At 40.2% G+C, this 454,873-nt stretch carries 500 protein-coding genes, 6 tRNA genes, 1 rRNA gene, 6 pseudogenes, 1 CRISPR repeat array, 1 riboswitch and 2 other annotated features (2 of these 517 only partly in view); of the genes and pseudogenes, 340 read left to right on the forward strand and 173 right to left on the reverse strand.

Features of this window, described 5'->3' with window-relative positions:
• The 4 genes from ABC361_RS00975 to ABC361_RS00990 all read left to right on the forward strand — a co-directional run.
• A protein-coding gene (locus ABC361_RS00975; protein ID WP_413072259.1) for a lysozyme family protein crosses the window boundary here: on the forward strand, positions 1–73 show its end. The gene continues 962 nt to the left of window position 1, outside the view; the window shows 73 of its 1,035 coding nt (coding positions 963–1,035); its start codon lies off the left edge, out of view; the stop codon is at positions 71–73.
• Between the two features lie 18 nt (positions 74–91).
• Entirely contained in the window at positions 92–610 is a 519-nt protein-coding gene (locus ABC361_RS00980; RefSeq protein ID WP_413072260.1) for a hypothetical protein, read from the forward strand.
• 288 nt (positions 611–898) lie between these two features.
• Positions 899–4,591 carry a YobI family P-loop NTPase gene (locus tag ABC361_RS00985; protein ID WP_413072261.1) on the forward strand — a complete coding sequence of 1,231 codons (3,693 nt, stop codon included), beginning with the start codon at positions 899–901 and terminating at the stop codon, positions 4,589–4,591.
• Between the two features lie 422 nt (positions 4,592–5,013).
• Entirely contained in the window at positions 5,014–5,988 is a 975-nt protein-coding gene (locus ABC361_RS00990) for a hypothetical protein (protein ID WP_413072262.1), read from the forward strand.
• A 435-nt stretch (positions 5,989–6,423) separates the two neighbouring features.
• Here ABC361_RS00990 and ABC361_RS00995 read toward each other — a convergent pair whose 3' ends face one another.
• A complete protein-coding gene (locus ABC361_RS00995) occupies positions 6,424–7,638 on the reverse strand; it encodes an MFS transporter (RefSeq protein ID WP_413072263.1) in 1,215 nt (404 codons plus the stop codon).
• Positions 7,639–8,232: 594 nt separating this feature from the next.
• Here ABC361_RS00995 and ABC361_RS01000 point away from each other — a divergent pair.
• A complete protein-coding gene (locus tag ABC361_RS01000) occupies positions 8,233–8,601 on the forward strand; it encodes a hypothetical protein (protein WP_413072264.1) in 369 nt (122 codons plus the stop codon).
• 18 nt (positions 8,602–8,619) lie between these two features.
• Complete coding sequence (locus tag ABC361_RS01005; RefSeq protein ID WP_413072265.1) at positions 8,620–8,808, forward strand: hypothetical protein; 189 nt, start codon at positions 8,620–8,622, stop codon at positions 8,806–8,808.
• Positions 8,809–8,877: 69 nt separating this feature from the next.
• Here the strand turns inward: ABC361_RS01005 and ABC361_RS01010 are convergent, their stop codons facing one another.
• On the reverse strand, positions 8,878–9,303 hold the full coding sequence (locus tag ABC361_RS01010; RefSeq protein WP_413072266.1) for a MarR family winged helix-turn-helix transcriptional regulator: 426 nt from the start codon (positions 9,301–9,303) through the stop codon (positions 8,878–8,880).
• Positions 9,304–9,471: 168 nt separating this feature from the next.
• Between ABC361_RS01010 and ABC361_RS01015 the strand changes: the two genes are divergently transcribed.
• The 5 genes from ABC361_RS01015 to ABC361_RS01035 all read left to right on the forward strand — a co-directional run bounded on the left by ABC361_RS01015 (position 9,472) and on the right by ABC361_RS01035 (position 13,834).
• Positions 9,472–10,515, forward strand: a complete 1,044-nt coding sequence (locus ABC361_RS01015; RefSeq protein ID WP_413072267.1) for an NADH:flavin oxidoreductase/NADH oxidase — start codon at positions 9,472–9,474, stop codon at positions 10,513–10,515.
• A 229-nt stretch (positions 10,516–10,744) separates the two neighbouring features.
• Positions 10,745–11,062 (forward strand): YxeA family protein, encoded by a 318-nt coding sequence (locus ABC361_RS01020; protein ID WP_413072268.1) that lies wholly within the window; start codon positions 10,745–10,747, stop codon positions 11,060–11,062.
• A 126-nt stretch (positions 11,063–11,188) separates the two neighbouring features.
• Entirely contained in the window at positions 11,189–11,599 is a 411-nt protein-coding gene (locus tag ABC361_RS01025) for a hypothetical protein (protein ID WP_413072269.1), read from the forward strand.
• 4 nt (positions 11,600–11,603) lie between these two features.
• A complete protein-coding gene (locus tag ABC361_RS01030) occupies positions 11,604–12,074 on the forward strand; it encodes a hypothetical protein (protein WP_413072270.1) in 471 nt (156 codons plus the stop codon).
• Between the two features lie 212 nt (positions 12,075–12,286).
• On the forward strand, positions 12,287–13,834 hold the full coding sequence (locus tag ABC361_RS01035) for an AbgT family transporter (protein ID WP_413072271.1): 1,548 nt from the start codon (positions 12,287–12,289) through the stop codon (positions 13,832–13,834).
• Between the two features lie 45 nt (positions 13,835–13,879).
• On the opposite strand, the gene ABC361_RS01040 is transcribed toward ABC361_RS01035, so the two are convergent.
• Positions 13,880–14,221: a hypothetical protein gene (locus ABC361_RS01040; protein ID WP_413072272.1), complete on the reverse strand. Its 342-nt coding sequence runs from the start codon at positions 14,219–14,221 to the stop codon at positions 13,880–13,882.
• A 311-nt stretch (positions 14,222–14,532) separates the two neighbouring features.
• Between ABC361_RS01040 and ABC361_RS01045 the strand changes: the two genes are divergently transcribed.
• On the forward strand, positions 14,533–15,264 hold the full coding sequence (locus ABC361_RS01045; protein WP_413072273.1) for a polysaccharide deacetylase family protein: 732 nt from the start codon (positions 14,533–14,535) through the stop codon (positions 15,262–15,264).
• Positions 15,265–15,384: 120 nt separating this feature from the next.
• On the opposite strand, the gene ABC361_RS01050 is transcribed toward ABC361_RS01045, so the two are convergent.
• A complete protein-coding gene (locus tag ABC361_RS01050; RefSeq protein ID WP_099303376.1) occupies positions 15,385–15,540 on the reverse strand; it encodes a YjcZ family sporulation protein in 156 nt (51 codons plus the stop codon).
• 204 nt (positions 15,541–15,744) lie between these two features.
• Here ABC361_RS01050 and ABC361_RS01055 point away from each other — a divergent pair.
• From ABC361_RS01055 to ABC361_RS01085, 7 genes are all read left to right on the forward strand, one after another.
• Positions 15,745–15,816: transfer RNA gene (locus ABC361_RS01055), tRNA-Glu, on the forward strand.
• Positions 15,817–15,866: 50 nt separating this feature from the next.
• Positions 15,867–15,982, forward strand: a 5S ribosomal RNA gene (rrf, locus tag ABC361_RS01060).
• A 133-nt stretch (positions 15,983–16,115) separates the two neighbouring features.
• Positions 16,116–16,191, forward strand: a tRNA-Val gene (locus ABC361_RS01065).
• 14 nt (positions 16,192–16,205) lie between these two features.
• A tRNA-Tyr gene (locus ABC361_RS01070) sits at positions 16,206–16,290 on the forward strand.
• Positions 16,291–16,299: 9 nt separating this feature from the next.
• Positions 16,300–16,374 (forward strand) — tRNA-Gln (locus ABC361_RS01075).
• A gap of 2 nt (positions 16,375–16,376) precedes the next feature.
• A tRNA-Lys gene (locus ABC361_RS01080) sits at positions 16,377–16,449 on the forward strand.
• A gap of 34 nt (positions 16,450–16,483) precedes the next feature.
• A tRNA-Ala gene (locus ABC361_RS01085) sits at positions 16,484–16,556 on the forward strand.
• A gap of 62 nt (positions 16,557–16,618) precedes the next feature.
• Here ABC361_RS01085 and ABC361_RS01090 read toward each other — a convergent pair.
• On the reverse strand, positions 16,619–16,792 hold the full coding sequence (locus ABC361_RS01090) for an aspartyl-phosphate phosphatase Spo0E family protein (protein WP_099303374.1): 174 nt from the start codon (positions 16,790–16,792) through the stop codon (positions 16,619–16,621).
• Positions 16,793–16,944: 152 nt separating this feature from the next.
• Here ABC361_RS01090 and sigW point away from each other — a divergent pair, with 152 nt between their 5' ends.
• The 12 genes from sigW to ABC361_RS01150 all read left to right on the forward strand — a co-directional run bounded on the left by sigW (position 16,945) and on the right by ABC361_RS01150 (position 32,141).
• Entirely contained in the window at positions 16,945–17,508 is a 564-nt protein-coding gene (sigW, locus tag ABC361_RS01095; RefSeq protein ID WP_413072274.1) for an RNA polymerase sigma factor SigW, read from the forward strand.
• A 10-nt stretch (positions 17,509–17,518) separates the two neighbouring features.
• Positions 17,519–18,169: a zf-HC2 domain-containing protein gene (locus ABC361_RS01100; RefSeq protein ID WP_413072275.1), complete on the forward strand. Its 651-nt coding sequence runs from the start codon at positions 17,519–17,521 to the stop codon at positions 18,167–18,169.
• Positions 18,170–18,429: 260 nt separating this feature from the next.
• Positions 18,430–19,257 (forward strand): diadenylate cyclase CdaA, encoded by an 828-nt coding sequence (gene cdaA / locus ABC361_RS01105; protein ID WP_099303370.1) that lies wholly within the window; start codon positions 18,430–18,432, stop codon positions 19,255–19,257.
• Positions 19,250–20,476: a CdaR family protein gene (locus tag ABC361_RS01110; RefSeq protein WP_413072276.1), complete on the forward strand. Its 1,227-nt coding sequence runs from the start codon at positions 19,250–19,252 to the stop codon at positions 20,474–20,476. Before cdaA ends, ABC361_RS01110 begins: the two co-directional genes overlap by 8 nt.
• Before the next feature lie 36 nt (positions 20,477–20,512).
• Positions 20,513–21,853 carry a phosphoglucosamine mutase gene (gene glmM, locus ABC361_RS01115; RefSeq protein ID WP_413072277.1) on the forward strand — a complete coding sequence of 447 codons (1,341 nt, stop codon included), beginning with the start codon at positions 20,513–20,515 and terminating at the stop codon, positions 21,851–21,853.
• A 405-nt stretch (positions 21,854–22,258) separates the two neighbouring features.
• Positions 22,259–24,061, forward strand: coding sequence for a glutamine--fructose-6-phosphate transaminase (isomerizing) (glmS, locus tag ABC361_RS01120; RefSeq protein WP_413072278.1), 1,803 nt, complete (start codon positions 22,259–22,261; stop codon positions 24,059–24,061).
• Between the two features lie 495 nt (positions 24,062–24,556).
• Positions 24,557–26,416, forward strand: a complete 1,860-nt coding sequence (locus tag ABC361_RS01125) for a S9 family peptidase (protein ID WP_413072279.1) — start codon at positions 24,557–24,559, stop codon at positions 26,414–26,416.
• Positions 26,417–26,731: 315 nt separating this feature from the next.
• Positions 26,732–27,592 carry a GAF domain-containing protein gene (locus ABC361_RS01130; protein ID WP_413072280.1) on the forward strand — a complete coding sequence of 287 codons (861 nt, stop codon included), beginning with the start codon at positions 26,732–26,734 and terminating at the stop codon, positions 27,590–27,592.
• 382 nt (positions 27,593–27,974) lie between these two features.
• A complete protein-coding gene (locus tag ABC361_RS01135; protein ID WP_413072281.1) occupies positions 27,975–28,892 on the forward strand; it encodes an iron-hydroxamate ABC transporter substrate-binding protein in 918 nt (305 codons plus the stop codon).
• Positions 28,893–28,967: 75 nt separating this feature from the next.
• Positions 28,968–29,963: a FecCD family ABC transporter permease gene (locus ABC361_RS01140; protein ID WP_413072282.1), complete on the forward strand. Its 996-nt coding sequence runs from the start codon at positions 28,968–28,970 to the stop codon at positions 29,961–29,963.
• Positions 29,957–30,979, forward strand: a complete 1,023-nt coding sequence (locus tag ABC361_RS01145; RefSeq protein WP_413075695.1) for a FecCD family ABC transporter permease — start codon at positions 29,957–29,959, stop codon at positions 30,977–30,979. The genes ABC361_RS01140 and ABC361_RS01145 overlap by 7 nt, the downstream gene beginning before the upstream one ends.
• Positions 30,980–31,118: 139 nt before the next feature.
• Positions 31,119–32,141, forward strand: coding sequence for an LCP family protein (locus ABC361_RS01150; protein ID WP_413072283.1), 1,023 nt, complete (start codon positions 31,119–31,121; stop codon positions 32,139–32,141).
• A 36-nt stretch (positions 32,142–32,177) separates the two neighbouring features.
• Here ABC361_RS01150 and ABC361_RS01155 read toward each other — a convergent pair whose 3' ends face one another.
• Entirely contained in the window at positions 32,178–33,086 is a 909-nt protein-coding gene (locus ABC361_RS01155; RefSeq protein WP_413072284.1) for a phosphotransferase, read from the reverse strand.
• 195 nt (positions 33,087–33,281) lie between these two features.
• On the opposite strand from ABC361_RS01155, the gene ABC361_RS01160 reads away from it, so the two are divergent.
• From ABC361_RS01160 to ABC361_RS01175, 4 genes are read left to right on the forward strand one after another with little or no spacing between them, the layout of a single operon-like run.
• Complete coding sequence (locus ABC361_RS01160) at positions 33,282–33,602, forward strand: PadR family transcriptional regulator (RefSeq protein WP_413072285.1); 321 nt, start codon at positions 33,282–33,284, stop codon at positions 33,600–33,602.
• Positions 33,602–34,324: a DUF2812 domain-containing protein gene (locus ABC361_RS01165; protein ID WP_413072286.1), complete on the forward strand. Its 723-nt coding sequence runs from the start codon at positions 33,602–33,604 to the stop codon at positions 34,322–34,324. The genes ABC361_RS01160 and ABC361_RS01165 overlap by 1 nt, the downstream gene beginning before the upstream one ends.
• On the forward strand, positions 34,321–34,497 hold the full coding sequence (locus ABC361_RS01170) for a hypothetical protein (RefSeq protein WP_413072287.1): 177 nt from the start codon (positions 34,321–34,323) through the stop codon (positions 34,495–34,497). Before ABC361_RS01165 ends, ABC361_RS01170 begins: the two co-directional genes overlap by 4 nt.
• A gap of 21 nt (positions 34,498–34,518) precedes the next feature.
• Complete coding sequence (locus ABC361_RS01175; protein WP_413072288.1) at positions 34,519–35,454, forward strand: TraB/GumN family protein; 936 nt, start codon at positions 34,519–34,521, stop codon at positions 35,452–35,454.
• A 49-nt stretch (positions 35,455–35,503) separates the two neighbouring features.
• Here ABC361_RS01175 and ABC361_RS01180 read toward each other — a convergent pair whose 3' ends face one another.
• On the reverse strand, positions 35,504–36,133 hold the full coding sequence (locus ABC361_RS01180; protein WP_413072289.1) for a LysE family translocator: 630 nt from the start codon (positions 36,131–36,133) through the stop codon (positions 35,504–35,506).
• 183 nt (positions 36,134–36,316) lie between these two features.
• Between ABC361_RS01180 and ABC361_RS01185 the strand changes: the two genes are divergently transcribed.
• The 7 genes from ABC361_RS01185 (at position 36,317) to ABC361_RS01215 (ending at position 42,428) form a co-directional block, all read left to right on the forward strand.
• On the forward strand, positions 36,317–36,517 hold the full coding sequence (locus ABC361_RS01185; RefSeq protein WP_413072290.1) for a DUF6366 family protein: 201 nt from the start codon (positions 36,317–36,319) through the stop codon (positions 36,515–36,517).
• An 18-nt stretch (positions 36,518–36,535) separates the two neighbouring features.
• Positions 36,536–36,768 (forward strand) — a binding site (T-box leader).
• 36 nt (positions 36,769–36,804) lie between these two features.
• On the forward strand, positions 36,805–37,362 hold the full coding sequence (locus tag ABC361_RS01190; RefSeq protein WP_413072291.1) for a GNAT family N-acetyltransferase: 558 nt from the start codon (positions 36,805–36,807) through the stop codon (positions 37,360–37,362).
• A gap of 200 nt (positions 37,363–37,562) precedes the next feature.
• Complete coding sequence (locus ABC361_RS01195; RefSeq protein WP_413072292.1) at positions 37,563–38,486, forward strand: collagen-like domain-containing protein; 924 nt, start codon at positions 37,563–37,565, stop codon at positions 38,484–38,486.
• Between the two features lie 165 nt (positions 38,487–38,651).
• A complete protein-coding gene (locus tag ABC361_RS01200; protein WP_413072293.1) occupies positions 38,652–39,701 on the forward strand; it encodes an ArsR/SmtB family transcription factor in 1,050 nt (349 codons plus the stop codon).
• A complete protein-coding gene (locus ABC361_RS01205; protein WP_413072294.1) occupies positions 39,702–40,910 on the forward strand; it encodes an MFS transporter in 1,209 nt (402 codons plus the stop codon).
• A gap of 166 nt (positions 40,911–41,076) precedes the next feature.
• Positions 41,077–41,853, forward strand: a complete 777-nt coding sequence (locus ABC361_RS01210; protein WP_413072295.1) for a DeoR/GlpR family DNA-binding transcription regulator — start codon at positions 41,077–41,079, stop codon at positions 41,851–41,853.
• An 11-nt stretch (positions 41,854–41,864) separates the two neighbouring features.
• Positions 41,865–42,428, forward strand: a complete 564-nt coding sequence (locus ABC361_RS01215) for a maltose acetyltransferase domain-containing protein (protein ID WP_413072296.1) — start codon at positions 41,865–41,867, stop codon at positions 42,426–42,428.
• A gap of 61 nt (positions 42,429–42,489) precedes the next feature.
• Here ABC361_RS01215 and ABC361_RS01220 read toward each other — a convergent pair whose 3' ends face one another.
• Together ABC361_RS01220 and ABC361_RS01225 are read right to left on the reverse strand one after the other, a co-directional pair.
• Positions 42,490–43,950: an alanine/glycine:cation symporter family protein gene (locus ABC361_RS01220; protein WP_413072297.1), complete on the reverse strand. Its 1,461-nt coding sequence runs from the start codon at positions 43,948–43,950 to the stop codon at positions 42,490–42,492.
• Positions 43,951–44,141: 191 nt separating this feature from the next.
• A complete protein-coding gene (locus ABC361_RS01225; RefSeq protein WP_413072298.1) occupies positions 44,142–44,981 on the reverse strand; it encodes an HAD family hydrolase in 840 nt (279 codons plus the stop codon).
• A 154-nt stretch (positions 44,982–45,135) separates the two neighbouring features.
• Here ABC361_RS01225 and ABC361_RS01230 point away from each other — a divergent pair.
• Positions 45,136–45,682, forward strand: a pseudogene (locus tag ABC361_RS01230) (isochorismatase family protein).
• Positions 45,683–45,693: 11 nt separating this feature from the next.
• Positions 45,694–46,635 carry an HD domain-containing protein gene (locus ABC361_RS01235; protein WP_413072299.1) on the forward strand — a complete coding sequence of 314 codons (942 nt, stop codon included), beginning with the start codon at positions 45,694–45,696 and terminating at the stop codon, positions 46,633–46,635.
• 66 nt (positions 46,636–46,701) lie between these two features.
• Here the strand turns inward: ABC361_RS01235 and ABC361_RS01240 are convergent, their stop codons facing one another.
• Positions 46,702–48,165: a UDP-N-acetylmuramoyl-L-alanyl-D-glutamate--2,6-diaminopimelate ligase gene (locus ABC361_RS01240; RefSeq protein ID WP_413072300.1), complete on the reverse strand. Its 1,464-nt coding sequence runs from the start codon at positions 48,163–48,165 to the stop codon at positions 46,702–46,704.
• A gap of 157 nt (positions 48,166–48,322) precedes the next feature.
• Between ABC361_RS01240 and ABC361_RS01245 the strand changes: the two genes are divergently transcribed.
• The gene (locus tag ABC361_RS01245; RefSeq protein ID WP_413072301.1) at positions 48,323–48,943 is read left to right on the forward strand and encodes an HAD family hydrolase; all 621 of its coding nucleotides are present in this window, start codon (positions 48,323–48,325) and stop codon (positions 48,941–48,943) included.
• A gap of 33 nt (positions 48,944–48,976) precedes the next feature.
• Here ABC361_RS01245 and aldA read toward each other — a convergent pair whose 3' ends face one another.
• Positions 48,977–50,422: an aldehyde dehydrogenase gene (gene aldA, locus ABC361_RS01250; RefSeq protein WP_413072302.1), complete on the reverse strand. Its 1,446-nt coding sequence runs from the start codon at positions 50,420–50,422 to the stop codon at positions 48,977–48,979.
• A gap of 181 nt (positions 50,423–50,603) precedes the next feature.
• Here aldA and ABC361_RS01255 point away from each other — a divergent pair, with 181 nt between their 5' ends.
• Positions 50,604–50,981, forward strand: coding sequence for a MerR family transcriptional regulator (locus tag ABC361_RS01255; RefSeq protein WP_413072303.1), 378 nt, complete (start codon positions 50,604–50,606; stop codon positions 50,979–50,981).
• 147 nt (positions 50,982–51,128) lie between these two features.
• Positions 51,129–51,392, forward strand: coding sequence for a hypothetical protein (locus tag ABC361_RS01260; protein ID WP_413072304.1), 264 nt, complete (start codon positions 51,129–51,131; stop codon positions 51,390–51,392).
• Between the two features lie 100 nt (positions 51,393–51,492).
• Here the strand turns inward: ABC361_RS01260 and wrbA (ABC361_RS01265) are convergent, their stop codons facing one another.
• Both wrbA (ABC361_RS01265) and ABC361_RS01270 read right to left on the reverse strand, forming a co-directional pair.
• Positions 51,493–52,101, reverse strand: coding sequence for an NAD(P)H:quinone oxidoreductase (wrbA, locus tag ABC361_RS01265; protein WP_413072305.1), 609 nt, complete (start codon positions 52,099–52,101; stop codon positions 51,493–51,495).
• Positions 52,102–52,219: 118 nt separating this feature from the next.
• A complete protein-coding gene (locus ABC361_RS01270) occupies positions 52,220–53,071 on the reverse strand; it encodes a hypothetical protein (protein ID WP_413072306.1) in 852 nt (283 codons plus the stop codon).
• A 144-nt stretch (positions 53,072–53,215) separates the two neighbouring features.
• Positions 53,216–53,459: a binding site (T-box leader), on the forward strand.
• 44 nt (positions 53,460–53,503) lie between these two features.
• Here ABC361_RS01270 and ABC361_RS01275 point away from each other — a divergent pair.
• Positions 53,504–54,490 (forward strand): tryptophan--tRNA ligase, encoded by a 987-nt coding sequence (locus ABC361_RS01275; RefSeq protein ID WP_413072307.1) that lies wholly within the window; start codon positions 53,504–53,506, stop codon positions 54,488–54,490.
• A gap of 20 nt (positions 54,491–54,510) precedes the next feature.
• A complete protein-coding gene (locus ABC361_RS01280; protein WP_413072308.1) occupies positions 54,511–54,867 on the forward strand; it encodes an SLAP domain-containing protein in 357 nt (118 codons plus the stop codon).
• Positions 54,868–55,082: 215 nt separating this feature from the next.
• Here the strand turns inward: ABC361_RS01280 and ABC361_RS01285 are convergent, their stop codons facing one another.
• The gene (locus ABC361_RS01285) at positions 55,083–55,526 is read right to left on the reverse strand and encodes a YndM family protein (protein ID WP_413072309.1); all 444 of its coding nucleotides are present in this window, start codon (positions 55,524–55,526) and stop codon (positions 55,083–55,085) included.
• Positions 55,527–55,659: 133 nt separating this feature from the next.
• Here ABC361_RS01285 and ABC361_RS01290 point away from each other — a divergent pair, with 133 nt between their 5' ends.
• Complete coding sequence (locus ABC361_RS01290; RefSeq protein WP_413072310.1) at positions 55,660–56,094, forward strand: GNAT family N-acetyltransferase; 435 nt, start codon at positions 55,660–55,662, stop codon at positions 56,092–56,094.
• A 48-nt stretch (positions 56,095–56,142) separates the two neighbouring features.
• Here the strand turns inward: ABC361_RS01290 and ABC361_RS01295 are convergent, their stop codons facing one another.
• From ABC361_RS01295 to ABC361_RS01310, 4 genes are all read right to left on the reverse strand, one after another.
• Positions 56,143–58,134, reverse strand: a complete 1,992-nt coding sequence (locus tag ABC361_RS01295) for a TRAP transporter permease (protein WP_413072311.1) — start codon at positions 58,132–58,134, stop codon at positions 56,143–56,145.
• Entirely contained in the window at positions 58,121–58,654 is a 534-nt protein-coding gene (locus ABC361_RS01300) for a DUF1850 domain-containing protein (protein WP_413072312.1), read from the reverse strand. The genes ABC361_RS01295 and ABC361_RS01300 overlap by 14 nt, the downstream gene beginning before the upstream one ends.
• A 67-nt stretch (positions 58,655–58,721) precedes the next feature.
• Positions 58,722–59,693, reverse strand: coding sequence for a TAXI family TRAP transporter solute-binding subunit (locus ABC361_RS01305; protein ID WP_413072313.1), 972 nt, complete (start codon positions 59,691–59,693; stop codon positions 58,722–58,724).
• Positions 59,694–59,916: 223 nt separating this feature from the next.
• Positions 59,917–61,815: a BCCT family transporter gene (locus tag ABC361_RS01310; RefSeq protein ID WP_413072314.1), complete on the reverse strand. Its 1,899-nt coding sequence runs from the start codon at positions 61,813–61,815 to the stop codon at positions 59,917–59,919.
• A 530-nt stretch (positions 61,816–62,345) separates the two neighbouring features.
• Between ABC361_RS01310 and ABC361_RS01315 the strand changes: the two genes are divergently transcribed.
• From ABC361_RS01315 to ABC361_RS01330, 4 genes are all read left to right on the forward strand, one after another.
• Positions 62,346–63,209, forward strand: coding sequence for an alpha/beta fold hydrolase (locus ABC361_RS01315; RefSeq protein ID WP_413072315.1), 864 nt, complete (start codon positions 62,346–62,348; stop codon positions 63,207–63,209).
• A 328-nt stretch (positions 63,210–63,537) separates the two neighbouring features.
• The gene (locus ABC361_RS01320) at positions 63,538–64,761 is read left to right on the forward strand and encodes a NupC/NupG family nucleoside CNT transporter (RefSeq protein WP_413072316.1); all 1,224 of its coding nucleotides are present in this window, start codon (positions 63,538–63,540) and stop codon (positions 64,759–64,761) included.
• 55 nt (positions 64,762–64,816) lie between these two features.
• The gene (locus tag ABC361_RS01325) at positions 64,817–65,284 is read left to right on the forward strand and encodes a GNAT family N-acetyltransferase (protein WP_413072317.1); all 468 of its coding nucleotides are present in this window, start codon (positions 64,817–64,819) and stop codon (positions 65,282–65,284) included.
• Positions 65,285–65,347: 63 nt separating this feature from the next.
• Positions 65,348–65,827 (forward strand): ribonuclease H-like YkuK family protein, encoded by a 480-nt coding sequence (locus tag ABC361_RS01330; protein ID WP_413072318.1) that lies wholly within the window; start codon positions 65,348–65,350, stop codon positions 65,825–65,827.
• 10 nt (positions 65,828–65,837) lie between these two features.
• Here the strand turns inward: ABC361_RS01330 and ABC361_RS01335 are convergent, their stop codons facing one another.
• Complete coding sequence (locus ABC361_RS01335) at positions 65,838–66,041, reverse strand: CotD family spore coat protein (protein WP_413072319.1); 204 nt, start codon at positions 66,039–66,041, stop codon at positions 65,838–65,840.
• A gap of 102 nt (positions 66,042–66,143) precedes the next feature.
• Positions 66,144–67,235 carry an AI-2E family transporter gene (locus tag ABC361_RS01340; protein ID WP_413075696.1) on the reverse strand — a complete coding sequence of 364 codons (1,092 nt, stop codon included), beginning with the start codon at positions 67,233–67,235 and terminating at the stop codon, positions 66,144–66,146.
• A gap of 180 nt (positions 67,236–67,415) precedes the next feature.
• Between ABC361_RS01340 and ABC361_RS01345 the strand changes: the two genes are divergently transcribed.
• From ABC361_RS01345 to ABC361_RS01360, 4 genes are all read left to right on the forward strand, one after another.
• Positions 67,416–68,948: an NAD(P)H-hydrate dehydratase gene (locus tag ABC361_RS01345; RefSeq protein WP_413072320.1), complete on the forward strand. Its 1,533-nt coding sequence runs from the start codon at positions 67,416–67,418 to the stop codon at positions 68,946–68,948.
• 58 nt (positions 68,949–69,006) lie between these two features.
• The gene (locus ABC361_RS01350) at positions 69,007–69,594 is read left to right on the forward strand and encodes a PepSY domain-containing protein (protein WP_413072321.1); all 588 of its coding nucleotides are present in this window, start codon (positions 69,007–69,009) and stop codon (positions 69,592–69,594) included.
• A gap of 211 nt (positions 69,595–69,805) precedes the next feature.
• Positions 69,806–70,369 carry a Type 1 glutamine amidotransferase-like domain-containing protein gene (locus ABC361_RS01355; protein ID WP_413075697.1) on the forward strand — a complete coding sequence of 188 codons (564 nt, stop codon included), beginning with the start codon at positions 69,806–69,808 and terminating at the stop codon, positions 70,367–70,369.
• 11 nt (positions 70,370–70,380) lie between these two features.
• Positions 70,381–70,887, forward strand: coding sequence for a GNAT family N-acetyltransferase (locus tag ABC361_RS01360; protein WP_413072322.1), 507 nt, complete (start codon positions 70,381–70,383; stop codon positions 70,885–70,887).
• 5 nt (positions 70,888–70,892) lie between these two features.
• Here the strand turns inward: ABC361_RS01360 and ABC361_RS01365 are convergent, their stop codons facing one another.
• Positions 70,893–71,294, reverse strand: a complete 402-nt coding sequence (locus ABC361_RS01365) for a GNAT family N-acetyltransferase (RefSeq protein ID WP_413072323.1) — start codon at positions 71,292–71,294, stop codon at positions 70,893–70,895.
• 137 nt (positions 71,295–71,431) lie between these two features.
• Here ABC361_RS01365 and ABC361_RS01370 point away from each other — a divergent pair, with 137 nt between their 5' ends.
• Both ABC361_RS01370 and ABC361_RS01375 read left to right on the forward strand, forming a co-directional pair.
• On the forward strand, positions 71,432–72,217 hold the full coding sequence (locus ABC361_RS01370) for a MerR family transcriptional regulator (protein ID WP_413072324.1): 786 nt from the start codon (positions 71,432–71,434) through the stop codon (positions 72,215–72,217).
• Entirely contained in the window at positions 72,198–73,940 is a 1,743-nt protein-coding gene (locus tag ABC361_RS01375) for an ABC transporter ATP-binding protein (protein WP_413072325.1), read from the forward strand. The genes ABC361_RS01370 and ABC361_RS01375 overlap by 20 nt, the downstream gene beginning before the upstream one ends.
• Before the next feature lie 48 nt (positions 73,941–73,988).
• Here ABC361_RS01375 and ABC361_RS01380 read toward each other — a convergent pair whose 3' ends face one another.
• A complete protein-coding gene (locus ABC361_RS01380; protein ID WP_413072326.1) occupies positions 73,989–74,489 on the reverse strand; it encodes a DinB family protein in 501 nt (166 codons plus the stop codon).
• Between the two features lie 856 nt (positions 74,490–75,345).
• Here ABC361_RS01380 and ABC361_RS01385 point away from each other — a divergent pair.
• The 4 genes and pseudogenes from ABC361_RS01385 to ABC361_RS01400 all read left to right on the forward strand — a co-directional run bounded on the left by ABC361_RS01385 (position 75,346) and on the right by ABC361_RS01400 (position 77,721).
• Positions 75,346–75,522, forward strand: coding sequence for a hypothetical protein (locus tag ABC361_RS01385; RefSeq protein ID WP_413072327.1), 177 nt, complete (start codon positions 75,346–75,348; stop codon positions 75,520–75,522).
• 32 nt (positions 75,523–75,554) lie between these two features.
• A pseudogene (locus ABC361_RS01390) lies at positions 75,555–76,046 on the forward strand (PBECR4 domain-containing protein); the annotation flags it as partial.
• 226 nt (positions 76,047–76,272) lie between these two features.
• On the forward strand, positions 76,273–76,833 hold the full coding sequence (locus ABC361_RS01395; protein WP_413072328.1) for a recombinase family protein: 561 nt from the start codon (positions 76,273–76,275) through the stop codon (positions 76,831–76,833).
• A gap of 210 nt (positions 76,834–77,043) precedes the next feature.
• Positions 77,044–77,721, forward strand: coding sequence for a hypothetical protein (locus ABC361_RS01400; RefSeq protein WP_413072329.1), 678 nt, complete (start codon positions 77,044–77,046; stop codon positions 77,719–77,721).
• Between the two features lie 96 nt (positions 77,722–77,817).
• Here the strand turns inward: ABC361_RS01400 and ABC361_RS01405 are convergent, their stop codons facing one another.
• The 4 genes from ABC361_RS01405 to ABC361_RS01420 all read right to left on the reverse strand — a co-directional run bounded on the left by ABC361_RS01405 (position 77,818) and on the right by ABC361_RS01420 (position 81,706).
• The gene (locus ABC361_RS01405; protein ID WP_413072330.1) at positions 77,818–80,019 is read right to left on the reverse strand and encodes a glycoside hydrolase domain-containing protein; all 2,202 of its coding nucleotides are present in this window, start codon (positions 80,017–80,019) and stop codon (positions 77,818–77,820) included.
• Between the two features lie 76 nt (positions 80,020–80,095).
• On the reverse strand, positions 80,096–80,779 hold the full coding sequence (locus ABC361_RS01410) for an N-acetylmuramoyl-L-alanine amidase (RefSeq protein ID WP_413072331.1): 684 nt from the start codon (positions 80,777–80,779) through the stop codon (positions 80,096–80,098).
• 9 nt (positions 80,780–80,788) lie between these two features.
• Positions 80,789–81,223: a phage holin family protein gene (locus ABC361_RS01415; RefSeq protein WP_413072332.1), complete on the reverse strand. Its 435-nt coding sequence runs from the start codon at positions 81,221–81,223 to the stop codon at positions 80,789–80,791.
• A gap of 99 nt (positions 81,224–81,322) precedes the next feature.
• A complete protein-coding gene (locus ABC361_RS01420; RefSeq protein WP_413072333.1) occupies positions 81,323–81,706 on the reverse strand; it encodes a DUF722 domain-containing protein in 384 nt (127 codons plus the stop codon).
• A 233-nt stretch (positions 81,707–81,939) separates the two neighbouring features.
• Here ABC361_RS01420 and ABC361_RS01425 point away from each other — a divergent pair, with 233 nt between their 5' ends.
• Positions 81,940–82,482 carry a hypothetical protein gene (locus tag ABC361_RS01425; protein ID WP_413072334.1) on the forward strand — a complete coding sequence of 181 codons (543 nt, stop codon included), beginning with the start codon at positions 81,940–81,942 and terminating at the stop codon, positions 82,480–82,482.
• Between the two features lie 91 nt (positions 82,483–82,573).
• Positions 82,574–83,431, forward strand: a complete 858-nt coding sequence (locus tag ABC361_RS01430; protein ID WP_413072335.1) for a hypothetical protein — start codon at positions 82,574–82,576, stop codon at positions 83,429–83,431.
• Positions 83,432–83,469: 38 nt separating this feature from the next.
• Here the strand turns inward: ABC361_RS01430 and ABC361_RS01435 are convergent, their stop codons facing one another.
• A complete protein-coding gene (locus ABC361_RS01435; RefSeq protein ID WP_413072336.1) occupies positions 83,470–83,718 on the reverse strand; it encodes a hypothetical protein in 249 nt (82 codons plus the stop codon).
• 63 nt (positions 83,719–83,781) lie between these two features.
• The gene (locus tag ABC361_RS01440) at positions 83,782–83,967 is read right to left on the reverse strand and encodes a hypothetical protein (protein ID WP_413072337.1); all 186 of its coding nucleotides are present in this window, start codon (positions 83,965–83,967) and stop codon (positions 83,782–83,784) included.
• Positions 83,968–84,559: 592 nt separating this feature from the next.
• Here ABC361_RS01440 and ABC361_RS01445 point away from each other — a divergent pair.
• The 5 genes from ABC361_RS01445 (at position 84,560) to ABC361_RS01465 (ending at position 87,721) form a co-directional block, all read left to right on the forward strand.
• On the forward strand, positions 84,560–84,901 hold the full coding sequence (locus ABC361_RS01445; protein WP_255224406.1) for an ArsR/SmtB family transcription factor: 342 nt from the start codon (positions 84,560–84,562) through the stop codon (positions 84,899–84,901).
• A gap of 16 nt (positions 84,902–84,917) precedes the next feature.
• Positions 84,918–86,213: an arsenic transporter gene (locus ABC361_RS01450; protein ID WP_413072338.1), complete on the forward strand. Its 1,296-nt coding sequence runs from the start codon at positions 84,918–84,920 to the stop codon at positions 86,211–86,213.
• 12 nt (positions 86,214–86,225) lie between these two features.
• Entirely contained in the window at positions 86,226–86,642 is a 417-nt protein-coding gene (arsC, locus tag ABC361_RS01455) for an arsenate reductase (thioredoxin) (RefSeq protein WP_413072339.1), read from the forward strand.
• Between the two features lie 74 nt (positions 86,643–86,716).
• Positions 86,717–87,205, forward strand: a complete 489-nt coding sequence (locus tag ABC361_RS01460; RefSeq protein WP_369682422.1) for an arsinothricin resistance N-acetyltransferase ArsN1 family A — start codon at positions 86,717–86,719, stop codon at positions 87,203–87,205.
• An 81-nt stretch (positions 87,206–87,286) separates the two neighbouring features.
• The gene (locus ABC361_RS01465; protein WP_255225330.1) at positions 87,287–87,721 is read left to right on the forward strand and encodes a MarR family winged helix-turn-helix transcriptional regulator; all 435 of its coding nucleotides are present in this window, start codon (positions 87,287–87,289) and stop codon (positions 87,719–87,721) included.
• Between the two features lie 29 nt (positions 87,722–87,750).
• Here the strand turns inward: ABC361_RS01465 and vcpD are convergent, their stop codons facing one another.
• The 4 genes from vcpD to arsL are packed head-to-tail and all read right to left on the reverse strand — an operon-like array spanning position 87,751 to position 91,243.
• Positions 87,751–88,119 carry an ArsD-related vicinal cysteine protein VcpD gene (gene vcpD / locus ABC361_RS01470; RefSeq protein WP_255224409.1) on the reverse strand — a complete coding sequence of 123 codons (369 nt, stop codon included), beginning with the start codon at positions 88,117–88,119 and terminating at the stop codon, positions 87,751–87,753.
• Between the two features lie 11 nt (positions 88,120–88,130).
• A complete protein-coding gene (locus ABC361_RS01475) occupies positions 88,131–89,237 on the reverse strand; it encodes a GTP-binding protein (RefSeq protein WP_413072340.1) in 1,107 nt (368 codons plus the stop codon).
• Between the two features lie 12 nt (positions 89,238–89,249).
• Complete coding sequence (locus tag ABC361_RS01480; RefSeq protein WP_255224411.1) at positions 89,250–89,975, reverse strand: MIP/aquaporin family protein; 726 nt, start codon at positions 89,973–89,975, stop codon at positions 89,250–89,252.
• Positions 89,969–91,243, reverse strand: coding sequence for an arsinothricin biosynthesis radical SAM protein ArsL (gene arsL, locus ABC361_RS01485; RefSeq protein ID WP_255224412.1), 1,275 nt, complete (start codon positions 91,241–91,243; stop codon positions 89,969–89,971). Before arsL ends, ABC361_RS01480 begins: the two co-directional genes overlap by 7 nt.
• 239 nt (positions 91,244–91,482) lie before the next feature.
• Between arsL and ABC361_RS01490 the strand changes: the two genes are divergently transcribed.
• Entirely contained in the window at positions 91,483–92,733 is a 1,251-nt protein-coding gene (locus ABC361_RS01490) for a helix-turn-helix domain-containing protein (RefSeq protein ID WP_255224413.1), read from the forward strand.
• Positions 92,734–92,751: 18 nt separating this feature from the next.
• Here ABC361_RS01490 and ABC361_RS01495 read toward each other — a convergent pair whose 3' ends face one another.
• Positions 92,752–93,969 (reverse strand): ATP-grasp domain-containing protein, encoded by a 1,218-nt coding sequence (locus tag ABC361_RS01495; protein WP_255224414.1) that lies wholly within the window; start codon positions 93,967–93,969, stop codon positions 92,752–92,754.
• 10 nt (positions 93,970–93,979) lie between these two features.
• Entirely contained in the window at positions 93,980–94,276 is a 297-nt protein-coding gene (locus ABC361_RS01500; protein ID WP_255224415.1) for a carboxymuconolactone decarboxylase family protein, read from the reverse strand.
• Positions 94,277–94,528: 252 nt separating this feature from the next.
• Here ABC361_RS01500 and ABC361_RS01505 point away from each other — a divergent pair, with 252 nt between their 5' ends.
• Both ABC361_RS01505 and ABC361_RS01510 read left to right on the forward strand, forming a co-directional pair.
• Positions 94,529–95,431, forward strand: coding sequence for a permease (locus ABC361_RS01505; RefSeq protein WP_255224416.1), 903 nt, complete (start codon positions 94,529–94,531; stop codon positions 95,429–95,431).
• Positions 95,432–95,445: 14 nt separating this feature from the next.
• Positions 95,446–95,583, forward strand: a complete 138-nt coding sequence (locus tag ABC361_RS01510; protein ID WP_255224417.1) for a hypothetical protein — start codon at positions 95,446–95,448, stop codon at positions 95,581–95,583.
• A 41-nt stretch (positions 95,584–95,624) separates the two neighbouring features.
• Here the strand turns inward: ABC361_RS01510 and ABC361_RS01515 are convergent, their stop codons facing one another.
• Both ABC361_RS01515 and ABC361_RS01520 read right to left on the reverse strand, forming a co-directional pair.
• A complete protein-coding gene (locus ABC361_RS01515) occupies positions 95,625–95,912 on the reverse strand; it encodes an ArsR/SmtB family transcription factor (protein WP_255224418.1) in 288 nt (95 codons plus the stop codon).
• A 42-nt stretch (positions 95,913–95,954) separates the two neighbouring features.
• Positions 95,955–96,521: a recombinase family protein gene (locus tag ABC361_RS01520; RefSeq protein WP_255224419.1), complete on the reverse strand. Its 567-nt coding sequence runs from the start codon at positions 96,519–96,521 to the stop codon at positions 95,955–95,957.
• Positions 96,522–97,112: 591 nt separating this feature from the next.
• Here ABC361_RS01520 and ABC361_RS01525 point away from each other — a divergent pair.
• Positions 97,113–97,403, forward strand: a complete 291-nt coding sequence (locus tag ABC361_RS01525; RefSeq protein WP_255224423.1) for a hypothetical protein — start codon at positions 97,113–97,115, stop codon at positions 97,401–97,403.
• Between the two features lie 57 nt (positions 97,404–97,460).
• Here the strand turns inward: ABC361_RS01525 and ABC361_RS01530 are convergent, their stop codons facing one another.
• Positions 97,461–98,777 carry a hypothetical protein gene (locus ABC361_RS01530; RefSeq protein WP_375079208.1) on the reverse strand — a complete coding sequence of 439 codons (1,317 nt, stop codon included), beginning with the start codon at positions 98,775–98,777 and terminating at the stop codon, positions 97,461–97,463.
• 647 nt (positions 98,778–99,424) lie between these two features.
• On the opposite strand from ABC361_RS01530, the gene ABC361_RS01535 reads away from it, so the two are divergent.
• The 3 genes from ABC361_RS01535 to ABC361_RS01545 all read left to right on the forward strand — a co-directional run bounded on the left by ABC361_RS01535 (position 99,425) and on the right by ABC361_RS01545 (position 101,371).
• Positions 99,425–99,697: an autorepressor SdpR family transcription factor gene (locus ABC361_RS01535; RefSeq protein WP_255224425.1), complete on the forward strand. Its 273-nt coding sequence runs from the start codon at positions 99,425–99,427 to the stop codon at positions 99,695–99,697.
• 1 nt (position 99,698) lies between these two features.
• The gene (locus ABC361_RS01540; protein ID WP_413072341.1) at positions 99,699–100,331 is read left to right on the forward strand and encodes an SdpI family protein; all 633 of its coding nucleotides are present in this window, start codon (positions 99,699–99,701) and stop codon (positions 100,329–100,331) included.
• Positions 100,332–100,432: 101 nt separating this feature from the next.
• Entirely contained in the window at positions 100,433–101,371 is a 939-nt protein-coding gene (locus ABC361_RS01545) for an NADP-dependent oxidoreductase (RefSeq protein ID WP_413072342.1), read from the forward strand.
• Between the two features lie 99 nt (positions 101,372–101,470).
• Here ABC361_RS01545 and fabG read toward each other — a convergent pair whose 3' ends face one another.
• Complete coding sequence (gene fabG, locus ABC361_RS01550; RefSeq protein WP_413072343.1) at positions 101,471–102,205, reverse strand: 3-oxoacyl-ACP reductase FabG; 735 nt, start codon at positions 102,203–102,205, stop codon at positions 101,471–101,473.
• Between the two features lie 88 nt (positions 102,206–102,293).
• On the opposite strand from fabG, the gene ABC361_RS01555 reads away from it, so the two are divergent.
• The 22 genes and pseudogenes from ABC361_RS01555 to ABC361_RS01660 all read left to right on the forward strand — a co-directional run bounded on the left by ABC361_RS01555 (position 102,294) and on the right by ABC361_RS01660 (position 127,499).
• Positions 102,294–103,688, forward strand: coding sequence for a sigma-54 interaction domain-containing protein (locus ABC361_RS01555; protein WP_413072344.1), 1,395 nt, complete (start codon positions 102,294–102,296; stop codon positions 103,686–103,688).
• 115 nt (positions 103,689–103,803) lie between these two features.
• The gene (locus tag ABC361_RS01560) at positions 103,804–104,223 is read left to right on the forward strand and encodes a hypothetical protein (RefSeq protein ID WP_413072345.1); all 420 of its coding nucleotides are present in this window, start codon (positions 103,804–103,806) and stop codon (positions 104,221–104,223) included.
• Positions 104,220–105,707: a sodium:solute symporter family transporter gene (locus tag ABC361_RS01565; RefSeq protein ID WP_413072346.1), complete on the forward strand. Its 1,488-nt coding sequence runs from the start codon at positions 104,220–104,222 to the stop codon at positions 105,705–105,707. The genes ABC361_RS01560 and ABC361_RS01565 overlap by 4 nt, the downstream gene beginning before the upstream one ends.
• A gap of 12 nt (positions 105,708–105,719) precedes the next feature.
• A complete protein-coding gene (locus ABC361_RS01570) occupies positions 105,720–106,754 on the forward strand; it encodes a 3-oxoacyl-ACP synthase (protein WP_413072347.1) in 1,035 nt (344 codons plus the stop codon).
• 1 nt (position 106,755) lies between these two features.
• Positions 106,756–108,096, forward strand: coding sequence for an acetyl-CoA hydrolase/transferase family protein (locus ABC361_RS01575; protein WP_413072348.1), 1,341 nt, complete (start codon positions 106,756–106,758; stop codon positions 108,094–108,096).
• Between the two features lie 212 nt (positions 108,097–108,308).
• Positions 108,309–109,196, forward strand: coding sequence for an N-acetylmuramic acid 6-phosphate etherase (murQ, locus tag ABC361_RS01580; RefSeq protein WP_413072349.1), 888 nt, complete (start codon positions 108,309–108,311; stop codon positions 109,194–109,196).
• 20 nt (positions 109,197–109,216) lie between these two features.
• A complete protein-coding gene (locus tag ABC361_RS01585) occupies positions 109,217–110,572 on the forward strand; it encodes a PTS transporter subunit EIIC (protein WP_413072350.1) in 1,356 nt (451 codons plus the stop codon).
• 12 nt (positions 110,573–110,584) lie between these two features.
• Positions 110,585–111,667: a DUF871 domain-containing protein gene (locus tag ABC361_RS01590; RefSeq protein ID WP_413072351.1), complete on the forward strand. Its 1,083-nt coding sequence runs from the start codon at positions 110,585–110,587 to the stop codon at positions 111,665–111,667.
• Positions 111,668–112,250: 583 nt separating this feature from the next.
• A pseudogene (locus ABC361_RS01595) lies at positions 112,251–113,600 on the forward strand (transposase).
• Positions 113,601–113,762: 162 nt separating this feature from the next.
• Entirely contained in the window at positions 113,763–114,203 is a 441-nt protein-coding gene (locus ABC361_RS01600) for a lactococcin 972 family bacteriocin (RefSeq protein WP_255224436.1), read from the forward strand.
• 75 nt (positions 114,204–114,278) lie between these two features.
• Entirely contained in the window at positions 114,279–116,456 is a 2,178-nt protein-coding gene (locus ABC361_RS01605) for a DUF1430 domain-containing protein (RefSeq protein WP_255224437.1), read from the forward strand.
• Positions 116,457–116,683: 227 nt separating this feature from the next.
• Positions 116,684–117,307 carry an ABC transporter ATP-binding protein gene (locus ABC361_RS01610; RefSeq protein ID WP_255224438.1) on the forward strand — a complete coding sequence of 208 codons (624 nt, stop codon included), beginning with the start codon at positions 116,684–116,686 and terminating at the stop codon, positions 117,305–117,307.
• A gap of 543 nt (positions 117,308–117,850) precedes the next feature.
• Entirely contained in the window at positions 117,851–118,144 is a 294-nt protein-coding gene (locus ABC361_RS01615) for a HesB/YadR/YfhF family protein (RefSeq protein WP_255224439.1), read from the forward strand.
• A gap of 386 nt (positions 118,145–118,530) precedes the next feature.
• A complete protein-coding gene (locus ABC361_RS01620; protein WP_413072352.1) occupies positions 118,531–119,508 on the forward strand; it encodes an ABC transporter substrate-binding protein in 978 nt (325 codons plus the stop codon).
• A 35-nt stretch (positions 119,509–119,543) separates the two neighbouring features.
• Complete coding sequence (locus ABC361_RS01625; RefSeq protein WP_413072353.1) at positions 119,544–121,481, forward strand: iron ABC transporter permease; 1,938 nt, start codon at positions 119,544–119,546, stop codon at positions 121,479–121,481.
• A gap of 126 nt (positions 121,482–121,607) precedes the next feature.
• On the forward strand, positions 121,608–121,679 hold the full coding sequence (locus tag ABC361_RS01630; RefSeq protein ID WP_413075698.1) for a hydroxyisourate hydrolase: 72 nt from the start codon (positions 121,608–121,610) through the stop codon (positions 121,677–121,679).
• A gap of 310 nt (positions 121,680–121,989) precedes the next feature.
• Positions 121,990–122,814: a sugar phosphate isomerase/epimerase family protein gene (locus ABC361_RS01635; protein ID WP_413072354.1), complete on the forward strand. Its 825-nt coding sequence runs from the start codon at positions 121,990–121,992 to the stop codon at positions 122,812–122,814.
• A 172-nt stretch (positions 122,815–122,986) separates the two neighbouring features.
• Complete coding sequence (gene pxpB, locus ABC361_RS01640) at positions 122,987–123,700, forward strand: 5-oxoprolinase subunit PxpB (protein WP_413072355.1); 714 nt, start codon at positions 122,987–122,989, stop codon at positions 123,698–123,700.
• Positions 123,697–124,707 (forward strand): 5-oxoprolinase subunit C family protein, encoded by a 1,011-nt coding sequence (locus ABC361_RS01645; protein ID WP_413072356.1) that lies wholly within the window; start codon positions 123,697–123,699, stop codon positions 124,705–124,707. The genes pxpB and ABC361_RS01645 overlap by 4 nt, the downstream gene beginning before the upstream one ends.
• Positions 124,708–124,723: 16 nt before the next feature.
• Entirely contained in the window at positions 124,724–125,500 is a 777-nt protein-coding gene (locus ABC361_RS01650) for a putative hydro-lyase (protein WP_413072357.1), read from the forward strand.
• On the forward strand, positions 125,501–126,715 hold the full coding sequence (locus ABC361_RS01655; protein WP_413072358.1) for an NRAMP family divalent metal transporter: 1,215 nt from the start codon (positions 125,501–125,503) through the stop codon (positions 126,713–126,715).
• Positions 126,716–126,734: 19 nt separating this feature from the next.
• Positions 126,735–127,499, forward strand: coding sequence for a LamB/YcsF family protein (locus tag ABC361_RS01660; RefSeq protein WP_413072359.1), 765 nt, complete (start codon positions 126,735–126,737; stop codon positions 127,497–127,499).
• Between the two features lie 41 nt (positions 127,500–127,540).
• Here the strand turns inward: ABC361_RS01660 and ABC361_RS01665 are convergent, their stop codons facing one another.
• The gene (locus tag ABC361_RS01665) at positions 127,541–128,758 is read right to left on the reverse strand and encodes a sugar efflux transporter (protein WP_413072360.1); all 1,218 of its coding nucleotides are present in this window, start codon (positions 128,756–128,758) and stop codon (positions 127,541–127,543) included.
• Positions 128,759–128,819: 61 nt separating this feature from the next.
• Here ABC361_RS01665 and ABC361_RS01670 point away from each other — a divergent pair, with 61 nt between their 5' ends.
• On the forward strand, positions 128,820–129,791 hold the full coding sequence (locus ABC361_RS01670; protein ID WP_413072361.1) for an AraC family transcriptional regulator: 972 nt from the start codon (positions 128,820–128,822) through the stop codon (positions 129,789–129,791).
• 73 nt (positions 129,792–129,864) lie between these two features.
• On the opposite strand, the gene ABC361_RS01675 is transcribed toward ABC361_RS01670, so the two are convergent.
• Positions 129,865–131,868, reverse strand: a complete 2,004-nt coding sequence (locus ABC361_RS01675) for a methyl-accepting chemotaxis protein (RefSeq protein WP_413072362.1) — start codon at positions 131,866–131,868, stop codon at positions 129,865–129,867.
• A 301-nt stretch (positions 131,869–132,169) separates the two neighbouring features.
• On the opposite strand from ABC361_RS01675, the gene ABC361_RS01680 reads away from it, so the two are divergent.
• Both ABC361_RS01680 and ABC361_RS01685 read left to right on the forward strand, forming a co-directional pair.
• A complete protein-coding gene (locus ABC361_RS01680) occupies positions 132,170–132,694 on the forward strand; it encodes a 5' nucleotidase, NT5C type (protein ID WP_413072363.1) in 525 nt (174 codons plus the stop codon).
• 166 nt (positions 132,695–132,860) lie between these two features.
• Positions 132,861–134,588 (forward strand): extracellular catalytic domain type 1 short-chain-length polyhydroxyalkanoate depolymerase, encoded by a 1,728-nt coding sequence (locus ABC361_RS01685; protein WP_413072364.1) that lies wholly within the window; start codon positions 132,861–132,863, stop codon positions 134,586–134,588.
• Between the two features lie 41 nt (positions 134,589–134,629).
• On the opposite strand, the gene ABC361_RS01690 is transcribed toward ABC361_RS01685, so the two are convergent.
• Positions 134,630–134,953: a 2Fe-2S iron-sulfur cluster-binding protein gene (locus tag ABC361_RS01690; RefSeq protein ID WP_413072365.1), complete on the reverse strand. Its 324-nt coding sequence runs from the start codon at positions 134,951–134,953 to the stop codon at positions 134,630–134,632.
• Positions 134,954–135,090: 137 nt separating this feature from the next.
• Positions 135,091–135,279 carry a hypothetical protein gene (locus ABC361_RS01695; RefSeq protein ID WP_413072366.1) on the reverse strand — a complete coding sequence of 63 codons (189 nt, stop codon included), beginning with the start codon at positions 135,277–135,279 and terminating at the stop codon, positions 135,091–135,093.
• Between the two features lie 194 nt (positions 135,280–135,473).
• Between ABC361_RS01695 and glsA the strand changes: the two genes are divergently transcribed.
• Positions 135,474–136,403 carry a glutaminase A gene (gene glsA, locus ABC361_RS01700; RefSeq protein ID WP_413072367.1) on the forward strand — a complete coding sequence of 310 codons (930 nt, stop codon included), beginning with the start codon at positions 135,474–135,476 and terminating at the stop codon, positions 136,401–136,403.
• A gap of 83 nt (positions 136,404–136,486) precedes the next feature.
• The gene (locus tag ABC361_RS01705; RefSeq protein ID WP_413072368.1) at positions 136,487–138,562 is read left to right on the forward strand and encodes a DEAD/DEAH box helicase; all 2,076 of its coding nucleotides are present in this window, start codon (positions 136,487–136,489) and stop codon (positions 138,560–138,562) included.
• Positions 138,563–138,606: 44 nt separating this feature from the next.
• Here ABC361_RS01705 and ABC361_RS01710 read toward each other — a convergent pair whose 3' ends face one another.
• Entirely contained in the window at positions 138,607–139,026 is a 420-nt protein-coding gene (locus ABC361_RS01710; protein ID WP_413072369.1) for a hypothetical protein, read from the reverse strand.
• 815 nt (positions 139,027–139,841) lie between these two features.
• On the opposite strand from ABC361_RS01710, the gene ABC361_RS01715 reads away from it, so the two are divergent.
• From ABC361_RS01715 to ABC361_RS01775, 13 genes and pseudogenes are all read left to right on the forward strand, one after another.
• Positions 139,842–140,267: a GlcG/HbpS family heme-binding protein gene (locus ABC361_RS01715; RefSeq protein WP_413072370.1), complete on the forward strand. Its 426-nt coding sequence runs from the start codon at positions 139,842–139,844 to the stop codon at positions 140,265–140,267.
• Positions 140,268–140,294: 27 nt separating this feature from the next.
• Positions 140,295–141,509, forward strand: coding sequence for a formaldehyde dehydrogenase, glutathione-independent (gene fdhA / locus ABC361_RS01720; protein WP_413072371.1), 1,215 nt, complete (start codon positions 140,295–140,297; stop codon positions 141,507–141,509).
• Between the two features lie 90 nt (positions 141,510–141,599).
• Complete coding sequence (locus tag ABC361_RS01725; RefSeq protein ID WP_413072372.1) at positions 141,600–141,794, forward strand: hypothetical protein; 195 nt, start codon at positions 141,600–141,602, stop codon at positions 141,792–141,794.
• A 3-nt stretch (positions 141,795–141,797) separates the two neighbouring features.
• Positions 141,798–143,402, forward strand: coding sequence for a sigma-54 interaction domain-containing protein (locus ABC361_RS01730; protein ID WP_413072373.1), 1,605 nt, complete (start codon positions 141,798–141,800; stop codon positions 143,400–143,402).
• 93 nt (positions 143,403–143,495) lie between these two features.
• Positions 143,496–144,662: an iron-containing alcohol dehydrogenase gene (locus ABC361_RS01735; RefSeq protein WP_413072374.1), complete on the forward strand. Its 1,167-nt coding sequence runs from the start codon at positions 143,496–143,498 to the stop codon at positions 144,660–144,662.
• Positions 144,659–146,041: a permease family protein gene (locus ABC361_RS01740; protein ID WP_413072375.1), complete on the forward strand. Its 1,383-nt coding sequence runs from the start codon at positions 144,659–144,661 to the stop codon at positions 146,039–146,041. The genes ABC361_RS01735 and ABC361_RS01740 overlap by 4 nt, the downstream gene beginning before the upstream one ends.
• Positions 146,042–146,055: 14 nt before the next feature.
• The gene (locus ABC361_RS01745) at positions 146,056–147,462 is read left to right on the forward strand and encodes an NAD-dependent succinate-semialdehyde dehydrogenase (protein WP_413075699.1); all 1,407 of its coding nucleotides are present in this window, start codon (positions 146,056–146,058) and stop codon (positions 147,460–147,462) included.
• 167 nt (positions 147,463–147,629) lie between these two features.
• Complete coding sequence (locus ABC361_RS01750; RefSeq protein ID WP_413072376.1) at positions 147,630–148,073, forward strand: GNAT family N-acetyltransferase; 444 nt, start codon at positions 147,630–147,632, stop codon at positions 148,071–148,073.
• Positions 148,074–148,086: 13 nt separating this feature from the next.
• A pseudogene (locus ABC361_RS01755) lies at positions 148,087–148,645 on the forward strand (DEAD/DEAH box helicase family protein).
• A 16-nt stretch (positions 148,646–148,661) separates the two neighbouring features.
• Positions 148,662–149,297 carry a pyridoxamine 5'-phosphate oxidase family protein gene (locus tag ABC361_RS01760; RefSeq protein WP_413072377.1) on the forward strand — a complete coding sequence of 212 codons (636 nt, stop codon included), beginning with the start codon at positions 148,662–148,664 and terminating at the stop codon, positions 149,295–149,297.
• A gap of 10 nt (positions 149,298–149,307) precedes the next feature.
• Positions 149,308–149,838 (forward strand): DinB family protein, encoded by a 531-nt coding sequence (locus tag ABC361_RS01765; RefSeq protein WP_413072378.1) that lies wholly within the window; start codon positions 149,308–149,310, stop codon positions 149,836–149,838.
• Entirely contained in the window at positions 149,835–150,290 is a 456-nt protein-coding gene (locus tag ABC361_RS01770) for an NUDIX domain-containing protein (protein WP_413072379.1), read from the forward strand. The genes ABC361_RS01765 and ABC361_RS01770 overlap by 4 nt, the downstream gene beginning before the upstream one ends.
• Positions 150,284–150,568 carry a hypothetical protein gene (locus ABC361_RS01775; protein ID WP_413072380.1) on the forward strand — a complete coding sequence of 95 codons (285 nt, stop codon included), beginning with the start codon at positions 150,284–150,286 and terminating at the stop codon, positions 150,566–150,568. Before ABC361_RS01770 ends, ABC361_RS01775 begins: the two co-directional genes overlap by 7 nt.
• A 55-nt stretch (positions 150,569–150,623) precedes the next feature.
• Here the strand turns inward: ABC361_RS01775 and ABC361_RS01780 are convergent, their stop codons facing one another.
• The 4 genes from ABC361_RS01780 to ABC361_RS01795 all read right to left on the reverse strand — a co-directional run bounded on the left by ABC361_RS01780 (position 150,624) and on the right by ABC361_RS01795 (position 153,482).
• Positions 150,624–151,022 (reverse strand): VOC family protein, encoded by a 399-nt coding sequence (locus tag ABC361_RS01780; protein ID WP_413072381.1) that lies wholly within the window; start codon positions 151,020–151,022, stop codon positions 150,624–150,626.
• Positions 151,023–151,036: 14 nt separating this feature from the next.
• Positions 151,037–151,600, reverse strand: coding sequence for a DUF4256 domain-containing protein (locus tag ABC361_RS01785; protein WP_413072382.1), 564 nt, complete (start codon positions 151,598–151,600; stop codon positions 151,037–151,039).
• Positions 151,601–151,768: 168 nt separating this feature from the next.
• Positions 151,769–152,506, reverse strand: a complete 738-nt coding sequence (locus ABC361_RS01790) for an anthrax toxin lethal factor-related metalloendopeptidase (RefSeq protein WP_413072383.1) — start codon at positions 152,504–152,506, stop codon at positions 151,769–151,771.
• Positions 152,507–152,639: 133 nt separating this feature from the next.
• Positions 152,640–153,482 carry a YitT family protein gene (locus ABC361_RS01795; RefSeq protein ID WP_413072384.1) on the reverse strand — a complete coding sequence of 281 codons (843 nt, stop codon included), beginning with the start codon at positions 153,480–153,482 and terminating at the stop codon, positions 152,640–152,642.
• A gap of 246 nt (positions 153,483–153,728) precedes the next feature.
• Between ABC361_RS01795 and ABC361_RS01800 the strand changes: the two genes are divergently transcribed.
• The 5 genes from ABC361_RS01800 to ABC361_RS01820 all read left to right on the forward strand — a co-directional run bounded on the left by ABC361_RS01800 (position 153,729) and on the right by ABC361_RS01820 (position 159,586).
• Entirely contained in the window at positions 153,729–155,396 is a 1,668-nt protein-coding gene (locus tag ABC361_RS01800; RefSeq protein ID WP_413072385.1) for a sigma-54-dependent transcriptional regulator, read from the forward strand.
• A gap of 160 nt (positions 155,397–155,556) precedes the next feature.
• Complete coding sequence (locus tag ABC361_RS01805) at positions 155,557–156,543, forward strand: 2-keto-3-deoxygluconate permease (protein ID WP_413072386.1); 987 nt, start codon at positions 155,557–155,559, stop codon at positions 156,541–156,543.
• A 23-nt stretch (positions 156,544–156,566) separates the two neighbouring features.
• On the forward strand, positions 156,567–157,856 hold the full coding sequence (locus ABC361_RS01810) for a four-carbon acid sugar kinase family protein (protein ID WP_413072387.1): 1,290 nt from the start codon (positions 156,567–156,569) through the stop codon (positions 157,854–157,856).
• Positions 157,853–158,869, forward strand: coding sequence for a 4-hydroxythreonine-4-phosphate dehydrogenase PdxA (gene pdxA / locus ABC361_RS01815; RefSeq protein WP_413072388.1), 1,017 nt, complete (start codon positions 157,853–157,855; stop codon positions 158,867–158,869). Before ABC361_RS01810 ends, pdxA begins: the two co-directional genes overlap by 4 nt.
• Before the next feature lie 159 nt (positions 158,870–159,028).
• Complete coding sequence (locus ABC361_RS01820) at positions 159,029–159,586, forward strand: glycoside hydrolase family 73 protein (RefSeq protein ID WP_413072389.1); 558 nt, start codon at positions 159,029–159,031, stop codon at positions 159,584–159,586.
• A 47-nt stretch (positions 159,587–159,633) separates the two neighbouring features.
• Here ABC361_RS01820 and ABC361_RS01825 read toward each other — a convergent pair whose 3' ends face one another.
• On the reverse strand, positions 159,634–160,380 hold the full coding sequence (locus ABC361_RS01825; RefSeq protein WP_413072390.1) for a sulfite exporter TauE/SafE family protein: 747 nt from the start codon (positions 160,378–160,380) through the stop codon (positions 159,634–159,636).
• Positions 160,381–160,577: 197 nt separating this feature from the next.
• Between ABC361_RS01825 and ABC361_RS01830 the strand changes: the two genes are divergently transcribed.
• Positions 160,578–161,336 carry a 3-hydroxybutyrate dehydrogenase gene (locus tag ABC361_RS01830; RefSeq protein WP_413072391.1) on the forward strand — a complete coding sequence of 253 codons (759 nt, stop codon included), beginning with the start codon at positions 160,578–160,580 and terminating at the stop codon, positions 161,334–161,336.
• A 15-nt stretch (positions 161,337–161,351) separates the two neighbouring features.
• Positions 161,352–162,215 (forward strand): aspartyl/asparaginyl beta-hydroxylase domain-containing protein, encoded by an 864-nt coding sequence (locus tag ABC361_RS01835; protein ID WP_413072392.1) that lies wholly within the window; start codon positions 161,352–161,354, stop codon positions 162,213–162,215.
• A gap of 44 nt (positions 162,216–162,259) precedes the next feature.
• Here the strand turns inward: ABC361_RS01835 and ahpF are convergent, their stop codons facing one another.
• The 9 genes from ahpF to ABC361_RS01885 form a co-directional block, all read right to left on the reverse strand.
• Positions 162,260–163,789 (reverse strand): alkyl hydroperoxide reductase subunit F, encoded by a 1,530-nt coding sequence (gene ahpF, locus ABC361_RS01840; protein ID WP_413072393.1) that lies wholly within the window; start codon positions 163,787–163,789, stop codon positions 162,260–162,262.
• Between the two features lie 14 nt (positions 163,790–163,803).
• The gene (ahpC, locus tag ABC361_RS01845) at positions 163,804–164,367 is read right to left on the reverse strand and encodes an alkyl hydroperoxide reductase subunit C (protein WP_099303139.1); all 564 of its coding nucleotides are present in this window, start codon (positions 164,365–164,367) and stop codon (positions 163,804–163,806) included.
• A gap of 493 nt (positions 164,368–164,860) precedes the next feature.
• Positions 164,861–166,168, reverse strand: coding sequence for a TRAP transporter large permease (locus tag ABC361_RS01850; protein WP_413072394.1), 1,308 nt, complete (start codon positions 166,166–166,168; stop codon positions 164,861–164,863).
• A 217-nt stretch (positions 166,169–166,385) separates the two neighbouring features.
• Positions 166,386–166,664 (reverse strand): TRAP transporter small permease, encoded by a 279-nt coding sequence (locus ABC361_RS01860; protein ID WP_413072395.1) that lies wholly within the window; start codon positions 166,662–166,664, stop codon positions 166,386–166,388.
• Positions 166,661–167,695, reverse strand: coding sequence for a TRAP transporter substrate-binding protein (locus tag ABC361_RS01865; RefSeq protein ID WP_413072396.1), 1,035 nt, complete (start codon positions 167,693–167,695; stop codon positions 166,661–166,663). The genes ABC361_RS01860 and ABC361_RS01865 overlap by 4 nt, the downstream gene beginning before the upstream one ends.
• A gap of 27 nt (positions 167,696–167,722) precedes the next feature.
• Entirely contained in the window at positions 167,723–168,109 is a 387-nt protein-coding gene (locus ABC361_RS01870; protein ID WP_413072397.1) for a 5-carboxymethyl-2-hydroxymuconate Delta-isomerase, read from the reverse strand.
• A complete protein-coding gene (locus ABC361_RS01875) occupies positions 168,090–168,878 on the reverse strand; it encodes a fumarylacetoacetate hydrolase family protein (protein ID WP_413072398.1) in 789 nt (262 codons plus the stop codon). The genes ABC361_RS01870 and ABC361_RS01875 overlap by 20 nt, the downstream gene beginning before the upstream one ends.
• On the reverse strand, positions 168,878–169,612 hold the full coding sequence (locus tag ABC361_RS01880) for a fumarylacetoacetate hydrolase family protein (protein WP_413072399.1): 735 nt from the start codon (positions 169,610–169,612) through the stop codon (positions 168,878–168,880). The genes ABC361_RS01875 and ABC361_RS01880 overlap by 1 nt, the downstream gene beginning before the upstream one ends.
• Before the next feature lie 66 nt (positions 169,613–169,678).
• Positions 169,679–170,578, reverse strand: a complete 900-nt coding sequence (locus ABC361_RS01885; RefSeq protein ID WP_255301193.1) for a LysR family transcriptional regulator — start codon at positions 170,576–170,578, stop codon at positions 169,679–169,681.
• 275 nt (positions 170,579–170,853) lie between these two features.
• Here ABC361_RS01885 and ABC361_RS01890 point away from each other — a divergent pair, with 275 nt between their 5' ends.
• The 6 genes from ABC361_RS01890 to ABC361_RS01915 are packed head-to-tail and all read left to right on the forward strand — an operon-like array spanning position 170,854 to position 176,884.
• Complete coding sequence (locus ABC361_RS01890; protein WP_413072400.1) at positions 170,854–171,414, forward strand: hypothetical protein; 561 nt, start codon at positions 170,854–170,856, stop codon at positions 171,412–171,414.
• 42 nt (positions 171,415–171,456) lie between these two features.
• On the forward strand, positions 171,457–172,368 hold the full coding sequence (gene hpaI, locus ABC361_RS01895) for a 2,4-dihydroxyhept-2-ene-1,7-dioic acid aldolase (protein WP_413072401.1): 912 nt from the start codon (positions 171,457–171,459) through the stop codon (positions 172,366–172,368).
• Between the two features lie 21 nt (positions 172,369–172,389).
• Positions 172,390–173,904: a 5-carboxymethyl-2-hydroxymuconate semialdehyde dehydrogenase gene (gene hpaE / locus ABC361_RS01900; RefSeq protein WP_413072402.1), complete on the forward strand. Its 1,515-nt coding sequence runs from the start codon at positions 172,390–172,392 to the stop codon at positions 173,902–173,904.
• A 15-nt stretch (positions 173,905–173,919) separates the two neighbouring features.
• On the forward strand, positions 173,920–175,398 hold the full coding sequence (gene hpaB / locus ABC361_RS01905) for a 4-hydroxyphenylacetate 3-monooxygenase, oxygenase component (RefSeq protein ID WP_413072403.1): 1,479 nt from the start codon (positions 173,920–173,922) through the stop codon (positions 175,396–175,398).
• Between the two features lies 1 nt (position 175,399).
• The gene (gene hpaD / locus ABC361_RS01910) at positions 175,400–176,386 is read left to right on the forward strand and encodes a 3,4-dihydroxyphenylacetate 2,3-dioxygenase (protein WP_413072404.1); all 987 of its coding nucleotides are present in this window, start codon (positions 175,400–175,402) and stop codon (positions 176,384–176,386) included.
• A gap of 15 nt (positions 176,387–176,401) precedes the next feature.
• Positions 176,402–176,884: a flavin reductase family protein gene (locus ABC361_RS01915; protein WP_413072405.1), complete on the forward strand. Its 483-nt coding sequence runs from the start codon at positions 176,402–176,404 to the stop codon at positions 176,882–176,884.
• A 53-nt stretch (positions 176,885–176,937) separates the two neighbouring features.
• Here ABC361_RS01915 and ABC361_RS01920 read toward each other — a convergent pair whose 3' ends face one another.
• Both ABC361_RS01920 and ABC361_RS01925 read right to left on the reverse strand, forming a co-directional pair.
• Complete coding sequence (locus ABC361_RS01920) at positions 176,938–177,591, reverse strand: GntR family transcriptional regulator (RefSeq protein WP_413072406.1); 654 nt, start codon at positions 177,589–177,591, stop codon at positions 176,938–176,940.
• A gap of 41 nt (positions 177,592–177,632) precedes the next feature.
• Positions 177,633–179,084: a spore germination protein gene (locus ABC361_RS01925; protein ID WP_413072407.1), complete on the reverse strand. Its 1,452-nt coding sequence runs from the start codon at positions 179,082–179,084 to the stop codon at positions 177,633–177,635.
• Between the two features lie 131 nt (positions 179,085–179,215).
• Here ABC361_RS01925 and ABC361_RS01930 point away from each other — a divergent pair, with 131 nt between their 5' ends.
• The 4 genes from ABC361_RS01930 (at position 179,216) to ABC361_RS01945 (ending at position 182,183) form a co-directional block, all read left to right on the forward strand.
• A complete protein-coding gene (locus ABC361_RS01930; RefSeq protein WP_413072408.1) occupies positions 179,216–179,671 on the forward strand; it encodes a hypothetical protein in 456 nt (151 codons plus the stop codon).
• A gap of 296 nt (positions 179,672–179,967) precedes the next feature.
• Positions 179,968–180,462: a diaminobutyrate acetyltransferase gene (gene ectA, locus ABC361_RS01935; RefSeq protein WP_413072409.1), complete on the forward strand. Its 495-nt coding sequence runs from the start codon at positions 179,968–179,970 to the stop codon at positions 180,460–180,462.
• Between the two features lie 19 nt (positions 180,463–180,481).
• Positions 180,482–181,765, forward strand: coding sequence for a diaminobutyrate--2-oxoglutarate transaminase (ectB, locus tag ABC361_RS01940; protein WP_413072410.1), 1,284 nt, complete (start codon positions 180,482–180,484; stop codon positions 181,763–181,765).
• A 22-nt stretch (positions 181,766–181,787) separates the two neighbouring features.
• On the forward strand, positions 181,788–182,183 hold the full coding sequence (locus ABC361_RS01945; protein WP_413072411.1) for an ectoine synthase: 396 nt from the start codon (positions 181,788–181,790) through the stop codon (positions 182,181–182,183).
• Between the two features lie 137 nt (positions 182,184–182,320).
• Here ABC361_RS01945 and ABC361_RS01950 read toward each other — a convergent pair whose 3' ends face one another.
• Positions 182,321–182,905 (reverse strand): HdeD family acid-resistance protein, encoded by a 585-nt coding sequence (locus ABC361_RS01950; protein ID WP_413072412.1) that lies wholly within the window; start codon positions 182,903–182,905, stop codon positions 182,321–182,323.
• Positions 182,906–183,430: 525 nt separating this feature from the next.
• Between ABC361_RS01950 and ABC361_RS01955 the strand changes: the two genes are divergently transcribed.
• Positions 183,431–184,183, forward strand: a complete 753-nt coding sequence (locus ABC361_RS01955) for a glycerophosphodiester phosphodiesterase (protein WP_413072413.1) — start codon at positions 183,431–183,433, stop codon at positions 184,181–184,183.
• A gap of 15 nt (positions 184,184–184,198) precedes the next feature.
• On the opposite strand, the gene ABC361_RS01960 is transcribed toward ABC361_RS01955, so the two are convergent.
• Positions 184,199–185,131 (reverse strand): hypothetical protein, encoded by a 933-nt coding sequence (locus ABC361_RS01960; RefSeq protein ID WP_413072414.1) that lies wholly within the window; start codon positions 185,129–185,131, stop codon positions 184,199–184,201.
• A 560-nt stretch (positions 185,132–185,691) separates the two neighbouring features.
• Between ABC361_RS01960 and ABC361_RS01965 the strand changes: the two genes are divergently transcribed.
• A complete protein-coding gene (locus tag ABC361_RS01965) occupies positions 185,692–186,759 on the forward strand; it encodes a hypothetical protein (protein WP_413072415.1) in 1,068 nt (355 codons plus the stop codon).
• Between the two features lie 80 nt (positions 186,760–186,839).
• On the opposite strand, the gene ABC361_RS01970 is transcribed toward ABC361_RS01965, so the two are convergent.
• Positions 186,840–187,688, reverse strand: a complete 849-nt coding sequence (locus ABC361_RS01970) for a DNA glycosylase family protein (RefSeq protein ID WP_413072416.1) — start codon at positions 187,686–187,688, stop codon at positions 186,840–186,842.
• 14 nt (positions 187,689–187,702) lie between these two features.
• Positions 187,703–188,167, reverse strand: a complete 465-nt coding sequence (locus ABC361_RS01975) for a DinB family protein (protein ID WP_413072417.1) — start codon at positions 188,165–188,167, stop codon at positions 187,703–187,705.
• 128 nt (positions 188,168–188,295) lie between these two features.
• Here ABC361_RS01975 and ABC361_RS01980 point away from each other — a divergent pair, with 128 nt between their 5' ends.
• From ABC361_RS01980 to ABC361_RS01990, 3 genes are all read left to right on the forward strand, one after another.
• Complete coding sequence (locus tag ABC361_RS01980; RefSeq protein ID WP_413072418.1) at positions 188,296–189,087, forward strand: SDR family oxidoreductase; 792 nt, start codon at positions 188,296–188,298, stop codon at positions 189,085–189,087.
• Positions 189,088–189,212: 125 nt separating this feature from the next.
• Complete coding sequence (wrbA, locus tag ABC361_RS01985; RefSeq protein WP_413072419.1) at positions 189,213–189,824, forward strand: NAD(P)H:quinone oxidoreductase type IV; 612 nt, start codon at positions 189,213–189,215, stop codon at positions 189,822–189,824.
• A 201-nt stretch (positions 189,825–190,025) separates the two neighbouring features.
• Positions 190,026–191,063 (forward strand): NAD(P)-dependent alcohol dehydrogenase, encoded by a 1,038-nt coding sequence (locus ABC361_RS01990; RefSeq protein ID WP_413072420.1) that lies wholly within the window; start codon positions 190,026–190,028, stop codon positions 191,061–191,063.
• Positions 191,064–191,218: 155 nt separating this feature from the next.
• Here the strand turns inward: ABC361_RS01990 and ABC361_RS01995 are convergent, their stop codons facing one another.
• Complete coding sequence (locus ABC361_RS01995; protein WP_413072421.1) at positions 191,219–192,145, reverse strand: hypothetical protein; 927 nt, start codon at positions 192,143–192,145, stop codon at positions 191,219–191,221.
• 213 nt (positions 192,146–192,358) lie between these two features.
• Here ABC361_RS01995 and ABC361_RS02000 point away from each other — a divergent pair, with 213 nt between their 5' ends.
• The 6 genes from ABC361_RS02000 to ABC361_RS02025 all read left to right on the forward strand — a co-directional run bounded on the left by ABC361_RS02000 (position 192,359) and on the right by ABC361_RS02025 (position 200,067).
• The gene (locus tag ABC361_RS02000) at positions 192,359–193,270 is read left to right on the forward strand and encodes a sugar phosphate isomerase/epimerase family protein (protein ID WP_413072422.1); all 912 of its coding nucleotides are present in this window, start codon (positions 192,359–192,361) and stop codon (positions 193,268–193,270) included.
• A gap of 2 nt (positions 193,271–193,272) precedes the next feature.
• Positions 193,273–194,322 carry a Gfo/Idh/MocA family protein gene (locus tag ABC361_RS02005; RefSeq protein WP_413075701.1) on the forward strand — a complete coding sequence of 350 codons (1,050 nt, stop codon included), beginning with the start codon at positions 193,273–193,275 and terminating at the stop codon, positions 194,320–194,322.
• 198 nt (positions 194,323–194,520) lie between these two features.
• Complete coding sequence (hutI, locus tag ABC361_RS02010) at positions 194,521–195,801, forward strand: imidazolonepropionase (RefSeq protein ID WP_413072423.1); 1,281 nt, start codon at positions 194,521–194,523, stop codon at positions 195,799–195,801.
• A gap of 20 nt (positions 195,802–195,821) precedes the next feature.
• On the forward strand, positions 195,822–197,501 hold the full coding sequence (gene hutU, locus ABC361_RS02015) for a urocanate hydratase (protein ID WP_413072424.1): 1,680 nt from the start codon (positions 195,822–195,824) through the stop codon (positions 197,499–197,501).
• Complete coding sequence (locus ABC361_RS02020; RefSeq protein WP_413072425.1) at positions 197,498–198,757, forward strand: M20 family metallo-hydrolase; 1,260 nt, start codon at positions 197,498–197,500, stop codon at positions 198,755–198,757. Before hutU ends, ABC361_RS02020 begins: the two co-directional genes overlap by 4 nt.
• Positions 198,754–200,067 carry an amidohydrolase family protein gene (locus ABC361_RS02025; protein ID WP_413072426.1) on the forward strand — a complete coding sequence of 438 codons (1,314 nt, stop codon included), beginning with the start codon at positions 198,754–198,756 and terminating at the stop codon, positions 200,065–200,067. Before ABC361_RS02020 ends, ABC361_RS02025 begins: the two co-directional genes overlap by 4 nt.
• A gap of 70 nt (positions 200,068–200,137) precedes the next feature.
• Here ABC361_RS02025 and ABC361_RS02030 read toward each other — a convergent pair whose 3' ends face one another.
• From ABC361_RS02030 to ABC361_RS02055, 6 genes are all read right to left on the reverse strand, one after another.
• Entirely contained in the window at positions 200,138–200,695 is a 558-nt protein-coding gene (locus tag ABC361_RS02030; protein ID WP_413072427.1) for a DUF2179 domain-containing protein, read from the reverse strand.
• Between the two features lie 185 nt (positions 200,696–200,880).
• Positions 200,881–201,960, reverse strand: coding sequence for an AI-2E family transporter (locus ABC361_RS02035; RefSeq protein WP_413072428.1), 1,080 nt, complete (start codon positions 201,958–201,960; stop codon positions 200,881–200,883).
• Between the two features lie 298 nt (positions 201,961–202,258).
• Positions 202,259–203,107, reverse strand: coding sequence for an aldo/keto reductase (locus ABC361_RS02040; protein WP_413072429.1), 849 nt, complete (start codon positions 203,105–203,107; stop codon positions 202,259–202,261).
• 429 nt (positions 203,108–203,536) lie between these two features.
• On the reverse strand, positions 203,537–206,608 hold the full coding sequence (gene ileS, locus ABC361_RS02045; protein ID WP_413072430.1) for an isoleucine--tRNA ligase: 3,072 nt from the start codon (positions 206,606–206,608) through the stop codon (positions 203,537–203,539).
• A gap of 370 nt (positions 206,609–206,978) precedes the next feature.
• Positions 206,979–207,230 carry a hypothetical protein gene (locus ABC361_RS02050; protein WP_413072431.1) on the reverse strand — a complete coding sequence of 84 codons (252 nt, stop codon included), beginning with the start codon at positions 207,228–207,230 and terminating at the stop codon, positions 206,979–206,981.
• Positions 207,227–208,573 carry an RDD family protein gene (locus tag ABC361_RS02055; protein WP_413072432.1) on the reverse strand — a complete coding sequence of 449 codons (1,347 nt, stop codon included), beginning with the start codon at positions 208,571–208,573 and terminating at the stop codon, positions 207,227–207,229. The genes ABC361_RS02050 and ABC361_RS02055 overlap by 4 nt, the downstream gene beginning before the upstream one ends.
• Positions 208,574–208,725: 152 nt before the next feature.
• Between ABC361_RS02055 and ABC361_RS02060 the strand changes: the two genes are divergently transcribed.
• Genes ABC361_RS02060 through ABC361_RS02070 form a run of 3 tightly spaced genes read left to right on the forward strand, consistent with a single transcriptional unit; the run spans position 208,726 to position 209,943 of the window.
• Complete coding sequence (locus tag ABC361_RS02060; RefSeq protein ID WP_176554385.1) at positions 208,726–209,202, forward strand: DUF2975 domain-containing protein; 477 nt, start codon at positions 208,726–208,728, stop codon at positions 209,200–209,202.
• Positions 209,203–209,212: 10 nt separating this feature from the next.
• Entirely contained in the window at positions 209,213–209,428 is a 216-nt protein-coding gene (locus ABC361_RS02065; RefSeq protein ID WP_413072433.1) for a helix-turn-helix domain-containing protein, read from the forward strand.
• Positions 209,425–209,943 (forward strand): hypothetical protein, encoded by a 519-nt coding sequence (locus tag ABC361_RS02070; protein ID WP_413072434.1) that lies wholly within the window; start codon positions 209,425–209,427, stop codon positions 209,941–209,943. Before ABC361_RS02065 ends, ABC361_RS02070 begins: the two co-directional genes overlap by 4 nt.
• A gap of 22 nt (positions 209,944–209,965) precedes the next feature.
• Here ABC361_RS02070 and ABC361_RS02075 read toward each other — a convergent pair whose 3' ends face one another.
• On the reverse strand, positions 209,966–210,943 hold the full coding sequence (locus ABC361_RS02075) for an acrylyl-CoA reductase family protein (protein WP_413072435.1): 978 nt from the start codon (positions 210,941–210,943) through the stop codon (positions 209,966–209,968).
• Positions 210,944–211,130: 187 nt separating this feature from the next.
• Between ABC361_RS02075 and ABC361_RS02080 the strand changes: the two genes are divergently transcribed.
• A complete protein-coding gene (locus tag ABC361_RS02080) occupies positions 211,131–211,868 on the forward strand; it encodes a class I SAM-dependent methyltransferase (protein WP_413072436.1) in 738 nt (245 codons plus the stop codon).
• Between the two features lie 48 nt (positions 211,869–211,916).
• On the opposite strand, the gene ABC361_RS02085 is transcribed toward ABC361_RS02080, so the two are convergent.
• The 3 genes from ABC361_RS02085 to ABC361_RS02095 all read right to left on the reverse strand — a co-directional run bounded on the left by ABC361_RS02085 (position 211,917) and on the right by ABC361_RS02095 (position 213,215).
• The gene (locus ABC361_RS02085; protein WP_413072437.1) at positions 211,917–212,231 is read right to left on the reverse strand and encodes a DMT family transporter; all 315 of its coding nucleotides are present in this window, start codon (positions 212,229–212,231) and stop codon (positions 211,917–211,919) included.
• Entirely contained in the window at positions 212,231–212,572 is a 342-nt protein-coding gene (locus ABC361_RS02090) for a DMT family transporter (protein WP_413072438.1), read from the reverse strand. Before ABC361_RS02090 ends, ABC361_RS02085 begins: the two co-directional genes overlap by 1 nt.
• A 70-nt stretch (positions 212,573–212,642) precedes the next feature.
• Positions 212,643–213,215 (reverse strand): TetR/AcrR family transcriptional regulator, encoded by a 573-nt coding sequence (locus ABC361_RS02095; RefSeq protein WP_413072439.1) that lies wholly within the window; start codon positions 213,213–213,215, stop codon positions 212,643–212,645.
• Between the two features lie 142 nt (positions 213,216–213,357).
• Here ABC361_RS02095 and ABC361_RS02100 point away from each other — a divergent pair, with 142 nt between their 5' ends.
• The 5 genes from ABC361_RS02100 (at position 213,358) to ABC361_RS02120 (ending at position 215,964) form a co-directional block, all read left to right on the forward strand.
• Complete coding sequence (locus ABC361_RS02100; protein ID WP_413072440.1) at positions 213,358–213,570, forward strand: hypothetical protein; 213 nt, start codon at positions 213,358–213,360, stop codon at positions 213,568–213,570.
• Between the two features lie 124 nt (positions 213,571–213,694).
• Positions 213,695–214,072: an STAS/SEC14 domain-containing protein gene (locus tag ABC361_RS02105; RefSeq protein WP_413072441.1), complete on the forward strand. Its 378-nt coding sequence runs from the start codon at positions 213,695–213,697 to the stop codon at positions 214,070–214,072.
• A gap of 230 nt (positions 214,073–214,302) precedes the next feature.
• The gene (locus ABC361_RS02110) at positions 214,303–214,902 is read left to right on the forward strand and encodes a DedA family protein (protein ID WP_413072442.1); all 600 of its coding nucleotides are present in this window, start codon (positions 214,303–214,305) and stop codon (positions 214,900–214,902) included.
• Between the two features lie 76 nt (positions 214,903–214,978).
• A complete protein-coding gene (locus tag ABC361_RS02115) occupies positions 214,979–215,335 on the forward strand; it encodes a hypothetical protein (RefSeq protein ID WP_413072443.1) in 357 nt (118 codons plus the stop codon).
• 92 nt (positions 215,336–215,427) lie between these two features.
• The gene (locus ABC361_RS02120) at positions 215,428–215,964 is read left to right on the forward strand and encodes a hypothetical protein (RefSeq protein WP_413072444.1); all 537 of its coding nucleotides are present in this window, start codon (positions 215,428–215,430) and stop codon (positions 215,962–215,964) included.
• A 70-nt stretch (positions 215,965–216,034) separates the two neighbouring features.
• Here ABC361_RS02120 and ABC361_RS02125 read toward each other — a convergent pair whose 3' ends face one another.
• Complete coding sequence (locus ABC361_RS02125; RefSeq protein WP_413072445.1) at positions 216,035–216,469, reverse strand: NUDIX hydrolase; 435 nt, start codon at positions 216,467–216,469, stop codon at positions 216,035–216,037.
• 160 nt (positions 216,470–216,629) lie between these two features.
• Here ABC361_RS02125 and ABC361_RS02130 point away from each other — a divergent pair, with 160 nt between their 5' ends.
• Positions 216,630–217,277, forward strand: coding sequence for a hypothetical protein (locus ABC361_RS02130; protein ID WP_413072446.1), 648 nt, complete (start codon positions 216,630–216,632; stop codon positions 217,275–217,277).
• A 60-nt stretch (positions 217,278–217,337) separates the two neighbouring features.
• On the opposite strand, the gene ABC361_RS02135 is transcribed toward ABC361_RS02130, so the two are convergent.
• The gene (locus tag ABC361_RS02135) at positions 217,338–218,090 is read right to left on the reverse strand and encodes a DeoR/GlpR family DNA-binding transcription regulator (protein WP_413072447.1); all 753 of its coding nucleotides are present in this window, start codon (positions 218,088–218,090) and stop codon (positions 217,338–217,340) included.
• A 239-nt stretch (positions 218,091–218,329) separates the two neighbouring features.
• Here ABC361_RS02135 and iolA point away from each other — a divergent pair, with 239 nt between their 5' ends.
• From iolA to ABC361_RS02200, 13 genes are all read left to right on the forward strand, one after another.
• Positions 218,330–219,796: a methylmalonate-semialdehyde dehydrogenase gene (gene iolA, locus ABC361_RS02140; protein ID WP_413075702.1), complete on the forward strand. Its 1,467-nt coding sequence runs from the start codon at positions 218,330–218,332 to the stop codon at positions 219,794–219,796.
• A 9-nt stretch (positions 219,797–219,805) separates the two neighbouring features.
• A complete protein-coding gene (iolB, locus tag ABC361_RS02145) occupies positions 219,806–220,630 on the forward strand; it encodes a 5-deoxy-glucuronate isomerase (RefSeq protein ID WP_413072448.1) in 825 nt (274 codons plus the stop codon).
• Between the two features lies 1 nt (position 220,631).
• Complete coding sequence (gene iolC / locus ABC361_RS02150) at positions 220,632–221,618, forward strand: 5-dehydro-2-deoxygluconokinase (RefSeq protein WP_413072449.1); 987 nt, start codon at positions 220,632–220,634, stop codon at positions 221,616–221,618.
• Positions 221,619–221,636: 18 nt separating this feature from the next.
• Positions 221,637–223,550 (forward strand): 3D-(3,5/4)-trihydroxycyclohexane-1,2-dione acylhydrolase (decyclizing), encoded by a 1,914-nt coding sequence (gene iolD / locus ABC361_RS02155; RefSeq protein WP_413072450.1) that lies wholly within the window; start codon positions 221,637–221,639, stop codon positions 223,548–223,550.
• A gap of 11 nt (positions 223,551–223,561) precedes the next feature.
• Positions 223,562–224,473 (forward strand): myo-inosose-2 dehydratase, encoded by a 912-nt coding sequence (gene iolE, locus ABC361_RS02160; protein WP_413072451.1) that lies wholly within the window; start codon positions 223,562–223,564, stop codon positions 224,471–224,473.
• Entirely contained in the window at positions 224,470–225,507 is a 1,038-nt protein-coding gene (iolG, locus tag ABC361_RS02165) for a bifunctional inositol 2-dehydrogenase/D-chiro-inositol 1-dehydrogenase (protein ID WP_413072452.1), read from the forward strand. Before iolE ends, iolG begins: the two co-directional genes overlap by 4 nt.
• Positions 225,504–226,349 carry a sugar phosphate isomerase/epimerase family protein gene (locus ABC361_RS02170; RefSeq protein WP_413072453.1) on the forward strand — a complete coding sequence of 282 codons (846 nt, stop codon included), beginning with the start codon at positions 225,504–225,506 and terminating at the stop codon, positions 226,347–226,349. Before iolG ends, ABC361_RS02170 begins: the two co-directional genes overlap by 4 nt.
• Positions 226,349–227,245, forward strand: a complete 897-nt coding sequence (gene fba, locus ABC361_RS02175) for a class II fructose-1,6-bisphosphate aldolase (protein WP_413072454.1) — start codon at positions 226,349–226,351, stop codon at positions 227,243–227,245. The genes ABC361_RS02170 and fba overlap by 1 nt, the downstream gene beginning before the upstream one ends.
• Complete coding sequence (locus ABC361_RS02180; RefSeq protein WP_413072455.1) at positions 227,242–228,207, forward strand: sugar phosphate isomerase/epimerase family protein; 966 nt, start codon at positions 227,242–227,244, stop codon at positions 228,205–228,207. Before fba ends, ABC361_RS02180 begins: the two co-directional genes overlap by 4 nt.
• 57 nt (positions 228,208–228,264) lie before the next feature.
• A complete protein-coding gene (locus ABC361_RS02185) occupies positions 228,265–229,131 on the forward strand; it encodes a sugar phosphate isomerase/epimerase family protein (RefSeq protein WP_413072456.1) in 867 nt (288 codons plus the stop codon).
• Between the two features lie 102 nt (positions 229,132–229,233).
• Positions 229,234–230,604 (forward strand): sugar porter family MFS transporter, encoded by a 1,371-nt coding sequence (locus ABC361_RS02190; protein WP_413072457.1) that lies wholly within the window; start codon positions 229,234–229,236, stop codon positions 230,602–230,604.
• Between the two features lie 23 nt (positions 230,605–230,627).
• On the forward strand, positions 230,628–231,830 hold the full coding sequence (locus tag ABC361_RS02195; protein ID WP_413072458.1) for a Gfo/Idh/MocA family protein: 1,203 nt from the start codon (positions 230,628–230,630) through the stop codon (positions 231,828–231,830).
• 61 nt (positions 231,831–231,891) lie between these two features.
• The gene (locus ABC361_RS02200) at positions 231,892–232,812 is read left to right on the forward strand and encodes a TIM barrel protein (RefSeq protein ID WP_413072459.1); all 921 of its coding nucleotides are present in this window, start codon (positions 231,892–231,894) and stop codon (positions 232,810–232,812) included.
• Positions 232,813–232,995: 183 nt separating this feature from the next.
• Here the strand turns inward: ABC361_RS02200 and ABC361_RS02205 are convergent, their stop codons facing one another.
• Positions 232,996–233,832 (reverse strand): STAS domain-containing protein, encoded by an 837-nt coding sequence (locus ABC361_RS02205; protein WP_413072460.1) that lies wholly within the window; start codon positions 233,830–233,832, stop codon positions 232,996–232,998.
• Between the two features lie 169 nt (positions 233,833–234,001).
• On the opposite strand from ABC361_RS02205, the gene ABC361_RS02210 reads away from it, so the two are divergent.
• The 10 genes from ABC361_RS02210 to ABC361_RS02255 all read left to right on the forward strand — a co-directional run bounded on the left by ABC361_RS02210 (position 234,002) and on the right by ABC361_RS02255 (position 241,862).
• Positions 234,002–234,262 carry a metal-sensitive transcriptional regulator gene (locus tag ABC361_RS02210; protein WP_413075703.1) on the forward strand — a complete coding sequence of 87 codons (261 nt, stop codon included), beginning with the start codon at positions 234,002–234,004 and terminating at the stop codon, positions 234,260–234,262.
• Between the two features lie 91 nt (positions 234,263–234,353).
• Positions 234,354–234,833 (forward strand): DsrE/DsrF/DrsH-like family protein, encoded by a 480-nt coding sequence (locus ABC361_RS02215; protein WP_413072461.1) that lies wholly within the window; start codon positions 234,354–234,356, stop codon positions 234,831–234,833.
• A 70-nt stretch (positions 234,834–234,903) separates the two neighbouring features.
• Positions 234,904–235,470, forward strand: a complete 567-nt coding sequence (locus ABC361_RS02220) for a sulfurtransferase TusA family protein (RefSeq protein ID WP_413072462.1) — start codon at positions 234,904–234,906, stop codon at positions 235,468–235,470.
• Position 235,471: 1 nt separating this feature from the next.
• Positions 235,472–236,599: an MBL fold metallo-hydrolase gene (locus ABC361_RS02225; protein WP_413072463.1), complete on the forward strand. Its 1,128-nt coding sequence runs from the start codon at positions 235,472–235,474 to the stop codon at positions 236,597–236,599.
• A gap of 20 nt (positions 236,600–236,619) precedes the next feature.
• The gene (locus ABC361_RS02230; protein ID WP_413075704.1) at positions 236,620–236,850 is read left to right on the forward strand and encodes a sulfurtransferase TusA family protein; all 231 of its coding nucleotides are present in this window, start codon (positions 236,620–236,622) and stop codon (positions 236,848–236,850) included.
• A 56-nt stretch (positions 236,851–236,906) separates the two neighbouring features.
• Positions 236,907–237,683 (forward strand): sulfite exporter TauE/SafE family protein, encoded by a 777-nt coding sequence (locus ABC361_RS02235; RefSeq protein ID WP_413072464.1) that lies wholly within the window; start codon positions 236,907–236,909, stop codon positions 237,681–237,683.
• Between the two features lie 120 nt (positions 237,684–237,803).
• A riboswitch (SAM riboswitch) is annotated at positions 237,804–237,906 on the forward strand.
• A 141-nt stretch (positions 237,907–238,047) separates the two neighbouring features.
• Entirely contained in the window at positions 238,048–239,085 is a 1,038-nt protein-coding gene (locus tag ABC361_RS02240; protein ID WP_413072465.1) for a methionine ABC transporter ATP-binding protein, read from the forward strand.
• Positions 239,066–239,746, forward strand: coding sequence for a methionine ABC transporter permease (locus tag ABC361_RS02245; protein ID WP_413072466.1), 681 nt, complete (start codon positions 239,066–239,068; stop codon positions 239,744–239,746). Before ABC361_RS02240 ends, ABC361_RS02245 begins: the two co-directional genes overlap by 20 nt.
• 22 nt (positions 239,747–239,768) lie before the next feature.
• Positions 239,769–240,638: a MetQ/NlpA family ABC transporter substrate-binding protein gene (locus tag ABC361_RS02250; protein ID WP_413072467.1), complete on the forward strand. Its 870-nt coding sequence runs from the start codon at positions 239,769–239,771 to the stop codon at positions 240,636–240,638.
• An 18-nt stretch (positions 240,639–240,656) separates the two neighbouring features.
• Positions 240,657–241,862: a M20 family metallopeptidase gene (locus ABC361_RS02255; protein WP_413072468.1), complete on the forward strand. Its 1,206-nt coding sequence runs from the start codon at positions 240,657–240,659 to the stop codon at positions 241,860–241,862.
• A gap of 28 nt (positions 241,863–241,890) precedes the next feature.
• On the opposite strand, the gene ABC361_RS02260 is transcribed toward ABC361_RS02255, so the two are convergent.
• Positions 241,891–243,702: a DNA ligase D gene (locus ABC361_RS02260; protein ID WP_413072469.1), complete on the reverse strand. Its 1,812-nt coding sequence runs from the start codon at positions 243,700–243,702 to the stop codon at positions 241,891–241,893.
• 84 nt (positions 243,703–243,786) lie between these two features.
• Between ABC361_RS02260 and ku the strand changes: the two genes are divergently transcribed.
• From ku to ABC361_RS02285, 5 genes are all read left to right on the forward strand, one after another.
• The gene (ku, locus tag ABC361_RS02265; protein ID WP_413072470.1) at positions 243,787–244,617 is read left to right on the forward strand and encodes a non-homologous end joining protein Ku; all 831 of its coding nucleotides are present in this window, start codon (positions 243,787–243,789) and stop codon (positions 244,615–244,617) included.
• Between the two features lie 103 nt (positions 244,618–244,720).
• Positions 244,721–245,014 (forward strand): hypothetical protein, encoded by a 294-nt coding sequence (locus ABC361_RS02270; RefSeq protein ID WP_413072471.1) that lies wholly within the window; start codon positions 244,721–244,723, stop codon positions 245,012–245,014.
• Positions 245,015–245,052: 38 nt separating this feature from the next.
• On the forward strand, positions 245,053–245,451 hold the full coding sequence (locus tag ABC361_RS02275; protein ID WP_413072472.1) for a VOC family protein: 399 nt from the start codon (positions 245,053–245,055) through the stop codon (positions 245,449–245,451).
• Positions 245,452–245,529: 78 nt separating this feature from the next.
• Positions 245,530–246,384 carry a hypothetical protein gene (locus ABC361_RS02280; RefSeq protein ID WP_413072473.1) on the forward strand — a complete coding sequence of 285 codons (855 nt, stop codon included), beginning with the start codon at positions 245,530–245,532 and terminating at the stop codon, positions 246,382–246,384.
• Positions 246,381–246,755, forward strand: coding sequence for a VOC family protein (locus ABC361_RS02285; RefSeq protein ID WP_413072474.1), 375 nt, complete (start codon positions 246,381–246,383; stop codon positions 246,753–246,755). Before ABC361_RS02280 ends, ABC361_RS02285 begins: the two co-directional genes overlap by 4 nt.
• 78 nt (positions 246,756–246,833) lie before the next feature.
• Here ABC361_RS02285 and ABC361_RS02290 read toward each other — a convergent pair whose 3' ends face one another.
• Both ABC361_RS02290 and ABC361_RS02295 read right to left on the reverse strand, forming a co-directional pair.
• Entirely contained in the window at positions 246,834–247,100 is a 267-nt protein-coding gene (locus tag ABC361_RS02290; protein ID WP_413072475.1) for a hypothetical protein, read from the reverse strand.
• An 82-nt stretch (positions 247,101–247,182) separates the two neighbouring features.
• Entirely contained in the window at positions 247,183–247,482 is a 300-nt protein-coding gene (locus ABC361_RS02295) for a hypothetical protein (RefSeq protein ID WP_413072476.1), read from the reverse strand.
• 288 nt (positions 247,483–247,770) lie between these two features.
• Here ABC361_RS02295 and ABC361_RS02300 point away from each other — a divergent pair, with 288 nt between their 5' ends.
• Entirely contained in the window at positions 247,771–249,168 is a 1,398-nt protein-coding gene (locus ABC361_RS02300) for an L-cystine transporter (protein ID WP_413072477.1), read from the forward strand.
• A gap of 17 nt (positions 249,169–249,185) precedes the next feature.
• On the opposite strand, the gene ABC361_RS02305 is transcribed toward ABC361_RS02300, so the two are convergent.
• From ABC361_RS02305 to ABC361_RS02320, 4 genes are all read right to left on the reverse strand, one after another.
• Positions 249,186–249,965, reverse strand: a complete 780-nt coding sequence (locus ABC361_RS02305) for a YibE/F family protein (RefSeq protein WP_413072478.1) — start codon at positions 249,963–249,965, stop codon at positions 249,186–249,188.
• A complete protein-coding gene (locus tag ABC361_RS02310) occupies positions 249,962–251,080 on the reverse strand; it encodes a YibE/F family protein (protein ID WP_413072479.1) in 1,119 nt (372 codons plus the stop codon). Before ABC361_RS02310 ends, ABC361_RS02305 begins: the two co-directional genes overlap by 4 nt.
• A 106-nt stretch (positions 251,081–251,186) precedes the next feature.
• Entirely contained in the window at positions 251,187–251,723 is a 537-nt protein-coding gene (locus tag ABC361_RS02315; RefSeq protein ID WP_413072480.1) for a GNAT family N-acetyltransferase, read from the reverse strand.
• Between the two features lie 274 nt (positions 251,724–251,997).
• The gene (locus ABC361_RS02320) at positions 251,998–252,261 is read right to left on the reverse strand and encodes a hypothetical protein (RefSeq protein WP_413072481.1); all 264 of its coding nucleotides are present in this window, start codon (positions 252,259–252,261) and stop codon (positions 251,998–252,000) included.
• Positions 252,262–252,589: 328 nt separating this feature from the next.
• On the opposite strand from ABC361_RS02320, the gene ABC361_RS02325 reads away from it, so the two are divergent.
• Together ABC361_RS02325 and ABC361_RS02330 are read left to right on the forward strand one after the other, a co-directional pair.
• Positions 252,590–252,763, forward strand: a complete 174-nt coding sequence (locus ABC361_RS02325) for a hypothetical protein (RefSeq protein ID WP_176554382.1) — start codon at positions 252,590–252,592, stop codon at positions 252,761–252,763.
• 146 nt (positions 252,764–252,909) lie between these two features.
• Positions 252,910–253,659 (forward strand): SDR family NAD(P)-dependent oxidoreductase, encoded by a 750-nt coding sequence (locus ABC361_RS02330; RefSeq protein ID WP_413072482.1) that lies wholly within the window; start codon positions 252,910–252,912, stop codon positions 253,657–253,659.
• A gap of 85 nt (positions 253,660–253,744) precedes the next feature.
• On the opposite strand, the gene ABC361_RS02335 is transcribed toward ABC361_RS02330, so the two are convergent.
• Positions 253,745–254,341, reverse strand: a complete 597-nt coding sequence (locus tag ABC361_RS02335; protein WP_413072483.1) for a nitroreductase family protein — start codon at positions 254,339–254,341, stop codon at positions 253,745–253,747.
• Between the two features lie 157 nt (positions 254,342–254,498).
• On the opposite strand from ABC361_RS02335, the gene ABC361_RS02340 reads away from it, so the two are divergent.
• On the forward strand, positions 254,499–254,933 hold the full coding sequence (locus ABC361_RS02340; RefSeq protein ID WP_413072484.1) for a GNAT family N-acetyltransferase: 435 nt from the start codon (positions 254,499–254,501) through the stop codon (positions 254,931–254,933).
• Between the two features lie 36 nt (positions 254,934–254,969).
• Here the strand turns inward: ABC361_RS02340 and ABC361_RS02345 are convergent, their stop codons facing one another.
• Entirely contained in the window at positions 254,970–255,866 is an 897-nt protein-coding gene (locus tag ABC361_RS02345; protein WP_413072485.1) for a 3-hydroxyacyl-CoA dehydrogenase, read from the reverse strand.
• Positions 255,867–256,055: 189 nt separating this feature from the next.
• Here ABC361_RS02345 and ABC361_RS02350 point away from each other — a divergent pair, with 189 nt between their 5' ends.
• Together ABC361_RS02350 and ABC361_RS02355 are read left to right on the forward strand one after the other, a co-directional pair.
• On the forward strand, positions 256,056–257,114 hold the full coding sequence (locus ABC361_RS02350; RefSeq protein ID WP_413072486.1) for a tartrate dehydrogenase: 1,059 nt from the start codon (positions 256,056–256,058) through the stop codon (positions 257,112–257,114).
• A 120-nt stretch (positions 257,115–257,234) separates the two neighbouring features.
• Entirely contained in the window at positions 257,235–257,819 is a 585-nt protein-coding gene (locus ABC361_RS02355) for a CPBP family intramembrane glutamic endopeptidase (RefSeq protein WP_413072487.1), read from the forward strand.
• 3 nt (positions 257,820–257,822) lie between these two features.
• Here ABC361_RS02355 and ABC361_RS02360 read toward each other — a convergent pair whose 3' ends face one another.
• Positions 257,823–258,287 (reverse strand): small multi-drug export protein, encoded by a 465-nt coding sequence (locus ABC361_RS02360; protein WP_413072488.1) that lies wholly within the window; start codon positions 258,285–258,287, stop codon positions 257,823–257,825.
• A 186-nt stretch (positions 258,288–258,473) separates the two neighbouring features.
• Here ABC361_RS02360 and ABC361_RS02365 point away from each other — a divergent pair, with 186 nt between their 5' ends.
• The 15 genes from ABC361_RS02365 to rbsB all read left to right on the forward strand — a co-directional run bounded on the left by ABC361_RS02365 (position 258,474) and on the right by rbsB (position 272,348).
• Positions 258,474–258,773, forward strand: coding sequence for a hypothetical protein (locus tag ABC361_RS02365; protein ID WP_413072489.1), 300 nt, complete (start codon positions 258,474–258,476; stop codon positions 258,771–258,773).
• Positions 258,774–258,797: 24 nt separating this feature from the next.
• Positions 258,798–258,956 carry a hypothetical protein gene (locus ABC361_RS02370; protein ID WP_176554381.1) on the forward strand — a complete coding sequence of 53 codons (159 nt, stop codon included), beginning with the start codon at positions 258,798–258,800 and terminating at the stop codon, positions 258,954–258,956.
• A gap of 10 nt (positions 258,957–258,966) precedes the next feature.
• Positions 258,967–259,527 carry a hypothetical protein gene (locus tag ABC361_RS02375; protein ID WP_413072490.1) on the forward strand — a complete coding sequence of 187 codons (561 nt, stop codon included), beginning with the start codon at positions 258,967–258,969 and terminating at the stop codon, positions 259,525–259,527.
• A 90-nt stretch (positions 259,528–259,617) separates the two neighbouring features.
• Positions 259,618–260,532, forward strand: coding sequence for a substrate-binding domain-containing protein (locus ABC361_RS02380; RefSeq protein WP_413072491.1), 915 nt, complete (start codon positions 259,618–259,620; stop codon positions 260,530–260,532).
• A complete protein-coding gene (locus ABC361_RS02385) occupies positions 260,529–261,968 on the forward strand; it encodes a sensor histidine kinase (RefSeq protein ID WP_413072492.1) in 1,440 nt (479 codons plus the stop codon). Before ABC361_RS02380 ends, ABC361_RS02385 begins: the two co-directional genes overlap by 4 nt.
• Positions 261,965–263,320: a response regulator gene (locus ABC361_RS02390; protein WP_413072493.1), complete on the forward strand. Its 1,356-nt coding sequence runs from the start codon at positions 261,965–261,967 to the stop codon at positions 263,318–263,320. The genes ABC361_RS02385 and ABC361_RS02390 overlap by 4 nt, the downstream gene beginning before the upstream one ends.
• Positions 263,321–263,426: 106 nt before the next feature.
• The gene (locus tag ABC361_RS02395) at positions 263,427–264,710 is read left to right on the forward strand and encodes an ABC transporter substrate-binding protein (RefSeq protein WP_413072494.1); all 1,284 of its coding nucleotides are present in this window, start codon (positions 263,427–263,429) and stop codon (positions 264,708–264,710) included.
• Between the two features lie 73 nt (positions 264,711–264,783).
• Positions 264,784–265,752: a carbohydrate ABC transporter permease gene (locus ABC361_RS02400; protein WP_413072495.1), complete on the forward strand. Its 969-nt coding sequence runs from the start codon at positions 264,784–264,786 to the stop codon at positions 265,750–265,752.
• Positions 265,752–266,567: a carbohydrate ABC transporter permease gene (locus ABC361_RS02405; RefSeq protein ID WP_413072496.1), complete on the forward strand. Its 816-nt coding sequence runs from the start codon at positions 265,752–265,754 to the stop codon at positions 266,565–266,567. Before ABC361_RS02400 ends, ABC361_RS02405 begins: the two co-directional genes overlap by 1 nt.
• 113 nt (positions 266,568–266,680) lie before the next feature.
• The gene (locus ABC361_RS02410; RefSeq protein ID WP_413072497.1) at positions 266,681–267,670 is read left to right on the forward strand and encodes a LacI family DNA-binding transcriptional regulator; all 990 of its coding nucleotides are present in this window, start codon (positions 266,681–266,683) and stop codon (positions 267,668–267,670) included.
• Complete coding sequence (gene rbsK, locus ABC361_RS02415) at positions 267,663–268,550, forward strand: ribokinase (protein ID WP_413072498.1); 888 nt, start codon at positions 267,663–267,665, stop codon at positions 268,548–268,550. Before ABC361_RS02410 ends, rbsK begins: the two co-directional genes overlap by 8 nt.
• Before the next feature lies 1 nt (position 268,551).
• Positions 268,552–268,941: a D-ribose pyranase gene (gene rbsD, locus ABC361_RS02420; RefSeq protein ID WP_413072499.1), complete on the forward strand. Its 390-nt coding sequence runs from the start codon at positions 268,552–268,554 to the stop codon at positions 268,939–268,941.
• A gap of 15 nt (positions 268,942–268,956) precedes the next feature.
• On the forward strand, positions 268,957–270,456 hold the full coding sequence (locus tag ABC361_RS02425; RefSeq protein WP_413072500.1) for a sugar ABC transporter ATP-binding protein: 1,500 nt from the start codon (positions 268,957–268,959) through the stop codon (positions 270,454–270,456).
• The gene (locus ABC361_RS02430; RefSeq protein ID WP_099302941.1) at positions 270,443–271,387 is read left to right on the forward strand and encodes an ABC transporter permease subunit; all 945 of its coding nucleotides are present in this window, start codon (positions 270,443–270,445) and stop codon (positions 271,385–271,387) included. The genes ABC361_RS02425 and ABC361_RS02430 overlap by 14 nt, the downstream gene beginning before the upstream one ends.
• 22 nt (positions 271,388–271,409) lie before the next feature.
• Positions 271,410–272,348, forward strand: coding sequence for a ribose ABC transporter substrate-binding protein RbsB (rbsB, locus tag ABC361_RS02435; protein WP_413072501.1), 939 nt, complete (start codon positions 271,410–271,412; stop codon positions 272,346–272,348).
• 179 nt (positions 272,349–272,527) lie between these two features.
• On the opposite strand, the gene ABC361_RS02440 is transcribed toward rbsB, so the two are convergent.
• Positions 272,528–273,637 (reverse strand): glycerol dehydrogenase, encoded by a 1,110-nt coding sequence (locus ABC361_RS02440; protein WP_413072502.1) that lies wholly within the window; start codon positions 273,635–273,637, stop codon positions 272,528–272,530.
• 167 nt (positions 273,638–273,804) lie between these two features.
• Here ABC361_RS02440 and ABC361_RS02445 point away from each other — a divergent pair, with 167 nt between their 5' ends.
• Entirely contained in the window at positions 273,805–273,954 is a 150-nt protein-coding gene (locus ABC361_RS02445) for a hypothetical protein (protein ID WP_413072503.1), read from the forward strand.
• A 53-nt stretch (positions 273,955–274,007) separates the two neighbouring features.
• Here ABC361_RS02445 and ABC361_RS02450 read toward each other — a convergent pair whose 3' ends face one another.
• Positions 274,008–274,688 carry an SOS response-associated peptidase gene (locus ABC361_RS02450; protein ID WP_413072504.1) on the reverse strand — a complete coding sequence of 227 codons (681 nt, stop codon included), beginning with the start codon at positions 274,686–274,688 and terminating at the stop codon, positions 274,008–274,010.
• 106 nt (positions 274,689–274,794) lie between these two features.
• Positions 274,795–275,922, reverse strand: a complete 1,128-nt coding sequence (locus ABC361_RS02455; RefSeq protein ID WP_413072505.1) for a S8 family peptidase — start codon at positions 275,920–275,922, stop codon at positions 274,795–274,797.
• A gap of 435 nt (positions 275,923–276,357) precedes the next feature.
• Here ABC361_RS02455 and csaA point away from each other — a divergent pair, with 435 nt between their 5' ends.
• Together csaA and ABC361_RS02465 are read left to right on the forward strand one after the other, a co-directional pair.
• Positions 276,358–276,687: a chaperone CsaA gene (gene csaA, locus ABC361_RS02460; protein ID WP_413072506.1), complete on the forward strand. Its 330-nt coding sequence runs from the start codon at positions 276,358–276,360 to the stop codon at positions 276,685–276,687.
• 400 nt (positions 276,688–277,087) lie between these two features.
• Complete coding sequence (locus ABC361_RS02465) at positions 277,088–277,597, forward strand: GNAT family N-acetyltransferase (RefSeq protein WP_413072507.1); 510 nt, start codon at positions 277,088–277,090, stop codon at positions 277,595–277,597.
• 61 nt (positions 277,598–277,658) lie between these two features.
• Here ABC361_RS02465 and ABC361_RS02470 read toward each other — a convergent pair whose 3' ends face one another.
• Positions 277,659–277,808 (reverse strand): hypothetical protein, encoded by a 150-nt coding sequence (locus ABC361_RS02470; protein WP_413072508.1) that lies wholly within the window; start codon positions 277,806–277,808, stop codon positions 277,659–277,661.
• 235 nt (positions 277,809–278,043) lie between these two features.
• On the opposite strand from ABC361_RS02470, the gene ABC361_RS02475 reads away from it, so the two are divergent.
• The 6 genes from ABC361_RS02475 (at position 278,044) to ABC361_RS02500 (ending at position 281,892) form a co-directional block, all read left to right on the forward strand.
• Positions 278,044–278,493 (forward strand): YhjD family protein, encoded by a 450-nt coding sequence (locus ABC361_RS02475; RefSeq protein WP_413072509.1) that lies wholly within the window; start codon positions 278,044–278,046, stop codon positions 278,491–278,493.
• Between the two features lie 184 nt (positions 278,494–278,677).
• On the forward strand, positions 278,678–279,817 hold the full coding sequence (locus ABC361_RS02480; protein ID WP_413072510.1) for a dicarboxylate/amino acid:cation symporter: 1,140 nt from the start codon (positions 278,678–278,680) through the stop codon (positions 279,815–279,817).
• Positions 279,818–280,094: 277 nt separating this feature from the next.
• A complete protein-coding gene (locus ABC361_RS02485; RefSeq protein ID WP_413072511.1) occupies positions 280,095–280,523 on the forward strand; it encodes a nuclear transport factor 2 family protein in 429 nt (142 codons plus the stop codon).
• Complete coding sequence (locus ABC361_RS02490; RefSeq protein ID WP_413072512.1) at positions 280,495–280,917, forward strand: VOC family protein; 423 nt, start codon at positions 280,495–280,497, stop codon at positions 280,915–280,917. Before ABC361_RS02485 ends, ABC361_RS02490 begins: the two co-directional genes overlap by 29 nt.
• Positions 280,907–281,206 (forward strand): hypothetical protein, encoded by a 300-nt coding sequence (locus ABC361_RS02495; RefSeq protein ID WP_413072513.1) that lies wholly within the window; start codon positions 280,907–280,909, stop codon positions 281,204–281,206. Before ABC361_RS02490 ends, ABC361_RS02495 begins: the two co-directional genes overlap by 11 nt.
• A 65-nt stretch (positions 281,207–281,271) precedes the next feature.
• Positions 281,272–281,892 (forward strand): phosphotransferase, encoded by a 621-nt coding sequence (locus tag ABC361_RS02500; protein ID WP_413072514.1) that lies wholly within the window; start codon positions 281,272–281,274, stop codon positions 281,890–281,892.
• Positions 281,893–281,939: 47 nt separating this feature from the next.
• Here ABC361_RS02500 and ABC361_RS02505 read toward each other — a convergent pair whose 3' ends face one another.
• Positions 281,940–283,388 (reverse strand): carbon starvation CstA family protein, encoded by a 1,449-nt coding sequence (locus tag ABC361_RS02505; protein WP_413072515.1) that lies wholly within the window; start codon positions 283,386–283,388, stop codon positions 281,940–281,942.
• A 192-nt stretch (positions 283,389–283,580) separates the two neighbouring features.
• On the opposite strand from ABC361_RS02505, the gene treC reads away from it, so the two are divergent.
• Positions 283,581–285,254 carry an alpha,alpha-phosphotrehalase gene (treC, locus tag ABC361_RS02510; protein WP_413072516.1) on the forward strand — a complete coding sequence of 558 codons (1,674 nt, stop codon included), beginning with the start codon at positions 283,581–283,583 and terminating at the stop codon, positions 285,252–285,254.
• A gap of 49 nt (positions 285,255–285,303) precedes the next feature.
• Here the strand turns inward: treC and ABC361_RS02515 are convergent, their stop codons facing one another.
• From ABC361_RS02515 to ABC361_RS02535, 5 genes are all read right to left on the reverse strand, one after another.
• Complete coding sequence (locus ABC361_RS02515; protein ID WP_413072517.1) at positions 285,304–286,842, reverse strand: glycosyltransferase family 2 protein; 1,539 nt, start codon at positions 286,840–286,842, stop codon at positions 285,304–285,306.
• A gap of 330 nt (positions 286,843–287,172) precedes the next feature.
• Positions 287,173–287,784: a protein kinase family protein gene (locus ABC361_RS02520; RefSeq protein WP_413072518.1), complete on the reverse strand. Its 612-nt coding sequence runs from the start codon at positions 287,782–287,784 to the stop codon at positions 287,173–287,175.
• Positions 287,784–287,909 carry a hypothetical protein gene (locus tag ABC361_RS02525; RefSeq protein ID WP_255224517.1) on the reverse strand — a complete coding sequence of 42 codons (126 nt, stop codon included), beginning with the start codon at positions 287,907–287,909 and terminating at the stop codon, positions 287,784–287,786. The genes ABC361_RS02520 and ABC361_RS02525 overlap by 1 nt, the downstream gene beginning before the upstream one ends.
• A gap of 13 nt (positions 287,910–287,922) precedes the next feature.
• Positions 287,923–288,180, reverse strand: a complete 258-nt coding sequence (locus tag ABC361_RS02530) for a hypothetical protein (protein ID WP_413072519.1) — start codon at positions 288,178–288,180, stop codon at positions 287,923–287,925.
• 146 nt (positions 288,181–288,326) lie between these two features.
• Complete coding sequence (locus tag ABC361_RS02535) at positions 288,327–289,721, reverse strand: MmgE/PrpD family protein (protein ID WP_413072520.1); 1,395 nt, start codon at positions 289,719–289,721, stop codon at positions 288,327–288,329.
• A gap of 249 nt (positions 289,722–289,970) precedes the next feature.
• Between ABC361_RS02535 and ABC361_RS02540 the strand changes: the two genes are divergently transcribed.
• The 4 genes from ABC361_RS02540 to ABC361_RS02555 all read left to right on the forward strand — a co-directional run bounded on the left by ABC361_RS02540 (position 289,971) and on the right by ABC361_RS02555 (position 294,290).
• Complete coding sequence (locus tag ABC361_RS02540; protein ID WP_413072521.1) at positions 289,971–291,599, forward strand: SLC13 family permease; 1,629 nt, start codon at positions 289,971–289,973, stop codon at positions 291,597–291,599.
• A gap of 18 nt (positions 291,600–291,617) precedes the next feature.
• Positions 291,618–292,463: a fumarate hydratase gene (locus ABC361_RS02545; protein ID WP_413072522.1), complete on the forward strand. Its 846-nt coding sequence runs from the start codon at positions 291,618–291,620 to the stop codon at positions 292,461–292,463.
• Positions 292,464–292,477: 14 nt separating this feature from the next.
• Complete coding sequence (locus tag ABC361_RS02550) at positions 292,478–293,035, forward strand: Fe-S-containing hydro-lyase (protein ID WP_413072523.1); 558 nt, start codon at positions 292,478–292,480, stop codon at positions 293,033–293,035.
• Between the two features lie 73 nt (positions 293,036–293,108).
• Positions 293,109–294,290, forward strand: a complete 1,182-nt coding sequence (locus tag ABC361_RS02555) for an acyl-CoA dehydrogenase family protein (RefSeq protein ID WP_413072524.1) — start codon at positions 293,109–293,111, stop codon at positions 294,288–294,290.
• Here ABC361_RS02555 and ABC361_RS02560 read toward each other — a convergent pair.
• A complete protein-coding gene (locus ABC361_RS02560) occupies positions 294,287–295,171 on the reverse strand; it encodes a LysR family transcriptional regulator (protein ID WP_413072525.1) in 885 nt (294 codons plus the stop codon). The two genes, ABC361_RS02555 and ABC361_RS02560, sit on opposite strands and share 4 nt — an antisense overlap.
• A gap of 79 nt (positions 295,172–295,250) precedes the next feature.
• Between ABC361_RS02560 and ABC361_RS02565 the strand changes: the two genes are divergently transcribed.
• The 3 genes from ABC361_RS02565 to ABC361_RS02575 are packed head-to-tail and all read left to right on the forward strand — an operon-like array spanning position 295,251 to position 297,787.
• Positions 295,251–295,784: a MaoC family dehydratase gene (locus ABC361_RS02565; RefSeq protein WP_413072526.1), complete on the forward strand. Its 534-nt coding sequence runs from the start codon at positions 295,251–295,253 to the stop codon at positions 295,782–295,784.
• 24 nt (positions 295,785–295,808) lie between these two features.
• Positions 295,809–296,957, forward strand: coding sequence for a CaiB/BaiF CoA transferase family protein (locus ABC361_RS02570; protein WP_413072527.1), 1,149 nt, complete (start codon positions 295,809–295,811; stop codon positions 296,955–296,957).
• Entirely contained in the window at positions 296,957–297,787 is an 831-nt protein-coding gene (locus tag ABC361_RS02575; protein ID WP_413072528.1) for an HpcH/HpaI aldolase/citrate lyase family protein, read from the forward strand. Before ABC361_RS02570 ends, ABC361_RS02575 begins: the two co-directional genes overlap by 1 nt.
• Positions 297,788–297,905: 118 nt before the next feature.
• Here ABC361_RS02575 and ABC361_RS02580 read toward each other — a convergent pair whose 3' ends face one another.
• Positions 297,906–298,814 carry a DMT family transporter gene (locus ABC361_RS02580; RefSeq protein WP_413072529.1) on the reverse strand — a complete coding sequence of 303 codons (909 nt, stop codon included), beginning with the start codon at positions 298,812–298,814 and terminating at the stop codon, positions 297,906–297,908.
• A 106-nt stretch (positions 298,815–298,920) separates the two neighbouring features.
• On the opposite strand from ABC361_RS02580, the gene ABC361_RS02585 reads away from it, so the two are divergent.
• The 8 genes from ABC361_RS02585 to ABC361_RS02620 all read left to right on the forward strand — a co-directional run bounded on the left by ABC361_RS02585 (position 298,921) and on the right by ABC361_RS02620 (position 307,384).
• Entirely contained in the window at positions 298,921–299,844 is a 924-nt protein-coding gene (locus ABC361_RS02585; protein ID WP_413072530.1) for a helix-turn-helix domain-containing protein, read from the forward strand.
• A gap of 6 nt (positions 299,845–299,850) precedes the next feature.
• Entirely contained in the window at positions 299,851–300,756 is a 906-nt protein-coding gene (locus ABC361_RS02590) for a DMT family transporter (RefSeq protein ID WP_413072531.1), read from the forward strand.
• A 24-nt stretch (positions 300,757–300,780) separates the two neighbouring features.
• Positions 300,781–301,041, forward strand: coding sequence for a hypothetical protein (locus tag ABC361_RS02595; protein ID WP_413072532.1), 261 nt, complete (start codon positions 300,781–300,783; stop codon positions 301,039–301,041).
• A 42-nt stretch (positions 301,042–301,083) separates the two neighbouring features.
• Positions 301,084–302,793 carry a BCCT family transporter gene (locus ABC361_RS02600; protein ID WP_413072533.1) on the forward strand — a complete coding sequence of 570 codons (1,710 nt, stop codon included), beginning with the start codon at positions 301,084–301,086 and terminating at the stop codon, positions 302,791–302,793.
• 99 nt (positions 302,794–302,892) lie between these two features.
• Positions 302,893–304,323, forward strand: a complete 1,431-nt coding sequence (locus ABC361_RS02605; RefSeq protein ID WP_413072534.1) for a spore germination protein — start codon at positions 302,893–302,895, stop codon at positions 304,321–304,323.
• A gap of 14 nt (positions 304,324–304,337) precedes the next feature.
• Entirely contained in the window at positions 304,338–305,426 is a 1,089-nt protein-coding gene (locus ABC361_RS02610) for a GerAB/ArcD/ProY family transporter (RefSeq protein WP_413072535.1), read from the forward strand.
• Positions 305,423–306,544, forward strand: coding sequence for a Ger(x)C family spore germination protein (locus ABC361_RS02615; RefSeq protein WP_413072536.1), 1,122 nt, complete (start codon positions 305,423–305,425; stop codon positions 306,542–306,544). Before ABC361_RS02610 ends, ABC361_RS02615 begins: the two co-directional genes overlap by 4 nt.
• A 69-nt stretch (positions 306,545–306,613) precedes the next feature.
• Entirely contained in the window at positions 306,614–307,384 is a 771-nt protein-coding gene (locus ABC361_RS02620) for an SDR family NAD(P)-dependent oxidoreductase (protein WP_413072537.1), read from the forward strand.
• A gap of 29 nt (positions 307,385–307,413) precedes the next feature.
• Here the strand turns inward: ABC361_RS02620 and ABC361_RS02625 are convergent, their stop codons facing one another.
• Positions 307,414–308,136 carry an alpha/beta family hydrolase gene (locus ABC361_RS02625; protein WP_413072538.1) on the reverse strand — a complete coding sequence of 241 codons (723 nt, stop codon included), beginning with the start codon at positions 308,134–308,136 and terminating at the stop codon, positions 307,414–307,416.
• 114 nt (positions 308,137–308,250) lie between these two features.
• On the opposite strand from ABC361_RS02625, the gene ABC361_RS02630 reads away from it, so the two are divergent.
• The 3 genes from ABC361_RS02630 (at position 308,251) to ABC361_RS02640 (ending at position 309,625) form a co-directional block, all read left to right on the forward strand.
• Positions 308,251–308,610, forward strand: coding sequence for a hypothetical protein (locus ABC361_RS02630; RefSeq protein WP_413072539.1), 360 nt, complete (start codon positions 308,251–308,253; stop codon positions 308,608–308,610).
• 173 nt (positions 308,611–308,783) lie between these two features.
• Positions 308,784–308,999: a WYL domain-containing protein gene (locus ABC361_RS02635; protein ID WP_413072540.1), complete on the forward strand. Its 216-nt coding sequence runs from the start codon at positions 308,784–308,786 to the stop codon at positions 308,997–308,999.
• Between the two features lie 32 nt (positions 309,000–309,031).
• A complete protein-coding gene (locus ABC361_RS02640; protein WP_413072541.1) occupies positions 309,032–309,625 on the forward strand; it encodes a YdcF family protein in 594 nt (197 codons plus the stop codon).
• 103 nt (positions 309,626–309,728) lie between these two features.
• Here ABC361_RS02640 and ABC361_RS02645 read toward each other — a convergent pair whose 3' ends face one another.
• Positions 309,729–311,159, reverse strand: coding sequence for an alanine/glycine:cation symporter family protein (locus ABC361_RS02645; RefSeq protein WP_413072542.1), 1,431 nt, complete (start codon positions 311,157–311,159; stop codon positions 309,729–309,731).
• Between the two features lie 102 nt (positions 311,160–311,261).
• Here ABC361_RS02645 and ABC361_RS02650 point away from each other — a divergent pair, with 102 nt between their 5' ends.
• Complete coding sequence (locus ABC361_RS02650) at positions 311,262–311,399, forward strand: hypothetical protein (RefSeq protein ID WP_413072543.1); 138 nt, start codon at positions 311,262–311,264, stop codon at positions 311,397–311,399.
• 472 nt (positions 311,400–311,871) lie between these two features.
• Positions 311,872–312,327 carry a GNAT family N-acetyltransferase gene (locus ABC361_RS02655; protein WP_413072544.1) on the forward strand — a complete coding sequence of 152 codons (456 nt, stop codon included), beginning with the start codon at positions 311,872–311,874 and terminating at the stop codon, positions 312,325–312,327.
• Positions 312,328–312,410: 83 nt separating this feature from the next.
• On the opposite strand, the pseudogene ABC361_RS02660 reads toward ABC361_RS02655, so the two are convergent.
• Both ABC361_RS02660 and ABC361_RS02665 read right to left on the reverse strand, forming a co-directional pair.
• Positions 312,411–312,734 (reverse strand): annotated as a pseudogene (locus ABC361_RS02660) (2-thiouracil desulfurase family protein); the annotation flags it as partial.
• Positions 312,735–312,843: 109 nt separating this feature from the next.
• On the reverse strand, positions 312,844–314,199 hold the full coding sequence (locus ABC361_RS02665; RefSeq protein WP_413072545.1) for a serine hydrolase domain-containing protein: 1,356 nt from the start codon (positions 314,197–314,199) through the stop codon (positions 312,844–312,846).
• Positions 314,200–314,284: 85 nt separating this feature from the next.
• Here ABC361_RS02665 and ABC361_RS02670 point away from each other — a divergent pair, with 85 nt between their 5' ends.
• The 7 genes from ABC361_RS02670 (at position 314,285) to chrA (ending at position 318,758) form a co-directional block, all read left to right on the forward strand.
• Positions 314,285–314,674, forward strand: a complete 390-nt coding sequence (locus ABC361_RS02670; protein ID WP_413072546.1) for a GNAT family N-acetyltransferase — start codon at positions 314,285–314,287, stop codon at positions 314,672–314,674.
• Positions 314,675–314,695: 21 nt separating this feature from the next.
• Positions 314,696–314,905, forward strand: a complete 210-nt coding sequence (locus tag ABC361_RS02675) for a hypothetical protein (RefSeq protein ID WP_413072547.1) — start codon at positions 314,696–314,698, stop codon at positions 314,903–314,905.
• A gap of 143 nt (positions 314,906–315,048) precedes the next feature.
• Positions 315,049–315,327, forward strand: a complete 279-nt coding sequence (locus ABC361_RS02680) for a hypothetical protein (RefSeq protein ID WP_413072548.1) — start codon at positions 315,049–315,051, stop codon at positions 315,325–315,327.
• 276 nt (positions 315,328–315,603) lie between these two features.
• Positions 315,604–316,674, forward strand: coding sequence for an N-acetylmuramoyl-L-alanine amidase family protein (locus ABC361_RS02685; protein WP_413072549.1), 1,071 nt, complete (start codon positions 315,604–315,606; stop codon positions 316,672–316,674).
• Between the two features lie 92 nt (positions 316,675–316,766).
• On the forward strand, positions 316,767–316,931 hold the full coding sequence (locus ABC361_RS02690) for a hypothetical protein (RefSeq protein WP_413072550.1): 165 nt from the start codon (positions 316,767–316,769) through the stop codon (positions 316,929–316,931).
• 19 nt (positions 316,932–316,950) lie between these two features.
• Positions 316,951–317,496 carry a GNAT family N-acetyltransferase gene (locus tag ABC361_RS02695; protein WP_413072551.1) on the forward strand — a complete coding sequence of 182 codons (546 nt, stop codon included), beginning with the start codon at positions 316,951–316,953 and terminating at the stop codon, positions 317,494–317,496.
• Between the two features lie 86 nt (positions 317,497–317,582).
• A complete protein-coding gene (gene chrA, locus ABC361_RS02700) occupies positions 317,583–318,758 on the forward strand; it encodes a chromate efflux transporter (protein ID WP_413072552.1) in 1,176 nt (391 codons plus the stop codon).
• On the opposite strand, the gene ABC361_RS02705 is transcribed toward chrA, so the two are convergent.
• Positions 318,755–319,642 carry a LysR family transcriptional regulator gene (locus ABC361_RS02705; RefSeq protein ID WP_413072553.1) on the reverse strand — a complete coding sequence of 296 codons (888 nt, stop codon included), beginning with the start codon at positions 319,640–319,642 and terminating at the stop codon, positions 318,755–318,757. The two genes, chrA and ABC361_RS02705, sit on opposite strands and share 4 nt — an antisense overlap.
• 110 nt (positions 319,643–319,752) lie before the next feature.
• Between ABC361_RS02705 and ABC361_RS02710 the strand changes: the two genes are divergently transcribed.
• The 10 genes from ABC361_RS02710 (at position 319,753) to ABC361_RS02755 (ending at position 325,359) form a co-directional block, all read left to right on the forward strand.
• Positions 319,753–320,301: an NAD(P)H-dependent oxidoreductase gene (locus ABC361_RS02710; RefSeq protein ID WP_413072554.1), complete on the forward strand. Its 549-nt coding sequence runs from the start codon at positions 319,753–319,755 to the stop codon at positions 320,299–320,301.
• Between the two features lie 16 nt (positions 320,302–320,317).
• A complete protein-coding gene (locus ABC361_RS02715; protein WP_413072555.1) occupies positions 320,318–321,004 on the forward strand; it encodes a GNAT family N-acetyltransferase in 687 nt (228 codons plus the stop codon).
• A complete protein-coding gene (locus ABC361_RS02720; RefSeq protein ID WP_413072556.1) occupies positions 320,991–321,356 on the forward strand; it encodes a DUF2200 domain-containing protein in 366 nt (121 codons plus the stop codon). Before ABC361_RS02715 ends, ABC361_RS02720 begins: the two co-directional genes overlap by 14 nt.
• Before the next feature lie 69 nt (positions 321,357–321,425).
• The gene (locus tag ABC361_RS02725) at positions 321,426–321,626 is read left to right on the forward strand and encodes a hypothetical protein (RefSeq protein WP_099302843.1); all 201 of its coding nucleotides are present in this window, start codon (positions 321,426–321,428) and stop codon (positions 321,624–321,626) included.
• A 70-nt stretch (positions 321,627–321,696) separates the two neighbouring features.
• Positions 321,697–321,867, forward strand: coding sequence for a hypothetical protein (locus ABC361_RS02730; RefSeq protein ID WP_413072557.1), 171 nt, complete (start codon positions 321,697–321,699; stop codon positions 321,865–321,867).
• Between the two features lie 183 nt (positions 321,868–322,050).
• Complete coding sequence (locus ABC361_RS02735; protein WP_413072558.1) at positions 322,051–322,506, forward strand: hypothetical protein; 456 nt, start codon at positions 322,051–322,053, stop codon at positions 322,504–322,506.
• Positions 322,507–322,654: 148 nt separating this feature from the next.
• On the forward strand, positions 322,655–324,004 hold the full coding sequence (locus ABC361_RS02740; protein ID WP_413072559.1) for an acetamidase/formamidase family protein: 1,350 nt from the start codon (positions 322,655–322,657) through the stop codon (positions 324,002–324,004).
• A gap of 116 nt (positions 324,005–324,120) precedes the next feature.
• Positions 324,121–324,780: a hypothetical protein gene (locus ABC361_RS02745; protein ID WP_413072560.1), complete on the forward strand. Its 660-nt coding sequence runs from the start codon at positions 324,121–324,123 to the stop codon at positions 324,778–324,780.
• Between the two features lie 18 nt (positions 324,781–324,798).
• Positions 324,799–325,050, forward strand: coding sequence for a hypothetical protein (locus ABC361_RS02750; protein ID WP_413072561.1), 252 nt, complete (start codon positions 324,799–324,801; stop codon positions 325,048–325,050).
• Positions 325,051–325,068: 18 nt separating this feature from the next.
• The gene (locus ABC361_RS02755) at positions 325,069–325,359 is read left to right on the forward strand and encodes a hypothetical protein (protein ID WP_413072562.1); all 291 of its coding nucleotides are present in this window, start codon (positions 325,069–325,071) and stop codon (positions 325,357–325,359) included.
• Between the two features lie 13 nt (positions 325,360–325,372).
• Here ABC361_RS02755 and chbG read toward each other — a convergent pair whose 3' ends face one another.
• Both chbG and ABC361_RS02765 read right to left on the reverse strand, forming a co-directional pair.
• The gene (chbG, locus tag ABC361_RS02760; RefSeq protein WP_413072563.1) at positions 325,373–326,107 is read right to left on the reverse strand and encodes a chitin disaccharide deacetylase; all 735 of its coding nucleotides are present in this window, start codon (positions 326,105–326,107) and stop codon (positions 325,373–325,375) included.
• Positions 326,108–326,119: 12 nt separating this feature from the next.
• Positions 326,120–326,830: a GntR family transcriptional regulator gene (locus tag ABC361_RS02765; RefSeq protein WP_413072564.1), complete on the reverse strand. Its 711-nt coding sequence runs from the start codon at positions 326,828–326,830 to the stop codon at positions 326,120–326,122.
• A gap of 219 nt (positions 326,831–327,049) precedes the next feature.
• Here ABC361_RS02765 and ABC361_RS02770 point away from each other — a divergent pair, with 219 nt between their 5' ends.
• From ABC361_RS02770 to ABC361_RS02795, 6 genes are all read left to right on the forward strand, one after another.
• Positions 327,050–328,366 carry a 6-phospho-beta-glucosidase gene (locus tag ABC361_RS02770; protein WP_413072565.1) on the forward strand — a complete coding sequence of 439 codons (1,317 nt, stop codon included), beginning with the start codon at positions 327,050–327,052 and terminating at the stop codon, positions 328,364–328,366.
• Positions 328,367–328,381: 15 nt separating this feature from the next.
• Entirely contained in the window at positions 328,382–329,662 is a 1,281-nt protein-coding gene (locus tag ABC361_RS02775; protein WP_413072566.1) for a PTS sugar transporter subunit IIC, read from the forward strand.
• A gap of 15 nt (positions 329,663–329,677) precedes the next feature.
• Complete coding sequence (locus ABC361_RS02780; protein ID WP_413072567.1) at positions 329,678–329,998, forward strand: PTS sugar transporter subunit IIA; 321 nt, start codon at positions 329,678–329,680, stop codon at positions 329,996–329,998.
• A gap of 3 nt (positions 329,999–330,001) precedes the next feature.
• The gene (locus ABC361_RS02785; RefSeq protein ID WP_413072568.1) at positions 330,002–330,310 is read left to right on the forward strand and encodes a PTS sugar transporter subunit IIB; all 309 of its coding nucleotides are present in this window, start codon (positions 330,002–330,004) and stop codon (positions 330,308–330,310) included.
• 244 nt (positions 330,311–330,554) lie between these two features.
• Positions 330,555–330,947 carry a GNAT family N-acetyltransferase gene (locus tag ABC361_RS02790; RefSeq protein WP_413075705.1) on the forward strand — a complete coding sequence of 131 codons (393 nt, stop codon included), beginning with the start codon at positions 330,555–330,557 and terminating at the stop codon, positions 330,945–330,947.
• 111 nt (positions 330,948–331,058) lie between these two features.
• Complete coding sequence (locus tag ABC361_RS02795) at positions 331,059–331,226, forward strand: hypothetical protein (protein ID WP_413072569.1); 168 nt, start codon at positions 331,059–331,061, stop codon at positions 331,224–331,226.
• A gap of 172 nt (positions 331,227–331,398) precedes the next feature.
• On the opposite strand, the gene ABC361_RS02800 is transcribed toward ABC361_RS02795, so the two are convergent.
• Together ABC361_RS02800 and ABC361_RS02805 are read right to left on the reverse strand one after the other, a co-directional pair.
• The gene (locus tag ABC361_RS02800; RefSeq protein WP_413072570.1) at positions 331,399–331,599 is read right to left on the reverse strand and encodes a hypothetical protein; all 201 of its coding nucleotides are present in this window, start codon (positions 331,597–331,599) and stop codon (positions 331,399–331,401) included.
• Positions 331,600–331,696: 97 nt separating this feature from the next.
• On the reverse strand, positions 331,697–332,197 hold the full coding sequence (locus tag ABC361_RS02805) for a UTRA domain-containing protein (protein WP_413072571.1): 501 nt from the start codon (positions 332,195–332,197) through the stop codon (positions 331,697–331,699).
• Between the two features lie 211 nt (positions 332,198–332,408).
• Here ABC361_RS02805 and ABC361_RS02810 point away from each other — a divergent pair, with 211 nt between their 5' ends.
• Both ABC361_RS02810 and ABC361_RS02815 read left to right on the forward strand, forming a co-directional pair.
• Positions 332,409–332,639, forward strand: coding sequence for a hypothetical protein (locus ABC361_RS02810; protein ID WP_413072572.1), 231 nt, complete (start codon positions 332,409–332,411; stop codon positions 332,637–332,639).
• 181 nt (positions 332,640–332,820) lie between these two features.
• Complete coding sequence (locus tag ABC361_RS02815) at positions 332,821–333,168, forward strand: hypothetical protein (protein WP_413072573.1); 348 nt, start codon at positions 332,821–332,823, stop codon at positions 333,166–333,168.
• A 53-nt stretch (positions 333,169–333,221) separates the two neighbouring features.
• Here ABC361_RS02815 and ABC361_RS02820 read toward each other — a convergent pair whose 3' ends face one another.
• From ABC361_RS02820 to ABC361_RS02830, 3 genes are all read right to left on the reverse strand, one after another.
• On the reverse strand, positions 333,222–333,491 hold the full coding sequence (locus ABC361_RS02820) for a hypothetical protein (RefSeq protein WP_413075706.1): 270 nt from the start codon (positions 333,489–333,491) through the stop codon (positions 333,222–333,224).
• A gap of 267 nt (positions 333,492–333,758) precedes the next feature.
• Positions 333,759–334,217 (reverse strand): FixH family protein, encoded by a 459-nt coding sequence (locus tag ABC361_RS02825; RefSeq protein WP_413072574.1) that lies wholly within the window; start codon positions 334,215–334,217, stop codon positions 333,759–333,761.
• Positions 334,218–334,229: 12 nt separating this feature from the next.
• Positions 334,230–335,588 carry a PepSY-associated TM helix domain-containing protein gene (locus tag ABC361_RS02830; RefSeq protein ID WP_413072575.1) on the reverse strand — a complete coding sequence of 453 codons (1,359 nt, stop codon included), beginning with the start codon at positions 335,586–335,588 and terminating at the stop codon, positions 334,230–334,232.
• A 254-nt stretch (positions 335,589–335,842) separates the two neighbouring features.
• Here ABC361_RS02830 and ABC361_RS02835 point away from each other — a divergent pair, with 254 nt between their 5' ends.
• Complete coding sequence (locus tag ABC361_RS02835; protein WP_413072576.1) at positions 335,843–336,379, forward strand: hypothetical protein; 537 nt, start codon at positions 335,843–335,845, stop codon at positions 336,377–336,379.
• A 183-nt stretch (positions 336,380–336,562) separates the two neighbouring features.
• Here ABC361_RS02835 and ABC361_RS02840 read toward each other — a convergent pair whose 3' ends face one another.
• The gene (locus ABC361_RS02840) at positions 336,563–337,351 is read right to left on the reverse strand and encodes a hypothetical protein (protein ID WP_413072577.1); all 789 of its coding nucleotides are present in this window, start codon (positions 337,349–337,351) and stop codon (positions 336,563–336,565) included.
• A gap of 245 nt (positions 337,352–337,596) precedes the next feature.
• On the opposite strand from ABC361_RS02840, the gene ABC361_RS02845 reads away from it, so the two are divergent.
• The 5 genes from ABC361_RS02845 to ABC361_RS02865 all read left to right on the forward strand — a co-directional run bounded on the left by ABC361_RS02845 (position 337,597) and on the right by ABC361_RS02865 (position 342,623).
• Positions 337,597–338,286 carry an N-acetylmuramoyl-L-alanine amidase gene (locus ABC361_RS02845; protein ID WP_413072578.1) on the forward strand — a complete coding sequence of 230 codons (690 nt, stop codon included), beginning with the start codon at positions 337,597–337,599 and terminating at the stop codon, positions 338,284–338,286.
• A 103-nt stretch (positions 338,287–338,389) separates the two neighbouring features.
• A complete protein-coding gene (gene mntA / locus ABC361_RS02850; protein ID WP_413072579.1) occupies positions 338,390–338,803 on the forward strand; it encodes a type VII toxin-antitoxin system MntA family adenylyltransferase antitoxin in 414 nt (137 codons plus the stop codon).
• Positions 338,804–339,227: 424 nt separating this feature from the next.
• Complete coding sequence (locus tag ABC361_RS02855; RefSeq protein ID WP_413072580.1) at positions 339,228–340,550, forward strand: hemolysin family protein; 1,323 nt, start codon at positions 339,228–339,230, stop codon at positions 340,548–340,550.
• 51 nt (positions 340,551–340,601) lie between these two features.
• Positions 340,602–341,660 (forward strand): hemolysin family protein, encoded by a 1,059-nt coding sequence (locus ABC361_RS02860; protein WP_413072581.1) that lies wholly within the window; start codon positions 340,602–340,604, stop codon positions 341,658–341,660.
• Positions 341,661–341,768: 108 nt separating this feature from the next.
• Positions 341,769–342,623 carry a GIY-YIG nuclease family protein gene (locus ABC361_RS02865; RefSeq protein WP_413072582.1) on the forward strand — a complete coding sequence of 285 codons (855 nt, stop codon included), beginning with the start codon at positions 341,769–341,771 and terminating at the stop codon, positions 342,621–342,623.
• A 115-nt stretch (positions 342,624–342,738) separates the two neighbouring features.
• On the opposite strand, the gene ABC361_RS02870 is transcribed toward ABC361_RS02865, so the two are convergent.
• Entirely contained in the window at positions 342,739–343,545 is an 807-nt protein-coding gene (locus ABC361_RS02870; RefSeq protein ID WP_413072583.1) for a helix-hairpin-helix domain-containing protein, read from the reverse strand.
• A 170-nt stretch (positions 343,546–343,715) separates the two neighbouring features.
• Here ABC361_RS02870 and ABC361_RS02875 point away from each other — a divergent pair, with 170 nt between their 5' ends.
• The gene (locus ABC361_RS02875; protein ID WP_413072584.1) at positions 343,716–344,900 is read left to right on the forward strand and encodes an HNH endonuclease; all 1,185 of its coding nucleotides are present in this window, start codon (positions 343,716–343,718) and stop codon (positions 344,898–344,900) included.
• A 2-nt stretch (positions 344,901–344,902) separates the two neighbouring features.
• Here the strand turns inward: ABC361_RS02875 and ABC361_RS02880 are convergent, their stop codons facing one another.
• Entirely contained in the window at positions 344,903–345,109 is a 207-nt protein-coding gene (locus ABC361_RS02880; protein WP_413072585.1) for a helix-turn-helix domain-containing protein, read from the reverse strand.
• A 102-nt stretch (positions 345,110–345,211) separates the two neighbouring features.
• Between ABC361_RS02880 and ABC361_RS02885 the strand changes: the two genes are divergently transcribed.
• Entirely contained in the window at positions 345,212–345,883 is a 672-nt protein-coding gene (locus ABC361_RS02885) for an inositol monophosphatase family protein (protein ID WP_413072586.1), read from the forward strand.
• Positions 345,884–345,987: 104 nt separating this feature from the next.
• Here ABC361_RS02885 and ABC361_RS02890 read toward each other — a convergent pair whose 3' ends face one another.
• Positions 345,988–346,689 carry a hypothetical protein gene (locus ABC361_RS02890; protein ID WP_413072587.1) on the reverse strand — a complete coding sequence of 234 codons (702 nt, stop codon included), beginning with the start codon at positions 346,687–346,689 and terminating at the stop codon, positions 345,988–345,990.
• A 158-nt stretch (positions 346,690–346,847) separates the two neighbouring features.
• The gene (locus tag ABC361_RS02895) at positions 346,848–346,985 is read right to left on the reverse strand and encodes a YycC family protein (RefSeq protein WP_099302775.1); all 138 of its coding nucleotides are present in this window, start codon (positions 346,983–346,985) and stop codon (positions 346,848–346,850) included.
• A gap of 187 nt (positions 346,986–347,172) precedes the next feature.
• Here ABC361_RS02895 and ABC361_RS02900 point away from each other — a divergent pair, with 187 nt between their 5' ends.
• Positions 347,173–348,144: a hypothetical protein gene (locus ABC361_RS02900; RefSeq protein ID WP_413072588.1), complete on the forward strand. Its 972-nt coding sequence runs from the start codon at positions 347,173–347,175 to the stop codon at positions 348,142–348,144.
• A gap of 43 nt (positions 348,145–348,187) precedes the next feature.
• A complete protein-coding gene (locus ABC361_RS02905) occupies positions 348,188–348,460 on the forward strand; it encodes a hypothetical protein (RefSeq protein WP_413072589.1) in 273 nt (90 codons plus the stop codon).
• A 232-nt stretch (positions 348,461–348,692) separates the two neighbouring features.
• Here the strand turns inward: ABC361_RS02905 and ABC361_RS02910 are convergent, their stop codons facing one another.
• From ABC361_RS02910 to ABC361_RS02920, 3 genes are all read right to left on the reverse strand, one after another.
• Positions 348,693–349,763: an AimR family lysis-lysogeny pheromone receptor gene (locus ABC361_RS02910; RefSeq protein ID WP_413072590.1), complete on the reverse strand. Its 1,071-nt coding sequence runs from the start codon at positions 349,761–349,763 to the stop codon at positions 348,693–348,695.
• A 209-nt stretch (positions 349,764–349,972) separates the two neighbouring features.
• Complete coding sequence (locus tag ABC361_RS02915) at positions 349,973–350,137, reverse strand: hypothetical protein (RefSeq protein ID WP_413072591.1); 165 nt, start codon at positions 350,135–350,137, stop codon at positions 349,973–349,975.
• Between the two features lie 348 nt (positions 350,138–350,485).
• The gene (locus ABC361_RS02920; RefSeq protein WP_413072592.1) at positions 350,486–351,208 is read right to left on the reverse strand and encodes a response regulator aspartate phosphatase; all 723 of its coding nucleotides are present in this window, start codon (positions 351,206–351,208) and stop codon (positions 350,486–350,488) included.
• Between the two features lie 324 nt (positions 351,209–351,532).
• Between ABC361_RS02920 and ABC361_RS02925 the strand changes: the two genes are divergently transcribed.
• Complete coding sequence (locus tag ABC361_RS02925) at positions 351,533–351,826, forward strand: hypothetical protein (RefSeq protein WP_413072593.1); 294 nt, start codon at positions 351,533–351,535, stop codon at positions 351,824–351,826.
• Here ABC361_RS02925 and ABC361_RS02930 read toward each other — a convergent pair.
• Positions 351,815–352,042: a hypothetical protein gene (locus ABC361_RS02930; protein ID WP_413072594.1), complete on the reverse strand. Its 228-nt coding sequence runs from the start codon at positions 352,040–352,042 to the stop codon at positions 351,815–351,817. The two genes, ABC361_RS02925 and ABC361_RS02930, sit on opposite strands and share 12 nt — an antisense overlap.
• 188 nt (positions 352,043–352,230) lie before the next feature.
• Here ABC361_RS02930 and ABC361_RS02935 point away from each other — a divergent pair, with 188 nt between their 5' ends.
• The 6 genes from ABC361_RS02935 (at position 352,231) to ABC361_RS02960 (ending at position 356,764) form a co-directional block, all read left to right on the forward strand.
• Positions 352,231–352,401, forward strand: coding sequence for a hypothetical protein (locus tag ABC361_RS02935; RefSeq protein WP_413072595.1), 171 nt, complete (start codon positions 352,231–352,233; stop codon positions 352,399–352,401).
• The gene (locus ABC361_RS02940) at positions 352,398–353,126 is read left to right on the forward strand and encodes a hypothetical protein (RefSeq protein ID WP_413072596.1); all 729 of its coding nucleotides are present in this window, start codon (positions 352,398–352,400) and stop codon (positions 353,124–353,126) included. Before ABC361_RS02935 ends, ABC361_RS02940 begins: the two co-directional genes overlap by 4 nt.
• A gap of 101 nt (positions 353,127–353,227) precedes the next feature.
• Complete coding sequence (locus tag ABC361_RS02945; RefSeq protein WP_413072597.1) at positions 353,228–354,124, forward strand: fructose bisphosphate aldolase; 897 nt, start codon at positions 353,228–353,230, stop codon at positions 354,122–354,124.
• A gap of 460 nt (positions 354,125–354,584) precedes the next feature.
• Complete coding sequence (locus ABC361_RS02950; RefSeq protein WP_413072598.1) at positions 354,585–354,794, forward strand: hypothetical protein; 210 nt, start codon at positions 354,585–354,587, stop codon at positions 354,792–354,794.
• Positions 354,795–355,039: 245 nt separating this feature from the next.
• Positions 355,040–356,314 carry a histidine--tRNA ligase gene (locus ABC361_RS02955; protein WP_413072599.1) on the forward strand — a complete coding sequence of 425 codons (1,275 nt, stop codon included), beginning with the start codon at positions 355,040–355,042 and terminating at the stop codon, positions 356,312–356,314.
• A gap of 96 nt (positions 356,315–356,410) precedes the next feature.
• A complete protein-coding gene (locus tag ABC361_RS02960) occupies positions 356,411–356,764 on the forward strand; it encodes a GNAT family N-acetyltransferase (protein WP_413072600.1) in 354 nt (117 codons plus the stop codon).
• Positions 356,765–356,933: 169 nt separating this feature from the next.
• Here ABC361_RS02960 and ABC361_RS02965 read toward each other — a convergent pair whose 3' ends face one another.
• The 7 genes from ABC361_RS02965 to ABC361_RS02995 all read right to left on the reverse strand — a co-directional run bounded on the left by ABC361_RS02965 (position 356,934) and on the right by ABC361_RS02995 (position 362,121).
• Positions 356,934–358,433, reverse strand: a complete 1,500-nt coding sequence (locus ABC361_RS02965) for a UDP-N-acetylmuramoyl-L-alanyl-D-glutamate--2,6-diaminopimelate ligase (protein ID WP_413072601.1) — start codon at positions 358,431–358,433, stop codon at positions 356,934–356,936.
• A 381-nt stretch (positions 358,434–358,814) separates the two neighbouring features.
• Entirely contained in the window at positions 358,815–359,129 is a 315-nt protein-coding gene (locus tag ABC361_RS02970; RefSeq protein WP_099302745.1) for a DMT family transporter, read from the reverse strand.
• Between the two features lies 1 nt (position 359,130).
• Positions 359,131–359,484, reverse strand: a complete 354-nt coding sequence (locus ABC361_RS02975; protein WP_099302743.1) for a DMT family transporter — start codon at positions 359,482–359,484, stop codon at positions 359,131–359,133.
• A 171-nt stretch (positions 359,485–359,655) separates the two neighbouring features.
• Positions 359,656–360,342, reverse strand: coding sequence for an ABC transporter permease (locus ABC361_RS02980; RefSeq protein ID WP_413072602.1), 687 nt, complete (start codon positions 360,340–360,342; stop codon positions 359,656–359,658).
• Positions 360,339–361,346, reverse strand: a complete 1,008-nt coding sequence (locus tag ABC361_RS02985; protein WP_413072603.1) for a LytTR family transcriptional regulator DNA-binding domain-containing protein — start codon at positions 361,344–361,346, stop codon at positions 360,339–360,341. The genes ABC361_RS02980 and ABC361_RS02985 overlap by 4 nt, the downstream gene beginning before the upstream one ends.
• A 53-nt stretch (positions 361,347–361,399) precedes the next feature.
• Positions 361,400–361,615, reverse strand: coding sequence for a hypothetical protein (locus tag ABC361_RS02990; protein WP_141556791.1), 216 nt, complete (start codon positions 361,613–361,615; stop codon positions 361,400–361,402).
• A gap of 17 nt (positions 361,616–361,632) precedes the next feature.
• Positions 361,633–362,121: a hypothetical protein gene (locus tag ABC361_RS02995; RefSeq protein WP_413072604.1), complete on the reverse strand. Its 489-nt coding sequence runs from the start codon at positions 362,119–362,121 to the stop codon at positions 361,633–361,635.
• Positions 362,122–362,439: 318 nt separating this feature from the next.
• On the opposite strand from ABC361_RS02995, the gene ABC361_RS03000 reads away from it, so the two are divergent.
• From ABC361_RS03000 to ABC361_RS03010, 3 genes are read left to right on the forward strand one after another with little or no spacing between them, the layout of a single operon-like run.
• The gene (locus tag ABC361_RS03000; RefSeq protein ID WP_413072605.1) at positions 362,440–363,663 is read left to right on the forward strand and encodes a NupC/NupG family nucleoside CNT transporter; all 1,224 of its coding nucleotides are present in this window, start codon (positions 362,440–362,442) and stop codon (positions 363,661–363,663) included.
• 36 nt (positions 363,664–363,699) lie between these two features.
• The gene (locus ABC361_RS03005; protein ID WP_413072606.1) at positions 363,700–364,251 is read left to right on the forward strand and encodes a TetR/AcrR family transcriptional regulator; all 552 of its coding nucleotides are present in this window, start codon (positions 363,700–363,702) and stop codon (positions 364,249–364,251) included.
• 11 nt (positions 364,252–364,262) lie between these two features.
• A complete protein-coding gene (locus ABC361_RS03010; protein WP_413072607.1) occupies positions 364,263–365,081 on the forward strand; it encodes a purine-nucleoside phosphorylase in 819 nt (272 codons plus the stop codon).
• Between the two features lie 78 nt (positions 365,082–365,159).
• Here the strand turns inward: ABC361_RS03010 and arsC (ABC361_RS03015) are convergent, their stop codons facing one another.
• The 5 genes from arsC (ABC361_RS03015) to ABC361_RS03035 all read right to left on the reverse strand — a co-directional run bounded on the left by arsC (ABC361_RS03015) (position 365,160) and on the right by ABC361_RS03035 (position 368,054).
• Positions 365,160–365,576: an arsenate reductase (thioredoxin) gene (gene arsC / locus ABC361_RS03015; protein ID WP_413072608.1), complete on the reverse strand. Its 417-nt coding sequence runs from the start codon at positions 365,574–365,576 to the stop codon at positions 365,160–365,162.
• A gap of 12 nt (positions 365,577–365,588) precedes the next feature.
• Positions 365,589–366,887, reverse strand: a complete 1,299-nt coding sequence (locus ABC361_RS03020; RefSeq protein ID WP_413072609.1) for an arsenic transporter — start codon at positions 366,885–366,887, stop codon at positions 365,589–365,591.
• A 12-nt stretch (positions 366,888–366,899) separates the two neighbouring features.
• A complete protein-coding gene (locus ABC361_RS03025; RefSeq protein ID WP_413072610.1) occupies positions 366,900–367,241 on the reverse strand; it encodes an ArsR/SmtB family transcription factor in 342 nt (113 codons plus the stop codon).
• Positions 367,242–367,314: 73 nt separating this feature from the next.
• Complete coding sequence (locus tag ABC361_RS03030) at positions 367,315–367,683, reverse strand: ArsI/CadI family heavy metal resistance metalloenzyme (RefSeq protein ID WP_413072611.1); 369 nt, start codon at positions 367,681–367,683, stop codon at positions 367,315–367,317.
• A gap of 53 nt (positions 367,684–367,736) precedes the next feature.
• Positions 367,737–368,054: an ArsR/SmtB family transcription factor gene (locus ABC361_RS03035; protein ID WP_413072612.1), complete on the reverse strand. Its 318-nt coding sequence runs from the start codon at positions 368,052–368,054 to the stop codon at positions 367,737–367,739.
• Positions 368,055–368,229: 175 nt separating this feature from the next.
• Between ABC361_RS03035 and ABC361_RS03040 the strand changes: the two genes are divergently transcribed.
• The 4 genes from ABC361_RS03040 (at position 368,230) to ABC361_RS03055 (ending at position 370,392) form a co-directional block, all read left to right on the forward strand.
• Positions 368,230–369,231 carry a hypothetical protein gene (locus tag ABC361_RS03040; RefSeq protein WP_413072613.1) on the forward strand — a complete coding sequence of 334 codons (1,002 nt, stop codon included), beginning with the start codon at positions 368,230–368,232 and terminating at the stop codon, positions 369,229–369,231.
• Positions 369,232–369,407: 176 nt separating this feature from the next.
• Positions 369,408–369,692 carry a hypothetical protein gene (locus tag ABC361_RS03045; protein WP_413072614.1) on the forward strand — a complete coding sequence of 95 codons (285 nt, stop codon included), beginning with the start codon at positions 369,408–369,410 and terminating at the stop codon, positions 369,690–369,692.
• Complete coding sequence (locus ABC361_RS03050) at positions 369,658–369,921, forward strand: type II toxin-antitoxin system RelE/ParE family toxin (protein ID WP_413072615.1); 264 nt, start codon at positions 369,658–369,660, stop codon at positions 369,919–369,921. Before ABC361_RS03045 ends, ABC361_RS03050 begins: the two co-directional genes overlap by 35 nt.
• A 60-nt stretch (positions 369,922–369,981) precedes the next feature.
• Positions 369,982–370,392, forward strand: a complete 411-nt coding sequence (locus ABC361_RS03055) for a VOC family protein (protein WP_413072616.1) — start codon at positions 369,982–369,984, stop codon at positions 370,390–370,392.
• A gap of 363 nt (positions 370,393–370,755) precedes the next feature.
• On the opposite strand, the gene ABC361_RS03060 is transcribed toward ABC361_RS03055, so the two are convergent.
• The 12 genes from ABC361_RS03060 to ABC361_RS03115 all read right to left on the reverse strand — a co-directional run bounded on the left by ABC361_RS03060 (position 370,756) and on the right by ABC361_RS03115 (position 382,309).
• A complete protein-coding gene (locus tag ABC361_RS03060; protein WP_413072617.1) occupies positions 370,756–370,965 on the reverse strand; it encodes a hypothetical protein in 210 nt (69 codons plus the stop codon).
• Positions 370,966–371,118: 153 nt separating this feature from the next.
• Positions 371,119–371,337: a hypothetical protein gene (locus tag ABC361_RS03065; protein WP_413072618.1), complete on the reverse strand. Its 219-nt coding sequence runs from the start codon at positions 371,335–371,337 to the stop codon at positions 371,119–371,121.
• 97 nt (positions 371,338–371,434) lie between these two features.
• The gene (locus ABC361_RS03070; protein WP_413072619.1) at positions 371,435–372,481 is read right to left on the reverse strand and encodes a 2,3-butanediol dehydrogenase; all 1,047 of its coding nucleotides are present in this window, start codon (positions 372,479–372,481) and stop codon (positions 371,435–371,437) included.
• A 196-nt stretch (positions 372,482–372,677) separates the two neighbouring features.
• Complete coding sequence (locus ABC361_RS03075) at positions 372,678–372,962, reverse strand: hypothetical protein (protein ID WP_413072620.1); 285 nt, start codon at positions 372,960–372,962, stop codon at positions 372,678–372,680.
• A gap of 114 nt (positions 372,963–373,076) precedes the next feature.
• Positions 373,077–374,342 (reverse strand): metal-dependent hydrolase family protein, encoded by a 1,266-nt coding sequence (locus tag ABC361_RS03080; RefSeq protein WP_413072621.1) that lies wholly within the window; start codon positions 374,340–374,342, stop codon positions 373,077–373,079.
• A 15-nt stretch (positions 374,343–374,357) separates the two neighbouring features.
• On the reverse strand, positions 374,358–375,509 hold the full coding sequence (locus ABC361_RS03085; protein ID WP_413072622.1) for a hypothetical protein: 1,152 nt from the start codon (positions 375,507–375,509) through the stop codon (positions 374,358–374,360).
• A gap of 104 nt (positions 375,510–375,613) precedes the next feature.
• Complete coding sequence (locus tag ABC361_RS03090; RefSeq protein ID WP_413072623.1) at positions 375,614–377,413, reverse strand: helix-turn-helix domain-containing protein; 1,800 nt, start codon at positions 377,411–377,413, stop codon at positions 375,614–375,616.
• Between the two features lie 193 nt (positions 377,414–377,606).
• Positions 377,607–378,347: an SIS domain-containing protein gene (locus ABC361_RS03095; protein ID WP_413072624.1), complete on the reverse strand. Its 741-nt coding sequence runs from the start codon at positions 378,345–378,347 to the stop codon at positions 377,607–377,609.
• 5 nt (positions 378,348–378,352) lie between these two features.
• Entirely contained in the window at positions 378,353–379,636 is a 1,284-nt protein-coding gene (gene ulaA, locus ABC361_RS03100) for a PTS ascorbate transporter subunit IIC (protein ID WP_413072625.1), read from the reverse strand.
• Between the two features lie 38 nt (positions 379,637–379,674).
• Positions 379,675–379,956: a PTS sugar transporter subunit IIB gene (locus ABC361_RS03105; RefSeq protein WP_099302693.1), complete on the reverse strand. Its 282-nt coding sequence runs from the start codon at positions 379,954–379,956 to the stop codon at positions 379,675–379,677.
• Between the two features lie 14 nt (positions 379,957–379,970).
• Positions 379,971–380,402 (reverse strand): PTS sugar transporter subunit IIA, encoded by a 432-nt coding sequence (locus ABC361_RS03110; protein ID WP_413072626.1) that lies wholly within the window; start codon positions 380,400–380,402, stop codon positions 379,971–379,973.
• Positions 380,399–382,309: a BglG family transcription antiterminator gene (locus ABC361_RS03115; protein WP_413072627.1), complete on the reverse strand. Its 1,911-nt coding sequence runs from the start codon at positions 382,307–382,309 to the stop codon at positions 380,399–380,401. Before ABC361_RS03115 ends, ABC361_RS03110 begins: the two co-directional genes overlap by 4 nt.
• Positions 382,310–382,502: 193 nt before the next feature.
• On the opposite strand from ABC361_RS03115, the gene ABC361_RS03120 reads away from it, so the two are divergent.
• Positions 382,503–382,838 carry a hypothetical protein gene (locus tag ABC361_RS03120; RefSeq protein ID WP_413072628.1) on the forward strand — a complete coding sequence of 112 codons (336 nt, stop codon included), beginning with the start codon at positions 382,503–382,505 and terminating at the stop codon, positions 382,836–382,838.
• A gap of 42 nt (positions 382,839–382,880) precedes the next feature.
• On the opposite strand, the gene ABC361_RS03125 is transcribed toward ABC361_RS03120, so the two are convergent.
• Together ABC361_RS03125 and ABC361_RS03130 are read right to left on the reverse strand one after the other, a co-directional pair.
• Positions 382,881–383,567: a hypothetical protein gene (locus tag ABC361_RS03125; protein WP_413072629.1), complete on the reverse strand. Its 687-nt coding sequence runs from the start codon at positions 383,565–383,567 to the stop codon at positions 382,881–382,883.
• A gap of 220 nt (positions 383,568–383,787) precedes the next feature.
• On the reverse strand, positions 383,788–384,468 hold the full coding sequence (locus ABC361_RS03130; RefSeq protein WP_413072630.1) for a DUF554 domain-containing protein: 681 nt from the start codon (positions 384,466–384,468) through the stop codon (positions 383,788–383,790).
• Positions 384,469–384,673: 205 nt separating this feature from the next.
• On the opposite strand from ABC361_RS03130, the gene ABC361_RS03135 reads away from it, so the two are divergent.
• The 6 genes from ABC361_RS03135 (at position 384,674) to ABC361_RS03160 (ending at position 389,177) form a co-directional block, all read left to right on the forward strand.
• A complete protein-coding gene (locus ABC361_RS03135; RefSeq protein WP_413072631.1) occupies positions 384,674–384,823 on the forward strand; it encodes a hypothetical protein in 150 nt (49 codons plus the stop codon).
• A gap of 422 nt (positions 384,824–385,245) precedes the next feature.
• Positions 385,246–385,788, forward strand: coding sequence for an ATP-binding cassette domain-containing protein (locus ABC361_RS03140; protein ID WP_413072632.1), 543 nt, complete (start codon positions 385,246–385,248; stop codon positions 385,786–385,788).
• Between the two features lie 3 nt (positions 385,789–385,791).
• Complete coding sequence (locus tag ABC361_RS03145; RefSeq protein WP_413072633.1) at positions 385,792–386,688, forward strand: macrolide 2'-phosphotransferase; 897 nt, start codon at positions 385,792–385,794, stop codon at positions 386,686–386,688.
• 135 nt (positions 386,689–386,823) lie between these two features.
• A complete protein-coding gene (locus ABC361_RS03150; protein WP_413072634.1) occupies positions 386,824–388,044 on the forward strand; it encodes an amidohydrolase in 1,221 nt (406 codons plus the stop codon).
• On the forward strand, positions 388,041–388,517 hold the full coding sequence (locus tag ABC361_RS03155; RefSeq protein WP_413072635.1) for a nucleoside deaminase: 477 nt from the start codon (positions 388,041–388,043) through the stop codon (positions 388,515–388,517). Before ABC361_RS03150 ends, ABC361_RS03155 begins: the two co-directional genes overlap by 4 nt.
• Before the next feature lie 111 nt (positions 388,518–388,628).
• Positions 388,629–389,177 (forward strand): VanZ family protein, encoded by a 549-nt coding sequence (locus ABC361_RS03160; RefSeq protein ID WP_413072636.1) that lies wholly within the window; start codon positions 388,629–388,631, stop codon positions 389,175–389,177.
• Here ABC361_RS03160 and ABC361_RS03165 read toward each other — a convergent pair.
• The 4 genes from ABC361_RS03165 to ABC361_RS03180 form a co-directional block, all read right to left on the reverse strand.
• On the reverse strand, positions 389,164–389,514 hold the full coding sequence (locus tag ABC361_RS03165) for a nuclear transport factor 2 family protein (RefSeq protein WP_413072637.1): 351 nt from the start codon (positions 389,512–389,514) through the stop codon (positions 389,164–389,166). The genes ABC361_RS03160 and ABC361_RS03165 overlap by 14 nt on opposite strands.
• 154 nt (positions 389,515–389,668) lie before the next feature.
• Positions 389,669–391,111 (reverse strand): aminotransferase class I/II-fold pyridoxal phosphate-dependent enzyme, encoded by a 1,443-nt coding sequence (locus ABC361_RS03170; RefSeq protein ID WP_413072638.1) that lies wholly within the window; start codon positions 391,109–391,111, stop codon positions 389,669–389,671.
• A gap of 105 nt (positions 391,112–391,216) precedes the next feature.
• Entirely contained in the window at positions 391,217–392,392 is a 1,176-nt protein-coding gene (locus tag ABC361_RS03175) for an NAD(P)-dependent oxidoreductase (RefSeq protein WP_413072639.1), read from the reverse strand.
• Complete coding sequence (locus ABC361_RS03180; protein WP_413075707.1) at positions 392,376–393,422, reverse strand: zinc-binding alcohol dehydrogenase family protein; 1,047 nt, start codon at positions 393,420–393,422, stop codon at positions 392,376–392,378. Before ABC361_RS03180 ends, ABC361_RS03175 begins: the two co-directional genes overlap by 17 nt.
• A gap of 474 nt (positions 393,423–393,896) precedes the next feature.
• Between ABC361_RS03180 and ABC361_RS03185 the strand changes: the two genes are divergently transcribed.
• From ABC361_RS03185 to ABC361_RS03195, 3 genes are read left to right on the forward strand one after another with little or no spacing between them, the layout of a single operon-like run.
• Complete coding sequence (locus ABC361_RS03185; RefSeq protein WP_413072640.1) at positions 393,897–395,186, forward strand: ABC transporter substrate-binding protein; 1,290 nt, start codon at positions 393,897–393,899, stop codon at positions 395,184–395,186.
• A gap of 11 nt (positions 395,187–395,197) precedes the next feature.
• A complete protein-coding gene (locus ABC361_RS03190; protein WP_255224600.1) occupies positions 395,198–396,124 on the forward strand; it encodes a carbohydrate ABC transporter permease in 927 nt (308 codons plus the stop codon).
• Positions 396,125–396,137: 13 nt separating this feature from the next.
• Entirely contained in the window at positions 396,138–396,974 is an 837-nt protein-coding gene (locus ABC361_RS03195) for a carbohydrate ABC transporter permease (RefSeq protein ID WP_099302658.1), read from the forward strand.
• A gap of 29 nt (positions 396,975–397,003) precedes the next feature.
• Here the strand turns inward: ABC361_RS03195 and ABC361_RS03200 are convergent, their stop codons facing one another.
• Positions 397,004–397,753 (reverse strand): SDR family NAD(P)-dependent oxidoreductase, encoded by a 750-nt coding sequence (locus ABC361_RS03200; RefSeq protein WP_413072641.1) that lies wholly within the window; start codon positions 397,751–397,753, stop codon positions 397,004–397,006.
• A gap of 515 nt (positions 397,754–398,268) precedes the next feature.
• Between ABC361_RS03200 and ABC361_RS03205 the strand changes: the two genes are divergently transcribed.
• Complete coding sequence (locus ABC361_RS03205; protein WP_413072642.1) at positions 398,269–398,829, forward strand: class I SAM-dependent methyltransferase; 561 nt, start codon at positions 398,269–398,271, stop codon at positions 398,827–398,829.
• Positions 398,830–398,852: 23 nt separating this feature from the next.
• Here ABC361_RS03205 and ABC361_RS03210 read toward each other — a convergent pair whose 3' ends face one another.
• Entirely contained in the window at positions 398,853–399,161 is a 309-nt protein-coding gene (locus ABC361_RS03210; RefSeq protein ID WP_413072643.1) for a hypothetical protein, read from the reverse strand.
• Positions 399,162–399,357: 196 nt separating this feature from the next.
• On the opposite strand from ABC361_RS03210, the gene ABC361_RS03215 reads away from it, so the two are divergent.
• Positions 399,358–399,951: a GNAT family N-acetyltransferase gene (locus ABC361_RS03215; protein ID WP_413072644.1), complete on the forward strand. Its 594-nt coding sequence runs from the start codon at positions 399,358–399,360 to the stop codon at positions 399,949–399,951.
• Positions 399,952–400,151: 200 nt separating this feature from the next.
• Here the strand turns inward: ABC361_RS03215 and ABC361_RS03220 are convergent, their stop codons facing one another.
• Positions 400,152–401,111, reverse strand: coding sequence for an arsenic resistance protein (locus ABC361_RS03220; protein WP_413072645.1), 960 nt, complete (start codon positions 401,109–401,111; stop codon positions 400,152–400,154).
• 22 nt (positions 401,112–401,133) lie between these two features.
• A complete protein-coding gene (locus tag ABC361_RS03225; RefSeq protein WP_413072646.1) occupies positions 401,134–401,442 on the reverse strand; it encodes a hypothetical protein in 309 nt (102 codons plus the stop codon).
• Positions 401,443–401,644: 202 nt separating this feature from the next.
• Between ABC361_RS03225 and ABC361_RS03230 the strand changes: the two genes are divergently transcribed.
• A complete protein-coding gene (locus ABC361_RS03230) occupies positions 401,645–402,316 on the forward strand; it encodes a transaldolase family protein (protein ID WP_413072647.1) in 672 nt (223 codons plus the stop codon).
• Positions 402,317–402,372: 56 nt separating this feature from the next.
• On the opposite strand, the gene ABC361_RS03235 is transcribed toward ABC361_RS03230, so the two are convergent.
• Positions 402,373–403,569 (reverse strand): ATP-grasp domain-containing protein, encoded by a 1,197-nt coding sequence (locus ABC361_RS03235; protein WP_413072648.1) that lies wholly within the window; start codon positions 403,567–403,569, stop codon positions 402,373–402,375.
• 427 nt (positions 403,570–403,996) lie between these two features.
• Between ABC361_RS03235 and ABC361_RS03240 the strand changes: the two genes are divergently transcribed.
• The 11 genes from ABC361_RS03240 (at position 403,997) to ABC361_RS03290 (ending at position 413,214) form a co-directional block, all read left to right on the forward strand.
• On the forward strand, positions 403,997–405,016 hold the full coding sequence (locus ABC361_RS03240) for a putative nucleotide-diphospho-sugar transferase (RefSeq protein WP_413072649.1): 1,020 nt from the start codon (positions 403,997–403,999) through the stop codon (positions 405,014–405,016).
• Positions 404,982–406,571, forward strand: coding sequence for a GNAT family N-acetyltransferase (locus ABC361_RS03245; protein ID WP_099302640.1), 1,590 nt, complete (start codon positions 404,982–404,984; stop codon positions 406,569–406,571). The genes ABC361_RS03240 and ABC361_RS03245 overlap by 35 nt, the downstream gene beginning before the upstream one ends.
• The gene (locus ABC361_RS03250; RefSeq protein WP_099302639.1) at positions 406,568–407,332 is read left to right on the forward strand and encodes a sugar phosphate nucleotidyltransferase; all 765 of its coding nucleotides are present in this window, start codon (positions 406,568–406,570) and stop codon (positions 407,330–407,332) included. Before ABC361_RS03245 ends, ABC361_RS03250 begins: the two co-directional genes overlap by 4 nt.
• Before the next feature lie 25 nt (positions 407,333–407,357).
• Complete coding sequence (locus ABC361_RS03255; RefSeq protein WP_099302637.1) at positions 407,358–408,377, forward strand: hypothetical protein; 1,020 nt, start codon at positions 407,358–407,360, stop codon at positions 408,375–408,377.
• Positions 408,370–409,455 (forward strand): CDP-glucose 4,6-dehydratase, encoded by a 1,086-nt coding sequence (gene rfbG, locus ABC361_RS03260; protein ID WP_413072650.1) that lies wholly within the window; start codon positions 408,370–408,372, stop codon positions 409,453–409,455. Before ABC361_RS03255 ends, rfbG begins: the two co-directional genes overlap by 8 nt.
• A 354-nt stretch (positions 409,456–409,809) precedes the next feature.
• Positions 409,810–411,081, forward strand: a complete 1,272-nt coding sequence (locus ABC361_RS03265; RefSeq protein ID WP_413072651.1) for a sensor histidine kinase — start codon at positions 409,810–409,812, stop codon at positions 411,079–411,081.
• 11 nt (positions 411,082–411,092) lie between these two features.
• A complete protein-coding gene (locus ABC361_RS03270) occupies positions 411,093–411,719 on the forward strand; it encodes an accessory gene regulator ArgB-like protein (RefSeq protein WP_413072652.1) in 627 nt (208 codons plus the stop codon).
• Positions 411,716–411,838 carry an AgrD family cyclic lactone autoinducer peptide gene (locus ABC361_RS03275; protein ID WP_099302632.1) on the forward strand — a complete coding sequence of 41 codons (123 nt, stop codon included), beginning with the start codon at positions 411,716–411,718 and terminating at the stop codon, positions 411,836–411,838. Before ABC361_RS03270 ends, ABC361_RS03275 begins: the two co-directional genes overlap by 4 nt.
• Positions 411,839–411,840: 2 nt before the next feature.
• Positions 411,841–412,569 (forward strand): LytR/AlgR family response regulator transcription factor, encoded by a 729-nt coding sequence (locus ABC361_RS03280; RefSeq protein ID WP_413072653.1) that lies wholly within the window; start codon positions 411,841–411,843, stop codon positions 412,567–412,569.
• Between the two features lie 57 nt (positions 412,570–412,626).
• Entirely contained in the window at positions 412,627–412,929 is a 303-nt protein-coding gene (locus ABC361_RS03285; RefSeq protein ID WP_413072654.1) for a TIGR04104 family putative zinc finger protein, read from the forward strand.
• A gap of 48 nt (positions 412,930–412,977) precedes the next feature.
• On the forward strand, positions 412,978–413,214 hold the full coding sequence (locus ABC361_RS03290) for a DUF3977 family protein (RefSeq protein WP_413072655.1): 237 nt from the start codon (positions 412,978–412,980) through the stop codon (positions 413,212–413,214).
• Between the two features lie 41 nt (positions 413,215–413,255).
• On the opposite strand, the gene ABC361_RS03295 is transcribed toward ABC361_RS03290, so the two are convergent.
• Together ABC361_RS03295 and ABC361_RS03300 are read right to left on the reverse strand one after the other, a co-directional pair.
• Complete coding sequence (locus ABC361_RS03295) at positions 413,256–413,381, reverse strand: hypothetical protein (protein ID WP_413072656.1); 126 nt, start codon at positions 413,379–413,381, stop codon at positions 413,256–413,258.
• A gap of 2 nt (positions 413,382–413,383) precedes the next feature.
• Positions 413,384–414,418, reverse strand: a complete 1,035-nt coding sequence (locus ABC361_RS03300; protein ID WP_413075708.1) for a response regulator aspartate phosphatase — start codon at positions 414,416–414,418, stop codon at positions 413,384–413,386.
• Between the two features lie 284 nt (positions 414,419–414,702).
• Here ABC361_RS03300 and ABC361_RS03305 point away from each other — a divergent pair, with 284 nt between their 5' ends.
• A complete protein-coding gene (locus tag ABC361_RS03305; protein ID WP_413072657.1) occupies positions 414,703–414,927 on the forward strand; it encodes a hypothetical protein in 225 nt (74 codons plus the stop codon).
• A 22-nt stretch (positions 414,928–414,949) separates the two neighbouring features.
• Positions 414,950–415,363: a cytidine deaminase gene (locus ABC361_RS03310; RefSeq protein WP_413072658.1), complete on the forward strand. Its 414-nt coding sequence runs from the start codon at positions 414,950–414,952 to the stop codon at positions 415,361–415,363.
• A gap of 45 nt (positions 415,364–415,408) precedes the next feature.
• Here ABC361_RS03310 and ABC361_RS03315 read toward each other — a convergent pair whose 3' ends face one another.
• Both ABC361_RS03315 and ABC361_RS03320 read right to left on the reverse strand, forming a co-directional pair.
• Positions 415,409–416,734, reverse strand: coding sequence for a CitMHS family transporter (locus ABC361_RS03315; protein ID WP_413072659.1), 1,326 nt, complete (start codon positions 416,732–416,734; stop codon positions 415,409–415,411).
• Positions 416,735–416,907: 173 nt separating this feature from the next.
• A complete protein-coding gene (locus tag ABC361_RS03320) occupies positions 416,908–417,327 on the reverse strand; it encodes a hypothetical protein (RefSeq protein ID WP_413072660.1) in 420 nt (139 codons plus the stop codon).
• A gap of 306 nt (positions 417,328–417,633) precedes the next feature.
• Positions 417,634–417,997: direct repeats of the CRISPR family, unit length 32 nt; unit sequence ATCGCACTCTTTATGAGTGCGTGGATTGAAAT.
• Between the two features lie 225 nt (positions 417,998–418,222).
• Between ABC361_RS03320 and ABC361_RS03325 the strand changes: the two genes are divergently transcribed.
• Positions 418,223–419,308 (forward strand): phosphotransferase, encoded by a 1,086-nt coding sequence (locus ABC361_RS03325; RefSeq protein ID WP_413072661.1) that lies wholly within the window; start codon positions 418,223–418,225, stop codon positions 419,306–419,308.
• An 87-nt stretch (positions 419,309–419,395) separates the two neighbouring features.
• The gene (locus ABC361_RS03330; protein ID WP_413072662.1) at positions 419,396–420,127 is read left to right on the forward strand and encodes a Fic family protein; all 732 of its coding nucleotides are present in this window, start codon (positions 419,396–419,398) and stop codon (positions 420,125–420,127) included.
• Positions 420,128–420,453: 326 nt separating this feature from the next.
• Here the strand turns inward: ABC361_RS03330 and ABC361_RS03335 are convergent, their stop codons facing one another.
• The 4 genes and pseudogenes from ABC361_RS03335 to ABC361_RS03350 all read right to left on the reverse strand — a co-directional run.
• Positions 420,454–421,971: an SLC13 family permease gene (locus ABC361_RS03335; protein ID WP_413072663.1), complete on the reverse strand. Its 1,518-nt coding sequence runs from the start codon at positions 421,969–421,971 to the stop codon at positions 420,454–420,456.
• A 340-nt stretch (positions 421,972–422,311) separates the two neighbouring features.
• Positions 422,312–423,088, reverse strand: coding sequence for a Cof-type HAD-IIB family hydrolase (locus tag ABC361_RS03340; protein ID WP_413072664.1), 777 nt, complete (start codon positions 423,086–423,088; stop codon positions 422,312–422,314).
• On the reverse strand, positions 423,085–424,062 hold the full coding sequence (locus ABC361_RS03345; RefSeq protein WP_413075709.1) for a phosphotransferase family protein: 978 nt from the start codon (positions 424,060–424,062) through the stop codon (positions 423,085–423,087). Before ABC361_RS03345 ends, ABC361_RS03340 begins: the two co-directional genes overlap by 4 nt.
• A pseudogene (locus tag ABC361_RS03350) lies at positions 424,057–424,200 on the reverse strand (NUDIX domain-containing protein); the annotation flags it as partial. The pseudogene ABC361_RS03350 and the gene ABC361_RS03345, both read right to left, overlap by 6 nt.
• A 185-nt stretch (positions 424,201–424,385) precedes the next feature.
• Between ABC361_RS03350 and ABC361_RS03355 the strand changes: the two are divergent.
• The 8 genes from ABC361_RS03355 (at position 424,386) to ABC361_RS03390 (ending at position 428,876) form a co-directional block, all read left to right on the forward strand.
• Positions 424,386–424,763 (forward strand): GntR family transcriptional regulator, encoded by a 378-nt coding sequence (locus tag ABC361_RS03355; protein WP_413072665.1) that lies wholly within the window; start codon positions 424,386–424,388, stop codon positions 424,761–424,763.
• Complete coding sequence (gene pmtA / locus ABC361_RS03360; protein WP_413072666.1) at positions 424,763–425,623, forward strand: phenol-soluble modulin export ABC transporter ATP-binding protein PmtA; 861 nt, start codon at positions 424,763–424,765, stop codon at positions 425,621–425,623. The genes ABC361_RS03355 and pmtA overlap by 1 nt, the downstream gene beginning before the upstream one ends.
• Positions 425,620–426,219, forward strand: coding sequence for an ABC-2 transporter permease (locus ABC361_RS03365; RefSeq protein WP_413072667.1), 600 nt, complete (start codon positions 425,620–425,622; stop codon positions 426,217–426,219). The genes pmtA and ABC361_RS03365 overlap by 4 nt, the downstream gene beginning before the upstream one ends.
• Before the next feature lie 15 nt (positions 426,220–426,234).
• On the forward strand, positions 426,235–426,510 hold the full coding sequence (locus ABC361_RS03370) for a YfzA family protein (protein ID WP_413072668.1): 276 nt from the start codon (positions 426,235–426,237) through the stop codon (positions 426,508–426,510).
• A 16-nt stretch (positions 426,511–426,526) separates the two neighbouring features.
• Positions 426,527–427,384 (forward strand): ABC transporter ATP-binding protein, encoded by an 858-nt coding sequence (locus ABC361_RS03375; protein WP_413072669.1) that lies wholly within the window; start codon positions 426,527–426,529, stop codon positions 427,382–427,384.
• The gene (locus ABC361_RS03380; RefSeq protein WP_413072670.1) at positions 427,381–428,037 is read left to right on the forward strand and encodes an ABC-2 transporter permease; all 657 of its coding nucleotides are present in this window, start codon (positions 427,381–427,383) and stop codon (positions 428,035–428,037) included. Before ABC361_RS03375 ends, ABC361_RS03380 begins: the two co-directional genes overlap by 4 nt.
• A gap of 74 nt (positions 428,038–428,111) precedes the next feature.
• A complete protein-coding gene (locus ABC361_RS03385) occupies positions 428,112–428,291 on the forward strand; it encodes a hypothetical protein (RefSeq protein ID WP_099302578.1) in 180 nt (59 codons plus the stop codon).
• Positions 428,292–428,369: 78 nt separating this feature from the next.
• Entirely contained in the window at positions 428,370–428,876 is a 507-nt protein-coding gene (locus ABC361_RS03390) for a GNAT family N-acetyltransferase (RefSeq protein WP_413072671.1), read from the forward strand.
• Positions 428,877–429,038: 162 nt separating this feature from the next.
• Here ABC361_RS03390 and ABC361_RS03395 read toward each other — a convergent pair whose 3' ends face one another.
• The 3 genes from ABC361_RS03395 to ABC361_RS03405 all read right to left on the reverse strand — a co-directional run bounded on the left by ABC361_RS03395 (position 429,039) and on the right by ABC361_RS03405 (position 432,177).
• Positions 429,039–430,373 (reverse strand): amidohydrolase family protein, encoded by a 1,335-nt coding sequence (locus tag ABC361_RS03395; protein WP_413072672.1) that lies wholly within the window; start codon positions 430,371–430,373, stop codon positions 429,039–429,041.
• A 24-nt stretch (positions 430,374–430,397) separates the two neighbouring features.
• Positions 430,398–430,901 carry a GNAT family N-acetyltransferase gene (locus ABC361_RS03400; RefSeq protein WP_413072673.1) on the reverse strand — a complete coding sequence of 168 codons (504 nt, stop codon included), beginning with the start codon at positions 430,899–430,901 and terminating at the stop codon, positions 430,398–430,400.
• A gap of 358 nt (positions 430,902–431,259) precedes the next feature.
• Entirely contained in the window at positions 431,260–432,177 is a 918-nt protein-coding gene (locus ABC361_RS03405) for an AEC family transporter (RefSeq protein WP_413072674.1), read from the reverse strand.
• A 179-nt stretch (positions 432,178–432,356) separates the two neighbouring features.
• Between ABC361_RS03405 and ABC361_RS03410 the strand changes: the two genes are divergently transcribed.
• Positions 432,357–433,559, forward strand: coding sequence for a threonine synthase (locus ABC361_RS03410; RefSeq protein ID WP_413072675.1), 1,203 nt, complete (start codon positions 432,357–432,359; stop codon positions 433,557–433,559).
• Here the strand turns inward: ABC361_RS03410 and ABC361_RS03415 are convergent.
• From ABC361_RS03415 to ABC361_RS03430, 4 genes are all read right to left on the reverse strand, one after another.
• The gene (locus ABC361_RS03415) at positions 433,552–433,842 is read right to left on the reverse strand and encodes a hypothetical protein (RefSeq protein WP_413072676.1); all 291 of its coding nucleotides are present in this window, start codon (positions 433,840–433,842) and stop codon (positions 433,552–433,554) included. The genes ABC361_RS03410 and ABC361_RS03415 overlap by 8 nt on opposite strands.
• A gap of 81 nt (positions 433,843–433,923) precedes the next feature.
• Positions 433,924–434,655 (reverse strand): ABC transporter permease, encoded by a 732-nt coding sequence (locus tag ABC361_RS03420; protein ID WP_413072677.1) that lies wholly within the window; start codon positions 434,653–434,655, stop codon positions 433,924–433,926.
• Complete coding sequence (locus ABC361_RS03425; RefSeq protein ID WP_413072678.1) at positions 434,652–435,386, reverse strand: ABC transporter ATP-binding protein; 735 nt, start codon at positions 435,384–435,386, stop codon at positions 434,652–434,654. Before ABC361_RS03425 ends, ABC361_RS03420 begins: the two co-directional genes overlap by 4 nt.
• Positions 435,383–435,814: a helix-turn-helix domain-containing protein gene (locus ABC361_RS03430; RefSeq protein WP_413072679.1), complete on the reverse strand. Its 432-nt coding sequence runs from the start codon at positions 435,812–435,814 to the stop codon at positions 435,383–435,385. The genes ABC361_RS03425 and ABC361_RS03430 overlap by 4 nt, the downstream gene beginning before the upstream one ends.
• A gap of 161 nt (positions 435,815–435,975) precedes the next feature.
• On the opposite strand from ABC361_RS03430, the gene ABC361_RS03435 reads away from it, so the two are divergent.
• Complete coding sequence (locus ABC361_RS03435) at positions 435,976–436,968, forward strand: zinc-dependent alcohol dehydrogenase family protein (protein ID WP_413072680.1); 993 nt, start codon at positions 435,976–435,978, stop codon at positions 436,966–436,968.
• On the opposite strand, the gene ABC361_RS03440 is transcribed toward ABC361_RS03435, so the two are convergent.
• Positions 436,958–437,161: a hypothetical protein gene (locus tag ABC361_RS03440; protein WP_413072681.1), complete on the reverse strand. Its 204-nt coding sequence runs from the start codon at positions 437,159–437,161 to the stop codon at positions 436,958–436,960. The genes ABC361_RS03435 and ABC361_RS03440 overlap by 11 nt on opposite strands.
• A gap of 226 nt (positions 437,162–437,387) precedes the next feature.
• Between ABC361_RS03440 and ABC361_RS03445 the strand changes: the two genes are divergently transcribed.
• The 5 genes from ABC361_RS03445 (at position 437,388) to ABC361_RS03465 (ending at position 440,258) form a co-directional block, all read left to right on the forward strand.
• Complete coding sequence (locus ABC361_RS03445; RefSeq protein WP_413072682.1) at positions 437,388–438,137, forward strand: amidohydrolase family protein; 750 nt, start codon at positions 437,388–437,390, stop codon at positions 438,135–438,137.
• Between the two features lie 69 nt (positions 438,138–438,206).
• A complete protein-coding gene (locus ABC361_RS03450) occupies positions 438,207–438,524 on the forward strand; it encodes a hypothetical protein (protein ID WP_413072683.1) in 318 nt (105 codons plus the stop codon).
• A 78-nt stretch (positions 438,525–438,602) separates the two neighbouring features.
• Positions 438,603–439,322 (forward strand): hypothetical protein, encoded by a 720-nt coding sequence (locus tag ABC361_RS03455; RefSeq protein WP_413072684.1) that lies wholly within the window; start codon positions 438,603–438,605, stop codon positions 439,320–439,322.
• Entirely contained in the window at positions 439,319–440,077 is a 759-nt protein-coding gene (locus ABC361_RS03460) for a hypothetical protein (RefSeq protein WP_413072685.1), read from the forward strand. The genes ABC361_RS03455 and ABC361_RS03460 overlap by 4 nt, the downstream gene beginning before the upstream one ends.
• Before the next feature lie 31 nt (positions 440,078–440,108).
• Entirely contained in the window at positions 440,109–440,258 is a 150-nt protein-coding gene (locus tag ABC361_RS03465) for a hypothetical protein (protein ID WP_413072686.1), read from the forward strand.
• Between the two features lie 37 nt (positions 440,259–440,295).
• On the opposite strand, the gene ABC361_RS03470 is transcribed toward ABC361_RS03465, so the two are convergent.
• The gene (locus tag ABC361_RS03470) at positions 440,296–440,577 is read right to left on the reverse strand and encodes a hypothetical protein (RefSeq protein WP_413072687.1); all 282 of its coding nucleotides are present in this window, start codon (positions 440,575–440,577) and stop codon (positions 440,296–440,298) included.
• A gap of 245 nt (positions 440,578–440,822) precedes the next feature.
• Between ABC361_RS03470 and ABC361_RS03475 the strand changes: the two genes are divergently transcribed.
• Positions 440,823–441,890: a nucleoside hydrolase gene (locus ABC361_RS03475; protein ID WP_413072688.1), complete on the forward strand. Its 1,068-nt coding sequence runs from the start codon at positions 440,823–440,825 to the stop codon at positions 441,888–441,890.
• On the opposite strand, the gene sda is transcribed toward ABC361_RS03475, so the two are convergent.
• Positions 441,887–442,075 (reverse strand): sporulation histidine kinase inhibitor Sda, encoded by a 189-nt coding sequence (gene sda, locus ABC361_RS03480; protein ID WP_413072689.1) that lies wholly within the window; start codon positions 442,073–442,075, stop codon positions 441,887–441,889. The genes ABC361_RS03475 and sda overlap by 4 nt on opposite strands.
• A 140-nt stretch (positions 442,076–442,215) precedes the next feature.
• On the opposite strand from sda, the gene ABC361_RS03485 reads away from it, so the two are divergent.
• The 12 genes from ABC361_RS03485 to ABC361_RS03540 form a co-directional block, all read left to right on the forward strand.
• Complete coding sequence (locus ABC361_RS03485; protein WP_413072690.1) at positions 442,216–443,310, forward strand: DNA alkylation repair protein; 1,095 nt, start codon at positions 442,216–442,218, stop codon at positions 443,308–443,310.
• A gap of 501 nt (positions 443,311–443,811) precedes the next feature.
• Positions 443,812–444,849, forward strand: coding sequence for a Delta(5) desaturase DesA (desA, locus tag ABC361_RS03490; protein WP_413072691.1), 1,038 nt, complete (start codon positions 443,812–443,814; stop codon positions 444,847–444,849).
• A gap of 142 nt (positions 444,850–444,991) precedes the next feature.
• Positions 444,992–446,125, forward strand: coding sequence for a sensor histidine kinase (locus ABC361_RS03495; RefSeq protein ID WP_413072692.1), 1,134 nt, complete (start codon positions 444,992–444,994; stop codon positions 446,123–446,125).
• Positions 446,122–446,721 (forward strand): response regulator transcription factor, encoded by a 600-nt coding sequence (locus ABC361_RS03500; protein ID WP_413072693.1) that lies wholly within the window; start codon positions 446,122–446,124, stop codon positions 446,719–446,721. Before ABC361_RS03495 ends, ABC361_RS03500 begins: the two co-directional genes overlap by 4 nt.
• Positions 446,722–446,827: 106 nt before the next feature.
• Positions 446,828–447,232 (forward strand): bleomycin resistance protein, encoded by a 405-nt coding sequence (locus tag ABC361_RS03505; protein ID WP_413072694.1) that lies wholly within the window; start codon positions 446,828–446,830, stop codon positions 447,230–447,232.
• A gap of 200 nt (positions 447,233–447,432) precedes the next feature.
• Complete coding sequence (locus tag ABC361_RS03510) at positions 447,433–448,158, forward strand: GNAT family N-acetyltransferase (RefSeq protein ID WP_413072695.1); 726 nt, start codon at positions 447,433–447,435, stop codon at positions 448,156–448,158.
• A 140-nt stretch (positions 448,159–448,298) separates the two neighbouring features.
• The gene (locus ABC361_RS03515; protein WP_413072696.1) at positions 448,299–449,261 is read left to right on the forward strand and encodes an AraC family transcriptional regulator; all 963 of its coding nucleotides are present in this window, start codon (positions 448,299–448,301) and stop codon (positions 449,259–449,261) included.
• 129 nt (positions 449,262–449,390) lie between these two features.
• The gene (gene rhaB, locus ABC361_RS03520; protein ID WP_413072697.1) at positions 449,391–450,821 is read left to right on the forward strand and encodes a rhamnulokinase; all 1,431 of its coding nucleotides are present in this window, start codon (positions 449,391–449,393) and stop codon (positions 450,819–450,821) included.
• On the forward strand, positions 450,805–452,070 hold the full coding sequence (rhaA, locus tag ABC361_RS03525) for an L-rhamnose isomerase (protein ID WP_413072698.1): 1,266 nt from the start codon (positions 450,805–450,807) through the stop codon (positions 452,068–452,070). Before rhaB ends, rhaA begins: the two co-directional genes overlap by 17 nt.
• 25 nt (positions 452,071–452,095) lie before the next feature.
• On the forward strand, positions 452,096–454,168 hold the full coding sequence (locus ABC361_RS03530) for a bifunctional aldolase/short-chain dehydrogenase (RefSeq protein ID WP_413072699.1): 2,073 nt from the start codon (positions 452,096–452,098) through the stop codon (positions 454,166–454,168).
• An 83-nt stretch (positions 454,169–454,251) separates the two neighbouring features.
• On the forward strand, positions 454,252–454,566 hold the full coding sequence (gene rhaM / locus ABC361_RS03535; RefSeq protein ID WP_054793487.1) for an L-rhamnose mutarotase: 315 nt from the start codon (positions 454,252–454,254) through the stop codon (positions 454,564–454,566).
• 17 nt (positions 454,567–454,583) lie between these two features.
• Positions 454,584–454,873, forward strand: the 5' portion of a protein-coding gene (locus tag ABC361_RS03540; RefSeq protein ID WP_413072700.1) for an MFS transporter. The gene runs 988 nt beyond the window's last position; the window shows 290 of its 1,278 coding nt (coding positions 1–290); it begins with the start codon at positions 454,584–454,586; its stop codon lies beyond the right edge, outside the window.

Below are 454,873 nucleotides of genomic sequence, written 5' to 3' on the forward strand. Positions count from 1 at the left end.
TTTGGAACATATCACTGAACTTGGTCAGGCACACCCAGATAAGATTGACCCAAAAGAGACATTGGGACTTTAACAAGAAAGGACGGTATACATGCAAAAGAAAATGATAGTGATAATTGTGTTGCTAGTTGGAACAATGGTGTTCTTCATCATTCAAAATAGCAGCTTAAAAAACGAGAATCTAACAATAAGAGAGCAATTCGAACAGCTTAAAAATGAAGATATTAATAAAGGAGATACAAACGAACAAGCGAAGGAAATAGCAAGAGATTTTATCAGCGGCTATTTTAACTATCAAGACAAACCAGCAAAGCAAGATGTAGAAAACTATGCTACAAGCGAAGCCTTGGATCAGTTACAGTTTGACGATGCAGAGGGGTTGGAGGAAATTTACGGCGATACCGATATAGAAAAGATTCAGTCTAGCGTGGAAAACCTAAGTCTCTATGAAGGGCAATCACTAGATGATCGTATGGAGCTTGTTGCTTTCTTTGATAACCGAGTTGAAGTGAATGATATATCGAGTGTAGCAATGACCATAATGACGTTAGAAATAGTAGAAGAAGAGGATCAGTGGAGTGTTTCCAATTTTACTTTTTATCAACATTAGTTTGGGGGAATCTATGATTTCCCTACAAAGTGTAAACGAAATTAACTAAACTTTATAAAGAGAGGTGGAAAATGGTGAAATAATGTAATGAGCTACTACTTGCTATTAGTAAAGAAGTTATTGAATTATACAAGAGAGAATGTTGAATTGACACCCTACTAATGTACATATACTATTAAATTATTGAGTTAATTTAAATTAAATTTAATATTTTTGATATTGAATTTATCAAAGACTTTTAAATATATTCTTGAAAATGTTCAATAAATTAAAAGAGGGCGTTAGATAATGATAGATTACATACTTTTTAAGTTAGAAAAATTAAAAATTTTTTTACAAAAATTAAAAGGAAATAATGAGAGTGGAGAGAAGTATGAATTTAACGATAAATATAATTTCCAAAAATTAACACCTGACAATGATGTTAATTTAGAAGTATATAATGATGCTATTAATTATATATTTAGTCAGAAAGATATACGTAATATTGCGATATCTGGTCCTTATGGAGCTGGAAAAAGTAGTGTTATTTCTACATATATAAAAAAGAATAGTAAATTAGAGTTTTTAAACATTTCATTGGCACATTTTAAACCAATAGAAAGCGAAGAACAAGACAAACCTGAATTGAATAGTGATCAGAATAAACGATTATATATAAATCATGATGCTACATTAGAAGGGAAGATATTAAATCAACTCATTCATCAGATACCATCAAAAAAGATTCCTCAAACTCTTTTTAAAGTGAAGAGGAAAATAAGAAATAAGACACTTATATTAAGTACAATTGTCATATTGCTTTTCATGTTATCAGTTTTGAGTATTTTTACTTTTGACTTATGGAACGAATACGTTGCCACACTTCCGGAATCTGGAATTAAAAATATAATTGAGCTATCAACAAATGATTATATTCCCATATTAAGTGGACTCTTAGCTGTAGCGACAATTTCTCTTGGTTTTTACAGTATTGTAAAGTTGCAAATGAATAGAAATGTTTTTAGAAAGTTAAACCTACAAGGTAACGAAATAGAAATATTTGGAGAAAGTAATGATTCTTTTTTTGATAAGTATCTAAATGAAGTTTTGTATCTATTTGATAATGTGGAAGCTGACGTAATTGTGTTTGAAGATATAGATCGATTTGAGGAAAATAGGATATTTGAGCGCTTACGTGAAATAAATACTTTAGTTAACATTAAAAAAAAGAATAATGATCAACAACCATTAAGGTTTTTCTATTTAATACGAGACGATTTATTTGTATCTAAGGATCGCACTAAGTTTTTTGATTATATAGTACCTATAGTTCCTATTGTGGATAGCTCTAATGCCTTGGATCAGTTTATAAAATATTTTAAAAAAGGTGGTATTTATAATCTTTTTAATGAAAGTTTTTTAAACGGTCTTTCTTTATATATCGATGATATGAGGATTTTGAAAAATATTTACAATGAATTTGTAGTTTACTATAGAAAGTTGAATATTACAGAATTAAATTGCGACAAAATGCTAGCTATTATAGTTTATAAAAATCTATTTCCTAGAGATTATACTCAACTACAATTAAATAAAGGAATGGTATACACACTTTTTGCTAAAAAAGAGAACTTTATCGAAGGAGAAATAAAAAGAATTGATACGTTAATAAATGAAAAAACAAAAGAAATAGAAGTTTCGGAACGTGAACATTTAAATAATATTAAAGAGTTAGATATAGTACTTGAATATAATCAAAAACAGAATTGGCATTATAGACAGGAAAAACAGAAAGAAATTAACGAACGTAAAATTGCGATTGAGAATAAAGTAAATCATAATCGACCTTACCTTGAAGAAGAAAAAGCAAAACTTGAAGAAGAAAAAGTCGTTATTCAGTTCAGGAAGCTAAGTGAAATTATAACAAGAGAGAATATAGATACCATCTTTAGCACTGTTTTTATAAACGAAATCGGTGATGAGACTGATTTTCATGAAGTTAAAAGTAGTGATTACTTTTCATTATTAAAATATCTACTTCGAAATGGTTATATAGACGAGTCCTACCCTGATTATTTGACTTATTTTCATGAGATTAGCCTCAGTAGGGAAGATAAAATGTTTTTGCGAAGTGTTACGGATAAAAAAGCTAAAGATTTTTCTTATCAGTTAAAGAATCCAAATAAAGTCGTGAACAAGTTACAATTAGTAGATTTTGATCAGAAAGAAGTTCTCAACTTCGACATAATGCAATACCTATTAAATTCTTTAAACGAAAGTGAGTATTTGGACAGACTTATCCAGCAAGTTAAAGATAAAAAAAATTATAGATTTATAGGGGAATATTTTGATACTGATAGAGAAAGAGCGCTTTTTGTGAAGACTATAAATCGACAATGGACAGATATGTTGTCTTATGCAATAGACAATAATGTGTTACATACTAAACAGTTGCGTTCTTTTATAATTTACACACTCTACAACTCAAATAAGGCTATTCTTGAAAAAATAAATAAAGATAATAAAATTACTTCTTTTATCTCAAATAATAATGATTTCTTGGACATGGAAGATATATTTACTGACAAAGTTATAGATTGTTTTATGATCTTAGATGTGTCTTTTGTAAGTATAGGCGCTGCTAACTCTAACCTTTTGAAACAAGTGTACGAAAAATCGCTATATGAGCTTAACTTCGGTAATTTATCTTATATGCTTAGTGAATTTTACAAACCAAGGGCTGAAAGTGAGATTGTTCACAGTAATTATACCTTAGTTATTCAGCAGAATGATTCTCCTTTGTCAAGTTATATTCATAAGAATATCAATTCTTACGTTCGCAATGTTCTTTCAAATTGCAATGGAGAAATAAGTGATTTAGAAGAAGCGGCAATACAATTGTTGAACAATGAAGAATTAAATAATGATTATAAAGAAAAGTATATTCACTATTTAACAAGAACGATCGTAAATATTTCAGATGTGAAAAACCAAAAACTCTGGGGTCTAATATTAAGCAATGGGTTAGCTGAGTATACTGCAGAAAACGTTATGAATTTTTATGTATATAGCAAATCATTAAGCTCTATACTAATGTCTTTTATAAATAATAGTAATGTTAACTTGGATTTTAATGAGGTTGTAAATGACTGGCCTTCTGAAATAATTGAGGAATTTTATTTTGCAGCAATAGCCGCTAATGATCTGGATAATAAGAAATATAAAGAGATACTGGTTTCACTAAAATTAGAAATTGTAGAATTTCAAATAAGTGCTATTTCAGATGAGAAAATAATAATTCTTATACATGAAGATATAATTCCTATGAATTTAGAGAATCTAAAGTTCATGCGTAAGGAATACCCAAATCAAGTCTTCCAATATATTAAGAAGCACATTGTCGCGTACGTCGATCTAATGACAGATGAAGATTTTATATTAGAAGAAATGATTGAAATTCTATCATGGGACGTTGAAGAAGATTTGAAAATCAATTTGCTTAACTACACAAACGGTCAAATCTCTATCATAAACAAGTGCTATTCAGATAACATTAAGGCACAATTAATAAAAAATCATCTTGAACCTAATGATCTACCACATTTGTATTCAAAGTATGAAGAGTTTAATAATGAAGTTCAGCAAATAGTTTTTAAGTTAGCCATGCGAGATGTAGATACTATCAGCTATGAGCCTGAAAAAATTTCAAAAAAACTAATTGATTCGCTAATAAGGTCAGAGAAGATAGACTTTGATGACCGTCTGAATTTGCTAATCTCTATATTACCTAAATTAAATGAAGAACATAGAAAATCCTATCTTATTTCACTAGACTTAGCAGAATTCAATAAAGTATTTGAAAAGCGTACAAGACCTAGGTTTAAGATCGATTATACAAGTAAGAAATTATTATCAATGTTTAGAGATATTAATTGGATCTCCCATTTTGAAGAGGATCAAAATAAACAAGGGTTCTATAAAATTACTAAAATGAAATAGGAGAACTGTAAAATACTTTGGGGCTGTATAAAGTTAGATAGAACAAAAATTGTTATAGATAATAGGGAATATTTTAATGGATAAGATCTTTTTCTTAGTAATTTTAAGAATTTAGTTAGGGTTTAGTGTTTAAATTTGTGGAAGGTTTAAGGAGATACTAGTAGTACCAAAGCTTTCGTGACTTTGGTACTCTTTTATATTGGGTAATAAAAATTGGCGTATTCACTTCTGATTTTTTCTATAAACTGAATGAAATCAGTTTATTAGTTAACGAAATTTTATATCAGTTTTCCCTTACATAAATTTTGTGAAATCTATTTGCTTAGATGCTAACTTTGAGTGATATTAATTATCATATATTAGGGAAGAATTATAAAACTAGTTTATTTTTGAGGTAAAGTAAAAAAAAGGGGGAGTTAAAGTTGAGATATAGATTTATCACTGTGTTACATAATATGAAATTAATGATGACAAAAAATAAAGGAACCGAGATTATGCCAAGGTGTAGAATCTCAAATGGTCGACAAGTATTAGATCAAACGTTTCAATCTAAACTAGTGACATCTACATTAGGGGTACACTCTATTGATGAGTTTGATAATTCTGTCTATGTTTACTTAGATGGGGAAATATCAGACTTGAATTGTTGGGATGAAATGGATGCATTAGGAGTGCACATTACCTTTCTACACTTGCGTCAAATCCAATCGTTTATTCACTGTTTATGGGAAGTGAAAGATAATAATGTTTATGTACGAGACGGCTTTTTGTTAGCTTATCGGCATGACTTTAAATATGAGGCTTCGTATAAAGCTTCGCTATCAGAAATTTTTAGTTTTTCTACAGCCGAAAAAGGTGAATCATTGTTCTCTAAAACTGAATTAGAACGAGCTATTGATGTTTATAACCCAACTTTTCTAGACAAGCTTATGAAAGAAGATTATGATGGGAAAAATCCTAACCCTGATCACTTATATAAAAACAAAGGTTCGGAACGCATGGTAAGAGCTTTGTATTTCACAGATCACGCAAAAAAGAGTGCGATTTTACCCTTGAAAATCATGTTTTATTGTAATGCTTTAGAGTGTTTATTTACAATTGGAAATTCTGAAGTAAATCATAAGATTGCAGAGCGAGTAGCTTTAATTTTAGGGACAAGCCCTGAGACTAGAAAAGATCTATATAACATTATAAAAAAAGCGTATGTATCCCGTTCAAATTTAACCCATGGTCAATATTTAAAAGGAAATGATGCAGATTTAAAGGGAATTTCAAACAAATTAGACACTATTCTAAGGGAATTATTAAGTGCAAATCATGAGGTTTTTTCTAAATCGGATAGAGATATGGAGGATTTCTTTTTAAACTTGTTATTCGTATCTGCTTCAAACTATTAGTTTTTAAGCTAACTTCTTCAATATTGATATAAAGTATTTAGAATACTTAAGTCAATCAATGGAATTTCATTAAAGATAAAGTATTGAAATTAAAATATGGAATTAGTGAAACGTTAATATGACGTTTTTAGTGATTAAGTTAATCTGCAAACCAAATTGCTAACAAACCAAATACAAATAGATGGAATTGATGTGTTTTAACAGGGAATAGAGGCAACATCAATCCTATACTCGTGGGCTTTACGGAAAAGTGGAGCCCAAGCAAAACCCCTGATACAGAAATGGTAATGTAATTAAAGTGGCGGTGCATAGTGTAGTTTCTGTTTAAAAAAGCCTCGCACTTTTTACTAGTATAAAGCCTAACTTCAGCAAATAATCTTTCGTATATTTATATCAAACAAGAGCTGCCCTTATAGGTAAGCTCTCGTTTTATACTTAGACTCTTTGGTAACTCTTCCCACGAAATAAAACAACGAGACCGATGAAAATTGCGACTAACGCAAAACTCAATAACACGTACTGGATGGACAATCCACCCTCAACGAGTGACGGAATGACTCCATATGCGATCGGGTCAAAGCCATTCATGGCCAGGTAAATGAGACTCATCACGCGTCCGATCAGTTTTGGATCGGTTGTTTCTTGTGCAGAAGTGAAGAAGGGAATCGTGATGATTGGCATAGCTAATCCGATAAAGAAGACGATCAGCGTCAACCAAAATAAGTCGGTAATTTGACTGAAAAAGAGTAGGATTGCTGCGGCTCCTAATAAGCCATAAATCGATGTTTTTCCTCTATTTTTAATTTGAACAAACCCTACGATCGCTGAACCGATGACCATACCAATACCTAAACTCACTTCTAAATAACTAAGGTTGATGGGCGTTCCTCCATAAAGGTCAACGACGAGGGGGATGGATACAATAATTGCCCCCATAATCAGGAAATTAAATGAGATTAAAACGACGATCCCAGTAATAAGGTAACGTGACTTTACTACATGCAATAGACCTTCTTTTAAATCGAGAAGCGGCGTATGCTTTACTTTTGCTTCGACGGGTGTTTCTTTAATGAATGGAGGAAATACAAGTACGGTTGAGATGGCTACTAATAGCGTCGCGACGAGGTAACTGGTCGCTACCGTTCCGAACTCCATGAAAATCCCGGCTAGTAATGGACCTAAAATAAATGCAAATTGGTCTGTGCCCTGAAACCATGCATTCGCTTTTTGCATTTGCTCCTGATCGACAATCTTAGGAATCATCGACGTTTTTACAGGTCCGAAAAATGCATCAATCATCCCAAAGAATAACGTGAGACCAAGCATGAGCAAAAATATCATATCATCGATTGCAACAAAGTAATAAATGATTGCTAAGATGAGCACCTGTGCTAGGTTTGCACTAAACATAATTGTCGTTTTCTTAAAGGTGTCGGCTAGTACGCCTCCAAAGACCATCATAATTAACCGAGGGACGGTTGCTGCAATTAATATCATTCCTAATTGACTCGCTGAACCAAGGTCTGTCACCACATACCAAGTGGTCGTTGTAATAAACATGCTATAGCTTGCGATGGTCGTTAATCCTGCAAATAATAACAAGACGAACGTGCGATTTTTTAATAACGATGTTGTGTTCTTTTGTTCCATATCTGTATTCTCCCTATCGTGATTTTTACGATTCTAAAACAACGAGAGAACATACAGAAATCATCCATTGTTCGTTTATCTACTATAAAAAAGACCATGCTTGAACACAGCACGGTCTTATCGTTCTCTTTTGAACAGTAAGGCGATGCACTCTGATGTTCTCTACTAATAAATACAAAGGCCTTAAAATTTTGCATAGGAAATAAACTTCGCCTAATGCTGAAATTTTGAAAGGGTCCTTTTCAATTAACGTTTATTAGTTTTGAACACTCAGTAACATGCACACACCTCGTTTCGTGAAATTCTTACGTAAATTTATCATAGGTGTTGTCGTTTTGCAATTTTATTAGATGAAGGCGACTCTAGCATTCTCACTTCATTTTTTATCTAAGGATCTTATCATTTATAAGTCTAATGTGAAGTGTATCAATCGTGTGAATGAATGTGCACTGTTACAAAGTAATGAATACATGTTTACAAAAGTGAATAAAGTGTGAATAAATCTATAAACGAGTAAAAGAAGCTATGAAGGATCAAAAGTTCCTGTTTCTCCCTTTTACATAGTGTTAAGGTGTTTTAGAAACATGATTCCACATGGAAGTTGTCTACGGTGATGATGTTGGAGCAAAAAAAGATGAGAATGGCGTTGTCTCTTTATTAAATACACAGACAAATGAAGAGGAAGTACTACCTGACACAACGATTGATCAAGATGGGACTGAAGTGAAGTTAAATTATGTCATTCAAGATGGAGCTGTTGAAGTAGAAGTAATAGACCCGAATGCAATTGAGCCGATGAGCGCATGGAAATGTGTTCTTGGTACAGCAGGCGGAACAGGCACCGGTGGTCTTGCAGGCGCAGGAGTTGGTAGTGCAGTGCCGGTTATTGGGACAGGTGCTGGCGCAATTATTGGCGGCGTATCAGGTGGTTTAACTGGAGCTGCGGCAAGCTGCTTTGATTAATGGAGGGAGGTGGCTTTAGTGGCCAACCCATTTCAATTCTCGAAAAAAATTGGATTTATTTACATTGCTGTCGCACTGGTAGCGTTTCTCTTTTTTCATTTTTATATTGAAGCGAACATTTTGTATACGTTACTTCTAGCTGTTCCATGTGGTTTAATTGGCATCCTAACCCTTGCTACCCATACGAACCATCGTGAGCAGCCTTAGCGATTGAAAGCCCGATTGAAGAGTAACTTCAGTCGGGCTTTTGTGGGTTCTATTAAGTAGGAGATGCGTTCAGTCGGTGCTTAATGAATAGATGTGAGTGATGTCGTCTTTGCTTAATGATGCGTTAAGGTTCGTTTCTAGGGTCGTAATCAATTCTTTCAAGAGCTTTTTGCCGGATTCGGTTAGTTTAATGGTGTATCCTCGCTTGTCTTGAGGGAGCGGTTTTTTTTCAAGGATCGTTACCCCTTTGTATTCTTTCAGTCTTGAAACCATTCTAGATAAAGCACTTGGACTTAATTGGGTTAAGGTTTGTAATTCTGATTGCTGCAACTCGTTTTCAGGTGATTCTCCTAGGTAATACAGAAAATAAAAGTCTGTTAATCCTACGTGATAGTGTTCCATTAATACGTGGTTTATGGCTTTCGTTATCCTAATATGAAATTTAGAATAATTAATCCAGGCATCAACAATTTGAAAGTCATCTTGATTTGTCATCGTTATACCTCTATTCTTCCGTTCTTTCTTAACAATCTATAGTGATGATTATATACAATTAAACATCGATTCAAAAGGAAATCCTTGCATAAAAAGAAGATGTGTTTATAATCTTATTTAACGGGAATGTATTTGCATGCGCAAACAAATAATAATTGGAGTGATTAGATGTCAGTCATACAAACCCCTTATTCAGTGAAGAATTTACATGTAAAAAATAGAATCGTTATGCCCCCGATGTGTCAATATTCGGTTGATGAGGAAAATGGCATTCCAAACAGTTGGCATTTTGTTCATTACGTATCAAGAGCGGTAGGTGGTGCAGGACTCATTATCATGGAAATGACGGGTGTGGAACCTGATGGGCGTATTACCAATCAAGATTTAGGTTTATGGGCAGATGAACAGATTCCGGCGTATAAAGAGATTATAAAGGAAGTCCATAAGTATGGTACGAAAATTGGCATACAGATTGCTCATGCCGGACGTAAGGCTGAGGATGCTATGCAACCTGTTGGTGCATCAAACATTCCTACTGATGTTATTCCTGAGGAAACGAAAAGTGGTGAGTTGACAAATCCACGAGCGTTAGAAACGGGTGAGGTAGAGCGAATTGTTAACAGTTTTAAAGATGCTGCAAAAAGAGCGGTAAAAGCGGGATTTGATACAATCGAATTGCATGGCGCTCATGGATATTTACTTCATCAATTTATGTCACCAAGTATAAATAATCGGACAGATATTTATGGTGATTTAGCGAAATTTGGGGTGGATGTCATTAGGGCGGTGAAATCTGTGATGCCAGAAGATATGCCGCTTATAATGAGGCTTTCTGCGGTTGAATACATTGATGGAGGTTATGATAGTCAGCACTCTTTAAAAATGGCAGAACAGTTTAAGGAAGCTGGTGTAGATATCTTTCATGTATCTACTGGGGGTGAAGGGGTACCAGGGAAGAAGAAGCCGTTAAATACACCTGCGTATCAAGTCCCTTTTGCTAGACAATTTAAAGAACGTTTAAACATGCCTATTATTGCAGTTGGTCGCCTAGAAAACTCTTATGTAGCAGAATCTGTCCTTTCAAATAATGATGCAGATTTGATTGGTGTTGCAAGAGGCATGTTAAATGACCCATACTGGGCGATGCATGCGATCAAGGAAATTCATAAGGTCGTGTCTCCTCCGAAACAATATGGGCGAGCGATTCGATAAAGATTCCCTTTGCAAGATTGGGAACGAGCATCCAAATGAAAGAATAAAAAGAGAATCAATCTGAAAAAGCACACCACCTTACATTTGGGTGGTGCGTTTTTCATGTCTTGCAGATGTCAATATTGTCATATCACCATCCTGTTTGTCACCTGAATCGCACGACCTAAGGTTTATCGTGCGCTACACTGAACGTAACCTATGTTTGTTAATTGAAGGAAGGAGATAATCGATGATGAAGAAAATCTTGATTTCGTGTTTTGTTGTCATTCTTGCTATCGCAAGTCTATATGTCTTATCGCGTGAGACGTTTGATCGCTTGAATCCATTGCTTTCTGAAGAGTATGTATATGTTGAAATCGTTGGAGAACCTTCTGATGATGATGGAAGGTATACGTATGAACTGGATGGGGTGAACGAGGATGACGAGACAAAACGCGTCTTATTTAGTGTGAGTACGAGGCTTGAACCCGGCACATTTGTAAGAGTATTAGCAAAAGGGAGATACACAAAAGAATATGAATTCATTGAGGAAGAAGACATGCCGTAGACAATCCTTCATTAGAGGATCAGTTTAATTTTTAGTAAAATGTCTTCCTTATAAGTGGCATTCCAACGTATAAATAGGGTAAAATTGGAAGATTTAATTTTCGGTTAATTCAGAGTAAAAGGAAGGGTGAGGTCCATTAAACATAAATGGAGAATTATCGTTATTGGCATCATGCTCATTGTTACACCTGTAGCGATGTATATGTTCAACTTGTTTCCTGGTGTTTATACCTATGAAGAAAGGGACGCAGATCTTTTGGTCACAAAAGGGGTGTTGAATCAAGAGTCGGTTTCGTTAAGTGAAAACGAGTACAGTGAGCAGGAGCTTACGTTTGTAATGAATTCAGCTGATGCCTTACAAATGAGAGGTTTTCTGTTTAGTTCCATCATAGCGATGAACATTGGTTTTGTCATTGTAAACTGGAACAAGTCAAAGCTGCGATTTGTTTTTATAGGAGTGGTCTTGTTGTTACTTCTTATTTTCTCTTTCTCCTATATGGATCAGTTGCAATTAATAAAGAATTTTTTAATGGAGTGATGGTTTGCAGAAGGCATTTATGTGGTCCGTAGTCGGAATTGCAATGAGTTTAGTCATGACAGGGTGTGGTACTGACGAATTAGCGGAATCGCCGCCTGAACTAATTGTGGTGTTACGTGATTCGGATGAAGCGGTCGAGCAAGAAGCAGGTGTTGTCTGTTGGCAGGATTGTACGGATAATCATGTTGGTTTTCACATTGATCACATTGAGGATGCTGTATGGAATGATTTAGGGGTAAATCACATTGCTGCGGAAGAAGTGACGATACATGTGGAAGAGGGGAATGCTCCAGATGATTTTCTTTTTTTTGCTAATGTTCGGGGAGAGGAAGCTACAACAGGCTACAATCGTCATCTATCTTCAAACATAGTGGAAATAGGGGAAGGGTCGTCTAACTATATGATCGGAGCGCAGTGGCATAATCCTAACGATGAGTTAGTTGGATTTGTTTATGCCGTTTTTAAAACAAAATGACTGGAAGCCTTCTCGTTGTGACGAGAGGCTTTTTATTCTGTAAATCGTGCAACAAAGTGACTATGCTAATAGTCTTAATTTTACTTTTTAGTGGTAATTCATTGACAATGGTAACGTGTACAAGCATCATGAATCATGTAGGTTTTTAACGCAAATTGTCATATAAAGGGAAAGGTGTTTCTATTCTAACTATATTGAGGAGATAAAGTAAGATGGAAGAGAATCAAAGTGTGAAGAAGCGGCGAGGGCTGTTTCAAAAGTTCTTAGATTTTGTTGAGAAGAGCGGGAATCGTCTTCCGCACCCAATTACGTTATTTGCGATTTTGGCGCTTGTTGTTATGATTGCATCTGCAGTTGCGTCAGCTTTTAATGTAAGCGTCCAAGATCCTGTTGATGGAGAAACTGTTGAAGTTTTCAACCTGATGTCTGGTGAGGGAATTACATACATATTTACAAGTATGGTTGATAATTTCATTAATTTCGCCCCTCTAGGCGTTGTGCTTGCGACGATGATTGGTATTGGGGTTTGTGAGCGAAGTGGTCTAATTAGTGCGGCATTGAGAGGCTTTGTTTTATCAATTCCAAGTCGTTTAGTTACGATGGGACTTGTTTTTGCTGCCATTATGTCTAGTGTGGCGTCTGATGCGGGTTATGTGGTCCTTCCTCCGCTCGGTGCTGTGATTTATGCGGCAATGGGGCGTCATCCGATTGCTGGACTTGCAACGGCTTTTGCTGGGGTATCTGGCGGTTTTAGTGCAAACTTATTACTATCTGCAACTGATCCAATGCTCGGGGAATTAACGATGGCCGCTGCGGCTACGATAGACCCTGCATATGCGGAACAAATGAACATTGCGATGAACTGGTGGTTCATCATTGCTTCTACATTCCTATTAACAATTGTTGGGACTTGGGTTTCTGAGAAAATTGTTGAGCCTCGTCTAGGTGAGTATAAAGGAGACTATCGTGGGAGCCTTGATCGTTTAAAACCTGTTGAGAAAAAAGGATTACAATTTTCGGGTATTTCAATCTTAATTACGGCTGGTTTAATGAGTTTATTAATTGTTCCTGAGTGGGGACCAATGCGTGGCGATGATCCATCTATGCCAATTGTAAACTCGCCATTCATGGATTCACTCGTTGTTGTGATGTTAATTCTTTTCTTAATTCCTGGTCTTGTTTATGGAATTACAACAAAAGAGATTCGTAGCGATAAAGATGTGGCAAAGCAGATGACAGACACCATGGCGTCGATGGGGATGTTCATTGTGTTAGCCTTTACGGCTGGTCAATTTGTGTCGTTCTTCGGCCAATCAAACTTAGATCTAGTTCTAGGTATTAATGGCGGAGAATTGCTGACTTCACTTAATATTGATGGCATTCCAGTTATTATCGGGTTTATTTTAATTACAGCCACTTTAAATCTCTTTATTGGAAGTGCATCTGCGAAGTGGGCGATGATGGCACCAGTGTTTGTTCCGATTATGATGCAGACAGGGTATTCTCCTGAGCTTGCACAAGCGGTTTACCGCGTGTCGGATTCGGCGACAAATATTATTACACCATTAATGACGTACTTTGCAATGATTATTGCATTTGCGCAAAAATACGATAAAAAGATGGGAATAGGAACGTTAATTTCGACAATGGTCCCTTTCTCGATCTTCTTCTTACTTTCATGGATCGTTATGCTCTTAGTCTGGATTTTCTTAGGCGTGGAGTTAGGACCGAATGCACCGATTTTTTACGATCCTTCTTAGAAAAATGGACACCTTCTCTTTAGTTGAGGAGGTGTCTTTGTTGGGTTACAAGGTAAATTGTAGAAGCTCTTCTACATCAGCAACGAGCAAGATGAGACCATCAATCTCTTCTATTGCTATGCCGTGTTCTTCCAAGCGATCTTGAATGGGTCTTATATTAATCGTAAACGTGTTTGGCGAAGATCCAATCATTAGCTCGTTCATCGTAACGGTGACATTCAATTGGTCAGGGTCAAAATCTTCTCGTGCTTGCTTGTGAAAGGGAGCTTGCGCCGTTAGCGTAAGTGTTTGTTTGTCTGTGTCGATGTCGACCTCTTTTAATGAAACCACAATCCAAATAGGAACTTCGACGCCGTCGTGGTAATCGTAATACACGGTAAATGACATAAGCCAACCCTCCTCCTGTTTTCTCTATAGTTTACAATGATTTTCTTGTTTTGGCTAAAGAGCAAAGGGGAAAAGGGTGGCGAGGTGAAGAAATGGGTGAATTGGTAATCATCAAATATTGTGGCTTCTGTGATGCGCCACTTCGTAAAGATGGGCGATGTAAAAGTTGTGGACGAGACCGTGGAAAATAAGGAACATACATAGTTAGGATCGAGCGACGTCAAAAGGCGATCGCTCTTTTTTGTGAAATGGACATAAAAAAGTGCATTCTAACAAAAGCTAAAAGATATCACGTAAAAGGAGCCTATGTAATGATGAAAAATCGAATCATGTTGATCCTCAGTTTGTTGGTGGCTTGTTCGTTTTTAACGAATGAAGCGCTAGCTCAAACGGTCCCGCTTCCGCAATTGCAAGGAGAGTTTCCGAATAATGTATTTGTGAATGGGGATCGTTCAAGTAACCAGATTGCTTTAACGTTTGATGATGGGCCAGATGCGCGCTTTACAGGACAAGTGTTGGATAAGCTTGAAGAATACAATGTGCCGGCAACATTTTTTGTGTTAGGTATGCGAGTGAATGATGATCCTGAATTGCTTAGTCGAGTGCAGGCAGGTGGACATGAGATTGCCAACCATACATATTCGCATCCAAACTTAACGGATTTAAGTGTGGCAGAGCTTGAGCAAGAAGTGAATCAAACAAATGAAGCGATTAAAAGTGTAACCGGATCAACGACGAGCTTGTTCCGTCCGCCATATGGCTTTATTACGAGAGAGCAAACAGAGCGTCTTGTTGCATTAGACTACTCTATTATCGGATGGGATGTAGACACACTAGACTGGTCTGGTATTCCGGCTGCGGAAGTGGCGGAGACAGTTTTAACGAATACGCAATCAGGCAGTATTATATTAATGCATGATGGTGGTGACGTGGATACTGAAAACCCAGAAATTTATTCTGCTGATGCATTGGATGAGATTATTCCAGCTTTACAAGAACAAGGGTATACGTTTGTCACGGTATCAGAGTTAATAGGAAAATAAAAATTTTTACATGGCTATCATTTATGTAGAGACAGTTTATAGAAAGACTAAAAACAACCGACTCTAAATCGAGTCGGTTGTTTAACAAACGTTTCAACGTCTGCATGTGGGGTGCACGAGTTAGTTTACGTAAGCCGCTCCAATGATAATTAAAAGAATAAATAAGACAACGATTAGCGCGAATCCGCCACCGTAACTGCCGCCACCGCCACAAGCACCGCCTACTGGTCCGTAGCCGTAACCTTCATAGCCGTAACCTCCGCCGTAGTAACCCATGTGTGTACACCACCTTTGCATTAGGAATAATATACCCTATGCGAAAATCCAGTTTTGGCGACAAATCTGGGCAAATGAATTTAAAAGAAGTGAATAGAAGCCGAGAAATGTGTTTATACTAGGCAAGGAAATTCATTTAAAAAAATATATAAAAACTATTGCGCAGACGAAATCAATTTGTTATTATATAACTTGTCAGTAAGCGGCCCGTTGGTCAAGCGGTTAAGACACCGCCCTTTCACGGCGGTAACACGGGTTCGAATCCCGTACGGGTCATTGTAATATTATTTGTTTACAATATGCTTCTGTCGGGTACATAATATTAGTCCGGTGGTAATAGCAAAGAGGTCACACCCGTTCCCATGCCGAACACGGTCGTTAAGCTCTTTTGCGCCGATGGTAGTTGGGGGCTTCCCCCTGTGAGAGTAGGACATTGCCGGGCATACATAATTAGCAAAGAGAAGTAAGAAGTTCGAGGACAAAAAGTGCTTGAAGAAGGGAGTGTACATCGGTACATGACCGACTGAAAGACATGGATTGGTCAAAGAAATTCGTCGCTTATCTGAAGCTAAATTGGAGGATTAGCTCAGCTGGGAGAGCACCTGCCTTACAAGCAGGGGGTCGGCGGTTCGATCCCGTCATCCTCCACCATACTTTCCAAATGTGGAGGGGTAGCGAAGTGGCTAAACGCGGCGGACTGTAAATCCGCTCCCTCCGGGTTCGGCGGTTCGAATCCGTCCCCCTCCACCATTTTATGATTGGGCTATAGCCAAGCGGTAAGGCAACGGATTTTGATTCCGTCATTCCCTGGTTCGATCCCAGGTAGCCCAGCCATCGAGCCATTAGCTCAGTTGGTAGAGCATCTGACTTTTAATCAGAGGGTCGAAGGTTCGAATCCTTCATGGCTCATACGAAAACGACTTGTATAAGTCGTTTTTTGTTAGGGGCCTTAGCTCAGCTGGGAGAGCGCCTGCTTTGCACGCAGGAGGTCAGCGGTTCGATCCCGCTAGGCTCCATATGAAAAGAAGAAAGCGACCACCTGGGTGGTCGCTTTCTTTTTATGAAAAGATCATTTGATTTATGCTTGAGTATTGGAAAGGTTTTCGTATTGATTGAGCAGGCTATCTAGCTTTCGACTCAATCTCAACATATGCGGTGAGTTTAAAGAATACACTGTTGCTGAGTCGTTTAGTTCCATTCGTACGTCTTCAATTGAACGTGATAATGGACAAACAAGATGCGCATTCGACATAGCCATACCTCCCTTTCTTTATTAAGGAACAATTCGGTGTAAAAAGAGAAAAATCCTTCCATAATTAAGAAAAAAGTTAATTTTTCTGTTATTATAAAAAACGAAACTTAATTCTAGTGTATTCCGTAAGTTACATGTAGGTAGGGGATGTCATGGATTCGTTAACAAAACGCTTAATATTGGAAATTAAACAGGGTGATGACCAAGCATTTTCAGAGTTAGTTGATTTGTACAAAGACAAAGTTTATCAAGTCGCCTATCGGATGGTTGGTCATCCTCAAGAGGCGCAAGATGTGGCGCAAGAGGCGTTTCTCAGGGTGTATACAAATCTAGATAAATACGATGTGAATCGGAAATTCTCTACGTGGGTTTTTCGAATTGCTACAAATGTGGCAATTGATCGTTTAAGGAAGCGGAAGCCAGATGTTCATTTGCAGGACAATGTTAAAGGAACGGAAGCGATCACGTATGAGTCTCAGCTTGCTGCAACAGATGATTTACCAGAGGACCAAGTGGTTCAGTTAGAATTACAGGATTGGATTCAATCGGAAATTAATCATTTACCGCCTAAATATCGTACTGCTATTATTCTAAAGTACTTAGAAGATTTATCTTTAAAAGAAATTAGTGAAGTTATGGACTTGCCAGTTGCAACAGTGAAAACTCGAATTCATCGCGGTCGTGAAGCGTTACGCAAACGTATGCGACATGTTTAAATAAGGAGGAGTGGCACACATTATGAACTGTCATTCTTACAATGAACTGATACACATTTATTTAGATGGGGATGCAACACATGAGCAAAAGGAACGCTTATATGCTCATTTAGAAACGTGTTCCCATTGTCAAACACATGTAAACGAACTGAAGAAGTCTATTGCTTTTATTCAAAGTTCGTCTCATATAGAAGCGCCTGCCAATTTTACAGCAGGTATTATGGCGAATCTGCCGAAAAAGAAGAAGAATGGAACGAAAGTGAAACGGTTCTTAAAGAAGCATCCGATTTTAGTTGCTGCCGCAGTGTTTTTTCTAATGATGTCCACGGCAGTCTTTTCGACTTGGAACCAAAACGACGGAATTGCTGTATCGGGTAATGGACCATTTGTCATTAATAAGGAAACCGGTGTTGTGACTGTGCCAGAGGGTGCGGTAATTGAAGGTGATCTGATGGTGCGGAATGGGGAGTTAGAGCTTGAGGGAGAAGTTCGCGGGGATATTCTCTTATTAAATAGTTCTTTTAATAAGGAGTCTCTCTATGCATCACCTAACCAAGTAACCGGAGAGATTGAGGAAGTTGATCAGTTTTTATCATGGATTTGGTATAACACGAAAGGCTTTTTCACCGATGTGTTTGGATTCCTTAATCGAGACAGCTGATGATTAAGAAATGTAAGCTATAATCGGGCTTGAGCTTGTCATCGCGAAATCATTGGTTTTATCAAATTGTTTTTCGTACGAGATAACGAATATAAATAAGAACAAACGTAAAAGAACATGGGGTTTCTGTGTAAAACGGGAACTCCTTTAACTTTATATGAAGATAATGGTATAATGATAACGTTTGACACGGATTTGTATAGCAATGGTAAGTTGTGTCAAAAGTATAAAGAAGAGTTTGTTTATGTGGAGGGGCGGATATGCTTTCTGCTAATCTTGATCAGTTTCCGTGGCTAGTATATATCGGGCAAATTGTCGATATTTTACTTGTTACATATGTTGTTTATAAATTAATTATGATTATACGCGGCACCCGAGCGGTTCAGCTTGTTAAAGGGATTGTTGCGATCTTTATTGTCTGGTTTATTAGTAATTTTCTTGGCTTAAGTACGTTAGAGTTTATAACAAGACAGACGGCTACGTTTGGCTTATTGGCGATTATTATTATTTTCCAACCGGAATTAAGGAGAGGCCTTGAACAACTTGGTCGGAGTCGACTCTTTAATAGTCGTTCTGCGCAAAAAGACGATGCGTTAAAGCCGACGATCGATGCGTTAGTAAAAGCATCGGTTTATATGGGAAAACGAAGAATCGGCGCATTGATTTCAATTGAGCGTGAAACAGGTTTAAATGATTATGCGGAATCTGGAATTCCGCTAAATGCGAATATTTCTTCAGAGTTACTAATAAATTTGTTTGTTCCAAATACTCCTTTGCATGACGGTGCGATTGTGTTGAAAAACGATAAAATTCTTGCGGCAGGTTGTTATTTACCGTTATCTGAAGATAGTTCGATTTCAAAAGAGCTTGGAACTCGGCACCGAGCGGCCCTTGGTGTCAGTGAGGTCACTGATGCGGTCACCATTATTGTGTCTGAAGAAACAGGGGCGATTTCGATTTCAAAAAGAGGAACGCTCTATCGAGATTTAACAAAGGAACAGCTGCAAGATTTGTTGGAACAAAACTTATTAAAGCCTTCAACAACTACCGAAACACGCTGGCAGTGGGGAGGTAAAAAAGATGGATAGAATGTTAAATAGCATTTGGTTTGTAAGAATTTTGGCGTTTTTTATTGCATTAATGCTTTTCTTTATGGTGAATCAAAGCAACATTGGCTCTCCTTCTTTGTTACCAGACACGCCTAGTGCCCCATTTGTGATTGAAGATGAGTCTGTTGAAGTGATTTATGATGAAGAGCGGTTTGAACTTGTTGAAGAACCGGGAGCAGTAGATGTTGAACTTCGAGGTTCACAAGTCTCTATCTCCTTGTTTCAAATTACAAGCAATCGCTCAACAGAAGTGTTTGTAGATGCGTCAGACATAGAAGATGAGGGCAGGCATCAGCTAGCCGTTAGCCATCGGAATTTCCCTAGTGATCTGTCGGTTTCAATTGAACCGCAGGTGGTATCTGTGACGTTAAGAGAACGCCAAACGGCTTCTTTTTCTGTGGATGTACAGCTCGAAAATGAAGATGATGTTGCTGAAGATAACTCGTTAGGATCTCCTATTGTCAGTCCGCTCAATGTGAACGTTACAGCAAATCGAGAGACCATCGAAGCAATTGAAGATGTGTATGTCTATGTAGATTTAACAGGTGCAGATGAAACGATAGAAGATGAGTTTCCTGTCCATTTTTATAATGAAGAAGGGCATCAACTGGATGTTCAGTCGGATCCACAGTTTGTAAACGTTACGGTTCCACTAACGAGTCCAAATAAACTCGTGCCCGTTAAGTTAATACGAGAAGATGAATTGCCTGATGGATTAAGTTTTGAGGATGTAACGATTTATCCGAATGAAGTAACCGTATATGGCTCAGCGGACGATATTGAAACCGTTGACTTTGTTGAGAGTGAACCGATTGATTTAACAAGTATTGAGGAAAGTGGAGAACTCACTATCCCCCTTGAAGTTCCGGATGAAGTAGAGCGAATTGATCCAGAGCAAGTGACTGTTGATTTTACGCTCGCTGAGGAAGAGGAACTTGTTTTTCAATCGATTCCAATTGAGATTACAGGCGCGGATGCTGCGGTGAATTTTCATAGCGAGGCTCCAGAAACAGTTGATGTAACGGCATTTGGCTCGCAGTCAAGATTGGATGATTTACTTGATGAGGATATTCAAGTAAGCGTCGATGCATCGGGTGCACATGCTGGAGACCAGGAATTTCCATTAAACGTCACTGGTCCTTCCTATATTCGGTTTGAACTTGATGAAATTGAAACGGTATTGCGCTTTAGCGAATAGTGTGTAAGAGTGAGTTGTAGAAGAAGGAGCGATTGCATGGGTAAATATTTTGGAACGGACGGCGTAAGAGGTGTAGCAAACACGGAGTTAACTCCTGAGCTTGCCTTTAAACTTGGTCGTGCTGGTGGATATGTTCTAACAAAAGAAGCGAGTCAACCAAAAGTCTTAATTGGTCGAGATACACGGATTTCTGGAGAAATGCTTGAAGCGGCATTGGTTTCGGGGCTTATTTCAATAGGTGTTGAGGTTATGCGAATAGGTGTGATTTCGACACCTGGCGTGGCGTTTCTTACAAAGCAATTAAGTGCTACTGCAGGTGTGATGATTTCGGCATCTCATAATCCAGTAGAAGACAATGGAATTAAATTCTTTGGTTCAGACGGTTTTAAGCTTCGGGATGCACAAGAAGCAGAAATTGAATCGTTAATTGATGGCGAAGATACGATGCCACGACCAATTGGTAGTGCGCTCGGTCAAATCAATGATTATTTTGAAGGCGCACAAAAATACATGCAATTTCTGAAGCAAACGGTAGAGGGCGATTTTGAAGGGATTCATGTTGCGATAGACTGTGCCAATGGATCGGCTTCATCCCTTGCAACACATGTCCTTGCTGATTTAGAAGCGGATATTTCTTCTATGGGGGCGTCACCAGATGGTACAAATATTAATAACTGCTGTGGCTCCACTCATCCAGAAGGGTTAGCGAAGCTAGTGGTTGAAAAAGAAGCAGACATCGGTCTTGCTTTTGATGGTGATGCGGATCGATTAATCGCGGTAGACGAAAAAGGAAATATCGTGGATGGCGACCAGATTATGTATATTGTTGCGAAGTATTTCAGTGAGCAAGGGAAATTAAACAACAATACGGTAGTGGCAACGGTCATGAGTAATCTCGGCTTCCATAAAGGATTAGAAGCAAAAGGCATACAGACGAAACAGACGGCTGTTGGCGATCGTTATGTAATGGAAGAAATGCGTAACGGGAACTACAACTTAGGCGGCGAACAATCCGGCCACATCATTTTCCTTGAACATAACACAACTGGTGACGGGCTCTTATCGGGTGTGCAGCTCATTCAAATCATGAAACAATCTGGTAAGCCGTTGTCAGAGCTTGCTGGTGAGATGGAAACTTTTCCACAGTGTTTAATTAATGTTCGAGTGACGGATCGTGATGCGGTTAAAGAGAATGATAAAGTAAAAGCTGTCATTGCGGAAGTTGAAGAAGAGATGGCTGGAGAAGGTCGCGTACTTGTACGTCCTTCAGGCACAGAGCCACTTGTTCGAGTTATGGTAGAAGCGAAAACAGATGAGCTTTGTGAAACATACGTGAATCGAATTGTTGATGTTGTAAAAGTTGAGCTCGGTGCATGATACAACCCATCCTCCCAATCGTGGAGGATGGTTTTTTACTGATGTTTAACACGATTCTAGCGAGGATCGACACAAAATAAAAAGAACCGCATAAATTAAAATGTGAAGAACCATTGAACTTAATTGACGTGTGTTCTTCATTCCTATAATATGGAACTTGTACGAGAAACAGATGCGTACAAACAAGCGCCAGGACTGACGAGAGATCAGTTGACGAGGAAGAGGGCTAATCGACAATCGGCGGGTTCCCTCCGGCTGCGTGTGACAGTCGCAAGCTTTTGTAAAAAACATTAAGGTGACTTAATGCACAAAAACAAAAGCCGCACACAAACAACAAACAAAACAAAGAGTGGGGGTAAGTCTGCCCCTACGGAGTCTTACTCCCACATCGGGAGGAAACGGATTATGTGTGGAATTGTTGGTTACATCGGAAATGAAGATGCAAAAGAGATCTTACTGAACGGACTAGAAAAGCTAGAGTATCGTGGCTATGACTCTGCTGGGATTGCAGTTCGTACAGAAGACGGCACGCATGTTTTTAAGGAAAAAGGACGAATTGCGACATTGCGTGACGCAGTTGACATGGATGTTGAAACGACTGTAGGGATTGGACACACTCGTTGGGCGACCCATGGTGTTCCGAGTCAGTTAAACGCGCATCCACATCAAAGCTCTACAGAGCGCTTTACCCTTGTTCATAACGGGGTTATTGAAAACTATCAACAAATTAAGCGTGAATATCTTCAAGATGTACAGCTTCATAGTGACACGGATACGGAAGTGATTGTTCAATTTATTGAGCAGCTTTCAAAAGAAGGCTTAACAACAGAAGATGCAGTAAGCAAAGCACTCTCTATGATGAAGGGTTCTTATGCGATTGCGCTTCTCGATAAAGAAGAGCCAGAAACGATTTTTGTAGGAAAAAATAAAAGTCCGCTTCTTATTGGCGTTGGAGACGGCGTAAACGTAATTGCGTCTGATGCCATGGCCATGCTTAACGTAACGGATCAGTTTGTTGAGATTATGGATGAAGAGCTTGTACTTGTGAAACGCGACGGCATTGAGATTAAAACGCTTAATGGAGAAGTACAAAATCGTCAACCTTACACAGCAGAGCTTGATGCGAGTGACATTGAAAAAGGCACATACGATCATTTTATGTTAAAAGAAATTGATGAGCAGCCGATTGTTATTCGTAACATCATTCAAAAATATCAACACGAAGATGGTTCAACGCGTTTAGATGCAGATATTCGTGCAGCAATGCAAGAATCCGATCGCATATATGTGATTGCAGCAGGAACGAGTTACCATGCTGGTTTAGTTGGGAAGCAGCTGCTTGAGCAAGTGGCAAATAAACCTACAGAAGTGCATATTGCAAGTGAATTTTTATACAATATGCCATTATTATCAAAAAATCCACTCTTTGTCTTTATTTCACAAAGCGGTGAAACAGCAGATTCTCGTGGTGTGCTTGTCGATGTGAAGAAGAAAGGTCACCGTACGTTAACGATTACAAACGTACCTGGTTCCACGCTTTCTCGTGAATCTGATTTCACACTTCATACGTTTGCAGGTCCAGAGATTGCGGTTGCATCAACGAAAGCATACACAGCTCAAATGGCGGTACTAACGTTACTTGCAGTTGATACTGCTTATTCATCAGGAATTGAGCTTGATTTTGATCCAATTCAAGAGTTAGGCATTGCAGCAAATGCGATGGAAGCTCTATGTAACCAAAAAGACGAGTTTGAAAAGATTGCAAAGGATTATCTCTCTGTTACAAGAAATGCATTCTTTATCGGCCGTGCGTCTGATTACTATGTGGCATTAGAAGGTGCGCTGAAGCTTAAAGAAATCTCCTATATCCAAGCGGAAGGATTCGCAGGTGGAGAGCTTAAGCACGGCACGATTGCGCTTATTGAAGAAGGTACGCCTGTTATTGCACTAGCAACGAATGAGCACGTAAACTTAAGTATCCGCGGAAACGTGCAAGAAGTTGTGAGCCGTGGTGCTGCAGCAGTCATCATTTCAATGGAAGGCCTTGATCAAGAGGGCGACGCGGTTGTGCTGCCACGTGTCCATGAAATCATCGCGCCACTTGTTTCCGTTATTCCAACACAGCTAATTGCTTATTATGCTGCGCTTCACAGAGGTTGTGACGTGGATAAGCCAAGAAACTTAGCGAAAAGTGTTACGGTAGAATAATATCAATTAAGATTACCCCTTTAGATATGATGATCTAAAGGGGTTTTTGATGATGTGTAGAAAGTTATCTTTAAGTCTATAGCCGTAATCATGGCTTTACCAGTCATTATAAAAGGAACTACTAATTGAATGAGTCAATTTCATCATTCCTTTTTAAAGAGAATTTAACGAACGATCGTTGATGATATAATAGTAACAGTTCTTGATTATCTCCTTAGATATTGGCGACGACTCCCGCGGGAACAGCACGTGTTTGAAGTCATTGGAGCGAGATTTTACGCGAAAATGGCTGAGACCGTGCCCGAGACTAAGAAGACACCATGAGCGCAAGTGATCGCGCAGCGCAAACGGATGTCGCGCTTGTGCCTGTGGTAAAAGCGTTTGCCAAATAAGGTGGATGTTCGTTTTTATGGCACAATATAGGGGTTATGAAATTGATCAGAATTTATACTATTCTAAATTTATGTAACGATAATCGATTAGGAGCCTGTTGCAATGGATAACAAAACTTACTTAAGCATAGAAGAAGTAGTATCATTACCAGCTTTATCGGAACTAACTCTCAGTGAAGATGGGACCAAAATAGCCTTTGTCAAAAAGACAGCGAATTGGGAAGAGGACAGCTATCAAACGCAGATTTGGACTTATGGGTATGGGATGAACAAGACCGTCATGTTAATGGATGATTCTACAAACTGTTTATCGCCTAAATGGTCACCGGACTCTACACAGCTCGCTTATCTCAAACCTGATGGCCTGAATCGAACGTACAGACTCTTTATAAAGTCTTTTGAAGGTCAAAGCGTTATGAACTTGACCGATCAGACTGGCGGCATCCAATCTTTTAAGTGGGCTCCAGATGGGAAAGGAGTTTATTATGTCGCTTCACTAAAAGAAGAGAAGCGGTATGTTGTAGATGAATATGCCTGTCTTTTTTATGTTGATCTGGAAAGCCATACTGTTAAGCAACTTACTTATAAAGAAGATTTCCACCTTAAACAGTTTACGGTTTCCGAAGATGGGCAAGTGATTGCTTTTGTAGCAACACCAACACCGAACAACGATGATGATAGACATGGTGACATCTATGTATGGAATTGGGAGAGTAGAAAACGTAAGAAGTTAAATGTGAATAGACTGTTGGGAGGGGATATTTGTTTTTCACCTGAAGGAAAAAAGATCTGTTATACCGCAAGCAAACGAGAGAAATCTTATTATCGGAACCATATACAGGATCAATCCATTGAAATACTCGATTTAGAAACGGGAGACACCAATCAACCAGTAACCAACATTGATAGTAGCGTCACACCGATACGTTGGACTGAAAAAGGGATATTTCTAAAATGGCAACACAAAACGAATGTTAGGATAGGGCTATTAACGGACGATGGAGTTCTTGAAACATGGAGTAAAGATGGCTGTATAATGGGTGTGTCGACGACGAAAGACGGGCAGGCTTTATCTTATTTAAAAGCTGAAAACGGTGCAATCGCTGATGTCTACTTAAACAACGAGCGAATTACTACGGAAAACAATATCTTTGGCGAACGCTTAAGAAGTAAAAGAGAAGTAATCTCGTGGAAAAGTTGTGATGGGTTGGAAATAGAAGGTGTCCTCTCAACCCCAGTGAATATACAGCCAAACAGCGCTTATCCCCTTGTAATAGTCGTGCATGGTGGACCTGCTTGGGCATCTTTTCCGATCTTCTCCGATTGCTTCAATGGGAAATATCCAATTGAATTATTTATAGAAAAGGGCTTTATTGTGTTGGAGCCTAATTACAGAGGTAGTTCTGGTTACGGTGATGATTTCTTAAAAGCAAATTATCAAACATTGGGATTGGCTTACTATGATGATGTGCTTTCAGGTGTTGATGACCTTATTGATAGAGGTTTAGTAAACTCTGAACGCGTGGGGGTTATGGGTTGGAGTAATGGAGGTTACATTGCTGCTTTCTGTGCAACTTTTGGAAATCGATTTAAAGCTGTGTCCGTTGGAGGCGGTATAACCAATTGGCGTACACATTATGCGTTAACAGACATCCCGCATGTCATTCGTACATATTTTGGTAATCCCCCTTCTAATAACGACGAGGTTTATAAGGTTACATCGCCAATCACGTATATCCCATCAGCCTGTACACCAACTCTAATTCAACATGGTGAAGTAGATGTAAGAGTTCCTAGTGCGAATGCTTATGAGCTGTACCGAGGCTTAAAAGATAAAGGGATCGATACAGAGATGTATCTCTTTAAAGGGATGGCTTATGAAGCTAACGAACCAGGTTTGGCTGCTATGATTATGGAACAAAATTTACGTTGGTTTTCTCAGTACCTTTTAGATGATAGATAGAGGTTATATAAAAAGCATAGACACTTCTATGAGTAACTATGTTTCTAGGTGTCCTAGTGAGGTAACGATTAAGCACTTGCTAACGAGAACGTCGGGATAGAACTGGCCTAGAAACTTGAGAAGGAATTGTTAGCTGATAACGTCAGAAAAGCGTAAAGCAATCTCCGGAAATTGGTCGAGCTTTATCAAATTGAGAAATTCTTGCATAAATATTAGTGGAAAAGTATTAAATTAAAAATAAGAAAGTCGCTCTCTTCGTAATTACTTTATAACTATAGTAAACTCGTTCTAAGGAGTTTTTTGAAAGGGGCGAAAATGGGGATGCAAACAAGCGAGGAGAGTTATCAGAACCATGATTCATTAATTGATGTATCTGACAAATTATTCACATGTTTGGTAGATAAGTTGAATGTGAATACAGCTTATGTTGCAAAAAAAGAAAAAAATTCAATGGATGTCATCAATTCTTATAATGTCGACAAACAGATTGTAACGAATGATATGTCTGTTGAGTACACAGAGTCGAATTGTAAGTACGTGTTAGAAAATCAAGCAGGTGTCCAATATTTTACAAACCTCATGACAAATCTGGAAACTGCTGACCGTACAATTACCGAACAGCTGCAAGTGAAGGCCTTTTTGGGTGTGACGTTATATGGATCATCAGGGAAACCGTTTGGCACATTGTGTGTAATGGATGAAGAAGAACGCGCATTTTCTGAGGAAGATGTGACATATATACGTACGATTGCTGATGTTTTATCCTTCATTATTGAACTTGATGAAACCCACGAAGACATAGGCTTGCTCAGTGTTCCCATTATACCAATTTCAACAGAGATTGCTGTTCTCGCACTCCAGGGTAATGTGAACCAAACTAGGGCATTGAAAATTATGGAAGATACAATGGACTATGCCGTTAACCATAAAATAAAGCACTTTATTATAGATATCTCTGAAATTAATCGAAAAGGATTTGCGTTTTCTGAATTGCTTGATCGGTTGGTTTCTGCTTTAAAATTAATGGGAGTAGACGTGATGATCTCTGGTGTACCGACAAATTTGGTGAGTGATGTTCATATGTCCCAGTATTTAGCTCAGCTCAATTTGCATTTTGTTCAAAGTATAGAAGATGCGTTAAGTTTGTTAGGATATGAATTGAGAGAGTTGCATTAATGAGAGAAGAAACAAGTTCCGAAAATCGGAACTTGTTTCTTTATGTTTTATTCACTTAGCCTCACTGGGAGAAGTTGTGTGATGTAGCAATGATAGATGTAACGTTAGCGCCTGTGAAATAAAGGGGTTAACCATCCGCAACGCAAGGTTTCCGACAATTTGTGAATTCAGAAGTGATTGAAGTAAGGTGGATCAGCTATCGTTCCAGCAAACTGTATGTATCCAACACGTTCAAATTTTCCAACCGTTAGCCGGATTTTTGAGAAAAAAGAGAATCCAGTAGATTCATAAAAAAGTTATATTGACATGTGCTCCTACTCTCCCTATGATAGAGATAATTGCGAATGATAATTGATTTCAATTGGAGAGGTTGTTCAGAAAGATGAAAACATATACTATGCTTCCGTTAGCCGCGATGGCGATTTTAGCAACTGCGGCTTGTAATACAGAATCTGGATCACAGGAAACAAATGATTCAAATGACTCAGAGACCTTTACATATGAATCAGAAAAGGGGCCGATCGAGGTTCCGACTAATCCAGAGCGAATTGTTGCTTTATCTAGTGCCCCGAATTTGCTCTCGCTCGATGTTCCGTTAGTAGGTGTGGATGAATGGACGTACGGTCATCCATTATTCACTGAAGAATTAGAAGAAGCGGAGACACAAGTGGTGTCAGACGAGAATCTTGAAAGTATTGTAGAGCTTCAACCTGACTTAATTATTGTAGGGGCGCATGCAAACAATATTGATCGCTTAGAAGAGGTTGCACCAACCATTGTCTATACGTGGGGTGAGCTCGATTATCTTACACAGCATGTGGAGTTAGGGAAATTAGTTGATAAGGAAGAGGAGGCACAAGCGTGGGTCGACGACTATTCCGATCGTGCGGCACAATTAGGTGATGACATTCGATCTGAAATTGGAGAAGAGACAACGGTATCGGTTTTTGAAGTAGAAAACGAAGATTTTTACACATTTAATGATGGGTTTGCTAGAGGAACAGAGCTTCTCTATCAAGCGATGGATTTAGAGATGCCAGAAGAAGTGGCGGAAGATGTTGCAGAAAGCGGCTACTATCAAATGTCTACAGAAGTAATTGGTGATTATGCAGGTGATTTCATTGTGTTGAGTAGACGTGCACAAGCAGATACGTCGTTTATGGAGTCTGACACGTGGAATAATATCCCTGCTGTTCAAAATGACCGAGTCATTGAAATTGATATGGAGTCTTCGACGTATAGTGATCCACGAACACTCGATCATCTCATGGAAGTATTTGAAGACGGGTTCTTAAAGTAAAGAAACGATGAAGCTGATTGGCTCCCGGTCTCGGAGTTGTTCAGCTTTTTTGTGATGTAGAGAGGTGATTCGGACATGAAAAACAAACGAACAATCGTCTTGAAAGCGTTTTTCGTTTTATCGTTTTTTCTCTTGTTTTTTCTTGCCATGTTTCTTGGCGCACGAGATATTACATGGGAAGAAACGCTTTCGATCTTAACGTTTCAAGGGAGCACAGATACGGAGCAAACGCTGCAAGAAATCCGCTATCCGCGTGTAATCGCGGCCATCTTAGTAGGGGCAGCTTTGTCTGTTTCAGGGGCTGTGATGCAAGGATTAACACGTAATCCTTTAGCAGACCCAGGTTTATTAGGGTTAACAGCAGGAGCTAATTTAGGTCTCGCCATCTGCATTGCGTTTTTTCCATCATTGTCGTACAGCTGGATGGCTGTGGCTTCATTTGTTGGTGCAGCAATTGGGATGGGGTTCGTTATTGGCATTGGTGCCGCTAACCGAGGTGGACTGTCTCCTGTAAAAATTGTGCTTGCGGGTGCTGCTGTTTCAGCCTTTTTATTTGCGCTAGCGAACGGAATTAGTTTAGCAACCCAGACGTCAAAAAACGTGACGATGTGGACAGCGGGAGGGCTTTCAGGCACCTCTTGGTCACATATTCAGCTTATGGCCCCAATCATCCTGTTGACGTGTATCGGCACACTCTTATTATCGCGCCCGCTAACAATCTTAAGTTTAAATGAAGAAGTAGCAGTGGGTCTGGGATTACGCACCATCTATATAAAAATGGCGCTCTTCCTCTTTATTATTATTTTGACAGGTGCGGCTGTAGCGTTAGTTGGCAATATGGCTTTTCTGGGATTAATGATCCCACATATTGTACGCACGCTACTCGGACCAGATTATCGTGTAATCATCCCGTGGTCAATGGTGGTTGGGGCAACGTTTATGGTTGTGGCAGATATGGTCGGGAGAACGTTATTTGCACCAATTGAAACACCGACTGTTTCCATCATCGCTGTAATTGGGCTACCGTTCTTCCTCTATGTTGTACGAAAGGGAGTGAAGTCACTATCATGACACGTTCACTGTCTCGGAAAAAATACATCGGTTTACTTTTTATGCTTGTGTTTCTCGTTTTTCTAACAAATGTTGGGTCAATGTTGGTTGGAGCTGGTTCTTTTAATCTTGATCGATTGATTCAGACCATTTTAGGGAATGGAAACACGACAGAGGATTTTCTCTTATTTTCAATTAAATTCCCACGAATGGTGGTCCTTCTGTTAGCAGGTGTCGCATTGGCACTCTCAGGTTCCATTCTACAGAGTTTAACGCGAAATGATTTAGCGGATCCTGGAATTATTGGCATTAATGCAGGTGCGGGTGTCGCCATTGCCATCTTCTTTTTGTACGTCCCGCTTGACCCTGGCACGTTTGCTTTCTCCTTGCCTCTCGTGGCGTTTGTAGGTGCTGTTTTGACGGCGTTGTGTATTTATGTCTTTTCTTATACAAAAGGGATTGGCGTGCAGGCAGAGAAACTCGTTCTTGTGGGGATAGGTTTTGCGATGGCGTTGTCTGGGTTAATGATTGTGCTGATTTCTTCTGCTGACCATCAAAAAGTTGATTTCATTGCAAATTGGTTAGCGGGAAGTGTATGGGGAACAAGCTGGGTTTTTGTATGGACGCTGCTACCGTGGGTCGTCATTCTATTTCCGTTTATTCTGTTTAAAGCAAGAGAGCTTAACCTGTTTTCAATTGGACGGTCAAGTGCGATTGCATTGGGTGTGCCGATTAAACGAGATAGCATCATCCTTCTTTTTGTGGCCGTTGCGCTGGCCGCGGCAGCTGTGTCCATTACAGGTGGGATTGCATTTATCGGCTTAATGGCACCGCACCTGGCAAAGACATTAGTGGGTCCGAAGCATCAGCGTTTCATCCCTGTTGCAGCATTAATCGGCGCATGGTTGTTATGCTTAGCAGACAGTATTGCAAGAAATGCGTTTGATGTGATTTCGATTCCGACTGGTGTCGTTGTTTCATTAATTGGTGGCCCGTTCTTTCTTTATTTACTTTTAAGAAAAAAACGTCCTGTGTAACGATTACGTCTAAATCTTTCAATCTTGCATAAAATTTTGTAATAACAGCAAATCATATTTGGGGTTAAAATGTCGTGTGGTAACATAATGAGTCTAGATGTTGAAAATTACTGTCTAGCGTTAGGGGACTTGAAACATTATGGATTCTCGTCAGAAAAAAAGAAAATCAAATCGTAAAAGAAGAGTTGTTAAAATAACCTTATTAATCTCAGTAGTGTCATTACTAGCATTAGTTGCTGGTGGTTGGTATATTGTGAATCAAGTTAGTACGACTGCCTCAAACTCGTATGAACAGTTAGAGCGTGGAGATAAATCAAATTTAAGAGTTGAGCCTGTTGATGTTGGGAAAGATAACTTTTCCATGTTGTTGCTCGGGAGTGATTTCCGAGAAGGAGACGACTACGAGCGAACAGATACGATGATTGTCGCGACGTTTAATAAGTCTGATCGATCGATTAAGTTAACAAGCATTCCTCGAGATACGTACACTGAAATGGTTGGTCATCAAGGCGGCGGCGTCTACGATAAAATTAACCATGCCCATGCATTTGGTGGAATGAGCATGGCTGTTGATTCTGTGGAAAATCTACTCGATATCCCGATTGACCATTATGCGCTTATCCGTTTTGATGGGTTTGTCGAGGTTATTGACGCGCTAGGTGGCGTAGAAGTAGATGTTACGTATGAGTTTGATTTCCAAGAAGCATCGACAAATTCCGATTATTCTTTTACAGAGGGACCGACCCAAATGGACGGTTCAAAAGCATTAGCCTATGCGAGAGAACGTAAGTCTGTTGAAGGCGGAGGAGACAAAGGAAGAGGAATTCGTCAACAACAAATTATTGAAGCGGTCATCGATGAATCCACGTCTATTTCAAACGTATCAAACTTTGATGATGTTCTTCAAGCAGTTGGTGATAATTTAAGAATGGATTTAACCATGGGGAACATTGTCTCTTTAAGTGGTTATGCTGGCTCGATCAATGACATTGAGAGCATCCAGCTACAAACAGAAGGGTTTAGACAATTAAATGCTCAAGGACAAAGCATTTGGTATGAGCGCGTTGATCCAACGAATCTTCAAGAGGTGCAGTCTACTCTAAAAGAACACCTTGAAATTGAAGATACGATTCAAGCCGATTCCTCTTCGTCTACGCCATAAAACATAAAAAAGAAGCAGATACGATCTGCTTCTTTTTCATGCATCAATCAATTCGTACATTCGTTGTTTCATATAATGGTAAGCGGCTTGATGTTCTTGCTTGGCATAAAACCGTAGTCCGTCAACCGCTTTAAACAAAAGTCCGGCGTTTAAGCGTTCTTCAAAATGAGGAATAGCTATGCCTTTGGCTGCCCATGTTTCTTGTATCATCGTGGGAAACTGTAAATCTGGGGACCAAAAGTGTAGGCCGGCCACATCAAACATGAAGTCACCTCTCATCGCAAGTTCCCAGTCTAATAGCCCTGTCACTTTGTTTTTTGTTGCCATCATATTGCCTAAATGGAAATCGCCATGAACTAAAAACGGCTGTTCAGGGGCGAAGTGAGTACGTTCGATCATCTTTTCATAACCTTTCTGAAATACGTGCTCTTCGAGGATGCCATGATGAAACAAGGTTGTCCAGTTCGCATAGAAGCCATCAGTAGATTCAGTAAAAAAACTCTCTAGAAGGTCGGTCCAAGATTGATAGACGGATTGGTCACCGAAAAGACCAAAAGTAGCTCCTGTTTTCACGTTGACCATTGATGAATAACAGTCTGCCAAGTCTCTCGCTATGATGAGCTGCTCATTTTTTGTGAACGATGATACAGGCTTTCCTCGCATTCGTTCGCTGAATGTGTAAAACACTCCTTGTTTCTCAAACGGCCCAACGATTCGTGGAATTGGTAAGTGTGAGGCATAATGATCGGATATCCACTTGTTCCTTATTAGACCCTCTTGGTCGAGACGGAGGTGAATGACGTGGGGACCTTCTTGTGTATCAAACGTATACACCATGCTTAATTCACCCATGTTGATCTCCTTCAAGTTACGAGCAGAAGGGTAATGATGAGTGACAATGGTGAATACCTCTCGATACGAAATCGTTAGTTTAAAAGATTTCATAGTCTAGGCTCCTCAATCGCATAGTGGGGCTTATTGTAACATGCACGTACAAAAAGAAAAAAGTTTGATGGATAAAATGGGAAGGGTATAAAAGTTTGAAAATTTACAATTGAACACTAGACATGTTCAAAGGTCTATGATATTGTTTTTATATCATATTGTGATATATCTATTATGGATATAGAAGGTGAAACAGTGAAAGCGACTGAACATGTAACAGACTCAATGTTTTATATTATGGCAGCGTTAACAGAGCCGAGGCATGGTTACGCGATTATGACTCTAATTGAAGAAATTTCTAAAGGTGCCGTCGTTATTGGACCTGCCTCGATGTACACGATCATTAAAAAAATGCACAACCTAGACTGGATTTATTTGTTTGATGCAACCGACGCACGTCGAAAAACGTATGCATTAACGACATCCGGTCAGGAAGTGTTAATGAAAGAAATCGATGTGAGGAAACAACTGATTGAACTTGCAGAAGCTAGCATGAATCAAAAGGGGGGAACTTGATGAAATATCTGATGTCAGGCGGTACGGCCTTTGCGGAAAAAAAGGATATGGAAAAATTAAGGAGAATGTCTTTAAAAGGCTGGCACGTCAAACGTCATGCATTTATGGGCTATTCATTGGAAAAAGGTGTACCTGAAGAGTATGTCTATAGTTTCGATTATCGTACCCTTGATCAGGGCGAGCACGATGAGTATATCGCGTATTTCTCTAATAGCGGTTGGACGCATATTTTTTCAACTGGTGACCAACACTTGTTTCGCTCTGCTTCTCAATCTGTGCCACTGCATACCGATAGCGACACGTTAGTAGAAAAATATAGCGAAAAAAAAGCATATGTCTGGACGGCCCTTAGCTTAGTTGTTATTAGTCTACTTTTCGCTGTAGCTATGTTTTTAAGTTCAGGGTTGCTGGCGACTAGTTTTGGAATCGTCTCATTTATTTCCGGTGTAGTAGCACTTATTACGTTATGGGTTGGTTTTACGGAATGGACGAACAAATGGCGAGCACAAGGAAAAGTGAAGATCGCATATGTGATGAAGAGAGTCGCGATGCTAATGGTTTATGGATTGCCTTTAGTTATTCTTTTCTACTTAGCGCCAATGGATCAGTGGGTTACTGTGTTAGTAGCGATGACCATAGGGGGAGTCTCCTTACCGATTATGATTTGGTCGAGTATGACGATTTACTATAAATGGTTTGTTGAACGTGTAGGTGAAGAATGAGCGCGCTTAACATGCTATACGGAATACTGGTTCTCATGATGGTTAGTCAACTAGTGAACGTTTATGTTCTGAACGACACGTATTCAGGCTTATTTACGTGGGTAATGCTTGGATTCTTTATAGCAGCGTCCATTGTTTATGGAAGCGCTAAGAATCGAGAAAAAGATACATAATGGATGTTGGAGGAATACGAAATGCAAAAGAAGCTTGGTTTAATCTCAGTAGCAGCAGTTAGTTTGCTTGCTGCTTGTAATGGAGCACAAGAAGACGAAGCAACAGAAACAAATGAACCAGTAGAAATTGAAGAAGGTAATGGTGGGTTTCTATGGAAAGTGGAGCATGGTGACACTGAGGTGTACTTACAAGGAACGATCCATGTTGGACGTGAAGATTTTTACCCATTAAACCCACAGACGGAAGACGCTTATGATGCTGCTGATGTTGTTCTTCCAGAAGTAGATTTGGTCAATGCTGATATAAGTGCGTTCGAGACGATGATGACGGACCGGGCATTACTTGCAGACGACACTACACTCGATGAATTAATTTCAGATGAAGCATATGAACAGTTAGAAGCGATTCTAACGGACAATGGCGTGCCGGTTGAACTGTTCCAAGGGTTTGAGCCTTGGTTCGTCGAGAATATGTTGTTCGCTTTTACTATTCAAGACAGTGATGTAGAGGAATCCGCTGGCGTGGAAGAATATTTCTTAAGTCGAGCGGTGGAAGATGAAAAAGAAATTAGAGAATTAGAGAGCATTGAAGCGCAATTTGATGTTCTGTCTGGTTTTTCAATGGAAACACAAGTTCAGATGCTAGAGAATTCATTGGCGACGTTTGATGAAGCTGATGAAGAGCTTGAAGCAATGGCGGATATGTGGGTTGACGGTGATACGGAAGGGTTAGAAAGCCTGTGGGATGAACTAGAAGATTCAGACGTAGACAATGAGTATGCGTATGAATTAAATGAAGTCCGAAACGAGGATATGGCTAGTACGATTGATGAGATTTTGCAAGAAGATAGCGGGCAAACATACTTTGTGATTGTAGGCTCCATGCACCTAGTAGCTGAACCAAGCATTGTCTCTATTCTTGAAGAAGAGGGATACACAGTCAATTTCATTTACTAATTTGTATAAAATCAAGACTGAGCACACGACAGCTCAGTCTTTTTTTGAATTAGGGTTGTTTCTCAAAAGCCAGGCGTAATCCAAAGCCGATAAAGACAGCGCCTGTTAAGCCATCCATTGCTTTTTTGACACTCGCTTTTTTCATCCAAATCCGTGCATAATTAATGACGTAAATATAAACGACAAACCACAGAAACTGGATGATGAGGTAAATGGCACCGAGGATAGAAAAGGTGACAAGGGTGTTTGCACCCGGCTGAACAAATTGCGGCATCAATGTTAAGAAAAATACTGCCACTTTAGGATTCGAAATATTTGTTAAAAACCCTTGTAACATGAGGGATTTCTTCTGACTTGGAAGTTCTTCTTCCTCATCAACGGCCCCATAGCCTCGGTTCTTCATTTCAAAAAGTGCCTTCACACCTAAATAGATTAAGTAAACGGCTCCTACATATTTGAAAATGGTGAAAATCATTGCTGATTGCATAATGATCGCGGATAACCCGATAACGGCTGCGGTTGTATGGATAGACAGGGCAAGGCATGTGCCGATTAATGTTTGAAAGCCACCATTTGTTTTATGGACAATGGTATTTCGCGTGACAATGGCTGTGTCAGGTCCGGGTACAATAATAAGTAAAAAACTTGTCAAAGCAAAGAGTAAAAAACTACTTAACATCCTCTGCCCCTCCTTCTCTGTTCTAAATCTACATCCTATTATAAAACGGTTTTTTGCTGAAAAGTAGTCTTTTTTAAGCGCAGATTAATAAATTGTATAAAGATAATTGAAGGAATTAGGGGGTGGAAAAAGGAATAGTGTAAGAACGTTCTTTTTATGGGATTTTTAAAGGATGTGAGCCTTGTGTCTAACGAAAAAGAATCTCCAGAACAAAAGCGCGAAAAACTTCGGCAGCAAGAACAAAAAAGAAATCCGGGTGGAAATCTTAGGGACGCCTATGATCGTGGTTATGGAGGCGGGTTGGCTGATCTAGTTGGAATGTTTGGCTGGAAAACGTTTTTAGTTATCGCCGTTATTCTATTCAGCATATTGATGTTTACTTAAATCAAACGCATTTTATATAAAAACACGACGAATAAGAGTAGTAAGGGGCATAACGGTTGTAAGAGAGCTGCCAGTTGCTGTGAAGGTGGTCAATCGTTCTCCTGAAGTCGCTTAGAGAGTGGCTAGACTGAACAATAAAGTAAGTCTAGACGGAAGACACCATAACTGTGTTTCGTTAAGAATATGAGACTTGTGTTGAAGCACAAGTGAAGAAGAGTGGTACCACGTTAGGACATCCTATCGTCTCTATAGAGGCGGTAGTTTTTTTATTTTAAGGAGCTGATATCATGATGGATAAAGCGAATCAGAAAGAGATTGTCACAAGTCGTTTAAAGTTGCGATTTTGTCGAGAAGAGGATGCACCTACCATAAAGCATTTATGTAATAACTTTAACCTATATAAATCAACATTGACCCTTCCGTTTCCGTACACCGTAGAGGATGCAACGTTCTGGATGAAAAGCCATCAGGAAAATTTTGAACAGGATAAGCGTTATGAGTTTGTCATTACAGATTTAGAAATAGGTACACTCTATGGAGCCATTGCGTTAACACCGAATAAACAGCACGCACATGGAGAGCTTGCTTATTGGATCGGTGAGCCCTATTGGGGTAAAGGGATTGGAACGGAAGCGGCGCAAGCAATGGTAGAATTTGCTTTTCACGAGAAGCAACTGCATAAAGTATTTGCGCGCTTTTTAAAATCAAACCCAGCTTCTGGTAGGATTATGGAGAAAATCGGAATGAAGCAAGAAGGGGTCTTACGCGAACATGTTTCGAAAGAAGATCGGTTTGAGGATCTTGTACAGTATGGCGTTTTAAATTCAAGGAAGCTTTCCTTATGAATAAAGAAATGGATGCTGAGTGAACCCATGTTCCTTCTTAATCATATCTATAGATAAGGCTATTTGTGTAGATAACGATGAAAAGGAATGAACGAGGTATGGATAATAATCATTATAAAAACACGTATTTTTGTCAGTGTAATTCAGTTGAGCATTACACGAGGACCCAAATGAATGGCGGGGCGAAATGTGACAAATGTATGCAACGTGTGACAGGTCCAACGGGTCCAGCAGGTCCTACAGGTCCACCGGGATCTGGAACTGGTCTGACTGGATTTACCGGTCCAACCGGCCCAACAGGATCGACTGGAGAAACGGGACCGCCTGGTCTAGGATCTAGAGGCTTGACTGGCCCAAGAGGTGAAACAGGATTACAAGGCCCAACGGGTCCAACAGGTCCAACAGGAGTTCAAGGTTCTACAGGAATAGGTGTAACGGGTGCTACAGGCGCGACAGGTGCACAAGGAATTCCAGGATCCCCAACCGGTTCAACCGGTCCGACGGGTCCAACGGGTCCAGGTCCAGTAGGCCCACAAGGTCCAAGTGGAGCAACTGGTGCTACAGGAGCTGGTGTGACAGGACCGAGTGGAGAGACGGGAGCAACAGGAATAGGTGTGACGGGTCCAAGTGGTGCCACAGGAGTAGGCGTAACAGGTTCAACTGGAGCAACGGGAGCAACTGGGATAGGTATAACCGGTCCAACCGGCCCAGCAGGTCCAGCAGGGACAGGAACAGCGGTTTCACTGAATTACGCATCACAGTATTTTGTTTCTGGTGCGCTTGTAACAACAGCAGGGCAAGCGCCGTTTACGTTTAACACGTTTGGTCCAGCTCGTAACATTACAATTGGTGGAGATGCGTTCACCATTCAGCAAACAGGCGTTTATGAACTTCTAGCTGTTGTCCAGGTAGAGACAAATTTACCTGTCCAATTTTACTTTGTCGCAAACAATGTTCAATTAATTGGTAGTAGTTTTGGGTCAAATGTTCCGATTGTTGATAGTATTCCATTGCTATGGCAGGGTGAGTTGACAGCTGGATCAGTGGTGCAATTCTTCTATTCCATTGCTGCTCCAGGCGCACAAATTGGTTCGCGTGCTTTTACTATTAAGCAATTAAGTTAAAAGGTTTTGAAGGCACAATCAAGTACATGTCATCTTACAAAAAGAGTAAGGTGGTATTTTTTTGTATGTATATTCTATTTATATTGAATTTTAAGTTCTAATTATATTGAACATTCATTTAATCTAAGGTAAGATATAAGGACATTATGAGCATGGAGGTATTGTATGGACATCATTCATTCTACGGTTCGTAAACGAAAGTCGTATCAAGTAGAAGTGAAGTACTCGATTTTATGGGAGTGTGCGCTTGGAATTGCTGCTATTACCAATGAGCCATTGCATGAAACACTAGAGAGACCTATCTCATATTGGGATCGAGTCAAAAGTGAACTACCTGCTTCATTGTTGCGTGAGCTAGAATATGTGCAAAAACATAATACATGGAAAGGATTGCTGCAATTACTTCATGAATTGAACGAGCCTACTTTGGATGAATTCATCAACTTCATAAAGACGCGATCGTCATTTGAATTAAAATATCATTGCTTGCCTTTTGTTGGAGAAGAATTTCAAGAATTTCGCGAACGAGCAGCAAAAGGGGATGATCAGGCGTTGGATGAGTTAAAGAAGATCGCTGCTGACAATCCGTTTTTTCCTGCGTATATGGCGTTCATTGTTCATACGGACGTAAAGGAATTAACGAATCATTTGGTGGAGGTCATGTCCCAGTGGTATGAACATGTTGTTTTAGCTGACACCAAGGAAACAGAAGCGATCTTACAGACGGATTATGAAGCAAAAATAAAGATGCAAAATCAGTTAGGCGTGGAAGCTTTTGTTCAATGGGCAACTGGTGGAATCTCGTATCAACCTGAGCCACACGTTTACTCGGTTTTATTAATACCACAAATTTGCTATCGTCCTTGGAGCATTGAAGCTGACATAGAGGGCAAAAAAGTCTTTTATTATCCCGTATCCAATGCAAGTTTACGACCAGGTGATTTGTACGCATCTCCTGATTTTTTAGTTCAAAAATACAAAGCATTGGGCGATGATGTTCGATTGAAGGTGGTGAAGATGTTGAGTGAAGGTGACCGGAGTTTGCAGGAAATTACCGAACAGTTAGCTTTAGGGAAGTCGACGGTTCACCACCACCTTAAATTGCTACGCTCAGCTAAGTTAGTTGAAGTGAAGGAGCAGAAATATTCTTTAAAAAGAGAAGCCCTCCAATTAATGAATAAAGAGTTGGAAGAATATGTAGAGCGGCAGCATTAGATGAAACCACCATCGATCCTGTCAAATCGATCGTTTGTCGCTACCTGGTCAGGCAATGTCATTTCCGAAGTGGGCGGAGCGTTTGGAACGTTCTGTAATTCAATTATCGTGTTTCAATTAACAGGCTCGACGTGGGCTTTAGGGAGCATGTGGTTGCTTTATTTTTTACCTTCGTTATTGCTTCAATTGTTCATTGGTCCATTCATTGATCGCTGGAGTCGAAAGTGGCTGATGATTATAAGCCAATGGCTAAGGGCATGCGCCTTTTTAGTTCCACTCCTTGCGCTAGTAGGCGGGAACCTTGATATTTGGCATGTGTATGCTGTTCAACTGATGGTTGGTCTCATATCTCCATTTTATGTGCCGGCTAACCAAGCAATTTTACCGACTATTGTGAAACAGAAACAGCTAAAAACAGCAAATGCTTGTATTGATGGTACGGTAAGAATTATGTTATTTCTTGCACCATTAGTAGCCGGGATCACAATTGAAATGATGGGCGTCCAATTTACGCTTCTCATGGTTTGTACATTGCTAGTATGGAGTGGGATAACGTTATTATCTATTGATGAGAAAAGACCTGAAGCTAGGGAGGTTAGAAGAGCTTGGCTGTACGAATTTAAAAAAGGAATGACGTTCTTTTTCAAACAAAAGCTAATTGTGTGGTTAGGTGTTTTTCTAGCTTTTGTGCAGTTTGGCGTTGGGGTGACCATGGTAACGACTTTACCTTACATTACAGATGAGCTTTCAGGCACCTACACCCAATACGGTATGTTTATGGCAGGATTTCCAATTGGCTATGCTCTTGGAGCGATCCTGACGCCGAAAATCAAAAGTGAAAATAGAAGGCGAATCATGTTGGGAGCGCTTTTTGTTGGAGGGATGACCTTTACAGCGTTGGCTTTTAACCATAGCATCCTTTTGGCGATTTTAACAGAAATCATTGGTGGTGTGGCCATGGCTATTTTTAGCATTCATAATCTGACAATCTGCCAGCAACGAATTCCCCAACAACTTATGGGGAATGTGTTCTCGATTCGATTACTGCTTATAAGAATTAGTATGCCATTAGGTATTCTAGTAGGTGGTGGCTTCGGTGATTTAATGGGAATTCGACCTTTATATGCGTTCATAGGGATGCTAATTAGTATGGTATCCTTTGCTGGAATGGTTTTACCTTACTTTAAATTTATTGATGATTCAGATTAAATCGTACATACGGTGTTGTTAAAGCGGTTTCTAGACCGTTTGGCAAGGATTCAATTTGTTTCTTTAGTTTTGTAGGAAGTATTTATAAGTGTTTTATGTTTATTTCTTGACTTATTCACCTTAAATGCTTAAAATTACTTATATATACTTATAGAGGTGATGGCAAATGTATCAAGAAGAGAGGCTAGTGAAAATAGTCGCTGAGTTAAAAAAACAAGGGAAGCTGTCAAACCAAGATGTATGTCAGTTGTTAGATGTATCACGAGATACAGCTAGGCGTGATATTATTCGACTTGTGGAGGAAGGAAATGCGGTTCGAACCCATGGTGGAATTGCCTCTACGTTTCTAATGAGTGAGTTAGAAAAAAACAAAGAGACGGGTTTTAACGAGCGAAAAGAAAGAGCTTCACGCGAAAAGCGAGTAATTGCCAAAAAAGCAGCCTCAATTTTAAAAGACAATGATTTATGTTTTTTTGATGTGTCCACCACAATCGCGAGCTTAAGCGATTTTGTTACAAAGAAGATCTCTGTTTATACTCACTCTCTTGATAATGCGGAAATTCTAGCGAAGAAAGAGTTTGTTGATTTTCATCTATTAGGTGGACGGTTCAATCAGGAAAATCGGTTTTTTTATGACCTTTATATGATAAAAAAACAATTAGAAGATGTGTATTTCGACTATGCGTTTATTGGCGCGGCAAGTCTAACGGAAGACGGAATTTACTTTGTTGATAAGGAAGATGCACGTATAAAAAAAGAAGCCATTAAGCGAGCAAAGCGTGTATATATCCTTGCCGATTATGAAAAGTTTAATAAGACCAGCTATTACAAGTCTGCTGACTTAGCAGATATTGATGTGGTGATTACGAACGAGTATCCACCAGAGAACCTGCGAGAATGTTTTTTAGCAAATCATATACAATTAGAATTAACAGATTCCTAGGGGTGAGCCACATGACAACAGAAAAACAAAAGATGCTACGAGGTGAACTGTATAATCCAGCAGACACTGAACTGGCTGAAGATCGCAAAAATGCGAGACAGTTGATGCATGCTTATAACCAAACGAACGATGAGTCAGAGCGTAAAGCCATTTTAAGTAACCTGATTGGGTACTCTGAAAATGAAGCCTTTTTTGAAGGAACGATTAAGGTGGATTATGGATATAACGTCCATGTCGGTAAAAACTTCTTCGCGAATTTTGATGCGGTATTTTTGGACGTATGTGCGATTACGTTTGGAGACAATTGTATGCTAGGACCTGGAGTCCATGTTTATACAGCGACCCATCCTCTTGATCCTGTGGAACGAGCGAGTGGGTTAGAGTTAGGGAAGCCTGTTCAAATTGGCGATGATGTCTGGATTGGTGGACGAGCCGTCATTAATCCAGGCGTCACCATTGGAAATCGTGTAGTGATTGCTTCTGGTGCGGTTGTGACAAAGGATGTACCGGATAACGCGGTTGTAGGCGGAAATCCTGCTAAAATTATTAAAATGATTGATGTGAAGACAAATTAATGTCCAATTTAAAAACCCCATTAAGAGTGTATCTCGCTCAAAATGGGGTTTTGGTTATGTTTTACACAGACTTTCTTTTCTCTGGATCTTCATATGTCTCCCAAAACGTGGCATTCTTAATACCTAGTTTCTTCGGATCGAAGACAGGATCAAGCCCCTGTGCTTTTTGTTCTTCATAATCTTTTAAGCATCGGAGGGCTGGTTTTGCGAGTAGTACAATGGCGATGACGTTGATCCACACCATCAACCCAAGACCTATATCCCCGAGTAACCACGCGTTCTCTGCTGTTCGAACTGTTCCAAAGTACGTAGCGCCAAGTAAAATTAATTTTATTAACAGCATAGGGATGGCAGCTTTTCTTCCTCGCATTAAGTAAGCGACATTCGTTTCGGCGATGTAGTAGTAAGCCATAATGGTTGTAAAGGCAAAGAATAAAAGGGCAATGGCGACAAAGCCTGTTCCGAATGAAGGGAAAATACTGTTAATCGCTGCTTGGGTGTATTCTGGTCCAACTTCTGTATTCGGAAGAGCGTTCACAATATTTGGATCCCCTTCGCTTACACCCTGTGTATTGTACATCCCTGTAAACAGAATCATAAAAGCTGTCGCGGAACAAACAAGTAACGTATCAATATAGACAGAACCTGCTTGCACAAGTCCTTGTTTCGTCGGGTGCGATACTTCTGCCGCACCTGCCGCATGCGCACCAGATCCTTGACCTGCTTCGTTCGAGTAAACCCCGCGCATAACGCCCCAAGCGATCGCACTTCCGAGTAATCCTCCAAAAATGGAGTCCATACCAAAGGCACTGCTAACAATTAGCTGAATGGTTGCTGGAACTTCCGTAATGTTCATGCCAATAATAATAGCCGCCATAATCATATAAATAATGGCCATAAACGGAACGATAAAAGCGGCGGTATTCGCGATCCATTTAATACCACCTAAGATAATCAAGCCAAGCACAGCGATGAGGAAAACACCTGTTACCCAATTCGGAATACTGAAAGCATTTGTCATCGCTGCTGCAATTGCGTTAGACTGAACGCCTGGCATGAGGAGCGCCATCGCAATTAAAGCGGCAACCGCAAACGCAATACCGAACCACTTTTGTCCAAGTCCTTTTTCAATATAGTAAGCTGGCCCACCTCGATATTGGCCATTTTGCTTTGTTTTATAAACTTGAGCGAGAGTGGATTCCATAAAAGCGCTTGATGCACCTAAAAAGGCAATCGCCCACATCCAAAAGACCGCACCTGGTCCCCCGTAGAAAATAGCGGAAGCGACACCAGCTATGTTCCCAGTTCCCACCCTTCCAGCTAAAGCGATGGATAACGCTTGGAAAGAAGAAACGCCGGCATCAGATGATTTTCCTTTAAACATAAGCACAAACATGTCTTTAATATGCCTTACCTGTAAGAATCGAGTTAAAATTGAAAATATTAATCCGATGCCAAGCAATGTGTAAACAACGGGAGAGCTCCATAAGATGTTGTTTACCGTTGCAATAAATGCTTCCATGATGAACCTCCTACTAAATATGTAATATGTAAGTGAATAAGTTAATCTTTATCATATACGTATAGCATAAAAGAAAAAAGAGGATATTGGTATGTAATTTGTAAAATAATCTGACAAGTAATTTAGGTAAATAGTCGGAACTTTTAGTTAAAAAGGAAAAGACGAGCAAAATTCTGTGCTCGTCCTAAAGGTTAAATCTCTTTCATTTGTTCGATTAGATCAGAGATACTGCGTACTTTTAAATCACCGAAAGACATAGGGCCTTCCTCTAGATCAATATAGATTGCCTTCATACCGAGTGTTTGCGCAGGAATAATTTCATTTAAATAATTATCACCGATTGATAATGTACGTTTAGTTGAGACGTTGTACGTTGCCATAATTTCTTTGAACCGTTCTACTGTGTGCTGAGGTTTACGTGCAGACGTCACAACGTCGTGGAAAACATGTTCAAGATCCAAGAGGTGAAGCAGGCGTTCCACATCATCTTCCGTGCTATTTGTTAATAAAACGATTGATTTTTTTTCCTTCAACGCAAGCAAGCCTTCACGCAAACCTTCAATGATTGTAAGCGAAAAATTTTCTGTTGCCATATACTCTTTTGTTGCATCGTATGCAGGTTGTGGGTTTTCGATCCCGTAGTGGCGTGCAGCGACATTAGGAAGCCACCAGCCATCGCCAATCGCAATGAGTGTGTCAAAATCATATGTAACTGGTGTTTGGTACATGTCTTTCCATTCAGATTGAGGCACTTCTTCTCCGTTCCATCTATGTACTTTTTCAACATGTCCATTAAATGGTTCAACTTCAACAATGACATCTCGACTAACGTCATATGCTTTTCCTATGGCTACCGTATGTTGACCTTTTTTCATTTTTTCGTAGTCAGCAAAAAACTGCTCTTGTTTTGACGTTTCGAGCTCTTTCGCTAGCGTGTTCGCATAGTAGTCAAAGTGGTCCGTATCTTCGTAGAGTGTGCCATCTAAATCAAAGATTACTAAATCCACATTGTTAAAAAGATTAACTGTCATTATACATCCTCCTGAAATCATGTGAAATCGTCTTCGTTCTTCTATTTTACCTTATAAGTCAATTATGCAGATGGGAAATCATGCAATGTTAATAGATTGAAAAAAATGAATATATGGTAAAATGAGTTGTCTTACTAATTGAGGGAGGTCATGTATGAACCAAATTTTGTTAATTATTGATACTCAAAAGGATTTAGTTGAAGGGAGTCATGTTGAGCAAGGTGTTTTTCAAAAGGATCTCTTACTAAGCAAGATTAACCTTCTCATTCAAAAAGCAAGGAAGCTTGCGGTTCCTGTAATCTTTATCCGTGATAAAGACGTGTCGGAAGGAGAGGGTGACGGGTTTGATGTTCATCCTGAGATCGACAGAGTAAGTGGCGATGTTTGTTTTGATAAAGAAGCGACCAATGCTTTTTATCGAACCGGATTATTGGACTATTTAAAGCAACATCAGGTGGAGCATCTTGTTATAGCTGGCTGTAAAACGGAGCACTGCATTGACACCGCGGTTCGTACTGCTACAGTTAATGGGTTTGATGTGTGATGCTCATTCAACGTCTAATAGTGACGTGCTGTCTGCAAACCAAATCATTGCCCATCATAACGTTGTCCTGCATGGTCATTATAATGTTGACCATTTTTCAGTCGTGCGAAAAGTTGAGGAAGACCTCTTTACACCGTCCCATGATACATATAGATAGGAGGGAGAACCATGCTTCTAATAGAGCCACTTTACCCTGAGGTGCCGATGTTCAATTGGGAGCGAGCGCTTTTTCAAACAAGAAAAGTGAAGCGCTTAAAACAGTTAGCCCACTACGGAGCAGGGTCTTTCGTTTCGCCTGTAACCCATTCAAGATTTGAACACACACTAGGCGTATGGAAGCTAACAGCGATGTTTTTTCGTGAGCGTAAAGATTTACGAGCTGCTGCAATCTTACATGATATTGGCCATCTTCCGTTTTCCCATGCCGTTGAGCGAACGCTTGGCTATAACCATCATCATTTAACGGAAATGTCGATACGAACGGAAGAGGACATTTCGTTAATCCTCTTAGAGAACGGCATTTCAGTAGAAAAGGTCATTCAATGTTTAAATGAAGAGAACGGGTTGCTAGGGACAGCTGATGGAATGGGACTCGATCATTTGGATAGTTTTTTACGTGATACGTATATGATGGGAGAAATAGAGCAGTTGCCTAAAGAGTTGCTTCCACATATTCGTTGTACAAGCCATGGAATTGAAGCGGATGCCAACACTTGTGCTATAATTATGGATTGTGTGGTAAACGATCACGCCCTTTTTTTGTCACCACTGTTGCTTGCAGTTGATAGGGTGTTAGCTGAAGCTGTGCGATTGCTTTTGCAAGATAGCCCTTCTCCGATTGAGTCAATGACGGATGATGAACTTCTTGCGGAATTAAAAGCCTCTAACCAAAAAGGAGTAAAGGAACTCATGGAAGTGCTCTTATATCGAACCGATCGTCTAAGTGTGAGGGAGAGCACAGAAGAAAAAGGTTTAGAGGTCAATGTTCATAAACTTTATCACAAAGCGCCTCTTTATAATGGGAAACCTTATAGTGAAACAGAAGCCGGGATGACACAGATGAATCGCTTAAATGGACTAAAAAAGACCTATAACGTGACGATTGTGTAAGCGGCATTGTTCTTAATGATGAAAAAGGTTAAACTCTTCTTGTGAGAGTTTAACCTTTTTATCTTATTACGATGTTTTGACGGTTCTGCGTGTTAAAGTCTCGTTTTGTAAATGTTTAATTGTGTCGCTGTCTGAAACGCTATTGTATTGGAACGCTTGCTTATATCGTTCATGGCCTTTACCGGTAATTAAAACCCAGTCGCCATTTTTAGCTGAATTCCATGCTTTTTCAATGGCGAGGGGACGATTCGTTAGGACGTCGCCGTTTTTTAATGTGAACGATAACAAGGTTCGTCGCATGTCCTCTTCGGAGACGTTGTTTAAATCGTCAAAGGTTAACACAATATGGTTGGCCCATTTTTCAGACGTTGCAATCATGGTTTCACGTTTTCCTGAATCACGATTCCCACGAAACCCAAAAATATGCGTAATGGAGCTGGCGCCCATCTGTTTAATGGCTTGCAAACAATAAGAAAAAGCGTCTTCTGTGTGAGCGTAATCGACAACAAATGTTGCTCCAGTAGGGTGAGAGAACAGTTCAAATCTGCCCGGTGCCCCTTTAAACGAAGCGAATGCTTGAACGATCTTATCTTGTGACAAGCCATATAAACGTGCAGTCATATACGCCATCGCTGCATTATACATATTATGTTCGCCGATTAGTGGAACTGTAAGCGTACATTCACGGCTTTGTTCCGACAGAATGGCTTTCATAGGAGAATCAAAATGGATCGTCTTTAATGTAACATCTCCTGTGTCACCTAATACGTGTACAGGGAGGTGTTCTAATTTTAAAGAAGTGGCTAGTGTTTCGCCCCATTTATTATAGCCATTGATAATTGCTTTTCCATTTCGGTGCAATAGAGCAAACAGCGCTTTTTTCGCTGAAAAATAGTCATCCATCGTTTGATGATAATCAAGGTGATCTTGACTAAGGTTTGTAAAAAGAGCGAAATCAAACGTGATGCCGGCAACGCGGTTTTGCGTCAATGCATGTGAGGAGACTTCCATAATAACAATGTCGTCATTGCTTAGTGCCAGCTGTCGATGCAGCTCAATAGGTCCTAATGTGGTATTTGTCGTTGAAGTTAGTTCCTCGCCATTAATGATGTTTACAACTGTGCCGAATAACGCACACGATAACCCAGCTGATTCAAAGAGATGTTTTAACATAAATGAGGTCGTTGTTTTCCCGTTCGTCCCGGTAATACCAACTATAATTGGCTTTTTTTGCGACTTATCGTAAAAACGGCTAGCAAGTTTGGCAAGAACGAGTCTGCTTTGATCAACGTTTATATACGGTACTGGCAAGTTTAGGTATTCTTTTTCACCGATAACGGCGACTGCTCCTCTTCGAATGGCATCATGAATGTAATCATGACCATCGGATGCATATCCTTTAATGGCGAAAAATACGTATCCTCGTTTCACTTCTGATGATCGATCCGTAATCCCCGTAATCATAAGTGCTGTATCAATGTTAGAAGGAAGCGGGATAATGGAATCAAAAAGTGTTTGAATCGATTGCATCGCTTTACCCCCTTTCCAAAAGAGAATCTTGTTATAGTTAGAATCCGCTTATTTTCAAATCCCAACCGATGCAATTTTTAACAATCTTAGAAGGAATGATTTTCATGTTAAAAGAATGAGTGGTAAGCTTAATGGAACGTTTAGGGAGTGGTGAAAAATGGACAGCATTATCTTTGATTTAGATGGTACGTTATGGGACTCACGGGAACAGGTCGTACATGCTTGGAATAAAGTGATTGCTCAAAGTGAGCATCCAATAAAGACGGTAGAAAAAGAAGATTTGACACGGACGATGGGACTTGTGATTCCTGAAATAGCAGATGTGCTTTTTCCAGCGCTTTCATTAGATGAGAAAAAACATCTAATGGATGAGTGTGGGGTAGAAGAGCTCGCGATTTTAAAAGAAGAAGGTGCGGTGCTTTATGATGATGTTGAAGAGGTGCTAAAGGCATTGTCTATGCGCTATAAGCTTTTTATCGTAAGCAATTGTCGTGATGGTTATATCGAAGCCTTTTTTCAATCTCATGGATTAGATGCTTATTTTAGTGATTATGAAAATCCGGGCAGAACGGGATTGCCAAAAGGCGAGAATATTAAACTTATTATGCAAAGAAACCAGTTGAAAAGCCCTTTATATGTAGGAGATACGAAAGGAGATGAGAAGGCTGCTGCTATCGCGGGGATTCCATTTGCTTTTGCAGCATACGGCTTTGGTGAAGCGGAAGAAGAGCCTGATTATGTCCTTCAATCCTTTCGAGATTTACGCCAGTTTGCATAAAAAAAGAAGGTTGGCATCATGCCAACCTTCTTTTTAGTTATTGTCCTTATAAGCCAAGTACATGACATGCGTGGAAAGGAAGTCGTTTAAACCGTGCTTTCCATCGGTACCGCCAATTCCAGATTGACGCATTCCTGCGTGATAACCTTGAATGGCTTCGCCTGTTTCACGGTTAACGAATGTTTCACCATAATGAAGGTCGCGAGCCGCTTGCATCATTTCATTATAATCGTTCGTATAAAGGGCAGATGCCAACCCATAAACGGAATCATTCGCATACTCAATGGCTTCAGCAAACGTTTTGTATGTGGTGATAGGTAAGACTGGACCAAACACCTCAGTTGTCATAATTTCATCTTCATGCTTCACATTTGTAATAACAGTAGGTGCATAGAAGTACCCTTTATCCATGTTCATGCGCTCTCCGCCTACTTCAATACGAGCGCCGTTATCTTTCGCATTGTTTACAAGGGATTCTACTTTTTCTAAGTGATGCGCACTAGATAAAGGCCCCATTTCAACATTGTTATCATTTAAAGAATAGCCTACTTTTGTGTCTTCCATGGCTGCCACCATTTTTTTTGTAAAAGCTTCTGCCACGTCTTCTTGAACATAAACTCTTTCTGCAGAAATACAGGCTTGTCCAGCATTTTCAATTCGAGAGGCTTTAATATTCTTTACAGCCAAATCAAGATCGGCATGTTTTGAAACGATAATAGGGGCTTTTCCACCAAGTTCAAGATTTACCTTCGTAATATTTTGCGCTGCTGCTTCCATTACTTTTGTGCCAGCTGGTACGCTTCCTGTCATACTAATGAGCGCAACTTTTGGGTGGCTGCTAAGGCGATTCCCGACCGTGTCACCTTTTCCTGTAACTAAATTATAAACCCCTTTTGGTAAGCCGACCTTATCGAGGATTTTTGAAAACGCGATGGCTGTATTTGGTGTTTCCTCAGATGGTTTAATGACAACGGAACATCCTGTAATTAAAGATGTAGCCACTTTACGCGCAAAGATGAAAACAGGATAGTTCCAAGGGATAATTCCTGCTACCACACCAATTGGCTTTTTCTGAATGAGGATTTGTTCATTTGGGTCATCGCTCGGGACGATGTCGCCTCCAATTTTACGATTCCACTCTGACATATAATGAAAGAAACTGACAGCTGTGTCTACTTCACCACGAGCTTCTTCTAAAGGTTTTCCTTGTTCTTCACTCAGCATTTTAGCGAATGTTTCTTTGTCTGCGGCTATCTCATCACCGATCTTGCGTACGATTTGTCCACGTTCAACTTGAGGCACTTTCTCCCATTCTTTTTGACCGCGCCAAGCAGATTCAATTGCATGGTTTGTTTCTTCTTCTGTTGCATCGACAACTTTAGAAATTACCTCTTCTGTAGCGGGGTTAATCACGTCAATCATGTCATTCGATTGTGATTCAACAAATTCGCCATTTATATATAAATGTTGGGGTTTCATTTATGTCACTCCTCGTAATCATGTGTTGCTCCTTGTATTCCCAATCAAAATTGGATTAAACATGAAAAGGAGTTTTGGAGAAAAAGGAATTTTTGCTGTAAAATAGAATGACAAAACATGGAATCGGACCTTGCCTTGAAGTAAACTCCAAGTGCTACGATAGAATGAAGGAGGCTGTCATATGTTAATTTCTGAAGTGAGCGACAAAACGGGATTATCTCAAGATACATTGCGTTATTATGAGCGGATCGGACTGATCCCTCGTGTGAAACGAAGCAAAAGTGGCATACGTGAATACAATGAGCTTGATTGTCGCAGAATTGAGTTTGCAAAATGCATGCGGAAAGCAGGCTTGCCAATTGAAGTGTTAATTGAATATGTGGCGCTTTATCAACAAGGAGATGAAACGGCACAACCGCGAAAAGAGATTTTGATTGAACAACGAGAGCAATTAAAAGAACGTTTACAAGATATGACAGAAACACTTGATCGACTGGATCAAAAAATTTTACAGTATGAGTCAATGAGTGAAGCGCACATGCAAGGTGCACAATCGTAACCCATTTCTAAGACATTTTTGTTGGCAAAACGGTCGTTCTCCGATATGATACGAAAGGAACAGAATTGGGAGAACTTGCACGTTGAACACATCCCCTATAAGGGCATCATATAGATAGAGAGAAACAAGAGGAGAGGAACGATACGTATGTCGTGTTTACAAAGTGCTGACGGGCATGTCGACGGTACTGAAACGGATGTGCAGTGTGTAGATGTAAGAGATTATCACCTTGCATATAAAGATGAATTATCAAACACCATAAATATTCCTTTGCCGTATTTAAAGCGTTACTATAAAGATATAAGGAATAAAACCGTTCATTTGATTGGTCGAGATGAGCAAGAAATTAGCCGTTCAGCTCGGTTTTTAAAACGAAAAGGCTATCGAGTAATTGGAACAACCATTCAGTAGGTATTCAGAAATCATCGTGTAATCAATTTTTGATTAAAATAAAACGGCAAAAAACGCAACCGGCATGGTCTTTCACCCATCGGTTGCGTTTTTTAATCTTTTATTGACCTGCTTTTACCCAGCTTGTTACAGATACTGTGCGTCTTGCTTGATGTTTAACCGCTTCTTCTACGTCTTCTACCATATTTCCTTCTTGATCAACCGTTACGCTCGTGCCGTATGGGTTTCCGCCAGAAGAGAATGCCACTGGATCTGTGTAGCCAGGTCCAGCAATAATTGCACCCCAGTGGAACATCGTTGTATATAGGGAAAGAACGGTTTGTTCTTGACCTCCGTGTGCATTAGCCGCTGAAGACATCGCGCTTACAACTTTATTTGCAAGTTTTCCGCCAGCCCAAAGACCACCAAGTGTATCAAAAAATTGTTTTGCTTGACCAGGTACGTTACCAAAACGAGAAGGGACAGAGAAGATAAAGCCATCAGCCCATTCCATATCGTTAGCTGTTACTTCAGGGACATCTTTCGTCGCGTCTACGTGCGCACGCCATGCAGGGTTTGCATCAATCGCTGCATCAGGAGCAAGCTCAGGGAATTTTAGTACTTTAACTTCTGCACCAGTTGCTTTTGCTGCTTCTTCAGCCCATTTAGCTAGTTGGTAGTTTGTACCAGTGGAACTGTAATAGACAATCGCAATTTTTTCGTTACTCATAATCGTCTCCTTTTGGACCTCAGCGATCCGAATGTTTTTACTAACTCTAGTGTAGTTTGATCCAAACGGAGGCACAAGTATGCACTTATTTGTAACTTGGTATCATTTTTGAAACTGCTTACGTCTGACTAAGCCACATTTCAATCTGTTCTAAAAAGAGTGGGTCTCTCCAAGCAAGAATGGCTTCATGTTCTCCTATACGCTGACGCTCTTGTTGAAAAAAGCGATCACCAAGAAAATAGGCAAGTCGTGTGTAGCCAAATCGTTCTCCGCCGTTAATCGAATACCATTCACGGAAAAGCTCTTGAGAGTTAAGTTTTTGGTAGTCCTTATAAAAAGCTAATTTAATCGTTTGTTCGTTTTCCTGAGCAAATGATAACCACGAATTATCTCCTAAGTAATTAGATCCAAATGTAAAGTAAATGTGAGGAGGGGCATCTGGAACAATTTCTCTTGAAAAGTGAGTGGCAACCCCCTCGCGATAAAGACTTAATAGATGGTTGTCCCACTGAACATGAGGCCAATCCATTCCAGCGATATCAGTCCATGTTTGATGAAGCGCGTGTCCCATTTCATGTGCAGCCAGAACCTGCAGTCCGTCCTTATGCTGTGGTAGTTGCTCCAAAGCAAATGTAATGTCCGGTGTAATTTGCCTATGGGTAAACGCATTTGAGCTATATGCGCCCACTATGAGATAAATCTGCTGGTTAAACGTGAGTTCATATTGTTCTACGTAACGTTTGCAAATGGTTTCAAGTATGTGCGGCAACTGTTTGTAAACGGCTTTAATATGGAAACGATCTTCTGGGTAACGTTGTAGAGCACGGTTAAACCGTGTTTCCGTTCTAGGGCAGTGATAAGTGAAGTACTCTTTAAATGCATCTGGGTACATGCGGTGATACTCTTGAAGGGTAGTCAGACTATGGACATTTTTTGCTAAAAAAGCTGGGACCGTGTCAATGATATGCAAATGAACTCGCCGCCTTTCTTTATGAGAGTGTCGATTAAAGCTCGAATTGTTTTATTGTATCATTAGAATCGATTTTATTTATGGAATTCCTTCATTTATCAAAATATTATTGCGATTCATTAAGGAATACACTATAATAGATAAAAATAAGCGTGGATGAAGAGTAAGTACGCATGTAAGGGTGCTTAAGAGAGCTAGTGGTTGGTGTGAACTAGTGTAGCCTGCATGGGGAATGGACTTCGGAGCTTCCTTGCTGAAATGTGCAGTAGGCAAGGCGGATGTCTTACCGTTATAAAAGACTACGTATCAGAGCAAGACTCTCGTACGGAATGAGCGCGTTCTTATATGGAACGAATGAAGGTGGCACCACGGGTTATCCGTCCTTTTTGGGATGGGTAGCCCTTTTTATGTTGAAAAAAGGAGGAGAACGGAATGAATCGTAGTTTAACAGGCATTAAACCAACTGGAGACATTCATTTAGGAAACTACATTGGCGCGATTAAGCCGGCACTAGACCTTACTAAAAATCATGATGCTTACTACTTTGTTGCCAACGGACATGCGTTAACGCAGGCGCATCAGAAGACATCGCTAGAAATGTTAACAAATGGGGTTGTCGCAACATGGTTGGCATTAGGTCTTGATCCAAGTAAATCTGTTCTCTATCGACAGTCTGATATTCCGGAAATATTTGAGCTTAGTTGGGTGCTCGCTACACTTTCCTCAAAAGGATTAATGAACCGAGCTCATGCATATAAAGCAATCGTTGATGATAATAAACGCGCCGAGCGAGATCTTGATTCTGGTGTGAACATGGGGTTATACACCTATCCGATCTTAATGGCAGCGGACATTTTGCTTTTACAGCCAGACCTTGTACCTGTGGGGCGAGATCAAATTCAACATATTGAAATGGCACGAGAGTTAGGACTGGCAATGAAACGGAAGCATGGCATTTCAATCAAACTTCCTGATGCATCCATTATAGAAAATGTTGCCGTATTACCTGGTCTAGATGGTCGGAAAATGAGCAAGAGCTATGGAAATACGATTCCAATTTTTTTGGAAAAAGATGAGCTTCAAAAAAGAATTAATAAAATTAAGACTAATTCTTTGCCTCCTCATGAGCCAAAAGAGTCAGCTACGTCAAATGTGTTTCAACTCTATCAAGTATTTGCGACTGCTGATGAGGTTGATGCCATGAAGGAAGCATTTCAAAAAGGAATTGGCTGGGGAGAGGCGAAAGCGGAATTGTTTACCGTGATGAATCGCACATTAGAAGAACCAAGAGAACGCTATAAAGAGTGGATGTCAAAGCCAAAGGAAATGAAGCGATTGTTGCAGGAGGGAGCGGAACGGGTTCGTTACGAAGCGACACCATTTTTACAAAACATAAAAAACGAGATAGGATTAGGGTAGTAAAAATGTGGAGTTGATAGATGGTGCAGACACTTATGCTACATCCCGCTTGGGAAAAAACCATTGCCTCAAACGATTTGAACCAAATTCAACAATTGGTACAGCAGGAGCCCGAGCAACGCTTTATTCCGTATCGACAGGCTTTTAATTATCGAGGTGATTTGCTCGTTACGGTGATTGTTCAAAATCGGTCCGAACATCCTGAAGAGTGGAAGGAACAGCCTCTTGCTTACGTAGAAAAAGAACAGACGATTGCGGAAAAGAACGTTTCCATTCACACATTGCCTCCGTTTACGAGTATGCCGTGGACATTTATTTTTGAGAAAGATCTTCTTAACGGTCAACCAGAGTTGAAAGGGTTTTTAGAAACTTTTTAGTAAATGAAACTTGTTGCCGTGTCATTTCGCAGCAAGTTTTTTTACGTATAATGGAAAATGTTGCTTGAAGAAAATGTGTCTAATTTTAAAACTCCTTTCGCGCAGTTTTTGTTGATTATGGTACACTAGAGAAATGAGGGTTTAAAAATATCCTTATATGATCACTGGATGACAATAAAAAAGCTTATCGACTTAGTCGACAAGCTATCTTCTTTTTAATCTTTTTCTCTTTTTATTGATGCTGTCGGATCTTCATCTTCTGCTAATTCTGTATCGAATGCGAATTGTGCTCGTGGTTGACGGCGTCTTTCTTGTGCGTACATATGCTTAAGCAGGTAGTTATGAACAAAGACTTCACAAAAGGTAATGACGCTTGTTGCGAGGATGCTGCCCCATGCAATAAGCATATAGTTAGCAAACAAGACAGAACCAAATACCCATACAATAAAGTAAGTAAGAATAAAATCACTTACTAAGGCAGTACGATTGCCAAATCGAGGTAGGATGATTAAATCAACAGCAATGTAAGATAAAATAGTTGTTAATAAAGCAAATGTGAGAACATCAACATAGGTTGCTTCTGTAAAGAAAAGGAAACCAACGCTGAAGGCAAACAAACTAATGAGTAGCTTGGTTAAAAAGATACCAACGTGTTTCAAGTAAATACCTCCTTTTTAATCAGTTTTTCTGATTAGGGGAAGCAATATACCTGTCATTTTGTAGAACGGCTATTTTTTCGACCTGCAACAGTAAAGAAAGAGAAGTTGTAAATTTGGATAGGGGGAACATCGTATGCGCTTTGTGGCTATGACGGAGGATCAAGCAAAGTGGGTTGCGTATCAATGGCATTACAAAGGAGCGTATTCATTTTTTCATGATGAACAACACTCTCATATGTCATCCTTTTTGGAGTTTGGGAAGAAAAACACATGGCAGTACGCGATCTACCGTGAGCAAGAGATGATTGGCTTTATCGGTGTCAAACGCATAAACGGAATGATTGAAATCGCTCCTGGCTTAAACCCTGAAGAAACAGGAAAAGGGAAAGGGAGAGCGTTTGTACAAAAGTGTGTCGAGTTTTTAAAAAGCGAAACCGACCCTGATAAAATATGTGTATTGATCGCTAAGGATAATACGCACGCGAGGCATGTATTTGAAGAAGTTGGCTTTCAAGCTGATACGGATTACGAAGAAGAGCTGACCCGATTGATTTACAATATAAAATAAATAAAACCGCCTGTGGACAGAGATTCTGTTTCAGGCGGTTTTTCAAGGTTAGTTTTGAAGGGATGTAGTTGCTTTATTCTTTTTCATGGTGAATAGTTGTAGAACAATCAATCCAATGAAAAGAACAAAACCAATAATATCCGAGTACCCTTCTGGATAAATCAATAATAGCCCCGCTGCTAGAGAGAGTATTCGCTCGAACCAATTTATTTTACGATACCAATAGCCAATCATACATGCGCCAATGGCGATCATGCCAACAAAGGCAGTGACGAAGGTAACGCCAATCTCGAGCGGGGTCGAATCAATCATTAACAATTGTGGTTGTAAGACGAACATATAAGGAATAATAAATGCGGCTATGGCTAGCTTCGTTGCATTTATTCCGGTTCGTATTGGTTCTCCTCCTGATATTCCGGTGGCGGCAAACGCGGCTAAGGCGACCGGTGGGGTAATATCAGCAACAATTCCAAAGTAAAAGACGAACATATGGGCTGCAAGCACTGGAATCGCTACTTCTAATTCGCCATTCAATGCGATAATAGCTGGAAGTGCAATGGTCGATGTAATGATATAGTTGGCTGTCGTCGGTGAACCCATCCCAATAATAATACAGGTAATCATCGTAAGGACGAGTGTGAAAAGAAGTTGGAGTTCAGGGCTAGTCGTGAATGCACCTGCAAGACCAACAATCATATTCCCCATTTTTAGACCAAGGCCCGTTGTTGTCACCACACCAACGATAATACCAGCACAGGCGGTTGCTGCGGCAATTCCTAACGCCGTGCGTGCGCCGCTTGTTAAAGCAAGAATAAATTTACTTGGTGTAATTCTTGTTTCTTTTAGAAATAAACTAACAACGATTGTTGACAAAATTCCAAGTAAAGCGGCTCTTTCAATGCTATAACCTAGGAACAATAGATAAATGATTAATAAAATCGGTAATAAAAGGTGAATTTTTTTAATAATAACGATTTTAGATGGAATTTGATCTTTAGGTAGACCGAGTAAATTTAAGCGTTTTGCTTCAAAGTGAGTCATAATCCAAATGCCAGAAAAATAAAGAATGGCAGGAATAAGCGCAGCTCTGGCAATGTCCCAGTAACTAACTCCAGCAAATTCAATCATTAGGAAAGCCGCTGCACCCATGATAGGTGGCATAATTTGTCCGCCGGTTGATGCTGCGGCTTCTACAGCACCAGCAAAATTCGGCTTATATCCTAATCGTTTCATCATCGGAATCGTATAAGCTCCTGTTGTGACAGTGTTTGCAACAGAACTCCCTGAAATGGTTCCGTTAAGTGCACTTGAGAAAATTGCCACTTTCGCAGGACCACCAATACGTCGCCCGGCAATGGTAATCGCTAAATCGTTAAAGTACCCACCAACACCTGTTTGAATTAAAAAGGCACCGAACAAAAGAAATAAGAAAATAAAAGTTGATGATACTTGTAAAGGTGTTCCTAAAATCCCTTGTGTGGTAAAGAACATAGAATTAATAAATTGATCTAAATTTAAACCTCGGTGTGCAAGAAAACCTGGCATATATGGTCCGAAAAGGGCATAGACCACGAAAAGCCCAGCAATAATGACAATCGGTAAGCCGACTGCTCGACGTGTTGCTTCAAAGACAAGCACAACCGCTAAGGCACCAATAATAAATTGGATAGGTGACGCAATTCCACCAACTTGTTGAACCAAGTCGCTATAAAAAATCGGCCAGTATGCACTCACAATAATGGCGGTTAAGGATAGCACATAGTCATACCAAGGAACGCTGTTTTTCGTTGTTTTGCGTCTAGCTGGGAAGAGCAAGAAAATAAGCGTTAAAGCAAACCCTAAATGGATCGTGCGCTGAATTTGTGCTGTAAAAGCACCAAAAATCCCTGTATAAATATGAAACAAAGAAAATGACAGCAATCCGATAAAGACAATGGCAGCTGTAATCCCTTTCACATTACGTGTGCGAGACTCTGGGTCATATTTCTGCATTAATTGATCTTGTTCTTCCTGTGATAACGCTTCGTTATTCGTGCTCACTTAATTCTACTCCTTTCAAAACTTGCCATATGTTTAAAGATTTGATCTCAATGGTTATGTAAGAGCGAGGTACAAAATAATCTTTAAACCAAATTTGTTGGTTCCCATCGTTCCATACCAATCGCTGTTCTGGAACAATATCGGCAATCCTTATAGGTAAGGAAGGATGCGTAATATTCATGTTTTTGAGGTGGTAACGTCCTTCTTCGACGACAAGCTCTTGGTCATCTGTTGCAGATGAGGGCATGCCGATTCCAAATTCATCAAAGCTCATTTCATGTTGTTGAATGTAACCTTCTACTGTCACTCGGTAGGACTCCTCAACATCGGTTAAGTGAATGGAATGCGTGTAAATAATTTGAAAAGAATCTCCTTTTGACATTGGCGTATAGGCAATTAACTCATTCGAGCGCTGTGTTGAAAATGTCAGTGCAGATTGGTATGGAATGAACGACAAGCCAATCATGATTAAAAAAAACCCGCCAATGATTTGGAGAGAGCGGTTTTTCAAACGTTTCATCGGGACCTCTCCCATTATAAAAGCCGACTGCTCAAACGTTGGCTAGGCAGCCGGCTCTTTAGAAAATTTATTCCTGTTCGTCGTAGTAGCGTTGAGCACCTGGGTGAATGTCAAAGCCAATTCCCTCTTGTGCGGTCTCAAGTAAAATTTCGTTAGACTTGTCATGTGAGATTTCATCTGTTCTCTCATATAATGCTTTAGTTAGATCATAGACAAGATCCTCAGATAAATTATTTGTAACAGCGAGCATCGCATAAACCGCAACAGTGTTTACTTCTTCATCCAACCCTGCGTATGTGCCACTTTCAATTGTATAAGCTGCATAATATGGGTATTGATCCACTAAATTATTGACACTTTCTTCAGACATGGAAACGATGGCAATATCGCTTGTTGCTGATAATCCATCAACAGCACCAGTTGGTGTTCCGGCTGTAATAAAGGCGGCATCAATATTTCCATCCTGCAGTCCGCTCGTTGACTCATCAAAAGAAAGGTGTTGTGCATTGATGTCGTCCATCGTTAAGCCAGCTACTTCTAAAATTTGCTCAGCGTTAACGTATGTACCTGAACCAGGTGCACCAACCGAGACGGCTTGCCCTTCTAGATCTTCTACTGTTTCAATGCCACTATCTGCTGTCGTAACGATTTGAATCGTTTCTGGGTAAAGAGAACCTATGGCAGAAATATTATCAATCGGCTCATCGAAAGAATTAATGCCTTCAATTGCATTTGACATGACGTCAGTTTGTGTAAAGGCAATTTCGGCTTCATTACTTTGTAAGCTGGCTAAGTTATCGGCAGAGGCGTTGGAAGACTGGGCATCAATCGATGTCTCGGTCGCGTCTCCTAAAACATTTGCAATTTCACCACCAAGTGGATAGTACGTACCGCCTGTTCCACCTGTTAACAAGTTCATGAATTCAGGCTCATCACCACCTGCTTCTCCATTATCGCCGCCATTATCATCTCCGTTGTTACAAGCACCAAGAACTAAGATGGCACTAAAAGCAACGAGATAAGGTAAAGATTTTTTCATCACATAGACCCCCTAAAAAATTTGTTTTTTTCTATTTATTAATTTTACTTAAAAATAAAGAAAACTGTCAAATTTATTTTAATTCTATTATATAACATTCTGACTGTTGCTAGTACAACTATGTAAGATCTTTTGCAATAGAAAAGAGACTTAGGGGAAACCCTAAGCCTCTTTACATATTGAGATGACTGAAATTCAGTTGACGACTAATGAATTTTCGTTGTTAAATGGTTTTCCGTAAAATATCTTGCACCGCTTCTTTTTGCTGAATTTCAACAAGAATATAGAGGTAATCTCCTGCTTGAATAACAGTACTTCCAGTTGGAGAGATCATCTGATCATCACGTTCGATCGCACTTACATTGACGTGTTCAGGGAATTTGATCTCTGCTAACGTCTTGCCTGTAATCCAAGTATCTTCTGTTGTTTGGAAATGAAGCATCTCGGCAGAAGACCGGCCATTGGCAAGAATTTCTCTTTTTAATTCTTCACGCCATTCAGAAGCTAGTTCCCGCTTAAGGTCTTGGTACGCTTCTTCTTTCATTGATTTCTTGAGTTCCTCATCATGGGCATTTTGCTTACGTCTTTGTTCTGTCTTCCAATCTCGAGTCAACATTGTTCCCATTGCAACAAGCATCAACACAAGAATGAAGGCAAAAGGAAGTGCGGCTGTAAGAGCGGCGGTTTGTAGAGCATCAAGTCCTCCATCTCCACTAACAAGCAGGACGGAAGCTGTACCAGCAATGAGAACACCCCACATGACCTTTAGTTTAAAGCTCGGATTTAATGAGCCATTTGAGGTCATTGAGCCAAGAACGAATGCAGCAGAATCGGCAGATGTTACAAAGAAGATTCCGACCACAGCGACGGCTAGAATACTAGAGATCATCGTTAATGGCAATTGGTCTAGCATATAGAATAACGTTAATTCAACTTCATCTGTCGCAACCGAGGCCATATCAAAGATCCCACTTAACTGAATATCTAGTGCTGTTCCACCAAAGACGGAAAACCAAATAACCGCCATAACTGTGGGTACAAGCAAGACACCGCCAATAAATTCACGGATTGTACGACCTTTAGAAATTCTGGCAATAAATAGTCCTACGAAGGGGGACCAAGACATGTGCCACGCCCAAAAGAAAATCGTGTTTGCCCCAAGCCAACCATCATCATTATAAGGGTCCATTGAAAAGGACATTGATACTACGTTGGCTACGTAACTTCCTAGCGTTGTCACCATACTTTCTAGTAGCGTAATGGTTTGACCTGCAAATAAGACAAATAACATTAATAGTCCAGCTAAAACTAAATTTAAATTGGTTAAGCGTTTAATTCCTTTATTAATGCCACGAACGGCGGAGAATAAAAATAACACTGTAATAATCGCAATGATGCTTAATTGTAGTGGTAATCCGTTCTCAAGAGGGGATAAAAAGGAAACACCACCGGAAATTTGTAAGGCACTAATACCGAATGTCGTAGCGACGCCAGCACAAGTAGAAATAACGGCGAGTAAGTCAATCCCTTTTCCCATCCAGCCATCTGTTTTGTTTCCGAGCAATGGATAAAAAGCAGAACTAATTAATGCAGGGCGATTTTTTCGAAACTGTACGTAAGCCAGCGTTAAACCAACGACTGAAAATGCTCCCCACGCGTGCAGTCCCCAATGAAATACCCCGTAACGAAGACCGACTTCTGCAGCGTCCCCGCCCTCTTCTGGCAAGCTAAATGAGTAGCCAGGAGGTTGATCTGCGTAATACAGAATCGGTTCAGCTACGCCGAAGAAAACGAAGCCTACACCAAGTCCGGCCGCAAACAGCATGCCAACCCATGAAATAAAAGAATGCTCCGGTCGATCGTTGTCTTTTCCAAGTCTTAATTTACCAAAAGGCGAGAGAGCAACAACTAACCCAAATACAATAAACAAACTGGCAATGGTCATGTAAAACCAACCGAAATTATTGATAATCCAGTCGAGTGCTGTATCCGCTGTAGCAGCCAAATGACTCGGGCTGATAATTCCCCACAAAACAAATAACACGATGATAATCGTTGAAGAGATTAACACAAAGGGGGAAGCTTGTTCTTTAATACTTTCTTTGTTGGGTGTACTAGCCATAAGCAACAACTCCTTATAAAATTTTTTATACTATGTAAAACATTTTGCATACCGATACCCATACCCTAACAGAACAAAAAAACAACATCAATTTCAAAAATACACAATAGTTAATAAAATAGACTTAGTGAAATCTATACTCGAAAACGGTGAAAAGCCAAGAGTGATGTTATCGAAGGAGTTGAGGCATTGCCCGCGGCAAAGAAGACAACGTGAGCGCAAGTAATAACGTAGCGCAAACGGATGTCGCGCTTGTGCCTGTGGTGGTCCATCCGTGCGATAAGTGATGAATCTAATTTGAAGACGTCATAGCTATTGAAACGTATCTATAGAAGATCTTTTTTAGTGCGGGAAAGACATGCTTCTACCAAATCATTCACAATCTTGATAGGCGTAGCGTAATCTATGTAGAAATTGGTATGAATTTGTAGATGAAAAATCGCGAAATGCCCGTTGACTTTCTTTCTGAAGGGGAGTAATATTCATCTTAGATTTTTTTAAAACTACGATAAAAAAAGGAGATAGTCATCATGGAGAGAGGCGTTGCTTCTTTTACGTATGAGGATTTGACTTTAGAGTATTCGATTACGGGAGAAGGAGAACCGATATTATATTTGCATGGTGGTCATTCCAATTGTTTAGAACAACTTGGCCTAGAAGAACTTGTTGAACAAGGGTATTCGGTTATCATTCCTTCAAGAGCTGGATACGGTCATACGTCGAAAAGAATCGGAAAATCATTAGAAACAGCGTGCAGTTTTTATGTTGAATTATTAAACGAGCTGCATATTGATCAAGTACATGTCATTGCCGCTTCAACTGGAGGGCCTTCTGGCATTTACTTAGCAAGTCATTATCCAGAGCGTGTAAAAACGTTTACGTTACAAGGTGCGGTGACAAAGCCGTGGAAAGAAGCGAGAAAACGTGACGCACTATTCAGTCGTTTCTTGTTTTATCCATATGTGGAGAAGTTTGTTTGGAAAGGTGTATCAAGTGTAGCTCGCTTTTCACCAGACTTTGCCTTTAAAACGATTGCGCCTTTATACAGTAAACTTCCTTATAAAGAAATTAAAGAACGGACGTTATCAAGAGATTGGTATTTATTTGATCGTATGACGGAATTTCAGCGTTCCGGTCATGGGTTTTGGATTGATTTGCACCAAATGAAAGGTTCGCTTGAACAAGAGCTTGATTCGATTCAAGCACCAACTTTAATTGTTCATAGTATTAATGACGCCATTGTGCCGCTCGATCATGCGGAATATGCGAAAGGCCATATTCAATCCTCAAAGTTATGTTGTTTAAATACGTGGGGCCATTTACTTTCTTTAGGTAAAGGGTCAGAGGATCACAATAATGAAGTCATTGGTTTTTTAAATCACCACTCGGCATAAATAATGAGAGCTCTGCTTTTACTAAAGCGGAGCTCTTTTTGTCTTTTTTTTGAAGCGAAGGAAAGTGAAATCCATTTTGTTGTTTCCGAAAAATCGCTTAGTAAACGCTTTTTTAAGATAGAACACCCCCTTTAATGTGTTCAGAATCACTATTGTAGAAATGATTCTTAGTATTTTAACTTTTTGAGAACGCATTGACTTCCTGTGCGCGTTTTCTTAAGCTGAAACGTGTCAGCTTTTTAATTTTTTTGATGAAACGTGCAACAATCTCATATTAAAGGGAATAGTAAGGCGCAAAGAGTGACTAACTCGCGTCGGGGAGGCTAATATGAACGTATTATGGGGTATTATGGGTATTGTCATTTTACTCGCCTTTGCTTTTTTATTATCAACAAATAAGAAAGCGATTAACTGGCGAACAGTTTTGACTGCTCTAGCGTTACAAATTGCATTCGCATTCATTGTTTTATGGACAGATGTAGGAAGTTATGTCTTAGAACAAGTAACTCGTGGTGTACAAGCTGCAATTGATACATCAGGTGCAGGGATTAATATGGTATTTGGTGGGATATTTGAAGTAGAAGGAGTCGGAATGATTTTTGCATTCCAAGTCTTACCAGTAATTATTTTCTTCTCTGCCGTTATTAGTATTTTATATCACTATGGCATTATGCAATTTATTGTTAAATATCTTGGAGGCGGAATTTCTCGTCTATTAAAAACAAGCCGTGCTGAATCGGTCTCAGCAACAGGGAATATCTTTGTTGGACAGACAGAAGCACCTTTAATGATTAAACCTTATTTAGGAAAAATGACTGCTTCTGAACTTTTTGCCGTCATGACCGGTGGTATGGCAACTGTTGCAGGTTCAGTTATGGCTGGTATTTCATTAATGGGCGTACCCCTGGAATACTTAATTGCTGCAACGTTTATGTCTGCTCCAGGTGGACTACTGATGGCAAAGATGATTGTGCCAGAGACAGAAATCAGTGAAACAAAAGATGGGATTAATCTTAAAGTAGAGCGGGAATCCCGTAACTTTATCGATGCAGCATCGAATGGTGCGCTTGATGGCTTGAAGCTTGCTTTAAACGTTGGTGCGATGCTTATCGCATTCGTTTCCTTAATCGCGTTAGTGAATTTATTGTTATCGTTTGTCGGAAACGATATCCTCGGTCTTGGTGTAGTGACACTTGAACAAATTCTGGGCTATGCATTTGCACCAATTGCTTGGGTTATTGGTGTACCGTGGGCTGAAGCCTTAGAAGCAGGCTCATTCATTGGTCAAAAAACGATTATTAATGAATTTATTGGGTTTGAAGCATTAATGTCTGGTGCCGATCAATTATCTGAGCGCACATTTATCATTACAGCATTTGCTCTTTGTGGATTTGCGAACCTGAGCTCGATCGCAATCTTGCTTGGTGGTCTTGGCGGTATGATTCCAGAACGTCGTTCACTTATTGCAAAATACGGTGTTAAAGCATTGATCGCCGCTACACTTGTTAACTTAATGAACGCTACCATTGCCGGTATGTTAATTGGTGGGTAGTATAGAAAAAGACAGTCGGTAGGCTGTCTTTTTTTCTTAAAAAGGAGTGCTTATGATGCAAATTAAAGTTATACGCGCAACAGTTGAAGACGCAGAAGAGATTCTCTCCCTACAAAAACTCGCGTATCAAAGTGAAGCGGAAATCTATAACGATTATACAATTTTGCCTTTACATGAGACGGTTAAAGATGTGGAGCAAGCCTTTGGGACTCATCATATTTTAAAAGCGGTCAATGAAAAAAATGAAATTGTAGGTTCGGTTAGAGGAAAACATGAAGAAGGTACGACGACTATTGGAAAACTTATGGTTCATCCATCTGCACAAAATCAAGGGCTAGGAAGAAAGCTAATGACTGCCATTGAGCAGGCGTTACCTGCGACGACCTATAAACTTTTCACAGGTTCAAAAAGTGAAAAAAACCTTGCCCTCTATCAAAAGCTTGGGTATGAAATTGTTTCACATGCTCAATTACCGGGAGAAGCGACCGTGTTTGCCTTTTTGGAAAAGCCTACGATTTCGTAGGCTTTTTTTATTCTCTTCTCGCATAGAATAGAAGAGGTCAGAAGGTGAGTGGAGTTGGAGTAAATGTCACTGAGATATGATTGGAACACAGAGAATAAAGCGCTATTCGAGGGTGTGCTTGAAAAAGTTGCTGTTCAAATGAATGATCATTTGAGTCACCCGCATATCATTGTCGGTACCGATTCCCAAGTCCATGGACATACAACACGGTTTGTTACAGGTGTAGTTATAACGTCCTCATCTTGTAAGAGATGGACCTATACGCATCGAATAACAAAGCCTTTTAAAATTCGTTCAATGTATGACCGCCTTCTCTATGAAACGGTTTTAACGGAATTGCTTCTGTCAGAATTGTACGTGGTGTATCAAGAGAGGGTTGGAATTCGTTTTGAAGCGCATTTAGATATAAGCGGCTCTGCACAACATGATTCATCTCGCTATATGGAAGAATTAAGAAGCAGATTAAATCGAGTAGGTTTTTCAACGAGAATTAAACCGTTTGCTTATGTGGCAAGCTGTTACGCCAATCGATATACAAAATAAACCGCCACGGTTAACGAGGCGGTCTTCCCCAAGGATTTCTAGGATTTACCGGTGGGGGCGGTAAATCTCGGTTCACTGTTGATTCTGTGTGGGGATAAGTGTGAACGTGTCGATAGACTTTATTTGTTACATAATGGGTTAGCACCGGCTGGATTTCTTGGACAACATACTCTTCTATATGTGGCCTCCTGGGGGGCATAGGTTTGCGAAACATCTATACACACCTCCTTTGTTATTCACAGTCTATGTAAATAAGGATAAAAAGGTATAGGCAACATGAAAAAAACCGCTTCGCTATCTGCGAAACGGTTTTTCATTAAATCTTTTTGGGCGTAGACCGCATTCGAATTCGAATTAAGCGGTATGTGTGTTGGACGATTACTTTACCAACTGCATAGGTCGGTACGGCTAGTAAGATGCCGATAAACCCTGCTAGCTGACTGGCGACGAGCAAGACAAAAATAATCGTTAGTGGATGCACGGAAAGTTGTCGACCCATAATTTGTGGGGAGAAGACGTTACTTTCAATTTGTTGTATGACGACAACACCACCAATAACAAGTAGTGCGGTAAGTGGTGAGTCAAATAGTGCAACGACAACAGCTGGTGCTGTACCAATCCAAGGTCCGATAAATGGAATGACGTTTGTGAACAAGGCGACGATGGCTAAAATCAAAGCGTAATCTATACCTAAGATTAAATACCAGATTAAGCAAAGGACTCCCACGCATGCACTTACAAGAAGCTGTCCTTGTATATAGCCACTTAAAGCATTATCCAGGTCATTAAGCACGCGCTTTCCTTCCTCTTGTTCTCTCGCTGGAAATTGATTAATGACCATCATTGGTGCTTTATTTCCTTCTTTAAGCATGTAAAAGAGAACAAAGGGAATGATGACCGCCACAATAACCACGTTGGCAACGGCGCCAATAAACGATCCAATGCTATCTAAAGCAGATTCAAGATACCCCTGGAAATTTTCCGTTATTGTATTTGAGATATTTTCTAAAGACAGATCCATGGTATCCATCGCATTTTGAAACGCTTGTGTATTCTGGAGACTTTCGAAAAAGTCTTGGACCATGTTTGCATATCTCGGTATATTGTTTATAAAGGACATGATTTGGTTTTGAATGATTGGACCTATGTACAAAATCGCTCCTGTTAACAACCCAATTAAAGCAAGAAATACAATTAAAATGGAAATACCTCGATGAATTTTTTTACTGAGGATATTCACAAATGGTCGTAACAAGTAATAAATAATCAGTGCGATTACAATAGGTGCGAACAGCGTTTGAAACAGAACCGCGATCGGTCTAAAAATAAAATCAACGAGTGATCCTAAGTAGACAATTAAAAATATGATAATGATCCAACAAGCAAAACGAAACGCTTTACTATCCATCACGGTAAGCCAGGCCTCCATCCAATAAATCTTATTTACTATGTGTATTCAAAAGAAAGTAGTAAAAATACTATATCATAAAATAACAGAAATCCAATGAAATATCTATTCTGCTTGTTTGAAGTTGCCGCAAGAGGGAATATCCATGAATACGATGATCGACTAAAAAGGGTGAGCGCAATGCGAATAGTAACTGGAGAAGAAATGGCGAGTGTGGAAGCGATCACGATGAACAAAATTGGCTTACCAGGCGTTGTGTTAATGGAAAATGCAGGGAGAGAAATTGCGCGTAAATTAATCGAGCAGTATGGAAATAAACGGTACCTTATCTTAATTGGTGCGGGCAACAATGGCGGAGATGGATTTGTTGTAGCGCGAATGCTAAGAGAACAAGGAATTCAAGTCATTACGTGTATTGTGGCTGAAGAACATCGATATACAGGCGATGCAAAATTGCATAAACGAATTTACGAACAAAGCGGCTATAGGTGGAAGTACTGGCATGACACTGAACCAGACTGGATGGAAATCCTGTGTCACATTGATGTCATTGTAGATGCAATGCTTGGAACGGGTGTGCGAGGGACTCTTAAAGACCCCTATCCGGAGATCATAAAAAAAGTAAATCAGTCGCAACGTGATGTTGTAGCGATTGATCTTCCTAGCGGTGTACCTGCGGATGAATCGGAATTTGATTATGAGCCAATTCAGGCAGATCAAACGTATTGTTTACAACTAATGAAGCTCAGCTACTTTTTAGAAGCAACAAAACCGTTTTACGGAAAAACGGACGTGTTGCCTATTGGTGTGCCACCAGCAACCTTTAAGCACCTTGAAAAGCAACGCTGTATCTGGGGGAAAGAGGAAGTATTTAATAGCTGGCTAAAGCCGAGCTTGTTTGCTCATAAAGGAAAGAATGGACGAGTTGGAATTATCGCTGGACATGAAGACATGCCTGGAGCGGCAAGTCTGGTTACGAGTGCTGCTGTACAAAGTGGTGCCGGCTTAACAACGGTTGCTGCTGTAACGTCAGTAAAAGCACTCGTTTCTTCCCATGTGAAAGAAGCGATGTTTGCGACATTTACAGAGCGTGAGGGCCATCTTGAACCAACAGAAGAGGAGCTCATGCAGTTCTATGAAAACAAAGATGTGTTAACGATAGGGCCTGGAATCGGGCGAGGAGATTCAATAAAAAAGATTGTTGCTCATGCGATTGAATATTTTGAGGGAACCTTACTTTTAGATGCTGATGCATTACATTGTATAAATGAATGCTTATCATTAATCCGCGAACGTTCGGCACCGCTTATTATTACGCCTCATCCAGGTGAAATGTCGATGTTGACGAATGTGGATACAGGGCAAATTAAGAAACGTCGTTTTGAAATTGCTGAGGCGTTTGCTAGAGAGAATGGCATCTATGTGGTCTTAAAAGGACCCCATACAATCGTAGCGATGCCAAATGGGTTTATTACTGTTAATATGTCTGGAAATGAAGGCTTAGCCAAGGGTGGAACAGGCGACGTGCTAACGGGGATTATAACCGCACTTGCTGCTAGGCAGACTACTCAAGTTGCCCTTTCCACTTCTGTTTATTTACATGGGTATGCAGCTGATTTATTTAAGAAAGATTCTTGGAGTGCTGACAATATTACGCCAAGTTATCTCATTGAAAAACTTCCAGAAGCATTTAAAGTATTCACAACCAAGTAGTGAAAATCTCAAGGTTGGGGAATACTTTATCTATCATATTCAAAGGAGCCAACACAAAATGAGAAAACAAAAGCTAACAACCATGACCGCTTTTGCAGCTTTACTAATGCTTGCTGCCTGTAATCAAGATGAAGGACCAGAAGAAATGAACCCAAATCCACAGCCAGATAGTGGCGAGGAAGATAGCGCGACTCAAGAAGGCGAATCTATGACTTCTTACATTAGTATTAATGATGCTGTAGAAAGATTTAATGAAGTATTTCCTGACGCTTCAATGACAGGATTAAAATACGACGCACAGAGCATGAACTATGAAATTGATGGAATCGACGATGACTCAGAATACGAGTTGATTATTGATGTAGAAACGCAAGAAGAAGTAAGTCAAGAAACCGATGCTCTTGATCAAGAAGATGCAGGTGGCGTGGAACGTGAGCGAGAAGCAATTGACACAGAGGGATTAATTGAGCCCAACGAAGCTGTTCAAACTGCTCATGATGAAATCGACGGCGCGATGAGAAGTTGGGAACTTGAGAGAGATGACAACCGCACGTATTATGAAGTGAAAATTGAAATTGATCAAGACGAACACGAAGTGAAAATTGATGCACAATCTGGTGAAATCATTGAGATTGATCGAGATTAAACGATAAAAAAATTGGCTGCTCGTTTTTTATAAACGGGTGGCTTTTATTATTTAAGTAAATGAATGTTTTAAGGTAAATGGTGAAAGGTCTAAAAGTATGCGATGATTAAAAGAAACGAATTGAGGAGGAGTACACGTGGCTAACCATTTGTTTCTATTTGGTGGTGGACCGCCTTTCACAGAATAATTTGTTAGAATGTTTAAAAAAGTGATGAAAAACAAGGCATGTGTAGTGCTCGTGATTGATCGACCTGGTATTGATCAATACGAAACGAAATATGTAGAAAGGCTTAATTCAGTAGGGATAGACTGTACATTCTTAGCGTTGCCATCAAAACAAAATGTGTGTGACCAACTAGCTAAATGCGGAGGGATTGTCATTTGCGGCGGTGATACAGAGAACTATATTGCAGAGATTGTTCATACACCTATTGGAAAGGGAATACAAGAGCAATTTATAAAAGGGGTTCCGGTAGCAGGTTTCTCTGCCGGAGCCATTATAGCAATGGAAAAAAGTTATTTATCAGCAAAAGATACTCGAGAACAACGTCCGGTTGTACTAGAAGGTTTAGGCTTACAAGCACATACAAAAATCGCTGTACATTTTAGTGAGTGGCAGGAAGAGGAACATTTACGGCTTTTAGCGAAAGAGAGTAATGACGATCATTATGGAATTGACGAACAATCTGGGATGTATATGAAGAATGGCAGAACGGAAAGTGTTGATGGAAAATGGGTTTATGTTCTGAATGATGACAAGTTTTATAAATTATGAGGAGGAGCGCAATGAGCATTTACTATCGAGAGGCGAAACTAGAAGACGCCCAGCAAATTATCGATCATACGAGGGCTGTTTTCGCGGAAAATCCGACTTTCTACGGAACGAGAGTCGATGAATTCAACGTGACGATGGAACAGGAAAAGAGTTGGATTAAAAGCCATCAACAACATGGCTTCCTTTATGTAGCCACACTGGAAGAGCAGATTGTCGGTGTTGTAAACTTTCTTCCTTCGCAAAGCAAACGTTTTTCTCATCAAGGAATGCTTGGCATTAGCATTAAAGAAGCGTATGCTGGTCAAGGAATAGGCTCTACACTCATAACGATGTTAATCGATTGGGCAAAGGAACAGCCTACCATTGAAAAAATAGCACTTGAAGTTTTTTCAAACAATGAGCGAGGCATCTACTTGTATAAGAAATTAGGTTTTGTTGAAGAAGGTCGCTTGAAACGAAATGCACGATTAGACGACGGGACGTATGTAGACGATATTATTATGGCTCAGTTTGTATAGAGTCATCATTCGTCATATGTTTTTCGAAATCCATATAGCGGTCTGAATGTCTTTTTTTCGTAAAAAGATTTTGAAGATGCAAGTGAGAGAACATCCAAGCGTGTCTGAGGGTACAGGGAATGAACGTGCGAAATGAGGGCATCTCCCACCCCTTGACCTTGATACGGCTTTGCGACAAGGAGTTCACATATATAGGTTGTAAGGTTTCCGTCAGTTAAACCGCGTACATAACCAATGACTGTATGGGTTTGGACGTCTTTCGCCAAAAAACGGATCGTTGATTCTGTCCAAGCGCGTTGAGTTTGATTAGAATTTTCAGTTAAATAAGACCAGCCTTCTGCATGATTTAATTGTTGAATGGCACTAAAATCAGTATCGCTGAATTCGCATATCGTAAAAGATCTCATTGTCTTATTAAACCTCCTAAGTATGAGTCTTCCTAGCCTACAAAAGGGTTTCGATCTTGTCAAATTGACGGGAAAATAAAATGGCTTGAGTGTGACGTAACGTAACAGGATACACTAAACGGATGGAGGGGTTTACTATGGAAGAGACCATTGGTCCATTTGCGAAACGCGTTGGTACCACAGTACGTACATTACGTTATTATGACCAAATTGGTTTGCTTGCGCCGAAGGGAACCAATAAAAAAGGTCAAAAAGTATATACCCGCAAAGAGTGGGAGGTTTATCAGCAAATTACCGTGTGCAAGCATTTAGGGATGTCGCTTGAAGAGATTAACAGAATGCTGAAAAAGAATGAATTGAACGGAAGAGAGCGTCTAGCTTTGCAAAAGCAAGTAATCAAGCAAAAACAAGCAGAATTAGAGGAAACATTAAGCATGATTGAAAGAGTGGAACATTTATATGAACTGGAAGAGCTTAAGCCATCGGAGCTTGACGCTCTAGCTTTTGTGTTACTTGATGCGTTTAAACGAGAAAAAGAGCAGATTAAAGCATTCAAGCAACATTTTTCTGGTGATTTGGACACGATTAAAGCGTTAGATCAATTAAATGAACCAGCCTTCCAATATGAGAATGATCAAAGAGCATTACATTTCTTTTATGAGATGAAAAGAGCGATGAAGGATGGGGATACAGCTGAAAGTGAACGAGTGAATCGTTTGGTCAAAGGGTATATTCAAAACAATCCCGAACAAGAAGTCATGCTTAATCGAGCGCTTCATGCCATTGACGAAGCATTTTATCAAAAGAATTATGATTTGTTCAATGGGTATTTTCCAGAAGAACTAGGATTGTTTATTAGTGAGGCGCTAACAGCGTATTTAATGAGTGAAAAGGAGCAAGTACATGGAGGAGAATCAACCTAAGCAAATTAGTAGCAAAGCGTTTGTTTCAATGGTGCGACCCTTTTTGCCTAAGCGGTCATTGCTTATTCTTGCGGTAGTGCTTGTAGTCGTTGAAACAGCGCTCGCGCTTGTTGTACCACTTTTGACGATGAGTTTTATTGATGAAATGACGGTTATCGGCTTTGAATGGTCGACAATCGTCCTATTAGCAGGTGTATTTATTGCACAATTAATTATGTCTGGTTTAGCGATTTATACAATGGTGTATATAGGCCAAAAAGTTGTCTATTCATTAAGAGAAACTGCTTGGAAACGAATCTTACATTTACCAATTTCATTTTTTGATCGTCACTCGTCAGGCGAGATGATGAGTCGAATGACGAATGATACGCTTATTATTAAAGATTTTATGACGATGCAACTCATTCCATTTATTTCAGGCATTATTTCCATTGTTGGTTCAATTGTCATTTTGCTAGTTCTTGATTGGCGCATAACGTTGATGATGTTAGCGGTCGTCCCAGCATCCTTACTTGTTATGATGCCACTTGGCCGCAGAATGTATCGCGTGTCTCGCTCTTTGCAAGATGAAACAGCCTCCTTTCAAGGAGATTTAGGGCGGGTACTTTCGGACATTCGTCTTGTGAAAGCATCGCTTGCTGAAGACCAGGAAAAGAAGGTCGGCATTAATCGAATGGCCAATTTATTTGGCTACGGCTTACGTGAAGGAAAGATTATGGCGGTGATTCAACCGATTATGATGAGCTTAATGCTCATCATGCTTGTTGTCATCTTCGGTTATGGCGGAATGCGCGTAGCAGCAGGGACTCTTACGGCAGGAGCACTTGTAGCCATCATCTTTTATTTATTTCAAATTTCCATGCCGTTTACGCAGATGGCTAACTTCTTCACACAGTTGCAAAAAGCACTAGGTGCAAGTGAACGAATGGAAACAATTTTAAAAGCGACCGTTGAAGAAGAGGTCGTTCAAACGTCGACGAATACAGAGCAGCATGACGGGCTTTTGTTTAAACATGTGTCGTTCCAGTATTCAGCAGACAAATCGATCTTGAAAAATGTATCTTTTAAAGCTCGAGTTGGAGAAATGACGGCGTTTGTAGGTCCGAGTGGTGCAGGGAAAACAACGCTATTCTCGCTAATTGAGCGATTTTACATGCCGACTGAAGGGTCAATCCAATACCTTGGGGATGAGACGGTTTCCATTCCTTTAGCAGAGTGGCGAAACAAAATTGCTTATGTTTCTCAGGATTCACCAATTATGTCGGGCACCATTTATAGCAATCTAACCTATGGATTAAAAGATGTTCCCCAAAGTGTGGTAGAGGATGCGGTACGTTCAGCGAATTTGGAAGCTTTCTTACATGATTTGCCTGACCGGTTCGAAACGGAAGTTGGAGAACGGGGCGTACGTTTATCAGGCGGACAAAAGCAACGTTTGGCAATTGCTAGAGCGATGATACGAAACCCGGATATTTTGTTATTGGACGAAGCAACGGCACATCTGGATAGTGCTTCAGAAAAACTTGTGCAAGAGGCACTAGAACGGTTAATGGCTGGCAGAACAACTCTTGTTATTGCACACCGGTTAGCTACTGTTCGAAATGCGCATCAACTAATTGTACTAGAAGAGGGTAGGGTGACAGGTTCAGGAACGCATCAGGAGTTGCTCGAGCACCACGGCTTATATCAAGAACTGGTGAAGCAACAGCTCACGGTCAATTAAGAGAAACGAACAGCAACCACGCTAGCTCGTGTGGTTGCTGCTGTTGTTTCACTTAGAAGGAAAACGAGCATCTTGCTTTAACTCTTTGATTTGCTCAATGTGCCGTTGTTCATGGTACGTTCGTAGTTCGACCCATTGCTTTAAGGATAGCCGGCTAAATACAGGATGCTTCGCTGATAATCGCTCAAGACGTTCTTGATTCGTTGCTTCAATTTCTTCATCGAGGCTTTGCTTGCCTTGGTGCAACCGGTCAATTAATGAAGATTTTTCGAACGGACCAGGATTTGGTGCAACAATGTCTGGCGCCTCAATTTTCATACTACGATCTAGCGCTCGTTCAATAGGTTTAGAAGGGACAACCTCTTCAATATTTTTTGTGAGTGCATACTGTAAAGTTAATAAAATTTGATGATCCATTTTAATGAGATGGTCACAGACTTCACCAATTGTCCAATGTGGCTCCATACGAATATTTAATTGTTCTTCTGATAAGTGATCCAATTCGTGTACCAACTGCTGACGAACATCTTGTGCTTTCACGTTTGTCATAAAATAAGTCTCCTTTTCCTGTCAGATGGATGAGGCATTGAGAACGTCGGCCTATGTAAACGTTTTCGGTATAAACGTGTAAATTCCTGTTCTTTTATAATGGAAAAGAATGTGATTCGCTTTTTCTTGCCATTTTAGGTGTCCAGCTTTAGACGTATCTAAAAGCGAAAAGGATGTGCTTATTTAATTATAAGCTACGTCCTGTTGAGTTGTTCTTAGTAAGCCATTAGACAATTGTCGATGTCATGTAAGGTGGTAAAAAACGCCTTCTCGAATGAGCGGGCTTTGATACCGTGTAAGAGAGTCGTGTACAAGCTTCCCTTCCCACTTTCTTCGGGAAGGGGGGAGGACGATAGTAGAATCTAATAAACCTCGATTGAGCCTAGGTGAAAAACGCAATGAAAAACAAGCAAGAAAAAACCGAAATTGTGAAAGTTGATCGCAGTTGGACAGATTGCTGCTAAACTCTCTATCGCATATAGAATCATTAAAAGCTGGTTCTAAGGCTATCAGAAAGCTCAATTAATCGTTGTTGTGAGGATGGTCTGAATTGTAAAACTTTTAATAGTGTATACATTCTGATTATTAGAGTAAAACATAAACCTATGCTAACAGAAGAAAACCTGTCAAAAACGTTGATAGATCAAACCATGGAAAAAATTACAAGGTCATCCATGACAAAAAATATTGACGAAAGGAATTCCTGATTTTGACTAGTTAGAAGATGCAAGTAAGGGTTAAACACTAAAAAAGGAGGCAATACCATGTTTAAAAGTAACGTTTCCTTCGCAAAAAGTTCTGATTTCCTTTTGTTTTATAACTGAAAAACAAGAACAAAGAACAAATTATAAGAGAAATGGCTTTACCAGATTATGAGCAAAAATATTTGGATGAAGCGATACGTTTTAATGCTGAAAAAAATGATTACTCAGGCATGAGTCTAGATCGTTATATTCTTCGGAAACTTGATGAAGAAGAAGAGGACGATTTTAATGGGGATGAGGCCATATTTATTAAGCAAGATGATGAATAGTCTTCTTATAATACCGGGTCTCAAGGGAAAGATTTTGTCACTTATTGGGGATTGAAACAGTAGCAAAGAAAAAGTATTCAAATCCAAAGGCTCTGGCTCGTTATAAAGGAATGTATGGTTACAAACGTATTGAAAAAGGTGAATTGACGTTTGATGAATTAAGAAACATTAAAAATAGGGGAGGATTCCAAAGCATTAAAGACAAGCTCTTATATTTCTTTTTAATGCCCCATGTATTAGAGTCACCTAATATGATTGTTCAATATCAAGAAAAAAAGAATCTTATAGAATGTCAAATGATTATACACGGTGCTAGAGACAAAGTCACAGTCAATCTCGGGATTGATAAAGAACAAACCGACAATAAATTTCACGCGAGAACTTTTCTAGTTTCACGAACTACAGTAAGCAATGACGGAATGAAGTATGTTACTGGACAGCCAAAAATGGGGTTGGTTAGTATTACAAAGACAGAGACTAAGCTCCAAAGGATAGTTAAGGAGATATCTTTTAATACAACTTAAAAATAATTCCAAATTGTCATTGCGTTAAAGTTAATTTATACTCAACCGCTGCATAACTACCTTTCTTGCCTTTATGTCCATAAAATCACCCGTTTCTGAACATAGCTATTATGAAACAGCATTAATAGGTACATACTAAAAACCGTGTACAGAAACTCATAACTTAATCAATGTTCATTAACCTTGATCGTTTTATGTTATGGTACAATGACTATGAGGTGAAAACATGAAAGTTGGCTATGCAAGAGTTTCGACAGGTCTACAGAATTTAGATTTACAACACGACAGTTTACATTCTTTTGGATGTGAGAAGATATTCTTTGATAAAATAAGCGGAGCAAAGAAAAAACGAGATGGTTTAACGGAAGCGTTGGAGTTTGTTCGCCAAGGAGATACGTTGGTTGTTTGGCGATTGGATCGACTGGGGAGAAACATGCAGGAACTTATAAATGTAGTCAACAGCTTAAATGACAAAGGCATTAGCTTCCACTCTCTTCAGGAAAACATTACAATGGATAAAGCCAATTCAACAGGACAACTTATGTTCCATTTGTTTGCGGCATTCGCAGAGTTTGAAAGGAATCTCATCTTAGAACGATCAGCCGCAGGAAGAGAAGCCGCTCGATCAAGAGGAAGGCTTGGGGGAAGACCAGAGAAATTCACAAATAAAGACATAGAGATGTTGAAGACACTTGTTTCAAATGGAACGCCAATAAAGGATATTGCTGAAATGTGGGGCGTTTCACGAACGACTATTTATCGTTATTTAGAAAAAGTAAAAAACTAATAAGATCATTATTTCCTCCACCTTAAGTTCAAGCTGAGATAGAATGATGGATGATGATTGGTATTTAGATTGTATTGAAGTTGGATAGGGATTTTCAAATACAGGATTATGGTTTTCCGTAATGTTTTAAATAAGGGAGGATTTATATTGCGTCATAAGATATTTTCAATAAACTTAGTTTTATTTTTATTTCTATATGGTTGTTCAAACATGAATGATACAGAACTGGAAAAAACAGGCGTAGAAAAGTTTGATGAAGAGTGGGAAACGTTCGTTGATTTATATGAATTTGAAGGAGAAACGACGATCACCCTTCAGGGTCCTTACGATGAAGAATCTTTAGACTTAAGAGAGTATCTACAGCCTGTTTCCACAGTCAAATATCTAGAGTCAACTGGATTTCGAGATGAAAATGAGGATGAAGGAACCGCACATCATACTTATGAACACATCAGCAATCAAGAAAGGAATTATATCGTATACACACTGACTCAGTCTGACATGAATCTTGACACAATGGCGTTTGATCTAACTAAGGATAGTCAAAAAAATCAACTCGAAGGAGATATAAGAGTTGCTACGATAATCAATAAACATATCCAACTGTCGAAAGATGTTTGGTCAACAGAGTATGAAACAAGTATGCTTGACGGAAACTTTTACACCGTCAATACAGGTGAACAGATCTTTGAGGACTGTATACAAGAAAGAAAACTTTCAGTAAATAATGAACTAGTCTTTCACTGTCCTGATGTTGGAAAAACAGTCACCAGAAGAATGCATCAAGGAAGAGCGGATAATGAGGATATATTGATAAGACTTGAATATTTAACAGAACAAGAGGTAGAGAGGTTACTTAACGAAGAGCAAGGCAGATTAAATCATTGAATTGTTTTTATAAGGTTAGACCGACGATATTATATCGTCGGTCTAACCAGTTTTGATGCTTTTTCAAGCTTATTAATTGGAACTCGCGTAATAAGTCTAGACTAATTGAGAAATTAATCGACCAATGGTTCGTCGAACTAATAAAAGTAATCCAGCCGCAGCACCAACGGGTATGCTGTATAAGATAACAAATAAAATAAATAATCCTTCTGTAATCTCTAAAGGAGTTAACTGTATGTTATCATCCCACCAGTCATTAAACCGAATACGATTGACCGTTAGTTTTTCAAACACATGCACAAGCTCGGCTACTTCATGTCGAACTTCAATTTCGACATAGTTCCAACCATTTTCATCTAGACCTGCAATTCGTGAACTAACTTCCAGAACCTTTTGGTCGCCATCTGGGGCTAAAAGATTTGTAATAGTCCGGTCTACCATTTCAATAGTAACGCTACCTGGTGCAGCCGACACGATTTGTTCTGTCCAATTTCTAGCCTGATTATACAGCCCATCTATTGAAGTAATATTCCCAAGTTCAAACCATTCTCGCTTAGGATTTCCGAAGAAAATTCGACCTGAAAGAAATCCATCAATATACCTTGTGGAATATGGGTAGGACCTACTGAAATCTTTATTCGCACCTGTTTCCATTAAGATTTCTTTGTCACTCAAAGTCCATCCTTCGTTGAAGGAAGTTTCGAGGTGTCCCCAATTTGATTCAAAACCAAACACTTTTTCTGGTCGATTAAATTCAGCAGTTCCTGGGTCCCGTCCAGAATTAATATTATTGTCTATAGCAATAGCTCCTGCACCTGAACCAATTGTAAATTCTTTAATTTGATCGAAAGCCCAGTTTTGTGGGAGTGGATAGCCTAAATTTCCGCTAAATCCAGTTGACATTCCACTTACAAAACTATACTTAGCTAAATGTCTTTCACTGATAGCAATGCACGCGCTTCGTGGCCCGTATATACCGATGTGGTAGATTGTTCCAAAGAATGAATGCATTGCAGCGTTTAGACCTCGGAAATAGTTCATAATTTGAGTATTTATTTCATGACCATAAGCATCAAAGTCTACTGCGAAGTAGATGGTTGTTCCACCAGGAAAACCAAAATCTAGCGCTGCTTGATAAGCTGCTTTATAATGCTCAACACCAGTATTATAATCAAAGTCGTTGGCATTGCGCCCATCTAACTGGTAAATAGGGAAAATGGACATTCCTGCATTTAATATGTCTCTAACTTCATCATGGTAGAGTTTTTTATCGAAAGTGCTTCCCTCTACATTTGTCAAATAGCGCCCTACATGAGTGTACCCATTGTCCACTAGTGTTTTTGCTCTAGCTGGAGTTACCCTGGTGCTTGTGTCACATGCGGTTCCAGGACGATCTGGATTTCCAGTACTCACCAATAGAGACAACCACGTGTCTTTGTTTAAATAACCGGTTATAGGAAGCATCGTAAACCGCTGAAATGAATTAATGATGTCTAACAGGCTAGTATCACTGTAATTCCAATTCGCATTTAAATTAGGTACGGAATACCGGTTAAAAACAAGCGCATACTTAAATAATCGTACAAAAGGCGAGGTCGTACCTGGATGAAGGTTTGGTAGACCTGCTCGTGTTGCTGGACCCATTGCTCCAGTTTGTGATGCTTTTGGAATTCCAATCTCAGTTTGTAACCCGTGGATAAGGGCTCTATTGGTCTGTCGTTGGTAATGTCCATCGCATGGATTCACTCCTGAATATTCATAATAGCGATTATTAAGTGCACGTTGTATTTCTTGAACGGTTGTATCTCCTCCTGGAGTTAGACGATATGCATCCATTGTCAGTAGTGCTTGCATAACATGAACGTAAACTTTCCCGTCTTGAATAGGTAACCCAGCGTCTCGTTGAAGGTTTTGGATACTTGATTTTGTTACTTCGTTGAAATAACCATTAAATCCACCTGGATCATACCCTTTGCAAATCATAGCCCCTTTTAAAATACGTAAAATATTGTGTGTTTTTTCATCTTCAAAGAACTCTGCTCCATCACCTTCTTCTAACTCTCCAAAAGCTCGGTAAGCCGATTGTGTAGAAGGTCCAAAGTTATTAACTGGGCTCGTAATGCCAAGTTCTAATTGTAGTGCTCTTGTTAGCGCATAGACAGTGGTCCAACCAGTTCTCCCGTTAACATCAATGGGATTCTCAAAGCTAGTGCGCCCTTCATATGTTCCATTTACCCACTGCTGAACTGAACGAACCCAAGGATCTCCTGAATTGGTCTGTGTTGTATTATTATCCATTTTATTCACTCCTTCTTTATTAATAATTAAAGTCTAAGTTTTATTTAGCTTAAGATCGTACAAGAAAAGTACACGATTACTGATTCCAAGTAGTTATATAGTTGGTGTTAGCCGTAATGAATAATCCGCTTTTTAATTGATACATCCATGATTCGTTTACCATCAATTCTTTGTTTATAGTAAATACTTCACCTTTATTCACTGTTTTGTGTCTGCTATTCCAATCAGGCTTATTGTAAACCCAAAGGGATTCGGCTTTGACTTTCAACATTTGTTTCAGATCTGTACCAAGTTCATCTATATTTAAATCGTCAATAAATCCATTCCAAGAGTTTAAGAGATTAGCAGGACAGTTTTTACCAGTCCAATGCTTATGTGAAACAATCGATGCAGCATCTATTCCCAACTCTTTCATTATTTGACGAACAACTGAAAGAGTGTTTATTCTGGCTGTTTCGAAGTTACCATCTTGGTTGACACAGATTTCAATTCCAATGGATTGCTTGTTTCCGTTCGACCCAGCATGCCAACCTTTCTCATTAAATGGAAGATGTTGAATAGCTTGTGTGTCATCAACAGTAATGTGCCAAGAAACTTGTCTATTTTGAGCGTCTGTCCCTTTTAGATAGCTAGCGTGCATTTTAGCGTTTGCACCAGTCGAAATGTTGGCTGTTTCATGAATGGTGATATATGAGGGATTTATAATGGTTCCAGGACGATTACTGTTACTTAATGGAATAAACTCTTTTTCTAATTTCATTTTTAGCACCTACTCTTTAAATTTATTTTCAGTATTTCTTTCTAAATGAATCAGGATTCTTTTGAGAAATGGCGGTATATAAATACCGCTCTCATCAATATTTTCAAGAATTGAAAGTATTTCATTAATGATATAAGCCCAAATGACCAAGGTTCTTAGAGTAGGTAGAGCCTCACCGTTCAATTCGTTAATTGAACTTTCTATTAGTAAAATGTCTAAAGTGTGGGCAATGCCTATTACAAAGAATATAATAATTTTTTTTATTAATCCTTTCCATCCTGTGTTGCTTGAGAGTTGTTTTGTTTTATAGGCTTTTATCATGCCCGTAATATAGTCGATCATTACGAAGATTAGTAAATATTGAATCAATATATCCCATCCCCCTGTCCAAAATGTAAAAACAGTTGCTAGTAAGCTAAAGGTAATTTTAAATACGCTCTCCAAGTAATCACTCCTTTAAAATAAAGAGAACTAGCATCGCTAGCTCTCTTTATTTACAAACGATAAGTGAAAAATCATCTTTATTTGTACAAAGTTTTAACATTACATCCACCCCAATCGTTTAGCAATTAACTTAATAAAGTCATTTTTATAATTGTGAGCGGTGTTTCGATGCATATTTAATTCCAATGCGATTCCATCCCATGTTAAATTTTTATTGCTCCAATACCTTAATTTAATTACTTGTTGTTGTTCTTCCGGCGACTCATCGTAAGTTTGTTTTATGACAGAAACGATGTCCTCCATTTTTCTTATTCTTTTATTTACAAACGCCATTGTCATTGTTTTGTTGTTTTCATGAGTAAAACTCTTATCTAAAAATCCATTCCTTAACATATAGGCAATTTCATGCTCAGTTTCTTTAATCACTTTGATTTCATTTTCAATATGTTTCACGGTTGCTTGTCTTAATTTTGTTGGGTTCATCGCTATCGCCTCCAAATAAAAAATAGTCTACTTATAATAAGAACATATGTTCTTATTATAAGTAAGGATTACTAAAATCTCAATCTATAGCCTAATGAGATTAGTAATACAAAATTATCAAAAATCCCCTCAAAATAAATACATTTTTTGCACAATGTTAAACTAGATGATTTGAAAATCAGCAGTGTGTTATCATTGCTAATAAATAAAAATTCATGCAAAAGGGGGATATTATGAAGGTTTATTTTGGTGCGTATCTGTTCTTTCTGTTCGTATTTCTTAGTGGATGTACTGGCATTGAAAAAGTAGCACAAATAGGAGATTCATTGGACGATTTTGAAAGCGTTTATGGCGATTTTGAATTAGATGAGTCACAAGGTTTTCCAACTGCATTCTTTCCAAGCGGTCATTTACATGTTGAATTTAATGCTTTTGATGAGGAATACAAAGCGAGAGCAGTTAATGGAAAAATTACATCTCATGAATCGATTGAAGAGGCTTTAAGTGAAATAAAGGAACTCTTTATACCAAAGGAATTTGAATATATGGGACCAAATTGTAATAATCAAATAGTAGCCGAGCTACATGGAGAAAAAACAGATATTCCAAGTTTCTATTTTGTAGAAGAAGATCAATTAGCAATTGAGGTTTCGCTGAACACGATTGACGGTGATATTTCAGAGAGGGTGAGGGTTGAAGAAATAGGGTCTATTGGAGAGGTAAGGTATGCTTGTGAAATAGACGTAGATGAATCGATTGAAGTAGGTGATATTTAAATGCTGTTATACCACTTAATGCTGTGCAAACCGTAGTGATAATGTCATACGAACATCAGTAAAATTTACGTTACAGAAAGGTGGCTTAATTATGAAATATAGATATTTATTTGTTCCATTGCTGCTCTTTATCTCAGGTTGTTCTAATGAAAGCATAAATACTGAAGATAGTGAGACATCAGATCATACAGCATCAACAGCCGATCATTCAAGCGAGGATTCAGTTACTATTGGGTACGAGTACGATTGGGATAATGTCGAACGAGATTTATATAGTTTAGAATCTCAATTAGATCAAGAGGATTACACTAAGATTGAAACGTTTTTCCATACATTTAAGCTTCCAGAAGAAGGTCGCTTAAACCTTGATGAGGCCAGGGAGTACTATGAGCAAGATGGAGAAGTGGATCTTGATTATGATTTTTCAGAAAGTGAGATCTATTACAAGAACTTTCTCATTTTTGATGAGGATACCAATATGGCAACGAGTACCAATATTTTTGGATTTGATTCGAACACGCTTGATCCTATACAACCTTTTGAAACCCAAGCTGTCGGTTTGTTCATGAGTATTGTTAAAGAATTATATACCGACGGTTTCGTATCTCCTAACGGTGAGCGAGTAGACTCACTTGGAGAAGAGTTAACGGAGGAAGAACATACATATTTAACTGATGACTCATTCTATACGGTCAATCAGGAAGAGAATAGTTTACCAAAAGGTTGGGGAGCTTTACAAGCTACAATTGATCGGATTGAAACACAGCTTGAATATATAGAACCCTATTTAAAAGAATACCAAGAATTGCATTTATGGTCATCTGAAACAAGACAGTATGTTCAGGTTGCTGATTCCATAAGTTATCATGATTATGAGGAAGCCTATAAATATGTAATAGAAGCAACGAACAACATTGAACGCTTAGTAGAGACTCTCCCAGATAAATAAAATTAGAGGTAGCCTTTAGGCTACCTCTGTTGTTTAGTTTAAACAAAAAGATCTTCGCTTAATTGGTACTTGTGTTGTACCCCTTCTTTAATTGACTCAAGGAATTCATTCACTTCATTTTCATCTAAGTGATAAAATAGTTCAGCTTCTAGTAAATTTTCTTGTTTATCCAAATAGCTGACAATGGCTAAGAATTGACCTTCCAAAATCTTCTCTTTATCAACTAAGACCTCTTCTTGTTCAATCATAAGAATATTATCGTCACCTTGTTTTTTAAAAGTAATCATGATTTTTCCTCCAGAGTTTTTATTGAATTTTAGTGTCTAGGTTAAAATGCGCTAAAAGACAGTTTAAGAATGATAAAACTGTGGTGAAGTACTGTTAACATTTTGCAGACCCCATATGACTCGCATAGCGGCTCCGGTCTTCCTCACATTTGTATACGTCTCATCGACTCGACCAGGTCCTACTTGTGGATCACAAAATTCTCTATTAGGTCTTGATCCAATTGTTTCCCAGACCGCAGATGTAACCATACGTTGTAGTCTGCTGTTTACATAGGTACAACTAGCAACACAAGGCCCACAATTATAAACAGAAACAAGGACATTATTGTGTGAAGAAATACTGTGAGTAATAGCAGTGTCTATTGGTCTAAGAACTCCTCCACCTCCGTGCATCTGACGGTTATAAGATCGATAAATAGTAGCCATAAATAATTTCTCCTTTTAATAGAATTAATAAATCGTTGTGATTTATTTAAGTTAATTTTAGTTAATAATGAACAGGTATTCGTCTAAATAAAGTACAAGATACTTTAAACAAGAACAACTTAAAAACATCAATGATGTGACCGGGATATTTTTTTCCGAAATAATAATGCATAAAGAAATTACAACTGTTTGGCAAACATATGAATCGTTTTAAACAGCAAATTAAGTACACGCTAAATAAATTAAAGAAGATTAACGGAACATAAACTATTGAATACTGTATGAATAGGGTGTACTTATAACAAACATAATGCAATAGTGATGTTGAATTTAGGAAGAAACATACACATTACATAACCATTGACTTATATTAACTATTGCTTATATAATGTGTTTTGAATAGGGGCGTGAACAAATGATAAAAGAAAAATTAAGCCTAAAGGATATTTCTTCTTGTCTAAAGGTTGTAGCTGATCCAAATCGATTTTTAATGCTAAAGCTTTTAACGAAAAGGGCTTTCTGTGTATGTGAATTTGTTGAGATGTTAAGCATAAGTCAACCTGCTGTCAGTCAACATTTACGGAAGCTGAAAGAGCAAGGCTTACTTATTGAAGAAAGGAAAGAACAGTGGAGATATTTTTCACTAAACGAGAGATCTTCATACTACCCCATCATTCAAGATTTGCTTGAACACAGCGACGATCAGGATGAACGCTACCTTCAAGCTTTAGACAGAGAAGGGCTTGCGAAGTGCTAGGGAGGAATTTTTACTAATGGAAGTTTTTTTAGCAGCATCAATTTTTATTGTGACTTTAATTTTTGTCATATGGCAACCCAGGAATTTGAACATTGGTTGGTCTGCCTGTGCTGGTGCTGTTCTGGCTCTTTTGCTTGGTGTTGTCAGTTTTACAGATGTGCTTGAAGTAACAGATATTGTCTGGAACGCTACGCTTACATTCATTGCTGTTATTATTATTTCGCTCATTCTTGACGAAATAGGCTTTTTCGAATGGTCGGCTTTGCATATGGCCAGAGTGGCAAAAGGGAACGCTGTTTTAATGTTTATTTATGTTTGTTTGCTTGGATCAGTAGTTGCTGCTTTTTTTGCCAATGACGGTGCCGCTCTCATATTAACTCCAATTGTATTAGCGATGGTACGTTCATTAAATTTCAATGAGAAAATGGTTTTTCCATTCATTATAGCAAGTGGCTTCATTGCAGATACAACGTCGCTTCCACTTGTCGTCAGTAACTTAGTTAATATTGTATCTGCTGATTTCTTCGGTATTGGTTTTATTGAGTACGCGACTCGAATGATCGTGCCAAACTTCTTTGCTCTAATCGCAAGCATTATTGTGCTGCTCCTTTATTTTAGAAAAAGCATACCTAGACGTTACGATTACTCTGAGTTGAAACAACCGGAACTTGCAATTAAAGATCCAAAAATGTTCCGTATTTCTTGGATCGTTTTAGGACTGCTATTTTTTGGTTATTTGGTAAGCGAGTTTATAGAAGTGCCAGTATCTTTTGTTGCAGGCTCAATTGCAATTATCTTCTTACTGATCTCGAGAAGAAGTCGGGCTGTAAATACGAAGGTGGTACTAAAGGACGCACCATGGAACATTGTGTTTTTTTCCATAGGAATGTATGTCGTTGTTTATGGACTTCGTAATGTTGGATTAACAGATGTACTAGCAGATGCAATCTTTATGGTTGCCGATAAAGGATTGTTTGCCGCAACTATGGGAATGGGTTTTATTGCCGCAATTCTATCCTCAATTATGAATAACATGCCAACAGTATTAATTAATGCCATTGCCATTGCGGAATCAGGAACAACGGGACTGACAAAAGAAGCCTTAATTTACGCAAATGTTATTGGAGCTGATTTGGGACCGAAGATTACTCCAATTGGTTCTCTAGCTACTCTTCTATGGCTACACGTTTTATCAAAAAAAGGTGTAAAAATTTCGTGGGGAACGTATTTCAAGACAGGTATTATCATAACTCTTCCTGTTTTGTTTATTACACTACTTGGACTCTATATGTGGTTATTATTAATTTATTAAAGGAGAAATAAAATGAAAAAGACAATTTATTTTTTATGTACAGGTAATTCATGTCGTTCGCAAATGGCAGAAGGATGGGCAAAACACTATTTAAGTGATGCTTGGTGTGTATATAGTGCTGGAATAGAAGCTCACGGGCTTAATCCCAATGCAGTAAAAGCAATGGCTGAAGTAGATATTGATATTACAAATCAAACTTCTGACGTTATTGACAGTGAAATCCTAAATAGCGCTGATTTAGTTGTGACTTTATGTGGGGACGCAGCAGACAAATGTCCAATGACTCCTCCACATGTTAAACGAGAACATTGGGGTTTTGACGATCCTGCGAAAGCAGTGGGAAATGAGGAAGAGAAATGGGCATTTTTCCAACGAGTGCGTGATGAGATTGGCTCAAGAATAAGAGAATTTAAAGAGACAGGAAAATAATCTAAAGAACACAGTTTCCCAAAGGGATTCTGTGTTTTTTGCAGTGATATATTCTTTATAAAGGAGAAATCATCTTGTTTACTACGATCCGTTCGGCCGAACCTAAAGATCTAAACAGAATTTTAGATATATATAATGAAGGAATAATTGATAGAATAGCCACATTAGAAACAGAAGTAAAAGATTTTTCTTTTATACAGGATTATTTTTATGAACGATGTAAAAGGCACCCACTTATCATTTTAACAAACAAAGAAAATGTAATTGGATGGGCGTCTTTAAATCCTTATTCTACTCGTAGTGTCTACGACGAAGTGGCCACTTTATCGATCTACATAGGCCGAGAGTATCGAGGCAAGGGGTACGGAAAATTGTTAATGCAAGATATTGAAAAACGTTCTAGAACACTCATAAGAAAAATCATATTAAATACATTCCCTTTTAATTCAACTGGCCAAAATCTGTACAAAAGTATGGGATATAGAGAAGTGGGGGTTTATAAAGACCAAGGGTATTTAGACGGTAAATATGTAGACGTTATGATAATGGAAAAGATTCTTTAACGCAATGACAAACGAAAATAGTTGCATTATACAATTAATTGAGCTATAAAAGAGTAGAGGTGATTTTTTATGGAAAATTCAATTCAAGATTTAAGAGAATTATTTCAGGTTACCACAAGGAGATTCGGCCTTTTAAATAAGAATTGTTGCAGTTCAGAGGGGATTTCTGTTTCAGTCATTCATAGCCATATCTTATATGAAGTCTCCCGAAATCATACACCTTCTATGCAACTAATATCGGAAAGTCTAGGAATCGATGCAACAACATTTAGCAGACAGATTCAAAAACTCATTCAACAGGGACTATTGCTAAAAACACCAAACCCAGATGATAAGCGCATCTTCATCTTATCCTTAACTGAGGAAGGTAATAAGTTAGTAAAATCTATTGATGAAGAGATGAACGAATATATAAAGGACATTTTTTCTAATATGAGTGAGTTTGAAGCACAAACTGTGATTAATTCAATGGAGATACTAAATAAAGCAATGGCAAAAACAAATAGCTGTTGTTAAAAAAGACACCGTAATCCGGTGTCTTTTTCTTAGCTTATTAGTTTTCCAATCACGTCATCAATATTTGGCTCCGTCGCAAATGAAAGGAGTTTACCATTCACTACAATTGCTGGAGTAGCGTATTGCAAGATATGGTCTCCTTTAATACTGCTGTACCCTACTTCTGCTAAGAGCGGTTTTAATTTTTTTTGAGCCATTATTCTATCCATAGGAACGCTGTAATCATAGACAAGAACATCTAAGTTATCATTGTAATAACTGACCAACTGTTCTTTTAAAGCATCCCCTTCATTAACGGTAACTAACTCATCACAACATTCTTCTCCACTCATGGGATCGCATTCTGAAGTACTTGCATTGACTCTAGGGAAAATTTCAATCAAACCGAGCTTATTCAATTACAACACTCCTAAACTTTTTGTAGACGGTGGATCGGCTCAGGTGGTAGCGGGCTAAAGCATTCGTGATAAGTACCGTTCCAAGTCGTGCCCACTTTTTCGTTCGTAGACTCTATTGAATCTTGAACAATGAGGTTTAATTTATCTGGTTCAGTCTCAATTCTAATGTTTAGTACCAATCGAATAAATGTTGCAGATTGAGCATTTTCAACAGTATATGTAGCTGCTGCTCCAGTTTTAACAAGACTTGCCTTCACGAAACCATTGTTTTCTAAGCCTGCATGTACTTTAAGATGTGCAATTGGCATGTTTTCTCTTTCAATGTGCGCACTTAATTTGTCTAGAAACGTTTGAACCCATACATGAGGATCTATAGATGTAGATGCGTGAATGTCACCTAGAATATTCATCCATGCCAATTTTGCTTCTCCTGCAGCATAAATGTCGTAATCAATGTCTAAGACTTTATCGCCACCAACATCTGAAGTTTTCCAAATTGAAATGAGTTCATCTAAATTATGATCAGCAGAAGCCGAGATCTCTTGAATAACTGTCTGAGGATATCGGTTTTGTAGATACTTTTTAACCTTAGCAATAACCTCTGGTGAGTGAATGTCGCTCTTATTTACTGCGATGATGTCTGCTTCTGCTAGTTGTTTTTCAAAGATATAATCAACTGATTGAGAGAAATTTGGTGTCTCATCATTACTTAATTCCAAATCTCCCAAAAGTCTTTCGGGATCCACAACGATCGTTAAAGGCGCTGTCTTAAATTCTTTAGAATAGTATTGTTTAAGAGGTTGTATCACTGTTGCTATTAAGTCTGTACAGCTTCCTACAGCTTCAGCAATAATAAAATCTGGCTTTTTCTCTTCCATTAACTCATTCATATTTGCATAGAGATCATCAAATTTACAACAGAAGCAACCCCCGGTAATTTCCTTTGGTTCCAGGCCGCTAGACTTGGCCAACTCCGTATCAATTAATTCTTTCCCTTGGTCGTTCGTTACAATTCCAACAACGTGGCCAGATTGTTCTAATTTCCTAGCAGTATTAATAAGCGTTGTTGTTTTACCTGCTCCTAGAAAGCCTCCTAAAAGGACGAGCTTTGCTGTCATATCGTCTTCCTCCTATTTTGTAGATAATATCTTATAAAAAAAGCATGCGATGATGGCACCTATGACGGTGGCTGTAAGATAAATCCAAAGAAATTCAGTTGTGCCTGAAATAATGGCTGGCCCAAACGATCTAGCAGGATTCATGGATGCTCCGCTTATTGGTCCACCAAACATTGCACCGATTGCTACCGTACTTCCAATGGCGATTCCAGCTATTGATTTGTTGGCTTTTTTATGAACAGCAGAAGTTAGTATGACCAACATTAATATGGTCGTTAAAATAAGCTCCAAAACAAAGCTTTGTTGCCAAGTGCCCGAAGGTGTCGTGGAACCTAAACTTCCAATATTTCCGAAAATAAAGAATAGAAAAATGCTTGAAACGGCCGCAGCACTCATTTGCACCAATATGTATAAAGCGGCTTCAAATTTCGTTATTTCTTTTAAATAAAGAAAAGCAATCGTTACAGCTGGATTAAAATGTGCACCGGAAACATGGCCAAAGGAGTAAATCATGGCTAAAACGACCAAACCGAAACTAATCGCAACTCCAAAATGTGTTAAATCACCTGTCATGGTATTTACGATGATAGCTCCTGTTCCGATAAACACAAGACAAAAACTTCCTAGAAATTCTGCCGTTAATTTGTTTGCAATTGTAGGTGCTTTTGAAATTGTTGGTACGGTCTTTAACTCCGTTGGAGAAGAAAGGCTTAAATTTTCCCTTTCCTGTTTTAACATTTAAGACAACACCTTTTAAAGATGCCTTCTTCTGCTGGTGTTAACATCTCATAATAGAGTTCATCAACTTCTTGATTCGGATGTTTCCAATCAAAGTGAAATTCGTGTTCTGTAAGGTCTAGATTCTTTATACTTTGTTGATTTAATAGTGGAGAACCCTTGTATAAGTAAAGTCTCGTTTCATATTGTATTGGATCTATGTATTGATTTAAATCATTTTTATCAACGAATGATCTAAAGTGGGTTAAATCGTCTAATGACGTCCATGGATTAAACATTATAAAAGTAGGGTTTAGTTTTATGCCAATGTCTTTTAGGTACCAAATAGCGTCTTCTATGTCTGTTACGGAAGTTTCTTTTGCGACTTCGTCTAACACCTGTTCTGAAGGGAATTCCAGCGCTGAAGTAATAAATTTAACACCTAAATTCCTTAATTCTACTAATGTTTCTTTATTCTCTAAGATATGGTCAACCCTTGTTGTAAAATCATAAGTAAGATTCGGGAATTCCTTATTTAATGCTCTTATAATCTTAATACCGTGATATTTTGCATTAAAGAAATCAGCATCTACAAATGTTAAATGAGTCATCCCATCTTCAACAAGATTTCGCACATCGTTAATAACAATATCTTCTGGTATTAATAGAACCTTTCCACCGTAAGCGGCAAATACGGAACAATACAAGCATCTGTGATGGCAACCGCGTGCAATTTCGGTAGAACCTACTACTTGGTCTGACCCTAAAAGGTGATTAATTTGTTTCTGTGGATACTTGTGTAAACTTGGTAGAATGGATCTAGAAGGTAGATCAAAACTTTTTCGATCCATACATGGAGCAATATGCGTCTCATTAATAATATGTTCAGCTGTAACTAATCCAGGAATATCCCCCTCGTAGTTACCTTCAAGATGTTGTGCTAAAAGGCGTAGTGGTTTTTCCCATTCACCGGTTACTGAAGAATGACTATATTTCCCTGTGAATCTACGAGCGTTAATAGTGGCATGCTGTCCAAAGAATGTTACGTGTGCAGTAGGGTTAATCTCAGCTGCTTTTTTTGACAATTCCACACCGGCATGAACGGCATCAAATAACGGAATTGAAATGGCAATTAAATCTTTACCTTCGAATTTACTTTCAACAATCCCTTCAACATACGTGTCAAGAACTTGCACGTCATGTCCGTCTTTTATGAGGGGAGTAGCAGCTGTAGCAATAGTGCTAGGCTGAAAACCACCTTCAAAGCTGGAAACTAATAGAATTTTCAAGTGTTCTTACCTCCTTTTTATTAAGGCCATATAGGGTCCATTCTAACTGTGGTTAATACAATTAATGACATAATTAGAAAATAACCAATCTGATTTTTCAAAAGATCACATCCTTGTTAATTTTATGACAATTCCATATACGTATAATAATCGTTAGAATTTAAATAGTCAATAACTTAATTAACATAAACAAAAATATATTAACAAATGTTATAATTGTTAATATTGAGGTGATATAAATGTTAGGCCAACGTTTGAAAGAATTAAGACTAGAAAAGAAGCTTACACAAAAAGATTTAGCGGAGGGTCTCGTAAACCGCAGTTATTTAAGCCAAATTGAAAAAGGAACTGTTAATCCTTCTTACGATGTATTAGACGAACTTAGTAAAAGATTAGGTTGTGACATCAATGATTTTTATAAGTCTTCGGAAAACAGAGACTTACTATTAGCGGATATTAAAAAAGAAATCCGACTAGCGGAAAGAGGAGCTCTTGAGGATAACCTGAGCAAAATTAATAAATTAGTTAACTCAAGAGATTATTTGAACGAAGAGTTTCTTACAGACTTCGACAAAGGCATACTCAATTGGATTCATGGCAAATACTTTGAGTTAAAAGGGGATTATACTCATTCCATCCCCTTCTTTTTAAAAAGCCTTGAGTATATTGAAGATAAAAGAGAGTATTGTTCAGAAAGAGTCCGTTCTTACGATTCTTTAGGCAACGCATATGGGAAAATAGGTAAAAATGACATTGCTTTGACTAAGCTTTACGAAGGCTATAAATTAATTTTAACAACAAACGTCAATGAAACGACGCAAATTTCTTTGTTAAGTAACTTGGGTGTTCTACATGGTAGATTAAAGGAGTATTACTCGGCAATTAATTTTTTAGAAGAGACACAGGACTTAAACAAACAATTACGGCTCTTTTATAAAGCTGGTGATATTGCTATGGCATTAGGAATTTGTTACATGGAAATTGGAAGATTAGAAGATGCTAAAAATTCCTATGAGCAAGCAATTCAATTTTATAAATTTGAGGGAGCTAGCCAAAGTGAAGCAAAAGTTTATACGAACTATGGCATCTTGAACATGTATCAGAAAAATTATTATCATGCCCAGTTGTTATTAAAAAGCGCAATAAAACTTTACGATGACAGCCAAGAGATTAACATTATGAATACGCATGTTGAACTCGCAAAATCATACTTGCATCAAAACAATCGAGATCTTGCTATAAAACATTGTAAGTTGGTTAAAACAATGAAAGATGAAAATAGGTTTAAAGCACAAGCTACTGAAATACTGGGAGATGTATATAGCGAGGTAAATATTAAAGAAGCAGTTAAGTTCTATCTAGAAGCTGGAAGATACTTCAAAACATCAGATCATGAACATTTTAAAAAGATCATGTTTAAAATTGGAAATGCTTATTTTGAACAGAATGATTATAAAGTGGCAGCTGATTATTATAGAAAATCAAATTAGATAAAGAAACCCCGTCTTTTATACTAAAGAGGGGGTTTCTATGTGTAAGTTATAAGCTTGTTTAATCGTAAGAGTGTTGTCCAAGTTACCTTCTACAATTACATACCCTAACCTGTTGAAATTAGTTGTAGTTTTTTTAACAGGTGTTTTATTTTGAATATACCATTTAGACTCTAATATCTGTTGATTAGTAACCACTTCTTGAAACGAAGCAATTCCGTCATCTTCTGCGTAAAAAAAATGAATTGAAGCAGACTTTTTACCTTCTTTCTGTTTGTGAAGGCAAGGTAGACTACTCGTACCTAGGTTTATTTCAAAAGCAAGCTGTTTTAAATCAATGTGATGAACATGCTGAACTAAATCCATAATCCTGTCGCCACCTGGTCGTGCATTTACTTCTATTATTTTTGGTCCCTTTTCAGTGAGCTTTACCTCAGTATGTGCTATACCATTGTTAAAGCCTATAGCTTCAAGAGTGATGGAGACCAAGTCTTCAATAGAAGTTGAATCATCCTTTCCAAGAGTAGCAGGGAATTGGTGCCCCACTTCAAATGCATAAGGATAGTTTGAGATTTCTTTTTTGGTAATCCCAACAATTCTAGTTTCACTGTCTATTGTATAACTTTCCACACTAAACTCAGGTCCTTCTAAAAACTCTTCAACTAAGATCTCTTTCTCTATTTCTTGACCTACATGATTATATTTCACTTCTTTTAGTTTATATATTGCTTCACTAACGCTTTTCTCATCTGTACAAAAAAATATATTTTTGCTACCGGAATCATTAGAGGGCTTTATGACAAGGGGGAAATTGATGTGTTTAATACTCAATGCACATGAATCGCCCTTAATGCAAATGCTCTCATAATGCACATAGGAAATATTGCGGTCATTTAAATGTTGACGTAGTTTATTCTTACTTTGACAAAGCAAAGCAGCTGATGGCTCTAAATGATGGTTTAAATTTAACGCAGTCGCGACTTTCGAGCTCAACACAACACGATATTCGTTGAGCGAAAAGACGGCTGCAATGTTGTACTTTTCATTTAGTTCCAAACATCTTTTTAAAACCAACTCCTCGTCATTAATATTCATCTCAATGGGTACGTCAACAGACATCACCTCATCAAAAGAAAGATTGGTCTTTAATAGAATGATTTTATACCCTTTGGCCTTTATGATCGATAACTCGTTCTGATTAGGACTTATGGTTATAACGTACTGATTATTAGCCATGAATGCATCCTTACTGACAACAAGACGACAAATTGTCGTTATTGCTTGAAGAAGTATTTAAATCGGGTTTTAAACTAGTTGCATTAACGATAATTGCTATTGCATTCAATTGTCCTAATTCCTCATTTGTGACGCCCAACTGCTTGGCCTGCATCATAGCATTTTTGATAGTTGCGTTCGATTTCGTCAACAAACCAGCAATATAAATGCTAATGACTTTCTCTCTGTCACTTAATGTCCCGCCTTCAATCGATTTTGCGGAAAATTGGTCAAAAATTTCATTAAGCTCACTATTAAAATGTAACATCTTTAATCCCCCTAAAATAAATTAACATATGTAGTCATTTTGTTAATTAAACTAATAAAGTTAGTTTGGTTAACAATGAAATTGTATAATCGAATGATTAATTAGTCAATTCAAATAAATATTGACAATTATTTAGTTGCATATTACAATTAATTTACGAAAGATAAATGTTGATAATCCTTTTTATTCTGTTTAAAAGGAAATAAAAACATAAAACATATTTGCATTTTGCAATTTAAGGGGTGTACGCACTTGTCAGATGTTTTAAGAGATATTTTTTTAGAGTTCTTGTCATTAAGTAAAAATTTATTGGTCTTATTTATTGGAATTACTTTATTTATCAACTTTATTCAAGCATACGTACCGTTTGATAAGCTTAACAAGTGGATGGCGAGCAAAAATCCAATTATCGGGAATCTGGCTGGTGCATTCTTGGGTTTCGTAACACCATTTTGCTCTTGTTCCACTTTTCCTTTCTTAGTCACAATGATTAATAAAAAAGTGCCTTTTCAAGCCAGTATGACTTTTCTTTTCACCTCTCCATTATTGGATCCATGGATTTTGGGTTTAATGGCTTACATATATGGGGTGAATGTAACAATTATTTATACGATCTCCACGTTAATATTCTCAATGATTATTTCTTGGCTGCTCGATAAATATAACTTTGAAAAATATATTAAAAAAGTAGCTGTACAAGGTTCATTACCGGAACAAGACAGAGCAAGACGAAAGAATTTAAAATTAAATATTAAAGAATCAGTCAGGGAAACCCTTTCACTAATGAAGACGGTTTTAGTCTACATTTTAATCGGTGCCTTAATCGGTGCAATTATTAAAGAAGCTATCCCAATGTCACTAATTAGCTTTATAGCCGATCAGAACCAATGGTGGATTATTCCTTTAGCGGCCATTATCGGCGTACCTTTATATATTCGTCTTTCAACAATGTTGCCAATTGCTCAAGCGCTTTTAGTTCAAGGATTTCCAATTGCACCAACGATGGCTCTTTTAATTGGTGGCGCGGGAGCGAGCTTACCTGAAATTGTTATGTTAAAGAGCATTTTTAAAACAAAACTTGTTGCAGCTTTCGTCGTATCTGTATTCTTGGTTGCTTCATTTTCCGGGTATCTCTTTCTAATCTTAAATTTTTAAAGGAGGTGTAATGAATGGGACTTTTTAATTCAATTTTCGGTGGTGGAAATAAGAAAGATAATGATTGTTGTAATGTGAAAATTGTTGAGGTAAAAGAAGAAGAAAATTGCAGTTGTGATGGTGAAAAAGAAGACAGTATAAATAAGGCTTAATTTAAAAATAAAAACCCTCATATGGAGGGTTTTTATTTTTGTTATTGACCTGTTAAAACTGAATACGCTTGAGTAGAAAGGTAATTTTTGATTTCGATCTCATTAATTTCATAATAGCTGTGACGTCCAATAAAAGATGCTTTAATAAAATGAGCATTCAATAATATTTTTAGATGATAAGAAAGCTTTGATTGTTTTATATTAAATTCCTCTAATATCTTTAAAAAAGCGACATTTTGTTGTTCCTTTGAAATAAATTTTATTATATCTATTCGCTTCTGATGAGAAATAGCTTTAAATTTAATTTCAAGCTGATCTTCAGCTACCATTTATATTCACCTCGTAAATATGTGCTACTAGTTAACTAGACCTTAAATGCTTTTATCTATGTTCTTACTTTTTTTTGCTCGGATTAATGTGCTTTTCGATATTCCAGTAATTTCTTCTACTTCTTTATAAGAGCGATCTTTTTTTAATATCAAAGCATGTTCAATCTGTTTCTTTCCATATTTCTTCGGCCTTCCTTCTCGAAAATCTTTACGCTGCCTTGCAATTGTTTTACCTTCTTGAGTACGTTCTAAAATCATATCTCTTTCAAATTCAGCAAAACTCATGAAGATGTTAAAAATTAAGCGGCCGTTAGGTGTGTTTTCAATCAAGCCCATATTTAAAATATTAACGGTAATACCTCTCTCGAAAAGCTCTTTAATAATTTTTGTTCCTTCCAATGTGGATCGAGCAAAACGATCAAGCTTGGTAATTATAAGTGTGTCGTCTTCTTTTATGTTTCTTAGTAATGTTTGAAACTGAGGTCTGTCTACTTTTGTACCAGTGTACGTATCTTTAAATATAACTTCAGCTCCAGCTAATAAAACCGAATGTTCTTGCGATTCTAATGATTGACCTGATGTAGATACCCGGCAATAGCCATATTTCATAAAAATCACCTCTGTTTATGAACCTAAGTTATGACACCTATGTATCTATTGATTTTACAGCACTTAAAAAAGAGTGTCAAAACTGTAGAGTAATGACACTGTTTTGTATATCCATTATTCAATTTTTAAATTAACCGTTTGTTGAACCCTTAACACTTTCCATATGCCGATTATAAAGTTCAATTGCCTGTTTGATTGGGATAATTTCATTAGGCACAATATCTTTACCTCTAGCAGCAATCGCAATAACTTGATTTTGATCATTTACTATTGACTGAAGATCGATTAACAAATCAAAAGTGGGTGCTTTACTTCATGAAGGATTGGGATTTAATGCACTTAGATTTGCTATTTAGAAAAAGAAAAAAGTTGAAGTCTTACAAAATAATTAGTTTCCCTATTTTTAATAGCCCGGGATAATATATTTAATCGCATGCACAATTCCGGTATAAATTAATATTTTTGCGTTTCAATTGCAGTATCAAAATATTAGCGTTGACTGCTTTTTATATGACTATTTTACCGGTTAAGAAATATAATGTGTTGTGTTAGAATAACACCGTGCTTTAACTTTTATTTGTGGGGGATTTTATGTCCGATAGTTTTTTTGGCTTTTTCTTAGCTTTAATTTTAGTGTTTTCAGTGTATGGAATAATGTTTTTGATTGTCAAAAAAAAGTGTAATAATGTAGGTTGGAAGCCAGAGTGCCTAACGATATTAGCGATTGTTGCAATATTCTTGATTGTAATTATAGTAGGTGACATTCAGGGAACATTTGCTTTTTTTCTCGTCATTTTAATTAGTATTTATGCAGTTCCAATGTTAGCAATTATATTTATTGTAAAAGTTATTCTGTTTTATGGATTTAAAAAAAGATTTTAGAGGGCTTTTAAAAAAAAGAGTCGTTTCACAATAATGTTGTGAAGCGACTCTTTTTAATTAGAAACCTAATCTATAATTTGCTTGTGGAAAAACGGGTGCTAGATATTGAATTCCTCTTTCTTCAAAAGTATATAACGTTGCATTCACCCCAGAATAAGGTATGTACACACCAATCTCATGTGAAGGTGCTTGATCATGCGAACCGTTTATTGATCCACTCCCATTACGATTTATGCTAACAGCAATGTCATAATCAATATTGGGAGGTGCACCGCCAAAAAGAGGAACTCCTACCGAATGTTCATAACGCCATTGCGCCACGCCACCAGAAAAATTTGATCTGACTATCTCTGATCTATAATCTGTTTGAGTTGTAGTATCTATTAAATTATAATTTCGGTCATATCTAGAAGTAGGACCAACTTGTATACCAGAATTATTGGCACCATTCGCAAAGTCAGGACCAATTATACCTAAATCAAAGTTAGCATAGATGTTTGATCTGGTTCTAAAATTATCATTAAACATATCAAACCCTCTATTGTCGCCACCCATATATCCAATATTAGCCGGTATTTCCCAAATGTCATTTGCACCAATTGGAGCATATTCGTCTTGTAAAAAGGTTGTATATTGTATTCCGAAGCGAGTCTCTACTAGGTTTTGTGTAGATAGGTGTTGCTCAAGATCGTTCTCCGGAACAGAAACGTGTCGAGCTACAGTATAGGGCTCATACGATAGCGCTTCAAGAGTTTCATCAGTTATTTCTATATTTTCATTCTCTAACGCTTTTTTTCCTTCTTCAATTTTGGAATCCTCGACTTTAGTTTTTCCATGAATTTGATACAGATAGTCCTCACCTGGAGTTACATTCTTGTCAGTAAAAGATTTATTGGAAGATTCTCCTATTTCTTCACCGTCTCTAGTGATCCTATATACATCGGAATCATTTGGAATATATCCAGACCAACTAACTTCTACTTCTTCGTTATTATGTATCTGTGAATAGCTTTGTACCCCGGGTATAGATTCTTCATCTATAGACCTCATTACGTTTGCGTTATCCTTCGTTGAAATTCTATAGTAGTCAAAATCCAAGAAATTTTTGTCTTCGTCATACTTGGCTAATGTAATATGATATTGTGAACTTGGATCTAGTTCACTAATCGTATAACTGTCGTCTGTACCAGACCAAATAATATTATCATTTAAATAAATCTCATAATATTCCGCATCATCTGCCCAGTCTAAATCAATTGAGTTATTAGTTGTTTCAAAACTAAAGGAATCCTCAGCGTTTGCTACTTTATCAGATAAAAATAGAGATAGACCAATAACAGATACTGCACTTAATAACTTTAAATTTTTATTCATAAAAAGCTCCTTTGAATTATTTACATTCGTAATGCTAACATTACATTTTATTACAAACAACCCCATAGATTCACAAAATATATAAAAGAATATTAAGGACTATATCTTAAATAGGGATAATTATTTTTAAATTTTACATTATGTTACAATTTATTCCTTTCATTTACTGTTGATGTATAGGCTAAACAACAACTGGAGTCTTAAAGATTCAGGGAAATCTCTAAATATAGATGTTATGAGATAAATATTCTAATTCTAGACAACTCAACCTAACAACTAAAAAGTATTGCAGATCGTCTGTTTTGGGTGTACTTTAAGTATACAAAAAGAAAATTGCAAAAAATCCTGTTAAGCGAAGGCTTTTCATTTTTATTGAATTGTACGTTTTGACTTGTACGACAAATGAATTTTGGAAGGTGACTTGTTTAATGGCTTACATTGGGTTCGCTTAAGCGAGACATAAAACAAGAAAAGGATGTAAGCGGTATGTGCACCGATCTCTAAAAAGATGTTGGTGTTGTTCAGAGTTGGAAACTGTAAAATAGTTAATTTAATCAGAAAATTAACCATTGATAGAGTTTTATTTTTGTTATACGATAGTAAGTAATTAAATGATTGTTTAATTATTTAATTATGGAGGATTGCGTATGAATGAGTTGTTTAAAGCTTTAGATGATGATACGAGAAGAAACATTATATCGGTACTTGGTGAACAAGGAAGGTTATCTGCAGGACAACTTGCTGAGCAATTAGGTTTAACGAAACCTAATATGTCTCACCACTTATCGTCACTCCACAGAGCTGGCTTAGTGCATCGCCAAAAAGAAGGGCAATTCGTTTACTATACTTTGAATACAACCGTTTTCCAAGATTTATTGGTTTGGGTGCATACACTTATAAACAAAAAAGGAGAGAAGTAAAATGAAGAATTATTGGGTAACTTTATCAATCTTTTTTCTTGCCATACTTGTTAGCCTTTTTACATGGCCTTACCTCGATCAAGAACTAGCAATTCAATGGCAAAATGGAGAAACCAGTGCAACCGTACCGCGGTGGTTAGGTGTTTTGACCATGCCTGCAGTCATGATTTTAGTTATTACCATTTTTGCAGTGTTTCTAAGGTTTGATCCGAATAGAGATGGCGTTTCTTCTGAAACAAGATCAACAATTATAACATTATTCATGGCTGTTTTTTTCGGTGGGCATATCTTGATTCTATTAAATGGATTAGGTGTAGAGATAAATGAGCAAATTTATGGAGGGCTGATTATCGGGTCATTGTGCATTGTACTTGGGAATATCATGCCGAAAGTGCGGATGAATCATACGGTCGGTTTGAGAACGACGTGGACACTTAAGAACAAAACAGTCTGGGAATTATCAAATCGATTTACAGGTCGCTTGTTTTTCGCTGCGGGTCTTGTTATCTTACCCTTGGCTATTCCACTTAGTGAGTATTATGTGTTAATCGCTACAGGAATCTTATTATGTGTTGCGGTTATCGGGGTTCTTCATTCCTATATAAAATATCAGCAAATTGTCTCAAAATCTTAAAGGGTGTAGGAACTGATGTTTTGTCAGATAGCCTCCTTTTTACTTGATTCATTTTTTGATCAGCGGGAATGAAAAAGAGTAAGTCGAAAGGAGTGTCAAGAATGCGCGCAATTGCGATTCAACAATATGGAGGAAAAGATCAATTAAAAGAGGTGGAAATGGACCGTCCAGTTCCAGAGCGAGACCAAGTGCTCGTGCGTTTGGAAGCGACGTCTATTAATCCGATTGATTGGAAGCTTCGAGAAGGGTATTTACAAGAAATGCTTGATTGGGATTTTCCAATTATTATAGGTTGGGATGCTGCAGGTGTGATTGAGGAAGTAGGAGAGAACGTAACGGACTGGCAAGTAGGAGATCGAGTGTTTGCCCGACCGGAGACAACACCTCGAGGAACCTATGCGGAATTTGCTTTAGTGGATACGCATCTACTGTCATCCATTCCAGATAACTTAACATCAGTAGAAGCTGCTGCAGTGCCTCTTGCTGGTTTAACGGCATGGCAAGCTTTATTTACGTTTGGTAAGTTAGAGAAAGGTGAAAAGGTGCTGATTCATGGCGGCGCTGGTGGTGTCGGCCACTTTGCGATTCAACTTGCTAAACATGCAGGGGCATATGTGTACACCACAGCAAGTGAGCGAAATCATGAACTCGTTAAACGACTTGGTGCAGATGAAGTGATTGATTATAAACAAACAAACTTCGAAGATCAGCTTGAAGAGATAGATGTCGTGTTTGATACGATCGGAGGGGACGTACAGTCGAGAAGTTACAGCGTGCTTAAACAAGGTACGGGACGCCTCGTTACCATTGTTGGTGTGCCAGATGAAGAAGAAGCAAAGTCTTATGATGTTCAAGCGCACGGGGTTTGGTTAGAGCCCGATGGCGAACAGTTGAAAAAGCTGGCTGCTTTAATTGAAGAAAGCCAGATTCGCGTTATTATTGATCAGTCGTTTCCGTTTAGCGAGCAAGGAATTAAAGACGCACACGCACAAAGTGAAACGGGGCATGCTTCAGGAAAAATCGTTATCACATTTGAATAGAAAAAGGAATGTCTTCTAAAAAATAGAAAGAGAATCTTTATGAGTGACTTTCCACTCATAAAGATTCTTTTTTTGTCGCTACATAGAGAGGGAATCTCGTTAAATATGTGCGGCTCCGTCTACACTTAGTACGGCGCCACTAATAAAAGCTGCTTGATCGGATGCGAGGAACACATACGCATTGGCTATATCTTCGGGCTGACCCAAACGCTTTAATGGGGATTGGTTCTTCATATGTGTTAAGATCTTGTCTGGCATTTTTGCGGTCATCTCGGTTTCAATAAACCCTGGTGCCACTGCGTTTACCCGAATGTTGTATTTTCCAAGTTCCTTTGCCCATGTTTTCGTCATCGTAATGAGTCCGCCTTTTGAAGCAGCATAATTCGATTGACCAAAATTGCCATACAGACCGACGATGGATGCGGCGTTTAGAATAACACCGGATTTCTGTTTTTTCATTTGTTCACTTGCCGCTTGCCCAACAATAAAAGCACCTTTTAAATTTACAGTTAATACGAGGTCCCACTGCTCATCGGTCATTTTTCCTAATGTGGCGTCAGCGGTTACGCCAGCATTGTTAATCACAACGTCAAGCCGCCCGTGCTTATCGATAATGGCTTGTAGTTGTGTCTTAACATTCGTTCGGTCTGCTACATTCATGGTCATGACTTCAGACGTGTGTCCATTTAGCTCTTTTTGCAATTTACGTAAAGGCTCCATCTCTAAATCTGTTAAAATAACAATAGCTTCTTCCTCCAGAAACCGTTTAGCTGTTGCGGCACCGATGCCGCGTGCTGCACCAGTAATAAGCACAACTTTGTTTTTGACAGTCATTATCAATACCCCTTTTCATGTATGTTCACGTTTCATTATGCAAAAATGATGCCAATTATGTAAGCGTTATCTTGAAAGTGGTGAAAACATGGTGGAAAAGAAAAAAATTGAACAAGAAGAGTATAGTCCAGCATTTATCACGATGCTTGAGCGCATGTTTGATCGCATTCCCGTGCCGGTGATTTTATTGCAAAAAAACACGGAAATTGTGATGATCAATCAAAGTTTTGCGGATTTTTTAGGCTATCCCAAAATCGAGATTATCGGTAAACCCGTACTTGAAGTCGATAAATTAAGTCGCTTTCCAGACGTATTAAAGTCAAGAACAGCTGAAATTGCTTGGAAGCATACCTTTGAAAACGGTCGAACCGCAATTGTCCATCGTATTCCAGTTGTTGATGATGAAGAAGAAGTATTGTTTGGATTTGGGTTGCTTTTGTTTCAAGATATGGGGGAAATGATTCGTCTTGTTGAAGAAAACCGAAAATTAGAAGAAGCGTTAAAACATGCCAAGGCGCAGCTGAAAGAATACCAGGGTGCCCGCTATACATGGGGGAATGTTGCAGGGGCAGGAGAACCCATTCGAAATACCATTCATTTAGCAAAAAAAGCAGCGAAGACGAATTCAACTGTTCTGCTTTTAGGGGAAAGTGGAACAGGAAAAGAGTTGTTTGCTCACTCCATTCATAATGAAAGCAAACGCAGCCATTCGCCCTTTATTAAAGTGAACTGTGCGGCCATCCCTAGCGATTTATTAGAGTCAGAATTATTTGGATATGAAGGGGGTTCTTTTTCAGGGGCGAACAAAAAAGGCAAAGCTGGTAAGTTTGAGCTTGCGCACACAGGGACGATCTTTTTAGATGAAATTGGCGAAATGCCGCTAGCGATGCAAGTAAAACTACTACGGGTCTTGCAAGAGAAAGAGGTGGATCGTGTAGGGGGGACGAAATCGATTCCGTTAGATTTGCGTATTATCGCAGCAACAAATCAGCAACTACTTGAACTTGTGAAGCGTGGTGAGTTTCGAGAGGACTTGTACTACCGATTAAACGTACTGCCGATTTTAATTCCTCCTTTAAGAGAGCGGGGCGAAGAGGATTTATCCCTTCTTTCTAATCATCTACTAACGGAAATTGCAAAACGCCTTGAGCGACCCAGTATTCAGTTGTCCAAAGAAGCTTTTGCGTTGTTTGCCCGTTATAGCTGGCCCGGTAATGTACGAGAGCTAGAAAATGTTTTGGAACGAGCGTCTATTTTATCTGAAGATGATCGAATTATGCCTGATGATTTACCGTCCCAATTAACGCAAACGTTTTCAAACACAACGGTTTCTTTAAAAGAGCGGCTTTCAATGCAAGAGAAAGAATGGCTCATTGATTCGTTAGCTGAAGCAAATGGGAATAAACAACTAGCTGCGAAGAAATTAGGGATTAGTCGTACGACTTTATATGAAAAATTAGCAAAGTTTCACATTGAAGTGTAAGGATTTTCGGACAATTGTTCGGATATCCTTACATTTTTTCTCGCGAAATAGAAAATCGTTGCGGGTTTATCATTGGCACAACTTTTGCAATAGGTTTAGTAAGGGAGGGAATGAAATGAATGATCGATTTATTGCATTGCTTTTTGGAACATCGGGGTTAATGTTAATCGCACTGTTATTTAATCTTGTTTGGTTGTATGCAGCTGCGTTTCCAATTGTCATGTTTTCATGGATGTGTTTAGGAGCTATTCGTAACGGAAAAATTGGAAGCGGTTACTTTTTCTCGCTCGTATCGACTTTAGTTATTTGGTTGGGTGGATTTTTGTCCATGGTGTACTTAGATGACACGGTTGTGCCGACGACGTATTTACTCGGTTTTCCTATGCACACATTTATTATGGTGTATGTCGTTTGGTTGCTGCCTTTCTTTTCTGGATCTCTTTTGTACGGTGTATTCTTTGAAAAAGATAGCATGAGCCGGGCAGAATGGGAACATTTTTTGACAGCTTCCAATAAGGGAGGAAAAGCCTCATGACGACAATTATAACGATTATTCTCCTCTATCTTGTTGCCATTTTTGCAATTGGGTTCTGGTCGATGCGGAAAACGAAAACATCGGCTGACTTCTTTATTGCTGGAAAGAGTCTCGGGTTGTTTGTCTCTGCCATTGCGATCTTTGCCACATCATTAAGTGGGTTCTTATTTATTGGCGGTCCAGGCTTAACATACAGTGTGGGTATGGGAGCGCTGTGGTTTACGTTTCCAACAACAATCTCGTTTGCAATGGCTTACTACATTTTAGGGAAGCGAATGCGCTTAATTACAGAAGCAACAGGTGCCATGACGGTAGCAGATGCGGTTTATCATCGTTACAACAGTCGGGTAGCGAGTGGATTGACAGGAGTGGCTACATTAGTTGGGATCGTAGTGTTTTTAGGCACGCAAGTTTTGGCTTTAGGTACGATTATTGCATTTATCTTTAATACATCTGTCGCGTTAGGTGTAGTGGTTGGGATGTTTATCATTGTTGTGTATTCAACGGCTGGTGGAATCATGGCTGGCACATACACAAGTGTTCTTCAAGGGGGGATCATGGCGATTGCTTCAATTGTAATCTTTATTGTCGCCTTACAAGTGGGCGATGGCCTCGTGAATATCCAGTCAACCATTGCGGAAACGCCGTTTGCTGATATGGGGCAACTGATGCCTGAATTTATTGGTCCGTGGGGACTTGTGGCGCCAATACTCGCAATGAGCTGGTTCTTTGCACTCTCAATTGGGATTGTAGGGCAGCCTCATGTTGTTTCAAGACTTTATATGATTCAAGATGTAACCAAATTAAAATGGGGACCTGCACTAGCGGCGGTACCGGCCGTATTAGGTGGTTTACTCTTAATCGGTGTGGGTCTTGTCATGCGCTACCTTGTCGTGACTGGTGAAATTCCACCGCTTGCGAATCCAGATGATGCGGTTCTCGTTTTTGTAGCAGAATACACACCACCTATTTTAGCGGGTCTTGTATTTGCCGGTGTCGCATCCGCTATTATGTCTACCTGCGACTCGTTTATTAATATTGCATCGGCTGCGGTCGTACGCGATTTGCCATTTGCATTTAAACGAACGCTTTCTGATCGAAAGCAACTCGTATATGGGCGTTACGCGGTTGTTGCGATTTCCGTTATTACGGTTATAGCCGTATTGAATTTAGGGGACCAAGGAATTGCGCTCTTAGGCGCTGTAGGTTGGGGGACATTTGCGGCTGCTCTCGCACCAGTATTAGGCATTGGCTTGAATTGGAAAAAAGCGACGAAGCAAGGAGCAATTGCTTCGATCCTTGTGGGACTTATTTTAAGTGTCAGTATTGAAGTTTTAGCTCGCTTAGGTATTTACAGTTTGCCTCATGGAATTTATACGGGGGCCATAGCAATGGTTATTTCTATCCTCGTCTTTATTGGGGTCTCATATGTGACGAAAGCAGAGCCGTTATCAGAAGAAATAGAGAGAGTGATGGATGCATAAGGAGTGATAGGAATGGCAGTAGCAGTTGGAATTGCCGGGCTCGGGTTATATATACCTGAGCATACCGTTGATGCAGCGTACATTTCCGAACAGACAAAGGGTGTCTGGACAGAAGAAGCGGTTCGAACGAAACTAGGAATTCATAAAAAAACGATACCTGGAATTGATGATGGTACACAAGAAATGGGCGTAAAAGCAGCGCAAGACGCATTGCGTGACGGAAAAATTGATGCAACGGAAATTGACCTGATTCTTTGCATCGGTGAAGAGTGGAAAGAGTATCCACTAACAACGTCAGCCATTTATATTCAAGAACAAATCGGAGCAGTTCGCGCATGGGGAATGGATGTTCAGCAACGTTGCTGTTCGTGCATTTCAGCCATAAAGATGGCGAAGGCGATGATGAGTGGTGATGAAACGTTGCAAACCGTTCTAATTGTTGGAGGCTACCGCAATGGAGATCTTGTTGATTATGAAGAGCCTACTTCTTCCATGCTTTATAACTTAAGTACTGGTGGCGGCGCAATCATTTTAAAACGAAACCACCCATTTAACGAGGTGCTTGGTTCCTATGTGATGACAGATGGGACGATGGCAAGAGACGCAGGTGTAGAAATTGGCGGAACGGTACATCCGATCGACGAACATAATTTCCATGAAGCACATCGAACCTTAAAGTTAATGCACCCAGAGCACATGAAAAATCGGCTTAATGATGTTTCAATGAAGAACTGGTTTCTTTGTATCGATAAAGCCTTGACACAGTCAGACCTTACAAGGGACTCCATCGATTACTTAGGGATTCTGCATATGAAGCCTTCCATGCATCGTTATATGCTTGAAGCGTTAGAGCTATCTAGTGAACAAACCACGTATTTAAGTGACTATGGGCATATGGGGCAGATTGATCAAATTCTTTCTTTGAGACTAGGATTACAAGAAGGGAAGATAAAACCGGGAAGCACTGTTGCGCTTGTTGCTGCAGGTATTGGCTATGCATGGGCGGCGTGTGCAATTCGTTGGGGGCCGAGAGGGGAGAAGGTGTAAGATGATTCAAGAACAAATGAGTGCTGTGCAAGATGAGTACCAAAAAAAACGGCTATCAATATCGGAAGCAACAAAGCTAGTAAAAGACGGAGATCATATTGTTTCAGCTATGGCAGCTGCCGAGCCGATTGGGTTTCTATCACAATTGCATATGGCGGCGGAACATGCGAGAAACATAACCGTTTCAACCTGTTTACCAATGCTGAATTACGACTACTTTACAAATGAACGGTATTTTCCCCATTTTAAAATGGAAGGGTGGTTTTATACACCTGCTATTCGAAATATGCAAAGTGTGGGACATGTTTCATATATTCCTAACCATCTCCACTTCGCTGGAACGAAACGACTGGCACATCGGTCGGTGCACATTTTTGCAGGTAGTGCATCAAGAATGGATAAAAACGGTTATCTATCGTTATCGTTAAGTGCAACGTACGAGCGAGAGATGATGGCACAAGCAGATATCGTCCTTTTAGAAGTAAATGAGAACATGCCGCGGACATTTGGCGACACGATTGTGCATATTCGAGATGTGGATTACATCGTCGAACACCATGCACAAATTCCGCAATTTCCTTCACCAGAACCGAATGAAAAAGACAAACTGATTGGTGCAGCAATTGCTACACATATTGAAGATGGTTCAACGCTTCAATTAGGAATTGGTGGGATTCCTAATGCAGTCGCCGCAAACTTAACGCACAAAAAAAATCTCGGTATACACACAGAGATGTTGACTGATGGCATGGTTGACCTTGTAGAAGCGGGTGTCATTACTGGATGCAAAAAAACACTATACCCAAATCGAATGGTTGCTACATTTGCTTTAGGGACAGACAAATTGTATCGCTTTCTAGATGATAATCCAGGTGTATTAATGTTAAATGGAAATTGGGTGAATGATCCAGCTGTTATCGGTCAAAACGAAAAAATGATTTCCATAAATACAACGCTTGAAATCGATTTAACAGGCCAATGCAGTTCTGAATCACTCGGTCACCGACAATATAGTGGAACCGGGGGGCAAACGGATACAGCAGTTGGCGCGCAACGAAGTCCAGGAGGCAAATCATTTATTGCGCTGTACTCAACGGCAATGGTTAAAAATCATGAGACAGGTCACAGAGAGCGAAAATCCAAAATTGTTCCTGCTTTAGCTGAAGGGTCAGCGGTCACGTTATCGAGAAATGATGTTGATTACGTAGTGACCGAATATGGCGCTGTTTCTTTAAGAGGTACGTCTCTAGATGAACGTGTAGAACGCCTCATTTCCATTGCCCATCCAGATTTTCGTGAAACACTTGCTCTAGAAGCAAAGAAAAGAGGGATTGTTCGCTAAACGAAAAGGTCTTCACACAAAAAAGAGAGTATGTAGGGATAAAAGGAATAGTATGCAACCCTTCCAATGTCGACACGTCTAAGTGTAATATTGGAGGGGTTTATTTTGTGTATATTGAAATATAATTTTAATAATATTAGCTTAAATATTGACATATAATTTCAGTAGATTGATAATAAACGTAAATAAATGATGAAGGGACGTGAAAAGCGTTGTTAGATAAATTACAAACCGAATCACGAAATAGACGTTCCATGAAGCTCGATCAAATGAGTCGTTATGACATTTTAAAATTGATGAATGAAGAAGATGCGACTGTTCCTAAGGCCATTGAACGTGAACTTGATCAGATTGAAGCAGCTACCACTCTTGTCATAGATTCTCTTTCTTCTGGTGGTCGACTTATCTATGCAGGAGCAGGAACATCAGGTCGATTAGGTGTGCTAGATGCAGTTGAATGCACGCCGACATTTGATATGCCGGCTGAACGGGTTCAAGGTCTCATTGCTGGAGGCGAGGGAGCTTTTTTGAAAGCGGTTGAAGGCGCAGAAGATCAAAAATCGATAGGTGCAGAAGATTGTCAGCGACTGAACGTCAATCAACACGATACAGTTGTTGCCCTTGCAGCTAGTGGTCGAACTCCTTATGCAATTGGGGTGTTGGAAGAAGCGAATCGTCTTGGTGCCCATACGGTTGCAATTAGTTGTAACAAAGATGCTGAAATGAGTACGTATGCGAGCGTGGCAATTGAAGTTGAAACTGGTCCGGAAGTGTTGACAGGTTCAACAAGATTAAAAGCTGGAACTGCACAAAAGCTTGTCTTGAACATGATCTCAACTGTCTCGATGATTGGCATTGGCAAAGTGTATGAAAACTTAATGGTTGATGTTCAGCCAACGAACGCAAAACTCGTGGAACGTTCGAAGCGAATTGTTGTAGAAGCAACTGGCGCTTCAATCGAGGACGCAGCCACAGCGCTTCAAAAAGCGGATGGTCACGTGAAAACAGCCATTGTGATGCTGTTATTACAGTGTGAGGCTGACGAGGCAAAAGAAAAATTACAGGAAACAGGTGGGTTTATTCGAAAAGCAGTGAACTAAACGAAAAGAAGGTGAATGTCATGAATAAAGACCAACAAATGGCTTCGGACATTTTAAAGCATGTTGGTGGAAAAGAAAATGTTGAAAGCCTAACCAATTGCATGACACGTGTTCGAATTAAAGCGAGAGATGACAATGCAGTAGACAAAGAAGCGTTAAAAAAGATTGATGGGGTAATGGGTGTCGTGGAAGACGATACGTGGCAAATTGTCGTTGGACCAGGCACAGTTAATGTGGTAACAGCGGAAATAAAAAAGCTTGTAGGTGAATCTGAAGAACTTTCGTTTGAAGAGAAAAATGAGCGGGATCTGGCTGCTCGAAAAGAGCGGAATAAAACGCCAGTTAAACAATTTCTAAGACGATTAGGTAATATTTTTATCCCACTTATTCCAGGGCTCGTCGCATCCGGGATTATAAACGGTGTGGCGCAGTTTTTAATTAATTACGGCTACGATACAGCAGACCATACTTGGCTTTTATTAATGACGATACTCGGCGGCGGTTTGTTTACGTACTTAGCGATTTTAGTAGGATGGAATACTGCAAAAGAATTTGGCGGGACGCCAGTATTGGGTGCGATTGCTGGAATGTTTATCTTTAACCCAGCACTAGAACAAGTCACAATCTTTGGCGAACAGCTACAGCCAGGTCGCGGTGGATTGTTTGGTGTGATTTTTGCTGCATGGCTGATGGTTTTCTTTGAGCGTAACATTCGAAAAATTATGCCAAGGTCTATCGATATTATTTTCACATCTCTATTTACAGTCATTATTGTGGGAGCGCTTTCGATTTATGCGGTTATGCCTGTAGCGGGTGTACTGGCAGAAGGGATTACGTCCGGGATAAATTCGGTGCTGTCGTTTGGTGGTCCTCTTGCTGGAGCTGTGATGGCTGGATTTTTCTTACCGCTTGTTATGGTAGGGCTTCATCATGGCTTAACGCCAATTCACTTAGAGTTAATTAATACATTCGAATTTACAACATTATTACCGATTTTGGCAATGGCAGGTGCAGGGCAAGTTGGTGCGGCAATTGCGATTTTTATTAAAACGCGAAATGAACGTTTGCGGAACATCATCAAGGGTGGTCTTCCTGTTGGCTTCTTGGGAATTGGGGAACCACTTTTATATGGCGTTACCTTGCCACTTGGACGTCCGTTTATTACAGCGAGTATGGGAGCGGCAGTTGGTGGAGCCATACAAGCATCTTTCGGGACAGGAGCACTTGGAATTGGCGTATCAGGTTTATCATTAACGCCTCTGATTGCACAAGGGAACTATCTACAGTATTTAATTGGAATTGCTGTCGCTTATTTCTTAGGATTCTTATTTACGTATCTATTTGGCTTCAAAGAAGAGATGGCAAAAGGAATTTAGGAGTGGTCGAGAATGAAGCTCGGTACATCGGTTTATCTTCATGTACCAATTGAAGAACAAATCCCTTATTTAGAAAAACTATATGAGTACGGATTCCGCACACTCTTTACCTCCCTTCACATACCAGAAGACGATGTTAGCCTATATGCAGATCGTCTAAAACAACTGGGGGCGTTCTCGAAGCAAAAAGGGATTAAGCTTGTATGTGATGTTTCGCCTCAATCGATGGATCACTTGAACCTTTCGTGGTCCGAAGCAGGAACATTAACAGATTGGGGCGTAACGGGACTTAGAATTGATTACGGAATTGATGCGGAAACAGTTGCGCATCTCGCTATGTCATTTGACGTTGTCTTAAATGCAAGTACCATTAAACCATTGGATCTAAAAACGTTTGAAGACGTAGGGGTACCCCTTAAACATGTGGAAGCATGGCATAATTTTTATCCACGACCTGAGACAGGATTAGGCAGAGAAGTGCTTAAAGAAATGACTGAAATACTTAGGCAAGCAGGAGTCACATCAATGGCGTTTATTCCTGGTGATAAAAAACGTGGTCCTCTTTACGAAGGGTTGCCAACGCTTGAAGAACATCGGAGCTGGAGCCCATTTGCTGCGTGGCTGGATTTTTATCAACAAAAAACCGTCGAAACCGTTCTTGTCGGTGATCCGGAGTTAGGTGAACAGAGTTTACGGCAGTTTCAGCTGTTCTTTGAAAAAAGGGTCATTCTACTCCGGGCAAAAGCATTTCAGCCTTCTCCACCAGAAATTGTTGAACACGGGAATCGGCCTGATGAGGCTAGGGATGTTATTCGGTCTGTTCAATCAAGAGGAATGGCAAAGAAGAACCAAATGTACATTGAGCCGTCTCATACGGTGGCTCGTCCAATTGGAAGTGTCACGATTGATAATGAGCGCTATGGTCGTTATCAAGGCGAGATTCAATTAACGAAACAAAATTTGAGCGCCGATCATCGAGTAAACGTGTTGGGAAGAATCATAGCGGAAGACCGTCCCCTTCTTCAACAAATAAAAGGGAATCAATTGTTTACAATTGAATGGGTAGAGATGAAGATTGAACCAGGCATCACTTGAGTGTGACTGGTTCTTTTTTGTGATTTTGCAACCTTCCAGCGCTTCATCTTGTATGTTACATTAAGAGAAAAAAGGGGGGACGAATAATGAATAGTTTTAAGCATACGATGATTGCTTTAGTTGCAATGTGTATGGTGCTTCTGTTTTCCGCTTCAAGCTTTAGCAGACGCCACAGTTGTTAATTAAGCTATTTTTTTCATTAGCTTAAATCTAGATAGCTGCAAACGACACATATTTTATTTATTACATAAGCACAGTGGATGAGGTATAAGGACAATTGATAGTAAGCGCAGCATTTGATGCCATTGATCGTTTAGGTCCATAAGGCTATCATTTTTCATTTTTATTGATGCAAGAAAAGATGAAGTTTACTTAAATTATATGCCTAGCGAGGAAGCAGAAGAGTTAGTTAAAATGAACGAGATACGAGAGCATAAAATTAATTAATTTTTTAAAGGAATGAATTTCATAAGTCCTAACCCTTGTCTCCCAAGGTTTTCAAACAACGAAAAAAGGAGTACCTCCCCAAATCGTCGAATGAGTTAAGTACGATCAAAACTCTCAGACTGGAGGAAGACTCCCTATGGCTATTATACGACAAGAAAGTCTATTTGACCTGCACGATTTATATGAGTTAGAACCCACCCATCGATTTGATGATGTTTTTTCGGCAATCGACATCAGTCCCATCCTATTTATGGTGTCCAAAAAGCTTATTACGGAGCGCCTGTGCGTCTGAATTATGCGGCCATGATTCACGCCTTATTGATTCGTATTCTTGAACGAATTCCAACCATAAAAGATTTGGTCCATCGCTTACGAAATGACCTTAAGTTTCATCTGGACTGTGGCTTTTTGGTGTCAGATTCGGTTCCTTCAGAAGCTTCTTTTTCTCGCATGGTAACGAAAATCCAACAAACCGATGTGCTTGACTCCATCCAAACGGATATCCTTGTTCAAGCATTTACGGAAGGGTTTCTCACAGACGACACGGTGGCAATCGATGAGACCCATATTGAAGCGCGCGATCGGGCGCCATCCAAGCAGGAGAAGGCAAAAAAACAACCAAAAAGACGAGGGCGTAAACCCAAAGCTGAAAGAAGCTTGGCTTCAAGCACAAGCAGAAAAAGAAGCCGCTTAGCCAATCTATGAAAAAACGATTGAAGCCCAGCTCGATGAACCTTTTGAAAGGTTACGGAAGGAAATGCCTGTTGATCCAAAGTGGGCAATTAAGAAAAACAGTGAAGGAAAGAATGTTTTTTGGTTTGGTTATAAAAGCCATCTTGCGGTTGGTACAACGAGTCAATACATCATTCAATCCCTTTTCTCTTCTGGTAATCTAAATGATGGGAAAGCTGCCATTCCCTTATTAAAAGGGATCGCCAAACGCCTGCCATTCATGACAATCACGTATTACACGATGGACGCGGGTTATGACGCACCAGCCATATACGAGCAGGTACATCGGCAAAATGCACGATTAGTGGTGGCCTATAATCGACGAAATGAACCAGAACGAATCGGTTTCGATTCGCATTTCGCTCCGACGTGTGTTCGTGAACATTCGTACCGATACGATAGTTATGATCCTAGCTATGAAACCATTAAATATAGACGACCACGAGAATCCACAACCTGCCCGCTGAATCAGGATTCTCTTTGCCAAAAAGTCTATAAAATCAAAGTGACGAACGACTTGCGCAAATACAGTGCGCCGGCACGAGGGTCAAACGCCTGGAAAATCATTTATAAACGTCGAACCGCTGTGGAACGCGTCATCGCTTACCTGAAAGAATTCTTTCAATTGAACAACATCCGCTATCGAACAGGAAAACGAGCCAAGCTTCATGTCGATTTTGCACAAATCATCTACAACGGGGCCAAACTTGCATGTGACCGTCTAAATGCGCGTCTTTTTAAGCACGTGGCTTAACGTTTTTTAATCGCCGTTTTTTACAAGGGGATTCTCTACCCCTTTTTAGAAGGAAGACTTATGAAATTGATTCAGATATAAAATAAAAAAAATTAAAACTAACGTAATTTACAGAATAATGTTATTATGATTAAGTGCTTTATATAAAAGGAGGAACTACATATGAAAAAAGTAATATTTCTAAGTTTTTGTTCAGTTGTTGGAGCAAGTTTATTTTTAGCTAGTGGAGATGCAAAAGCGCATCATGATGGTAGTGATCAGGAACAGATAATGTCCGCCGAATTTAATTATGATACTGGCGAATACATCTTTTCTTATGAAGGAGAAAACCCTATTATTGGAGATGGAATTGGTTTACAATCCCACAATCCTAACGCTGGTGGTGGCACGTGGTACCATGGATTTAACGGTATTAAGGATCATTTTTCTAGATATGATCACAAAAGTTGGATTCACCGCGCTTCCACAAGTAATTCTCGACACACGGATAGAGGACCATGGTTAGGTAAAAATGGCGGTTTTTCAAATTCAAAAATCGCTCAATCTGCTACAGGAAATAAAGCTTATTGGGATATTTCAGTAGACGGTAATATACCTCGTTAAACTAATAAATGATCTAAAATCAAAGTGAACGCTTAGAAGTTAAGCGTTCACTTTGATATGAAGGGGAATATAGTATTGAAAAGAATTAATATTGTTTATTTATTGCTATTCATGTTAACAGTTTTTTTTTCGTTCGATTTTGCTACTAAATTACTAGCAACAAATTTTCTTTATGAAGATAAACAAGAATTCATCCTTAGTCTATATTCAGAAGTAGAGGATAATAGAGAGGATTTAGTAGATATATTAATAGATTTTTCAATAAATGAGAATGTCGATATATCTCAGTATACATATCTTAATGATAATACAATGCATATATATTCTACTAACATAGAGGTGAACTCTTCAGTAGAATTATTAAATGGTTCGTTTCCGTATGATTCAAACTATATTTCAAATGAAATTAGCCACAATAAAGAAGCGCAAGTAGGAAATATTTTATTTCCTTTTACTGCAGACTATTTAAGATTTTATAACTTCGATGAGGTTCAAAACGTTGGCCTTTCAAATCAATTCTATATTTCAAACGGCTCACAAGAAATTAAACAAAAATTATCAAAAACTCTCAATGAGTTTGGACAAGTTGAAATTAATGACATAGAAATAAATAAAGCTTATTTTATTAATTACACTCTCATTTTGTTGGTCATCTTTTCTTTTCTAGTCTTTTCAATCGTTCAATTTTCTTTTATTATTTCAACCAAAAAACATATGTACCTTTTCAAAATTTGGGGATATTCACCTTTAAAGTCACATTTAATCCTTTTTAAACCATTCTATAAATTACAGTTATCGTTACTGTTAGTATCTTCTGTAACTGTTATTGTTGTGCTTTTACTAACTCAACAATTAGCTTTTCTATCTTATTATTTGTTGTTTCTATTTATTGTTTGGTTTACTTTAGTAATATTACCAACCCCGCTTTCAATTTTTGGTTTAACACTAATATATAGGAATCAGGATGACAATATCAATATAAAAGAGACGATTCCTTTTAAGAACTATAATGCCGCATCGTTAATATTAAAAACTTTTGCAACTACAGCATTTTTATTTCTTTTTACTGTAACTGTTATGAAAACTCATGAAATACAAGAAGCTGTTACAGACGATCAATATTGGGATAAAACTGAAGATATATATCGTATAACTGCGCAATTACCAGTGGGGGGATCATTAGCGTCAGAAAGTAAGTTAAACGATAAATTACTTGATTTATATAATGAGCTGAATAAAGAGATGGAAGCGTTTCTTATCTATGCGAACAATTTTCAAGATGTCTCAGACAATAGCGATAAAAATTATTTATATGAATTAAATCATGAACAAGGTAGACCAAATGTGTTACCAAGCGGTCGATCCATTATTATTGACGAGAACTATTTAAAAGTAAACCCAATATTTGCAGTTAATGAAATTCCTATAAATGATCAAATAAATCGTGAAGATACCACATTAAACGTTCTCGTTCCTGAAAAATACCAAGAAATAGAAGATATAATCGAACAAGCGTATTTAGAAGAATTTTATTTTAGTAGTGTTGAAGTAGATAATATATATAATGAATCACTTGGTGTGGTCTTAAATGATACTGCTATCGAGGATTTAGCTATAAACATAATATATGTAAAAGATAATCAAAGCTATTTTACATATAATAGTCAAATCAGTGACTATGAAAATAGACACTTTATAAATGATCCAGTTTCAATTTTACTAGATGGTGAATATAATTCTTCTGCTATCGCTGCATTTATGACTACAAGCGTGTTTTATCATAATGATTCTCAAGGTGAGGCATTTAACAAAATGGAGCCTTTTTTAAAAGAAACAAATACGAAACCCTTTATCAATGAAGTTAGATCAGTTTACCAAGAGAGAAGCGAAGAAATTATTCAAATGCAAAGAGATCTAACAAATTTAATGATCGGTTTAATGATGGTAATCATTTCTATTTTGATTTTTTTGTTTATATTTACTTGGACATATTTCCAGCAAAACTCTTATAAGATTACAATATATTATCTTTTTGGTTTTTCTTATTGGGATAGGCATAAATTTATTTTAGGAAGCATGATCTTTGCAAATATACTGGCAGCAGTTTTAATATTTGTTATTTATTCCTCACAATATTTTATTTTCATTTATGCCGCTGTTTTAATACTATTAGAGTTAATTATTCTAAATTTCTTATTTTCAAGGTTAACTCGCAAACAAGTTCTAAAAACAATAAAGAACGATTTAAATTAAACTACAAGGAGTTAAAGATATGCTTTCAGCTTTAGTAAAGTCAATATTAATAATGATAATCTTTTGTTTTTCATTGATTGTCCATAGGTTACTTATTAGATTTAATTTATTATTAGAAAGTCAATGGTGGTTTTGGGGAAGCTTAGTGGGTGTTTTTTTTATTTTATTATTTCTGTCGTTACTTATTTTCAGCAGACCTAAGGCATGAGCGAGAGGAGTAGTTGTAGATGATTTCTATGAACAGTATTCATAAATCTTATAGAAATAAAAAGATATTTAGTGATTACGATTTAAGTGTAGAAGATGGTGAATTCATATGCATAATGGGGAGAAGTGGATCAGGTAAGACAACTCTACTTAATCTACTGAGTATTATAGACAAACCAGACAGTGGTGATATAAAGATTTTAGGATATAAAAATCCACAAAAAAAAATATTAAGAGGTTTAAGGAGAGACCATTTCGGATTCGTCTTTCAAAATTATGTGTTGCTAAATGATAAGACACTATACCAGAACTTGTTGATCTCAAGACCAAATTTCAAGTCGAAGGTTAAATTAGAATCCGAATTCTCAAAAGCACTGGAAAGGGTTCAACTTGATAGTTCACTTCTTCATAGACCCGTATATGAATTAAGTGGTGGTGAACAACAACGGCTTGCAATAGCTAGAGTTCTATTAAAACCATTTAGTATAATTTTTGCAGATGAGCCTACAGGAAATTTAGATGATGTAAATAAACAAATTATTTTTGATTTGTTTAGGGAGATTCAGGAACGAGGAAAGACTATTGTTTGTGTTACACATGACGAATCTTTTGCAGAGCAATCGAACAGAATCGTAAGGATATAGGATATAATTCAATCGATGTTCATCGATGCTTATCTAAACAGAGACGTTTCCGGTGTTATCTAACTTTGGATAACACCTTTATTATTTTTCGAATAGAGTCCATATAATTGTGTGAAAGAATACATATGACTAGCCCAATCCGGTACAGTATTTTTTACACCACTAAAAACATACCAGAAGGCAAATCATATGAACCAAATGCTGTTTAAAATAAAAAATGAAGAGATATGAAGCTAATTGATACATCTGTAAATGACCAAACTGCTGAGTGGTTAGCGTGGTGAAGTATCTAGTTTCGGCTGTGGCTCTAGAGTTAGTGGTCGGAGAGGCGGATTAAGCTTCCGACGAAAAGGTGGCGGGAGAAAATTTAAAAATGGAGGAGTCCAAAATAAATTTCCCCCTTTTACCATTCTCCGTAACACGGTTTAAACAGATTGGCTGTTTTTAAATGATCGTCCTTCTCTGTTATAGTAAACGTATGGAAGCTAGTAAAATGAATAACCTAGGAGATGCAATGATCTAGTGGAAAGTAGGATGATACACATGAATATTTATATAAGTGATTCAGCGGCAAAGTGGTTCAAGGATGATTTTGCAATGGGTGAAAATGATAAAATTAAATTTTTCTCAAAAGTATACGGTTCAAGTCCTGTTCAGGAAAATTTCGCGTTAGGGTTCATGGCTGAAGATGCGCCGAATAAGATCGCAGTAAAAACAGAAGTAAACGGCGTTGAGTTTTTTGTGGAAGATGACGATGTCTGGTTTTTTGATGGGCATGATTTGTATGTGGACTACAACGAAGCTGAAGATGAACTAACGTTTGATTATAAGAAATAAGAGGCGAAGTGGGATGATGGCATCATTCCACTTTTATTTTTTCTATCTAGAGAGGGAGGGACTTAACAGATGACTGATTATATTAAAGATATTCGCGCGCTGAAGTAATCGTCATTTTCATGAATGATAACAGCAAAATCGTATGTAACATTCGTCTTATTAAATCAATCGTACGGATCAATTTGGAGTTATGAAATTGACTCAAATTAAATTTTGTAAAGGCGGCCAAATAAAAAACCAAATATGCATAGTAATGAAGCAGCGATGCCTTTTTCTAAGGTGTCGGCTGCTTTTTTTGTTCTAGAAACCATTTTATGGATTGCTAAAATAGATCGTTCGCGTATAATTGATAATGAAAATCATTATCGATCTTGGAGGGAAATAGTGTGAAGACAGCAAGTACATTACTATCGGTGGTAGCAATTGGATTATTGGCAGCTTGTGGAGGCAGTGAATCGAGTTCAGAAGAAACGAATCAAACGAGTGAAGGGGGGATCACGGTTTCAGACATACACGGTGAACAAACGTTTGAAACGGTACCTGAAAAAGCGGTCGTACTTGACTGGATATTTGCGGAAAATCTTTTGTCGTTTGGAATTGAACCAACTGGAATGGCTGAAATTGAATCGTATCAGGAATGGGTTGATATCGGATCAGACGGTTTAAGCGATACGGTAGATGTCGGCTCTCGCTCTGAACCAAATCTAGAAGCGATTGCACAATTAGAACCAGATGTTATCTATGCAATTGATTTTAGAGCAGATGCGATGATGGAAGAGCTAGAGAAAATTGCACCGGTTCTCGTGTACAATCCATATCCAGAAGAAGAATTAGGGTTAACCCAGTATGACGAGATGGAAGAGACCTATTTAGAAATGGCGAAATTATTTGATAAGACGGATGAAGCGAATGATGTGTTAGCTGATTTGGAAACGACATATGAAGAAGCGGAACAAGCTTTATCTGAGATTGATTTAGAGTCAAGAGAGTTTGTGCTTACGATGGCTTATAGTGATAATCAAGCACCAGCTTTTCGAATTTCAACGCCGAATGCCCTTGCTGTTGAAGTGCTAGAACGAATGGGGTTAGAAAACGTATACGATACGGGCACGTTTGAACCGTATGGCTTTTCAACGGTAGGGGTAGAAGAGTTCACAAAAGTAGAGGATGCCAACCTTCTTCATATTGTTCAAGGGGACGACAATGTGTTTGAGAATCAATTGCAAGATAACTCGGTTTGGAATGATCTAACGTTTACGAAGGAAGGTCGTGTCTATGCGTTGGGTGGGGATACTTGGCCTTACGGTGGCCCTTTATCAGCTGAAAAACTTGTACACCGCACGTTAGAAGTGTTAGATCAGTAAAGATGACTGGACGTAAGCTTCATAAGAGTAAATCTTTGCTTTCCTTTTTGCTTGGTAGTTTGGCTCTATGCCTATTATCAATCATCCACCTTACGCAGGGCCAAGCAGATGTCACAATGGTTGATTTGTTTTCAAGCTGGGATCAAAGAACCGAAGCCATTATGGGCGTCCGCCTGCCGCGGGTCATCATTGGGATTTTGGCAGGAGGCTGTTTGGCAATGGCTGGGCTCGTCCTACAAACAATGACAAGAAACCCGCTCGCTTCAGCAGGAACGTTAGGGATTAATGCAGGTGCATATTTGTTTGTTGTGATCGGTGCGCTGTTTTTTCCGGGAATGAACACGTCTTTTCTTTTTTCTTTTTTAGGCGCTTGTTTTGCCGCCTTTCTCGTGTTTATGCTTGCAGGAAAAACGATGTCACCAGTCCGGGTTGTATTGACCGGTATGATTATTACTCTATTATTTGGTGCGTTAACGAGTAGTCTTCAACTCATGTATGAACAAGAATCCAATGGCTTATTTTTATGGGGCGCGGGTACACTTATGCAAAATGATTGGTCAGGCGTCACTTTTATCTGGCCATTTGCTCTCATATTAGGGGGACTGGCGCTTTTTACAGGGAAATCGTTCGATCTTGTCCACCTCGGAGATGAAGCTGCAAAAGGATTAGGTTTACCTTTAGGGTTGGTGAAAACGTGGGGATGGGCATTAGGTATTCTTCTTGCTGCTGCTACAGTCAGTGTCGTGGGACCGATTGGTTTTATCGGGTTAATGGCACCGCACCTTGTTCGGTTGATGGGCGTTCGTGGTCATCGTCTTCAGTTCATCCATTCCTTTTTGTGGGGAGCGGTCATTCTAATTGCAGCTGATGTGCTCTCGAGAATGATTTCTCCTAACAGTGAACTGCCAGTTGGAGCGATGACGGCTTTTATTGGTAGTCCTTGGTTAATGTATTTGGCATATAAAGCAGCAAAGAAGATGAGAAGCGATAAGCAAAGATTAAATAGCGCAAAAAAAGCAGGTCATCCTATCTTGGTGACGGCCGTTCTTCTATGTCTTTCAGCCATTGTCGGCTTTATCTCCATTTCTTTTGGAGGTGGCCAGTTTACAAGCATGCAAGAGATGTTTTCAGGTAAAATGTTTGATCATGTAACGGTCCAGTTTCGTTGGCCAAGGGTGCTCGTATCATTTTTGGTTGGAGCGTTGTTGGCGTTATGTGGTGCTTTGCTCCAAAATGTGTTAAAGAACCCGTTAGGAGATCCATCCATTATCGGAATTACGTCTGGAGGTGGAGCGGGAGCCCTTTTAATCTTGGTAGTATTCCCATCTCTTCCCTTTTTCTTTCTACCATTAGGCGCTTTAACAGGTTCGGTTATCGCTGTGTTAATCGTGATAGTTGCAACGCGACGATCAGGATTTGAACCGATTTCTTTAGCGTTGATGGGGGTAGCAGTTTCTGCGATGGCGTCTGGTGTTATTCAAATCCTAACGGTGAAGGCAAGCTTAAGTGTTTCTCCAGCGCTCGTTTGGTTGGCAGGTACTACCTATAGTTCAACGTGGAATCATGTCTATTGGTTGCTGTTGATGCTTTTTATACTTGTTCCGCTCACGTTCCTAATTTGCAAGCACTTAAATGTACTCGCTTTTTCAAATGAGGTGTCAATTTCTCTAGGATTAAAGGTAAAGAACTATCGACTTTTGTCCATTGCAATTGCCGTTCTAATTGGAGCGATCTGCGTATCAATTGTAGGGGCAATTGGATTTATCGGTCTTCTCGCTCCCCACGCAGCGCGAGCTTTAGTAGGCTCAGCGTTTCAAAGAGTCATTCCAGTTGCGATGATGATTGGCGGAACGCTTTTAATTCTTGCGGATTTTCTAAGTCGGTTTATGATGTATCCGACGGAAATACCTTCTGGTTTACTCATTGCATTAGTCGGTGCACCTTACATTTTATATGTCATGAGAAAGCTTTAGTCTTACCCATTCAATGTTTTCTACAGGTCACGCTTAGGTGTGGCCTTTTCATGTGAATTCACTTAAAATCACACGCGACATCAATAGATTCATGAAGATTTGTTTTTTTCTGTGAACCACGTACCAGTGCGTTTTGTTGCAGCTGGCCAAAATGAGCATTACCACGTGCCTATTCTACTATCTCCGTGGGGGTATTAAATCTATCGAGGTAGTTCATAAGATAAGAATGAGTCAATAATAATTTGAAGACGATTGAGCGTATTTAGGGAAATGGCTAAGTCCGTGCCCGTGACAACGAAGACACCGTGAGGGCAAGTGATAACGTAGCGCAAACGGATGTCGCGCTTGTGCCTGTGATGAAATCGTTCGCCATTCTAAAATGAAGAACCGCTTTTCAAGATAATAGTCATTCGAATGCAAAAAAGATACGTGCATCTCCTTTAAGAAACGAGACAGCTCTCACCCTTTGCATTAAAATAGAAGAAACGAATGAAAGGGTGTTCATAAAATGCGCTATTTATCTTTAACGTCATGGAGTTTAAATCGGTTATTAGGACCTCTTTATTGGAATGAGTGGGACGACAAGAATCAAACAATAACAACTGTTTTTGAAGAACAACCACAAATACATACCTTAATAGAAATGCCACAATTGTTAGCCAATCATGGTTTTCATGCAATGGAGATTATCCATCCTCACTTTCCTTCTACAGATGTAGACTACCTTCATGAATTACGGACAGCTTTTGAAAATGCGAATATCCGCCTTCATTCTATTTTAATCGATTATGGGGACATTAGTACGAGCAATCGTGCGAGGCAAACAGCCGATTACGCTTTTTTAAAAGAGTGGGTGACTATCGCTGCAACAGTTGGCGCAAAGTATGTTCGAATTATAGGAGGAGAAGCAAGGTCGGATGATCAAGAAGGTCTAGAACTGGCGACGGCGCAACTCGCTTCTTTAGTAAATGATGCCAAGCAAAAAGGAGTAGGGATTTTAACCGAAAACTTTAAATCGTTAACAGAAACGGCGGAGAACTGCGTATATTTAAAAAAACATACTGGCATTGACGGACTCATTACAGACTTTGGAAACTTTACAGGTGCGACAAAAGTACAGTCGATTCAACAAACCATTCCTCATAGTAAATCTATCCACGTTAAAGCACTAGAGAATGAGGATGGGACGATTAATCAAGCTGAACTCAAGGGGAATCTTGATGTAGCGAAGGAAATGAACTACGAGGGTCCTATAACCATTGTGTACGATGGCCCAGACGATATGTGGGCTGGTATTAATAGGGTAAAAGAAATTGTAAAAGCGTATATCTAGGTATGGAGACCTTTGCTATAAGAAGCAGAGGTCTTTTTTTCGATGAATGAAGCGTATGTACGATAGTGATTCATACATTGTTATGCTAAAATGGTACATTATTAAAGAAAGGATGAGAAAATTTATTTTCTGACTATTTTAATTACATAATAAATGCAAAGGTGGTCTTGGAATGGAAGAAACGCCCTCTTTTTATTCACTTAGTGAAACAGCTGTTACTGTGAATCTAGGTAGCGTGGTGAGTCCAACTGTACAAGCTCGTGTTCAGCAGTTGCTTATGGATCTTGATAACGATCCCTTTCAAGGGTATCAAGAATCTGTTCCAAGTTATATTGGACTAACGGTTTTCTATGAACCTATGAAAATTTTTGGGGAAGAGCGGGATGCTGCAAGTGAAGTCATCTCCATTTTAAAAAGACGCGTCAAACAAATAAAGGATCAGATGAACGCTTCTAACGGAAAACATGTCACGATCCCGGTTTGTTACGACCGTGACTATGGGCTCGACTTAGACGATGTAGCGAAAAGGAATGGATTAACCCGAGACGAAGTCATCCACATTCACACATCGGGTGATTATCTTGTTTATATGATAGGGTTTGCGCCTGGTTTTCCGTTTTTAGGTGGAATGGATGAACGAATTGCAACCCCGAGGCATGCGCAGCCGAGAACAGAAATTTCAGCGGGGTCAGTTGGGATTGCAGGAGGGCAAACAGGGGTTTACCCTTTTACCACACCTGGTGGCTGGCAGCTTATCGGGCAAACGCCGCTCACTCTTTTTTCCGCAAATCGAGAGGTTCCGAGCTTATTACAAGCTGGAGACCGTGTGACATTCAAGGAGATATCAAAAGAGGAATTTTTGCAAATGAAAGTAGGCAAACAATGAGTTTATATATCGAAGAAGGTGGGCTATTCACAACCGTCCAAGATTTAGGTAGAAAAGGTTACCTCCACCAAGGTGTGGTCGAGAGTGGTGCAATGGATCGTGCGGCGGCCCGAAATGCCAATCTTGCAGTTGCGAATGAAGAGGATGCCGCAGTCCTTGAAATGACGCTTATTGGTCCTAGTATCACATTTCAAACAACAATGCTCATTTGTATGGTAGGTGATGGAATGACTCCGTATCTTGACGGCATACCTTGCTCAACTAGCTACCCTTATATGGTGCCTGCTGGAACCGTGCTCACATTTAAGGCGAAAAAAGCAGGGATGCGTACGTATTTGGCCATTGCTGGCGGTATTGATGTCCCAGTTGTCATGAACAGTAGGAGCACCTATATGCGAGCCGAAATTGGTGGGTATGAAGGGAGGAATTTGCGTAAAGGGGATTGTCTTGCAATTGGACAACCTCATCCATTCGTTCAACCAATGATTGATAACATGAAGTACGAAAAAAAAGGTTGGAGAGCAAATTGGCATATTCAATCTCCTGTTACGGAAGCAATGGAAGCGAACAGGCATGTCATCCGAGCTTTAACAGGTACGCATTTTGACCGTCTGAATGAAGAAAGTCAGCAGCAGTTATTTGAATCGTCCTTTACTGTGAAAAATCAATCAGATCGTATGGGCTATCGTCTACAGACAGAGTCATCCATTGCATTTAAGGAATCATTCAGCCTCTTATCGGAAGCTGTTGCCCTTGGTACCGTTCAAGTGCCCCCAGATGGGCAGCCGATCATTTTAATGGCAGATCGCCAAACGACAGGAGGGTATCCTCGTGCACTTCAAGTTGCTTCTGTTGAGATAAGCAAGCTTGCCCAACTTCGTCCTGGTCAATCGTTTACGTTTTCGCTCATTACGCTAGCGGAGGCAGAGAGCCTATATAGAGAGTATGAAAAAGCGATACAGATACGAAAAAGAGGCTTGTTATTAAAATGGGAGCAAGCTAATTAAAGGAGGAATGCGGAACATGATTGAACGCAATAATCTGATGAATCAAATTCGAAAGGGCATATATACAAGCCCTACGTCAGGGTTGGTACATGGTTATGCACAAGCAAACCTTGTTGTGTTACCTAAAAAAGATGCGTATGATTTTCTCTTATTCTGTCAGCGGAACAAGCAAGCTTGCCCACTTTTAGATGTAACGGACGTAGGGTCTCCGGTGCCACAAATGATTGGAGCAAATGCTGACATCCGAACGGATCTTCCGCGCTACCGTGTCTACCGCTATGGGGTGTTAACCGAAGAGCGGACCGATATAACAAGTCTGTGGGAGGAAGATATGGTTGGGTTCATGATTGGCTGCAGCTTTACGTTTGAAGATGCATTAATAGCGAACGAAATCCCGATTCGTCATCAAGAAGAGAACGTAAATGTACCGATGTATCAAACATCGATCCCGTGCGAAGGTGCAGGAATTTTCCATGGGAATGTTGTTGTGAGTATGCGACCGGTACCAGAAGAGCAGGCGGTTCGAGCCTCGCTTGTAACGGCTCGATTCCCGTCCGTTCATGGTGCGCCTATCCACATAGGAAATCCTGCTGCCATTGGTATTACAAACATACATAAGCCTGATTTTGGCGATCAAGTGACCATAAAAGACGGGGAAGTTCCAGTATTTTGGGCGTGTGGCGTAACCCCTCAAGCTGTAGCGATGGCCAGTAAACCAGCGTTAATGATTACCCATGCACCTGGTCACATGTTTATCACCGAGATTAAAAATGAACAACTAGGAGTCTTATAGATGAACCAACCGATTAGCGATAAGGATCGTAGAAAATTTTTAACTGGAGCGATATTTTTAATGGCAACGTCTGCCATTGGGCCTGCTTTTTTAACACAAACGGCTCGATTTACGGAGCAATTTCTCGCAAGTTTTGCGTTTGCAATCTTAGTCTCACTTATCATTGATATTGGTGTGCAGATGAACATATGGCGAGTCATTTCTGTCTCTGGAAAACGTGGACAAGAAATTGCAAATGCACTTCTTCCAGGTCTAGGTTACGTGATAGCGGCGCTTATTTTATTTGGTGGTTTCGCCTTTAATATCGCCAATATTGGAGGAGCGGCTCTTGGTCTTAATGTCTTGTTTGACCTGCCCTTAGCAGTCGGAGGAACGATTACAGCCTTTCTGACAATTGGTTTATTTCTATTTAAACGATTTGGTCCGGTAATGGATCGAGTTATGCAAGTGTGCGGTGTCATTATGCTACTCATGGTAGGGTATGTGATGTTTAACACGAACCCTCCTGTTCAAGAAGCGGCTTACAGTGCATTTGTGCCTGAAAGCTATATGATGCTCTTGTTGCCAATTGTCACGATCGTTGGAGGAACGGTCGGCGGGTATATTTCTTTTGCTGGCGGACATCGGCTTGTAGACGCAGGAATAACAGGTAAAGAGAATGTTAAATTTGTTGGAAGAGCGGCGAATTTAGGGATATTGACAACGGGCTTCATGCGCGTATTCTTGTTTTTAGCCGTACTTGGCGTCGTGACTGCGGGGTACAGTCTGGACGAAAATAATCCAGCTGCAACCGTGTTTTTAGTTGGTTTAGGAGATGTCGGCTATTATCTTTTCGGTATCGTGTTATTTGCTGCAGCGATTAGTTCGGTCATAGGCTGTGCATACACGAGTGTCTCGTTTTTACGGTCGTTCCACCCAATTTTTGAGAAGCAAAATAATTTGTTTATTGCAGGATTCATTATTATATCCGCTGTTATCTTTATAACAATTGGACAACCTGTACAGCTACTTATATTGGCAGGTGCTTTAAATGGGTTGATTTTGCCGATTGTGTTAACCACCATTTTAATTGCTTCTAGAAAAAAATCAATCGTTGGCGATTACCACCATCCAACTTGGTTACTTGTGTTTGGAGTTTTAACGGTTCTTGTTACGATTGGTGCAGGGTATGTTGCGCTTGAAGGTATTGTGAATTTATGGAATGGAAATGGATGATGTTAGGGGAGAGAAGAAAATGAACAAAACAGTTGATTTAAATAGTGATATGGGCGAGAGTTTTGGCGCCTACACAATAGGAAATGACACCGAATTAATGGCCTACATTTCTTCTGCGAACGTGGCTTGTGGCTTTCATGCAGGCGATCCTAAAACAATGCGCGCCACGGTTCAACGTGCATTAGCGTCTAATGTGGCAATTGGTGCCCATCCTGGCTTGCAGGATTTAATTGGGTTTGGTAGACGCCCAATGGAGATCACTCCTGATGAAGGGTATGATCTCGTTCTCTATCAAATTGGCGCCCTATTAGGTATGACACAAGCAGAAGGTGGAAAGCTCCATCATGTGAAGCCTCACGGCGCTTTGTATAATATGGCCGCAAAAAATAAAGAGCTTGCGCTTGCAGTAGCAAAAGCTGTCTACAAACTAGATGCATCCCTTGTGTTGTATGGCCTTGCTGGCAGTGCTCTCATTGATGCAGGCAGAGAAGTTGGTTTGCAGACAGCAAGTGAAGTGTTTGCCGATCGGACATACCAATCAGATGGAAATTTAACGTCGCGGCGTTCACCAAACGCCCTGATTGTTGATGCGGATCAAGCGAGTAAACAAGTATTGCGTATGATACAGGAAGGCAAAGTCATGACCCAACAAGGCAAAGAGATTGATATTGAAGCAGACACGATTTGTATTCATGGTGATGGCGCCCATGCGCTTGCATTTGCTAAAGAGATCCACGCAAAAATTCAAGAAAATGGTATAACGATCAAACGAATAAAGCAGTAATCTATTATGAGAAACCATCAGGCTTACAAGCTGATGGTTTTTTAACCTGTATCCTTAACAATTGTCGTATTGGATTGGGCAACAACAGGTGGTTTTTTAACTAATAAAGCAAGTGCAACAATGATAAGAATGAGGCAAAGCCAGTTTATGTCTCGAAATCCAAAAAAATCAGCTCCAGCCCCACCAGCTACATTTCCTCCTAGCCGACCAAGTATTGATGCATTTGCGTAAATGGTTGCGGCAACGCCAGCTGAATATGGAATGATATCAGAAAAATAACTTAGCCCGTTCCCCATCACAATTGCGACAAGAATGGCTTGAAACAATTGAGCGCTAATAATGTGCCAAGGCTCAGTCGCAAGTGCTAATAGGACAAAATAGAGGGCGCCAATGAGACATCCCCATTTTAGGAGTGTATGATTAGAAATTTTCACGCTTAACGCACCAAACAAGAGCATAAGCGGGATCTCCAATCCAGCGCCAAGTGCAACCATAAAGCCAACATCTGCATGTGTGCCATTTAACTCGTTTAGCATGAAGAGTGGGGTGTTAATCGTGTTAATGGCATTTAATGAAATTAACAAGATAAAGGCAAGGAAAGGAAGGATAAGCACTCTTGTCTCTGGAGAAGAAAGAAGCCGAACTTTCTTTACGGGTCGATGTGTTTGCTCGATTTTCTTTTTTGGTAAAAAAATGTAGACGATAGCGGCTATGACAATGAAAAGAATCGACGTTCCTAAAAAAAGCCCGGTATAGTCGTAAGCAGCGAGTAAGAGTGTGCCGATTAACGGGCCAATTAAGAAACCTAATGAAAATAACGAGCGTAACGTTGATTTGGCAAATGTTTTATTTTCTACCTTACTTGCATTTGCAGACTCTTGAGAGTAAGCAAAAAGCTGCGGCATGGCAGTAGCACCTATACCGGTGAAAAAACTAACGGCCAGTAATAACCCTATAAACGATTCGAAAAAAAGATACGATGCGTAGCCGCATGCGGAAGATAAAACGGCGGCAAGAATGACCCACTTACGATCCATGCCGCTATCAGAGTAATTGGCTATGACCGTATTTGCCGCAACGCCAGCCAAAGATGTAATGGCAATAAAAAAGCCAAACATCGTCGGTGTCATGCCTAGTTCGCTCGTTCCATAGATTGATAAATAAGGCATGGTAATCGAGACGCTTGTGCCAATAAGGAGCATACAAATGACAAAAAGTCCATAATGGCGAATATGAAAGAGTTCTTTAACACGTTTCATTACGAAGTTACCTCCTTCTTATTGGCGTTTCTTCTTCTATTATTGCAGAGGGGAAGAACGTATGTTATCGTTTTCATATCAATTTCTTGCCTATTCTTCTCAAGTACAGGAAGGTGGAATGTTTGTGAATGAGGTCATATATGATGTTCAAAAAGAGAAGCTAAGAGAATTAATTCATCACCACACTGATTGTGATGGCAACCACACTACGCGAGTTCCGTCTTTAATCTTAAGTAAACGGAGAGAAGCACATGAACAACGATTTGGTGTTACAACGCCTGCTTTATGCATAATCGTGCAAGGAGAAAAGCGAATTCGGCTAGGCAATGAATCCTATACGTATGGAGAACAACATTTTCTGTTTGCGGCTCACCAGTTGCCTGTTGCAGGCGCTATTATAGAAGCTTCAAAAGAGGTTCCTTATTTAGCATTAAAAATTGAAATCAATGCTAAAGAAATTAATGAAGTATTAAATTCGGTAGGGAATCCAATTCATCACGATAAACAAGCTGAACGGGGGATCGTTGTTAGTCAACTACAACCATCATTACTAGATGCTGTCGTTCGCTATGTTGATTTAATTAATCATCCCAACGATGTGCACATGTTGGCGCCTTTGTATAAAAAAGAAGTGATTTATAAGCTTTTGCAAGGTCCTTTTCAAGCAATGCTGGTTAAAGTTGCGACAGAAGGTAGTGCGTCAAATGGGGTAGAACAAGTCATTCAATATATTTTGAACCATTATAAAGAAACGATTAGAATTGAGGAGCTTGCTAAACATGTTAATGTAAGTTCGGCTACTTTACATAGACATTTTAAAGATGTCACGACGATGACCCCGATTCAATTTCAGAAGCAATTAAGATTACAAGAAGCAAGGCGTTTGCTTTATAACAGCTCTTTCGACGCGACGACCGTTGCATACACTGTTGGATATGAAAGTCCGTCTCAATTTAACCGCGAATACACAAGATTGTTTGGCTTGTCTCCTGGAAAAGATAAACACGCCTATCAGCGCACGTTGTCTACCTAAAAAGAGAATCTTTGCGACACTATCGTTCACAAAGATTTCTTCTGTTTAGTTGAAGCGTAAGAACACGTTATTTCTACTTTTGTTCTTCAACATGAAATTGACTGGTCAGTTGTTTAAGATTGTTGGCTACTTCACCTAACTGCTCAACTGAAGCTGCAATCTCTTCCATAGATGCAAGTTGTTCCTCCGTCGATGCGGAGATGTTCTGCATACTAGCAGAGGCTTGTTCACTAATAGAAGAAAGATCTTGAAAAGTCGTCACGAACGCCTGACTGTCTTGGCCAAGAGAGGCTACATTTTTAGCTGATTCGTTGACTTCTATAGCAACGTCTTGAACAAATGTCTGGATTTCCCCAAATGATTGACCTGCTGTTTGAACGACTTCAATTCCTTTATTGACTTGATTGGTGCTTTGATCCATCTGTTCAATGGTCCGTTTCGTGTCTTGTTGAACGGATTGAACAAGTTCCGAAATCGTTTCAGTAGAGGCTGCTGTCATGTCAGAAAGTTTTCGAACTTCGTCTGCGACAATCGAGAAGCCTCGCCCATGCTCACCAGCTCTTGCAGCTTCAATGGCTGCGTTTAGTGCAAGAAGATTGGTCTGTGTGGCAATCCCTTTTATCGTCTCCGTTACTTCTTCAATTTCCTTAGAACGGTTTCCTAACGTATCAATGTGCAAGGATAATTGTTTGACGGTATCTTTAATCTGCGTCATCTGTTCAATAGCTGTTGTGATTGCTTCGTTTCCTTTATGTACGGTTAAGGCAGCATGATCAGTCGTCTTATGTATATGGTTTGTTTTTTTGACGACATGGTTGACGTCACTGGACATGGCGCTCGCGACTTGCTCACTTTGCCTGACACTTACACTTTGCTTTTCTACACCATTTGCCACTTCTTGAACCGCTTCTGTTATCTGTTCGGTTGCGCTCATATTTTCATTTGTAATTGACGTTAATGTGTAGGCTGACTGAGACAAATCAGTTGATTTTGCTTGAATGTTCGTAATCATGAGTACGAGAGAAGCCCGCATTTTCTCAAACGAACGGCCTAGACGTCCTATTTCGTCTGTTTGTCTAGCATTGACTACATATGGGATAGATAGATTTCCTTCTGCCATACGTTCTGAAGCATGGATTAGACGTTGTATAGGAGTGTTAATGGATGTAACGAGAAAATAGATAATGATCATGCCAATAAGTATGGCGATAGTTAAAACAGTAAGAGCACTAGTAAGGATAGGCATAACCGCTTCGTTCATCTCTTCTTCATACATGGAAGCTGCTATAGTCCAACCTGTTACGTCATTGGATTGAAACGTTAGAAGTTGGTCGTCGCCATTTGACGAATAGGAAAGGAAGCCTTCGTTGACATCAGTAAACGAGAGGAACGACTCATCAGCTTCGACACCAGGCTCCTCGTAAGGGTGGGAGACATAGGCATTATTTTCGTCTAATAAAAAGACATAGCCTGTTTCCCCAATAGTAATACTTGATAAAAGGTCAGAGATTACGGTTAATTCGAGATTTAGTGCGGCAACGCCTAATCCGTCATCTGTGGTACGGGCAATTGTGGTAACAGGTTGTTCGGAAGACTGAGAAATATAAGGAGATGTGATTATAATCTCTCCTGCCTGTTCCATGGCTCGTTGGTACCATGGTCGTTCTCTCGGGTCGTAGTCGGGTGGATTTTGAAATGACGAGGGTGCGTTAATAAAATCGCCTGTTTCCATACCAACATAAGTTTGCTCAACGTGGTTTTTTGTTGCTTGGAGGGAGTCAAGTAAGAACCGCTGGTTTCCTGGTTCCTCCTCGTTGAAATCTGCTAAATCACTAGCTGAAGCAATGTATTCAATATTTTCTACCTGAGCCTCTATAAAAAGGGTAAGGGTTTCATCTACGATTGCAAGACTTTCTTCAGTAGCCGAGGTCATCTCATCCAATATTGCTTCTTTTGCATTTTGGTAAGAGATCAACCCAATAAGTGCGCTTGGAATTACTAAGATTGCAGTAAAAGCTATAAAGAGCTTTGTACGTAGCTTCATAAATTGGATATTTTGTAAAAAGCGTGTAAACATGGTCCATCTTCTCCTAACTGTATTGGTTCATAAGGGCAACATACTTACTATCGTCATGATGAAGAGAGGATTAAACCTTTTGTGCATTTTTATAAAAAATATATGGCGAGATGACAAAAAAGGATGACCAGGGAGCACGCGCCACATAAATTAATTTCTAATATTTAGTTTAGCGTTAAGAACCGCAAGGTCAAATTTCTATCAAAGACGATCCCTAAGGATGGGTTTGTTTCCTGCGTGGTGTGCTTTTGTATGTGTTATTCTTAAGAAAGAGTAGAAATGATGCTAGGAGATGACGCATATGAAGCGAATTGCAATTGATATGGATGAAGTGATGGCAGATTTTAATAAGAAACATCTTGCGCTGTTCAATGCAGATTATGGTGAAGCCTTAACAGTGGAGGATTTGCACGGAAAGAAATTACGGGAATTGCGCCCGAATCTCGTAAATGAAATTCGAGGATACTTAAAAGATCCTGGTTATTTTCGTGATTTAGAAGTGATTCAAGACGCTCAAGAAGTGATTAAAGAATTACATGAAACATATGAAGTGTATATTGCGACGGCAGCAATGCATTTTCCGTCATCCTTTACAGCGAAGTATGAATGGCTACAGGAACATTTTCCGTTTTTAAATGATCAGCATTTTGTGTTTTGTGGCGATAAAAGCGTCATTAAAGCAGATTATTTGATTGATGACAATGTCTATCAGCTCGAGCGCTTTACTGGAAAAGGTATCCTCTATACCGCCCCTCATAATGTTCATGAGGAACGATTCACGCGGGTCAATCATTGGCAAGATGTGAGGGACTATTTCTTGAAATAATAAAGATGTAAGGGTAATCGGATCTATTTTCGGTTTTCCTTACATTTTTTTATGTTGAATGTTGTTTCTGAAGGGAAGCTTCGCTGGCATAAGTTTTGCAAGTAGATCATTCGAGTGGATGTGGAAAGAACTGCGCTTAATCTAATTAGGATAAGGGAGTGCATAAATGCGACGAATTGTTTGGAGCGCTGTCCTATTGGTTGCTTTATTGTTTAGTCCGCAAATGGTTGAAGCAGGCACAACAGAGTCTGGTTCATATGGAGGCAAGCGCTATCAACTTTATACGCCTGAGTCTGTTTCAGCAACAGAGAATGCACCACTTGTTGTTATGTTACATGGGTGTACCCAAGATGCCAATCAGTTTGCTGCAGGTACGCAGATGAATGGTGTCGCTGATCGGGAAGGGTTCTATGTCTTATATCCTGAGCAAAGCGCAGCAGCAGATATGCAAAAATGTTGGAAGTGGTTTGAAGCTGCTCATCAAGCAAGAGGCAGAGGAGAGCCGGCAACACTTGCAGGTCTTGTCCAGCAGGTCATGAACCAGAAACAAGTAGAGACAGAAGAGGTGTATGTTACAGGTCTCTCGGCAGGAGGGGCGATGGCAGGGATTATGGGTGCAACCTATCCCGACATATTTTCTGGTATTGGTGTGGCTTCTGGCCTTGAATATAAGGCAGGAACGACCCAGCTAGAAGGGGTAATGGCTATGTCAAATGGAGGGCCAGACCCAGCTCGGCAAGGCCAGTTAGCGTTCCAAGCAATGGGGACGCATGCCAAAGTTGTCCCAACTATTGTGTTTCATGGAACAGCTGATTACACAGTCAATGTGATAAATGGGAACCAAGTGCTAAGCCAATGGGCAAAAACGAATGATCTAGTGCTTGGTGGTCGTGGTCTCATTACAGATCAAGCGGATGAAAAAATGAATGAGCAAGTACCAGGTGGACGTAGCTATTCAGAGGAATTCTATCGACATAGCGAGACGAATGAACTTGTATTAAAAAAAGTACTTGTTAACGGAATGGGCCATGCGTGGTCTGGTGGGAGTACAGCTGGTAGTTATACAGATCCGAGTGGGCCAAATGCCAGTGAAATGATGTGGGATTTCTTTTCGAATCTAGGTGAGGATGATAATGAACAGCCTGATCGGCCAACGGTTGTGGCAAATCCCTCTGGAGGTGTATTTCGAGACCCCGTGACGGTGGCGGTGTCAAGTGAGACAGCGAAGGACATTCGATGTCAGACTGATGGCCGTGAAGCAAAAGCTGATTCTCCTTTATACACAGGGCCATTTCTATTCGAAAAAACGACTACTTTATCCTGTGTCGGTGTGTCGGAAGGGGGGACGACCGGTGCAGTGCTATTGGAAGTCTATCAAATTGAAGACGACGGAGAATCGGGAGAAGAGAAACAAATTAAGGCAGATGCGGCAAACTCGGGGTTTGTCGGGAGATTGGCGGCTGACGGTATCGGCTCACAACTGAAGGCTGGTGACAAAGGGATGTTTAATACTGATACATTTCGTTCAATTCTCTCCTTTTCAACGACAGATATCTCACAAACCAGTAACGCTGTGTTAAAAGTACCTATTTCACGAGTAAAGGGAAATGTGTCTGGGCTCGTTCTCGATGCAAAAAACAATTTTTTTGGTAACGGCATTCAGGTAGAACGAGCTGATTTTGCTGCTCAAGGGGATTATAACGCCATCAGTCAAGCAACGGTGAAAAGTGGCGATCGTTATGTAGAGTTTTCATTACCTGCAAACGTTGTAAAGGCGTTAAATGAGCAAAAAACAATGCAGTTCCGTATACGTGCGACATCAACGGCGAGTTTTCAAGCAAACGTTGTCCATTTTAAGCAAGAGGATGACGCACCTGTAATGGTGATTAACTAAAAACAAGAGGTGCGCATCATGCGCACCTCTTGTTTTAGGTTTCATTCCTCTGGACGAGTGCCAGGGTCCATTTGTTCACTGGTTGCTGTTCGTAATGGCTTTACTTTTAAATCTTGATCAATACGAATTTGGCAGGACAGGCGTAGATTGTCAGCAGTGATTCCTTTTTTCTCACGGGCTGCTGCCTCTAATTCGCCTATAGGACCAGCATCGCCGTCAACGATCTCGCAAAGGCAAGTCGTGCAGCGTGCTTTTCCGCCACAACGGTGAAGAATATCAACGCCATTGTCTTCTAAAGCGAGCACAAGTTTTTTTCCTTGTTCCGCTCGGAAGGTATGATAGCCTTCTGCGTGAATCATGGGCATCGTAATCATTCCCCTCTTATCAGTCGTTCACGTCTAGTTTAGCATGAAAGCAGGTGCGAGCCTACCTTGATTTACACGTCGAGACTGAAAAGGGGTTAGGGTATTTCGTACCGTATTCTTATGTAAAAGAGGCCAATTTATTCAAGGCCATAATGAACGAGTAATTGTGTTTCTAAGTGCTCGGCTTGCTCAAATGGCAAGACACGGCGTTTTTTGCGTACATAATCTTCAATTGCACGAAGGTAAGCAGACAATTCACTCGTTGCGGTTGGAAGAAACGCTTGTGCACGTTCTTCAACAGCGCGTAAATCTTCAGCTGTATACATCTTCCTCACTCCTACAGAGACTTCTTAATCCTAGTTTATAACGATAGAGGCACCATAACTACTTAAGATCTGCTAAAGAATACGTAAAAGTCTCTTAACAGAGTGAAAAGTAACGGAGAATGGGTAGCAGATGTTTAAAAAGGAACAAGTTGTGGGATACCAATTAGAATGCAAAAAAAGATCGGAGGTTTCTCATGCTTTGTCAATCAGATGATGAACTACAATTATTAGTGAACCAAGCGAGAGATGTGACCGATGATGGAAAAGTGGCAGATTACATACCAGCATTAGCCAAGGCGGATAAAGACAAATTGTCGGTCGCTTTATTTTACCCTGATGGTCGTTTTTTTTCTGCAGGAGACACAAGCGAAAACTTTACACTGCAAAGTATTTCAAAAGTTTTAGCGCTTGCCCTTGCCCTTATTGATCACGGCGAAGATTATGTGTTTGACCGTGTGGGAAAAGAGCCGACAGGTGATCCGTTTAATTCTATAGCGAAATTAGAAACGAATAAGCCGTCTAAACCATTAAATCCAATGATTAATGCAGGTGCATTGGCTGTGACACATATGATAAAAGGAGAGTCTGTACCACACCGATTGGAACGGTTATTACAATTTATTCGTTGTTTATCCAACAATGAGACAATCGCTTATAATGAAGAGGTAGCAAAGTCCGAGTATGAAACAGCTGATTTAAACCGTGCCTTAGCATTCTTTATGAAACAGCACGACGTGATAACCGAAGACATTGAAGGGTTGATTGATTTATATACGAAGCAATGTGCCATTGAGATGAATTGTAAAGACTTAGCGCGAATCGGTTGTGTACTCGCTATGGATGGACGAGATCCAGAAAGCGACGAGCAAGTCGTTCCTGTAGATGTTGCGCGGATTTGTAAGACTTTTATGGTGACATGCGGCATGTATAACGCATCAGGCGAATTTGCAATCAATGTAGGGATCCCTGCAAAAAGTGGTGTTTCTGGAGGGATTATGGGTTCCATTCCAAAGAAATGTGGCATTGGAATATGTGGTCCGTCTTTAGACGATAAAGGCAATTCAATCGCAGGGATTCGTTTGTTAGAAATGATGTCGCGTCAATACTCATTATCCATGTTTTAGCAGGGGGATAGGCTCCTGCTTTTTTCCTGTTTCATGCAGAGTCGACTTGGCGTATAATCGATAAGCAGAATAAGGAGAGAACGATGAAAGTGACCATTCATAGTGGCTTATATGAAATAAAAAAAGAAATGCAGCAACGAAAGCATCAGCGAATGACGATAAAGATGCGTTCCTTTATGACTCGTATTGGACAAAAAAGACGCACGAGTCAACTAGTGCAGCAAGTCAATAAACAGTTAAACAAGATGGGCATGAGGGCCTATTCACCAAAGGGATCACAATGGCACCATTTAAAAATGGATGAATGGGTCACGTTTGCCTCGCAATTAAAAGAACGATCGCCTCATCACGTTCATGTAAAGGAAAATGATCATCCGTTTCATTTGTACCTTCATCAACAAGAAGCGTTAGAGAAGCTCGAACAAATGAAGCGACCGTTTTCTGGACTGTTATCTATTCCTACAGGTGGTGGAAAAACAGTAGTGGCAGTTCACTGGCTCTTAAAAGAAGGAGTGAAAAAGGGCCGGAAAGTACTGTGGCTTACTCACCGACATGATTTACTTGATCAAGCATTCTTAACCATTCAAAAGCATGCAACAGACGCTCTTTTAGCAAAGGATCAAGATTTTACATGTCGGCTTGTCTCTAGTGAAGAGACGCACCAATCGATTCGAGATATTCAAGCAACGGACCACGTTGTAATTGGAACAAATGGGAGTCTTGTTGGACAACTAACGCTTTTACTGAGAAACTGGCTCACGCCTCAAGAAGAGATACTCATTATTGTGGACGAAGCGCATCACGCCGTTTCGGAAACGTATGAGCAAATATTAACGACATTAAGTCATCAGGTTAAGCCAACCATACTTGGCCTAACGGCAACTCCTTTCCGAACGGTGGAAGAAGAAAAAGGCTTGTTAAAAAAACGTTTTTCCGCTGACATTGTGTATAAACTTGATGTCGCTACGCTTATTGCTCGGGGAATTTTAGCAGAACCGATCTTTAAAGAAATGAAAACAGGCGTGAAGAAGCTTCCGACCTTGTCAATGAAGGACGTGCAGCAAATTCATACAGCAGATGTACTACCGCCAAAGATTGAACAGTATTTAGCGGTTCATCAGTCGCGCAATAAGGCGATTGTCGGTGAATATGTCAATGGTGCTCATGTATATAAAAAAACCTTGGTGTTCGCGCTGAATCGAAACCATGCGGTACAGTTAACGAAACAATTTAGCGCTCAAGGCATTCGTGCTGACTTTTTTATTTCAGGGGAAGAAAAGAAGCAGACGGCATTGGAACAGTTTAAAGATGGAACGCTTGATGTGCTTGTGAATGTCAATATGTTGACGGAAGGGACGGACTTACCCGATGTGCAGACCGTTTTCTTAACGAGGCCCACAACCTCCGCCATCTTAATGACGCAAATGATTGGTCGAGCAATGAGGGGAATTGAAGCAGGTGGAACGGAAACAGCAAGGATTGTCCATTTTCAAGACGACTGGCCAGAAACGATTTCATGGATCACACCAAATGAATTGTATCGTGATGACCTTGCGAAATTAAAGCAACCGCACCTACTTGAACGAAAACACCCGGTTGAGCCGATTTCTTTCCATCACGTGCAGCATTTATTTGAGAAAAACATCCATAGAGACACAGAGCAGTACCGTTTTACAGAAACGATTCCCATTGGCGTGTACTCCTTTCTAGATACGAAAACGCAGCAAACGGTCGACATCCTTGTTTATGAACATTTAGTTGATGCGTTTGAGGCATGGATGAAGGCGCTGGAAATCGCTTCTGATGAGGAAGAAACGACACAGATCCATTATGCTGAAAGAAACTACTTTAAAGAAAAAAGGCATACCTTTGGCTATGATCGAAACGATCTACAAGCCATTCATCGTTATGTAAGGGAAACAAAGAAAAAGCCAATGCTGAGACGATTTAAAAATCGTGAAGCGGTGGATGTTACAAAACTAGCAGAAAAATTATCGCAGAAAGGGCTCGTTGCCGAAGCGAAGAAAGCGTTTATCGATCGGTATTGGCACGATGAACAATCGTTTCTTGCAGTCTACTTCGGTTTTAATAAACTAGCGTTTCGGAAACGATTAGAATTAGAGTTGCTGAGGCTAGAAGAGCCGGATTTGTTTGAGTGATGAAAAGAATAGGAGCTAAATCATTTTAGCTCCCTTTATATTTCCTATTGATAAGCAGTCGCAATATATGCAGAACCTCTTTTAAAAACTGTCTCAGTATACCAAGTTTTAACATGCTTACCTGCCGCAGTACGTTCAACATGCTTCCATTTTTGATAAGTTAAATCATGTCTAACTCCTAATTTACTATAACGCTTAGGATCAGCAGGATATGAAACCGTAGCAGAAGTACTGTGTTTAACACTTATAGTAGCTGAGAAACCATTGTATTTGTAAGTTCCGCTCATTGAAAAGCTTTTTCCAGAAGTAATGGTATATTTGTCAGCTTTACTCCAATTTGGAGTATGTTTATGATAACTTATCCATGCCTTATTGGCTTTATGTTCGTTAGTTTTAGTAGAAGTGACTTTTGTATAGGAAGCGAATGGTTTAATAGTGTTAATTGATTCCAAATAATAATTCATATCTTCCTGATTATCAAAAATTGTAATGCTACCATCTTCTTCCGTATATTGATATGGTGCATCAACTTCTAATTCAACTTCTGCGTCCTCTAGCTTTATTAGTTCATTATAATTATTTAGTTCTGATTATTCTGTCATTTCTGCGTGAGCGAGGTTTTTCCCTAAAGTCAAAATATTTAATAAGATTATAACTGATAAAACTAATACCAAAAACCTTGAAGGGTTCACATTGGCCATTTTTCATTCTCCTCTTCTTTTTTTAATTTATGATGATTTATAAAGTTATCTTTAGTATAATTATTAAGAAAATAAATGCAAGTAAAATTTTTAAAAGGTGGATAAATTTGTGAAATTATTGTCAGGAATACTTTGTCTTATCTTTACTTTTATATTTGTGACTTATCTTTATGGATTGCATCAAATCTCTTCATCAATGTATACACCTGTTTTAATTGTTTTCCCTGCAATACTAATGGTTCTTGCTATTTTTCTAGTATATAGTTATTACAAAGAAGAAAAATAAACGATCCGTATATAAAACAGAAGTAGAAGTTTTGCTCTTGCAAAGCTTCTTTTTAGTTGGTGTGAGAATCGTAACGTTTTTAATAACCCTCTATAGATTTTTTGAACCAATTTTGAATTATGAAATTAATCGTCCTTAAAAATCTCCTTCACCGCCCGTTGTAACAATGAATCATATAGTTAAATGTATGAAAAAACTTAATTTTTTAAATGATAAGTGTTTGAAATCGTTTAATAAGGTTAATAGAGTAGAGAGCAGTTTTTTTGCGAAAATTTGGAAAGGAGCGAGTGAAATGAAGTTGACGTTACAAGATGCACAAGAAGTGATCGCAGCAGCGGAAGAAAAAGCGAAACAGCTTAACGTGAAAATGGTAATTTCCGTTGTGGATGACGGTGGAAATATGATTGCTGTTCATCGCATGGATGATGCGTGGCTAGCGAGTGTTGATATTGCTCAGAAGAAAGCGTGGACCTCTGTCGCATTAAAAACGAAAACATCAGAGTTAGCTGAAGCAACTGTTCCAAATGCAGAGTTATATGGATTAAATACAACGAACGATGGTCGAATTGTCTTGTTTGGAGGAGGCATTCCGTTAAGACATGGAGAGACGATTGTTGGTGCCATTGGCGTAAGCGGTAGTTCAGTAGAGGATGACGTGACTGTTGCAGAAGCTGGTGTTTATCGTTTTGATGACGATCTAGCAAAAGCAGGGATGTAAGCATCGTTAAACTATAGGAGGGATAAGATGGCGAACAATCGTGGTGTTGTATACATGGGCAAGAAGGGTGTTGAGATTCAAGACATTGAATACCCTGAATTAGTCTTAAAGGATGGACCCGGGGTTCCGAAAGCGAATGTCGGTCGGAAATGTGAACACGGCGTAATTTTAAAAGTCATCGTCACGAATATATGCGGAAGTGACCAGCACATGGTACGAGGACGGACGACGGCACCAGAAGGGCTTGTTCTAGGGCATGAAATTACTGGTGAAGTCGTCGAAATTGGACGAGATGTGGAGTTCATCGAAAAAGGGGATATTGTTTCGGTTCCGTTTAACATTGCTTGTGGTCGCTGTGTCATGTGTCAGGAACAGAAAACCCATATTTGTTTGAATGTGAATCCAGAACGACCTGGTTCAGCCTATGGATATGTGGATATGGGCGGATGGGTTGGCGGTCAATCGGAATATGTGATGGTCCCCTATGCTGATTTTCAATTACTTAAATTTCCGAATAAAGAAAAGGCCATGGAGAAAATCCTTGATCTTACGATGTTGACCGATATTTTTCCGACAGGTTTCCACGGTGCTTATACAGCTGGAGTTGGCATTGGCTCGACCGTTTATGTGGCAGGAGCAGGTCCTGTTGGTTTAGCGGCGGCTCATTCTGCACAACTTTTAGGCGCATCGAGCGTCATTGTTGGTGACATGAACGAGGAACGATTGGCACAAGCACGCAGCTTTGGTTGTGAAACGGTGGATTTATCCAAACATGATCGACTTGGAGAACAAATTGAAAACATTTTAGGTGTAGCAGAAGTAGATGCTGCCGTGGACGCGGTTGGCTTTGAAGCATCTGGTCATGGAGAAAATGCAGGAGAACAACCAGCTGCGGTACTTAATGCAATTATGGATGTGACCCAAGCGGGCGGAAAGCTTGGCATTCCAGGGCTTTACGTGACGGAAGATCCAGGGGCGTCAGATGAAGATGCAAAAACAGGATCATTAAAGGTTCGTTTCGGACAAGGGTGGGCAAAAGCGCACACGTTTGTCACGGGTCAAACACCTGCAATGCAATATAACCGAAAGCTAATGAAGTTAATTATGTCGGGGAAAGCTGATATTGCCAAAGCGGTTAATGCAACCGTCATTTCATTGGATGAAGCACCGGCTGGATATGCGGATTTTGATAGTGGGGTTGCGAAGAAGTTTGTCATTGATCCACATGGTATGCTGAAATAAGGATATATAAACCAAGTAAAGGAATCTTCCTTGCTTGGTTTATTTTTGGCATAATAGAAGCATACAAAGAGATCAAAGGAGCATACATACATGGATCATGAAGCAGCAGAACAACTAATCGAGCAATTACGAAACGGAGAAAAAGAAGAAGTGGTCATTTCGAAGGATGAGTTTACAAATTTCCGAGAAGTGCTTGTTAAACAAGCAGACAAAAAAGATTTTCGAGGCAACGCACAACATCGAGGGTCGGTCATTTATACGTATGAGCCTGGTTGGACGGCGTAAAAGATGGAAAAGAATGATGCTGTCGTAAAAGCGAATGAGTCTCTTTCTACGGTCGTGGTGAAGATGATTAAAGGGAACCATATTTCCATGAATGTGAAGAACGAGAACGGACGAAGGTTAGGCGAATTAGCTTTATCCGATGTCCGACAAGCCATTCAATCAGGTCGAGAGAGCGACTCTGCGATCACGCTTTTGCAAAATCGGCCGGAGACTGCCTCATCCAATCAATTTGAATCGTTATTAAAAAGCGAGATGTTTGCGATAGTAATGGATTCTCTATATGACGGTGTATATGTAACCGATGGAACAGGTGTGACGCTGAAAGTGAACCAAGCGTATGAACGAATCACCGGCATCCCTGCCCAGACCATTATTGGCATGCATATGCGAGACATGGAGAAAGCAGGCTATATTTCAAATTCAATCTCGCTTGAAGTGCTTAAACAGAAAAAAGTCGTGACTCGAATGCAACGCTTAGCAAGTGGTAGAAAAGCGATGGTGTCAGGTACACCTTCTTTTAATTCCGCTGGTGAAATTGAATATGTGGTCAGTACGGTTCGAGATATGACCGATCTTCTTCGTATGCAGGCTGAACTTGAAGATTTGAAAGAATGGCAAGCGGAACGAGCACATTACGTCATAAAGCAAGATAAGACATCGATTATTGCTGAAGATGAACAAACGATTTCGTTTTTGGCGAAAGCGCGTCGTGTGGCTCAGACGACGGCTACTGTTTGTCTGCTTGGTGAGAGTGGTGTTGGTAAGACGAAGGTCGCTACATACATTCACGAACATTCACAGCGACAGGACAAACCCTTCGTTGTTGTAAACTGTGGTGCAATTAGTGAGTCGTTAATTGAAGCAGAATTGTTCGGCTATGCGCCAGGTGCATTTACCGGTGCTTTAACGAAAGGAAAGAAAGGACTTGTTGAAGTGGCTCATGGTGGAACCTTGTTTCTTGATGAAGTTGGTGATCTACCATTAGCAACACAAGTAAAGCTCTTGAAAGTTCTCGATGATTCGTGTTTTACGCCTGTAGGCTCAACAGAGACGAAGCGCGTAGATGTTCGTTTTGTCTCAGCAACCAATCGCGACCTCAAGTCATTAGTGAAAAATGGACAAATGCGCGATGATTTTTATTATCGAATTGCGGTTGTGCCCCTTTCAATTGCACCGCTACGTCATCGACCGATGGAGATTCGCCGTCTAGCACATCTCTTCTTAAGCGAGTACAACGATCGTTATCAGCGCAATGTAACGTTAGATGAAGAAGCTTTACACGCTATACAGTCTTGGCAATGGCCAGGGAATATTCGAGAATTAAAGAACGCGATTGATTATGTCGTCGCGACAACACCTGTTGGGGTTGCCGGAAAAGATTCCTTGCCGAAGCCGTTATGGGAAGAAAGGCTAGACGAAGAGGATGGTCGTACGTTAAAGGATGTGCTCCAGTCTGTTGAGAAGCGGATGATTGAAGAAGCGATCATCATGCATAAAACGACACGCGCAGCAGCGAAAGCGTTAAATATTAGTCAAGCAGCACTCGTAACAAAACGGAAGGGTTACCGCGATGGTGATCACCAATGCGATCAATTGATCAGAAAATGAATCAATCTTTGTTCGTAGACCTTAGACATAAGCCGTTAAGGAGTTGGCATGGTTCTTGCTTAATCTTTTCTATAAAGATAGGGGGAATTAAAAATGAATCAACACCTTTTTAAAAGCGCTTACAAAATTTGGACGGGTGCTGGGGCAACCGCACAATTAAAACAAGAAGTGGAACGACTTCAAATGAATAACCCGCTAATTGTAAGTGATGGCATTATAAAAAAGGTAGGATTGCTCGACGAAGTGTGCGCAACGTTAGAAGGATTTTCGTATGGCACGTTTTTAGATGTTGAACCTGAGCCAGCATTTTCAGTTATTGAGGCATGTAAAGAAGTGTTTCTGGCTGGTGGCCATGATGGATTTATTGCCATCGGTGGAGGAAGTGCAATTGATACGGCGAAAGCGGCGTCCGTCTATGCGTCTTACGAAGGGTCTTTGCATGATTTTGTTGGTACGGATTTGGTGCCGCAAAAAGGAGCACCACTTATTGCGATTCCGACAACAGCCGGTACAGGGTCTGAAGTGACGAATATCGCCATTTTATCCGACAAAGATGCACAATTAAAAAAAGGGATTGCCAGTGATTATCTTTTGCCTGATGTCGCAATTGTGGCTCCGGAAATGACACGGACCGCTCCACAACATGTGACGGCAGCAAGCGGAATTGATGCGATGGTACATGGTATTGAAGCATATTTGTCGGTACATGCGTCGCCAATAACGGATGCATTAGCGCTTAAATCAATGACAATGATTGCGCGGAGCTTGCCAAAGGCGTACTCAAATGTGAACCATTTGGAAGCAAGAGAAGAAATGGCAACAGCAAGTTTAATGGCAGGAATGGCGTTTGGAAATGCAGGTGTTGGTGCGGTACATGCCTTGGCTTATCCTCTAGGTGGGCGTTTCCAAATGGCACATGGCGTCAGCAACGCTCTGCTCCTACCGTTTGTCATGGAAGTGAATAAACCAGCTTGTTTAGAGCGGCTAAAAGACATTGCCGATGCGCTAGGCGAGCAAACATCGGGCTTAAGTCTAAATGAAGCAGCAGATCGAGCGATTTTGGCCATGACACGCTTATGTGCGCAAGTGAAGATTCCAGCTAGTTTAAAAGAGTTTGATATTAAAGAAAGTGATTTAGAAGAGATGGCAGAAGATGCATCAAAGATTGATCGTCTATTAAAAAACAATCCTCGTCAACTGACGAAAGCTGAAATCTATGAGATCTATCAGGCTGCATATGTAGGACGGGTACAGCAATGAAATGGAAGCAGAGGCAGGATGGTCAAGAAACACCGTATCAACCACTAGGCCCATTTAAAATTCGTGTGCCGTTTTACCATTATCGATTTGAATGGCCTGACTATGTCCAAGGTTTGCTTATGTGTGCCGTTGATCTAGCTGCCATTCCTCTATTAATGGAACTGCTTGGCATGCCTTTTGAAGCAGCCTTGGCTGTTGTTATTTTGAATGGTCTTTTGTATTTAACACACCATTTATTAGGGGACCCAGTTGTGCCTGGTTGGATAACACCAGCCATTCCTTTAATCATGATCTATGTGTCTTCCTTTCCAGAAGATGAACGGGTCCATGCATTGATTGCCTTTCAGTTAACCCTCGGTCTACTATCAATCTTTCTAGGGGCGACAGGGTTAGTGAGCAAAGTTGTTCATGTTGTTCCTAGCGCCATTAAGTCTGGTGTGATTTTAGGCGCTGGAATTATTGCGGTCATTACAATCTTTGAAGTTGGTGGAAGGTTTGAATCATTCCCGTGGACGATATCGATTGCGATTGGAATCGGATTCTACTTGTTGTTTTCTAAACACTTTCAAAAATTAAAAGCGCGAGGTAAACTCTATGGTTTAATTGGTAAATTAGGTATTTTGCCAATTATTCTTCTTGCTGTTATCGTTGCACCTTTATTTGGAGAAGCCCCGTGGCCAAACATAGAATGGGGATTTTCGAAGCCAGATTTTATGACACTTTGGAGTGAGTATACGTTGTTTGGGGTAGGTTTCCCTCCTCTTATGATGTTTTTAACCTGTTTGCCAACGGTTTTTGCTGCTTACCTTGTGTTGTTTGGTGACATTTTGCAAGCAAAAGCAATTATTAAAGAAGCCGATGTGGTTCGTCAAGATGAAAAAGTCGATTACAATCCGAATCGTGCTCATCTTATTTTCGGCGGTCGAAATGGCATCATGAGTATCATCGGTCCAGATGTCACCATGGCAGGTCCGACTTGGGCGGCGATGCAAGTGGTGATTGCAGAGCGGTTTAAAGAAGGGAAGAGATCCATGCACTCCATTTTTGGAGGAATGGGATCGTTTCGGTTTGGGACAAACACGGGTTTATTGCTGTTGCCGATTGTGAGTTTAGTTGAGCCAATTCTTGGAGTAGCCATGGCGCTCACACTATTGATTCAAGGTTATGTGAGTGTAAGAATTGGAATATTAGAAGCGAAGAGTCAAAGAGACTTAGGGATAGCGGGAATAATTGCCGCGATTTTAGCGGTGAAAGGTGCTGCTTGGGCATTTGCCGCAGGGGTTATTTTATGTCTATTAATCTACGGTAAGCAATTTTTTAAAGGCGAAACCGATGAGACATTTGTAAAAGATCAAGATGAAGAAAAGAGAGGTGCGTAATCATGAAAAAAGGGTTGTTTATTAACAATGAGGTTGTTTGGGCAGACGATGTCATGGAGGTGGAGAATCCAGCCACTAAGGAAATCATTGGGACTGTTGCGAAAGCAGGAGCGAAAGAAGCGAGGGCTGCTGTGGATGCGGCTGCAGACGCCTTACAAGCTTGGAAAAGCAAAACAGCAGCTGAACGCAGTGAATACTTGATGGCATGGCACGCACGTATAAAAGAAGAAGAAGAGGCTCTTGGAGAAGGGATGACCCGTGAACAGGGGAAACCTCTAGCAGAAGCAATTGGGGAAATCCGTTATGCGAACAGTTTTCTCTCATGGTATGCAGAGGAAGGGAAACGAATTTATGGCGAAACCGTTCCAGCAAGCGCGCCGAACAAGCGAATTTTCGTGCAGAAACAAGCGATTGGTGTTATTGCGGCCATTACCCCGTGGAATTTTCCTGCTGCGATGTTAACCCGGAAATTAGGTCCGGCACTTGCGGCAGGTTGCACAGCTGTCGTTAAACCATCAGAACTGACGCCATTTACCGCTTATCGACTCACAGAACTTGCGTTGGAAGCAGGGATTCCAAAAGGGGTCATTAATGTGGTTACTGGTGATGCAGCAGCAATCGGAAAGACGTGGATGGAAGATGAGCGAGTTCGAAAAGTTTCGTTTACTGGATCAACCGCAGTTGGGAAATTGTTGATGCGACAAGCAGCAGATACTGTAAAAAAACTCTCGTTAGAATTGGGTGGGCATGCACCGTTTATCGTGACCGAACATGCAGACATCGCTAAAGCAGTAAAAGGATTGATGGGCTCGAAGTATCGTAATGGCGGGCAGACGTGTGTATGCGCAAACCGTGTTTACGTACATGAATCGATAAAAGAACCGTTCACTAAAGCGTTTATTAACGAAATGAGTGCTTTGAAGACCGGTAATGGTCTTTCCGCTGATTCCGATATTGGCCCCCTTGTCAATCAGAGTGCAGTAGAGAAAGTAGACAAACACCTCCGTGATGCGGAAGCACAAGGAGGAACTCTTGTTTATGGACAGGAACCAGAAGAGACAGATGGCTATTATCAAACGCCTGTAGTGGTAACGAATGCGACGGATGAGATGTTATGTATGAATGAAGAAACATTCGGTCCCCTCGCACCAATTGCTAGTTATCAAACGATTGAAGATGTGATCCAGCGAGCCAATCAAACTCCATTTGGTTTAGCTGCTTATGTGTATTCAAATGATCTGCCAGAAGCATTTACGATTTCTGAAGCGTTAGAGTATGGCATTGTCGGGTTAAATGATGGACTGCCATCGGTTGTTCAAGCGCCTTTTGGGGGAATGAAAGAAAGTGGCTTAGGGCGTGAAGGTGGACACTGGGGCATAGAGGAGTACTTGGAAGTAAAATATATTTCCATGCAGTTATAAGTAAATAGTCAACTGAGACACCAGCATGACGCGCAAGGGCGAATGATCCAGATGGACATTCGCTTATTGTTTCTTGTTCTTATCTGGAGATCGTTAGAATTCTTTTGTCCCACTTTGTCCACTTTTTTGTGCAAATTCTGTATAATATGAAAAAAGGGGGAGTAGAGTTGGAACTACTACAAGCGACAAAAGATGATTTAACAGGCGTGTCCCTTCTCTTTAACCAATACAGAATGTTCTATAACCAAGTGGATGACATGAATGGTGCAGAATCGTATATAAGAGAACGGTTACAGCAAGGGGATTCAGTCATTTTTGTTATGAAAGAAGGAGACACCTATTTAGGTTTCACCCAGCTGTACCCGACATTTTCATCAATCTCAATGAAAAAGGCTTGGATTCTCAATGATTTGTATGTACATGAAGAGGTACGAGGAAAAGGTGTCGCTGAATCGCTCTTGAATCGAGCGAAGACATTTGCTTTGGAGACTGAAGCAGTAAGTATTGCCTTAAGTACTGCGCCAGATAATCTTCCTGCACAACGATTGTATGAAAAACTTGGGTATGAGCGGGACGAGCAATTCTATCATTATGAATTAAATTTAGGTTGAAGAAGGTGTGAAGATGGCCAAGCTCGTTATTCTTTTTGGACCTCAAGCAGTTGGAAAGATGACGGTAGGAGAAGCGCTTGCTGAGCAGACATCACTAAAGCTTTTTCATAACCATATGTCCATTGATATGGTCGCACCGATTTTTGGATTCCAAGCCGAGACGTGGCGTTTAGTCGACCTGTTTAGAAAAGAAATGTTAATCAGTGGCGAAAAGTGATTTAGACGGGTTAATTTTTACATACGTTTGGGCGTTTGATCGTCAGGAAGATTGGGATTATATCGACAAAGTCACAAGCATATTTGAAGAAAACGGTGGTTCGATTTACTTTGTCGAGCTAGAGGCTGCATTCGCTGAGCGACTCGCTCGAAATAAAAGCACGTATCGGTTACAGCAAAAGCCAACGAAACGAGATGTCGATTTTTCAGAGAAAGAATTAAAAGAGAGTGCGCAGACCTACCGTTTAAATTCAGAAATTGGTGAATTAACCAAACCCTATTATTTACGAATAAACAATACAAATCGTACACCTAGCGATGTTGCTACAGAGATCAAGCGAACGTTTAACTTATAAAGGGAGGGATACTCTTATGCAATTTACGAATATCATAACAAGTGATGAAGCGTTTGAAGCCTTCTGTGAAGAAGTAGGAAAGCCAAGTGAGCTGGCAGCGAACAAAGTTATCTCTTCAATCGATGCGCACTGTGAAGCGTTTATCAAAAAATCTCCGTTTCTGACCATGGCATCGGCTAATAATAATGGAGAATGTGACGTAACACCAAGAGGGGATGATCCTGGTTTTGTTCACGTCGTTGATGAAAACTTTCTATTTATTCCTGAACGACCAGGAAACAAACGAATGGATTCAGCGCATAACATCTTATCAAATCCACATGTAGGGTTACTCTTTTTTATTCCTGGACTTGGCGAAACGCTAAGAATAAATGGGGAAGCTTTCATTTGTCGTGACCCAAAATTACTTGACGCATGTATGGCGAAAGGGAAGCGACCTCTTTTTGGCGTTTTGGTTGAAGTGAAGGAATGTTATATCCACTGTGCAAAGGCCTTTTTGCGCTCGGGCTTGTGGAAACCAGAATCTTGGATTGAGCAGGAAGAACGTCCATCCGTTGCAAAAATGATTAAAGCGCATACGGAATTTGATAAAAAGACGGAACAGGACATTGAACGATCACTAGAGGAAAGCTACGCGAAACGACTGTATTAGAGGTGTAGAAATGTCGAAAACGATAAACGACTTACATACGGGCGGGGAAATGAATGCAACGGTTCAGTTGTTTTATTCAATGATAGAAGAGAATTTTTTTCGTTTACAAGCAAGTCTACATACTACCACACAAGATGAGATTGATTACAAAGGGTTGGGAGATGAGGAAAATAGTATAGCTCAGCTCATTCGACATCTAGCATATGTTGATTTATGCTGGCTTTTTCGACTAAAGGGCCAACCTATTCCGGCAGAATACGAACAAAAGCTTGGACCAATGACAGATTTGAACGGTAACTTACCAAACGTACAAAAGGTACCGAAACGTGACTTGCTTGAAGATTATAGAATGTTTATAACGATGTTAAAAGAAGAATGTGAGCGACTTTCTGATAAAGAACTTGAACGTGTTGTTCCTTATGAAAATGGAGAAAAAGCCACCATTCGATGGGGATTGTGGCATATGTCCGACCATAGTCGGTACCATCAAGCTCATATAAATCGCTTAAGAGCGGACTTTTGCAGGAGCGTTACAAAATGATTAGAAAAGCAGTTGGTGCCATCGTCGTAACGAAGAACGCGTATGTATTAGTATGCAAGTCTTGGCAAAATACGAAGGATGGAAAAGAACGTATTGAAGACGAATGGGATATCGCCAAAGGTGGCGTTGAACGTGAGGATGAGACATTGGAAGCAGCTATTTTGCGTGAACTTTATGAAGAAACGGGTTCACATGCTTTTACCTTGAGAGACCAATTTACGGAAAAGCTAACCTTTGCATTTCCGTCAGAGGTCAAAAGGAAAATTGGTTTTACAGGACAAGAAACAACGGTTTTTTTGGTGGAGTTTACAGGTGACCTAGAAGATTTGACACCTAAAGATAAGGAAATTAGTAAGCTGAAAGCCGTTTGTCCAGACGAACTAATGGATTACTTAGCTCATGATGAGACGAAGCAATTTTTCCGGAAATATGTCTTGGGGGATGAATGTTGAAGGGCGGTGTTCATAGTTTAATTGTGAATTCAAACGTGGAAGAACGATGCGTTGAAACGAATCAGCGCATGGAAGCGTCCATTGAAGTAAACCTACCAACAAAGAACATGGAGGATCTCCTCAAAAAAGCCTATAAGCACTGGAGTGTTCTTACTCAAACCGTAAAACCACTTTCGTTTACCATTATACGAGAACAAAAAGAGGTGCGACTTACGACAAACGCCATCACCCTAGTCGTGAAAAATGAAACTCCACAAGGTGATGGTTGGCATGAATAAAATTGATGTTCCGATAGGATTTGTTTACAAATCCTATCGCTTCCGTGAGGCGTGTCTATTCAGGCAAACTTAATTGCCAAGACACACCATACTTATCATTGACCCAACCGAATTTCTTACTAAAGCCATAGTTGTCAATCGGCATGAGTGCTTCCCCGTCTTCCAGCAAAGCTTGGTAAAGTTGATCAATTTCTTTCTCTGTCTCACAGGTAAGAAAAATTGAAAGGGAAGGCGTAAATTCGAACGCATGGCGAACATGGCTATCAATACACATGAATTCTTGTCCATTTAAAGAAAAACGCGCTTGAATGACGGTTCCTGCTTTTCCTGGTCCATTTTCATCATAACGTGCAATCTCTTTAATCTCAGAATCCTCAATGAGGGATGTGTAGAAGTTCATTGCTTCTTCAGCATCGCCGTTTTGAAACATTAAAAAAGGTGTTACGTCTTTCATTGTTTTCAACTCCTCTATACTTCTATCGTCAGTGCGGCACGAAACCCTCTCGCGCTATAATAAGAGGATGCGCCGTTATGATAAACGAAAACTTGTCCATAGCGATAATCGCAAAAAAGCGCACCTCCACGTTCGCGAATGGCCATTGGGGTTTGAATCCAGCTAGATGTTTTTAAATCAAATTCTCCGTACTGTTGCAATGTACGATACTGCTGTTCAGTGAGTAGTGTAACTCCCATAGCTGCCGCCATATCCACGGCATTGTGTGAGGGCTTATTCTTTTTACGTGATTCTAGTGCTTCTAAATCATAACAAGTGCTCCTGCGACCGGCTGGGCTTTCCTTTGAGCAATCAATAAACATGTATTCGTTTCGTTCAGGGTCTACAAGCACGATGTCAGGTTCCCCTCCTGTTTTTTCCATTTCATTCACTGACCATAATTTACTTGGTTGGGAACGTAATGTCGATTGCACGCCTTCCCATTCTATTTCTTCATGCCGGTTCTTATTATCATGAAAGCGTTCTTCCAATCGGTTTAAAACCTCTTCCGTTTCCCTTACTGAAAGCTCATTCTGCATGTATGCTACCTCCAAATGGGGTGTTGCGTTTTCATGACTATCTCTAGTTTAAACGATCCTGTCAACTTTCATAACTAATTGAATCAGGAGGGAATGTGGAAAAGATAAGAAGTACCTCGACTGGTTCTCAAAATGAGAGAAAAACCTAAAGTCTATTTAACTTTAGGCTTAATGGGGAAGGGAGAGGTTGTTTTCATTCAGGCTCTCTACATGTTGCGGTAATGCTTCGATAAACTGATACGTTTGTGGTGCACGGTTACGAAGGAATGTTTTCATTTCTTCGTTTACATAATAGTAAGCCATCGCTTCAGCAAGGTATTCCTCAGGATAGGCAAAATAGTAAAAGGTGTTATGGTCATGAAAAAGTGCCGCATATTCCTCTTCGTGAATAGATAAAAAAGAATCTGATGAACTGATTTGCTCGTCAGCAGCATAAAAATCAATTGCATGGCTAAACTCGTGAAGTTCTAAATTAATCGTTGAGTGACCCATTCCTGCGTTGCTATAGCCAATGCGAGCAGCAGAATGAAGTCCCCCTACTCCAGGAACGTCATCCCACGTTAACCCTGTGTTTTCCCATCCGCGCGGGACAACGCCTCTTAGATGTTCCCACTCAGGTAAATCTGTTAACGGGAAGTCCATTAATATGAGCGATACACCAGCATTTAAAGCAGGCTCAATTAAACGTTCATCCATTTTTCCGATTCGGTCAATCATAGCTTGAGCTTCTACTTGATTGTATTGATCATGATAAGCTCGTACTTCTATAAGTTCTTGGTGTAATGGAGAAACATAAGAATGATTATGTGAGAAATCTTTTGCGGCTGATGTAGGGGTTGGATCAAAAAGAGTCGTAAGAATGACGAAGGCTGCAACTGGAACGAGTGAGGCTTTGATTTTAGACATTATGCTAGCACTCCTTTTCAGTATTTAAGAATGTAATACCCCATTTTATGGGAGAAAAAAAGTATTATTACTAGATACATTCTTTCAAATAGCAAAAACACCTTTTTCCAGTGTGGTAAAAGGTGTGTAAGAGCTAGCTTTTTGGTAAGGAAAAGCCTTTCCCTATAATTTCAGACGCGCTTAGAAAGACGACGAATGAATTCGCATCTTGCGCTTGGATTAATTCTTTTAAATAGACGGCTTCTGCTTGGTCAACGACTGTAAACAATAACGATTTCCTCGTTTTTGAATAGCCTCCTTCAGACCAAACTTTTGTCACGCCGCGATCAATTTCATTGTAAATCATATCGGTTACAAACTGGTCATGTTCCGTTATGATTAGGACAAGTTTTGAATTGGTTGACCGTAATAGCACAAAATCAATGACTTTACTGCCGATAAATAGTGCCACCATTGCATAAAGAGCGAGTTCTAAATTAAATACAATCATTGCCGCTACAACAATAACCCCATCAATGATAAGCTGGGCAAATCCACTAGAAATATTAAAGTACTTCCTCATAATTTGACTAATAATCGTTGTTCCGCCAGTAGAACCATTCCCTTTAAAGACGAGTCCGAGACCAACCCCGAAAAGAATGCCACCATAAACAGATGCAAGAAAAGGATCTGTAACAGAAAACGTTTTAAAAGACGTTAACCAAATAAAAACAGGTAGAATAAACGTGCCAACTAACGTTTTGGCACTAAAACTTTTTCCAAGAATGGCGAAACCGACAAAAAACAACGGTACGTTAATAATTAATTGAACGACTGCAGGAGTAAATCCATACATATCGTTTAAAATAATGCTAATCCCACTTACCCCACCAGCAGCTAGGCTAGCTGGAAGCATAAAAAGGTTAAAAGCTAATGCAACAATAAATGTTCCGAGAATGATTAAAGAATAAGACCTTAATTCAGAAACTTGTTTCATATAAAACAAACCTCAATTCTATAGTTCAACTAAAATGTGCGTTCATTCACCAATTTCTTAATATATACGAATGTTCGTCTAGATTCAACATTCTTTTTAGATTTTGTTCGTTTTGTTACGTTTATCCTTAAAAAGCCTGCATAAGTTTTAATAACCAGCTTTTTAGCGGAGTGTGACCTATCAATTTTTAAGTGAGTGTGGTTCAATAGTATTAAAATTTGATACAGATTAAGGAGCAGATTAGCCTTGTTACATATTCATATTGTTGCACCTTATTCTGCGATGGTACCGGTTCTTAGCGACTGCATTCCGCTCTTTCCATCCGTTACCATTACGCATTCGGTTGGAGATTTAAAGAAGGGTGTTGAAACGGCGCTGGCAAAAGAAGGAGAAGGTGTCGATCTTATCATCAGTCGAGGCGGGACGGCGAAGTTAATTAAGAAAGCTGTATCTGTGCCGGTGATTGACATTCAGCTTTCTGGCTACGATCTAACCCGATCACTAACATTGGCAAGTAAATTAAATGAAAAGACAGCCGTGGTAGGCTTTCAAAATATTACAGCTGGCGCTTCATCCATCATAAAATTATTAAATTTACCGATTAACGTCTATACAGTGAACGCAGCTAATGAAGTAGCCCCATTGTTAATCAAACTAAAACAAGCAGGTTATCATCATGTTTTAGGGGACGTCATTACAGTGAATACATCTCAAGAAGTGGGATTAAGAGGGATGTTGCTACAATCTGGAAAAGAATCCGTTGCGCGATCTATTGAAGAAGCCATTCACTTATTGCGCACCATATCCCAACAAACCATTATAAATAAAGTGATGAAAACATTATTAATTGATGAATATCGAAATATTGTCATGTTTGATGAAGATGATTCATTTATTTATAAGCACTTTGAAGATTTTCACGACCCATTAGACTCGACTGAATGGGCATTGCTTCATACAAGTTTAGCAATAAAAAAAGAAGTAAAAGAAACCTATACAAAAGACAAAGGGCGTATTCAAGTAAAGGGCCAACTAATTGATGATCATTTCAAAGTTTATACATTAAGATGGTTGAAGCACAGGTTACATGTAAAAGGGGTCATTGAGAAATTAGTCTTAAATAAGGAGCCTATTGCGCTTTCAACGGTGTCTTCAGCAAATCGATTTCGGATGTTGCAACATCTTTTTCGAGAAAACGCGCGTATTTTGTTAACTGGTGAGAAAGGTACAGGGAAAAGCTTTTTATCTAAGCAACTTCACGTTCTTGAGAATAGGGATGACTTCTTTCTTATCATTGATGCCGAAATATTTGAATTGGCAGAGGTTGATCACATTTGGACGGTTGATCCGAAAACAATTGTAGTAGAGAATGTAAATCCTACTAAACATGAAGATCTCGTAACCGTTTTTGTGTCAAAAAGTGAACAATATGGAAATCGTTTAATCGTTCATAGTGAAGAAAAATGGGACGAAGAGCGACTTGAAGAATTAAAGATGAGACATGTTCACTTACCGAAACTATCAGAGCGAGTGGAAGATATAAGCGATTTAGCTACATATTTTTTAGCAGATTATCATCAAAAATATGGGACAAGACCAGTGAGAATTGCTGAAGACGCCCTTCATTACTTGGAAGAGATCTCATACAAACATCATATTAAGAGTTTACGTCAGCTTGTAAAAAAAGCGTCATTAGATGAGAGAGATTATTTACTAAGTAAAGAAGCACTCGTTCAAGCTAATGGACGTACAACAGCTGAGGGAAATAATGATTTCCCTATTGATGGGACGTTAAAAGAGATAGAGAAAGCAATCATTGAACAAGTGTTAAGAGACGAAAACCAAAATCAAACCCAGGCAGCAAAGCGATTAGGGATTAATCGGGCAACATTATGGAGAAAACTTAAAGAGTAACATCTTTAGGTTTTTCTTTTTGTTTCATGTGTTGCATTATTAAACAATTTACTATAATTGTAGATTTATTGAATAAAAAGTGTTGCAATATTAATCTTTATCTTTTATGATTCAAGTAACTTATAAGTGAAAGCGTTTCAAATGTGAGGGGAGAATCATTATGAAAATTAAAGCTTTTTTGGACCGTGTACCAGGGGGCATGATGGTTGTGCCGCTATTGTTAGCAGCAACCATTAATACATTTTTTCCGAATGCATTAAGAATTGGGGGATTCACTGAGGCTTTATTCGTAAACAGTTCAAGTGCACTTATTGCTCTGTTTTTATTAATAGCAGGAACACAAATTACTTTTAAAACAGCGGGAACATCCGTAAAAAAAGGATTAACGTTGCTTACATTTAAATGGGGGATTGGTGCAGGAGTTGGATTACTCGCCATTATTCTTGCAGATTCGAATGGTTTATTTTTAGGACTTGCGCCAATCGCAATTATTGCCGCAATGACAAATTCGAATGGCGGACTTTATATTGCTTTGGCAGGCCAGTATGGAAAAGAAGACGATAAAGCAGCTTATCCATTTTTGGCATTAAGTGATGGTCCGTTCTTAACAATGGTAGCGTTAGCAATCTTTGGGACGATGGGCTTTGCGCAAGGGATGTTCTCACCAATTGACTTTGTCGCTGTACTACTTCCGTTATTAATTGGAATCGCAATTGGTAACATTGATAAAGATATGGGTGACTTTTTATATAAAGGTAGCGACAAGCTTGTACCGTTCTTTGCTTTTTCACTCGGTATGGGTATTAACTTTACAGCCATCATTCAAGGTGGCATTAGTGGAATCTTATTAGGTGTATTAACGGTCTTACTTACTGGTGGAATTGGTTATTTTGTGTTTAAATGGATCGGCTGGAATCCAATTGTTGGATCAGCAGAAGGATCTACAGCGGGAAATGCAGTGGGAACGCCAATGGCAATTGCAACAGCGAATGCATCTTTTATGCCAATGGCTGAGATTGCTACGGTACAAGTTGCGGCAAGTGTCGTGACCACCGCCATATTACTCCCAATCTTTATTGGGGTTTTAGCACGGCGACTGGAAAAGAAAACAGGTAAGCCTATAAATGAAATAAACGCAACCATGTAGGGGATCGTTGAAGGAGAGGAACTATGAATTTAGCAATCATCGCTGACGACTTAACAGGAGCCAACGATAGCGGCGTTCAATTAGCGAAGTATGGATTAAAGACAGCGGTCTTTTTTAAAGAAGATAAACGTTATCTTGGGGATAACGACGCGGTTGTGTTTGATACAGATAGTCGTGCTATTCGTTCGCATGAAGCAGAAAAAGCTGTGTCGAGCGTGACGAAATTTTTATTGAAACAAGGCGTTACAACCATATACAAAAAAATTGATTCAACTATGCGTGGCAATGTTGGTGCTGAATTAGTAGGTCTTCAAAAAGAGTACAAGCAGGACTTTATTATTGTTGCTCCCGGCTACCCAACGAATGGGCGAACGGTGGTTGACGGACACCATTATTTAAATGGAAGAAAATTATCCGAGACAGAAATTGCGAATGACCCGGTTACTCCGGTGTTAGAATCTCATTTGCCAACACTTTTAGGCGAACAACTACGTACAGAAGTTGGTCTTATCACAACATCAGAACTACGTGATTCTAGTTTGTTTCACGACAAATTAAATCAGTTTAAAGAAGATCAAACGGTTTATATTGTGATTGATTCAGAAACGGATGAAGACCTTCAACTTCTATTAAAAGAAGTGAAACGTACGCCTTTTAAAGTGGGGCTCGTTGGGTCGGCTGGATTAGCGAATCATCTGCCCACACATTATGGCTTAGAACAAAAAACAAATGACTTTCAAGTTACCGATCGCAAAAAAGCGATTCTGACGGTAGTGGGCAGCGTGAATGTTCAATCACGTAAACAACTACATCAACTGCTAGAGAATAAAAAAGTAGAAGCGATTGAAGTCGCATCATTTAAGGCGGTTTCGGATGATAAGACTCGACAAACCGAAATTGAACGTGTTTACTGTACAGCGAAAAAATTAGCGTTTGAAGGCCATGATGTCGTTCTTTATTCAGCAGGAGAGAAAAGCGATATTGAACATGCACGACGAGTTGGCAACTTGCATGGGTACACGTATTCGGAAACGAGTAGTGAAATTGTTCACATGATGGGCGAAATATCAGCAAGACTACTAAAAGCAAAACTTTTTCAAGGTGTGGTTATGACCGGTGGAGATACCGCGAAGAAAATTTGTGAGCACTGGCGAGTGACGGGATTCCAACTTTACGATGAGCTTGAAGTAGGCGTACCAATCTCCACGTTTATAGGTGTAAAAGGTCTTTTCGCCATAACAAAAGCAGGTGGATTTGGAAAAGAGAATGTTTTAATTGATTCAATCGATAAATTAAAGGGTGAGAAAAAATGAATAAAGTAAAGCCAATCGTTGGGATTACAATGGGCGATGCAGCAGGAATTGGACCTGAGATTATTGCCAAAGCACTTAGTCATAGCGCTGTATACGAGGAATGTCGTCCTCTTGTAATCGGGGATGCGAAAATCATTGAAAAAGCGATTCGCATTACAGGTATTTCTGCTAGGCTAAATATCGTGAGTGAACCTGAGCAAGCCGAGTTCAATCATGGCACAATTGACATCATTGATCTGAATTTGTTACCAGAAGACACAGCGTTCGGAGAAGTGGCAGCTGTCGTTGGAGATGCGGCGTATCAGTATCTTGCAAAAGCTGTTTCACTTGCGCAAGAGCACAAAATCAATTCGATATGTACAGCTCCACTTAATAAAGAAGCACTCCACAAAGGCGGGCACCTTTATCCGGGTCATACGGAAATTCTTGCTACTTTAACGGACACAGAAGATTATTCGATGATGCTGACAACGCCGAACTTGCGTGTCATTCACTTAACAACGCACGTTGGTTTAATTAAAGCGATTGAAAGTATCACTCCAGAGCGGACTTATACCGTTGTGAAATTGGCCCACGAGACGTTGAAAAATGCTGGCATCGAAAGCCCGAGAGTAGCGGTTTGCGGCATTAACCCTCATGCGGGGGAAAATGGATTGTTTGGGAATGGAGAAGAAGAAGAAAAGTTACTTCCTGGTATCCAACGAGCGCAAGCAGAAGGTATCCATGTTGAAGGTCCATACCCAGCGGACACGCTTTTCTTCCGAGCGGGACGTGGCGATTTTGATATCGTCGTTGCGTGTTACCACGATCAAGGTCATGCGCCAATTAAAGTAATGGGGATTGAAGAAGGTGTCAATATTACCGTTGGATTAAAGGGTGGTATTATTCGTACGTCTGTTGATCACGGTACTGCTTTTGATATTGCTGGAAAGAACATTGCAGATGAAAAAAGTATGATCGTGGCAATTCAATCTGCAAGTGAACTTGCGCCCATCTGGGATGAAACAACCTAATGTCGAATAACCTCCATATTTGGAGGTTATTTTTTGTTTCAAAATATGGAAAAAAGGTATGGGTTTATAGAACGATGACGTAGCTCAACGAATAATCCCCCTTGCAAACGAGTGTAGAAGGAATTCAATTATCATTCATACAATGAGGAGGAAAAAACATTGTCTGCCACGAGAGAAACGTTTTTAGAAATGATTAAAGGTGAGATTATCAAACTATGGGAAAGTCATCGGATTTTACCATCGGTAGCTGCCGCACAAGCGGCACATGAGAGTGATAATGGGCGTTCGCAAATTGCAAATGAAGCAAATAACTTTTTTGGATTGAAAGCAAGGAACTCAGAATGCCCAAAAGAAGGTTCTAAACCTGTTGCCATCAATGATCCGGTTTGGACTGGTGAGGTTCGCTGTTTTTCTACCCATGAATACTGGGATGGAGAGGAAGCCGTTCGTGCCAATGAACCGTTCCGAGTTTTCCAGACCTGGCAACAATCGGTTAGTGGTTATGGAGATTTCTTGCATGAAGTGGACTTTTATGACGATGCATTTGGTCGTACGGACCCGGAAGAGTTTATACGAGCACTAATGGATGGAGGTTATGCAACAGATCCAGCTTATGTCGAACACATCATGCGAATCATTTCCGAATATGGATTAACAGAGTGGGATCGTGATGTGTTTAATGAGGGAGCGAATAAAAGTGGTGCAAGTAAAAAATAAAAAACTTACGAGAAGCTCAATAAGGGCTGTCTCGTAAGTTTTTTTATCTAAGCAAACAAGATGATATTAATAGCGGACAGCGTAATAAGGACAATGGTAACTCGTTTAACGAGTTTGACATTTATGTTTTCAAATAAGCGCAGACCTAAATTTGTTCCTAACACTACAGCGGCAACTCCGACGAGGAAATATGTAAGAAAAGTAGGATAGAAATCTCCATTTAGTGCATGAACAGATATGGAAAAGAGGCTGGCAATAGTTGTGACGGCTTGAACGCTAACGATATAAGCAAATTTATGAGTTGGATAAAAGAGCAAGAAATAAATGACGAGAAAAGGTCCACCTAATCCGAAAACGCCGCCAATTAGACCTGAAGAGAATCCTAAACTAACTTGCAGCATACGCTTTTTTCTTTGCGTCAGTTCACCAAGTGACTGCATTTTTTTCGCACTTATTAGTTGGTAAACGACAATTAGTAAAAGAACGACACCAAGCCAGACTTTTAGAAAATCCATGTCTCCATATGCAGATAGAATAAAAAATGCAACGAAGCGACCGATAAGGACAACCGATAAAAAACCAAGAATGTCTTTCCATTTTAAGTATTTGTAATATTTAATTGTAACGGTTAAGCCGGAAATAATTAAGAGAGATAAGACGAGCAACGTCGTTTCTTTTACGGTAAGGAAAAAGGGAAGAATCGCAGTAATCACGAGACCTAGTCCTAGACCAGTGGCTCCTTGTATAAAAGCCCCAATAAAAACTGCAAAAAAGATAATAATGAGAAGTGCCATAGATGAATCAACTCATTCCGATGATGTAAGTAATGGTTCTTCTCGCATTATAACAAAGATTCGTGCATTTTAGTGGCTTGATATATTAAAGCACGTATCTTGCCCTAAAAAGCATGTAACGTCTCTTCATAAGCAAATTTTAAAAAAACGGTTCCTATAAGGGTATAGAAACACAACGATTTAAAGGAGGGTTAAGGATGAATCGGACAGTCTTGATAACAGGAGCTGCTAGCGGTATTGGGAAGGCGATGGCAAAACGTTTTGCACAAGATGGAGATACATTATTTTTAGTAGATAAACAGACAGGCATGTTGGAACGCTTAGTCGATGAATTAGAGACCTTTGTTTATACGTTTGCTCTTGATGTGACAAATGAGCAAGATGTGGAAACAATGTTCGAAGAGATACTCACAAATCACCATCAATTAGATGTTCTTATTAACAATGCTGGCTTCCAACAAGTTCATTCCATTGAAGAATTTCCTACGCATATCTTTAGAGAGATGCTAGATGTAATGGTTTTAGCACCTTTTACGACAATGAAACATGCTGTGCCTATTATGAAAGAGCAGGCCAGCGGTCGAATTATTAATGTAGCTTCGATGAACGGGTTGCAAGGAGTCCCTTGGAAAGCAGGCTATGTTTCCGCTAAACATGGCATTGTTGGCTTAACGAAAACGGTCGCTCTTGAAGTGGCGGAAAACGGTATAACGGTCAATAGTATTGCTCCGGGAGTTGTCGATACACCATTGTTGCGGAATCAATTAGAAGATATTGCTACACAGAACAAGGTGGAGAAATCGGAGGTACTCGAAAAAGTTATTTATCCATCCATCCCTCAGAAGCGCATGATTCAACCTGAAGAAATTGCTGAAGTTGCTTTCTACTTGGCTTCTGAAAGCGCGCAAAGTATAACGGGACATGCATTAGTGATTGATGGGGGATCAACAATTTAAAGAGGAGGATGAAGAATGACGTCGACGGTTATTGGTTCAATTGAGCTGAATGAAGACCGGCTAAGAAAAGATTTAAACATTCACAAGTCGTTTCCATTGATTAAAGAAGAGTATGACGATTTTAGTTCTGGGACGTGGCAAAATTGCTCCTTGTGGAATGCATCTGAAGACAAAGACGATACGCTGTTTCAAGATCGTAGTGGTGGCATAAAAATAACTGAATATGGAAAAGCACTACCGTATATTCAAGAACTTGTTACAACACATTTTTGTTTTGAACATTTAATCATGGTGCGCACAAGAAACCTTATAGATGGTATGGTCATTCCGCATCGTGATTTTGTAGAACTAGATAAGCCTGTTGAACAATACTACCGTGTATTTGTTCCACTTGAAACGAATGAAAATGCCCTACACTCAGATGAAGAAAAAGTGTTTAATATGAGGAAAGGGGAAGTATGGCATCTTGATGCAGCGCTCATCCATGCAGCTGCAAACTTTTCAAGCAATTCGAGAATTTTCTTGTGTTTAGATTTTTCTTTTGATGGTCCATTCCACCCAAAAGAAATTTTTCGAAACGAAAAAGAGTATCAGCCTTCGTCAATAATAAATCAATTGACACTGTCAACGCCTGATGTGGAACTAGAGAAGGAGCTACCAGCAACATTTGCTACTATTTTGACAGACTACACGTTTCGAGATGTGTTGTTCCTCTTATCAAAAATACATTTTGAGCAGCAGATTCCGATCCGAGCAGGCTACGACTGGCTTGTCGAGGCAGCACATCTTACAGGCGATGAGAAGTTATACGAGAAAGCTCAAAGTGTAAGAGATTTTCTCATCTATAATCGCGCATTCAAAGAAAGTTTGACGCTATAAAAGAAGAGCGACATCCAAAATGAATAAGGATGTCGCTCTTTTTATTAATTACGGATCATGTAGTCAAACGCACCAAGTGAAGCAGTTGCGCCTGAGCCCATGGAAATAATAATTTGGTTGTACGCGCTGTCTGTACAGTCGCCTGCTGCAAACAGTCCAGGTACGTTCGTAGATCCATGCTTATCGACAACAATTTCACCCATGCGGGTACGTTCAACGGTTTCGTCTAACCACTCTGTGTTTGGCACGAGACCAATTTGAACGAAGACGCCTTGCAAGCCAACATGGTGGATTTCTTCCGTTTCACGGTCTTTGTATGAAATGCCGTTTACGTGAGAATCACCTGTAATCTCTGTTGTTTGAGCGTTGGTGATAATTGTGACGTTTGGCAAGCTATTTGCACGGTCTTGAAGCACATTGTCTGCTTTCAATTCAGATGCAAACTCAAGTACCGTTACGTGATTCACAATCCCTGCTAGGTCAATGGCTGCTTCAATGCCGGAGTTTCCTCCACCAATAACCGCAACATCTTTTCCTTCAAAAAGAGGACCATCACAGTGAGGGCAGTACGCCACACCTTTGTTTTTGTATTCTTGTTCACCAGGTACGTTCACGTTTCTCCAACGAGCACCTGTTGACAAAATAACAGTCTTGGCTTTAAGAACAGCGTCATTCTCAAGCGTCACTTCAAACAAATCTTTCTTTTCTAGGCGCTTTGCCGTTTGAAGATTCATCACGTCTACATCGTACGTTTTCACATGCTCTTCTAAACTAGCGGCAAGCTTTGGCCCTTCCGTAGACGGAACGCTAATAAAGTTTTCGATGCTTAGTGTATCAAGCACTTGTCCGCCGAAGCGTTCTGCTACAACACCGGTACGAATGCCTTTACGAGCTGCGTAAATCGCCGCACTAGAACCAGCAGGACCACCACCGACAACAAGAACGTCAAATGGGTCTTTGCTTGTTAGCTCATCTGCATCAACGCTTACGCCCATTTTTGCAATCATTTCTTCCGTTGTCATACGGCCGCTACCAAATGGTTGACCGTTCATGAAGACGGTTGGAACAGCCATGATTTCTTTCTCTTCTACTTCTTGTTTAAATGCGGCACCATCGATCATCGTGTGCGTAATGTTCGGGTTCAGCACACTCATCATATTTAGCGCTTGGACAACATCTGGACAGTTGTGACAAGACAAGCTGATGTATGATTCGAAATGATGCTCGCCCTCAATCCCTTTAATCTGATCAATAACTGATTGATCGACTTTAGGGGGTCTGCCACTCACCTGAAGCAACGCCAAAACAAGCGATGTAAACTCATGACCTAAAGGAACACCGGCGAATACGACGCCGGTGTCCTCTCCAACACGGTTTACACTAAAGCTTGGCGTTCTTGGCAGAGCTGCTTTTTCAAGCGTGATTTTCGTAGACATGGCTGACAATTCATCGAGAAGCTCGACCATTTCTTTTGAAACGTCATCGTCGCCAGCATGTACTTTAATAACAATGTCATTTTCCAGTAACGCCATGTACTGGTTTAATTGTGTCTTAATCTCTGCTGCAAGAGCCATCTTTCTAACACTCCTTAGATTTTACCTACTAGGTCAAGGCTTGGTGTAAGTGTTTCTGTACCTTCTTCCCATTTAGCTGGACAAACTTCGCCTGGGTTGTTACGTACATATTGTGCTGCTTTGATTTTGTTTACAAGTGTGCTCGCGTCACGGCCAATTCCGTCAGCATTAATTTCAACTGCTTGAATCACGCCATCTGGATCAAGGATAAATGTTCCACGATCAGCAAGACCAGAAGCTTCGTTTAATACTTGGAAATCACGAGAGATCGCTTGTGATGGATCACCGATCATCGTGTATGTGATTTTACCGATTTTTTCTGAGCTATCGTGCCAACCTTTGTGTACGAAGTGTGTATCTGTAGAAACAGAGTATACTTCTGTACCAAGAGATTTTAATTCTTCGTATTGGTTTTGAAGATCTTCTAATTCTGTCGGACATACGAAGCTGAAGTCAGCTGGATAGAAACAAACAACGCTCCATTGACCTTTCATTGATTCGTCTGTTACTTCTACGAATTCTCCATTTTTGTATGCTTGAGCAGTGAATGGTTGTACTTGTTTACCGATAAGTGACATGAACAATTCCTCCTATTAATCAACTTAAGCGTGAATGCTTAAATTATATTAATTCTAATTATGTATTGATTATCGAATAAAGAACCTTTTTTGTCAATGCCTTTCTATTAGATTTATTAATCGTCACAGATTGTTTATATTTAGGATTTTCCAAAAAAAATTTAACAGAATTTTGTTTGTTTTAATAAGGTGCAGTTTTAATAGTATGGAAAGCGTTTTCTTTTTAACTGAGAATGAGTGATTTTAAATGAGACTGGAAGAAGTATAAATGAGTACAGCGATTTTTAATGTAGAAGATTTATGATCAAGGGGTTGAAGGGGAGATGATGAATTCACTCTTTACGTGATCGCAAATTAATTGAAGGGAGCAAGTTCTTTTCAAATGTATAATGGTTTTCTCAATAAGGAGGAGGGTGCATGGGGATAATTGAAAAACCCCCTCCAACGTTTGCTTCAATGGTTATTGGAGAGGGGGGCGTGTTCCACTTCAATTCTACGAACCGCGCATGAGTTCTGGCAACCATGTAGCAAGTTGCGGGAACATGACGAGTAGAGCGACACATACGAGCATCGCAATAATCATTGGAACCATTGCACGAAAGATTTTTTGAATCGGAATGTCTTTGGCCACCCCGCTAATAATGTAAACACTAATCCCGAGAGGTGGTGTAACAAGACCAATATTCATAACGAGAATCATAATAATACCAAACCATACACCGTCAAATCCAAGTTCAATAATCAGTGGATAGGTGACAGGTAAGGTCAAAACAAAAATAGCGATTCCTTCTAAAAATAAACCTAGAATAAAATAAGCAATTAATATAAAGATTAAAATGATGTATGGGGAGAGGTCTAATCCACCTACATAGGATGTAAGCGCAGTAGGAATTCCGCTCATGGCAAGCATTTTACTGAATACATCGGCGCCAATTAAAATAAAGAAAATCATCGCCGTGAGTCTAGTCGTATCGCTTAAAGCCGATGTGAAATGGGACCAGCTCAATCGTTTTGTGAGCAGTGCGATAACAAATGCGCCAAAGGCTCCGATGGCCCCTGCTTCAGTCGGTGTAAAGACTCCAATGTAGATGCCACCAATGCTTAGTAGAAACAGTGCTGCAAAGGGCCAGACCATTCCTAATGAACGAAGCTTTACGATAAGAGGCTTTGATTCTCCAACTGGTGCTAACGCTGGGTTTCTCCGAACCAAGAGGTACACGGTTGCCATAAACAAAATGATTTGTAAGATGCCAGGTACGATGCCGGCAATCAGGAGGCTCCCAACGGTTTCCATTGTTAAAACCCCATATAAAATTAAAATGACACTAGGTGGGATTAAGATCCCAAGAGTCCCACCAGCCGCAACGCATGCAGTTGATAAACCAGGGTCATAGTTGTATTTACGCATTTCTGGTAAACAGATGCGTGCCATTGTCGCCGTTGTTGCGTTAACGGAACCGGAAATACAGGAGAACAGAGCGCTTGTCCCAATAGTGGTCATTGCTAATCCACCGCGCATTTTTCCGATCCAAGCATCGACTGCTCGATAAAGATCTTGCCCAAACCCACTGTTTGATAAAATCATGCCCATAAAGATAAACAACGGAATGACGCTAAGGGAAAAGGACGTGGCTGTATTAAAAGGTGAGATTGCTAGCTGAGCAAAAGATGCATTCCAATCCCGTATAGCGGCAATTCCGAATACGCCTACGACGAGCAAGGCAACAGCTACAGGCATACGGATTAAAAATAGAATTAATAACGCAATCATCGCAAATAGACCGATTAATTCTGGACTCATGAGGAGCTCACCGCCTGTCGAATCGATTTGCATATGTTAGAAAGAACCAGTAGGGAAAAAATCAATGCGGCAAAGGCAATACAATATAGGAATGGATAGATTGGTAGCAATAAGTCACTTGTTGTCGTACCTCGTTCATAGAGTCTCATCCCATAAGAAAGAGTTTGATAAATCATGAGCACAAGAATGAGTAAGAGGGCGCTCTCAACAAAGGCTTTTAGCGCATGTTGGAACTTTTTAGGTAAACGAACGATGCAAAATCAATGGAGATGTGCTCATCATAGAGATGTGTCATAGATAATGAAAAGAACACAACAATGGCGAGCCCAAGCTCAGTCATTTCGAAAGCACCAACCAGCGGTTGATTAAAAAAGAATCGACCGAACACATCAATGGTGATACATAGAATCATAACGCATACTGCTACATTAGAAATTCCGTGAAGAATCCGAACGAGTTTATGAAGATAGGTATCAATTGTACGAAAGAAGATCATGGGTCTACCTCCTCCTCACGCAGCTCAAGCGCACGTTCATAAACTTGACGACCAGGAAGGCCCTGATTTTCCATGCGGTCGATCCATTGATCAATGACTGGGTCAATATGTGTTCGCCAGTGGGTTAACTCATCTTCAGGCAATTCGTAAATGATCACATCCGCATCTTGCGCGGTTTGCTGTGCTTCTTGTGCACGTTTGTCAAAGTTTTTACCGGCGGTAAGAGACATTCGCTCTCCAGTGGTTTCGTTAAAAATGATCTGCTGGTCTTCATTTAATGACGCCCAGCTATTTTCGCTCATAACGGTGTAAAAGGTACTCATATAAAAATCGCCAACGGTTGCGTAGTCGATGACTTCATAAAGGCTGTAGTCGAGTAAAGTGTGCCAAGGTCCAACAACCCCATCAACGACGCCCCGATCAAGTGCTTCATAGGATTCATTCATCGACATGGATACTGGTGTGGCGCCAAGAGCGGATAACCACGCGTTCACTTCTGGAGAGGGGGACCGTATCCGCAATCCTTCTAAATCTTCCATCCTTTCAATTGGTTGACCAACTGTATAAATCTGTCCAGGTTCTGATGTATATAGCCAAAGCGGAATGACCTCTCCATATTCGGCTTGAATTTCAGGAAATTCCTCGTACAATTGCCAAAGAATGCGTGATCCTTCTGATCCACTTTTACTCATAAACGGTAGTTCCATTACGGATGAAAGAGGAAACTGACCCGGTGTATAGCTGTGAACACTTAAACCAAGGTCGACAGCGCCTGTCGCTGTCGCATCGTACTGGGTGTCAGGTGCGGCAAGAGAGCCTCCTGGAAACGAGCGGATGCTAATGTCGCCATCTGTCTGCTCTGCAATGTCCTCAATAAAGGATTGCACAACAACGGTTTCTTGTTCGTGATTTGGAGGGAAGAAATGCGAAAACATTAAATAGGTTTCCACCTCGTCACTCGCCGTGATTGTAGCGCACCCACTAATGAAAACCAAGGAAGCAAAGGATAGAACAAACCAGCTTTTTTTCATAAAAAGTCCTCCCTATGGGATTGGTTCTTATTTAAAACGGGCATGAATGTTGTTTTTCTTTAATGTGCCTGCTTCGCCAAATTCCGCTAGTTCAAGGGAAAGAGCAATGCCACGCTTACTCCACTCACGGGCGAAATGATCGGTTAATACCGTAAAGAGCGCTTGGCAAGTTGTTTCTTTCTCTTCCTGTGAACGACCAGCTCCAATTTTAAATGTAAGGTGGACAAAAGCGTCACTCGTTTCTGAACCGTCAGCCACATAATAAGCGTGCAGCGGAATCGCTCTAGAGCGGATACCACCAATCGGAAAAAGAGTAGGTCTTGCCAAAAGGACGTCGTGAAGTTTAGGCAGCAAGGTGTCTGTGTCGATGACCTCCGCTAAATTAGCCGTGTATTCAACGGTGAGATGTGGCATGTGTTGTCGCCTCATTTCGATGAAAAGTCTTATCACCAGCAATTGTGTTCACAAGTCTACCAATCTGTTCGACTTCAGTTACGACTTCATCACCGGCGTATACTTTTGCAAGTCCTTTTGGTGTCCCGGTCAAGATGATGTCATTTTCCCGAAGCGTCATAAAAGAACTTAAATACTCAATTAAAAAAGGGATATCAAAAATCATATCTTTCGTATGACCTTCTTGAGTAAGTTGACCATTTACATAGGTTTTTAACGTGAGGTTCATTGGGTCTGAAATATCTTTTGCATCAACTAAATATGGACCAATAGGGGTGCACATATCTCGGTTTTTTACTCTTAAGTTAGGGCGGTAGTAGTTTTCCAAATAGTCTCGAATGGCGTAGTCGTTTGCAACGGTGTATCCCTTTACGTAATCGTACGCATCTGCTCGTTTAATGTGTTTGCCTGTTTTTCCAAGCACAACCGCTAGTTCACATTCATAATGCATGTGGTCTGCTGAATCAGGACGATAGGTGAGTGCATTATGGCCAACAAACGTATGTGGTCCTTTTAAAAACACAAGTGGTTCTTCAGGTGCTTTGAACGATAGCTCTCCTGCATGATCTGCGTAATTTAAGCCAAGAACAAAAACGGTGCCAGGGTTAACAGGGGGAAGAAATTGGACTTCTTGTTCATCAACAATTTGCCCGTTACGAAGGTGGAGTTTTCCATTTTGTGCAATCGCTTCTTGAACGACACCATTTGCAGCAACACGTGCAGTTTTCATTATACTTCCTCCGTTTCTCGCGCAATTATGGTCGTGAGGGTACCGATTTCTTCAATCATAATAGAAACTGTATCGTCTACAGATGCTTGCGGAAGATCGATTTTGGTACCGACAAGTAAACAGTCTCCTTCCGACAGGGTCATAAAGGCTGTTACATCTTGAATCACCGTCTCAACTGAACGTATTAGGCTGCTTGTATGCCACTCATCGACAACGGTATCGTTAATTTTTGTAACAATCTTCACAGCGTTTGGATTCGGAATGGTTTGTTTTGAAACAATCCATGGTCCTGCTGGATTAAATCGATCTAAGGCGCGATACTTTACCGCGGGTCTGAAAAAAGAATCATGTGGTAAAGAGAGGTCATTCACGATTGTGTATCCGCTTACATATTTAAGCGCATGCTCTGCTGATACGTTAATGGCAGTTTTTCCAATTATGACTCCCAGTGTACCGCCTACTTGCACATGCTTTTCACTTTCAGGTAAATAGACAGATTCAAGGTGACAAGCTTTTGTATTCTCCGGTTTTATATAAAGGATTGGAGCTTCTGGTGGTGAATCATACGGCTTTGAATGGAATGTTTCTAATTGTTGTTCAAATGATGTTCTTTCATTTAACAAGATGCCATAAATCGACCCAGTAATAGGATTGTCGTAAGCTTGATTTGGCGCAAGTTCCTTAGAGATTGGGTAAAGTTCAATACCTCGCTGTCTTGCAGATTGAATAGACATGTTTATCTCCTCCTTTAATTAATATTATTTTATATATGATATCATATATGATTTTGAGTGCAACTACTAAATCACTTTATCAGTTTTAGAAGTTGTGAACAATTCAATAAAGTGCACGGCTGCTTTGGAAAGATAGCGATCTTTAAGCCAAATAAGAGCAGACTCTGCAAAAATTGCTGTTTGATCAATGTCAAACGTCCGAATATGAGGGGTTTGAAAGGCGTGTATTGTTGACGCAGGGACAATGGTCGCACCCATCCCACTTGAAACAAGAGAAAGAAGAATGGTTACATCAGGGCATTCGCATAAAATGGTTGGTTGAATCCCTTTTTCTTCAAATGCTTGAAGCACCAGTTCATATTGTCCTGCTCCGCTAATACGATGTAGCAGGAGTAAAGGAATAGAGGAAAGCTCATCTAACGTAATCGATTTTTCTTTGCCGATAGCAAAGGAATCGGACATGGCGACAACAAAGGGTTCTCGTGATAAATGAATGGTATTGAATGAATGGAGATCAATGGGTAAGCGTACAAGCCCGATATCGACTTCTTTTGACTTTACAAGCTCGCTAACCGCATAAGTATCTCCTTCTCTTATTGAAAATGTAACGTCTGGATAGGAGGAGTGATACTGATTCATTTGCTTTGGAAGAGACGCAAAGCAAGATTTAACCACACCAATTCGTAAGGTTCCTTTTAACCCTTTTCCCGTTTCACGTATTTCTCGTTCTACTTCTCCAAGTTCTTCCAAAATTCGTTCAGACTTTCGATAGAGTGCTTCGCCAGCCTCTGTCAGCAATAATCGGCGTCCGGTTCGTTCAAAGAGCATGACGCCTAGCTCGTCTTCAAAAATGCGAAGTTGTTGGCTGAGAGGTGGCTGGGCCATATGAAGTTTTTTTGCTGCCTTTGTAATTTGACCATGTGCAGCAATTTCTCGAAAATAGCGCAATCGTTTTAAATCCAACATTAAGCCCTCCCGGTAACTTACATTTTTGTCCAATCTTATATGTATGAGTCATTTTCATCATTACTTTTTAAAGAGAATGAAACGAACGATCGTTAATGATGCGTTACTAAAAGTTCTAGATAATCGCCTTTGATATTGACACGCGCTATAAAATTGGTTGTTATATCTAAAAAGTATGAACTTTATATTTTATCAATATTTTCCCTATACTTTACCACGTGCTACAGTAAATGCAAGATCTTTTTGTAAGCGTATTCAAAAGGTGGTGTGAACGATTGGAACAGTTTCAAATGGGTGAAAAGCATCCTTTCATAACACGTGCAACACCTCATGTATGTGTGCTTGGTTTCTTTGATGGCGTTCACCTTGGCCACCAAGCGCTAATAGAAGAAGGGAAAAAGCAGGCGGTAAAACGAAATCTTCCTTTACGTGTGATGTCGTTTGCCCCTCACCCAAGTGTCATTGTACAACCTGACCGAGCAATTACAAGTTACTTGACGCCAGTAGAGGAAAAAGGGCGTGTCTTAGAAACGCTAGGCGTTGATCAACTAGCCATTGTTTCATTTACGAGAGAAATAGCAGAGTTGGAACCGGAAACGTTTGTTCAAACCTTTTTAAATGAGCAGCAGTGCGAACATGCTGTTGTTGGCTTTGATTTTGCGTACGGAAAAAGAGGAGCGGGAAAAGCTCAGCGGTTACATCAGCACGGACAGCAACAGTTTGATGTATCCATTGTTGAAGAGAAGAAAGTACGAAGGAAGAAGATTGGATCAACAGAAATTCGCGCGAAATTAACGCACGGAGATGTAAGCAGTGTCCCGCAAAATCATTTTTAATTATGAACAGATTTATTCTTACTAAAAAAGGAGCGATTGATTATGTATGAAGACGTAAAGAAGAAGTTAAGAGGTTCTGTGGCGCCAGTTGTTACACCATTTAAAGAAGATGAGTCAATTGATTTTGACGCATTTCGTTCGTTAATTGATTGGCATATTGAGAGCGGAAGCCATGCCTTATCAGTGACAGGTACAACAGGTGAACCGAGTTCGCTTACGGTAGAAGAGCGCGTTGAAGTGATGGAAGCTGCGGTCAAGCATATTAACGGTCGTGTACCGTTCGTTCCGGGCACAGGGTCAACGAATCATAACGAGACATTATTTTTAACAAAAAAAGCACAAGAGCTCGGTGCTGACGCGGCTTTAATCATTGTTCCTTACTATAATCGCCCGTCACAACACGCGCTGTATAATCATTTCAAGTTGATTGCGGATGCGGTTGACATTCCGATTATTATTTACAACATTCCGGGTAGAACGGCAGTGAATTTGGATGTTAAGACGCTGGCTCAGTTAAGTAGAGACTGTGACAACATTATTGGCGTGAAAGAGTCGAATAAAGATTTTGAACATGTAAATCGTGTTCTGCATGAGTGCGGGCGTGATTTCCTCCTCTATTCAGGCATTGAACTGCTTTGTTATCCGATGCTGGCGATTGGTGGAGCTGGTCATATTAGCGCCACTGCGAACATTGTCCCTGATAAAGTTGCCGAGATTTACAATGCATGGGAAAAAGGCGATGTGAAGCGAGCGCTCGATTTACACTTTGAACTTCTACCGCTTAACGACGTCCTGTTTAAGGACACAAATCCAGCTCCATTAAAAGCAGCGATGGGGATGATGGGCAAGATTGAACCTGTTTTACGTAAGCCAATGGCATTGCCAACAGAAGCATTGCAAAAAGAGATCAAAGCCGTTTTGGCAGACTATGTCCAAGTTGCGTCACATTCTTAATGAAGGAAGGAGCTCCTTATCATGGAACAACAAACAACACGCACGTGGAATCGAGAAGAGATTCAAGTAGATACGATCCATCACTATATTAATGGAGCTTTTGTTGCGTCGCATAGTGGCGACCTATTTTCAAATATTGATCCTTTTAAAAATGAACCAATAAATGAAGTGGCTTCAGGGGATGAACGAGAGGTTGAACAAGCGGTTGAAGCAGCTCGGCATGCGATGAAAAACGCTTGGGGAACCATGAAAGTCGAAGAACGGATGGTGTACATCAATCGAATTGCAGATTTAATTGATGAAGAAATCGAAGAAATTGCGCATTTAGAAGCACTGGATACTGGTCTCCCCATTAGCCAAACAAAAAAAATGACCGCTCGTGCCGCAGAGAATTTTCGCTTTTACGCACGGATGGTGCAGTCTGTGCTACATGGAGAATCGTTTCCGGTTGATGATACGTTTTTAAATTATACCGTCTATAAGCCCATTGGTGTGGTCGGTCTGATTACGCCTTGGAATGCGCCATTTATGCTGGAAACATGGAAAGTTGCGCCTGCTTTAGCAACTGGAAATACCGTTGTTTTAAAGCCAGCGGAATTATCGCCATTAACGGTGAATAAGCTTGCAGAAGTCATTGATCGTGCTGGATTGCCAGCTGGCGTCTTTAATGTGGTGCACGGGTATGGGGAGACAGCTGGAGCGGCTCTTGTTGCCCACAAAGACGTAGCAGCTATCTCCTTTACTGGGGAAACAACGACGGGTACGACGATTTTAAAAAATGCAGCGGATACGTTGAAAAAGACGTCGATGGAGCTTGGTGGGAAGTCGCCATTAATCGTGTTTGATGATGCAGATGTGGATCGCGCGCTAGATGCAGCGGTATGGGGAATCTTCTCGTTTAATGGTGAGCGCTGTACGGCAAATTCACGGGTTTTTCTTCATAAAAACATTAAAGATTCGTTTATCACAGCCATGAAAGAGCGGGTAGACAATTTAACGCTTGGTGATTCGATGGACTCATCAACTCAACTTGGGCCACTTATTAGCAAAGACCATATGAACAAAGTAAACAGCTATATCGAACTAGCCAAAGAAGAAGGTTGTGAGGTTTACCAGAGCGCGGTGCCGACTCATTTACAAGAAGGAAACTTTGTTCCGCCAACGTTACTGTTGAATGCGGAAAATCACATGCGGGTTTGTCAGGATGAGATCTTTGGTCCTGTTGTAGCCGTTATTGAATTTGAAGATGAGCAAGAAGTAATTGATGCGGCAAATGATGTAGAGTACGGACTTGCTGGTTATGTGTGGACAAGAGATATTCAGCGAGGACACCGTGTCGCGCAAGCCGTAGATGCTGGAATGATTTGGGTAAATGCGCAAAATGTTCGTGATCTAAGAATCCCATTCGGCGGGATGAAGGCGAGTGGAATCGGTCGCGAAGGTGGTCACTATGCGATGTTTGAATTTTATACAGAGCCGAAAGCGATTCATATTTCGTTAGGCGATCATCACATTCCACAGTTCGGAAAAAAGTAAAAGGAGGCACTACACATGCCAGCAAAAACAGGCCAGCAATATATCGATCGACTGAAAAAAGCTAACAATAATGTCTACATTCATGGAGAGCGAATTGAAGACGTGACGAAGCACCCAGCAACGAAAAACGTCGTTCAATCCATGGCGCGATTATATGATCTACAATACGAGAAAAAAGAGAAGATGTTGTATACGTCCGACCAAACAGGCGAGCAAGTCGGAATGACGTTTCTGCGACCAAAAACAATTGAAGATCTCGTGAAGCGTCGTGAAGCGATTCAAGAATGGGCTCGAATTTCTGGAGGCATGATGGGGCGTTCACCTGATTATTTAAACGCAGAAGTAATGGCGATGGGTGTCTCCAACGAGTTATTTGCCGAAGATGAGCAACGATTTGCAGATAACGCAAGAAATTACTATGATTTTGCTCGTGAACACGACATTAGTTTAACTCATACACTCATTCATCCGCAGGTCAATCGAGAAAAAGCACAACATGAGCAAAAAGATGCGAATGTTGCGCTCCATTTAGTTGAGAAGCAGAAAGATGGCATCATTGTGGATGGCATTCGTCTGCTTGCTACACAGGGTGGGATTACAGATGAAATTCTAGTTTTTCCATCAACAGTCAAGCCGGCAGGTGAAAAAGATGACCCGTATTCCCTCGCGTTTGCCGTGCCGAACAATACACCAGGGCTGAAATTTCTAAGCCGTGAATCGTTTGATTATGGGAGGAGCGCTTGGGATCATCCGCTGTCGTCACAGTTTGAAGAAGGAGACGCAATTGTCTCGTTTGAGAATGTATTTGTACCGTGGGATCGAGTCTTTGTTTGCGGAAATTCTTCCATCTGTAATCGAACGTTCCGCGATACAAATGCGGTTGTTCATATGTCTCATCAGGTTGTATCAAAAAACGTCGTCAAAACGGAGTTTCTATTAGGTGTTGTGCTTAAATTAATGGACGCAATTGGCATTGACGGATTCCAACATGTAAAAGACAAAGGAACCGAAATCATGTTAACCCTTGAAGCGATGAAATCCCATCTTTATCGCGCGGAGCAAAGCGCAAAACTGGATCAGTGGGGGACGATGACACCTGATTTCGAAGCATTAAATGCAGCGCGTAACTGGTACCCGCGGGTTTATCCAAGGTTAAATGAAATTTTGCGTGTACTGGGTGCGTCGGGATTAATGGGCATACCAACAGAAGCGGACTTCCATTATAATGAGATTGGCCCTATTCTACACAGGGGCTTACAAGGCAAGAACCTTGAAGGTTATGAAAAAGTACAATTATTCAGACTTGCGTGGGATATGACGATGAGCGCCTTTGGAAGTCGTCAGATGCACTATGAGTATTATTTCTTTGGTGATCCCGTCCGAATGGGAATGGCGTATTTTGATCAATTTGAAAAAGAGTCATACAAAGGGCAGGTTGACGAATTCTTAAAAAGCATTCCTGGAGTAAAACCGGAAATGGTAGGGGGCGCTTAAGATGAACGAAGCAAACATCATTCGAACCGGGCGAGCTGTGTTGCACGTTACGGATTTAGAAAAGGCAAGAGATTTTTACATTGATAGTCTGGGGTTTATTGAAACAGAATCAACGGAAACAGAATTATATCTCCGTGGCTTGGAAGAACATAACCATCACTCGTTGTTGTTGAAAGAAAGAGACCTTGCAGCTGTAGAAGTAATGAGTTATAAAGTGTACGCAGAATCGGATTTAGACGTGCTCCATGAACAGTTTACGCAAGAAGGGCTTAAACCGATTTGGATAGAGAAAGGCGAGCAGCATGCCATTGGACGTGCGCTTCGTGTACAAGACAACTCCGGCTTACCAATTGAATATTACGCAGAAATGGAAGTAGTGGAAAGGTTGTTGCAACGCTACGACCTATACAAAGGTGCAAGGATTCAACGCATCGATCATTTCAACAATATGGTTCAGGATGTGGAAGAAGCGTATGGCTTCTATACAGAGAAATTAGGGTTCGCTTGCTCTGAATATACGGCAACGGATGAAGAACGCATCTGGGCAGCTTGGCTGCATCGTAAGCCATCTGTACATGATGTCGCATTTATGAATGGTGTAGGACCAAGGCTTCATCACATTGGTTTTTGGTTGAGCGAGCCACTTGCGCTCATTCATGCTTGTGATGTGCTAGCCGCAAAAGGTTATGCGCCAAGTATTGAGAGAGGACCAGGTCGTCATGGGCTTTCTAATGCATTTTTCCTATACGTTCGTGATCCAGACGGACATCGAATTGAACTATACAATGGTGATTATTTAACGAGTGATCCCGATTTCAAGCCAGTGCGTTGGAGCATCAATGATCCAATGCGTGGAACGTTCTGGGGGCATGAAGCACCTGATAGCTGGTTTAATGAGGCTTCAATTGTATTAGATGTGGCATCAAATCAACCGGTGGAGACAAAGAAGCCAACGATTAAACAAGGGAAGCCGCAATTTGTGATTTAAGGAGGAAAAGAAGCGATGGATGATCGTTTGTTTCGAACGGCAATGAGTAAATTTGCGACTGGTGTGACGGTTATTACAACGGAATTAGCTGGAGAAGTTCATGGGATGACAGCGAATGCGTTTATGTCTGTTTCTCTTGATCCGAAGCTTATTTTAATTTCAATTGGAAATCAGGCGAAGATGAAAGGGCACATTGATCAAACGGGGGTTTTTGCAGTGAATGTCTTATCCCATGAGCAAGAACATCTGTCCAAACAGTTCGCTGGACAAATAAAAGATGATCGTGCTGCAACGTTCTCAACGTTTGCTGGCTTACCGGTGATTAGCGATGCCCTAGCAAGCGTAGCGTGTGACGTTTATGACACAACGGTTCAAGGGGATCATACGCTTTATATTGGAAAAGTAAGAGATATCATTGTGACAGATGGTGATCCGCTTATGTTTTATTCGGGTAAGTATGGAATGATTTCTTATGGTGAAAGCGTTCCCCGTTCCTGAGTTATGAATAAAGATAAATCGCAAAAAAAAGTAAGACGTCGTAATAAGATGTCTTACTTTTTTTCTTTTGTCTCAAAAGATTCAACCGTGTTTAACTTGTGCTGGCGCGCAAACAGTTCAATTTCCGTTTCGTCCTGTTTGCTCGTGATTAATTCAATCAGTCTATCGTGTTCTGCCAAAGAATATGGGGCACGCTTAGGATTACGTAAAAAGCTTGTCTGATGAATGGTATTAAGTCGTTCGCGGTATTGTTCAATGCTTTGAACAATTGATGAATTTGGACAATGTTCATAAATGAAATGGTGAAAGGTGCGGTTCAATTGACTGACATGTTGTAAATCAAACTGGGACAGTGCTTGCTTCATATCTTCGTTCAATTGAACGAGATGTTGAAGCTCTGGCTCTTTTAAAGAGGGAACTGCTAATCTTGTAGCATATCCTTCAAGAACGGCGACCGCCTCTAGCGTTTCCTTATAACGAGAATGGTCAAAGGAGCGTACAACAGGTCCAACATTCGGTACGTAATTAAGTAATTGCTCAGACTCTAATTGATGAATGGCTTCACGAACGGGAATAGCACTAGAGCCTAATTCTTTTGCAATCTGATCAATGACAATCCGTTGACCTGGGCCGTAACGGCCGTCTACAATCCGTTTTCTAATTGCTTGATAAGCAAGCTCACGTTTACTTACTTTATTCGTTTTCATACTCATACTATACCTTTAGGATGAACCCAGAGCAACCGCAATTAAATGTTCTGTTTTCGATCCTGTTTTGCTTGATTCATGTTAAAAGGAAGCGGGTTTGGTTTGTTAATGACATCTTTCAATCCTGGCCTAAACAAAATATCTTTCCATTTATCAGGTTGAAAAGGAAAGAATGGATATAAGTAAGGGACACCGACAGAATGAAGTTGCACCGTCAGAAGGAGAAGAGCTGTCGTGCCTAAGAATAACCCTGTAAAACCTAAAAAATGGGCTAGGAGTAATAAAGAGAGTCGAATGAAGAAAATAGGAGAAAGCAACCCTCGATGTAGCACAGGAAAGCTGGTGATATAACAAATCCCGATAATGACAATGGTCACTGGATGGAATAAATTCACTTCAGTTGCGACGTCACTAATAAGCATGGCACCAATAAACGTCACAGCAAAAATTGCATTTCCAGGTAATCGGTAAGACCCATCCATAATGAGCTGCATAAGCAAAATGACAAACAATAATTCAATAGGAAAAGGAGCCAATGTATCTTGTGTTTTGACTAACTGTTCACGTAAACTAGCCGGAATATCATTTAAGTGAAAACGCTCAATTGCAACGGAAATCGCTGGAACAAACGTTGCGGTTAAAAAGTAAAAATAGCGTAGAGGTCGCGCGCCGTATTTTCCAAAGTCAGACAGATAGTCATCTTGATTCTGAAAAAAATGATAAAACACACTTGGTGCAAGGAGGGCAAGTGGTGAACCTTCCACTAAAATAATGACACGCCCTGCTGCAAGAGCCATAGCACAAGCATCTGGGCGATCAATAGACATTGTACGAGGAAATAACATTCCCTTCCCCTCTAACGCATCCGTTGCTAATTGATTAATAATGGCTTGACTCACTTTTATGTCGTGTAGGCGTTTTTTTACCTCTTCAACTAGTTGAGGGTCTGAGACATTATGAACAGAAAGAACGGCTATTTCTTTTTTAGCCTCTGAGCCGATCGTTAGCGTTTCCACCACCAGATTTGGACTTCGATAGTAATTCCGTAATAAGTTTAAGTTAACCGAAATATCCTCCGTGAGACCTGAAGCTGGACCTTCATATACGCTGCTGCTTAATGGAACTTCTACACCTCTAACATTCCAATTTGAACAGTTGAACAAATACCCTTGAGCCTTATCGAAAAGTAAAATGGCTTTACCGTTAAGGAGACCGTCAACACATTCTTCTACCGTTTTCGCTACTGTTGGTTCACCATCTTTAAAGGTGTTGCCGATCTGATCATAGGTAATGGACTCATTAACAAGTTGCTGGATAGGCTCTAGCAAGAACAGGTGAATTTTTTGTTCATCAACTGTATTAGGGAGGAAGAGGAGCTCTGCGTCAATGTCCACCCCAATTTTCAATTTAAGCGATCGGATGGTATCCGGGGTGTGAAATGTTTGGCGTATCAGTCCTACATTTTCTTTTAAACGATTGGTTAATGATGCCATAGGAACTCGTCCTTTATGTACAAGATACATGTAGTTTGTGACGTGTTTTGTGAATTATGCAGAGAGATTAGGATGCACCATTATTGGGCGTTTGCGTAGGATATAGAAAGATATAAAAGGGAGGTAAAGGTATGCAGCATCAGCGATTTGTTTCAACTTTTTTTCCTCCTGGTAGCGGAGGACCATTCCCAGGGCAAGGAGGTCCCGGATATCCACCAGGTCCCCCAGGAACGCCAGGAGGAGGTCCGCCAGGATGGGGGCCGTTCCCTGGACACGACGGTCCCGGATATCCGCAGCCGGGTCCACCAGGGGGCGGCGGCTCACCAGGACAAAGTGGAGAACCACCAGGTCCGCCACCCGGGAATCCACCACAACTTCAATCAGTAGGTGCTTTCGCTGTTGATCCTGGGGCGATTAATGGATGCTTATTTCGATACACGTATTTACGATTAAATAATGGGGATCAGTTTTGGTTTTATCCCACGTTCGTAGGAAGAAACTCCGTTGCTGGTTATCGTTGGTTTATCTTTAGGTGGGTTTATTTTGGCATTGATACGAGAAGAATCAGTGCATTTCAATGTGTATAAAGAAGAAAGAAAGAAGAGAAATCATTTTCTCTTCTTTTTATTTTGAAAACAGGAGCAATTAAGATGATTAGTGAGGATATGGAAGAATTTCTAGCACTGATTACGCTTAACAACGTTCAAACGCCTTCTTGATACATAATCTTAGCTAACGCTGTTTGCGAAAAAAACGCTATCATCCTATCATATAAAAGGGTTAAGAAAATACAGTTCAATTTGAAAATATTGGTTTCGTTTAAATCCAAGCGGGTAAAAGAAAAGCGAACACCAATGTTATAAATCAAATAAAGGAGGAAGACATGGAACAGTCATCAGTATTGACTCTGCAAAAACCGACTGTTGAAGATGGTGCTGCGATGTGGGAACTAGCTGAAACGTCGACACTTGATTCAAACTCCGTTTACAAGTACATTATGATGTGCGAATATTTTGACGAAACGTGTATTGTTGCACGTGAAGGTAACGAAGTTGTTGGTTTTATTACCGCATTTATCCCGCCAAAACAGCCGGATACACTGTTTGTTTGGCAAGTGGGGGTAGCAGAATCCCAAAGAGGTAAAGGACTTGCTTTGGATCTATTGGAACGACTCATCGAACGAGATGTTTGTAGAGACGTTAGATATGTAGAAGCAACCGTTACACCTTCTAATAAAGCTTCTCAATCACTATTTAAGAAACTTGCTCGTAGCCAAGGCACAGCTTGTAACATTTCTGATTGTTTTGGAGAAGAACTATTTCCTGGTGATAACCATGAAGAAGAAAAAACGTTTCGCATTGGACCAATTAAAGGTTAAGAATTTAAGGAGGAAAACCGTGAATAAAACAGATATGAAGATTTTTGAAGAAAGAGAATCTGAGGTAAGAAGCTATTGTAGAAGCTTCCCGACTGTATTTACGAAAGCTAAAGGTTCGACAATGTGGGATGAAGAAGGCAACGAATACATTGACTTTTTTGCAGGTGCCGGGGCACTCAATTATGGTCATAATGATGAGAATATGAAAAAAGCGCTTGTTGACTATATTATGAGTGATGGCATGACCCACTCACTTGACATGGCGACTACCCCAAAAGCAAACTTCTTAACAGCTTTCAATGAGACGATTTTAAAACCAAGAGGCTTAGACTATAAAGTTATGTTTCCTGGGCCAACCGGAACGAATACAGTAGAAGCTGCATTAAAACTAGCGCGTAAAGTAACAGGTCGCACAGATATTATTAGCTTTACGAATGGTTTCCACGGAATGACGATAGGCTCACTCTCAGTCACTGGTAATGCGTTTAAGCGAAAAGGCGCAGGTATTCCACTCACTAATGTTGTAACGATGCCGTATGACAATTTTCTTACGGAAGAACTAGATACACTTGACTATCTTGAACAATTCCTCACTGAAGGTGGTTCAGGAGTAGATATCCCAGCAGCAGTTATTCTTGAAACCGTCCAAGGTGAAGGTGGCGTCAATGCTGCGCGTACGGAATGGTTACAGCGATTAGAGCGTATTTGTAAAGAACATGACATCTTAATGATTATTGATGATGTGCAAGCAGGAATTGGGCGAACTGGATCTTTCTTTAGCTTTGAAGAAGCCGGATTGAAGCCAGATATTGTTTGTTTATCAAAATCCATTGGCGGATATGGTTTGCCGTTAGCATTAACATTATTTAAACCAGAGTTAGACATTTGGGATCCAGGTGAGCATAACGGTACGTTTAGAGGAAATAATCATGCCTTTGTTACGGCAACCGTTGCGTTAGACTATTGGAAAACACCGGATTTTCAAGAATCAATTCAGAGAAAGGCCGAGCTTGTGAATCAATTCCTTACTACGATTGTTGAAAAATACCCAGAATTAAAAGGAACCGTGAAAGGAAGAGGTTTAATGATGGGCATAGGATGTGGCGAGCCAGCTATAGCAGGTAAAATTGCGGCTGAAGCATTCTCTAGAGGTCTCATTATGGAAACAGCAGGTTTTGAAGATGAAGTGTTCAAATTGTTCCCTGCGGTGACCATCTCAGAGGACAAGTTAAAAGCTGGTCTTGCTATTATTGAAGAGAGTGTGCGAGCGTCTCTAGGCGTTAAAGAACCGATTCTAAATTAATTTTTTGTAGGAGGTCTTTCAAATGAAAGTTGTAAAGCTAGAAGATATTTTAAATACAGAACGTGATGTTGATGGCGGTAACTGGAGAAGTCAGCGAATTGTCGTTGAAAAAGACGGAATGGGTTACTCGCTACACGATACCCAAATCCGTGCCGGTACAGAAACACACCTATGGTATAAATATCATTTGGAGTCAGTTTACATCATTGAAGGTGAAGGCGAAATTGAAACGATTAAAGACGGGAAGATTTGGCCTGTGAAAAAATTTGAGTGCTACGTATTAGACGAGCACGATGAGCATTATTTACGTGCTACAACGGATATGCGCATGGTTTGCGTATTTAATCCGCCAACGACTGGAGAAGAAATTCATGATGAAGACGGTGCTTACCGTTTACCAGAGCATATGCAAAAATAAAACGAGGGGTATTCCCTCGTTTTTTGATTTCTAACAAGACCTCATTGATTTCGATGAGCCACTGATCGGTTTCCTCCATATAAGAGGTATGCAGAAAAAACTACCTAGCTGCTTAGCCAGGTAGCGAGGAAAGGAGCTTATTCTTCTTTTTCTTTAACCTCAATCTCTTCGTTGTATCGACCCGTTCGTTTAATTTCAAAGTTACGAAAGAGTACATACATAGAGATGCCGTTAAGACCAAGCACCATAAAGGATAGCGCAAGGAATAGGAAAAACTCGACTCCGCCAAACATAGCATAAAACATGGTGATGGCACCAATTACAATGTTAAGAATGCCTAAAGCCATCATCCAACCCCATTGATTGACGTCCCATTCTTTTAATTGAAGCGAACCTGAGATACGAAGAACGCCGGAAAAAATAAGCCACATCGCTAAGAAGAAAATAACAGCAATGATGCCAACAAAGGCGTTAATTAAGATGAGAATACCCAAGATAAAGGATAAAATTCCATCTGCCAGCACCCACCCTGATTGTTTAATCTCATTACGGTCAAGGATGTACGTCATGGTCGTGATAATTCCGCTCACGAGCATAATGACACCTAACCCAATTGTAAATGTGAGCAATGTTGTTGCTGGGAAAATTAAAGCAGTAAAACCAAGTACAAAGAAAGCAATGGCAACGACCATGAGTAATGTACGTAAATAAGTTTGTTGCATGAGAACGCGTTCCTCCTTCTTAAATCTAAGATGTCTTTTTACATGTTCGATCAAATCTATAAGTATATCTACCCAGTAAGAAAGGAGATCTAAACTTGTGAAAAAGTGAACAATTTGTTACAACGTTTTTGAAGTAGTTAAAGAGGTCATTTTATTGAATTCGCAATGGTTCGTGATCAAATTTATAAATAAACGAATGAATTTCATAAGAGAAAGTAGTAATCATATTTACGAATGATAACAGCAATGCCGTATGTAATATTCGTTTTATTTAATGGCGACGACTCCAACGGGAATAGTACGTGTCCGAAGACAATGAAGCGTTTTTTGCGGAATGGCTGAGGCCGTGCCTGAGGAAAGCGTACGCCATTTCAAAAAGAACGTACGTCTTTTTAGAATCAATTTTTAATAACGATATTCATTCAATTGTTAAGCTTTTCTTAAAAGTGAGCGCATAACATACAAGTGAGTGTCTGAAACGATATACTTGGAATAAGGCTATTTAAAAGAAAGGGATGACAGAAATTGACAGCCATTTATGGACATCGTGGAGCAATGGGGATCTATCCAGAAAACACGCTACCTAGCTTCAAAGAAGCATTAGCGAATGGTGTTGAGGGAATTGAATTAGACGTTCAATTAACGAAAGATAATGAGTTTGTCGTGTTACACGATCCTACCGTTGATCGTACAACAAACGGTACAGGTATTGTGAGTGAGATGTCACTCGAAGAAATAAAGCGTCTTAGTGCAGGGGAACCGTTCACACATTTGAAGGATTACAACGAAAATTGGATGAATATTTCCATCCCAACTTTAGAAGAGGCACTCATGATGATGGTACCTTATCAGATCGAAGTGAATATTGAACTGAAGCCGAATCTGTCGGAAAAAAAGGGAGTGGAGAAAGCGTTACTGGACGCTGTGCAACCATTTACAGAAGATTTAACGATTAACTACTCTTCGTTTCATCTTCCATTATTGAAACGGATGCGTGAAGTAGACGAAAAGGTAGAACTTGCATGGTTAGTAAAGCATGACGTTCCTTATCCAATTGATTATTTAAAGACTTATCACATTGATCTGTTTCACATTTCTAAGAAAATAGCACTTGCTGAACACTCTTCGTTTGAAAAAGCAAGGATTCTGCAGCAATCTCGGGTGTGGACTGTAAATGATGAAGAAGAGATGAAGACCATCATACAAAAAGGCGTAAAAGCCATTATGACAGATTTCCCAAAAGTTGCACTCGATTTAAGGAAGCAGCTAGCTCTATGAGCTAGCTGCCATTTTTTATCCATCTGAAAATGAAAAGTTAAAGCGTACGGAGTCACCTACTTGGTTACCAGAGTGGTCTCGTGCTCCGGAAAAAACACCATAGATCGAGTAAATATCTGTAACAGAAATGGATCCATCCAGCATGTACAAGAGTGAGACCCGTTGCGGGGTAGAGTCTTCTAACGCATCATACCCAACGCCTAAGCCGCTGAACATCGAGTGAGGGTGGAATTCGTGCCCGCCGCTTTCAAGAACGAGCAACGGAGCTGTATTTAGCAGTGCTGTGCTTCCTGTGTTTTGTAAGACAAGATCTACTTGTATAAACTCAACATGATCGCCTGCAACTCCAGCAAGATCGGGTTCGGTTACCTCGCCACTTACTAACTGAATTTGATCAAGTTGATATAAGAGTGGACCCGATTGATAAGGTCCTAATTTTGTCCGTTGTTTATGTATCGTATAAGTGCCTGTCTCGTGGTGAATCGTTTCGCCAACTTCGCCGTAGACAGTAGGAGAAGCTGGATAAGGATCGCTTACCGGAGTTTCTGTAATAGCCTTAGTCTGTGGCTCTTCCTCAGATTGGTCGTTCTCAGATTCTGACGTTGTCTCTTCTTCGGAAACATTCTCTTCACTCTCGCTTTGTTCTGCTGCTCCGTCTGTTGCTTCATCTGAAGTAGATTCGCTTTCATTTTCCTCTGACTTTTCAATCTCCTCCTCTCCATCTTCTTTATCGTTTTCCTCTGTCTCTGTATCTTCTTCCTTATCTGTGTTTTTTTCTTCTAACTGCTCGAGCCATTCCTCAGCGAGGACAGCCATTTGATGTGACTGTTCAAAGTACAGTTTTTGAGACAGTTCCTCGCCATTATGGGATTCTCCTGAATTCGAACAAGCGGTTAATAGAAAAAACGTCAGCGTGCCGCACGCTATATAAGAATGTTTCTTCTTCATAGAACACCTCGCCTTTCTCTTTAACAGTACCAGTCAGTGAAAGCTGTTACAAGGTTAGGCTTGTCGTTTCAATTGAGAGTACGAAGCAGGCTTGTATGAAATCCTCTTCTGAAATGAAAAAAGTGGACGTATACGTGCCAAATTTTTTACGAAACAGAAAGATGTGAAGAAAGTCTAAGGAAAAAAGATTGTTGTTCCTGTTTTTATATGGATATTATTCATCTATAATGACTGCGAAAAAAGGCTTCAATGCCATCGTTCGTAAGTGAATCCGTAAAAGATTAGTAGTTATAAAGATGTGTATCATTTAGCACGCGTAGATTCTTTAATAATGAAAGACCTATGTCAATAGACCTTTGTTTTCTTGATGAATACATTTTGAAAAAGAGGTAGAAGAGTCCTCATACATGAATTTCTTTCTTTTATTAAACAAAAGATCCATAAAACGGTATGACAGAATGAGTGTAGACTTTATAACTATGGTGTCCGGACTATTGAAACGGTTTTCATTAAGGGGTATTCTCTCATAGTGTATAGGACACAGGGGGAGTTTTTATAAGATGACGAGACTATCTAGAGTAGAAAAAATCAGAATAGAAAAACGAGATCATCGTATTAAGTTAACGCGTACAGGCGTGATTACGACGTTTGCATTAGGGTTAGCTGGATGTGTGCAGGCATCGGCACAAGGGGAGCTCATGCCAACCAATCAAAGCATACCACTTAGTCAAAAAGACATCGCTCAATGTGAAAAAGAAACTCATCCAAATTACTTATATTCTATGTATAAGTATGATCGACTCGACCACGAAATTAAAGTATACGGATTTAAAAACACGAATAACGAAAAAACAGACAAATGGACCTTCACAAGCGATAAGCAGCCTGGTACGCTTGAGGATCAATTTCCTAAAAATCATCATGAAGTTGAGGAAGAAGTGGCAACTTCTATCGGGTCATTCACAACAAATAGTGAATCTGATCTCATACAAGAAGAACGGTCTGAACCGTCTAAAGAAGCCATTTTAAAAGTGCCCCCGTTAAACGTACGAGATCAGGATCAGCTACATGAGAAAGAGAACAAGGAGAATTTAGGTGAAGACAATCAATTGGGTATTGAGCAAACGGAAAACATTCAAGAAGCGACAGCAGTTAAAGATTCGAACAACGAACTTGATCAGGAACAATCGAAGCCATTGGTCAAGTGGAACAACCACGGAAAAGTCGTTTATGTAGAACAAACACGTTTTGCGATTGAGACAGAGTATGGAGATAAATGGTTTGTTGTTGATGAAACGGAAAAGATAAACCAGCTTAAACCAAATATGGCGGTTAGCGTTTATTATCAAGAGGTCGATAATATGAACGTTGTAACAGACTTTTTTATTACGTATAAACCTGAGGATAAAACGGAAGAAGAGATTTTGGAAGGAACCTACCTTTCATATGCCGATGATAATCAGAAAGCGATTCGCGTCTATATTCCTCATCAAGAAATTATTTACGATCTAGCACCATCCTTATATGATATGACTCTTTATGAATATGGAACACCTATTATGTTTACAACGAAACTAGATGAAGAAGGCAGGCTAATCGTTACATCGATTAACGACGTTTCATCTTAACGCTGGTTTACAAGCGAAAGGAATGTTCGTGAGTGATGTCGTTGTGCTCATGAACATTCTTTTTCAGCCATGGCCATTAATCATTTTTGATTGTAATCAAACCAATAAGCTAAATATTTGTACTCGCCCCATTTGTCGTATACGGTTTCTAATTCTTTTTTTGAAGGCGCTACGCCTTGAAAATACGTTTGAATGACGTGCTTTTTGTATTCGGAATCTACTGGAACGCCGTCATACTGACCAATAATCATGGCTAATGAATTTCGTGCATAGGGGCCAACACCTTTGATCTCTTTAAACACATCAGCCGAAGACGTGTTGAGATAACGTTCTGGCTGGTTGAGTATTTTTTCTGCAGCATCGAGAATGTAGCGACTGCGGTAACCAACTCGAACATACTTCTGCAAAAATGACTCGCCTGCATCTTTAATCCTTTCAGGAGATGGAAACGTATAGAACGTTCGACCAAACCCACTTGTTCGATCGCCTAGTTGAATCGTCAACAGTTCGCTCATCTGGATCGTTTGCTGCCAGCGCGTATTTGTTGTAAAGAGAACCTTTATCATATCCTCAAATAACGAAGGAGAGCGGAGTAACCGTCCTCGTTTATGTTCTTGTAGAAACGCTAATTCTTGATAGGTTTCACAAAGTGTATAGAACGGTTGGAACACTTCGTTTAATCGAAACATCCAGCTCACTTGATTCCTTACCTCTTCTTGTTCCAATTCAGTCAAATCGATGTTGACGTCAACGCACAAATTCATCGCGACCATTGAAATTTTCACGACAACAATTTTGTTTGTTTCTAACACAAGCGGCCGGTAAAACGATTCTTTTTCTGCATCCCAGTAACTGGGCGCTAACATCCACCAACCATGAGAAGTAACCGCATCTTTAAAATCAAATGGCTCTTGAATCGAAATTTGCATATAAACCTCCAATCTTATGTGACGCCTAAGTCTGTACGCCAACTCCCTTGTTGTTTTCGAATACTAACAATTTGACCAACGTGATACGCATTATGAAGGGTGAGATGGGTAAGGTCGGTCATTGCCTCAGTAAAATCTTCTTGTTTTGCTTCGGTGACGGCATCACGCCACTTGAGCATTAATTCATTCAAATACGCTTGGGCCTCAGGCCATAAACGTTGATTATTTATATTGAACGTATCCGCTATGGAGTCAACAGGCTCACGGTGTACAGATACCCCTTTAAATCGATCTAAATAGCGCTCATTATAAAAAATTAAATGCTCCACAATTCCCCAAATATTATTTGATTGATCTGAACTTGTCCACGCCGCTTCGTCGGGTGTGACGTCTTTAACCGCATCGTTTAATGGGACGAACCAGCCTTGTTGATCATGAATGACACCGAGCTGAAGAAGAATGAACTCTCTCGTGCTCATATGAACCCCTCCTAAATAGTGCGTGTCTTTAGTTTTTTGCCATTATAGCACGAGAATAGAATGAATAGCGCGAAAGATTCGATTCCTTTCTGAGATTCAACTACACTAGAAAAAAGGAGGGAAGCAACATGAACTTACATTTAAACGAAAAGGTTGTTATTGTGTTAGCAGCTAGTAAAGGATTAGGACGAGCTGTTGCGGAAAAGTTTGCGGAAGAAGGTGCCCAGGTTGTGTTAGCGAGCAGGCGTTCAGATGAGTTGAAAACGGTGGCAGACGACATTGCTAAGCGTACAGGAAATCCGAATCTTTATACAAAACCATGCGATATTACAAAAGGAGAAGACATCAAACAACTGGTAGCCTATACGGTTGATACGTTAGGAAAAGTGGATGTACTTGTAAATAATTCTGGCGGTCCTCCAGCCGGTGGAATTGAGCAATTTACGGATGAAGACTGGCAACGGGCTTATGAATTAAATCTATTAAGCTATGTTCGAGCGATTCGAGAAGTTGTTCCGCATATGCGTGCGCAAGGTGGTGGTCATATTGCGAACATTGCATCGTCTTCTATTAAGCAAACATTAGATTCACTATTGCTATCTAATACGTTTCGAGCTGGTGTGGCAGGGCTTTCCAAGAGCTTATCTCAAGAACTTGCGAAAGACAAGATTTTAATTAATACAATTGGCCCAGGGAGAATTGCTACAGACCGGCTAATTGAACTAGATGACATAAAGGCAGAGCGCCTTCAACAGTCACGAGAAGAGGTAAGAATGAAAGAAGAACAGTCGATTCCACTAGGGCGCTATGGGACCCCGGAAGAGTTTGCGAATCAAATCGTCTTTCTTTGCTCCGGAGCGAATACCTATGTGACTGGACAGTCGTTGATAGTGGATGGCGGACTCGTAAAAGCTCTATGAAAACATGAATAAAGCTACTCACGTCTTGCAATAAAATAAAGCTGAGGTCAAATTAATCTTTTAAATCAATGAAAATCGGGTATAGAGTCATAAGTCGATATACTAGAGAAGGAGAGATTATAAAAATGGCTAATACAAAAGTAGCGGTAATCTACTATAGTTCAACAGGAACAAACTATCAACTTGCACAGTGGGCGAAAGAAGCAGCTGAGGGAAATGGTGCGGAAGTGAAACTAGTAAAATTTCCAGAACTAGCTCCAGATCAAGCGATTGATTCAAATCCAGCATGGCGTGAACATATTCAAGCGACGAAACATATACCAGAGGTTACGGCTGACGATATGCTGTGGGCAGATGCCTATATTTTCAGCGTGCCATCTCGTTTTGGCGTAGTTCCTGGACAAGCGAAGCAATTTTTTGATACATTAGGCGGGCTTTGGGGCCAAGGCAAGCTTGCTAATAAAGTTGTAAGTGGCATGGCTTCTGCAGCGAATGCGCATGGTGGCCAAGAGCAAACGATCTTATCCCTTTACACCACAATGTATCATTGGGGTGCCATTGTTGCTTCACCAGCTTACACAGACCCTGTTACATTCGCAGCAGGTGGAAACCCTTATGGAACAAGTGTAACGGTCGATGGAGATGGAAAAATGGTCGAAGATGTGAAAGAAGCTGTAGAACACCAAGCGAGACGCACAACGTCCGTTGCGAAGGCAATTGTAGAAGGGTTAAAGTAAGCCGAAGTATAGGAAGTTCTAATGAGAATTAGAGCTTCTTTTTTTATGAACAAAACGCTTGACCTATAGTGAACTCCAAGAGCTATGATCGGATAAACGCTGCCACCATCATCGGAAGAATGACGTTATAGGATCTGAAGATGAGGGAATGGTTCATACAAGCGTTATAAAAAGCAATCTGCTGAAGGAGGCATTTTACAAATGAATGTAAAAGCAAGAGCAGTGACTGGTCCAACAGAAGCATTTGAAAAGACAGAGATTTCACGCAGAAACCTTGCTCAACATGATGTACTAATCGAAATTAAATATGCGGGGATTTGTCACTCTGATATCCATACAGCGAGAGGTGAGTGGGGCGACGTTCATTATCCTTTAGTTCCTGGGCACGAGATTGCTGGGATTGTGGCCGAAGTGGGAAGTGACGTCACTTCTTTTAAAGTAGGCGATCGCGTCGGTGTCGGCTGTATGGTCGATTCTTGTGGGAAGTGTGTAAGCTGTCGTGAAGGAGAAGAGCAATACTGTGAGGAAGGAAATATTCAAACCTATGGTGGAATTGATAAGTATGGGGAGCATACGCAAGGTGGCTACTCGACGCACATTGTTGTAACAGAAGGGTTTGTTTTGCGCATCCCAGATTCTATTCCTTTTGATGCTGCGGCACCACTTCTTTGTGCAGGCATTACCACATATTCTCCGTTAAAAAAATGGCAAGCCGATGCCGGGAAAAAAGTGGCTGTCATTGGTCTTGGTGGACTAGGTCACCTTGCAGTGAAAATCGCACATGCCATGGGAGCGGAAGTAACCGTCTTATCACAAACATTAAAGAAAGAACAAGATGGTCTGGCGTTTGGCGCAAAAGATTATTATGCCACGAGTGATCCAGAAACATTAACAAAGCTTGCCGGTTCCTTTGATTTAATTATTAATACGGTAAGTGCAAAGCTTGATATGAGTGCTTACTTAAATCTATTAGCTTTAAACGGCACATTAGTAAATGTCGGTGCACCTAGCGAGCCGTTAGAGGTGAATGCATTTTCACTCATTAGTAAAAGAAGATCCTTTGCTGGTTCAATGATTGGTGGCATTCAAGAAACACAAGAAATGTTGGATTTCTGTGCAGAGCATAACATCCTCCCAGAAATTGAAGTCATTTCAGCTGATCGTATTGATGAAGCGTACGAACGTGTACTTGAATCAGATGTTCGCTACCGCTTTGTTATTGATACAAGCACGATTTAAAAAGAGCTGAAGAAAGACTGTATATGATAAATCAAGTCAAACATTCATAAGAATGGCGGCGACTTCGCTAGAAAGCATATAGATGAGTCACTTGGACATGCCGAGTGACTCACATGTGCTTAGGGTCGTCTTCTGTTGTATGAAGAAAACAGTTCTCATGCTTCTACAATATAAGATTCTTTCTTTCTTCTTATGTCTTGAAGATCAGCTAGTAACTCCTGCTCCATTTGATTTAGTCGCGTTAAGACCGCCTTCACTTCTTTTAAGAGGGACGAGGCTTTGTCGTACGAATCTCTTATTTCTCCATGAACCATCCAATCAACGATTAACCCATCAAAGAAATAATCGGCAAATGTAAGAAATCCATCGATTCGAATATGAAAAGAGGTAAATTGATTGACGTCTTTCAGCTCTTCTTCCAACTTTCTTAACAAACGTTGAACGTAATGAATATCAGATTTTGCATCATCTACATAGCTATGTTTGAACGCAGTTGTGAGAAATCCGCCTCCAAACATGTCGGCAGTAGACCAATCACTCGCCTTATCCAGAGATTGAAGGGTTTGCTCTAAAGCTTCTTTTGCTTGAAGTCCGATGTCTTTTGCTTCTAGCACTTCATTCATTTGTACCTCGGCTGTTGAGGCAGCCTCAATTAGAGCGTGCAAAGCTTTATGATTCTCTGTTAAAAGATGTTGTTTCTTCTGTTGAATTAAGTCTTGGTACTCATCCTCTGGTGTACCTAACGTATCTAGATATACATGGATCTCTTGAAGTTCCTCGCGTAAATCGTTAATGGTTGCTTCAGCCTCTTCGTATTTCAACTGAGCTTTAAGCACATGCTCTAATCGTTCGTCTATCTTTTCAGCTTTTCTTCCTGTAACTGTGTGAATTAAATTAGAAAATGTTAAGCCTTTTAAGCGATCCACATTCTCTTGTTTTTCCGTTAAAACTTCTTTTAAACTCTCCGCTTCTTGTTTTCTTTCTTCTAAATAAAGCATAATCCGAGTCTCATGTCCTCGCCATTTCTTGTATAGTCGCATGCGGTCCTTCACATCAGTAAAGGCTTTTTCGTAATCTTTCACGTGTTAATCCCACCTTTCCTTCTATAGAAAACGTATTAAATAAGAAAAAGTTTCATTCCAACGTGCAAACCTGATCCAAAAACAAGAATTTGACATATTGAAAGGCAGCTGAAAGGGTCATGTTCTTTGATGTTCTTGCGTAATTTAATAAAGGATATGGAAGCGTTCTAGCGAAACGTTATGTATAGCGAAGTGTAGAAGGAGTGTGAAAGGATGAAAATAGGTTTAAGTTCATACAGTTTAGTTCAGGCGCTGAATGATGGGCGATTAACAATTCTTGAAGCAATTGATTGGGTGAAAGAGCAAGGTGGGACTCATATGGAGCTCGTCCCTTATGGCTATACCGTTGTAGACAACTATGATTTAGCGAATCAAATTAAAGAACGAGCGGATAAGGCAAGTATTGAACTTTCTGCGTATTGTATGCCAGCAAATTTCATCCAACCGACGCAGGCGGCTTTTGATGAAGAAGTGGAGCGAATTAAAGCGCATGTTGACGTCGTACACCATATGGGAATTCAAATCTTGCGCCATGATGTAACGGCGTTTTCAATGAAGCCTGAGGAGATGTCCATTCACTATTTTGATGATCATTTTGAAAAAATGGTTTTAGGGAGTCAACTCATTGCAGATTATGCAAAACCTTTAGGCATCACGACCACAATTGAAAATCATGGCTTTAACGTGCAGTCCAGTGACCGGGTTCAACGGATGTTACGTGCGGTGAATCGAGATAATTTTAAAACAACCTTGGACATTGGCAATTTCTTGTGTGCGGATGAAGACCCGTTAGTCGGAGTGAAGAAAAATCTTCCTTACGCGGCTACTGTTCATTTCAAAGATTTTTATATTCGACCATATTATGAGAACCCTGGTGAAGGGGCGTGGTTTAGAAGCTCAAATGGCCATTATTTGCGTGGCGCAATTCTAGGTCATGGCGAATTACCAATTCGAGAGATAGTCCGACAACTTAAAGTAGCAGATTATGATGGTTACTTAGTTATTGAATTCGAAGGAATGGAAGATTGTTTTCTCGGCTCGCGCATTAGCATGAATAACTTAAAGCGACTTTGGGATGAAGTAACGGTAGATGGCTGGAAATCAGTAGAAGGAGCGAGAGCGTAATGATGAATGTCGTTGTGATTGGATTAGGCTCAATTTCAGAAATGCATATTAAGTCCTATCAGAAAAATCCAAGCGTTTCGTTAGTCGGATTATGTGATAAAAATCAAACAAGGGCACAGGAAAAAGCAGCTCATTACGATGTGAAGCACGTATTTACTGAGCCTGAAGAAGTGTTTCAAAACCCAGAAGTGGATGCAGTTAGCATCTGTACTTGGAACCAGACACACGCGGATCTAGCCATTCGAGCGTTACGTTCTGGAAAACATGTGTTAGTTGAAAAGCCGATTTCGATGACTGTGGCAGAAGCGGAAAAAGTTCAAGCTGCTGTGAAGGAATCAGGGAAGATGTTACAAGTTGGATTCGTTCGAAGGTTTGGAACAAACGCACAAGTATTAAAATCATTTATTGATCAGGGGAAGCTCGGAGATATTTATTATGCAAAAGCATCTTTGTTAAGAAGGCTTGGAAATCCAGGAGGCTGGTTTGCTGATAAAGATCGATCAGGAGGCGGACCGTTAATCGATTTAGGTGTACACATTATTGATAGCTGTTGGTATTTAATGGGCAGGCCAAAAGTAAAGTCGATTACAGGACATGTCTACGATCAATTAGGAAATCGGAGTAACGTTCAGAATCTATCATTCTACAAAACGGCTGATTACGATGCATCTTTAAACACGGTGGAAGATTTAGCGAACGCCGTTATTACGTTTGAGAACGGTAGTTCATTAATGGTCGATGTTTCCTATTCCCTCCATACGAAAAAGGATCAACTTGCCATGCAAGTGTTTGGCACAAAAGGTGGAGCGGAGCTTGAACCTGAATTAATGCTTGTAATGGAAGAAAACAACACGATCTTAAATGTTGAACCACAAATCGATCATCGCACCTTTGATTTTGATAATGCTTTTCAAAAACAGATTGATTCATTCGTGGAAGCATGTCTAACGGGCGGTCCCTCTCTAGCACCTGTAGAAGACGGATTAGAGATTATGAGAATTCTCGAAGGCATTTACCAAGCATCTGCACAAAGAAAGCCTGTTCAATTATAGAGAGGAAGAACCTAGTTCTGCATGATTCAAGTGAACTAGGTTCTTTTTTGAGGATGGTTAAACAAACGTTTAATTAAATGCCATTGAACAATCATCCACGAACAACATGAGAGATGGAAGGATTTAGCCATTTCATAGCGAAACGTTACTGTATAGTAGGTGAACAAAAAGGCTTTATTGTTCTAAGGGGGAAAACCATTGAATTCGAACCGAATTGTCATTCGCCATGTGAAGCAGCTTGTGACAACTGAATCGTCACGTGCGTTAAAAGGTCGAGAGATGGAAGAGAATCTTCAAGTAATTGAAGATGGAGGCATATGGATTGAAAACGGTGTCATCAAAAAAATAGGCTCCGATCGGGATGTCTGGAAAGCGGTATGTGATCACGGGCAAACGAAGCTAGTAACCTCCATTGATGCAAGTCAGCATCTTGTTACACCTGGACTTGTAGACCCTCATACTCACCTCGTATTTGGAGGGAGTCGAGAAGATGAATTTGAAATGCGTCTAAAAGGTGCGGCATATATGGATATTATGAATGCCGGTGGCGGAATTCACCGAACGACCTCAGCAACGGCGGCAGCGACAGAGGAAGAGTTGATTGCGCAAAGTAAAGAAAGGCTAGATACGTTTTTGCGTCATGGGGTTACGACCATTGAAGCGAAGAGTGGGTATGGGTTAACGCTTGAACATGAACGGAAGCAATTACAAGTGGCGGCTTATTTGAACCAAACCCATCCGATTACCATTGTATCAACGTTTATGGGTGCCCATGCTGTTCCAAAAGAGTTTAAAGAGGACAGTGACCGGTTTGTTGATATCCTCGTCAATGAAATGATTCCAGCGATTGCTTCAGAAAAGTTGGCTAGGTTTAACGATGTTTTTTGTGAAAAAGGCGTGTTCACGCCAGCGCAGTCCAAACGTATCTTAGAAGCCGGAAAAGAGTATGGACTGATTCCAAAAATTCATGCAGACGAAATTGTTTCTTACGGTGGGGCAGAACTAGCGGCTGAAGTAGGCGCGATCTCAGCAGATCACTTATTGAAGGCATCGAATGAAGGGATTGAAAAAATGACTGCTGCAGATGTCGTAGGGGTCTTGCTCCCGGCAACAGCATTCTTCTTAATGGAGTCGCCAGCAAACGCAAGGAAAATGATTGAAGCAGGTATGGCAGTGGCCTTGTCGACAGATCGAAACCCTGGTTCAAGCCCAACAGAATCGATGCCATTTGTGATGAACTTGGCGTGTTTAACAATGGGAATGACGCCCAAAGAAGTAATTACCGCTTCAACAATAAATGCGGCTAGTGCGATTGGTGAAGAGCAGCGTGTAGGTAGTCTCGAAGTTGGAAAACAGGCAGACCTTGTTTTTTGGAATGCACCAAACTATACGTATTTGCAGTATCATGTAGGCGTTAATATGGTCGATAAAGTGTTCAAAGAAGGAAAACTCGTCGTCAATAACGGAGTCGTCATTTAAACGATTAGGAGGCAGTTCCTATGGAAAAACAAACAGCTCGACAAGCGATTCAAGCCCCTCGTGGGAAGGAAATGCAATGCAAAGGGTGGGCGCAAGAAGCTGCGATGCGGATGTTGTTAAATAATTTAGATGCAGAGGTAGCAGAAGAACCAGAAAATTTGGTTGTCTATGGAGGAATAGGTAAAGCTGCTCGTGATTGGGACAGTTTTGACCAGATTATCGCATCGCTAAAAGAATTAGAAAATGATGAAACGTTGCTGATTCAATCCGGAAAGCCAGTAGGGATGTTTCGTACCCATGAAGCTGCACCGAGAATCTTAATCGCTAATTCGAACCTTGTTCCAGCGTGGGCGACATGGGATCACTTTTATGAATTAGAAGATAAAGGATTAATGATGTATGGCCAGATGACTGCTGGTAGCTGGATTTATATTGGCGCACAAGGCATTTTACAAGGAACGTATTTGAGCTTTATTGAAGCTGGTAAAAAAGCATTTGGTAGTTCGGATTTATCCGGGCGCTTTATTGTAACAGGTGGAATGGGTGGGATGAGTGGTGCTCAACCGCTAGCAGGGAAAATGGCCAAAGCCGTCATTCTCGTTGTGGAAGTAGATAAAGCTCGAATTGAGCGCAAGATTAAAGAAGGTTACTGTGATTTTCTCGTTGAAGATTTGAATGAAGCACTGAAATTGGTAGAAACGTATACGGCTAAGCGAGAACCAGCTTCTATCGGGCTCGTTGGAAACTGTGCAGATGTTCTTCCTGAGTTGGTGCGCAAAGGGGTTACGCCTGACTTTGTTACCGACCAAACCAGTGCCCATGATCCGATCAATGGCTATATTCCAAATGGATTATCGGTACAAGAGGCGAGTCATTTGCGGATAAATGATCCAAAAGGATATGAGAAACGCTCGATTCAAGCGATGGGAGTCCATGTTCAGGCAATGCTCGATTTGCAAAAAGCAGGAGCCGAAACATTTGATTACGGAAATAATATTCGTGCCTATGCAAAACAAGCTGGCGTTGACCATGCGTTTGATTTTCCAGGATTTGTTCCAGCCTATATTCGACCGTTGTTTTGTGAAGGGAAAGGGCCGTTTAGGTGGGCTGCACTATCTGGAAATCCAGAAGATATTTATAAAATGGATCAACTCGCAATGGACATGTTTCGCGATGATGAAGGGCTCGTCAACTGGATTGAAATGGCGCAAAAAATGGTGAAGTGGCAAGGGTTACCTGCTCGAATTTGTTGGTTCGGTTATGGGGATCGCGATCGTTTTGCCTTACGAGTCAACGAGATGGTTGCAAGTGGTGAACTGGAAGCACCAATTGTTTTTGGTCGTGATCATCTTGATTGTGGATCAGTGGCGTCACCAAATCGAGAAACAGAAGGAATGAAAGACGGAAGTGATGCTGTGGCAGACTGGCCCATTTTAAATGCGTTAATTAACACGGCTGGTGGAGCAAGTTGGGTTAGCGTCCATCATGGAGGTGGCGTAGGGATGGGGTATTCGCTCCATGCTGGTCAAGTGCTTGTCGCAGATGGAACGCAAGCAGCGAAGGAACGAATTGAACGTGTGCTCGTTTCTGATCCTGGTATGGGGATTGTGCGCCACGTTGATGCAGGTTATGAGCGGGCAAGTGAAGTAGCCAAAGCGAAAGGTGTCCATATTCCAATGCAGCAAGGGAGCGACATATGAAACAAACAACGATAAAAATAAATCGTGCACGACTAGAAGCTTCGATCCACGAACTTGGTCAGTTTGGTATAAATAAGGACGGGGGCTTAGATCGAACAACATTTACGGAAGCAGAATTACAAGCAAGAAATTGGTTGAAGCAACAATTAGATCAACTGTCGCTAAATGTTTATACAGATGAAGCTGCAAATATTTGGGCAAAAAGGTCTGGAAAACACCAGAAGAGCATTGTGTTTGGTTCACATATTGACACGGTTCCAAACGGTGGAAAATATGATGGTGCTCTTGGTGTTTTGATGGCATTAGAAGTGTTGCGAACGCTCGATGAAAGTGAAATCGAAACGAATCATCCTTTTGAATTGGTTTCTTTTAGTGCGGAAGAGCCCAATCCATTTGGCTTATCTACTTTCGGAAGTCGAGCGATTTCTGGCAAATTGACGAAGAACGATTTAGAGGGTGTTCAAGATTCAAACGGAACACGGCTTGTTGAGGCTCTCGCACGAGCTGGTGGAGATGCGCAGCAATTTGAAAACTGTTTGCGAAATGTGAATGATTTTGTAGCATATCTCGAAGTGCATATTGAGCAAGGAAAACGTCTTTTGCATGCAGAGGTGCCAATAGGAGTGGTTACTGCTATTACAGGGATTTACCGTGAACACATTACGGTAAAAGGGGAATCGAATCATGCTGGAACGACCGTCATGGTCGATCGTACAGATGCCCTTGTTGCGGCAGCGGAATTGGTTATTTCTTTGAATGAAATTTGTACACGATTTCCTAAGGAGGAGCTGGTTGGGACTGTTGGTCAAATGCATGTTCATCCAAACGCAACAAATATCATTCCTGGTGAAGTCACCCTGACTGTTGAAATCCGTGGGGAAACAGAAGAGGATATTCAAGCTGTGCGGAAGGAATTCGAAGCGAAAAAAGGTCAATTGGAACAACGCTCAAATATCCAATTTTCAACAGAAATCATGCTGGATCAGTCACCTGTACCAATGAGCAATCATGTAATCAAAGTGACAGAACGAGAGGCGGAACAGGCTGGACGATCCTCAATGCGATTGGGTAGTATGGCTGGTCATGATGCTGCTCATATGGCTTCGTTAACCCCATCTGGAATGATTTTTGTACCAAGTATTGATGGGAAAAGTCATTGTCCTGAAGAAGAGAGTTCAATGGATGATATTGAACATGTGGCAAACGTTTTTCTGCGTACACTTCTAAGCCTTGATGAGGGAGGGGAAGAAAGGTGAAACAGCTATACCATGCAGGTTCCGTTTATGTGGATGAGGAATTTAAACAAAAGTATTCGCTCTTGATCGATGATGACAAGATTATAGACATGGGTCTAACGAGTGCGCTAAAAGAAACGTATAAAGATGTTCAGGAAGTGGACTGGCTAGATAAAGCCATTCTTCCTGGAACAATTAATGCTCATAACCATTCGTTTCAGAGCCTTCTAAGAGGAATTGCAGTTGATCGTCCTTTTCTGGAATGGCGTGATCAAGCTCTTTATAAATATACTCCGTACCTTGATGCAGAAGCGGTCTATACTGGAGCTCTTTTTGCCTTTGGAGAAATGTTGAAGTATGGTGCCACCACGGTAAGTGATTTTTTCTACGTTCATAATCAAGGTATCGAAACGGACGAGGCGGTCATTCAAGCGGCGAATGATGTAGGGATTCGACTGGTTTTTGCAAGAACGATGTACGACTGGGATGGCTCACCAAAGAGCTACCAAGAAACGGTTTCTGAAGCAGTGAATCGAACAAGAGAACTGGCCATTAAATACCAAGGTCATTCGATGGTTGATATCCATCCAGCTCCTCATAGCCCTCATGCCGCTTCTCCAGAAATGATTCAAGCCGGGCATAAACTGGCAAAAGAACTTCAAACCCCTTTTCATATCCATGTGTCAGAAGAGATGTTTGAAGTGGAAGAGACACTAGAGAAATACAATAAAAGACCTGTTCATTATTTAGACTCTTTAGGTGTGTTAGACGACAGTATGATTGCGATCCATCTTGTCTGGCTAGATAAAACAGAAATTGAACTACTAGGAAAGAGAAAGATCGGTCTTGCATATTGTCCATCTAGCAATATGTTTTTATCTGATGGGGTTACCAATATTCCTGACCTTGTTCAATCAGGTGTACGTGTTAGCCTTGGAAGTGACGGTGCCTGTAGCAATAACCGAATAAGTGTGTTTGAAGAAATGCGAATGTGTTCGCTCCTTCAAAAAGTAAATAAGTTAGATGGTACGTGCGTCACTGCTAAACAGGTATTTGACATGGGTACGAAAACTGGAGCGGAATTATTAAGAGTAAATGCCGGGGAGCTTGCAGTCGGCAAAAAAGCAGATTTTGTATCCTTAAAATTGAACGATTTATCTCTTGCTCCAAAACGAGAGCTTTTTGCAAATGTCGTTTATTCAATGCAACCAACAGCGATCTCTGATGTCATCGTAGCTGGCAAGACAGTGGTTTCAAGCGGAACACTAAAAACGGTGTCTGAAACCACGATTGGAAAGAAAATCGATCAATTGTTTCAAAAATGGGATTGAGTCATTGAAAAAGCGTAAACGTTGGAGGATGATCCAAACGTTACGCTTTTTTGGTTAATATTTGATCGTCTTAATCTTCTACAACAGGCTGTGTTTCTCGTCGAAATAATCGTCTTTTTGGTGCTTTCTTTTTTATATAGCCACCTTGAAAATTTCTAGTTTCAAAGGAGACGACAAATGCATCAGGATCGCATTCATTGACGATGGCTAAAAATTCGTGCTCTCGATCTCTTCTGGCTGTGCAATCAAGACGGACTCGGATTGATTCAATCCCTTCGACTGTTGTCAGTGCTACACTGAAATCTGCATCTCGAAGTCGGTCGATAAGTGGTTTCTGGTGGAAAGAAGTATTCACTTGAAGCGACACATAGCCAATCGCCAGCCGTTCCTCCACGATGGAACCGAGGTACATGCCAAGGCCAAAGCCAATTGAATAAGCAACCATGTTGAGATAATTGGAGAGGTCGCTAAACACGATTGATAGTGAAATGACATGAACGGCTCCTTCAAGAGTTGCGAACAAGGCAGACCTTTCTTTTTCACCTTTCACCATCATTAGTGTTCGTAATACAACTAGGGGAACATAAAGCAGTTGTGCGCCTAAAATGAGCATAGGTTGTAAAAGCATATTTTTTCACCTCGCGAAAATAGTGTGTGAGTGTGAAGAAAAATTATGCATGAAGAGGAAAATTAAGGAGAAATCGACATGATCTGATGGATTATTTCCGGGGGAATAAAAAAAGGAGTATGAAGCCAATGTTTGTCGAATCAATAAGAAAAAGCGAGAGTCGTGTTTTGACCCTCGCTTACTATTTATGTGACATCTTTAAAGATTTCTTTCTTAATGTTGTTTCGCATCTCATAAATGTTCGTAATGATGACTTTTGCAACGGCGTAGGTAGGAATCGCAATAATCATGCCAATGAAACCTGCAATATTGCCTGCCGCAAGAACAAGGGTAATAACGGTAAGTGGGTGTACGCTCAGTTTTTTCCCCATAATATTAGGTGTAATCAAATTGCTTTCTGCTTGCTGCACCGCTAACGTAATGACAGAAACCCAGATTGCCAAGACCGGGTCTTGAATAAGTGCAATGATAAAAGCAGGGAAGAACGCAAGCCAAGGACCTAGAAACGGAATCATGTTTAAGAGAAACGCGAGTAGCGCGAGCAATAATGCGTATTCTAAGCCAACGATTGTATAGCCGATGAATAGTAAAATTGCCAAAATGAGCGCGGCTAGTACTTGTCCTTGCACATAACTTTTTAATGCAAAGTCAACTTCGTTTAAGAGTTTTGTTACCCATTTCTTTGTTTCCCCTTTGAAATATTGAACAATTGCTGGGGCGAAACGATGGTGATCTTTAAGCATGAAGAAAAAGAAAAACGGGACAAGGATTAACGTTAATATGGTTGTGACAGCACCACTTAAAAAGGAGATAATGTAACCTGATCCTACAATGATAATATCTTCAAGGGAATCAAGTAACGAACCAATGGTTTCTTCAAAGTCAAAAGGCACGTTTCCATTGTCATTAATGTAATGCATAACGAATTGTTCCAGTTGTTGAAAAATGACTGGAGCATTTTGAATCAGTTTGTTGGCCTCTTGAATGAGTGGATCTAAAATAAATGACGATCCTATTACTAACATGGCACCAACAAGAACGAGGATACTTAAAGCAGTCGCCCATTGAGGTAGTCGCTTCAGTAATAATTTTTGCAACGGCTCTGTGATATAAAATAAAAGACCGGCTATTAGCACGGGTATTAATATTGTTGTGACAACAATAAGAATTGGTTCAAATAGCCATTGAACCTCTACCAAATTCTTTACAATAAGAATAAGTAAGAGGATGCCAATACCTAATTGAAACCATAATTTATTAAGCATTAAAAGTACACTCCTGATAATGTAAGTTCGTATGTTTCTATTATAGCGTGAATAGAAGCGTAGAATCTGACAGATTTGTTAATATCATTATTTTACTACATTGTTGCTTATCTAGATCTGAAGTATACACGATAACGTAACGTTATAAGCAATAATAAATGAATGAACCAGTTAAAAACGCTTTAAAGAAGAACATCTATGTAGAATGATTCAGACAATCTTACGAGCCATTGTCTTAGATTTATGCAAAAACCACCTGTCGTGAAACAGGTGGGAAAGAGCCATTCAATATGACGAGTTAAAATTCTTCATATTCATTTGGGTTTTGATTGTCAATTCGCCCATCGGCTCGAGTGAGGCTGCTAATTTTGTCCATAGCCTTTTGATCAAGTTCAAAATCAAAGATTGAAAGGTTTTCAATTTGTCTCGACACATTTGAGGAACGGACAAGTGGAAGGGCTCCTAACTGGATTTGCCAGCGTAAAATAATTTGCGCCTTAGTTTTTCCATAGGAATCTGCGATGTCATCAATTGTAAGGTCGCTATATACACTGTTGGAACGAAGGCGGCCGAGCGGACTCCAGCTTTGCGTCACGATGCCTAATTTCTTATCGTACGCTCTCTGTTCTTCTTGAGAAAAATAAGGGTGAAGCTCGCTCTGGTTTATACTCGGTGTTACGCCTGTTTCGTTAATAATTTGATCAAGGTGTTCAGGTAAAAAGTTACTAACCCCAATAGAGCGAATGAGGCCCCAGCGTTTTGCGTCAATCAGTGCTTGCCACGCTTCCACAAATAACCCTTGTTTTGGGTTCGGCCAATGAATCAAGTAGAGGTCAAAATAATCAAGTCCTGTTCGAAGCAAGGACTCTTGAATGGTCTCAATGGCTTTGCCGTAAGCATGGTGTCGACCAGGAAGCTTAGAGGTAATGCGCAGATGTTCGCGTGGAACGGAACTACGACGAATGGCCTCCCCGACAGCACCTTCATTCTCATAATTAAAGGCTGAATCAATCAAATGGTAGCCGACGTCAATGGCGCTTTGAATCCCATGAACACAAGCATGGCCATTGAGTTGAGCTGTGCCATAACCAATGGAAGGAACGAGTAACCCATCATGTAGCATACGTGTTGGAATTGAATCTACCATTCTATCACTCCTATCTCTTATTTATCTTAGTCTAGCATTTGAATATAGGGACGTCTAATGAGAAGATTGTGATTAGGCAGAAATTTTATCGATTTGAATGGATTTCATATTAACTAGTAATCGTCATTTTACAAATGGTAATAGAAATATCATTTAAAGTATTCGACTTATTAAATGGCGACGACTCCTATGGGAACAGCACGTGCCTGAAGACAATGGAGCGCTTATTGCGGAATGGCTGAGGCCGTGCCCATGGCAAAGAAGACACCGCGAGGGCAAGAGATAACGCAGCCCAAACGGATGTCGCGCTTGTGCCTGTGGTGAAAGCGTTCACCATTTTAAGTGGATCTTACGTCAATTTCGTATGATGAAATGTAATTGCCACTTAAAAAGCCCTTTGAACTTTTTAGGTTCAAAGGGCTTTTTACTTTATTTTTCAATACTTAACGAAACGGTCTCGCCTTCTACATCGAACGATTTCATGTCGTCTGCTTTAGCAAACGAAAGCTGATCAATGAGAACATGATTCTTCATAAAACTTTCAAAGCGTTGCAAGATGTTTTGAACTTGCTCAGAAGCATGAATGGTTAAATGCACGCGCTTTTCAACTGGAAGGTCGAGCTCTTTTCGATAAACTTGAACCGCACGAATGACTTCACGAACAAACCCTTCTTCTTTCAGCTCTGTTGTGACATTTGTATCAAGTACCACCAGGTAGTCATCGCCTTCAGCAAATTCAAAGCCTGGTAATGGATTTTTTTCAACAAGAACGTCTTCTTTTTCAATTTCAACAACTTGATCGTTGTCCAAATTTAATACCATTTTGCCAGCATCAAGGAATTGTTGAGTTTGGGTGTCGCCAAACTGAGCAATCATTTTTTGAACAAGGCCAACAGATTTTCCGAGTTTTGGTCCAGCAACAGGGAAATTCAGCTTTACTTGTTGCGACACGTATTGGTCTTGATTCGCATCAAGCAGAATCGCTTTGACATTTGTTTCTTCTGCAATAATGCCTTTATACGCTTCAAGATCAGCTGATTGCTTGACTGGTACAACCGCTAATTGTGCAAGAGGTTGCTTCGTTTTTAAGCTCGTTTGGTTACGGATTGATCGTGTTAGCTCAACCACTTGTCGGACTGCATTCATTTCTTCTTCAAGAGAAACGTTTACTTGAGTCGCGTCAGCTGTTGGGTAGTCCGTTAAATGAACACTGTCTCCAGCTAGATCATTGTACACTTCATCTGACAAGAATGGAGCGAACGGTGCCATCAGTTGTGCTGTTTTAGTAATGACTTCGTAAAGTGTGTGGAAAGCGGCACGTTTATCGGCATCCATGCCGCTAGCCCAGAATCGTGCACGTGAACGACGGATGTACCAGTTACTAATTTCATCTAAGAATGAAGCAATTGTACGTGCGCCCTTTGTGACATCGTATGCATCTAAGCTTTGAGTCACTTCAGCAACCACTGTATTGAGGCGAGAAATAATCCACTCATCCATTTTTGTTTGCGTGCCGTTTTCGACTGTGTTTGGATCAAAGCCATCGATGTCTGCGTACATTTTATAGAAAGAGTGAACATTTGCAAGTGTATCTAATACTTTCGATTTTGTTTGGCTAACGGTTTTCTTAGAGAAACGTTTGTTATTCCAAGGCGCGCTATCAGCAAGTAACGCCCAACGTAAGCTATCTGCCCCAAACTCTTCAATCAATTCTACTGGATTTAAAGCATTCCCTTTACTCTTAGACATTTTCTGTCCGTTTTCATCTAAGATGTGACCAAGAGAAAGGACACGTTTATAAGGTGCTTTACCTGTAAATAGTGTGGATACTGCAAGTAAGCTGTAGAACCAACCACGAGTCTGATCAACGCCTTCAATGACGACATCAGCAGGGAACTGTTTGTTCATAAGCTCGTCATTCTCAAATGGATAATGGTATTGGGCAAATGGCATGGAACCACTGTCAAACCAAACATCAATGACTTCGCTTGTGCGGTTCATCGTCCCGCCACATTCACACGTAAAGGTAATCCCGTCAACATAAGGTTTATGAAGTTCAACATCTTCAGCTAAATCTTGGTCTGCGCGCTCACGTAGTTCTGCGATAGAAGCAGGGGCTTCTTGCTTATCGCAAGCCTCACATTCCCAAACATTAAGTGGTGTACCCCAGAAACGATTACGGCCGATATTCCAATCGACAACATTTTCAAGGAATTTTCCAAAACGTCCATCACGCATATGGCTTGGATGCCAATCCACTTCTTGGTTATTCGCAATCAACTGGTCTTTCATTTTTGTTGTTTCAATGAACCAACCTTCCATTGCGTAATAAAGAAGCGGGCTGTCACAACGCCAGCAGTGTGGGTAGCTATGCTCGTACTTTTCTTTGGAGAATAAGCGTCCGTTATGGGCGAGCATTTTGACAATATCAACGTCACAATCTTTTACGAAACGACCAGCAAGTGGACCAATTTCTTCTGTGTAGCGACCTTTTGAATCAACAACATTTACAAAGTCTAGGCCACTTTCACGGATGGCGTTGTAGTCATCGTCACCATGGGCCGGAGCCATATGCACGAGACCTGTACCGCTTGAATCTGTAACAAACGAGGCGCCAATCACTTCATGGCCTCTATTTAATGTTAGAAAATCAAATGGTGGGCTGTATGTCGTACCAACAAGCTCAGAACCTTGAAGTGTAGCGACAACGTTCGGTGATTCACCTAAAAGCTTCTTCGCTAATGCTTCAGCAACAACATAGACTTCGCCATCTTGTTCCACTTTTACATAAGTCATTTCTGGATTTACAGCAATGGCAACGTTAGCAGGTAGCGTCCAAGGTGTAGTGGTCCAGCCAAGGAGGTATTCATTTTCAGTACCGTCAATTCGGAACTTCGCCGTCGCTGATAAATCTGTAACATCTTTATAGCCTTGTGCTACTTCATGAGAGCTTAGAGATGTTTCACAGTTTGGACAGTAAGGGACAACACGATGTCCTTTATAAAGCATGTCGTTACGGTGAATCGTTGAAAGAATGTTCCAGACTGACTCAATGTATGGGTTTTGTAATGTTACGTACGGATCATCCATATCAACCCAATAACCGAGTGCTTCTGTAAACTGCCGCCATTCACGCTCATACGTAAAGACACTTTCTTTACATTTCTCAATAAACGCTTCGACCCCATATGCGTTAATTTCATCTTTTCCCTTTAAATCAAGTTGTTTCTGAACTTCTAATTCTACTGGTAACCCGTGTGTATCCCAGCCAGCTTTACGTAACACTTGATACCCAGACATTGTCTTATAGCGGGCAACGAAATCTTTCATCGTACGTCCTAACGCATGACCTGCGTGAGGCATACCGTTTGCAGTCGGTGGCCCCTCGTAGAACACATACGTCTCTTTTCCTTCACGCTTTTCAATCGACTGTTTAAATGTGTTGTCATCTTCCCAACGCTTGCGTACGCGTTGCTCACGAACATTCGCCGTTTCGCTCATTTGCGCCATCACCTTTTCATTATAAAATTAAAAAAACCTCCATCCAGGTCGCAGGATCGAGGTGTACTTCACTCAATAGTAGACATAAGAAAAAACCATACAGAAGTAGTGGTTTAAAAGCTTGTCATCATCACTACGTACCAACATACGCGTCCTTCATATCGGTAGGAAGCCGGCAAAGCTTAAAAAAGGGGTTCAGCTTTGCTTCTCGGAGAAGATTTTCAGAAAGGTCTTAACGTTGACTTTCAGCGTGCATGTCAACTCTCTGTAGATAAGAATTCAATCTTACTCGGTCTCGTCATCGAATCAATTATTAGAATTATTCCTAGTATAAAGAGCGGAGCGTGGAATGTCAAATCAACATTTTCGCCTAGGACAGCGGGTTTCTTATAAGTATTGTCCGAAAAGAAGCAAACGATACGCAGAATGATGAGAAAATTCGATTTATAAACTCTTCTATATAGGAATGATAGAGGAGGTAACCAGCAATCGCTAATAAGATGACTGGAAACGTGAACAGTAGAGGTGAATACATAGCAGAGTAAATTTGTTTTAACCCATACAAGTAGGTAATAAAGGCAAAAGCAGAGACAAGGCTTATTACCCCAGTTAGTAACTTCATGATAACCTCCTTTCTGATCTCAATGATTCCTCATGTGTACGTACCCGAGGTTCTAAGCTTTTTGCATAAACAACACGTGTAAAAGCAATCCAATCGTGCAGAGCTTTCTTTTTAGGGAATGCTGCGGTTAGGCATCCGATTCCAAAGAAGAAAATAGACCAAAAGGCAAGAAATGTACGGAAGCAAGAGCGGACAAAACCGATAGGTAAATGGTTGTGACGAATGACTTTTAATCTGCATACCCATTTCCCAGGTGAACCTGATATTTTTGTTGTCATAAGGATAAGGACAATAAGAATATAGAAAAAGAAATACGTGATTTCCCAGTCTGTAATTGGATCAAACCTAAGGATGACGTGATTCCAGAAGGTATGTTGTTGAAGCAATAGAGAGCCAACTAATCCTAAAAGAAGAGCAAACCCTACATCGATTAGGAGAGTAAGCGCGCGTATCCAAAATCCCGCAGATTTTAATTCATGAGAGTAGGGCTTGCGGTAGCCATTGCTGTCTTCAAGGATGTTCTGATCTTTTATTTGTGTATAAGGTTCAGCTGGCTGCCGAAACCATTCGTTTTTCTCATTGGGTTGTATGAGGACGACATCACCTTTCAGCAATGCTTCCCTTTGATAGTGAGTGACATTGACATATGTGCCTTGGTATCTAAATTTTTTAGGTTTTTCAAGTTTGTCTAAATGGCTGTCATCTAATGACTCAGCTTTTTCTAAAAATAGCTCATTAAAATCTGAATACTGATAGCGAAGCGGTAACTGTAAACAATCAAATGTAAGAAGCCGAACTGGAATCCCTTTTTCAACACATGTTTTCAGAACATCATCTAAATGAATAAATCCAAGAATGCTAGATTGAAAAGATTCTTTAGAACGTATATGGATTCTTAAGTCCCTGATTCGAATGGCTCGTCCTTTATTCGCTAGTTTGCGATAAAAGACTTGTTCAAGAATAATGGAATCAATCTCAGACCATTGATAGTGCTGAATGATCTGTTTTCGGCCGTGTGATTCACGAACGGTGAAGGAATCGTCATCAACAGTAAAAGAAATTCTATGACATGCATCAACTAGAAATTTAATAGAAAGCCAGAATAAACCTACGATAGACAGAAGGAAAAGGATGGAGAGGATGGAAGGTACGACAAAAATGTAAAAGAAATTACGTTCATTGTTTAGCCCTAGTGTAGCTATGTATTGATAAATTGAATAGATGGCAAGAAAAAGGAAAAACAAACTAGCAACCATAGAGAACCCACCGGATAAAAATTGTATAAATCGCATGAATGGATGTCTTAAAGAAGCCACTTGTGTATCTGTATGATTGGTTTCCATACTATCCCTCCTTCATTTACCATATACGATTTCAAATAAATTTGGTTGCAGATTAGAGCAGAATCGGGGAAAATGTTAGATGGTTCTCTTGTTTTTTATTGATAAACGATAAATTCATGTTATACAATGATAAAAAAGTACTGAGGTGTGTTATGCAACGAGGGAGAGTCTTATTTTTAAAAGGTGTCACGATTAGCATAGGTGTGCTCGTGATAATTTGTTGTATTTGGGTTTTGCCACCACTTTCGCGCTATATTGCTCTTGATAACCCGAGTTTTGCTTACCTTCGAATTCCGGTTCTAGCAGGTGTATATATGACGCTTGTGCCGTTTTTGTTTGCCTTGCAACAGGCGTTTCAATTGTTAAGTTTGATTGAAAATGATTATGTATTTTCGGATTGGGCCATTAAAACGTTAGGCAATATTAAATTTTGTGCTGTGGCGATCATTATTCTTTACGGTGTTGGCTTAATGAGCTTGTTTGCGCTAGATGCGATACATATTGGTTTTGTTCTGATTGTGCTCACCATCATGCTTATAACCGTTGTCATTGTGTTCTTTGCATCGGTTTTACAAGAATTGTTGCGTTCAGCTGTACGTCTAAAATCAGAAAACGATTTGACGATTTGAGGTGTAAAGCGTGGCGATTATTATTCGATTAGATGTGATGCTTGCGAAGCGGAAAATGAGTATGACTGAACTGTCTGAACGTGTTGGTGTGACGATGGCCAATCTATCAATCTTAAAAAATGGAAAGGCGAAAGCTGTTCGATTCTCGACATTAGAAGCCATTTGTGAAGTGCTCGATTGTCAACCTGGCGATATTTTGGAATATGAAAAGGGGGACATTGAATGAGCATCATCTTACTTTTCGGTTTAGTAGGGGTGCTCGTTTTTCTTCTTTTTACCAAGCCATTTTTAAAAGTGTTAGAGGGGCATCGTTATGTCCATTTGTTAGAAAAGCAGACCTGGTTTCAGCATACGCTAAAGGCAGGATTATTTGCATGCCTCGTCAATATAGGTCTTGTATCCATTACGGTCGTTTTCTTATACATACCTGTATGGATTGATTTTGTCATGAGTCCACTATTCCCGATGGCATTTGGGGTGATCGGTAGTGTAATAGTATGGGGACTGTTAAACAGAGGCTATAAAGGAGAGCGGCCAATTCTGATGGCGTTTATCGGAAGTAGTATTTATTTAGTCATTCTCATTGTTGCGCTCGTCTTCTTTTTTCGCCCGACAGAGAGGATGGGAGAAGCATTGTTCCATTGGGAGATTGCCCTCATGTTAATCATTGTTGTTAGTTTGGTAGCGTGGATAACCAGCCTCTATGTATTAAGCTATCGAAGTAAAAAAGAGAGCGACTGAGTCGCTCTCTTTTTGTGATTGGTTATAGTCTTACAATTGTTCGACCTGTTACATTTCCTTCAACAACATGGGTGAGCACATCGTCGAGTTCCTCAAGTGTAACCTCGTGAACCGCTTCTTCAGAGAAAGAAGGTTTTAAATCACTAGCTAATCGTTCCCAAGCGTTGGTACGTTCTTCCATGGAGCAAGTGACTGAGTCGATGCCAAGCCAATTAATACCACGACCGATAAAAGGCATGACCGTCGTTTCCACTTCAATACCGCCTGTAAGTCCGCTTGAAGCAATTGATCCACCTCGTTTGAGTGTCGTTAGAAGGTAAGACGTCGTTTTTCCGCCAACAGCATCAATTGCTGCAGCCCATTCTCCTTGTCGGATAGGGGCTTTTTCCTCTTCTTCTAGTTCTTCTCTGCTAACAATTTCTGACGCACCAAGCTGTTTTAGCCAGTCATGTGCTTCAATTTTGTTTGTACCAGCAACAACATGGTAGCCGAGCTTGGCTAACATTTCTACGGATAGACTTCCGACGCCACCAGTCGCACCTGGAACAACAACTTTTCCGTGGTCTGGGTGCAGGCCATTTTGTTCAAGTTTATTAATCGATAAAGCTGCTGTTAAGCCAGCTGTTCCTAGAATCATAGCCTCTCGGAGAGTTAGCCCTTCTGGAAGCGGAACAATCCAGTTGGCAGGGATTCGGGCATATTCTGCATATCCACCATGATGACCGGTTCCGATTTTATAACTCGTTGCAATGACTTCTTGTCCCTCTGTAAAGCGGCTATCTTTTGACTCAACAACCGTACCTGCTAAATCAATTCCAGGAATGAGTGGAGAGTTTTCCGCAAGATTGCCTTGTTTCACAACCATTGCGTCTTTGTAATTTACACTTGAATACGCAACGTCAATCAGAACGTCACCTTCAATCAATTCTTCTAAATCCCACTGCTCAACATGGCCTTCAAGCATATCTTCTTTGCGTAGGACAAACGCATTAAATGTCATAGTGATCTCCTCCTGATTCATTGTAATCCTATGGTAGAAGGCACTGGGTTAGGAAGTCAATGAACTTGCTTACGTCATGCTTTTTCGTTAAGATTTCTGTAAACAATGGAGGGCAAACATAAATATTGTTCAATGAAGAACGAAAGCCCCCTAACATATACAATCATCATTTTTTTGGAGGTGTACCATGAGACAAAACAAATACGATGATCAATCTTTTTATGAAGCCTATAGTCAGATGCCCCGTTCTTTAGAAGGGCTTGAAGGTGCTGGAGAATGGCATACGTTAAAAGAATTAGTGCCTAATCTCAAAGGCAAGCATTTATTAGATTTAGGGTGCGGGTTCGGCTGGCATTCTCGCTATTTTAATGAACAAGGGGCAGAGCATGTTATTGGAATTGACCTTTCAGCGAACATGATTCAACAAGCACGACAGATGACGTCTGCGAAAGAGATCGAGTATGTGCAAGGAGCGATTGAAGATATTTCGTTCAAACCAGACGCCTTTGATTTTATCTTTAGTTCGCTCGCCCTTCATTACGTGGAAGATTATAAGGGGTTTATTTCGAACGTGAAAAATCTTCTTGTTTCTGGTGGCGAATTACTCTTTTCTGTGGAACATCCGGTATTTACAGCGAGAGCAGAACAAGACTGGTTTTATGATGCGAATGGGCAAATACAACATTGGCCGTTGGATCATTATCAAGAGGAGAGTATACGTTCAACCACATTTTTAACAGAGAATGTCGTAAAGTACCACCGCACCCTTTCAACTTATTTAAATGAATTATTGTTTGCTGGCTTCGTGATTGAAAGAGTAGAAGAACCAAAACCAGATCCGAAACTAATGGAACAGAATCCTGCCTATAAGGATGAGCTTCGAAGACCAATGTTCCTCATCATTAAAGCGCGTTTAGCAAACTAGATAAGTGAATTCAAGGAAGAGTACAAGTAGCGACTCTTCCTTGAATTTTTATGATACAGCTTTAAGACCTGTTACGCCTGCAACGATAATGATTAAGCTGATGATTCGAACCGTGCTTTTGGATTCGCCGAAAAAGATCATATTAATTAAAACGGCCGCCGCAGTACCAATACCAATCCAGACAGCGTAAGCAACACTTACTTGCAAGTATAGAAAAGACAAATATAAGAACACGAATGCAAGACCAAAACCACCAAAGAAGAGTAACGCGTTTTTTACAGACTTGCTTTGACTAAAGGACTTGAGCCCAACAACACCAGCAATTTCAAAACCAGCCGCAAGAAATACGAAAAACCAACCCATTATGAAGCCACCTCCTCTTGTTTCGCCCCGTCATCGGAAAGCTTTAATAAGATAACGCCGAAAACAAGCATTCCCATGAAAAATCCTTTCGCCAAACTAAAGGTTCCTTCGAATATATAAATATCCATTAATGCTGTTCCGACTGTACCCGCTGCAGCGAAAATCGCATACACCGTTCCAGTAGGTAGCGTTTCACACGCCTTAGCCAAAAAGTAAAAATCAATAATAATAATGATGATAACGATCACCCAATGCCACCAAGTAGAAGCGACATTAAACCCGAATACCCAAAACAGTTCAAATAAACATGTTAGGACGACAAAAATCCACCCTTTATTCATTTGTATCTTCTCCTATACGTTTAATGAATGACATTCAGTCATTTTGGTGCCTAAAGAAAAGCAAGTGATCTTACTCACTTGCTGCAAGAGCATGAGACAGAAAGTGAATCAACTCTTGTTTGTGTTCCTTTGCCCGTGCATGCTCCTCTTGGTTATATAAATAAAGCTGTTCGGCAGTGGATTCAATGGAACCAATCATAATTCGAGCCGTATAATCAGCTTGTAGTGTGTGGCGAACAGATCCAGCTTGCTTTGCCGTTTCGAGTCGCTCTGAAAGCCAATCATATAAAGGGGCATAGATGGTCTCCCATTGTTGTAAATGTTCCGACTGGGTTAACCCGGAATAGATTAATACAGCGAGTTTTTTATGCTCATCGGTTGTTCGAAAAACGGTATCAACTAGTTGGTTTAATTGCTGTTTAAACGATGATGCCGTCACATGCTTATTTAATTCGACCATGAGATGCTCTACAAATACAGATGCAATATCGGGCATAACAGAAAGTTTTGACGGGAAGTACAAGTAAAACGTCCCTTGAGCAATATTTGCACGCTTAACAATATCTGATATGGTTGTTTTTTCCACACCTTTTTCACTAAATGCTTCAATAGCAGCAGTAATAATTCTCTCTCGCTTCTCCAATTCACACACATCCTTAAATGACTGACTGTCATTCATATTTTAGCTGCTTGGAAGAAAAAAGTCAATTCTCCTTAAAAATTCATGTGTTAATGCTAAAAAGATCGGGAAATAAACAAATAAGAATGATTTGGAGGGAAATGAATTGTCACATAAAATAAAAGTATTTGTTACTGGGCGTGAAACCCCAATTGTACAGGAAACAAGGGTTGAAGAAAGTGGGAAAAAAGTATCTCGTTCCATTGATGAAGCACTTGCAAATAATTGCTTTGTTTCATTTGGAACAACAGATGATCATGAAATTCTCGTTCGTTCATCGAATGTGACACATGTTGAAATTGAAAAAGAGGACGATTGATGCAAGCAAACTTGTTAAGTCGCATTGACTTAGCAAGTTTTTTTGTTTAGAGGAGACGTAGTTGCGAGGTTTGATAATTTCAGGGAGTGGTATAAAGATCTAACACGTTGAAGGAGGAAAGCAGATGTATGAGGTAACGTTGGAAGATAAAGAACACGCTATTATCGGTGTTAAGTGGGAGTCACATCTAACCCCAGAAGCCATTCATCAAGCAAATGAGGAAATTGATGAATTGTTAAAGAAGCATGAATTTACAAGGTTTCATTTAATCGTAAATATGAGAGATGTGGTTGTGTTTAAGCCGGAGACACAAAAAGAAATCGTTGCTCATCAAGAGTGGTTGATGAGAAAAGGAATGGATCAAGCAGCAGTTGTCGTCAAAAGTAACGTAGCAAGACTTCAATTAAAACGTACAGCTAAAGAAGCCAGCCATGATACGGAAACACATTTTACTGAGAAGGATGAGGCACTCGACTTTTTAAAACAAAAGAATATTGGATAATGAATGAACAGTCTCGCATACAAGCAAGACTGTTTTTTTGTGTACCCAATCGTGTATTTCTCATCATGATCAACGCAAAATTGCATATAGTTGTATAAAGCTTAGCTAATAAACCGGAAAACTCGTGGAAGATTACTGAAAATATAGATTTAGACAGAATTTTATTGCTTAATAGAAGAAGAGGATTGTCGAGAATGGCTAAGGCATAATTTGGAGTGGGTAGGGATAAGATGGAACAGTTGTTGCTAGATATGATGAATTGGTTTAAAGACTTATCTTATTTGGGCATATTTATGGCACTTTCTATAGAGTTTATTCCGGCAGAGGTAGTGTTGCCGCTTGCTGGTTTCTGGGTTTCAGAAGGGGACATGTTGTTTTGGGGTGTAGTTGCGGCAGGTTCTGTAGGAGGTGTTGTCGGGCCGCTAACGCTTTACTGTGTCGGACGATTTGGTGGTAGACCATTACTTTTAAAGTACGGAAAATACATCTTTATGAGCAAAGATAATTTAGAAAAGGCAGACCGTTTTTTTGAATCACACGGCGCATTTGTTGCGTTTACCGCACGTTTCTTGCCAGGCGTTCGAACCTTAATTTCTGTGCCTTGTGGGATGGCGAAAATGAATCCATGGATTTTCTCACTCTATACGTTTCTCGCAATGGCTCCTATTACGTTTTTCTATGTTTATTTTGGTGTTCAACTCGGTGAAAATTGGACAGAAGTAAAAGGAGTGGTAAGTCAGTATTTGCTTCCGTTTGGCATCGGTTTAGTGATCATCTTTAGTATCTATTTACTTATGAAACATAAGAAGGCAAACCAGCACATGGGGTAATGTGCTGGTTTTTGTGTATGAAAATAAGAAACTCCGTAAATACTAAAAAGAAAAGCAGAATCGGAGGCGAGGCTGGATGTTAATTGATGTTGGTAGATTTGATGATAGAAAAGAAAACCCGATCAATCGATTGCAAGGGAATTTCGAGTCATTTGATCTATATTTTGTCCAACCTGTAAAAAGAAAAGGGGGATGGCTATTGCATCTAGAAAGCGAAATGGAAGAAGCGAAGCACGTTTCATTGTATGAAGGTATAAGCCACTATTATATTGGAGCTTTCCCCCACGATGAAACCGAAGCAGAGCGTAAAAGTCGAAAAGAAGAGCTGCTTTCTATTATTAGTATGCGAGAAGCCATTGCCAGTACTGGCGGCGTAGTAAATCTCATGTGCTCCACATTACCACAGTGGAAAAAGATTGGTATGAACGCATAGCAATACAATGATAAAAAGCTTCCGTATAGGGAGCTTTTTTGTGTGTAAGCGATGTAGCGTGAGGGTACGTATATGTGTAATAGGAGGGAAAAATGATTGTAATGGAGTATCCACGTCCTTTGTTTTATGCTTCGACGGGTTCAAGAGAGGTAAAAAAGGCAGGTAATGTTATCGCCAAAAAGTATCGCTGGTTTCCTCAAACGCAAGACGCCGCCACTTCAAGACCTCGTGTAGCAACGAGTAATGTGTATCTCACAATAGAAGACGCAAGAGGCCACTATACGATTAGGCAGATGAAAGAAAGTTTTCGCAACGGTCAACATTGGGCAATTGAAAAGAATGGAGAATGTATCGGTGAGGTGTTTATGCCGAGGACTGTCATTCCATCTCATCACCGACTTGAAGTACGACTAACAAATCAGGATGTTGAGAAAAACGTAGATATACGTTTTCACAATCGTTCTAAAGCAGACATTTACTTTAATGGTGGATGGTTAGGAGAAACGTTTACGAGCGGGATGTTTTTCAATAGGAAAATTGTCATAACTATGCTAGATGAAAGCATGATTGATCAAATTTTAGTAGCTGTGCTTGTTCATACTTATTGGTGTGCGTCGAACGTTGGCTAGCGATATCGCTACCTTATAAGTAAATTCATTCCGCGCGATTGACGATGGAAAAACGCTGAAACGTTTTGTTTTAGCGCTTTTTTACTGCTTCGTGTTCTTTTTGCAACGTATAGGGAGCAGCAGATTGAAGCAACTTGTCGATCCCGTCTTTATAATACGGCATGCGTTCGTTTGCTGTAGCAAAATCAACCCACTCAACTTTGGAGATTTCCTCTTCATCTTGAATAGCGGGGGTACCCTTTACAATTTGTGCAGCAAACGTGAAGAATACAGCGTGATGGCCTTTTTCAGTGAAAAAGGCTTCGTTCACTGCGACGAGGTCATCGACTGTAACGGATAAGCCCGTTTCTTCTTTTGCTTCTCGGGCAGCTGCTTCTTTTAAATGTTCGCCTTGCTCAACGGCACCGCCTGGTAGAGACCATCTTCCACTAACATTATAGACCATGAGTACTTGTTTCTTTGTTTCATCTAGAAGCAACGAATAGACTACATCAACTCGTTTCACTATAATCCCTCCCATTTATAAGCAAGGAAAAGCATACTATAAAGCAGTTAAAATAAAAAGAGGTTATTGTAAAAGTTAAAAAATACTTTTTGTTCTACATATGTTTATTTATGTAAAAAATGGGTAACTGAAAATTAACATCTTTTATGAGGAGGTTGTTTTGAGAAAAGTTATTTGGATGTCTAGTGGCTTAATGGCGACAATAATGATTTCAGGATGCAGCAGTGGGTCAGTGGATGAGATAGAGACTCATTTAGCACAACTTGAAGAGGAATATGGCGTGCAATACACAGTAGAAGAAGTAGAAACTTCTGTGGATACCGATTTAACGTTTGAGGAGTTTTTAGATGTTTTGGAGGATCAAGCACATTTGATGGAAGCGATGAATCAAGAAGAAAATTGGCATGACGAAGACTATGCACCACCTTCGGGAGTAGCCGAATCTGGCACTGCTACACAATCATATACATTCGACTATGAGCCTTCTGGTCACTTTGAGCCAGGAGTTGATTATGATAATCTAAATAAGCATATTAGTTTTGCCTATGAAACGGATGAGGATGTTGCTTTAGCAGATATGCCAAGTTTTACAGCTGTTTCAGAGCCGAACTCCTATATCGCAGGATCGATCCCTAATCTTGAATGGCAAGAACGAATTAGTGGTGCATCTATTCCGTCATCAAATGAAACCGTTGATTTGATCGCTGAAGGGACTTGGCTTCTAACGAATGAATGGGAAACCTTTGAAGTCATCCTCTCCATGGACGATGAATGGGAGATGGTATTTGAATCAAGTTATCTAAATTAAATAAACAAAAAAGCGGCGAACTTTCAAATTCGCCGCTTTCGTCATTAATTAAACGCTTGATTAAACAATGTGTAATGTGATGTTCTCTGTTTTGCAGTACTCTTCATACGCTTCATCTAAAGGAGCAGACGTGATAATGTGATCTGCTCGAGATAATGGGGCATACGTGAGCATTGTTGATTGACCGAACTTTGAAGCATCTGCCAGTAAGAAGAGTTCATTTTCTTTTTGAACAATGCTTTTTTTCACTTCGTATTCGTGAAGATCTGCGTTCGTTAACCCTTTTGTTATACTAGCCCCGGTACAAGCCATAAAGGCTTTGTCCACATTGTATTTGTTGAGTAAGGATAACCCACTAATGCTAACAAAGGAGCGGGTCTTTACTTGATAGTGATTCCCTAATACAAACAGTTCAATATTCTCTTTTTCAGATACAGCATTAATCACGTCCAAATTATTGGTTAAGATTGTAATCGATTTGTCTTCAGGGAAATCATCAAACATCCATTTCGTTGTCGTGCCTGAATCGATATAGACAAAGTCTTGATCTTCAATAAAAGATGCTGCATGTAAAGCAATCCGAACTTTTTCATCATTATAGACGTGGTGACGATTTTCAAACGGGATTAACTGCTTTTCCGTTGCAGTCACACCACCGTACACTTTTTCAATGACACCTTTTTCTGATAAACGATTAATATCACGACGGACGGTGTTTTTCGATACACCAAAACGTTCGCATAGATCGTCTATGGAAACGGTACCGTTTGCCAAAATATAATTCTCCATTTCTTGAATTCTTACTACCTTCATCGTTTTACTCCCTACATCGCAAATTCTTAACTCATACTATACCATTATACCCAAAACATAATCAATACATATATTTGAAAGCGAATACATAGAAAAATATCTCTCTAAATCATTGACACATGTTCAAAAGATTATTAATATATAACCAAGAAGTAACCAAAAATATCGTAATTGCTGCATTTGATGAAAGCGATTACGACTAATTTTTTATAGATGGAGGGATTGTGGTGGCAGAAACAGTGAGTAAAGTTCGTACATTAAAAAACTACATAAATGGGGAGTGGATCGATAGTAAGACCGCAGAGTATGAGGAAGTAGTTAATCCGGCCACGAAGGAAGTGCTTTGTCGGGTTCCGCTCTCAACAAAAGAAGAACTCCATTATGCAACTGAGATAGCGGCGGACGCTTTTAAGAAGTGGTCAAATGTCGCTGTGCCGCGTCGTGCACGGGTGCTATTTGCCTTCCAACAACTATTGCAACAGCATAAAGAAGAACTAGCTCAACTTATTACAATGGAGAACGGAAAGAATCTAACAGAAGCACGTGGCGAGGTACAGCGTGGCATCGAGAACGTTGAATTTGCCGCTAGTGCACCTTCACTGATGATGGGGGATTCTTTACCTGCCATTGCAACAAATGTAGAGGCGACCAACTATCGTTATCCAATTGGCGTTGTTGGTGGGATCACACCGTTCAACTTTCCGATGATGGTTCCTTGCTGGATGTTTCCAATGGCAATCGCACTTGGAAATACATTTATTCTTAAACCGTCAGAGCGTACACCTTTACTTGTCGAAAAATTTGCAGACTTGCTAAAAGAAGCAGGACTCCCTGATGGTGTGTTCAATATCGTTTATGGTGCTCATGATGTGGTGAACGGGATTCTTGATCATCCGGAGATTAAAGCAATTTCGTTTGTTGGTTCCAAGCCTGTTGGAGAGTATGTATACAAGCGTGGGAGCGAAAATTTAAAGCGTGTGCAAGCATTAACGGGTGCAAATAATCACACGGTGGTTTTAAGAGATGCGGACCTCGATACAGCAGTAAATGATATCATTGGAGCGGCTTTTGGTTCTGCTGGTGAACGTTGTATGGCATGTGCAGTGGTGACCGTTGAAGAAGCCGTTGCGGATGAATTTATTGCTCGCTTAAAGGAAAAAACAGACAACTTGCAAATTGGAAATGGCATGGATGATGGCGTTTTTCTTGGCCCGGTCATTCGTGAAGAGAATAAAAAACGAACCCTCTCCTATATCGAATCTGGGGTTGAAGAAGGTGCGACACTCCTTACAGATGGGAGAGAACGAGTAAGTGACGAAGGCTACTTTGTTGGTCCAACCATTTTTGACCACGTTACGACGGATATGAAAATTTGGAAAGAGGAGATTTTTGCTCCTGTTCTGTCGGTTGTCCGTGTGAAGCACCTTAAAGAAGCAATTGCGACGGCCAATCAATCAGAATTTGCGAACGGTGCGTGTATTTTTACAAAGGATGCGCAAGCGATTCGCTATTTCCGTGAAAACATTGATGCAGGTATGTTAGGTGTAAACCTTGGTGTTCCAGCTCCGATGGCATTTTTCCCATTCTCTGGCTGGAAGTCGTCCTTTTTTGGAACACTCCACGCGAATGGAAAAGACAGTGTTGATTTCTATACACGTAAAAAAGTCGTAACAGCTCGTCTTGTAGATCCTGTTTTTGAAGATTAGGAGGTACGTATGGCCAATTTATTACGAAAATCAGAGCAAAGAGCGTTATCAAAAGGGGTACGCATCGTTCATGATGTAAAAGAGGGAAACACACCTCTAGAGTATGTAGGCTTTGCTGTTATTGACTTAGAAGAAGGAGCTGTTTTTGAAGAGACGCTAACCAATCAAGAGTGTTGTGCAGTTATTTTAACAGGAAAAGCAACGGTGGTAGCAGGTGAGCAAACGTTTGAATCTCTTGGCACACGAAAGAGTGTGTTTGAAAAAGTACCAACGGATAGTGTATACATCACTAAAGAAGAAACGTACCGCGTCCAAGCAGAAACGGATGCACGAATTGCGCTCTGTTATGCACCTGGACTGACAAAGCGACAAAATCGTCTGCTTTCTGGTAAAGACATTCAGCCGGAACATCGAGGCATAAAGATGAATCAACGATCTGTGCACAATATTTTGCCTGATTCATTGGATGTGGCGGACTCACTCTTAGTTGTTGAAGTGTATACAGAGAGCGGCAACTTCTCAAGCTATCCGCCCCATAAACATGACCAAGACAATTTACCGCATGAATCATTTTTAGAAGAAACGTACTATCATGAACAAGATCCGCCTCAAGGGTTTGTCTTTCAACGGGTTTATACCGATGATCGTAGCCTTGATGAAACGATGACCGTTGAGCATGGAGACGTTGTGCTTGTACCAGCAGGCTATCATCCAGTTGGCGTTCCAGACGGCTATACGTCCTACTATTTAAATGTTATGGCAGGTCCTAAACGGACATGGAAATTCTATAATGATCCAGCGCATGAATGGATCTTAGATCGTGAGGATTCATAATATGGGATTTACTTTTGCAACAGATAAACGATTTGACGTAATTGCGGTCGGGCGAGCCTGTATTGATTTAAATGCAACGGAGTACAATCGACCGATGGAAGAAACGATGACGTTTTCAAAATACGTAGGTGGTTCCCCTGCAAATATCGCGATCGGTTCATCAAAACTTGGCCTAAAAACAGGGTTTATTGGAAAACTGTCTGATGACCAGCACGGTCGGTTTATCCAATCGTATATGGATCGAGTCGGCGTTGACACGTCTCAAATGGTAACGGATACAGAAGGCCGCAAGTCAGGGTTAACGTTTACGGAAATCAAAAGCCCTGAAGAGTGCAGCATTTTAATGTATCGTACCGATGTGGCGGACTTATACCTGCGACCCGAAGAAATATCAGAAGGGTATATTGCACAAGCAAAAATGCTTCTTATCTCAGGAACGGCATTAGCACAAAGCCCTTCTCGTGAGGCGGTGTTTCAAGCTGTTGATTATGCAAAAAGACAAGGTGTTCCGATCGTTTTTGAATTGGATCATCGCCCATACACGTGGCAATCAGCGGAGGAAACGTCGGTTTACTATAAATGGGCAGCTGAACAAGCAAACATCGTCATCGGAACGCGCGATGAGTACAACATTCTTGAAAATCATGAAGGCAATCATGATGAGCAAACAGCAGAATCCCTTCTTGCTTATCGAGCTGAACTTGTTGTCATTAAGCATGGGGTAGATGGTTCGGTTGCGTTTGAAAAGAATGGTGCGATAACCCGCGCAAAAGCGTATCCGTCAAAGGTATTAAAAACATTTGGTGCAGGAGATTCTTATGCCTCGGCATTCTTGTATGCGTTGCTCAATGAAAAATCTGTTCGTGAGGCGCTGCAATTTGGCGGAGCATCAGCAGCGATTGTTGTAAGCAAGCATAGCTCTTCTGAAGCAATGCCGACAGTGGAAGAAATTGAAGCGCTCTTGGCAAAGCACGAGCAGCGTGTGTGAGAAGGAGGTCTAGACAACATGGCAGAAACCATTCGTTTAACAACAGGGCAAGCACTTGTGAAATTTTTAAACAACCAGTATATCTCAGTTGATGGAAAAGAAGAGCATTTTGTAGAAGGGATGTTTAACATCTTCGGTCACGGCAACGTACTTGGCATCGGTCAAGCGCTTGAACAAGACGCTGGACATCTTAAAGTCATTCAAGGAAAAAATGAACAAGGAATGGCGCACGCTGCGATTGCGTATTCAAAGCAAATGCTCCGAAAGAAAATCTATGCTGTCACAACATCAGTTGGACCGGGGGCAGCAAACTTAGTCGCCGCAGCAGGAACGGCTTTAGCGAATAACATTCCAGTACTTCTCCTTCCAGCTGATACGTTTGCGACGCGTCAGCCTGATCCGGTCTTACAACAGTTTGAGCAAGAGCACAGTGCAGCGATTACGACAAATGATGCATTAAAACCGGTTTCTCGCTACTGGGATCGTGTGGTTCGACCGGAGCAACTAATGAGTAGCTTACTGCGAGCGTTTGAAGTCATGACAGATCCAGCAAAAGCTGGTCCTGCAACGGTTTGTATCGCCCAAGACGTGGAAGGAGAGGCGTATGAGTTTCCGACCTCTTTTTTTGAAATGAGAGTTCATTATGTGGATCGGCTAAAGCCTTCCAAAAGAGAATCAGAAGGAGCGATTCGCAAAATTAAAGAAAGTAAAAAACCTCTGATAGTCGTCGGGGGTGGAGCGAAGTATTCTGAAGCCGCTGAAGAGTTACGAGCTTTGTCGGAACAATGTCAAATCCCTCTCGTTGAAACTCAAGCTGGCAAGTCAACCATTGCTGCTGACTATAAAAACAACCTTGGAGGGCTTGGCATTACTGGTACACTCAGCGCCAATAATGCAGCTTTGGAAGCAGATCTAATTATTGGAATAGGGACACGTTATACAGATTTTGCGACCTCTTCTAAAACAGCATTTGATTTTGAAAACGCTTCTTTTCTTAATATCAATGTAAATCGAATGCAAGCGTATAAATTAGATGCCTTTACAGTTGTAGCGGACGCAAAAGAAACGTTGCTTGAACTAATTAATGGATTGCATGATTATCAGAGTGAGTATGGATCAGCCATTGAAGAATGGAAAAGTGAATGGCTTGAAGAACGTTCTCGTTTGCAAAACGTAGAATTTAAACGCAATGGGTTTGATCCGGAAATAAAAAATCATTTCTCTCAAGCTGTTTTGAACGAATATGCCGACGCTTTGAACACCGAGCTTCCACAAACAACGGCACTCTTAACAATTAATGATTCAATTGATGACGATAGTATTATTATTTGTTCAGCTGGTTCATTACCAGGGGATCTGCAACGGTTATGGCATTCCAATCAACCGAATACATACCACTTGGAATATGGGTACTCCTGTATGGGATATGAGATTTCCGGAACGTTAGGACTGAAGTTAGCTGAACCTACAAAAGAAGTGTACTCGATTGTAGGGGACGGAAGTTTTCTCATGCTCCACTCTGAACTCATTACAGCCATTCAATACAACAAAAAGATTAACATTCTCCTATTTGATAATGCTGGTTATGGCTGCATTAACAATTTGCAAATGGATCATGGAAGCGGGAGTTATTTCTGTGAATTCCGTACAGCGGAAAATGAAGTAATGAATATCGATTATGCAAAAGTTGCAGAGGGATATGGAGCAAAAACCTATCGAGCAAATACAGTAGAAGAATTAAAAGCTGCTTTAGAAGATGCGAAAAAGCAGAAAGAATCAACATTAATTGAGATAAAAGTCCTCCCGAAAACAATGACAGACGGTTACAAAAGCTGGTGGAATGTAGGCGTTGCTGAAGCATCTACTTCAAAATCGGTACAGCAAGCGCATGAAGATCGTCAAGCAAAGTTGAATACAGCGAAACGTTATTAGGGGTGGTTCTTTTGACGAATAAAAATATTCAATGGGGCATAGCTCCAATCGGTTGGCGTAATGATGATATGCCAGAAATAGGGGCAGATTGTACCTTAGGCCATTTGTTAGGTGACATTGTTGTATCAAGGTTTGAAGGAACGGAAGTAGGTGGTTTTTTTCCTGGTGCAGACGTTTTAAATAAAGAAATGAAACTGCGAAACTTAAAAATTGCCGGGCAATGGTTTTCTAGCTACCTCATTCGTGATGGTTTGATACTAACAGAAACTGCATTTCGCCATCATTGTGCGTTTCTTCAGGAAGTTCAAGCGGATGTCGTTGTCGTTTCTGAACAAACATATAGCATTCAAAATCAAGAATTGAATCTGTTTGATAAAGAAAATAAGCCTCTGTTTACTGATTCCGAGTGGAATGAGCTATGTACTGGTTTAAACAAACTTGGTCAAATTGCTGAAACCTATAATTTGGACTTGGTCTATCATTCTCACTTAGGTACAGGTGTCCAGGATGAGGAGGATGTCGAACGACTCTTGGCAAACACAGATGCACAATATGTCCACTTTTTATACGATACAGGGCATACGTTTGTAGCTGATGGGACGCCGATGTCTGTTTTAACCAAGCACATAGATCGAATTCGACATGTTCACTTTAAAGATGTACGTCAACCTGTCTTAAAGCAATGTAAGCAAGGTTCGTTACCGTTTAGAAGATCGTTTTTAAAAGGAATGTTTACGGTTCCAGGAGATGGTTGTATTAATTTTGTTGACGTATTTGAAATACTACAACAAGCATCGTATAAAGGGTGGGTTATTGTAGAGGCGGAGCAAGATCCCTTAATCGCCCACCCACTAGAATATGCATTAAAAGCAAGGCATTATATTGATCACACGTTATTAAAAAGGGAGAGAATGACGCTATGACAGTACGTATTGGTGTAATTGGAACAGGGGCAATCGGGCAGTCTCATATCGAGAGAATTGAACGCAAGCTTTCTGGTGCAGAAATTGTGGCTGTAACCGATGTGAATCAAGAATTAGCTAGTCGAATTGCTGCAACTTATACGGAAGGAGCTAGGGTTTATAACGATGATTCAGACTTAATCGCTGCAGCGCATGTTGATGCAGTTCTTGTGACAAGCTGGGGCCCCGCTCATGAAGCAAGCGTTTTGAAGGCAATTGAAGCTGGAAAACCAGTATTCTGTGAAAAGCCATTAGCGACAACCGCTGATGGATGTTTAAGAATTGTTGAAGCAGAGGTAGCGCATGGCTCAAGACTTGTGCAAGTTGGCTTTATGCGAAGATACGATACTGGTTATGTTCAGCTAAAACATGCCATTGAAAACCACGTTATTGGTGAGCCGTTAATGGTTCGCTGTGTTCATCGAAATCCAGAAACACCAGAAAGTTATACAACAGATATGGCGGTTGTTGATACCCTTGTTCATGAAATTGATGTCTTACATTGGTTACTTGATGATGAATATGAAAGTGTTCAAGTGAAGTTTCCGAAAAAGACGAAGCATGCTTTTTCACATCTGCGTGACCCTCAACTCTTCTTAATCGAGACGAAAAAAGGTGTGCTCATACAAGTAGAAGTGTTTGTTAACTGTAAGTATGGATACGATATTCAGTGTGAAGTCATTGGTGAAGATGGAGTGGCTAGTCTACCTGAGGTGCCGTCTATTCATTTAAGAAGTGCTGGTAGATCAGGTATGGAAGTGATGCAAGATTGGAAAGGTCGTTTTGTTGATGCGTACAATGAGGAAATACAAGAATTCATTGATAACTGTAAAAAAGGGCAAGAGATGACTGGTCCATCCGCTTGGGACGGTTATGTGGCAGCAATAATGTCTGATGCAGGTGTGAGAGCTCAAGCGTCCGGAGAAAAAGAATCCATTGAATTAAAAGAAAAACCTAGCTTTTATAATTACAAGGTAACGGAGGTCTCTAGATGAAACTCTGTTTTAACCAAGCCACAACGTTAGAAAATTCTACGCTTGAAAAAGATCTAATATACTGCGAAAAGCATGGATATGATTTCATTGAAATTCGTACTGAAGATAAATTACCCGAGTATATCCACGAGCATGGCTTTGACTCATTAGCTTCCTTTTTTGAGAACAGTCATTTGAAACCGCTTGCCTTAAATGCGCTCGTTTTCTTTAACAATTTAACGCCATCTGCACATGGGGCTATGCTTGCTCAATTTAGTAACATGTTAAAACAAGCAGATGCGTTAAAGATTCCCTATATTGTAGCCGTTCCACTGGTCACGACAGAACCAATTACAAAGATGGAAATAGAAAAAAGCAGTGTGGCAGTTCTAAGGCAGCTTGCAAAAATGGCGGCGCCATATGAAATCAAGATTGCCTTAGAATTTGTCGGTCATCCTGACTGTACCATTAACACTTTTGGCGATGCATATAACATTGTAACTAAAGTAGATTGTGAGAATGTTGGGCTCGTGTTTGATTGTTTTCATTTTCATGCCATGGGTTCGAGTTATGAAGACCTTCAAAAAGCAGACGGAGAGAAAATATTTATTATTCATATTGATGACACAGAAGACTACCCGATTGGGGCATTAAGAGATCACCATCGCGTTTGGCCTGGAGAGGGGTGTATCAACTTAAAGAAACAGTTTCAACTATTACGAGAAATTGGAGCGATTGAAAAACCAGTTTCTGTTGAATTGTTTAGACCAGAGTATTATAAGATGGACCCTGAAGAAACCATTAAACAAGCCAAAGAATCTACAAAACGTGTCATGCAGCAAATGTTAGAGGGTTCTGTGTAATGGCCATAATTCCAATGACAGATCTGCTATTGGAAGCTAAGAAGAATCAATACGCAATTGGGCAATTTAATATTAATGGCTTGCAATGGACAAAAGCGATCTTACATGGGGCTCAAGAGAAGCAGGCGCCTGTCATTCTAGCTGCATCGGATCGATTAGTGGACTATTTGGGTGGATTCAAAACGATATCAGGGATGGTCGCCTCTTTAATGGAGTATGAAGAAATCACAGTGCCAGTTGTTCTACATCTAGACCACGGTAGTAGTGTAGAACGGTGTATTGAGGCAATCGATGCAGGGTTTAGTTCTGTCATGATTGATGGTTCTCATCAACCGATTCAAGAGAATGTTGATATGACGAAAAAAGTTGTTCAATACGCTCATCAAAAGGGTGTTTCGGTAGAAGGTGAAGTTGGCACAGTCGGCGGAATGGAAGACGGGCTTGTTGGTGGCGTTACGTATGCAGATGTTGCTGAATGTAAAAGGTTGGTAGAGGAAACGGGACTTGATGCGTTAGCTGCCGCACTGGGTTCTGTTCACGGAAGGTATCAAGGGGAACCGAAACTTGGTTTTAAAGAGATGGAACAGATTGTGAAAATAACGGGAATTCCGCTTGTTTTACACGGAGCGTCTGGTATACCAAATAACCAGCTCCAACGAGCAATCCGATTGGGGCATGCAAAGATAAATATTAATACCGAATGTATGATTGCTTGGACAGAAGCTAGCAGAAACGTGTTTCAACAAGATTACCAAAACTATGAACCACGACTATTAATGCAAGAAGGGCTATTAGCAGTTAAAGAGGCCGTAAAAGCGAAGATTGAGGAATTCGGATCAACGAGCAAGTCACGTGCTCGTGTATTCGTTGAACAAGATAATTGGAGGGCGAGATGAAAGTAGGACTTGTAACAGATGTACTTGGCTACATGCCTTTAGAAGACATGTTAGATACGGTCGCAAATCTGGGTGTTGAGACGTTGGAGCTTGGATGTGGCAATTGGTCAAAAGCTCCTCATTTATCTTTAGATACGATGTTGGAAGATTCAAGTAAAAGGCATCAATTTTTGCGGATGCTAAGGGAGCGAAACCTCTCCATTGCTGCATTGAATTGTTCCGGTAATCAGTTAGCTCCAGGTCCATCTGGCATAGAACACGATCAGATCGTACGAAAAACGATGGCGTTAGCAGATGCCTTGGAAATTGAAACAGTCGTTTTAATGTCTGGCTGTCCAGGAGGTAGCCCGGAAGATAAAACGGCAAATTGGATTACGCATCCAATTTTACCGGAGCATACTGAATCTTTGCGCTATCAGTGGGAAGATGTGGCTTTGCCATATTGGTATGAACTTGAAAAAGATGCAAGAAGGAAGGGTGTAAAGCTTGCTATTGAAAATTTAGGCAATAACCTTGTTCATAACCCTGATACGATGTGGCGATTAAGAAGGGAAACAGGACCCAATGTCGGGATGAATTTTGACCCTAGTCATCTTTTTTGGATGGGGGGCGATCCAATTACGGCTTTGCGTCAGCTTGAAGGTGTTATTCATCATGTCCATGCAAAAGATGTCAGGATTGAACGAGGATTAAGCGATGTAAATGGTCTAATTGACGTAAATGCGATTGACACTCCCTCATTAAGAGCGTGGAATTATGTCGCTTTAGGCTATGGCCATGATGCAGCATACTGGAGTGAATTTTTCTCTGTTCTATCTATGATTCAATATAGTGGTCCCGTTGTACTAGAAATGGAAGACTTAACGATGGACCCTCTTACAGGAGTGGTAAAGTCGATTGATTTATTAAAACAGACACTACCAAGGACGTTTAACAATAGATCAGAAGTTGAAGCAAAATAAAGCAACGATTGGAATTGACAGAGAAAGAATGAACAGTAGATGATGGAGGGAAAAGAGATGAAAATTGCGCTTGATCCAACAATGTATAGAGATTTGCCTTTAACAAAAATGGTGGATAAGGTAGCTGAACTGGGCTATGACTATATTGAGCTATCACCTAGAGAAGATTTCTTACCATTTTATAAGTACCCACGCGTAGACCGGGCTAAGATTAAAGAATTAAAGAGAGCGTGTCAAGATGCAGGTGTGCAAATAACTTCTCTGTTACCAATGCAACATTGGGCTGGACCAGAAGAAGAGGATCGTCAAGCTGCTGTACGAAATTGGAAACGTTGTATTGAGGTAGCGGTCGATTTAGACGTTGATTTAGTTAATACAGAGTTCACCGGTCATAAGGACAAACCGTTTAAATGTGAGCAAATGTTTATAAAATCGATGGACGAATTGATGCCGATCTTCGAGAGAGAAGGCGTGAAACTTGATATACAAGCACACCCATTTGATTTTATAGAAAGAAATGATCAAGCGGTCGATTTGATTAGAGGGTTGGATAAAGATTGGATCAATTTATTCTACTCCGTTCCACATACATTTTTCTATGATGATGGTATTGGCGACATTGCCTCCATGTTTGATTATGCTGGTGATAAATTAACACACATTAATATTGCTGATACTTACAACCATAGAGGGTCTGAGGATCTGCGTTATATTGTGAATCCTCCAGGTGCAAACGTTACAGTTCATCAACACCTTGACATAGGGCAAGGTGAAATTAATTGGGATATGTTGTTCTCAAAACTTCGTGAGATTAAATTCGATGGGATTGCAACGATTGCTATTTTTGCATGGTTTGAAAGAGCGGATCAATCAAATCGTTTTAATCTTGAGAGAGTGAAAAAAGAATTGGCAGAATTGCTTTAACATGAACAGGGTGAGAGGGCGATTTGAAAAAATTGCCCTTAGCTAATAGCTATTAAGTAAGCGCTGTCTTTTGTGGCGTATCTCATTAAAAGGATGAATTCAATGAACGAAACGAAACCATCAATTTTAAGAAGAATTATTGTACTTTCAACTTTTGGCGGTTTGCTATTTGGTTACGATACAGGTGTTATAAATGGTGCACTCCCTTTCATGTCACAACCAGATCAGCTAGATTTAACAGCTTTTACCGAAGGGTTGGTAGCTGCTTCCCTTTTATTAGGTGCTGCGGTAGGGGCTGTTTTTGGTGGTAGGTTTTCCGACGCGCTAGGACGTAGGAGAACCATAAAGTATTTAGCCATTCTTTTCTTCGTCACCACTTTAGGCTGTACATTAGCGCCGAATATGGAAGTTATGGTCTTTTTCCGTTTTCTTTTGGGTATGGCTGTTGGTGGAGCTTCTGTGACCGTACCTACTTTTCTTGCGGAGATGTCTCCAGCTAAAAGTAGAGGGCGGATCGTAACCGTTAATGAACTAATGATTGTTTCAGGGCAGCTATTGGCTTTTACCGTGAATGCTGTACTTGGAAACTTAATGGGTGATAATGACCATGTGTGGCGATATATGCTTGTTGTTGCTGCAATCCCTTCTATTATTCTTTTTGTAGGCATGTTAATGGTTCCGGAAAGTCCAAGATGGCTCGTGGCAAAGGGTCGAAAAGAAGAAGCTGCGACAATACTGGCGCAAATTCGTGATGAGAAAGAAGCCAATATCGAATTAACTGATATTGTTCGTGCAAATGAAAGGCAGAAGGAGCAAACGGAGGCGACATTTAAAGATTTTAAAGTGAAGTGGGTTCGTAAGCTATTAATCTTAGGGATTGGTATAGCGGCGGTACAGCAATTAACGGGTGTTAACTCAATAATGTACTATGGAACAACCATCTTAAGAGATGCCGGCTTTGCAACAAATGCGGCATTAACGGCGAATATAGCAAATGGATTGATCTCTGTTATATCTGTATTTGTTGGGATCTACTTACTTGGTAGAGTTGGAAGAAAGCCAATGCTGATAACTGGACAGATTGGAGTTATCGTTTCACTGAGTCTTATATCCTTTACATCTTATTTCTTTGCAGGTACGGAGTATTTGCCTTACATTGTCATATCATTGACCGTTACATTTCTTGCTTTTATGCAAGGTGCTATTGCTCCTGTTACTTGGTTAATGTTAGCGGAGATTTTCCCATCACGTTTAAGAGGGTTGGGAATGGGGATCAGTGTATTTTGTTTGTGGATCATTAATTTTTTATTAAGCTTAATGTTTCCACTAGCTTTAAGTACGTTAGGGTTATCCAGTACTTTCTTAATTTTTGTAGCATTGAATCTACTTACTTTATTATTTGTAATCAAATTTTTACCTGAAACGAAAGGGAAAACGTTAGAAGAATTAGAAGCACAATTCAGAGCAGGATAATATTTTCATAAGGAGAGTTGTATATGTTAAATGGAGAACGATTAGTTAATAGACCGTTTAGATGGGCAATGGTAGGTGGGGGAAGAAAAAGTAATGTTGGCTATAAACATCGAACGGGAGCACTAAGAGACAATGCAAATTTTCAATTAGTAGCCGGTGCCTTTGATATTGATCCAACGCAAGGAAAAGACTTCGGTGTAAAGATTGGTGTTTCCTCGGATCGTTGTTATGATAATTATCAAGAAATGTTTGCAAAAGAGCAAGATAGAGAAGATGGTGTAGAGGTGGTTACTATTGCTACACCAAATGGTACACACTATGAAATAACTAAAGCTGCATTGAAAGCTGGATTACATGTTATTTGTGAAAAGCCTCTTTTCTTTTCATCAGCAGAGGGTGAGGAAATAAAAGATTTAGCCGAGAAGCAAAACAAGATTGTAGGCGTAACATATGGCTATTCGGGAAATCAACTACTGCTGCAGATGCGAGCGATGATTGAAAAGGGGCAGATAGGGGACATTAGGGTCGTTGATTTACAATATACCCATGGATTTAGTGCTACGGATGAGCCTGAAAAAACAAGCGATGCCCAAAAATGGAGGGTTGACCCTAAAGTGGCTGGTCCAAGTTTTGTTATTGGGGATTTATCCACACATACCTATTATATGTCGCAAATGATTATGCCGCATATGAAAATCGCAAAACTATTGTGTGATCGACAAAGCTTTGTAGGATCAAGATATCCATTGGAAGATAATGCGCATATCTTAATGCGTTATGAGAATGGAGCAGTGGGAACGATGTGGGTTTCCTCAATTAATGCAGGTTGTACTGATGGTCATCGAATTCGTATTGTAGGTTCAAAAGCAAGTTTAGAGTGGTGGGATGATAAACCTAATGAATTAAGATATGAAGTTCAGGGAGAACCAGTACGTATTCTATATAGGGGGAATGATTATTTAGATGATCTAGCAAAAGAAGATGAAAGGTTAGGGGCTCTTCATACCGAAGGACTTTCAGATTTTTGGGCAAATATTTATCATCGTTTTGCGCTTGCAATTGAAGCAAAGAATAGTGGAGACTTGAAAACTTTAGAAGCATTAATTTATCCTGGAATCCAAGCGGGTATAGATGGTATTCGGTGGGTTGAGAATTGTGTGAGATCTGCAAATGCAAATTCTACCTGGATTGAATATGATCATAGTGGTCAAAAGCTTCATGTTTAAAAAATGGAAGAAAATTACTATTTTTCTAAACGCTATAGAACCATTGATTGGAGTGGGGTAGATGATTATAAGTGGAGCACCATGTAGTTGGGGAGTCGATGATGTGAAAAACCCCTATCTACCGGATTGGAAGTGTGTGTTAAGCGAGGCGAAACAAGCAGGGTATAATGAAATTGAGTTAGGGCCCTATGGCTATTTCCCGTTGGAGAGCGATGACTTTAAACATGAATTGAAAAAAAACCAATTGAGTCTTATTGCGGGTACAATCTTTGACAATTTAGTCTTAGAAAGTAAACAAGAAGAGTTAATCAATCAAACCCATGCTATCTGCAAAGGGTTAGTAGATCTACAAACTCAAAATAATAAAAGTCATCCCTTGTATTTAGTTATTATTGACTGGGGTCATGATGAAAGAGATTTATCGGCGGGCCTTCCGGAAGAAGCGCCTAGATTAGATGATGTTGAATGGAACCGTATGGTTACACATATTACTGAAATTGCCAAAGTGGCAAAACAGTTTGGTGTAAGACCCGTTATACATCCTCACGCTGGTGGGTATATTGAATTTTCTGATGAATTAGAGCGGATTGTTAAGGATATTCCTAATAATGTAGCTGGATTGTGTTTAGATACAGGACATTTATTCTATTCTAAACAAGACCCAGCCAAGCAACTGTACAAATATGCTTCACGGTTAGATTATATCCATTTTAAGGATATTCAACCAGAGATCTATTCAGTAGTTATAAATGAAAAGACTCGTTTTTTTGAAGCATGTGAAGCAGGCGTAATGTGTCCAATAGGCAAGGGTACTTTAGATTATGGAGAAATTTTTAGTGTTCTTAACCTTATTGATTATCAGGGCTTTATTACTGTAGAACAAGAAAGGGACCCTAAAGATATAAAAACAAGCCTAGATGATATGAAAAATAGTACAGCTTTTTTGGTACATATGAGAAAAAAGGTTGAAAACACTTTGTAATTAGTGAAAATTGTTATTAGGTTAGTCTGACATTAATCATTATTGTACTTGGCACATATCTTATTTTTTCACCGTGGGGAATTGCACAATAGGAACAGACCAGCTGTCTTAGAGACTGCTGGTTTTTCTATACCAAAAAAAACAATCAAATGCTGTTATGAGCAATTGATTGTTTTTGTTTTTTTAGGAATGGGTGACTTCTAATAATTCATCGAGTGCACGTTCAATGGTCGAATAGATTTTCGTGGTGGCGAAATCAATTCCTAGTGTAACGGATGTTTGCGCAATTTCAGGTCGAACCCCTGATAAGGAAGCCTTAGTTCCTACTAATTTTAATCCATCAATGAGAGAAAAGAGTTGATTGGCAACCATTGTATCGACGACCGGGACACCGGAAAGGTCAATCAATAGGGAGTGAATATCAGTTGAGACACATTGTTCTAACGTCTGTGTAAAAATGACCTGTGCACGATGTGTATCAATTTCTCCTACTAACGGTAAGAGTGCAATATTCCGACGCAGTTTAATGATTGGCGAGCTTAGCTCTGTGATCATGGCTTGTTGGGCACGTAATTGTTCGTCTGACTGTTCCATATTGCTACGGCTAAAGGCAATGACGATTTCTTTAAACCCTTTTAAAAGAATGTTGTGCCAGTGGTCGTATTGAGCGAACGTCACAGACTCCCGATTTTCTGCTATATATGTTCTGATCAGTGTCAGGTATTGGTCCTGTACATTTAGAAATTCTTCAATAATTTCAGGGATCGGCGTTGCCAAATGGGCTTGATCTTTGGCAATGGAGAGAATCCACTTTTCAAAGGCTTCATTTTGCTGAGCCTTGTAATCTTCGCGAAAAAGTTCACAAAACAATTCGTGAAAAGCATGATTTTGTTTTTTTAACCGTTCAATTTTCACCGGATCATTAGAACTGTAAACACCTTCTTTGGACTTGTCCAGATCCGTATACCACTGTTCAGTTAAATTCCAAGTATTTGCTTTCAAATATTTATATAGTGACATGAGAATCCCCCTTTAACGTTATTATTAGCGTTCTACAGTCTATTTGTCTACATAAATATTTCAGAATAGTATTAGTTCGAAAATCGAAGGAATCCTGGATTAGATGCTTGACATTATACCTATAGGGGTATATGATGTGAGCATAAATAAAGCGAAAGAGGTGAACAAATTGGAATATACGGATCAAATGAAAAATCGTTTGAAACGCATTGAGGGTCAGATTCGTGGCGTTTTAAAAATGATGGAAGAGGGCGAAGATTGTCGCGACGTAGTGTCTCAACTTTCTGCTTCTCGAACAGCGATTGACCGCACAATGGGTGTGATTGTAAGTGAAAACCTCGTTGAATGTGTGCAAAAAGCAATTGAAGATGGAGAAGACACGAAAGAGTACGTTGATCAAGCTGTTAATTTACTCGTGAAAAGTCGCTAAGGTAGACAGGAAATCGTCTGTCTATCTTAGAAAAATTTTTTATCTTTTATAATACCTATAGGGGTACATGTATATGAATGGAGGAATTAAAATGAGTGAAGAGAAAACAACCAATATTATTTTATTTAGTGGCGATTATGATAAGGCGATGGCGGCATACATCATTGCCAATGGGGCTGCGGCCTACGACCATAACGTCACGATTTTCCATACATTTTGGGGATTAAATGCATTACGAAAAGATGAGCCAATAAAAGCCAATAAAAGCTTTATGGAAAAAATGTTTGGCAAAATGATGCCTCGTGGACCAGAGAAGATGGGGTTATCAAAGATGCAGTTTGCCGGAATAGGACCAAAGTTGATTAAAAACGTCATGAAAAAGCATAATGCGATGCCCTTGGCTGATTTAATTCATCTAGCAGAAGAGCAAGACATCAACTTAGTTGCGTGTACAATGACAATGGATTTACTAGGTTTAAAAAAAGAAGAATTACGAGAAAGTAGTCAATATGCTGGGGTTGCTGCTTATTTGGCAGACGCCGAAGATGGAAACGTCAATCTATTCATTTAAGAATGGAATTCATTGATGTGCCAATGTCGAAGGACGGCATGAATAGGTAAGAATAAAAGGGGTGTATGAAATGAAAGATCTGAAACATGATGTACTCGTAGATGCAAAAGGGTTGGCTTGCCCAATGCCGATTGTGCGGACAAAAAAAGCGATGAAACACATCGAGCCAGGAAGTGTGGTTCAAATTCAAGCAACTGATAAGGGCTCTACTGCGGATGTAAAAGCATGGGCACAAAAAGCCGGGCATGACTATATCGGTACTGCTGAAGAAGGCGACACCCTTAAGCATTACTTGCGTGCAGCTGGAAGTCGAGTAGAAGAAGCTCCTTCTTTCCCTCATGTTATTGACAATGAAGGTTTGCAAACAGCCATTCAGACTAACGAACCCATGACGATTCTTGATGTCCGTGAAACGAATGAACATGAGGAGGCTCATATTCCAGGGGCTCAATCAATTCCGCTAGGAGAATTAGAAACGAGAATACAAGAAGTCGACAAAGAAAAAACCGTCTATGTCGTTTGTCGAACTGGCAATCGCAGCGACTTAGCGGCACACACATTATCGAAAAATGGCTACACGCAAGTGGTTAATGTGATTCCTGGTATGAGCAAGTGGAAAAATGAAGGAGGAAAGTAAGATGAGTTTAAGAGCGATGTCAGCAAAAGAACTAGCAATGAAAGTGGTTCAGCAAGAGCCATTGTTTATTCTAGACGTTCGAAATGAAGATGCGTTCCAGGATTGGAAAGTGGAAGGCGCACAATTTGACTATTTGAACGTTCCTTATTTTGACCTACTGGATGGGGTAGAAGAAATCTTACCGAAACTCCCTTCTGATCAACCGATACTCGTTGTATGTGCAAAAGAAAATTCATCGATTATGGTTGGGGAGATGCTAGTCGAAGAAGGGTTGGATGTAGCTTATCTATCCGGTGGTATGAAGGCTTGGAGTGAACATTTAGAGCCCATCAAAGTAGCTGATTTAAGTGCAGGAGGCGAGTTGTACCAATTTGTACGGCTTGGAAAAGGCTGTCTTTCTTATATGGTAATCTCGGGTAGTGAAGCCGTTATCATTGATTCAGCACGGATGACAGATGCTTATGTATCGCTTGCTAACGAAAAAGAAGTATCCATTGCGCATGTTTTAGACACTCACTTACATGCAGATCATATCTCTGGGGGTCGGACCCTTGCCAAACAAACGAAGGCAACGTATTGGCTTCCTCCAAAGGATGCAGAAGGAGTGACATTTAGCTATGAATCGATCGAAGACGGCACACACATCACCGTAGGGGCTACAACAATTGACATCCAGGCGCTCTATACACCAGGTCACACGATCGGTTCAACGTCCTTCATTATTGACGATGTTTATCTGCTATCAGGGGATATTCTGTTTATTGATTCCATTGGTAGGCCCGACTTGGCAGGGAAAGCAGAAGACTGGGTAACGGATCTAAGAAACTCTCTCTATAGAAAATACAAAGACTTATCGTCAGAGCTAATTGTACTACCTGCTCATTTTATGAATGTGGATGAATTAAACGAAGACGGCAGCGTTGCAGAAAAATTAGGGGTCTTATTTGAAGAAAATCATGGTTTAACTGTGGATGATAAAACGACATTTCGCTCCATGGTGACAGACAATCTACCGCCACAACCGAATGCTTATCAAGAGATTCGCGAAACGAACCTAGGCGTTAAAAAACCAAGCGAAGAAGAACAACGAGAAATGGAAGTCGGACCAAATCGCTGTGCCATTCGCTAAACAAAAAGGAGACGATAATGATGGATGTAAACAAAGTATTAGACGCTAAAGGAATGGCATGTCCAATGCCCATTGTAAAAACGAAAAAAGAAATGAAGGAACTAAACGTTGGGGAAGTTTTAGAGGTGCAAGCAACGGATCAAGGGGCATTAAAGGATTTTGAAGCGTGGGCTAATTCTACTGGACATGAATTGTTACAGTCAAAAGAAGAAGGTGGCGTTCTCACCTTCTATATAAAAAAAGGCGAGTAAAGAATGATGAGAAGAGGGCGAAGGAATCCCTCTTTTTTATCGGTTAGGAGATTTTTATGGACATCTTGTTCATTATCACGATTTTCTTCATTGGCTTTTTCGGTTCATTTATTTCAGGGATGGTTGGGGTTGGTGGTTCAATTATAAAATACCCCATGCTCCTCTTTATTCCACCGATGCTCGGTTTCACTGCTTTTTCGGCACATGAAGTATCAGGTATTAGTGCCGTACAAGTCTTTTTTGCCGCCTTAGCAGGTGTATGGGCCTATCGAGGTACAGGCTATTTACACCGCAAACTTATTATCTATATGGGAAGCAGCATTTTAATTGGGAGTTTTATCGGGGCGTTTGCGTCAAACTTCTTCCCTGAAAGCTCAGTTAATCTCGTCTATGCCTTATTAGCAACGATTGCGGTTGTACTAATGTTTCTGCCTAAGAAACAAATTCCTGAACAACCAGCCAACCAAATCTCCTTCAATCGAGCTCTTGCGGCTAGTTTATCGTTTATTGTTGGGATCGCTTCAGGGATTGTTGGAGCGGCAGGGTCATTTTTGCTCGTTCCGATCATGTTAACCGTATTAAAGTTACCTACACGAGTAACCATTGCTACCTCTCTTGCGGTCACATTCATCTCTTCAATCGGCTCAACGGTTGGGAAAGTAGCGACCGATCAAGTGTTATATGGTCCCGCAATTGTTATGATTATTGCAAGTGTTCTTGCTGCTCCTATTGGTGCGAAATGTGGTCAAAACATGAACACGAAAGTCCTGCAATGGTTGTTAGCGCTGCTTATTCTAGGATCTGCGATTCAAATATGGATGACACTCTTTTAATTGTTAAGTATTTAAAAAGTCCGCTTCACGATGAAGCGTTTTCATTAAAAAATTATAAAAAAACTCTTGCATTCTGAAAATAAAATCTGCTACACTACGTTCAACAACTAATTAAATATTTTCTTATTAAGAGGAGCGGAGGGACTGGCCCGATGACGCTTCAGCAACCCCACTATGGTGGAAGGTGCTAATGCCTGCAGGAAAACTTCCTGGATGATAAGAGCGTGGATAATTCATTGACTTTTCGCCCCTCTTTCATTTTTGGAAGAGGGGCTTTTTACATGTTAAAAAAGGAAAGACGAAGATATCAGGGAGCGTTTTATTAAATAATCTGATTAAATATATATGGATAGGAGGAAATGGTGTGATTGAATTCAAAGGTGTCTCAAAAACATTTTCATCGAATGGGCAAGACATCCATGCACTGCGCGAAATTGATTTACAAATTGAAAAGGGCGATATATATGGGGTCATTGGTTTTAGTGGAGCGGGTAAAAGCACACTCATTCGGACTGTTAACTTAATTGAAAGACCCACAGCAGGTGAAGTGATTGTGAATAAAGAGAATTTAATGCACCTAAATTCTCGTCAACTTCAAAGAGCCAAGCGAAATATCGGGATGATTTTCCAACACTTTAATTTACTTCAATCGAAAACAGTGTTTGAAAATGTTGCGACGCCATTGCGTTTAGTAAAGACAAAGAAATCGGCTGTGAATCAGCGTGTAAATGAACTATTAAGCTATGTGGGCTTAGAAGCATTTGCTTCACGTTATCCAGATCAGCTTTCAGGTGGACAGAAGCAGCGGGTAGGAATTGCTCGGGCCCTTGCATCAAACCCTGAAATTCTCTTATGTGATGAAGCAACGTCGGCGCTTGATCCGGAAACAACGAGCTCGATTTTGCAGCTTTTAAAGCAAATTAATAAAGAATACAACATTACCATATTGATGATTACACATGAACTCGGTGTTGTTCGTGAGATTTGTAATAAAGTTGCAGTGATGGATGATGGACGCATCGTTGAAGAGGGTAACGTTGAAAAAGTACTCTCTCAACCTGTACATGAGACAACGAAGAAGTTTGTTCGATCGATTATACCTGATGACCTACCGCAAAAAGTGAAGCAACATCTTGAAAATAAAGAGAGTGACGAACGAATCTACCATGTCCAGATTACGGACGATGCGGACCAAACAGCGCTTTTCAATGATTTAGTTCATCAAGGACTGAATGTTTCACTTCTTCATGCTTCGATGCACGAAATTCGTGAAACTACGTTTGGATCAATCTATGTACGTGTGAAGGGAGATGCGGTTGCTCAACAAGCTGCACAACGTTATTTTGATAAAACATCTTCAGAGATAAAGGAGGTAACAGCACATGCTGGACTGGTTGCCTGAACCGATTCGCCCACAAATTTCAAATGATATTTTAGTCGATGCAATGTTTGAGACCATTTATATGGTGGCTTGGTCATTATTATTTTCAGCGATTCTTGGAGTCGTGCTCGGCATTATTCTTGTCGTGACGAGGCCAGGTCATATTATGGAAAACCGTGTTGTCTACAATGCGATCAACCCGGTTATTAATGTCTTGCGGTCAATTCCATTTATTATTTTGCTTGTTGCCATTATTCCGTTAACGCGTTTGCTTGTTGGGACTTCTTTAGGAACGACAGCGGCGATTGTGCCGCTCGTGTTTTATGCAGGCCCTTATATCGCTCGTTTAATCGAAAACTCTTTGTTAGAAATCGAGCCTGGCATTATTGAAGCGGCTGATTCGATGGGGGCTTCGAAATGGCAAATTATTTTTAAATTTCTCGTCCCTGAAGCAATGAGTTCCCTCATTCTCAGCATGACAACTGCTACGATCGGACTTGTAGGTGCAACCGCTATGGCTGGTGCAATTGGGGCAGGAGGAATTGGCGATGTTGCGATTGCTTATGGGTATAACCGTTTTGATGACGGGACAATGTTTGTAACCGTAATGATTTTAATTCTGATGGTTCAAGCGATTCAAACATTTGGAAACATCGCTTCTAAAAAAGTAAGAAGACGATAGAGAGAGAAGGAGAGAACATCTTATGAAAAAAATTCATCAAGCCCTGTTAGTAGCAGGTGCCACAATCGTTACATTAACAGCATGCGGAAACGACACATCTACTCTTGCTGATGTAGGAGACGCCTACAGTCCAGAAAACCCTGTTGATGTGAAAGTGGGCATCACTGGTTCGGACTCACCTGAGTGGAATCATGTTGCAAAGTTGGCGGAAGAAGAAGGGATTAACGTAGAAATCGTTCGGTTTAGCGACTATGTTCAGCCAAATCAAGCATTAGCAGATGGATCGATTGATATAAACGCGTTCCAAACGGTATCTTTCTTTGACAATTTTAGAGAAGAACACGATTTAGACTTAGCTGCTATTGGCTCAACTGTGCTTGCGCCAATGGGGTTGTATTCTGATAAATTTGACAATGTCGATGATATCCCAGATGGGGCTGAAATTACGATCGATCGTGAAATTACAAATCAAGCGAGAAACTTAATGCTGCTGGCAGAAGCAGGGCTGCTTGAATTAGAAGATGATTTTGGTGTGACGAGTGGGCTTGATCAAATTAAAGACAATCCGAAAGATTTAACACTGACAGAAATCGCACCGGCCAATGCGCCTCGTTTAATGCAAGATGTTGATGCTTCAGTTATTAATAATGGATTCGCTGTTGATGCGGGCCTTAGTCCGGCAGAGGATGCCATTTTTAGAGAAGACGAGACAGCTACACCGTATATTAATATCATTGCTGCTCAAACAAAAGATCAAGACAATCCTGTGTTGCAACGCCTTGTCGAGATATATCAGTCGGAAGACGTGGAGAATGTCATTTTAGAAGAACATAAAGGGGCTCGAATCCCGACAGCTATTTCGTTAGATGAGTTAAATAGCTATCCTAGATAATGGTGAGGAGTGATCAAGATGCCAACAGCGATAAAAGAAATTCAAGAAGCCATTCAAGCGCATTTGATTCAACATCGCTTAACTTATATTAAAACCAGTCATGCGATTCATGAAAATCCAGAAGTCGGTAATGAAGAAGTGTTTGCTTCTTTAACCTTAACAACCTTATTAAGAGAAGCGGGTTTCACAATTAAAGAAGGCATTGCTGGTCATCCAACCGGATTTGTTGCTGAAAAGCGCGTAGGCGAAGGACCAACGATTGCTTTTCTTGCTGAATATGACGCGTTACCGGGATTAGGACATGCTTGTGGTCATAATATCATTGGAACCACTAGTGTAGCCGCCGGTATTGCGCTAGCAGAACAATTAGAAGAGATTGGTGGGCGTGTTGTCGTGCTTGGTACACCTGCTGAAGAGGGCGGAACGAACGGAAGTGCGAAAGGAAGCTTTGTACGTGAAGGCTATTTAGAAGGCATTGACGCTGCCTTAATTATTCACCCTGCGAACGAAACAAGACCGTCAGGCGCCTCGCTTGCTGTTGATCCTGTTGATTATATTTTTCGCGGTGTTTCTGCGCATGCGTCTGGTTCCCCGGAAAAAGGAGTAAATGCACTCGATGCAGTCATCCAGCTTTTTAACGGCATAAATGCGCTACGTCAGCATGTCACAGACGATGTTCGCATCCATGGGATCATCCCAGATGGCGGAGATGCGCCAAATATCGTGCCAGACTATGCGCGAGCAAGATTTTATATTCGAGCTGATTCACGGCCGAAAGCAAATGATGTACGTGCGAAAGTAGATGCGATTGCGCAAGGAGCTGCATTAGCAACAGGGGCAGAAGTGGAGATTGCGGAGTTTCAAAATAAAGTTGATAACCTCATCCCAAATAACACGTTAAATGAGGTGTTTACAGAAACATTTACCTGCCTAGGCGAAACGGTTATTCCTGGGGAAAGAGATGGGCTTGGTTCAACCGATACTGGCAACATTAGTCAAGTGGTTCCGACGATTCATCCATATATTAAAATTGGGTCGAGTGATCTAATTGCACATACCGTACCTTTCCGAGAAGCTGCGGCTTCGCAAAAAGGAGATGAAGCCTTACTAACAGGCGCTAAAGGTCTAGCGCTCATTGGCTATCAGCTCCTTACGAATCCAGTCATACTTGAAAAAGCAAAAGATGAACTTGAAGTTCGAAAAAGAGTGGCAGAGACACGATAGTCGTAAAGACGGTACTAAGGGACCGTCTTTACGTTTGTGCCAGAAGTTTATTAAGCTGATGAAGGACTTGTGTAAATTGTTTACCTTGTTCATCTACATTGTGACGAAACGTTTGGAACGGGTCACCTTCTGTTTGGAGACGTTTTAAAACGGTTGGCAATGTAAACATTGACGGTTCAAGTTTAGGTGTCACGTCTTCCCAATAAAGCGGAGTGGCGACCCATCCACGGACATGACCACGAGGTGAGTAAGGTGCAATAATCGTTTTGCCATCATCGTGTTGTAAATAATCCACATATAAGCGGTCTTTTCGATTTTTCTTTAACCGTTCAAGCGTGAACAAGTCTGTGTTTTGTTCCACGACATATGTACTTATAAAGCGACAGAAGACTCTTGTCTCTTCATAAGTGAACTGATCCTCCGGTAAAGGCAAATAAAGCTGCAACCCTTTGTTTCCAGACGTTTTAAGATAAACCTGTAATCCAAAGGAATCAATCACTTCTTTTAACGCAATGGCTGCTTTGACCGCTAAAGAAAAGTGGTTCACATCAGGTGGGTCTAAATCAAACACCAATTCTGATGGACGTGTCTGATCTTTCTTTTGAAAAGGCAAATGGTACTCTAATACAAGCTGATTCCCAAGCCATAGCAATGATTCAGTACTGTTACAGACAACATAGTCAATATCATCCTTTTTATACGTTTCTATAAAAGCAGGTGCATAGTCAGGACAGTTTTTTTGGAAAAATGATTCGCCGTTTGACCCGTGAGGATAGCGAATTGATGTGAGCAGCCGTTCCGTAAAAAAAGGAAGCATAGCAGGTGCTACAGTATGCAAGTACTGTAAAAAATCTATTTTTTCAAATTTGATTGCTGGCCATATCGGTTTATCTCCACTTGTAATGTCGACCTTAGAAGGCAGAGGATTGATCTGTTGGAGGAGATGTTGCCACGTGCAACGCTCAGCTTCTTCTTCAAGTAAGAAGGAATGGAAAAATGGCTCTCGTAAGTGCACGCCATCAAAGCCGATGCAGCCAATTTTTACACAGATCGATGGTGACAAGGACCATTTTTCTTTATCAATACGTGTACCGTTTTTCTCGAAAAGCGCAGCGAGCATTAAACGATCTTCAGTTTTTAAACCATTTGAAAACTGAACAATTGGAACGAGCGTATTGCCTTGATAAACGGCACCTTGAAAATAACCGTTCCCTTTTTCGTATTCGGTCAAAATGACGTGAGCGTATTGATAGTACTTGATTTTCAGCCACTGAGTCGATCGTTTCGTTTCATAAACGCTTGTTTCCTTTTTTGCGATAATGCCTTCCCCGTTATGTTGCTCAATAACCGATTCTATCTCTTTTGTAGTCTGAAACGTTTGAATGATAGGCAGAACTGGCGAATCGAAAGGAAGTGAATGCAACGTTCGTTTTCGGTCTTTTAAGGGTCGCTCTAATAGTGAAACGCCTTTTTCCATCAAAAGGTCAAAAATCATGAGTGTTAGAGGCAAGCGCTGTGCGTATTTTATAATCTGTGTCTTCGTACGAAGTTTTGCGCGTCGTTGGACAATGGAGAAGTTACTTTGATAGGGATTTACCTTGGAAATGATCTCTGCATCTAATAGAAGCGGGAGGTGATTTCTTATTTTTGATTTCATTTCCGTACAAGCATCAATAATCTCAGGAAACGAATTCGTTAGTTCTTTTTCATTTCGACTAAATAAACGAGGCCCTGTTTCATCCCAGTGAAGTAAGCATCGATACCCATCGTATTTCACTTCATAACGCCAATGATCTCCTTTAGGGAGCTTGGGTGCTGTTGTGGCTAACATCGGTTTCATCTTTTCACCTCACCCCTTTAGTCTGACCTCGACTACATAAAATATGAGTTTTCCCCACATATTAAGGAAAAAGGATGTGAAGGCATGCATACTGTTTGGAAAGGGAGTATTAGCTTCGGTCTCGTAAATATCCCTGTAAAGCTTCATACCGCAACGGAAAACAAAGATATCAAGCTGAGACAACTTCATAAAAAGTGTCATACGCCAATCAATTACAAAAAAGTTTGCCCTGATTGCGAAGAAGAAGTGAAGAATGAAGACATCGTAAAAGCCTATGAGTATGCGAAAAACAAATTTGTTGTTCTTGATGCAGAAGATTTAGAGCAACTTAAAAAAGAACAAGAAGACAAAGCGGTAGAAATTATTGATTTTGTGAAGTTAGAAGAGATTGACCCGATTTATTTTGAAAAAAGTTACTTTATCGCCCCTGATTCTAATGGAAGTAAAGCCTATGGCTTGTTGCGTGAAGGGTTACTGAAATCTAAAAAAATTGGGATCGCTAAAATTATAATTCGTTCAAAAGAACAATTGGCGATTGTACGTGTCTATCAGACAGGGTTAATGATGGAGACCATTCACTTTCCAGATGAGGTCAGAAAATTTGAAGATGTACCAAACGTACCTGAAGAACAAGAAATAGTAAAAAAGGAATTAGACGCAGCTCTAATGTTAATTGAACAACTGACTACTCCGTTTGAACCTGAAAAATACCAAGATGACTATCGCCATGCGCTTATGGAGTTAATTGAAAAGAAAAAGTCCGGGGAAGAGATCGTAACCACAACACAAGAAGCGAAAACCGATTCAAATGTAACCGACATTATGTCCGCGTTGCAAGCGTCGCTTGATAAAACGAAGCAGAAAAAAGCTCCCGCAAAGAAAAAAACGTCTACTAAAGCAAAGAAAAACGCTTAGAAGGAAAGTAAAACCTTTCCTTCCTTCCCTGTAATCTCCTTTCGCTTCAAGCCGTTGCCTCTTTTATACTAGAGAACAAGAGATGGTAAAAGGAGAGTACGGAGTGAATCAAGTAGAAGTTGGCCAATTTTTACAAAAGAAAAAAAATGTCTTCAGTGACAGTGTTCGTTTATTTATTGAGTGGAATGAAAGCTATCATTTTCAAACAAAAGCATTTGAGTGGCTTTATGGAAACGTCACCGTGCTAGCTGCGGTAGAACATACCACAATTGATCAAATCCTTCTAGGTAGATTAATGGATCAAACGTTTTTAGACGTGCTGTCTTTCTTTAAAGATGAGAATGAGCGAAAGAAGTTTCAGACCTATACGAATATAAGCCCGCTGTTTTCTTCGTAAATGATAGAATTGATTAAACGAAGAAGAGGGGGCTGTTTATGTTTTTTGAAATGACGTATCAAGTGCGGGTGTTGAATGTTGAAGAGGGTATGCGTTGGTACACGACATTTTTTAATCGTGAGGCTGATTTTATCCCTCACGAAGGGTTTGCAGAATGGGAGATGTTACCTGGATGTTGGCTGCAAATGGCGGAAGGGCAACCGACGCAAGGGAGTGGTCCAGTGCGTTTGGCGGTCGAGGACTTAGAAAAGGAAATAAGACGTTTGCAAGAGACGTTAGAAATTGTTGAAATAGAGGCGTTTTCACGAGATGAAGTGCCTGTGAAGTGGACAACATTTTCAGATCCATGGGGAAATCGTATAGGTTTGTTTGAATATCGAAATAAGTTGGAAGAACAGCAGCGGATAAACGAACTGCGCTCGAACAAACAGAAATAAAAAGATGTTCAACGACGCTTATCATTCAAAACGGCATCCTTTATAATAGAGAGAGAATGTAAAGGGTAGGTGATTTCTATGAATCATGAGGAAGCGTACCGTCGTTTGAACCTTTCAGAAGATGCAACGGATGAAGAGGTAGAGCGACAATACATGATGTGGATTCGGAAGCATAAGGCGGATTCAACGATTTCATTAGATGAAAAAACGGAAGCGTATACATATATTCGCAACACTGGGGATTATGGTACAGAAAAAGAAGACACGGTTAAAGAGAAATGGAATCATTTTTTTTATTATTACAAAATCCACATGCTCGTTGGGGTTGTTGGACTCATGATACTTGCTACAGTTGGGCGTACGGTTTATTCGAACTACCAGGAGCGACAAGAACTTGCAGCATTACCTGAAGAAAACGTGGAAATCATGTTCTACGGCTCGTTTCTCCATCCTCTTTCTGGATCGGGTGAAGAGGCTGAGGCTTTGGTGGAAGAAACTATCTTAAAAACGATGCCAGCTTGGGACCGGGTTGTTACGACGTTAACGTATCACTCGATTGAAACAGACAACCTTGCTGATGTCGGGGCTCAGCAACGTGGGACGGTACTTCTTGCAACGGAGCGTCCTGATCTGTATGTGTTTGATGAAGAGACGTTCTATGCGTATGTTGAAGGAGGTATGTTTGAACCGCTTGATCAGATTAATGAAGAAATCGTCGAGAAAGCGCCTGCATCTGCGCTCATTTATTCGGCATTAGAAGATGAATCGGAAGAACAATTATTTGGCTTGCAGCTTGAAGGGCATGGTTTATTAGAAAATGTTGAGACGCATGATGATGTGACGCAAATTGCTGCGATCCGTCAAGATTCGGATAAGAAAGATAATGCGCTTGATCTGTTGCTACAACTGCAGGAAGAGGGAGGGAATCCGTGAAAATAACAGGAATTCACCACATTAGTCTCGTTGTGAGTGATATTGAACGCGCGCGGGCATTTTATGGCTCAACCATACAACTACGAGAAGTAGTGCGGCCGCCATTTGATTTTGCAGGCGCATGGTATGCGTTAGGCCCACAGCAACTTCATTTGATTGAAGATAAACATGGAAGCAGGCAGAATGACGAGATTAAAACAAGAGGCAGACATGTTGCGTTTTACGTAGAAAATGTGGATCAAGTAATCGAATTTTTACAGCAGCGTGACATCCCATATCTTGATAAAAAATTCAGTATAAGTGGCTTTCATCAAATTTTTATGAATGATCCAGATGGAAATACGATTGAATTTATGAGTGAAATCGATTAAAAAATAAGCTCTTAGCGATTGACTAAGGGCTTATCTTTTATTTATATGAACCGTACGGATAACGTTTGCTCGTTACGGCTAATTTTGGTACTTTCCATCATCTAAATGTTTTGTTTCGTGTCGCTCTTTTTTTATGAAAAAGTAAGACCAGTAGAGTGATCCAACAAGTCCTGGTACTGCGGCTATAAAGAACGCTCCAAGGTAGCTGATCGAAGCAAATAATTGGTCATCCCAAATCATTCTCACTAGATAAAGAATGCCAATGCCTGCGAGCCCGGTGATCACTGCACCGCCGAGACCGAATGAAAGGAGTACGAGTGCAATATGGCTTTTTGTGGTTTTCATTTGTAACAACTACTTTCTATGATGTGAGTCATTCTTTTTTCAAAGATGCTTTTTTATTTGGTAGGTGTTGCTTCTAGAATTATTATGAGTCTTTGCAAATGACGACTAATACTTGGCCTTTTTTTACCGTTTCTTTTAAAATATTGGATTGGGTCGTGTTAAATCCACAACCCTCAAGGGATTTGTCAATGCTAGATTGATCTTTATTGTATGTTACGTTTTCTGCCGGCAGGTCATAGTCGATTGATGTTTTGGTTTGTTTTCTTTTAGGAAAAGGCACAATAACGTTAATACAGGAACGATCGTATTTTTTCTTCATTATTTCTACAGCTTGGTAAGCTTCAGCTTCATTTTTGTAGTCTTTAAACATAGGTTGTTGCATGATTTCACCTCTTTATCTTCTAAGCTAGTTATTCTTTTTTTCCACTTAGAAAACGAATTAAAACCTCATTTTATCGTTGAATCTAGTGTAAGAGTGTGGGTATTTCATTAATAATTTTCTCATAAAAATCAGAAACAATAACAAAGAGGAACTACACTTCTCACGTACTAAAAAGAATGAATCTGCATATACTTTAAAAACCTAGTTGACTAATCGGGATAAAAGGAATAAAGTGTAGTATGAACTAATTTATAGACATATGTTAAAGAGCGAAAGGGAGGGTTCACAATGGAAGTTGGCTTAACGATTGCAGTCGTTGCGTCCGTATTCATTGTTGCTGCAGTCCTGTTTTGGATGCAGCGAAAACATTTATCATTTTCAGTACGCGTATTAACCGCTCTTGGGGCAGGGATTGCGCTCGGCTTTATTTTTCAATTTTTCTTTGACCCAGCGTCCAACGTCATTGTAAACGCAATGGATTGGATTGGCATAGTCGGAACTGGCTATGTACGATTTTTACAAATGATTATGATGCCACTTATTTTTGTGGCGATATTATCTGCTTTCACCCGGATTACGGCGGCAAAAGAAGTGGGGAAAATTAGTGGTCTAGTCATTGGGTTACTTGTGACGACAACGATTATAGCTGGAGCGATTGGATTTACTTCTGCATCAATCTTTAATCTTAGCGCCGATGACATTCAAGTTGGTTCAGCAGAACAGGAACGCGGGCTTTCAATGGAAGAGCGATACGATACGATGGAAAGTACAACCATTCCTCAACAAATCGTGCAGCTGATCCCGACGAATCCGTTCGCTGATTTAACAGGAGAGCGAGCAACATCCACATTAGGTGTAGTCATTTTTGCAGCGTTTCTAGGGGTTGCTTACTTAGGCGTTCGTCGCAAAGAACCGCAGGCGGCAGAAATGTTTGAAAAAATTATCGGCGCGATCTTCTCAGTAGTAATGCGCGTCGTCACGTTAATTTTGCGCTTAACGCCATACGGGGTGTTGGCGATTATGACATCAACAGTCGCTCAAAGTGACCTGGGGGCGGTGGCAACACTTGGAACGTTTGTTATTGCGTCCTATGTAGCACTAGCAGCTGTTTTTCTTGTTCATTTACTCATCTTATTGTTTATGGGACTTAGTCCGGTTCAATATGTGAAAAAGGCATTTCCTGTGTTAGCATTTGCATTTACATCTCGAACAAGTGCGGCGGCACTGCCGATGAATATCCAAACCCAGAAAAAATTAGGTGTACCAGAAGGCACAGCAAATTTCGCAGGCTCATTTGGTCTTTCGATCGGTCAGAATGGTTGCGCAGGTGTGTATCCTGCGATGCTTGCGTTCATGATTGCACCTACAGTTGGTCAAAATCCGTTTGAGCCAGGTTTCATTGCGATGCTTCTTGTGGTCATTGCTATTAGCTCATTTGGTGTGGCAGGTGTCGGTGGTGGCGCGACGTTCGCAGCGATTCTCGTTCTTGCCGCTATGGATTTACCAATTGCACTGGCAGGCTTATTAATTTCAATTGAGCCGTTAATTGATATGGGACGGACCGCAGTGAACGTTTCTGGAAGCATGATTTCTGGTATCTTCACATCAAAAGTGAAGAAAGATTTAAACCATGATGATTACAAAAATGATTCCCTACGTATTGATGCAATTGAAGAAGCGAGCTAATGCAAAACCCGCAATCGTCATTGATTGCGGGTCTTTTCTTTGCGATCGTCACGAACTAAATGAAGGGCTGTAAGGATTGCAGCTATGGGAATAATGAGTGCCACGCCAATCCCAGCACAAAAGATCGTAATCATTTCATTGGCGAACACTTTTGCATTCACCATGTCACCGAGTGAATAGGAAAGATCTTTAAACCAAATAAGTAGGGCGAGTTGGCCACCAAAGAAAGCAAAAAACAATGTGTTTGCATTGGTTCCTAAAATGTCTCGTCCGATTTTCATGCCAAACAAAAACAATCGCTTTATACTAGTCTCACGATGCTGACGCTTGAGTTCCTGCATGGGAGAGGCAATGGAAATAGCGGTATCTGCGATAGCGCCAATCGTACTCATCACAATGACGGAAGCTGCAATTTGTGTGAAATCAAGTCCGATTAAAAGGGAGAAGGCGCCTAACTCTTCAATTTCTTCTTCCCCGAAACCTTGAATCATCGTTTGGCTTGTCATAAATGAAATAAATAAGAGTAAGAGACTAATCGTAATCATCGTAGAGACAAAAGCTGTAATGGATTTACTGCTCCATTCATTAATAATAAATAAGGTTGCCTTAGCAATAAGCGTACACGCAAAAAATGTAATAACGAGCGGGTTGGCATCAGGGTTTGTCATGAAGACAATTGATGCAAATAAAATAATAAAATTTAAAAACAACACCGCAAAAGAACGAGCCCCTTTTTTGCCGCCAATCGCCACCATTAGGATAAAAAGAATCAGCGTTAAGACGGTTAAAACATTCATCCTCTCGCCCTCCTTCTACGAACAAAAAAGATCGACAAATACAGACCTACTGGGATCGCTAAAACAATCCCAATTCCCGCAATAAGTGCCCGAGCAATTTCTAACGAAAGATTGAGAGATAAGATGAAATCGAGTGGAGCTTGATTTCGGAAGTATAATAAAATACTTGGAATCGCGCCGCTTATATAGGCAAAAAACATAATATTAATCATTGCGCCCATCACATCTCGGCCTATTTCTAAGCCGGATGTTTTTAAAGTCGATTCTTCAATGGCTTCGTTTTCTTCATACATACCAAAAATGGAAGCAGACATTGTGATTGAGACATCCATGACAGCCCCTAAAATACCGATTAACACACCTGCCATAAACACGGTATTATAAGGTCGCGTTAAAAATTGCATTTCCTCAAATCGTAACCCTTGTCCATCTAATAAAGTGAGCACAAAATAGGCTAATGCCATCGTAATCGCCGTCACAATTAAAGTAGACAAGATCGCGGTGTACGTTTTTTCATTTGCACCATTCACGAGAAGTAACGTCACGACTGTAAACAAAACCGCACTGACAGCACTAATTGGCAAAAGCCAATCGTTTGATGTTTGAATGTACAGATCTAGTGCGAAGGACAGAATCAAACCATTCACTCCAAGCGAAATGGCAGAATAAAAGCCTTGTTTTTTGCCGACAGCCATTAAGATAAATAAAAAGAACCATCCGACAAGAACAAGGTAATGATCTCGTTTGACATCAACGATTGATCCGGATAAGCGTTCTTCTTCGTTTGATTCAATAAAAACAAAGACATCATTTCCAGGGGAAAAAGAATGATCGTACGCACCTGAGTCTGAGTATTGGTTCGTAAGTTCAATCACTTCTCCTTCCTGTTCGCCGTTTCGTAGTTCAGCCACGATAGCCTGGGTGTAAATCCTATCTTCATTATCAAATTGGTCAACAACGGGTTCCTCATAAGACGTAGTCGTATCAAGTATTGTTGCAATCGGTCGGTCATAAAACGAATAGTTGTTAAACACAAATAAAACAGAAGCGATCGCCAATAAGAAAAGCGCGAGGATCCATACGGAACGTCCTTTAAAAAATAGTAACGAATTCATGCTTTTGCCCAGCTTTCTTTTTCAATTCTGTTTACTTTATCAAGGAGCCACCAAAAAATCAATGTGAAAAACGCTCGCCTCACTTGAGAGGTCGAGCGTTAGGGGTTTATTTGTTTGCTGTCCACTCTTCTCGCAATAAGCCCATGCGAATGGAGTCGTAATAATGCCCATTATAGTAGCGAACGTTTCGAATTCGTGCTTCTAACTTCATGCCGAGCCTATCCGCAGCGCGAATCATACGAGTATTGCCAGACCATGTTGTGAGTCCGACGCGAACATGATCTGTCGTCTGAAAAAGATGGTCGATCCATAGTCGTAGGGCACGTGTTCCGAGACCTTTCCCCCAACGTTGAGCTTGATAAAAAATAATGCCCATTTCAAGCCAATGTTGCTGGACATCTTCATAATAGTAGCTAACGGTTCCACAAATGTCTTGGTCCACGGTAATGACCCAACAATCAGACTGGTCCACCCACGAATCCTTTTTTGCAAGAAAGGATTCGTAAGAGATGGATTGATGAGGGAAGTAAGGGGCGTCCCATTGTTTCCACTCAGGTTGTTCGTCTTTATAGATGAGTTCCCATAATTTCCGTAAGTCTGATTCATGTACTGGTCTTATTTCAAGTTCTTTATCCGTATACATTGGTTTGGTTTCCTCTTTTCATTACTGAATCGAATACGATTGAAAAGAAGATGTGCGCTCTTACAGTTCAATCCCCTTTGTATATGTAAACTGTTTCATAATCATCATCCCTTCCATCATTGTTAGAATAATCTTACCATCGAGACAGATGAAAAGAAACGATTCAAAAAGGATTAAAGAGAGCTGTCAAGTTTGGAGAGCGGCACGCGTTTTACGCGATTTTTTATTCTCAAGCTGTCATGCAGCTCTCAAAAGGTGACATTGGTTCATTTAATTAGATGACTTTTAACGATTGTGCAAGATCCCTTACAGCTTGTAGTTCCTTGTAAGATATTAACACGGAACGAAAGACACGATTTCGTATCGAAATACTTTGGTGAAGCGTCTTTTCAAGTTCTTCAGGATAAGAAGAAGAGACATAGTAAATTAAATCTGAGTACGATAAGTCTAGCTCTTTGCATGATTTGTGTTTCTTAAGAAGGTGATTCTGAATTTTGTTAATTAGCGTGAAAGCTGTTTGATTCTGTCTATGATTCATGATGATCCCCCTTTAATTAGAAAGCATAACAAAAAACAATGACCTCAACCAATACCCTTTCGATAAATTTTTGAAACCCCTTTTTTAAGTATGATGAAAAGAATGTATTTATGACGTCTAACTGAGGAAGCGCTCTCCTGAAGATTAATCGCTATTGGTAGGGGCTTAAGAGGATAAGAAAATCAAGTCTTAAAAACCTGTTAACAAAATGACTGAGAATATGTGAATGTTAAACAGATTGCGAATATCCCTATGATTGGTATCTGATCTATGAGATACTATAGATATTAGACTATATTTAGGCTAATTCGAAAGGTGTTGATCCCCGATGTACAAGGTAGAACGCATTGTTGAAGGGGTAACAGAGACCTTCAAGGACTCAAATAGCTATTTGGACAAAACCTTTGCTGATCCTGTTGCCGCAAATTTGTTGGCAAAAAAACTAAATTTAGATTTGATTATCGCAGACAATGATGTTTGGCGTGTTGTAAATTATGCATAAATACATGGGCACTTGCCTATGTTGACCTCTAAGTGGACAAGCTTAGAGGTTTTTTTGTGAACGATTGAGTGAAAGAAACAATCATGATTCAACTAGTTAGCATACGCTACCTTGTCTCATATTTTATAGAGGATAAGGGTGAGCCGATGATAAAAAAAGTAGTAGTGATCACAGGTGCAGCAAGTGGAATTGGAAGGGCAACAGCACAATTATTCAGTTTGAACAACTATATTGTTGTAGTAGCTGATCGAGATAAAGGCGGTAGTGAAGAAACCGTTCGGCTCCTAAAACAACAAGATTCAGAAGCAGAAGCTACCATCATTTTAACCGATGTCTCGCGTGAAAACGAAGTCAAGGAGCTTATTAACAAAACAGTTGCAAAATATAATCGGATTGATGTTATGGTAAATAACGCTGGACTTTCTGCGGAAACGACACGGTCTAAAGATCCTTTAGAGCAATATCACGAAATTATTGAAACGAATCAACATGGTGTGTACTATGGGATTCAGCATTCAGCGCAAAAGATGGTTGAAATAAAAAATGGGGGCACCATTGTGAATCTTGCATCGGTCATGGCTTACCTTTCAACAGGTGGTGCATATGCATACAGTTCATCAAAAGCTGCTATTGTAATCATGACGAAAATTGCTGCCCACATGTATGCGGAGCATAATATCCATGTTGTTGGGGTTGCTCCAGCCGGTGTGAATACGCCGATGTTAAATGATTTAGGTGAAGAGCAGATTAATTATTTTAGACAACAAATGCATGGGGGACAACTACTGGAGCCAGAAGATATTGCAGAACTAATTTACTTTCTGTCTTCATCTAAGGCATCAGCTGTTAATGGGAGTACAGTTTTTGCAGATGATGGGTATTTATCATTTAAGTAGTTCGTTATAAGGAACTGAGTGAAAACGTATGTTGAAATGAATGCAAAAAAGAAAGGGTTGATTCCCTTTCTTTTTCTAAGAGTACTTATTTTGCAATCTTCACGCGTGATTCAAGCGATTGAAACTCTTTTTCGCCAGGTGTTTGAGCTGGTTTACCAAATGGCATTTGTGCGCGAAGTTTCCATGTATTCGGGATGTCCCATGTAGTAGCGACCATTTCGTCAACAAGTGGGTTATAGTGCTGTAAGGAAGCACCTAAACCTTCGAGCTCAAGTCCAGTCCAGATCGCAAATTGTAGCATTCCTGATGATTGTTCAGACCAAACAGGGAAATTATCTGCATACAAGGCGAAGGATTCTTGGAGACTTTCTACAACACTTTGATCTTCAAAAAATAATACGGTGCCATATCCGCCTTTAAAGCCGTCCATTCTTGCTTGGGAAGATGAGAAATCGCCATCACCAACAACCTCTTTAAGAATGTCAGTTGTTTTCTCCCAGAAAGTATTGTGTTCCTTACCGAAAAGAACAAGCACCCGCGCTGATTGTGAGTTAAACGCAGACGGAACATACTTAACCGCATGCTCTACAATTTCTTGAACGCGCTCAGTTGAAACAATTTCCTCTTTTTCGACTGTATGGTAAGAACGTCTTGTTTCAATTGCTTTAAAAAAATCTGTCATTGTAATCTCTCCTTTTACTTTCTTCTTAAGGATAAGCTCATTTGCTTTTTCCTATTCGCTTTTTTAGTAGTATACCTAGTAAAAGATTTTCACGAAAGTACGCACTCTTTTGTAAGAAAGGTTCCAAAAAGATACCAAGCGGGGGAGGTGGTTATGTATGAAGTACATCGTTATTGAAGGTATGCCTGAAGAATCTAAAATGAGTGAAATCGAACAACTACATCTTCAGATCTTTACTGAAAATCGTTCACTCTATGAACGAATGCAGATGAAGCCTTTTTTGGTTATGCATCTTGCATATGATGCGCAAACGCTTGTCGGTTATAAAATTGGATACGAACGGTCTACGTCCATTTTTTATAGTTGGTTAGGTGGTGTGCATGCAGATTATCGTGGTAGAGGCATTGCGCTACAATTGATGAATCGGCAACATCTAAAAGCCAAAAAAGCTGGTTACTCGTTTATCGAGACAAAAACGATGAATCGCTGGCGCAACATGCTGATCGTCAACATTCAATTTGGGTTTGACGTGGTTGATGTGGAGAAAAAAGAGGGAGAAGAGCCAAAAATTCTTTTACGAAAACATTTATAAAGAACCCGCCAGCTTGAGCGAGCGAGTTCTTTTTTCTTATGCCTTTAAAAAGTCTTTTTCTAAATATGCAGGGTTTGGGTATTTATAGAAGCCTTCACCAGATTCTGTTCCTAATTTTCCTTTATCAATCATCTCTTCTTTTAGGAATTTCGCTACTTTTTGTGCTGCTTCATCACCAGCTTCACCTTTTGCATAACTAATGTTATAGGCTGTACGAATACCGACTGTATCAAGAATCGCAAATGGACCAGCTGGTGAACCTGTTGCGACCATCCATGTCTTATCGATCGTATGGGCGTCGGCGATATCATTCACAAGAAGCTCTTGTCCAGCATTTAAGAAAGGAACGAGCAGTGAGTTTAAGATATATCCAGGTTGTTCTTTGTAGATAGGAAGTGGCACCATGCCGATAGCTTCCGCAAATTCAACCAGCGCCTGAAACACGTGGTCATCTGTTCCTTCGTGCTTCATGATCTCGGCTGTGTTCTTTACACGGATGTCGTTTGCAAAGTGTAAAGCCAAGAATTTTTCTGGACGGCCTGTTTCTTTTGCAAACTGACTTGGGAGTAAAGTGGAGGTGTTTGTTGCGAATATCGTTTTATCGGGTGCCACCTCACCTAATTTTGTGTAAAAGTCTTTTTTTATGGCTAATTTTTCAGGAACCGCTTCAATAACTAAATCAGCATCTTGCACGGCCTCACTTAGATTTGCAGAAAACTGCATGCGCTCATAGCCTTGTTGAACATCTACATCGGTTAAATTAAAGTCTTGTTTGTAAAGCATCATTAATTTTTCCACACGCTCTTTTGCTTTATCAAGTGCTTCATCATTAATGTCATACACTGTGACTTGAAATCCTTTATACGCTGTTTGATAAGCAATTTGACTTCCTAAGACGCCACTTCCAGCTACCATCACGTGTGAAAATTTCATTGTTGTCATCTCCTAAATTCTATTGTGGACTTTATATATCTATTATGAGCGTCTTTTCCTAAAAAGAAAAGAATATTGCTTGAGTAGTATTCCCTCATTTATTTGAACGATGAATGACTTTTCGTGACGAATGCTTTCAAACAAGCTACACTAAAAGCAAGGTGTAGATAGAGAAATGGAGGAAGCCAAATGAAGACGTTACAGATTGCTAGTATCCCAGGGGACGGGATAGGAAAAGAGGTTGTCCCACAAGCAGAAAGAGTTTTGAAAGCGGTTGCCGAAATGCATGGAGGACTACAGTTTGAATTTACACAGTTCCCATGGAGTTGTGAGTACTATTTAGAACATGGTGTGATGATGCCTGAAGATGGGCTAGCGCAATTGAAGCCGTTTGATGCGATCTTTTTAGGGGCAGTAGGGAACCAGCACCTTGTTCCAGATCATATTTCTTTATGGGGGCTTCTAATCAATATACGTCGTGAGTTTGAACAAGTCATTAATATGCGACCAGCGAAGCAATTAGCAGGAATTCAATCTCCGTTAGTAAACCCGAAAGATTTTGACCTTGTTGTCATTCGAGAAAATAGTGAAGGCGAATATAGTGCTTCAGGTGGGCGCATCCATAGTAACGAAGATGAAATTGCAATTCAGAACGCCGTTTTCACACGTAAAGGAACGGAACGAGCGATGCGCTATGCTTTTGAAGTCGCAGCCAAACGAAGTGGGCGTGTAACAAGCGCGACCAAATCAAATGGTATTGTGCATTCCATGCCGTTTTGGGATCAAGTCTTTCATGAGGTAAGTCAATCATACCCTACTATTAAAACTGATTCGCAACACATTGATGCGCTAGCTGCTTTTTTTGTGACAAAGCCAGCTGAATTTGATGTGATTGTGGCATCGAATCTATTCGGAGATATTTTAACAGACATTGGCGCGGCGATTATGGGGAGCATTGGAATTGCGCCTGCCGCAAACATCAATGTAAATGGTAAATATCCGTCCATGTTTGAGCCGGTACATGGATCTGCGCCTGACATTGTCGGTCAAGGATTAGCAAACCCAATTGGACAAATTTGGACAGCGAAAATGATGCTTGACCATTTTGGCGAAATTGAACTTGGAACACATCTATTATCGTCGATTGAAGCAGTTACAAAGCAAGGCATCTTAACAGCAGATCTAGGGGGAAGTCATTCGACGGAAGCAGTGACAGATGCAATTATAAAAGAAGTTCAAAAGGGATAAGGGGTGTAAACAATGCCTGGTGACTCAAACCTAGCTTACTTGCTAGCCTTTGGGTCATTTTTTCAATTGTAGACAGATAGCGTACAATAGAAACAAGATTATCATGAAGGAGCGAGTTTGTTGACTGATGATAAACAAATTCAATGGGCTGTTTGGCAAGGGTTTTTAATTCTCGTTGCCATTGGATTGGTGTTAATCCTACTTTTTCGTTTTGGAGAAATGCTCCCTTTTTTACAGTCTTTGTTTGTTAGTGAAACGTATAGTTTTCTTTTTCAAGTCGTATCTGGACTCGTGGTTGGGTTGGTTGTTGCTTTCGTCACCCTAGGTGTCCTTAAGGTGACAAAAACAACGCTCCCTAGAAACGAATTAACGGATCTATTGCGAACGATGGTATCCTCTCCAGCAGGATTATTTGCAGTTGTCGTTGGTGCACCGGTTGTCGAGGAGTTTTTATTTCGTGGCGTGCTTATTGGTTTATTTGTAGACATCGCTCCTGTGTGGCTTTTAATTGGTGTCAATGCGCTTTTATTTATGCTTGTTCATGTTCCGCAATATCGAGGGCTACCTATTCTTCATTTCATTATCTTTTTCGTTGGTTTACTATTAGCCTATCTTTTCGTGGCAACAGGTGCGCTCATCGTGCCAATTCTTGTCCATTGCATCTATAATTTAATTGTTGGCATCGCGATGCGCAGAATGGTGTAGCACTTATAAATTGAGCCAGTCTTCAATCCAGTTTTCAGCAAAGAAGGAGAGTAAGGCGATGGTGATGGCATAGATGACAACGGCAAGACTGGTCCAGACAAAAGCTTTTCGTCTTGAAGTACCAAGAGGGACCATTCCTGCTGCTGTTAACTGGCTACTTAATAGAAAGCTACCAAAAAAAGAAAGCCCTACTGCACCAAATTTGTCATAGTACTTTCGCAAGGTTTCACTTCGTTTAGAAGGGCCTTTTTCTTTTCCACGTTGAAATCGAGCTAGTAATGATGTCAGTTTTTCTCCTAAAACAACAAAGAGTGTGAGCGAGAGAATATTCCCTGCTGTAGCGACAAGTGTAGCGATGATAGGATTTAAATCAAATAAAATAATTGCCACCGGAATCGTTAATAAAAATTCAATAAATGGGATCATCGCCCCAAAAAAGATCAAAAGGTATTCAGTTATAGCATTCATTTTCTGTGCTCCTATCTAACAAACATAAATGTCTGGTCCATTACTCCACGTTTATTTTCCCGGTAAATAAGACTTCTAATCCTTCCATTACGCAACAAAAGAAAAAATTGGAATATCGTCTAATAAGAAAAAGAATGATTGAGTATTCGTGATCATGGGTACGGAGTGAGAAGGAGGAATCGTCTTATGAACTTCATCTTAAATTTAGGTATCTTTTTACCAATTAGTATAGCCATTATTGGGTGGACAATTGCCATTATCTTTCGTCATCAGCCGACAAAAATTGTGTGGGTGGGAATTAGTAAAATTGTGCTTGCCTTCCTCTTGTTTATCATGTTAGTAATAGGAGAAGAGACGCAAACGAATGAAGTAGGATTAGGGATGGCAGGGTCATTCTATTTCTTTATTTTACTGCCAAGTGGCGTCATGACGCTCATCTTTGCATTTATTAGACAGTACAAGCATAGACGACCAAAAACAGAGTAATCGTAAATAAAAGAGGTGAGAAAGGTGTTGGATGCGGAAGAAAAAAAGCTTATTGAACAAGAGTTGGCTTTTTTAGAGCAATTAAAGCGAGAACGATGCCAACCTACTTGTCTTTTTCTATCCATTATTAATGAAGAGGTACGAGAAGTGAAGCGAGCATTAATAGGTCAGCCGAAAAGGTGAATTCAAGCGAATGAATACACATAAACAAGACGTATTAGCCACTGTTGCAGAAGCCCTTACAGAAAGAGGGGTTTCGTTTGGTGTTGGAGGATCGACGTTGCTTTCCTTGCATCAGGTAGTCGATGTTGTGAATGATCTTGACTTTATTCTATCTTTATCACATGTAGAGACAGCACAGCACTGCTTGAAAGCGTTAGGAAAAGAACTGCCAGTTACGCATAAAGAACCTTTTCGAACAACGTTTTTTTCAAGTTATTGTATCGAAAATGTCCAAATTGATGTAATGGCTGGGTTTGCGATTGCTCATGAGAACGGTCTCTACGAATTTTCATTTGATCAATCATCGATTGTAAACAAAAAGGGAGTACGCCAAAAGGAAATTCCGTTTATGTACTTGGAAGATTGGTATGTGTTTTATTTGTTGATGCCGAATCGGAAGGGGAAAATTCGTCAACTGGAAAACCATTTTCGGAATAAAGGTGTTCGGCACCCAGAAAAGCTACGGATCGCCCTACAACAACCATTACCTGTATCCGTTAGAGAAAAAGTAACAGATGTGTTAAACGCATAGAGCGCATTCTTCTATTTATTTTTATGGAGATAGCGCTCTTTTTCATGTGTATAATAGTCAGAACAATCTTAATAAAAGGAGGCAAGTGTCATGCGTACGTATAATCGCCTATATGGTTCTTTTGTATCTTTAAGCGTTATTCTTTTGATTTGTATGGCTTTAACCCTTTTTTTCGGGTATCAATCGTTTCATGTCGGTGAGGAAATTGAAGTTAAGCCGAACTATAGTAAGCATGTCGCCTTTATTGCGCTAGACAGAGGGAATGAATTTTGGCAACTGGTAGAACAGAGTGCAAGAGCTGAAGCAGAGCAAGCGGGAATCTATTTAGATGGCGTTGGACCAATGATTCATGATATGGAAGAAGGTCTGTTAGCGCTTGAACGTATGATTGCTACTGGTGTTGATGGAATTATCATGCAAGGACTTGAGGGAGAGAAAGCGAACGTGCTTGTTGATCAAGCAATTGAGAGAGGCATTTCTGTTGTGTTTGTACACAGCGATCAAGAAGACAGTCGAAGAAATCGTTTTGTTGGGAATGATCAATACGAAGAGGGAAAGAAAATTGGCGAAATGCTCAAAGCGGAACGAACGGGGGATGAGGAGATTGGGATTGTAATGGGTTCAATAGAGCTTATCGATCAACAAGAACGCTTAGCCGGTTTAAAAAAAGTCATTGAAAAAGAGGAGCATATTAATATTGTGGCAATGGTTGAAACCACTCATACTGAATTCTCTGCAACGCAGAAAACCTATGAAATGTTAAGAGAGAATCCAACGATAACGACTTTGATTAGCTTAAGCGAATTAAATGGAAGTGGAATGCTGCAAGGGGCAAATGAAGAGGTTTCTGAATCGGCTCTTACGATGTTTTTGTTCGATTATCAAGAAAGGGAAGCGTTAAACTCATTCGTATACACACAGTACACGTCGCCTGAAGAGCTCGGGGTTTTATCTGTAAGAGCGTGGCTAGACATTATTGAGGAAACTGAAAGGGATAAAAAATGAGTCGGTTGAAGACAATTCGTGGGAAATTATTTCTTTGCTTCTTTACCTTCATTGTGCTTTTTAACATGGTTGTTGTTTCTATTTATTGGAGTTCTCTGAAGTTAACAGAGGAGTATCATGAGGGGTTTGAAAGGTTATTGGCGTATAACCAAGTCTCACAACAGGCAAATGATTTATATGAAGCGACAAGAGCTTATCTTAGTGACCGGAATGAAGATCGATTACAAGACTATTATGAACAACGAACGAACATGAAACAGTCCATTTCAACCATATATGAGGGAGCGGACAATGTACCTCTCCACTTAAATACTTACTATCAATTGGTTCAATCCCATGTACAGAATAGTGAAGTTGCTGTTGGTTTTGTACTGCGTGATAACGTAGAAGGCTATCAATCTTTGCAAAACTTACAAAATACAACAAATTTCATTCAAGAAGATACGTTTGATTTAATTGATTTACAATTAACCGACTATCAAGACATGTACCAAGATTTAGCGAGACGTAATGAAGCATATATTTATTTTACGATATTTCTTATTTTATCAACACTTTGTATAGGGGGATTGATCACGTTGTGGGTGGCGAATTCCATCAATCGCCCGCTCGTGCATTTGACTGATTCCGCAAAAGAAGTGGCGAAAGGGAATTTTACGATTTCGCCTGTTGAAATTCGAACGAATGACGAGCTGAAGGTATTAGGAAATTCTTTTAATCGAATGTTAAAAGATTTGAATGTCTTCATAAGTGAAATGAAGGAAAAGGCTGAAATGACTCAATTAGTGAAGGAATTAGAATTCAAGCACCTTCAAAATCAAATGAATCCCCATTTCCTATTTAACACGCTAAATACTGTCTCAAAAATGGCATATTTAGAAAGTGCAGAGCGGACGTCACATCTAATTGAATCAGTATCAACGTTGTTGCGCTACAATTTAAGTCACACTAAATCCGACCCTGCCGTTCCATTGGCGGAGGAAGTGAACGTGGTTAAAAGCTATTTTCATATTCAAAGGACGCGATTTCGTGATCGAATTTCGTTCAAGCTTAACCTTGATGAGCGTTTGCTAAACCAGCATATTCCACGCCTAATCATCCAGCCGCTTATTGAGAACGCGTGTATTCATGGTGTTGAAGAACTTGAAGAAGGTGGCGAAATCGCGTTGAATATCTATAGCATAAATGAAGCGATAGTTATTGAAGTAATCGATAATGGGCAAGGAATAGCTTCTGAAAAATTGGCTTGTCTCCTAGAGGACCCTTTCAAAATGGACGAAGCGAGTGGACATTCGACGCAAATAGGAATCGCAAATGTTAAAAGGCGATTAGAATTATTTTTTCAACAAGGTCAATTGCTAACGATTCAATCAAAAGTAGGAGAGGGGACAAAGGTACAAATTAAAATTCCTTCTAAAAAGGCGGTGCTCGAATGAAAGTTCTAATTGCTGAAGATGAATGGTTGGAACGAGAAGCAATGGTAAAGTTTTTGCAAAGGCATGTCCCGGAAGTAACCGTTGTTGCTCAGGCTGAAAATGGCAGAAAAGCTATTAAACTTGCTAAAGAAACGCAGCCAGAACTGCTATTAATGGACATTAAAATGCCGGGACTGAACGGACTAGAAGCTATGTCGGCTATTCGAGAAATGTTGCCTTCTGCTCTATTTATAATAATTTCCGCTCATGACTCGTTTGCGTTTGCAAAAGAAGCCTTAACCCTTGGAGCAGTTGGCTATATCTTAAAACCAACCGGAAAAGAAGAACTGCTCGATATTATAACCTCTGCTCAAGCAAAAGTGAATGAGATGAAAATCTACCAGAAAAAAGAAACTGCTCAATTAGAAGAATTGTTGATGCACGGGATTGTCTACGGAAGTGGTCAAATTGAAGAATTGAAAGACAAGCTTTATTTGCAAGCAAAATCAGGCTGGATTATTGTAATGGAAATTGATGATATTGTTTGTACGTCCGATCTTAAAGAGCAACTAATGCGTTGGTCAGAGGCACGGGTTTTTCAATATGAGCACGACAAGAAGATGATCTTTTTGTTCTTATCAGAGCATAAGGATCCCTCAAACGATAAGCATAGATTGACCAAACGTCTATTATTTACATATGGAGAGGAGCTGAGACTTGGAGTAGGAAGTGTAAATACGAATCTATCGATCATGCAAGAGAGTTATTACGAGGCTTTGGCGATGATGCATAAGAAACAGAGTGGTTTTGATACAAATCAAATGCTCATGGCGTGCACGTCAATTTTACGTACCGGCGATAGAGGGAGATCGTTAGAGGCGTGTATACAATTCGTTCAAAACAAGGAGTCTGTGAACGAACAATTGTTTTACGCCACACAAACTCTTTTGATGGAGCGCAAGCTTTCAATAGGCGAATGTACAGTTGATCAGTTAAAAACAATCGACGACTGGATTTCGTATATAGAACGTTGTTGTGACCAGATGAAAAGTTATAACCAATCAATGAATCAAGTAGAGCGTGCAAAAGACTGGATTCAACAGAATGTGAATAAATCGATTACCTTAGATGATGCTGCTCGACATGTTCAATTAAGCCCGTCGTATTTTTCCTTCGTCTTTAAAGAAACAACTGGTGCTACTTTTACTGATTATGTAACAAACCATCGTCTTGAAAAAGCCATTAAATTGCTGATGGAAAACCAATATAGTTTAAAAGAGATTAGTTATATGGTCGGGTATAAGGATCCAAATTATTTTAGTAAAGTGTTTAAAAAACATTTCCACGTCTCTCCCAGTCATTATCGAACCTAAAATAATTCCTTATAATCATAAAAAATTGCAGATCCTTTCTGTTTTAGAGTGGGTCCTTCGTAATTATAATGATTATGAAAGCGTTAACATTAAGGGGGTATAGGAGATGAAACGAACATACAAATTCCTTTTTTCAATAGCAGCTCTTGGGTTACTAGCTACAGCGTGTAATGCTGATGAGGATACTGGTGCTGGAAATGGGAGTAGTGGCGGCAATGATCAAGGAGAAATCGAAATTTTTAGCTGGTGGACAGGTGCTGGCGAGGAAGACGGCTTATTAGCATTAATCGATTATTTTGAAGAGGAATATCCAGAACTTACGGTTGTGAATGCTGCGGTTGCTGGAGGAGCTGGGACAAACGCGAAAGCAGTGCTGGCTACGCGCATGCAAGGAAACGATCCACCATCAACTTTTCAAGTACATGCAGGTGAAGAGTTAATCCAAACGTGGGTTGCAGCAGGTATGATGGAACCGTTAAATGAGTTTTATGATGAACACGATTTACTAGATAAATTCCCAGAAGAATTAATTGAAATGGTTAGTGATGAGGGCGATATTTATTCTGTGCCTATGAATATTCATCGGAGCAATGTCGTCTTCTACAATCGAAGTGTGTTTGAAGAACACAATCTTGAGATCCCAACGTCTTTAGAAGAATTAATGGACGTTGCTGAAACGCTGCAAGACGCTGATATTACGCCAATCGCACTTGGAGATCAAGAGCCTTGGACAGCAACGCATTTATTTGAAAATGTATTATTAGCTGAATTAGGTCCTGATTCGTACAATCGTCTATGGCAAGGGGAACTTTCCTTTGAAGACGAGAGTGTTGTTCAAGCTGCAAATCAATTTGCTGAATTGCTGGATTACGTAAATCCTGATCATGCTTCAAGAAACTGGCAAGATTCAGCCCAGCTTGTTGGTGAGGGAGAAGCAGCGATGATTAATATGGGTGATTGGGCTCATGGGTATCTTTTAAATGATTTAGATCTTGAAGTGAATGAAGACTATGGATACTTTCCATTCCCTGGTACGGAAGGGAGTTTTAACGTAGTAAGCGATACATTTGGTTTACCGACAGGTGTTGAGAATCCGGATGAAGTGAAAGAATTTCTTAGTGTGTTGGCAACACCTGAAGCACAAGATATTTTCAACCCGTTAAAAGGAGGAATTCCAGCAAGAGTTGATGCCGACGAGAGTCAGTATGATGTGTATGGGCAATCAGCTATCGACGATTTCAGAAATGGTGTACTCACACCGAGTTTGGCACATGGTTCAGCCATGTCAGAAGGGTACTTAACTCAAGCAAATCAAGCCGTGAACATTTTTGTGACCCAAAAAGATGTAGATCGTTTTGTAGAATCACTTGAAAGTGCAAGAGACGAATAAATAAAGGTTGCTATAAAAGGTGATGAGAATTGTTAAATCCTTCTCATCCCTTTTTTAAAAGGAGGGTTTATGAATGAAGCAAGCACCTTCGTCCCTTGTGAAAACAGAATCCATCATTTCACCAAAAAGGAAAAAAAAACGGTCTACGGATCAATGGACAGCCATCGCTTTTCTCCTTCCATCCTTAGTGTTAATTGCGATTTTTGTCTATGGATTTATTAGCTGGACTGGATATGTTTCCCTTAGCAATTGGAACACGTTAGCTCCTGATTTTTCATTTGCTGGTTTATCGAATTACACTCGTTTATTTGATGATTTTCGTTTCCAATCAGGATTACGAAATACGTTATTCTTCACAATCTTTTTTATTGCAGGTGTCATTACACTAGGTTTGAGCATTGCCATTATGTTAGATAAGAAGATGTTTGGAGAAGGCTTCTTTCGTAATATCTTCTTATTTCCAATGGCGCTTTCATTTGTTGTGACAGGCGTTATCTGGCAGTGGTTATTAAACCCTTCTACAGGATTTAATGATTTTCTCGCATACTTTAATATTCAACCTTTATGGTATACAGATACAACGATTATTGGGGGATTTCAGTGGGGACAAATTGAATTTGGGATACCAGTTGCAATCTTAGCCGTTGTTCTAGCTGCAATTTGGCAAATGACCGGTTTTTCACTGGCCATGTACCTTGCTGGTTTGAGGGGGATTCCAGATGAGTTACGCGAAGCTGCTCGAGTAGATGGTGCGACAGAAGCTCAAGTGTACTGGAAAATTGTTATTCCTATGCTCCACCCGATTACGTTAAGTGTTGTTATTATTATGGCTCATATTTCGTTGAAGATCTTTGACCTCGTTTATGCGATGACCGGTCCAGGAGCAAATTTTGTGACGGATGTACCTGGTTTGTATATGTTTGAGACAACATTTCGAGGAAATTACTATGCTCAGGGAGCTGCAATTGCAATGATTATGTTGTTCTTTGTTGCACTATTTATCGTTCCATATCTTTGGAATAATCGGAGGAGGGAAAGCTAATGCGCACGTTTATTCAACTGCCGAAGTATGTGTTACTAACTGCGCTAGCAATCTTTTTTCTATCGCCGATTTATGTCATACTCGTCACAAGTTTAAAACCACTACAAGAAGTATCGTTGAGTGCGATGTGGTCCTTGCCTTCTACCCTTGATTTCTCAAGCTATGCTTTAGCATTTGAAGCACTGGCGCCTCATTTTATGAATACAATCTATCTAGTTATTCCAGCAACGATTTTATCTGCTTTACTAGGTGCGATGAATGGCTATGTGCTCTCGAAATGGCGTTTTAAAGGTTCGGAAGTTTTATTTACTTGCATGTTATTCGGTATGTTTATCCCGTACCAGAGTATTTTAATTCCTCTCATTCAATTTTTGCGTTCTGTTGAGCTTTATAACACGATCCCAGGTCTTATACTTGCTCACGTAGTTTATGGTTTGCCAATCACAACGCTGATGTTTCGAAACTTTTATGCAACTATACCGGATACGATGATTGAAGCTGCAAAAGTGGATGGGGCAAGTTTTCTAGGTATCTTTCGCAGAATTATTCTACCTCTATCAGTAACTGGATTTGTTGTTGTGGCCATTTGGCAGTTTACAAACATCTGGAATGAGTTTTTGTTTGCTGTGACAATTACCAATTCCGGTAGCCAACCAATTATGGTAGCTTTGCAAAATTTATCAGGCAGTCAGATTGTGCAATGGAATGTGCAAATGGCTGGCGCATTGCTCGCTGCGTTACCAACTTTACTTGTTTATATTCTTTTAGGGAAATATTTTGTAAGAGGGTTATTAGCAGGATCGGTAAAAGGATAAAAACCAACTCCACTTCTATACAGAAGTGGAGTTTTTACATAATTTAGAAATTGACAAGGTGTCACGTCGAGACTATACTATGTGTAACCGGTTACACATTAAGGGGTAGAACGATGACAACAATTAGAGATGTAGCAAAATACGCGAATGTATCTGTCGCTACAGTCTCGCGTGTGTTAAATAATAAAGGGTATGTGAGTAAAGTAGCTGAAGAGGCTGTGCAACAGGCAATTGCGGCATTAAATTATAAGCCAAATGCGGTCGCTCGGTCACTTTACAATAAGAAATCACGAATGATTGGGCTACTGATTCCCGATATAGCAAATCCTTTCTTTCCTGAAGTCGCCCGTGCAATTGAAGATGTTGCTTTAAAGGCTGGTTATACAGTCGTTTTATGCAATACAGATAGCGAATTAGAGAAAGAACGTCATTACTTAAATACATTAGAACAGAAATATGTTGACGGCATTATTGCGGCCACGGGTGTGGGGAGCTACGAACATTATAAAGGGTTAAATGTCCCGATTGTTGCTCTCGATCGTTATATTAGTGAAGATGTCACGACAGTCATGGTCGAAAATAAACAAGGTGCTAGGATTGCGACCGAACACCTTGTTGAACAAGGGTGTACGTACCTCGTTCATCTAAGAGGGAGAAGTGGACTTGGTACAGCCGATGATCGGTATGAAGGGTTTAAAGAAACGGTCGAACGATACAACGTCAAACATATCATTGTTGAAACCGGCTTTAATATTCATACTGCTGAAGCGGAAATGCGGAAATTATTAAGCCAACAACCTGAAATAGACGGCATTTTTGCAGGTAGTGATGTGACGGCGGCAGGCGCAATGAAAGCAGCCCATACACTTAAGCGTGCAATCCCAGAAGATCTACAAATCATCGGATTTGACGGAATCGCGTACGGCGAGATGCTAAGTCCATCACTATCAACGATGAAACAACCGATTTATCGCATCGGTGAAAAAGCGATTACGTTACTGATTGAGCAAATCGAAAAGAAGAAGGTGGAAACACACCACTATGTGTTTCCGCCTGTCTTGCAACTACGTGGGACGACAAAGCGAGGGAAGTCATATGAATAAACCGAAAGTTACGGTCATTGGAAGCATAAACATGGACATGGTCACGACAACGCCACGTGTACCAAACCAAGGAGAAACAATCATAGGCGAAGCGTTTCAGACAGCTTTCGGCGGAAAAGGCGCTAATCAAGCAGTTGCCGCAGCCCGTTTAGGTGCAGACGTAACGATGATTGGTCGTGTTGGGGACGATGCATTCGGACGACTCCTTTTAGAGGGTTTGCAAAAAGAAGGCATTCACACATCGAGCGTCGTGGCTGTGGAAAAGGAGAGCTCAGGTGTAGCGACGATTCTTCTTTCAGAGAAAGATAATCGTATCATTGTTACACCAGGTGCAAACCATTATGTTGATCAAGCGTATCTTGAAGCGTACCGGTCAACGATTAAAGAAAGTGATCTCGTGCTTGTCCAATTAGAAATTCCGCTGGATGCGGTTGACTATGCAATGAACATCTGTCAGGAGGAAGGCGTGCCGGTTATGTTAAACCCAGCACCAGCTCAAACGCTTTCACTTGAAACGTATAAGCAAGCGACTTATCTGACACCAAACGAAAGTGAATACAACGAACTTTTTCTAACGCTTGATGATCAATTAAAAGATAAGCTCATCGTGACACAAGGGTCAAACGGTGTGAAGTGGATGGAACAGGGGATTGAAAAATGGGTCGCGGGCCATCAAGTAAATGTTGTTGATACAACAGGAGCAGGCGATACGTTTAATGGCGCCCTTGCCGTCGCAATCGCCCGTAAGGAACCGTTAGAAAATGCCGTTCTGTTTGCAAATGCGGCGGCGGCGTTGTCTGTACAAGCGTTCGGTGCACAAATGGGGATGCCGACAGAAGAACACGTACACAGATTCTTGAAGGAAGCTGGAGGGAGATAGGATGAAGAAGACTGGCATACTGAATCGAGATATTGCAAGGATTTTGGCAACGCTAGGTCATACAGATCATATTGTCATTGCAGATTGTGGGCTCCCAATCCCTTCAGGCGTTGAATGTATTGATTTATCGCTTCGGAAAGGGTTTCCTTCCTTTATTGATGTGTTAGAAGAAGTGCTTGAAGATATGGAAGTAGAAGCGATGATTGCAGCGGAAGAAGTAAGTGAACAGAATCCGTGTATTCATGCCGCTATTCAAAGCAAAGGGGTGCCAACCTACTACTTGCCACATCAAGATTTGAAAGTCGAAACCGCCAAAGCGAAAGCCGTTATTCGGACTGGGGAGTCTACACCTTTTGCTAACGTCATTTTACGAGCAGGCGTTTTATTCTAAAGGGGGTACAAGCGTTTGATTGTTGAAATGGAGAACATTAATAAAGCATTTAGCGGAAATCAAGTGTTAAAAGACGTCTTCTTTTCGTTGGAAAAAGGAGAAATTCACGCACTTATGGGTGAAAATGGCGCGGGAAAATCAACATTGATGAAGATCTTGACCGGAATCTATCCTCGTGATGGCGGCAATGTTCGTGTGAAAGGAAGAGATGTGTCTTATGCTCATCCAAAAGACGCGGAAGACGATGGGATTACCGTTATTCACCAAGAATTAAATATTTTACCTGAACTTTCAGTAGCAGAGAACTTGTTTTTAGGAAATGAACAAACTGTTTGGAAAACCGGATGGTTAAAAACAAAGGAAATGAATCGTTTAGCTGAAGAACAATTAGCAGAACTAGGTCTTCATATAAAGGCGACTGAACGCGCCGGGAATTTATCTGTTGGTAAACAGCAAATTATTGAAATTGCCAAAGCGCTTATGACCGATGCGGACGTTATTATTATGGACGAGCCTACAGCCGCTTTGACTGATCGAGAGATTGATACGCTTTTTGAAGTTGTGAGAGGTCTTCAGGCAAAAGGTGTGACATTTGTCTATATTTCGCATCGCATGGAAGAGATTTTTTCCCTTTGTCAGCGAATTACGGTGCTAAGAGACGGTCAGTATGTGGCAACACAGGTTATTAAGGAAACGAACTTTGATGAGATTGTCCGACTCATGGTTGGTCGTGAGTTAGGTGGGCGCTTTCCAGATTACGATTTACAACCTGGAGAGGTCAAGTTAGCTGTGAAGGGAATCTCTCGAGAAGGAGAATTTGAAAGCGTCTCCTTCGACGTCAGAGCGGGTGAAATTTTTGGCATTGCTGGATTAATGGGTGCTGGTCGGTCGGAAGTAGTTGAGAGCCTATTTGGTTATCGTAAGATCGCTATTGGCACAGTTGAAATAGACGGCAAGCCAGTAATCTTTAAAAAACCTGTTCAAGCGATTGAAAAAGGCATTGGTTTTGTATCAGAGGATCGTAAATCAAAAGGATTGATCGTCGATTTTTCTGTGCGAGACAATATTAGCCTAACAAATTTGAGTGCGGTTTCATCATCGGGCATGATGCTGCGGACAAAAGAACAGCAGCTTTATGAAGAGCTAGTAAAGAAACTTGGCGTACGTACGTCTGGCCCGAATCAGCAAGCGAAATCTCTAAGTGGAGGAAACCAGCAAAAGGTCGTCATCGCAAAATGGCTTGGGATTAAACCGAAAGTCCTGATTTTGGATGAACCTACCCGTGGTGTGGACGTAGGGGCTAAAAAAGAAATTTATACGATTATGAACGAATTAGCAAAACAAGGGGTTGCGATTTTGATGGTGTCGTCAGAATTACCGGAAGTCATTGGATTAAGTAGTCGAGTTGGCGTCATGTTTGAAGGCAAGATGCTGAAGATTCTTGATCGCCATGAGTTAACGGAAGAAGCCATCATGCATGAAGCGACTGGAGGAGAAAAACATGTTCGACAATAAAAGATTTAAAGCACTTGCTGCAACGCTTGGTCCGTTTATTGGCTTATTTTTAATTATTCTTGTTATTAGCATTTTAAATCCAAGCTTTCTTTCGACGGCGAACTTGTTAAATGTCCTTAGACAAGTGTCGATTAACGCATTAATTGCATTTGGAATGACGTTTGTCATTTTAACAGGTGGAATTGATTTATCCGTTGGTGCCATTCTTGCTTTTTCTGGTGCAGTGACGGCTACAATGCTTGCGTCAGGCGTGGATCCTGTCCTCGCGATTCTTGTTGGATTGCTTGTTGGGGCAATTTTAGGTGCTATTAACGGCATCATTATCGCAAAAGGAAAGGTAGCCCCTTTTATCGCCACGCTTGCGACAATGACGATTTATCGTGGTGCAACCTTAATGTTCACTGATGGTCGCCCGGTTTCTGGTCTAGGTGACTCAACGTTGTTCCAAATGATTGGCGGTGGCTACTTCTTTGGCATTCCGATGCCTGCCATTACAATGCTGATAAGTTTTCTAATCCTCTACTTTATTTTAAAGAAAACGACGTTTGGCCGTCGAGTGTACGCGGTAGGTGGGAATGAAGAGGCATCCATCTTATCTGGAATCAAAGTGGATCGAATTAAAATTTATGTCTACTCGTTAACGGGATTTTTGGCAGCGGTTGCAGGTGTGATATTAACATCCCGTTTAAATTCTGCTCAGCCTACAGCAGGGACGATGTACGAATTAGATGCCATTGCTGCTGTTGTGTTAGGTGGAACAAGTTTAACAGGTGGTAGAGGTTGGATTGTAGGAACACTTATCGGTGCTTTAATCATCGGTGTTTTAAATAATGGTTTAAATTTACTAGGTGTCAGTTCATTTTTTCAACAAGTCGTAAAAGGAAGCGTTATTTTGCTAGCAGTCTTACTAGATCGTAGAAAAACCGCTTAATTAAATTAGAGGAGAGATCATGATGAAAAAATTAACATTAACATTCGCAACAGTAGGATTAGCGGCATTTTTAGGAGCATGTTCGATGGATTCACCAGGTTCAGACGATGCGGAAAACGGCAACAGCTCAGGGGACAGCGAAGAAAACGGTGAATTCACAGTTGGTTTATCCGTATCGACATTAAATAATCCATTCTTTGTTACATTGGAAGACGGAGCTGTTGAAAAAGCAGAAGAATTGGGAATGAATATTGAAACCGTTGATGCGCAAGACGATAGTTCCAAACAAGTGAATGACGTAGAGGATTTAATTCAACGTGGAGTCGATTTAATTTTGATTAATCCAACTGATTCATCGGCTGTATCCGCAGCGATTCAATCTGCTAATGATGCAGGCATTCCAGTTATTACGGTTGACCGTGATGCAGAGGGCGGAGAGGTTGTCACGCATATCGCTTCAGACAATGTTGCAGGAGGGGAGATGGCTGGAGAATATTTACTCGAGCTAGTAGGGGAAGGGGCTCTTGTTGCTGAATTAGAGGGAATTCCTGGTGCTTCTGCCGCTCGTGAAAGAGGAGAAGGCTTTCACAATGTTGCGCAAGAATCGCTTGATATTGCAACGAGCCAGCCAGCGAATTTTGACCGTGCAGAAGGGTTAACAGTTATGGAAAATATTCTTCAAAGTAATCCAGATATCGAGGGAGTATTTGCTCATAACGACGAAATGGCATTAGGTGCGCTTGAGGCCATTTCAGCAGCAGGTCGTGATGACATTGTTGTGGTAGGTTTTGACGCTACCGATGATGCAGTAGCTTCCGTTGAGAATGAAGAACTTGCTGGAACGATTGCACAACAACCTACACTTATTGGGGAAGAAGCTGTCCAAGCGGCATATTCCGTGCTCAATGACGAAGAGGTAGAAGACTTTATTCCTGTCGAACTTGAGTTGATTAGCCAATAATAAAGGACTCACGCTCCTCTTACCGAAAAGGGTAAGGGGAGTTTTTTATTTTCGAACGGACGGAAAACAGCAAATGATCTCCCTTTTTAATCAACAGATAATGAAATTTAACGCGTAACAAAAAACGCTACAACTCGGCTCCCAAGTGATTGAGAGCCAGCAGTAGCGCTGTTTGTTTTTTAGTTGTTTTCACGATAAGCAATAGAATATTGATCCGCAGCAATCATCGCATCGACAACATCATCAACGGTTGGAACACTTGCCATATTGTGGCTGCTTTCGCCTTCTTGAAGAGCTGTTTCTGCCACTTTTTTCAATTCATCTCGATCCAGGTCTTTAATATGAAGATCTTCAAACGTGGTTGGTAGATGAAGTTGTTGAAGAAGGGAAATGTAGCGGTTAATTTCTTTTTGGTCACGCGCTTCATAAGCAAGCTGGGTTAAAATACCAAATGCCACTTTTTCACCGTGACTCTTTTGATGGATATCGCCATCCAATACAGTGAAACCATTATGAACCGCATGAGCAAGTGCAAGACCAGCACTTTCAAAGCCTAACCCACTTAATAGCGTATTCGCTTCAACAATTTGTTCAAGCGCATAAGACACAACCTGACGCTTATTTGATTCATATGCAAGTAGTCCATATTCAAATAACGTTTGCTCGCATTTTTCCGCAATAGCTCTTGAAGCAATGGTCGCTTGTCCGCCAGCCATTGTTGTCCCTCGTGCTTCTAAACTTGCTCGTGCTTCGACCCACGTCGCCAAAGCATCAGCAATGCCAGCAGCAAGGAAGTGCGGTGGAGCTGCTGCTATAATAGCTGTATCGAGCAACACTAAATCAGGATTTTGGTTATAAAAACGATAGCGCTCGAACACGCCTTTATCGGAGTAAATAACAGATAAAGCGCTTGTTGGCGCATCTGTAGAGGCAGTAGTTGGGATGACAGCACATGCTGCACCTTCTACGGAATCTCTTACACCTTTAGCAGTATCAAGTGTTTTTCCACCGCCTACACCTACGATAATATCGACGTTTTCGCTGTTTGCCTGTTCGCTAATACGCTCGATCTCTTGTGCAGAAGCTTCACCTTCAAACGTAACTTCAATAACAGAAAGATCATGTTCTTTAAGGCTACCAGCAACGCGGTTTGCGGCAATCTCCCAAACATTCTTGTCTGCAATAACCATTGCAGTTTTACCAAGTGATGAAATATATTCGCCAGATTTATCTAGCGTGTCACGTCCTTGCACATATTTACTAGGACTAATAAAGATTTTTTCGCTCATCGTGTATCACCTTTTCCTATCAATTCTAATCTTAAAATACCCCGATGAAACAAGATATAAACTGTGGGAAAAATTGGTATAATTATAGATCTATTTAGAAAAAATGTAATTTTATGTTTAATGAAGAAGGAAACGGGTAAATGGGAATAAGGGGGTTATCAAGAGTAATGTTACATAATGAATTGTTTTGTACGCATTGTAAAAGGGAGGTCGATGAAGAAGATTGGTTAACGGTCGTATTTGAACCTGATCGAGCGCAGGTGGAAATTTTTTGTGAAGAATGCAAAGAAAAGGAATTGCTACCTAAACCATCTTAAGCTTCGATGAAAGAGTGAGTATATATACATATTGAATGAAAAAAGACAGCTTCTTACGAATGTGCTGTCTTTTTTATGGTCTCTATGAGTTGAGGACCATTATGTTTGGGGTTGTTCACTAAGGTGCTTACGCTTCTAGATTGGAGATGCTTTGGACTAACAGGATGAAATAAAAAGGACAATTGATCGTAATTCGTAATGGCAGGATCAAGCCATGCTTGTCGATTACCCTCTTCCAAAATAACAGGCATTCGAGGATGAATGTTTTCAATGTTCTCGCTCGCGACCGTCGTTATAATCGTACACGTCTGAATGGTTTCATTCGTTTTGATGTTTTTCCAAGAATCCCACAGTCCTGCGAAGGCCAAGACTTGCTGATCTGTAGATTCAATGATATGTGGCTGTTTTTTTCCATTTACTTTTTTCCATTCATAGAAGCTACTGGCTGGAATGATGCAGCGATTGTTTGCAAGTAAGTTTTTGAAACTGCGCTTTTCGTGCAATGTTTCTGCACGGGCATTGATCATTTTTTGTCCAACGTCTTCACGCTTTGCCCAGTAGGGAATTAAGCCCCATCGCATAAAGCTAGCTTTCGCTTCGTTCATTTCATTGGAAATGGTTAAAATCGTTTGCAATGGCACAAGGTTATAGTTTGGTTCAATATATGGAAACGGGATCTCAAATACCGTCTCTAATTCGTTTGAAGAATGGAACAAAGTAAAGCGACCACACATTTTTTTTCGCCTCCGTTACATGATACGTATAGCCTTACCATGTAAGGTAGATCTCATGAAAAACACGTAGAAACAAGGAAGCTGTTCCTACGTGCGGAGTTTTCTCTTACTGCAAAGCATTTTCAGCATTTAATAAGCCGCTGCCAAATCGGAATGAATCGCCAAGATCTGTTGCTGTATCATTTAAGTGAGCGCGAATTTGATCATTTGTCCAGCTAGGATTCTGTTGTTTTACAAGAGCCGCAGCACCTGCAACATGTGGCGTTGCCATTGATGTACCGCTCAAGCTATCATAACCTCCACCTGGGTACGTACTTTCTACTCCAACACCTGGTGCAACAATGTCAAGACCTTCACCGTATTGTGAAAAGCTTGCCAGATTATCAGACTGATCCGTAGCACCTACAGCCATTGCATTATCATAGCGCGCTGGATATCCGAGAGAGGCTGTACCGGAATTTCCTGAAGCGGCAACAACGAGCACACCACTATCTGAGGCATCATTGACTGCTTGTTCTAACGTTTGACTTGGTGAAGGGCTACCAAGGCTTAGGTTTGCCACATCCATGTCATTATCTGCGGCCCACTCTAGCCCTTGCGCTATGGAACTAATGGAGCCTGATCCGGAAGAACTTAGTACTTTGACCGCAAAGAGATCAACTTCTGGTGCAACGCCTAAGACACCTTCATTATTATCTAGTGCAGCAATGGTTCCTGCCACATGCGTCCCGTGCCCATTTCCGTCATCGGAACCACTTTCTCCAGGCACAAAACTCACACCGCCTTGAACATTTAAATCAGGATGTGGATCAATTCCAGTATCCAAAACAGCGACATTTACGCCACTGCCAGTAACGCCCGCGGCTTGAGCAGCTGGCGCACCAATGCGATCAATTCCCCATGGAATACTTTGCGCCATTGTGGTTACTTCTTGATCCTCTTCAATATAGGCAATACCATTTTCTGATTCTAATTCACTAAATTCTTCCTCAGTCATTTCAACTGCAAGAACAGGTATATCTTTAAATTCATAGGTTACATCAATCTCATCTGTTGATTGAATACCAACTTCATTTTCTAAGTCTGTTGTGAATTGTTCGACTTCTTCAGGTGCTTCAAAACCAATTAAATAAGACTTCTTGTCCTCAGCTGCTTCTGAAATAGATGGTGCTCCTACCAAGGCAATCATAGCGATTGTTGTTCCTGCGATAATAAGATGTGGTCTTTTTTTCAATGGTAACGCCTCCTAGTTCAAAATGTGTGTTCGCTAGCTTGTTCATTACGATAGCATGCATAATGACGCATTTTTATTGGGAAACATAGGAGTACTTTTAAGAAATAATAGCTAAAATAACCAATAAAAATAAGCTTAATGAACTAATTATCCTTGTGTAATAACGGAAAAAAGGTTGGGAAAATGAATAAGAGTGGCACCTTGTTCATTTCAGACGAATATCGACAAAAATACCTTCATCTCAAATATGTAGATGTCATTTCTTTTATAAGGAAATATTGGGAAAGAATTAAGGAGAAATAACCGATTGTGTCATGAGATTGAAAGGGAAGGCGTTTAGTTTGTTACGTTTGTAAAGAATGTCATCTATGCTTAACCATTTAATCGGTTGTGATATGATGGATAAAACGATAATCAAAATGTGGAGGCGTTCTTATGGCTACAATTGATACTTTTAACAAACTTGATATTCGTGTAGGAACCATTGTTAAAGCTGAGTTATTTACCGAAGCAAAAAAACCTGCGATGAAACTACAAGTAGATTTAGGGGAAGTAGGTATAAAAGCGTCCTCAGCTCAAATAACAAAACGTTATCAACCTGAAGAATTAGTCGGTAAACAAGTCGTAGCAGTCGTTAACTTTCCTGCAATGAAAATTGCTGGCTATACATCTGAGGTTCTCGTGCTCGGAGCCGTGCCAGGAGAAGACGACGTGGTTTTAATTCAACCTGAGATGAATGTTACAAATGGGACGAGAGTCGGCTAATAGAATGAATTGTGGATAATATGATTTTTAAATGTGATTTTATCCACATAAAGCGGATACATCCACATTTTTATGTGTATAACTTGTTACTTATCCACTTTTTGTACGGAATTGATGTGTACAAATGATAGATGATGACAAGGGGAATTTTTAAGTGATTTTAAGTAATTTTTTAAAATTGCTTAAAAAAGCTTACATTATTACTTTCACTCACTTATAATAGAGGGTGAGGAATATCTTTAATCCTCCTCGAGCCTGAAGAGAGTAGCTTAATAGATGCTGCTCTTTGGGTGATTGAGTGAACCTCATTTGCGACGCTACGTCTTTTTTTATATACTGATACTAACATCGTTCGAGAATACGAATGAAATACTTACAGTGATTGAGGTATATGGAGATCATGTTAACAACACTAAAAGAGAATCAGTTCGACGAGCTTTATCAGTTATTTGAGGAAAGTTTTCCACAAGACGAATTTCGCTCGTACACTGTCCAAAGAGGGTTACTGGACAGAGAAAATTACAACGTATACATTTACGAGCAGAATCAAGATATTGCTGCTTTTTTTGCTGTGTGGGAAACAGAAGACTTTGTTTTCTTGGAACACTTTGCTGTTGGAGAAGCGTACCGCAACGGAGGATTAGGGGGAAAGCTCTTAAAGCACTTGCTTGAAAAAGTAAACAAGCCTGTAGTGATTGAAGTAGAGCCACCAGACGATGAATTGAAGCAACGCCGTGTTGCCTTTTATGAACGAAACGGGTTTCACTTCAGTCCATATGGCTACATTCAACCTGCGTTAGGGGAAGATAGACAACCGATGCCATTAAATGTAATGGCTTATCCACAACCGTTAAATGATGAGCGATTCTATGTATTCAAGGACTGGATTTTTGCTGAATTGTATAATTAAGCTTTTGAAGACGATGCACGCTTCTTTATGGAGCGTGTTTTTTTATGTGAACGTACTGGTTTTACTTGTTTTTAGGCGTTAGGATTTTTGTCTCTTCAATGAGTTTTGATTGAATATAGAGCTGTTGTTTTGCTATGGCTTTGAGATCTTTACGTTTTAAATCAGCTTCATACTTAGATAGCTGACTTACTTGTTTACTCAATTTATCCATCTGAACCTCTCCTTTAACTACGTCTATGGTAGTCATCGCATCATGAACAACTGAATTGCTGTTATTGTATCAACCTCTTAGTAGAGCGACAAGCGTTAATGGAACTTTACAAACTTTCTATTCACAATTTGTAAATTTTGCAGGATTGTTTCATCTCGTTGTCATAATGGAAACATTATCCTCTAGTATACAGAATATATGTTCGTATATACTACAAACAACTGGAGGGTAAAAGATGAATAGTGAACAGGAAATCGATTTGTTCGATTTTTATCAAGATCTAGATACGAACGACGACATTGTTTTTACTGTGCGGACATTGTTATTAACAAGAATGGCTAAAGATATTCTTCATAGACAATTATGCCACTTAGAGCAAAACGAGAACTTTACGGCATCAACATCGACATACCTTAGACGACTTCAACGTATGATGGCATTATTAAGCAATGATCTCTATTATATGAAGCGTTACTTAAAAAAAGAGGGTGTGAAAGTGAGCGACACGCCGATTGAAGCAACGAGAAGCTATATTAATTGGTCATATTGGTATAAAGGAAGAGTCGCGCAAACAGGAGGAACACCCACGCAACTAAAGCAACAAATTAAAGGGCTTATTGTAGACTATAGTAAGCTGGAGAAAGAGAGAGAACAAGATGGCAAAAGAAACGGGTTGTCCTTTTGAAGAGGCGTTAAGTATTCCTTTAGAAGAGATCGATGAAGAGTTGCTATGGAAAGAGGTGTTAAAGAAAGAGAATGTAAAGGAAGACTAGCCTTAACAAAAAAAGACAATAGCTTTTTAAACTTTGTCCGTGCTATAATGACAAACATCCTTTGTATAAATACAGAATGTTTAAGGGAGAGGGAACATGAAGTTAATTGTACGTCTATTACTCGGTATAGTACTTGGAATATTGATCGGACTTGTTGCAAATGAAAATGTTGCACGTTTTATGGTGACGCTTAGTGATGTAATCGGTAGCTTTATTTTCTTTATGGTGCCGCTTATTATTCTCTTTTTTATTGCCGCTGGAATTGCAAATCTCGGAAAAGGGGGAGGGAAGTTACTCGGGGCGACTATTAGTATTGCGTATGTATCAACGATTTTAGCAGGGATGTTCGCCGTTACAGTAGCGATGATCATCTTTCCTATGATTGGTCTTTCTGGGACTGAAGCAACCGCACCTGAAGGGTTAAATGCTTTGATTGATTTTGAACTTGAACCAATCTTTGGTGTATTGACCGCATTAGTCTTAGCCTTCGTCCTAGGAATTGGAATTGCGGCGACAGAAGCGACAACGTTTAAACGTGTTGTTGATGAAGGTCAGAAAATTGTAGAACTGGTGATTCGTAAAGTTATTCTTCCACTGCTACCTATTTATATTGCAGGTGTATTGGCAGAGATGGCCTATGAAGGGGCCGTGTTTGAAACGTTAAGTGTCTTTGCTATTGTGCTTATCTTAGCCATTAGCATGCACCTGATCTGGCTGATTGTGCAGTATACAATTGCTGGCATTGTCAACGGAGAAAATCCGTTTCGATTAATGAAAAATATGATTCCGGCTTATGTAACTGCGCTTGGAACGATGAGCAGCGCAGCAACGATTCCGGTAACCGTAAATGCGGTCAAGAAAAATCGTATTAAAGATTCAATCGCAAATTTTGTTGTGCCGCTTTGTGCCAATATTCACCTGTCTGGAAGCACCATTACGATTCTTACAGCAGCAACGGCAGTTATGTATATGATGCCAGGACTTGAATTTCCTGGTTTTATCGGAATGATTCCAGTTATATTAACGCTCGGCATCATTATGATTGCTGCACCAGGTGTTCCAGGAGGAGCAGTGATGGCAGCAGTTGGAATTCTTTCGTCCATGCTCGGATTTAATGAAGCTGCGATTGCGCTTATGATTGCGATTTACCTTGCCCAAGACAGCTTCGGAACAGCCACAAATGTTACAGGGGATGGAGCGATTGCTCTCATTGTAAATGGGGGTAAAAAGGAGTAAAGAACTTAGAGATGTTTAAAGTAAAAGAATATGAACGTGTTGAAAAGACGACTGATTAGTCGTCTTTTTTTTGTAACGATAATGTGGTTGTAAGAACTCGATACTTCTGCGGGACAGCGGATGTACACTGTAGCGAGTTTCTTGCGAAAGAGGCTGAGGATGCTTCTCTTATAACACTTTATCATTATTCGTGTTTCAAAAAGAGCCATAAGTCTTCTCCTGGTTTCTCTTGATTTTTCACACTATACAGAATACATGTTCTTATGATAGAATATTCATGAAAATAGGTGATGAAATGCACTATGAAGTTGGTTTAAAGATGTATATAGAAGCGACAAATACCCATTGCTTCAAAGAAGTAAGGAAACGATTGCATCCAAATGCTGTCTTCTATTTTACGGACAAGAGTTGTTTTTCAATGGAAGCGATTGAGTCTTATTTCGAAACAGCATGGGAGCAAATTAAAGACGAAATATATGAGGCAAAAGATATTCAGTGGCAATTCGTGACGGAAGAGGTTGCGGCTTGTACGTATATTTTTTCATATGAAGGTTATCGCGATGATTCGTTTATCTCAGGAAAAGGTCGAGCTACAAATCTGTTTGTTCAACATGAACATGAGTGGAAACTCATTCACGAACATCTTAGCCCAATGCCATCAATAGAGGAGTCGTACTATGACAGTAGGATTATTGCATCACATTGAACTGTATGTGTCAGATTTAAAGAAGAGTGCCAAGTTTTGGGGATGGTTATTAGAATCGCTAGGCTATGAGAAGTTTCAAGAATGGGACGAGGGGAAGAGCTGGAAGCTTGGTGATACCTATATTGTCTTTGTACAAACGGAAGAAAAGTATCTGGACCCTCCTTATCATCGAAAACGTGTTGGTTTAAACCATCTTGCTTTTCACGCGAAATCGGCCACTCATATTGATGAAATGACCGAGGCATTTAAGCAAAAGCAGGTCCCTATTTTATATAAAGCTACACATCCTTATGCTGGAGGAGAGGGATACTATGCCGTGTATGTGGAAGACCCTGACCGAATAAAAGTGGAACTCGTGGCTCCAGAAAGTAGGGTGTTAAACCATGATAAGTAATGAAGAGCAGGAAAGAAAAGTAGAAAAAGTGCTGGCGTATAGCGCCTATTTAGCGGCGGGAAGTTATCATTTTAGCTCAGATTTTCGGGTTTTTTATCATAGGTCGAAACAACAACATCCGATATGCAGGAATTTCGTGGAAACACCTGAAGTATGGAAGATTGCTGATAAACGGAAACAGTTTGCTGGTAACATCCTTTGGTTTAGTAGCAATGGGGACATAAGGATTTTCTCAAATACTGAAGTGTTGACTCTTTGTGCAAACAAAGAAAATTATCTTAAAAAATAAAAAATGATGAGCACTTCTCCTACTATTTTCAACTGCCAAAGCAACTTTTTAAAGACGATATCAACTTGATTATCAAAGAAGAAGTTATTCCGTTTATACCGAATGAAGAGAGTGACGATTCCTTTATACTTAAGACGCTCTTTCGAGACTACAAGAACTACTTTTGTTCAGTGATCAAATCTTCTCAGTATACGATGCAGTCAATGTCCCAGCTATTGCAAACGAGTTCAAATACGGTACACCGCCATGAATTTAAGACAATTATTACCAACATTCATCCTTCGTTACATGATGTAGCTTTCCCGTTTGTAAAGCTCCATGGCGATTTATGGAGCGAAAATTTATTATTAGAAAAAAACAAGGATCAACGAGTGCTATGGTATATTGACTGGGATGAATCAGGAGAATACCTCTTCTTTTATGATTTCTTCAGGTTCATTTGGAATGAACTTGATGTGAATCAAAACCATTCTTACTATGATCAATACATGGGCGGAGCGTATGATGACTGCTTGAAGGAACTATTCGGGCTGTTTAACCTTGTTTATAAGCCTGAGCTTAAACAATCCTACTTCTATTTATTCTTTCTAAACTTAATTCTAGATGAAACTGGAACCATGACATACGAAATAAAACAATTTGAGTTAAAGGATTTTTTAAGAAAAATAGGTGGGCGGGAAGCATAAAAAAAGATCAGGCGACATCGCCTGATCTTTTGTAACTTCATTTGTGCTTAAGCGGAATGCTTATAATCGACTTCGACTTCAAGTGGTAGGTTGTTTGCACGGTTCTTTTTCGCTTGAATAAAGAATAAAACGACTAACACCACTGCACCGATTACGCCACCAACCCATGAAATTGGCATTGGTAGATTAAGGCCAATTTGAGCATTTAAGATGTAGGTGATGACCATAACCAGCATAAAGGTTCCTGGAATGAGGGAGACCCAGTAATTTTTGCGCGCAATGTAAAGGTACATGGCACCGACAAATAAAGCAATCACAGCGGTCGCTTGATTTGCCCAGCTAAAGTAACGCCAGAGAATGTTGAAATCAATCTGCGTTAACACCACGGAAATCGCAAACAATGGAAGTGCAATCCATAAGCGGCTGAGTAGCTTTTTTTGCGCAATATTAAAATACTCGGCAATAATCATTCGTGCACTTCTAAATGCAGTGTCTCCAGATGTAATTGGCAACACAACAACACCAAGCACAGCAATGGTTCCACCGATTGCACCAAGTAATAAAGTTGAGACTTCTGTTACGACAGCTCCTGGTCCACCTACAGCGAGCATTTCGTTTAAGCCACCGTATCCGTTAACAAGGCTCATAGCGGCGGCGGCCCAAATCATCGCAATAATTCCTTCTGCAATCATCATGCCATAGAAAATTTTTCGGCCTTGCGTTTCATGCTGAGTAGTACGCGAGATAATAGGCGTTTGAGTCGCATGGAAACCTGATAACGCCCCGCACGTAATGGTAAAGAAGATTAGTGGGAAGATAGGCAAATTGTCAGGATGAAAATTTGTTAAAGATAATTCTGGAATAGGTGCGCCAGTAACGAGCATGCCGATTCCTACACCTAAAGAGCTAATGATCAGAATGGCGCCGAAGTATGGGTAGAGACGACCAATGATCTTATCTACTGGTAGTAAGGTTGCTAAAATATAATATAAGAATATGACTCCAATAATAATGCCAAGTGCAATACGGCCGTCCATTAAAACGTGAAGCAAGCTTGCCGGAGTGGAGACAAAAACGGTACCGACTAATAGAAGTAATAGAATCGCAAACGCATTTACTATGTGACGCATGGATTTGCCCAAAAACTTGCTAGCTAGTTGGGGAAGATGCGCTCCCTTGTTCCGAATGGAGATCATACCGGTTAAATAATCGTGAACCGCTCCGGCGAAAATACAGCCGACCACAATCCAAATAAAGGCAACAGGGCCGTAGAGTGCACCCATGATGGGTCCAAAGACAGGTCCGGTGCCAGCAATATTCAAAAGCTGTATTAAAGAGTTCTTCGGTGTGCTCATTGGTAGGTAATCGATGTCGTCACGGTTGGCATAAGCAGGAGTCGGTCTTGCTGCTTTGACTCCAAAGATCCGTTCAATAAGTTTCCCATAAGTGAAGTAACCAATAATAAGAAGAATGATACCGAGTAAAAAAGTATACACCGCATAACCCCCTAGTTGTAAGTTTTTTGTGATAGCGTTTTCATAAGTATATAAAAATATTGTCGAAAAATCTACATATTTCTGACCTAGTTGTCCGAAGCAAGTTTTTAAATAGGTAAAATCCATTTTTTGCTCTCTTCATGTAGATATGTTATTATACTTGTATATACAAGTTGGTCAGGAGGAATAAAAATGGCTACAACAAATTGGTGGAACAAATCAACGGTTTATCAAATATATCCGAAAAGCTTTAACGATACGACTGGTTCAGGGTTAGGTGATATACAAGGCGTCATACAAAAGCTTGATTATTTAAAGGACTTAGGCATTGATATTATCTGGCTACAGCCATTTTACAAATCGCCACAAAGAGATAATGGTTATGATGTGGCTGACTATAAAAGTGTAAATCCCGATTACGGTACAATGGAAGATATTGATCAACTGATTGCTGAATTGAAAGCGCGCGACATGCATCTCATGATTGATATTGTCATTAATCATTCATCTACGGAGCATAAATGGTTCCAAGAGGCGATCCAATCAAAAGATAATCCATATAGAGATTATTATATTTGGAGAGATCCAGCAGATGATGGGGGTGTACCGAATAACTGGCAATCTAAGTTTGGTGGACCGGCGTGGCAATACGATGAGAAATCAGGTCAATATTATTTAACCTTGTTTGATAAAACACAAGCGGATCTCAATTGGGAGAACCCAGAAGTGCGAGAAGAATTAGCAGATGTTGTTAAATTTTGGGCAGATAAAGGTGTGACAGGCTTACGACTAGATGTCATTAATCTGATCTCCAAAGATCAAGATTTCCCAAACGATGAAAAAGGGGACGGCCGAATGTTCTATACTGATGGCCCACGAGTACACGAGTATCTTAAAGAGCTTTATGAAAAAGTGTTTGGTCCATACAACTTAGTAACGGTAGGAGAGATGTCTTCCACCACACTGGAGCATTGCATTCGTTATTCGAGCCCTGATGAAAAAGAACTATCGATGACATTTAATTTTCACCATTTGAAGGTAGATTATCCTAACGGAGATAAATGGTCTCTCATGCCTTACGATTTTGAAGAGCTAAAACGATTGTGGACAGAGTGGCAAATTGGGATGAATCAAAACAATGGTTGGAATGCGTTATTTTTAAATAATCATGATCAACCGCGGGCAATCTCTCGTTTTGCAGATGATGGGCCATATCGTGAAAAAAGTGCAAAAATGCTTGCTACTACGTTACACGGGTTACAAGGAACCCCTTACGTCTATCAAGGTGAAGAGATTGGTATGCCAAACCCTATTTGGAATGACATTTCCGAACTAAAAGATATTGAATCGCTAAACATGTTTGAGATTATGCAGCAAAATGGCAAATCGAAAGAAGAAGCTCTGAAGATTATTCAAGAACGTTCCAGAGATAACGGTCGAGTACCAATGCAATGGAATCAGTTGAAACACGCTGGTTTTACAGAAGGTGAACCGTGGATCAAAGTAGATGAGCGGTATCCAGAGATAAATGTAGAAGGTCAAGTGAATGATGATCGTTCGGTTTTCAATTACTACAAAAAGCTGATTCATCTGAGGAAAGACGAGGAATTGTTAACGAGCGGGACATTCAAGCGACTTGATGAAAAACACCCTGAACTATTTGCTTACACGCGAGAAGGAGAGCATGAATCGATTGTGGTTGTGTCGAACTTCTCAGCGAAACAAGTGGAGTTTGAGTTACCGGTCGATGTTTCAAGTGTAAAACAAAGCAGAACGCTTATTTCCACTGAATCGGATAACACGTTCGCTCAAACGATAAAAGTACCGCCATATGCTTCGTATATGTGGCACATCACGACTGCGTAAAATATGAAAGAGCCCCTTCATTAGTTATTGAGAGGGCTCTTTTTCTTTATTATGCTTCTTTAATTTTAAGACTAATATTCCCGTTAATAGTCGTGTAAAAAAGTGCTTGTTTGCCTTGAATTAAAGGTAAGGTGGTTTTTTCCTCTAGCTTTGTAGGGACCATGATACTTTCATAATCAGAGTGAATGAGTTTAAAGATGTAACCATCCACAGGCAACTGTAAATCAGTTGCGTGAATTCGCATAGTCACTCGACCATCCTCACTTTGCTCAATCTTAGGAGAAATATCTTTTGTATTTAACACGGAAGTACGACCGGTTAGACGGATGCCCTCTATAACTGGAATATTATTTCCGCTTAGCTGGAAGGTTAGAGCGATGTCTTCTTCGGCTTTTTCTAACTCAATCAGCTCACCTTTGACTCCAACTGGAATTTGCAATTGTTCACCATGTTCAAGGTATAGCACTTTGAATGGTTTTCCATTAATCATTTCAATAGAGCCATCATCTTCTTTTTTAGACCAATGTGCTAACTTCTCTAGTTTACTATATTCCTCATTGATTGCCAGTGTATAATAAAGCTGGTTAATTGGTTTAATTAACGTTTCTTCCAATGAATAACTACGTTTTGCTTTGTTAAATAGATGAACGGTTTCATGAAATTTTCTGTAGTACTCGTGTTTCTCCTTTGTCTTTAGAAAATGATTTCGATCAAACATCCTCGTAATTGCATCAAATTCGATTAAACGATTTATAATAGGTTTCTCCTTTTCAGGAGGTAGATTTTTGTCTAGTACGTGCTTAATTACTTTAATATTGGAATCCATTTTTTCCATGTAATTGGTTTGCTTTGTTAAAGATTCATTATTGTCGATCCGATTTAAATAATAGATAGGACGAGTCGTTGTTGAAATGGTTCCAGCTGCTAAAATAACATCGATAAAAAATTGCTTGTCCTCCGCAAATTTCATTTCGGGATAGAGAATCCCATTGTCTTTAATTAAATCGGATCTCATCATACGTGCGCGTGGACCAAGGTGATAGAAGAGGTGTTTAATGTCAAATGGAGAGACATCACGTCGTTCTCTACTAGACTCATAGCGTCCAATAACGGTTTCACCTTTTGGATCAACTTGAATGGTTTTCCCTACTGCGTAACTACCGCCAGTATCTTCTAGTAATTCAAAAAGTGTTAAGATCCCTTCACGGTGTAGCCAATCATCCGCATCTAAATAGAACAAATAGGTAGAGTTTGAAAGGTGGGCACCTAAATTTCTTGGAAAGGCCGGAGTTCCCGTATTTTCATGCAGGAGTACACTTACGATATTTTTATACATTCTTGAATAGTTCTCAACTATTTCACGACTGCCATCTGAAGACTGGTCATCAATTAGAATGAGCGTGATGTTGTGGAATCCAATGCTTTGAATGATCACAGAATCAACAGTTTTCTCTATAAAATCAATCGCGTTGTAGACCGGTACAACGACTGTTACGTCTGTCTTTTTAGAAAGGGTGTCTTGATTTAAAACGGTATAATCAACTTTATTAAAGTATTTCTTGTTTTTAAATTTAGTCATGAGTCCCATTAAATGATCTCCACCATCTCTAATAATTTTTTCTTACATTTATGAATATAAAACATGCATGTTCCCTTTTTTCAGTCTTGCTAAACCAGGACGTGTAAGTTTTTGTTTTTATGTTATTCGTACATATTAAATTAGATATTTCAATTTGGTTTGCTCGTTATGCTTAGTTAGTATATCGACAAATTTCTATTATCTGCAATGGCTTTCCATAAGTTTACATGAATTACTAGGTAAGTGTTTAGTGAAACCACAATTATACATAAGAACTTTAGAATTTCTTTATAAATAAACGAACAAACCACTTATGTAAGTGATTTGTTCGTGTTGTTCTTAATGAAAACGATGATAGAGATTTGCGACAAGGTTCATCATCCACTTTGGTACTTTAGAAGGGAAGTAAGGTTTGTGATAATGTTTGTAGTAGCCGGCCTTTAAATCGTCCCATTGAAAGCATGTTTTCTTTTGAGAAAAACGGGCGATATCAATAATACGAACATTTCCTTCCTTCGTCACGAGCAAGTTATGAAGGTGAATATCGGATGGATTTAGTCCTTTTTTTCTAGCGTAGGATAGGGCTTCATCAACTTGATCAACATACTCTGGCAAAATGGAGATGCCTTCTTGCAAACATTGAAAAAATGTTCTCCCTTCAATGTAATCAATGACTAAATAATTGGAACCACTTTCATAGAGTGTCGGATAACGATGATCGTCTTTTATTTTTGTGTAGTTCTGTTGCTCGTTCTTGGCTACCGTTTCGTAAGGTGGGTAAAACACTTTAATGACACGAGGTTCATGTTTAATTTTGAACGCCATTGCACTTCTACCAACGCCACAAATGGTTAAGTCTGGATGAGCGGTCATCACTTGATAGCCGGATTTTATCTGTTGAAACGTTACAGAATGAGCGTACCACTCATACACAGGTGCAAGACAAGGCATTATCCTTTCTTCGGTCCTTTTCGCTTTGCAAGTTCTTTCTTTACAAGTGGAACAACGTGTTTTTGTGCTTGTTTTACCCCTTGGCGAACCGCTTGTGACTTAAGAAGTTTCATAAGTTTACTCATATGAGACGCTCCTTTAATAGTGGCGGCAAAGGATAGAAAAAAGACCTTTGCCCACCATGAATGGACAAAGGTCTCGCAAGCAACAAACTTCGTTGCCAGTAGTGCCGAGGATTTCTCCTGTAATGACGACAGCTACTTTTATGCTACTCCCCTTTGGGATTACGTTTTCGATGTTTTGTTCAGTATAGCGGTATGAAGCTGATTCAGCAACGGTTTCCACAACTTCACACATATACACGGTAATTAACAAAACTGCTCCGTATTCGCTCACAAACTCTTAATAAAACTTTTACATTTGATTTGTATCTGCGATGTGATCGAAAGGCAAATGATAGATAATCTTGTAGATCAAAGATAGATATAGAGCGTTAAAATCATAAGGAACGCTTGTAAACGTCCCTTATGATAGAAGGGAATCTAGTAGACAGATTGAGACGTCCTAAGATGAGTAAGCAATTGTTGAATGGACGTTAGTTGTTCAAACTGAAGGGCATCAGAAGTAAATTGGTTTATAGTTTCTTCCGCATACAGGTCGCTCGTCAACTCTGTAAACTTCGTTGTAATTTGCTCATTTGTCGGGAGTGAAGAAGGCCAACCTCCCACTGGATGTTCAATGTCTTGAGCAAAAGACGTGTCGTCCGCTAGCGTGATTTGTAGTTTAGCAGGCCAGTTAGTTGGATAACGTTGATCCAGCTCAGGGTCAACGGTTACGTGAATTTTTTGCATAAGTGATTGAATATCAAGCCGCTGAGTGTGTTGCTTTTCAAACTGATTATAGCCGGTGTGTCCAAATACAAGTGCTGCTGCTATGCCGTATGGCAAACTAAACTGAGCATCAACTCGATTTTGAGGGGCTCGTTTTTTTTCAATCGGTGAGGCTACCAGAGCTTCTCCAGCTGTTAGAACGGTCACATCAATACGGCGAATGTCGTTTATTTCAACCGAATGAGATTCTCGTATGTGTAGCGCGGCATCCATTTGTGCATGCATATAGCGACAACAGGCATGCAGTTTAATATTGGTTTGCATGATTTTATATGGAGATGCGAAATCTTCAGTGAGTTTTTCTGGGTAATAAACCGAGGCATATGCTTGAAAAAAGCCAAATGTCCCCTCAAAAATGGTCGTCGGCCCTTCAAAGCCTGATTGAGCCATTTTTGCTGCGATAATGCCGTTATGTGCCGAACAGCCGGCGTGAAATTTCTTGGTCCATGCCCCATCTGTGACATATTCCATCGAGCCTGAAGCCATACTACCAGCAATACCAACGGCATGCAGGAGCTCTTCTTTTGTTAATTTCATCAATTTTCCGGCTGTAATGGTTGCCCCAAAAACCCCGCAAATTCCAGTTGGATGAAAGCCACTATCGTAATTCCCGGAAGGATTTGTTAAGGCATCGCCAACGCGCATCATCATTTCATAACCAGCAACCATGGCTGCGAGAAATTCTTCAGGAGAGGAATTGAACTCTTCTGCAATAGCTAAAGCGGTTGGAACCATTACTACGCCAGGATGAAGAGACGATTCACTCGTCACATCGTCTAGCTCAATGCTGTGAGCAGCAGTACCATTGACGAGAGCAGCATACTGGCTAGGTAGTGATTCTCGTTTGCCAATAACCGTAGAGGAACCGGTGGTGGCAAGAGCTTGTGCGGTTGTCAACATGGAGAGACTGGCTGGTTCCTGCATGCCTTTTAATGTCACCCCGATACAATCAATAAGCAACTTCTTCGTCATTAACAAAACCTCAGACGGTAAATCTTGATATGTGATCTCATAACAAAAATTTGTTAGTGTCCTCGTTTCACTCATTATGAGCCCCCTTTGAACGTTTACCCATTATTGTAAGCGCTTTATTTTTGTGGAACAATCTCTTTTATGCATCATTTTTATGCAAAAAGCGAATCAATCTTTCACATGCAAAAAAGGTATGAAACCTATGCATAATTGTGATTGTTTTCAGATAATTTAGTCGGCTATACTAATCCCAATTCAAAAGATCAAAAGCACAAAATTTTTTTTGAATAAATAAGAAAACGCTTTCAATAAGGGGGTTATACAGTGAGAACAGTGATTGAAACGTTTTGGAGCCAAATGTGGCAGTCTCATCGCTCAATAAAAAGATATTTCTATTTATTTGCGCAGCCTTTAAAGGCGGTGAATGAAAACAGAACGCAAAAACATACCGCAGAAGAAGGACCTCCACAACCTGAAGGTCCACCAGCATATACGAAAGGAAAGTGGATGGGTCTATTTCTCGGGCCTGCTTTGTTTACCGCCATTTTGCTTTTTTTTCATCCGGATGGCTTATCGTTTGAAGCAAAAGCGGCACTAGCCGTAACCGCTTGGGTAGCATCGTGGTGGGTAACCGAACCGGTTCCATTTCCGGTGGCGGCTCTTTTGCCAATCATCTTAATGCCTTTAACAGGCGCACTTCCAAGTGCAACGGTTACATCAGCATATGGAGATGACATTATTTTTCTCTTTATGGGCGGCTTTTTTATTGCAGTAGCGCTAGAAAAATGGAATTTGCACCGTCGACTCGCTTTGATCATTCTTAGCGTAATGGGAACAAAGACAAAGCAATTAATCTTTGGTTTTATGCTGGCGACTGCACTTTTATCAATGTGGATCTCTGCAACCGCAACCGTCATGATGATGGTGCCAATGGGGATGGCGCTTCTTAGTGCAGTCAAGCAAACCAAAACTGAACCATCTCATCAAGAGGATTTCCAAAAATTTGAAAAAGCATTATTGTTTGCGATTGGGTATGCCGGAACAGTTGGTGGAATGGCCACGATTGTAGGAAACCCACCTAACATTATTTTAATCGCCCAGTTACGAAATTTCTTTGATTTGGATATTGGTTTTGGTGTGTGGATGTTATTTGCTGTTCCGATCGTTATCCTTATTCTTGGTGCAAGTTGGGTTTATCTCTGTTACTTTGCTTTTCGTTTAAAAATGAAGCAATTACCTGGCGGTCAAGAAATGATGGTGTCAGAACGCAAAAAACTCGGGAAGACGAGTTTTGAAGAAAAATGGGTTTTGGCGATTTTCCTTTTCACTGCATTTATGTGGATAACTCGTGGTTTTATTTGGAATTCATTTTTACCGAATTTAACCGACGGTATGATTGCAGTTATCGCGGCAGTTTTTCTCTTTCTTTTACCAGCTGCTAAGATGCGCGGTCGTTTACTGAACTGGGATGATTCAAAAAATATTCCCTGGGGCGTACTTTTATTATTTGGTGGTGGTCTAGCGGTCGCGGCTGGCTTTAAGGAAACTGGCTTATCTGAATGGATTGGCTCGAATCTAACGATGCTGGAAGGTATGCATTTGCTAGTTATTATTGCAGTCTCCACAACAGTTGTTTTAATTTTAACAGAGTTTACATCCAATACGGCAACGGCAACAATCCTTTTACCTGTTATGGCAGCTGTAGCGATCGCACTTGATCTACATCCATTCGCTTTAATGATTTCATGTGTATTTGCTGCAAATGCCTCATTCATGTTGCCTGTAGCGACACCACCGAATGCCATTATATTTGGAACGGGAAAATTAAAAATTGGGGACATGATCAAAGTCGGTTTTGCAATGAATGTGTTTTCGTTAATCGTCATCGTACTAGGAACAATGTACGTTATGCCAGTCGTTTGGGATATTGATTTGCATCACTTTGATCACTAATTTGTAGGAGTGAGACAAATGCGTGAAATTGGTTACGAAAAAATAGTTGAAGTCGTCCGTGAAGCTTGCCAAAATGCCAATTATGAATTAGAAGACGACATGGTTGGTGCTTTACAAGCCTCAAAAGATAAGGAAGACTCGCCAGTGGCAAAAGATGTGCTGAAGCAACTGTTGGATAATTCTGCGATTGCAAAAGCAGAGCGGCTTCCAATGTGTCAGGATACGGGAACGGTCGTCTGTTTTGTTGAGATGGGCGAAAACTGTATCGTAGTAGGTGGAACTGTCAATCATGCCATTAATCAAGGTGTTCAGGAAGGATATGAAGAAGGGTATTTGCGTCATTCGATCGTCGCTGATCCGCTAACGAGAAAAAAGAATGACGATATGAATACCCCTGCAATCATCCATCTTGAACATGTTCCTGGGGATCAGCTGCGCATTCAGTTAACCGCAAAAGGGGGCGGGGCTGAAAATATGAGTCAACTACGAATGCTTACGCCATCTGCAGGTGTAGAAGGGGTTAAAGCATTTGTTTTAGAAACGGTTAAAGCAGCAGGTCCAAACGCTTGTCCACCTCTCATTGTAGGCGTTGGTATTGGAGGGAATTTTGAAAGATGCGCGGTGTTAGCAAAAAAATCATTATTTCGATCGATAGGAGAGCGAAGTCAAGAAAATCAAACAGCACGACTTGAAGATGAACTAATTAATGATATAAACGAGCTTGGTATTGGTCCACAAGGGTTAGGAGGAAAGACAACTGCTATTGACGTGAACATTGAGTTAGAAGCTTGCCATATTGCTGCACTTCCTGTCGCCGTCAATCTCAATTGTCATGCCGTCAGACATCGAACACTTTTATTTTAAAGAGGAGGAGAACGATGGGCTCACTAATCAATATATCTCTGCCTCTCTCAAAAGAGAATCAACGAATATTAAGAGCAGGAGATCGTGTTTTGTTAACCGGCATCATGTTTACGGCTAGAGATGCGGCGCATAAAAGGATGACCGAGGCGTTAAAAGCAGGAGAACCATTACCAATCTCCATCGAGGGACAGACGCTCTACTATGTTGGCCCTACACCTGCGAAGCCAGGGTATCCGGTTGGAACAGCCGGACCAACAACAAGCGAAAGAATGGATGCCTACACGCCGTTATTGTTAAAGCAAGGTTTAAGAGGAATGATCGGCAAGGGCCATCGAAGCGACGATGTTGTACAGGCGATAAAGGAGCATAATGCTGTTTATTTTGCGGCGACAGGAGGTGCTGGGGCATTGCTTGCAAAGTCTATTTTGGAAATGGAACCAGTTGCTTACGTAGATTTAGGACCAGAAGCGATCCATAAAGTTAAAGTAAAAGATTTTCCGGTAATCGTGATTAATGATTCTGAAGGGAATGACTGGTATCGACAGATTAAACTTAATCATGCAAAAATGTAATAGATCCTATGCATAAATCCGATTGCTTGCATGTTTATTGAACACGTAAAATGACTGTAAGGAGGCGTTAGCCATGACCCAATTAATTGATAAACAAGAAGAAGTGAAACAACAATTACGAGAAGATGTTCGTTCATTTTGTTCAAATTATTCAAATAGCTACTGGCGCGAATTAGACCGGAAGAGAGAGTACCCATATGAATTTGTAAATGAAATGACGCGATTAGGTTACTTATCTGTCCTCATCCCAAAAGAGTACGGTGGAGGTGGACTTGGGATGACTGAAGCAAGCATCATCTTAGAAGAAATTCACCGAGCTGGTGGTCATGCAGCAGGTTGTCACGCACAAATGTATACGATGGGTGCGTTGCTAAAGCACGGAAATGACAGTCAAAAACAAACGTATTTACCTAAGATTGCTGACGGGACCATTCGCTTTCAATCTTTTTCAATCACAGAACCTGAAGCTGGGTCAAATACAACAGCGATTCAAACTGAAGCGAAAAAGACCGATTCAGGGTATGTCATTAACGGTCACAAAAACTGGACCAGTCGGATTCTTCAATCAGATTTACTGATGTTATTGGCACGTACCACGCCACTTGATCAAGTGAAAAAGAAGACAGACGGAATTAGTTTATTCTTAATTGATCTTAGAGAGGTTCGAAAAGAACAGCCAGATTCACTCATGATTGAACAAGTAGAGACAATGTTTAACTATGCAACAAATAAAGTGTGGTATAAAGATATGCACATCCCTAATGAAGCACTAATTGGAGAAGAGGGGAAAGGATTTAAATACGTTCTTGATGGCATGAATGCAGAGCGAATTTTGCTTGCATCAGAGGCAATTGGCGATGGTTATTTCTTCATTGATCAAGCTGTGACATATGCAAGTAAACGAGAAGTGTTTGATAAAAAGATTGGTTCCAACCAAGGGGTACAGTTTCCAATTGCAAAAGCTTATGCAGAGGTAAGAGCTGCGGATCTAATGCGTAATCAAGCGTGTGCGCAATTTGATTCAAATCAACCTTGTGGGGAGCTTGCGAACACTGCAAAATATCTTTCGAGTGAAGCAAGCTGGGCTGCTGGAAATGCGTGTATTGATACGTTTGGTGGAAACGGTTTCGTGAAAGATTATGATATTGAACGAAAATTTCGCGAGACAAGGATGTATCAAGTCGCGCCAGTCAATAACAATATGATTCTCTCATACATTGGACAGCATGTGTTAAAGATGCCACGGTCTTATTAATCAACGGCATGGTATGCAAGCATAAACTCTTTAAACGTTAACGCGGCTTTAGAGAGATAGCCTTGTTTTTTATGGATGAGATAGATGGGACGCTCAATCGTTAATCCTTCAACCTCCACTTTTTGAATGCCGTTTATGGAGGATACAATGGAGTCGGCAATAAATGCAACGCCTTCATTTTCTTTTACAAGACCCACGATGCTGTTAATCTCTAGACCTTCGTAAACCGTATGAAGGGTGCGGTTTTGAGACGAGAAGGTAGAATCAAGCAATTTCTTTAGTTCAGTTCCTGGCGTATAGGAAATAAACGGTTCTGCTTCTAGCTCATCCAGGGTAATCGGTTTATTTCGTTTTACAAACGGGTGGTCTTCCGACGCAATTAAGACAATTTGATCTGTAAAGAGTGTTGTATATTCAAGCTCAGGAAACGTCTTATATTGTGTGCCGAAGCCAAAATCTACGGTGTTGGTTAATAAATCTTTAATAATTGTAGGCGCTTTTCCTTCTTGCAACGATAAGGAATAGCCTGGATTCACCTGTTTAAATGCTTTAATCATGCTAGGCATATAGGAGATTCCGAGACTATGTACAAAGGCAATTGAGATACTGCCCATCGTAGGATCGACAAGCTCTTTTAAGTTTAACTTTGCATGATTCCAATACTGCATCATCTGTTTCGCGTTAAGGAGAAAGGCTCTTCCATAGCGGTTTAAGACGATTTTACGATTCTTTCGATCAAACAAGGGGACGCCAAGTTCCTTTTCCAATGTCAGAATCGAGCGACTTAAAGCAGGTTGAGAGAGTAAAAGTAAGTCTGCGGCTTTCGTCATATTTTCTTCTTCGGCAACAACGATAAAATTTTGTAATTGAGACATATCCATCTTAACAATCTCCTATTCACTGAATCTTCTATACAGAGAATAGCGGTTTATCGAAAAGACTTCAAGGAGTGTGTAGAAAATGCTTAATGAAAAAACAATTAAAAAAGGCTGGAATGGTCGGTTCTATGGGGATTTTGAAATTGGTGACGTGTACGCTCATCCATTAGGGAAAACCGTGACACAAACGGATAATCAATGGTTTACGTTATTAACGCAAAATACAAACCCCATTCATTTTGATAATGTTTATGCGAGCAAAACCGAATTCAAAAAGACTCTTGTGGACTCGACTTTTACAGTTGCCCTTGTGACAGGTCAATCGGTTACCGACGTGTCGCAAAATGTAATGGCTAACCTTGGCTGGGATGAAATACGTTTGCCTAATCCTGTTTTTGAAGGAGATACAATCTATTCTTATAGTGAGGTACTAGAAAAGCGTGAGTCGAAATCGCGGCCTGAAGTTGGCATCGTCAAGATAAAAACGGTTGGCTACAACCAAGATGGGGTTCCAGTCATCACGTTTAAACGAACAATGATGGTGTACAAAGAAGACCATGCGCCAAAAGATACTAACGAACTGTTGCAGAAAGCGTTAGATCAATCATCTTCATAATATAGATTGTTAGGAGGAAGACCAATGCTTCCATTAGAAGGGATAACGGTTGTATCGATTGAACAGGCTGTTGCTGCACCTTTTGCTTCTCGTCAACTCGCAGATTTAGGAGCACGGGTCATTAAAGTTGAGCGACCAGGCCGAGGAGATTTTGCAAGAGATTATGATGAGACCGTTAATGGATTATCAAGTCATTTTACATGGTTAAACCGCTCAAAAGAGTCATTAGCCATTGATCTTAAAGAAGAAGAAAGCAAAGCACTATTGCTCGACATTTTAAAAGATGCAGATGTTTTCATCCAAAACTTAGCTCCTGGCGCAATTGATCGGTTAGGACTTGGACCTGAAGTTGTAAGGGAACGAAATCCTAAACTGATTACAGTATCAATTTCTGGATACGGCGAAAATGGTTCATATCGAGACAAAAAAGCGTATGATTTATTAATTCAATGTGAAGCAGGAGCGGTTTCCGTAACAGGTACCGAAGAAACGCCGTCAAAAACAGGGATTTCAATTGCCGATATTGCTGCTGGTATGTATACGTATAGTGGTGTATTAACGGCATTGCTTGCTCGAGGAAAAACAGGAGAAGGTACACACCTTGAGATTTCCATGCTTGAGGCATTAGGTGAATGGATGAACTATCCGCTTTATTATGAGGGGATTGGCAATGGCCAGTTGCAGCGGACTGGGGCGAGTCATGCAACGATTTTTCCGTATGGTCCCTTTCAAACTGCAGACCAAACCGTCTTTTTAGGTATTCAAAATGATCGCGAGTGGAAGCGTTTTTGTTTGCATGTACTTGAAGACGATTTGCTAGCGAATAATCCTCGTTATCAGACGAATGCAAAGCGAAACGAAGATAAAGAAAAATTGGCGCGAATTATTGATCAGAAGCTGTCAAGGTTATCGTCGAAAGCGGTGATCAAGCGTCTAGATGAACAAAAAATTGCGAATGCAAGACTCAACACGATGAGGGAATTTCGGGAGCATCCACAGCTTAAAGAAAGAAACCGCTGGCGTGAAGTGGATTCACCAAATGGTCGGGTGCCAACGCTTATCCCACCAGTGACAACGCCACTATTCGATGTAGTGATGAATCCAATCCCAGCTGTAGGAGAGCATACTGAAGCCATTCGAAAAGAATTTTCTGCTCCAGTTGGGAGGTCATGATGAAGAGTCGTTCGATGCTATTTGTACCAGCAAGTTCAACAAAGATGTTGCAAAAAGGCTTACAATCCGATGCAGATCAAGTTATTTATGATTTAGAGGATTCGATCGCTGTTACCCATAAAGAAGAAGCAAGAGAGCGACTGGGTGTATTTTTAAATGAAAACCAACATGATGAAAAAAAGATTTATATTCGGATAAATGAAAGAGGCTCGGCTGCTTTTGAGGAAGATTTGAAGACAATCAGCTCTCTCTCGGGCATTCATGTACTCCTTCCAAAAGCCAATCAATCAGACGACATCGAGTGTGTGAATGAAGCACTCGGCAAGGACCATAACCGCTCCATCGTGCCTATTATTGAAACAGCAAAGGGAATGTGGCATGTGGAAGAAATTTCTGCAGTAAGAAATGTTGAAAAACTTGCCTTTGGTTCGCTTGACTATTGTCTTGATTTGAATATTGACACAAGCCCTTCTGGTACGGAACTTCTTTATGCACGCTCGAGAATTGTGCTTGCCTCAAAAGTGGCGAATCTCGCTCCACCTATCGACGGTGTGTATCAAGATATTTATAATCAAGTAGGGTTTGCCCATGAAGCTGAAGCAGGAAAGCGACTTGGGTTCCAAGGAAAACTGTTAATTCACCCCAATCAAGTAGATCAAGCGAATCAATGTTTTGCTCCAAGCCTTTCGGAAATTGATGAGGCGAGATCCATTGTGGAGGCATTTAAAGAAACTGAAAAACATGGAAAAGCCGCAGTCAAAGTCAATGGCAAAATGGTCGATTATCCAGTAGTAAAACGAGCAGAGCGGTTGCTGCAATTATTCGGGTGAGCGAGTAGTGAGAATGTTTACTAAAATCTGGGTGCAAAGAAGAATCTTTATGGATGAATTTGTTTCATCTATAAAGATTCTTTGTGTTGAAGGAAGATTTTTAACAGCGAAAGACAGCCTATACGGCATGCTTTTTTTTCTGTAACGACAACGCGACGACTAGTGTGAGAATGAAGATCATTCCGACTACCTGCCAAATACCAAAGCTTAGATTTAACCAAAGAACGCTACTAACAACGGCTGTCAAAGGCTCTAATGTCCCGAGTAAGGTGGTTTCTTTTGCTTGTAAGTAATCTAAACTCTTAATAATGAACCAAAACGCAATTGCTGTACCGAAGACAATCGTGAAAAAAAGAATCATGCTTGTAGAGAACGACCAGCTTGATACGTCAAAAGCCCAAATGGGGTGAATAAATGACATGGTCACGCCAGCAATGAGCATCGCCCATCCAACAACGACAATGGAGGAGTAGCGAGATGTTAATCGTCGAGCATAAAGCGTATAAAAAGCGAGTGAAAGCCCAGAGATGATTCCCAATAGAATGGCTGAACCAGGTACGGTTAGCTGTGAAAAGGAGCCATTCGTTAATAACAAGAGTGTGCCGACGATTGTTAATCCAATTGCAATGAGATCGAACCATTGAAACGTCTGTTTTCGTCTTAGTAATAACCAAAGAATAATATATACTGGTGCTAAATATTGTAGTAGCGTAGCGACCGCTGCATTCCCCTCATGAATAGAAGCCATATAAGAGTATTGCACAAGTAACATGCCGAAGAGCGCAAATGCAAATAGTGGTAACCAATTTGAAAGAGTTTGCCAAATGGAGAAGACGGATTGCCATCCTTTTAAAAAGAGCTGGATGCCAAGCAGCAACAAACCACTACAAATCAGACGAGTGGTCACATACCAATTTACGTCAATGTTGGCTGTTTGAAACAAGTAATCAGCTGCAGTTCCGCCAATACCCCAGAAACTTGCCCCAAAGAGAACGAATAGAATGCCAATCCATCTTTGATTGTTCATTGTCATTGAATCACCTATACTATAAGAATATTTTCATTTTAACGAGAAAAAAGCTGAAATAATACGCAAATGACAATAAAAACTAGCACAAAAATGAGGTGAATGAATGACGAGAGAAATGGTCCTAAATGGATTAAATGAAGAAGTATTCCCTTTTATCAATGAACATTGGCAACATTCTTTTGAATGGACGAGGTTATCTGAAACAACACTGGGCTATATTCCACTTCATTGGCATAAAGAGTTTCAATTTATGCTTGTGACAACTGGAAGCGTGAATGTTCAAATCCTAGATCAAGATGTGAAGTTGATTGAGGGAGAGGGCGCATTTATTCAATCTGGGGTAGTTCATGAAATAGTTGAGCTTCAACCGAATACAACGTTTATATGCTGGAATACAGGTATGCAGCTGCAAGCACATTTACAGCGTTATGTGGACGCGCTGTTAGCGAGAAATGATTTCATGTTCATGCTCTTTTCACCAAAATTAATGAACGACCAGATCATTCTTAAAGCGATAAAAGAAAGTTATGATGCTACTCGAACAAAGAGGTTTGGTTATGAATTAGAAATTATGGGCAATTACATGCGTTGTCTATCGTTCATTATTCAGAGGCAAGAAGGAGTACCAGTGAGCACAGAGGGTTGGTATGATGCGAGAGTGAAGCAACTACTTGCCTTTATTCACACGAATTACGCTTCAGCGATAACGCTAGAAGATCTGGCACGTCTTATTCATCTAACGAAAGCTGAAACGATCCGATTGTTTAAACGATATGTTGGTCAAACGCCTGTTCAATATATGAATCATTATCGCTTAGAGAAAAGCCGAATCTTATTAGTGGAAACCGTAAGTACGGTAACAGAGACCGCAATGATATGCGGGTTTTCAAGCGTTAGTTATTACATTTCTCAATTTAAAAGGGCTTATGGATTCACACCAAAACAATACCAGAAAGAGGGGAAGACGAAGCAAACTAAAAAAGCTGCACATGGTAGAATAGAAAAAAATGGGATGACAAGGTGGTGAACCATTTTGGATACACGTTTTCGCGTCTATCTCGCAACAATCGTTGGCGCTGCTTGCTGGGGATTAATCGGGTTATTTATTGCGCCTTTATATGATGCTGGGTTTACGCCATGGGATGCTGTAACAATTCGGGCTGTCTTTACGTTTGCAATTTTAATTCTCATTATGCTTGTGACGAGTCCAAAGCAATTAAAAACTGACTGGCGCGATCATCTATTTTTTGCAAGCGCTGGCGTCATTAGTATCGCGTTTTTTAATTATTTTTATTTTGATGTCTTTGCGCAATCAAGTTTAGCAATCGCTGTAACGCTCCTGTATACGGGACCAATTTTTGTGACGCTTTTGTCTAGAATTTTTTTCAAGGAAGCGATTACGAGCCGTAAAATGGGAGCTCTAGGTCTAGCAGTCGTTGGCTGTGGATTCGTTGTAGGTTTCTTTCCTTATGGAGAGCAAGCCATCTCCTTACAGGTAGTGCTGTTTGGTTTGTTATCAGGTTTTTTTTATGCCCTTTATAGTATTTTCACAAAACCTGTCACAAAAAAGTATTCCGTCATGACGATTACAACGTATGTCTTTTTCTATACAAGTGTGTTCATGCTCCTTTTTAGTGACACGACGCAGAAAATGGTTTTATTTCAACAAACAGAGGTCTTGGTAAGTGCGTTGCTTCTTGCCTTTATTTCCACTGTAGCAGGTTATTTCTTCTATACATTTGGACTGAAATATTTGGAAGCAAGTAAAGCATCGATACTAGCAACGATGGAGCCACTAGTAGCAGTATTGACGGGTGTCTTGTTCTTAGGTGAGTTCTTGTCTTTTTGGCAAGTTATTGGAATCGTCCTTGTGCTGTATGCGGCAATTTTGGTTGTTGAACGAAAGAAAAAACAACCATCTATTCAGCAGGGAATGTGAAGCGAACAGAAGGGGGTTGAGAGAATGTATGCCGATATAACGGACTTTGTTTTTGCTGAATCGGCTGTAGAAAAAGCCGATATACTGTTTATTACAGGTTCTGACCATCCTCCGTTAATGGAGAAAGCAGCTACTCTTTATCATGGTGGATTTGCACCATATATCCTTATTTCTGGTGGATATAAAGCGTGTTTGAATCAAACAGAGTGCAACTATCTAAAGCTGATTGGCGATGCCTTACAGATTCCAAATGAATGCAGCATTTTAGAGGTTTTGTTTTATTGAGTAACGGGAATAACATATCATCTTAAAGAAGAAGGTGTCAGAGTGGAAGAATCATCAAAGAAAGTCGGTCCTGTTTTTTATTGGTCAGTGGGGATATTAGCAATTATTATTTTGATAGGAATTATTAGTCCGACTTTTTTAGAATCAACAACAGCTACAATTCAAGGGGCGATATCTTCAACATTGGGGTGGTACTATTTAATTATTGTGACTCTCTTCGTTCTTGTATGTCTCTATTTAATTGTCAGCCCTTACGGAAAAATTAAATTAGGAAAGCCGGATGAAAAGCCGGAGTACAACTATCTTACTTGGTTTGCTTTATTGTTCAGTGCTGGAATGGGAACAGGTCTCTTGTTTTGGGGGACTGCTGAACCAATTTCACACTTTGCCTTAAGTTCGCCTACTGTTGAAGAAGGAACAAATCAAGCGGCATTAGAATCGATGCGATTCGTCTTTTTCCATTGGGGTATTCATGCTTGGGGAATTTACGCAATGGTTGCCATCAGCCTTGCATTCTTTAAATTCCGTCGTGAAGCTCCAGGGATGATTAGTGCTACTCTATCTCCCATTATGAATACAAAGGGGAGAACAGGAAAAGTCATCGATGTCATTGCGATTGTCGCGACCGTTTCAGGTATTGCAACAACACTTGGTTTTGGTGCAGCGCAGATGAACGGTGGACTCTCCTATTTATGGGGCGTACCGAATACGTTCTGGGTTCAGCTTATTATTATCTTAATTATAACCGTGATCTTTTTAATTTCTGCTTCAACTGGTATCAATAAAGGAATACGGATCTTAAGTAATTCAAATATGATTTTAGCGCTTGTCTTATTGTTGTTTTTTATGGTGTTTGGTTCGACGATTTATTCGCTTAACTTATTTACCGACACATTGGGTCGATACATACAACGATTACCGGAAATGAGTTTTCGGATATCTCCATTAAATGAAGAAAACCGGACATGGATTAACGACTGGACCATCTTCTATTGGGCATGGTGGATGGCGTGGTCTCCTTATGTCGGAACGTTTATCGCTCGTGTGTCTCGTGGACGTACGATCCGAGAGTTTACGATTGGTGTCTTACTTGTCCCTTCATTAGTAGGATTCATTTGGTTTGCTTTTCTTGGAGGAACCGCCATTGACTTTGAAATGTCCGGTGTAACAAACTTAGCTCCTTTAGCAACCGAGCAGATGCTCTTTGGTGTTCTTGAAGCAATGCCGTTAAGTTTAATTACGTCAGTTTTGGCAATCGTGTTAATCGCATTTTTCTTCATTACTTCAGGTGATTCTGCGACGTTTGTTTTAGGAATGCAATCAACGAATGGAACGCTCAATCCTAGTACGAAAATTAAGTTCACTTGGGGCATTATGTTATCTGCAATTGCGATTGTTTTGCTTTATTCTGGAGGATTGCAAGCTTTGCAGAATACGATGATAATTGCGGCTTTGCCGTTTTCAATCATCATGATTCTCATGGCGTATTCATTAATTAAAGCGTTAAGCCAGGAAAAAGAAGAAATTGAACAGTCTCGAACAAAGCGAAGACAACGAAAGGAATACCGAATTCAAAAGCAACAAATCAACAAAGAGAAACGTAAAGAAAAACGAGAAGTAAATGAACAAAAGAAAGAAGAAAAACGAAACGTCACTGAGCGTAAAAAGCAAGAGAAGCGCAATGTGAAAAAAGCGATTTTAGAGAATGAACCTGATGAACAATCCAATTCATCAACAAGAAAAGACGATTAATGAGATGCCACACTGCCAAATGGGAGTGTGGTTTTTCTTTTTGCGCATAATGAAGGCATTTTTAGTGAAAAGTATCCTTAACTGAGAAGGAGACGACGTATGGAAACATTAGCAGAGGTAAAGCAATATTTTCTCGATGAATTGCATCATGCTAAAGATGTGGTCATCCAGCCCTTCACGTATCAAAAAGAGAATGGGTTAGTCATCTATTTCGATTCACTTGTCGATGAACAATGGTTAGAGCGTGCGTTATTCGACTCAATGATGAAAACAAAAGATGAGCATGTCCCTTTAAAGGAAAACCTATCTGCCATTACGGTTGAGGAATTTGAAACAGCGAAAGCCTGTCTGCCGCTCTGTTGGGTGGGGTATGCCATTATTGTGGTTGAATCAGCGCCATTGCAATTTCTCGCTTTAAAGACGCCATCAACTAGAACTCGTGCGATTGAAGAGCCTATCAATGATCGGGCGTTGAGAGGTTCACATGAAGGGTTTGTGGAAGATTTAACGATTAACATAAGCTTGATTCGTAGAACGGCGCGAATCGAGAACCTAGTCATTAGAACAGAAGAGGTTGGACGGTCGTTAAAAAAAGAAGTGGCGATGATGTACATAGACGGGAAAGCGGACCCAACAATTGTGGAAAAGGTACAGCAGAAATTAAAAGCTATTCATGAAGATCTCATCAGTTCCCCCGGCACGCTTAATGAACTTTTACAAGACTCAAAGAAATCATTTTTCCCACAAATTATGTACACGGAACGGCCTGATTCTGTCGTTGGGACGTTAGCAGAAGGAAGGATTGTGCTATTAATCGAAGGCAATCCAACGGCTCTTATTTTGCCAGTCTCGTTTTTCAGTTTCATGCAATCGGTCGATGACTACAACGTCCATTTTGTTCTTGGGAGCTTTCTACGAATTGTCCGTACGATTGCGTTAATAACGTCTATTTTATTGCCTTCTTTGTATATCTCGCTTGTTGCGTTTCACTTTGAGATTATTCCGCAACCATTAATCATATCTGTGAAAAGTTCGCTTCAAAACATTCCGTACCCGCCACTTGTAGAAGCGTTAATCATGGAATTTACAATTGAGCTTATTCGAGAAGCTGGCCTTCGATTACCAGCGCCGATCGGTCAAACGATTGGGATTGTTGGAGGGTTAGTAATTGGGGAAGCCGTCGTCAATGCAGGCCTGGTATCAAATATTATGATTATTGTCGTTGCTGTTACAGCTATATCATCATTTGTTATTCCCAGTCCAGAGATGAGTTCTGTTGTGAGGTTGACTCGCTTTCCATTAATGCTGGCAGCGGCAACGTTTGGCTTGATTGGCGTCGTCCTATCGTTTTTTGTTATTATCATGCACTTGATAAAGTTAGAATCCTTTGGTACGCCGTATTTAGCTCCAATTGCACCGTTAAATCGAAAAGGGTTGAAAGACTCAATCGTACGTTTTCCAACTTGGCTCATCCAACGACATACGTTTATGTCTAGTACGAAGCCATTAAATGGGGATAAGAAAAGATAGAAAGGGTTCTGAATATGGAAAAACAAGCACCATCATTAGGTAAAACGCAGTTATTTTGGTTTTTCGTTCACGCCCAAATTGGTGTGGGTTTGTTTTCTTTACCGAACCATATTTACGAATATGCGCAATCAGATGGCTGGTTATCATTGCTTTTGGCGGCCGTCATCGTTCAGGGTGTCATTTATCTTCTATACGTTCTTCATAAACGTTTTCCACACGATACGCTTTTTACATTGTGTGAAAAGCTCTGTGGGAAATGGATTGGAAAAGTATTTATTGTCTTATTAATTCTGTATTTCGTCATGTTGGCAGGTCTTGTATTGAAAGGATTTACCCAGCTTATTGCAATCTGGATTCTGAACAAGACGCCGGAATCGATTTTTATGATTCTGTTCCTTGCGGCATGTCTACCCATGTTATTTGCACCTCTTAAACAGATTGGACGTATGCTTGTCTTGACCGCCCCGATTGTCTTGACCATTCCGATTATTGCTGGATATGCCTTTATATATGGAGATTATTTAAATCTACTGCCAATAGGGATTGCGGATATGTCAGGGATTACAAAAGGGATATTTGCCTCGATGTTTGCGATTAATGGGTTTATTGTCGTTTCTGTTGTGCTGCCGCATGTAGGTGGAACAGCAAAAGAAAAATTTAACGTTCTATCGGCTGCTCATTGGAGTGTCACGCTTATTTATGTGGTTGTACTGTTAACGTCATTTCTTACATTCAGTCATGGAGAAATGAAACTGTTACCTGAACCTTTTTTGTATATGATAAAGTCTTTTTCCTTAACCATTATTGAAAGGCTAGATCTGCTTTTTTTATCGTTTTGGTCCATAAGCATTATTACCACGTATGTCATTTTTGTTTATTGTGGATCAATTGGCATGATGAACCTTTTACAAACAACTCGCTACCGCATTGTTGTCATTAGTCTAATTTTGTGTACCACGATCGTGAAGTTTTTACCAACAACGATTAATGAGTTCAGTCAGCTCGTTTCTTATATAAATAAACCAAGTGCATACCTTACCTTTTTGCTGCCTGTTTTGTTGGTTCTATTATCGATGGTGAGGAAAAAGGAGGCATCCTTATGAAGAAGGGAGCAATCAGTATGCTTGCAGTCCTTCTGTTAGCGGGATGTTGGGATGAAAGGTTAGTAAAAGACATTAACTTAATTTATTCACAAGCCTTGGATAAGACAGAAGAAGACCTAATTGAAACAACGATTGTGACGATTGGAGGCGCCCCAAATGAAAGTGGAGCGCAAACTGGAAGCTCACAAGAGCCAGCGATTATATCTGCTGTAGGAAATACACCTAGAGACAGTCGAATGAACTTAGATCGAAAAGTATCAGGTGAGCTTTTTGCATCAAAAAACCGTGTGACGCTACTTAGCCAAACGTTAGCAGAAGAGAACATCTACTCTTTACTTGATGTTCATTATCGATCACCCCTTTCCACCACAAATGCGCGCATTGCTGTTGTAAAGGGGAATGCAAAAAAAGCGCTGCATGTAAAAACTGCGGAAACGCCTCTTATCAGTGATTACTTAGGAGATTTGTTGTTAGGATTAGAAGAAGTTCAGTCGATCCCAAAAGCTTCTATGGAAAACGTCTTGAGTGCTCTTTTTGATAATGGATCTGACTTTGCTTTGCCTTTGTTGCACGCAATTGATCACGAAAATGTGGCGTTAGAAGGCTTAGCATTATTTGATCATGATCACATGAGTGGACAGATGAATGCAGACCAAACATTAAGGCTATTGCTGATGGATCGTGACAGAATTAAGCCACGACGGTTCAACATTCGCGTAACAGACCATGAAGAAAATCGCGTGAATAACTATGTAACCGTTGATGTTGAAGAAAAAAATAGAGAATTAGTCGTGACGAGAGAGGCTCCGAAGCAGTTTAATGCCCATATTCATGTCAGTTTAACGTTAAATATTGTGGAGTATCCAAAAGACTCGCTTTACATTGAAGAGCATGTAACTGACTTAAATGAACACATCAACAAAAGGCTGCAGACGGAAGCTGAAGAGGTCCTGCGTATCATTCAAGAAGCAAACTGCGACTATTATGGTATTGGTAAACATATTAGAGCCTTCTACTATGAGGACTGGCAAGAGATGAATTGGGAAGAAACGTATCCAACCATTCCTTTAACTGTATCTATGGACACAAAAGTAATCTATCACGGAATTGTGAATTAAAGAGTATGTTTTTACACTTTCCGCTAACACTAAACATGGTTTTAACTTGATAAGAAAGGTGTGACCATTATGATTTACCCAGTTTTAGATGGTAAGGTTGCCATCATAACAGGTGCGGCGATGGGAATGGGAAAGGCAACAGCAATGTTATTTGCTGAAGCAGGAGCAAAAGTAGTTGTCGCAGATATGAATGAAGAAAAAGGGCAAGAAGTTGTGAGAGACATTCAGGATGCAAATGGAGAAGCCATTTTTGTGAAAGTGGATATTTCAGATGCAGGCCAAGTAAAAACGATGATAGATGAAACGGTACGTACATACGGAAAGCTTGATGTAGCAATTAACAATGCTGCCTTGACACCTGATGACAAGCCAGTTGCCGAATTTGATGAATCGTATTGGGATAAACTGATTGATATTGATTTAAAAGGGACAGCATTGTGTATGAAATACGAAATTCAACAATTCCTTAAACAAGGCAATGGTGGATCAATCGTGAATATCTCTTCTGTCAGCGGTTTCCGACCTCAGCCAAACAATATCGCATACGTGGCTGCGAAACATGGCGTTGTCGGCATGACAAAAGTGGCGGCTATGGAATATGGAGACAAAAACATTCGTGTTAACTCGGTTGCGCCTGGTGCAATTGATACCCCTATGTTAAGAGGTGCACTTGAGCAGTTTGGTTTTACCGAAGAAGAATATGCGCCCCAACTGAGTTTGTTAGGACGGTTTGGTCAACCAGAAGAAATTGCTCAAGCGAGTCTATGGTTAGCTTCGGATCAGTCTTCCTACATTACAGGCACGACGATCCATGCCGATGCGGGCTATACAAGTCGATAAATAAAAGGAATCGCCATAAGCGATTCCTTTTATTTTTGGTCCTTAATCCAATTTGTTATCTCTTCAATGATTATTACTTGTTGCTCGGCTACGGTAATGTCTGCTTCGCCATCACCAGATTGTTCACCGTACACACCGAAATAAGCATGATTTCCGCCTTCTATTTCAACATAGTCGGTGGTAGGTGGAAGATTTTCGCGTGTATCTTCAATTTTTTCTGGCGTACTTAAACCGTCTTCTGATCCGCTTAGAGAGAGGACAGGCAAAGAGGATTGATACAAATTGTCATTACTTGCTGCATAAGCGCCCAATAGTATCAGACCGCTTATCTTGTCTAAGTGCTCGTCAGCGTACATAGCAGCAGCAGCCCCACCCATAGAATGACCACTGATATACCAATCAAGATCAGGGTCTCGGTCCATAATTTCATTGGCTTTGGAACGATCTAAAATGGATAAGTTAAGAGTCACAGAAGGAACAGCTACTGTTATCCCTTGTTTTGAAAGTTCTTGTGCTACATAAGCATAGGCGTCAGGCTCAACTTTTGCGCCAGGATAAAGAACAATTCCGATCTCAGCGTCTTCAGCAGTATAAATGAGCCACTCATCCTCTACTGGAAGTGGTTCCAATAGTTGAATACCTTGAGCGTCCATTCGGTCGTACGTGAATTGAGTCCAAATAAAAAAAGCGATGATCAATAGAAGGATAATGGAAGACAGTAGAAGAAGTATCCGTTTCATCCATTTTTTCATAATAAAGGGTCCTTTCCAAAGATGTTAGTACTATGATCATAGTGCAAGGCAGGGCTCAATTCAATCAGATTGCGTTACAGTTTAATGGACATTTTCAAAAGAGTGAGGTGGACAATGATTGTATCGGTTACAAGACTACATATAAGAAGTGTTCGACATTTACCTATTTTCGCTTGGTTGACGCTGCGATCCCATATCCATATTCGAGAGGCAAAGGGGCTTGTCCAATCTTCTTATCACAAAGAGGGCTTATTCACTTATTGGACCATGTCGATTTGGGAGACTGAAGAAGATATGAAAGCTTTCCGAAATCAGGGTGCGCATTTGGAGGCGATGAGGTGTTCACGCCAATTAGCGGATGAATTGCAGTATGTCCGTTTTGAAGTGGAAACACCAGATATACAGTGGGAAGCGTGCAAACAGCGACTGCATCAATCATACGCAAGACAGGATAAAAGAGGCGGTCTAAGTTAGCCCACCTCTCGCGCTTTTTATCCAGATACAACTCTTAAGCCAATCACCGCAACAACAATGAGTGACATCTTTAAGAAATAATTACCATTAAAAACGCGAACGTATTTTCTTGTTTTTACTTGTTAGAGAATGTGCGTTCGTATATAATGGAAGAAACAAAAGGAGGGTTTCTTATGATAAAGGGTGTATTACAACGAGCGCTTGAAAACAAACATCGCGTTACCATGATTTATATGAATGCTAAAGGGGTCATTTCTCAAAGAGAGATTAAGGTTTTGCAGTTAAATGAGCGTTGGTTTGTAGCCTATTGTCATATGAAACGCCAACGTCGATTGTTTGCTTACGATCATGTCTTGTCTTTAAACCAAGTGAAGCACCTTGTGTCATAATGGAGGAACAATACGTAGGTCGGTGATGGGACATGTTGAAAATAAGCAAATGGGTTAGTCTTCTTATCGTTTTAGCAGTAGCATCCTTAGTGGTCTACAGTGCCATTTCGATTTTAACTCAAGCAACAAAGAATGAACTTGAGCAAACCGATGCGGCCATTGTTTTAGGGGCGGCTGTATGGGACGATGAATCCTCCCCTGTTTTTCAAGAACGGATTCATCATGCCGTATGGCTCTACAATAATGGATATGTGGATAAGCTGATTTTTACCGGTGGACGATCAGAAGGAGACCGCTATGCTGAGTCAGAAGTGGGTCGACAGGTCGCAATGGACAATGGGGTTCCAAGCGCACATATTTATCTCGAACAAAAATCGACCATTACAGAAGAAAATCTTGCGTATGCACAAGAGATAGCGGAACAAAATGAAATCACTCATTTAACGTTAGTGAGCGATCCTTTGCACATGGCGCGTTCCGTTCGTATGGCAGAGGACCTTGGGATGGAGGTATATGCTTCGCCGACGCAAACATCGGCATACGAAACGTTAGGTAGTCAGATTCCATTTTTTACAAGGGAGCTTTTTTATTATGTAGGTTATACCATCGTCGCCCCTTTTAGATGATTATAGCTTGAAACCGTTCAACGTTGTCCAACGGGCGCTCTCCAGTATATTCGGACACACAAATAGAAAAAGCCACTACCAAATGGAGCGGCTTTTTAACGCTTTAGCGGCTTTCTTCGTCATCGCCCCAACAATCAGTGTTTTTGATCTCTGGGTATTTGGATGAATAGAAAACGGGATCTTTTCCTTGTTTTCGTTGCTCCGTGTAATCTTTAAGCAGAATAACGGCTTTCTTGGTGAGTAACAATATGACAGTGATATTGACAATAGCCATAAGAGCCATGAATAGATCTGCCATTGTCCAGATAAGTTCAACCGTCGCAATACCACCTAGGATTCCCATAATGATAAACGCAATTCGGTAAATCGGTAAAAAGCGTGCACCGTTCTTTAAAAACTCAATGTTGGTTTCACCAAAGTAATAATTTCCTAGGACAGAACTATACGCAAAGAATAGTAGCGCGATGGCAACAAATGCACTCGCCCAATCGCCAATGTGTTGCGACATCGCAAATTGAGTAATCGTTGCACCTTCTCCGTCGACGTCCATGTAACCAGAGGACAATAAAATGATAAATGCGGTAGAAGAACAAATGAGCATCGTATCAAAGAAGACGCCAAGTGATTGAAACAAACCTTGCTTTGCTGGGTGCGAAACATTTGCCGCTGCGGCTGCATTTGGTACGCTCCCCATACCCGCTTCATTTGAAAACAATCCTCTTCGTGCCCCTTCCATAATTGCGGCACCGAAACCGCCCCCGACCGCTTGTGTAATACCAAATGCTTCACTAAAAATTAATGAAAATAATCCAGGTATTTGTTCAATATTAACGATAATAATATAAAGTGCAGCACCCATATACGCAACTGCCATAAAAGGTACGACAAGTTGTGTTACTTTTACAATTCGTTTGACCCCGCCAAAAATAATAATGGCTGTGACTGCTGCTAGAATAAGTGCCATAAGCAAACGGTTTGTATCAAAAGCAGTTTGAAACGAATCTGTTATTGTATTTACTTGTAGAGCATTGAAAATCATGCCAAAACAAGAAACGATTAAAATGACAAACAAGATGCTTAGCCAGCGTTTTCCTAATGCTTTATGTATGTAATAAGCTGGACCTCCGCGATAGCGATCGCCGTCTTTCTCTTTGTAAAGTTGACCAAGCGTACTCTCAATAAAACCTGTTGCCATACCGACAGCTGCAATCACCCACATCCAAAAAACCGCACCAGGTCCACCTACTGTAATGGCGAGGGCGACACCTGTAATATTTCCAGTACCCACTCTTGCGGCAGCACTAATGGTGAAGGCTTGGAAAGCGGAAACCCCTGTCTTACTGCTCCGTTTTTCTGTGATGACCCGGAACATCTCTGGGAACATGCGAATCTGAACAAATTTTGTCCGAATGGTAAAGTATAGTCCTGCAAGGATGAGGAGGCCGATAAGAATATACGTCCATAGTACATCATTGACAGAGCCAACAATCCCCTCTAAAAAAGGTAATTCTAATGCAAATCCATCTTCAAACATTTCACCAATCCTTTCCAAAAAGTATGCGGTTTCAATACCCTTAATTCGAACTTGTTAAACGATTATGAATTAAACGTATAGAATAGTTAGCGGAAGGGTAGGGTGAATTGGCAATTGAGACGAGCAACTGGTGTGACATGTCCAGCTGCCGTCAATTATGCTTCTTACGGAATTGCTTCCAAGAATTCTTCAGCCCTGCATAAGTACCCACAGCTGCGCTACCATAAAAAAATCCCATAAAGATACCGGCAGACAAGCTATGGGGGTGACTAATAAAAATAGACATAGCAAGTCCGAGTAATGTAGCGAGAGTCGGGACAAAGGAAGATTTAATTGGAAAAATCATTTTTATGACCTGTGTGAGTATTAACACAGTAGGGACCGCTATGATCCCATCCCAAATATTTGTGTGTATAGTCGGATAGTCCACTTCATCCATCCTTTACATTTTAAAAATTAGATTGTGCAATGCGAGTAAAAATATACAAAAGGGTACTAGCGGACTTTGGCGAATGTACATCAAGAGAGAGAATAATTTGATGCGAATTCCGCCATTCCCTGGGGATGAGTGGTTTGATCAATATTCTGTGCCATCCCTACTCATTCTTGTGGCAGGTCTGATTGGAACGAGCATTTTTAAGCCGAAAAAAGAACAATAAAGAAGGAAAGAGAAATACCTTTAGTGAACGTAAGTAGTGGAGGGGATGATACGATGAAAATAGCATATCGATATGCAGTAAAAGAAGATCTTCCTACGATTGTTCGCATGTTGGCTGATGACGAACTTGGAGCAAAGCGTGAATCATTTGTTTTGCCTTTGCCAGATGTGTACGAGAACGCATTTATAGAAATGACTAAGCAAAAAGGCAATGACATCCTTGTAGCAGAAAGGGATGGTATACTAATCGGTTTCCTGCAGTTACTCTTTATACCTGGCCTAGCCAGATTAGGGATGAAACGAGCACAAATTGAAGGAGTTCGTGTGGATCGTAATAGCCGCGGTAAAGAAGTTGGAAAAGCATTGGTTGAAGAAGCTATCCGAATTGCAAGAGATCAGCAGTGTGGGTTGATTCAACTTACAACAGATAAGCAGAGGAAAGACGCTCATCGTTTTTATGAAAAGCTAGGTTTTAAACCGAGCCATAATGGAATGAAGCTGTATTTATAGGTGCGTGCTCGTTAATTAAACGTTTGATTAAGCCTAAATTTATCTTAGAGTGTGCACGTATAAACAGGAACAGGAGCCCTGAGGGAAGGGCTGTTCTCTTTTAATACAAATACGGTTGCGTTCAACATCGTTGCAAGGTGTAACGTGTCATGTGCGCCTTTGAGATAAAAAGATGTTACATCGCGACCACTCTTTTCAATCACTCTTGCAGTGCCGTTTAAGACATCATGTCCGTTGCCACCCACAATTTCTGCTGGCTCACGAGGTGTTGAGAAACCTCCAAGCATTTCAGGACAAACGGATATAGCTTTCTCTTCTAAAATCAACGTTTGGATCAAGTGTTGTAAGCAATTACTGCCATCGTAGCGGACATTTAAACCTGCTAGACAGGAGCTGACGAGTATCATTTGATGTCTCCTTCTTTCTACTTTACTAAATCAGAACCGGACTGAATTATAGTTGTTAAAAAGGTGCGGCTTTTCATTTAAAACCGCACCCAGGCATAACCTTAGCTTCCTAAACTTTCTGTAATTGGCGATAGCCAAACTGTAAATAAGGTTTGTTGAAAATTAAAAGACGATCCTCTCCATACAAATGAACAGCTAGCATAGTTGTTCCTACTGTTCGAGCGGGTAGGTTATTCCCTTCTAAAATGATTGAGAGCTCACCTTCTTTTTCTACGATCTCTAGCGATTGTCCTTCGTTTGCTTGATATGTACCTGTCATCTCAAGCTTTTCTGTTGATGAAAGAGTCACGTCTTCATAGTGCGCAGACGGTGTCTCAGGTTTTTCGCCGATCATCTCTTTTAGTGCAGCTTGAAGCAAAGGGTTTGCTGGTGCACCAGCAATATTTGTTAAGCAAATTCCGGCTATGTTTTCATCTGGAAGGATGGATAGTTGCGCGGAAACTCCTTTGATGCCGCCTCCATGCTGGATCATTCGCTTGCCGAAGAAATCGGTGTGAATCATCAGACCGTAGCCATAATGAAGTCCAGGCTCAATTTCCACATGTGTAGCCGTGAGGGCCTCTAAACTGTTTTTAGATAAGATGGTAGCTGATTGACTCATGAGTTGATTTGCGAAGCGAAGCATATCTTTTGCAGTTGATTTTACGTAACCAGCTGCCCACATGGTCGGCGCATCCCACCAAGTAGGTGACGCTTCGATTTTGACTCCTTCCCCGTCCGGCTCCATCGTATATAGTTGCGTGACATTTGCATCGTCGGCAAGTTTTTCACGAGAAAAAAAGCTTCGTTTCATGTCGGCAGGAATAAAGATAGCCTCTTTCATATATGCATCATAAGACTGACCACTCACACGTTCAATGATGGTTCCGAGTATAGCGTAACCGTCATTTGAGTAACTAAATCTTTCTCCAGGCTTTCCGAGTAACTGGAAAGAAGATGTGTGTAAATGTGCAAAGAATTGATTTTCTGTATCAATGCTTGGCGCATCTACATCAAGCTGGTCGTCTATTGATTTAAATTCTTCCATAGAGATGCTTGATTTGTTAGCATAGAAAAGAGTATCAAGTGGAGGAAGTCCTGAAGTATGTGTCATTAAGTGGTGAATCGTGATACGTTTCATGCTTTCTTGATTAGATATAGAAAACTCAGGTACATGTTTGTGGACCACGTCTCGAACAGATAGTTTTCCTTCCTCTTGTAATTTCATAATTGCCATACATGTCATAACTTTTGTAATACTGCCTATACCAAAGATGGTTTCCTCATTAATGAGGTGCTTCTCTTCGACATTTCGATATCCAAAGGAGCGCTGATAGGTTGGATTTGATAAAGCCACGATTGCACCAGGTGTTTGAAACGTTTCCAGTAGAGATGTTGCGTGCGGTTCGAATGCGGTTAATGTCATAAAATTTGCCTCCTTTTCTTGTAGTACGTTCATAAACAGTAAAAGGTTCAAAAAACTCATTTAAAAAAGGGAGTGTTCACTCAACATGTACAATCCGATGATAAAATTACCAATTAGTCATGAGGAAGTTCCCTCATTAAGAGAAAAAATAGGTTGGGCTAGAAGAGATCACGATTTTCCAGCTTTACTTGAGCGTTGTAACTTTTGGGCAGGGGTAAGAAACGAACATCAGGAGTTAATTGGGTTCGGTTATGTATGTGGAATGGGTTTGGAACATGGTTATTTAGAAGACATTATGGTGCACCCTCACTATCAAGGAAATGGAATTGGTGTCAAACTCGTCAAAGCACTTTTAGTCGAGGCGGATGCATTTGGGTTAGAGATTGTAACGGTCTCTTATAGTGAGGATAAACAGAATTTTTATGAAAAATGTGGATTTACTCACGGTGGTGGAGGGGTTTGGAGCCATTCATAGATTATGAAGGGAGGCGATAGCATGCCGAAAAAAGGACCGATTTTCCTGTTTTGTGTCATCATTTTCCCTCTAGTTGTTACATTGCTTCTCACACTATATCGATTCATTGCAGGTCGAGAAGTGGGAATGGAACAAATTCTATCCAATTTTTTAGGGTACGCGGTTGGAGGGCTTTTTGTTGGCTTTATCTGGTACAACATTAAGAAATTAGACCAATATGGTAAGAAGTAAAGTGAAAAGATCATGCTAACCAACTAATGATCGTTTCTCATTGTACACATAACGCTTAACCCTCTATAGCAATTATGCTACTATACGAGTTGGACATCTTTTTATGTTCAATCTAATTGGTTTATTGTGGAAGGGTTATCAACATGTCGATCTTAATGATGATTTACTATGTAATTGTATTTATTGTCATTCCAGCTCTGCCTGCGTATGTCCTTTATCGGGTGTACTTTATTAATAAGAAAAAAATCTATTCGTTCTTTCTATTATTGTATCCATTTAGTTTGATGGTGCTTAGTCGTATGTTAAACCCAGGAGAGGGAACGGAGTCGATGATGTACAGTTCGGTTTTAGGACTTGTATCGATTTCTTTACTTTTTAGTGTGTTAATCATTATTTGGTTCAGGTATAGAAGAGAATTGTAATGGAGGCGATCTGTTAAGGTCGTCTTTTTTGGTAGGTGTAGACTTTACAAGAAAAATTGTGGAAAGCAGGTAAATGTTTGTTGTTTCCTAGTCTCATATCCCATGCTCAAAAAACCTATATCTTTCTTTTCATAGATTTGCTAAGATGGACAACATAAAAGTTGCTGTTTTTTCAGACTTTTATAAACGTAATGTTTAAATGGTGTGTAAAAAGGGTAGGTAAAGCTGGTGTGCTTTCTATCGGTACACAAAACCACCGGAAAAAGGAGGGTAACGGTGCAACGTACTTTAACGATTATAGGAACAATGTCAATTATGATCTTCTTTCTTATTTTGACTGGAGAAAAGGCTGAAGCATCGACGAACGTAGGGGTTGTGGAGAGTGATGCACCACTAAATGTAAGGGATCAGCCTTCTGAACAAGGAACGATCATAGGCAAACTCGAACCAGGTCATCAAGTTGAGTATTTTCTTACGTCAACCGACTGGTTAAAGATTACATATGCTGGACAAGTTGGCTATGTGAACCATGCATTTATTAGTGATGCTGCTACACAATCAACTAGTCAAGCCAGTACAGAAGTAAAGCAAGCGGTGGTAAACTCGTCAGGTGGACTGAATGTTCGATCAGGTCCTAGTTCGTCTGATTCCATTGTTGGACAATTGTCAGGTGGAACGCAAATCGATTATGTGGAGCGACAAGATGGTTGGGCGCAGGTGACGTTTAACGGAACAACTGGATTTATACATATGGATTATTTACAATCGTCATCAGAAGCGAGTCCAGCTCCAGCGCCGCCAGCTGTAAACATGAATTCGACACCTGGAAACATTCGCGTTGTTCTTGATGCTGGACATGGAGGATACGACCCTGGAGCGGTTGCAAATGGCATACAGGAGAAACATGTGGCCAAAGCGTATAAAGATCAAGTAAAACGAACGCTCGAAGCAGATGGAATTGACGTAGTTGAAACGCGTACAAGCGATGAATTTGTATCGTTAGCAAGCCGAGTCAATCAAGCGAATCAAGCGCAAGCAGACCTTTTTCTAAGCATTCATGCGAATAGCTTCGCCGATCCTAGCGTTGGTGGATTTGAAACCCATTACTACCAATCTAGTAGAGAAGCTACGGTAATTAATAGAGAGATCAGTCGCTTAAATACAGGGAATCGGATGAGAGGAACGTATCAATCCAATTTCCAGGTTCTTCGTGATACAGCTATTCCAGCTGTCCTCATTGAAGTGGGTTATTTAACGAATCAAGCGGATGCGCAGTTGGTGCAGACAAGCCAACACCAGCAAGAAGTAAGTGAGGCGGTCAGACGTGCGGTTCAACAATTATATTAATCTCGTTGAAAAGGAACTTCTCGATTGTGAGAAGTTCTTTTTTTGTGGAAGGATTTTGTCTCTTTTTGCCGAAGGTTCTAGAGGGTAATGAGGTGATCGATGTGAATGTCTTTCAATCGATATTACTTGCAATCCTTCCAGTGCTTCTTGCAGGGATCGGTAGTATTGCGGTAATTGCTTTAACCATTGCAAAGACACAGCAGGAAACGATTGAAGATTTAGAAAGCCGCATAAACAGGTTAGAACAACAGAGATGAAGAAAAGGAAGTGGCAACTATGTTTGAACTGAAAATTAATGAACAATTATCTTTGAAATTGATTGAGTTTCAGGATGCGGAACCCATTTACAAGATAACAGAGCAAAACCGAATGCATTTAAGAGAGTGGCTACCTTGGGTAGATTTTATCAAAGCAGAAAGTGACACGCTCAATTTTATAAAAAATTGCTTAAAAGGGTATGCGGACAATTCTAGTCTCAACACAGTTATTCTTTATCGTGGCGACATTGTAGGAATGGCAAGCTTTAATCAACTAAATTGGTCAAATAGAACGGCATCCATCGGGTATTGGATTAGTGAACAGGCTCAAGGAAAAGGAATTATGACTGATGTATCTCGTACATTAACGCAGTACGCCTTTCACCATTTAAACATGAACAAAGTAGAAATACGTGCAGCCACTGAAAATAAGAAAAGCCAAAGCATCCCAATCAAATTAGGCTTCACAAAAGAAGGAGGGGTTCGACAAGCAGAATGGATTTATGATCATTATGTTGATCACGTCATCTATGGCATGCTGGCATCCGAGTGGCAGAATAAATGAATATGTTCTTTTTGTAAAGGTACCTGAAAAATGTCCTCCTTTACGTTATAATAAACCATTTGAAACTACTATCGAGTGGAGGATTCATGCAAACGATCAGAACTTTATTTGAAATTTTAATGATTTCAACGAGATTAGGACTCACATCATTTGGTGGCCCGATTGCCCATTTGGGCTATTTTCATAATGAGTACGTTCAGAGGCGGAAATGGTTAGATGAACAAAGTTACTCAGATCTAGTTGCGGTTAGTCAGTTTCTCCCTGGGCCAGCAAGTAGCCAAGTAGGAATTGGCATTGGCGTGATGCGTGGAGGGGTTCTTGGTGGCTTTGTATCGTTTCTCGGGTTTACGATGCCTTCCGTTGTTGCATTGATTTTGTTTGCCTATGCGACCCGTGCTTTTGATATGGCAGGTTCAGGTTTTATTCACGGATTAAAAATTGTTGCCGTGGTCATTGTTGCACACGCAATCTTAGGGATGGCCAAAAACCTTACGCCAGACTTAACAAGAAAAGCGATTGCACTTGTTGCGCTTATCGCATCACTATTTATTCCGCATTTTGCAACACAGGTAGGAATCATTTTAGCGGCAGGACTGACTGGTTATTTCTTGCTTCGTCCAAAAAAAGAAGACCGATCTGCTCCTTTTAAGATGCCAATCTCAAAGGCGTTTGGTGCGAGTTGTTTAACGCTGTTTTTTGGTCTATTAGTGACACTTCCCCTTTTAGCGTCGTTGAGTAGTGGTCTTTGGATCACCATGATCGACAGCTTTTACCGTGCAGGCTCCCTCGTATTTGGCGGTGGTCACGTTGTTCTTCCTTTGTTAGAACGAGAATTTGTCCCAACAGGTCTAATTAGCGAAGAAGCCTTTTTGGCAGGATACGGCGCTGCACAAGCTGTTCCAGGTCCGTTGTTCACTTTTGCTTCGTTCATTGGAGCGGATATAGCAGGATGGACGGGTGGTCTTGTCGCAACTATAGCGATTTTCTTACCTGCTTTTCTGTTGATTTTAGGCGTTTTACCGTTTTGGCATGCATTACGAAGCAATCAACGCATGAAGGGTGTTTTTGTTGCGATAAATGCCGCGGTAGTAGGAATTTTAATTGCAGCATTCTACCAACCGATTTGGACGAGCGCCATCCTTGGTCCAGTAGATTTTGCTCTCGCTTCTCTATTATTCTTTATGCTTATGTTTATGAAATGCCCACCGTGGTTAGTGGTTGTGACTGGCGCTCTCGGAGGATTTCTTCTTCAAGGATTCTAAGAGTTCTTGAAGAATGCCCTCGTTAATTGAAGAAATTGCTGGACCCCTGCACTCATCTGTTTGTCTTTATGATAAGCAAGATGAGTTTTTAGCGTGGAAAAGGTTGCGTCTAATGATACGGCGCAAAGTAATCCTTCCCTTACCTCTGCTTTAACAACCAACTCTGGCAGAAAAGCGATCCCGATATTGGCGACCACACACTTTTTAATAGCTTCTAAACTAGTAAATTCAAGTGACGACTTCGGTGTAACATGAGCTTTGTGGAGCAGATTTTCTAATAGCACTCTGTATGAACACCCTTTTTCCGTAAAAAGGATGGCCTCACTTTCCAATTCTTCTGGAGAGATGTTTCTTTGAATGGCAAAGGGGTGATCTGGTGCAACAACCATGAGAAGTCGTTCTTCGATCAGGGCTTCCGTATGTAATAAAGGCCGTTCCTTTGTCGTCACGTCCATAATAAAAGCAAGATCGATCTCTCCATTCAATAAAGATTCAGTCGCAAGTTTGTCGGAGTGCGCAGGTTTGAATACTAGCTTGCTAGTGGGATTTTGTTGAGTAAAGGTATGTAATAACGTTGGTAAACGATATGTACACTGGCTTTCTTGCGCGCCGATAACAATGGTTTCTTTTTGGCTTAACAAAGAGAGTCGTGCGTTTTCTTCTAATTGAATCAGTTGATGCGCATAAGGTCGAAGTTGTTCACCAGCTTTTGTTAAAGTGATTTTTTTCCCAAGACGTTGGAAGAGCGAGCACTGTAGTTCATGCTCTAAGCTTTTCATTTGCGCCGTGATGCTTGATTGCGCGTACTGCAATCTTTCGGCTGTCTTCGTAAAGTTAAGAGTTTCACAAACATCTAAAAATGTTTTTAAGTGCTTACGGTCCATAAGTGCCTCCTATCGAAAAAACTGATTGATTCGATCAAAAACATTCGCTGTTTTGATTAGTGTACTTGATGTACGCTCAGAAGAGAAGGATGTTGAAGGAGGAGATTAGCGTGAAAACCATCTTGATTTTGAATGGACACGACTGTTATGAACGGGCACAAGGGCATTTAAATGAAGCCCTCTTGAGAGAAACTCAAGCAATGCTCAAGGGTGGTTATCAAACGATACAAACAAATATCGTTGAAGGGTATAGCGTTGAAGAAGAAATCGAGAAATGTAAAGCGGCAGACGTAATTGTTGTACAAGCGCCGGTTTATTGGTTTAGTGTTCCAGGCATCGTAAAAAAATACATGGATGACGTATTTATGCCAGGCGAATTTTTTACAAAGACCCCTGAATTTGGTCGCGGTGGACTCATGACAGATAAGAATTACATGCTTTCTCTCACTTGGGGGGCGGCAGAAGCGGAATTTAATGCGACAAGTGAGGACTTTTTAGAAGGGTTGTCTGAAGACCAAGTTTTATTCAGTGTCCATAAGACATTTGCCTTTTGTGGCATGACGGCTTTACCTACTTTTTCAGTGTATGGAGCGATGAAATTAGATTCATTTGATCAACCGATTAAGGCGTTACAAGCGCATATAAGGAAATTTTTCTGATAATAAGAGGTGTCGATTGATTAAAAACGCGCTAACTCGCTATGATAGTGGTAGAGGTGTTTTGATGAATCAAGAAATTATGATTGAAAAAGCGTCGGCTGCATCAACGGTCGGGGCAACGTTAAACAGCATGGCTGTTGGTGATATGGTCGAAATCATGACGGGATCAACCGACAAAAGTGTGATAGAAAGTACGATGATTGCATTGTGGCAAGGAAGCAACAATCGGTTTAGCCATGAATTTGCGTATGAAGCAAAAATGGGAAAGAAGACGTTAGGAATGATGACGTGTTACCCAGTAACCGTTATGGATAAATTAGCGATTCCTACTGCGAAACAAATCTTACATATTCGTGGAATGGCAATGGTCTCGTATGCGCTGAAGCATCCTCGCTCTATTTATGCGTTGTTGACGATGGAAGAAGGAAAGAAGGATGAGTTCCACGTTGGGTCTATTGCGTTGTTACCTGAAAGTAGAGGTCTGGGAATTAGCAAGCAACTCCTACAAAAAGCAGAAGCCTTAGCAAAAGAAGCGTCTTTTTCAAAAATCTCATTGACAGTACGTGAGGATAATCCAAAAGCGAAAGAGCTGTACGAACGAATTGGGTATCGTCAAGTTGGACATATTGCACGAGGACCACTAAGCTTATATCGAATGATGAAACCGATAAATAAAGGAGATACTCAACATGGCGAAGCATAAGATTTATACAATGCCGTTTGCTGACGTCTACCCACACTATGTGAAAAAAGCAGAGCGCAAAGGGCGAACCAAAGCGGAAGTCGATCAAATTATACGGTGGCTAACAGGGTACAGTGATGAGTCTCTACAGCAACAGATTGATCAAAAAACTGATTTTGAATCATTTTTTGCAGATGCACCACAATTAAACACGGCTCGTTCTATGATTAAAGGTGTGATTTGTGGCGTGCGTGTGGAGGACATTGAAGAACCTACGATGCAAGAAATCCGTTACCTTGATAAGCTCATTGACGAGCTTGCAAAAGGGAAGACGATGGAAAAAATTTTACGCAACGAAGCGTCATCTATTTAGATGAGCGCTTTTTTTCGTCATAAGACAACCGGTTCACGACATACTTCTAGAAAAAAGAATGGACGGACGATGCAGATGAAAAAAGGGAATCATAAATTTGTATTTTATACGATAAAAGTAACGAAGCTAAAACGATTTCTTTTGTTGGACATGGTCGCAGGGACTGGCATTTACTTCACAGTCAAAGTCGTAACAGCAAGTGTGGTCGCAGGGATGGTGGGGAGTGTCATTGGTACAGAAGGGATGAAGCGATGGCCTCGAAAAGAATGAGCATTATGTTTGTTTAAATATGGAAAGTAAGGGTATTTGAAACAAAAGGAATGAAGGAGAGGTATTCTGAATGAATTTTCAACGCATGATTAGCGTCATTTTCTTGCTGTTTTCAATAGGTGTCCTCATCTATGGCTTTGTAACGGGCGTGCATGCTCCGGTCGTGTTCATACCAAGCTTACTTATTGCGATGGTCTTACTTGTCGGTATTCGAACACCATCTCAATACCGAAAAGGCTAACGTCATTATCAATGGAGCTTTCCTTCAGAGAGGAAGGCTTTTTTTATCGTTCTTCGCATTAGGAAATGTGAAAAATGAATGGATTTTGGGCATTCGATTTTGTCCGAGGATCATTTCCTGCTATGCTAGTGTAGTAAGATAGATGATGCGATTGACGTGTCAAAAGAAGGAGGCGATGTAAAAGTGGGTAGAAAAATCATCTACATTGTCATTGCACTTTTACTTGTCAGTATAGCAGCTGTTGTATTAATAAATTTTATCCCCTCACAAACTACGATAGAGGACGAATTGGCGAATTATGAAAACGAGTTCGGAGAGATTACGTCATTACAAATCGTCCAAGAATCAAATGAACGATCGGATTCGACAAGAAGAGAAGTCGTGCTAGAGGACCGCGACGAAATTATGGCGCTTTTTGAACAAGGGAATGAGACAGAACTTGTTTCCAATGATCGTGCACCAACCGTTAACTACCATTTGGAAATCGAGACGACGGAGCACTCTGTTTATACCGCGCCGACAATTATTGTGAGTGATGTGACGTTTGCTTATGGCGAAACGCGCTTTCATGTGAATGGCACAAACTTCCTGTTGGAAGCCATCGAAACAGGTGATTTTGATTGGGACTATGATGAATAATATCGCTAACGTGAAGTCGTACATACGGCTTCACGTTTTTTGCAGAGTGCTAAAAATCATGTGAGAAGATCTACCCACATGTCGTTGCGCCAATTCCGTTTTTGTTAAGCTAATTAGAAACAAAGATGAATATTGGGGAGTGTGGAAAATGAAAAAGCGGTATAGTATGGCAATTGGGTTAGGGGTATGCAGTCTCCTGGCGACGCAAAGTGTTCAAGCAAAAGAGGAGGTATTCCCCTTAAATACAATGGATGTGGAGGAAGCAAAAGGACAACACTATGTTCCATCTACTCTTGATCATGTTCGGTGGGGCGAGCTTCCAAACCGAACAAGTTCACCAGTATTAAAAATGAAATCAGGGGAAACCGTTACGTTTGATACGGTTTCAGCAGAAGGGATTTTAGACGATCAAGGGCGCGATCCTGTTACATATTTTGGTCAATATGGTGTTGATTCGGACGAAGTATTAACAGATGCGATTGACATTGCTGCATCTGATATGGAAAATATTTTTGGTGAACAAGGTCCACATGTTGTGACAGGACCTGTTGAAATTGAAGGGGCAGAACCAGGTGATGTGTTAAAAGTGGAAACCTTGACCTTAACACCTCGGGTGCCATACGGAGTCATTTCCAATCGACACGATCGAGGTGCGCTACCTGGAGAATTTCCTGAAAATGAAGGACCTGAAGAAGGCGCAAGTGCTGAAAATCCAGAATTATATAACAATATATCGATTTTTACTCCGATATCAGAGCGTGATGGAGACTGGTATGGTGAAATTCCTGGTGAAGATGTCGTTTTTCCGCTAAAACCTTTCATGGGCATGATGGGGGTCGCAACGGATACAACAGAGAGAGTGGATAGTGTCCCACCTACACATACTGGAGGCAATATTGATATTAACGATTTAGGTGAGGGCTCTGCACTTTATTTGCCGATTGAAGTGGACGGCGGAATGTTCTATACAGGTGATCCACACTTTGCTCAAGGGGATGGTGAAGTGGCGTTAAGTGCACTGGAAGGGTCTTTACGCGTGACATTTCGTTTAACCCTATTAAAGGATGGTGACCCAGCGATTCCTGGTGACGCCAATTCCTTCAGACATCCAGTCGGAGAAACAGATGATTATTGGTTGCCTATTGGTCTAGATGAAGATCTAAATGAAGCCATGAGAGATGCGACACGCCAATCAATCTCCCTTCTTGAACATCAATATGGTATGGACCGTGCAAACGCTCTTGCTTACTTGAGTGCGGCAACAGATTATGAAGTGTCACAAGTCGTTGATCGGACGAAGGGCATTAACGGAAAAATTCGGAAAGCTGATTTTGAAGGAAAAAAAGAAAGTGAAACAGCTTTAGCGAAAGAAGAAGATACAGGTGGTGTGTTACCTGACACCTCTGCAAACCAAGCCGCGTGGATCATTGGGGGGCTTATGCTGAGCATTGTTGGTTTGACTGGTGTGTTATGGAAAAGAAGAAGACAAGCGCTGTAAATTGAACGCTCGGCATGCTGATGCCGGGCTTTTTTTGAGAGGGGTATGAAACCTCTGTGGCGGACATTCGTATGTAGAATTGAGATGAACAGTTTAGTGTAAAAAGGAGCCTTCTTATGTTTCGATCATATCGACGGTGGAAAAGGAATAGAAAGATAAATAAGGTGAAAGAAGGAGATGGGCATCAACTCAAACCATTTCGCTTTTGGCAACCTCTAACACGGTCACTTTTTTACGCAACGATTGTCGAAGAGAACGGTGAAACACATGTTTATGCAGTGAATGTCCACTTCTTTAGTGAAGATGAAACGACACAGTTGTACCGTGATGGAACGCATATAGCCACATCTTCTCTCCCTGCCACCTTCCCTGTTCCTGGTGGTGTTATTGAAGTAGCCACGTCTGATTATGGGATGAGTCGAATGGAATATGTGACAAGTGAAGGAGCAAGGCAACTTCAGCCAGATAAGCGGTCAGCAGAAGGATTACGATTACGTTTTGACAAACGGTTCCCTAAAATAAGCGCATCGATTGGCACATGTGCCATTACGATTTTACTCCTTTCCATCTTTTTAGGATTGCCACAATTACTTGAAGGATTAACACAAATTCCATGGGTAGCGGAGCACATAGGCACATTCCAATCCCCAGTTACGCTTCCTAATTGGCTAAACACTACTCTTATACTATTAAGTGTTTTCGCGGCCATGGAACGGGCACTGACGTTAAAAAATCATTGGCTAATTGACATGGAAACGAGTTATTGGGATGAGTAGAAGAAGAGGGAGGAAAATGTGCAAAAGAAGAATAGGAAAACATCTAGTTTTATGCTTGTGCTGTTAACGTTTATCGGGGTGACAATTTTGTTATACGGAATTGGCTCGTTGTTCTCCATTGAATGGTTGATACTAAAGTCCTCCTTCTATGTTGGGGAAGAGGGCTTCTCTTTTCACTTCGGTTCACTTATACCAATTGTTATGGGTCTAGTCGCGGCTGGATTCATTGAATGGTGTAAAAAAAAAGGAGCGACGACCAAAGCTACTTAATAACGTAGATTGGAGTGATTGAAAATAGGCATAATGTTTCCTTTATATGTTGTATTGATTAGTGTTTTAAATCTTTTTCTACATGAGTTTTTAAAGGGGAAAGTGGAGCCTTATGCGATTAGGTTTATTGAATCGTGCGTCTCGATTACTGCCATTCCGGTTATTTGGGCAGTGGTTCTGAGTAGAGAAGAACCTATCGAGAATGCTTTCTTATATTATCTGGCAATCGCAGTCACGATCATCATTATTGTGCTGTGGGTAGTATTTTTTACCCTTATGATGCGAGAGCGAACGCCTTCAGATGAGTAAAACACACCCTATGTTAAATTGAGGGTGTGTCTTTTTTTTGCGCAGGTAACGTCCAGCCGCTCGGTAATGAATAGTGCATTAAAATCTCTGTTTCTTTCACACGGTCATGTACATAAGAAGAAGTCTGCTGTAGCGGTTCATCAACATAAGCTGGATGGCACATAATCTCGAGTGAATCTACACCAGTGTGATCAGCCAGAATTTGATTAATGCCTTGATGACTAACGCCGTCTTTATAAAAGCGATCGTCAAAGGACGCGGTATAAAAGGAGGTTTCATTAGGCGTCTGTTCAAAAGAATGGCGCCATGGAAGTTGGTAGGTTTTACTTAATTTTTCAATGACGGGCCGGAGATGCGCCCAACGATGAATATGGTGGTGACTATCCAAATGATTCGGTATCAACCCGTAACTTAAGAAGGTCTCAATTTGCAGGGACCATTCGCGCAAAACATCATCTGGATTGATAATTGTTTCATTTCGCTGTAAGTGAAGCTTACGGAATTGTCCTGAATGATCGACAAGAGAAGGAACCTCACTTGAAATAGGTGCACCAATCGTTAAAGCAAGGTGAATGCCAACTTTTAAAGAAGGATGCTGTTTCGCTAACGCAACAGCATGTTCTGATGCTGGCATATTTACCAGCATCGTTGTAGAAGCAACAACACCGTATAAATGACTATCCAAAATCCCATAATTGACCCCTCGCGATAAACCAAAATCATCTGCATTAAACGTTACAACTGGCATGGTCACGCCCCCTTAATGATAGTGTCGCTCGATTTGAAAGCTCGCTCGTTCCCCGTGGAAATATGTTTGAGAATGCTCAGCAACGGTCCCATCCTCTAAATATGCAAGGGTTTCTAGGTAAAAACATGGCGTCTGTTCTTCGGATTCAAGGTAGGTTGCAACAGTTGCATCCATTGTCTGAAGTTGAATGTGTTCTTCTGTCCGGGCGATACGGATGTCAAAATGCGCTCGTAATGACGAATACAGAGAGGATGCGCATTGTTCTGCTGTTAATCCAGGTGCGATCGACCACGGAACGTATGCAATCTCATACTGGAGTGGTTTTTCATCCACAAAGCGTATCCGTGTAATCTTTTGAATAGGGGCATTGGCGTCTGTTTTTAAAAGGTGAGACAATACCTCGTCAGCAGGTACGACTTGTAATGACAATACTTTAATAAATGGTTTTTTTCCTTGAGACGTTACTTGTTCAGTAAATGAAGTAATGGTTTGGGATAAATTTGTTCGAATTTTTGGTTCAGCGACAAACGTACCTTGCCCTTGGCGGCGTACGACATAGCCCTCTTGGGTCAATTGTTGCAAGGCTGTTCTTACAGTTGTACGACTAACGCCATAGGTTTCGCAAAATTCTGCTTCAGTTGGCAATTGTGATTGTGGGGCATATTCATTCGATTCAATTTTATTAATAATGCTTTCCTTAATTTGCTGATGCATAGCGGACATAGGCATAACCCCTTCGTGTTCATTGTCTTTATTGTAGCATAAATGGTGTAAAGATATCATACAAAGGTAATGACAAAACTGATCACTTTAGATAAAGTTGTCATTACAAATAAAACTGTACTTTCTTAATTTGTTATGATAAATTAAATTTGTAACAAGAAAGCGATTTCATTTATTGGTTGTTCCTACAAATAGAATGTATGTGGAGGAGGGATCTCAATGACGTTAAAATTAGTCATTATTGGTGGAGGATCAAGCTATACGCCAGAGATCATTGAAGGCATTATTGATCGACATGATCAGTTTCCAGTCACGGAGATTGCGCTAGTGGATATTGAGCAAGGAAAAGAAAAGCTACAGATTATTACGGGGCTTGCTAAACGAATGATTCATAAGGCAAATAAGTCAATCGTCATTACATCCACTCTCGAGCGCCGACGAGCGTTAAGTGGGGCTGATTTTGTCACAAGTCAAATACGAGTAGGGGGATTAAAAGCGCGAGAAAAAGATGAACGCATCCCATTTTCTTATGGGGCACTTGGTCAAGAAACAAATGGGGCAGGAGGGATCTTCAAAGCGTTACGGACAATTCCAGTTTTATTAGAGATTTCAAAAGATATGCAAGAGTTATGTCCGAACGCATGGTTAATCAATTTCACAAATCCTGCTGGTATGGTCACAGAGGCATTATTGAAGTATGGCGAACATAAGCGGGTCATCGGTGTGTGCAACATTCCGTTTAATATGCGCACTGGCGTCGCGGAGATTTTGAAGTGTAACGTAGAAGACATCGAGATTGAATTTCTAGGCTTGAACCACTTTGTGTTTGGACGTCGTGTGCTTGTAAAAGGTGTCGACTGTACAGCCAATGTAATCGAACGATTAAAGGATCCAGCAAATCAATATTCGCCAGCAAATATTGTATCGGAAGGCTGGTCAACCACCTTCTTGTCAGCTTTTAAGATGTTGCCAAATCCGTATCATAGCTATTACTTTAAAGGCGCAGACATGCTCGAAAAGAATTTGGAAGCGTACTGGGAAAACGGGACGCGAGCAGAAGTCGTACAACAAGTAGAGGCAGAGTTATTTAAAAAGTATGAGAACGAGAGCCTAGAAGAAAAGCCAACAGAACTTGAAAAGCGAGGAGGGGCGTTTTATAGTGATGCGGCTTGTAATGTCATGACAAGTATTTACACCAATAAAGGGGATGTGCAAACAGTTAATGTCCAAAACAATGGCACCATATCCGATCTACCTGATGATGTTGTCATTGAAACGAATGCACTTATGGGTGCAGATGGGCCAAGACCGATTTCAATAGGGGCACTGCCACTTTCCATCCGAGGAATCATTCAATTAATGAAGAATGTAGAAGAGCTTGTTATTGAAGCGGCTATAAAAGGGGACCGTGAGCGTTTGTATCAAGCCTTACTCATTAATCCGCTCGTCCGAGAAGAAGCACTTGCGAAGGATTTAATGGAAGATTTACTAGAAGCACATAAAGAAGATTTGCCACAATTTTATCAACAAGCATAAAAAGGGGGAATTTTTATGATGCAATGGTTAGAAAAGTACGTCATTCCAGTTGCAGGCAGAATTGGGGCACAGCGTCACCTTGTTGCCATACGTGATGGATTTGTCAGTGTCATTCCATTAATAATTATTGGTTCATTTGCTATTTTACTTAACAATTTTCCATTGCCTTCTATTGAGGGGTATCAAGGATTTATGATGGGGATTTTTGGTGAAAACTTCACCATGTTTGGCGGAAATATATGGGACGCCTCTTATGCGATACTTGCTCTCTTAGTCACCATGTCCATTTCCTATCATCTCGCTCGTTCGTATGGGGTGGATGGGTTAGCAGCTGCTATTTTATCTGTCTCGACCTTTGTGATGTTGTCACCTTTTACAGAAGATTGGGGCTTGTCCCTCGCGTGGACTGGTTCGCAAGGACTATTCGTTGCGCTATTTAATGCCATTATTATTACGGAATTATTCCGTGTCTTAGTGAATTCTCGTTTCACAATTAAAATGCCTCAAGGTGTTCCTGATGGGGTAACGAAATCGTTCCGGTCTTTAATTCCATTTTTACTCATATTAATCGGACTAAGTTTGTTCCAAATGTTTATGGCCCTCGTCGTGAATACGAGTGTGCATGAACTTGTGTTCCAGTGGATTCAAACACCATTATTAAGTTTATCAAATTCATTACCTGCGGCTTTAATTGTTGTGTTTCTTAATCATTTTCTTTGGTTCTTTGGGCTTCATGGAACGAATATCATGTCGCCAATTATGGAAGGTGTATACTTAACAGCAAGCGTGACAAATACCGAGCTTGTTCAAGCTGGTGCGAGTATATTTGGAGATGAATTAGCAATTGTCACGAAAGCGTTCTTTGATGCGTACGTCTTTATGGGCGGTTCGGGAACAACTCTTGCGTTAATTGCTGCGATTTTTATCGTTGCCAAGACGTCTCACTATCGTACAGTTGGGAAATTAGGAGCGCCAGGTGCGGCGTTTAATATTAATGAGCCGATCATGTTCGGGGTGCCGATCGTGTTGAACGCATCGTTGTTCATTCCGTTCCTTTTATCACCAATCCTATTGACAATTATTTCATACTTTGCAATCTCGTTAGGGTTTGTGGCAAAGACTGCTGTTGCGATTCCGTGGACGACACCACCAATTATTAGTGGCTTTCTTGTATCAGGTCATTGGTCAGGCGTCATCTTGCAACTCTTTAACTTAGCGTTGGTCACACTCATTTACATCCCGTTTATAAAAATATCGGAGCGTGCGCAAGAAAAAATCGAAAAGCAGAACACATAGATAAGGAGTGCCGTTATGACTAAAACGCTCGAAGAAATCTCATTCACACTTATTCTCCATTCAGGTAACGCTCGCTCTTTCGCCATGGAAGCTATTCAAGCAGCTAAAGTAGGCTCATTTGAGGAAGCAGCCGAGAAATTAAAAGAAGCAGATGTAGCATTTGTCACTGCCCACCATGGACAGACAGAATTGCTACAACAAGAAGCGCAAGGGAATGGTGTCACACCTTCTATTCTGCTCATTCATGCCCAAGATCACTTAATGACGTCAATGACAGTGAAAGAAATGGCTGTTGAAATGGTCGAACTTTATCAACGTTTACCAAAAGGAGTGTAGAAGATGAATATTTTACTAGTTTGCTCAGCGGGTATGTCGACAAGTATGCTTGTCTCTAAAATGAGAGAAGCAGCTGAATCAAGGGGCTTAACATGCCAGATTGATGCGGTTTCTGCTTCACACTTACAAGATCATCTGGAAAAAACTGATGTCATTTTAATTGGCCCACAAGTACGTTATATGCAAGCACAAGTGACAAAACAAGCAGAGCCACACGGCATCAAGGTAGATCTCATTAATCAAATGGATTATGGCATGATGAAGGGTGAAAATGTTCTAAACCAAGCCATGAACTTAGCAGATGTGAAGTAAAGAGAAGGGGGAAGAGTATAGGCAACTGCTATACTCTTTTTTCTGTTCTACTATTTCGACAGTTTAAGGGTATAATAGAAGAAACGACTTTTGAGGAGGAACCGTCTTGGTAGCGATTTTGTTGCTCGTTGCAAGTGTTTTATGTTGTCTAGCGGTTGGATTTAGCCAAAAAGACCGTAAAGCAAAAGGCAAAGATCTGTATGAAGAATAAGAAGTAGAGGTGGATTGAGACTTGGATTATGCAATGAAATTTGAACCACCTGCCCCGAAGGCATATAACGATTTAAGAATTGAAGGTGGCATAAGTGGCAAGTCATTAGAAGCTGCCGAAGTGGGATTAAAACACTCGTTGTTTGCCATTAGTTTGTATGATCAAGATGTCCTCATAGGAATGGGCCGCGTGATCGGAGATGGTGGCGCCTTTTTTCAAATAGTAGACATTGTGGTAAAGCCAACGTATCAGGGGAAAGGGTTAGGGAAAGTGATTATGGAAGAAATTACGACATACCTTGACCGTCATACATACCCTGGGTCATACGTTAGCTTGATTGCGGACGGAGACGCTGACCATTTATATAAGAAGTTTTCATTCGACTATACAGCGCCACGATCACAAGGGATGTACCGGAAGTATTAATATGGAACGCTAACAGTTCTTTCCATATAGACAAAATACGTTTCTGAGTCGATAAACAGGGGTAAATGGGAAGTGTAGGTATCAATCACTTTATTGAGGAGGATATCTATCATGAATCGCTTTGAGCGAGAACTGTTTCGTCGGGAGTTGTCTTTCCTCAAATCGTTGAGGAAAAAGATGACCGATCATGAAGCGCGTTTTGCTGACATGATCGATGATCAAATCGATCACCTGGAAGCGATCCTTCATGAAGAAACAGAAAATGCATTTACTGATTAGTTTTACAGGATAGGGTTATCCCTATCCTACATATCAAAACTGCGGGGTCTTCCTCTTAGTGATTGATAGCAAGCTAATCGAATGCACGCTCAGATTCAGGGAGGAGGCACATGCTTTAGAGCATGTGCTTTTTTCTGTTGGAATGACAAAAAGACCGAACTCGAGTACAGTCTTAATTCCATGTAAACAGCGCATGAAGGGTAAGATGAGTTCCTTCAACCAAATCGTAAAGAAAGAGAAAGCTGAAAAGGGCAATAAGAACAAAGGAACCGATAATCATTTGCCGAACAAGGTATTTCCACGTCTTTACGATTGGCGCACCAAAACATGCTAAAGCAACAAGCATTGAAAATAATAGCGCAACATCCGCCATCATGACCACCTCTAGATGTCCTATTCTTTCCTGTTGGCAAGCTTTCTATACTAGTCTATGCAACTCGCTCTGCTTGTTTCATAAGAGAGATAAATAATTATCTCTTTTTTGTCATCGTAAACGCAAAGGCCGCGTCTCTAAAAATGGTTTCAGAATAGGTGTACGTTCTTCCATTATCAAGGTATCGCTTGCTTGATAATTTGTTTGTCAGTGCTTGACTCGTTTCTAGCAGTTCTTTCTCCTTTTTCAACAACATATGTGGCGTGATCTCATTCTCAGCAGATTGAAAACTCGCTTCGTTCTGCTGTTCAATAAGGTGGGTGAAATCAGCGTGACATGCTTGTTTTGTTAATTGAGGAAGTATACCTACAGGCACATAAAGATATTCAAGTTCGATAGGCTCCTCATGGATGCAGTGAAGACGAACAATCTTCCAAATCGGAGCTGACATCTCAATTTGAAAGAGATCAGCTAACATGTCTCCTGCTTCAATTCGTTCAAGTTCCTGTATATGTATGGTCGTGTGGCTGCCATTTTTTTCGAATAAAGAAAGATGAACGTTCATACCCTCATTTTTTTCTTCAATGTTATGTATCATCTCATCACCTGCTTGATCAATGTGTGTTTGGGTGGGAAAAATTGTATACGCTTTCAAAATCAAAACCACTCATTAACGTTTATTACCTAACATTCTAGCAAAACGCTTTCATCTTTTCATTCATTTTATGAGAAAACATGAAAAAAGATGTGTTCATTTTACAAGGTAGGAACCAAAAAGCGTTTTTGGAATTTTATTTGGGGAGAAGGAAGTGAGTAGGATAAATCGTTACGTGATCCCACAGATGTATATACTGTTCGGGTTTGTAATGGTTCTTCAGCTGGATGGGCTTTATAACCCTGCCTTAGCTGAATTTGCCAAATATGTTGCTGCTAGTCTGCTAATCATAGGGAGTATTTGGTTATTAACGTTAGTGGTCAAAGATTTTCTGCGTGCGTTTGATGATTCTTTGAATAAAGAGAGAGAAGAAGGAAAGGAGTAAGTCGCTCTTGAGCGGCTTTTTTTGCTTAAGCAAGTTGCTAAAAGGTTTTCAAAGGAGATGGTCGAATAGTGTCAGAATAAGGAGGAGAAGAATGGATTGATTTGGTATGTAGGCTAGTAAAAATGACGTGTGTTACTAAAAGAAACGTCCGACCCATAAACACGTATAGATGGAGGCTTCTATGGATACAGAATTGAGAGGGATTTTAGTTGAAATTAGCGGTGATATTAAAGAGATGCGTACGGAACTAAATGAAAAAATTGATAAGCTCAACCTAGGAATAACAAACCTAGAGTCTAAAGACGAAAACGTGGAAGAACGTCTAGATCAACTCGAGGAACGCTTTGAAAATCTTGAAATCCGCTTTACAAAACAGGAAGAAGAAATGGCTGCTATACGAGAAGAATTAGCTGGGATTGATCAAATCAAGCATGGTCACCTTGTATTGAACCAAAAGATTTTTGATGTAGAAACCTGGAAGCTTGCAATGGAACAACGTCTGGAAAAGCTTGAAGCAAAAATGGGGTGATGGCGCACAAAGAGCGACCCAAAACTGGCATCGCTCTCTCGTATGTACGATTATTACTTGTTTTTCCCAGCTTCGATCATTAAGAAAATCGCTGCTAAAATGTGCATAATCATGCCCACTCCAGGAATCCACCCTAAAGCAGACGCGAGAATGCCTAAGATGTGACCGGTTTTACTACGTTCCTCTTTGGCTGCAAAAACCAAGCCGATGATATGTAACACCAACATGATTGCAAGTGGTGCCCAATACAGAGATAGGATGATGGCTCCTCCTAAAATCGGGATACCTAACAACGCTTCTAATCCACCGAATGTCCACTTCATGACTCTACTTGGCACATGATCTCCCCCTTGTTCATAAACAGTACTTTTGACCCCTCACTAATGTATATTGGGAAACCACTAATTATGACTGGAATCATGAAACTATTGTCTAAATTCCTATTCATGATAAAGGTATGACCTTATTGGCAACGACTCCTATGGGAACAGCACGTGTCCGAAGACAGTGAAGCCAGATTTTGAGCGTAATTGCTAAGGCCGTGCCCATGGAAAGCGTTCGCCAATTTTAGACCTTTTTATCGTAGTCTATCAATGATGAGAATGATCGTTTGTATAGGGTTGGTTATTCCCATTAATCAAACGCTCTGCTTCTTCAGGCGTAAGCTTTCCAACCGCAAATCGTTTCGTCGGCATTGCAAACAAATCGCCTACTTGCGTGAGTGCTTTTGCGAAATAGAGCCCTTCTTGTGTAAAGTCAACGTCGACTGCATAAATCCCATTTCCTTCAGGGGTTGCGGTTAAGTATTCATGTTGTTCATGATTGTTTGACCATACTTCAAAGCGAACGAGCTCAGTATCTGATACATCTTCTCCATCTTGTGATACATAGGCAAAGATGGTCTGTTGGCCTCCTTCTGAAACCGAGTCAGGTAATTCTACCCGGACTTCAATCGGCTTAAAATCGGTATAATCTTCATGATTATTGCTATTCACTGAACAAGCAGACAAGAAGAGAGCGAGTGTCATTACAAGAATGAGATAGCGCATGGTATTGACCTCCTATGCATGGAAGAACGTCTTCAGCCGCTCTATTTTTTGAATGAGAAAGAAATCAATCAAGAAAACAACCACAAGTGAGAGAGCTACTAATGGAAAAATAAGAGCAAATACAGCGAGTATCACGATTAAGATCCGACTTTGACGAATCGAAATGGCTTTCGGGGCACCGATGTGGCCGTCTGGTTTGCGACGCCTCCACATGATAAACCCAGACACGATGATCCCGATTAAACCAATGCAAATCACAAGTCCAAACAGTTGATTAAGCAAGCCGAATTCTAACCCCTTATGAATGGTTATGCCTGTTGCCATTAATTTCCCAATTGTCCCGTAATCGTCATAGCGATAATCAGCCAGGATGGCACCTGTATACTGATCGATGTACATCGTCGCTTCATCTTTAGCTTGATCAGGGAAAGCTGACAGGGTAAATGACCCCGTTTCACTTCTTGGAAAATAAACCGAATAGCTTGGGTGCAAATCCTGATGAAGACCAGTTGTAACCACATCATCAATGGAAACTTGTTCATAGCCTTGCGCATTACCAGATAGAGGTGCAGGTAATTTTTGCGCTGCCCAAGCCGATTCCGCTACATCTTCCGTTAATGACTCAGGAGCATCACCGACCCAAATGGAAGGCGGATAGCCTTGACCCGTACTTGTTGCTAGATGCTGTACCCCATTTCCCCAGAATCCTGTCCACAACATGCCAGTCAAGACAAAGAATGTAATGCCAATTGATAGCCATGCTGCAGGAACCGCATGTAAATCGCGAACTAAGACGCGTTTCCCTTTTCGTAAACGCGGAAGCCAGACTCCATACACTTTTGGTTTGGCGCGACGTGGCCACCATAAATATAGCCCGCTTGCCATTAAGATAAGCGTCCATGATGCGGCGAGTTCGACAACGCGATCACCAAAAGTCCCGAGCATCAACTCACCATGAAGCTCAATTAAGCGTTCCATGATTCGGTCTTGATCGAGAAGTACACCTAAATGCCCTCCAGTATATGGATTCATATAGACTGTACCCGTTGATCCATCAAGAAACGTTGCCCCGATTCCGACGGATGACGTTGGATTTTCACTAGGGGAGTAAGACGTAACCGTTTCAATGTTGTCGTAGACTTGATTGGCATTGGCGATTAACTCACTAGGTGCAACCGTAATGCCATTCGGATTAGGTGTCACATCGTAATAATTACTGTACAACGCCGCTTCAATATTGCCTTTAAACAAATAAAGGCCACCTGTAACGGCGAGTAAAAGCAAAATTGGTGCAATGATGAGACCCGCGTAGAAATGCCACCGCCAAACCGTTCCATAGCGCTTTGTCGACCGAGGCGTATCTGTTTTCACCTGTCACTCCTCATTTCGATTATAATGATATAACGTTTGTTGAACTAACTATACATCAATGATATCTAAAAAATGTGAAAAATTTGTGAGGTTAGGTTGGGAAATAAAAAATATTTTTGTTCACTATTACGAGCTGACAGATCTACAATAGGATCTAGCAAATCTACTTTTATACAATCTTAAACTAGATGATGCAGAAATCATTCGTGTGTTAGTATGACTGTTAAATGCGAAACATAATAAAGGGGGCTATTATGAAGGTTTATTTTGGTGCGTACCTATTTTTATTGTTCGTATTTCTTAGTGGATGTATCTTTAACGATTCAGCAAAAATAGGCGATTCATTGGACGATTTTGAAAGCGTTTATGGTGATTATGAATTGGATGAATCAGAAAGTTACCCAACTGCCTATTTTTTAAGAAATAATTTACATGTTGCATTTGTGGATTATGATGAGGAATACAGAGCTAGAACTATACGTGGTGAAATTACCTCTCTCGAATCACTTGAAGAAGCTTTAAACGAGATCAAGGAACGCTTTATACCAAAGGAATATGAATACAAGGGACCAAATTGCAATAATCAATTGGTAGGCGGACGTGGTGAAAAGACAGACACCCCACGCTTTTATTTTGCTGATGAAGATCATTTAGGGATTGAGGTTACGATAAACACGAAGGGCGGCGACATTTTAGAAAGGATGAGTGTTGAAGAAGTAGGGTCTGTTGGAGAGAGAAGTTATGACTGTGAAGTAGACGTAGATGAATCGATTCAAGTTGGTCATATTTGAGCTAGAGTTGTGCATAATTCAAGGGCATGTAGTGAATGCAACACGATTACATAAATGTGTGTTGAGTCTTTAGAGTGAACGTTTTCATGTTAAAACAAACAGACACTAATACCCGAGGGATCAAGCGTTAGTGTCTATTATACTGTCTTTATATGGATGTATATGTTTTAAAAATAGGATACCTTAGGAGCTTGAGCGTTCGATTTCTTTCATGGCCTTTTTAAAATCACGTTGGGTATTGGTTTGCATCGGACTTCTGCCTTTCACGTTCTCGTAAAATCCGATTCTGGCGGCGTGGTAAAACGTTAAACTAACGAATAAACCGACCATAAGTGCGAGCATGCCAAGTACTTGAATAAGTGCAAATAAAATTAAAAAACCAATAAACGCAAAGCGGTTTCCGCGAATCATTTTGAAACTATAAAAGACGACTGAGAAAAAGTTCTGCTTAGGATTCTCGTACAAGATGTACATACCATGCGCAAATCCAGTGTAAAGGTAGGTAAATGCCAGTGCTAATCCGCCTAATAACAGAATGCCAAAAAGCGTTGAACCGTCCATAAGCAATGAAAGCATAAAGAAGCTAACCAACATTAACGCCAAAAATGTCAGACCCATTGTAATCATCGTCATAAACAACCCTTTATAAAGCAAGCGAGGATTCTTAAACGCATACAAATAAGCAGAAAAAAAGCGCTTTTCACGATGTTTCAATCCATACATAAAATCAATAATCGCAAACACAATGATACTTGAGATAAACGATCCAACGGGGTTCAAAATGTCGAGCAAGCCCATTCCTGTTGATACAGTAAACGTGCTAAACGAGAAAGAACCATCGTTCCAGTGTATTTGAGCAAAGTGATGACCGAACAGTAATAGAAGCACATAGCTTAGTCCCGTGAATAGTATCGCTTTTAGCCAATTTCTTCTCAGTATTCGCTGCGCCTCTTGCATCGCCTCTGATACCATACAAATGCCCCCTTTCTTTTTTTGCCTGTATAACGGTAACACGGTTGAAGCGCTTTGTGAAGAGGATCGACAGGAAAATAATGCCCAAAATCTAAGCACTCCGACTCAATCTTCAAAAAAGCCAATGAGGTGTTGTTTTTCGCAAAACGTTTTCTCTTTCTAGTGTAGAGGCAAAGGCAGATCGAATGTCCATCGAACTTGCTACTGCCTTAAAAAATGAATCTAGAAAATGGAGGAAACCATTCATGGAACTAAGACAAGATTTTATCCCAACATCAAACTCGAACCGTCCACAAACGGCTTTGCGCCCAACGCTTATTACCATTCATGAAACGGCGAATACCTCCGCCGGAGCAAATGCCGACATGCACGCCCGTTATGTAAAAGGAGCAGATGCGCAGGCACGACAAGTGTCATGGCACGTCACAGTCGACGACACGCAAGCCATTCAACATCTGCCGTTTAATGAAGTCGGATGGCATGCCGGTGCAAATGGCAATCGACAGTCAATTGGCATTGAAATTTGCGTGAATCGCGATGGGAACTTCCAGCAAGCTCGCGCGAACGCGATCTCACTCGTCCGACGTTTAATGAACGAACTATCAATTGGAATCGAATCAATTGTGACCCACCAACATTGGACAGGGAAGGCTTGCCCGGCTAATCTATTGCCATCGTGGGATTCGTTTCTTGCAGATATTCGAGATGGAGAGAATACCAATCCAGCCCCACCAATGGAAGGGCGTTTACTCCGTGTCATTACAAACACATTATGGGTGTACAATCGACCAGATTGGAATGCACGTTATACAACCGTATCGCGGAATGAAGTGTTTACCATCGCTGAAGCTTTAACTGTGAATGGTTCACTCATGTACCGATTAAAAAGCGGCCTTTACATTACAGGAAATCCTGCCTATGTCACGTTGTTATAAACATTCTAGCCTGTCTCGCTTCTTTGGGACAGGCTTTCTCTACTCTCGTTTATACGAAATCATGGAGGGTTTTGTTATACCGATTAAAAAGGGAGGAAGTCTGATGGATAAGAAGATGAACGATGTTATTACGACACATTTAATGAAAGAATTAAAGCCTGCTTTCATTATCGTTTTTGGCTCCTTCGCAAAAGGAACTCAAAGGAATGATAGCGATCTTGATCTTGCATTTTATCCTGAGGATCGAACCAATCCTCCAACGTCCTACCAATTGTTTATGATTGCGCAAGAGTTAGCTGAAAAGGTTAAACGAGAAGTGGATTTAGTGAATCTTCAAACTGCCTCAACCGTATTCGGCGCACAAATTTTTCATACAGGCGAAGTGCTTTATATGAACGATCAAATGGTGTTTGAGCAGCAGCGGATGACGACGTTAAGTATGTACGTCAAATTAAATGAAGAGCGAAAAGAAGTCTTAGATCAAATTTACGAAAGCGGGTCTATTTATGAACAATGATCAACTTTTACATAGATAATTGAACCAATGGCCGCTCCATGGTTTTTTATTTCGGATAAGCATTTGTAAAGTTTGTGTAAATGTATTTTGTAAGATTGCATGCAATCGGTATTATTTAGCGTTATTCTGATATAATCTTCTTACACCAAACACGGAAAGAAACCCTGCCGTGACGGTGATGATGGAAGATTTACACACGTATAAGAGAGGGAGGGACACACATTGGGAAGGCGACGCTTTTTAACCGAAATACAACGGAACTAGTACGAGTAAAGCTTAATAATGGAAGAAACGATTGCTTTTCCAAGCTGCCCTCTCTGTCCGTAATAGATAGATAGAAGGGCAAAGAGAAGAGACAATCCGTTTCAAGAAAGGTCGGAAACCTATTATTCTTGGAGGTGAATCCCTTATTTAAGGGAAATCATTGGATTTAAGCACATTTATTAATCTCTTGCTCATTGTCCTATTTTTAGCGTTAACCGCTTTCTTCGTTGCGTCAGAATTTGCGGTCGTAAAGATCCGAAGTTCACGCATTGATCAACTGATTGCGGAAGGAAATAAAAAGGCGATTGTAGCAAAAAAAATTACGCAAAACCTTGATTATTATTTATCTGCCTGTCAGCTCGGAATTACCGTAACGGCTTTAGGGCTAGGAGCACTTGGTAAACCGGCAGTAAGCAGTTTGATGTATCCCGTTTTTGACTTCTTTAATGTTTCAGATGCTTGGTCATCTGCCATTTCTTATGCGGTTGCGTTTTTACTTGTGACCTACTTGCACGTGGTCATTGGTGAGATGGCGCCTAAGACGTTGGCGATTCAGTTTTCGGAAAAAATGACCTTGCTGTTGTCTGGATCTTTGTACTGGTTTGGGAAAATCATGTATCCATTTATTTTGACATTAAACGGTGCATCTCGATTACTGTTACGGTTGTTTGGTGTCAAGCCACTTGGCCATGATCAAGCCTACACGGAAGAAGAACTAAAAATTATTATGGCGCAAAGCTATGAAGGCGGCGCGATTGATAAAGAAGAACTTCAATATATGGAAAATGTCTTCTCATTTGACGAGCATGTGGCCAAAGACATTATGGTGCCACGTACGGAAATGGTGACGATACACGATGGCATGACGATGGATGAGCTCGTCTCGTTAATGGATCACTACAACTATACGAGATATCCCGTCATTGAAGATGGGGACAAAGACAAAATTATTGGTGTCGTAAACGCCAAAAAAATGCTTCAAGCCATTGTTGCTGGAAAAGAAGTAGCGATTAAATCTTACATTCGTGAACTTCCGTTTATTTTCGAAGCAACGAGTATTCAAGATGTGATGCACAAAATGCAAAAAGAAAAAGTGCATATGGCTGTCATTATTGATGAATTTGGTGGAACTGCTGGTCTTGTGACGATGGAAGAAGTGATTGAAGAGTTAGTCGGGGAAATCCGCGATGAATTCGATATGGATGAAGAAAGCGATATTGAAAAAGTCGGAACGGACGAATACGTGATTAACGGGCGCGTATTGTTAGATGACTTAGAAGAACAATTCGGCTTAACCTTTACCCATCGTGAGCATGTGGATACGGTCGGTGGCTGGATGTTACAAAACATGAAAGTCATTGATGAGCCAAAAGAAGGCATTAAGATTGAATTAGATGAACATGTTTGGTCCGTTGTTGAAGCCGACGATCATCACATAAAGAAAGTCAAATTCATGCAACATCAACCAGCAACACTGATATAGAGTAACTTAAAACATACGGAGGTGAACCCTTCTCTACGTGAGAAGGATTAATTGGACCCAATTATTGTTGTGAATTTAACCCTTGTCGCGATCTTCATCCTTTTGACCGGACTATTTGTAGGTGGAGAGTTTGCGATTTTAAAGGTGCGAATGTCAAGGCTTGACCAACTTGTTTCAGAAGGGAACAAAAAAGCGGTTCTCGCCAAAAAAGTCGCCCACGAGCTTGATTACTACCTATCTGCCTGTCAATTAGGTATTACGATTACAGCTCTTGTGTTAGGTGCGTTAGGTGAACCAACCGTTCAAAACATTTTGCGACCTGTCTTTGATTATTACAGTGTCCCAGATGCATTAGCAACCGCTATGTCGTACGCGATTGCCCTTGCGCTCGTAACGTTTCTCCACGTTGTCATTGGAGAATTGGCACCGAAAACACTTGCGATCCAGTATCCTGAAAAAATGACGCTCCTATTAGCGCCACCCCTTTACTGGTTTGGCGTCATCATGGGGCCATTTATCCGAATTTTAAACGGGTCCGCACGAACACTACTCGGCTGGTTTGGCGTCAAACCAGCAGGGCACGAAACAGTTTACTCAGAAGAAGAATTGAAACTCATCGTCTCGGACAGTTACAAAAGCGGCGAAATCAACCAAACCGAGCTAGCCTACTTGGAAAACTTTTTCTCATTTGATGGTCGCACATTAAGTGAGATCATGATTCCGAAAGAACAAGTCGTCACTTTAGGCGAAACCATGGAAATCGATGACATCCTGAAAACCATTGATCAACAAGGGTACACCCGTTATCCCGTCATCAATGCGGAAGGAACGAAGGTCACAGGCTTTGTGAACACGAAAGAAATGTTAACAAGTATCGCAGCAGGCCGTGCCCACGGAATCGAGTCGTACTTGCATCACATTCCACGTGTGAAAGAATCCTTGTTCATTCAAGACGTCTTTTTGAAGATGAAAGCAACCCGCACCCACATGGTGATTGTAACCAATGACCAAGGTGAATTAAGCGGTCTTGTGACGATGGAAGACATTCTAAGTGAAATTGTTGGCGACATGGAAGAAGAAGACTACGACAATGTCGGTCTCGCTACGTAAAGCTAAAGAAAAACGATTCCTAAGGGGATCGTTTTTTTTGGTGTGAATGTATAGGGGATGGGAACCGATAAATAGGGTACAGGGTAAAAAGAAAGGACTGCACGCCACATGCCAAACGAACGAACCGCAATGATGTATTTTCCAGATTCAACCTACGCATCTTCTTTAAAAGTGGTGCAGGAGTTAACGAGCCAGATTCGCGGCTTTTATTTTAAAAAGAGCCTTTTAGCAGAAGTAGAGAAACTTGAGCACGCCAACAACTATGCTGTTTATTTCCTCATCTCCGATGTCGAAGAACCAAGCATTTACATCGGTCAATCGGTACACGGCATTAAACGATTAAAAGAACACTTAAAGCAAAAAGACTTTTGGCAGTTCGGCATCTTATTTGTGACCGACAACAATAGCTTCGATAAGCAACTGATTGATTATCTCGAATACGAATTTATTCAGCGTTTTAACGCTTCGACTTACATTGTTGAGAACCGGGATATGCGCATCAATAAGCCGAATGTCAACTGGTACATGAGGGCGACCATGAACACATTTGCTGGCCAAATTGCATTTTTACTAGAGTCGCTTGGTGTAACGATCAAACAAGCTGAGCAGGTAGGGTCTGATGAAGAAAAGCGTATTTATTACCCGGCCGAAAAAAACCACCCTGCTACCATCTATCTTCACGATGGACAATTTGTCATTACAAAAGGTTCTACCGTCCTGTTTCCACAAGAAAAATTAAAAAACTATAAGGACGAAGGGAGACTCTATCAGAAATTACAGGCAAAAATGAAGCAACTCATTGAAGCGAGTCAAGCTGAGCCTATTGACGACAAATCCGCTCGCTTAACAGAAGACATTGCCTGTCCAAGTCCAAGCTATGCAGCGGATCTATGTAGCGGTGCGTCAAAAAATGGCTGGGAATATTGGCAGGGATTAAAGGAAGAGCGAGAGAGGTTGGGGTGAGTACCTAAGCTTATTTACATAGATGATTGATAGGTTTCACATAAAGAAAGCGTCCTATCTCAAAAGGTTAGGGCGCTTTGCAGTATGGTTGTAACCTATCCTTAGTAATTATGCATTAATCAAAGCAAACCATTCCTTGGGCTTCAATTGCTTGAGCACGTGCGTCACCGATACCTGAGATGCGCTTCATATCATTATAAGAAGCGAACGGTCTTAGCTGCATAATTTGACTTGCGCGATCAGGACCAATTTCATAGATGCCTTGAAGCTCTGATTCGGAGGCAGTATTAATATGAATAGAACCAGCAGGGCAGCTATGATTACTTTCTTCTGAACTAGATTCTGAAGTAGAGGCAGAGACGGTTTCCGATTTGGCCGTTTCTAATTCGTCTTTAAATGTAGAAACTTCGCTTTCTAATTTCGTGATCATTGCTTCATTGTCCGAAAGACTATCGTCTTTTTCGGTAATTTGTTCGTTAAGGGAAGAGATTTTGTCCTCGTACTCTGACTTTATTTCTTTCTCAAGATCTTCCTTAAACTCTTTCTCGAAATTAGAATTAAATTCTTCCTCCCACTCATCTTTTAATTGATCAATGTCCTCCTGAGTGAATTCTTCTTCCGCTTTCTCTAATTCTAAATTTAATTCTTCAACTTCTTTTTTCAGATCTTCTAATTCGGCATCTCTTTCTTCTATCGTTTCTTCCAACTGAAGGACTTCCTCATTAGTAGAGCTCGCGGAAGCTATCGGTTCATCATCGCTATCTAGTGTTGCCCCTGCCAAAAACATAAAAATAAACATAGAAGGGAGTCCGTATGCTAATACTCGTTTCCGTGAAGGAAAGCGTATAAGTTTTGGCTTAATTGTTCCAAGAACAACTGCAAAGAACGAGATCAAAAGAAAAAGAATAAATACAACGTCCATAAAATTCTCCTTTAAGCAAAAATGATAAAATATGTATGATATAATTATACTAATAAAAAAGACCCAAGTCACGAATGTTTTCTATTAATTATTAATAGATAGACATTTGTGTTTACTATGCTTTCCGACTTAGCGTATAGCTAAAAGTTGATATAAGAGGAGTTAATGAAGTGAAACGTACTTACTTAGAACTAGTTCCAGGCCTAGAAGTTACAAATAGTGAAATTAGTAATTTGTTTGGTTGTGCCAATCAAGGAGGGATGAGACGCTCGTTAAAAACAAATACGCTAGTGCTTATCTCTGATAAAACCAAACTGTATCAAGATCGAGAGGAAGACGGCGTTTTTTATTATACGGGCATGGGAAAGCTGGGAGATCAAAGCTTAACGTTTCAACAAAACCTAACATTGGCAAAATCCAACGAAAATAATGTATCTATTCATCTATTTGTTGCATACAAAAAACGAATTTACACGTATAGAGGTCAATATGAACTAATAAACGAACCATTTCAAGAACACCAATTAGATGAAGAAAAAAATAATCGGCTTGTTTGGGTATTCCCTTTAAGAAAACGTTTGAATGATACTGATAAAAGTAGTTATACATACAGCCAATCGCAGAAGGTAGGCAATCATGACTCATGGGATCTTCATCATAATGTTGCAGTAAAAACAGCCGACCAATCGACCTTTGAATATGGTGAAACCGTCATACCTAAGCGTATACGTCCTTTCTTTAAGTCGACAAATCTCAAAGAAGGTGAAGAAAAAGAAATTACATTAATCTATCAAGAGTATATGTTTTTTGCAAAGATTAAGGTTCAAGCGAGTGGCTCTCCACGTCATCGATTGAGATGGGAGAAACAATTTACTCTGCTAATAAACGAATATACAAATAGAGTCCCAAGTGAGGTTAAAATCTATTTCATATATGACGATGAAGAAACCTACAAGGTAAGCTTATCTCGTAAAGACATAATGGATACGGTACATACTGATGTGATAGCAGAAGAATTAGAACAATATGGTGCTAGGACAGAGGGGAGAATCACTAGTTATTATGGGAAGAAATATGAGCGTGATCCAATTAATCGTGAACTGGCCATACAAATCCACGGTATAACCTGTGCTGCTTGTAATTTTAACTTTGAGCAAAATTATGGTGAAAGAGGTAGAGATTTTATTGAAATTCATCATATAAAACCATTAAGTTCTCTTGGTGGGAGTACAGAAATAAATCCTCATAAAGACCTTGTCCCGTTATGTGCAAACTGTCATCGCATGGTTCATAGACGAAAAGATCATGTATTAACTATGGAAGAGTTAAAAGAAATTCTTCAGAAAGAGAATTAGAATTACTTAAACCTTAAAATTTCATTCATATCTTCAATCCCTAAAGCATCTGCAATCTTTTCTATATGTTCTAACTGAATCCGTTCGCGCTTCCCATTAGCCATTTCACTCAGGGTAGCGCGGCGGATTCCTGTTTTTAAATGCAAAGCATGTATTGTTAATTTGTGCTTATGTAGTAATTCATTAAGTGCAATTTCAACTTTTTGCATAAAGATCACCTAACTTTCAAATTCTGCTTGATGTACTTATAAGCGTACGTTATACTTTGTGTAAATGTTGTACGTTTATGCGTACGGATTTGAGGTGATCCGATGTTCCCCCGACAACAGTTTGTTTCGAAATTAATTAATGAAGTGATTAGCACCATTTTAAAAACAAATAAAGCAAACGCCACTACTATTCAATCCAAAGTGTATACCTTCATCCGACGAAGCGTGACAGACAATTATCCATCTGACATCCTCTGTTTTCCTCACCAAGAAGTTGCTATAAATGCTATCCATTCAACCTGGTTGATTTCACTTAACCCCTATTACTATGACACAAAAGCATCTTATGTTTTATCTATTTTATTAGTGAAAAATAGATTGCCAATACACGGTTGGGTTTATGATGATCTATCAAGCAACCTTTTCCATGCTGATAAGGGAAGTGGTGCATATGTAAATGGCAAAAGAATCTTGCGGGATGAGTTAATGAGTTTAAGAGAAGCGGAAATTCGCATTCACTCATCTTTTTTACGAAAGGAACAGCCGCAAAATCCTGTCTATCAACGAGTGAGGCAAACAGAACTGCCAACAGCGCTTGAGATTTGTGCAGTTGCTGAAGGAAATGCTGATATATTCTTATCAATAAATCAACCGCCTTATGAATTTGCTGCAGCAAGTTTAATTGCAAAAGAGGCTGGGGTACAGGTAATGACGTTAGAAGGAAAAGAATTGAGTTTCGGTAAGAATTCGAGCGTATGGTGTGGTGTTGTTTAATAAATATTAAAGACTTAATTTATATTTTTTATTCACGAAGATAATGAAACCAGTAGAAAGCATAAAAAAATTTCTTTATGCTTAATATATGGTAATTTACGCTTTCAATGTTGAATGGAAGCGTCCTGTATCATTATTACTTCTCCTACAGAATGTTTTATTTCATTAATAAGTAAACCTTTATCTAAGTAATGTTTTTTAAGTTTGAGATTCTTATTTATTAACTTTTCAATTTTACGAAAACAAAACAATTTTTTTCTTTCAAATTTATCCCAATAAAACCAGTTATTTTTCAATTTGCAATGCGCTTCTTTTAGCATTTGAAAGTCAATTAAACTACTAACTCCTTTGCGACTGTCAAGAATTCTAAACTCTGCTTTATTGTGAGTAGATATAAATGAAACCCAATGTGAAATGTAATTGTCGTTTTTCATTTTTTCTTCTTCTTCTTCTAAAGGCAATATTGAAACAATAAAAAGTGCGGAATCTGTTTTAAGGATATCTGCAAAAGTGATTTTAGTTACTTCAAAATTAACGTTTAAGTTACATTCTTTATACAAAAAGTTTGATATAATCTTTTTATTCTCGTTAATAAAAGCCATATACTTATCTAAATAAAAAAATTCTCCTATGTATGTTAAGCCGCTAGTAGTTGATTCGTTAAACTCATATTGGTTCTCTGATAATAGTTGGTATGAGAGTTTATGTATTTTGCTATTAGTAAAATTTTCAATAGAGTAATACTCTTTTAATCCATTTAAGAGTGCATAGATTCCACAAGTTGGACCTCTTTGTTTAACAACCATTCTAACAACCTCCTCAAAAATTCATGATAAACCGTAACAGTGTGCTATTCTTCGTATTAAATAAGGGTTAGCGTTGTCGATAAACGCTAGATTTTATAGGTCGTAATGAAGCTACAGAGTTGGCTTATGTAGAAATAGAAGCGGGCTTTCACCTGCTTCTATTTCTTTTCTTTATTTAGTTCAGCTAGCTTTTGCATCAGGACGGGTTTTGGCATATGCATTAATTGTTCTAACGGGATATTTAATGACTTTGATAGCGCGAGCGCCGTTTCTTCCGACAGTTGTAAAGGACCCATTATGATTTCCTCCTCTCCAAGCTCATTTTAGATTATTCCTGTAGTATAGCATGGCATTGGTAGTGCTCGCGCCCATAAAATTTCTATGTAAACGAGATTTTTAATAAGCCTTATAAACTGCTTTTGAATTAAATGAACAATTAAAATAATTCAAACCGGGTACCTAACTACAAAGGAGATGGTACGCGTGCGAAAAGTGACCGCAATGGCAGGGATGGTCTCATTAGCATTTTTATTTGTTGGTTGTCAGAGTTCGGGAGAAGAATTGAATGCGCAGGATCAAGAAACGCTGGAAACGGATGACAGCGAATTAGAGGAACCAGAAATGGACAATGACGAAAATGGTGGTTCAGACGGTGATGATAGTGACGAGACGCCAGAATATGAAACGATTGAGGCGGAGGAACGTTATTCAATTAATGCCCATTTGGTAGACGAGGATCAGGCTTTTTATACGGCTTACTCCATCAATCGAGATGAGAGCGGTACACTTGAAAATTCGCTAGGTGAAAGTGATCCGTCTGATCAAGAGATGTTGCGCGCTTATGCGGATTTATCTGTTGAATCGCAAGAATTAACGATGCAATTTAATGCTGAGGGTAATGAATTAGCGACAACATCGGCACAAACGGCGTTATTTTACGAATCATTGTTTGGGATTAGTGATCTTTATGGGATAGAGGAAATTGTCTTTTTAAATCCTGACGGGGAAACGAATATCATTGTTGCAGAAAGAGAAGTAAATGCACCTCTGAATGTTGAAGAGGAACGAGGTGCAACACGGGGGTATTACACAGTCTACGATGAAGCGTTAGAGGAGACGTTGTTTTTATCTGGTGGTGCATTGGAAGAACAGGTAATAAATGATGAGGATGAGCTTTTATCGTTTTCAGAGACCGTTGAAAAGATGACAACGATTGATCAAGATGGGGCTTTTTATGATTCCGCCATTGTTGAAGGGATTGAGATCGTAGATGCGAGGATGGATAATGGCGTCGCGTCTGTTCAGTATACGATGAAAGAAGAGATCGTATCAGAAGCAGATCGAACTGTGTTTGAGAATGCGATTCAGCTTGCGGCACTAGATTTCGATGCGTCGGAATTGGAAATGTTAAATGATACGTTGCAAGAGCGTGTCTTGTATTCCTTAATTGAGTAAAAGGCGTGATGGCTTTTAGCGTTCCTTAAAATGAGGTGATCGGTTGAAAGGGATGAAGCATTTAATCATTATAATGAGTGTTGTACTGGTTCTTGCAACGATTATAAATCTTGTTTTTTCGCTACGTTCAAGCGAGTCGAGTGCCATTTATTCAATTACAGTAGACTTCTTTCTAGCTGGTTTATTTACACTGACAATTGTTTTTGCCTTGATACGTAATCATAAAAATGACAATCGTATCATGTTAGCATTCATGTGCGTTTTTCCTCTATTTTTTCTATCAAGTGGTGTGGTAGGTATTGTGAGATTGCTTTAAGCCTCAAACTAGCAAATCAAAAAGCCCATCTACGTGCGATGGGCTTCCTATTCTTATAGACCGAATACAGACATTGGGATGATGATGATGCTAGATCCGCCAAGTGGAACAATAGCGGCTGAGGCAACGACTAAAGATGTTGCGACGATGCTAAGTCTCTTTTTCATAAAGCCCACTCTCCTTCCCAGAGTAATCGCGCAGGCCATACACTGGAAGAAGCCAAATCGTTACGTTACAAAGCTTGTCTCGGTATTAACGCTCGTAGAATGAATCGAATCACTCTTAATTCATGGGCGTTCCGCTCGGGAGTAAGCAATTGTTGTGTAATGCTGTAGACATCCCGTTTGGCATAGTAGTAATAGAGCTTTGCAAAGAAATCATCTGGTTCTTCAGCTAGCAAGCGCTCTAGAAGTGGCAAAGCCTTCTCTGGTGACTTGGATATAATGTGGTAATGAGCTTTTTCAAGGCTATCTGCACCCTCTATTAGTCTATTATAAGGCTCATAGTGCGCGGCGTGAAGGTTTAAAATGAAAGGAATGTCAAATTTTTTCAGAATGTCAGATTTCTCCTTCATTCCAGCCAGCTCAAAATGCTTACAGCTTAATTCGAGATTTCGTAAGCTATCTTTTAAAGATTTAAACGAATAAAGAAGTCCTAACGAATGATACGCGCTCGCTTTAAAAATAGGCGGCGCTGCTGGATTAACGGTATTGGCTAAACAATAGCCTTCAGCAGAGGCAAAATCATCCGTAGAATAAAAATAATAATAGCTTAAAAACGTCGTCAGCCGAGCCGCAAACGCTGTTTTGAGGTAGCCTGGCTTCATTTTTTGTAGTTTATTTCGTAACTCATCCGCTTGATTGACGATCGTGTTATACCCATTCATCGTATGAAAATATAAAATCATAAGCTCTAATTTAAAAAGCAATGTCTCGTCTTGAGTATCCCGGTGAAGTTGTTGCGCTTCTTTTAGAAAAGTATGATTGCTTGGTTCTCCTGCCATCCGGTGTGCAAGTCGATAAACGTTTACATATTCATAAAGTTGATCGTCAAACTGATGTTGTTCGCAAAGGTGTTCTAACTGAGGGATGAGATTATGAATGGCTGTATATTCAAATGCGCATTTCACATCATCGAGCCTCTCAGCACGTAAACAAAATTCAGTGAGAATCTTAAGGCTCTCTTGCGTCGAAAAATGCTTCTGTGCAGAAAGGACAATTTGCTCAAAGTCAACTTCATTATGGTGTTCAATAAATGCGAGAATGCCATTTTCGATATCATGCTTTGACAGAATTGCCTCCATTACATAACCTCCTATTATTTGTATATACATCATAACGAAAAAACAGCGAAAAGTCTGTATTTTGGATTTGGGAAATGTGACTTTTTATCTAAAATAAGTATATCATTATGCTGTAGCACAAATTATGGGAATATATGGGTTATGATGAATTTTTTGAGGTGTAAAATAAAACAAAAAAAGACCTCACAAATGGAGGCCCTTAGAAGGTACTAATGAATACTTTGGTTTTCAAATGATCCTATTTTATCATTGCTTGTCGAAAAAGACCCGACCTTATCCGCTTGATCAGAGAAGGAACCAACTTTGTCATAAGGTGCAACAACAAATGCTGTAGCAACTGCAAGAGTTGCTATAATACCTGCTACTTTTTTCATACTTGATCAACTCCTATGTTTTTTTGTTTTTTGTTCATAGAATACGCTAATTCTATATATTCTAGAGCTAGATCTTTTTTACCTTCTTTTTTATAAAAAGTTCCAGCTTCATGTGAACATTCACTTACTTCAAAATATAATTCATTAGTAAGCAGATGATTAATTCCTTCTCTAACTAGCATCCTTTTTTATATAGAGGCCTTCTGAAACTTTACAGCGGGCTATATATTCATCTTCTTTATTGAGTTTTATTTTATGAACGATATAATCCCAATCAGTTACTTCCTTCCCCAACCGTAACCTTACATTCGCTAAGTTGTAACGAGTGAGTAAATATTGTTTTGTTAATTAAAATGCAGGTATGTCTATCGCCTCACTAAAAAGGACTTCAGCTTCTGAAAGACGATTTTGAGCAAGTCTATGTAATCCAAAGTTTCTCCTTAACAATGCAAATAGAGTTGGATAAAGTTTAGATAATTCGATTAATTCGTCATAAATAAGTTCAGCTTTACTATACTGCTCAACTTCAGTGTAAATTGCTGCGATAATGGATTTAATCATTATTACATTTTCAGTATAAATCTTTTGTTTCTCAAAATATTCTAATGCTTGCTCTAAGTAGGACATTGAAAACGTATATTGGTTGATACGGTAATAGCTTAAGCCAAGTCTATGATAAAATTCAGCTTTCTCAAGGGGATCATTAACTTTTTCAATCAGCATTTCCGCTACTTTAAAAGAACGAATGGCAGATTTATATCTCCCTTGCCAAAATTCATAAACACCTGTTACAAAATAAAACATAAAACGTAAATAGCTATCTCCGAGGTTTTCAAGATTTGTTCCAGGAGGTTCTGTTAAATTTTTTCCTTCGTGAACTTGTAAAAGCATTTGATATCGGAAATCTACAAGTTGATAATAAGAGACAATCTTATCATCTTCTGTCATATTAGTAATCTTTAAATCTACTTCTTCTTTTAATTTTTCTGCTTCCTCAAAATCTCTAGTTATAATGCAACTATACCATTGTGCAATTCTCTCCCCAACTTCTTCTGAAGCAATAGCTTTCACATATAAACCCCCTTAAAATTATTGTAACTTTTTGTTAATTATACAGGGAAATGGTATTGTTTTATATATAAAAAACGATTTTCCCAACATGTTTCCCAATAAAACAATTGTCTACTTTAAGATTTAAACAAGGATAAATATATACTGATGAAAGACACATTTTATGAAATAGAGATAAATTGTGTAACTAGCGATCAAGTAGAGTAATAAGTTTTACCATCTTTAAATGGAATAAAGAGTTACGTAGGGGTTGCCAAAGGGTAATCCCTATTTATAATGGCTAGAAGATCTTGACCTATTAGAAGGAGTGAATGTACCAATCATATGAGCATTTACAAAATTATCACGGGCATTGTGGAAGCGTCATTAGGCTTTCCGTTTGTTGGAGGGTCTGTCATCTTGTCATTGTATTGGACCCCGCTTCTCGTTATGCTAGTTGTACATATTATAGGGTTTCGTTTATCGCGACGAGCGAATTTGTCGACAACCGGACATACGTTAGGCATTGTTACTTCAAGCCTTGGCTGGATTCCAGTCGTGGGTATGACGCTCCACATTATTACTGCATTTTATTTGCTATTTGAAGGATTTATGGGGAAAGACCACTCATCCGTTTGAGTGGTCCATTTTGTTCTCGATTCTATCTAATTTCTCAATAATTACTTGTTGGGTGGCTTTTAATTCATCGAGATCTTTTTGAGCTTGTTCTCGATCTTTATTTGCTTTTTCTAGTACAATAGCAGCTTCTTTTTCCCGTAACTGGTTTTTCTTAAAGACTGCAACAAGAAAGACAATTGCTACTATAATTCCTATCCATAGAATGAATGTTGTCACTTCATATACACCTTTCTTTGTTTACTATTTGCTATGTCTTGAGTATTAAAGGAGTGTGCCTTAACTAAACTTATTTTGCCATCGTTGTCAGTCTATCTCACCTTGTTTTCACTTTCAATCATCTCAATACTGAAACAATAGAATTATGTTAAAATTTAGAAATGATTAAATGGAAAGAGGTGGATTGTATGCGATCAAGTACGTTCTTGTTCATGATGGGCATCACTTTTCTTCTTGTGTCGTTCGGCATGCTATGGAATCAGGTAAATGTCATACTTTTAACGATGCAGGGGAGTTTGGCGGTCTTGGCACTTGTTTTGGCAATAAGAACGAAAGTGGTTGAAGGGAAGGCGCGATGAGTGAAGTTGATTATGCTAAAAGAAAGATCATGAGAGTTGTCGGTTGGATCGCATTCGTACATATATTCTTTATTTTGATGTGGCTAATCATAAACATCATTACTTCGATTTTATACCCTGCTTCATTTGACGCAGACCGACCAATGATGGAGGTAGGTTTAGACTATCATGCATCGTTGGTTGGGTATTTAGCATTCGATCATGGAAGTAAATCACTCGTCATGTTGATGACAATGATTGTTCCGATTGGGTTATACCATTTGTTTCATAAACGTTCATTTGTTGAACTCGCAGGTCTTATTGCTGGGGTGTCTGGGTTTCTTTTATACGCGCTATCCTTCATTTTGCAAGCAGTGAGCGTGTCATACGCAATTCATTTGTATAACGACGAGGCAACAAATGAGTTTGGCAGACAGTTTGCAATGTATGTGTTTGATTGGACGATGTTGCAAGGTGGCTTTTCAACGAGTCTGTACATTATGGCCAACTTACTGATCGCGGTGTGGGTCATTCTATCCTCCACCTTATTCTCCAAAAAGAGTAAAGCGTTACGTCGGATCGGTCATATCGTAGGGATACTACTTATGGTTTCCTACTTACTCTCATGGGGCTTCTTAATGCTTGGTCATCAAAACATCCATCTGTTCACAGAAACGGTTGGAATGTTGTTCTTGGTTTGGCTCGGAATGTTAGGGTATAAGCTCATAAAATACGGTGAGGTCTAGCGCTCTTCTGGAACTGCCATGTGTAAATCAAGCCTTTATGGGGTAAAAATAAAGTGATAGCAGAAAAAGACGTACGGAAAAAAAGAAGGGAGCTTTTCAAGATGAATGCACAGCAACTGGAAAAAATGAAAACAGGTCAAGGTTTTATTGCCGCGCTTGACCAGAGTGGTGGTAGTACACCGAAAGCCCTCGCTGAGTATGGTGTGAAGGAAGATGCCTATTCGTCAGAGGATGAAATGTTCGATCTTGTTCATGAGATGCGCACCCGTATTATTAAATCTCCAGCTTTTAACTCGGATAAGATCATTGGCGCGATTCTGTTTGAGCAGACCATGGATCGCAAAATAGATGGGGCGTACACCTCCGATTTTTTAGCGAGCGAAAAAGGAATTGTCCCCTTTTTAAAAGTAGATAAAGGATTGGCTGAAGAAAAAAATGGTGTTCAACTTATGAAGCCGATTGATGATCTTGACGATACGCTGAAGCGTGCAAACGAGCGTAATGTGTTTGGGACGAAAATGCGTTCCGTCATTAAAGAAGCAAACAAAGATGGGATAAAGCAGGTTGTCGAGCAACAGTTTGAGATTGGCAAGAAAATCATTGCAGCTGGGTTAGTGCCGATTATTGAGCCGGAAGTCGACATTCACAGTGCGGATAAAGAGGAGATTGAAGAGCTGTTGAAACAAGAGCTTAAGACTCACTTAGATCTGTTGCGTGATGATGAGAGCGTCATGTTGAAGCTAACCATTCCAACCCAATCAGGTCTTTATCAAGAGCTTGTTGATCATGAGCGCGTGGTTCGAGTGGTTGTTCTTTCTGGTGGGTATACCCGCGATGATGCAAATGAGAAATTAAAAGCCAACGCAGGGTTAATCGCAAGTTTCTCCAGAGCGCTTAGCCAAGATCTAAATGTTGAACAGTCTGAGTCAGAATTTAATTCCGCGTTGCAAACGGCTGTGGATGATATTTATGATGCTTCCGTAAATAAAAGTCGTTAAAGAATGATCCCCTTACGTGATGTGAGGGGATTTTTTGTGTGGGGTTGAGTGAGGGAAATTGGTATAATCTGAATATAAGAACTGTGTTTCATGAAAGGATTACAATGAAATCATTCAAGTTCTGGTCATTCATCTGTTTTATTAGTTGTGTGTTACTGTGGGTTCCTAATGTTGTGTTTCAGGTAGCAAGTCCGTTATTTCTTTTGACGTTTATTATTGGTCCTGTCGGTATGGTGTTCGCGCTCATAAAAAAGCATTTTTTCCTTGCGGTATTAAATTTAATTGGTACGTTAAGTTTTTACATCCTTATGTTCCTTGGTTACTGGTGGTACTCTTTATAAAAAAGAAGATGAGAACAAATGGAAGAGACGAATCGTCCTTCTAAAAATTCAGTCATTGTTTTAGACGACCCCCACCTAGGGTAAGGATAAGAAAGTTCCTTATTTTAGGAGGTGATCGAATGAAAGAAAACCCACCATTGTCAGCAGGGCTTGTGTCTTTGCTTGTGAGTGTGGGGCTTATATTATTTGTGTTGATCTATTATCCTACGGGGGATGAAAGATCGTGGGGAGGAATGGGCTTTCTTGCTATTAGTGCTTTCTTTGGCGTGACCGGTTTAATCCTTACCATTATTGGAATCTGGTATAGATACAAAATCAAGCGTTCGTGATTTTCATATTGTTTGGTACTCATAATTGTGGTAACATTACAAAAAATAGAGGTGAGTGTTATGGAAGTTATTCAATATGAATCCCACTCGAACTCACAATTTCATCATCATATAAAGTAGTCTTGCTATTCGATTTCAAAAAAATCGCACATAGGAAGACTATTTTTCATAACCGTATTTGATTAAGTGAATCACTTTAATCAAGTGCGGTTTTTTATGTTTATCAAAAAAAGGAGGAAAAAAGGATGAAGAAGATGGACTATCAAAATGTAAGAGGGACACAAGATTATTTGCCAAATGAAGAGGTGATGAGGCTCCAGATTAGGAGAACCCTTGAAGATGTGTTTATCCAGTTTGGTTGTAAGCCGTTAGAAACACCGATTTTAAATTATACCGAGCTGATGGCTTCGAAATATGGTGGCGGTGCGGAAATCCTTGAAGAAATGTACACACTGACGGACAGGGGAAAAAGAGATTTGGCATTACGGTATGATTTAACGATGCCTTTTGCGAAAGTAATGGCTTTGAATCCAACATTGCCGATGCCGTTTAAGCGGTATGAGATTGGAAAAGTGTTTCGGGATGGTCCCATTAAAGCAGGGCGCTTCCGTGAATTTACGCAGTGTGATGTGGATATTGCTGGAGTTGATTCTCAAGTTGCAGAGGCGGAATGTATGTTGATTGCTTTTGAAGTCTTTAAAAGGCTTGATTTGAAGGTGGAGATTCAGTATAACAACCGGAAGTTACTAACGGGTATGCTAACCGTTTGTGGCGTAGAGGGTGACAAGATGAATCGAGCTGTACTTACGCTAGATAAGCTGAAAAAAGTTGGTGTACAAGCGGTGTTAGCGGAGCTAGGTGAACAAGGATTAGCTAATGAGACGAAAGCGGCAATTGAGCGATTTTTACAAGAAAAAGAGAATGATAGCTTCGGTTATGTTGAATCGTTTGCGGAACAAAACGAAGACATCAAACAAGGTTTACGGGAACTAATGTCATTTGCCACTTATCTTGAAGATTTTGGTTTAGATCAGGTATGTGTGTTTAATCCATTTTTAGCAAGAGGTCTTGATATTTATACGAGTACAGTGTATGAATTGTTTTTAACAGATCAGTCCATTACTTCAAGCATTGGAAGTGGAGGTCGGTATGATCAAGCAATTGGAGGGTTACTTGGTACAGGTGAAAAGGTGTCGACGGTTGGCATTTCGTTTGGACTCGACGTCATTTATACGGCGATGAAAGGACAGGGACGTCAGGTCGATTCAGCAAACAATTATTATGTTGTCCCCTTGAACAAAGAAAAAGAAGCCTTCTTTGTAGCAGCCGCTTTGAGAAGCAAAGGGTATAACGTGGAGGTTGAGCTAGGGAATAAGAAAGTGAGCAAGGCGCTGATGAAAGCGAATAGAGAAAACTACCGGTATGTTGTTCTTGTTGGAGAGGATGAAGTGAGGAGTAATCAGTACAAAATCAAAGATATGAAATCTGGCGAAGAAACGGTTGTTGCGTTTCCGTATTAGAGGAGGGGATTTAGGATTATTAGTTATAGGAATGACAAATCGTCCGTTAATATACAAGAATTAAAACTGTTATTTCAACGGGTGGCCGACTGGAAAATGCCTACGGATCTACAAGATTGGGAGGACATGATTACGTTCACGCCATTACTTGTTACGGCATATTCAGGAGATATGTTGATTGGATTTGCAAGAGTCTTAACGGATTTTGTACGTTGGGGCGAGATTTATGACGTGGTGGTGGATGATTCCTTTCAAGGAAAAGGGATTGGTACGGAGTTAATAAAGCAATTGATTGACCATGAAGCAGTCAGTCGAGTACGAACGTTTTCATTAGGCGCCTCTCCTGGAGAAAGCTTTTTTTATGAACGCCTAGGCTTTCGTAAAGTAACGGATCTTGGAGGGGAATATTTTATTCTCGTACGAAAAGAACGAGATCGAGAGCTTGAGTAGGTATTAAAAGCATGAGCAGTACTAAACGAGTAGACATCAAAAACGGGCCTCATACAAGCGAGATCATGTTGCATAAACGTACAAAAATGGCATAGTTTTAGAAACACTACTACCATCATGTACGTGATTTGTTTGTCTACTTAGCGTGTCAAATTGCTTCTCATTTTATTTATGAGGGAGTGACAAAGGCGTGTTTGGTCAAGTATGAATGAATCTCTTCCAGATCATTGTAAGGAACGCGTCTTCCTTGAATAATTTGAAACGATTCCATGCATATGCCTGTTATTAAGATAAGGTCCCCTTCACACGCTCGTGACATTGCTTTATGAATGGCTTTCCCTCGTTTTGCTTCAAGGTGAAGGTGTCTAGGTTTATCAGAAAAACCTGCTACAACGTCATTCATCACTTGCTCAGGGTTCTCATCACCTGGATGGTCCACTGTGACAATAATTTCATCTGCGATTCCTTCTACCGCGCGCGCAATACCGGGGCGGAGTTCTGGTTCTCGAATGCCGATCCCTGTAATAACTAAAATCATTCGATTATAAGTGAACGATTCGACGGTTTTGAATAAAGTTTTGAGGGAGAGTGGTGTATGAGCGAAATCTAAGATCATTTGTCTACCAGTATATGCCTGGATGACTTGAAATCGACCTGGAGGTCCTTCTATGTACGGACATGCACGAATGATTTCTTCAGGGAGGTGCCCTTGTGCTAGACAGGTTGTAAAAGCCGCCAAGACGTTAGACAGGTTATGCATTCCATAAATAGGAACGGACACACTGTACGTTTTCCCTTGAAATCTAAGATCAAATGCCGTTCCGCTTTCAAGGATTCGGATGTTTTCAGCAAATACATCCGCGTCTGGTTCTAACCCATAAGTCCAGAGTTCGCCTTCAAACGATTTAAGAATATCAGGGGCCATACCGTCATCATCGATATTGATAACCGCTTTTGAAGCTTGATTAAACAACATCATTTTAGCCTCTCGGTAGTTATCCATGGTTTCATGATAATCAAGGTGCTCAGGTGAAAGGTTGGAATGAACAGCAACATCGAATTGTAGACCATGAAGTCGTTCTTGATGGAGGGCGATGGAGGTTGCTTCCATGACTGTATGTGTCGTCCCTTTTTGATGTAAATGTGAAAAGATCTCGTGAAGATCAGCAGATTCAGGTGTTGTAGGAGTGGAACGTTCGAATGTAATCTCCTCGTGTTGATCCCATACACCGGCTGTTCCGATTGAACCTGTCGACGTTCCTAATGCATTTAGAAGCGAACGAATATAGGCAGTAATCGTTGTTTTTCCATTTGTTCCTGTTACGCCAATTAAATGCGTGTGTTTGTGAGCATCCTTATAAAAGGTAGATGCAAATTGAGCCAATGCTTTTTTACTGTTACGGACAAGAACAAAGGTAAGATCCGGTCGCTTATAATAGTATTCTAAGAGTATTTCCTTATTCGTTCCAATAATCACACTAGCGCCATGATCAATCGCAGCTTGGATGTAATCGTGGCCATCGGTTTGTTGTCCCTTTATACAAACGAAACAGCCAGCGCTTGTGACTTTTCTAGAATCATACGCCAAAGACTTAATGGAAGAGGGAATAGGTCCTATAATAAAAAGGATGTTTTCGAGTTGCTCTGGCTTATCTATCAGATATGTCAATCAATGGTACCCCCTGAGAGTTGTTGTACAAATCGTTTTTTGTCGAAAAAGATTAGTATGTACCCATACCTTATAGAAGCGTGCTTCAAACATGGAATTATCAGGATATTCATTTTGGGGAACCGATGAAAAAGGATAAATGCATGGTAAAGGTGGATCAAATCTATTTTTTCACGAACCCCACTGTCTGCATTTTTTAACCTTGTCTAATAGAAAAGATGGAAGTCTCCTTAACTATCAAGGACATGGCGTAATCAATGTTAAGGTCCATGGTTCTTACATGTTTGAAGCTGTTACAAGCGGGGAGGCTAAGGTGAATAAGGTATGAAAAAAAGAGACTTTTTTAAGTCCCTTTGTTGTATAGAAGATCGATCAATTTCCCTATGAAAGAAATTTCAAGCTAATAATACAGGCAATAATCCCGCCAACGAGCGCTAGTTTCTTTACATTTTTTGGCTCATTAAACATGAACATGCCTAAGAGCACGCTTCCTGCTGCACCAATCCCTGTCCAAATGCCGTAGCCAATGCTAATGGGGACTTCCACAAGGGAAAGGGACAAAAATAAAAGGCTGAGCCCCATAAAAAGAAAGAAGAAGATCGTTGGTTTTAGCTTTGTAAAGCCTTCTGTTAATTTAAGGTTGATGACGCCACACACTTCAAAGCAACCGGCTAAGATCAAAAATGTCCAGTACATGTTAGACCTCGCCTCCAGCTGGAGCGTTGTCCTCTGGTTCGTCTTTCACTAGCTTTAGTCCAATAATGCACGAAATAAGCAAAACGACAATAATGACTTTAGGTAAGCTAACCGGATCCCCTAAAAAAGCCATTCCAACTAACGCTGTTCCAAATGCGCCTAGCCCTGTAAATACCGCGTAAGCTGTTGATACGGGAAGCGACTTTAACGTTTTAGCGAAACACCAAAAGCTTAATACGAATAACACAATAGTGGGAATGACAAACTCAATTCTTGAGAAACCATCTGAGTAATCCAGACCTAAAGCCCACCCAACTTCTAATATTCCGCCCATGACTAAGTAAAGCCAAGCCATTTTATCTCTCCTCATAACCGCACGGAGACGGTCAATCTCTATATCGTGTAAATAAGCACGAGATTGATTTTATGACAATGGCACGCATTAGGCAATAAGAAAATGAGTGAAAATTAAATCATACCGCTTACATGTGAACATTTATGGAAGGAAGGTGAAAAAGCGAGCGCCTTATACTCGTTTCTGTCTCTTCTTAAACCACCATATGAATAATAGTAGAATGATGGTCATCCAAAGGTAAGGAACGAGTAAATGGCTAGTTACATTCGAACTTGTCACGCCGTAATACAAATGGTAATTCGGAAAGAAACCAAGCCATTCCATTCTTCCTGGTTGATGACTCATCAACAGTCCTTCAAGAAATAAATAAAACAGTGTAAGAGGTGTCCCGTAAAGGCTGACGTCGATTGTATTTTTAGCATTCAACCCGATGAAGGTCCCAGCTAGAATCATAATTAGTACGACTGGGAAACTCAAAATAATGAGGTTGAAGCTGATAGTTGGGTCGAATCGATAAAAGAGTAGGAAGAGAAAAACAAGGATTGATGTGACAAAAAGAGTCACGAACATCTTACCGACAATCATGTGGTTTAAGGAAAACCCGACTTGATTCAAGCGTCTAAATGTACCTTGTTCTCGTTCTTCAACAACGAGATTGCCTTGTGTGAACATCGTTACCATCGCGAATGTAAAGCCAATAACAAAGGAGATTGGCAAGCTATCTCTCGGAAACCACAAGAAGACAATGGTAATGAGGAGACAAATAATGAAGTTAAATTGGACTTGGCCATTCCATCTCAGGTCCATGAGATCTTTATAGAAGAGTGCTCTCCACTGTTTTAGCGTTGGTTTCGTCATAGGTGAATCAACTCTTTCAACTTACTATAATTCCCCTTCGATAATGGAATTGTACTTTTGGACGCGTTATCAAGGCTGAGGCTGTAGCTGTTTTTACTCCATACAATAATTTCTCTTACCCGTTGAAGATTAACTAAATAGGAGCGGTGGCAACGAAAAAAACCTAATGGCTGGAGCCGTTCTTCTAATGCCTTTATCGTAGTTGATGAAGCAAATTCCTCGTGATTGACAAATAAGAACGTCTGGCCATCTCGTGCTTCAATATAATCGATCTCCATTGGATTAAACAGAAAGATTTTGTCTTCCACTTTCGCACTTACTTTATCCAATTGAACTTGATTATTCGAGCTGTCCATTAAGGAGGTTTCTTCAAACACTTCTTCCATCTCGTCTTTGTCCTGTTCGATTTCTTGTATACCGCGTTCGTTGTAGCGATAGACTTTCTGACCAAGTCGAATCGCGTCTTCTAACGTTGTTGTAAACACGAGTACCGTGCCACCGTTCTTGGCTAGGTGTAAAAGCAACGTGTGAAGAACTTGCTTTGACTGCAGATCAATCATAAGCGACGGGTCTTCAAATAAATACACGTCAGCATGTTGGATGAGAGCTGAAGCGAGTCTTAAGCGACAGCTCTCTGATGGGGTAAGGTGTTTTATTTTTTTATAGGCACAAGCGTGTAATTCACACAGCGTTAAAAGGTCTTCTATATCTGGCGTTTGTTGATACAAGCCACTCCAGAACGTTAGCGTTTGTTTAACGGTTAATCGTTGGTAAAGTCCATCATCACGTTGAAACAGATAGACACTGCGTAGTCCGCCATCAGGAAGCGAGATCATCTCGGAATTTAGTTGCTTGGGGTCATTGAACATCGCAAATATGCGCTGGATATATTCGTTCTCGCTTTGAACGGCGAGAATGTCTCCTTTATTAGCTGTAAGGGTTAAAGCTGGTAGTTTAATCGTGTTTCCTTCAATTTTTTTAAGTTGATTAAAAGAAAAAGCCATCGTCGCTACTCCTTTGTCGTGTTGTCCTTAGTGTATACGCTAGGAACAGAAAATCAAAATCGTTCATCTCTGTTTCCTTTACCTAATACGAATGCAAGGATAACAATCCCAACGATGCTAATAAAGCCAGCCGGAACAAACCAGTGTGGGGCGTCGTAATCTGGCAGAAACGTGACGACATGGGATAACGAGTCATAAATCACCAAAAACGGGAAACCTGCTAGCCCAATCATTAAGATGGAGAGGAAGATTTTTATCGGTGACCTCATGGTACACCAATCCTTTCTTATGAGAATGGATTAACGTTTGGTACGTATTCTAAAAGGTTTACACCATAGTGAAAGGCCACCCCTAATGCAATGGACCATATGGTGATCGCTATTCCTTGCCAAAGGCTTACGTAGCCTTTTTTCGCACCGGAAGCAATAGAAATGGCGGCACATACGTGATAACAAATAAGTGGACCTGCAAAAGAAAGACCAGCAACGCCATACTTGTTAAAAATATTTTGCGCCCGAGCAGAACGTTTTGATGACTTCTTGTTGCTAGGTTTTCGAAATTTGGCAATGATCCAGATAAAAGCCATGACAGAGAGCCAGTTTCCAATGATGGCAATCACGACTACGGGAATGCTTGGGAATCCGAAAATAATGCCAAGTGGAATGGCTGCATAGGATTCAAAGAAAGGGATTAGAGAGATAACAAATACACTGGCATACTGTACCCATGTATCTGCCTCTATTAATGTTAGTAAAAGGTCTTGAATGGTTTCCATTTAGACTCACTCCTGTTTGTTTTGTCTCTCTTATCGTAGTGACAATTCGGCTGCTTCGCATTCAAATTGAGACGAATGGAGGGGAATTCATGTTGAGAAGAGCCTAAGGAGCGTGAATGGTACCATAGTCATCTAACCCTTGATGTAGAGGGATTTGCAATGAGTTGAGACAGATGAGTGGAGCGAATCAGAGGTTGAGAGGAAGTTATCATTGAGAGTGAATGAGAAAATGTTCTGATAAGTATTGTTTTTTTCGGCACAGTTGCTTTATGATTATTATGTAGACTGGTCTAATTAATTCAAAGGGGCGGTATGAGCATGATCGAAATTTTGTGGGGATTAGGGGGTTGTCTTGTTCTCATAGGAATTGTCTTTCTTATGTCTGAGAACAAATCTAAGATTAATTACTACACCGTAGCAATGGGATTTATTTTGCAGATTTTGTTAGGTGTTGCTGTTCTTCGCTGGTCATTTGGTCGGGAAGCACTATTAGTGGTGTCTGAGGGGATTTCGTCGGTCATTGGCTATGGAAATGAAGGGTTACGTTTTGTATTTGGTCCACTTGCTCAAGGCGGAGAGTTTGCCATCTTTGCAGTCACCGTATTAGGGATGATCATTTTTTTAACAGTTTTCGTTAGTCTGCTCTACCATATTGGCGTGATGCAGTGGATTGTTCGTATATTAGGTGGGGGAATTGCTAAGATCATGCGTACATCTTATACAGAATCGGTTGCAGCAGCGGCAAATATCTTCTTAGGTAATACCCAGACACCTCTTACGATTAAGCCGTATCTTCATACGATGACACGTTCTCAAGTGTTCTCTTTAATGGTCGGTTGTTTATCTTCGGTGTCTGGTGCAGTAATGATTGGTTTAAGTACATTAGGTATCCCGCTCCATTATTTGCTTACTGCTGCTGTTATGTCTGCACCTACTGGTATTATGCTTGCAAAATTAATGATTCCTGAGACAGAACCGAGACAGGAAAGCTTCTCAGAAATTGCCGCCAGTGTAGACGCTCGTAACAAGGACACCAATCTCCTTGATGTCATTCATGAAAGTTCTCGGGAAGGGCTTCAATATGCGATTAATGTTGGATTAATGCTTATAGCATTTATAAGTTTAATAGCTATGCTTAATGGTGTAGTGGGTGGCTTAGGTGGTTTTGTCGGTTTAGAAGGTATAACATTAGAAATGATTTTAGGATTCGTCTTTGCTCCTATTGCTTTTCTTATTGGAATTCCTTGGGGAGAAGCTGTGTTAGCTGGTAACGTAATTGCGCAAAAATTACTCGTTAACGAGTTTGTTGCGTTTAGCAGTTTTTACTCATCGTTGGAAGCGTTTTCCCCTGAGTCTGTTGCGATTCTTACATTTGCATTAAGTGGCTTTGCAAATTTTGGAGCGGCGGGTAGTTTAATTGCGATGCTATCAAGGATGGTCCCAGATCGTAAAAAAGAGTTTCAAGGAATGTTTGGTAAAGCATTGTTTGTTGCAACGTGTGCGAATCTATTGAATGGCGCAGTGATCATGATGATATTATAATTTAGTTAATCACGTAACTGTAAGGGACTGAATGAAATGTCTAAAACAACAAAAGCAAAGATGATCGAAACAATGGCAAAACTATTGCAGCAAAAAGGCTACCACGGTACAGGCTTAAATGAAATTATTCAAGTGAGCGGTAGCCCGAAAGGTTCCATTTATTATCACTTCCCAGGGGGAAAAGAAGAACTAGCGGTGGCGGCAATTGAATGGACAAAAGTGCAAGTACACAATTACATAGCGAACCAAATAGAAAACGAAGAGAATGCCAATGTTGCAGTCTCAAAGTTAATTAAAGATAGTGCGGATCAATTTGATAACGGTCACTACTTTCGCGGTGTACCGATGATCGCCCTGACGCTTGAAAACGGGACGACCAGTGATGCAATTCGAACAGCTTGCAAAGAAGCATTTGAAGATTGGGAACGGATTATTGCAACCAAATTTGTAGCAAGTGGAATGAATCAAGCTACTGCAAATCATCGTGCATCTGTTATTCATTCTATGATGCAAGGTGCAGCTGCTATTAGTTTTGCGAAGCAATCAAGTGAGCCACTACGAACAGTGGCAACGTATCTTACATTTTAGGAGGAAGAATAATGACGATTATTGATCAAATTAATGAGGCGACACTTTATATTAAGGAAAAAACATCACATGCACCGGAGGTAGGAATTATTCTAGGTTCTGGTCTTGGAAATTTAGCAGATGACATAGAAGCTGCTGTAGAAATTCCTTATGAGGAGATCCCTCATTTCTCGAAATCAGCAGCAATAGGACATGCTAATAAGCTAGTCATTGGACAATTAAATGGAAAAACCGTTGCCGCAATGAAGGGACGCTATCATTATTATGAAGGTTATACACTAAATCAAGTCACGTTTCCTGTTCGGGTCATGAAAGCACTAGGAATCAAAACCGTAATCATTACAAATGCATGTGGAGCTGTTAACACATCTTTTAATCCAGGTGAACTGATGCTCATTAATGACCATCTTAATCTTGTAGGTGCGAATCCGTTAATTGGGGAAAATTATCCAGAGCTTGGACCGCGTTTCCCAGATTTATCTGAAGTGTACAGCGCGCGCTTACGTGGAATCGCGAAAGAGGTAGCGGAGGAACAAGGAACAAAAGTGAACGAAGGCGTTTATAGCTGGTGGAGTGGACCTGCTTATGAAACGCCAGCTGAAATACGCATGATTCGTACGTTAGGTGGAGATGCCGTTGGGATGTCAACGGTTCCAGAAGCGACGGTCGCTACTCATGCTGGAATGGACGTATTAGGGATCTCGTGCCTGACGAACATGGCATGTGGGATTTTGGACGAGCCGTTAAGTCATGATGACGTGATTGTCGTTGCGGGTAAAGCGAACCAAGCTTTTACGTCACTTGTAAAAGGAATTCTAGCAAACATGTAAATGAAAGCGGTGGCTCTTCATTATCAACGAGTATCATGCATAACAAAGAAGGCACTCGCCACGGAGTGCCTTCTTTGTTTATTCACCTGTGTCAGCAAAACGCTTGATGCGCGTGCCGATTTCATCACGGACACGCTGAAAAAATGCCCATTTTTCTTCGTCAGATCCTTCTGCTTTTGCAGGATCATCAAATCCCCAATGTTCACGTTTGACATGTAGCGGTGTCATCGGGCATTTGTCAGCTGCGTCACCGCAAAGTGTAATAACGAGATCAGCATGATTTAAAGTATGCTCGTCAATCGTATCCGATGTTTGGCTAGAAATATCAATGCCGCTTTCTTTCATTGCTTTTACAGCATTCGGATTAAGCCCGTGGGCTTCAATGCCTGCACTATACACATTCCAGTCGTTTCCTAAATGAAATTTCGCCCATCCTTCTGCCATTTGCGAGCGGCAAGAATTTCCGGTACATAAAAAATAAATGGTTTTCTTCATGGATAGTCTCCTTTAATAGATCAGTAATAACCAGACGTAAAGACCAAGTAACGTGAGAAACAAAACAGGTAGGGTAATGACGATTCCTGTTTTGAAGTACGTTCCCCAAGAAATTTTGACGCCTTTTTTTGTTAACACATGTAGCCAAAGTAAGGTTGCTAAAGAGCCAATCGGTGTAATCTTAGGTCCTAAATCAGCACCGATCACATTGGCATAGATGAGCGCTTCTTTCGTTAAGCCCGCTGTGCCAGATTCCGCGATGGCAATCGCGTTAATCAGAACGGTAGGCATATTATTCATAATGGACGACAAGATCGCTGCGATAAAGCCCATTCCCATTGTCGCCGCAAACAGGCCTTGGTCGGCAATAATAAAGATGGCGTCTGCTAATACATCCGTTAAGCCAACATTTCGAAGACCAAACACAACGACATACATTCCGATAGAAAAGAACACAATGTTCCAAGGTGCCCCTTTTAACACGCTAGTCGTATGAACGGCAGAACTTCTTCGTGATAGAACTAGAAAAATAAGCGCGATGAGGCCTGCTACAAACGAGACAGGTATGGCAACAAATTCGCTTACCATGTAGCCGACAAGAAGAAGCCCTAAAACAATCCACGAAAGGCGAAACATGGTTGGATCTTTAATCACATCCGCTGGCGCTTTTAACTCGGAATAATCGTATCGTTTTGGAATGCTTTTTCTGAAATAAAGAAGCAACACGACGATACTGGAAAGTAAAGCGAATAGATTCGGCACGATCATTCGCGTCGCATATTCAATAAAGCCAATTCCGAAAAAATCTGCGGAGACAATGTTGACCAAATTACTCACCACAAGCGGGAGGGAAGTTGTATCCGCGATAAATCCACTCGCAATAATAAACGGGAAGACCATGTTTTCGTTGAAATTCAGCGAACGAACCATTGCTAACACGATAGGTGTTAAAATAAGAGCCGCCCCATCATTGGCAAAAAACGCGGCCACGACTGAGCCAAGTAAACAGACATAAATAAACATGAGGACTGCATTGCCTTTTGCCACACGGGCCATATGTAATGCCGACCATTCAAAAAAGCCAATTTCATCTAAGATTAGAGAAATAAGAATAACCGCGATAAATGTGAGCGTCGCATTCCAGACAATATCGGTCACTTCTATGACATCAGAAAAGCTAACCACGCCAAGTAACAAAGCAAGAACGGCGCCCCCGCAAGCCGACCAACCGATATTTAAATTCCTTGGTTGCCAAATCACAAACACTAACGTCACGATAAAAATGAAGGAAGCAAGTATCACATCAGTCATGTTTTATTTTCCTCAGCAACGTGCAAGCCCTTCTCTTTCTAACGCTTGAAGGTAGCGTTCATCTCCATCGTTACTTTGATCGAGCAATTCTTGAATGAGCGAATAATACATAGACTCTTTATTTATAGAAAAATATCGCCATTGTCCTCTTCGTTCTTCTTTAATGATATCCAAATCTTTTAGCTTTCGTAAATGCTGACTTACTGCGGGTTGACTCATTTGCAGCATCTCCACAAACTCACATACACAGTACGTTTTTTTCTCAACGAACTTTAAGATGAGAAATCGGGTTGGATCGCCGACAACTTTTAAACAAGTTGTCAGTTCAGTTATGCTCAATGGTTTATTGGTCATCTGACTCACCTCTTCAAATCGCATTATATAAGTGATCCTTAATATAAGTCAATGATTATATAAAATGTAAAAATCAGCTTACATCCTGTTTAGTATAGAAATATTCCCACTCATTTCCATCTGGATCGGTAACCCAGAACTTGTCTTGAACGGCATGACAACACGTCGTATCCCATTCTTCTCTTGCGAAAAATCCTTCTTGTTCAAGTCTACTTTTGTGGTAAAGAATTTCTTCTCTTGAGTTAACTTGAACACCTAAGTGATTAATCGTATTCCCGTAAACTTCATCTACTTGTGTGAGCGTTAAGTTAAGCTGTGGTTTTATAGTTAAAAATTTCACATATCCGTTTTTTATTTTTTCGGGAGGGGTACTAAAAAAGCGTTCATAAAAAGCCTTGCTCTCTTCTAAATTTTTTACATGTAATCCAATATGTACATTCATAAAATTTCTCCTTCATCAAATTATTTTGATTAATTATAGATAAATTAAAACCGTTATTTAGACGGTTTCAAAATACAACACAGTTGTTCTGACAGGATAGAATCCACGTGCTTGCGATTAATTTGATAATAGCTCCAAGTTCCTCTTGTTTCCTTAATTAAAAAATTGGCGTCCGTCATAATTTTAAGGTGATAGGAGAGCTTAGATTGAGGTATATCCATTTCTTCTGTCAAATCGCAAACGCACATCTCACCATTCACGCTCAATAAGTTTAGCAACGCCAGTCTTTTTGAGTCTGCTAATGCTTTGAATTGTGTTTCGTATGTTTTTAGTTGGTCAAGAGATAGGTTCGTGTTCAATTGTTTTATCATCAATAGATACTCCTTAAATCAAATAAATTTGATTAATTAGAGCTTACATTAGAATGAAAAATAAATCAACTTTTTTGATTTATTAAATTTCTAGCTTTAAACATTGCACTTTCGGGTAGATGAAGCTAAAGAGGAAGTTCTTACATCTACTGTCATTTATAGGGAGTGAGCGAAGGTGAAAGCGTTTATGAAAACTGGCTCAGCAATTATGTTTAGCGCTGCGTTATTGTCGGCATGTGGAAGCGGTGAGGAAACGGCGAATGGTAATGAGGCCGAGAGAACAGGCAATGAGACCGAAGTAGGGAATCCTAACAGTACGAGCGGTGGAACAAATGGAGAGACTGATACCGATGAAGAAAACGAAGAAGAGCAAGAAACGAGTTCAGATGATGACGCGGAATCGGAAGAAGAACCTGTAGAAATTGAATTTGATCCAGCTGAAGAAGGGGAAGAGCGAGAGGCTGGTGTAACCAAACAAGATCAGTACATGCAAGGTGGGGTGTTTACTGGTGGAGAAATGAAAGATGCCACAATGATTGGAAACATGGAGCACGGCATTCACGAGGGATTTGAACGTTTGGTTCTAGATCTACATGAATGGATACCTGAGGAAACGGGAGAGCCAAAAAGCGTGCCGAGTTCTTTTGAAGTGACTAAAGAAGCGTATCCATCCCGCCTTGTTTATTCATTACAAGGCTTGCGTGCGCAACCGAGCAATGAGGACTTGCCGAATTTAGAGAGTGCTGCTTATTACTCCTCTATGGCCATTACCCCAATCTTTGATGATACAACGGTTGAACTAGCGGCGTATCTTCAAGACTCCACAGAGTTTGAAGTGTATGAGCTACACGAACCAGCTAAAATTGTCACCGATGTTCGGGCGGTTGATCGGGAAGAGGACTATGCCCCAGTATTTTCGTTAAGAACCGCTTCTATTTCAGAAGACGGCCCAATTGAGCAAACCCAAGGGCCTGAGATGGCGTTTATGGAAGAAGGTTCGGAAAACGTAAGAATCGTGCATTCAGCTGACAGTACGCTTTTTGTGGAAGAAGACTACTACTTTTCGTTAGAAGAAGCTGAAGAGAAAAAAGAAGCGTTAGAGAATGATGGATTTGAGTATGACTTATTTATTGAAGAGCGAGGCATGTTTGATGTGCCAGAGAACATTGAGGAATAGGGCGCTGCCGTGTGCAGCGTTTTTTGCTGATTTTAGTTTATTCTATTGTGCATTCCTGTATATAGGCGTATTATACGTGGCGTCATTATATCTAGTGTAAAGTACGTTACTTTGTTCATTTTAATGTACATTTATTTCTTTTTTTCATATAATACTACTAAAAAGGAGTTGAGCGCGTGAAAATTATTCCAATCTCAGAACTGAGAAATACAAAAGAAATTAGCGCTTTAATCGACCGTCATGAAACAACATTTGTGACAAAGCAAGGATCGGCTCATGGGGTGATTCTGCAGCATGATGACTATAACGAGTTGATTGAAAAAAATAAAGAGAAAGATATAATGATTGATATTTTACGAAGTGAAAATGAATTGCTAAGGGGAGAAGAAACCGTATCATTTGAGAAGGTTATGGAGGATATAATACTTGGGCTACGAAATAAAATTAACGAAACTGACTGAGAAAAAGTTACGTGATATCGCTAATTTTATCATTGAGCAATATCCTTTACCGGAAACAGCATTACGTGTATTCGAAGAATTAGAAGGGAAAATAAACACCTTAACAGAAAATCCAAATAGGGGATTTAAATTTGGAGATCGTTATCGAGCAATTATTCACAAGCATTACACCATTATTTATAAAGTAGATGAAGAAAATAAAGTAGTTTTTATCCTATCCATTAGTTAAATTTAACAGCGTAAGGATAAAAGCAGTAGAGCAGTTTCTCACATGAAGAGGGGTGTTACGATGAAGCATCAAGGGTTAGTACGAGTTGGTACCGTTTATCTCCCAGTTATGGATGTTGATGTTGCAGCAGAATGGTATGTAAACAACCTACATGCAGAGGTAAGCTATAAAGATGAAGAGAAAGCCATTCTTAATATCGCAAACCTCAGTTTGTTTTTAGTAAGGTCACTGGAGGAACAATCGGCAAATTTCTTCGATCATAACGGGTCGGAGCGGTTTTCAATGACGTTTGAAGTCGATGGACTATGTGCTTTAGATGCGCTTCATAACGAGTATCTTCAGAAAGACATGAAGGTTGGCGAAATTGAGAGCCGGGGACATGGTGGGAAGAATTTTGTCTTCTATGACCTAGATGGCAATATGTTTGACGTTTGGAGTGAATTAAGTCCAACTTTTAAAGAATACGATTGAGCTGTTTTTTAGGATGTTTATAAAACGAAGGCTTGCCATGGGATAAAGAAGAACACAATGGTGACTATAGTTAAACACCCATAAAGAAACGCTCGTTTAGGGCGATTAAGCATTCTCATTTTTAATACCTTTATAATAAAAACCCCCACCAGTAGCGTGCCGATCATATAAATAAACATGCTGGTCCATGACTCTGCTTGAAAGAAGCGGGGAAAGGGGTAGAAACTACTTAATGAGAAAATGCCAATCCATAACCAACACTCAATTCTGAAAAAAAGATTTTCTTTGCGGGTATAGGTTTTGTTCATTTCATTATCATTCCACCTTCCTCATAGCGATCATCACCGGTTCAATACATCCAGTTTAGGTGGTCGATCGTTTTTTTAGCTTAATCCGTAGCCCTGCGTTAATAAAGACAAATACAAGTGCAGACAATGTAAAAAGACTCGGTGTTGTTCCAAATGATTCATTGCCACGTATAGTAAGGATTTGCAAGACGATCGATGTACCTAATAATAATCCAGCGAGAATAAGCGATACATTTTTAATGATCTTCAACGTTTTCGTCTCCATTCCCTTTCCTCCTTTATAAACGATCCTCTACTATCCATATCCTGTTTGCTTTAAAATAAAACCATTATTTGGATATTTAATTGGTTTATTAATCGATCCAATTGATGATCGTTACCTGCTAGAGGGATAGGGGGAGGCTGCTAAACAAGCCATTTAATTCGAGCGATCTTTTTCCTGTCTAAGTTGCTGTAGCTCTTGTATGATTTGTTTTTGCTGTTCTTCTAGGTCTTGCAGTTGTTTTTGCATGGTTCGTTGTCTTAACTCGCTTTTTCGATAAAGGACAATAAGAAAAACAATGATGACGATCATGGCTAATGGTGGAATCAATGAAACGACCATGTCGAAGAAATCAAAACGTACTGGTTCAAACACAAAAATACCTCCTAATGACTGGTATTTTCTAGTCTAGCACAAAAAAAGAGAGAATGAGAGGCGTGATCGCCCTTCTTTCTCTCGTTAATTGCTTTAGTTAAGGGTGGACAAGAATTTTCGCTTGAGACTTGTCATCAAGCAGCCGTTCTAAACCGTCCTCAACAATGTTGTCCAATGAAATTCGGTGTGTAATGACTTTTTTGACATCCATTTTTCCTTCAGCAATGGCTTTAATAACAGCTGGGAAGACATTTGCATAGGCAAGGGTAAATGTAAGATTTGCCTCCTTGCTTAAACCTACCATTGGGTCAAGCTCGACGTTTTTCGCAAAACCTGCAACGACAGTAACGGTTCCGCCACGGGTAATACTCTCCATCGCACTGGTAAAAGTTGGCTGTACACCAGCTACTTCATAAGCGTGTTCAACCCCTTTTCCAGTGATACGTAAGATTTCCTCTGACGCATTTTGTTCAGTCGGGTTAATGACATAGGTTGCGCCAAGTTCTTTTGCCATGTTTAAACGTTCTCCAGATACATCAATGACAAAAATCTCTGCTGCTCCTGCTGCTTTGGCCACCAGTAATGTTAAGAGACCAATCGGGCCAGCACCGTAAATGGCGACAGATTGACCGACTTGTAGACCACTTTTTTTGACAGCTTGGAACGCAACGGCGGTTGGTTCGATCAGTGCCCCTTCTTCAAGAGAAACGCCTTCAGGCAATATGTGAACGTGCTTCCGGTCCATCACCGCGTATTCTGCAAATCCACCGTCATCAACAAGTCCTAGAAACCCAACATTTGATTGTTCACAAAGATTGTATTGGCCAGATTTACATGTCTCACACTCGCCACAATAAAGAACAGGTTCCACAGCAACATGGTCACCAACTTTGACATCGGTAACGGCTGCTCCAACTTCAGAAACCGTTCCTGAAAACTCGTGACCTAGGACGAGAGGGACTTTTCTTCCGCTTAGTGGATGTTCTTCATAAGCGATAGCGCTTCCATGATGGTACGCATGTAGGTCACTTCCACAAATTCCTGCCCAAGCAACTTTTATTTTGACATCATGTTCGCCAACAGTTCTTAAGTTAAATTCCTCTATTCGTACATCTTTCTTTCCATAAATGACAGCTGCTTTCATGGTTGTCACACTCCTTTATGTCTATTAACGACATCTTACTACATATTTCGACAAAAGCTGAAATGTTTTGCTCATGACTTTTTTCTTAATGAAAAACCATATTTATCTTCAGGAGTGGGCAACTGTTCATTTTTTGTCTGAGAAGACGTTAGAAGAAAAATGGAAGATTGTTCGGATTGCAACAATCCGAACAACATCATTGATCTCGTGCAGCTTCAATAAGCAAGAAAATCGCGGCAAGAATATGAAACGCCATCCCAACAATGGGAATGAACCCTAGCGTAGATGCAAGAATACCTAAAATGTGACCCGTTTTCGCTTTGCCTTCTTTCGATGAGAAAATAAGGCCAACAATATGAAGGATAAGCATAAAAAGCAGTGGGGCCCAACCAAGTAAAACAATGAGCGATCCTCCAATAATTGGTAAACCCCAAAAAGCTTCAAGCCCACCAGAAACCCATTTAATGATCCGAATCGGCATAGAATAACCTCCTTTTTGACTCTTCTTGTTTTGTCTTAGGATGTCTTCCGTAGTCAAACGTATGCACGTTAGACAATAGAAAAAAGCTGCCCATTTGGACAGCTGTATAAAGTCTTAATTTGCTACAGTTTGAGCAACGTTCTGCATGATGTCTTTATAGACGTCGCCATCTTTCATGACAAATGTAATATTTTCGTGTTGTTCAAGAACATGAATGTTTTCAAGGGGGTTGCTGTTTACTAAGATTAGATCAGCCCATTTGCCGGGCTCGATTGTACCGACGCGATCTCCCCAGTCCATACATTCGGCGGCTGTTTTTGTTGTTGCGATAATCGCTTCCATTGGGGACATGCCAATCTCACACATGAGCCCGAGTTCGCGCAAGTTGATACCGTGTGGGAAGACACCGGCATCCGTTCCCATCGCAATTTTAACGCCTGCTTTATAGGCTTTTTTGATGCTTTCTTTATGAATTTCAATGACTTCTTTTGATTTTTCAATTGCATAGGGAGCCATCGTATTTGTCGTTTCTGCCGCTTCTAAAACAGCCAATGGGGCAAGCAAGGTTGGGACGAGATAAGTGCCATTTTCAAGCATAAGTTCAAGCGCTTCGTCATCAATGTAGATACCATGTTCAATGGAGTGAATGCCTGCGCGAACGGCATTTTTAATGCCTTCTGCTCCTTGGGCGTGTGCCATTACTTTAACACCTTTTCGAAAGGTTGCTTCTTCTACCATGACTTCAAGCTCTTCCTGTGAGAATTGAGTAAATTCTGGGTGATCCGTTGGGCTTGAAACGCCACCAGTGGCATGGACTTTAACCACATCTGCCCCAGCGCGTAACATTTCGCGAACGGTTTTTCGAACTTCTTCACGTCCATCACATTTCCCGTCTGGCATGCCTGGGTAAACGGGAGCGGTCGTATCAATGCCTGAAATATTCCAGCTATCCCCATGACCACCTGTAATCGTGAGTGGGTTAATGCTAACTTGCATACGTGGACCAGGGACAAGCCCATCTTCTACCGCCTTTTTAATACCGGCATCGGCAAAGCCTGCATCTCGCACGGATGTAATGCCTGTTTGAATCGTTGTTTCTAAACGTTTTGCAGCTTCAAAAAAGCGATATGAAAACGGAGTTAGCAAGGATTCTTGTACATTTTTGATTTCAAGAGCCATATGAACATGAGTATCAATGAGACCTGGTAGTAGATATTGCCCTTTTCCATCAATAACGTGCGCGTCGCTTGGAATAGAGATTGAATGGTCGTTACCTGCGGCGGTAATCTGGTTGTTTTCAATTAAAACGACGGCATTCTCGACACAATCTTTTCCTGTGCCGTCAATCATTGTTACATTTGTAATTGCTGTTACGGTCATTATTCATCTCTCCCTTTAAAGTGTTGAAATTAAGATACTTGCTATTGCAACAGAGCCAACGGTTACGGAGGTGAATCCACCAATAAGCATTGGCGCAAGAAGTTCATCCACAATCCGCTTTTGCTCTGCTTCATTCCGGCCTTCACTACGACTAATTTCTTCAACAATAAGGTAATCTCCTGGAAAACCATAAAGAGCGGTTAACACGACTGGGATCGCTTTATTCAAATCCCACTTAAAGAGTCTTGCTCCTATAACCGCACCCAGCATTAACCCTCCAATCCCAATGACCATGATGACCAATACCGGTATAAGGGACTCAATAATCTGGCTCCAGGTCACCCCAATTAAGGAATTCATGACAACAAATATCAGCGCAATCATCGTAATACCTGAGCTATTTGCTTTTTCCATAGATCGTTCAGGAAAAAAGCGGAGTGCTGCTCCGGCTACCCCTATAATTAGTGCCCAAAGACTTGCATTTACACCAGTCAGTTGATCAAGAAATACGGCGAGAGCACCCCCTGCAAAAAGTAAAAAGATAATGACAAAGTGGCTTTGCATCCATGTATCTGGTAACAAATATGTTTTCTGATTTGATTCAGGCTCAATCGGATCAAGGGTAGCGGCAGCTTCCTCTGTACGAATTTTTTTTGCGTAGCGTGAAAGGAAAATCGACGTCAGCGGCATCCCAAAAAAATTCTGGATAGTAAAAACCGTAATGGGAACAGCGACGATGGCAGTTAAGCCTGCTTCTCTTAACCCCTCTGCGGTGATAATGTAGGCAATAATGCCGCCCGTAATCGGTCCGGCTCCTGCAACAGCTGTTTCATAATTAAACAAGATCGTAACAATAACCAATACACCGACAACAGAAAATACGAGGCCAATCAGCGTAATTAGGACGGCTTGGTATTGTTGAAGCATTGTCTTTAATGGAATCATCGTTCCTAAATGGACAATTAAAACGGGAACGAGCACACCACCTATCGCAACAAATGTAGAAGCAGCGATATAAGACTCAGGTAAGATCCCTGTTTGTAAAAGAATGAATACGGTCGCAACAACAACGAGTAATGTTGGGATTCTTGCCCGTGATTTAATTGAAATGATTTCTCCGATTGCGATTATGGCAAGAAACAGTAATGCCAAATAGATAGGTTGCAAACCGATTCCTCCTTTGTCAAAGTCTGGCATCATTCATTGACGAAAGAGTCTGAACAAATGCTTATCTAAGACTATAGTGCAAATAGACAGACAATTATATAGTTTTATTCGACAAAGTTCACGGGCCCTTTTTGTCGGTCGTCGCTAAAAAGGGAGAGTTCTAAATAGTTTGCGATTTTAAGAGCGAGATGAATCTCAAAGCTATGTTCAACCGTGAACTGATTGATATGGAGGAGCTCATTTACTTTTTTTAACCGATATTTAACCGTGTTCACATGGACGAAAAGTACAAGAGAAGCTTCTTTTAATCGTTGCCCTTGTTCCATATAAACAAAAAGTGTTTTGAGCAGTTCGCCTGTTGGATCATGGTCGAGAAGGTTCCCAATTTTGTCCGATACATAATGATGTAAGTCGTTGTCGTTCATGTGTAAGAATAAACGATACGGACCTAACGCTTCATAAGCGAGTACTTGTTGCGGTTGATGTTTTCGCTGCATGTAGTGAATGGTGCGTATGGCTTCAGTATGAGCTTCTTTTACATCAAGCAGCCGCTTTACTCGTCGTCCAAGTCCTGCATAGCCATTGATTTTCCATTTTTCATTCGCGTAACGTAAAAGCTCATGTAAACATGCTTCAATGTGTGTCAGTGCCTGCTTAGATGAAGCTGGAAATAAGAATGTTAAATCAAGATGGCGTTCATACACAATCGCTCCATGCTGCAACTTCGACAATTCATAGTAGACTTTTCGAATAAGCTGCTGTTTCATACGGTTTGTTAACGGGCCAGGCACGCTCCCATGTTCTAACTGAATTTTTGCGACAACATAGTCATGGTCAATTCCTGTTGAAAGGTGCAAAAGCAATTCTTGAATGGCACCCTCAGGTTGGGCAGCATGGATGACCATCTCTAATAATCGCCCTGTATACATGAAATCGTCCACATCTTGCTTTTCACGTTGATTAAATTCCATCACAAAGATCGGAAGTGCTTGTTCAATTGCTACTTGATCAAGTGGGTCGAGTAAAGCATCTTTTTTTCCGATAATAGCGAGCAGACCGATTGGCTCTGTATCCATCTTAATAGGGAAGGCATACAGTTCTGTCTTGCTGTCTTCAAGTGACCATGTTTTGATTCCAGCTTGTTTTGCAACAAAAATGGAGTGGGTCATGTCTGATACCAGCTTTGGAGGAATGGTACATTGGTGATGATGGGGAAAACGGGACAATTCTTCCGCGAATTCATTTAAGACGACAACTTCTTTAGAGAGTAATCGCGCTAATACAGCTGTGATGTCATGAAGGCCTCCATAAGTAAGGGAGACGCGGGAGAGCGCTTGATGAATCTCTTGGATGCGTTTGTTTTGTGAAAATAAGCGAGCATTTTCAATGGCGATAGACGCTTGTCGCGCAAATGTTTCAAGTAGTTCTAAATCATACTGTTCAAATTGGCGGTTGCGTTCAAAAATGTCAACCGTTAGCACGCCAATGCATGTGCCATCTGAATGATGAAGAGGGACAGATATTGCACTTACGGGATAGGTTAGCGCTTCAAGCGATTGGCGGTAAAAAGTGGCGTTGTGCGTGCTTAGGTTCGCCATCCCTTGTTTTGTATCATCAAGTAGTGCATAGATGCTACCTTGTTGTTGTTGAAACGTTTTACCGCTCATTCCTTCTCCTGGCTTTAATCGTACATTGCCAAGTGCATCCATGTTAAAGCCTATAGCCTTTTCTGCATATAGCACGTTTTGAATGTCGTCATATAAGAACAGCACACCAGCTGTTGAGCCATCAATGACTTGTAAAGCTTCTTCTAGTAGTTGGTGCAAGACATCTGGGAGTTCCCGAGTTGAACTTAACACCCGAATGGATTTCATTAAGCTAGTTACTTGTTTTTCAGTTTTCATCGTACACCACCTTACTATGGTTGGAACAAGCATAAAGGATGAGCTGAGGGTTTGGCTAGTGTTTTTGAGAGTGAAGTATTGGAAAGGGCGAAGAAAGGTTTCATCATGAATGAGCGAGAAAAAGCCTTCATTAACGCAGTGCGTCCACGAGGGCTTTCACATAAATTCAAAAATGGATCACGTCATCAGTCATTTACATATAGTGAATTTGATCTTTATACCTTGCCATCATCGTGGCATTGTACTCATCGCCACCGTCAAGATTCGCGCTACGAAATATCGGGACATCCTTGCCTTTGGCTTCTAATTTTTCAATAAGCTTCAAGACGATGGAATGAATCACAAAGCTTCCAGAAATCGTTGATGTTGGGGCGACTTTTTGTGAGAGCGATTCAATAGAGACAGTGGCATCACCAGGCTCGCCAAAATTATCTATGACGATGTCGCTCACTTCAAACAAACGCTTTCCCGAAGAGTGTCGCGATGTAACGTCTTTAGAGTAAGTTAAATTTGTGAGTGAAATCACGTGCATTCCCCGAGTTTTTGCTTCTATAGCAAGGTCAATCGCAACTGGATTTCTTCCTGAGACCGAGTGAATAAACACAACGTCCCCAGCTTGGACCGGCTTTGAGTTAAGAATAATCTTGCCGTAGCCTTCTAAACGTTCGAGCTGGGAAGTGAGCGTCACTGGCTCTACGTTTAACATTAGAGCTGGACTGAAAAGGGGATTAAAAAGTGCGAGTCCGCCAGCGCGATAAAACGCATCTTCGGCAATAATACCAGCATGAGAAGCGCCGAAAAGGAAGAGAGAGCGGCCGTTTTGTACCGCTTTTTCCATGATAGATGCTGCTTGCTCAAGAGTAGGTTCTTGCTCGTCCACAATCCGCGTAAGAATGGCATCAATCGATTGGTAGTACTGTTTTAGATAAGACATTCAATTTACCCTCCTGGAAAAATTCGTGCAAACAAGTCTCCGATAAAGCTCCATAAAGAGAAGTCATTGCCTCCGAAGATGACAATCCAATCTGCTGCGGTTCCACTTAAGACGGGAACAGAAATACCGACAAGCAAAATCATTACAATTCCGGCAACAGCGGAACCTGCAATCGCACCTCGTAAACCACCTTGTCCATTTGCAATGATGGCGGCTGTTCCAATCTCAAAGAAACACGTGATGGTTAGCGGGACAATAACGAAACTGAAAACACCCATACTTCCTGTAATGAAAATCGTCGCGACCGATGTAATCATGGAGACGATAAATCCAATTAAGACAGCGTTTGGTGCATATGGAAACAGAATCGGTGCATCTAAGGCAGGCACTGCATTCGGAATCCATTTTTGTGAAATGCCTTGGAAGGCAGGAATAATTTCAGCTAGCATCATGCGAACACCGAGTAAAAGAATGGTTAGCCCGGCACCAAAGAGAATCCCTTGCATGACACTATAAATGACTAAGTTTTGCTCCGCGCCAAATGCTGTAGCAGCTGCATCAAAACCGATAATGAAACTGACGACGATATAGACAAAGAACATCACAATTGATGAGGTAATGCTAATTTCTCGTAAAAATTCCGTTGAGCTTGGAAATTTAATGTCTTCCGATGATCGTCCTTTTGTTCCGAATAATTTACCGACCATCCCAGCAATAAGTGAAAGAATGGTGGTAGGGTGACCAATAATGAAGTCGTCAGACCCCGTTACTTTTCGAACAAATGGACGTAAAAGAGCAGGAGCAATAATGATATAAAGAGCTGTTAATATAGATGCAAAAATAACGAGTTGTGTATTGTTTAAATTATTTTCTATTCCTACTGCAACAAAGATAAATGGAAACCAGAACAACATGTGGCCCGTTAGAAAGACGTGCTTAATTGGCGTAAAGCGAGCAACGACTAAATTAAGCAGAAAGGCAATTAACATAGATAGACCGATCTGTGTGCCATATTGGCTTAAGATTGTATCTGCACCTAGTGCTGGCGCTACTTCGGGATTGTCAATGTTATACATGACGTTAAATCCTTCTGTTAATGGTGCAATAGAGTTCATTAGGATATTGGTTCCTTGTGTTAAAATGACAACACCGATAACGGTTTTGGCTGTTCCTGAAACAACAGAAGAGAAATCTTTCCGTAATAATAAAAGACCGGTAAGGGCAATTAAGCCTAAGAAAATCGCTGGTTCGCGAATAACTTCAATTAGAAAATCCATTACAGTTTGCATATTGAACCCCCCCTTATACATAGAGGGAACTTCGGCAGTTACGCCTGAAGTTCCGCTTCCACTTTTTCTTTAATTTCTGCTTTGTTTACGAAACTGTTGATGATGACAACAGGTTTACCGGCGGTTTGTTGGAGTTTCTCGCCTAATTCTTTACTGGTAAAAATATAATCGGCAGGTGTGCTTTGGGCAGAGCCGACATCACCTGTAAACACGTCAGCTTGGATGCCTAGATCTTTTAACACCCCGTCTAAATTCATCTTTAACACCATCGACGATCCTAGTCCAAACCCACATACTGTCATAATTTTCAATTTAGCCATTTTCATTCGCTCCTTTAAATTAAGTTATATACCGCTTCTTTTGATTGGGCTTGACGAAGCTGGTTTACTTTTTCCTCATCAATTAAAATGTGTGAAAGTTGCTCAATCAGTTTAAGATGAGCGTCGGAACCTGTTGCTGAAAAGGAAAACACAAGGTCAACAGGGTCATTTTGCTCGCTTCCAAATGATACAGGCTTCTCTAATACAGCAAGAGAGATGGCATCTTCATATACGGCTTCACTTGGTCGTGCATGAGCCATGGCGATTCCTGGACCAATGACAATATAGGGACCGTTTTCTTTTACTGATTCAATCATTTGAGAGATATAGTGTTTTGAGATGGCGCCTGTATCCAAGAGCAACATGCCAGAAGCAGAAATGGCTTCTTCCCAGTTTTCTGCCTTCACATCAATTGCAACATGTTCTTTTCGTATCCAGTTTGTCATTCTGTCGCGTCCTTCCGCCTGTTCCATTTTTGTAGTAATTGATCTCTTGATGCTTCGTTCTCTAGGTAATGGAAAAGCTGCATAAAGTCTTGGTTGTGCACATCTTTTATTGCCAATACAATGATCATGTCGACGCGCTCAGGATTTAAATCACCAAATTCAATTTGTTGTTCCAAGATGGTTAGGCTAATGCCTTCTTTTCGTACGTTTTCCGGTCCTGCATGAACGAAGGCGACGTTTGGAAGAAAGACCATGTATGTGCCGTTTCGTTCCACAGACATAATCATTTCTTGAATATAACTTTGCTCGATATACTTTTGTGCAAGCAAAGGCTCAGCAGCAAGGGTAATAGCTGTGCGCCAATCTTGTGTGTTGGCCGTATGGATGGTTTCATCAAAGAGCGATGGCTCTACATGGCTTCCCTTGCCATACAATTCATTAAATGAAGCAAGTTGCTTACGATTAATCATTTTATGAGCCTCGTGTTGAATTAATCGTTTGTCGTTGTCGCTTAGAAGTGGGCTGACGCGAAAGCACTTCGTCTGTTGCCAATCAGGCAGTTTGATATCTTGAGTCGTTAAGACGAAATCAGGGTTGGTTTCATCAATCATTTGGTCAAGCTCTTTTGTTCGTACAACATTGATTAAATTAAAGCCAGGCTCGATTTGCTCTAGCTTCGTTGTTAAAATGGATGATGCCGCTAACCCTGAGGAGCAAACGACGAGAACAGTTGGTAAGAATTTACGACTTTTGTTTCGCTCATAGGCCGCGCTCATGTGCATCGTGATATACGCGACTTCACTAGCAAGCATTTTAAAGCCCATATCGTACGTCATCTGAAAGACCATTTCATAGATGGCGCGGTACCGAACTTTGATTTCTTCCGTGTAAGGGTTATCGATTTCAACCCCTTGGGATATTCGTGTAAATGCCGCTTTTACATGGTGTGTTAGATCATTGATCAACTTTTCATCTGCGACTAAATCCGTGTGCAAAACAGTAGATACTTGAGCAACTAAGCGTTTACAAAACTGAATTTCTCTTTCATAGTTTCTCAAGTGCGGAGTTCCTTTTTGATAGGAGACGACTTTCGCTTGATCAAATAAATCATCTAAGAAGGCGCACTCATGTAAAATTGAACGTTCATCTTCAACATGTTCTTTAATATAGGATTCAATGATGCCTAAGTGAAAATGTCGTTTATGGCGGTGGTTTTTTGGAACAAACACATAGTGGTTCATTGCGATTTGTTGCTTCCACCAAAACAAAAAGAGATAAAACACATCAACAGTTGACTCACTATAATGAATGCCTCGTTCAGTTTGAACAAAAGCTAGCCACGTTTTCATGAGCTCAAAATCCTTTTTATCCATGTTCAGCCAACTTTGAACCATCAGCAAATCTGTATCTTTTTCTTCAAGCATTTGATAAAGAGCGAGTCGCATGCTTCGCTCTGTTCCAATGACTTGAAGGCCTTTCCAAGCTTGCTTTGTAATTTGAAGGTCAAAATGGTCAAGCCATTCTTCCACATCGACTAGATATTTTTGAACACTTGAACGACTCAACGAAAATTCATCGGCTACATCTTGAATGGTGAATGTACCTGTGAGGGTGACGAATACACTCATCATTAAACGTTGAGCGTTTTTGTCCTTCATCATTTGCTTTTCGTCTAGCATCGCAATGACGGCTGGTCGCTTGTTCTCACTAACCCGCAGTTTCACACCTTTTCCTGGCATTCTCGTAATGGCTACGCCGATATCCTCCATGCTTGCATCGATTGCATCGAGATCATAGCGAACGGTTCGACCACTAATCGTTAGCCATTTTGCCAACACGTCAATTGTCACGAACTGATCGCTTTCAAGTAATTTACTTAAAATGTTTTTTTGTCTAGAGGTTAACATCTGCATCACCTTGTCTTCAGCATAGCTTGATTCGGCTTTTTGCAAAAGACTGAAAAATATCACATCTGTGGCAATAGACTGGTAATGAAAAAATAGCCGGAGGATGAGCCTTGCTCGTGAAGGCTTGAACACGTTTTCGTAAGTTGTGTTGGGGGTAACAGGTAAATAAAGGAAGTGTCAGGAGGTGGATATCGTGAGCGAAGAAATTTCTGAAGATTACTTATGGCGAAAGGTGAAAATCAATACATTTCTCGTAACGCCGGCGGCTGTTTTATTAGGGTCCGTGATGGCTGTTTTTGTATTAGATCAAGGATTTCCGCCCATGCGGACAATCATTGCTTCAACAGTTGGTGCCTATATTGGTGTGACGATTATGTGGCTTGTCATGTCTGAAGATAAGCAGATTGAACGAGAGCGTAAAGCTGAGTTGAAGAGAAGACGGAAATCGAAGGTTAGAAGAGTTATAGAATTTTTCGCTATTATCGGAGGCGCATATCTTATTTTGCGATTGATAGCCAATTACATGTAAGAACCGCTCAATTTAATGAAAGAGCGGTTCTTTTGTGTTCAATTAAAATAAATCAAATACCATTGTGTCACGAACTGTCATGCGGGCATAATACGTTCCTGATACATCAACACCTACGCTAAAACCAGCTGCTTCAAATCCTGCTTGTGCGCCAGCGTCAATTTGCGTTACAATCGTCGTTTGTCCAGTGACGGTGAACTCTTTTACAGGGAAATCACCGTGCAAGATGTCGGTATTTGAGTCTTCTAGCGTATGTGGTCCGCTTCCTGTCGTCCACCATGCATCTCGAATATCAACAACATCCTCATACACACCATCTAAATTCTTTGTTACAACAAAGCGAACGTTTAGTACCACCTCAAGCCCCATATGTTCTTGAGTAGAATTCATTTCCATAAACTCTTCTTCAGGTGGAACGGTTATAGGTGGTGGGAGTAAAGGGTGGTCATTTTGCGCTTCCACGCTTTCTGTTAACTGAATCTTTTCAACCAAATCTCCTGTTTCAGCATCCAGAATGGTCAAAATATCTGTCCCTCTTTCAACGTTCACGTCTTCTTCTGCATATGGCAATTCTAAATACAAGCCATTTAATTCTTCGTAGTAAACATTCTCAGGTGGGCTTGTGTGAAGGGTTGCTGTTTCACTTTTTGCATCCGCAATAGAAGCCCCTCCTGTAATGACGAACATAAAAATAAGTGCAGTGATAAAGCCATATACTGCGTTTCTCATAAAAAAACTCCCTTCAATAATTTGGTGGTACATGAAAAGAGTTACCCGACTTGCATTCGTGTTAAGCGCAAATAGACTTGGGAAAAAAGTCGTTGTATATGTGTCGTTTATCCGTTTAAATGGCTACTTTTTTTATCGTTAAACAAGAAAAAATCTTAAAAATCGCGAACCTTACAGGGTATCATTCACGATGATTAATGTCTTTTTTTTGGGAAATGGTTCATCCGATGAGTAGTTTTCCAGCAAAAAAGAGAATCGGAATCAGTAATGCAGGTAGTAGATTTAATGTTTTAAATGAATGGATGCCAACAATATTCAAGCCAGTGCTTAAAATGAGCAAACCACCAATGATTGAGAATTCTATTAAGAGCTCAGGTGTAAAAAAGATCGATGCGTAGCTTGCAAGGAAGTAGATGCTTCCTTGCCAAATCAGTAAGATAACGGCAGAGAATGCGATACTGAATCCAAACGTAGCGGCTAAAACAATTGATGTAAATCCGTCTAAAATCGCGTTGGAGTAAAGATATGTATAGTGTTGATTTAAAGCTGCTTCAATTGGACCGACAATGGAAAGTGTGCCAACGCAAAAGAGTAAGATCGCTGTTGTCAGACCTTCATTAACCCTACCTTTGAGAATGAAGGAAAGGCCGCTTTTGAATCGTTCTTCAAACCGTGTCATTTCACCAACTAAGCCGCCAATTGCTAGGCTAATAATAAATAAAACTGGAAATTGACTGTTTGGAAGATTTGTTGCAACCGCACTAATACCGAGTCCTATGACGGCTAGCCCCATCCCTTGCATAAGGATAGTATGGTAGCGTTCGTTTAATCCGCTCTTTACGAGTGAGCCAATAAGACTTCCAAATAAGATTGTTGCCACATTTACGAGAGTACCAATCATTCTACATGCCTTCTTTCTATTATTCGAAAGTCCTTTTAGTATACTCGTGTCTATCGAAATGTGAGAAGGGTTTTTGAAATCTATTTTTTGAACAAAATGAACAAAATGAAATAAATGAATAAAATTGGCGATTATTATCTGAAATCTCTTGCAATTATAGGTGTATATACATAAGATAAAGAAAAGATTGTACGCAGGAGGATCTATGAACCAAATCGATGATGACATGAAAAGGTTGATTATTGATTTTGAAGAGAGGCTTGGGCGTAAGGTGGATGAACGAGAACGAGCGTTATTACAGTGGATAACCGTAAAAACAGTCGAACAAGAACAAGTTGAAGATCGCATGGAGTAGTCTATTTTTTTGTCGTTCATTTTAGCTGTGAGCAAATTGCTCATTGTAAGAGCGAAATGGAGACTTGACGGAAAAAGCGAAATCTTATATAGTGAGTCTAAATTAGAGACAGGAGGGATGTTAAAAATGTTACCAGCAAGATTACGCCAGCAAACTTTGAACAATAAGTAATTCTATATGTTCAAAGGCTCTGTTTTCATAAACAGGGTAAACGGGAGTAGTCTGCACATTTTTAACCATCTTCGCCGGAAAAGTAGGAAGCGTGAAGAAAGGCAGATTGGACTGTCTTTCTTTTTGTTATCCAAAAAAAGAGAGACGTGTCTTTTGTCTACGCCTCGTTTACTCGTACCCGCAGATGCCGTATGTCTGTGGATTTTTTATGATTTCACGCCTTTAAAAAGAAAGAAAAAGGACGTGTGAAAATGGAACAGTTAGTAGTGAAATTGCAAGGGGTTGAGGTGTCGTATTTAGATCAAACGATCTTACAAATCGCTCATCTGAACGTTCATCAATTTGATCGGATAGGCATTGTTGGCAAGAATGGGAGTGGTAAAAGTACGCTTCTTAAACTCATTCATGGATCGTTACAAGGAGACAGCAGATTTGTTCAGCGGCAAATGGAATTTGCTTATTTTGAGCAAAAAGAAGCTCCTTCTGACAAACAAGTCAATCGTAAATGGCTTGACCACTGGCAAGTACCTATTGCAGAAACGGAAGAAATGAGTGGTGGAGAACAGACAAGGCTGAAGCTTTCGCAACTTTTTACTCATTATTTTGAAGGGATGCTCATTGATGAACCAACGACACACCTTGATGAGGAGGGCATTGCCGTTTTAATGGAAGAACTAACGCATTATTATGGTGCGCTTATCCTGGTTAGTCATGATCGGACATTTATTAAAGAGGTAGCGGACGTCGTGTATCAGATTGAAGAACAACAACGATTAGAAAAGAGAGAGGTATAGAAAATGAATCAAACTGAAATAAAGCAATTAGCCGAAAAACATGGATTAGGAATAGAAGAGAGTTCAATAAAGATAAATGAATCAGGGCTAGATTTTCGTGTGGCGCATGCCAAGGATCAGTCAGGAAAGAAGTGGATTTTGCGTATTCCTAGAAGAGAAGACTCTTTGAAACATGGGCAGCAAGAAAAAGCGGCCCTTGACTTGATTGGAAATGAAGTAAGTTTTCAAGTACCGCAGTGGACGGTTTTTTCGAATGAACTGATTGCGTATCAACAACTTAGTGGCGTGCCGACAGCTACGATTGATATGGAAAAACAAGCGTATGTATGGACGTTTGACGAGAATAATGCACCTGAAGCGTATCACAAGTCTTTGGGCAATGTGATGGCAGACTTGCATAGTCTTTCAACAGATCATTTTGCCAAAACAGGTGTAGAGATGCTTACTGGTGAAGCGGTGAGGAAGCAAATGACCGAGCGAATGGAGAAGGTCAAGCAACAGTTTGACATTGATCCACACCTCTGGAAACGTTGGCAGACTTGGTTAAACAATGATGCCCTTTGGCCAAAATTTTCAGGAGTGAAACACGGCGATTTACACCCGGGTCACATTTTGATAAATGAACAAGCCGAAGTAACGGGTTTGATTGATTGGACAGAAGTAGGGGTGGGAGACGTATCGTATGACTTTACCGCTCACTATCAAATTTTTGGTGAAGAAGGGTTGGAAACGCTCATTCAAGCCTATAAAAAAGCTGGTGGTCGCACATGGACTGGGATGAAAGAGCACATTATTGAGCTTCGTGCCGCGAGTCCTATACTCGTCGCTGAATTTGCTCTCTCATCAGGCCTTGAAGAGATGTACGAGATGGCAAAGAACATGCTTGCGGCAAAAGAATAAGGAAAGAAAAAAGCGGTGTACAAGTGCAATCATTCTTTGCACTTGTACCGTTTATACGAAAGAAGTCACTTCTCTTTACTGAGTATTAAGAAAAAGGATACAGTAGATGCAACAATCCGAGTGAGGTGAAGCAAATTGAAGCAGGACTTTTGGATTCGTAATGTGAACATTGAGACAGGATATGTCGCTCAAGAAGGGTTTACATACGGAAGTAAAACCGAATTAATGGATGTGAAAGTAGACCAAGGAATTGTCACGATTCTCCAACCGCCACAGCAACAACCTTTAAGGAATGGAGACATTAATGGGCACGGCATGCTGCTTTTACCGACACTTCATGACATGCACTGCCATCTTGATAAAAGTAAATTAGGGGTACCGTGGCGACCGATTACGCCAGCACATTCAATTGTTGAGCGATTTACAAATGAAATTAAGGAGTTAGACGCTTTAGAGCAATCGTTAAAAGACCGTGCCCGCAACCTCATTAACCTTGAATTAGCGAACGGAGTCACCTTTTTTCGATCGCACATTGATGTACATCCTGAGGTGGGACAACGGTATTTGGAAGACGTTCTTGATGTATTGCAAGAGTATGAAGGGATGTTGGACTATGAACTTGTTGCGTTCCCTCAACACGGAATGCTTCGTTCGAATGCATTTGAAGATGTAAAGACGGCTTTGCAATCTGGTGTTCAAATCGTTGGAGGTGTTGACCCTTCTTCGTTAGATGGGGATGTGGAAAAATCGCTTGCGCAAACGTTTGAATTAGCGACAACATTCGATGTTCCTATTGATATCCATGTTCATGATCGTGGTGAACACGGACGAAAAACAGTTGAAACACTGATCGATTACACGAAGCAAGCTGGCTGGCAAAAGAGAGTTGCCATCAGTCATGCGTTTGGCTTAAATGACGTTGATGGGGAAGTAAGAGAGTGCATTTTCAAGGATCTTGCTGAAACTGGAATCGCGATCGTTTCAAGCGTACCCATTAACGGAAACGTGCCTCCCCTTGAAGAACTGCGCTCTTACGGAGTCGATGTACGAATCGGTTGCGACAATGTGTATGACTCTTGGTCGCCTTTTGGAACGGGGCGTATTGTAGAAAAGGTCAATCGCTATGCAGAGATTTTTCGCCTAACGTCTCAACAATCACTAACGAATGCGCTTCAACTGATCAGCGGAAAACCGATTCGGTTAGAAGGAAATCAACCTTGGTTGAAGACAGGTATGGATGCTTCTTTTCTTCTAGTTAAAAGCTCTTCTTCAGCTGAATTTGTCGCGCGGCAAAGCGAAATCTACGCTAGTTTTTTTAAAGGAAACCTTGTACACGAAAAGGGAGTGACGGCATGATTACAGAAAAAGATAAAACCTATTTAACACGGTGTGTGGAACTAGCTGCTCAAGCTCTAGAAAAGGGTGATGAACCGTTTGGATCCGTTTTAGTTTCAGCAGGAGACGTCGTTCTTTTCGAAGACCATAACCACGTTTCCGGAGGCGATCAAACCCAACATCCAGAATTCGCCATTGCAAGATGGGCGGCAGAGCATCTAAGCGCTGAAGAACGAAAGCAAGCGACGGTCTATACGTCGGGTGAGCATTGCCCGATGTGCGCTTCTGCCCATGGCCTTGTCGGGTTAGGGCGAATTGTCTATGCAAGTTCATCAAGCCAATTAAGAGAATGGAAGCAAGAAATGGGTGTGAGGGAAGGAAATCTTCACGCTCTGCGGATACAGGACGTTCTGAAAGAAAGTGAAGTCGATGGCCCTGTTGAAGATTTAGCGGAGAAAGTAAAACTTCTCCATAGACAAAAGCACCAAATGTAAACGAGAAGGTTTCATTGCGACTATGCGATGGAACCTTTTTTTAATTATGGAAATAAAGTGAAAAAAAGACTATGATGAATAAGCTTATAGATTTAACTTAGGAGAAAAAATATGGAACATACGACACTACCCTTTATCTATTTAGCTCTACCTATTCTAATTGTAATCTTTATTGTTGATGTTGTTCGAAACAAACGAGGTTTACAGCAACGCATCCTGCAAGTTGGATTTGGCGTTTACTTGCTTGCTCTATTAGACGTTACGTTAGGAGAGATCTGGCTTCCTTCTTTGCCTGAAGAATCCATTTATGCTCAAATTCAGCTCATGCCGCTCTATTTTCTAGTTGATATTTATCAAACCTATGAAATGGGAACGTTTTATTTTATCAATGCAATAAATCTTTCCTTTTATAATGTACTATTGTTCGTTCCGCTTGGGGTGTTTCTTTATCTTCTATTTCAATTGAGAAATGGACTTATTGCCACGCTTTTTCTGTTTCTAGCTAGTTTGTTAATAGAAACCTCTCAACTTGTGTTAGGTTCAAATGGCTTAATCTTCTCACGAATTTTTGATGTGGATGATTTGCTGTTGAATACGACTGGTGGTGTAGTGGGCTACTACGTCACAAAGTGGATCGGTGAACGAATTAAGAGGAGGTAGCTGGTACGATTGTTCCTTGATGAAAAAAGAGCTTCCATTCAGTCTCAACATGTTTCCACACCGAGCTTCTTAATGTCACTTTATTGGAATCGTGGTTCATGACGCGGTACGTTGTTAATACAGCGCGCTCGTCTAAATGATGCATTGTCCAGTCGTGAAGCGTTAGCTGGTTGTTGCCTGCACCATCTTTAAAGTCTTGGCGATAAAAAATCCTGCCAGAGCTACCAAATTCGAAAAAATCATCTGCTAGCACTTGCCCAAGAGCCTCACCAGAAGTGCGAATAGTTGTATTGAGGTGACTCTCTTCTAATGCTTTGATATGTGCGGTGAGATCCATTATGAGTGAACTCCTTTATTCTCTTTTATTTATGCGTTCTCTTCTTTCCTTCCGCTTTATATTCTATTAAATGGTCTGTTTTCCTTTTTAAATCGTAGGTTCTTAAGAAAGTTGAGAAGGGGACTCTGCACGAGCAGGTCCCTTTTTATATGATTTAATTCAATTTCTGTACGATTGTAATGTTCTCTAATCTAGGATCATGTGAACCGACAAAGGTTGCTCCGCTGTCTCGTTGAGTCACGATATAGTCGATGTGCTGCTGCGTAATTTCTTCACCTGGTATGAGAATAGGGATGCCAGGAGGGTAGGAGATGACAAATTCAGTATTAATCGCTCCTAAGCTTTCATTTAGGTTGGTTAGCTTCGTTGTGGCAAAGCTAGCTTGTCTAGGTGTTAGAACCATGGTTGGATTTGGTGGCTGAATAACAGGGATCGTAGGTGGTGAGGAAGGTTCAATTGTAGATACAATGTCTTTAAGGGCATCGCATAATTTGTCCACGTCGCTTGGTGTTGTGCCAGTCGTGAAGATTGCTAGTGCATACCGAACGTCAGCTAGTTCTAGTAAGATACTATAGTCGACCTCTAGTTTCTCCTTTAACTCGTAACCAGAGATAGGAAGGGAATCAATCCGAATGAGTACTTTTGATTGATCGTAATCAAAAGAAGCATCAGAGTGTAGGAGATCGTTTTCGGTCGGACAAGATAGTCCCTTAAGTTGATTGACTTTTGAACGGAAATGATTCGCTAAGGTCAACGTCAATTGAAGCCGTTCCTTCCCCACTCTCTCAAGTTGATACCTAGTAGAATCGAGAGAGGCAATCATTTGATAGGGTCGTGACGTCGACAATAAATAATTCATGGCATTCTGCACGCGATTGACGTCTACGAGCCCTTGTCGATAGAGAAGGATAGACGTTTGATTCATCGACCCACCTAATTTGTGAAGACTTGTTGCTGCTAGGTCAGCTCCTGCTTCCATTGCGCTTATTGGGAGATTCCCATTAAAACGGAGGTGTGCACCGTGTGCTTCATCTACAATGACAGGAATACCTTTGTGATGCGCAATTGAAACAATGTTTTTTAAATCCGTACATACACCAAAATAAGTGGGATTAATTAACAGAACAGCTTGAATGGTTGCATGCTCAGCGAGTGCTTTTTTTAAAGCTTTACCAGTGAAATGATTGGAAATGCCTAATGCTTCATTAAATTCTGTATCGAGAAAAAGTGGTTCAGCACCAGCAAGGATAATGCCAGAAATGACCGAACGGTGCACATTCCGCGGCACAATCACCTTCCCACCGTCCGTGCAGGTCGCAAGTATCATAGCCATTACGGCTGTACTTGTCCCTTGTGTGGAGACAAAGCAACGATCTGCTTTATATGCAGAAGCCATCTGTTCATTCACGTCTTTAAGAACAGTTGTCTCGAGAACATTGACATCAATCATGTCGAGTTTAAACAATTGTTGTTGAGTAAGTGTTTTAAAGCTTGTTTCAATGCCAGTGCTCCGATGTCCTGGTGTATTAAAATGAATAAAATCTTTTGCAATAAATTCTTTTGCATACGCATTGGTAGGATACTGCTCTTTGTTCAAAAAGGTCCACATCCTATTATAAATATAGAAGAGACATGCATCTCTTTTATATAATAAGCAATGATTTGTATGAAAGTGACAAAAACAGACGTGTACCAATGCCCTTTATGTGCTGGGTTTAATCATCACGTGCGGTTTAAGATAGAAATCGAGCCATGTTTCAGCGATCAATTGTCTTTCAGAAGTGTCAAGTGTAGTGAGGTGTTCATAATCTTGTACATCTTGCAAGGACACAGCAGCACATAAGAGTTCGGCTTGTACCGTTCGTATAAAGGGTCCGACAATACCTCCATGAAGAAAATTAATGGATTTGCCGTCGTTGCACAAGTAAACATGCTTCGTTCGTGAGGGGTTTTGCATAACCCAAACATGCTCATGATGAGGGTCTTTGTGACCTTGTTTTAAGAAACGTTCATAATTGATGACTTCATCATCCCCTGAAGTAGCAAGGAATAATTGTGCTTTGTCTTTGATGATGTCGAGATCGGTTGTTGAAATGGATTGATTTCCGGTGGCGCAAAAAATCAAATCTGCTTCGCTCAGGAGAATGTCTCGTTGTCCAGATGCGAAGTTGTGAGCGAGCGCAAGCATTTGTTGAGACGGATTTTGATCATAGACAGACACTTTCCGAACTTTTTTTCGGAGCCCTTCGGCGATGCTTTGACCAATCTTCCCGTAGCCAATGACTAAGACGTGCTTACCTGTTAGAACATCGCTAAAATAATCTCGCAGCATAGCCTCTGCCGAAAAGGCAATGGCTTGGCCGACCATATAATCTTCAGGACTTTTTAGTGGACTTCTTGCAACTGACATAATGGGAAAGGGTAAATGCTCATCTTTTAAAAGAAGCGTATGCTCATATTTTTGATGGCCATTTTCCGTATTTTCGACAATGCCTACGAGTTGATCTTGAAAGACGTGCGCTAATTCATTCAGCAAAGGAGCAAAATAACCCCCAACGTCTATAATGGCAAAGTTGCTTTCCTTAACGTGTGACTGGATGTCGAAGAGTAGAGAGTCTGGATGCTCATTAATCTCGTTTCTTGAGTAGTGAAGAACAGGAAACGATTTGGTCAATCGATCAACAACGTTTTGGTCCATTGAACTTTGTTTTGGCAATAGCAATGCAATTGGTAGCACGCGATGAAGATAATCAACGAAAATTTCAACCCCTGGCACTGCGTGTAAAACAACAACGAGTTTCGTTGATTGTGGTGAAAGGTGATGAATGACATTAGAAAAAAACAGATCATCTGGCTTTGCTTTATTTTTGTCCATCATTGAGCACACTACCTTCATCATCTAATTCAAATCCTTCTAAAACAATCTTACCAATGGTCGATCCACGTTCAATCATGCTATGGGCTTGTCGCAAAGTGTGCGCGTTAATCGGTCTTAACGTTTCTCTTAGGGTTGATGTTAGCAGTCCTTCATCCAGTAATTGACTCACTTGATTTAATAGCTGCTGCTGTTTGTAGCGGTCGGCGGTTTGATGCAGCGAGCGCGTGAACATAAATTCAAACGAAACGGTCAAGCTTTTGCTTTTTAAGCTGTTTAGATCGGTTTTTTGATTCGGTTCAACAATGGTCACAATATGCCCTTGAGGTGCAATCGCTTCAATCATGTTGTCCCAATGTTCATCGGTATCATTGCAGCAGAATATACTATCGACAGGTTCCCCAATCTGATCCAGAAAAGAAGTATGTGGATGAATCATTTGATCGGCTCCTAATGATCGTGCCCAGTCTTTTGATTCTTCTCTTGAAGCTGTACCGACTACTGTTAAACCAGCCCAGTGTGCGAGCTGTATAGCGATGGAACCCACACCACCAGCTGCTCCAATAATTAAGATGCTCTTTCCTTTATTTTCTTCCTTGTCGGTGGACCACTTCATTCGTTCAAATAACGTTTCCCATGCTGTAATGGTGGTAAGAGGGAGCGCGGCAGCTTCTGCAAAGGACAAACGAGAAGGTTTTCTTCCGACAAGGGCTTCTTCTACTAGATGGAAAGCACTGTTGGTACCGTCTCGGGAAACCGTTCCAGCATAATAGACCTCATCTCCTACAGTAAACGATGTACAATCTTCACCAGTACCAACTACAATACCAGAAGCGTCCCACCCAGCAATGATGGGCTCGTTTCCTTGAGGTTCGGTGTTTTGGCGAATCTTCGTATCGACTGGATTGACTGAGATTGCTTTTATTTCTATAAGCAAGTCTGTTCCTGTTGCAATCGGCTTTGTCCGTTCTAAGTCAACGAGACTTTCCTCGTTTTCAATGGGTAAGTTTTTGTAAAAGCCAACAGTTTTCATCAACATATGAAACACTCCTTTTTTATTTGTGTTGGTTGCTTTCCCTGTTAAATAAAGCGCAAACGGAAAGGACTTCTGTCATAAAGGGAGTGTTTAAAAGGTGAAAAGCCTTGTGAGACAAGGGATGTATGGTTGCATTGAATGCTGGGTTATATGAAAATACTGTGGTTTAAAAAAGTGCGTTTCCTAACGTAACATACATAAAACAAGCCCTAATAAGCATGTTGGGCATCCTCACGTAACAATTGATGGAAGGCAGTCACGAACTGTGACTTTTGTAGGGGTTTTACAAGGGGCAGAAGACGGAGAACGAAGATTAATGTGTAACTATGACTTTAGAATGGTCTTATCCATGGATGACAAATAATCTAAATAATTTGGCATTTTTAGCGTATAATCCTTTTCTTGTGCATGGTAACCTATTGAGTAACCATTTGAAAACGCTTACTTTAAAAATTAAAGGAGGTGCACGATATGAAGGCGATGAAGTGGTCGGTTGCAAGCGTAATGGTTCTTTCATTTTTAGCTGGGTGTTCAGCAGAAGAATCAGATGCAATCGAGGAAACCATAACCGTTGAAGGTCGAACAACGGTCACCTATTGGCATAATCATACAGGCAGAGGGCTTGACGCGATTAGACAAGTCGTTTCCGATTTTAATTCCAGTCAAGAAGATATATTTGTGCAAGAAATATATAGTGCTTCGACTGAAGGGGATGATCAGCGGTTATTGACGGCTATAGCAGGGGGCAATCCTCCAGATCTCGCCCATTTTGATCGGTTTAAAGTAGCGCAGTATGCTGCGGAAAATTCGTTAGAGTCTCTTACGCCATTTATTGAAGAAGAGCAATATGATATGGGCATGTACTATGATTATGCTGTAGACGAGACAACCTACGCGGAAGAAATTTATGCGATGCCAATTACAACGGATTCACGATTGCTTTTCTATAACAAAGATCGGTTTACAGAGGTTGGTCTTGATCCTGAAGATCCACCTGAAACGATTGAAGAATTAGAAGATGCGATTGAGCGTTTATCAACGATTGAAGATGGACGGGTGACGGAGCTGGGGATGGTTCCTTGGACAGCGCAAGGTTGGCTTTATACATGGGCTTGGGCGTTTGGCGGCGATTTTTATGATCTAGACAGTAATACGTTATCCATTGATCATCCACAAAATGTTGAAGCACTGGAATGGCTTGTTTCCATTGCAGATGAATACGATGCTGCCACCGTAACGAGTTTTGACACGGCCCAAGGCAGCAATGAAATGGACCCGTTTATACAAGGCATTTATAGTATGAAAGTCGATGGACCGTTTTCGATCTCAACGATTCAACAATATAACCCGGATATGAATTATGGGGTAACACCGGTACCTACTCCAACCGGGGATAATTTTGCCACATGGTCAGGGGGAACATCGCTCATCATTCCAAGAGGTGCCCATAATGCAGAGGAAGCGTGGGAGTTTATGAAGTACTTTGGTAGTTATGATGGGCAGATGACGTACAGTGAAATGAATAATCAAATGTCCGTTATCGATAAAGTAAATGAAGATTTATACGAATACGATCCGATAATGACAGAATTTATTGACATTTTACCAAATTCAAATGCACGTCCACCTATTCCAAGCGGACAATTGCTATGGAATGAGCTCGATCGAGCAGTGGAATATGCCATTCACGGAAGAGGCGAACCTCAAGAATTACTTGAACGGGTAGCGAAACGAGTAAAACAGGCAGAGGCTGAAGAATAGGGGGAATAAATGTGGCGAAACTTGAAACGACAAAACCTCCTCAAATACGAGCGAGCAAACGACGATCGAACGAGAATGTAACAGGCTGGCTATTTGCGATGCCATGGGTGATTGGATTATTACTGTTCTTTGCATATCCATTGCTTACATCGATCTATTATAGTTTTACGGATTTTAGCATCCTTCAAAGTGGTGAATTTATTGGATTAGCGAATTATCGTGAACTTTTACAAGATGATTTGTTTTGGATTTCAATTTACAACACGATTTACTTTGCCGTCTTCTTTGTTCCACTGAGCATTATCTTTGGCGTGGCATTAGCCATGGTTCTCAATATGAAAGTAAAAGGAATGGCTGTTTATCGAACGATCTTCTTTTTACCAACTCTTGTGCCTCATGTGGCGTTAGCGATTTTGTGGGTGTGGCTTTTAAATCCTCAATTTGGTTTGGTCAATGCGATGCTAGATTTTGTCGGCATTCAAGGGCCACCGTGGCTAGGAAGTACGTTTTGGTCAAAACCAGCACTCATTTTAATGTCGCTTTGGGGAATTGGGCAAGCGGTCATTATTTACTTAGCTGGTTTGAGTGATATTTCTCAAGAGTATTATGAAGCGGCTGAAGTCGATGGTGCGACATTCTTACAGAAAACATTCAAAATTACGTTGCCTCTTTTAACACCAGTCATTTTCTTTAACTTAGTGATGGGTTTCATTGGCGCGTTTCAACAGTTCACATTGCCTTACGCAATGACAAATGGAACGGGTACTCCGGCTGATTCCTTAACGTTTTACGTCATGTATTTATACGACAATGCCTTTAGCTACTTCCGTATGGGGTATGCGTCAGCAATGGCCTGGATTTTATTCCTAATCATCGTGGTGCTAACAAGTATTGTCTTTTGGAGTTCAAAAAAATGGGTTCACTACCAAGGCGATTGAGGAGGGATGAGAAGTGGATGCAACAGTTAAGAAAAGGCTTAGAAAAGTATATGCGCATACAGTGTTAGTCATCGCGTCAATCATCTTTCTCGTTCCTTTTATATGGATGGTGTCAACATCGTTTAAGCCAATTACGCAAGTGTTTAGTTTTCCGCCAGAGTTTATTCCTCGTCCGTTTCAGTGGGAAAACTATATCGAAGCAACTCAGTATATTCCATTTTGGACGTATACGTATAATACAGCTGTGATTACAGGATTAAGTACCCTCGGTGTTGTAATCTCATGTCCAATCGTTGCCTATAGTTTTGCAAAGCTAAGATGGCGTGGACGAAATACGATGTTTGCGATTACGATTGCGGTTATGATGATTCCAGCCCAAGTGACAATGATCCCACTTTTCTTGTTGTTTAATCAGTTTGGTTGGGTTGGGACAAATTTACCGCTTATTGTGCCGGCGTTTTTTGGGGTTCCGTTTTCCATTTTCTTGTTACGACAGTTTTTTAAAGGTTTGCCGGATACATTACGAGAAGCGGCAAAAATTGATGGTGCAAGTGAGTGGCGTATTTATTGGCAGATCATGTTCCCGCTCGCAAAACCTGCTATTCTAGCAATTGCACTATTCCAGTTTATGGCCGCGTGGACGGATTTTCTCGGACCGCTTATTTATTTAACAGAAGAAGCGTCCTATACGCTATCTTTAGGGTTACAGCAGTTCCAAAACCAACAAGGTTCACAGTGGCACTTGATGATGGCGGTCTCAACAATGATGACGCTCCCCATTATTATTCTTTTCTTTTTCATGCAAAAAACATTTATTCGTGGGATTACCTTTACAGGCATTAAAGGATAAAAAAAGGCTGTCAAGTGACAGCCTTTGCTTTATTTTGTCTTGAAGCTTAAGAAACCATCGTCAACAGGAATGGTTTGACCGTTCACGGCATTTGCCGCTTCTGTAAATAAGAACGTCACGACATTGGCGACTTGCTCTGGCTTGATAAGCTGTTTCCGCATGTGCTGTTGCGCAAGTGCTTGTTTGGTTTCTTCAGAATCACCAAGAATCGGTGTGTCAATGAATCCTGGCGCCACACCAACGGAGCGAATGCCGTAGTCTGAAAGCTCTAGAGCTGCTGATTTTGTCATCATCACAACAGCGGCTTTAGCGGCATTATAATTAAAACTTCCTAAAGCAGCAATCGAACCATAAATTGATGCTGTGTTCACGATCGTTCCTTTGACCCCAAGCTCAACCATTTTTTTCGCAGCATAGTGAATGCCGTAATAAACACTATGTTGATCAACCGCAATAACCTTATGATAAGACTCAGGGTCTAACTCAAGTAAAGGTTTAACAAGGCCGATTCCCGCGTTGTTGAAAATGCCGTTTAACGTACCAAAACGATCAACGGTCCAATTAATCAGTTGCTTCACTTCTTCATTGTTTGACACATCCACTTTGTATGTAGCAACTTTATCCTCACGATTGATTTCTTTTGCAGTAGATTCTGCAGCTTCGCTATTGAAATCAGCAATGACAACAGCAGCACCTCGCTCCACAAGTTGTTTAACGGTTTCTTTACCAATCCCACTTGCCCCACCTGTCACAATAATTGCTTGTCCTTCAAATTCCATGTATGTTCCTCCTTAAACAGACTCACTATAGTATGAGTCGAAACAAAACGATTTATTAAAGTGGTTTTTGTTTAAGATAAGTTTAAGCGTTGGCTCATGAAAAACAAGTAGGCACTTTTATGTAGCTTAGTAACGTAAAGGAAAGTAAGCGAAAATAAAAACAAACACTGCCATATACTAATAGGAATAAACCGTAACGTAATTAATGATTAAGAAAGCTGTCAGGGCGGAATCAATTAGCATACTAAGCCAAGAAAGCCTTGGAAGTTGGTTTTTGTTTTAAATGCTCTAGGTGTCTCGCGTTCGCTTCAACATGGACAAGAATCGCATCTACATATTTATGCATGATCGACATAGGCACGATGCTTCCTTTAAGTTAAACAAATATACTTAATTAAATAAACTTTACCATTATATTCTAACTATTTAAAGTTCATGCAAATCGATATACATAATTGATTATTTATATTATAGTTATTAAAGATTCTTTATGTCTTTAATTACGAGGTGAAAAAATGAACGATCGTCTTCAGCGCAAGATAAAAAATTTAGAAAGCATTCAGCGGTTTCCAGCTGAAGAGTTGTTTTCGTATTTTCCAATTAAGAAAGCAGATACGATTTTAGATTTAGGTGCAGGTACAGGGTATATTGCTCGTTGCATCGCAACGAAAGTAAAAAAAGTCTTTGCCTTTGATGCCGATCAAGACATTCTAGATTATTTACGTAAAATAAGTGATGAAAGTGAAATCGACAATATCGAAACCATTGTCGGAGATTTTAAAGAGATTCATTTGCCAGAAAATCAAATAGATACTGCGATTGCCTCCATCTCATTACATGAGGTGAAGCCTTTATCAACAGTATTAGATGAACTGAAGAGGGTGCTCAAGCAAGGGGGGCTTTTTGTCTGTGTGGAGATTGAAAAAACAGAACATGCATCAGGACCACGAGTGTCTTCAGTCGAAATGGAAACAGAAATGAGTAACGCTGGATTTACCATTGTAGAAAAAGCATTCCCAGCGACGAAGCTCGGAAATGAACCTCTTTATATCTTAGTAGGTAGAAAAAAAGAGTAGGGGGGGAGCCCTACTCTTATTTATTAAGCATTACTCGTTGCAATAAACGTATTCTCAAGTGCGCCTTGGCGAGCATCAACTGGGAACCCTTGGATTAATTCAAACAACTCGATAAAATTAATTTCATTAAAGTTCGGTATATAGGTGACGTTGATACCACCAAATTCTCCAACTAGGCCGCAGAAAACACGATAAATAGTACCGGGCACTACGTTTATTGTTAATTGTGGTGGTGGGTTGAAATTATTCGGACAATTGAATGTTACGACTTCTCCTTTATTTGTTAAAATTGTTACCGTTCCTACTCCTGGTACTGGAAGTGTAATTGCCATTTAATCTTCTCCTTGAACTTTTTTATTGCCAGCTGACAAGGTATACTACGTAAATCAGTTGATGATGAATAGACATTTATTCCAAATATTAGTAAAAAAGGCAATTGATCTAATTGGTTTGTCCACTTCATTGAGAAGGATAATTTCTTCCACATGAAGAAAATTGAATCTAAGTCAGTTTTTGAAGGAGTAAAAAATGAACATTCGTTTTTATGAAGAGAAAGATGAACGAGGCTGGCTTCGTTGCCGGCTCTTGTCTTTATTAGATACGGCTTATTTTGACCATGTGCTAAGAGAAAAAGAAATCTATGAGAATCCTTCTGTTGAACTTATTGCTGAGAAAGATGGACAGATTATTGGTTTGATCGACATTGAAATTGAACAGAAGGAAGGCACAGTGTGCACACAAGGGGCTGGGTGTGGAGGAATGATTTGGCATATGGCGGTTCACCCTGATTTCAGACGGCTGGGGGTAGGGAGAAGCTTGTTGGATGCAGCAGAGAAGTATTGTAGAGGTAGAGAGAATAAGGTAAGTTATTTAGAAGCTTGGACAAGAGATGACGATTGGGTAAACAAGTGGTATGCACGTACTGGGTTTACCAAAGTTGATTCATATATGCATGTTTTTCTTGAAGGAAGAGATGAGCTCTCAACAGTGTTTACAGGTGTTGAACCGGACTTTCAGCCGATACAAGGGTTTGCTCATTTTACAGGAGATCGAACGGACTCTCGCCTACAAGCATGTAAGCGTGTGCACGAGTGCATGTGTTATGTGAAAACGTTGCGTTAATAGACAAACAAAATCCCCTGCGCTTAAAGCGAGGGGATAGGAAGAACTAAGGGGGATTCTTCCTATTAATTAGTAAAAATATGTACCACCCATGAGGGCAGCAGTGACGATCATCTTACGCTTGTAAGTTTACTTGGAACAACTTGGTTCGTCAATATATACAGAAAGTTTCATATCTTTTAACATATTTTTTGCGACTTTTAGTGCCCGACTTTTGTTGGTTTCCTCTTTAATAATAAAAATGAGAGGAGCGCAAGGATTGGAAGTTCAACTAATGGTCCGATAATTAAAGCTAATGCGATGAGCGGCTGCTCAGGAAAGGCTGTTAAAATAATTGCCAACGCAATAGGTGAATTTCTAGCAATAATGGTCATGGTCAAACTTACTTTAGTTTCGTAGGAAAATTGAGCAAACCGAGAAAGCGATTGGCCTACAAAAAAGTTTATGGCGAAAAACAAAAGCAAAGGGATGAGCATGAGCCATAATACGTTAAGGTGATCCCCCAATAAAGAGCCTTGTGACGCAAATAGCGCAATAATTACGAGGCACAAGAATACCGGTTGCATAGAAGAAAAAAATGGAACGACTTTATGAGTTAAAAGCTGCGGATGCTTCTTTAAGCAAAAACGAGTCGCTGCTGCAAAAAGAAAAGGCAGTATAAGCACTCCGACAATGCTTTCAATAAGTATTACCACTTGAACGGAAGCTGTGGACCCAGAAAAAATTAATAGATAAACTGGTAAAAGACTAATTTGCAGAATAAGGTTAATTGGCAAGATAGATGTTGATAGGAGAAGGTTTCCTTTGGCGATAGAAGTAAAAATTAAATACCAATCTGTACAAGGTGTAACGAGTAACAGGATAAAGCCAAGCCAAATAGCTGGGTGATCAGCTAAAAAAAGTGCACCTAGTCCCCATGCAAGGAGGGGCGTCCAAATAAAATTAATGACAACGGATGTAATGAAAAACGTTTTATGTTGATAGGCTTGCGTTAATCCCTTAAATGGTATGGCTAAAAAAATCCCATAAAGCATAAGAAATAAAAACGGAAAAATGGTGAATTCCGTATAATCACCAACACGCGGAAGTTGTCCGAGTAGTAAGCCTATTCCTACTGCTATGAGGATAAGTAAAGGTTGAATTTTGTCGTAAAGATTCATTCAAAGATCTCCTTGCATTCATTCAATCTTGTTCGGTTTGCTTCCATTTATAGTAGTTAAAAAAGGTGCTCCCGAAGAGAAGTAATCCGGCGCCGACGCAAACAAGGAAATAAGTGAGGAATGACCAGTTTGTTTGTAAAAAAGTGAAGACGAGGATAACAATGTAAAGTGGAAGCGTAAACGTCAGATCACGAAAAAAACGTCTTCGATAGGACAAGTGATAGTAGTTTATTATAAATCCTTTGTCGGCTTTGTCTTTGTTTTTGTAATAAATATACGAAATCATACTAGTAGAAAGTCCGATAACGAGTAAAAACAAAAAAGTTAACATATATGCTCCCCCTCTCACCAACATTCGTCTAAGTATATCACGATCTTCAGCCATTGATTAAAAGGCTATAACAATATGTCTCCCCTAAAAGTCTACTAGCTTGCCCTCATAAGAAACAATCATTCCCTTACTCTACCTTAGATCAATTATCACAGACTTATCTAGTAAACTAGCATGTATCTTAAAAAATAGGAGTGAAGATATGTTTCTAGATACAGCAAATCACGAAGAAATTGAAGCCGCGTTAGCACTTGGACTTTTTGAGGGTGTTACCACGAATCCAACTATTTTATTAAAAGAACATCGGAATCGCTTCGATATGATAACATCAGCTTCTCAGATAGGAATTCCATTCTTGTTTGTACAAGTGGTAGGCGATCGTATGGAAGAAATGTGGGAAGACTATCTATTGCTACTAGAGCAAACGGATCAATCCCACAGCACCTCTTTTGGGGTGAAAGTTCCACTTAATGATGAAGGCATTCGCTTTATCCACCGTGTAAAACAATCTGATCCAGATTTCCCTGTATTAGGAACAGCTGTGTATACAGCGGAGCAAGCTATAATTGGTTCGCTGGCGGGGTGTAACTATTTATCACCTTATGTGAATCGAATGGCATCTAATAGCTTAAATCCTTACGTAGAAATTAAACGAATGCGTCAGTTTATCGACAATCAAGGGCTGGACGTACAGATTTTAGCCGCAAGTTTTCATGAGAGTCAAGAAGTTGTGCAAGCACTGGAAGCAGGCGCTCATTCAGTAACAATCTCTTATCAAATTTATCAAGAGTTGATTAACAATAAGTTAGCAAACATGGATATTAAGACCTTCAATGAACACGCTCAGCGATTGCCTAACGAAGAGCATGTATAAGAAAAAGAGCGCTCTTCCCTTATGGGGGAGCGCTTCATCTATGTTGTGTAAATTGATTACATTGTTTGCAAACTACTGAAATACTGTTTAAAGGCGTGTTCATTTTTGCTTGTACACATCACATGCCCAGCTCGATCATTATTAGTCGGCGTTTCATTTAGATTCTCTTGTGGTTCGTACTGTTCGAAATCAAGGAGCGTAATGGATGCCTCGAGCGCGCTTGATGTTTCAATACTTTCGATTCCGTTAAACAAATGGGTTTGCGGATAAAAGAAATAAATCATTGATGTTGCTTTTGCCTTTGTCACAAGTGGATGTTCTACAGTTCGCTGTGTGATAGAAGCAATCCATAGTTTGTAAAGGTTAACCCCATATGAATGATAAACAAGGTCTGGAATTTGATCTCCCCCTGCTCGAAACGCGGTCTCGACAATAAACGGTTCGCCATTACCATCAACAATGATTTCGGTATGAGAAATGCCGTTCTTTAATCCAATTCGTTTCAATGCTCTTTCAACGAAACGAATGATGGTTATTGTTTGCTCTCGATCCATCACACTTGGTGAAACGTGAGCAACTTCCGCAAATGAGCCTTGTCCCAGTTTGTATTTATCCGTAATAGAAGCAAACACAAATGTTCCATTCGACATCACGCTTTCCACACTGTATTCGGGACCCTCGACAAATTTTTCTATAATACAGTCTTGATCAAGGTTATGATCCATTAAGTAGTCAAACGCTTTTTCTAAATCCTCGTTTCCATTGCAGCGAAATACACCAACACTGCCACTCAAAGTTCTTGGTTTAATCATAATTGGATAGCCATGTTTCGTTGCAAACTCATATGCATCAGAACGCTGTTCAACAGCTGTAAAAGAAACTGTGCGAATCTGTTTCTCTTGTAGCGCTTTACGAAACGCATACTTGTCTCGACTTAAACGTGCAATGGAGGGAGGAAGACCGCCTAACAAGAAATGCTGGTTGATTTGTGCAGCTAGGGTGACGGAATATTCAGCTAGTGGTAAAACCGCCATGATAGGATCTTGCTCATGGATTTTCTCAAGCTGATCTAATACAGAGTCTTCAAGCACCTCATTCTTTGGATTAGCAAAAATATGATAGTCCACGAGTGCATTATAAGGAGCGCGCCCATGATCGAGTAACGTCATGCTATAACCAGAATGAATCATTGTCTTAAACAAAAACCCTTTTGTATGATGAGTGCCTGTCCCTACTAATACGATGTTGCCCATAAGTCTCATCTCTCCTATTCGACAGTTTTTGAGAACAATTTTAACGAAAAAAATCCCGAAGTAGAGGATAGCTGCGGATGAGGGCAGGAACGATGCATCAAAGGACAAATTTGATGTAATAACGATTATCTATATAAATTCTAGAGCTCTGAATAGTGTAATTGCATGTATATTTTATAATGATCAACTTTCAAGCCTTATTGTAAAAGAAGAATCTGTATGAATGGTCAAGCGAGTTTTCTTTACGTACTTTGATTCACAAAGAGTCGTTGAGATTCGGTAAGAACATACACATAATGATAGGATTCATTTACCTGCGACAAAAATCAATAGTATGTACCTGAAAATCGATTAAATAACCCTTTCAAGCGAGTTCGTCCATTTTAACCATGTGTTAAGCTAGACTGTTTTCTAAGGAGGCGATTAGATGAGCCAAATGTTCTGTACGATATGCTCAAAAGTTACAGTTTACCAAGTCGTAACATTGCATCGATCATTGCAAAAGCAAAATCATACTTATCAATTAACAATTTTGTGTGCTGATGTTGAGTCGTATCAATTATTAACTGAGTGGAAAGGTGAAAATGTATGCGTATTATCAACGTACTCAATTCAATCGTATTTGCCTTATCAAGATGATCGCCCACTACATGAGTTTTGTTGGATGTTAAAACCAATCGTAATGTCCTATGTTCTTACGGAGCTTAAAATAGAAAGTGTCGTCTTCGTTGATGCAGATATGTATGTATGTCAGCCAGTTGAGTATTTATTTAAAAATCATCCGAATGCAAACGTTTTGCTGACGCCTGAGAATAAATATTTTCCTAATGTCCGTGAAGAATTTCTCAATGAAATTACAGCAATCACTGGAAAGTATAATTCAGGTTTTGTGTTCATGAGAAATTCAGAAGAAACTCTCAATTGTCTTAAATGGTGGGTGGATCGTTGTAAAGAAAGTACAACGGTTTCTAAAGAAGTATTGGAAGTTTTTGCGGATCAGAAATATGTTGAACAGTTTCAAAATCATTTTTTGGGAATTGAAGATGTTAATCATCCTGGTGTGAATACTGGACCATGGAATGTGTTGAAGTATAAATTCACTAAAGGTAACGAAGGGTGGAAGATTGGTAATAAACCACTTTATTGCTACCATTTTGTTGGGTTTAAGATCCATTCAGTTGACGACATTAAGTTATTCAATGACTATGATTTTTTGAAACAAGTATATGGTACCCATGATTTTTTGAAATTAAATCAGACGCTTGCTCCATTGTATGAGGAGTATGTGAGTGAAGTGAAAGCGTCGATAGCGGAAGTACAAGCTGTGAACAATGAGTTTATTGGTAAATACGCCTTAACTAAGCCAGAATATGACAAGCTATGGCGAGAGGAATCGAGTTTGGAGGGGGACAATGAATTATCTGTTCAAAGTAGCAAATACCAATGAAGAATTTGAGCAAATTCATCGGCTTAATCATGAAATATTCGTAGAAGAATTACAGCAGCATCAACTTAAAAGTAATAGAAATAATAAACGTATTGACAAATTTCATGACGAGAACACCTACTATATTGCCATTTATGATAACAGAATTGTTGGCATGGTGTGCTTACGTGATCAACGTCCGTTTTCGCTTGAGGATCGCATTAATATAGATATTCACTCTCCTTACTCTTTTGATCGCCCATGTGAACTCCGACTTTTAGCTGTTAAAAAGGAGCATCGTAATGGAAAGGTGTTTCGTGGTCTGTGGACACTCTTAATGAGGGGATTTGAAAAGGGCCGTTATGATGTTGCATTTAGTTCTGGTGTCGTCCAAAATTTGGGACTTTACGAAAAAATTGGGTTTGAACGTTTCTCTGAGCCTGTTCAAAGTGGGAAAACAGATCTGCAACCAATTGTTGCGTGTAGGGAGAATTTTTTGAGATTTAAAGGGAATGTTGAGCCATTGGTGGATAAACAAGTCAATTTTTTACCAGGTCCTGTTCCGCTTACGAATCGACATAAAACTTTTCTACAAGGCGACATTTACTCGCATCGGAGTGACTTATTCATTGAGACACATTTTTTTTGTCAGCAAGCTTTAAGAGAGCTGACAAATTCAGCGCATGTAGAAATTTTAACTGGTACAGGGACACTAGCAAACGAGGCAATCGGTTATGAATTAAAGAAAATAGGCAGTAAGGGGCTTATTTTAGTAAATGGAGAATTTGGAAGACGTCTTGTTCAAATTGCTACACGGTTAGCGCTAGATTTTTCAATACTTGAATTGAAAGATGGTTTCTCCTTTACTGGAGAGACGTTATCGTTTGTACGAGAAGAAGACATTGATTGGATTTGGGCCGTTCATCATGAGACATCAACTGGAATTATAACTGATCTAGACTTACTAAAATCATTTTCACTGAAAATAGGTGCAAAACTTTGTTTAGACTGTGTAAGTTCAATCGGTTTAGTTCCGCTTAATTTTCAAGATATATACTTAGCATCAGGTGTCAGCGGAAAAGCCCTTGGTGGTTTGACTGGACTGTCCTTTGTTTTTTATCGTCAGCCAATTCAGGAACATCCTACAGTTAAGCCTCCCTTTTATCTTGACTTGTACCAGTATGAAAAACGGGTAGGCGTTCCATTTTCAAGTTCATCTATGTTGTATGATTCATTAAAATTTGTTTTGTCCATATCTGCTGAAAAAAGAGAAGGGCGAATTCTAGAAAACTATATTGTCTTGAGAGATGCGGCGTGGAAAGCTAATCTGAAAATCATTTCTCAGGAAGAGGGTGGCGTATTAACCATTGAATTAGATGAGGATTTAAATTCTAAGGTTATTGGTAGTGAAATGGTTGAGGCAGGTTTTAACGTTCATTACGTACAAGAGTATTTAGCAAGAAATCGATGGATTCAAATTGCCCCTTTCGGTCACTATGAAGTGGGAGATCTAAAGAAAGTTATTTGCTATCTCGCATTGCTTATTCGCTATAAAAAACAGGAGGTGTTGACATGAAAGTATTACTTTTATGTGGAGGAAAAGGAACGAGGATGGGGGCTATAACAGAAGAGATTCCTAAACCACTTATACCAATTGAAAATGAGCCTATGGTATCCCATATTATGAGAATTTATCAGCGATTTGGCTACAATGATTTTGTACTATTACTTGGCCATAAAGGCGAAAAAATTAAAGAATATTTTATGAACTATAATTGGAGGCATTCAAGCTTTCAACTTAATATGAAAGAGGATGATGTTTACTTACTTGATGAAAAAGAGGATTGGAACATGACCTTTTTAGATACAGGAAGTGACAATATGACGGGGAGTCGTGTGAAGCAAGCGCAATCGCTGGTAGGTAATGAACGTTTTATGCTCACTTACGGGGACGGGCTCTCTGATATTAATCTAGAGGAAGCCCTTGCTTTTCATGAAAACCAAGGAACGATTGCAACCGTCACAGGTGTAACAAAAAGAAGTCAGTTTGGGGTGCTTCAAACGGATCAAGACAATCTTGTTACCTCATTTACAGAAAAAGAAGTATCGAACGAATTGATAAGCGGCGGATTTTTTATTTTCGAACCAGAAATATTTGACTATATGACAGACAATCCAAATCTGGTGTTAGAAGAAGATGTTCTCCCTCAACTTGCACAAAAAGGAGAGCTCTCTGTTTACCGACACCATGGCTTTTGGAAAGCGGCTGACACAAAGAAAGATATTCAAGAGCTAGAGAAAATGTTTAAGCAAAATCATGATGTGAATGTAGTTTAAAAAAAGGTGATGAGGAGGATTACAAATGAATAATCTTTTTTGCACAATTATTTCAAAAACGCGTGTTTATCAATTCCTATCTTTATATAAGTCAATTCGATCAAATCATCCTCAAGCAACACTTTTCGTGTTGTGTATTGGACAAACAACCTACCCTTTGCTACAAGAAGTTCTTAAGAATGACAAGCAGGTGGTACTTCATAAAGAAGAAGAAATTGAAGTGGCACATGTGAAGGCTATAAAAGATACCCGGCCTTTTTTTGAATATTGTTGGACGTTAAAGTCGATATATGTTTATCAGGTCTTACAATGGAACCCAAGTGCCGACTTTGTCAGCCTTTGTGATTCGGATTTATATTTTTATGGAAATATAACTGAAGTTCTTTCAAAAGAACAACCGTTTGATGTACTGCTTACACCAGAAACAAGACATCCGGCATTTTTCTCGAAAGATGAGATCATTGAACTAGAAAAAACAGCAGGGACATATAATACAGGTTTTGTTGTCTTTAAGAACTCTGACGAAGGAAATAAAGTAGCAAATTGGTGGATGAACCAATGCATTAAAACTGTGAGTGTCTCCTTTAAAGATGGTGTGTTTGCGGATCAGAAATATGCTGACTCAATGAGTAATGTTTCCAATGGTGTAAAAGAAATCACGCAACATGGTGTAAATGTAGGGCCATGGAATGCTTATACGTATGATTTTGTAGTTGATAATAATAGGGTGAATATTCATTTCAATGAAAAAGTGGAAGAGTTAATTCTATATCATTTTCATGGGTTTCGAATGTTGGATGATAACCGCTATCGAACCTCATACTTAGAAGAAGATCTGTTAGGATATTTGCCTTCTGTTAAACCGCTTTATGAGAGTTATGTAGCATCAATAAAAGGAAGTTTGAAACAAATTCAAACAGTTGAACCAGGTTATGATGTTAACCAAAAAGATGGTGAAACAAATACAGATTTTGGGGACGAGTTACACAAATACGATTCGTTTAAATCTGATTTATCTACATCGGGGGGAGCAAAAAATGGATAAATCGTTCTGGCAGGGAAAACGAGTGTTAATAACCGGTCATACAGGCTTTAAAGGTCGCTGGCTATGTGCGTGGTTAGGACGATTAGGTGCTCATGTTTATGGATTAAGTGAAGCAAGTGGGGATCGAATGTTTGAACAGCAGCTTGAACAATCGTTTGGAATTCGGCAATTTATGACGGATATTCTTAATCCTGTTCAAGTTGAAGAAGTTGTAGACGAGGTCCAGCCTGAGATCATTTTTCATATGGCTGCGCAGCCAATTGTGAGTGAAGCGTATATCAAAGCTAGAGCAACAATTGAATTAAATATAATGGGAACGGTTAATCTGTTAGAAGCAGTGCGAAAGCAGAAAAAGAGCAATGTGCTAGCCATCATTAATGTGACTACTGATAAAGTTTATGAAAATAAGGAATGGGTTTGGGGGTATCGAGAAGGGGATGAACTTGGGGGCTCTGAGCCTTATTCGACAAGCAAAGCGTGCTCTGAACTTATTACATCAATGTATGGTCAAGCATTTTTTCATATTAAATCAGGACGCCCTATTCCTATCGCAACGGCCAGAATTGGCAATGTCATTGGTGGAACCGACTGGTCCAAAGACCGTCTTTTACCTGATTGTATACGTGCTATACAAGAGGGAAACTCTTTGAAAGTGAGAAGTCGGTATGCGACAAGACCTTGGCAACATGCGCTAGAACCGTTAAGTGGGTACTTGCTCCTGGCACAGAAGTTAGTAGAAAAAGGACAGTCGTTTTCAGGTCCTTGGAACTTTGCAGTACCTGAGGAAAAATCAGTTGACTATGTTGTTGACGTAATTCAACGGGAATATCCTAATCGTTTAAACGTTGAATACGGTCAAGGAACATTTCATGAAGCGAATAATCTTAAAATTGATAGCTCTAAAGCAAGGCTTACATTAGGATGGGAACCTCGCTGGAATGTTGAGACCGCAATAAAGAAAACAGTATCGTTCTATTTACAGGATAATGGAGCGAATCGATTAGATTTAATGGAAGAACAAATTATGGAATACGAGCAGACTAGGGAGAGCTCAGAACCATTTCAAAAGATTAAGTAATGGGAGTCTTCATGAATGAATTCATTCATGAAGATTTTTATATTATAAGAAAAAACGGCTATGTTTTTACCTATTTTCCCAACTTTTGTTATTTTTGTAGGGTGACTTATTTTGCTTATGTAGCAATGTTTTATCATGTTAATTTGTAGTTTGAAAATAATTATCCTTATAAAAACGGCTACATGTGCTCTTATTTAAATACATTAGGCAACTAATAAGCATATGTTTAAGAGGGAAACTTAGCGGAATAACAGGGAATTTTCCCAACGCATAACAAGGGTAAAATAAAAGGGAAATGAGATTTATTTGCATAATGTTTATAGGATTCCAGTAATGTAAAGAGGAGTAACGCAAATGCCTCATTTCACCACGTTTATTTTAACCATTGTTGAGACATGGTTCATTATGTTGATTGCACTACAGTTTATTCGATTAAAAGTTCAGAGGAATGAACGCATCTTTTTCATCATATCGTGTTCATTTTTAGCTGCGACGACGTTTATTTTACACGAAACTGATTTACACGCGATTCGCTTAGTTGTATTTGCTTTTTTGTTAACGTGGACGATTGCGATTAAAAAAATGATTCCCATGTATTACGCATTAGTCGGAGTACTCTTTTCAATTATTCTTGTGCTGTTTCTTGAAATGGTTATTTTTTCTATTCTTCCGGTTGATCAAGGAGACTTTTACAAAGCAGGGTTAGTAAGAAACTTGGCAATAACGGCAAACATATTGTTAATGGCTGCTCTATTAATTATTTTTAGAAAAAAACAACTGTACTTTATTGATATTTTCTCATTTTCAAATGTTTTTAACGGTACTAAAAAACCAATCGCAACAATATCGAGTGTATTGAGTCTGTCTTTTTTATGTGCGATTTTCTTGTTTCTTCAAATTGGAAGCTACCAAGTAAATACATGGTACATTACGTTTATCTTATTTTGCTTTTTTGTATTCTTATTTAAGTACTCCATCAATAAGCAAATAAAGGATATGGAGAGGGAAATGCAGCGCACACACGAGGAACATTTGAAAATTAATATCATGAATGAACGGAAAATCCGTCATGATTTTATTTTTCATTTAAATACAATATACGCAATGGCTGATCTCGGTCAGACAAAAAAATTAAAGGAGTATGTCGAAGAGTTAAGCTCAGAAGTGCGACTCGTCTATCGGAGTTTGCCATTAGAAGAAGTATCTTTATCAAATTTAATCATCAATTTTGAGCAAATGATGAATCACGATGCCATTCAACTGCAAATCAAAATTGACGACACGCTCAAAGGCATGCCGCTCAAACCACATGAAATTACAAGTGTCTTTGCGAATTTATTAACAAATGCATATGAACATGTAAAAAGCCACCCTCATGTAAAACAAGAAGTAGAATTGCGCGTGTATGCATACGATTTTTCCTATCGAATCGAAGTTACAAATGAAGTAGCCGAACTAAAAGTCATTGCCTATTTAGAAGAACCTTATCATCAAGATGCTTCAAAAGAAAGAGGATATGGATTATTGAATGTCTTGCAAACCATTCACTCGTATAACGGGCAAGTCTTTCCTGAACTGAATGCAGACAATCAATTAACAATTGTTCTGATTATTCCTCGGAGGTGAACAAGATCGGAATGAATGTATTCTCTCCCCGTGATGTTAGCGTGTCTCTAGCGGCGTTAATCGCTGAACGTATTCCGGAGTATGCGCCTAAACAAGATGAAATACGTTATGGGTTAGAATGGACACTCGCAGTTATGTTTCAGATATCAGTGATTGTTCTTTTTTCACTCATTGTTAACCTGTTTATTGAAACAATGATCTGTCTTTTTGTTGGTATTTTTCTACGTGCTATTGGTGGAGGCGCACACTTCGCAAGTTACATGAAATGTGCGATCTATAGTATTGGTGTGATCGTACTGATTGTGTTAGCTCCTGTTTATTGGGTGACAATTAGTGAGCCAATTTTAATGGTTATAGCCTTGTTTTCCTTACTCGCATACGCTGTCTATGCGCCCGTCCTCCATAAAACAAAACATTTGTTTACAGATAAAAAGAAACGTTTGTTTAAATGGATGACTGTTGGATTTATTCTCGTGCTAATGGTTGTTACGTTTGTATTGGAGCTTTCTTCCCCAACGATTACGACAATTATTTGGTTATCAGTCTTTCTTCAAGCGGTATCACTCACCAAGCCTTTTCACTATTTCATTGCTTGGGTTGATGATAAAACAACAATAAGAAGGAGTGGAGCAGTATGACGAATTTTATATTAAAAATGGTAGCGGTATTTGGTTTAGCGAGTTCTAAGGGGACGTTAGCTTCTGTTTATTTCTCTCATGAGCCGGAATTACCAGAGTCCTTAAAAGCAAAGGAGTAATTATGAAACTTGCCAAGCCGTTAAACATAATTGTAGTAGACGATGATCCCACGATGTTGCAATGGTATGAAGCTTTCTTCAACGATTCTAAACACCATTTAGTTGAATCGTTGGTTAACGGCCACGAGTTGTTTGATATTTTAAATGAGAACTGCGTTGATGCAGTTCTCTTAGATATTGAATTAGAAGAGACAACTGGTCTAAAGCTTGCAAGAAGCTTAGCGATCTATCAGATTGAAATTGTTTTCGTAACCGCTCACAACAAATATGCGATTGATGGATATGAACATTATCCATTTGATTTTTTACTAAAGCCGATTGATAAAGTAAGGCTAGCGCAGACATTGGACAAGCTTGCTCATAAAAAGGGGACGGAAGGCTCAACACAAAAAATTGGATTCAAAGTGAAAGAAGGACTCCATTTCGTTGAAGTGAATGATATTTTATTTATTGAAAAATACAATCGGAAGTTATTGATACACTTAGAAAAAAAAGATTCGATTCAGATTACTGAAAGCTTAAATAATATCGAGATGAAGCTAGAGAAATACGACTTTTACCGCATTCACAAATCGTATTTAATCCCATTAGCACGTGTTGAATCGCTTTCAAAAGATGATTTCATGAATTCCTTTAATCTTGTTTTACGGGGTACGGATACCACGTTGCAAGTCAGCAAACATAAAATAAATGAACTAAAAGGAAAATTTATGAAGTCGTTTGACATATAAGTGTGAATTGTGAACTTTATGTCAATTTGCTACAATAGACAGGAAGGGGGCAACGAATTGAATTTACCAAGATGTTGGTCGTGTAACCATTCATTTTCGTACAAAGAAGCGTATGCTTGCTCGTTCGGTCGTTCAAAATGCCCAGCATGTAAAGAAAAGCAATACCAATCGAAAAATAGTTTTAGTACAATGGGAATACCCATTGTACTGATCTTGTTGATTCCGCAGTTTGTCATTCAAGTGTTTACCTCATTATCATTTACGGCTCATGTTGGTGCTGTTTTCATCCTGTTCATTCCACTTACATTGGTGCTGCCGTTTTTTTATCAATTTACAAATGAAGACAGGAGATTTGATTAAGACCGCTATGACATAGACGGTCGTCTTTTTTTGGGGAGGGTGATTGTCTTGAAATACATTGAATGTGGGGTTGGGAATCGCTGGTTGTTGCGGACTGAAGTTGAGCGTCTAGATGGAACGGAAATTGAGTACCGTGGGTGTCGGGGACCAATTGTTTTTCAGTCCATATATATTAGACTCTGGTTTGGACGATCCGTTTACATTCTAGATCTTAGAGAAGGGTTTAAGAAGCAGTCGAAGAATCAGCCAAGATTCAAGTGTGTTGTAGGGATCGTGAGTCAGTGAGGGGAAGCGAATGAAAAAGAACCCTTGATGGGTTCAAAAGCTTAGTGTCCAGTATCGGGTTTTGTGTATGTATTAACATTATGATCGCTAGAATAATGATCATAATTCGTTGGTGTAATTGAGACGAGGAAAACAGTAAGTAAGATGAGAGAAAGCCATTTTTTCATAATTAATCAACTCCTAATTTAAGAAGATTTTTCTTCGATGAATACGCTTCACGTAAATATTTTATGGATAGATCTAATCGATTTTGTTCTTCAAAGTAAACTGCCAATTCATCCGCTATTTCTTCTGCTTCAAAATAAAGATTATGCTTTTTTAGTGTCTGAAGAGATTGATCAATAAGATCAATGTCATTGTCTACATATAACCCTTTTAGTATGTAGCAATTCGAAATAAATTCAACTAGGTCTAAATGTTTTGCTTCTGTTAAGCCCTCTTCTAAGAGAGTGGTGGCGTCTGTCGTTTCACTCAATTTAAATAACGTTTGTGCTAAATTATACTTTGTTTTAGTGGCAAGCGGATGTGAATCTGACCCCACTTTTTCTAAAACTTCCTTATAATATTGTTTAGCGGCTGTATAATTTTTATAGCGGTATTCATTAATGCCGAGCATCCGAAGAACAATAATTTCAGCAAGAGGATAGTTCTGTGCTTGAATGAGGTTTTCCTGTAGAATCTCATTCGCTTTTGCGTAATTTTCCGTTTCGGAGAATAAACCTGCCATAATGTTATAGCAAAAAATTACTTTCTCGGTGTATTGGAGACGTTTGTACGTAACAATTGCATCTTCTAAGTATGAACTGGCAAAAACATATTGATTTATACGTTGGAGCGCAGATCCCATATAGTAATGGAACTCTGCTTCTTCTGCGTCGTCGTTTACATATTCTAGTAACCGTTCTGCTTTACGAAACAGTTTAATCGCACTACGATAATGATCTTGCATGAACTCATGTTGTCCGCTAATGAAATAATAAAAATAGTGTAGGAGATTGTCCATCGAACTTCTTACGACAGGATCAACATTTTTAAGCATTTTGTCGCCTGCTTCTTTATCGGTTGTTTGGTTCATCATCATGTCAAAGCGATATTCGACGAGGGCATAATAAGCAAGAATTTGATCACTTTGTTCCATTTTCTTAAGCATGTCTTTAATTTCAACTTGTAGAAGAATGGATTGATCAATGGAACGAGCGATGATACAGCTATACTACTCTACAATTTTCGCGCCCACAACTTCTGAACGGATAGAATTCGACATTTATGAACCTCCTTTCCTCATTTATAGTCTAATCTTACTAGAAAATGCAAATAATTGTAAGAACAATTAAACATTTCCCAATATACATTCTGTTAAAATTAGCTGGTCCACAAGCGTGTAGCCAATTCTTTCATTTTTTTTTGTGTGCAAATCATTTAATAGGCGAGGAACGTTATCCTTTGTTTTAATTTAGTAAGTGGGAAGAAGGATAATTTGAAGGAGTGTTGAAAAATGAATATACAACCGTTGACTGTAATAAATCGAAACCGAACCAATCTATAGAAGTGGCCTTTCGAACATGTAGGGATGACGCGTCCGGTTTATTTTTGTTTAAAGCAAGGGTTCTGCAAGCGGAAGTCTTTGCATCGTTAAACCAAGAACTAGAACGGGTCGAGGATGTAGAAGTGAAAGAGAGGTTGCAAGACATTGAAGCGCAACTGCGAGGATAAGCAATTTATTGGAGGAAAAGGGATGAAGGTAAAGCTTATAACAAAAGAGGATATAAAATTAATTGAAGCAGCTGAACAAGTGATCGAGCGAAATTATCGTTACGGCAAGCATCACATTGGTGCGGCGGTTCGTACAACGTCTGGTACGATCTATTCGGCTGTTCATTTGGAAGCCAATGTTGGCAGAATTGCTGTATGTGGAGAGGCAATGGCTTTAGGAAAAGCAATCTCTGAAGGGGATCATTCTTTTTCTACGATTGTTGCGGTCGCACACCCGCATCCACATGAAGAGATGGAACAATGCTGGGTGGTGGCTCCTTGTGGGATGTGTCGGGAATTAATTAGCGATTACGGAAAAGATGTGGACGTCATCTTGCCCTATAAAGGGGAAACCGTCAAAGTGAATGTGCTCGAGTTACTACCAGAGAAATATTGAAATGAAAAAGATCCTTGGCACACAGCCAAGGATCTTTTTTAAAATCTAGACAACGCCGATCAAAACGGCAGTAAGGACCATAACAATACTGAAACCCCAGAACCAGAAGAAAGAATAGCGAATGTATTTCCCCATATCGATTCCAGCAAGGCCAACTGCTAACCAAACAGCAGGTGCTAGAGGACTGACGAACGTACCGACCACATTCCCGATCATCATGGCGTAAGCAGTGGAAGCACTTGCTACACCAACTTCAGATGTAATACTTTCCACAATCGGCATGAGAGCGAAGTAATAGGCATCGGTACTTGTAATAATGTCGAACGGAACACCGAACATACCAACGATAATATGTAAAACCGGTAACACAGCTGCTGGTAAGATCGCAATACTATCAACGGCAATGGATTCTAACATTCCAGAGCCATCTAATACCCCAAGGAAGGTTCCTGCTGATAAAATAACCGCAGCCATAAGCAAGGCACTTGGTGAGTGTGCTTTAATTAGATCCATCTGCGTTTGTACGTTCGGATAGTTGATCATAAGTGCTAATACAAGACCAATCATAAATATATAAGCAGATGGAAGCGGGTTCCAAATCAAGACGATGAGCAATAAGATGAACAGAATCGCATTTGCCCAGATAAGATGGTAACGCTTTAATTTCGGGTCTCCTGAATTACTAATGGATTGTAATGCTTCATTTAAATCAGCATCGGTCATCGATGTAGCAGCAGCTTCAGAATGAGCCGTTTTTTGAATACGCTTCTTCTCTCTTATTCCAAGAATAAAGCCTAACGCTAAAACAAGAACGATCCCAATTAACTGCATTGGAATGAGCGGAATCCAAATATCTACTGGGTCGCCACCAATGACACTAGCGACTCGACCAGTTGGACCTGCCCAAGGAACCATATTCATAATGCCAGCACTAATCCCAACAAGCATGACAAGTAAGTAAGGACTCATGCCAAGACGCTTGTACAAAGGAAGAAGAGCAGGAATCGTTAACAGAAACGTTGTCGCGCCAGCGCCGTCTAAATGAGCAATTGTTCCAATCGCAGCTGTACCAACTGCCACGGTTACAACATTCCCTTTTGTGAGACGAACCATTCCGCGAATAATCGGTTCAAAAAAGCCCGTGTCTTGCAACACGCCAAAAAATAGTATCGCAAAGATAAACATAATCGCGACATCTAATACACGATCAATCCCAATTTCAAAGAAACTCGTAATATCACTTGGACCAAAACCAGCAACGAAGGCCCCGACTAATGGAACAATAATCATTGCAACGATAGGACTTGCTTTTCCCCATATAAGCAAAGCAACAGTAATAAGTATAATGGAAATTCCAATAATGCTTAACAAGCTAAAACCCTCCTGATGTAAAACGAAAATGTTTGCGCTTACATATCTTTATATTTTGATAAGATTAGCACATTCCCATTTAAATCGGATGTTCTGGAGATAAAGAAAATATCGTTCATTTTGTTCATAGATTGCCCCGTCGCTAAAAAGCCTTACCACATCAACGATAAGGCTTAAATCTGTTCTTTTAAGTCTTTCATAATTTGACTGAGCGGGTGGATGACGACCCCTTTTGCAGTAAGTCGATCTAGTTCATCTTGATGTACGCCGTTCCCATAAATTAAATGATACTCCCACTCAGCATTCGGGACTCGTTTTTCACGTGAAGCTCGTCTTTTAAAAGAAGTGAATGTGTCTTGTAACCAGCGCTCTGTTTTGAAGGAAGGAGTAGATGAATGCCCTTTTTCTTGTGGTTGTTCTTTTAAAAATAGCCCATCAGACTGAACACGTAACTCGCAATGAATATAACGCCAAGTGTTGTCTCCTTGGTTCTGAACAGCTAAAAGATCGAACTCATCCTTCTCACCTTTCATGGTAAAGAAGCCTTGCTGGTTGTACCAGTATTCGACTAATTTACTAGTTGGTAGTGTCATAGTCTTCCTCCTAAATCCTTATATTCCTTTTATTATAGCAGGCGTATGTCGAATAAACGATTAATAAGGGAGGGGAATAGAGAAAAAAAGCGAATGAAAGAAGAGGAAGAACGTTTTAGGCAATCTAACTGATTCTGGTGTGGACACTAAGCGAACATAAAATTATTAAAGAATCAACACCAATAAATTGGTTGAATGTGTATAAATATGTAAGGGGAGAAGTGATACGTAAGAACGTTTGTTTTGTTTTAGTCTATTTAAGAATTTTTTATGCGGAAATCAAGGTTATTGCAGCTGATTTTCGCTATCGCACTCTTTGTGAGTGCGTGGATTGAAATACTTTTACCTTGTCTCCTGAGAAAGACCCGGCGATCGCACTCTTTATGAGTGCGTGGATTGAAATACAGCAGACGTTATTGATGAAAATGACAATGACGCATCGCACTCTTTATGAGTGCGTGGATTGAAATGTGATGTATTTAGTACGTATGTTCGATTTTTGAAATCGCACTCTTTATGAGTGCGTGGATTGAAATACCTAGTCTGTTACAAATGTCGTTGTAAGATTGCATCGCACTCTTTATGAGTGCGTGGATTGAAATGCTTCGTTGCCAAGCAAGAAAGTCTTTGCTGGCTCAATTGCACTCCTTGTGAGTGCGTGGATTGAAATAAGTATTGAAAAGGGCAATAACTCACCAAGTTTAGAATCGCGCTCCTTGTAACTGCATTGATTGAAATCTCATACCAATTTTTAGGGATTTAAAAGAAAAAGTCGCACAACTATGAGTACGTGAATTAAAATGGTTAACTTATCAAAGTTTGGCAAGAACCTGCCCAATTCACTTTTTGCGAGTATAATATTGCGTATTGTATGGTAGCGGAAGGGGGTTTATAAATGGATGAGCTAAACTTTAAGATAAGGATGGATAAGGACATTTTAGTGAAATGTGTTTCTGAACAGCTTCAGCTACAGTTAACGAGAGACGAACTAAACTGGAAGGTAGAGCTTGTGTCTGAAGACGTCAATTTTACAACCAAAGGTGTATACCGTGTTTTGGGTACCGTCGATAATGAGATAGAGTGGTCACTTATCCTGAAAATTCTTCAACAAGTAGAGGATAAGTTAGATCCACAACACCATAATTACTGGAAGCGAGAGGCATTGGTACTATCTACAACGATATTGGACCGCTATTCGAATCTTTTTAATACTCCTCAATGCTATTATATTGAAGAGAAAGCTGAGGGGACGGTGTGGCTTTGGATGGAGGAAGTGGATGGTCCATTTAACCAGACGCTTACTAAAAAGGATTTTCAGTTTCTGGCACATACATTAGGGTCATTTAATGGTAAGTACATGCTTGAACCTATTACACTACAACCCTGGATTTGTCGTTCTTGGTTAGATTCTTGGATTAAAAGCAGTCAACACTATTCGATTCAAGTTGAAGATTATTTTGATATGATAAGTCCTACTATAAAAGAAATCGTAGAATCGTACCTAAAGCTTAAGAAGGAGATCCCTTATCACTTAGATGTATTAAAAAGTTTGCCGCAAGTCCTTGCACATCAAGATTTGAGTAAAGGGAATATATCTATTTCAAAGGGTGCATTAACGCTAATAGATTGGCAATTTATGAGTGTTTCCGCGTTAGGTGAAGATTTAGGGAAGCTGTTTGGGGTTATGTTAAGTCAAGGGAAAATTCCTTTTGAAGAAGTCGACGCATATAAAAGACTACTGTTAGCAAATTACATAAAAGGCTTGCAAGATAGCAGCGGTTGGATCGGAAAGAAAGAATCTCTAGCGTATTCTTTCTACATCTCGTTTGCGTTAAGAAGTGTTTGGGAAGCACCAAAGTTAGTAGAAAGCATAATACAAGGGAACTCCGATAAAGAGCATAACAGGTTATTCCATATTGTCACGTATCAATTACGAACGTATAAAGAGGCATGTGAAATCATTAATAAAAAACGATTGTAGCAAATTAAAATTTGACTATGAGAGAATAGATGGGGAATACTAAGTTGATAGAAGGATGTTTATAAAAAAGATTGGAGAGGAAGAGTTATGTCGAAATTTAGTCAAATAGACGACCTTAAAGCGATGATTGATCAACTTCGTCCTTTTCCTCAGGATACATTGCGCTCATTAAGAGCAGATTTTCTATTGAATAATACGTATCATTCAAATGCAATTGAAGGGAACACACTCTCTCTTTATGAAACAAAAGTAGTACTAGAAGATGGATTAACAATTGGGGGAAAAACGGTTCGAGAACATTTAGAGATTATTAACCATAAAGAGGCAAGTTTATATATGGAAGAACGTATCGGAACAGAATTAAATGAGCTATTTATCAAAGCTATTCATGCAATAATTCTGAAGGGTGTTGACGATAAATCGGCGGGTTCATATAGAAAAGAAGAAGTTTTAATTTCTGGTGCTACCCATCAAGTGACGCCCAGTTATCTTATAAATGAACAAATGGAAGAATTGGTAGCATGGCACGCTGCCAACGAAGATATGCATCCTGTCGAAAAAGCGAGTCGTTTACATAGCATGTTTGTCAATATCCATCCTTTTCGCGATGGTAACGGACGAACAGCTCGGCTCTTAATGAATTTTGAACTACTCTCTGCTGGCTTTTTACCCGTCCTTTTTAGAGTTGAGGATCGTTCGTCTTATTACAGTGCCCTGGATCTAGCAGGAGCTAAATCAGATTTTAACCCATTTATTGATATGGCCATTAAGCTTGAGCAAGAGCAGTTAGCCCAATATTTTTCTTACTTGAATCAATAAAAAGAGAAGCGTTATCTGCCACACTTTATCGAGTGTGGTTTTTTGCTGTGAGAAAAATTATTAAGAATGATGTAGAAAAAAGAAGGAGTGAGTGGAAAGTATGTTTGTCGCACATAATTTCCATTGGTGTACATTGCACTCCTTGTGAGTGCGTGAATTGAAATTTATATGCAATAACAAAGCCTGCTGTCAGACCTGCATCGCACTCCTTGTAAGTACGGGTTTGAGATTATGAAGGTTAGAGTTGATTTAGATCTTTTCTTCAACTGCAATCCTTCCCCAACACAAAAACCCCTATTCAACGTTCTGAATAGGGGCGCTTGACCTTATAATCCAAATACAATTGGCATCCAGAAGTAAACGGCTCCGGTAATAACAATGATGGAGACGATGTTTAACCATACACCAGCCTTGGCCATATCGCCGACTGAGAGATAGCCTGCGCTAAATACGGCAGTATTTGGAGGTGTTGCAACTGGCAGCATGTAGCATGAACCTGCTGCAAGGGCCGCGGCAGCCATAAGAAGCAGTGGATCAATGCCGAGGGCAATACCAAGGCCGACAGTGAGTGGAAGAATTAAATTGGAAACCGCCGTATTGGAGAGAACCTCGGTAATGCCGAGTACAAACACGACTAAAAGCAATAAGACAAAAATGTACTCCATACCTTGAAGTGTCTGAAGTACATCTCCAATCGATTCATTTAATCCAGATTCCCCAAACGCTGCTGCAATCGACATACCTCCACCGAATAAAATGAGGATTCCCCAAGGAAGCTCTTTCATGTCAGTCCATTCAAGGATACGTTCACCTTTTTTGGAACTAGGAAGAAAGAAGAGTAACAAAGCGCCAAATACGGAAATCGTGGCATCATCTAATTGATCAAAGAAGTTTCCGATACTATCAGGGATAAATCCGATTGCTGAAATAAATGGAGACAATGTCCACAGCAAGACAGTAATGGAGAACACGATGGCGACTTTTTTCTCGTCTGCTGTGAAGGCGCCGAGCTTCTTAATTTCTTCTTTAATAAAAGCCATTGTACTTTCTGAATCTTCATTATTGGAATTAACCTTAAATTGAATCTTCGTTAAATAGAAGTACACGACAATCAGTAATATGAGGGCCACTGGACCTGCAAATAACAACCATTCAGCAAACGTTACAGTACGATCAAGCTGGGAAGAGGCAATGCCCGCCAGCAACGCGTTTGGAACTGCTGCAACGAGTGTTGCGAGTCCACCTATGGTGGCTGCATACGCCACCGCAAGTAATATACCTTTTGAGAAAAACTCGAAATTTTGCCCTTTCAATATCTGTTTATCTTTTATCTCATTAATTAATGCAATGGCAACAGGTAACATCATCAAAGCGGTAGCGGCATTGGATACAAACATAGAAATTGCCGCAGTCGCGATGAGAATGCCAAGAATAATTCGGTTACTTCGCGTTCCAATCATTTTGATTATGTTTAATGCAATTCTTCTATGTAGATTCCACTTTTGAATGGCCAGTGCAATGACAAAGCCACCACCGTACATGAAAATAACAGAACTTCCATACGCTGGTGCAATTGATCCGATCTCAACTCCGTTAAAAGCAGGAAATAGAACAAGCGGTAGCAGAGCGGTAGCCGCCATATGAATAGGTTCTGTTACCCAATATGTAGCGACTAAAAGTGTTACTCCAAGAACAATCTTCGGCTCATGAGATAAAGCGCTTTCAGGAATAAGGAAATAAACTAAGGCAAAAAGTAGGGGCCCTAAGATAAGTCCAACTAAATTTCGGGTTGTGTATTGTTTAGTATGATTTGGCTCTGGATCTATTGCTTTTTTTGCCTCCATAAACATGACTCCTTTTTAATGTATTCAAAAAACTAGTATAATGTTTTGATTACTAGATTGTCAAAAGAGGTTGTCGAAATTTGCCTTTATCTAGATGCTAATTCGTGTGACGACTAGTCGAATATATAGGGTTTTATGGCGTTGAAGAAAATGGATAGGACGTGGGAAAATGGGTAGTCAATCATTAAGTTAATGATAGAGAGATTCAATGGAAGACGTAAATGGGATTCATGGTACAAAGGTTTTGAACATGAAGCCCGTCATGAATGAATTCTTCCACGAGTTGGGCACTAAAATGATGGTCCATTATCGGAAAAAGAAGAATGAAGAAACGTAGCAATTAGTTAATAATATGAAAATGCTTTAACGCTTTCTCAATACCGTCTTGTGCTGCTGGTTTTGTTACGAAATCGGACATTTGCTTTAGTTCGTCTGAACCGTTTTCCATGGCTACGCCTATTGATACAAGAGACAACATATCAATATCGTTTTGACCATCACCAAAGGCAATTGCTTGTGAGTGGTCAATGTTAAAATACCTTAATAGGTTTTCAATCGCTAGTGCTTTGTCGATAGGTTCTTCTAACACGTTTACAATGTAGGGATGCCAGCGTCGAAAGTGAAGCATGGGAAACGCTACTTTATACATGTATTCGTCAACTTCATTTATAAAGAGGCACAATAAATGAATCGGGTCAGCTACATGTTTTGGTCGGATAGCTGGATACGTTGTCATGGATAGTGTGTCTGCCAATGCTTGCTGAACTGCATCGTTTTGAATCCCGTTCATGTGGAAGTCTTGACTGTAAAAAGATAAAGCGTGCTGGTGCTCCCATGCAAATGTCTCAATCGCCCGAACGGTTTTTTCGTTCATACTCGTGTGATAAATGACTTCATCATGGTGGGTGACGAGCCCACCATTTGCGGTAATAAATGTCGTGATGCCTAACTCCTTTAATTCCTCACACATAGATAAAGGCCGGCCTGTTGCAGCAACGACAAGAATGCCCTTCCTTTGTAAGGCTTGTATTGCTCTTTTTGTGGACTCTGGAATAGCTCCAGTCTGAGAGTCTGTAAGTGTTCCATCCACATCAAAAAAGACGACCTTATAACTCATAAAAAACTCCTATCTTTTAATTCTAAGAATCTTTTAATCATAGGCTTAGCCTCATGTAATCGATTCTTTCTTTGTACATAAAGTAAGTGATGAAATAACGGTTGCAAGCCGTAAAAGTGCTCAATTCTATAAAGCATGTCTTCTTTAGATAAATTGGTTGGATAATGATTTAATAGTTGTTTAACAAGGTCTGAACCATAAGCCCAATACAGACCGGCAAAATCAAATGCCGGATCTCCTAATTGTGCATCTGTAAAATCGATAATCCCAGCAAGCTTTTGATCTTCGGGGCTGTAAATCATATTGGATGTCGTTAAATCACCGTGGATCGGGACGTTTTGATAATTTCTATATGTAGTATCGAATTGATTCAAAAAATCTTGAAAAACGTGATCAATGTGAACCGTTAAGTTAGCATCTAAAAATGGGTAAACCTCAGCTTGCAAGGATGAATAAAGCTCGCTCCAAAAAGTCAAGGTGTGAAGGTGCTCAAAACCTTCAAGTTCAGAGGGGTTAATCCCATGTATTGTTGATAAAAAGTGTCCCAACTTCCTAAAATCATGTTGGGAAAGTGTCGTTGTACTCTCAACTGTATGTAATGGAATGCCATCAATAAGTGTGTATGTGAGTGCGATGAGTATAGCATCGTTGTAAACCGGTGATAGTTCCGGAACAGGAAGCATAAATTTCGTTCGTTGGATGGTCCGAACAAATGACCATTCTTTACGCAATAAGGCTTCGCTGTCTGGTTTTTTTGGAAAGCGAAAAACCGTGTCATTATTTACGGTTACGATGGTATGATCCCAACCGGTATCATTTACGGTAAGAAGGTTAATTGTTAATGAAGGATTGATTTGATGTAACGTTTGTTTCCACTGATGTTCATTCATTGTTTGTGCTCCCAATATCTCTTTTTCTTTTAAACGGTGGATGATATAGGCCAACCGTAAGTCTCTAATAGAGGAACGTGTCATACCTGTTTCTTCATAGATTTCACGATAACAAGCGGCTTCAGGGTTGTTTAGTTCGTTCTCATCCATATGCCCACCGATAGGCAAATAAAAATTGGCAAAAAAAGCGTCTTCTTTACTCTTCCGTAAAAAAAGCAATTCCTCTTTCTCATTAACTTACAAAGCCACGGCTAGTTGTCTTAGTTTCATGACACATTCTCCTCTTACTTAATTATTCGACAAAATTAGGAAAAATCCTTGTTAGAGCTTTTTGTGTATCTAAATCATTGACATTGTGTATATAGTATATGTACAATATATGCAAAGATAACAATTGTGAGGTAAATATGAACATTCTCTTATCCAATGCGTCCCAAGAACCGATTTACGCACAGATAAAAAATCAAATAAAACAAAGCATTCTGAGAGGAGAGTTGGCTGAAGGGGATCCCCTCCCCTCTATGCGAAAGCTTGCAAAAGAACTTCAGATTAGTGTCATTACAACAAAGCGAGCGTATGAAGAGTTAGAGCGAGACGGGTTTATCATTTCTTATGTAGGAAAAGGTTCATTTGTGGCAGGACAGAACACGGATTTGATACAGGAGAGGCGTTTGCAGATGGTTGAACAATCACTCGCAGAAATTGTGAAGGAAAGTAAAAATCTAGACATTTCGCTCCAGCAACTACAAGAGATACTAGCGATGCTTTATGAGGAGGAGGAATGATGCGTGATAGTGCGACATTCAATCAAGTGAACAAGGCATTTCAAAATTTCACGTTAAGAGATGTTTCGTTTTCTATAAGAAAAGGCTATATTACAGGTTTTATCGGTCCAAACGGTGCGGGTAAATCAACGATAATTAGGTTGCTGCTCAATTTACTTAAGCCAGACTCAGGTACAATTAACGTCTTTGATCAGGCATATGATGATCACAGTAAGGCGATTAAACAACGAATTGGTTTTGTCTTTTCCGATCACCATCTCTATCAACATTTGACCATTGAAAAAATGAGAAAGATCATCTCTCAATTTTATGTGAATTGGGACGATGACCTGTTTGAAACGTATATAAAGCAGTTTAAGCTCTCTCAAAACGATAAGGTTGGCCATCTATCAAAAGGGATGGGAATGAAATTATCAATTGCCATTGCCCTCTCGCATCATGCGGAGTTAATTGTCCTTGATGAACCAACTGCAGCACTTGACCCAATTAGCCGTAGAGACATTTTGCAGTTGCTTCAAGAGGTAATTCAAGATGAAGAAAAGGCCGTATTCTTCTCCACGCACATCACGACAGATTTGGAGCAAATTGCAGATTATATTCTTTTTCTCTGGGATGGTTCGATTGTTCTTGACGAAGAAAAGGATGCCATTCTTGAGCGACATGTCATTGTTAGAGGGGCAAAAGAACTGCTAGATAAAGATATTCGTGCGTTATTTCTGCAGGTTAAGGAGACATCAGTAGGGTTTGAAGCATTGACTACTCAAGCTGGACTCGTCCGAAGACTGATGGGTGATGAAGTTGTGATGGAACAAGCAACGTTAGAAGACATTATGGTGTATACCGTAGGCGATTTGCAATGATCGCTTTATTGTTAAAAGAATGGCACGTAAATGTCTGGTATACCGTAATCCTATCTGGTATTGGAATCTTAGGAGGGTTGCTTTTAGGTAACGGGTCACTCCCATTAATGGTGGCGGTTTTGGTAACGTGCTTGTACGCATTGCTTTCTGTGGAATCAGACCATCATAATCAGTCAGATTTAATGATCCGAGTATTGCCTGTTTGTGCAAGAGAGGTTGTTGGGGCGAAGTATGTGGCTACCATCTTGATCGGTTTCATTACTACGATAGCCATTACGCTATTTAACCGCTTATTGCCAGGTTTCTCGTCTTTATCGTGGTTTGAATGGGGCTCTGCAGTTGGTTTAATCATGTTGTTTGTATCCATTTTGTATCCACTGATGTATCGGTTTGGTAGAAGGGTTGTCACGGCAACAAGCGTTTTTATCCTATTGGTGCTTCCTGGAGTTAGTGTATTTGGTTATTCTCTTATTGCATTCGTTCATCATCATGTGATTCAAGAGGTTGGATTCCTCATATTTGGTTTAGGGATGCTGCTATTTATACCTTTATCGTTTTGGTTGTCCACTTACTTTTATCAAAAATATGGCGAATAGAAAGGTGTGGATTAGGTGAGCTACATTCGTTTCGTTTGTAAAGCAATTGTTCTACCGCTTAGTGGGTTAGGTTTAATCTTTGCTTGTTTATATCTATTTGAGCGGATGAATTGGATGCCTAACTGGAATGATCGTGTATTTAATACGATCAATCGTTTCATTCCAGAAGGCTGGTTCATCGATCGTTTTGCGTTGTTTCATTCCTATGAGCTTAATGTGATGGCAGCGTTTAGTACGATTGTGGTTGTCATGACAATCATTATCGCTGTTTTTGTTGGAATATTCGGTTAAAAGAAGGAGGAAGAAGATGAGCGCACTACTAGAAGTCCAAGCTCTTCATAAACAATTTAAAGGTACGTCATTCGGAGTGAAAAATGTGTCGTTTCGCATTCAACCTGGTTCCATTGTCGGGTTTATTGGTGAAAATGGAGCAGGGAAATCAACAACAATTGGATCTATTTTAGGAACACTACGAAAAGATCAGGGAACCATTCACGTATTTGGTCAGGAAAGAGAGCAAAATGAGTTAATAGTGAAAGAAGAGATAGGGGTCGTGTTTGATAGTGTGCAGCTCCCTAGTGAATTAAATGTTGTGCAGTTGGAGCGGGTTTTTAGTGGAATCTATCAACAATGGAGCAAGGAAACCTTTTTCGATTACATCGAGAAATTTTCCTTGCCGAGAAACAAGAAGATTCGTAGCTTTTCTCGTGGGATGTCGATGAAAGTCTCGATGGCGGTTGCCTTGTCACATAAGGCAAAGCTCCTATTGCTTGATGAAGCGACCGCAGGACTTGACCCAAGTGGACGAGAGGATCTTCTTCAAGTGTTGCAGGAATTTGTCAGCGATGGGGAACGATCCATTCTCATGTCTTCTCATATTACAAGTGATATTGAGAAAATTGCAGATGAATTAATTTTTATTAAAGGTGGAGAGGTACTGCTCGATATCAATAAAGAGACGTTTCTAACTTCTTATGGAGTCTTGTTATGTAGTGAAAAAGAAATGGCATCCATACCAAAAGAAGCGATTGTCGCGTATCGAAAAAAAGAGGGTGGCATAGAAGTGCTTGTATCAGATAAGGATGTGATTCCATCTACGATAAAAAAGGGATCATCAACAATTGACGATATGACACTCATTTTAATGAAAGGGGTAAAAGCATGAAAGGATTAATGATGAACCAATATTATAGTGTAGAGAAATCCATCTGGGTCTATGCCGCCTTAAGCCTTGTTGTACCAGTTTTGTTACTCGTATTCTTTGAACGAGGAATGCTCGATCGCTTGGCGGCATTTATTCCAATTGCCTTTATGGTTTCGCCAGCTTTGGAGGTGTTGAAGCATGAAGCCAAGTCAGGTTGGAGTAAATATGTAGCGACATTGCCCGTCAGTCGACCGCGGGTAGTTCAGAGTCATTATCTATTCTTTATCTTATTAATGGTAGTAGGTATCGTTTTCGCCGTTGTAACGTATCTCATTGTGACACAACTTTTTGATCAAGCACCGACAGAATACTATATAGTAGGCATTTTAAGTATCATTGGCATTGTTTTTATATCAGGAATTATCTCGTATCCTCTTACGTATTTCTTTGGCACTGAAAAGAGCGATATGATTATGCTTGTGGGATTAGGAGGGGCAATTGGAATTTATTTTCTTAGTTCTATTGTATTTTCACGATTTGTAGATGGAAATAGCATCTATCTTGGTTTGAATGCTGACCAATTATTCGCCCTGCTTTTCCTATTAGTCACATTTGTTCTATTTGTGATCTCCTATATTGTTTCACTAATGATTTATAAGCGTAAAGAATTTTAAGAGAATCGCATCTGTAATAGGTGCGTTTTTTTGTGTAGAATGGGTATAGAAGGGATACGAGGGAGGCGGACTAAATGAAAATTTTAATGTTTTGCGAACATTGCGGAAACCCAAAGATCTTATCGAATTACGTGTTGAAAATGTATATCGCGACTGCGCATTATGTCTACTGTGATGCCTGTCAACATGAGAATGAAGTAACATCCAAGCTAAGACGTTACGCCTTTCAACTTAGAAGAAAGCAAGGCTATTAATCGTTAAAGAGATCGTTTTTCATAACTAGTAGAGCCGATCAGGCTTTTTTTATTGCAGAAAATGGAGGAGGAATCATTTTGAGCAGAGACATCGACTTAATAGAACTTACATATGAGGACTGGAAAGACATTTACGCCTATGCATCTCTTTCAATTGTTAGTCGCTATCAGCCATGGGAAACGATGCGGGAAGAGGAGACAAAGAATTATGTGAACGGCATTTTAAAAAGTCAACAAGAAGAGCCTCGTACTCGTTATGCACTTGCTATTAAACAAGAAGGGAAAACCATTGGCGTGACTGAATTAAATGTTCGCAGCAAGAGTAATGGTGAAATCTCTTATATTTTACATCCAGACTATTGGGGAAAAGGGTTTGCTTCCACAGCAGCAAAAAGGATGTTGCGGTTTGGCTTTGAGGAGCTTCAGCTGCATCGGATTTATGGGAAGTGCGATCCAAATAACGAGGCTTCAGCAAAGCTTATGTTGCGACTAGGTATGCAGCAAGAAGGAAGATTAAGAGAAAATTTATGGGCAAAAGATCATTGGAGAGATTCGCCCCTATTTAGTATTCTAGCCCATGAGTGAGTAGTGGATGAATGTGGATAACGGGTTATAAGTAGACATTGTGGTTGTTTATATGTGTATAAAGGATGTAGATAAGTCGGAAAACTGTGGAAAATGAATCCGTTTTCTAGTGGTTATCCACAAAAAGCCTCCCTATAGCTGGGAGGCTTCGCGTTATGTTGTTTATGTATGGGAGAGGACGTGGGCCTGTGCGTCATAAAGTTGTTCGCGCAGTGCATCAAGGTTGCCAAACAATAGCTTCCCGTTTCGCTTTACCGCTTTTCCAGCAACGAAAACAGAGTCGACATTCCCGGTATGGGCGGTTTGAACAACAGCGCCAATCGGGTCGGTTATGGGACTTAAATTCAAGTCTTTTTTGTTAAGAAGAATGAAATCAGCTTCTTTTCCAACTTCAAGGCTACCCACTTTGTGATCAAGTAAAAGCGCTTTTGCGCCTTCGATTGTGGAAAACTCAAGGATTTGTTGAGCGCTAATGTGCAAGTCAGGTCCAGGCATGGTGCCTTCATCAAGTAATCGTTCATTGACGCGGGCACGTTCGGCTTGTAAAGCGAATTTCATTTGCGCGAACATATCGCCTCCTGTAGAGGTCACAACATCTACTCCTAATGTCGGCTTAACACCATTTTCTAGTGCTAGACCAGTAGCTGGATACCCGTGTCCCATCATCATTTCTACTTCTGGCGTGACGGAGATACTGCCACCTTTTGCAGCAATCCGTTTCATCGCTTCGTCTGTAACACGGTTCATGTGGGTAAAGTTTAAATCTTTTCCAAGCAAATCTGCATCATCTAACCGTTCAATTGAATGAGCTGTTCGTCCCCATGTGCCAAACCCTAAATGCATCGTAGCAAGGATATCCATTTCTCTTGCTGTGTTAATCTCGGTAACGGCCGTATCCCAAGCGCTAAATTCAGGGCCACGTATAGCTAATCCTAATGTCATCAGTTGATCGGTTGAAGTGAAATGCTCTGACTGAATCCGCTTGGCATCTTTTGTATGGGTTAACGTACTATCATTGTTCCAATACTCCCCATCACCTGGTGCCCCGTAAGCGAACACGGCACGGATGCCTGAATCTTGAAGACCGCGAATGCTTTCCTCAGCGTGTTCAATCGAATTAATCATTGTCCAATCTAAAATAGTTGTCACACCAGCATCTAACGCTTCTAGTGCGCCAAATAAATTGCCGATATAATCATCCTGTGGACGACGCTGTGAACCGATTCCGCCATAATAAATGTTTCCTAAATACGTTTGTAACGACCAGTCTGCGCCAATATTACGAATCATTGATTCCCATGTATGTCGGTGTGTATCAATAAAACCTGGCATGACAATCATATCGGACGCATCAATCACTTCCGCATCGTCTATGTTTACATTCGGTTCTATTTTGCTTATTTTTGTACCTTCTATTAAAAGATCAGCTTGGTAATGCGAAGGTTGGTCTTTGGTTATCGGTAGAATGGTTCCACCTTTTATAAGCGTTTTTTTCATAATCGTCTCCTTTTTATTTGAACGTTACTGTCCAGTTATTTTTGGGGCTATCTGTTTTTTCATCTCAATTAACACAACAGGGTGTCCAAAAAAATCCCCTTTGCGCTCTTTAAGCTGTTGAAAGCCTTCTTTGTAATAAAAATGAATGCTGCTGTTTCCTTTATAAACAATTAAGCGACAATAATCAGGATGATTAAATCGCTCTAATCCTCGGTATAATAGAGATTTTCCGATTCCTTTTCCTTGGCAATCTGGGTCGACATAAAGGGATTCAAGGTAAGCGTTGTGCTCTGCGCCTTTTTCACGAGATAAAAAGGCGTAGCCGACAATCACGCCGTCCTCCTCCGCAACTAAATTAATTGATAAGCGGAAGCGACGATTCATTTCTTGAGTTGAATACGCATCACGGATGACTTTCTTTTGGATATCATCTGGTATTTGGGGTGTATACGTTGCTTTCCACGTCTTTGTGGCGAGTGCGCGAATCTTATTGATATCGCTTTTGTTCATATCTCGTATGTGTATCACTGGCTTCCTCCTTCAGTGAGCAAGTTTCCATCGATATGATAAGCTTAACAAATATTGAAATGAAAGAGTAGAATACAGAATTACATAGATTCATAGAAAACTTTATTGTTTTTAGATAAGGGTCTGAAATTGGCGAACGCTTTTCTCGGGCACGGCCTCAGCCATTGCGCAAAACCCGCTTCATGTCTTCGGACACGTGCTGTTCCCGTAGAAGTCGTCGCCAATTTCATTATTTTATAATGTAAAAGGTTGCAACTGGCTAAAGATTAGTTTTCTAACGTAAATTGTTGGTAACGCCAGCTGAAAAGAGAGATATTAATAGGAGGATCAATCTTGCTCTAATATCCTAACTAATTTTCTAAAACAATACCATTGAGAGGGAGATAACACCTGTAACGGTAAAACAGCTAAACAGGGTCGTGTAAAGGACGGCTTGTGCATGGAGCTCTGGTTCAACATTATACTGGAGAGCAAGAGTCGCTGTGTTCCGAGATGTTGGAAATGAGCTGGCGATAAAAAGGGATTGAGCAACAATTCCATCTAAGTCAAGTAAGAAGATAATAAGTAACGCGATTGTCGGTCCAACGAGAAGGCGTCCAATAATCGATAACGTTACGACGCGATGAAACACACCAAATTTTATTGTTGCCAATTGAGCACCGAGTAAGATAAGAGCAAGAGCAATAAATCCATTCGCGAGATATTCCAATGGCGTTTCAATAAAGCTAGGTAATGGAATGCTGAAGCTTTGAAAAAGAATTCCAAGAATTAAGGCATGAATAATTGGCATCGTTAAAAATGAGCGTATTATGGCTTTCAGGGATTTTGTAGCAGATAAAAGATTATACAAACCGTATGAATAAGTAAGGATATTTTGGAAGACAAGTACAAAGATTTGAATCGTTACCCCAAGAGGATTCGCGCTGAAAATCATCTGACTGACAGGTAAGCCGTAGTTTCCTGAATTCATTAAAGAAATGCTGTTTTTAAACACAACTGCTTCCCCACGATTTAAACGGAACATCCGTGAAACGAGTTGCCCAACAATCATCATGACAACGGTGAATAAAAGTAAGTAAAGAAGGATTTGTGATAGCACCATTAGATCAATATCAACCCGATATACGTTTAAAAAAATTGAAGCAGGCATGAAACAGACGGTTAGTAAAGTCGAGAATGGCGTTAATTTAAATGAATATTTTCTCTGTAAGAACACTCCTAGAGCCATTAAAGCAAGGATAGGGAATATCACTTCCAAAAAAATCGAAATAAACATACGGATCAGCTCCAATCATGGCTAGTCATTACATGTATTGTATCGTGTTCATGCTGATTTGAATAATCCATCTTTATAATCCTAAATGATAAGAAAAACGAATCGGTGCATGAAAGACAGATTATTCTTGACTCTTTCATGGAGGATTTTTTAAACTAAATCAAACAGGGAGGAATGATATGTTTAGCTATATGACGCACTTGCAATGTCCGAAATGTAAACAAAGCTATGAAAAAGGAGATATTCATCATCTGTGCGAATGTGGTTCTCCATTACTTGTACATTATGATTTAGAAAAAGTAAAACATGAATGGACAAAAGATTCGTTAGCAGAAGAACCGCTCTCTCTATGGCGCTACCACCCTTTATTGCCAGTTGAAAAAGCTAAAGACGTTGTGACATTTGGAGAAGGAATGACGCCGTTAATACCGATGCACCAATATGGAGCGACAATCGGGTTGTCTCAACTATTTATGAAAGATGAAGGCTTATTGCCAACTGGATCGTTTAAAGCTAGAGGGGCTGCGGTTGGGGTGTCAATGGCAAAAGCGTTAGGCGTCAAAGAATTAGCGATGCCGACAAATGGGAACGCGGGAGCTGCATGGGCGCAGTATGGGGCACGAGCTGGATTGCGTTCACATGTTGTGATGCCAGAAGATGCACCGGAGATTACGCGAAAAGAAGTTGCGATAAGTGGTGGGCACTTAACGTTAATTGATGGCTTGATAAGTGATGCTGGCAAAGTTGTGGCGGAAGCTATACGTACATACGGGTACTATGACGCGTCCACGTTAAAAGAACCGTATCGAATTGAAGGCAAGAAAACAATGGGATTAGAGATTTGCGAGCAACTCAAATGGACATTACCGGATGTCATACTTTATCCAACAGGTGGGGGAGTAGGATTAATCGGTATATACAAAGCGATTCAAGAACTGCGTACGATTGGTTGGGTGAAAGGTGAAATGCCGAGACTTGTTGCTGTGCAAGCAGAGGGGTGTGCGCCAATTGTGGATGCTTTTCATGAGGGACGTACCGAATCAACGTTTTTCGAGAATGCTCATACCGCCGCATTTGGCATTAATGTTCCGAAAGCGATCGGGGATTTTCTCGTTCTTGAGGCGATTTATGAAACCAACGGGTGTGCAATCTCTCTTTCAGATGAAGATATTTTACATGAACAACAAATCGTAGCACAGTTAGAGGGCGCTTTTTTATGTCCTGAAGGAGCTGCAACATTCGCGGCGGCAAAGCAACTTGTACAAACAGGTTGGATAAAAGAAGATGACGTGGTCATTTGTTTGAATACTGGCATGGGTGTAAAATATCCAGAATCTGTTCAAGTAGAGTCGCCAGTTATCTCAAAAAATGGCTCTATATAAGCGATAAGAAAAAACGAATGGTTGAATGGAGAATAACGATAGCATAAATGAAGAGTAGAGCGGTTGCGGCAAGAGGTACCCACTTGTTTTCCGTCGACCCTCTACATGTCCCAATTATCCAACCTGTTGCAAAGAAACAAACAGGAATAAAAGCAAGATAAAGATGGAACAGAATCGGATAAGCTTCGCCACTTCTACTTTGCGCTAAAAGGTTAAATAGAAGGATGGCAGAGCTTAATAAGACACTTAGAATCATGATGGTATAAGACCGCCACGTAAACATGAAATTCCCGCCCCTTCCTGTACGATTTGTAAAGTATATGCACCAATAAGAAAATAGGAACAGGAAATGACGGGGACATGCTTATGCAATTTTCATTTTTTTATGAAACACATAGATTGCAAGTACGATGGCTACGACGGCATAAAGGATAACCCACCATAAGTGAGGAAACACATCGCTTCCATGACCTGCTAATGCAGCACGGCTTGCTTCTACCGCGTGAACGAACGGAAGGGCATGTGCAATGCTTTCAAACCAACCCCCAACTAAACTTACATCAAACCATGCCCCGCTAAACCAAGCACTTACGTTTGTGAGTAGTGCGCCACAAACACCGCCGATTTGCTTATCTGTAAATATGCTGCCAGTCAGTAAGCCAATTCCAATGAAGAAGACCGCAATGGGAATAAGAACGAGAATTGAAAACAGGACTTCTACCGAAATGGATAATCCAAGAAAGAAAGCTGCGACATAGCAAAGACTCATTTGAATAAGGGCTAACGGAAACAGTGGCAGCGTATAGCCTGTTATAAACTGCTGAGAGGTCAACGGTGTTGTGAAAAGACGCATTAAAAAGGAGCTTTGCCGGTCACTCGCAATAAGCATGCCAGAGAAAAGAGAGATAAAAGATAGCCCAAACATCGCAATACCCGGGGTTAGCATGTCAATTTGAAACATCTCATTCGGGATATTTGATTGAATAAGAGAGAGCATTAAAATGAGAACAAGAGGGAAGGCCAGTCCAAATAGAAGCGTGATTTTGTCCCGAGTCATTTCTTTATAATTCCTTGAAGCAAATGCAAGCATCCTCATGAGCGTTTCTCCTTTTTCGTAACAATAGAAACCAACGCATCTTCAAGGGAAGTCGTCTCCATTTGTTCCTTTAACTCTGCTGGAGTCCCGGTCTTAATCAGCTGCCCATTTGCCATAATACCAATACGATCTGCTAAAGAGTCGGCTTCTTCCATATGGTGAGTCGTCAAAATGATTGTCATTTTTTCTTTTAAGCCTCGAATGACTTCCCATAGTTCCCTCCTTGCAATCACATCAATTCCAAGTGTCGGTTCATCAAGGAATAACACCTTTGGATCAGAAATTAAGGCCATTGCGATACTGAGGCGACGTTGCATCCCGCCAGATAATTGAGTTGCCTTTTTCTGTTCTACATCTGTCAAATCAAGTTGTGATAGGACATCTGTGCTTTTTCTTTTAGCCTCTTTTTTGGAGATTCCATAAATCCGAGCCATTAAAAACACGTTTTCGTGTACGGTTAAGTTAGGGGCGATTGCGGTTTCTTGCGGCGACACACCAATGAGCTGCTTAATAGGGCGCGCTTCTTTTTTAATGGAATAGTCATAGACTGTTGCTTCCCCGCTCGATGGTTTTAGTAAGGTAGTTAGCATTTTAATGACGGTTGTTTTTCCTGCACCATTTAACCCTAGAAGTGCATAGAGCTCACCTTTTTTTATCGTTAGATTCAAGCCATCGACGGCAATCTCATTTTGAAACTGTTTCCTTAACTTGGCTGTCTGAATGACATTCATTCGTCTTCATAAACCTCCTCTTGGGCGGCGAAAATCCCATCAGCAAACTGTAAGAAGTGCTCATTTTTAACTAGTGCGATTCCTTGTTCTTCGTCACCAAGGATCATTAATTTATCACCGGTTTTTAAGTTGAAAATATCTCGCGCCTGCTGGGGAAGTACGATTTGCCCTCGTTCGCCGACAGTGGCGACCCCGAAAATATGCTTGCCTTTCGGACCAATGCCGTACTGTTTCTCTTCTTTAGAAACAAGGTCGTCAATTCGAACATCAAAGAGGTCGGCGAGTGCCATCGTATAATTTAGGTCTGGAACAGTTTCTCCAGCCTCCCATTTTGCGATTGCTTGTCTAGAAACTTGAAGCTTTTCAGCCACATATTCTTGAGTGAACTTATTGTTTTTTCTTAGGGTTCTTAAATTTTCGTGTATCATAAATCATCCTCCTAAAGGTTATTATATAGCGCTTTTTTAATTTTTCTACCAATGAGACATAACGAATAATGGAAGCCTTTGTTAACATCTTTGCCTTTAAACGTGATGGTATACAGGTGCAAAAAAAAACCGTGCTATACTGTCTGCAAGGAGGAGATAACATGATGGGTAGGTGCGTTGTATACCGAAAATTTGGTGATCCTCAATCTGTGTTAACAGTTGAAAGAAGAAACCTTACGCCAGTTACAGAAGAAGAAGTCCTTATCCGGATGAAACTAATGCCTATTAATCCGTCTGATTTAATACCAATACGTGGTGCGTACGCTCATCGGACTACATTACCAGCTGTTCCAGGTTATGAAGGGGTTGGCGTCATTGAAGAGGTAGGAGCAAATGGATCAAAAGCATATATAGGGAAGCGTGTATTGCCGTTAAGAGCCGAGGGAACGTGGCAAGATTACGTTAAAATGAAAAAGGAACGATTAGTCTTTGTACCCGACCAGATTGATGATGATGCCGCCGCCCAAATGTATATTAATCCACTTACGGCTTGGGTCGTGTGTAAAGAAAAGTTGTGCTTAGAACCGGAGAACGTTGTGATCATTAATGCGGCAGGATCAGCGCTAGGGAGAATATTTGCCCAATTGTCTATACAAATAGGGTTTACGTTAATTGCTGTTGTAAGAAGAGAAGAATCAAAAAAAGCATTGCAGGAATTAGGAGCTACATTCGTCATAGATGAAAACGAAGAATCGTTCGTTGACCAGGTTATGGCAATAACAGCAGGTAAGGGTGCTGATGTGGCGATTGATTCGATTGGTGGAGAAAAAGGAGACCGACTTGCGGGATGTGTACGAGCGCATGGAAAGTTTTTAGCAATTGGGCTATTGTCTGGAAAGCAAGTCGATTGGGCCGCTCACTCTAGACGATTACAGACAGGTATGTTTCATCTCCGTCATTGGAATCAGCAAGTAACACTTAATCACTGGCATCGTGTGTATAACGAGCTGCTTTCGGTTGTAGCGAGTCATCGTCTGATCTTACCAAATCTTGGTCATCGCTATTCGTTATCCAACGTCACCCAAGCGGTCAAGCAAGCTGAGCCATTTACGAGCCGTTATGGAAAAGTCGTCTTATGTACGTCTAAGACCTAGCACGAAAAAAATTAATGAAGAATAAATAAAGGATGAGGATCGGAACAGAAACGACAAGACTGATAAACAGCAAACTTTGTAAATGTGGATAACCAATAAAGAGATACGTTGCTACTGACAAAATGATAAATAAAGTAAGCACAAGCAAGATTCTTTTTGTTATCCCTCTTAAAAAAGCATGGAACGCAGACATCGTAACCCTCCATTTCATTAAGTGTTCTATCTATTGTACGCACTCTTAAAGAAAGGATCAACCGTGTTTGCACATCCGTCTAAGTCGATTGACACCTTTTATCAGAATGATGATTCATTTGGCTATCGAAGTGGAAGACAAAAAAGAAAATGAGGGATATTGATGAAGAATTTAGTGAAGCAAGCAATTTATGGGCTAGAGAGGCACATGTCTGGAGGTCAATTTAATGTTTGATGCGCATTTACATATCATTGATAACCGTTTTCCGATTTACGAAAACAATGGGTATACACCCGATTCCTATACAGTTCAAGACTATACACGTGCAATTAAATCGTTAGGAATAAAAGGTGGTGCAATTGTATCTGGTTCCTTTCAACAATATGATCAGACGTATTTAATCGATGCGTTAGGTCAGTTGGGAGAGGGCTTTGTCGGTGTAACGCAGCTGCCAGCATCTACGGCAGATGAGGAGATCTTGTCCCTTCATAAAAAAGGTATACGGGCGATTCGATTTAATGTGAATCGCGGAGGTTCAGAAGATATATCTCATTTGAAGGCTTTTTCAAATCGTGTTTACAACCTTGTCGGTTGGCATACTGAATTATACATTCATTCACGCCAGCTAAAACAATACTTGCCTATTATCGAGGCATTGCCTGCTGTGTCTATTGATCATTTAGGTCTTGGGAAAGAGGGCTTGCCAGAGCTATATCACTTGGCAGAAAAAGGCGTTCGTGTGAAGGCAACGGGCTTTGGTCGGCTTGATTTTGATCCTAAACCCGTTATCAGACGTCTCTATGAGATTCACTCAGACATTCTTCTTTTTGGTACGGATCTTCCTTCAACTCGAGCTCCGCGACCATTTGAACAAGAGGATATTACAATCATCAAGGAAAGCCTCATTCACTCTGAAGCGATTGAACGAGTATTAGAAAAAAATGCACAAGCTTGGTATATCGAACGATTTCACTAAAGATTTGCATTTCATTTGTTCATAGAATGCCTTGTCCGACGATAGACTAGTCGTAGAGGGGGGATATGAATGATGAATCTTGCTCGTGGTGGTCGTTATGCAGTCGGTATCATCCTACTATTAACAGTGGGGCTAGTCTTGACAAACGTTGTTTTAGAACCATTGTATATCTGGTTTAATGTATCGTTGGAGCGTAATGAATGGATTCAATGGTGGAGTGTGTCGTACATACTGTTTGTGATTTACTGTTTATTTGAGGCGAGCTTTTTAAGTAGGTGGAAAGATTATTCTGTGAGGCGTTTGACTTCTATTTGGTTTTGGCTCTTGTTTTTTATCAGTTTTGTTCTTCTTCTCGTCCCGATTGCACTTGGCTATAGCCCTTATTAACCTGACTGGCTAACAGAAGGTATTTATTTCCTTAAATACCCAATTAGGTGTTAGGATAGTAGAGTAGGAGGTGACGAGTTGAATGTTCATATCCCAACAAGTGGACTGATTGAAACCGTGAGTAGTTTGTTTGCTTTTGCTCTTTTTATTGGCTTTTTCATATTCTTATATCGTAGAAACACGGACAACGTGTCTTGGTGGAAAGCGCTTGTTGTTACTTTTTTCGGCATGTTGACTGTTGATTTCCCTTTGTTTATTTTTAATCAGGAAATGGCTTTTCCGCTCATACCACTAGGTGTAGGTATTATATGTTTACTAGCGCCACGAGGAAATCAAGGATGGCTGCGCTATCGTCCTTTTGCATGGACAGGTTTTTTCTCGGGCTTTTTGTTTGTAGGGTTCTCGTTGATTGGTGCTGTTGTTCAATATCTTGTGTATCCAGTAGACGAAATTTCCACCTACATAACGAACCCAACTGATATAGAGCTAACGGTCACACACTTTCAAGGAGATGAGGTTGAACTTAATTTAAGTGAGGCGCATCTAGAAAGATATGAAATAAAATCGATAGGTGAGGCTGAATTTTTTGAGCAAATAATGTCTGGTGGTAGACAGCAAGGTGAGCATCAAGAAGATTTTCCGTATGTGCTTCAAGGCGCACAATCTAAATGGGGAAGTGGATATCATCCGCTTATTTTCGTTGAAAAAGATGGACAAGGTATTCTCGTTGATTTAGGAGAAGAGCAATTGTATTTTAGCGGTTCAGAACCTCTTTTTAACGGGGGTGAAGCACCATGACGCGACGAAAGAAATGGTCTATTGGAATAATTGCAGGCATTGTTGCATTGAGCGCAACGCTTTATTTTATGTTCAACCAGCCACCAGATCTTGATTCATTTCCTGCTGACGAGGAACTCAGGAAAGCGTTGGCTCAAGAATTAATTGGGGTGTCTGGAGAGAAAATCGTGATACAAGGGAACGAAGTCATTACGGATACGAATCGAATGATTCCTTTTCATTATGAAAATCAGTATGGGTTTGCGATTTGGGAGTGGTCAAATAGTGAGTGGGAACAGGTTGTTGTTACACTCAACGATGGCCCAGGTATTTGGTTGACAGAAGAAAATGACCCCTACTCCTACCAATTAATTTGGAACGAAAACCCTGATAAAGGATTGACCGAGTTAGAAATTTTCACACTGGAAGATCGAGGGTATTACACGAATAGCATGGATGTGTATTTTTATTATCCACAAATTCAAATGCCGCATACGATTTCATTAGATCTTGACCAACAAAGCTATGGGGTAGAGCCGTTTCCTAATGAATGGGCGGCGTTTCATGAACAAGTGCGCGACTTAGACTATAAAACTGAAAATCAAGCAATTTTACATTCAGGTCGAACTTATGGAGCAGAGCTGATCTATGCTTGGCGCTTCTATGACGAAGATGGGGAAGTCGAATGGGAAATGGGTGATCATTATTACACACAATCAGGTACACCACAATTAGAACAAATGCAATATTACGAAGAAGGACTCGTGAGAGAGTAGGTAGGATAGAATACGGGAGAGATTTGAATAAATGAATATCGTATATTTAGTAATCTTTATAGTTGTTTTTTTCTTGCTATTGTTTATGGTCGTGGAAAAAGCCGTCCAAAGAGGCATTGACGCATCAAACTTAAAAGAAAAAATTGATAAACTTGTTGAAGAGAAAGACGAAAATAACTAGATAGAGAGAGAAGAGCGTACTCGATGACGCTCTTTTTTTATTGGGATCTTTCCCGCAAAAAAACGATGAGCTGATAGAAGATAAAACATACACTAATAAGAAGAAAGAATGCGGTTAAGAAATTGAGTTCAATGGTTTGGTAAGGCGTGAAGTAGGCGTTAAACCAACTGTTTGGAAAAAAGAATATCGTCGCCTCGCTTGCATATTGTTTAAGGCTCATAGAAGATTGTTCAATTATAAAGAAGATCACTTGACTCACTGCAAGTGAAAGCAGGATAAAGAGCGTTTGAAAAACGGCTTTTCGTTGCTTCATGTTCATCTTCTTCTACTCCTCTCTGTTATGAAAAGTGTACGAGAACACCCATTTTTTGTAAAGATACTCGAGCGAAATGGATGGTCTTTCTATTTTATTCATCAAAGAATAAAACCAACACTGTTCTCTGTAGAAAAGAGAAGAGACATGAGTAAAAATCAAAAAAGAGGCCGATCTTGTTTTCACCATTACCTAGACATGTGCATAGGGTTAATGACTGCACAAAAAGAGTGGATAGGTGGGACTTGAATTTGAAAAACATACTTCTATTTGTGGATTTGGGGATTGATGACGCTTTTACGCTCATCTATTTATTGAAAAAAAGGAAGGTCAATCTTATTGGCGTGGTAGCTGGGTATGGAAACATAAGTAGAAACAAATCGTATCGGAATGTGAAGTACATTTTAGAATTAGCTGGCAGGGAGGACATCCCAGTTATTAGTGGTTCTACGAAGCCTTTAGATGGTAGTGAACCGGAATTCTATCCGGACATTCATGGAGAAGAAGGGTTAGGGCCTTTTCGACCACCAGTTAGTAGTGATACCTTTCAAGGTGTAAGTAATTTTAGTCTATTGTTTGATCTGATTAAGGAGTATGAGAACGATGTAACAATCGTTGCGACTGGACGTTTCACTGCATTGGCAATGGCCTGGGAGTTAAATCCTGCGATTATGAGCAACGTTTCTAAAACGGTCATAATGGGTGGTGCGTTTCTCGTACCAGGAAACGTAACGGAGAATGCTGAGGCCAACTTTCACGGCGATCCCATTGCAGCAAATGTGTTAGCTGAACGGGTTCCGAACTTAACGATTCTTCCACTTAATGCGACACTCGATAGTTACATTACACCAGAACAAATAAATCAACTTGATGAAGCTCAAAAAGATGAAGTCGGGAAACTTTTAAAACCGCTGTTTGAGTATTATTATGCGTTTTATCAAACGACAAACCCACAACTACCTGGAACGCCCATTCACGATTTGGTTGCGGCGATGGTTGCGCTAGATGTGCCTGTCGTTACAACTTTTGAGGAACGAATTGTTCGAGTGTCTTATCACGATCCGATAACGTATGGTTTAAGTACAGCTGATTTTCGAGCTGTACCTACTCAATGTGATGAGGATGAATCGTGTAGTCGAATCGGGTTAGTCCTTGATCGAGATGTCTACGTTAAGGAGCTGCTTTCCGTTTATGCATTACCGATAGAGAAAAATGAGCAACACAGTGAAAAGGATCCGGAAGAACACGAGCCAAAGAGAGGCGACACTCCTCATCGTAATCAAGAGCAGATGTTCAGAAGAAAACGCTCTTGGATTTAAAAATCATTCGGTTGGGTTTTTGGAATCATTACAAATGATGTTGAATGAATATTGGACGTACGACTTTCCATTCTTGCTAGAAGTTCATTTCGTAAAAGTGTAACGAAATCTTCAGGTAATGATTGGGATAGAGCTTGTTCATAAGCTTCTAATAGGCAAAGATTTGGTAAACGTTGTAACGACATATAGGCACTCCTTATCGACTATAATTCCTATAATCTTTTAAATTCTAGAACCATCATGCAAAACCCTACACAAAATGTCTTTTTTTCTATAAAATTTGTAGAAAAGGAAGAAGGTCACGGGTATGTGGAGGGAAGAAAAGATGGCTGAACCGTTAAAAGACATGTATAACCAAGAAGTGATTCAAACTCTTGCGGAAAAAATTAAGTCTGTTGATCATCAATTCAACGATACCTTGTTCATTGAAACCGTTTTTGAAGGAGAATGGGAAGAGCTTGCATTAAAACAACGGATGCGAAAAATAACGCTTGCGCTTGGTCAAACGTTGCCTAACGATTATCTGAGCGCACTTCATATCTTACTGACGCTAGGAAATGATGCGCAAAAAGGTTTATTTGTTCTGTTTTCTGATTTTATTGAAGTGTATGGACAAGACCACTGGGAAGAATCAGTTGCCGCGCTTGGCTATTTTACAAAAGGTTCCACTAGTGAGTTTGCGGTACGCCCTTTTTTAAAGAAAGATCCTGAGCGGATGATGAAACAAATGCATAAATGGGCACGAGATGAGGACGAGCATGTACGTCGGTTAGCAAGTGAGGGTTGTCGCCCTAGATTGCCTTGGGGGGAAGCGTTAACGGAGTTTAAGAAAAACCCAGAGCCCGTAATTGATTTACTCGAAAATTTAAAGAAAGACCCCTCAAAATATGTGCGAAAAAGTGTGGCAAATAATTTAAACGATCTTTCAAAAGATCATCCATATAAGGTCTTACAGATCGCTAATGAATGGCAAGGTCAACATGACGATACAGATTGGATTATTCGACATGGTTGTAGAGGCTTGTTAAAGCTTGAATTGCCTGAAGCGTATGCGTTGTTTGGGTATGTAAATAGTAAAGAAACTCCTCAAGCCATTACTGATGCCAACATAAAGAGTTCTGCTACTTCCATTCGCATTGGAGATTCCGTCGATTTACACTGGAATGCCAAAGTAGAGGAATCTTCTGGTAAGCGAATCCGGTTCGAATATGCAATCGATTTTGTAAAAGCAAATGGGAAATCATCACGTAAGAAATTTTTACTAATTGATCGGAAAATTTTTCAAAAAGAAACATTGCAACGAATACGGACACATCGCTTTGCGGATTTATCAACCCGTAAGCATTATGCTGGTTTACACACTGTCACGTTGCTTGCCAACGGTGTAGAACTGGCTAGTGCAACAATTGAATTATCATAGGTCTTAATGATTTTCCCACAAAATTCTTTAATAATAGGCGAATACTCCTGTTTTTCTTATTTTCATGAAATTGATTTTCATTTTCAAGCCGTTTGTACTATAGTGAGAGAATAAGGCAAAAGGAGGGTATTCGCATTCATTCTTCAGAAGTGTTGCAGCGGCTTGTTGAGGAGTTTGAGGGCAGTCTCCACCGAGCACTTTCAGACGAAGAGCGTGCTTTTTTAGAGACTGTTGTGTTGAAAATTGACGATAAGGAGACATTGATTCCTTAAATTTTTTGCTATTATATGAAAGAATCCCTTATATAAATAAAAAATAATTAGACCGTTTTAACTATAGAATTGAAGAAGCGTTCCTCTTTTAATGAAAAAGGAGGGCGCTTTTTTTTACTGTAAAACAGAGTATGACACTTGTCATGTTCTCGCAGTGACAAGTGTGTCTTACACTTGATTTAACAGTCCGCTACACTAAGGATAACGTCACATTTGGGGTGGGGACAATATGAGTCAAGAAAAGCAACGCGCACTGAAAAAGAGTGTCGCACCATATGCAAAGTCAAATACAAAAATTGGGGTTATCCAACTAATAAATACGATACTACCGTTCTTTCTAGCATGGTTTTTAGCGTATCAAAGCATCACGATTTCAATCTGGTTAAGTTTACTTTTTTCTGTTATTGCGGCTGGATTAGTCGTACGAATTTTTATTATTTTTCACGACTGTACCCACGGTAGCTTCTTCCAGAATCCAAAATGGAACCGTATAGTTGGGAATGTAACCGGTGTGCTCACGCATTTCCCGTTTGAAAAGTGGAAGCACAGTCACTCGATTCACCACGCAACGAGTGGGAATTTAGATAAACGAGGTACTGGCGATATTTGGGTCATGACCGTTGAGGAATATCGAGCAGCAACAAAAATGGATCGTCTCAAATACCGATTGTACCGGAATCCGTTTATTTTGTTTGGTTTAGGTCCACTTTACTTGTTTCTAATTGAAAATCGGATCAACAAAAAAGGTGCGAAACGCAAAGAAAAAGTGAATACCATTCTTACAAATGCGAGTATTGCGCTAATTTACGCAGGTATGATCATGCTCGTTGGATGGGAAGCCTTTTTGATTGTTCAAATTCCTATCATGTATCTATCTGGAGCGGCAGGGATTTGGTTATTCTATGTACAGCACCAATTCGAAGATTCCTATTTTGAAAACGACAATGAATGGGATTTTGTGAAAGCTGCGGTTGACGGCAGCTCTTATTATAAACTTCCAAAAGTGATACAATGGATAACAGGGAATATTGGTTATCACCACGTGCATCATTTAAGCCCAAAAGTACCGAATTACAACTTAGAAAAAACCCATGAGAATGTTAAGCCTTTACAGACCGCCACAACGATTACGTTGAAAAAGAGTCTTGAATCAATTCGTTTTCGATTATATGATGAAAAAAATCAAACGTTCATTAGTTTTAAAGAGATGAAAATTGCGGATCGTCTTCAAGGACCTTCTCGCGTGTCTCAGACGAAAACAGGATGAACTAGAAACAAAAGCGCTACGGACGGACGCTTCAATCAGTAATGCTTCAGCTCTCCGCTGTTGCACATGCTGAAGAAGTGTTCCCATTGCGCTTTTTTTGCTATAGACAGGTTAATGACGTTAACAAAAAGGAGCTAGTCCGTTGTATCATTGGTTTCATATTTTTCCTAAAAACACAGGGTTAAGTCTATTTGCTTGGATTGCTTTTTGTATCTTGCCATTTTACTTTATCATTCGCTCCGCAACCATGTATGAAATTATTATTGGTGTGGCAATGATTGTCTTGTTTTTTGCGACGTATCGCCTGTCTTTTATAAAAAAAGGCTGGACGGTTTATGTGGCGTTAAGTATTGAGATGCTCATTAGCATTGGGATGACCATCTATTTTGGCTATGTGTATTTCGCGTTGTTTATTGCGTTTTTTATTGGGAACGTAAAAAGTAGATCAGGTTTTATTAGTTTGTATGTTGTGCATTTATCGACAACAATTATTGCTTTTACAGTTGGTTTTTTACTTGAACCTGATGTGTATTCAGCTCAACTTCCATTTAATGTACTAGGCATACTAGGTGTGATTTTGTTACCTTTTACAATTTATAATCGTATAAGAAGAGAAGAGTTAGAGAATCAGCTTAGCGACGCCAATGAACGAATCTCTCAGTTGATGGTAGTAGAAGAAAGACAGCGAATTGCGCGCGATTTACACGATACACTTGGACAAAAACTATCATTAATAGGGATGAAAAGTGATCTCGCTAAAAAGTTATTAAAGGTAAACCCCGATTTAGCAGAACAAGAACTGGGCGATATTAACCAGACATCAAGAACCGCTTTACGAGAAGTGCGGGAGATCGTTTCAAATATGCGTACAGCACGCTTAGAAGAGGAAATGATACAAGTCGAAGCATTATTAGAGTCAAGTGAAATTACGTGCAAGATTGAAGGGGGAGAATCGTTTAAACATTTGCCGCTCCTAATAGAAGATGTGTTTTGCATGTGTTTAAGAGAATCGGTCACGAATGTTGTCAAACATAGCCAGTCAACACAATGTACAATTATACTAGAAAATCTTCCGAATGAATGGCGATTGGATGTAGTAGATGACGGTGTTGGCATGGTTGGAAAGGAACCAACGACACATAATAGTGGATTAATTGGCATGAAAGAACGATTGGAATTTGTGAACGGTAAACTAGAAATCCGGTCGAATAAAGGAACACAGCTAACCATTCGGATTCCAAGGATTATCTATCAAAAAGAAGGGGGACAGTTATGATTCGCATTGTACTGGCAGAAGACCAAGGGATGCTGTTAGGGGCACTTGCGTCATTACTAGAGCTAGAAGAAGATATGACGGTTGTGGGTAAAGCCACAACCGGTGTTGAAGCCGTGGCGCTCGTAAAAGAAAAGAAGCCTGACATTTGTATCTTGGACATCGAGATGCCGTTAATGACGGGAATTGAAGCAGCGGAAACGTTAAAAGAAGAAGCCTGTAAGATTATTATTCTCACAACCTTTGCACGCACGGGGTACTTTAACTTTGCACGTGCAGCAGGAGTGAGCGGGTACTTATTAAAAGATAGCCCTAGTGATGATCTTGCGAGAGCCATTCGAACCATTATGAGTGGGCGCAAGGTGTATGCGCCAGAATTAATGGATATGATGAGCAGCAATGATAATCCGCTAACAGAGCGAGAAGGTCAAGTCATCCAGCTCATTTCCGAAGGGAAAAGCACAAAAGAAGTCGCCGATCATTTAAAAATAAAAACAGGCACCGTCCGAAATTATGTTTCTGTTATCTATGAAAAACTTCACGTAACCAACCGAATTGAAGCCATTTCATTGATAGAAGAGAAGGGCTGGTTTAAGTGAGCTTCCTGTAAAAGGAGGCTTTTTGTCATGCGAAATGATAACATATGAAAGAAACGTATGTGTGATCAGGGTGCAGAACAATCATTCGTTGTAAGGAGGCATAAAAATGAATTCACTCGTCCCGGAATTATCGGTTAAAGATCTAAATCGAAGTCTTGAATTTTACATCGGTCTATTACAGTTCAACCTTGACTATCAACGTGTAGAAGATAAATTCGCAATGATCTCTATAGACGACTGCCAGATTATGATTGAAGAAATGAATGGACATTGGCAGACAGGTGAACTGATTTATCCGTTTGGAAGAGGTGTGAATTTCCAAATGATTGTAAAAAATAATCGTGCAATTTATGACCGATTAGTGATGAAGAACGTTCCAATCATGGTCGATATGAAGGAAAATTGGTATCGTGCAAATACCACATTAGTAGGTCAGAAAGAGTTTCTCGTCGCCGATCCTGATGGCTATTTACTACGCTTTGTTGAGCGATTAGGAGAAAGAGAGCTGTAAAATCTGTCGACGTAGAAGAAACAGAACAAATGCCCAAGTGGTTCCTGCAATTACGAGAAAAGCTACTGAAAAAGACTAAAGAATACCGATCCTCGTTTGAAGCCCAATTAAATTAAAAAGATCTGATTAACCTATAAAAAAGAAAGTAGGTTTTCTCCATTAAAAAAGCAGATGCAACGACAAAGCAAAAACTCTTGCCTATGTTCGAAGGTATGGCTGACACCGTCATTCTCTCCTGTTTACAAGGGCATATGGGAGACGCATGGGTGAACAATCAGGAAAGCCCAACAGCTGCTCAAGTAAAAGTAGGGATGTTTTCTTACTTTGCAGGTGACGCCAATGCAAAAGAGGCGGAGACACTGTTACGCAACCTTCCTAAAGATGCACTGGTTATCGTTCATACAGATGAATGGAAAAAGCGAATCGAAACCATCTATAAAGGGAGATTCAATAAGTTTGATCGCCATCGCTTTAAACAGGACGACGCGCTGTTAGACGTTGCATATCTCAAAGGGTTTTTAACGAATCTACCTGGAGGGTATGAACTAAAACGAATCGATTCGGCGATCGCAAACAAACCTTCTTTACAAGCAATCTCAGAGTATTTTACCTGCAATTTCGACTCGATAGATGATTTTTTAAATAGAGGCATTGGGTATGCGATTCTCCACGACGGAAAAGTGGTCAGCGGTGCTACGTCATTCAGCATTTATGATGAGGGAATTGAAGTAGAAGTCGGTACGCACGAAGGTCATCGCAAAAAAGGTCTGGCAACGATTGCCTCAGCAGCCTTGCTAGTAGATTGTCTGGAACATAGGAAGTATCCAAGCTGGGATGCAGCAAATGCAGAATCGGTTAAGCTTGCTAAACGACTTGGCTATGTCTATGAAGAAACTTACGAGACGTATTATATTAACAATCGGTAGAATGAGAGAAGGGCTTCCAAGAATTTTTGTGGAAAAAAATACCTTGAAAAGAATGGTGATGCTTTAGTTTCAGCTATGTATAATGTGAGTAAGCATAGATTGCTAGACTTATATTCATAGTAGTGAAAGTGAGGACTGCCATGTCATTATTGGAAAAAATGTTAGCGCTTACGGAAGAAGAACGGGAGACGCTTCAATATCGTCAAGTGATGCAGGCTCGCTATACGTCAAAGCAAAGTTTCATTATCGAGGCGAACAAATTCCTTGCCCCTGGTTCGGAGATCATGGTTCGTAAACATACACGGTTTATTGATTTCCCGAAGCATCGGCATGACTACATTGAACTTAATTATGTGTATAACGGAAGTTTAAAACAGAAAATTGGTGAACAGGATGTTCATTTAAAAAAAGGTGAACTTGTTGTTTTAAATCAGCATATTGAGCACCAAATTGATGCGTGTGATACAGAAGATATCGTCATCAATTTTATTATTCAGCCTTCTTTTTTTAATTTTATTTTCTCGTTTTTGAATGTTGAAGGTCCGCTTTATTCATTTCTTATAGACAGTGTTCACGGCGGTAACGGGTTTGGACAATTTCTTTACTTTAAGTGTGCGGAAGAGGAATCGATTCAAATGTTGTTACAAAAAATGGTGGAAGAGATTATGAATCCGGATGCGTTTTCCCAAGCAACCACGAAGCTACACGTCGGTATGTTAATTATTGAACTGACAAAGAAAGCGGATACATTAGAAGGGGATTATGAAGGGACGTTACAAAATCAATGGCTAAGAGAAGCACTTTCCTATATCCATGAACAATACAAGCAAGCGACGCTAACTGAACTGTCCGCACGGCTAAATCAACCGCATTATTTATTAAGTAAGCTCATAAAGAAGCGGACTGGCAAGACGTTTAAAGCAATCTTACAGGAGAAAAGACTTGATATAGCAAGGGAAATGCTTGTGCAGTCAGATCTCCCCGTTTCAGTCATAGCCGAAGAGGTCGGTTATGATAACTTTAGCTATTTCTATCAAATTTTCAAGAAAAAATTCGAGCAGACGCCGCTGGCATATCGGAAAAGACAAGCTCCCCAAGAGTAAAAGGGAGCTTGTCTTTTTTTGTTAAGAGGCACATAACGACAGTTTTTAGATGAATAGCGCCATAGTGCTTTTGTTTGTAAACGCTTAATATGAAGGCACAATCTCCTTGAGAAAACGAGGTGGAACCATTTGATCAAATCAAGGTTAGCTGTAGACATCGGGGCATCCAGCGGTAGAGTAATGGCTGGGTGGACAACGGGACACAATTTGGAGCTCAAAGAAGTCCATCGGTTTAAAAACGGGGCAACGCTAAAAGAAGGTTATTTCTGCTGGGACATTGACTACTTGTATGAGCAAATTAAACGAGGTATTAAAGCAAGTGTGGAGCAAGGCTTAAATCCAACAAGCATTGGAATTAACACGTGGGCGGTTGATTTTGTCTTGTTGGATGAACACGATCATCGGTTAACGGAAGCCGTGTCCTACCGTGATGCGCGGACTGATGGGATCATGGAAGACGTGATCGATGTTTACGGCAAAGAAGTCCTTTATGAGCGGACGGGTATTGCGTTTCAACCGTTTAACACGCTCTATCAATTGTTAGCTATAAAGAGAAGCCAGCCTGACATACTTGAGAATGCGCAAACGTTTTTAATGGTACCGGATTATCTACATTTTCTATTAACAGGAAGAAAGACAAACGAATACACCAATGCTACAACAACGCAGTTAATGAACGCGTTTACAAAAAAGTGGGATGAAGACTTACTAACAGAAATGGGTTTACCGACGCACATTTTTCAGGACATTCATTTACCTGGGACGAAGCTGGGTCCACTTAAAGCTGACTTACAGCGAGAGTTAGGCGTGAGTCTTGATGTAATCTTGCCGGCTACCCACGATACAGCATCGGCGATCGCTGCTGTTCCTGAATGGCAGACGTCTCTTTACATTAGTTCAGGCACGTGGTCACTCATTGGCATCGAAAATCCGTTCCCTATTTGTATAACGAAAGCGATGAACGATAACTTCACAAATGAAGGCGGTGTCAACTATCGCTTTCGGTTTTTGAAAAACATTATGGGCTTGTGGATGATTCAAGAAGTGCAGCGTCTTCTCCCTGACGAGTGGAGCTTTGCTGATCTGGCAAAGGAGAGTCAAACGTCCACCTACTCTGGAAAAGTAGATGTTGATCAGCGTCGGTTTTTAAAGCCAGACAATATGATTGATGAGATTCAGTCTGCCTGTCGTGAAGCTGAACAAGAAATTCCTACTTCACCAGGTGACTTAGCAAAATGCATCTATGAGAGTTTGGCAGTTAGTTATGAAAAAGCAATAAAGCAGATTGAGGAAACGATTGAGCGAACGTATGAACAGATTCACATTATTGGCGGAGGTTCTCAGAACGCCCAGCTCAATCAGCTGCTTGCAGATCGAACGGGTAAAACGGTGCTTGCTGGGCCGAGCGAAGCGACGGCAGTAGGCAATCTGTTGATGCAATGGATTGCGGCTGGCGAAATCGTTTCGTTGGAAGAAGGTCGATCAATGATAAAACAGTCGTTTCAAGTAGAAGAATATCAACCGCAAAGGAGCGAGCAACGCTATGCAGACAAGGTTTGAAAGTGCAAAAGAGCAGTACGAACGATTAGGAGTGGATGTAGAGGCGGCATTTGAAAAAGTGTCACGCGTCCCGATTTCCGTTCATTGCTGGCAAGGCGATGATTTGCGCGGTACGGAAACCGTTCAAAATGAATTATCAGGTGGCATTGATGTCACAGGAAATCATCCAGGTCGTGCCCGTAATGGCGATGAGCTGCGTGCGGATCTTGAAAAAGCACTAAGCCTGATTCCAGGGAAACACCGCGTCAATCTTCATGCGATGTATGCAGAAACGGATGGAGTTGTCGTTGAACGGGACGAGATTAAACCGGAGCATTTCAAAAAGTGGGTCGATTGGGCGAAGAAACTTGGCATTGGTCTTGATTTTAATCCAACTGTTTTTGGTCATCCGAAGGCAGATGATGGCTTAACGCTTGCCCATCCGGACAAAGACATTCGCATGTTTTGGATTAACCACTGTAAAGCAAGCCGAGAAATCGCGGCTTATTTCGCAAAAGAACTGGGCAGTCCTTCACTCGTTAACATTTGGGTACCTGACGGCTATAAGGATACGCCTAGTGACCGCTTGACACCTAGACGTCGCCTGAAAGAGTCCCTTGATGCGATTTATGAGGTGGGCTATGATTCGTCACTAGTCATCGATGCTGTGGAGAGCAAACTGTTCGGGATCGGTTCAGAAGCATTCGTTGTCGGGTCGCATGAATTCTACATGAATTATGCAAATCAGAGCGGCAAACTGTGCTTGCTTGATACGGGGCATTTTCATCCGACGGAAATGGTTTCAAATAAATTATCGGCGATGTTGCTGTTTCATGACCAACTGGCGTTACATGTCTCACGTCCTGTCCGTTGGGATAGCGATCATGTCGTCACCTTTGACGATGAGCTGAAGGAAATTGCGATTGAACTTGTTCGGAATGATGCACTTGACCGAGTCAATATCGGACTTGATTTCTTTGATGCCAGTATTAATCGTGTCGCAGCATGGGCTATCGGGACACGTAATATGGTTAAAGCGCTCTTAAATGCAGCACTTATGCCGCATGATTATATGAAGAAACTACAGGAAGAGGGAGACTTTACTTCCCGTCTCGCTTTACAAGAACAGTTAAAAACCTATCCGTTTGGCGATATGTGGGATGCCTATTGTAAAGAGCAAGGTGTGTTCATTGAAACAGATTGGCTTGACGATGTAAAAACGTATGAACAGAACGTTCAGTTTAAGCGTAAAGAAATCCAAACAGTTTAGCAGTTAATAGAAAGGTGAGACAAAAATGGTCCAACAGTTATGGAATGAAGAAGAAGCAAAGAAAATAGAATCGGGTCTTGGAGAACTTGTCTACCGATCAAACTTGATCGGGAGCGACCGTGCCGTCTGTAACTGGGGCGGTGGAAATACGTCTATGAAAACAAAAGAAATCGATTTTCGTGGTGAAGAAGTAGACTTCATGTGGGTGAAAGGAAGCGGTTCTGATCTGGCAACGATGGGGGCTGAAAATTTCACAGCGTTACGTCTGGATGATGTTCGTCCCCTGCTAGAAAGGGAGGAAATGAGCGATGAGGAAATGGTGTCGTATTTGAGCCATTGCATGATTGATCATAGCCATCCTCGTGCATCGATTGAAACACTTTTACACGCTTTCCTTCCGTTTAAACATGTTGATCATACCCATCCTGATGCGATTATTAGCCTTTGCTGCGCGGAAAATGGAAGGGAGTTGGCAGAAGAACTATTTGGGAATCGTTATGTTTGGGTGCCTTATATTCGACCTGGTTTCACCCTTTCAAAAATGATTGCTGAAGGCGTTGCTGCAAATCCGCAAGCAGAATTAGTACTGATGGAAAAACACGGGCTTGTCGTTTGGGGCGAAACAGCAAAAGAAAGCTACGATAAAACGATCTCAGTCATTAACGAAGCCGAACAGTTTATTGCTGAGAAACGCGGAGATCAAGCTGTTTTTGGCGGAGAGAAGTACAGTTCACTAGCAAAACAGACTCGTGAATCTCTTCTTGCAAAGGTTATGCCAATCATTCGTGGAACTGTTGCTTATGAGGGAACACCAATGATTTTAACGTACGACGATTCTGAGGCTACACTTGAGTTTGTGAACAGTCAAGATGTGAATACTCTCTCACAAGTTGGCGCAGCTTGTCCCGATCATCTTGTACACACTAAGCGAATTCCATTATACGTTGAGTGGTCTCCAAGTGAGGATGATGTAGAAGGGCTAATCGCAGCAATTAAATTAGGCGTGATGAATTATCAAAAAGAGTATATCGCTTATTTTGAACGGAATCACAATGATGGAGATCAAATGTTTGAACCGTCCCCACGGGTATTGCTTATTCCTGGCATTGGCATGATTAATACTGGGAAATCTCTAGCAAATGCCAACGTTAGTGGTGCCCTGTATACACGAGCGATTTCGGTCATGCGTGGTACGACGGCTCTTGGTTCATTTGTATCGCTAAATGAAGCTGAATCCTTCGCGATTGAGTACTGGCCGCTTGAGCTTTACAAGCTGTCACTTGCCCCAAAAGAAGCGGAGTTTTCTCGTAAAGTCGCTTTTGTAACAGGGGGAGCCGGTGGAATCGGTAGTGAAACATGTCGTCAATTTGCAAGCCTTGGTGCGCATGTTGTTTTAGCTGATTTGAACCTAGACGGTGCCGAAAAAGTGGCAACTGAAATCAATGAAACGTTTGGAGAAGGACGAGCGATTGCGCTTAAAATGGACGTGACGAATGAGGAAGCCATTCAGGCTGCCTTTGCTGAAGCAGCCCGTGCATTCGGTGGTGTGGACATCATTGTGAACAATGCAGGTCTTGCGACATCAAGTGCATTTGACGAGACAACATTAAAAGAATGGCAGCTGAACATGGATGTGCTTGGGACAGGCTATTTCCTTGTTGCTCGAGAAGCATTTTCGCAAATGAAGGCGCAAGGAACTGGCGGAAGCATGGTCTTTATTGGATCGAAAAACTCGGTTTATGCAGGCAAAAACGTTTCTGCATATAGCGCAGTAAAAGCAATGGAAGCCCATCTTGCTCGCTGTATAGCGGCAGAAGGTGGCGAGTTTGGCATTCGTGTTAATACGGTTCTGCCAGATGCAGTGTTACAAGGGTCCGCAATTTGGGATTCTGCCTGGCGCGAAGAGCGAGCAGCCGCTTACGGGATTAAACCGGAAGAACTAGATGATCATTATAAAAAACGAACAACACTCGGTGTGCACATCTTTCCTACGGATATAGCGGAAGCGATTCTGTTCTTTGCTTCATCAAAAGCAGAAAAAACAACCGGCTGCATGTTAACCGTCGATGGTGGCGTACCAGCGGCGTTCACACGATAAGAAATAACCCCCTCTGCTTTCGAGTAGAGGGAGATTTTGCAACAAATTCGTAACCGCTTACTTTTTGGAAGGGGAAATTGATGATGATACGAAAAGCATCCGTTATGCATGTATATAAAGATCACTATGAAGAGTACAAAAAACGACATGACGAACTATGGCCAGAAATGGAAGAGATGTTAAAGACGCATGGCGTAAGTGATTATTCAATTTTTCTGTTAGAGGACACAGGTCAGTTGTTTGCTTATTTACGTGTAGAAGATGAAGCCGTCTACGCACGCGTTTCCGAAACGGACATCTGTCAAAAGTGGTGGGCGTATATGGAACCATTGATGGAAACGAATAAAAATAACAGCCCTGTATCAATCAATTTAACAGAAGTATTTTATTTGGCTTAACAAGGGAGGGCAAATGAATGGCAGCGAAAAATAAGGGAATGAAAGCAACCATTACTGTGGCAATGTCTAATTACCTCGAAGCAGGGGCAATTGTTGCTGGTGCAGGCGGATTAACGCTATGGGTTGAGTATTTACAGCTGACAGATATGTGGGTTGGATTACTCGGCGCGCTTAGTGCCAATGGCTTTGGAGCGGCAATCGGTGCACTATTAGGTGGGTACTTTGTGGACCGTTACGGTCGTAAATTTATTTATAAATATGATTTATTGCTTTATATGATCGGAATGTTGTTTATTATTTTCGCATT

Origin of the sequence: Shouchella phoenicis, assembly GCF_047238345.1 — a bacterium.
Classification (GTDB): domain Bacteria; phylum Bacillota; class Bacilli; order Bacillales; family Bacillaceae_D; genus Shouchella.

Bases quoted from the DNA above. Each gene is read 5' to 3' on its own strand.
- ABC361_RS03380 (WP_413072670.1), top strand. From the start codon at position 427,381: ATGAAAGGATTAATGATGAACCAATATTATAGTGTAGAGAAATCCATC.
- ABC361_RS02805 (WP_413072571.1), bottom strand. From the start codon at position 332,197: ATGATACATAACATTGAAGAAAAAAATGAGGGTATGAACGTTCATCTT.
- ABC361_RS01010 (WP_413072266.1), bottom strand. From the start codon at position 9,303: ATGACAAATCAAGATGACTTTCAAATTGTTGATGCCTGGATTAATTAT.
- ABC361_RS02390 (WP_413072493.1), top strand. From the start codon at position 261,965: ATGAAAGTTCTAATTGCTGAAGATGAATGGTTGGAACGAGAAGCAATG.
- ABC361_RS01525 (WP_255224423.1), top strand. From the start codon at position 97,113: ATGTCCGATAGTTTTTTTGGCTTTTTCTTAGCTTTAATTTTAGTGTTT.
- ABC361_RS01610 (WP_255224438.1), top strand. From the start codon at position 116,684: ATGATTTCTATGAACAGTATTCATAAATCTTATAGAAATAAAAAGATA.
- ABC361_RS01430 (WP_413072335.1), top strand. From the start codon at position 82,574: ATGAAATATAGATATTTATTTGTTCCATTGCTGCTCTTTATCTCAGGT.
- ABC361_RS01765 (WP_413072378.1), top strand. From the start codon at position 149,308: ATGTCGAAAACGATAAACGACTTACATACGGGCGGGGAAATGAATGCA.
- ABC361_RS02720 (WP_413072556.1), top strand. From the start codon at position 320,991: ATGGCGAAGCATAAGATTTATACAATGCCGTTTGCTGACGTCTACCCA.
- ABC361_RS03125 (WP_413072629.1), bottom strand. From the start codon at position 383,567: ATGAGAAACGCAGTATATGGCTTTATCACTGCACTTATTTTTATGTTC.
- aldA (WP_413072302.1), bottom strand. From the start codon at position 50,422: ATGAAACCCCAACATTTATATATAAATGGCGAATTTGTTGAATCACAA.
- ABC361_RS02975 (WP_099302743.1), bottom strand. From the start codon at position 359,484: ATGGCTTGGCTTTACTTAGTCATGGGCGGAATATTAGAAGTTGGGTGG.
- ABC361_RS01435 (WP_413072336.1), bottom strand. From the start codon at position 83,718: ATGATTACTTTTAAAAAACAAGGTGACGATAATATTCTTATGATTGAA.
- ABC361_RS02885 (WP_413072586.1), top strand. From the start codon at position 345,212: ATGTTCCCCCGACAACAGTTTGTTTCGAAATTAATTAATGAAGTGATT.
- ABC361_RS02910 (WP_413072590.1), bottom strand. From the start codon at position 349,763: ATGGAGGCAATTCTGTCAAAGCATGATATCGAAAATGGCATTCTCGCA.
- ABC361_RS02770 (WP_413072565.1), top strand. From the start codon at position 327,050: ATGACGTTAAAATTAGTCATTATTGGTGGAGGATCAAGCTATACGCCA.
- glmM (WP_413072277.1), top strand. From the start codon at position 20,513: ATGGGTAAATATTTTGGAACGGACGGCGTAAGAGGTGTAGCAAACACG.
- ABC361_RS03485 (WP_413072690.1), top strand. From the start codon at position 442,216: ATGGCTGAACCGTTAAAAGACATGTATAACCAAGAAGTGATTCAAACT.
- ABC361_RS01680 (WP_413072363.1), top strand. From the start codon at position 132,170: ATGAAGCGAATTGCAATTGATATGGATGAAGTGATGGCAGATTTTAAT.
- iolC (WP_413072449.1), top strand. From the start codon at position 220,632: ATGGGATTTACTTTTGCAACAGATAAACGATTTGACGTAATTGCGGTC.
- ABC361_RS02865 (WP_413072582.1), top strand. From the start codon at position 341,769: ATGCCAAACGAACGAACCGCAATGATGTATTTTCCAGATTCAACCTAC.
- ABC361_RS02940 (WP_413072596.1), top strand. From the start codon at position 352,398: ATGAGTGAAGTTGATTATGCTAAAAGAAAGATCATGAGAGTTGTCGGT.
- ABC361_RS02895 (WP_099302775.1), bottom strand. From the start codon at position 346,985: ATGGGTCCTTTACAACTGTCGGAAGAAACGGCGCTCGCGCTATCAAAG.
- ABC361_RS02470 (WP_413072508.1), bottom strand. From the start codon at position 277,808: ATGGATAAATTGAGTAAACAAGTAAGTCAGCTATCTAAGTATGAAGCT.
- ABC361_RS01140 (WP_413072282.1), top strand. From the start codon at position 28,968: ATGAAAAACAAACGAACAATCGTCTTGAAAGCGTTTTTCGTTTTATCG.
- ABC361_RS03245 (WP_099302640.1), top strand. From the start codon at position 404,982: ATGAATTATCTGTTCAAAGTAGCAAATACCAATGAAGAATTTGAGCAA.
- ABC361_RS02135 (WP_413072447.1), bottom strand. From the start codon at position 218,090: ATGAAGGTAGTAAGAATTCAAGAAATGGAGAATTATATTTTGGCAAAC.
- sda (WP_413072689.1), bottom strand. From the start codon at position 442,075: ATGTCGTTACAACGTTTACCAAATCTTTGCCTATTAGAAGCTTATGAA.
- iolD (WP_413072450.1), top strand. From the start codon at position 221,637: ATGGCAGAAACCATTCGTTTAACAACAGGGCAAGCACTTGTGAAATTT.
- pdxA (WP_413072388.1), top strand. From the start codon at position 157,853: ATGAATAAAGTAAAGCCAATCGTTGGGATTACAATGGGCGATGCAGCA.
- iolG (WP_413072452.1), top strand. From the start codon at position 224,470: ATGACAGTACGTATTGGTGTAATTGGAACAGGGGCAATCGGGCAGTCT.
- ABC361_RS02845 (WP_413072578.1), top strand. From the start codon at position 337,597: ATGGAACTAAGACAAGATTTTATCCCAACATCAAACTCGAACCGTCCA.
- ABC361_RS03375 (WP_413072669.1), top strand. From the start codon at position 426,527: ATGAGCGCACTACTAGAAGTCCAAGCTCTTCATAAACAATTTAAAGGT.
- ABC361_RS03240 (WP_413072649.1), top strand. From the start codon at position 403,997: ATGAGCCAAATGTTCTGTACGATATGCTCAAAAGTTACAGTTTACCAA.
- hutU (WP_413072424.1), top strand. From the start codon at position 195,822: ATGGAAAAACAAACAGCTCGACAAGCGATTCAAGCCCCTCGTGGGAAG.
- ABC361_RS03115 (WP_413072627.1), bottom strand. From the start codon at position 382,309: ATGTTAACCTCTAGACAAAAAAACATTTTAAGTAAATTACTTGAAAGC.
- ABC361_RS01155 (WP_413072284.1), bottom strand. From the start codon at position 33,086: ATGAAATCTTTTAAACTAACGATTTCGTATCGAGAGGTATTCACCATT.
- ABC361_RS01365 (WP_413072323.1), bottom strand. From the start codon at position 71,294: ATGAGATCTTTTACGATATGCGAATTCAGCGATACTGATTTTAGTGCC.
- ABC361_RS02485 (WP_413072511.1), top strand. From the start codon at position 280,095: ATGAAAATAGGTGATGAAATGCACTATGAAGTTGGTTTAAAGATGTAT.
- ABC361_RS02350 (WP_413072486.1), top strand. From the start codon at position 256,056: ATGAAGACGTTACAGATTGCTAGTATCCCAGGGGACGGGATAGGAAAA.
- ABC361_RS01245 (WP_413072301.1), top strand. From the start codon at position 48,323: ATGGACAGCATTATCTTTGATTTAGATGGTACGTTATGGGACTCACGG.
- ABC361_RS02610 (WP_413072535.1), top strand. From the start codon at position 304,338: ATGGAAAAACAAGCACCATCATTAGGTAAAACGCAGTTATTTTGGTTT.
- ABC361_RS01675 (WP_413072362.1), bottom strand. From the start codon at position 131,868: ATGTTTACACGCTTTTTACAAAATATCCAATTTATGAAGCTACGTACA.
- ABC361_RS01970 (WP_413072416.1), bottom strand. From the start codon at position 187,688: ATGCAAATTTCGATTCAAGAGCCATTTGATTTTAAAGATGCGGTTACT.
- ABC361_RS02115 (WP_413072443.1), top strand. From the start codon at position 214,979: ATGTTAATTGATGTTGGTAGATTTGATGATAGAAAAGAAAACCCGATC.
- ABC361_RS03200 (WP_413072641.1), bottom strand. From the start codon at position 397,753: ATGGAATTTGAAGGACAAGCAATTATTGTGACAGGTGGGGCAAGTGGG.
- ABC361_RS03280 (WP_413072653.1), top strand. From the start codon at position 411,841: ATGAAACTTGCCAAGCCGTTAAACATAATTGTAGTAGACGATGATCCC.
- ABC361_RS01190 (WP_413072291.1), top strand. From the start codon at position 36,805: ATGATGGATAAAGCGAATCAGAAAGAGATTGTCACAAGTCGTTTAAAG.
- ABC361_RS02680 (WP_413072548.1), top strand. From the start codon at position 315,049: ATGTCGATCTTAATGATGATTTACTATGTAATTGTATTTATTGTCATT.
- ABC361_RS01290 (WP_413072310.1), top strand. From the start codon at position 55,660: ATGCGCTTTGTGGCTATGACGGAGGATCAAGCAAAGTGGGTTGCGTAT.
- ABC361_RS01475 (WP_413072340.1), bottom strand. From the start codon at position 89,237: ATGACAGCAAAGCTCGTCCTTTTAGGAGGCTTTCTAGGAGCAGGTAAA.
- ABC361_RS02955 (WP_413072599.1), top strand. From the start codon at position 355,040: ATGAAGAAGATGGACTATCAAAATGTAAGAGGGACACAAGATTATTTG.
- ABC361_RS01555 (WP_413072344.1), top strand. From the start codon at position 102,294: ATGGTGGAAAAGAAAAAAATTGAACAAGAAGAGTATAGTCCAGCATTT.
- ABC361_RS01000 (WP_413072264.1), top strand. From the start codon at position 8,233: ATGGAAGTTGTCTACGGTGATGATGTTGGAGCAAAAAAAGATGAGAAT.
- ABC361_RS03165 (WP_413072637.1), bottom strand. From the start codon at position 389,514: ATGGATCTCACCGCACATATCAAAGCATTAGAAGAGAGTCACCTCAAT.
- ABC361_RS01040 (WP_413072272.1), bottom strand. From the start codon at position 14,221: ATGTCATTTACCGTGTATTACGATTACCACGACGGCGTCGAAGTTCCT.
- ahpF (WP_413072393.1), bottom strand. From the start codon at position 163,789: ATGGCTCTTGCAGCAGAGATTAAGACACAATTAAACCAGTACATGGCG.
- ABC361_RS02185 (WP_413072456.1), top strand. From the start codon at position 228,265: ATGAAAATTGCGCTTGATCCAACAATGTATAGAGATTTGCCTTTAACA.
- ABC361_RS02925 (WP_413072593.1), top strand. From the start codon at position 351,533: ATGAGCATTTACAAAATTATCACGGGCATTGTGGAAGCGTCATTAGGC.
- ABC361_RS01805 (WP_413072386.1), top strand. From the start codon at position 155,557: ATGAAAATTAAAGCTTTTTTGGACCGTGTACCAGGGGGCATGATGGTT.
- ABC361_RS03435 (WP_413072680.1), top strand. From the start codon at position 435,976: ATGATGGGTAGGTGCGTTGTATACCGAAAATTTGGTGATCCTCAATCT.
- ABC361_RS02785 (WP_413072568.1), top strand. From the start codon at position 330,002: ATGAATATTTTACTAGTTTGCTCAGCGGGTATGTCGACAAGTATGCTT.
- ABC361_RS03070 (WP_413072619.1), bottom strand. From the start codon at position 372,481: ATGAAAGCAGCTGTCATTTATGGAAAGAAAGATGTACGAATAGAGGAA.
- ABC361_RS01395 (WP_413072328.1), top strand. From the start codon at position 76,273: ATGAAAGTTGGCTATGCAAGAGTTTCGACAGGTCTACAGAATTTAGAT.
- ABC361_RS01705 (WP_413072368.1), top strand. From the start codon at position 136,487: ATGAAAGTGACCATTCATAGTGGCTTATATGAAATAAAAAAAGAAATG.
- ABC361_RS02800 (WP_413072570.1), bottom strand. From the start codon at position 331,599: ATGGCGGATGTTGCGCTATTATTTTCAATGCTTGTTGCTTTAGCATGT.
- ABC361_RS02410 (WP_413072497.1), top strand. From the start codon at position 266,681: ATGACAACAATTAGAGATGTAGCAAAATACGCGAATGTATCTGTCGCT.
- ABC361_RS03160 (WP_413072636.1), top strand. From the start codon at position 388,629: ATGGAACATACGACACTACCCTTTATCTATTTAGCTCTACCTATTCTA.
- ABC361_RS02480 (WP_413072510.1), top strand. From the start codon at position 278,678: ATGAAGTTAATTGTACGTCTATTACTCGGTATAGTACTTGGAATATTG.
- ABC361_RS02120 (WP_413072444.1), top strand. From the start codon at position 215,428: ATGATTGTAATGGAGTATCCACGTCCTTTGTTTTATGCTTCGACGGGT.
- ABC361_RS02475 (WP_413072509.1), top strand. From the start codon at position 278,044: ATGAATAGTGAACAGGAAATCGATTTGTTCGATTTTTATCAAGATCTA.
- ABC361_RS02280 (WP_413072473.1), top strand. From the start codon at position 245,530: ATGAATCATGAGGAAGCGTACCGTCGTTTGAACCTTTCAGAAGATGCA.
- ABC361_RS01275 (WP_413072307.1), top strand. From the start codon at position 53,504: ATGAATCGTAGTTTAACAGGCATTAAACCAACTGGAGACATTCATTTA.
- ABC361_RS03530 (WP_413072699.1), top strand. From the start codon at position 452,096: ATGGTCCAACAGTTATGGAATGAAGAAGAAGCAAAGAAAATAGAATCG.
- ABC361_RS02080 (WP_413072436.1), top strand. From the start codon at position 211,131: ATGAGACAAAACAAATACGATGATCAATCTTTTTATGAAGCCTATAGT.
- ABC361_RS01925 (WP_413072407.1), bottom strand. From the start codon at position 179,084: ATGGCATCATTAACCAATCGTTTAAAAGAAAATGTAGGACTGATACGC.
- ABC361_RS01950 (WP_413072412.1), bottom strand. From the start codon at position 182,905: ATGCAACAAACTTATTTACGTACATTACTCATGGTCGTTGCCATTGCT.
- ABC361_RS02275 (WP_413072472.1), top strand. From the start codon at position 245,053: ATGTTTTTTGAAATGACGTATCAAGTGCGGGTGTTGAATGTTGAAGAG.
- ABC361_RS01920 (WP_413072406.1), bottom strand. From the start codon at position 177,591: ATGAAAACGAATAAAGTAAGTAAACGTGAGCTTGCTTATCAAGCAATT.
- ABC361_RS02020 (WP_413072425.1), top strand. From the start codon at position 197,498: ATGAAACAAACAACGATAAAAATAAATCGTGCACGACTAGAAGCTTCG.
- ABC361_RS03080 (WP_413072621.1), bottom strand. From the start codon at position 374,342: ATGACCGTAACAGCAATTACAAATGTAACAATGATTGACGGCACAGGA.
- ABC361_RS03235 (WP_413072648.1), bottom strand. From the start codon at position 403,569: ATGGGCAACATCGTATTAGTAGGGACAGGCACTCATCATACAAAAGGG.
- ABC361_RS02970 (WP_099302745.1), bottom strand. From the start codon at position 359,129: ATGTACTGGACATTTTTGATCTTAGCCGGTTGCTTTGAAGTGTGTGGC.
- ABC361_RS02630 (WP_413072539.1), top strand. From the start codon at position 308,251: ATGATTGTATCGGTTACAAGACTACATATAAGAAGTGTTCGACATTTA.
- ABC361_RS02840 (WP_413072577.1), bottom strand. From the start codon at position 337,351: ATGGTATCAGAGGCGATGCAAGAGGCGCAGCGAATACTGAGAAGAAAT.
- ABC361_RS01990 (WP_413072420.1), top strand. From the start codon at position 190,026: ATGAATGTAAAAGCAAGAGCAGTGACTGGTCCAACAGAAGCATTTGAA.
- ABC361_RS02300 (WP_413072477.1), top strand. From the start codon at position 247,771: ATGGAAGTTGGCTTAACGATTGCAGTCGTTGCGTCCGTATTCATTGTT.
- ABC361_RS03090 (WP_413072623.1), bottom strand. From the start codon at position 377,413: ATGAAAACTGAAAAACAAGTAACTAGCTTAATGAAATCCATTCGGGTG.
- ABC361_RS01515 (WP_255224418.1), bottom strand. From the start codon at position 95,912: ATGGTAGCTGAAGATCAGCTTGAAATTAAATTTAAAGCTATTTCTCAT.
- cdaA (WP_099303370.1), top strand. From the start codon at position 18,430: ATGCTTTCTGCTAATCTTGATCAGTTTCCGTGGCTAGTATATATCGGG.
- ABC361_RS01730 (WP_413072373.1), top strand. From the start codon at position 141,798: ATGGAAAAGAATGATGCTGTCGTAAAAGCGAATGAGTCTCTTTCTACG.
- ABC361_RS02585 (WP_413072530.1), top strand. From the start codon at position 298,921: ATGACGAGAGAAATGGTCCTAAATGGATTAAATGAAGAAGTATTCCCT.
- ABC361_RS03430 (WP_413072679.1), bottom strand. From the start codon at position 435,814: ATGATACACGAAAATTTAAGAACCCTAAGAAAAAACAATAAGTTCACT.
- hpaE (WP_413072402.1), top strand. From the start codon at position 172,390: ATGGAACAACAAACAACACGCACGTGGAATCGAGAAGAGATTCAAGTA.
- ABC361_RS03000 (WP_413072605.1), top strand. From the start codon at position 362,440: ATGATCGAAATTTTGTGGGGATTAGGGGGTTGTCTTGTTCTCATAGGA.
- ABC361_RS01500 (WP_255224415.1), bottom strand. From the start codon at position 94,276: ATGTTACATTTTAATAGTGAGCTTAATGAAATTTTTGACCAATTTTCC.
- ABC361_RS03130 (WP_413072630.1), bottom strand. From the start codon at position 384,468: ATGATTGGTACTCTCGTAAATGTGGCAACAATCTTATTTGGAAGTCTT.
- ABC361_RS03140 (WP_413072632.1), top strand. From the start codon at position 385,246: ATGGAACAGTTAGTAGTGAAATTGCAAGGGGTTGAGGTGTCGTATTTA.
- ABC361_RS02310 (WP_413072479.1), bottom strand. From the start codon at position 251,080: ATGAATTCGTTACTATTTTTTAAAGGACGTTCCGTATGGATCCTCGCG.
- ABC361_RS02520 (WP_413072518.1), bottom strand. From the start codon at position 287,784: ATGCCTTGTCTTGCACCTGTGTATGAGTGGTACGCTCATTCTGTAACG.
- ABC361_RS02995 (WP_413072604.1), bottom strand. From the start codon at position 362,121: ATGGAAACCATTCAAGACCTTTTACTAACATTAATAGAGGCAGATACA.
- wrbA (WP_413072419.1), top strand. From the start codon at position 189,213: ATGGCTAATACAAAAGTAGCGGTAATCTACTATAGTTCAACAGGAACA.
- ABC361_RS02450 (WP_413072504.1), bottom strand. From the start codon at position 274,688: ATGTGTGGTCGCTTTACTTTGTTCCATTCTTCAAACGAATTAGAGACG.
- ABC361_RS01760 (WP_413072377.1), top strand. From the start codon at position 148,662: ATGCAATTTACGAATATCATAACAAGTGATGAAGCGTTTGAAGCCTTC.
- ABC361_RS02230 (WP_413075704.1), top strand. From the start codon at position 236,620: ATGGATGTAAACAAAGTATTAGACGCTAAAGGAATGGCATGTCCAATG.
- ABC361_RS01400 (WP_413072329.1), top strand. From the start codon at position 77,044: ATGAATGATACAGAACTGGAAAAAACAGGCGTAGAAAAGTTTGATGAA.
- ABC361_RS01405 (WP_413072330.1), bottom strand. From the start codon at position 80,019: ATGGATAATAATACAACACAGACCAATTCAGGAGATCCTTGGGTTCGT.
- ABC361_RS02595 (WP_413072532.1), top strand. From the start codon at position 300,781: ATGTATGCCGATATAACGGACTTTGTTTTTGCTGAATCGGCTGTAGAA.
- ABC361_RS02440 (WP_413072502.1), bottom strand. From the start codon at position 273,637: ATGAGCGAAAAAATCTTTATTAGTCCTAGTAAATATGTGCAAGGACGT.
- ABC361_RS03515 (WP_413072696.1), top strand. From the start codon at position 448,299: ATGTCATTATTGGAAAAAATGTTAGCGCTTACGGAAGAAGAACGGGAG.
- ABC361_RS03030 (WP_413072611.1), bottom strand. From the start codon at position 367,683: ATGAATGTACATATTGGATTACATGTAAAAAATTTAGAAGAGAGCAAG.
- rbsD (WP_413072499.1), top strand. From the start codon at position 268,552: ATGAAGAAGACTGGCATACTGAATCGAGATATTGCAAGGATTTTGGCA.
- ABC361_RS03265 (WP_413072651.1), top strand. From the start codon at position 409,810: ATGCCTCATTTCACCACGTTTATTTTAACCATTGTTGAGACATGGTTC.
- ABC361_RS02215 (WP_413072461.1), top strand. From the start codon at position 234,354: ATGAGTGAAGAGAAAACAACCAATATTATTTTATTTAGTGGCGATTAT.
- ulaA (WP_413072625.1), bottom strand. From the start codon at position 379,636: ATGCAAACTGTAATGGATTTTCTAATTGAAGTTATTCGCGAACCAGCG.
- ABC361_RS01320 (WP_413072316.1), top strand. From the start codon at position 63,538: ATGAACGTATTATGGGGTATTATGGGTATTGTCATTTTACTCGCCTTT.
- ABC361_RS01410 (WP_413072331.1), bottom strand. From the start codon at position 80,779: ATGAAATTAGAAAAAGAGTTTATTCCATTAAGTAACAGTAATCGTCCT.
- ABC361_RS01215 (WP_413072296.1), top strand. From the start codon at position 41,865: ATGACAACAGAAAAACAAAAGATGCTACGAGGTGAACTGTATAATCCA.
- ABC361_RS02880 (WP_413072585.1), bottom strand. From the start codon at position 345,109: ATGCAAAAAGTTGAAATTGCACTTAATGAATTACTACATAAGCACAAA.
- ABC361_RS02575 (WP_413072528.1), top strand. From the start codon at position 296,957: ATGAAGAGTCGTTCGATGCTATTTGTACCAGCAAGTTCAACAAAGATG.
- ABC361_RS01380 (WP_413072326.1), bottom strand. From the start codon at position 74,489: ATGACAAACGTGAAAGCACAAGATGTTCGTCAGCAGTTGGTACACGAA.
- ABC361_RS03210 (WP_413072643.1), bottom strand. From the start codon at position 399,161: ATGGCAATTACACTTCCAGTACCAGGAGTAGGAACGGTAACAATTTTA.
- ABC361_RS01590 (WP_413072351.1), top strand. From the start codon at position 110,585: ATGAAGCTCGGTACATCGGTTTATCTTCATGTACCAATTGAAGAACAA.
- ABC361_RS02375 (WP_413072490.1), top strand. From the start codon at position 258,967: ATGAATACACATAAACAAGACGTATTAGCCACTGTTGCAGAAGCCCTT.
- ABC361_RS02295 (WP_413072476.1), bottom strand. From the start codon at position 247,482: ATGCAACAACCTATGTTTAAAGACTACAAAAATGAAGCTGAAGCTTAC.
- ku (WP_413072470.1), top strand. From the start codon at position 243,787: ATGCATACTGTTTGGAAAGGGAGTATTAGCTTCGGTCTCGTAAATATC.
- ABC361_RS02345 (WP_413072485.1), bottom strand. From the start codon at position 255,866: ATGAAATTTTCACACGTGATGGTAGCTGGAAGTGGCGTCTTAGGAAGT.
- ABC361_RS02555 (WP_413072524.1), top strand. From the start codon at position 293,109: ATGACCCAATTAATTGATAAACAAGAAGAAGTGAAACAACAATTACGA.
- ABC361_RS01335 (WP_413072319.1), bottom strand. From the start codon at position 66,041: ATGTTTCGCAAACCTATGCCCCCCAGGAGGCCACATATAGAAGAGTAT.
- sigW (WP_413072274.1), top strand. From the start codon at position 16,945: ATGGATTCGTTAACAAAACGCTTAATATTGGAAATTAAACAGGGTGAT.
- pmtA (WP_413072666.1), top strand. From the start codon at position 424,763: ATGCGTGATAGTGCGACATTCAATCAAGTGAACAAGGCATTTCAAAAT.
- ahpC (WP_099303139.1), bottom strand. From the start codon at position 164,367: ATGTCACTTATCGGTAAACAAGTACAACCATTCACTGCTCAAGCATAC.
- ABC361_RS03255 (WP_099302637.1), top strand. From the start codon at position 407,358: ATGAATAATCTTTTTTGCACAATTATTTCAAAAACGCGTGTTTATCAA.
- ABC361_RS01740 (WP_413072375.1), top strand. From the start codon at position 144,659: ATGAAATGGAAGCAGAGGCAGGATGGTCAAGAAACACCGTATCAACCA.
- ABC361_RS02730 (WP_413072557.1), top strand. From the start codon at position 321,697: ATGAATTTTCAACGCATGATTAGCGTCATTTTCTTGCTGTTTTCAATA.
- ABC361_RS01885 (WP_255301193.1), bottom strand. From the start codon at position 170,578: ATGTTGGATTTAAAACGATTGCGCTATTTTCGAGAAATTGCTGCACAT.
- ABC361_RS02380 (WP_413072491.1), top strand. From the start codon at position 259,618: ATGCGTACGTATAATCGCCTATATGGTTCTTTTGTATCTTTAAGCGTT.
- ABC361_RS01540 (WP_413072341.1), top strand. From the start codon at position 99,699: ATGAAGAATTATTGGGTAACTTTATCAATCTTTTTTCTTGCCATACTT.
- ABC361_RS02200 (WP_413072459.1), top strand. From the start codon at position 231,892: ATGATTATAAGTGGAGCACCATGTAGTTGGGGAGTCGATGATGTGAAA.
- ABC361_RS02330 (WP_413072482.1), top strand. From the start codon at position 252,910: ATGATAAAAAAAGTAGTAGTGATCACAGGTGCAGCAAGTGGAATTGGA.
- ABC361_RS01420 (WP_413072333.1), bottom strand. From the start codon at position 81,706: ATGAACCCAACAAAATTAAGACAAGCAACCGTGAAACATATTGAAAAT.
- csaA (WP_413072506.1), top strand. From the start codon at position 276,358: ATGGCTACAATTGATACTTTTAACAAACTTGATATTCGTGTAGGAACC.
- ABC361_RS03145 (WP_413072633.1), top strand. From the start codon at position 385,792: ATGAATCAAACTGAAATAAAGCAATTAGCCGAAAAACATGGATTAGGA.
- ABC361_RS02035 (WP_413072428.1), bottom strand. From the start codon at position 201,960: ATGCTTAATAAATTATGGTTTCAATTAGGTATTGGCATCCTCTTACTT.
- ABC361_RS03325 (WP_413072661.1), top strand. From the start codon at position 418,223: ATGGATGAGCTAAACTTTAAGATAAGGATGGATAAGGACATTTTAGTG.
- ABC361_RS02535 (WP_413072520.1), bottom strand. From the start codon at position 289,721: ATGAGTGAAACGAGGACACTAACAAATTTTTGTTATGAGATCACATAT.
- ABC361_RS02625 (WP_413072538.1), bottom strand. From the start codon at position 308,136: ATGAAAAAATGGATGAAACGGATACTTCTTCTACTGTCTTCCATTATC.
- desA (WP_413072691.1), top strand. From the start codon at position 443,812: ATGAGTCAAGAAAAGCAACGCGCACTGAAAAAGAGTGTCGCACCATAT.
- ABC361_RS01350 (WP_413072321.1), top strand. From the start codon at position 69,007: ATGAGAAAACAAAAGCTAACAACCATGACCGCTTTTGCAGCTTTACTA.
- ABC361_RS03500 (WP_413072693.1), top strand. From the start codon at position 446,122: ATGATTCGCATTGTACTGGCAGAAGACCAAGGGATGCTGTTAGGGGCA.
- fba (WP_413072454.1), top strand. From the start codon at position 226,349: ATGGCCATAATTCCAATGACAGATCTGCTATTGGAAGCTAAGAAGAAT.
- ABC361_RS01200 (WP_413072293.1), top strand. From the start codon at position 38,652: ATGGACATCATTCATTCTACGGTTCGTAAACGAAAGTCGTATCAAGTA.
- ABC361_RS03415 (WP_413072676.1), bottom strand. From the start codon at position 433,842: ATGTTTACGTGGCGGTCTTATACCATCATGATTCTAAGTGTCTTATTA.
- ABC361_RS01520 (WP_255224419.1), bottom strand. From the start codon at position 96,521: ATGAAATATGGCTATTGCCGGGTATCTACATCAGGTCAATCATTAGAA.
- ABC361_RS01880 (WP_413072399.1), bottom strand. From the start codon at position 169,612: ATGTCTATTCAATCTGCAAGACAGCGAGGTATTGAACTTTACCCAATC.
- ABC361_RS03060 (WP_413072617.1), bottom strand. From the start codon at position 370,965: ATGGAGACGAAAACGTTGAAGATCATTAAAAATGTATCGCTTATTCTC.
- ABC361_RS02670 (WP_413072546.1), top strand. From the start codon at position 314,285: ATGTACAATCCGATGATAAAATTACCAATTAGTCATGAGGAAGTTCCC.
- ABC361_RS02515 (WP_413072517.1), bottom strand. From the start codon at position 286,842: ATGGGACTCATGACTAAATTTAAAAACAAGAAATACTTTAATAAAGTT.
- ABC361_RS03395 (WP_413072672.1), bottom strand. From the start codon at position 430,373: ATGAAAAAAACGCTTATAAAAGGTGGAACCATTCTACCGATAACCAAA.
- ABC361_RS02815 (WP_413072573.1), top strand. From the start codon at position 332,821: ATGGATACAGAATTGAGAGGGATTTTAGTTGAAATTAGCGGTGATATT.
- glsA (WP_413072367.1), top strand. From the start codon at position 135,474: ATGCTTTGTCAATCAGATGATGAACTACAATTATTAGTGAACCAAGCG.
- ABC361_RS02305 (WP_413072478.1), bottom strand. From the start codon at position 249,965: ATGAATGTTTTAACCGTCTTAACGCTGATTCTTTTTATCCTAATGGTG.
- ABC361_RS01110 (WP_413072276.1), top strand. From the start codon at position 19,250: ATGGATAGAATGTTAAATAGCATTTGGTTTGTAAGAATTTTGGCGTTT.
- ABC361_RS02565 (WP_413072526.1), top strand. From the start codon at position 295,251: ATGCTTAATGAAAAAACAATTAAAAAAGGCTGGAATGGTCGGTTCTAT.
- arsC (WP_413072339.1), top strand. From the start codon at position 86,226: ATGAAAAAGACAATTTATTTTTTATGTACAGGTAATTCATGTCGTTCG.
- ABC361_RS01450 (WP_413072338.1), top strand. From the start codon at position 84,918: ATGGAAGTTTTTTTAGCAGCATCAATTTTTATTGTGACTTTAATTTTT.
- ABC361_RS03205 (WP_413072642.1), top strand. From the start codon at position 398,269: ATGAACGATCGTCTTCAGCGCAAGATAAAAAATTTAGAAAGCATTCAG.
- ABC361_RS01020 (WP_413072268.1), top strand. From the start codon at position 10,745: ATGATGAAGAAAATCTTGATTTCGTGTTTTGTTGTCATTCTTGCTATC.
- ABC361_RS02110 (WP_413072442.1), top strand. From the start codon at position 214,303: ATGGAACAGTTGTTGCTAGATATGATGAATTGGTTTAAAGACTTATCT.
- ABC361_RS03510 (WP_413072695.1), top strand. From the start codon at position 447,433: ATGTTCGAAGGTATGGCTGACACCGTCATTCTCTCCTGTTTACAAGGG.
- ABC361_RS02205 (WP_413072460.1), bottom strand. From the start codon at position 233,832: ATGTCACTATATAAATATTTGAAAGCAAATACTTGGAATTTAACTGAA.
- rhaM (WP_054793487.1), top strand. From the start codon at position 454,252: ATGATACGAAAAGCATCCGTTATGCATGTATATAAAGATCACTATGAA.
- ABC361_RS01130 (WP_413072280.1), top strand. From the start codon at position 26,732: ATGGGGATGCAAACAAGCGAGGAGAGTTATCAGAACCATGATTCATTA.
- ABC361_RS02340 (WP_413072484.1), top strand. From the start codon at position 254,499: ATGAAGTACATCGTTATTGAAGGTATGCCTGAAGAATCTAAAATGAGT.
- treC (WP_413072516.1), top strand. From the start codon at position 283,581: ATGGCTACAACAAATTGGTGGAACAAATCAACGGTTTATCAAATATAT.
- ABC361_RS02705 (WP_413072553.1), bottom strand. From the start codon at position 319,642: ATGGACCGTAAGCACTTAAAAACATTTTTAGATGTTTGTGAAACTCTT.
- ABC361_RS02105 (WP_413072441.1), top strand. From the start codon at position 213,695: ATGTATGAGGTAACGTTGGAAGATAAAGAACACGCTATTATCGGTGTT.
- ABC361_RS02525 (WP_255224517.1), bottom strand. From the start codon at position 287,909: ATGAGTAAACTTATGAAACTTCTTAAGTCACAAGCGGTTCGCCAAGGG.
- ABC361_RS03345 (WP_413075709.1), bottom strand. From the start codon at position 424,062: ATGACACGTTCCTCTATTAGAGACTTACGGTTGGCCTATATCATCCAC.
- ABC361_RS02795 (WP_413072569.1), top strand. From the start codon at position 331,059: ATGAATCGCTTTGAGCGAGAACTGTTTCGTCGGGAGTTGTCTTTCCTC.
- ABC361_RS03230 (WP_413072647.1), top strand. From the start codon at position 401,645: ATGTTTCTAGATACAGCAAATCACGAAGAAATTGAAGCCGCGTTAGCA.
- ABC361_RS03440 (WP_413072681.1), bottom strand. From the start codon at position 437,161: ATGTCTGCGTTCCATGCTTTTTTAAGAGGGATAACAAAAAGAATCTTG.
- ABC361_RS02985 (WP_413072603.1), bottom strand. From the start codon at position 361,346: ATGGCTTTTTCTTTTAATCAACTTAAAAAAATTGAAGGAAACACGATT.
- ABC361_RS01670 (WP_413072361.1), top strand. From the start codon at position 128,820: ATGTTATCGTTTTCATATCAATTTCTTGCCTATTCTTCTCAAGTACAG.
- ABC361_RS01615 (WP_255224439.1), top strand. From the start codon at position 117,851: ATGAATATTTATATAAGTGATTCAGCGGCAAAGTGGTTCAAGGATGAT.
- ABC361_RS02775 (WP_413072566.1), top strand. From the start codon at position 328,382: ATGATGCAATGGTTAGAAAAGTACGTCATTCCAGTTGCAGGCAGAATT.
- ABC361_RS03025 (WP_413072610.1), bottom strand. From the start codon at position 367,241: ATGACCAATAAACCATTGAGCATAACTGAACTGACAACTTGTTTAAAA.
- ABC361_RS01665 (WP_413072360.1), bottom strand. From the start codon at position 128,758: ATGAAACGTGTTAAAGAACTCTTTCATATTCGCCATTATGGACTTTTT.
- ABC361_RS02070 (WP_413072434.1), top strand. From the start codon at position 209,425: ATGAGCATCATCTTACTTTTCGGTTTAGTAGGGGTGCTCGTTTTTCTT.
- ABC361_RS00995 (WP_413072263.1), bottom strand. From the start codon at position 7,638: ATGGAACAAAAGAACACAACATCGTTATTAAAAAATCGCACGTTCGTC.
- ABC361_RS01785 (WP_413072382.1), bottom strand. From the start codon at position 151,600: ATGCAGAATGAGCTTTCAGTAAGGGAAACGGAAGAGGTTTTAAACCGA.
- ABC361_RS02360 (WP_413072488.1), bottom strand. From the start codon at position 258,287: ATGAATGCTATAACTGAATACCTTTTGATCTTTTTTGGGGCGATGATC.
- ABC361_RS03450 (WP_413072683.1), top strand. From the start codon at position 438,207: ATGATGAATCTTGCTCGTGGTGGTCGTTATGCAGTCGGTATCATCCTA.
- ABC361_RS02580 (WP_413072529.1), bottom strand. From the start codon at position 298,814: ATGAACAATCAAAGATGGATTGGCATTCTATTCGTTCTCTTTGGGGCA.
- ABC361_RS03460 (WP_413072685.1), top strand. From the start codon at position 439,319: ATGACGCGACGAAAGAAATGGTCTATTGGAATAATTGCAGGCATTGTT.
- ABC361_RS01530 (WP_375079208.1), bottom strand. From the start codon at position 98,777: ATGAATAAAAATTTAAAGTTATTAAGTGCAGTATCTGTTATTGGTCTA.
- ABC361_RS02990 (WP_141556791.1), bottom strand. From the start codon at position 361,615: ATGAGGTCACCGATAAAAATCTTCCTCTCCATCTTAATGATTGGGCTA.
- ABC361_RS02545 (WP_413072522.1), top strand. From the start codon at position 291,618: ATGCGTGAAATTGGTTACGAAAAAATAGTTGAAGTCGTCCGTGAAGCT.
- ABC361_RS01825 (WP_413072390.1), bottom strand. From the start codon at position 160,380: ATGGCACTTCTCATTATTATCTTTTTTGCAGTTTTTATTGGGGCTTTT.
- ABC361_RS02255 (WP_413072468.1), top strand. From the start codon at position 240,657: ATGCCAACAGCGATAAAAGAAATTCAAGAAGCCATTCAAGCGCATTTG.
- ABC361_RS02320 (WP_413072481.1), bottom strand. From the start codon at position 252,261: ATGAATCATAGACAGAATCAAACAGCTTTCACGCTAATTAACAAAATT.
- ABC361_RS02620 (WP_413072537.1), top strand. From the start codon at position 306,614: ATGATTTACCCAGTTTTAGATGGTAAGGTTGCCATCATAACAGGTGCG.
- ABC361_RS01835 (WP_413072392.1), top strand. From the start codon at position 161,352: ATGACGTCGACGGTTATTGGTTCAATTGAGCTGAATGAAGACCGGCTA.
- ABC361_RS02490 (WP_413072512.1), top strand. From the start codon at position 280,495: ATGACAGTAGGATTATTGCATCACATTGAACTGTATGTGTCAGATTTA.
- ABC361_RS01330 (WP_413072318.1), top strand. From the start codon at position 65,348: ATGTCACTGAGATATGATTGGAACACAGAGAATAAAGCGCTATTCGAG.
- ABC361_RS02915 (WP_413072591.1), bottom strand. From the start codon at position 350,137: ATGAAAAAAGTAGCAGGTATTATAGCAACTCTTGCAGTTGCTACAGCA.
- rbsK (WP_413072498.1), top strand. From the start codon at position 267,663: ATGAATAAACCGAAAGTTACGGTCATTGGAAGCATAAACATGGACATG.
- ABC361_RS01015 (WP_413072267.1), top strand. From the start codon at position 9,472: ATGTCAGTCATACAAACCCCTTATTCAGTGAAGAATTTACATGTAAAA.
- ABC361_RS02075 (WP_413072435.1), bottom strand. From the start codon at position 210,943: ATGACATTTAATGCGTTTGTCCTACGCAAAGAAGATATGCTTGAAGGC.
- ABC361_RS02935 (WP_413072595.1), top strand. From the start codon at position 352,231: ATGCGATCAAGTACGTTCTTGTTCATGATGGGCATCACTTTTCTTCTT.
- ABC361_RS03405 (WP_413072674.1), bottom strand. From the start codon at position 432,177: ATGTTTATTTCGATTTTTTTGGAAGTGATATTCCCTATCCTTGCTTTA.
- ABC361_RS03005 (WP_413072606.1), top strand. From the start codon at position 363,700: ATGTCTAAAACAACAAAAGCAAAGATGATCGAAACAATGGCAAAACTA.
- ABC361_RS02385 (WP_413072492.1), top strand. From the start codon at position 260,529: ATGAGTCGGTTGAAGACAATTCGTGGGAAATTATTTCTTTGCTTCTTT.
- ABC361_RS01965 (WP_413072415.1), top strand. From the start codon at position 185,692: ATGACGAGACTATCTAGAGTAGAAAAAATCAGAATAGAAAAACGAGAT.
- ABC361_RS02560 (WP_413072525.1), bottom strand. From the start codon at position 295,171: ATGGATATGTCTCAATTACAAAATTTTATCGTTGTTGCCGAAGAAGAA.
- ABC361_RS02825 (WP_413072574.1), bottom strand. From the start codon at position 334,217: ATGCGCTATCTCATTCTTGTAATGACACTCGCTCTCTTCTTGTCTGCT.
- ABC361_RS01480 (WP_255224411.1), bottom strand. From the start codon at position 89,975: ATGTTAAAACAGGAAAGGGAAAATTTAAGCCTTTCTTCTCCAACGGAG.
- ABC361_RS01045 (WP_413072273.1), top strand. From the start codon at position 14,533: ATGATGAAAAATCGAATCATGTTGATCCTCAGTTTGTTGGTGGCTTGT.
- ABC361_RS01790 (WP_413072383.1), bottom strand. From the start codon at position 152,506: ATGTCTAAAATCAAAGCCTCACTCGTTCCAGTTGCAGCCTTCGTCATT.
- ABC361_RS02245 (WP_413072466.1), top strand. From the start codon at position 239,066: ATGCTGGACTGGTTGCCTGAACCGATTCGCCCACAAATTTCAAATGAT.
- ABC361_RS03055 (WP_413072616.1), top strand. From the start codon at position 369,982: ATGAAGCATCAAGGGTTAGTACGAGTTGGTACCGTTTATCTCCCAGTT.
- ABC361_RS01315 (WP_413072315.1), top strand. From the start codon at position 62,346: ATGGAGAGAGGCGTTGCTTCTTTTACGTATGAGGATTTGACTTTAGAG.
- ABC361_RS03225 (WP_413072646.1), bottom strand. From the start codon at position 401,442: ATGTTAACTTTTTTGTTTTTACTCGTTATCGGACTTTCTACTAGTATG.
- ABC361_RS02260 (WP_413072469.1), bottom strand. From the start codon at position 243,702: ATGAAACCGATGTTAGCCACAACAGCACCCAAGCTCCCTAAAGGAGAT.
- hpaD (WP_413072404.1), top strand. From the start codon at position 175,400: ATGAACGAAGCAAACATCATTCGAACCGGGCGAGCTGTGTTGCACGTT.
- ABC361_RS01600 (WP_255224436.1), top strand. From the start codon at position 113,763: ATGAAAAAAGTAATATTTCTAAGTTTTTGTTCAGTTGTTGGAGCAAGT.
- ABC361_RS01775 (WP_413072380.1), top strand. From the start codon at position 150,284: ATGTTGAAGGGCGGTGTTCATAGTTTAATTGTGAATTCAAACGTGGAA.
- ABC361_RS02745 (WP_413072560.1), top strand. From the start codon at position 324,121: ATGTTTCGATCATATCGACGGTGGAAAAGGAATAGAAAGATAAATAAG.
- ABC361_RS01305 (WP_413072313.1), bottom strand. From the start codon at position 59,693: ATGAAAAAATCTTTACCTTATCTCGTTGCTTTTAGTGCCATCTTAGTT.
- ABC361_RS01425 (WP_413072334.1), top strand. From the start codon at position 81,940: ATGAAGGTTTATTTTGGTGCGTATCTGTTCTTTCTGTTCGTATTTCTT.
- ABC361_RS02675 (WP_413072547.1), top strand. From the start codon at position 314,696: ATGCCGAAAAAAGGACCGATTTTCCTGTTTTGTGTCATCATTTTCCCT.
- ABC361_RS02790 (WP_413075705.1), top strand. From the start codon at position 330,555: ATGAAATTTGAACCACCTGCCCCGAAGGCATATAACGATTTAAGAATT.
- ABC361_RS01930 (WP_413072408.1), top strand. From the start codon at position 179,216: ATGCAGCATCAGCGATTTGTTTCAACTTTTTTTCCTCCTGGTAGCGGA.
- ABC361_RS01375 (WP_413072325.1), top strand. From the start codon at position 72,198: ATGGAGGAGAATCAACCTAAGCAAATTAGTAGCAAAGCGTTTGTTTCA.
- ABC361_RS02030 (WP_413072427.1), bottom strand. From the start codon at position 200,695: ATGCTTTTACAACCTATGCTCATTTTAGGCGCACAACTGCTTTATGTT.
- ABC361_RS01180 (WP_413072289.1), bottom strand. From the start codon at position 36,133: ATGTTAAGTAGTTTTTTACTCTTTGCTTTGACAAGTTTTTTACTTATT.
- ABC361_RS02465 (WP_413072507.1), top strand. From the start codon at position 277,088: ATGTTAACAACACTAAAAGAGAATCAGTTCGACGAGCTTTATCAGTTA.
- ABC361_RS03340 (WP_413072664.1), bottom strand. From the start codon at position 423,088: ATGAGTTATAAGGTCGTCTTTTTTGATGTGGATGGAACACTTACAGAC.
- ABC361_RS02290 (WP_413072475.1), bottom strand. From the start codon at position 247,100: ATGAAAACCACAAAAAGCCATATTGCACTCGTACTCCTTTCATTCGGT.
- ABC361_RS03135 (WP_413072631.1), top strand. From the start codon at position 384,674: ATGAACCAAATCGATGATGACATGAAAAGGTTGATTATTGATTTTGAA.
- ABC361_RS03330 (WP_413072662.1), top strand. From the start codon at position 419,396: ATGTCGAAATTTAGTCAAATAGACGACCTTAAAGCGATGATTGATCAA.
- ABC361_RS03355 (WP_413072665.1), top strand. From the start codon at position 424,386: ATGAACATTCTCTTATCCAATGCGTCCCAAGAACCGATTTACGCACAG.
- ABC361_RS01735 (WP_413072374.1), top strand. From the start codon at position 143,496: ATGAATCAACACCTTTTTAAAAGCGCTTACAAAATTTGGACGGGTGCT.
- ABC361_RS02050 (WP_413072431.1), bottom strand. From the start codon at position 207,230: ATGAAGTTACTAACTGGGGTAATAAGCCTTGTCTCTGCTTTTGCCTTT.
- ABC361_RS03270 (WP_413072652.1), top strand. From the start codon at position 411,093: ATGAATGTATTCTCTCCCCGTGATGTTAGCGTGTCTCTAGCGGCGTTA.
- ABC361_RS02645 (WP_413072542.1), bottom strand. From the start codon at position 311,159: ATGTTTGAAGATGGATTTGCATTAGAATTACCTTTTTTAGAGGGGATT.
- ABC361_RS01205 (WP_413072294.1), top strand. From the start codon at position 39,702: ATGAAACCACCATCGATCCTGTCAAATCGATCGTTTGTCGCTACCTGG.
- ABC361_RS01165 (WP_413072286.1), top strand. From the start codon at position 33,602: ATGAAATATCTGATGTCAGGCGGTACGGCCTTTGCGGAAAAAAAGGAT.
- ABC361_RS01960 (WP_413072414.1), bottom strand. From the start codon at position 185,131: ATGAAGAAGAAACATTCTTATATAGCGTGCGGCACGCTGACGTTTTTT.
- ABC361_RS02180 (WP_413072455.1), top strand. From the start codon at position 227,242: ATGAAAGTAGGACTTGTAACAGATGTACTTGGCTACATGCCTTTAGAA.
- ABC361_RS02615 (WP_413072536.1), top strand. From the start codon at position 305,423: ATGAAGAAGGGAGCAATCAGTATGCTTGCAGTCCTTCTGTTAGCGGGA.
- ABC361_RS03470 (WP_413072687.1), bottom strand. From the start codon at position 440,577: ATGAACATGAAGCAACGAAAAGCCGTTTTTCAAACGCTCTTTATCCTG.
- ABC361_RS01260 (WP_413072304.1), top strand. From the start codon at position 51,129: ATGTCGTGTTTACAAAGTGCTGACGGGCATGTCGACGGTACTGAAACG.
- rbsB (WP_413072501.1), top strand. From the start codon at position 271,410: ATGAAAAAATTAACATTAACATTCGCAACAGTAGGATTAGCGGCATTT.
- ABC361_RS00985 (WP_413072261.1), top strand. From the start codon at position 899: ATGATAGATTACATACTTTTTAAGTTAGAAAAATTAAAAATTTTTTTA.
- ABC361_RS01780 (WP_413072381.1), bottom strand. From the start codon at position 151,022: ATGAAAGACGTAACACCTTTTTTAATGTTTCAAAACGGCGATGCTGAA.
- ABC361_RS03445 (WP_413072682.1), top strand. From the start codon at position 437,388: ATGTTTGATGCGCATTTACATATCATTGATAACCGTTTTCCGATTTAC.
- ABC361_RS01795 (WP_413072384.1), bottom strand. From the start codon at position 153,482: ATGAAACAAGTTTCTGAATTAAGGTCTTATTCTTTAATCATTCTCGGA.
- ABC361_RS01495 (WP_255224414.1), bottom strand. From the start codon at position 93,969: ATGGCTAATAATCAGTACGTTATAACCATAAGTCCTAATCAGAACGAG.
- ABC361_RS01915 (WP_413072405.1), top strand. From the start codon at position 176,402: ATGGATGATCGTTTGTTTCGAACGGCAATGAGTAAATTTGCGACTGGT.
- ABC361_RS01210 (WP_413072295.1), top strand. From the start codon at position 41,077: ATGTATCAAGAAGAGAGGCTAGTGAAAATAGTCGCTGAGTTAAAAAAA.
- ABC361_RS01635 (WP_413072354.1), top strand. From the start codon at position 121,990: ATGCGCTATTTATCTTTAACGTCATGGAGTTTAAATCGGTTATTAGGA.
- ABC361_RS00980 (WP_413072260.1), top strand. From the start codon at position 92: ATGCAAAAGAAAATGATAGTGATAATTGTGTTGCTAGTTGGAACAATG.
- ABC361_RS01370 (WP_413072324.1), top strand. From the start codon at position 71,432: ATGGAAGAGACCATTGGTCCATTTGCGAAACGCGTTGGTACCACAGTA.
- ABC361_RS01570 (WP_413072347.1), top strand. From the start codon at position 105,720: ATGGCAGTAGCAGTTGGAATTGCCGGGCTCGGGTTATATATACCTGAG.
- pxpB (WP_413072355.1), top strand. From the start codon at position 122,987: ATGGAAGAAACGCCCTCTTTTTATTCACTTAGTGAAACAGCTGTTACT.
- ABC361_RS01280 (WP_413072308.1), top strand. From the start codon at position 54,511: ATGGTGCAGACACTTATGCTACATCCCGCTTGGGAAAAAACCATTGCC.
- ABC361_RS02000 (WP_413072422.1), top strand. From the start codon at position 192,359: ATGAAAATAGGTTTAAGTTCATACAGTTTAGTTCAGGCGCTGAATGAT.
- ABC361_RS02635 (WP_413072540.1), top strand. From the start codon at position 308,784: ATGATAAAGGGTGTATTACAACGAGCGCTTGAAAACAAACATCGCGTT.
- ABC361_RS02980 (WP_413072602.1), bottom strand. From the start codon at position 360,342: ATGACGAAACCAACGCTAAAACAGTGGAGAGCACTCTTCTATAAAGAT.
- ABC361_RS03295 (WP_413072656.1), bottom strand. From the start codon at position 413,381: ATGAAAAAATGGCTTTCTCTCATCTTACTTACTGTTTTCCTCGTCTCA.
- ABC361_RS02445 (WP_413072503.1), top strand. From the start codon at position 273,805: ATGTTACATAATGAATTGTTTTGTACGCATTGTAAAAGGGAGGTCGAT.
- ABC361_RS02395 (WP_413072494.1), top strand. From the start codon at position 263,427: ATGAAACGAACATACAAATTCCTTTTTTCAATAGCAGCTCTTGGGTTA.
- ABC361_RS02170 (WP_413072453.1), top strand. From the start codon at position 225,504: ATGAAACTCTGTTTTAACCAAGCCACAACGTTAGAAAATTCTACGCTT.
- ABC361_RS03365 (WP_413072667.1), top strand. From the start codon at position 425,620: ATGATCGCTTTATTGTTAAAAGAATGGCACGTAAATGTCTGGTATACC.
- ABC361_RS02890 (WP_413072587.1), bottom strand. From the start codon at position 346,689: ATGGTTGTTAAACAAAGAGGTCCAACTTGTGGAATCTATGCACTCTTA.
- ABC361_RS03425 (WP_413072678.1), bottom strand. From the start codon at position 435,386: ATGAATGTCATTCAGACAGCCAAGTTAAGGAAACAGTTTCAAAATGAG.
- ABC361_RS01360 (WP_413072322.1), top strand. From the start codon at position 70,381: ATGAGCATTTACTATCGAGAGGCGAAACTAGAAGACGCCCAGCAAATT.
- ABC361_RS03075 (WP_413072620.1), bottom strand. From the start codon at position 372,962: ATGCCGATTCGGATCATTAAATGGGTTTCTGGTGGGCTTGAAGCTTTT.
- ABC361_RS01725 (WP_413072372.1), top strand. From the start codon at position 141,600: ATGGATCATGAAGCAGCAGAACAACTAATCGAGCAATTACGAAACGGA.
- ABC361_RS01355 (WP_413075697.1), top strand. From the start codon at position 69,806: ATGAAAAACAAGGCATGTGTAGTGCTCGTGATTGATCGACCTGGTATT.
- ABC361_RS02820 (WP_413075706.1), bottom strand. From the start codon at position 333,491: ATGAAGTGGACATTCGGTGGATTAGAAGCGTTGTTAGGTATCCCGATT.
- ABC361_RS02960 (WP_413072600.1), top strand. From the start codon at position 356,411: ATGCCTACGGATCTACAAGATTGGGAGGACATGATTACGTTCACGCCA.
- ABC361_RS03505 (WP_413072694.1), top strand. From the start codon at position 446,828: ATGAATTCACTCGTCCCGGAATTATCGGTTAAAGATCTAAATCGAAGT.
- iolB (WP_413072448.1), top strand. From the start codon at position 219,806: ATGGCCAATTTATTACGAAAATCAGAGCAAAGAGCGTTATCAAAAGGG.
- ABC361_RS02055 (WP_413072432.1), bottom strand. From the start codon at position 208,573: ATGGAAACCAATCATACAGATACACAAGTGGCTTCTTTAAGACATCCA.
- ABC361_RS02765 (WP_413072564.1), bottom strand. From the start codon at position 326,830: ATGTCCGCTATGCATCAGCAAATTAAGGAAAGCATTATTAATAAAATT.
- ABC361_RS03410 (WP_413072675.1), top strand. From the start codon at position 432,357: ATGTTTAGCTATATGACGCACTTGCAATGTCCGAAATGTAAACAAAGC.
- ABC361_RS02495 (WP_413072513.1), top strand. From the start codon at position 280,907: ATGATAAGTAATGAAGAGCAGGAAAGAAAAGTAGAAAAAGTGCTGGCG.
- ABC361_RS01695 (WP_413072366.1), bottom strand. From the start codon at position 135,279: ATGTATACAGCTGAAGATTTACGCGCTGTTGAAGAACGTGCACAAGCG.
- glmS (WP_413072278.1), top strand. From the start codon at position 22,259: ATGTGTGGAATTGTTGGTTACATCGGAAATGAAGATGCAAAAGAGATC.
- ABC361_RS03250 (WP_099302639.1), top strand. From the start codon at position 406,568: ATGAAAGTATTACTTTTATGTGGAGGAAAAGGAACGAGGATGGGGGCT.
- ABC361_RS03215 (WP_413072644.1), top strand. From the start codon at position 399,358: ATGAACATTCGTTTTTATGAAGAGAAAGATGAACGAGGCTGGCTTCGT.
- ABC361_RS01445 (WP_255224406.1), top strand. From the start codon at position 84,560: ATGATAAAAGAAAAATTAAGCCTAAAGGATATTTCTTCTTGTCTAAAG.
- ABC361_RS01050 (WP_099303376.1), bottom strand. From the start codon at position 15,540: ATGGGTTACTACGGCGGAGGTTACGGCTATGAAGGTTACGGCTACGGA.
- ABC361_RS02835 (WP_413072576.1), top strand. From the start codon at position 335,843: ATGAAGGTTTATTTTGGTGCGTACCTATTTTTATTGTTCGTATTTCTT.
- ABC361_RS01170 (WP_413072287.1), top strand. From the start codon at position 34,321: ATGAGCGCGCTTAACATGCTATACGGAATACTGGTTCTCATGATGGTT.
- ABC361_RS03320 (WP_413072660.1), bottom strand. From the start codon at position 417,327: ATGACACTACCAACTAGTAAATTAGTCGAATACTGGTACAACCAGCAA.
- ABC361_RS02740 (WP_413072559.1), top strand. From the start codon at position 322,655: ATGAAAAAGCGGTATAGTATGGCAATTGGGTTAGGGGTATGCAGTCTC.
- ABC361_RS01945 (WP_413072411.1), top strand. From the start codon at position 181,788: ATGAAAGTTGTAAAGCTAGAAGATATTTTAAATACAGAACGTGATGTT.
- ABC361_RS03310 (WP_413072658.1), top strand. From the start codon at position 414,950: ATGAAGGTAAAGCTTATAACAAAAGAGGATATAAAATTAATTGAAGCA.
- ABC361_RS02315 (WP_413072480.1), bottom strand. From the start codon at position 251,723: ATGTATACGGATAAAGAACTTGAAATAAGACCAGTACATGAATCAGAC.
- ABC361_RS01220 (WP_413072297.1), bottom strand. From the start codon at position 43,950: ATGGAAGCATTTATTGCAACGGTAAACAACATCTTATGGAGCTCTCCC.
- ABC361_RS02570 (WP_413072527.1), top strand. From the start codon at position 295,809: ATGCTTCCATTAGAAGGGATAACGGTTGTATCGATTGAACAGGCTGTT.
- ABC361_RS03185 (WP_413072640.1), top strand. From the start codon at position 393,897: ATGAAGGCGATGAAGTGGTCGGTTGCAAGCGTAATGGTTCTTTCATTT.
- ABC361_RS02190 (WP_413072457.1), top strand. From the start codon at position 229,234: ATGAACGAAACGAAACCATCAATTTTAAGAAGAATTATTGTACTTTCA.
- ABC361_RS01850 (WP_413072394.1), bottom strand. From the start codon at position 166,168: ATGAGTCCAGAATTAATCGGTCTATTTGCGATGATTGCGTTATTAATT.
- ABC361_RS02605 (WP_413072534.1), top strand. From the start codon at position 302,893: ATGGAAACATTAGCAGAGGTAAAGCAATATTTTCTCGATGAATTGCAT.
- ABC361_RS01195 (WP_413072292.1), top strand. From the start codon at position 37,563: ATGCAACGTGTGACAGGTCCAACGGGTCCAGCAGGTCCTACAGGTCCA.
- ABC361_RS01490 (WP_255224413.1), top strand. From the start codon at position 91,483: ATGTTAGGCCAACGTTTGAAAGAATTAAGACTAGAAAAGAAGCTTACA.
- ABC361_RS01150 (WP_413072283.1), top strand. From the start codon at position 31,119: ATGGATTCTCGTCAGAAAAAAAGAAAATCAAATCGTAAAAGAAGAGTT.
- ABC361_RS01690 (WP_413072365.1), bottom strand. From the start codon at position 134,953: ATGCCCATGATTCACGCAGAAGGCTATCATACCTTCCGAGCGGAACAA.
- ABC361_RS02945 (WP_413072597.1), top strand. From the start codon at position 353,228: ATGAATGCACAGCAACTGGAAAAAATGAAAACAGGTCAAGGTTTTATT.
- ABC361_RS03010 (WP_413072607.1), top strand. From the start codon at position 364,263: ATGACGATTATTGATCAAATTAATGAGGCGACACTTTATATTAAGGAA.
- fabG (WP_413072343.1), bottom strand. From the start codon at position 102,205: ATGACTGTCAAAAACAAAGTTGTGCTTATTACTGGTGCAGCACGCGGC.
- ABC361_RS02365 (WP_413072489.1), top strand. From the start codon at position 258,474: ATGAACTTCATCTTAAATTTAGGTATCTTTTTACCAATTAGTATAGCC.
- ABC361_RS02665 (WP_413072545.1), bottom strand. From the start codon at position 314,199: ATGACATTAACCGCATTCGAACCGCACGCAACATCTCTACTGGAAACG.
- ABC361_RS01175 (WP_413072288.1), top strand. From the start codon at position 34,519: ATGCAAAAGAAGCTTGGTTTAATCTCAGTAGCAGCAGTTAGTTTGCTT.
- ABC361_RS02655 (WP_413072544.1), top strand. From the start codon at position 311,872: ATGAAAATAGCATATCGATATGCAGTAAAAGAAGATCTTCCTACGATT.
- arsC (WP_413072608.1), bottom strand. From the start codon at position 365,576: ATGAAGAAAACCATTTATTTTTTATGTACCGGAAATTCTTGCCGCTCG.
- ABC361_RS01345 (WP_413072320.1), top strand. From the start codon at position 67,416: ATGCGAATAGTAACTGGAGAAGAAATGGCGAGTGTGGAAGCGATCACG.
- ABC361_RS03180 (WP_413075707.1), bottom strand. From the start codon at position 393,422: ATGAAAACTGTTGGCTTTTACAAAAACTTACCCATTGAAAACGAGGAA.
- ABC361_RS02195 (WP_413072458.1), top strand. From the start codon at position 230,628: ATGTTAAATGGAGAACGATTAGTTAATAGACCGTTTAGATGGGCAATG.
- mntA (WP_413072579.1), top strand. From the start codon at position 338,390: ATGGATAAGAAGATGAACGATGTTATTACGACACATTTAATGAAAGAA.
- ABC361_RS03175 (WP_413072639.1), bottom strand. From the start codon at position 392,392: ATGATGGACAAAAATAAAGCAAAGCCAGATGATCTGTTTTTTTCTAAT.
- ABC361_RS02950 (WP_413072598.1), top strand. From the start codon at position 354,585: ATGAAAGAAAACCCACCATTGTCAGCAGGGCTTGTGTCTTTGCTTGTG.
- chbG (WP_413072563.1), bottom strand. From the start codon at position 326,107: ATGCCAGTTGTAACGTTTAATGCAGATGATTTTGGTTTATCGCGAGGG.
- ABC361_RS01090 (WP_099303374.1), bottom strand. From the start codon at position 16,792: ATGTCGAATGCGCATCTTGTTTGTCCATTATCACGTTCAATTGAAGAC.
- ABC361_RS01235 (WP_413072299.1), top strand. From the start codon at position 45,694: ATGCTTCTAATAGAGCCACTTTACCCTGAGGTGCCGATGTTCAATTGG.
- ABC361_RS01545 (WP_413072342.1), top strand. From the start codon at position 100,433: ATGCGCGCAATTGCGATTCAACAATATGGAGGAAAAGATCAATTAAAA.
- ABC361_RS01585 (WP_413072350.1), top strand. From the start codon at position 109,217: ATGAATAAAGACCAACAAATGGCTTCGGACATTTTAAAGCATGTTGGT.
- ABC361_RS03420 (WP_413072677.1), bottom strand. From the start codon at position 434,655: ATGAGGATGCTTGCATTTGCTTCAAGGAATTATAAAGAAATGACTCGG.
- ABC361_RS03335 (WP_413072663.1), bottom strand. From the start codon at position 421,971: ATGGAGGCAAAAAAAGCAATAGATCCAGAGCCAAATCATACTAAACAA.
- ABC361_RS02725 (WP_099302843.1), top strand. From the start codon at position 321,426: ATGCAGATGAAAAAAGGGAATCATAAATTTGTATTTTATACGATAAAA.
- ABC361_RS02430 (WP_099302941.1), top strand. From the start codon at position 270,443: ATGTTCGACAATAAAAGATTTAAAGCACTTGCTGCAACGCTTGGTCCG.
- ABC361_RS02250 (WP_413072467.1), top strand. From the start codon at position 239,769: ATGAAAAAAATTCATCAAGCCCTGTTAGTAGCAGGTGCCACAATCGTT.
- chrA (WP_413072552.1), top strand. From the start codon at position 317,583: ATGCAAACGATCAGAACTTTATTTGAAATTTTAATGATTTCAACGAGA.
- ABC361_RS03020 (WP_413072609.1), bottom strand. From the start codon at position 366,887: ATGACTGATGTGATACTTGCTTCCTTCATTTTTATCGTGACGTTAGTG.
- ABC361_RS03095 (WP_413072624.1), bottom strand. From the start codon at position 378,347: ATGTCTTATCTAAAACAGTACTACCAATCGATTGATGCCATTCTTACG.
- ABC361_RS02220 (WP_413072462.1), top strand. From the start codon at position 234,904: ATGAAAGATCTGAAACATGATGTACTCGTAGATGCAAAAGGGTTGGCT.
- ABC361_RS03385 (WP_099302578.1), top strand. From the start codon at position 428,112: ATGAAAATTTTAATGTTTTGCGAACATTGCGGAAACCCAAAGATCTTA.
- ABC361_RS02640 (WP_413072541.1), top strand. From the start codon at position 309,032: ATGTTGAAAATAAGCAAATGGGTTAGTCTTCTTATCGTTTTAGCAGTA.
- ABC361_RS01510 (WP_255224417.1), top strand. From the start codon at position 95,446: ATGGGACTTTTTAATTCAATTTTCGGTGGTGGAAATAAGAAAGATAAT.
- ABC361_RS01830 (WP_413072391.1), top strand. From the start codon at position 160,578: ATGAATCGGACAGTCTTGATAACAGGAGCTGCTAGCGGTATTGGGAAG.
- hpaI (WP_413072401.1), top strand. From the start codon at position 171,457: ATGTATGAAGACGTAAAGAAGAAGTTAAGAGGTTCTGTGGCGCCAGTT.
- ABC361_RS01255 (WP_413072303.1), top strand. From the start codon at position 50,604: ATGTTAATTTCTGAAGTGAGCGACAAAACGGGATTATCTCAAGATACA.
- ABC361_RS03465 (WP_413072686.1), top strand. From the start codon at position 440,109: ATGAATATCGTATATTTAGTAATCTTTATAGTTGTTTTTTTCTTGCTA.
- ABC361_RS01575 (WP_413072348.1), top strand. From the start codon at position 106,756: ATGATTCAAGAACAAATGAGTGCTGTGCAAGATGAGTACCAAAAAAAA.
- ABC361_RS01870 (WP_413072397.1), bottom strand. From the start codon at position 168,109: ATGCCACATCTCACCGTTGAATACACGGCTAATTTAGCGGAGGTCATC.
- ABC361_RS02780 (WP_413072567.1), top strand. From the start codon at position 329,678: ATGACTAAAACGCTCGAAGAAATCTCATTCACACTTATTCTCCATTCA.
- ectA (WP_413072409.1), top strand. From the start codon at position 179,968: ATGGAACAGTCATCAGTATTGACTCTGCAAAAACCGACTGTTGAAGAT.
- ABC361_RS01975 (WP_413072417.1), bottom strand. From the start codon at position 188,167: ATGAGCACGAGAGAGTTCATTCTTCTTCAGCTCGGTGTCATTCATGAT.
- ABC361_RS01440 (WP_413072337.1), bottom strand. From the start codon at position 83,967: ATGGTTACATCTGCGGTCTGGGAAACAATTGGATCAAGACCTAATAGA.
- ABC361_RS01240 (WP_413072300.1), bottom strand. From the start codon at position 48,165: ATGCAATCGATTCAAACACTTTTTGATTCCATTATCCCGCTTCCTTCT.
- fdhA (WP_413072371.1), top strand. From the start codon at position 140,295: ATGGCGAACAATCGTGGTGTTGTATACATGGGCAAGAAGGGTGTTGAG.
- ABC361_RS01300 (WP_413072312.1), bottom strand. From the start codon at position 58,654: ATGAAACGTTTGAAAAACCGCTCTCTCCAAATCATTGGCGGGTTTTTT.
- wrbA (WP_413072305.1), bottom strand. From the start codon at position 52,101: ATGAGTAACGAAAAAATTGCGATTGTCTATTACAGTTCCACTGGTACA.
- ABC361_RS02235 (WP_413072464.1), top strand. From the start codon at position 236,907: ATGGACATCTTGTTCATTATCACGATTTTCTTCATTGGCTTTTTCGGT.
- ABC361_RS01980 (WP_413072418.1), top strand. From the start codon at position 188,296: ATGAACTTACATTTAAACGAAAAGGTTGTTATTGTGTTAGCAGCTAGT.
- ABC361_RS03275 (WP_099302632.1), top strand. From the start codon at position 411,716: ATGACGAATTTTATATTAAAAATGGTAGCGGTATTTGGTTTAGCGAGT.
- ABC361_RS01715 (WP_413072370.1), top strand. From the start codon at position 139,842: ATGAAGTTGACGTTACAAGATGCACAAGAAGTGATCGCAGCAGCGGAA.
- ABC361_RS01310 (WP_413072314.1), bottom strand. From the start codon at position 61,815: ATGGCTAGTACACCCAACAAAGAAAGTATTAAAGAACAAGCTTCCCCC.
- ABC361_RS01125 (WP_413072279.1), top strand. From the start codon at position 24,557: ATGGATAACAAAACTTACTTAAGCATAGAAGAAGTAGTATCATTACCA.
- ABC361_RS01660 (WP_413072359.1), top strand. From the start codon at position 126,735: ATGAACAAAACAGTTGATTTAAATAGTGATATGGGCGAGAGTTTTGGC.
- ileS (WP_413072430.1), bottom strand. From the start codon at position 206,608: ATGAGCGAAACGGCGAATGTTCGTGAGCAACGCGTACGCAAGCGTTGG.
- ABC361_RS01655 (WP_413072358.1), top strand. From the start codon at position 125,501: ATGAACCAACCGATTAGCGATAAGGATCGTAGAAAATTTTTAACTGGA.
- ABC361_RS01770 (WP_413072379.1), top strand. From the start codon at position 149,835: ATGATTAGAAAAGCAGTTGGTGCCATCGTCGTAACGAAGAACGCGTAT.
- hpaB (WP_413072403.1), top strand. From the start codon at position 173,920: ATGCCAGCAAAAACAGGCCAGCAATATATCGATCGACTGAAAAAAGCT.
- ABC361_RS01340 (WP_413075696.1), bottom strand. From the start codon at position 67,235: ATGGATAGTAAAGCGTTTCGTTTTGCTTGTTGGATCATTATCATATTT.
- ABC361_RS03155 (WP_413072635.1), top strand. From the start codon at position 388,041: ATGATTACAGAAAAAGATAAAACCTATTTAACACGGTGTGTGGAACTA.
- ABC361_RS02405 (WP_413072496.1), top strand. From the start codon at position 265,752: ATGCGCACGTTTATTCAACTGCCGAAGTATGTGTTACTAACTGCGCTA.
- ABC361_RS03110 (WP_413072626.1), bottom strand. From the start codon at position 380,402: ATGACAAACTGGATACGAAAAGAACATGTTGCAATTGATGTGAAGGCA.
- ABC361_RS02870 (WP_413072583.1), bottom strand. From the start codon at position 343,545: ATGGACGTTGTATTTATTCTTTTTCTTTTGATCTCGTTCTTTGCAGTT.
- ABC361_RS02090 (WP_413072438.1), bottom strand. From the start codon at position 212,572: ATGAATAAAGGGTGGATTTTTGTCGTCCTAACATGTTTATTTGAACTG.
- ABC361_RS02550 (WP_413072523.1), top strand. From the start codon at position 292,478: ATGGGCTCACTAATCAATATATCTCTGCCTCTCTCAAAAGAGAATCAA.
- ABC361_RS01565 (WP_413072346.1), top strand. From the start codon at position 104,220: ATGACGACAATTATAACGATTATTCTCCTCTATCTTGTTGCCATTTTT.
- ABC361_RS01135 (WP_413072281.1), top strand. From the start codon at position 27,975: ATGAAAACATATACTATGCTTCCGTTAGCCGCGATGGCGATTTTAGCA.
- ABC361_RS01710 (WP_413072369.1), bottom strand. From the start codon at position 139,026: ATGAATTATTATTTGGAATCAATTAACACTATTAAACCATTCGCTTCC.
- rfbG (WP_413072650.1), top strand. From the start codon at position 408,370: ATGGATAAATCGTTCTGGCAGGGAAAACGAGTGTTAATAACCGGTCAT.
- ABC361_RS01645 (WP_413072356.1), top strand. From the start codon at position 123,697: ATGAGTTTATATATCGAAGAAGGTGGGCTATTCACAACCGTCCAAGAT.
- ABC361_RS01685 (WP_413072364.1), top strand. From the start codon at position 132,861: ATGCGACGAATTGTTTGGAGCGCTGTCCTATTGGTTGCTTTATTGTTT.
- ABC361_RS01860 (WP_413072395.1), bottom strand. From the start codon at position 166,664: ATGATCTTCTTTCGTACAATTGATACCTATCTTCATAAACTCGTTCGG.
- ABC361_RS01035 (WP_413072271.1), top strand. From the start codon at position 12,287: ATGGAAGAGAATCAAAGTGTGAAGAAGCGGCGAGGGCTGTTTCAAAAG.
- ABC361_RS02400 (WP_413072495.1), top strand. From the start codon at position 264,784: ATGAAGCAAGCACCTTCGTCCCTTGTGAAAACAGAATCCATCATTTCA.
- ABC361_RS02695 (WP_413072551.1), top strand. From the start codon at position 316,951: ATGTTTGAACTGAAAATTAATGAACAATTATCTTTGAAATTGATTGAG.
- ABC361_RS01325 (WP_413072317.1), top strand. From the start codon at position 64,817: ATGCAAATTAAAGTTATACGCGCAACAGTTGAAGACGCAGAAGAGATT.
- ABC361_RS01560 (WP_413072345.1), top strand. From the start codon at position 103,804: ATGAATGATCGATTTATTGCATTGCTTTTTGGAACATCGGGGTTAATG.
- ABC361_RS01535 (WP_255224425.1), top strand. From the start codon at position 99,425: ATGAATGAGTTGTTTAAAGCTTTAGATGATGATACGAGAAGAAACATT.
- ABC361_RS02060 (WP_176554385.1), top strand. From the start codon at position 208,726: ATGCAACGAGGGAGAGTCTTATTTTTAAAAGGTGTCACGATTAGCATA.
- ABC361_RS02335 (WP_413072483.1), bottom strand. From the start codon at position 254,341: ATGACAGATTTTTTTAAAGCAATTGAAACAAGACGTTCTTACCATACA.
- ABC361_RS01810 (WP_413072387.1), top strand. From the start codon at position 156,567: ATGAATTTAGCAATCATCGCTGACGACTTAACAGGAGCCAACGATAGC.
- ABC361_RS02225 (WP_413072463.1), top strand. From the start codon at position 235,472: ATGAGTTTAAGAGCGATGTCAGCAAAAGAACTAGCAATGAAAGTGGTT.
- ABC361_RS01225 (WP_413072298.1), bottom strand. From the start codon at position 44,981: ATGACAGTTAATCTTTTTAACAATGTGGATTTAGTAATCTTTGATTTA.
- ABC361_RS03105 (WP_099302693.1), bottom strand. From the start codon at position 379,956: ATGGCTAAATTGAAAATTATGACAGTATGTGGGTTTGGACTAGGATCG.
- ABC361_RS03035 (WP_413072612.1), bottom strand. From the start codon at position 368,054: ATGATAAAACAATTGAACACGAACCTATCTCTTGACCAACTAAAAACA.
- ABC361_RS02005 (WP_413075701.1), top strand. From the start codon at position 193,273: ATGAATGTCGTTGTGATTGGATTAGGCTCAATTTCAGAAATGCATATT.
- ABC361_RS02085 (WP_413072437.1), bottom strand. From the start codon at position 212,231: ATGGGTTGGTTTTTCGTATTTCTTGCGGCTGGTTTTGAAATTGCTGGT.
- ABC361_RS01650 (WP_413072357.1), top strand. From the start codon at position 124,724: ATGATTGAACGCAATAATCTGATGAATCAAATTCGAAAGGGCATATAT.
- ABC361_RS03220 (WP_413072645.1), bottom strand. From the start codon at position 401,111: ATGAATCTTTACGACAAAATTCAACCTTTACTTATCCTCATAGCAGTA.
- rhaA (WP_413072698.1), top strand. From the start codon at position 450,805: ATGCAGACAAGGTTTGAAAGTGCAAAAGAGCAGTACGAACGATTAGGA.
- ABC361_RS01865 (WP_413072396.1), bottom strand. From the start codon at position 167,695: ATGAAAAAAAGCTGGTTTGTTCTATCCTTTGCTTCCTTGGTTTTCATT.
- ABC361_RS02040 (WP_413072429.1), bottom strand. From the start codon at position 203,107: ATGGTAGATTCAATTCCAACACGTATGCTACATGATGGGTTACTCGTT.
- ABC361_RS01875 (WP_413072398.1), bottom strand. From the start codon at position 168,878: ATGAAAACTGCACGTGTTGCTGCAAATGGTGTCGTTCAAGAAGCGATT.
- ABC361_RS01385 (WP_413072327.1), top strand. From the start codon at position 75,346: ATGGCTTTACCAGATTATGAGCAAAAATATTTGGATGAAGCGATACGT.
- ABC361_RS02325 (WP_176554382.1), top strand. From the start codon at position 252,590: ATGTACAAGGTAGAACGCATTGTTGAAGGGGTAACAGAGACCTTCAAG.